The sequence below is a fragment of the Lacrimispora indolis DSM 755 genome, assembly GCF_000526995.1.
GTDB classification, from domain to species: Bacteria; Bacillota; Clostridia; order Lachnospirales; family Lachnospiraceae; genus Lacrimispora; species Lacrimispora indolis.
This window is the reverse complement of sequence record NZ_AZUI01000001.1, coordinates 3,656,714-4,118,086: the sequence shown is the minus strand read 5'-3', so window position 1 is coordinate 4,118,086 and position 461,373 is coordinate 3,656,714. Positions and strand designations below refer to the sequence as shown.

General features: G+C 45.2%; 404 protein-coding genes, 3 tRNA genes, 4 pseudogenes, 4 riboswitches and 1 other annotated feature (1 of these 416 running past the window's edge). Of the genes and pseudogenes, 112 read left to right on the top strand and 299 right to left on the bottom strand.

Going from position 1 to position 461,373, the window contains the following annotated elements:
* Nucleotides 1-83 precede the first annotated feature (83 nt).
* Together hcp and K401_RS0119720 are read right to left on the bottom strand one after the other, a co-directional pair.
* On the bottom strand, nucleotides 84-1,715 hold the full coding sequence (gene hcp / locus K401_RS0119725) for a hydroxylamine reductase (protein WP_024294573.1): 1,632 nt from the start codon (nucleotides 1,713-1,715) through the stop codon (nucleotides 84-86).
* Between the two features lie 345 nt (nucleotides 1,716-2,060).
* A complete protein-coding gene (locus K401_RS0119720) occupies nucleotides 2,061-2,282 on the bottom strand; it encodes a hypothetical protein (protein ID WP_024294572.1) in 222 nt (73 codons plus the stop codon).
* A 270-nt stretch (nucleotides 2,283-2,552) separates the two neighbouring features.
* Between K401_RS0119720 and K401_RS0119710 the strand changes: the two genes are divergently transcribed.
* Both K401_RS0119710 and K401_RS0119705 read left to right on the top strand, forming a co-directional pair.
* The gene (locus K401_RS0119710) at nucleotides 2,553-4,361 is read left to right on the top strand and encodes an aminotransferase class I/II-fold pyridoxal phosphate-dependent enzyme (RefSeq protein ID WP_024294571.1); all 1,809 of its coding nucleotides are present in this window, start codon (nucleotides 2,553-2,555) and stop codon (nucleotides 4,359-4,361) included.
* Nucleotides 4,362-4,413: 52 nt separating this feature from the next.
* Nucleotides 4,414-4,998, top strand: a complete 585-nt coding sequence (locus K401_RS0119705) for a class I SAM-dependent methyltransferase (RefSeq protein ID WP_024294570.1) — start codon at nucleotides 4,414-4,416, stop codon at nucleotides 4,996-4,998.
* A gap of 71 nt (nucleotides 4,999-5,069) precedes the next feature.
* On the opposite strand, the gene K401_RS0119700 is transcribed toward K401_RS0119705, so the two are convergent.
* The 16 genes from K401_RS0119700 to K401_RS0119620 all read right to left on the bottom strand — a co-directional run bounded on the left by K401_RS0119700 (nucleotide 5,070) and on the right by K401_RS0119620 (nucleotide 31,129).
* Nucleotides 5,070-5,825 carry a hypothetical protein gene (locus K401_RS0119700; protein WP_024294569.1) on the bottom strand — a complete coding sequence of 252 codons (756 nt, stop codon included), beginning with the start codon at nucleotides 5,823-5,825 and terminating at the stop codon, nucleotides 5,070-5,072.
* Between the two features lie 52 nt (nucleotides 5,826-5,877).
* Nucleotides 5,878-8,007 (bottom strand): hydantoinase/oxoprolinase family protein, encoded by a 2,130-nt coding sequence (locus tag K401_RS0119695; protein ID WP_024294568.1) that lies wholly within the window; start codon nucleotides 8,005-8,007, stop codon nucleotides 5,878-5,880.
* A 16-nt stretch (nucleotides 8,008-8,023) separates the two neighbouring features.
* A complete protein-coding gene (locus tag K401_RS0119690; protein ID WP_024294567.1) occupies nucleotides 8,024-9,370 on the bottom strand; it encodes a citrate transporter in 1,347 nt (448 codons plus the stop codon).
* A 52-nt stretch (nucleotides 9,371-9,422) separates the two neighbouring features.
* Nucleotides 9,423-10,430 (bottom strand): 3-dehydro-L-gulonate 2-dehydrogenase, encoded by a 1,008-nt coding sequence (gene yiaK, locus K401_RS0119685; RefSeq protein WP_024294566.1) that lies wholly within the window; start codon nucleotides 10,428-10,430, stop codon nucleotides 9,423-9,425.
* 328 nt (nucleotides 10,431-10,758) lie between these two features.
* Nucleotides 10,759-11,748, bottom strand: coding sequence for a LacI family DNA-binding transcriptional regulator (locus tag K401_RS0119675; RefSeq protein ID WP_024294564.1), 990 nt, complete (start codon nucleotides 11,746-11,748; stop codon nucleotides 10,759-10,761).
* Between the two features lie 149 nt (nucleotides 11,749-11,897).
* The gene (locus K401_RS0119670; RefSeq protein ID WP_024294563.1) at nucleotides 11,898-13,505 is read right to left on the bottom strand and encodes a response regulator transcription factor; all 1,608 of its coding nucleotides are present in this window, start codon (nucleotides 13,503-13,505) and stop codon (nucleotides 11,898-11,900) included.
* Between the two features lie 203 nt (nucleotides 13,506-13,708).
* Nucleotides 13,709-14,734, bottom strand: a complete 1,026-nt coding sequence (locus K401_RS0119665; RefSeq protein ID WP_024294562.1) for a hypothetical protein — start codon at nucleotides 14,732-14,734, stop codon at nucleotides 13,709-13,711.
* A gap of 16 nt (nucleotides 14,735-14,750) precedes the next feature.
* Nucleotides 14,751-20,822, bottom strand: coding sequence for a polysaccharide lyase family 8 super-sandwich domain-containing protein (locus K401_RS0119660; RefSeq protein ID WP_024294561.1), 6,072 nt, complete (start codon nucleotides 20,820-20,822; stop codon nucleotides 14,751-14,753).
* A gap of 59 nt (nucleotides 20,823-20,881) precedes the next feature.
* The gene (locus K401_RS0119655) at nucleotides 20,882-25,609 is read right to left on the bottom strand and encodes an Ig-like domain-containing protein (RefSeq protein WP_024294560.1); all 4,728 of its coding nucleotides are present in this window, start codon (nucleotides 25,607-25,609) and stop codon (nucleotides 20,882-20,884) included.
* 446 nt (nucleotides 25,610-26,055) lie between these two features.
* Complete coding sequence (locus K401_RS0119650; protein ID WP_024294559.1) at nucleotides 26,056-26,538, bottom strand: GNAT family N-acetyltransferase; 483 nt, start codon at nucleotides 26,536-26,538, stop codon at nucleotides 26,056-26,058.
* 7 nt (nucleotides 26,539-26,545) lie between these two features.
* A complete protein-coding gene (locus K401_RS0119645) occupies nucleotides 26,546-27,415 on the bottom strand; it encodes a shikimate dehydrogenase (RefSeq protein ID WP_024294558.1) in 870 nt (289 codons plus the stop codon).
* A gap of 177 nt (nucleotides 27,416-27,592) precedes the next feature.
* A complete protein-coding gene (locus K401_RS0119640) occupies nucleotides 27,593-28,306 on the bottom strand; it encodes a DUF554 domain-containing protein (RefSeq protein WP_330362287.1) in 714 nt (237 codons plus the stop codon).
* An 89-nt stretch (nucleotides 28,307-28,395) separates the two neighbouring features.
* Complete coding sequence (locus K401_RS0119635; RefSeq protein WP_024294556.1) at nucleotides 28,396-29,082, bottom strand: MgtC/SapB family protein; 687 nt, start codon at nucleotides 29,080-29,082, stop codon at nucleotides 28,396-28,398.
* 14 nt (nucleotides 29,083-29,096) lie between these two features.
* Nucleotides 29,097-29,420, bottom strand: a complete 324-nt coding sequence (locus K401_RS0119630; protein ID WP_024346180.1) for an RNHCP domain-containing protein — start codon at nucleotides 29,418-29,420, stop codon at nucleotides 29,097-29,099.
* Between the two features lie 161 nt (nucleotides 29,421-29,581).
* On the bottom strand, nucleotides 29,582-30,361 hold the full coding sequence (locus tag K401_RS0119625) for a hypothetical protein (RefSeq protein ID WP_024294555.1): 780 nt from the start codon (nucleotides 30,359-30,361) through the stop codon (nucleotides 29,582-29,584).
* Nucleotides 30,362-30,601: 240 nt separating this feature from the next.
* Nucleotides 30,602-31,129 carry a YehS family protein gene (locus K401_RS0119620; RefSeq protein ID WP_024294554.1) on the bottom strand — a complete coding sequence of 176 codons (528 nt, stop codon included), beginning with the start codon at nucleotides 31,127-31,129 and terminating at the stop codon, nucleotides 30,602-30,604.
* 150 nt (nucleotides 31,130-31,279) lie between these two features.
* Here K401_RS0119620 and K401_RS0119615 point away from each other — a divergent pair, with 150 nt between their 5' ends.
* Entirely contained in the window at nucleotides 31,280-32,242 is a 963-nt protein-coding gene (locus tag K401_RS0119615; protein WP_024294553.1) for an aromatic acid exporter family protein, read from the top strand.
* A gap of 118 nt (nucleotides 32,243-32,360) precedes the next feature.
* On the opposite strand, the gene K401_RS0119610 is transcribed toward K401_RS0119615, so the two are convergent.
* From K401_RS0119610 to K401_RS0119545, 14 genes are all read right to left on the bottom strand, one after another.
* Nucleotides 32,361-32,930 carry an N-acetylmuramoyl-L-alanine amidase family protein gene (locus K401_RS0119610; protein WP_024294552.1) on the bottom strand — a complete coding sequence of 190 codons (570 nt, stop codon included), beginning with the start codon at nucleotides 32,928-32,930 and terminating at the stop codon, nucleotides 32,361-32,363.
* Between the two features lie 110 nt (nucleotides 32,931-33,040).
* Complete coding sequence (gene hypE / locus K401_RS0119605) at nucleotides 33,041-34,018, bottom strand: hydrogenase expression/formation protein HypE (protein WP_024294551.1); 978 nt, start codon at nucleotides 34,016-34,018, stop codon at nucleotides 33,041-33,043.
* 44 nt (nucleotides 34,019-34,062) lie between these two features.
* A complete protein-coding gene (gene hypD / locus K401_RS0119600) occupies nucleotides 34,063-35,100 on the bottom strand; it encodes a hydrogenase formation protein HypD (protein ID WP_024294550.1) in 1,038 nt (345 codons plus the stop codon).
* 3 nt (nucleotides 35,101-35,103) lie between these two features.
* Complete coding sequence (locus K401_RS0119595) at nucleotides 35,104-35,319, bottom strand: HypC/HybG/HupF family hydrogenase formation chaperone (protein WP_024294549.1); 216 nt, start codon at nucleotides 35,317-35,319, stop codon at nucleotides 35,104-35,106.
* Complete coding sequence (locus K401_RS0119590; protein WP_024294548.1) at nucleotides 35,282-37,723, bottom strand: carbamoyltransferase HypF; 2,442 nt, start codon at nucleotides 37,721-37,723, stop codon at nucleotides 35,282-35,284. The genes K401_RS0119595 and K401_RS0119590 overlap by 38 nt, the downstream gene beginning before the upstream one ends.
* The gene (hypB, locus tag K401_RS0119585) at nucleotides 37,684-38,349 is read right to left on the bottom strand and encodes a hydrogenase nickel incorporation protein HypB (protein ID WP_024294547.1); all 666 of its coding nucleotides are present in this window, start codon (nucleotides 38,347-38,349) and stop codon (nucleotides 37,684-37,686) included. Before hypB ends, K401_RS0119590 begins: the two co-directional genes overlap by 40 nt.
* Nucleotides 38,350-38,363: 14 nt before the next feature.
* Nucleotides 38,364-38,702 carry a hydrogenase maturation nickel metallochaperone HypA/HybF gene (locus tag K401_RS0119580; RefSeq protein ID WP_024294546.1) on the bottom strand — a complete coding sequence of 113 codons (339 nt, stop codon included), beginning with the start codon at nucleotides 38,700-38,702 and terminating at the stop codon, nucleotides 38,364-38,366.
* Nucleotides 38,669-39,034: a 4Fe-4S dicluster domain-containing protein gene (locus K401_RS0119575; protein WP_024294545.1), complete on the bottom strand. Its 366-nt coding sequence runs from the start codon at nucleotides 39,032-39,034 to the stop codon at nucleotides 38,669-38,671. Before K401_RS0119575 ends, K401_RS0119580 begins: the two co-directional genes overlap by 34 nt.
* A 57-nt stretch (nucleotides 39,035-39,091) precedes the next feature.
* Nucleotides 39,092-40,171 carry a hydrogenase large subunit gene (locus tag K401_RS0119570; protein WP_024294544.1) on the bottom strand — a complete coding sequence of 360 codons (1,080 nt, stop codon included), beginning with the start codon at nucleotides 40,169-40,171 and terminating at the stop codon, nucleotides 39,092-39,094.
* A gap of 38 nt (nucleotides 40,172-40,209) precedes the next feature.
* Entirely contained in the window at nucleotides 40,210-40,551 is a 342-nt protein-coding gene (locus K401_RS0119565; RefSeq protein WP_024294543.1) for an NADH-quinone oxidoreductase subunit C, read from the bottom strand.
* Nucleotides 40,544-41,017, bottom strand: a complete 474-nt coding sequence (locus K401_RS0119560; RefSeq protein ID WP_024294542.1) for an NADH-quinone oxidoreductase subunit B family protein — start codon at nucleotides 41,015-41,017, stop codon at nucleotides 40,544-40,546. The genes K401_RS0119565 and K401_RS0119560 overlap by 8 nt, the downstream gene beginning before the upstream one ends.
* A 48-nt stretch (nucleotides 41,018-41,065) precedes the next feature.
* Nucleotides 41,066-41,926, bottom strand: coding sequence for a respiratory chain complex I subunit 1 family protein (locus K401_RS0119555; protein ID WP_024294541.1), 861 nt, complete (start codon nucleotides 41,924-41,926; stop codon nucleotides 41,066-41,068).
* A 1-nt stretch (nucleotide 41,927) separates the two neighbouring features.
* Nucleotides 41,928-43,835 carry an NADH-quinone oxidoreductase subunit 5 family protein gene (locus K401_RS0119550; RefSeq protein WP_024294540.1) on the bottom strand — a complete coding sequence of 636 codons (1,908 nt, stop codon included), beginning with the start codon at nucleotides 43,833-43,835 and terminating at the stop codon, nucleotides 41,928-41,930.
* Between the two features lie 445 nt (nucleotides 43,836-44,280).
* Nucleotides 44,281-45,102, bottom strand: coding sequence for an MBL fold metallo-hydrolase (locus tag K401_RS0119545; protein ID WP_024294539.1), 822 nt, complete (start codon nucleotides 45,100-45,102; stop codon nucleotides 44,281-44,283).
* A 243-nt stretch (nucleotides 45,103-45,345) separates the two neighbouring features.
* Here K401_RS0119545 and K401_RS33945 point away from each other — a divergent pair, with 243 nt between their 5' ends.
* From K401_RS33945 to K401_RS0119505, 8 genes are all read left to right on the top strand, one after another.
* Nucleotides 45,346-45,984 carry a DUF1801 domain-containing protein gene (locus K401_RS33945; protein ID WP_024294538.1) on the top strand — a complete coding sequence of 213 codons (639 nt, stop codon included), beginning with the start codon at nucleotides 45,346-45,348 and terminating at the stop codon, nucleotides 45,982-45,984.
* A gap of 206 nt (nucleotides 45,985-46,190) precedes the next feature.
* Entirely contained in the window at nucleotides 46,191-46,904 is a 714-nt protein-coding gene (locus tag K401_RS0119535) for a response regulator transcription factor (RefSeq protein WP_024294537.1), read from the top strand.
* Nucleotides 46,894-48,222 carry a HAMP domain-containing sensor histidine kinase gene (locus K401_RS0119530; protein WP_024294536.1) on the top strand — a complete coding sequence of 443 codons (1,329 nt, stop codon included), beginning with the start codon at nucleotides 46,894-46,896 and terminating at the stop codon, nucleotides 48,220-48,222. The genes K401_RS0119535 and K401_RS0119530 overlap by 11 nt, the downstream gene beginning before the upstream one ends.
* 6 nt (nucleotides 48,223-48,228) lie before the next feature.
* Nucleotides 48,229-49,746: an amino acid adenylation domain-containing protein gene (locus tag K401_RS0119525; RefSeq protein WP_024294535.1), complete on the top strand. Its 1,518-nt coding sequence runs from the start codon at nucleotides 48,229-48,231 to the stop codon at nucleotides 49,744-49,746.
* A complete protein-coding gene (locus tag K401_RS0119520) occupies nucleotides 49,743-50,915 on the top strand; it encodes a diaminopimelate decarboxylase family protein (protein ID WP_024294534.1) in 1,173 nt (390 codons plus the stop codon). The genes K401_RS0119525 and K401_RS0119520 overlap by 4 nt, the downstream gene beginning before the upstream one ends.
* A gap of 14 nt (nucleotides 50,916-50,929) precedes the next feature.
* A complete protein-coding gene (locus K401_RS0119515) occupies nucleotides 50,930-51,157 on the top strand; it encodes an acyl carrier protein (RefSeq protein ID WP_024294533.1) in 228 nt (75 codons plus the stop codon).
* Between the two features lie 3 nt (nucleotides 51,158-51,160).
* Nucleotides 51,161-52,744 carry an MBOAT family O-acyltransferase gene (locus K401_RS0119510; protein WP_024294532.1) on the top strand — a complete coding sequence of 528 codons (1,584 nt, stop codon included), beginning with the start codon at nucleotides 51,161-51,163 and terminating at the stop codon, nucleotides 52,742-52,744.
* 11 nt (nucleotides 52,745-52,755) lie between these two features.
* The gene (locus K401_RS0119505) at nucleotides 52,756-53,721 is read left to right on the top strand and encodes a hypothetical protein (protein ID WP_024294531.1); all 966 of its coding nucleotides are present in this window, start codon (nucleotides 52,756-52,758) and stop codon (nucleotides 53,719-53,721) included.
* An 80-nt stretch (nucleotides 53,722-53,801) separates the two neighbouring features.
* Here the strand turns inward: K401_RS0119505 and K401_RS0119500 are convergent, their stop codons facing one another.
* From K401_RS0119500 to K401_RS0119480, 5 genes are all read right to left on the bottom strand, one after another.
* Nucleotides 53,802-55,019, bottom strand: coding sequence for an aminotransferase class I/II-fold pyridoxal phosphate-dependent enzyme (locus K401_RS0119500; protein ID WP_024294530.1), 1,218 nt, complete (start codon nucleotides 55,017-55,019; stop codon nucleotides 53,802-53,804).
* A gap of 69 nt (nucleotides 55,020-55,088) precedes the next feature.
* Nucleotides 55,089-55,346, bottom strand: a binding site (T-box leader).
* A 78-nt stretch (nucleotides 55,347-55,424) separates the two neighbouring features.
* Complete coding sequence (locus tag K401_RS0119495) at nucleotides 55,425-56,414, bottom strand: Gfo/Idh/MocA family protein (protein WP_024294529.1); 990 nt, start codon at nucleotides 56,412-56,414, stop codon at nucleotides 55,425-55,427.
* A 66-nt stretch (nucleotides 56,415-56,480) separates the two neighbouring features.
* Complete coding sequence (locus K401_RS0119490; protein ID WP_024294528.1) at nucleotides 56,481-57,023, bottom strand: beta-class carbonic anhydrase; 543 nt, start codon at nucleotides 57,021-57,023, stop codon at nucleotides 56,481-56,483.
* Nucleotides 57,024-57,060: 37 nt separating this feature from the next.
* On the bottom strand, nucleotides 57,061-58,011 hold the full coding sequence (gene msrB, locus K401_RS0119485; protein WP_024294527.1) for a peptide-methionine (R)-S-oxide reductase MsrB: 951 nt from the start codon (nucleotides 58,009-58,011) through the stop codon (nucleotides 57,061-57,063).
* A gap of 31 nt (nucleotides 58,012-58,042) precedes the next feature.
* Entirely contained in the window at nucleotides 58,043-58,648 is a 606-nt protein-coding gene (locus K401_RS0119480; protein ID WP_029695114.1) for an NUDIX hydrolase, read from the bottom strand.
* Nucleotides 58,649-58,950: 302 nt separating this feature from the next.
* Here K401_RS0119480 and K401_RS0119475 point away from each other — a divergent pair, with 302 nt between their 5' ends.
* Nucleotides 58,951-59,682, top strand: a complete 732-nt coding sequence (locus tag K401_RS0119475) for a class I SAM-dependent methyltransferase (protein ID WP_024294525.1) — start codon at nucleotides 58,951-58,953, stop codon at nucleotides 59,680-59,682.
* Between the two features lie 77 nt (nucleotides 59,683-59,759).
* Here K401_RS0119475 and K401_RS0119470 read toward each other — a convergent pair whose 3' ends face one another.
* The 8 genes from K401_RS0119470 to K401_RS0119430 form a co-directional block, all read right to left on the bottom strand.
* A complete protein-coding gene (locus K401_RS0119470; protein ID WP_027352383.1) occupies nucleotides 59,760-60,356 on the bottom strand; it encodes a DNA-3-methyladenine glycosylase in 597 nt (198 codons plus the stop codon).
* A 245-nt stretch (nucleotides 60,357-60,601) separates the two neighbouring features.
* Entirely contained in the window at nucleotides 60,602-61,006 is a 405-nt protein-coding gene (locus K401_RS0119460; protein WP_024294523.1) for a VOC family protein, read from the bottom strand.
* A 113-nt stretch (nucleotides 61,007-61,119) separates the two neighbouring features.
* Nucleotides 61,120-61,848 carry an MBL fold metallo-hydrolase gene (locus K401_RS0119455; protein WP_024294522.1) on the bottom strand — a complete coding sequence of 243 codons (729 nt, stop codon included), beginning with the start codon at nucleotides 61,846-61,848 and terminating at the stop codon, nucleotides 61,120-61,122.
* Between the two features lie 234 nt (nucleotides 61,849-62,082).
* Nucleotides 62,083-62,793 (bottom strand): FlxA-like family protein, encoded by a 711-nt coding sequence (locus tag K401_RS0119450; protein WP_024294521.1) that lies wholly within the window; start codon nucleotides 62,791-62,793, stop codon nucleotides 62,083-62,085.
* 166 nt (nucleotides 62,794-62,959) lie between these two features.
* Complete coding sequence (dcd, locus tag K401_RS0119445; RefSeq protein ID WP_024294520.1) at nucleotides 62,960-63,496, bottom strand: dCTP deaminase; 537 nt, start codon at nucleotides 63,494-63,496, stop codon at nucleotides 62,960-62,962.
* Between the two features lie 38 nt (nucleotides 63,497-63,534).
* Complete coding sequence (locus tag K401_RS0119440; protein ID WP_207641464.1) at nucleotides 63,535-63,957, bottom strand: GNAT family N-acetyltransferase; 423 nt, start codon at nucleotides 63,955-63,957, stop codon at nucleotides 63,535-63,537.
* Between the two features lie 111 nt (nucleotides 63,958-64,068).
* A complete protein-coding gene (locus tag K401_RS0119435) occupies nucleotides 64,069-64,428 on the bottom strand; it encodes a hypothetical protein (protein WP_024294518.1) in 360 nt (119 codons plus the stop codon).
* A gap of 5 nt (nucleotides 64,429-64,433) precedes the next feature.
* Nucleotides 64,434-65,126, bottom strand: a complete 693-nt coding sequence (locus K401_RS0119430; protein WP_024294517.1) for an aspartate/glutamate racemase family protein — start codon at nucleotides 65,124-65,126, stop codon at nucleotides 64,434-64,436.
* 167 nt (nucleotides 65,127-65,293) lie between these two features.
* On the opposite strand from K401_RS0119430, the gene K401_RS0119425 reads away from it, so the two are divergent.
* Nucleotides 65,294-66,169, top strand: coding sequence for a MerR family transcriptional regulator (locus tag K401_RS0119425; RefSeq protein ID WP_024294516.1), 876 nt, complete (start codon nucleotides 65,294-65,296; stop codon nucleotides 66,167-66,169).
* Nucleotides 66,170-66,313: 144 nt separating this feature from the next.
* On the opposite strand, the gene K401_RS0119420 is transcribed toward K401_RS0119425, so the two are convergent.
* On the bottom strand, nucleotides 66,314-66,727 hold the full coding sequence (locus K401_RS0119420) for a DUF6157 family protein (RefSeq protein ID WP_024294515.1): 414 nt from the start codon (nucleotides 66,725-66,727) through the stop codon (nucleotides 66,314-66,316).
* A gap of 353 nt (nucleotides 66,728-67,080) precedes the next feature.
* On the opposite strand from K401_RS0119420, the gene K401_RS0119415 reads away from it, so the two are divergent.
* Nucleotides 67,081-68,763 carry a flavin monoamine oxidase family protein gene (locus K401_RS0119415; protein ID WP_024294514.1) on the top strand — a complete coding sequence of 561 codons (1,683 nt, stop codon included), beginning with the start codon at nucleotides 67,081-67,083 and terminating at the stop codon, nucleotides 68,761-68,763.
* A gap of 82 nt (nucleotides 68,764-68,845) precedes the next feature.
* Here the strand turns inward: K401_RS0119415 and K401_RS0119410 are convergent, their stop codons facing one another.
* The 15 genes from K401_RS0119410 to nirJ2 form a co-directional block, all read right to left on the bottom strand.
* Entirely contained in the window at nucleotides 68,846-69,316 is a 471-nt protein-coding gene (locus tag K401_RS0119410; protein WP_024294513.1) for a cytidine deaminase, read from the bottom strand.
* Between the two features lie 56 nt (nucleotides 69,317-69,372).
* Nucleotides 69,373-70,080, bottom strand: coding sequence for a purine-nucleoside phosphorylase (deoD, locus tag K401_RS0119405; protein WP_027352384.1), 708 nt, complete (start codon nucleotides 70,078-70,080; stop codon nucleotides 69,373-69,375).
* A gap of 16 nt (nucleotides 70,081-70,096) precedes the next feature.
* Entirely contained in the window at nucleotides 70,097-70,873 is a 777-nt protein-coding gene (gene udp, locus K401_RS0119400; protein WP_024294511.1) for a uridine phosphorylase, read from the bottom strand.
* Between the two features lie 17 nt (nucleotides 70,874-70,890).
* Complete coding sequence (locus K401_RS0119395) at nucleotides 70,891-71,610, bottom strand: Crp/Fnr family transcriptional regulator (protein WP_024294510.1); 720 nt, start codon at nucleotides 71,608-71,610, stop codon at nucleotides 70,891-70,893.
* A gap of 63 nt (nucleotides 71,611-71,673) precedes the next feature.
* Entirely contained in the window at nucleotides 71,674-72,591 is a 918-nt protein-coding gene (locus tag K401_RS0119390; protein ID WP_024294509.1) for an ABC transporter permease, read from the bottom strand.
* Entirely contained in the window at nucleotides 72,584-73,708 is a 1,125-nt protein-coding gene (locus K401_RS0119385) for an ABC transporter permease (protein WP_024294508.1), read from the bottom strand. The genes K401_RS0119390 and K401_RS0119385 overlap by 8 nt, the downstream gene beginning before the upstream one ends.
* Nucleotides 73,701-75,236 (bottom strand): ABC transporter ATP-binding protein, encoded by a 1,536-nt coding sequence (locus K401_RS0119380; protein WP_024294507.1) that lies wholly within the window; start codon nucleotides 75,234-75,236, stop codon nucleotides 73,701-73,703. The genes K401_RS0119385 and K401_RS0119380 overlap by 8 nt, the downstream gene beginning before the upstream one ends.
* 117 nt (nucleotides 75,237-75,353) lie before the next feature.
* Entirely contained in the window at nucleotides 75,354-76,412 is a 1,059-nt protein-coding gene (locus tag K401_RS0119375) for a BMP family ABC transporter substrate-binding protein (RefSeq protein WP_024294506.1), read from the bottom strand.
* 25 nt (nucleotides 76,413-76,437) lie between these two features.
* A complete protein-coding gene (locus tag K401_RS0119370) occupies nucleotides 76,438-77,307 on the bottom strand; it encodes a YjjW family glycine radical enzyme activase (RefSeq protein ID WP_024294505.1) in 870 nt (289 codons plus the stop codon).
* Nucleotides 77,304-78,800: a YjjI family glycine radical enzyme gene (locus K401_RS0119365; RefSeq protein WP_024294504.1), complete on the bottom strand. Its 1,497-nt coding sequence runs from the start codon at nucleotides 78,798-78,800 to the stop codon at nucleotides 77,304-77,306. The genes K401_RS0119370 and K401_RS0119365 overlap by 4 nt, the downstream gene beginning before the upstream one ends.
* A 410-nt stretch (nucleotides 78,801-79,210) precedes the next feature.
* On the bottom strand, nucleotides 79,211-79,720 hold the full coding sequence (locus K401_RS0119360) for a GNAT family N-acetyltransferase (protein ID WP_024294503.1): 510 nt from the start codon (nucleotides 79,718-79,720) through the stop codon (nucleotides 79,211-79,213).
* 231 nt (nucleotides 79,721-79,951) lie between these two features.
* A complete protein-coding gene (locus K401_RS0119355; RefSeq protein WP_051152998.1) occupies nucleotides 79,952-80,725 on the bottom strand; it encodes an ABC transporter ATP-binding protein in 774 nt (257 codons plus the stop codon).
* Nucleotides 80,725-81,717 (bottom strand): FecCD family ABC transporter permease, encoded by a 993-nt coding sequence (locus tag K401_RS0119350; RefSeq protein ID WP_024294501.1) that lies wholly within the window; start codon nucleotides 81,715-81,717, stop codon nucleotides 80,725-80,727. Before K401_RS0119350 ends, K401_RS0119355 begins: the two co-directional genes overlap by 1 nt.
* A complete protein-coding gene (locus K401_RS0119345) occupies nucleotides 81,704-82,648 on the bottom strand; it encodes an ABC transporter substrate-binding protein (RefSeq protein ID WP_024294500.1) in 945 nt (314 codons plus the stop codon). Before K401_RS0119345 ends, K401_RS0119350 begins: the two co-directional genes overlap by 14 nt.
* The gene (gene nirJ2, locus K401_RS0119340; protein WP_024294499.1) at nucleotides 82,645-83,658 is read right to left on the bottom strand and encodes a putative heme d1 biosynthesis radical SAM protein NirJ2; all 1,014 of its coding nucleotides are present in this window, start codon (nucleotides 83,656-83,658) and stop codon (nucleotides 82,645-82,647) included. The genes K401_RS0119345 and nirJ2 overlap by 4 nt, the downstream gene beginning before the upstream one ends.
* A 386-nt stretch (nucleotides 83,659-84,044) precedes the next feature.
* Here nirJ2 and K401_RS0119335 point away from each other — a divergent pair, with 386 nt between their 5' ends.
* Genes K401_RS0119335 through K401_RS0119325 form a run of 3 tightly spaced genes read left to right on the top strand, consistent with a single transcriptional unit; the run spans nucleotide 84,045 to nucleotide 87,012 of the window.
* Nucleotides 84,045-85,298, top strand: a complete 1,254-nt coding sequence (locus K401_RS0119335) for an ABC transporter substrate-binding protein (protein ID WP_024294498.1) — start codon at nucleotides 84,045-84,047, stop codon at nucleotides 85,296-85,298.
* The gene (locus K401_RS0119330; protein WP_024294497.1) at nucleotides 85,295-85,996 is read left to right on the top strand and encodes a GTP-binding protein; all 702 of its coding nucleotides are present in this window, start codon (nucleotides 85,295-85,297) and stop codon (nucleotides 85,994-85,996) included. Before K401_RS0119335 ends, K401_RS0119330 begins: the two co-directional genes overlap by 4 nt.
* Nucleotides 85,993-87,012 carry an ATP-binding cassette domain-containing protein gene (locus K401_RS0119325; RefSeq protein ID WP_024294496.1) on the top strand — a complete coding sequence of 340 codons (1,020 nt, stop codon included), beginning with the start codon at nucleotides 85,993-85,995 and terminating at the stop codon, nucleotides 87,010-87,012. The genes K401_RS0119330 and K401_RS0119325 overlap by 4 nt, the downstream gene beginning before the upstream one ends.
* 279 nt (nucleotides 87,013-87,291) lie before the next feature.
* On the opposite strand, the gene K401_RS0119320 is transcribed toward K401_RS0119325, so the two are convergent.
* The 15 genes from K401_RS0119320 to K401_RS31365 form a co-directional block, all read right to left on the bottom strand.
* Nucleotides 87,292-89,043 carry an FAD-dependent oxidoreductase gene (locus K401_RS0119320; protein ID WP_024294495.1) on the bottom strand — a complete coding sequence of 584 codons (1,752 nt, stop codon included), beginning with the start codon at nucleotides 89,041-89,043 and terminating at the stop codon, nucleotides 87,292-87,294.
* On the bottom strand, nucleotides 89,040-90,323 hold the full coding sequence (locus tag K401_RS0119315) for an FAD-dependent oxidoreductase (protein WP_024294494.1): 1,284 nt from the start codon (nucleotides 90,321-90,323) through the stop codon (nucleotides 89,040-89,042). Before K401_RS0119315 ends, K401_RS0119320 begins: the two co-directional genes overlap by 4 nt.
* Before the next feature lie 10 nt (nucleotides 90,324-90,333).
* On the bottom strand, nucleotides 90,334-91,185 hold the full coding sequence (locus tag K401_RS0119310; RefSeq protein WP_024294493.1) for a carbohydrate ABC transporter permease: 852 nt from the start codon (nucleotides 91,183-91,185) through the stop codon (nucleotides 90,334-90,336).
* 71 nt (nucleotides 91,186-91,256) lie between these two features.
* Nucleotides 91,257-92,153, bottom strand: coding sequence for a carbohydrate ABC transporter permease (locus K401_RS0119305; RefSeq protein WP_024294492.1), 897 nt, complete (start codon nucleotides 92,151-92,153; stop codon nucleotides 91,257-91,259).
* Nucleotides 92,154-92,283: 130 nt separating this feature from the next.
* Entirely contained in the window at nucleotides 92,284-93,681 is a 1,398-nt protein-coding gene (locus K401_RS0119300) for an ABC transporter substrate-binding protein (protein WP_024294491.1), read from the bottom strand.
* A 103-nt stretch (nucleotides 93,682-93,784) separates the two neighbouring features.
* Nucleotides 93,785-93,937, bottom strand: coding sequence for a hypothetical protein (locus tag K401_RS32965; protein WP_156945294.1), 153 nt, complete (start codon nucleotides 93,935-93,937; stop codon nucleotides 93,785-93,787).
* Nucleotides 93,934-95,571 (bottom strand): response regulator transcription factor, encoded by a 1,638-nt coding sequence (locus K401_RS0119290; RefSeq protein ID WP_024294490.1) that lies wholly within the window; start codon nucleotides 95,569-95,571, stop codon nucleotides 93,934-93,936. The genes K401_RS32965 and K401_RS0119290 overlap by 4 nt, the downstream gene beginning before the upstream one ends.
* Nucleotides 95,546-97,393 (bottom strand): cache domain-containing sensor histidine kinase, encoded by a 1,848-nt coding sequence (locus tag K401_RS0119285; RefSeq protein WP_024294489.1) that lies wholly within the window; start codon nucleotides 97,391-97,393, stop codon nucleotides 95,546-95,548. The genes K401_RS0119290 and K401_RS0119285 overlap by 26 nt, the downstream gene beginning before the upstream one ends.
* Nucleotides 97,390-97,638, bottom strand: coding sequence for a hypothetical protein (locus tag K401_RS0119280; RefSeq protein ID WP_024294488.1), 249 nt, complete (start codon nucleotides 97,636-97,638; stop codon nucleotides 97,390-97,392). Before K401_RS0119280 ends, K401_RS0119285 begins: the two co-directional genes overlap by 4 nt.
* Before the next feature lie 253 nt (nucleotides 97,639-97,891).
* Nucleotides 97,892-98,449: a GNAT family N-acetyltransferase gene (locus K401_RS0119275; protein ID WP_024294487.1), complete on the bottom strand. Its 558-nt coding sequence runs from the start codon at nucleotides 98,447-98,449 to the stop codon at nucleotides 97,892-97,894.
* A 101-nt stretch (nucleotides 98,450-98,550) separates the two neighbouring features.
* Nucleotides 98,551-99,147: a hypothetical protein gene (locus tag K401_RS0119270; RefSeq protein ID WP_024294486.1), complete on the bottom strand. Its 597-nt coding sequence runs from the start codon at nucleotides 99,145-99,147 to the stop codon at nucleotides 98,551-98,553.
* 598 nt (nucleotides 99,148-99,745) lie between these two features.
* Nucleotides 99,746-100,051 (bottom strand): DUF6506 family protein, encoded by a 306-nt coding sequence (locus K401_RS0119260; protein ID WP_024294485.1) that lies wholly within the window; start codon nucleotides 100,049-100,051, stop codon nucleotides 99,746-99,748.
* Between the two features lie 80 nt (nucleotides 100,052-100,131).
* On the bottom strand, nucleotides 100,132-100,482 hold the full coding sequence (locus tag K401_RS0119255) for a DUF2200 domain-containing protein (protein ID WP_024294484.1): 351 nt from the start codon (nucleotides 100,480-100,482) through the stop codon (nucleotides 100,132-100,134).
* 375 nt (nucleotides 100,483-100,857) lie between these two features.
* Nucleotides 100,858-101,955 carry an FkbM family methyltransferase gene (locus K401_RS0119250; protein WP_242842325.1) on the bottom strand — a complete coding sequence of 366 codons (1,098 nt, stop codon included), beginning with the start codon at nucleotides 101,953-101,955 and terminating at the stop codon, nucleotides 100,858-100,860.
* 155 nt (nucleotides 101,956-102,110) lie between these two features.
* The gene (locus K401_RS31365; RefSeq protein ID WP_024294482.1) at nucleotides 102,111-103,229 is read right to left on the bottom strand and encodes a DMT family transporter; all 1,119 of its coding nucleotides are present in this window, start codon (nucleotides 103,227-103,229) and stop codon (nucleotides 102,111-102,113) included.
* 106 nt (nucleotides 103,230-103,335) lie between these two features.
* Here K401_RS31365 and K401_RS0119235 point away from each other — a divergent pair, with 106 nt between their 5' ends.
* Both K401_RS0119235 and K401_RS0119230 read left to right on the top strand, forming a co-directional pair.
* Complete coding sequence (locus K401_RS0119235) at nucleotides 103,336-103,995, top strand: cyclic nucleotide-binding domain-containing protein (protein WP_024294481.1); 660 nt, start codon at nucleotides 103,336-103,338, stop codon at nucleotides 103,993-103,995.
* A gap of 410 nt (nucleotides 103,996-104,405) precedes the next feature.
* Complete coding sequence (locus K401_RS0119230) at nucleotides 104,406-105,248, top strand: alpha/beta fold hydrolase (RefSeq protein ID WP_024294480.1); 843 nt, start codon at nucleotides 104,406-104,408, stop codon at nucleotides 105,246-105,248.
* Between the two features lie 127 nt (nucleotides 105,249-105,375).
* Here K401_RS0119230 and K401_RS0119225 read toward each other — a convergent pair whose 3' ends face one another.
* Nucleotides 105,376-106,827 (bottom strand): DEAD/DEAH box helicase, encoded by a 1,452-nt coding sequence (locus K401_RS0119225; RefSeq protein WP_024294479.1) that lies wholly within the window; start codon nucleotides 106,825-106,827, stop codon nucleotides 105,376-105,378.
* Between the two features lie 291 nt (nucleotides 106,828-107,118).
* On the opposite strand from K401_RS0119225, the gene rsmH reads away from it, so the two are divergent.
* A complete protein-coding gene (gene rsmH, locus K401_RS0119220; RefSeq protein WP_024294478.1) occupies nucleotides 107,119-108,168 on the top strand; it encodes a 16S rRNA (cytosine(1402)-N(4))-methyltransferase RsmH in 1,050 nt (349 codons plus the stop codon).
* A 181-nt stretch (nucleotides 108,169-108,349) separates the two neighbouring features.
* Here the strand turns inward: rsmH and K401_RS0119215 are convergent, their stop codons facing one another.
* The 5 genes from K401_RS0119215 to K401_RS0119190 form a co-directional block, all read right to left on the bottom strand.
* A complete protein-coding gene (locus K401_RS0119215) occupies nucleotides 108,350-108,889 on the bottom strand; it encodes a nitroreductase family protein (protein ID WP_024294477.1) in 540 nt (179 codons plus the stop codon).
* Between the two features lie 107 nt (nucleotides 108,890-108,996).
* Complete coding sequence (locus tag K401_RS0119210; RefSeq protein ID WP_024294476.1) at nucleotides 108,997-110,412, bottom strand: DEAD/DEAH box helicase; 1,416 nt, start codon at nucleotides 110,410-110,412, stop codon at nucleotides 108,997-108,999.
* Between the two features lie 632 nt (nucleotides 110,413-111,044).
* Entirely contained in the window at nucleotides 111,045-111,401 is a 357-nt protein-coding gene (locus K401_RS0119205) for a toll/interleukin-1 receptor domain-containing protein (protein ID WP_024294475.1), read from the bottom strand.
* Between the two features lie 60 nt (nucleotides 111,402-111,461).
* Nucleotides 111,462-113,315 carry an N-6 DNA methylase gene (locus K401_RS0119200; protein ID WP_024294474.1) on the bottom strand — a complete coding sequence of 618 codons (1,854 nt, stop codon included), beginning with the start codon at nucleotides 113,313-113,315 and terminating at the stop codon, nucleotides 111,462-111,464.
* A gap of 236 nt (nucleotides 113,316-113,551) precedes the next feature.
* Nucleotides 113,552-114,220 (bottom strand): flavodoxin family protein, encoded by a 669-nt coding sequence (locus K401_RS0119190; protein ID WP_024294473.1) that lies wholly within the window; start codon nucleotides 114,218-114,220, stop codon nucleotides 113,552-113,554.
* Between the two features lie 195 nt (nucleotides 114,221-114,415).
* On the opposite strand from K401_RS0119190, the gene K401_RS0119185 reads away from it, so the two are divergent.
* The 3 genes from K401_RS0119185 to K401_RS0119175 all read left to right on the top strand — a co-directional run bounded on the left by K401_RS0119185 (nucleotide 114,416) and on the right by K401_RS0119175 (nucleotide 115,364).
* A complete protein-coding gene (locus tag K401_RS0119185) occupies nucleotides 114,416-114,574 on the top strand; it encodes a hypothetical protein (RefSeq protein WP_156945293.1) in 159 nt (52 codons plus the stop codon).
* Nucleotides 114,575-114,715: 141 nt separating this feature from the next.
* A complete protein-coding gene (locus K401_RS0119180) occupies nucleotides 114,716-114,967 on the top strand; it encodes a hypothetical protein (protein ID WP_024294471.1) in 252 nt (83 codons plus the stop codon).
* On the top strand, nucleotides 114,960-115,364 hold the full coding sequence (locus K401_RS0119175) for an alpha/beta hydrolase (RefSeq protein WP_024294470.1): 405 nt from the start codon (nucleotides 114,960-114,962) through the stop codon (nucleotides 115,362-115,364). The genes K401_RS0119180 and K401_RS0119175 overlap by 8 nt, the downstream gene beginning before the upstream one ends.
* Nucleotides 115,365-115,430: 66 nt before the next feature.
* Here K401_RS0119175 and K401_RS0119170 read toward each other — a convergent pair whose 3' ends face one another.
* The 7 genes from K401_RS0119170 to rlmD form a co-directional block, all read right to left on the bottom strand.
* Nucleotides 115,431-115,856, bottom strand: a complete 426-nt coding sequence (locus K401_RS0119170; RefSeq protein WP_024294469.1) for a DUF3788 domain-containing protein — start codon at nucleotides 115,854-115,856, stop codon at nucleotides 115,431-115,433.
* A gap of 4 nt (nucleotides 115,857-115,860) precedes the next feature.
* Complete coding sequence (locus K401_RS0119165) at nucleotides 115,861-116,790, bottom strand: AraC family transcriptional regulator (RefSeq protein WP_024294468.1); 930 nt, start codon at nucleotides 116,788-116,790, stop codon at nucleotides 115,861-115,863.
* 266 nt (nucleotides 116,791-117,056) lie between these two features.
* Complete coding sequence (locus K401_RS33650; RefSeq protein ID WP_242842324.1) at nucleotides 117,057-117,305, bottom strand: VOC family protein; 249 nt, start codon at nucleotides 117,303-117,305, stop codon at nucleotides 117,057-117,059.
* 253 nt (nucleotides 117,306-117,558) lie between these two features.
* The gene (locus K401_RS0119155) at nucleotides 117,559-118,005 is read right to left on the bottom strand and encodes a DUF4624 family lipoprotein (protein ID WP_024294467.1); all 447 of its coding nucleotides are present in this window, start codon (nucleotides 118,003-118,005) and stop codon (nucleotides 117,559-117,561) included.
* Between the two features lie 46 nt (nucleotides 118,006-118,051).
* On the bottom strand, nucleotides 118,052-118,591 hold the full coding sequence (locus tag K401_RS0119150; protein WP_024294466.1) for a YcxB family protein: 540 nt from the start codon (nucleotides 118,589-118,591) through the stop codon (nucleotides 118,052-118,054).
* Between the two features lie 785 nt (nucleotides 118,592-119,376).
* Nucleotides 119,377-120,546: a GGDEF domain-containing protein gene (locus K401_RS0119145; protein ID WP_024294465.1), complete on the bottom strand. Its 1,170-nt coding sequence runs from the start codon at nucleotides 120,544-120,546 to the stop codon at nucleotides 119,377-119,379.
* A gap of 35 nt (nucleotides 120,547-120,581) precedes the next feature.
* Nucleotides 120,582-122,318 (bottom strand): 23S rRNA (uracil(1939)-C(5))-methyltransferase RlmD, encoded by a 1,737-nt coding sequence (rlmD, locus tag K401_RS0119140; RefSeq protein WP_242842323.1) that lies wholly within the window; start codon nucleotides 122,316-122,318, stop codon nucleotides 120,582-120,584.
* A 304-nt stretch (nucleotides 122,319-122,622) separates the two neighbouring features.
* Here rlmD and K401_RS0119135 point away from each other — a divergent pair, with 304 nt between their 5' ends.
* On the top strand, nucleotides 122,623-123,204 hold the full coding sequence (locus tag K401_RS0119135) for a prolyl-tRNA synthetase associated domain-containing protein (protein WP_034620194.1): 582 nt from the start codon (nucleotides 122,623-122,625) through the stop codon (nucleotides 123,202-123,204).
* An 88-nt stretch (nucleotides 123,205-123,292) separates the two neighbouring features.
* Nucleotides 123,293-123,382, bottom strand: a riboswitch (cyclic di-GMP riboswitch).
* A 384-nt stretch (nucleotides 123,383-123,766) separates the two neighbouring features.
* Here the strand turns inward: K401_RS0119135 and K401_RS0119125 are convergent.
* From K401_RS0119125 to K401_RS0119095, 7 genes are all read right to left on the bottom strand, one after another.
* On the bottom strand, nucleotides 123,767-125,518 hold the full coding sequence (locus tag K401_RS0119125) for an ABC transporter ATP-binding protein (RefSeq protein WP_024294462.1): 1,752 nt from the start codon (nucleotides 125,516-125,518) through the stop codon (nucleotides 123,767-123,769).
* Complete coding sequence (locus K401_RS0119120; protein ID WP_242842360.1) at nucleotides 125,511-127,205, bottom strand: ABC transporter ATP-binding protein; 1,695 nt, start codon at nucleotides 127,203-127,205, stop codon at nucleotides 125,511-125,513. The genes K401_RS0119125 and K401_RS0119120 overlap by 8 nt, the downstream gene beginning before the upstream one ends.
* A gap of 95 nt (nucleotides 127,206-127,300) precedes the next feature.
* Nucleotides 127,301-127,642 carry an FMN-binding protein gene (locus K401_RS0119115; RefSeq protein ID WP_029695098.1) on the bottom strand — a complete coding sequence of 114 codons (342 nt, stop codon included), beginning with the start codon at nucleotides 127,640-127,642 and terminating at the stop codon, nucleotides 127,301-127,303.
* Between the two features lie 32 nt (nucleotides 127,643-127,674).
* Complete coding sequence (locus K401_RS0119110; RefSeq protein WP_024294460.1) at nucleotides 127,675-128,487, bottom strand: ABC transporter ATP-binding protein; 813 nt, start codon at nucleotides 128,485-128,487, stop codon at nucleotides 127,675-127,677.
* 15 nt (nucleotides 128,488-128,502) lie between these two features.
* Nucleotides 128,503-129,501 carry a FecCD family ABC transporter permease gene (locus tag K401_RS0119105; RefSeq protein ID WP_024294459.1) on the bottom strand — a complete coding sequence of 333 codons (999 nt, stop codon included), beginning with the start codon at nucleotides 129,499-129,501 and terminating at the stop codon, nucleotides 128,503-128,505.
* Complete coding sequence (locus tag K401_RS0119100) at nucleotides 129,498-130,457, bottom strand: FecCD family ABC transporter permease (protein WP_242837878.1); 960 nt, start codon at nucleotides 130,455-130,457, stop codon at nucleotides 129,498-129,500. The genes K401_RS0119105 and K401_RS0119100 overlap by 4 nt, the downstream gene beginning before the upstream one ends.
* A gap of 82 nt (nucleotides 130,458-130,539) precedes the next feature.
* Complete coding sequence (locus tag K401_RS0119095) at nucleotides 130,540-131,556, bottom strand: ABC transporter substrate-binding protein (protein ID WP_029700888.1); 1,017 nt, start codon at nucleotides 131,554-131,556, stop codon at nucleotides 130,540-130,542.
* A gap of 296 nt (nucleotides 131,557-131,852) precedes the next feature.
* Here K401_RS0119095 and K401_RS0119090 point away from each other — a divergent pair, with 296 nt between their 5' ends.
* Complete coding sequence (locus K401_RS0119090; protein WP_027352388.1) at nucleotides 131,853-132,749, top strand: helix-turn-helix domain-containing protein; 897 nt, start codon at nucleotides 131,853-131,855, stop codon at nucleotides 132,747-132,749.
* A gap of 156 nt (nucleotides 132,750-132,905) precedes the next feature.
* On the opposite strand, the gene K401_RS0119085 is transcribed toward K401_RS0119090, so the two are convergent.
* Nucleotides 132,906-133,781, bottom strand: a complete 876-nt coding sequence (locus tag K401_RS0119085; protein ID WP_024294455.1) for a GGDEF domain-containing protein — start codon at nucleotides 133,779-133,781, stop codon at nucleotides 132,906-132,908.
* Between the two features lie 171 nt (nucleotides 133,782-133,952).
* On the opposite strand from K401_RS0119085, the gene K401_RS0119080 reads away from it, so the two are divergent.
* A complete protein-coding gene (locus tag K401_RS0119080; RefSeq protein ID WP_330362285.1) occupies nucleotides 133,953-134,294 on the top strand; it encodes a helix-turn-helix transcriptional regulator in 342 nt (113 codons plus the stop codon).
* Between the two features lie 26 nt (nucleotides 134,295-134,320).
* Here the strand turns inward: K401_RS0119080 and K401_RS0119075 are convergent, their stop codons facing one another.
* The 3 genes from K401_RS0119075 to K401_RS0119065 are packed head-to-tail and all read right to left on the bottom strand — an operon-like array spanning nucleotide 134,321 to nucleotide 138,330.
* Nucleotides 134,321-136,108 carry an aminopeptidase P family protein gene (locus tag K401_RS0119075; RefSeq protein WP_024294453.1) on the bottom strand — a complete coding sequence of 596 codons (1,788 nt, stop codon included), beginning with the start codon at nucleotides 136,106-136,108 and terminating at the stop codon, nucleotides 134,321-134,323.
* Nucleotides 136,105-137,538: a dihydrolipoyl dehydrogenase gene (lpdA, locus tag K401_RS0119070; protein ID WP_024294452.1), complete on the bottom strand. Its 1,434-nt coding sequence runs from the start codon at nucleotides 137,536-137,538 to the stop codon at nucleotides 136,105-136,107. The genes K401_RS0119075 and lpdA (K401_RS0119070) overlap by 4 nt, the downstream gene beginning before the upstream one ends.
* A 9-nt stretch (nucleotides 137,539-137,547) precedes the next feature.
* Complete coding sequence (locus K401_RS0119065; protein WP_029695096.1) at nucleotides 137,548-138,330, bottom strand: HAD-IIB family hydrolase; 783 nt, start codon at nucleotides 138,328-138,330, stop codon at nucleotides 137,548-137,550.
* Between the two features lie 129 nt (nucleotides 138,331-138,459).
* Here K401_RS0119065 and K401_RS0119060 point away from each other — a divergent pair.
* Nucleotides 138,460-138,533: transfer RNA gene (locus K401_RS0119060), tRNA-Pro, on the top strand.
* A 246-nt stretch (nucleotides 138,534-138,779) separates the two neighbouring features.
* On the opposite strand, the gene K401_RS0119055 is transcribed toward K401_RS0119060, so the two are convergent.
* Nucleotides 138,780-140,075: a LysM peptidoglycan-binding domain-containing protein gene (locus K401_RS0119055; protein ID WP_024294451.1), complete on the bottom strand. Its 1,296-nt coding sequence runs from the start codon at nucleotides 140,073-140,075 to the stop codon at nucleotides 138,780-138,782.
* 541 nt (nucleotides 140,076-140,616) lie between these two features.
* Here K401_RS0119055 and K401_RS0119050 point away from each other — a divergent pair.
* Together K401_RS0119050 and K401_RS0119045 are read left to right on the top strand one after the other, a co-directional pair.
* Entirely contained in the window at nucleotides 140,617-141,255 is a 639-nt protein-coding gene (locus tag K401_RS0119050) for a CatA-like O-acetyltransferase (protein WP_024294450.1), read from the top strand.
* Between the two features lie 65 nt (nucleotides 141,256-141,320).
* A tRNA-Val gene (locus K401_RS0119045) sits at nucleotides 141,321-141,393 on the top strand.
* A gap of 212 nt (nucleotides 141,394-141,605) precedes the next feature.
* Here K401_RS0119045 and K401_RS0119040 read toward each other — a convergent pair.
* The gene (locus K401_RS0119040; RefSeq protein WP_024294449.1) at nucleotides 141,606-141,893 is read right to left on the bottom strand and encodes a hypothetical protein; all 288 of its coding nucleotides are present in this window, start codon (nucleotides 141,891-141,893) and stop codon (nucleotides 141,606-141,608) included.
* A gap of 349 nt (nucleotides 141,894-142,242) precedes the next feature.
* Here K401_RS0119040 and K401_RS0119035 point away from each other — a divergent pair, with 349 nt between their 5' ends.
* Nucleotides 142,243-142,935 (top strand): hypothetical protein, encoded by a 693-nt coding sequence (locus tag K401_RS0119035; protein ID WP_024294448.1) that lies wholly within the window; start codon nucleotides 142,243-142,245, stop codon nucleotides 142,933-142,935.
* A 700-nt stretch (nucleotides 142,936-143,635) separates the two neighbouring features.
* Here the strand turns inward: K401_RS0119035 and K401_RS0119025 are convergent.
* Entirely contained in the window at nucleotides 143,636-144,088 is a 453-nt protein-coding gene (locus K401_RS0119025) for a helix-turn-helix transcriptional regulator (RefSeq protein WP_024294446.1), read from the bottom strand.
* Between the two features lie 784 nt (nucleotides 144,089-144,872).
* Between K401_RS0119025 and K401_RS0119015 the strand changes: the two genes are divergently transcribed.
* The 3 genes from K401_RS0119015 (at nucleotide 144,873) to K401_RS0119005 (ending at nucleotide 147,794) form a co-directional block, all read left to right on the top strand.
* The gene (locus K401_RS0119015; RefSeq protein WP_024294445.1) at nucleotides 144,873-145,259 is read left to right on the top strand and encodes a helix-turn-helix domain-containing protein; all 387 of its coding nucleotides are present in this window, start codon (nucleotides 144,873-144,875) and stop codon (nucleotides 145,257-145,259) included.
* A 299-nt stretch (nucleotides 145,260-145,558) separates the two neighbouring features.
* Nucleotides 145,559-146,194, top strand: a complete 636-nt coding sequence (locus tag K401_RS33645; protein WP_024294444.1) for an Ltp family lipoprotein — start codon at nucleotides 145,559-145,561, stop codon at nucleotides 146,192-146,194.
* A gap of 1,012 nt (nucleotides 146,195-147,206) precedes the next feature.
* Nucleotides 147,207-147,794 (top strand): hypothetical protein, encoded by a 588-nt coding sequence (locus K401_RS0119005; RefSeq protein ID WP_024294443.1) that lies wholly within the window; start codon nucleotides 147,207-147,209, stop codon nucleotides 147,792-147,794.
* 279 nt (nucleotides 147,795-148,073) lie between these two features.
* Here K401_RS0119005 and K401_RS0119000 read toward each other — a convergent pair whose 3' ends face one another.
* From K401_RS0119000 to K401_RS0118985, 4 genes are read right to left on the bottom strand one after another with little or no spacing between them, the layout of a single operon-like run.
* Nucleotides 148,074-149,087, bottom strand: coding sequence for a siderophore ABC transporter substrate-binding protein (locus K401_RS0119000; protein ID WP_024294442.1), 1,014 nt, complete (start codon nucleotides 149,085-149,087; stop codon nucleotides 148,074-148,076).
* Nucleotides 149,088-149,146: 59 nt separating this feature from the next.
* A complete protein-coding gene (locus K401_RS0118995; RefSeq protein WP_024294441.1) occupies nucleotides 149,147-149,902 on the bottom strand; it encodes an iron ABC transporter ATP-binding protein in 756 nt (251 codons plus the stop codon).
* Complete coding sequence (locus tag K401_RS0118990; RefSeq protein WP_024294440.1) at nucleotides 149,899-150,849, bottom strand: iron chelate uptake ABC transporter family permease subunit; 951 nt, start codon at nucleotides 150,847-150,849, stop codon at nucleotides 149,899-149,901. The genes K401_RS0118995 and K401_RS0118990 overlap by 4 nt, the downstream gene beginning before the upstream one ends.
* Nucleotides 150,836-151,789, bottom strand: a complete 954-nt coding sequence (locus K401_RS0118985; protein WP_024294439.1) for an ABC transporter permease — start codon at nucleotides 151,787-151,789, stop codon at nucleotides 150,836-150,838. Before K401_RS0118985 ends, K401_RS0118990 begins: the two co-directional genes overlap by 14 nt.
* 160 nt (nucleotides 151,790-151,949) lie before the next feature.
* Between K401_RS0118985 and K401_RS31965 the strand changes: the two genes are divergently transcribed.
* A complete protein-coding gene (locus K401_RS31965; RefSeq protein WP_024294438.1) occupies nucleotides 151,950-152,753 on the top strand; it encodes a helix-turn-helix domain-containing protein in 804 nt (267 codons plus the stop codon).
* Between the two features lie 447 nt (nucleotides 152,754-153,200).
* Here the strand turns inward: K401_RS31965 and K401_RS33255 are convergent, their stop codons facing one another.
* Nucleotides 153,201-153,353, bottom strand: coding sequence for a hypothetical protein (locus K401_RS33255; protein ID WP_166435285.1), 153 nt, complete (start codon nucleotides 153,351-153,353; stop codon nucleotides 153,201-153,203).
* Nucleotides 153,354-153,464: 111 nt separating this feature from the next.
* On the opposite strand from K401_RS33255, the gene K401_RS33250 reads away from it, so the two are divergent.
* Nucleotides 153,465-153,614: a hypothetical protein gene (locus K401_RS33250; protein WP_024294437.1), complete on the top strand. Its 150-nt coding sequence runs from the start codon at nucleotides 153,465-153,467 to the stop codon at nucleotides 153,612-153,614.
* Between the two features lie 129 nt (nucleotides 153,615-153,743).
* On the opposite strand, the gene K401_RS0118965 is transcribed toward K401_RS33250, so the two are convergent.
* The 9 genes and pseudogenes from K401_RS0118965 to K401_RS31350 form a co-directional block, all read right to left on the bottom strand.
* Nucleotides 153,744-154,142, bottom strand: a complete 399-nt coding sequence (locus K401_RS0118965; protein ID WP_024294436.1) for a hypothetical protein — start codon at nucleotides 154,140-154,142, stop codon at nucleotides 153,744-153,746.
* A gap of 106 nt (nucleotides 154,143-154,248) precedes the next feature.
* Nucleotides 154,249-155,127, bottom strand: coding sequence for an ROK family protein (locus K401_RS0118960; RefSeq protein ID WP_024294435.1), 879 nt, complete (start codon nucleotides 155,125-155,127; stop codon nucleotides 154,249-154,251).
* Between the two features lie 17 nt (nucleotides 155,128-155,144).
* A complete protein-coding gene (locus K401_RS0118955; protein WP_024294434.1) occupies nucleotides 155,145-156,080 on the bottom strand; it encodes a type I phosphomannose isomerase catalytic subunit in 936 nt (311 codons plus the stop codon).
* Between the two features lie 158 nt (nucleotides 156,081-156,238).
* Nucleotides 156,239-157,033 (bottom strand): carbohydrate-binding protein, encoded by a 795-nt coding sequence (locus K401_RS0118945; RefSeq protein WP_024294433.1) that lies wholly within the window; start codon nucleotides 157,031-157,033, stop codon nucleotides 156,239-156,241.
* A 2-nt stretch (nucleotides 157,034-157,035) separates the two neighbouring features.
* Nucleotides 157,036-157,737: a GntR family transcriptional regulator gene (locus K401_RS0118940; RefSeq protein ID WP_024294432.1), complete on the bottom strand. Its 702-nt coding sequence runs from the start codon at nucleotides 157,735-157,737 to the stop codon at nucleotides 157,036-157,038.
* Between the two features lie 136 nt (nucleotides 157,738-157,873).
* Nucleotides 157,874-158,686: a gluconate 5-dehydrogenase gene (locus K401_RS0118935; RefSeq protein ID WP_024294431.1), complete on the bottom strand. Its 813-nt coding sequence runs from the start codon at nucleotides 158,684-158,686 to the stop codon at nucleotides 157,874-157,876.
* A gap of 380 nt (nucleotides 158,687-159,066) precedes the next feature.
* Complete coding sequence (locus K401_RS0118930; protein WP_024294430.1) at nucleotides 159,067-161,139, bottom strand: ribonucleoside triphosphate reductase; 2,073 nt, start codon at nucleotides 161,137-161,139, stop codon at nucleotides 159,067-159,069.
* Nucleotides 161,140-161,161: 22 nt separating this feature from the next.
* The gene (locus K401_RS0118925; protein ID WP_024294429.1) at nucleotides 161,162-163,099 is read right to left on the bottom strand and encodes a cell division protein FtsA; all 1,938 of its coding nucleotides are present in this window, start codon (nucleotides 163,097-163,099) and stop codon (nucleotides 161,162-161,164) included.
* Nucleotides 163,100-163,254: 155 nt separating this feature from the next.
* Nucleotides 163,255-163,776: pseudogene (locus K401_RS31350) on the bottom strand (manganese catalase family protein); the annotation flags it as partial.
* A 101-nt stretch (nucleotides 163,777-163,877) separates the two neighbouring features.
* On the opposite strand from K401_RS31350, the gene K401_RS0118915 reads away from it, so the two are divergent.
* A complete protein-coding gene (locus K401_RS0118915; RefSeq protein WP_024294428.1) occupies nucleotides 163,878-164,537 on the top strand; it encodes a DUF3298 and DUF4163 domain-containing protein in 660 nt (219 codons plus the stop codon).
* A 278-nt stretch (nucleotides 164,538-164,815) separates the two neighbouring features.
* Here K401_RS0118915 and K401_RS33245 read toward each other — a convergent pair whose 3' ends face one another.
* Entirely contained in the window at nucleotides 164,816-164,974 is a 159-nt protein-coding gene (locus K401_RS33245; RefSeq protein WP_166435284.1) for a hypothetical protein, read from the bottom strand.
* Nucleotides 164,975-165,066: 92 nt separating this feature from the next.
* On the opposite strand from K401_RS33245, the gene K401_RS0118905 reads away from it, so the two are divergent.
* A complete protein-coding gene (locus K401_RS0118905) occupies nucleotides 165,067-166,524 on the top strand; it encodes a recombinase family protein (protein ID WP_024294427.1) in 1,458 nt (485 codons plus the stop codon).
* Nucleotides 166,525-166,576: 52 nt separating this feature from the next.
* Here K401_RS0118905 and K401_RS34080 read toward each other — a convergent pair.
* The 4 genes and pseudogenes from K401_RS34080 to K401_RS0118880 form a co-directional block, all read right to left on the bottom strand.
* Nucleotides 166,577-166,672 (bottom strand): annotated as a pseudogene (locus tag K401_RS34080) (manganese catalase family protein); the annotation flags it as partial.
* Nucleotides 166,672-166,938: a spore coat protein CotJB gene (locus K401_RS0118895; RefSeq protein WP_024294426.1), complete on the bottom strand. Its 267-nt coding sequence runs from the start codon at nucleotides 166,936-166,938 to the stop codon at nucleotides 166,672-166,674. The gene K401_RS0118895 and the pseudogene K401_RS34080, both read right to left, overlap by 1 nt.
* Nucleotides 166,938-167,909, bottom strand: coding sequence for a spore coat associated protein CotJA (locus tag K401_RS33640; protein ID WP_242842322.1), 972 nt, complete (start codon nucleotides 167,907-167,909; stop codon nucleotides 166,938-166,940). The genes K401_RS0118895 and K401_RS33640 overlap by 1 nt, the downstream gene beginning before the upstream one ends.
* 39 nt (nucleotides 167,910-167,948) lie before the next feature.
* Nucleotides 167,949-169,283 (bottom strand): FAD-dependent oxidoreductase, encoded by a 1,335-nt coding sequence (locus tag K401_RS0118880; protein ID WP_024294423.1) that lies wholly within the window; start codon nucleotides 169,281-169,283, stop codon nucleotides 167,949-167,951.
* A gap of 173 nt (nucleotides 169,284-169,456) precedes the next feature.
* Between K401_RS0118880 and K401_RS0118875 the strand changes: the two genes are divergently transcribed.
* Together K401_RS0118875 and K401_RS0118870 are read left to right on the top strand one after the other, a co-directional pair.
* The gene (locus tag K401_RS0118875; protein WP_024294422.1) at nucleotides 169,457-170,827 is read left to right on the top strand and encodes a GGDEF domain-containing phosphodiesterase; all 1,371 of its coding nucleotides are present in this window, start codon (nucleotides 169,457-169,459) and stop codon (nucleotides 170,825-170,827) included.
* Nucleotides 170,828-170,875: 48 nt separating this feature from the next.
* Nucleotides 170,876-171,790, top strand: a complete 915-nt coding sequence (locus tag K401_RS0118870; protein WP_024294421.1) for an AraC family transcriptional regulator — start codon at nucleotides 170,876-170,878, stop codon at nucleotides 171,788-171,790.
* Here K401_RS0118870 and K401_RS0118865 read toward each other — a convergent pair.
* The 8 genes from K401_RS0118865 to ileS form a co-directional block, all read right to left on the bottom strand.
* Nucleotides 171,780-172,622: a carbohydrate ABC transporter permease gene (locus tag K401_RS0118865; RefSeq protein WP_024294420.1), complete on the bottom strand. Its 843-nt coding sequence runs from the start codon at nucleotides 172,620-172,622 to the stop codon at nucleotides 171,780-171,782. The two genes, K401_RS0118870 and K401_RS0118865, sit on opposite strands and share 11 nt — an antisense overlap.
* Complete coding sequence (locus tag K401_RS0118860) at nucleotides 172,615-173,598, bottom strand: carbohydrate ABC transporter permease (protein WP_024294419.1); 984 nt, start codon at nucleotides 173,596-173,598, stop codon at nucleotides 172,615-172,617. Before K401_RS0118860 ends, K401_RS0118865 begins: the two co-directional genes overlap by 8 nt.
* Nucleotides 173,599-173,669: 71 nt before the next feature.
* Complete coding sequence (locus K401_RS0118855) at nucleotides 173,670-175,100, bottom strand: ABC transporter substrate-binding protein (RefSeq protein ID WP_024294418.1); 1,431 nt, start codon at nucleotides 175,098-175,100, stop codon at nucleotides 173,670-173,672.
* Nucleotides 175,101-175,484: 384 nt separating this feature from the next.
* Nucleotides 175,485-175,931 (bottom strand): CBS domain-containing protein, encoded by a 447-nt coding sequence (locus K401_RS0118850; protein ID WP_024294417.1) that lies wholly within the window; start codon nucleotides 175,929-175,931, stop codon nucleotides 175,485-175,487.
* A 203-nt stretch (nucleotides 175,932-176,134) separates the two neighbouring features.
* Entirely contained in the window at nucleotides 176,135-176,896 is a 762-nt protein-coding gene (locus K401_RS0118845) for a M23 family metallopeptidase (RefSeq protein ID WP_024294416.1), read from the bottom strand.
* Nucleotides 176,897-176,936: 40 nt separating this feature from the next.
* Entirely contained in the window at nucleotides 176,937-177,857 is a 921-nt protein-coding gene (locus tag K401_RS0118840) for a SpoIID/LytB domain-containing protein (RefSeq protein WP_024294415.1), read from the bottom strand.
* An 89-nt stretch (nucleotides 177,858-177,946) separates the two neighbouring features.
* Nucleotides 177,947-180,409 (bottom strand): glycogen/starch/alpha-glucan phosphorylase, encoded by a 2,463-nt coding sequence (locus K401_RS0118835; RefSeq protein WP_024294414.1) that lies wholly within the window; start codon nucleotides 180,407-180,409, stop codon nucleotides 177,947-177,949.
* Between the two features lie 21 nt (nucleotides 180,410-180,430).
* Nucleotides 180,431-183,544, bottom strand: coding sequence for an isoleucine--tRNA ligase (gene ileS, locus K401_RS0118830; RefSeq protein ID WP_024294413.1), 3,114 nt, complete (start codon nucleotides 183,542-183,544; stop codon nucleotides 180,431-180,433).
* A 1,131-nt stretch (nucleotides 183,545-184,675) separates the two neighbouring features.
* Between ileS and K401_RS0118820 the strand changes: the two genes are divergently transcribed.
* Nucleotides 184,676-186,136: a nicotinate phosphoribosyltransferase gene (locus tag K401_RS0118820; RefSeq protein ID WP_024294411.1), complete on the top strand. Its 1,461-nt coding sequence runs from the start codon at nucleotides 184,676-184,678 to the stop codon at nucleotides 186,134-186,136.
* 208 nt (nucleotides 186,137-186,344) lie between these two features.
* Here K401_RS0118820 and K401_RS0118815 read toward each other — a convergent pair whose 3' ends face one another.
* Nucleotides 186,345-186,527, bottom strand: coding sequence for a DUF6472 family protein (locus tag K401_RS0118815; protein ID WP_024294410.1), 183 nt, complete (start codon nucleotides 186,525-186,527; stop codon nucleotides 186,345-186,347).
* A complete protein-coding gene (locus K401_RS0118810) occupies nucleotides 186,528-187,598 on the bottom strand; it encodes an acyltransferase (RefSeq protein ID WP_024294409.1) in 1,071 nt (356 codons plus the stop codon). It lies immediately after the preceding gene.
* Nucleotides 187,599-187,745: 147 nt separating this feature from the next.
* On the opposite strand from K401_RS0118810, the gene K401_RS0118805 reads away from it, so the two are divergent.
* Nucleotides 187,746-187,817 (top strand) — tRNA-Glu (locus K401_RS0118805).
* Between the two features lie 375 nt (nucleotides 187,818-188,192).
* On the opposite strand, the gene K401_RS0118800 is transcribed toward K401_RS0118805, so the two are convergent.
* Entirely contained in the window at nucleotides 188,193-188,585 is a 393-nt protein-coding gene (locus tag K401_RS0118800; RefSeq protein WP_024294408.1) for a pyridoxamine 5'-phosphate oxidase family protein, read from the bottom strand.
* Nucleotides 188,586-188,729: 144 nt separating this feature from the next.
* Between K401_RS0118800 and K401_RS0118795 the strand changes: the two genes are divergently transcribed.
* Complete coding sequence (locus K401_RS0118795) at nucleotides 188,730-189,155, top strand: winged helix-turn-helix transcriptional regulator (RefSeq protein ID WP_024294407.1); 426 nt, start codon at nucleotides 188,730-188,732, stop codon at nucleotides 189,153-189,155.
* Nucleotides 189,156-189,306: 151 nt separating this feature from the next.
* Here K401_RS0118795 and K401_RS0118790 read toward each other — a convergent pair whose 3' ends face one another.
* The 4 genes from K401_RS0118790 to K401_RS0118775 are packed head-to-tail and all read right to left on the bottom strand — an operon-like array spanning nucleotide 189,307 to nucleotide 192,732.
* A complete protein-coding gene (locus tag K401_RS0118790) occupies nucleotides 189,307-190,062 on the bottom strand; it encodes a sulfite exporter TauE/SafE family protein (protein WP_024294406.1) in 756 nt (251 codons plus the stop codon).
* Between the two features lie 34 nt (nucleotides 190,063-190,096).
* Nucleotides 190,097-191,407, bottom strand: coding sequence for an amidohydrolase family protein (locus K401_RS0118785; RefSeq protein WP_024294405.1), 1,311 nt, complete (start codon nucleotides 191,405-191,407; stop codon nucleotides 190,097-190,099).
* A gap of 21 nt (nucleotides 191,408-191,428) precedes the next feature.
* Nucleotides 191,429-191,875 carry a hypothetical protein gene (locus K401_RS0118780; protein WP_024294404.1) on the bottom strand — a complete coding sequence of 149 codons (447 nt, stop codon included), beginning with the start codon at nucleotides 191,873-191,875 and terminating at the stop codon, nucleotides 191,429-191,431.
* Nucleotides 191,872-192,732 (bottom strand): DUF3100 domain-containing protein, encoded by an 861-nt coding sequence (locus K401_RS0118775; protein WP_024294403.1) that lies wholly within the window; start codon nucleotides 192,730-192,732, stop codon nucleotides 191,872-191,874. Before K401_RS0118775 ends, K401_RS0118780 begins: the two co-directional genes overlap by 4 nt.
* Nucleotides 192,733-192,923: 191 nt before the next feature.
* On the opposite strand from K401_RS0118775, the gene K401_RS0118770 reads away from it, so the two are divergent.
* On the top strand, nucleotides 192,924-193,631 hold the full coding sequence (locus K401_RS0118770; RefSeq protein ID WP_024294402.1) for a Crp/Fnr family transcriptional regulator: 708 nt from the start codon (nucleotides 192,924-192,926) through the stop codon (nucleotides 193,629-193,631).
* 82 nt (nucleotides 193,632-193,713) lie between these two features.
* On the opposite strand, the gene K401_RS0118765 is transcribed toward K401_RS0118770, so the two are convergent.
* From K401_RS0118765 to K401_RS0118750, 3 genes are all read right to left on the bottom strand, one after another.
* Nucleotides 193,714-194,277: a DUF3793 family protein gene (locus K401_RS0118765; protein ID WP_029700879.1), complete on the bottom strand. Its 564-nt coding sequence runs from the start codon at nucleotides 194,275-194,277 to the stop codon at nucleotides 193,714-193,716.
* Nucleotides 194,278-194,725: 448 nt separating this feature from the next.
* Nucleotides 194,726-195,178, bottom strand: a complete 453-nt coding sequence (locus K401_RS0118755; RefSeq protein WP_024294400.1) for a hypothetical protein — start codon at nucleotides 195,176-195,178, stop codon at nucleotides 194,726-194,728.
* Nucleotides 195,175-197,157, bottom strand: coding sequence for a methyl-accepting chemotaxis protein (locus tag K401_RS0118750; RefSeq protein WP_024294399.1), 1,983 nt, complete (start codon nucleotides 197,155-197,157; stop codon nucleotides 195,175-195,177). Before K401_RS0118750 ends, K401_RS0118755 begins: the two co-directional genes overlap by 4 nt.
* Before the next feature lie 281 nt (nucleotides 197,158-197,438).
* Here K401_RS0118750 and K401_RS0118745 point away from each other — a divergent pair, with 281 nt between their 5' ends.
* The 14 genes from K401_RS0118745 (at nucleotide 197,439) to K401_RS0118680 (ending at nucleotide 207,853) form a co-directional block, all read left to right on the top strand.
* A complete protein-coding gene (locus K401_RS0118745; RefSeq protein ID WP_024294398.1) occupies nucleotides 197,439-197,723 on the top strand; it encodes a hypothetical protein in 285 nt (94 codons plus the stop codon).
* Between the two features lie 167 nt (nucleotides 197,724-197,890).
* On the top strand, nucleotides 197,891-198,181 hold the full coding sequence (locus K401_RS0118740; protein ID WP_024294397.1) for a carboxypeptidase-like regulatory domain-containing protein: 291 nt from the start codon (nucleotides 197,891-197,893) through the stop codon (nucleotides 198,179-198,181).
* Nucleotides 198,182-198,219: 38 nt separating this feature from the next.
* A complete protein-coding gene (locus K401_RS0118735; RefSeq protein WP_024294396.1) occupies nucleotides 198,220-199,935 on the top strand; it encodes a motility associated factor glycosyltransferase family protein in 1,716 nt (571 codons plus the stop codon).
* Between the two features lie 43 nt (nucleotides 199,936-199,978).
* Nucleotides 199,979-200,227: a hypothetical protein gene (locus K401_RS0118730; protein WP_024294395.1), complete on the top strand. Its 249-nt coding sequence runs from the start codon at nucleotides 199,979-199,981 to the stop codon at nucleotides 200,225-200,227.
* The gene (locus K401_RS0118725) at nucleotides 200,184-200,510 is read left to right on the top strand and encodes a peptidase associated/transthyretin-like domain-containing protein (protein WP_024294394.1); all 327 of its coding nucleotides are present in this window, start codon (nucleotides 200,184-200,186) and stop codon (nucleotides 200,508-200,510) included. Before K401_RS0118730 ends, K401_RS0118725 begins: the two co-directional genes overlap by 44 nt.
* Nucleotides 200,507-200,806: a hypothetical protein gene (locus tag K401_RS0118720; RefSeq protein WP_024294393.1), complete on the top strand. Its 300-nt coding sequence runs from the start codon at nucleotides 200,507-200,509 to the stop codon at nucleotides 200,804-200,806. The genes K401_RS0118725 and K401_RS0118720 overlap by 4 nt, the downstream gene beginning before the upstream one ends.
* Before the next feature lie 15 nt (nucleotides 200,807-200,821).
* Complete coding sequence (locus K401_RS0118715; RefSeq protein WP_024294392.1) at nucleotides 200,822-201,085, top strand: hypothetical protein; 264 nt, start codon at nucleotides 200,822-200,824, stop codon at nucleotides 201,083-201,085.
* 10 nt (nucleotides 201,086-201,095) lie between these two features.
* Nucleotides 201,096-202,076 (top strand): NAD-dependent 4,6-dehydratase LegB, encoded by a 981-nt coding sequence (locus K401_RS0118710; RefSeq protein ID WP_024294391.1) that lies wholly within the window; start codon nucleotides 201,096-201,098, stop codon nucleotides 202,074-202,076.
* A gap of 25 nt (nucleotides 202,077-202,101) precedes the next feature.
* Nucleotides 202,102-203,250, top strand: a complete 1,149-nt coding sequence (locus K401_RS0118705) for a LegC family aminotransferase (protein WP_024294390.1) — start codon at nucleotides 202,102-202,104, stop codon at nucleotides 203,248-203,250.
* Nucleotides 203,251-203,271: 21 nt separating this feature from the next.
* Nucleotides 203,272-204,318, top strand: a complete 1,047-nt coding sequence (locus K401_RS0118700) for a nucleotidyltransferase family protein (RefSeq protein WP_024294389.1) — start codon at nucleotides 203,272-203,274, stop codon at nucleotides 204,316-204,318.
* Complete coding sequence (locus tag K401_RS0118695; protein WP_024294388.1) at nucleotides 204,315-204,962, top strand: acetyltransferase; 648 nt, start codon at nucleotides 204,315-204,317, stop codon at nucleotides 204,960-204,962. Before K401_RS0118700 ends, K401_RS0118695 begins: the two co-directional genes overlap by 4 nt.
* Complete coding sequence (gene neuB, locus K401_RS0118690) at nucleotides 204,955-205,950, top strand: N-acetylneuraminate synthase (protein ID WP_024294387.1); 996 nt, start codon at nucleotides 204,955-204,957, stop codon at nucleotides 205,948-205,950. The genes K401_RS0118695 and neuB overlap by 8 nt, the downstream gene beginning before the upstream one ends.
* Nucleotides 205,947-207,110: a UDP-N-acetylglucosamine 2-epimerase gene (gene neuC / locus K401_RS0118685; protein WP_024294386.1), complete on the top strand. Its 1,164-nt coding sequence runs from the start codon at nucleotides 205,947-205,949 to the stop codon at nucleotides 207,108-207,110. The genes neuB and neuC overlap by 4 nt, the downstream gene beginning before the upstream one ends.
* Complete coding sequence (locus tag K401_RS0118680; protein ID WP_024294385.1) at nucleotides 207,110-207,853, top strand: acylneuraminate cytidylyltransferase family protein; 744 nt, start codon at nucleotides 207,110-207,112, stop codon at nucleotides 207,851-207,853. The genes neuC and K401_RS0118680 overlap by 1 nt, the downstream gene beginning before the upstream one ends.
* Here the strand turns inward: K401_RS0118680 and K401_RS0118675 are convergent.
* The 14 genes from K401_RS0118675 to cysK all read right to left on the bottom strand — a co-directional run bounded on the left by K401_RS0118675 (nucleotide 207,834) and on the right by cysK (nucleotide 220,785).
* The gene (locus tag K401_RS0118675; RefSeq protein WP_024294384.1) at nucleotides 207,834-208,976 is read right to left on the bottom strand and encodes a M20/M25/M40 family metallo-hydrolase; all 1,143 of its coding nucleotides are present in this window, start codon (nucleotides 208,974-208,976) and stop codon (nucleotides 207,834-207,836) included. The two genes, K401_RS0118680 and K401_RS0118675, sit on opposite strands and share 20 nt — an antisense overlap.
* A gap of 26 nt (nucleotides 208,977-209,002) precedes the next feature.
* Nucleotides 209,003-210,028 carry a glutathione S-transferase C-terminal domain-containing protein gene (locus K401_RS0118670; protein WP_024294383.1) on the bottom strand — a complete coding sequence of 342 codons (1,026 nt, stop codon included), beginning with the start codon at nucleotides 210,026-210,028 and terminating at the stop codon, nucleotides 209,003-209,005.
* A 12-nt stretch (nucleotides 210,029-210,040) separates the two neighbouring features.
* Nucleotides 210,041-210,481, bottom strand: a complete 441-nt coding sequence (locus K401_RS0118665) for a GNAT family N-acetyltransferase (RefSeq protein ID WP_024294382.1) — start codon at nucleotides 210,479-210,481, stop codon at nucleotides 210,041-210,043.
* 12 nt (nucleotides 210,482-210,493) lie between these two features.
* Entirely contained in the window at nucleotides 210,494-211,450 is a 957-nt protein-coding gene (locus K401_RS0118660; protein WP_024294381.1) for a glutathione S-transferase family protein, read from the bottom strand.
* Nucleotides 211,451-211,482: 32 nt separating this feature from the next.
* Nucleotides 211,483-211,971, bottom strand: a complete 489-nt coding sequence (locus K401_RS0118655) for a GNAT family N-acetyltransferase (RefSeq protein ID WP_024294380.1) — start codon at nucleotides 211,969-211,971, stop codon at nucleotides 211,483-211,485.
* Nucleotides 211,972-212,109: 138 nt separating this feature from the next.
* On the bottom strand, nucleotides 212,110-212,874 hold the full coding sequence (locus K401_RS0118645) for an amino acid ABC transporter ATP-binding protein (protein WP_024294379.1): 765 nt from the start codon (nucleotides 212,872-212,874) through the stop codon (nucleotides 212,110-212,112).
* Entirely contained in the window at nucleotides 212,861-213,676 is an 816-nt protein-coding gene (locus K401_RS0118640; protein WP_024294378.1) for an amino acid ABC transporter permease, read from the bottom strand. Before K401_RS0118640 ends, K401_RS0118645 begins: the two co-directional genes overlap by 14 nt.
* Before the next feature lie 18 nt (nucleotides 213,677-213,694).
* Complete coding sequence (locus K401_RS0118635) at nucleotides 213,695-214,633, bottom strand: transporter substrate-binding domain-containing protein (RefSeq protein WP_024294377.1); 939 nt, start codon at nucleotides 214,631-214,633, stop codon at nucleotides 213,695-213,697.
* Between the two features lie 87 nt (nucleotides 214,634-214,720).
* On the bottom strand, nucleotides 214,721-215,545 hold the full coding sequence (locus K401_RS0118630; protein WP_024294376.1) for a MetQ/NlpA family ABC transporter substrate-binding protein: 825 nt from the start codon (nucleotides 215,543-215,545) through the stop codon (nucleotides 214,721-214,723).
* 15 nt (nucleotides 215,546-215,560) lie between these two features.
* Nucleotides 215,561-216,229, bottom strand: a complete 669-nt coding sequence (locus K401_RS0118625; RefSeq protein WP_024294375.1) for a methionine ABC transporter permease — start codon at nucleotides 216,227-216,229, stop codon at nucleotides 215,561-215,563.
* On the bottom strand, nucleotides 216,222-217,271 hold the full coding sequence (locus K401_RS0118620; protein WP_024294374.1) for a methionine ABC transporter ATP-binding protein: 1,050 nt from the start codon (nucleotides 217,269-217,271) through the stop codon (nucleotides 216,222-216,224). Before K401_RS0118620 ends, K401_RS0118625 begins: the two co-directional genes overlap by 8 nt.
* A complete protein-coding gene (locus K401_RS0118615) occupies nucleotides 217,264-218,445 on the bottom strand; it encodes an amidohydrolase (protein WP_024294373.1) in 1,182 nt (393 codons plus the stop codon). Before K401_RS0118615 ends, K401_RS0118620 begins: the two co-directional genes overlap by 8 nt.
* A gap of 42 nt (nucleotides 218,446-218,487) precedes the next feature.
* Nucleotides 218,488-219,477, bottom strand: a complete 990-nt coding sequence (locus K401_RS0118610; RefSeq protein ID WP_027352390.1) for a glutathione S-transferase family protein — start codon at nucleotides 219,475-219,477, stop codon at nucleotides 218,488-218,490.
* Between the two features lie 375 nt (nucleotides 219,478-219,852).
* A complete protein-coding gene (cysK, locus tag K401_RS0118605) occupies nucleotides 219,853-220,785 on the bottom strand; it encodes a cysteine synthase A (RefSeq protein WP_024294371.1) in 933 nt (310 codons plus the stop codon).
* A gap of 475 nt (nucleotides 220,786-221,260) precedes the next feature.
* On the opposite strand from cysK, the gene K401_RS0118600 reads away from it, so the two are divergent.
* Nucleotides 221,261-221,854 (top strand): rubrerythrin family protein, encoded by a 594-nt coding sequence (locus tag K401_RS0118600; protein ID WP_024294370.1) that lies wholly within the window; start codon nucleotides 221,261-221,263, stop codon nucleotides 221,852-221,854.
* Between the two features lie 129 nt (nucleotides 221,855-221,983).
* Here K401_RS0118600 and K401_RS0118595 read toward each other — a convergent pair whose 3' ends face one another.
* Complete coding sequence (locus K401_RS0118595) at nucleotides 221,984-223,168, bottom strand: MalY/PatB family protein (RefSeq protein WP_024294369.1); 1,185 nt, start codon at nucleotides 223,166-223,168, stop codon at nucleotides 221,984-221,986.
* Complete coding sequence (locus K401_RS0118590; protein WP_330362240.1) at nucleotides 223,161-224,348, bottom strand: trans-sulfuration enzyme family protein; 1,188 nt, start codon at nucleotides 224,346-224,348, stop codon at nucleotides 223,161-223,163. The genes K401_RS0118595 and K401_RS0118590 overlap by 8 nt, the downstream gene beginning before the upstream one ends.
* 180 nt (nucleotides 224,349-224,528) lie before the next feature.
* On the opposite strand from K401_RS0118590, the gene K401_RS0118585 reads away from it, so the two are divergent.
* Complete coding sequence (locus K401_RS0118585; RefSeq protein ID WP_024294367.1) at nucleotides 224,529-224,960, top strand: RrF2 family transcriptional regulator; 432 nt, start codon at nucleotides 224,529-224,531, stop codon at nucleotides 224,958-224,960.
* Nucleotides 224,961-224,964: 4 nt separating this feature from the next.
* Here K401_RS0118585 and K401_RS0118580 read toward each other — a convergent pair whose 3' ends face one another.
* Both K401_RS0118580 and K401_RS0118575 read right to left on the bottom strand, forming a co-directional pair.
* Complete coding sequence (locus K401_RS0118580) at nucleotides 224,965-225,873, bottom strand: LysR family transcriptional regulator (RefSeq protein WP_024294366.1); 909 nt, start codon at nucleotides 225,871-225,873, stop codon at nucleotides 224,965-224,967.
* An 85-nt stretch (nucleotides 225,874-225,958) separates the two neighbouring features.
* Nucleotides 225,959-227,266, bottom strand: coding sequence for an O-acetylhomoserine aminocarboxypropyltransferase/cysteine synthase family protein (locus K401_RS0118575; protein WP_024294365.1), 1,308 nt, complete (start codon nucleotides 227,264-227,266; stop codon nucleotides 225,959-225,961).
* 224 nt (nucleotides 227,267-227,490) lie between these two features.
* Here K401_RS0118575 and K401_RS0118570 point away from each other — a divergent pair, with 224 nt between their 5' ends.
* A complete protein-coding gene (locus K401_RS0118570) occupies nucleotides 227,491-228,126 on the top strand; it encodes a superoxide dismutase (protein WP_024294364.1) in 636 nt (211 codons plus the stop codon).
* 111 nt (nucleotides 228,127-228,237) lie between these two features.
* Here K401_RS0118570 and K401_RS0118565 read toward each other — a convergent pair whose 3' ends face one another.
* The 3 genes from K401_RS0118565 to K401_RS31960 form a co-directional block, all read right to left on the bottom strand.
* Nucleotides 228,238-229,017 (bottom strand): GNAT family N-acetyltransferase, encoded by a 780-nt coding sequence (locus K401_RS0118565; protein ID WP_024294363.1) that lies wholly within the window; start codon nucleotides 229,015-229,017, stop codon nucleotides 228,238-228,240.
* A gap of 61 nt (nucleotides 229,018-229,078) precedes the next feature.
* Nucleotides 229,079-230,122: a branched-chain amino acid aminotransferase gene (locus tag K401_RS0118560; RefSeq protein WP_024294362.1), complete on the bottom strand. Its 1,044-nt coding sequence runs from the start codon at nucleotides 230,120-230,122 to the stop codon at nucleotides 229,079-229,081.
* Nucleotides 230,123-230,199: 77 nt separating this feature from the next.
* The gene (locus tag K401_RS31960) at nucleotides 230,200-230,646 is read right to left on the bottom strand and encodes an aminotransferase class I/II-fold pyridoxal phosphate-dependent enzyme (RefSeq protein WP_156945292.1); all 447 of its coding nucleotides are present in this window, start codon (nucleotides 230,644-230,646) and stop codon (nucleotides 230,200-230,202) included.
* A 120-nt stretch (nucleotides 230,647-230,766) separates the two neighbouring features.
* On the opposite strand from K401_RS31960, the gene K401_RS0118550 reads away from it, so the two are divergent.
* The 4 genes from K401_RS0118550 (at nucleotide 230,767) to K401_RS0118535 (ending at nucleotide 234,438) form a co-directional block, all read left to right on the top strand.
* Nucleotides 230,767-231,207: an OsmC family protein gene (locus K401_RS0118550; protein WP_024294360.1), complete on the top strand. Its 441-nt coding sequence runs from the start codon at nucleotides 230,767-230,769 to the stop codon at nucleotides 231,205-231,207.
* Between the two features lie 81 nt (nucleotides 231,208-231,288).
* Nucleotides 231,289-232,971 (top strand): dihydrolipoyl dehydrogenase, encoded by a 1,683-nt coding sequence (lpdA, locus tag K401_RS0118545; protein ID WP_024294359.1) that lies wholly within the window; start codon nucleotides 231,289-231,291, stop codon nucleotides 232,969-232,971.
* A gap of 9 nt (nucleotides 232,972-232,980) precedes the next feature.
* On the top strand, nucleotides 232,981-233,892 hold the full coding sequence (gene lplA, locus K401_RS0118540) for a lipoate--protein ligase (RefSeq protein WP_027352391.1): 912 nt from the start codon (nucleotides 232,981-232,983) through the stop codon (nucleotides 233,890-233,892).
* A 93-nt stretch (nucleotides 233,893-233,985) separates the two neighbouring features.
* Nucleotides 233,986-234,438, top strand: a complete 453-nt coding sequence (locus K401_RS0118535; RefSeq protein WP_024294357.1) for a MarR family winged helix-turn-helix transcriptional regulator — start codon at nucleotides 233,986-233,988, stop codon at nucleotides 234,436-234,438.
* A gap of 375 nt (nucleotides 234,439-234,813) precedes the next feature.
* Here K401_RS0118535 and K401_RS33240 read toward each other — a convergent pair whose 3' ends face one another.
* Nucleotides 234,814-234,969, bottom strand: a complete 156-nt coding sequence (locus tag K401_RS33240) for a hypothetical protein (RefSeq protein ID WP_166435282.1) — start codon at nucleotides 234,967-234,969, stop codon at nucleotides 234,814-234,816.
* Between the two features lie 890 nt (nucleotides 234,970-235,859).
* On the opposite strand from K401_RS33240, the gene K401_RS0118525 reads away from it, so the two are divergent.
* The gene (locus tag K401_RS0118525) at nucleotides 235,860-236,153 is read left to right on the top strand and encodes a hypothetical protein (protein WP_024294356.1); all 294 of its coding nucleotides are present in this window, start codon (nucleotides 235,860-235,862) and stop codon (nucleotides 236,151-236,153) included.
* 280 nt (nucleotides 236,154-236,433) lie between these two features.
* Here the strand turns inward: K401_RS0118525 and K401_RS0118515 are convergent, their stop codons facing one another.
* The 19 genes from K401_RS0118515 to K401_RS0118415 form a co-directional block, all read right to left on the bottom strand.
* Entirely contained in the window at nucleotides 236,434-237,444 is a 1,011-nt protein-coding gene (locus tag K401_RS0118515; protein ID WP_024294355.1) for a GGGtGRT protein, read from the bottom strand.
* Between the two features lie 75 nt (nucleotides 237,445-237,519).
* Nucleotides 237,520-238,212 (bottom strand): iron-sulfur cluster assembly scaffold protein, encoded by a 693-nt coding sequence (locus K401_RS0118510; RefSeq protein WP_024294354.1) that lies wholly within the window; start codon nucleotides 238,210-238,212, stop codon nucleotides 237,520-237,522.
* 156 nt (nucleotides 238,213-238,368) lie between these two features.
* Nucleotides 238,369-239,619: a C40 family peptidase gene (locus K401_RS0118505; RefSeq protein WP_024294353.1), complete on the bottom strand. Its 1,251-nt coding sequence runs from the start codon at nucleotides 239,617-239,619 to the stop codon at nucleotides 238,369-238,371.
* 90 nt (nucleotides 239,620-239,709) lie between these two features.
* Nucleotides 239,710-241,098, bottom strand: a complete 1,389-nt coding sequence (locus K401_RS0118500; protein ID WP_024294352.1) for an MATE family efflux transporter — start codon at nucleotides 241,096-241,098, stop codon at nucleotides 239,710-239,712.
* Nucleotides 241,099-241,120: 22 nt separating this feature from the next.
* Nucleotides 241,121-242,500 (bottom strand): MATE family efflux transporter, encoded by a 1,380-nt coding sequence (locus tag K401_RS0118495; RefSeq protein ID WP_024294351.1) that lies wholly within the window; start codon nucleotides 242,498-242,500, stop codon nucleotides 241,121-241,123.
* A 64-nt stretch (nucleotides 242,501-242,564) separates the two neighbouring features.
* Nucleotides 242,565-243,953, bottom strand: coding sequence for an NADPH-dependent glutamate synthase (gene gltA / locus K401_RS0118490; RefSeq protein ID WP_024294350.1), 1,389 nt, complete (start codon nucleotides 243,951-243,953; stop codon nucleotides 242,565-242,567).
* A complete protein-coding gene (locus tag K401_RS0118485) occupies nucleotides 243,953-244,843 on the bottom strand; it encodes a sulfide/dihydroorotate dehydrogenase-like FAD/NAD-binding protein (RefSeq protein ID WP_024294349.1) in 891 nt (296 codons plus the stop codon). Before K401_RS0118485 ends, gltA begins: the two co-directional genes overlap by 1 nt.
* Nucleotides 244,844-245,100: 257 nt before the next feature.
* On the bottom strand, nucleotides 245,101-245,592 hold the full coding sequence (locus K401_RS0118480; protein ID WP_024294348.1) for a dihydrofolate reductase: 492 nt from the start codon (nucleotides 245,590-245,592) through the stop codon (nucleotides 245,101-245,103).
* A 21-nt stretch (nucleotides 245,593-245,613) separates the two neighbouring features.
* A complete protein-coding gene (locus K401_RS0118475) occupies nucleotides 245,614-246,237 on the bottom strand; it encodes a hypothetical protein (protein ID WP_024294347.1) in 624 nt (207 codons plus the stop codon).
* A gap of 81 nt (nucleotides 246,238-246,318) precedes the next feature.
* Nucleotides 246,319-247,545, bottom strand: a complete 1,227-nt coding sequence (locus tag K401_RS0118470; protein ID WP_024294346.1) for a chloride channel protein — start codon at nucleotides 247,543-247,545, stop codon at nucleotides 246,319-246,321.
* Nucleotides 247,546-247,686: 141 nt separating this feature from the next.
* Nucleotides 247,687-247,760: riboswitch (Fluoride riboswitch) on the bottom strand.
* Between the two features lie 26 nt (nucleotides 247,761-247,786).
* Complete coding sequence (locus K401_RS0118465) at nucleotides 247,787-250,969, bottom strand: AAA family ATPase (protein ID WP_024294345.1); 3,183 nt, start codon at nucleotides 250,967-250,969, stop codon at nucleotides 247,787-247,789.
* Nucleotides 250,966-252,135 (bottom strand): exonuclease SbcCD subunit D, encoded by a 1,170-nt coding sequence (locus K401_RS0118460; protein ID WP_024294344.1) that lies wholly within the window; start codon nucleotides 252,133-252,135, stop codon nucleotides 250,966-250,968. Before K401_RS0118460 ends, K401_RS0118465 begins: the two co-directional genes overlap by 4 nt.
* 72 nt (nucleotides 252,136-252,207) lie before the next feature.
* A complete protein-coding gene (locus tag K401_RS0118455; protein ID WP_024294343.1) occupies nucleotides 252,208-255,243 on the bottom strand; it encodes an AAA domain-containing protein in 3,036 nt (1,011 codons plus the stop codon).
* 425 nt (nucleotides 255,244-255,668) lie between these two features.
* Complete coding sequence (locus tag K401_RS0118450) at nucleotides 255,669-256,571, bottom strand: GGDEF domain-containing response regulator (protein WP_024294342.1); 903 nt, start codon at nucleotides 256,569-256,571, stop codon at nucleotides 255,669-255,671.
* A 200-nt stretch (nucleotides 256,572-256,771) separates the two neighbouring features.
* On the bottom strand, nucleotides 256,772-258,634 hold the full coding sequence (gene recQ / locus K401_RS0118445) for a DNA helicase RecQ (RefSeq protein WP_024294341.1): 1,863 nt from the start codon (nucleotides 258,632-258,634) through the stop codon (nucleotides 256,772-256,774).
* 384 nt (nucleotides 258,635-259,018) lie between these two features.
* Nucleotides 259,019-260,620, bottom strand: coding sequence for a glycoside hydrolase family 43 protein (locus K401_RS0118430; RefSeq protein WP_024294339.1), 1,602 nt, complete (start codon nucleotides 260,618-260,620; stop codon nucleotides 259,019-259,021).
* Between the two features lie 6 nt (nucleotides 260,621-260,626).
* Entirely contained in the window at nucleotides 260,627-261,466 is an 840-nt protein-coding gene (locus tag K401_RS0118425; RefSeq protein ID WP_024294338.1) for a carbohydrate ABC transporter permease, read from the bottom strand.
* A gap of 13 nt (nucleotides 261,467-261,479) precedes the next feature.
* Nucleotides 261,480-262,364, bottom strand: a complete 885-nt coding sequence (locus tag K401_RS0118420) for a carbohydrate ABC transporter permease (RefSeq protein WP_024294337.1) — start codon at nucleotides 262,362-262,364, stop codon at nucleotides 261,480-261,482.
* A 60-nt stretch (nucleotides 262,365-262,424) separates the two neighbouring features.
* Nucleotides 262,425-263,735: an ABC transporter substrate-binding protein gene (locus K401_RS0118415; protein WP_024294336.1), complete on the bottom strand. Its 1,311-nt coding sequence runs from the start codon at nucleotides 263,733-263,735 to the stop codon at nucleotides 262,425-262,427.
* A gap of 263 nt (nucleotides 263,736-263,998) precedes the next feature.
* Here K401_RS0118415 and K401_RS0118410 point away from each other — a divergent pair, with 263 nt between their 5' ends.
* The 3 genes from K401_RS0118410 (at nucleotide 263,999) to K401_RS0118400 (ending at nucleotide 268,400) form a co-directional block, all read left to right on the top strand.
* Nucleotides 263,999-265,771: a sensor histidine kinase gene (locus K401_RS0118410; RefSeq protein WP_024294335.1), complete on the top strand. Its 1,773-nt coding sequence runs from the start codon at nucleotides 263,999-264,001 to the stop codon at nucleotides 265,769-265,771.
* Complete coding sequence (locus K401_RS0118405; RefSeq protein ID WP_024294334.1) at nucleotides 265,768-267,417, top strand: response regulator; 1,650 nt, start codon at nucleotides 265,768-265,770, stop codon at nucleotides 267,415-267,417. Before K401_RS0118410 ends, K401_RS0118405 begins: the two co-directional genes overlap by 4 nt.
* A gap of 95 nt (nucleotides 267,418-267,512) precedes the next feature.
* Complete coding sequence (locus tag K401_RS0118400) at nucleotides 267,513-268,400, top strand: DMT family transporter (RefSeq protein WP_024294333.1); 888 nt, start codon at nucleotides 267,513-267,515, stop codon at nucleotides 268,398-268,400.
* An 81-nt stretch (nucleotides 268,401-268,481) separates the two neighbouring features.
* Here the strand turns inward: K401_RS0118400 and K401_RS0118395 are convergent, their stop codons facing one another.
* Entirely contained in the window at nucleotides 268,482-268,997 is a 516-nt protein-coding gene (locus tag K401_RS0118395; protein ID WP_024294332.1) for a ClbS/DfsB family four-helix bundle protein, read from the bottom strand.
* A gap of 374 nt (nucleotides 268,998-269,371) precedes the next feature.
* Nucleotides 269,372-269,448: riboswitch (Fluoride riboswitch) on the top strand.
* 52 nt (nucleotides 269,449-269,500) lie between these two features.
* On the opposite strand from K401_RS0118395, the gene K401_RS0118385 reads away from it, so the two are divergent.
* Nucleotides 269,501-270,751 (top strand): cation:proton antiporter, encoded by a 1,251-nt coding sequence (locus tag K401_RS0118385; protein ID WP_024294331.1) that lies wholly within the window; start codon nucleotides 269,501-269,503, stop codon nucleotides 270,749-270,751.
* Nucleotides 270,752-270,905: 154 nt separating this feature from the next.
* Here K401_RS0118385 and K401_RS0118380 read toward each other — a convergent pair whose 3' ends face one another.
* Nucleotides 270,906-271,409, bottom strand: a complete 504-nt coding sequence (locus K401_RS0118380) for a metal-dependent transcriptional regulator (RefSeq protein WP_024294330.1) — start codon at nucleotides 271,407-271,409, stop codon at nucleotides 270,906-270,908.
* Between the two features lie 418 nt (nucleotides 271,410-271,827).
* Between K401_RS0118380 and K401_RS0118370 the strand changes: the two genes are divergently transcribed.
* Genes K401_RS0118370 through K401_RS0118350 form a run of 5 tightly spaced genes read left to right on the top strand, consistent with a single transcriptional unit; the run spans nucleotide 271,828 to nucleotide 276,246 of the window.
* Nucleotides 271,828-272,484, top strand: a complete 657-nt coding sequence (locus tag K401_RS0118370; protein WP_024294329.1) for a metal-dependent transcriptional regulator — start codon at nucleotides 271,828-271,830, stop codon at nucleotides 272,482-272,484.
* A gap of 28 nt (nucleotides 272,485-272,512) precedes the next feature.
* Nucleotides 272,513-273,451 carry a metal ABC transporter solute-binding protein, Zn/Mn family gene (locus K401_RS0118365; protein ID WP_024294328.1) on the top strand — a complete coding sequence of 313 codons (939 nt, stop codon included), beginning with the start codon at nucleotides 272,513-272,515 and terminating at the stop codon, nucleotides 273,449-273,451.
* A gap of 14 nt (nucleotides 273,452-273,465) precedes the next feature.
* Entirely contained in the window at nucleotides 273,466-274,218 is a 753-nt protein-coding gene (locus tag K401_RS0118360; protein ID WP_024294327.1) for a metal ABC transporter ATP-binding protein, read from the top strand.
* Nucleotides 274,218-275,144 (top strand): metal ABC transporter permease, encoded by a 927-nt coding sequence (locus K401_RS0118355; protein ID WP_024294326.1) that lies wholly within the window; start codon nucleotides 274,218-274,220, stop codon nucleotides 275,142-275,144. The genes K401_RS0118360 and K401_RS0118355 overlap by 1 nt, the downstream gene beginning before the upstream one ends.
* Nucleotides 275,128-276,246: a metal ABC transporter permease gene (locus tag K401_RS0118350; RefSeq protein WP_024294325.1), complete on the top strand. Its 1,119-nt coding sequence runs from the start codon at nucleotides 275,128-275,130 to the stop codon at nucleotides 276,244-276,246. Before K401_RS0118355 ends, K401_RS0118350 begins: the two co-directional genes overlap by 17 nt.
* Nucleotides 276,247-276,369: 123 nt before the next feature.
* Here the strand turns inward: K401_RS0118350 and K401_RS0118345 are convergent, their stop codons facing one another.
* The 10 genes from K401_RS0118345 to K401_RS0118295 form a co-directional block, all read right to left on the bottom strand.
* Nucleotides 276,370-277,365, bottom strand: coding sequence for a helix-turn-helix domain-containing protein (locus K401_RS0118345; protein WP_024294324.1), 996 nt, complete (start codon nucleotides 277,363-277,365; stop codon nucleotides 276,370-276,372).
* Between the two features lie 272 nt (nucleotides 277,366-277,637).
* On the bottom strand, nucleotides 277,638-278,828 hold the full coding sequence (locus tag K401_RS0118340; RefSeq protein ID WP_024294323.1) for a glycoside hydrolase family 88/105 protein: 1,191 nt from the start codon (nucleotides 278,826-278,828) through the stop codon (nucleotides 277,638-277,640).
* Nucleotides 278,829-278,882: 54 nt separating this feature from the next.
* Nucleotides 278,883-280,886: a LamG domain-containing protein gene (locus tag K401_RS0118335; protein WP_024294322.1), complete on the bottom strand. Its 2,004-nt coding sequence runs from the start codon at nucleotides 280,884-280,886 to the stop codon at nucleotides 278,883-278,885.
* A gap of 56 nt (nucleotides 280,887-280,942) precedes the next feature.
* Complete coding sequence (locus tag K401_RS0118330) at nucleotides 280,943-282,334, bottom strand: ABC transporter substrate-binding protein (RefSeq protein ID WP_024294321.1); 1,392 nt, start codon at nucleotides 282,332-282,334, stop codon at nucleotides 280,943-280,945.
* Between the two features lie 39 nt (nucleotides 282,335-282,373).
* Nucleotides 282,374-283,216 carry a carbohydrate ABC transporter permease gene (locus K401_RS0118325; protein ID WP_024294320.1) on the bottom strand — a complete coding sequence of 281 codons (843 nt, stop codon included), beginning with the start codon at nucleotides 283,214-283,216 and terminating at the stop codon, nucleotides 282,374-282,376.
* Nucleotides 283,216-284,133: a carbohydrate ABC transporter permease gene (locus K401_RS0118320; protein ID WP_024294319.1), complete on the bottom strand. Its 918-nt coding sequence runs from the start codon at nucleotides 284,131-284,133 to the stop codon at nucleotides 283,216-283,218. Before K401_RS0118320 ends, K401_RS0118325 begins: the two co-directional genes overlap by 1 nt.
* Nucleotides 284,134-284,147: 14 nt before the next feature.
* Nucleotides 284,148-285,290: an enolase C-terminal domain-like protein gene (locus tag K401_RS0118315; RefSeq protein ID WP_024294318.1), complete on the bottom strand. Its 1,143-nt coding sequence runs from the start codon at nucleotides 285,288-285,290 to the stop codon at nucleotides 284,148-284,150.
* Between the two features lie 231 nt (nucleotides 285,291-285,521).
* Nucleotides 285,522-287,435 carry a sigma 54-interacting transcriptional regulator gene (locus tag K401_RS0118310; RefSeq protein WP_024294317.1) on the bottom strand — a complete coding sequence of 638 codons (1,914 nt, stop codon included), beginning with the start codon at nucleotides 287,433-287,435 and terminating at the stop codon, nucleotides 285,522-285,524.
* A 907-nt stretch (nucleotides 287,436-288,342) separates the two neighbouring features.
* On the bottom strand, nucleotides 288,343-288,612 hold the full coding sequence (locus tag K401_RS0118300; RefSeq protein ID WP_024294316.1) for a helix-turn-helix domain-containing protein: 270 nt from the start codon (nucleotides 288,610-288,612) through the stop codon (nucleotides 288,343-288,345).
* Between the two features lie 10 nt (nucleotides 288,613-288,622).
* Entirely contained in the window at nucleotides 288,623-289,495 is an 873-nt protein-coding gene (locus K401_RS0118295; protein ID WP_024294315.1) for a hypothetical protein, read from the bottom strand.
* A 241-nt stretch (nucleotides 289,496-289,736) separates the two neighbouring features.
* On the opposite strand from K401_RS0118295, the gene K401_RS32510 reads away from it, so the two are divergent.
* Both K401_RS32510 and K401_RS32955 read left to right on the top strand, forming a co-directional pair.
* Entirely contained in the window at nucleotides 289,737-290,081 is a 345-nt protein-coding gene (locus K401_RS32510; RefSeq protein ID WP_024294314.1) for a tyrosine-type recombinase/integrase, read from the top strand.
* Nucleotides 290,078-290,515 carry a hypothetical protein gene (locus tag K401_RS32955; RefSeq protein WP_156945291.1) on the top strand — a complete coding sequence of 146 codons (438 nt, stop codon included), beginning with the start codon at nucleotides 290,078-290,080 and terminating at the stop codon, nucleotides 290,513-290,515. The genes K401_RS32510 and K401_RS32955 overlap by 4 nt, the downstream gene beginning before the upstream one ends.
* A gap of 48 nt (nucleotides 290,516-290,563) precedes the next feature.
* Here the strand turns inward: K401_RS32955 and guaA are convergent, their stop codons facing one another.
* Both guaA and uvrA read right to left on the bottom strand, forming a co-directional pair.
* On the bottom strand, nucleotides 290,564-292,105 hold the full coding sequence (gene guaA, locus K401_RS0118280) for a glutamine-hydrolyzing GMP synthase (protein WP_024294312.1): 1,542 nt from the start codon (nucleotides 292,103-292,105) through the stop codon (nucleotides 290,564-290,566).
* Nucleotides 292,106-292,296: 191 nt separating this feature from the next.
* Nucleotides 292,297-295,134, bottom strand: a complete 2,838-nt coding sequence (gene uvrA, locus K401_RS0118275) for an excinuclease ABC subunit UvrA (RefSeq protein WP_024294311.1) — start codon at nucleotides 295,132-295,134, stop codon at nucleotides 292,297-292,299.
* Nucleotides 295,135-295,411: 277 nt separating this feature from the next.
* Here uvrA and K401_RS0118265 point away from each other — a divergent pair, with 277 nt between their 5' ends.
* Nucleotides 295,412-297,382: a YARHG domain-containing protein gene (locus tag K401_RS0118265; protein WP_084492920.1), complete on the top strand. Its 1,971-nt coding sequence runs from the start codon at nucleotides 295,412-295,414 to the stop codon at nucleotides 297,380-297,382.
* Nucleotides 297,383-297,498: 116 nt separating this feature from the next.
* On the opposite strand, the gene K401_RS0118260 is transcribed toward K401_RS0118265, so the two are convergent.
* From K401_RS0118260 to K401_RS0118225, 8 genes are all read right to left on the bottom strand, one after another.
* On the bottom strand, nucleotides 297,499-299,898 hold the full coding sequence (locus tag K401_RS0118260; RefSeq protein ID WP_024294309.1) for a glycoside hydrolase family 9 protein: 2,400 nt from the start codon (nucleotides 299,896-299,898) through the stop codon (nucleotides 297,499-297,501).
* Between the two features lie 151 nt (nucleotides 299,899-300,049).
* Nucleotides 300,050-300,511 carry a RidA family protein gene (locus tag K401_RS0118255; RefSeq protein ID WP_024294308.1) on the bottom strand — a complete coding sequence of 154 codons (462 nt, stop codon included), beginning with the start codon at nucleotides 300,509-300,511 and terminating at the stop codon, nucleotides 300,050-300,052.
* A 75-nt stretch (nucleotides 300,512-300,586) separates the two neighbouring features.
* Nucleotides 300,587-302,197 carry an N-acyl-D-amino-acid deacylase family protein gene (locus K401_RS0118250; RefSeq protein ID WP_024294307.1) on the bottom strand — a complete coding sequence of 537 codons (1,611 nt, stop codon included), beginning with the start codon at nucleotides 302,195-302,197 and terminating at the stop codon, nucleotides 300,587-300,589.
* Nucleotides 302,194-303,315, bottom strand: a complete 1,122-nt coding sequence (locus K401_RS0118245) for an alanine racemase (RefSeq protein ID WP_024294306.1) — start codon at nucleotides 303,313-303,315, stop codon at nucleotides 302,194-302,196. The genes K401_RS0118250 and K401_RS0118245 overlap by 4 nt, the downstream gene beginning before the upstream one ends.
* 13 nt (nucleotides 303,316-303,328) lie before the next feature.
* Complete coding sequence (locus K401_RS0118240) at nucleotides 303,329-305,845, bottom strand: beta-mannosidase (protein WP_024294305.1); 2,517 nt, start codon at nucleotides 305,843-305,845, stop codon at nucleotides 303,329-303,331.
* Nucleotides 305,846-305,872: 27 nt separating this feature from the next.
* Nucleotides 305,873-306,697 (bottom strand): carbohydrate ABC transporter permease, encoded by an 825-nt coding sequence (locus tag K401_RS0118235; RefSeq protein WP_024294304.1) that lies wholly within the window; start codon nucleotides 306,695-306,697, stop codon nucleotides 305,873-305,875.
* Between the two features lie 2 nt (nucleotides 306,698-306,699).
* Entirely contained in the window at nucleotides 306,700-307,623 is a 924-nt protein-coding gene (locus tag K401_RS0118230; RefSeq protein ID WP_024294303.1) for a carbohydrate ABC transporter permease, read from the bottom strand.
* Nucleotides 307,624-307,704: 81 nt separating this feature from the next.
* The gene (locus K401_RS0118225; protein WP_024294302.1) at nucleotides 307,705-309,048 is read right to left on the bottom strand and encodes an ABC transporter substrate-binding protein; all 1,344 of its coding nucleotides are present in this window, start codon (nucleotides 309,046-309,048) and stop codon (nucleotides 307,705-307,707) included.
* 251 nt (nucleotides 309,049-309,299) lie between these two features.
* Between K401_RS0118225 and K401_RS0118220 the strand changes: the two genes are divergently transcribed.
* On the top strand, nucleotides 309,300-309,941 hold the full coding sequence (locus K401_RS0118220) for a helix-turn-helix transcriptional regulator (RefSeq protein WP_024294301.1): 642 nt from the start codon (nucleotides 309,300-309,302) through the stop codon (nucleotides 309,939-309,941).
* 130 nt (nucleotides 309,942-310,071) lie between these two features.
* Here K401_RS0118220 and K401_RS0118215 read toward each other — a convergent pair whose 3' ends face one another.
* The 4 genes from K401_RS0118215 to K401_RS0118200 are packed head-to-tail and all read right to left on the bottom strand — an operon-like array spanning nucleotide 310,072 to nucleotide 316,629.
* On the bottom strand, nucleotides 310,072-311,292 hold the full coding sequence (locus K401_RS0118215; RefSeq protein ID WP_084492918.1) for a Wadjet anti-phage system protein JetD domain-containing protein: 1,221 nt from the start codon (nucleotides 311,290-311,292) through the stop codon (nucleotides 310,072-310,074).
* Nucleotides 311,258-314,641 (bottom strand): ATP-binding protein, encoded by a 3,384-nt coding sequence (locus K401_RS0118210; RefSeq protein ID WP_024294299.1) that lies wholly within the window; start codon nucleotides 314,639-314,641, stop codon nucleotides 311,258-311,260. Before K401_RS0118210 ends, K401_RS0118215 begins: the two co-directional genes overlap by 35 nt.
* Complete coding sequence (locus K401_RS0118205; RefSeq protein WP_027352396.1) at nucleotides 314,622-315,272, bottom strand: DUF4194 domain-containing protein; 651 nt, start codon at nucleotides 315,270-315,272, stop codon at nucleotides 314,622-314,624. The genes K401_RS0118210 and K401_RS0118205 overlap by 20 nt, the downstream gene beginning before the upstream one ends.
* The gene (locus K401_RS0118200; protein WP_024294297.1) at nucleotides 315,262-316,629 is read right to left on the bottom strand and encodes a Wadjet anti-phage system protein JetA family protein; all 1,368 of its coding nucleotides are present in this window, start codon (nucleotides 316,627-316,629) and stop codon (nucleotides 315,262-315,264) included. The genes K401_RS0118205 and K401_RS0118200 overlap by 11 nt, the downstream gene beginning before the upstream one ends.
* 418 nt (nucleotides 316,630-317,047) lie before the next feature.
* Here K401_RS0118200 and K401_RS0118195 point away from each other — a divergent pair, with 418 nt between their 5' ends.
* Nucleotides 317,048-319,249: a helix-turn-helix domain-containing protein gene (locus K401_RS0118195; protein WP_024294296.1), complete on the top strand. Its 2,202-nt coding sequence runs from the start codon at nucleotides 317,048-317,050 to the stop codon at nucleotides 319,247-319,249.
* A gap of 12 nt (nucleotides 319,250-319,261) precedes the next feature.
* On the opposite strand, the gene K401_RS0118190 is transcribed toward K401_RS0118195, so the two are convergent.
* The 9 genes from K401_RS0118190 to K401_RS0118150 all read right to left on the bottom strand — a co-directional run bounded on the left by K401_RS0118190 (nucleotide 319,262) and on the right by K401_RS0118150 (nucleotide 331,964).
* Entirely contained in the window at nucleotides 319,262-320,962 is a 1,701-nt protein-coding gene (locus tag K401_RS0118190) for a DUF4091 domain-containing protein (protein ID WP_024294295.1), read from the bottom strand.
* A 23-nt stretch (nucleotides 320,963-320,985) separates the two neighbouring features.
* Nucleotides 320,986-321,810 carry a carbohydrate ABC transporter permease gene (locus K401_RS0118185; protein WP_024294294.1) on the bottom strand — a complete coding sequence of 275 codons (825 nt, stop codon included), beginning with the start codon at nucleotides 321,808-321,810 and terminating at the stop codon, nucleotides 320,986-320,988.
* The gene (locus tag K401_RS0118180) at nucleotides 321,807-322,688 is read right to left on the bottom strand and encodes a carbohydrate ABC transporter permease (RefSeq protein WP_024294293.1); all 882 of its coding nucleotides are present in this window, start codon (nucleotides 322,686-322,688) and stop codon (nucleotides 321,807-321,809) included. Before K401_RS0118180 ends, K401_RS0118185 begins: the two co-directional genes overlap by 4 nt.
* A 72-nt stretch (nucleotides 322,689-322,760) precedes the next feature.
* Nucleotides 322,761-324,080, bottom strand: coding sequence for an ABC transporter substrate-binding protein (locus K401_RS0118175; RefSeq protein WP_024294292.1), 1,320 nt, complete (start codon nucleotides 324,078-324,080; stop codon nucleotides 322,761-322,763).
* Nucleotides 324,081-324,812: 732 nt separating this feature from the next.
* On the bottom strand, nucleotides 324,813-326,804 hold the full coding sequence (gene ftsH / locus K401_RS0118170) for an ATP-dependent zinc metalloprotease FtsH (protein WP_024294291.1): 1,992 nt from the start codon (nucleotides 326,802-326,804) through the stop codon (nucleotides 324,813-324,815).
* Nucleotides 326,805-326,947: 143 nt separating this feature from the next.
* Nucleotides 326,948-327,928 carry an ABC transporter permease gene (locus tag K401_RS0118165; RefSeq protein WP_024294290.1) on the bottom strand — a complete coding sequence of 327 codons (981 nt, stop codon included), beginning with the start codon at nucleotides 327,926-327,928 and terminating at the stop codon, nucleotides 326,948-326,950.
* Between the two features lie 15 nt (nucleotides 327,929-327,943).
* Nucleotides 327,944-329,044 (bottom strand): ABC transporter permease, encoded by a 1,101-nt coding sequence (locus K401_RS0118160; RefSeq protein WP_024294289.1) that lies wholly within the window; start codon nucleotides 329,042-329,044, stop codon nucleotides 327,944-327,946.
* Nucleotides 329,037-330,569: an ABC transporter ATP-binding protein gene (locus tag K401_RS0118155; RefSeq protein ID WP_024294288.1), complete on the bottom strand. Its 1,533-nt coding sequence runs from the start codon at nucleotides 330,567-330,569 to the stop codon at nucleotides 329,037-329,039. Before K401_RS0118155 ends, K401_RS0118160 begins: the two co-directional genes overlap by 8 nt.
* Nucleotides 330,570-330,683: 114 nt before the next feature.
* Nucleotides 330,684-331,964: a BMP family ABC transporter substrate-binding protein gene (locus tag K401_RS0118150; RefSeq protein ID WP_024294287.1), complete on the bottom strand. Its 1,281-nt coding sequence runs from the start codon at nucleotides 331,962-331,964 to the stop codon at nucleotides 330,684-330,686.
* 311 nt (nucleotides 331,965-332,275) lie between these two features.
* Here K401_RS0118150 and pyrG point away from each other — a divergent pair, with 311 nt between their 5' ends.
* From pyrG to K401_RS0118115, 6 genes are all read left to right on the top strand, one after another.
* Entirely contained in the window at nucleotides 332,276-333,880 is a 1,605-nt protein-coding gene (gene pyrG / locus K401_RS0118140) for a CTP synthase (RefSeq protein ID WP_024294286.1), read from the top strand.
* Nucleotides 333,881-334,096: 216 nt separating this feature from the next.
* Nucleotides 334,097-335,275, top strand: coding sequence for an ABC transporter substrate-binding protein (locus K401_RS0118135; RefSeq protein ID WP_024294285.1), 1,179 nt, complete (start codon nucleotides 334,097-334,099; stop codon nucleotides 335,273-335,275).
* 138 nt (nucleotides 335,276-335,413) lie between these two features.
* Nucleotides 335,414-336,295, top strand: a complete 882-nt coding sequence (locus tag K401_RS0118130) for a branched-chain amino acid ABC transporter permease (RefSeq protein ID WP_024294284.1) — start codon at nucleotides 335,414-335,416, stop codon at nucleotides 336,293-336,295.
* A 10-nt stretch (nucleotides 336,296-336,305) separates the two neighbouring features.
* Nucleotides 336,306-337,409 (top strand): branched-chain amino acid ABC transporter permease, encoded by a 1,104-nt coding sequence (locus K401_RS0118125; RefSeq protein ID WP_024294283.1) that lies wholly within the window; start codon nucleotides 336,306-336,308, stop codon nucleotides 337,407-337,409.
* Nucleotides 337,409-338,275: an ABC transporter ATP-binding protein gene (locus tag K401_RS0118120; RefSeq protein WP_024294282.1), complete on the top strand. Its 867-nt coding sequence runs from the start codon at nucleotides 337,409-337,411 to the stop codon at nucleotides 338,273-338,275. The genes K401_RS0118125 and K401_RS0118120 overlap by 1 nt, the downstream gene beginning before the upstream one ends.
* On the top strand, nucleotides 338,262-338,972 hold the full coding sequence (locus K401_RS0118115; protein ID WP_024294281.1) for an ABC transporter ATP-binding protein: 711 nt from the start codon (nucleotides 338,262-338,264) through the stop codon (nucleotides 338,970-338,972). The genes K401_RS0118120 and K401_RS0118115 overlap by 14 nt, the downstream gene beginning before the upstream one ends.
* An 80-nt stretch (nucleotides 338,973-339,052) precedes the next feature.
* Here K401_RS0118115 and K401_RS0118110 read toward each other — a convergent pair whose 3' ends face one another.
* The 10 genes and pseudogenes from K401_RS0118110 to rimP form a co-directional block, all read right to left on the bottom strand.
* The gene (locus K401_RS0118110; protein WP_024294280.1) at nucleotides 339,053-340,096 is read right to left on the bottom strand and encodes a C40 family peptidase; all 1,044 of its coding nucleotides are present in this window, start codon (nucleotides 340,094-340,096) and stop codon (nucleotides 339,053-339,055) included.
* Between the two features lie 57 nt (nucleotides 340,097-340,153).
* The gene (gene ribF, locus K401_RS0118105) at nucleotides 340,154-341,107 is read right to left on the bottom strand and encodes a riboflavin biosynthesis protein RibF (protein WP_024294279.1); all 954 of its coding nucleotides are present in this window, start codon (nucleotides 341,105-341,107) and stop codon (nucleotides 340,154-340,156) included.
* A gap of 123 nt (nucleotides 341,108-341,230) precedes the next feature.
* On the bottom strand, nucleotides 341,231-342,136 hold the full coding sequence (truB, locus tag K401_RS0118100; RefSeq protein WP_024294278.1) for a tRNA pseudouridine(55) synthase TruB: 906 nt from the start codon (nucleotides 342,134-342,136) through the stop codon (nucleotides 341,231-341,233).
* Nucleotides 342,137-342,148: 12 nt separating this feature from the next.
* Nucleotides 342,149-343,099, bottom strand: a complete 951-nt coding sequence (locus tag K401_RS0118095; RefSeq protein WP_024294277.1) for a DHH family phosphoesterase — start codon at nucleotides 343,097-343,099, stop codon at nucleotides 342,149-342,151.
* Nucleotides 343,100-343,111: 12 nt separating this feature from the next.
* The gene (gene rbfA / locus K401_RS0118090; protein WP_024294276.1) at nucleotides 343,112-343,474 is read right to left on the bottom strand and encodes a 30S ribosome-binding factor RbfA; all 363 of its coding nucleotides are present in this window, start codon (nucleotides 343,472-343,474) and stop codon (nucleotides 343,112-343,114) included.
* An 87-nt stretch (nucleotides 343,475-343,561) separates the two neighbouring features.
* Complete coding sequence (gene infB, locus K401_RS32505; RefSeq protein WP_024294275.1) at nucleotides 343,562-346,687, bottom strand: translation initiation factor IF-2; 3,126 nt, start codon at nucleotides 346,685-346,687, stop codon at nucleotides 343,562-343,564.
* Between the two features lie 52 nt (nucleotides 346,688-346,739).
* Nucleotides 346,740-347,072 (bottom strand): annotated as a pseudogene (locus K401_RS0118080) (L7Ae/L30e/S12e/Gadd45 family ribosomal protein); the annotation flags it as partial.
* Nucleotides 347,065-347,334: an RNase P modulator RnpM gene (rnpM, locus tag K401_RS0118075; RefSeq protein ID WP_024294273.1), complete on the bottom strand. Its 270-nt coding sequence runs from the start codon at nucleotides 347,332-347,334 to the stop codon at nucleotides 347,065-347,067. The pseudogene K401_RS0118080 and the gene rnpM, both read right to left, overlap by 8 nt.
* A gap of 21 nt (nucleotides 347,335-347,355) precedes the next feature.
* A complete protein-coding gene (nusA, locus tag K401_RS0118070; protein WP_024294272.1) occupies nucleotides 347,356-348,513 on the bottom strand; it encodes a transcription termination factor NusA in 1,158 nt (385 codons plus the stop codon).
* Nucleotides 348,514-348,542: 29 nt separating this feature from the next.
* Nucleotides 348,543-349,010, bottom strand: a complete 468-nt coding sequence (gene rimP / locus K401_RS0118065) for a ribosome maturation factor RimP (RefSeq protein WP_024294271.1) — start codon at nucleotides 349,008-349,010, stop codon at nucleotides 348,543-348,545.
* 239 nt (nucleotides 349,011-349,249) lie between these two features.
* On the opposite strand from rimP, the gene K401_RS0118060 reads away from it, so the two are divergent.
* The 3 genes from K401_RS0118060 to K401_RS0118050 all read left to right on the top strand — a co-directional run bounded on the left by K401_RS0118060 (nucleotide 349,250) and on the right by K401_RS0118050 (nucleotide 351,435).
* Complete coding sequence (locus K401_RS0118060) at nucleotides 349,250-349,774, top strand: CAP domain-containing protein (RefSeq protein ID WP_024294270.1); 525 nt, start codon at nucleotides 349,250-349,252, stop codon at nucleotides 349,772-349,774.
* Nucleotides 349,775-349,877: 103 nt separating this feature from the next.
* Complete coding sequence (locus K401_RS0118055) at nucleotides 349,878-350,645, top strand: ABC transporter ATP-binding protein (RefSeq protein ID WP_024294269.1); 768 nt, start codon at nucleotides 349,878-349,880, stop codon at nucleotides 350,643-350,645.
* Nucleotides 350,638-351,435 (top strand): ABC transporter permease, encoded by a 798-nt coding sequence (locus K401_RS0118050; RefSeq protein WP_024294268.1) that lies wholly within the window; start codon nucleotides 350,638-350,640, stop codon nucleotides 351,433-351,435. The genes K401_RS0118055 and K401_RS0118050 overlap by 8 nt, the downstream gene beginning before the upstream one ends.
* Before the next feature lie 179 nt (nucleotides 351,436-351,614).
* Here K401_RS0118050 and K401_RS0118045 read toward each other — a convergent pair whose 3' ends face one another.
* Nucleotides 351,615-353,084 carry a glycoside hydrolase family 1 protein gene (locus tag K401_RS0118045; protein WP_024294267.1) on the bottom strand — a complete coding sequence of 490 codons (1,470 nt, stop codon included), beginning with the start codon at nucleotides 353,082-353,084 and terminating at the stop codon, nucleotides 351,615-351,617.
* A 27-nt stretch (nucleotides 353,085-353,111) separates the two neighbouring features.
* Nucleotides 353,112-354,506, bottom strand: a complete 1,395-nt coding sequence (locus K401_RS0118040) for a PTS transporter subunit EIIC (protein ID WP_024294266.1) — start codon at nucleotides 354,504-354,506, stop codon at nucleotides 353,112-353,114.
* A 385-nt stretch (nucleotides 354,507-354,891) separates the two neighbouring features.
* On the opposite strand from K401_RS0118040, the gene K401_RS0118035 reads away from it, so the two are divergent.
* On the top strand, nucleotides 354,892-355,578 hold the full coding sequence (locus K401_RS0118035; protein WP_166435281.1) for a MurR/RpiR family transcriptional regulator: 687 nt from the start codon (nucleotides 354,892-354,894) through the stop codon (nucleotides 355,576-355,578).
* Nucleotides 355,579-356,002: 424 nt separating this feature from the next.
* Here K401_RS0118035 and K401_RS0118030 read toward each other — a convergent pair whose 3' ends face one another.
* Genes K401_RS0118030 through K401_RS0117945 form a run of 18 tightly spaced genes read right to left on the bottom strand, consistent with a single transcriptional unit; the run spans nucleotide 356,003 to nucleotide 375,239 of the window.
* On the bottom strand, nucleotides 356,003-357,406 hold the full coding sequence (locus tag K401_RS0118030) for an FAD-binding oxidoreductase (RefSeq protein ID WP_024294264.1): 1,404 nt from the start codon (nucleotides 357,404-357,406) through the stop codon (nucleotides 356,003-356,005).
* Between the two features lie 2 nt (nucleotides 357,407-357,408).
* Nucleotides 357,409-358,602, bottom strand: coding sequence for an electron transfer flavoprotein subunit alpha (locus K401_RS0118025; protein WP_024294263.1), 1,194 nt, complete (start codon nucleotides 358,600-358,602; stop codon nucleotides 357,409-357,411).
* Nucleotides 358,603-358,613: 11 nt separating this feature from the next.
* Nucleotides 358,614-359,402, bottom strand: a complete 789-nt coding sequence (locus K401_RS0118020) for an electron transfer flavoprotein subunit beta/FixA family protein (protein WP_024294262.1) — start codon at nucleotides 359,400-359,402, stop codon at nucleotides 358,614-358,616.
* A 16-nt stretch (nucleotides 359,403-359,418) separates the two neighbouring features.
* Nucleotides 359,419-360,960: an L-lactate permease gene (locus K401_RS0118015; protein ID WP_024294261.1), complete on the bottom strand. Its 1,542-nt coding sequence runs from the start codon at nucleotides 360,958-360,960 to the stop codon at nucleotides 359,419-359,421.
* Between the two features lie 33 nt (nucleotides 360,961-360,993).
* Nucleotides 360,994-361,977, bottom strand: coding sequence for an electron transfer flavoprotein subunit alpha/FixB family protein (locus tag K401_RS0118010; RefSeq protein ID WP_024294260.1), 984 nt, complete (start codon nucleotides 361,975-361,977; stop codon nucleotides 360,994-360,996).
* A gap of 12 nt (nucleotides 361,978-361,989) precedes the next feature.
* Nucleotides 361,990-362,766, bottom strand: coding sequence for an electron transfer flavoprotein subunit beta/FixA family protein (locus K401_RS0118005; protein ID WP_024294259.1), 777 nt, complete (start codon nucleotides 362,764-362,766; stop codon nucleotides 361,990-361,992).
* 18 nt (nucleotides 362,767-362,784) lie between these two features.
* On the bottom strand, nucleotides 362,785-363,921 hold the full coding sequence (locus K401_RS0118000) for an acyl-CoA dehydrogenase family protein (protein WP_024294258.1): 1,137 nt from the start codon (nucleotides 363,919-363,921) through the stop codon (nucleotides 362,785-362,787).
* 33 nt (nucleotides 363,922-363,954) lie between these two features.
* Nucleotides 363,955-365,382, bottom strand: coding sequence for a D-lactate dehydrogenase (locus K401_RS0117995; RefSeq protein WP_024294257.1), 1,428 nt, complete (start codon nucleotides 365,380-365,382; stop codon nucleotides 363,955-363,957).
* Between the two features lie 13 nt (nucleotides 365,383-365,395).
* Nucleotides 365,396-366,700: a nickel-dependent lactate racemase gene (gene larA, locus K401_RS0117990; protein ID WP_024294256.1), complete on the bottom strand. Its 1,305-nt coding sequence runs from the start codon at nucleotides 366,698-366,700 to the stop codon at nucleotides 365,396-365,398.
* A 22-nt stretch (nucleotides 366,701-366,722) separates the two neighbouring features.
* Nucleotides 366,723-367,562: a 3-hydroxyacyl-CoA dehydrogenase NAD-binding domain-containing protein gene (locus K401_RS0117985; protein WP_024294255.1), complete on the bottom strand. Its 840-nt coding sequence runs from the start codon at nucleotides 367,560-367,562 to the stop codon at nucleotides 366,723-366,725.
* A gap of 52 nt (nucleotides 367,563-367,614) precedes the next feature.
* The gene (locus K401_RS0117980) at nucleotides 367,615-368,391 is read right to left on the bottom strand and encodes an enoyl-CoA hydratase-related protein (protein ID WP_024294254.1); all 777 of its coding nucleotides are present in this window, start codon (nucleotides 368,389-368,391) and stop codon (nucleotides 367,615-367,617) included.
* Nucleotides 368,392-368,431: 40 nt separating this feature from the next.
* The gene (locus tag K401_RS0117975) at nucleotides 368,432-369,613 is read right to left on the bottom strand and encodes an acetyl-CoA C-acetyltransferase (RefSeq protein WP_024294253.1); all 1,182 of its coding nucleotides are present in this window, start codon (nucleotides 369,611-369,613) and stop codon (nucleotides 368,432-368,434) included.
* Between the two features lie 50 nt (nucleotides 369,614-369,663).
* Nucleotides 369,664-371,076, bottom strand: coding sequence for an AMP-binding protein (locus K401_RS0117970; RefSeq protein WP_024294252.1), 1,413 nt, complete (start codon nucleotides 371,074-371,076; stop codon nucleotides 369,664-369,666).
* A 1-nt stretch (nucleotide 371,077) separates the two neighbouring features.
* On the bottom strand, nucleotides 371,078-372,277 hold the full coding sequence (locus K401_RS0117965; protein ID WP_024294251.1) for an acyl-CoA reductase: 1,200 nt from the start codon (nucleotides 372,275-372,277) through the stop codon (nucleotides 371,078-371,080).
* Nucleotides 372,267-373,343, bottom strand: coding sequence for a LuxE/PaaK family acyltransferase (locus K401_RS0117960; protein ID WP_024294250.1), 1,077 nt, complete (start codon nucleotides 373,341-373,343; stop codon nucleotides 372,267-372,269). Before K401_RS0117960 ends, K401_RS0117965 begins: the two co-directional genes overlap by 11 nt.
* A gap of 16 nt (nucleotides 373,344-373,359) precedes the next feature.
* Nucleotides 373,360-373,596 carry an acyl carrier protein gene (locus tag K401_RS0117955; protein WP_024294249.1) on the bottom strand — a complete coding sequence of 79 codons (237 nt, stop codon included), beginning with the start codon at nucleotides 373,594-373,596 and terminating at the stop codon, nucleotides 373,360-373,362.
* 6 nt (nucleotides 373,597-373,602) lie between these two features.
* Entirely contained in the window at nucleotides 373,603-374,328 is a 726-nt protein-coding gene (locus K401_RS0117950; RefSeq protein WP_024294248.1) for a MaoC family dehydratase, read from the bottom strand.
* A 20-nt stretch (nucleotides 374,329-374,348) separates the two neighbouring features.
* Nucleotides 374,349-375,239 (bottom strand): LysR family transcriptional regulator, encoded by an 891-nt coding sequence (locus K401_RS0117945; protein ID WP_024294247.1) that lies wholly within the window; start codon nucleotides 375,237-375,239, stop codon nucleotides 374,349-374,351.
* Nucleotides 375,240-375,329: 90 nt separating this feature from the next.
* On the opposite strand from K401_RS0117945, the gene K401_RS0117940 reads away from it, so the two are divergent.
* Nucleotides 375,330-375,617: a NifU family protein gene (locus K401_RS0117940; RefSeq protein WP_024294246.1), complete on the top strand. Its 288-nt coding sequence runs from the start codon at nucleotides 375,330-375,332 to the stop codon at nucleotides 375,615-375,617.
* A 69-nt stretch (nucleotides 375,618-375,686) separates the two neighbouring features.
* Here the strand turns inward: K401_RS0117940 and K401_RS0117935 are convergent, their stop codons facing one another.
* The 13 genes from K401_RS0117935 to K401_RS0117870 all read right to left on the bottom strand — a co-directional run bounded on the left by K401_RS0117935 (nucleotide 375,687) and on the right by K401_RS0117870 (nucleotide 394,508).
* Nucleotides 375,687-376,010 carry a hypothetical protein gene (locus K401_RS0117935; RefSeq protein ID WP_242837798.1) on the bottom strand — a complete coding sequence of 108 codons (324 nt, stop codon included), beginning with the start codon at nucleotides 376,008-376,010 and terminating at the stop codon, nucleotides 375,687-375,689.
* 21 nt (nucleotides 376,011-376,031) lie between these two features.
* The gene (locus K401_RS0117930) at nucleotides 376,032-377,345 is read right to left on the bottom strand and encodes an acetyl-CoA hydrolase/transferase family protein (protein WP_024294244.1); all 1,314 of its coding nucleotides are present in this window, start codon (nucleotides 377,343-377,345) and stop codon (nucleotides 376,032-376,034) included.
* Between the two features lie 4 nt (nucleotides 377,346-377,349).
* Nucleotides 377,350-378,666, bottom strand: coding sequence for an acetyl-CoA hydrolase/transferase family protein (locus K401_RS0117925; RefSeq protein WP_024294243.1), 1,317 nt, complete (start codon nucleotides 378,664-378,666; stop codon nucleotides 377,350-377,352).
* Between the two features lie 117 nt (nucleotides 378,667-378,783).
* A complete protein-coding gene (locus K401_RS0117920; protein WP_024294242.1) occupies nucleotides 378,784-380,232 on the bottom strand; it encodes a 4-hydroxyphenylacetate 3-hydroxylase family protein in 1,449 nt (482 codons plus the stop codon).
* 70 nt (nucleotides 380,233-380,302) lie between these two features.
* Nucleotides 380,303-381,418: a 4-hydroxybutyrate dehydrogenase gene (locus K401_RS0117915; RefSeq protein WP_024294241.1), complete on the bottom strand. Its 1,116-nt coding sequence runs from the start codon at nucleotides 381,416-381,418 to the stop codon at nucleotides 380,303-380,305.
* Between the two features lie 12 nt (nucleotides 381,419-381,430).
* Complete coding sequence (locus K401_RS0117910) at nucleotides 381,431-382,789, bottom strand: aldehyde dehydrogenase family protein (protein WP_024294240.1); 1,359 nt, start codon at nucleotides 382,787-382,789, stop codon at nucleotides 381,431-381,433.
* Nucleotides 382,790-383,502: 713 nt separating this feature from the next.
* Nucleotides 383,503-386,613, bottom strand: a complete 3,111-nt coding sequence (locus K401_RS0117905; protein WP_024294239.1) for an alpha-mannosidase — start codon at nucleotides 386,611-386,613, stop codon at nucleotides 383,503-383,505.
* 18 nt (nucleotides 386,614-386,631) lie between these two features.
* On the bottom strand, nucleotides 386,632-387,882 hold the full coding sequence (locus K401_RS0117900) for a serine hydrolase domain-containing protein (protein ID WP_024294238.1): 1,251 nt from the start codon (nucleotides 387,880-387,882) through the stop codon (nucleotides 386,632-386,634).
* Between the two features lie 10 nt (nucleotides 387,883-387,892).
* On the bottom strand, nucleotides 387,893-389,392 hold the full coding sequence (locus K401_RS0117895; RefSeq protein WP_024294237.1) for a response regulator transcription factor: 1,500 nt from the start codon (nucleotides 389,390-389,392) through the stop codon (nucleotides 387,893-387,895).
* A gap of 1 nt (nucleotide 389,393) precedes the next feature.
* Complete coding sequence (locus tag K401_RS0117890) at nucleotides 389,394-391,178, bottom strand: cache domain-containing sensor histidine kinase (protein ID WP_024294236.1); 1,785 nt, start codon at nucleotides 391,176-391,178, stop codon at nucleotides 389,394-389,396.
* Between the two features lie 161 nt (nucleotides 391,179-391,339).
* Entirely contained in the window at nucleotides 391,340-392,170 is an 831-nt protein-coding gene (locus tag K401_RS0117880) for a carbohydrate ABC transporter permease (protein WP_024294235.1), read from the bottom strand.
* A 1-nt stretch (nucleotide 392,171) separates the two neighbouring features.
* Complete coding sequence (locus tag K401_RS0117875) at nucleotides 392,172-393,029, bottom strand: carbohydrate ABC transporter permease (RefSeq protein WP_024294234.1); 858 nt, start codon at nucleotides 393,027-393,029, stop codon at nucleotides 392,172-392,174.
* A gap of 105 nt (nucleotides 393,030-393,134) precedes the next feature.
* Complete coding sequence (locus K401_RS0117870) at nucleotides 393,135-394,508, bottom strand: ABC transporter substrate-binding protein (RefSeq protein ID WP_024294233.1); 1,374 nt, start codon at nucleotides 394,506-394,508, stop codon at nucleotides 393,135-393,137.
* A gap of 302 nt (nucleotides 394,509-394,810) precedes the next feature.
* On the opposite strand from K401_RS0117870, the gene K401_RS0117865 reads away from it, so the two are divergent.
* The gene (locus tag K401_RS0117865) at nucleotides 394,811-397,027 is read left to right on the top strand and encodes a family 78 glycoside hydrolase catalytic domain (RefSeq protein WP_024294232.1); all 2,217 of its coding nucleotides are present in this window, start codon (nucleotides 394,811-394,813) and stop codon (nucleotides 397,025-397,027) included.
* A 225-nt stretch (nucleotides 397,028-397,252) separates the two neighbouring features.
* On the opposite strand, the gene K401_RS0117855 is transcribed toward K401_RS0117865, so the two are convergent.
* From K401_RS0117855 to K401_RS0117835, 5 genes are read right to left on the bottom strand one after another with little or no spacing between them, the layout of a single operon-like run.
* A complete protein-coding gene (locus K401_RS0117855; RefSeq protein ID WP_024294231.1) occupies nucleotides 397,253-398,764 on the bottom strand; it encodes a sulfatase in 1,512 nt (503 codons plus the stop codon).
* A gap of 11 nt (nucleotides 398,765-398,775) precedes the next feature.
* The gene (locus K401_RS0117850; RefSeq protein WP_024294230.1) at nucleotides 398,776-399,186 is read right to left on the bottom strand and encodes a PTS sugar transporter subunit IIA; all 411 of its coding nucleotides are present in this window, start codon (nucleotides 399,184-399,186) and stop codon (nucleotides 398,776-398,778) included.
* A 15-nt stretch (nucleotides 399,187-399,201) separates the two neighbouring features.
* A complete protein-coding gene (locus K401_RS0117845) occupies nucleotides 399,202-400,005 on the bottom strand; it encodes a PTS system mannose/fructose/sorbose family transporter subunit IID (protein ID WP_024294229.1) in 804 nt (267 codons plus the stop codon).
* The gene (locus K401_RS0117840; RefSeq protein ID WP_029700863.1) at nucleotides 399,998-400,777 is read right to left on the bottom strand and encodes a PTS mannose/fructose/sorbose/N-acetylgalactosamine transporter subunit IIC; all 780 of its coding nucleotides are present in this window, start codon (nucleotides 400,775-400,777) and stop codon (nucleotides 399,998-400,000) included. The genes K401_RS0117845 and K401_RS0117840 overlap by 8 nt, the downstream gene beginning before the upstream one ends.
* Nucleotides 400,778-400,808: 31 nt before the next feature.
* Entirely contained in the window at nucleotides 400,809-401,288 is a 480-nt protein-coding gene (locus K401_RS0117835) for a PTS sugar transporter subunit IIB (protein WP_024294227.1), read from the bottom strand.
* 218 nt (nucleotides 401,289-401,506) lie between these two features.
* Here K401_RS0117835 and K401_RS0117830 point away from each other — a divergent pair, with 218 nt between their 5' ends.
* On the top strand, nucleotides 401,507-402,241 hold the full coding sequence (locus tag K401_RS0117830; RefSeq protein WP_024294226.1) for a DeoR/GlpR family DNA-binding transcription regulator: 735 nt from the start codon (nucleotides 401,507-401,509) through the stop codon (nucleotides 402,239-402,241).
* Between the two features lie 450 nt (nucleotides 402,242-402,691).
* Here the strand turns inward: K401_RS0117830 and K401_RS0117820 are convergent, their stop codons facing one another.
* From K401_RS0117820 to K401_RS0117800, 5 genes are all read right to left on the bottom strand, one after another.
* On the bottom strand, nucleotides 402,692-403,498 hold the full coding sequence (locus tag K401_RS0117820; RefSeq protein ID WP_242842321.1) for an HAD-IIA family hydrolase: 807 nt from the start codon (nucleotides 403,496-403,498) through the stop codon (nucleotides 402,692-402,694).
* A 45-nt stretch (nucleotides 403,499-403,543) separates the two neighbouring features.
* Nucleotides 403,544-405,313 carry a glycoside hydrolase family 2 protein gene (locus K401_RS0117815; RefSeq protein ID WP_024294224.1) on the bottom strand — a complete coding sequence of 590 codons (1,770 nt, stop codon included), beginning with the start codon at nucleotides 405,311-405,313 and terminating at the stop codon, nucleotides 403,544-403,546.
* An 11-nt stretch (nucleotides 405,314-405,324) separates the two neighbouring features.
* The gene (locus K401_RS0117810) at nucleotides 405,325-406,155 is read right to left on the bottom strand and encodes a carbohydrate ABC transporter permease (RefSeq protein WP_024294223.1); all 831 of its coding nucleotides are present in this window, start codon (nucleotides 406,153-406,155) and stop codon (nucleotides 405,325-405,327) included.
* 8 nt (nucleotides 406,156-406,163) lie between these two features.
* Nucleotides 406,164-406,961, bottom strand: coding sequence for a carbohydrate ABC transporter permease (locus K401_RS0117805; protein ID WP_242842320.1), 798 nt, complete (start codon nucleotides 406,959-406,961; stop codon nucleotides 406,164-406,166).
* A gap of 143 nt (nucleotides 406,962-407,104) precedes the next feature.
* Nucleotides 407,105-408,424 carry a type 2 periplasmic-binding domain-containing protein gene (locus tag K401_RS0117800; RefSeq protein ID WP_024294221.1) on the bottom strand — a complete coding sequence of 440 codons (1,320 nt, stop codon included), beginning with the start codon at nucleotides 408,422-408,424 and terminating at the stop codon, nucleotides 407,105-407,107.
* A gap of 306 nt (nucleotides 408,425-408,730) precedes the next feature.
* On the opposite strand from K401_RS0117800, the gene K401_RS0117795 reads away from it, so the two are divergent.
* On the top strand, nucleotides 408,731-409,699 hold the full coding sequence (locus K401_RS0117795; protein ID WP_024294220.1) for an ArsR/SmtB family transcription factor: 969 nt from the start codon (nucleotides 408,731-408,733) through the stop codon (nucleotides 409,697-409,699).
* A gap of 22 nt (nucleotides 409,700-409,721) precedes the next feature.
* Nucleotides 409,722-410,528, top strand: coding sequence for a sugar phosphate isomerase/epimerase family protein (locus tag K401_RS0117790; RefSeq protein WP_024294219.1), 807 nt, complete (start codon nucleotides 409,722-409,724; stop codon nucleotides 410,526-410,528).
* A 154-nt stretch (nucleotides 410,529-410,682) separates the two neighbouring features.
* Here the strand turns inward: K401_RS0117790 and K401_RS0117785 are convergent, their stop codons facing one another.
* Nucleotides 410,683-411,411, bottom strand: a complete 729-nt coding sequence (locus K401_RS0117785; RefSeq protein WP_024294218.1) for a hypothetical protein — start codon at nucleotides 411,409-411,411, stop codon at nucleotides 410,683-410,685.
* Between the two features lie 749 nt (nucleotides 411,412-412,160).
* Between K401_RS0117785 and K401_RS0117775 the strand changes: the two genes are divergently transcribed.
* From K401_RS0117775 to K401_RS33235, 7 genes are all read left to right on the top strand, one after another.
* Entirely contained in the window at nucleotides 412,161-413,081 is a 921-nt protein-coding gene (locus tag K401_RS0117775) for a hypothetical protein (protein ID WP_024294217.1), read from the top strand.
* Entirely contained in the window at nucleotides 413,078-413,749 is a 672-nt protein-coding gene (locus K401_RS0117770; RefSeq protein WP_024294216.1) for a response regulator transcription factor, read from the top strand. Before K401_RS0117775 ends, K401_RS0117770 begins: the two co-directional genes overlap by 4 nt.
* A complete protein-coding gene (locus K401_RS0117765) occupies nucleotides 413,746-414,834 on the top strand; it encodes a HAMP domain-containing sensor histidine kinase (RefSeq protein ID WP_024294215.1) in 1,089 nt (362 codons plus the stop codon). Before K401_RS0117770 ends, K401_RS0117765 begins: the two co-directional genes overlap by 4 nt.
* Before the next feature lie 99 nt (nucleotides 414,835-414,933).
* Nucleotides 414,934-415,473, top strand: coding sequence for a hypothetical protein (locus K401_RS0117760; protein ID WP_024294214.1), 540 nt, complete (start codon nucleotides 414,934-414,936; stop codon nucleotides 415,471-415,473).
* Between the two features lie 164 nt (nucleotides 415,474-415,637).
* Entirely contained in the window at nucleotides 415,638-415,988 is a 351-nt protein-coding gene (locus K401_RS0117755; RefSeq protein WP_024294213.1) for a hypothetical protein, read from the top strand.
* A gap of 452 nt (nucleotides 415,989-416,440) precedes the next feature.
* A complete protein-coding gene (locus K401_RS0117745) occupies nucleotides 416,441-416,974 on the top strand; it encodes a hypothetical protein (protein WP_024294212.1) in 534 nt (177 codons plus the stop codon).
* Nucleotides 416,975-417,415: 441 nt separating this feature from the next.
* Nucleotides 417,416-417,583, top strand: a complete 168-nt coding sequence (locus K401_RS33235) for a hypothetical protein (protein WP_166435280.1) — start codon at nucleotides 417,416-417,418, stop codon at nucleotides 417,581-417,583.
* A 126-nt stretch (nucleotides 417,584-417,709) separates the two neighbouring features.
* Here K401_RS33235 and K401_RS0117730 read toward each other — a convergent pair whose 3' ends face one another.
* A complete protein-coding gene (locus K401_RS0117730; RefSeq protein WP_024294211.1) occupies nucleotides 417,710-421,561 on the bottom strand; it encodes a hemoblobin-interacting domain-containing protein in 3,852 nt (1,283 codons plus the stop codon).
* Between the two features lie 318 nt (nucleotides 421,562-421,879).
* Between K401_RS0117730 and K401_RS0117725 the strand changes: the two genes are divergently transcribed.
* Nucleotides 421,880-423,244 (top strand): MATE family efflux transporter, encoded by a 1,365-nt coding sequence (locus K401_RS0117725; protein ID WP_024294210.1) that lies wholly within the window; start codon nucleotides 421,880-421,882, stop codon nucleotides 423,242-423,244.
* Between the two features lie 131 nt (nucleotides 423,245-423,375).
* Here K401_RS0117725 and K401_RS0117720 read toward each other — a convergent pair whose 3' ends face one another.
* The 22 genes from K401_RS0117720 to K401_RS0117605 form a co-directional block, all read right to left on the bottom strand.
* The gene (locus K401_RS0117720; protein WP_024294209.1) at nucleotides 423,376-424,620 is read right to left on the bottom strand and encodes a CaiB/BaiF CoA transferase family protein; all 1,245 of its coding nucleotides are present in this window, start codon (nucleotides 424,618-424,620) and stop codon (nucleotides 423,376-423,378) included.
* Between the two features lie 14 nt (nucleotides 424,621-424,634).
* Nucleotides 424,635-425,816: an electron transfer flavoprotein subunit alpha/FixB family protein gene (locus tag K401_RS0117715; protein WP_024294208.1), complete on the bottom strand. Its 1,182-nt coding sequence runs from the start codon at nucleotides 425,814-425,816 to the stop codon at nucleotides 424,635-424,637.
* Nucleotides 425,817-425,842: 26 nt separating this feature from the next.
* On the bottom strand, nucleotides 425,843-426,628 hold the full coding sequence (gene etfB, locus K401_RS0117710) for an electron transfer flavoprotein subunit beta (RefSeq protein ID WP_024294207.1): 786 nt from the start codon (nucleotides 426,626-426,628) through the stop codon (nucleotides 425,843-425,845).
* A gap of 28 nt (nucleotides 426,629-426,656) precedes the next feature.
* A complete protein-coding gene (locus K401_RS0117705) occupies nucleotides 426,657-427,799 on the bottom strand; it encodes an acyl-CoA dehydrogenase family protein (protein ID WP_024294206.1) in 1,143 nt (380 codons plus the stop codon).
* A 12-nt stretch (nucleotides 427,800-427,811) separates the two neighbouring features.
* Nucleotides 427,812-429,395, bottom strand: a complete 1,584-nt coding sequence (locus K401_RS0117700) for a class I adenylate-forming enzyme family protein (RefSeq protein ID WP_024294205.1) — start codon at nucleotides 429,393-429,395, stop codon at nucleotides 427,812-427,814.
* Nucleotides 429,396-429,435: 40 nt separating this feature from the next.
* The gene (locus K401_RS0117695; RefSeq protein WP_024294204.1) at nucleotides 429,436-430,569 is read right to left on the bottom strand and encodes a YkvI family membrane protein; all 1,134 of its coding nucleotides are present in this window, start codon (nucleotides 430,567-430,569) and stop codon (nucleotides 429,436-429,438) included.
* A 15-nt stretch (nucleotides 430,570-430,584) separates the two neighbouring features.
* Nucleotides 430,585-431,703, bottom strand: a complete 1,119-nt coding sequence (locus K401_RS0117690) for a 2-hydroxyacyl-CoA dehydratase subunit D (protein ID WP_024294203.1) — start codon at nucleotides 431,701-431,703, stop codon at nucleotides 430,585-430,587.
* Nucleotides 431,703-432,941 (bottom strand): 2-hydroxyacyl-CoA dehydratase subunit D, encoded by a 1,239-nt coding sequence (locus K401_RS0117685; RefSeq protein WP_024294202.1) that lies wholly within the window; start codon nucleotides 432,939-432,941, stop codon nucleotides 431,703-431,705. The genes K401_RS0117690 and K401_RS0117685 overlap by 1 nt, the downstream gene beginning before the upstream one ends.
* A gap of 15 nt (nucleotides 432,942-432,956) precedes the next feature.
* Nucleotides 432,957-433,727, bottom strand: coding sequence for an acyl-CoA dehydratase activase (locus tag K401_RS0117680; RefSeq protein WP_029700861.1), 771 nt, complete (start codon nucleotides 433,725-433,727; stop codon nucleotides 432,957-432,959).
* 382 nt (nucleotides 433,728-434,109) lie between these two features.
* A complete protein-coding gene (locus K401_RS0117670) occupies nucleotides 434,110-434,808 on the bottom strand; it encodes a GntR family transcriptional regulator (RefSeq protein ID WP_084492912.1) in 699 nt (232 codons plus the stop codon).
* 365 nt (nucleotides 434,809-435,173) lie between these two features.
* Nucleotides 435,174-436,013: a Cof-type HAD-IIB family hydrolase gene (locus tag K401_RS0117660; RefSeq protein ID WP_024294197.1), complete on the bottom strand. Its 840-nt coding sequence runs from the start codon at nucleotides 436,011-436,013 to the stop codon at nucleotides 435,174-435,176.
* Nucleotides 436,003-437,739, bottom strand: a complete 1,737-nt coding sequence (locus K401_RS0117655; RefSeq protein ID WP_024294196.1) for a DUF8485 domain-containing protein — start codon at nucleotides 437,737-437,739, stop codon at nucleotides 436,003-436,005. The genes K401_RS0117660 and K401_RS0117655 overlap by 11 nt, the downstream gene beginning before the upstream one ends.
* Nucleotides 437,730-438,278 carry a glucose-6-phosphate isomerase family protein gene (locus tag K401_RS0117650; RefSeq protein WP_024294195.1) on the bottom strand — a complete coding sequence of 183 codons (549 nt, stop codon included), beginning with the start codon at nucleotides 438,276-438,278 and terminating at the stop codon, nucleotides 437,730-437,732. The genes K401_RS0117655 and K401_RS0117650 overlap by 10 nt, the downstream gene beginning before the upstream one ends.
* Complete coding sequence (locus tag K401_RS0117645) at nucleotides 438,275-439,051, bottom strand: glucose-6-phosphate isomerase family protein (protein WP_024294194.1); 777 nt, start codon at nucleotides 439,049-439,051, stop codon at nucleotides 438,275-438,277. Before K401_RS0117645 ends, K401_RS0117650 begins: the two co-directional genes overlap by 4 nt.
* A gap of 148 nt (nucleotides 439,052-439,199) precedes the next feature.
* Nucleotides 439,200-439,931 carry a GntR family transcriptional regulator gene (locus K401_RS0117640; protein WP_024294193.1) on the bottom strand — a complete coding sequence of 244 codons (732 nt, stop codon included), beginning with the start codon at nucleotides 439,929-439,931 and terminating at the stop codon, nucleotides 439,200-439,202.
* A gap of 141 nt (nucleotides 439,932-440,072) precedes the next feature.
* Entirely contained in the window at nucleotides 440,073-440,885 is an 813-nt protein-coding gene (locus K401_RS0117635; RefSeq protein ID WP_024294192.1) for a PTS system mannose/fructose/sorbose family transporter subunit IID, read from the bottom strand.
* 1 nt (nucleotide 440,886) lies between these two features.
* Nucleotides 440,887-441,708: a PTS mannose/fructose/sorbose/N-acetylgalactosamine transporter subunit IIC gene (locus tag K401_RS0117630; RefSeq protein ID WP_024294191.1), complete on the bottom strand. Its 822-nt coding sequence runs from the start codon at nucleotides 441,706-441,708 to the stop codon at nucleotides 440,887-440,889.
* Between the two features lie 27 nt (nucleotides 441,709-441,735).
* Nucleotides 441,736-442,224: a PTS sugar transporter subunit IIB gene (locus K401_RS0117625; RefSeq protein ID WP_024294190.1), complete on the bottom strand. Its 489-nt coding sequence runs from the start codon at nucleotides 442,222-442,224 to the stop codon at nucleotides 441,736-441,738.
* 53 nt (nucleotides 442,225-442,277) lie between these two features.
* Nucleotides 442,278-442,682: a PTS sugar transporter subunit IIA gene (locus tag K401_RS0117620; protein WP_024294189.1), complete on the bottom strand. Its 405-nt coding sequence runs from the start codon at nucleotides 442,680-442,682 to the stop codon at nucleotides 442,278-442,280.
* Nucleotides 442,683-443,018: 336 nt separating this feature from the next.
* On the bottom strand, nucleotides 443,019-444,746 hold the full coding sequence (locus tag K401_RS31955) for a carbohydrate-binding domain-containing protein (protein WP_051464060.1): 1,728 nt from the start codon (nucleotides 444,744-444,746) through the stop codon (nucleotides 443,019-443,021).
* A 20-nt stretch (nucleotides 444,747-444,766) separates the two neighbouring features.
* Complete coding sequence (locus tag K401_RS0117610; RefSeq protein ID WP_024294187.1) at nucleotides 444,767-445,444, bottom strand: DUF4956 domain-containing protein; 678 nt, start codon at nucleotides 445,442-445,444, stop codon at nucleotides 444,767-444,769.
* A complete protein-coding gene (locus K401_RS0117605) occupies nucleotides 445,437-446,207 on the bottom strand; it encodes a polyphosphate polymerase domain-containing protein (protein ID WP_024294186.1) in 771 nt (256 codons plus the stop codon). Before K401_RS0117605 ends, K401_RS0117610 begins: the two co-directional genes overlap by 8 nt.
* A 220-nt stretch (nucleotides 446,208-446,427) precedes the next feature.
* Here K401_RS0117605 and K401_RS0117600 point away from each other — a divergent pair, with 220 nt between their 5' ends.
* Together K401_RS0117600 and K401_RS31325 are read left to right on the top strand one after the other, a co-directional pair.
* Nucleotides 446,428-447,225 (top strand): helix-turn-helix transcriptional regulator, encoded by a 798-nt coding sequence (locus K401_RS0117600; RefSeq protein WP_024294185.1) that lies wholly within the window; start codon nucleotides 446,428-446,430, stop codon nucleotides 447,223-447,225.
* 176 nt (nucleotides 447,226-447,401) lie between these two features.
* Nucleotides 447,402-447,833 carry an ABC transporter substrate-binding protein gene (locus K401_RS31325; RefSeq protein ID WP_051464058.1) on the top strand — a complete coding sequence of 144 codons (432 nt, stop codon included), beginning with the start codon at nucleotides 447,402-447,404 and terminating at the stop codon, nucleotides 447,831-447,833.
* Here K401_RS31325 and K401_RS33635 read toward each other — a convergent pair.
* Nucleotides 447,821-448,042 (bottom strand): hypothetical protein, encoded by a 222-nt coding sequence (locus K401_RS33635; RefSeq protein WP_242842319.1) that lies wholly within the window; start codon nucleotides 448,040-448,042, stop codon nucleotides 447,821-447,823. The genes K401_RS31325 and K401_RS33635 overlap by 13 nt on opposite strands.
* Nucleotides 448,043-448,077: 35 nt before the next feature.
* Between K401_RS33635 and K401_RS0117590 the strand changes: the two genes are divergently transcribed.
* The 3 genes from K401_RS0117590 to K401_RS0117580 are packed head-to-tail and all read left to right on the top strand — an operon-like array spanning nucleotide 448,078 to nucleotide 451,320.
* A complete protein-coding gene (locus tag K401_RS0117590; RefSeq protein WP_024294184.1) occupies nucleotides 448,078-448,830 on the top strand; it encodes a nucleotide-binding protein in 753 nt (250 codons plus the stop codon).
* A complete protein-coding gene (locus K401_RS0117585) occupies nucleotides 448,827-450,110 on the top strand; it encodes a nitrogenase component 1 (RefSeq protein ID WP_024294183.1) in 1,284 nt (427 codons plus the stop codon). The genes K401_RS0117590 and K401_RS0117585 overlap by 4 nt, the downstream gene beginning before the upstream one ends.
* The gene (locus tag K401_RS0117580) at nucleotides 450,097-451,320 is read left to right on the top strand and encodes a nitrogenase component 1 (RefSeq protein ID WP_024294182.1); all 1,224 of its coding nucleotides are present in this window, start codon (nucleotides 450,097-450,099) and stop codon (nucleotides 451,318-451,320) included. The genes K401_RS0117585 and K401_RS0117580 overlap by 14 nt, the downstream gene beginning before the upstream one ends.
* A 79-nt stretch (nucleotides 451,321-451,399) precedes the next feature.
* On the opposite strand, the gene K401_RS0117575 is transcribed toward K401_RS0117580, so the two are convergent.
* The 3 genes from K401_RS0117575 to K401_RS0117555 all read right to left on the bottom strand — a co-directional run bounded on the left by K401_RS0117575 (nucleotide 451,400) and on the right by K401_RS0117555 (nucleotide 454,724).
* Nucleotides 451,400-452,392 carry a cell wall-binding repeat-containing protein gene (locus K401_RS0117575; protein WP_024294181.1) on the bottom strand — a complete coding sequence of 331 codons (993 nt, stop codon included), beginning with the start codon at nucleotides 452,390-452,392 and terminating at the stop codon, nucleotides 451,400-451,402.
* 154 nt (nucleotides 452,393-452,546) lie between these two features.
* Entirely contained in the window at nucleotides 452,547-453,638 is a 1,092-nt protein-coding gene (locus tag K401_RS0117570) for a PTS transporter subunit EIIC (RefSeq protein WP_024294180.1), read from the bottom strand.
* Nucleotides 453,639-454,046: 408 nt separating this feature from the next.
* Nucleotides 454,047-454,724, bottom strand: coding sequence for a fructose-6-phosphate aldolase (locus K401_RS0117555; protein ID WP_024294179.1), 678 nt, complete (start codon nucleotides 454,722-454,724; stop codon nucleotides 454,047-454,049).
* A 359-nt stretch (nucleotides 454,725-455,083) separates the two neighbouring features.
* On the opposite strand from K401_RS0117555, the pseudogene K401_RS33865 reads away from it, so the two are divergent.
* Nucleotides 455,084-455,205, top strand: a pseudogene (locus K401_RS33865) (glycyl-radical enzyme activating protein); the annotation flags it as partial.
* Between the two features lie 81 nt (nucleotides 455,206-455,286).
* Here K401_RS33865 and K401_RS0117545 read toward each other — a convergent pair.
* Nucleotides 455,287-456,039, bottom strand: coding sequence for a DeoR/GlpR family DNA-binding transcription regulator (locus K401_RS0117545; RefSeq protein WP_024294177.1), 753 nt, complete (start codon nucleotides 456,037-456,039; stop codon nucleotides 455,287-455,289).
* Between the two features lie 212 nt (nucleotides 456,040-456,251).
* A riboswitch (FMN riboswitch) is annotated at nucleotides 456,252-456,366 on the top strand.
* Between the two features lie 165 nt (nucleotides 456,367-456,531).
* On the opposite strand from K401_RS0117545, the gene ribD reads away from it, so the two are divergent.
* Genes ribD through ribH form a run of 4 tightly spaced genes read left to right on the top strand, consistent with a single transcriptional unit; the run spans nucleotide 456,532 to nucleotide 459,940 of the window.
* Nucleotides 456,532-457,662, top strand: a complete 1,131-nt coding sequence (ribD, locus tag K401_RS0117540) for a bifunctional diaminohydroxyphosphoribosylaminopyrimidine deaminase/5-amino-6-(5-phosphoribosylamino)uracil reductase RibD (protein ID WP_024294176.1) — start codon at nucleotides 456,532-456,534, stop codon at nucleotides 457,660-457,662.
* Complete coding sequence (gene ribE, locus K401_RS0117535; RefSeq protein ID WP_024294175.1) at nucleotides 457,617-458,255, top strand: riboflavin synthase; 639 nt, start codon at nucleotides 457,617-457,619, stop codon at nucleotides 458,253-458,255. Before ribD ends, ribE begins: the two co-directional genes overlap by 46 nt.
* 8 nt (nucleotides 458,256-458,263) lie before the next feature.
* On the top strand, nucleotides 458,264-459,463 hold the full coding sequence (locus K401_RS0117530; RefSeq protein ID WP_024294174.1) for a bifunctional 3,4-dihydroxy-2-butanone-4-phosphate synthase/GTP cyclohydrolase II: 1,200 nt from the start codon (nucleotides 458,264-458,266) through the stop codon (nucleotides 459,461-459,463).
* Between the two features lie 15 nt (nucleotides 459,464-459,478).
* Entirely contained in the window at nucleotides 459,479-459,940 is a 462-nt protein-coding gene (gene ribH / locus K401_RS0117525) for a 6,7-dimethyl-8-ribityllumazine synthase (protein WP_024294173.1), read from the top strand.
* 210 nt (nucleotides 459,941-460,150) lie between these two features.
* On the opposite strand, the gene K401_RS0117520 is transcribed toward ribH, so the two are convergent.
* A protein-coding gene (locus K401_RS0117520; RefSeq protein ID WP_024294172.1) for a hypothetical protein crosses the window boundary here: on the bottom strand, nucleotides 460,151-461,373 show its 3' portion. 208 nt of this gene lie beyond the right edge of the window; only the last 1,223 of its 1,431 coding nucleotides appear in the window; its start codon lies off the right edge, out of view; the stop codon is at nucleotides 460,151-460,153.

The following is a 461,373-nucleotide window of genomic DNA, read 5'->3' as shown; positions in this document are numbered from 1 at the left end:
GGAAGCCGATAAAGCAGGAAGGCTGCGAACCAACTCCCGTCAGTTATGCAGCCTTCCCTTTTTATTGCGCCGGTATCCGGCTATTATGCATTCATGAATAATTCGATATCATCTTCTACCGTGCCGATTCCTGCAATTCCAAATGTTTCAACAAGAACTTTGGCAACATTTGGAGATAAGAATCCTGGTAATGTGGGTCCTAAATGAATGTTCTTCACTCCTAAGTAAAGCAGCGCAAGAAGCACGATAACTGCTTTCTGCTCATACCATGCGATGTTATAAGCGATAGGAAGCTTATTAACATCATCAAGGCCGAATACTTCTTTTAATTTCAGCGCGATCACTGCCAGGGAGTAGGAGTCATTACACTGTCCTGCATCCAGAACTCTTGGGATTCCGCCGATGTCGCCCAGCTCCAGCTTGTTGTATCTGTATTTTGCACAGCCTGCCGTAAGAATGATGGTATCCTTTGGAAGCTGCTTTGCAAATTCCGTATAGTACTCTCTGGATTTCATTCTGCCGTCGCAGCCTGCCATAACAAAGAACTTTTTAATAGCTCCTGATTTTACGGCATCAACTACTTTATCAGCAAGTGCCAGCACCTGATTGTGGGCAAAACCGCCTACAATGCTGCCTGTTTCGATCTCATCAGGAGAAGGAAGCTTCTTTGCCATTTCGATGATGGCAGAAAAATCTTTCTTTCCGTTTTCGTCTGCAGGAATATTAGGACAGCCCGGGAAGCCTGCCGCACCTGTTGTAAAAATTCTTTCTGCAACTTCCGGTGTTTTTGGAGGAACGATACAGTTTGTGGTAAACAGAATCGGTCCGTGAAAGGACTCAAATTCGCCAACCTGCATCCACCAGGAGTTTCCGTAGTTTCCTACAAAGTTGTCATATTTCTTAAATGCAGGATAATAATGGGCAGGAAGCATTTCTCCATGGGTGTAAACATCCACACCTGTCCCCTTTGTCTGCTCTAAAAGCTGCTCCATATCTGTTAAATCATGGCCGGAAATGAGAATGGCCGGATTCTTTCTGACGCCGATATTAACGGAAGTGATTTCCGGATTTCCGTAGCGGGAGGTATTGGCCTCATCAAGAAGAGCCATTCCCTTTACTCCGTATTCACCGGTCTTTAAAGTCAAAGCAACCAGATCATCAGCTGTAAGGCTGTCGTCAAGAGTTGCAGCAAGTCCTTCGTACATAAAGGAATAAATGGAAACATCCTCTTTCCCAATATTGAATGCATGCTCTGTGTAAGCGGCCAGACCCTTGATTCCGTAGATGATCAGTTCTCTTAAAGAACGGACATCTTCATTTTCCGTAGCAAGAACCCCAACTTTGGAAGCCTTGGAAAGCATGGATTCTCTGGAATCCACAGTAAATACTGCGGCATCCTGGTTTCCGTTGTAACCCGTATCTTTTGCAAGCTGGTCTCTTAAACCAAGAACCTTTACGATCTGCTTTTCAATTGCATCCGCATCAAAGTTAGCGTTTGTGATCGTAATAAAGAGGCTTGTCAGCACCTCATGATTGATTGTGTTGATCCCTGAAACATCGGTTTTTGTCTTTACAACAATTTCAGAAATACCCTTTACCGCATAAATGAGCAGATCCTGAAGCTTGGCGACCTCCTCATTCTTACCACAGACACCCTTAATGGTACAGCCTGTGTTTTTAGCTGTCTCCTGACACTGATAGCAAAACATGCTCATATTCCATTACCTCCTAATTGTATGTTTTCTATGCATAGCACCAATTTTTTAGTGCTCTTGCTTTCTTTATAGAGGATACCATTGCCAGGAGAACATGTCTGTTGTTATTACAACGAACTCAAACTTTTTTAATTATTTTTATCAAAATCAGGATTAACAGCAGAGCATTTTTATTCATAGGACGTAATTCTTTAGACAAGGGAATAATCCCGGTCCCCTTTACTGCCTGATTGGGTTAAACGAGACGAAAAAGGCTGTACCAGCAATTTGTTTTACCAAAATGCTGATACAGCCCATCATGCCATGGAATCAGAAACTTTTTCGCACCAATTCCCCGGAGCGGTCTTATCGTTGGTCCATGCAAACCTTTATGAATTTTCCCATGATCAGAATATAACTAAATACAAAAACAACGCCTGCAGCCATCAAAGGCCATTTTTTCTTTTTCTCCGGGATCATCAATCCAACCATGATTCCTACTGCACACAGGCATATTTTTAATAATGCAAAATCTTTTACACTGCATTTCTGGACAAATACATCGGCACACTCACACATCCCTTTCATCCACACTGTCTCCTTTCAAATTTTTCCCTGGTTCTTTTCAGTCACGTTCTGTTTACTTGATTCAAAGTTAGTATACGCTTTTGGAAAAATATTATTATATTCAAAAAGAAAATCCATGTTCATATTTTGATGCCACGAAACTTATCCGGAACTGACCACCGGAAAATTCTCATAAGCTTTTTACCTCCAATCTATTGACAGATCATTATCAACCTGCTATCATGTTCATTAATTGATAAATTATTCCATTTTTGAACAAAGGAGTGTGCTATGCAGGCAATTATTCTGGCCGCCGGAATGGGACGGCGTTTAAAAAAGCTAACTGAAAACCAGCCAAAATGCATGATTTCCGTAAATGGCATTCCTATGATCGAACGCATGCTAAAGCAGCTGGATCATTGCCGTTTGAACAGGATCATCATAGTCACCGGCCACAAGGGGGAAGAGCTTCAATCCTTTGTATCCTCTCTCCCTCTCTCCACTCCGGTCATGTACATTGACAATCCTGTGTACAAAACAACAAACAATATTTACTCCCTTTATCTTGCAAAGGACCAGCTTCTTTTGGATGATACCATTTTGCTGGAATCAGATTTGATTTTTGAGCAGGAGGTGCTGAACCAGATCATCAGTGACCCCTATCCCAATCTGGCTCTTGTGGCCCATTTTGAAAGCTGGATGGATGGGACGGTGGTCCTCCTTGATGAGCAGGACAATATTATGAAATTCCTCACACGGAAAGATTTCCGTTTCGAAGACATTCATTCCTATTATAAAACCGTCAACATTTATAAATTCAGCCGCAATTTTTCCACTACCCACTATGTGCCCTTTCTGGAAGCCTACAGTAAGGCCCTGGGTAACAATGAATATTATGAACAGGTATTAAAGGTCATTTCTCTTTTGGATGACCACGATTTAAAAGCCACCAGGCTGGAAAACGGCTTCTGGTATGAAATAGACGATGAGCAGGATTTAGATATTGCGGAATCTATTTTTACGGATTCCCAAAGCAGATTGTCCCGGTTATCAAAGCGTTTCGGCGGCTACTGGCGGTATCCCGGACTTCTGGATTTTTGTTACCTGGTCAATCCCTATTTTCCAAACAGCCGGTTCATGGGAGAGATCAAGGCCAGCTTTGAAATTCTTACCACCAGCTATCCCTCCGGCCTTGATGTCAATAACCTGCTTGCCGCAAAATCCCTTGGCCTGGACAGAAACCAGGTCCTCACCGGAAACGGAGCAGCCGAATTAATCAAGCCCTTGATCCGCAGCTTTAAACATGCCGTGGGCGTTGTGCGCCCTTCCTTTGAAGAATATGGAATCTGTTCTCAGAATGCGTTTTATTTTTCCGTTTCAACTCCTGATTATACATATACCGCCCAGGATATTATGGACTTTTACAAAGATAAGGAACTGGAGGCCCTGGTTCTCGTAAACCCGGATAATCCCACGGGAAATTACCTTCCAAAGCAGGACGTTTTATCTCTTGTCCAATACTGTAAGGCAAGAAATATCACATTCATTCTGGATGAATCCTTTATTGACTTTTCCTCTGCAGAGGAATCGCCCTCCCTTATGAGTCAGGAAATATTGGATGAGTACAAGAACCTGGTGCTTATTAAGAGCATTTCAAAATCCTACGGAGTCCCCGGACTGAGGCTGGGGCTTCTTACCAGCAGCGACCCGGAAATTATAAATCAGGTGCGGGAAGAACTGCCCATTTGGAACATCAACTCTCTGGCTGAGTATTTTCTTCAGATATTTGAAAAATACCAATCAGACTACCATGATGCTTTGGAGCATTTTAAAAGGACAAGAGAAAAATTATACCAGTCCCTTTCCTCCATCAGGCAGCTGAAGCTTTACCCTTCTCAGGCCAATTTCATCATGTGTGAAATCACCGATGGCTGTTCTGCCGGCCAGATCGCAGAACTCCTGTTAAACCGTTACAACATTCTGGTAAAGGATCTGTCCCATAAGCCGGGAATGGAAGGCAGGGAGTTTATCCGCATTGCAGTCAGGACAGAAGCAGACAACGAACGTCTGGCTGATGCGCTGAAACATATATTACGTTAGTCAAATACCCTGCAGTAAGCTGCGGGCACGAAAATTGAAGGAGGCAGCAACTATGAATACACAGGAAATATCAAAGGAAACCTGGAAACAGATCTGGACTCGGAAAGGCCGGGCAGACAGCTCCGTTACGGATCTTCTGGCATACGACGGCTATGAGGCCACCAAGGTGGATATGGAAGAGGTGGCCCGCCAGATCACCAAACGGCTGGATATACAGAAAAACGACAAAGTCCTTGAAGTAGGCTGCGGCGCAGGTGCCCTGGCCCAATATCTGGACTGTGATTACGTAGGCATTGACTATTCTCCTACCCTGGTTCAAAAGCATATCCAGTTTTTACAGAATTCGGTCCTGACAGGCGAAGCCGCGGATCTGCCGTTTAAGGATAATTCCTTTGACAAGGTGATCTGCTACGGCGTTTACCTCTATTTTGAAAATAAAGAGTATGCGGAAAAAGCAACAAAAGAGCTGCTTCGTGTTGCAAAAAAAGGTGTGCTGATCGGAGAAATCCCCATGCGCTCTCACCGGGAAGAGCACTTATTATTTTCTAAGAAAGAATTCCGTGACTGGGATATCAGCGATGGTTTTTATGACCCTTATAGAAATGACCGGTTTAATGCGGTTTATATTTTCTCTTAAAGAATATGCTGCGACAGCTTTGTTCCGGAAACATGCAGAGAGACTAACCCAGATAAGGTTAGTCTCTCTTTCTATTCTGCCGTCATTTGAGCCATCTCCATGATCTCCTCATAAAGGGCTGTAGCCGCATCCTCCTGGTAACCGTACATCAGGAGCACGTCAAGGACATAGGGGGAAAAGGAAATTCCCAGCAGTTCTCCGGCAAAAGCCATGCCTGCAATCTCACCCAGGCACACCAGCCTGGATCTATTGGAAAACGGGGGCTTCCAAAGTTCCACCTTTTCTGTCTTAGTATAAATGAAATCCTCCTTGCGGTATTCTACCCAGTGAAAGATCTCATGGGCAAGGAGGAGACTCCGGACATCAGCATGTTCCAGAAGTGCACCAAGGCAATGGTCCTCAATGAGCCTTTCGGCCCGTTCCACCCCATCCATGAAGATGGTCACCTCATCCGGCTCCACATACTGGGCAAAGATCACATGGCCGCCTCCTGAGGGTGTATCCGGGGTGAATACCTTAAGTCCCAGTTTACTGGCTATGACGTCCGGATCTTTTGTGTTATGCTCCTCTTTTAAAAGAGCAGCCTCCTCTCTTCCGCAACGCCCTGCCTCCAGGATATATTGGAGTTTTTGTTCCCGGTCAAACTTTCCTTCCAAAGGTTCTCTGGACCATGCATACATGCCAAACTCTGTTTCAGACAGCTTTGCCATATCCTCCATCATGGGATGGAGAGGGAGGATCCTGCCCGGTTCCTCCAGCCCAAAGTCAGGTACCTGCTGCTTTCCAAGCAATCCCTGAACCAGCCTTTTTGCGCCTTCCCTGTTCATGGGCATCACTCTCCTTTCCCATTCCTGCCTTATGATCTGCTTCCGTTATTCTTTATAACTGATTCTTTGCTCCAACAACGATGATGTCATCTCCTGTATCGATCATCTGCATCTCTACATCCATCAGCATCAGGATCTGTTCCAGTTCCCCGGTTCCGTTAAAGTCCATGACACGGGCACCTACACAGAGATAGTAATCGGGCCGCAGTATGGCATCGGCTTTAAATAATGCCAGTTCTTCCCACATCCTGGATACCACGCTCCGGTAAGAGGAGGCTTTGGCAAGCACTACCTTTCCGTCGGTTCTCTGAACTTTGATAAAGCCCTTTTTGTCCAGAATCCGGAGAGGCTGCTTTCCTTTTGCCTCCATATTATATACATAGAAATTTGACGTCTGGCCCACAAGGGTGATATCGGCAGGTTTGGCACGCATATCTTCTGCTGCCAGGGTCCTTGCCTCTGCTTCTGTACATTCTTTTAATAAGTCCGTTGTCTTTACCTCTGTGGAGCCTAATGCAATGGCTGTCAGTTTGGAGGTCTGCGGGTCGATTTCAATGTGGACTTCTACCGTATCAGGAGACGCGCCGCTTTCCACCGCTTTATCAATGGCCTCTCTCTTAATGCTTTTAATGTCCTCTGGTGTTGGATTTGGAACCACCCGCTCCACCACGTCCCGCACCATGGCAAGGGCTACGCCGATGGAGGAGATTACCTCCGCATTCTCAGGCACACTGTATTTGATGTTCATCTTCTCCGCGCAGAACCCGATCAGGGAGGTGGCTCCTCCGCCTACTCCCACCAGGGATATCTGGTCATGCTCCAGACGGTATTTATCAGCCAGTTCCATGATGATGGGCTGGATCTTCTCATAAGCCCTTGTCAGGATCTGTTTTGCCACCTCTTCCACCGTCACTCCCAGATAGTCCGCAACCGGCTGCATGGCTTTTCTGGCCGCATTGACATTTCCGTAGGAGAAATCCTTTGGAGTTACCAGACCAAGGACATTAGCTGCACAGCTGTTTGTGAGGGTGATCCTCTTTCCGCTTCCAAGGCGGATGGCCACATAATCATCAGGATCACCTTCCCTTGGAGAGAAAAATTCCAGCTTGGGATCAACGATTTCCGATTCATCGGTAAATACCGCATAATCCATGCCTGCGATATGGGCGGAACGAGGTCCCACATCATGAACGCCGCTTTTATTCACCCGGATCATGCTTCCTCCTGCCACACCCAGGACCCGCACATCCAGGGAACTGATGTAAGTCCTGTGACCTCCCACGATGGAATAATCAATGGCCGGACGCCCGTTTTTAATGACACCTATGTTGGTGGTGGTTCCGCCCACCTCAAAGTAAACGCCGTTGGAAGCCCTTAAATACATGAGAGAACCCATAACACTGGCCGCCGGGCCGGACAGCATGGTCAGGACCGGCCGTTTTTTCATCTCATTGATTTCCATGACGCCGCCGTCCCCGCGCATGATCATAAGCGGCACTTCTACGCCCGCTTTCCGTACGCTTTCCTCCGTGGAGTTTGCCGTATTTAACATCTTAGGCAAAATACTTGCGTTGATTGCTGCTGTCCTGGTCCTTCTGGTAAGCCCATACAGCTTGGTGATATCGGAAGCCAGCGTTGTTTCCATTCCCATCTCATCATGGGCGATTTCAAAGACAAACTGCTCTCCGCCGATGTCATCCACTCCGTATGTATCCGAAGCGACCAGCACCTGGGCACCTTCTGTCTTTAACTCCTCCACGGCTTTTTTCACCGTGACTTCATCCACATCCATATCCTTGATATAGGAGTTTTTGATCGTAATTTTCCTTCCTGAACCCAGATCAATGTCCTTTAACCTGGTCTGGCATCTGGATAAAAAGCCTTCCAGACCTGTTGGTCCCATTCCGATCACTCCTACTGTTGCAACATCCCCTTCGATCAGGGCATTGGTTGCCTGGGTGGTGCTGTGGGCCACAAAAATCACATCCTCAGGAGCAATGTCATTTTCCCTCAAACAGTTCTGAAACGCAGCCACAACACCTGCCGCCACGCCGCTGCGGTCATCATGAGTTGTCTTAACGGAGGATTTACCGATTATTTCATGTGTTGCATTATCTATGGCAACTGCCTTTGTATGGGTCCCTCCTACATCGATCCCCATTCTTACCAATCTTTTTCCCATGTGTTTTCTCCCTCCATTAACCGAACATGATAAATGTAATGATCTGCAGGATAATACAGATGATCCAGCCGCAGACAATGCTTATTTTTAAGAAATCCTTTGTGGAAACCTTGGCATAACTGATTCCCCACACGATCCAGGACTGGGTGATGCAGCAGGAAACGTTCATAACTGTTGTGGAAGCGATCATAAGGGGAGCAAGGAATGTTGTGGAAAAGCCGATTCCCTTTAATATCCCCAGGGTCGCAGCGCCGCAGCCATACAGGGTAAAGGGTCCGCGGAACAGTCCAAGAGGCGCAAGCACACAGAATATGATGGTAATAAACAAGGTGCTGTTTGGAATGATGTTTCCCAGCAACGCATTAAAATATGGAATACACAGCTCTGCAGCCTTGTTAAACATGGGCACCATCAGCAAAAAGCCGACCAAAGGAGCCGTATCCACCACGCCGTCAAAGAAATCCTTATTAAAGGTACGGCATGCGGTCCTGAAATCCTTAAGCTTCCCGCATACAAACAGAGCATAAAAACCGCCGATCAAAAAGCCCATAATAATTGGAACCTTAAATGCGATCAGCAAAAAAACAGGGATAAACGGCGTCAGCAGAGATCTGCCCGGCGCAAAATCAATTTTCTGTCTCATAGGCCTTCTGGCTGCCCATGGATGGACGGTTTTCTTTTTTCTCATAAAGAACAGCACCAGACAGATGGTGAAAACAAGCTGGACAGTCAGGGCAATCCCGCCCCACCGCACATACTGGTCATAAGGGTAAACCGTCTTTCCCTCTGCATCCAGGAAAAATGCCGTATACTGTCCGAACAATACCGGATTTAAGAACATCCCCGCCCCGATGCTCAGCATGAAGGAAACCACGGAAAGCACCTTGGGAATTCCAAGGGACATGAGGATGGGAAGAACGATAACTCCGATGGCAACCACCGCACCGGCTCCAAACAGGGAGGAGAAAATGGCAGTGGTAACGATGCATAACAGGATGCAGGTCACAGCCGGCTTATCGCCTCCAAGCTCTGTTGTTTTACGGATCAGGGTGGAGGCAATGCCTGTTTCCAAAAGGACACGCCCGAACCATGCACCAAATACTACGTTGACAAGAACATTGCCCCAGCCTTCGGGGCCGCTTTGAAATACCTTGGCAAATGCCTGGATCCAGGTGATCTGGATCCTGTCTGCATTGGCTGCCACAAACTCCGGATTTGTTGCAAATGTATTGCCAAGCATTGGAAGCACGGTCCAGAGAATTGCCATGACCAGCATCCCCATCATTAAGTTCCCGCCCCTTGCGGCATAAAATGCCAGGCCAAAGAATGAAACCAAAATCAGAATCCCTATGATATATTCCATTGATTTACCTCTCCCTTTTTTACACTCTTTTTCTCATATTATGAACAGTTCCTTATCTCTCCAGGGAATTTAAAGTTTCCCATACTTCCTCAATCACAGGAATGCCGTTTGTTAAGTTATCTTCTCTTGTCTTTAATTCCAGCTCGCCTGGATAGAATACTTCCCCGCCTTCTGCAGCCGGTTCCGAGGACTTGATGTCCCTTAATATCTCCTCCACAATGGCATCGGTTTCCTCCACGGAATTGAATTTTCCCGGATCAATGGCAATCATCACCTGGGACAGACCCACTTCATCTCCAAAGGTGCCGATCTTTCTCACAGAATTTCCATTAGTCAGTACCGTTGCGATCAAGTCCAGGGCAATGGAGATCCCGCTTCCCTTCCAATAGCCCATGGGAAGGACTCTCCATGTTTTTTCAATTTCAGCGGGATCCGTAGTGATGTTTCCGCTGGTATCATAGCCGCCGGGAACCGGAAGCTTCTGTCCTTTTAATCTTGCCTCTTCGATCTTACCATAGGAGAACTGGGATACCGCACAGTCAATGACTGCATGCTTTCCATTGCTTCTGGGTATTGCCATGATGAAGGGATTGTTTCCGATTTTTCTGTCCTTACCGCCCCATGCAGGCATGTTGGGCATGGTGTTGGACCAGCAGATTCCAATGCAGCCAGCATCAGCCGCCTGCCATCCATAGCTTCCGCCGCGCATCCAGTGGTTATTATTGCCCAGGGCAACAACTCCTACGCCATATTCCTTTGCCAGTTCACAAGCCCGGTCCATAGCAAGCTTTGCATTCAGAGGGCCAAATCCCCGGTGCCCATCCCACCGCTCTATGGTACCCATGGAAGACTCACAGGTGGCTACCGCTGTTGGATTGATTTCTCCCTTGTCCAAGTAACTGACCACTCTTGGGAAACGGTTTATGCCGTGGGAGTAAACCCCATCCAGACTGTTTTTGGCAAATACCGTGGCAGCTCCCTCTGCATGTTCTGGGGAAAAGCCCCTGCTCTCTAATATGTTCTGAAACTTCTTTAATAAATCCTCGTATTGTACTCTCATGCCTTTCATTCTCCTTTTGATTCCTGTACGCCGGGTTTCTTATTTTTATCTTTCTCTTAACGAGAAAGCGCTTTCTTGATTTTTATTATAACATTATTAACTTATATGTCAATATAAACCTGAGCATTCTTCCTAAATTAGTATATTTTATACATTTTATTGGTTTTATTTTTGTAAAATATTTATATAAAATTTGATTTCAAAAAAGCGTTTTCCTGTTTTGTAAAAAAAAGCGGTGCTTATCTTCCAATATTCTTGAAAAATAAGCCTCCGCATACAAGAAAGCGTTTTTACTTCTCTTGCTTTTCCTGTCTGATTTTTCTTCCTGTCATGCGGTTCCCCGCACAATCAGCTCCGGCTGGATCGCCAGGCTGGAAGCCGACGTCTTTCCCTCTAAAACCTCCTGCAAAAGCTGGGAGCATAGACCGCCCAGTAATTCCGGTTTATTGTCAATGGTCGTAAGCTCCGGCTCACAGATCAGGGAATCCGGCGAATTGTTGTACCCTGTGATCACCACCTGATCCGGAATCAAATAGCCACGCTTTTTTAAACCTTTCATCATGCCAATAGCAGTAATGTCTTCCCCGCATATCACGCCGGTGAAACCGATGCCAGAAGCACATAGAGTTTCCGCCGCTTTCAGACCGCCTTCCAGGCCGAATTTGCCGGGTATCACCCGCTTTTCCGCCTCCGGAATATCATGGAGCTTCATGGCTTCTAAAAATCCCTGACGTTTTGCCCAGCCGCTGTCGGTCTCCATGTCATAGACGTAAACCAATTCATTGTGTCCTTTTTTAAACAGGTAGTCCACTGCAGTCCTGATTCCTTTTGTGTCATCCACCAGCACCGAATAAAAATTAGGCAGGTTCACCTTACCGTTAGCCACTACTACAGGAATGTCTTTTATCTTGGAAGTAATGTCAGGATAATGAATCAGCTCATTGAACACAGAACCAATGAGCACAATTCCGTCAATCTGCTTTTCCGACAGGATTTCCATATATTTTTCACATTCTTCTATGGAGCCTCCGGTATTGCATACCGTCACATTATACCCTCTGTCGCTGAACTCCTGCTCGATCACATAGATCATGCGGGCATAATGAGTCACTCTTACATCCACAGTCAGGATGGCAATGCTTTTCATCGTCTTTGAAACCAGCCCTCTTGCAATTGCGCTGGGTTTATAATCGTATTTCTTAAGTACCTCTTCCACCCGCTTTTTTATCTCCGGATTCACATTTCCCTTGTTATTCAGAACACGGGAAACCGTTGATATGGAAGTTTTTGCTTCTGCAGCAATATCATATATATTCATCAGTGATCACCCTTGAAAGCCCTTTCCTAAGCTTATTCTATCTGATTCTTTCAGGTTTGTCACGGATTTTTGTAATTTTTACAGAAGAATTCTCCTGAATCCGGCCATAAGATCCTGTGACCGGCTTTGAAGTAACATGATAAATTCCATCAGGAACAATTCTTTTTTATTGTCATATTCTCATATTCCTTTGGAGTATAACCTGTGATCTTTTTAAATACGGCGCTGAAATAGTATTGGGTATCAAAGCCAAGCATATCAGAAACTTCATACATCATATATTGATATGTTCCAATCAGCTCCTTCGCCTTTTCAATCTTAACCTCCGTTACATAATCTGAAAAATTTTTTCCGGTCTGTTTTTTAAAAATACTGCTTAAATGCCCCTGGCTGATGTTCAGCAGAGAAGACATCCGGCTTAAGGTTATCTTTTCCTTATAATGCTCCCGGATATATTCCAGAACCAGTTCAATATACTTGTCCTTCCTGCTTTCCTTGTAAGTCTCCAGCGCCTCTGCCACCTGGTCCCGGAACCGTTCCAGCCAGGCGATCACGGCATTTAAGTCAGTCAGCCGGTTTAACTGCCCTGCCACATCCAAAATATAGGGAAAACTCTGGTCCTCCCTTTCTTCCAAAAGAAATGTTATAAAGTAATAAAGATTGCTGCATGCATTTACGGCCTGTGAACGGGATGGCTTACACTGGACAAACAGCTGAATGATCTGGTTCATGATATGGGAGAAGCCGTTCCGGTCATTTTGACGGACCATGCCTGTCAGTTCCTTCTTTAAAAAATTAATATTAAAGCTGCGGCGGCTGAAACTTTCTTTGCAATTTTCCGGATAAAAAACAATCCTCCCATGACTGTCACAATACGTATCATTTATAATACTCATAGCCTGGTAAAGAAGGTCCTGAATCTCCTCCGCCTCCCTTACCGGCCGGCTGACCGCAATGGACACAGGAACCTCAAAATAGTTCTTCATCACCTTGCAGAACTTCATGCTCATGGTTTCAGCCTGTTCCTTATAAGCATTCATTCCCTCCAGTGAAAGAACAAGGATAAAACCATTCTGCTCTTTTCTTAAGAGGCAGCTTCTGTCAAAAAAACCCTTTACCATTTCCTGAATGATATTTTCCGCAAAATTCATAACTTTTTTCTGATCAGCTCTGGTGTATTTCTCGGAAAATCCTTCAGACCCGTAATTAAAATGAATCAGCATTAAAAAAAATACCGGATATTGTTCCCGGATCAGCCCACATACCCCTTCATCCGTCTGAGTATCCGCATCGCAAATCAACATATGTCTGAAATAATTCCCAATTTGCTCGTCCTCAGTTGCTTCTCCGCCCTCCATTGCAAACGTCTTGCGACGGCTTAGATTGCATTTATCTTTGGCCCTTTTCAAGGCCCCGATCAGTGCAGTCTCATCAAGCTCCAGTTTTATGAGGTAATCAACCGCGCCCAGACGCAAAGCTTCTTTCACCAAGGAAATTTCCTCCAGGTTTGTCAGGAGAATAAAGGCGGCAGGATATCCATTTTCCACACATGCCTTCATAAAACTGATCCCATCCATGACGGGCATCCTGATATCTGTTATCACAATATCCGGCTTAAGGCTCTCCATTTGTGCGAGAGCCTGCCGGCCATTGGAAACCTTTTTTACTATTTTACACTGATGCTCTTCCCAGTTAAGAAGGGAAGTGATCCCTGCCAGAATCAGCGGTTCGTCGTCTACGATCATGATTCGATACATATTTCATACTCCAAAGGAATTTTTACGGTTACCTGTATACATACCTCTGCCTTGGCTCCCCTTAGCTTTTCCAAAGAATTTAAAGGCTTAAGTATTTCCTCTTCCTGTATTCGGTTCCATTCTTCCTCTTCGGCGGCAAGACAGCCTTACAGTCCCAGCCGCCTTTTTGGTAATGCGCTTGTTATATATTTCACATTGATTTTTTATTGTTTAACAAAATAGCCATACTCTTTCATACACTGCTCTATGTATTCCTGATAAGCCTTTTCCAGCCACAAATTCCTTAAAAGAGTCACAGATTCCTCATACTCCGCCTTTCCGTAGTCCTGCTTATCCAACACTTTTAAGATTCCCTGGGAAGCTCCATAATCCAATACACCGGTGCTTTGCCCCGGCTCCATAAACCGGGTCTGTTCTGCCAGCCATGCCATTTCCTGATTGTCCCTGGGAAAATCAGCCGTATCATATTCTGCTTCCTCGTATTCGATGCTGATCTCTGACCCTGCATTTACCTCATTAACGATATCTGACGGATCCTTGCCTCCGGCAATTCCTTTCTCCACAAGACTCCAGACCTTTTTCAGCTCTTCCGGAAATTCTCCGGCCTTCATTCCGTAATACATATAGATTCCAACCCTGGCTTTGCAGCCCTCATCAAACAGGACCGGATCTGCACTGGCGTAAAGCTCCTGCAGCTGCTCTTTGGAAGGCTTCAGCCTTTCCTCCAAAAGTTTCCCCTTCAGTTCGTCTCTTATTTCCATCTGGGTTCTGGAGATATACTCCATCAGCCCATACTGGCCGGGACCGTAAGAAATACTTAGAGAATACTGCCGCTTTTTGTTCTCTCCCTCCAGAGATCTTTTTATGTCCTTTAAAGTTATATCCGCAGGGATCCCATATTGGGAAGCATTCAGCCGTTCCGCCGTATCCCAGGCAAGACGGTCCATGGCCTTTTGTTTTAATACTTCCCTTGGGATCTCTCCCTGGACTAAAGTGTCCCAGAACCCATCTTCATTTGGATCCAGCTGATATTTATTGTAAAAATAAGATGCAACTTGAGCCCGGCAGTCAGTTTCATAAAGCGCCAGATGGTCCTGGGTAATGGCATAGCCACCCATTTTCACCACTTCATAGGAAGGCTTTTGCAGCCACCGGGTTCCTGCCACAAAAAATGCAATGATTAAAACTGCTGCCATTATCACGTTCCATCTGCGCGCTTTCTGTTTCATAGTTTCCTCCTGCTCCTTACAGTATCCTTCTATATTTTACCAGTTCCTGAGTCAGACGTCTCTCCATTTCATGAATTTCTTCCATTTCTGCATCAAGATCCTGGAGGACGCGTTTCGCTTCTTCAATCAGTTGTTTTAAACCTGCTTCATCCACATTACTGTAATCTTCCGGATTGATATTGGAAGCCAGATCAATAATAAAGCTTAAATTCTTTTTAATTACCTTTTCTGGTACATAATCGGCTTCCCAGATCAGCGACGGTTTTAAGGCGCCTTCCTTAACAGTTCTGGAGGAATAGATGCCTACATAGTTGTTTTTGGCTGCCGTTGGTATGCTGATCTCAAAGGAGATTTCCGTGTCCCCATTGTTTTTCGCTGCATGAACAGCTTCCGTCACATCCAGCTTCTGTATCAGACTCTCCGATGTCATGGCTTTTGTAAAGGAGGCCGCGGGATTTGTGCCTAAACGGGCCGGGAAGCTGTTGAAGGTTACTGTATTTCCCTCCCAGCCATTTTCCACCTGATAAATATCTGCACTGGTAAAATCCGCACTTGGCGTATCTGTCAGCTCAAAGGCCAGATAAACTGCCTGAGTGGTTTCCGGTAACTGGTCCAGGCTGAACTTCATAAGGGACTTTCTGGTATAATTCTGGGCACCGGCATCGTATTTTACAATCAGGCTGGAGGAACCGCTGAAATTTTTATCCCCGTCTGATCCCCCCTGTACATAAACATCATCCATGGCCTGTGCGGATTCCTCGCCAATCTGGACTTTAACCGATGCAGTAAACCCTGCCGTATTGTATAATCCCTCAGGCAATACCAGCTGTCCGGTTAAATCATAGGTTCCCAACACGTCCTTCTGGTAATCCCCTCTCTCCCACAGAATATCCAGGGAATGGGTGCCTCCGGCATTATCATAGGCTTCCACTGTTTTGGGAAGCTGCAGATCTGTGAACTTTGTTCCGGGAGCTGCCTTGATCCGGTCGAATTCTCCGGTAATGCCGATGATTTCACATGTTTCAGGGGCCAGCACCTTTAGCGTGATCCTGCTGGTTTTCCCCGCCAGACCTGCTGTCCTCACAGCCAGCTTGATAAACGGAGTTTTTTGAAGCACTTCGATGTTGCCATCGGATTCCTTGACGTCTCCGCCTGTGTAGGGAAGAGAAATCTCAATGGTTCCATTGTTCTCCTGAGTGGGATCCGACACCCCCAGGATTGCCTCGTCCCCGTTGACCTGCATCGTTATTGAGGCGGCCTTATTTGATGTAATTCCAGCCGCGGTTGTTGTTTTGTTGTTCCAGAAATTCACTGCTGTTATTCCCAATGCCGTTTCTCTTACGGCATGAGCATCCTCGCTGCACTCCAAAATTTCAATGTCAGGTGCTTCACAGTACTGTGCCGTTTCCTCCGCATCCTTTCCGGGCAGAATCACATAGGAATAATCTGCATTGACCGGCTTTTTCCCATGGTCGAACCAGAAAGCGGCAAACTGGTTTGTCTCCTGTCCCTCTGTGGTTCCCTGGGCATTCCAATTGCCGGTCCGCTTTTCTTTTAAGGCCATAACATCCGCTTTTCCCGGAAAATAATAGCCCATATCAGAGCCTTCCGTATTTCCTTCCAGGTGGATCCAGGAAGCGCCGGTTATTTTTGATCCTTTTAAAGCACTTTCCCCACCGTCGTTCCTGATGTCCATTGCTTCCCCGTCGATCAGCACTTCATTGCTTCCATCCTCATTAAGCCTCCGGTTGTCAATAATGGTTTCCACGTAATTTCCGGTGTCAGAGGTGATCCCGCTCCCCACTGCTGCGATTTCATCGTCAAACATAAACCAGGACTTTTTTGCATCTGTGCCTGATCTGGTGCTTCCGCTGCTGCCCAGGGTCTTAAAATGCATTCCTGCCCCGCCGTAATTGTCCAGGCTGGAACCGCCCACCCAGCTGTAAATATTCTTGGTACGGTCACCGGCGCCATTGGGGCGGGTCACATATTCCGTGGTGGTTCCTGCCAGGCGCTTTGGATCTACAGTAGCCCAATAGCCTTCCCCATACTGATCTCTGTCATTGTTGTAGAGGTATGTCATGCCATCGGAAATGTTCCAGGTCCGCTTTCCTTCATCGTTGATCAGCTCATGCCCATAGGTACGGCTGGAATGCATGGATAAGGCAAAACCGAATTCCGGCATAATATGTACCAGTTTATCCATGCCCGCAAACAGCTTGTGAAGCACATACTCACTTCTCGGCTCAATGGAAGCATCGTTCATGATCTGGTTTGCTCTCATTAAGGAGGCAATATGAGTGCTGCGGCTGTAATAATAGTCTTCATCGATTCCTATGAAATACTTCATCATGCGGTTAAAGCGGTCCTGCTGCTCTGGAGGCATGGCATCCCCTATGAGCATCATGGCATCCATGATTCCCGCCCCCCTTGCCTTGTCGCTGGAGGTTTTTCTTGTAATGTCTCTTCCGGATATCATATCCATGCAAAGGCCGTTATAAATAAATGGCTCGATCCCTTCAAATACCATATCAAAGATCAGCTGCTCCCCGTGATCCTCATAGGTCAATTCAAAATCAGTGCCTGAAAATACGGAGAATAAAATGCTCAGCTTCTCATACAGCTGAGAACCGTATCCGCCCATATAGGCCAGCGCCTGGTGCTGGATAAAGGACCCGTCTTCATAGAATCCATCTCCGGTGGTCACATATTCAAACACGGTTTTATATGCTTTTTTCACATGATCCAGTTTCTCCCTGTTGTCGGTCAAAAGACCGGTTTGAACCACTACCATGCCCTTATCGATCAGATTTGCCCCTGTCATGGCCGGAGAACCCGGGTAGCCGGAAGGGCGGTCGCAACGGCTGGTAAACCGGTTGACTGCTGCTGCATAACGGTCAATTTGTTTCGGAGTCAGGTCCTCATAAAGAATCAGGGCAGTGTTTAAAAATGCGATGGGGCCTCCGATTTCCCAGTGCCACCAGTTTCCAAACACCGGTGTTTTCTCATCGCTGCTGCTGTAGTGATGTTCATTCATGAAATCCAGGGCCAGGATCAGTTCCTTTTTTACTTCCTCGTTCTGGTACAGCTGGCAGCCCTTTGTTGCCCATGCGACCGCCATATCCTTTAACCGGTAAAAGGTCTCAGCCACATTGCCGGAATGGACCTTGGCCTCTGCGCCGGTCCCTTTGATATAGCTCATATCCAGATCGCTCCAAAGATTGGTTCTGGACTCATCACTTCCCTTGATCATGGTCTTCCAGCATTCCCCGGCTTTTTCATCCATTCCCTTTATGTAGGTGCGGACCGCCTCATTGCCTGTATCCAGTTCTCCTCCCAGCAGGGTGCCAAGCCACTTTTCCCTTAATTCCTGAAACTGGGGATCAACCGGCTTTTCCGTCTCGGTTGCGCGGGTGATGAGCCTTGGCCCTTCCTTTCCTTCTGCCCTTGTGGAATAAAAATCAATCATGTTGTCATTGGCCGCCACAGGACAGCTGATTTCAAAGGAAATTGCCGTTTTCCCTTCATTCAGGGCATTTTTCACGCTTTCACCCACATCTGCGGTTACGATCCCATCGGATATATTGTCCTTTGCAATCACTGCATCCGCTTTGTCTCTGATTCGTTCCGGCTTTGTATTCCAGGTCACCGTACCAGAATTCCAGCCGCTTTTCACCTCATAAATTTCCGCAGAAACAAAATCTTTTGCGGGATTGGTATTGCTGATTCCTCCTGTCAGCTCAAGTACAAGATCAGCCTCCTTCGATTCTTTTTCCACCCCCGATAGATTAAAGGTCATAATTGTTCTCCTGGTATAATTCTGCTGGCCGTCGGAGAATTTGACTCTTAGTTTGGAAGCATCGTAATTGCTGTACTGGCTGCTGGTTTTACCGGCATCACTTCCTCCCTGGAGATAAGCATCCTCTGTGGGAACCGTGACTTTTTCCTGGGATTCAAGCGATTCCATGGCTGCAGACAGCCCCGCCGTAAGCTCATTGATCCGTTCTCTCACCGTTCCGGTAAATAAGCCGGCCTCAGGAGGGCCCACCTTTTCGTAAGTCAACTGGCTCTGATCGTATACCTTCTGAAAAATGCCTTTCCCCTCTTCCATAAGCTCCAGGACTTTCCCATAGGACTCAGCCGAATAATCACCGGGATTCAGACTCTTTGCTTTTTTATACACAGCGGGGAGGCCGGGAAGAGCCACTGTTATATCATACTCCGGCAGCCAGGAAGAGGTTTTAAAGTTCCTCGCCTTAAATACCACACTGTCTTCATAAATCTTTACATGGTAGCCGACTCCGGCATCCTTTACTCCGTTTTCCGTCTCATTATAGGAGGGAACATCAATCAGGGTACCGTATTCCCGGTCAATGGCTTCCGCAACCCCAAATCCGTTGTGAATGTGGCCGGACATGTAGATCACCTGAGGATATTTGGAGAATATCTCTTTTACTTTGGAGTCCTGGTTTCCGAAATCCAGCAGAATATTACTTCTCCAGTGAGTATCCTTTAATGCATTGTGTCCCATGACGAAAATCGGTTTATCCGGGCTGGCATTTTCAGCCAGAGTCTCATCCAGCCAGTTTAACTGCTCCTGAGAAAGGTACATGGCATCCTTTAAACCGTTTTCCGTATTGATTACAATAAAATGATACCCTCCCAGCCAACGGTCAAAATAGACGGTTTCCCCGTTGTTTGGCATATACCTTTTATTCTTATTCAGATAAAGGGCTTTTGCAGTTGGCCAGTATGCACTGATAACAGTTTCATCTTTATTCCAGTCAGCAGAATTGTATCCTCTCACATCGTGATTCCCTAAAGTCATGATAACCTTATCGTCAGTGACAGGAGAATACTGGTCCATGATGTTATAGATCCCATTATACTGGGCCTCTGTTCCGCTTTGTGTAAGATCACCCAGATTCAGCACCCCCAGGGAGCCGGGGGCAATGATTTTCATATCCTTTAACCCTGCTATAAAATTTGCAGCATTGGCATCCGACAGGTTATCGGATTTAATATGGACATCGGAAACCACCTGGAAGCTGCAAAGAGGCTCACTGCCTTCCAGAAATTCATTGTATTTTTCTTTCAGGCTGCTGACGGCTGCCATGGCTGCGGATGCTGTCATTCCCTCCAGACCGTTCTTTACCTTTTCTATTTCTGCTTTCATCTCGTTGATCTGGTCCACAGGGTACTGGGAACCCGGCTTAATAGAAGCCAGCTGGTCTTCCATCTGTTCTATGGCTGCCATGGCTCCTTCCGCTTCGTAAATGGTCTTTACGGCAGATGCTTCGATGGCCTTCCTATATACCCGGAGTTCATCAATGATGCAGCCGCTCATGCCATAACAGCCTCTGCCGTCACCGCCTAAAATGAAATCCAGCCCCGTATCAGCTGATTTTCCTTTGTGCCCTGTCATAGAAACAGACGAATATTTTTCTCCATCTAAATAAACTGTCATATCACCATCCCTGTCAAAAATGCCTGCTACATGATGCCATTTGTCATCATTGGATGGTATTCCTTTTAATTCCACCCGGCTGTTTCCTGTTCCTGAAAAATTCATTCTCATATCCACCTTACTGGTATTATTAAAATTACCAAAGGCCCAGCCTGTATTGCTGCCGCTTATGTAATCTTTATTGGAAAGGATGGTTCCGTTATTTTGCCCGTGACTTTCTGTCTTCATCCAGAAGGACAGGGAAAAATCTTCCGTTCCAAATGTTAAATCTGTGGTTTGGCCGTAATTAATATACTGGTCGGCTTTGGTATTGGCCTCTCCTGCTTTGCTTCCGTTATCCGGGGAAACGCCGTTTCCCCGGATTCCCTTGACAAAGGCCGGCTGGCCGTAAATGGTTCCATCATTTCCTCTTCCGGTCTGGTCCTCAGCCTTGTTCCCGGATATGCTGCCCTCATCAAAGGAAGAGTGCATGACCAGCCCGTCATTTAAAATTGTTTCCAGAGCATTTTGATCCATATCAGCTGCAAAGCTCCCGGGCAAAGGAGCTGCGTAAGCAAGATTTCCCGTCAGCACGGAACAAATCAGTACCAAACTGCATATCTTTTTCCATTTTACCTTCATAAGACCGCTTCCCCCAAATGGTCCTGAAAGAGGGAAATCCCTCTTTCAGGTTAAATTGATTACCGGACCCAGGCTCCGTTTTCATCTACCTGATACCCGTCCGCTGTTGTGGTATTGGTACAAAGGGCTCCCATCGGTCTGCTTCCGCTTTCCCCTGTCTGATATCCCCATTTGCCGTCTTCTGTTTTCTGCCAGCCGGTTTCCCCCTGGGTAACAGGATTGAAGTAATACCAGATTCCATGAATCTGGACCCAGCCTGTTCTCATAGCGCCGGATTCATCAAGATAATACCAATATCCATCGGATTCTTCCTTTACCCAGCCCGATTCCATGGAACCATCCGGGCTAAGCCTATACCATGTGCCCTGATCCACGATCCATCCGGTCTGCATTATGCCGGATTCATCAAACCGGTACCATTTCCCGCTGATTTTTGCCCATTGGTTGGATGCGTAGGTCTTGTCAGCCTTTAAGAATTTCCATGCCGTTCCATTGGCCTTCTGCCATTGTCCGCTTATGTCTGCCCCCGTCTTTTGAGAGACCGTTTGAGAGGATGTGCTTCCTCCTGAACTGCCGGACCCGCCTCCCTGAGAGGTTTCCTTTATCACTGTTATCTGGAATACGTCCGTGAACACCTTAATGGCATTATTGACCGCTGCGCGGTATGTGATGATCACATCCTTTACGCCCGGCACAGAAGTGCTCACATCCGATATCTCATAGCCGTTTATGGTCTTTAATGAGCCATCGCTGTATACCGCAGCCACTTTTAAGCCCAAATGACTGATCCGTTCTCCTGTTTTGTATTCTGTTTGACCGGGCAGTGCCATAATCTTTATCCCTGTGACGATCCTGGTTTCTGTTCCCGAATTTCCGCTGAATTCCAGACCGTCAACAGCCTCTTTCAAATAGTCGTATGCCTGGTCTACCCTGTCCTGATCGCCCTTTGTAAGAGTTTTATCCTTTAACACAGATTTGGCCTCTGAAAGAGCATCCTTTAACACCTCATAGGACTCCTCCGTATAATCCTTTTTGTTCTTGGATTCTGCTATGAGCACCAGATCCCTAAGGGCAGAAGTATCAGGTTTTAAATTTTCTTCTGCATCCAGATTCCAGATAGCCTCCATCAAGAGGACATAAGCATTATGTACTTCTGATTCGGTTGCCTTTGTATTGATCAGTACAGAGGCAGCCTGGTTGAACGCCTTCATAAAACGGCTTTTTGCCCCATCGGTCAGCCGGTCCAATACGCCCTGATTGATCAGATCCGCCGCTTCCGTATAGAGAACAAGAAGGGCATTCTTATCTTCCGGTTCAATAATGCTTACAGTTACCGCCGCAAACTTCTGATCCGGGTTTTCTATTGTCTCATGGCTGTTTAAATCCAGATATCCGATGCAGGTATAGGAAAATACCTTTTCCGGTGCATAGGCATTGTCCGGGAACCAGTATTCAATGGGAATTTCTGCTTCTTTCCCATTATCCAGCAGCACAGCGGCCGTCTTTGGAAGTCCCAGTTCCTCCCACGGTGTTCCAACCAGCTGGATAATAGGAGGAATATCTCTGACAGAGACGACTTTGTGCAGCCCTTCCATAACATACACGGTACACTGAATGGGCAGCTTTACCCCGTTTGCCTTCCCATACACCACAAAGCTTCCCTCGCTCTGGTAATTTGCAGAATCAACGCTGTTCCATTCCACGGTCACGTTTTTTTGTTCTCCATTTGAGTAATTGACTGATACGGTTTCCGGCAGAACCGGCATCTTCCCAGACGGCGTTGATATGGAAACAGCTTCTATCCCCGTTTCATAAACATTGCTTAATACCATGGTGGGAGCCATTTTTCCACCGGCCTCTTTGGACGCAAAATCAATGCCGCCGTTGTCACCGTTTGCATACTCACCGAAATAATCGGTTGTCATAAGGAAGGAAAACTTTGTCTGTCCTTTTTTGACATAAGCATTCTTTACCCAATCGGTCACATCCAGCTCCACCATATTGTCATGGACATCCCGGATATTGGCGTATACGATCTTTTCATCACGGATCACCAGATTATCTGAGGAAGTATTGGGAGCAGAATTCCATGTCACCGTTCCTTCTTCCCAGCTATCATCCACCTCATAGACCTTGAGATAAAAATGATTGTTAATGGTTTTATAATCTGACTCTGAAACCGGCCTTGTCATTTGCAGCCTGATGGTAATGCTGGAAGCGGATTTAAGCATCTGCTCATCATCCTTTAAGTCAAAGCCAATCAGTCCTTTTCTCGTATAGGAAGGAGAATTATTGGCGGTTTTGACTTTAATGACACTGGGATCGGAGCTTCCATACGCTTTGTTTCCATCGCTTTGCTGGATATAGGCATCCTTTGCAGACACCGTTTCCTTTACGCTTGTTCCATCCCCCAGCTCTCCTATAACAGTCACCTTTGCCGTGCATGTTTCCTTCAAGCCTGAGACGATTCCTTCTACCGTAATCTCACCCTCATGGGAATACTGCTCCAGGGTGAGGGCTTCCCATGTCACACCAAGCTCCAGGGTCAAACCACCTGCAAATTCCGCTGTAACCGTTACCGGCAGCGCCGGGTAAATTCCTGCAAAAGTAGAAACTTCAACCGGCTCAAAATGTTCCGGTGCATCAGCTACAATTATGGTGGCAACAACCTGATTGGATAATCCTGGAAGAACTCCCGCAAGTTCCATGACTCCCGCCTCCATGCAGTCTTCCTTTGTCAGCTCATCCCATTGAACCGGATAATCATAGGATTTGCCATCCAGAATGATTTTTAAGGTTGCCGGCAGTTTCGGCACAACTCCGGGAGTGGTTACGATATGAACTTCCTCCACATCCTCTGCCAGTTCATCCTCACTGGAATATTCCAATGCACCTATATCCACACGCCCTGCAATGGTATTGCCCATAATATCTTCAGTGGGCATTCCTTCGATCCTCTGTCCGGCGCGGATACATGGTGACATTTCCGTCAGCTTATAAGGCTCCGCCAGACTCTGGATCCTTTCTTTAGTGAAATCAGAATCCATGAGATCTTCCAAGTCCTCCAAAGGATACTGATAGTTTGAATAATCCTTTCCCGCCTTATAATCAATCAGCATGGGATCCATAAATATATTTCCTTTGGCCTGCAGGCTCTCCTTATCCAAAGCTGAGCCGGCAATGGTATTTGCAATGACATCCGGATAGAAACAGTTGTTTTCTATGACGCTGTCCTCATGAATGGTGGAACCCTGCTCTAAAACCGCAAAGTCAATGGTTGCTCCGTCCTTTGCCAGAACAATGTTATTTTTGAAATCCACATAACAGGTTCGTTTACTCTTCCCGCCAAACAGAGAGGTCTTAATATCTTCACCAAAAACAACAATGGTATTGTTATAAATTTTACCCACGCCGGGCCCTGCAGAGGTGGTATTGTCGTAATGGAAGGTCTGCTGCTGCAGCCTGCTTCCTCCCGGATAGGTGCCTGCACCGTCATTGATGCTTATGTTATAACGGAAAATGGTATTTTTCTGGCTGGCCATAAACAGCATGACCCCGCCGCCGCAGTCGTGGCTTAAATTGTACTGGAAAATATTGTCCACATTCATCATATCAGAGTCAAAGGCCTCACCGTCATCGTATCCGTACCGGTTTCCGTAAACCTCATTGTACTGTACGGTGACATCATCGGCAAACATGGTCCAGCACTGGGCATAGTTTACCGCTCCCCTGTCATAGCCGCAGGAAGAATTCACCATATTCCCCTCGATCAGTCCGCCCTTTGTTTCCGTCAAAACGATGCCGTCACCAACCACATCTTCCAGATAATTATTGCGTATGGTCACATTGGAGTAGTTTTTAAGGAATTCATTCTTTCCCCAGCCGGAATCAGATATATCCGTATTGCATTTATTCCGGATTCCTTCAATCGCCACGTTTTTTACATAATTTCCTTCAATGAGCACGTCTTCAAAGGCTGCCCGCCCCATGGCTTTGGCTGTCAGATTACCGCTGTCATCAACGGTGACCCTGTTTCCGTCTTTGTCCAGGTAATGACCCATGACGATGATTCCTCCGGAGGTTTTCCCTCCTTTAAAGTTGGAGTTGACATCGTGTACATAGCAGTTTTTCACGGTGATGTGCTTGTATATCTTTTTCTGGTTGGAGGAATAGATCAGGATCCCGGCTCGCTCGCTGGTGCCGCTGTCCATGGCTTCCCCCATCTTATCCGTATTTTCTAAGTTGGTCACTTCCAGATTGTAAATTTCCCAGTATTCTTCGTTGTAAATCGTCACCGCACCGGTGATGGAAGGGCCGGATGTACCATTGCCGTTAATTACGGGACGGCTGCCCTCTCCATACTGATCAATGGTAATCGGCGCGCCCTCTCTGCCGCTGCCTTTGGGATTCAGCGCCTGGTTCCAGATACAATCCGCTTTCAGCAGTATCTTGTCTCCAGGCAGAAAGGTTTTGGAATTGACCCTGTCAAAGGTCTTCCATGCAGTTTCTTCTGTCTTTCCGTCCCCGCCGTCATTGCCGTTTTTGGCATCCACGTAATACACAGTTCCCTCCTCCGGCACTTCCTGTGCTTTTTGTGCATTGGATGCAGTGGCATAACTGGCGTTGGACCTTGTGGCCATGTTTTCATCCATGTTTTCATAGCTGCCTTGCGGCATTTCCCGGACATCAGCAAATCCGATCATATTCACGGGCAAAATGCCGATCATCATCACTGCTGCCATCATGCCGGCCGCTTTTCTTTTGAAAAGCTTTCTGCTTTTTAGCATAAGAAAAGATCCCCCTTACTTTTTTTACACCCTTATCCGTTCTTCCTGAAAACAGCGTCATTTTCCATAAAAATAACGGAATAACGGCGTTTGGTTTATAAAAAAAGTATAGCATTTATGGAGCAGCGTAAAAATAAAGCATCTTAAGGTTTCTAGCAATATCTTCATTTTTTCCCAATTCATTTATTACAGAATTTTACGATATTTACATTTTCATCATCTTCCCTGTTAATAAGACGAAGGCACCAAAAAAGAGTGTGCTTTGCAGACTCTGGCGCAGGAGTTTTTATATTATAAGAAATACGTTCCTTTGATATAAAAAAACGGCATTTATTTTCAAATATCCTTAGAAAATAAGATGCCGTATCATTTTAAAAGCATTTTTATCATTCGTATCTGTCTCTATTGTAAACTCACTGCTGCACTGGGAGGGGCTCCCCGTACAATCAGTTCCCGGCGTTCCCATTTCTGCAGACAGTCCACCGGGGTCCTTCTTCTCCGTACCCGTCACGGACAAAGCCGTTGTTTAGCAGGACCTTTTGGGATATATCATTGCCCGGCTCCGTTTGTGCTGAGACACATTGGACACCCTTTTGTTCCAGTGCCCATTTCACCATACCGTTTACAGCTTCTGTCGCGTAACCCTTCCGCCGGTATGCCTCATCTATCCCATATCCGATTTCTACGGTTCCTTCTGCATCAGGTGTGCCTTTGAAACCAATTCCGCCTATTATGGATCCGGATGCCAGGCTGATTTTCCACTCCGAGCCCCATTCTTCCTGCCCTGGCAACTGTCCCATGGTTTCTAACATGTCTTTGTATGCCTTTTTCATCTCCCTGTCCACCTCTTTTTCATAAAGTATGGTGAGTTCTTCCATGCTTTGGGGAGTCATACAAAGTCTTTTTGTTGAAACAACGTTTTTTTTCATGCGGTCATCAGCTGAAAAACAGCTCCTTCACTTCCTTTACAGGCATCTCCTGGCCCGTATAAAGCTTAAATGCCTCAGCCCCCTGCCATACAAGCATTCCCTGACCGTCAATGCATGTGCAGCCGGCAGCCTTTGCCTCTCTTAACATCTTCGTTTCCTTTGGATTATAAACCGCATCCACCACAACCAGGCCCGGACGGAACATGGCAGCATCCTTTACAACGCTTTCATTATCCATGGGTTTCATGCCGACAATGGTGGCATTTGCCAGAATATCGCTGGTGGCTATCTCTTCCCTCATCTTTTCAATATCAGCAATATCAAACACATTGACAATGCATTCCGGCTTTTCCTGCCTGATTTTTTCTGCGGTATTTAAGGTTCTTTCAAAGAACGCATCCTTTATATTAAAGATGGAGATTTCTCTGGCACCCTCCAGAGCACACTGTACCTGGATCGCAGCTGCTGCTCCGCCTCCGCCGCAGACAAGGATCTTCTTACCTGCAATTTCCACTCCATGATCCCGGAGATTATCCACAAAGCCCTGGCCATCGGTAATATGGCCGATCAGCCTTCCTTCTTCATTTACTATGGTATTGACCGCACCGATGATGCGGGCGGCAGGGGACAGCTCATCCATGTATTTCACGGCTTCGTTCTTACATGGCATGGTCACGTTGCAGCCTCTCATACGGAGTGTCTTTACGGCCTCAATGGCCTTTTCCACCTCATCCACCTTGATATCAAATGCAAGATATGCGTAATCCAGACCCAGCTTTTCAAAACAATAATTATACATGGCCGGTGAACCGGAGTGTCCTACCGGCGAGCCAATCAAACCTAATAAACCTGTTTTTCCTGAAATTCTTTTTTCCATTGTTTTTTCTCCCTTCCACTCTTTCGCCCATCTTCTCAGGACAGGGCCCACTCCGTTTTACCGGTTGTAAAGGCATGCCCGTATTACCGATAAGATACACTTCTTTTACCGGCTTGTCAATATTTTCTCCTGACAGTTCAAAAGACGGAACCCTTTTTCTCTTGTTCACGGTCTTGATCAGATGACGGCCTTTATTAAAAACCATACAACAGGCACCAATAAAGACGGAAGCATATTTAAGGCCTTGCAGTCCTTGATTTTTAATATAGAAAGGCCGGAACTAAAGATCAGAAAACCGCCCACAAGAGAAATCTCAGTTAACAGCTGGGGAGTTAAAAAAGCGGAAAGGCTGCCGGAAAAAAGATAGATGCTTCCCTGCCACAAAAATAATACCACTGCAGATAAGGCGATCCCAATCCCATAGGTGGAAGCCAGGACCATGGACGTCACAAAGTCCAGAGTTGCATTTGTAAACAGATAGGTATTGTTTCCGTAAAGTGCGCTTTCCATTGGACCCAGAATCGAAAGCGTCCCGATACAAAACAGCAGGATCGCCGTAGACAGCCCCTGGCCTAAATCTCCTTTTGAAAAACGGGCCACAACCCTGTCAAACTTGTCCATCAGATTTAACCTGGTGCCAAGGAGACTTCCTGCCGCAAGGCTGATGATAAACAGCACGGGATAGCTGCTCTTTGGCATATTCTGCACGACTGCATTGATGCCCAGACCGCAGGCGGAAAGACCCATGGCGTTATATAATGCATTCTGGTATTTGTCCTCGATCCCTTTTTTCACACAAGTTCCTATGACACTGCCGGTCAGAATCGCAGCTGTATTTACAATGGTTCCTATCACGGTTGTCCTTCCTCCCTGAAACGAAATGTATTCCATAAATTTCAAGCTTTTCCTATGAAAACCAGTATACCAGATTCCACCCATTTTGCAAGACATTGTGAAAAACCTGACCCTGTCCTCTTGGTTTAAGCCACCTCTCTTACATAAAGAATACCGGGCAGCTGCCCCATTTCTTCGATGATTTTCGTATGATTTACCTTATGCCGGAAATTGACTTCAAAGGTCAGCGTGCCGAATTCCCCATTTAAGGTCTTTATCTTACCAAACTCCAGGTCTAAAATCTGATAATGGGAATCATCTGCATACAGGGATAAATTCTGCATGGAAAACTCTTCGTTATACTCCAGATATATTTCCATTGTCTTTGCGTGGGTCTTTATGTAAAGGTCGATTTTTTTTAAATACATGAGAGAAAAAATAATAAAAACGCTTCCTAAAATGGCTCCCCCGTAAAACCCGATCCCTACCGCCAGCCCTACCGCTGCTGTTGCCCAGATACCTGCTGCAGTTGTCAGGCCCCTGATCTCGTTTTTAGAAGTGGTGATGATCGTTCCTGCTCCCAAAAATCCGATCCCGCTTACCACCTGGGCTGCCATTCGTGTAGGATCCACATTGGTATAAATGGTTGCAATATACTGATTGGTAATCATAATAAGAGCTGAGCCGCACCCCACCAGGAGATAGGTCATAAAGCCTGCCGGGCGGTTCCTTAAGCCTCGTTCCATTCCTATGGCCCCGCATAAAATAATGGACAAAAACAGCCGGAATGCTATAGAGGCAGTGTTTACCTGTGATAACATATAAAGAATCAATCACCTCTCCCGTTTTATGTGATAAGATACATAAGTTCCTGAATCAATTCTCTATTATCTGGCTGGCAATTCCCTTCACAAATTACATTGTGTCTGTAGGTCCCGCACCTGGTACAACGGTGGATGAGCTGAAATCCCTTTTTCGTGTGGTATCGGATCCCTGTCGGCTTCATAAGTCCTTTGCAGCTGTTTTTTCTGTCCCCCGGGATTTCCTCATCCACATGGAGGGAAAACAGGCAAAAAGGACAATGGTTTCTGTAACTGCCGTTTAATATGGGCAGTACCTCTCTTTTGCAATTCTGACATACAAATGCTGCATTCAGCCTTCTTTTTTGCATGAAAAATTACCTCCGTTTACTGAAAAACGGAGGCATTTTCTCATGATCGTAACACAATGAGCCGCATATTAAATCCTATGCAGCCTCCGTTTTTTTATATTCTCATTTCTGCTGTTCCTCTCATATTCCATACGCATCACTCCTTTTCCTTCTCCATATCTCTATTGAATCTCAGGCTTTAATTTGTTCATCAGGCAGAAATACTGATAAAATTCCTCAGCTTCCTTCCGGCGCTCCTCATCAAGGATCGACCGCTGCATATCAAAAAGGATCTTCTGCATGGTTATATTGGAAAAATACTTCAGTTCTACATTTCCCCATTTTGAAATCTCCGCTCCGTCAGAAAAATAATCCCAGTACAACAGCATTTCCTTATCCTCCAGGCGGATTCTATATTTTTCATGACTTTGGATCATGCCATCCCTGCAGGCCGAACTTTCAAAATTATCCTGCAGCATAAAGGCCCCTATGATGCGCCGCCTCTTTTCTGCGATGCCTTTGGGACATTCCGTAAGGAGACAGGCGGAATTCAGTTTAATTCTGACCGGAATCTTGGGTTTACCCTTGGAACCGCCGCTCTGATAAGAGCCTGCATAGACTGACCATGAAGAAAAAACGCTTTCCCTGTCATTCTCTACAAACCCAAAGGCAGCCTGGGAATCAGGACGGATCTTCATATTTTGTATTTCCTCCAGGCGTTCCTGCTCGCTGATCTCCTCAGCCCGCCTGCTTTCTTCCTCCTGCATGATATGCTTCAGCATGTTATCCATTTCTGTCTGCACAGTTTTATCCTTGAGGGTCAGAAACTTCTTAAAAGAATTAGGATACAAAAATTTCTTCTCTCCCTGGGGGAACAATACGGTGATATATCTTTCCCTCAGCTCCATGACCTTGCCCTCACCGAACTTCATGTGACTGACTTCCATTCCTTCCAAATGCATGCTTATTCTCCTTTCAAAAAAAAGAAAGGCTTTTCATATCTATGCCACCGGCACAATACTAAAAGCCCTTCTTACAAAAGACGGTTCTTTACTGGTCATTGGTTTTCCACGGAACGCCAAATCCAATGCCTGAATCTAACGTTCACCTCTATTATAACACACAAAACAGGAATAAGCAATACCCATCCCCCATCTTCAGGCAGAGATCTGGGGAACACCTGAATAAATACCGGCTTTTTATCACCGGTCTGATCTGTATTTGATTGCCAGTCCCTTTAGGAAATTTCTGGCATACCGGTCCTGGCATTCCTTATAGTTGCGCTGCCCTTCCCTTCGCAAAACCGCACTTAATTCACCGTTGGATAAATTGATTCCAACAGACTTAAAAATATCAAGCATATCATCGCCGGTAAGGGACAGGGCGATTTTAATCTTTTTAAGCAGGACATTATTGACTGATCTGTGATTCTTTATCATAAACAGCGGTTTCTCCTGCTCTCCTGGCTTTGGCTCCTGCCTGCCTCTCTTGAAAACAATATAACCATTCAAAAAGGATTCCAGCATAAAATCATCGCATATATCCCTGTCCTGATCCTCAACGGCCTTTTGTTCTCCGGAAACGCTTAAACCGGCCTGCGGCTTAACCAGAAGTCTTCGGATCTTTTCCTTTGTAATTGTGATTCCGCCCAATCTGAATATTTCGATCATATCAGAATCCTTGATATCCATGGCATACCGCAATCTTATTAATATATCGTTGTTATCCACACAGTTCCTCCTTAAGGAATAAATTTTTACATGAAAACTGCAATAAAGAGATTATACTCATTCGTGAAGAAAATAGCAATCTTTCTCATAGGATGTTCTAAAAAATATGGTATACTGTAAACACAAACTGCTTTTTAAGAGGGGACATTTATGGATAAGGAAAAAGTGATTAAAAGCATTAAAATTGCCGCTGCAGCAGTGCTGGCCATTGCCATTGCCGCTGAGCTTGGCTTAAAATATTCCGCTACTGCAGGCATCATCACAGTACTCAGCATACAAAATACCAAGAGGGAAACCATTAAAAGCGCCAGAAACCGGACTTTGGCTTTTTTGTGCGCCTTAATGCTGGCCGCAGTCTCCTTCCGGCTTCTGGGCTTTACCCTGATTGCATTTGCAGCATATCTTCTCTTATTCGCCCTGCTTTGCCTGTATGCGGACTGGGGAGAAGCAATTGCCATGGACTCGGTATTGATCACCCATTTCCTGGCTGAGCAGTCCATGTCCGCGCCTCTCATAGGAAATGAGATCGCTTTGTTCCTGATTGGAACAACCGTAGGGGTACTTGTGAATATGCATCTTCGAAGAAGGGAAAAAGTATTTCAGAAACTGGCTGATGATGTGGATATGCAGATTAAGGGAATCTTAAACCGCATGTCCCTTTGGCTGATGGAGGAAGATAAAAGCGGATATGGCCCGGATTGCCTCATCCAGCTTAAGGAAAGCCTGGATCAGGCCAGAAGATGTGCCCTTAATAATTACAACAACGCACTTTGGAAAAAGGATTCCTATGAAGTGGATTATGTTCAGATGCGTCAGCAGCAAAGCATGGTGCTTCAGGAAATTTACGAAAACATCAAAAGCATCACCTGCCTGCCCAGACAGGCACAGCAGGTGGCACAGCTGTTAAAAGGAATTGAACAGGGATATCACAGAGAAAATACGGCAGAAGGGCTTTTAAAGGACTTGGACCTTTTGTTTCAGGAGCTGAAAAGCCATGAGCTTCCCTCTGACCGGGAGGAATTTGAAGCCAGGGCCATTCTGTTTTATATCTTAAAGCAGATAAAAGAGCTGTTGATGATAAAGAGGGAATTTGTTCTGGCTCATCGAAGGTAATCTTAAGACAAAGGCAGAGACTAAGCCACAAAAAAATGCCCTCCTTGCAGCAAATAGTTACAATTCTCTTCCTATTCACCACAAAGGGAGCATATCATTTTATCCAGTTTAAAGATTATCATGCAAAACCAAAATATCTCATGATACCTAAAAAAATACCATACGCAAATCCATACTGGTCATCACGCAGTTTTTCTGAATCCAACGGACTGCTTAAGTAGCCCAATTCCACAAGGTTGGCCGGCATATTTGCATTTCTTAAAACATACAGGGATGGGTTTTCCCTGATCCCGTTGTTTGCTGTTCCAGTCACCTGGTTTACGCCTTCCATGATCTGCTCTGCCAGCCACTGTGCCTGGGTATAATATTGGTAAATATATACCTCCGTTCCATTAATGGCAGGGTTTGGATTCACATTGCAATGTATGCTGATAAAATAGTCGGCCGGCCATGAATTGGCCATGGCAACTCTCTGGGCAAGACTGGTGGTATTATTAGTTCCTAATACGGTGGTGGGCTCCGGCCTGGACACCCGTGCTTCAAATCTTGGATCACTGTTTAATAAATTCAGCAGATAAATCCCCACCTGATAGTTGATTTCCGACTCACGCAAACCATTAGCTTCCGCACCACTGTTAAAATATCCGCTGGGATTATGACCTTGATCAATAAATATTTTAATAGCCATATTAGCATTTCCTTTCATACTTAGCTATAATAAATATATGACCTAATCCCGCAAATGCCACATGTTATCAGGCTTTTTGTCTATTTTCACATACAAAAACAGAAGATTTCCTAACAGATCCTGGGCAGACTTTCGCCGTATAAAACATCAATGGTCCTGCTTCCCTGCAGCCTGGTTTTCATTGTCACGCCCCTGCCCTCCAGAACTGTTCCGATGATCCTGGCATTTTTTCCGTATTTGCTTTTCTGAATTGCCTGCAAAGCCTTTTGAGCCTGGTTTTCAGGAACAACGGCTATCATTTTTCCTTCGTTTGCCATATAAAGAGGATCCAGACCCAGGATGTCACAAAAGCCTTTGACCTGGAAACTGACCGGAATGGTTTCCTCCCATATTTCCACCTTACAGAAGGACTGGTCCGCCGCCTCATTAAGAACCGTGGCAAGCCCTCCTCTGGTAACATCCCTCATGCAATGAACCTGGATTTTTTCGTCCAGAAGATGTTTTACCATGGAGTGAAGAGGTGCGCAGTCACTTGCGATCTGGTTTTCGATCCCCATCCGGCTGGAAAGAATGGCTGCATGGTGTTCTCCAAGATTTCCGGAAAGAATAATGGAATCCCTTGGCCTGCACTTTGAAATGCTGATCCCTCCTTTCCGGATCTCACCTATTCCGGAAGTATTGATATAGATTCCGCCGTTTCCCTCCACTACCTTTGTATCACCGGCTACGATCTTTACGCCCGCCTCTCTGGCTGCCAGTGCCATGGAAGCGGCTATCTGCTCCATCGTCTCAAGCTCTGCCCCCTCTTCTATAATGAAGCCGGCAGTTAAATATCTTGGGACAGCTCCCATCATGGAAAGGTCGTTCACCGTCCCGCATACGGCCAGCTTCCCGATATCTCCTCCTTTGAAAAACAAAGGAGTGACCACAAAGGAATCCGTTGTATAGGCAATTTTCCCTTTGATATTTATTACAGCGGAATCTTCCAGCCTGTTTAAGGTTTTATTATTAAAATGCTTTAGAAACACCTCACTGATGAGATTGCCTGTCTGTTTTCCTCCGCTGCCGTAGGACATATTAATTTTCATGGCCTGACCTCTCCTTTCATTCTCTTTCTCTAATCCCTTCAGGATCATGAATTCTGATACCAGATGCCGCATGCCCCTTCCTGGGATACCATACAGGGACCAATGGCATGAAGCGGGGAGCAGGCAGTTTTAAACAGGGGACATTCCGGCGGATTGATCCGCCCAAGGATGACTGACTTACACTTACAGCCAACCGGCATGTGCTCTTTTGCCGCCTCTCCATGACTTCCTGCATCATAAGTTCTGTATTTCTCCTTAAGCCTTAAAGCGGATTTTTCTATGGTCCCAATCCCCCTCCAAAACCCATCGAAAGCTTCAAAGTATCGTTCAATCAGTGCAGCAGCTTTCCGGTTTCCTTCCTCTGTCACAGCGCTGGCATACATATTTTTCACTTCAAAGCGCTGCTTCCTGATCTGGGTCATGATCTCATATACGGCGGCCAGGATATGCTCTCCTTCAAAGCCTGCTATGACAAAGGGCTTTTGGTATCTTGCCGCCAGCTCCCGGTACACTTCGCTTCCTGTGATCACGCTGACATGTCCGGGACTTAGAAACCCGTCAATGTTTTTTTCCGTTTCACAGAGAAAGGAAAGGGCCGGCACAATGGTTTTTAAAGAGGTCAAAAGCTTTAGATTCTCAATTTTCTTCTCACGGATCTCCTCAAGGAGCAGAGCATATATGGGGGCCGTGGTTTCAAATCCAACTGCCGCAAAAACATATTGGGTCTCCCTGTTTTTCTCCGCTTCTCCTACTGCCAAAAGGGGAGAATACAGGATTTTCACCCGTCCTCCGGCTGCCCTTGCCTCTGTCAGGCTCATCCTGCTTCCTTTGACTTTCATCATATCTCCAAAGGTGAGTACGCAATGGTTCGCCTTTAGGGAATATTCCGTCAGCTCATCAATATAGGCGGAAGAAGTGACGCAGACCGGACAGCCTGGCCCGGAAATCAACTGGATCTTAGGTGAAATCATGGTCCGGATGCCATTTTTAAAGATGCTGGCCGTATGGGTCCCGCATACCTCCATGATCTTTACCGGCCTTCCGTCATAATTTTTCAGTTCATGGATCACCTGCTCAATCATATTTTATATCTCCTCCATAAGCTGGGAAAATATGGAGAGAATTTCCTGGGCTGCATCTTCCCTTAAAACCTCAATGACACAGCCGGCATGTATGAGAACATAATCTCCGACCTTTGTATCCACCAGCCTTATATTTGCATCGGTAATATTGTCCATAATGTTGACCTTTGCATAATCACCCTTAATTTGAATCACTTTTCCCGGCACTGCAACACACATGGCATTCTGTCCTTTCCAAATCCATAATCCCGGATTTTAAGTATTCGTTTCCCAGATAAGCCTGGCCAAGGCTCACTCCCCCGTCGTTTGGAGGAACCGCCTCATTCCAATAGACTTGAAATCCTTTTTCCCTTAAAAGCCTGATGGTATGCCCGGTGAGAAGGGAATTTTGAAAAACACCTCCGCTTAAGGCTACCGCATTGCTTAAGTATCTGCCCCGCAGCTTCCCGCATACAGATGCGATTCCCTGCGCCAGTGCAAGATGAAAGCCAAGAGCAAGGGAACCTGTCTCTGACCTGCTTCTCCTGCTGCAGAGGGCTTCAAAAACCGGCCGGGGATCCAATTCCAGGAAAGCCTCGTGTTCCTTGATCCCAAAAGAAAGCTCTGCCGGCTTTACCCGGTTTCTCTCTGCAAGCACCGCCTCTTTTTCCAGCAATATGGCACATTCTCCCTCATACCGGTTCTCATGCCCGATATTTAAAACAGATGCCGCCCCATCAAACAGACGTCCCACGCTGGAAGTCAAAACCCTGTTGACATGATGTTCCAGGGCGGCTTTTATCACATCCAGCCTCTCATCCTGAACGTAAGCTTCAAGGCCTGCGTGAAGCAGACAGCAGGTGGCCGTTTTCCTGGCATCCCCCATGGACCTGTCTCCTCCCAGAATGGGAAACAGGCTCAAATGGGCTGCCCGTATGAAGTCACTTCCTTCACAGACAAGAAATTCTCCGCCCCATATATTCCCGTCCGTCCCATAGCCGGTCCCGTCAAAGGCAACTCCGATCACCGGTCCCTTTAAATCATGCTCGGCGAGAACCGATGCAACATGGGCATGGTGATGCTGTACTCTTAAAACAGGGATGTCCAGAGCCTTTGCAAAACGCGCGGAATGGTAGTTGGGATGAAGATCACAGACCGCCAGCCCAGGCTCAACTCTAAGGAGCTTAGTCAGATCATGATAGGCATTTTGAAATTCCTTCATAACCGAATCTTCTTCCAAGTCTCCAAAATACTGGGATAACACTGCATTTCCTTTATGACAAAGGCAGAAGGATGCCTTTAAATCTCCTCCAGACGCAAATATTCCGGCCTTTGTCCGCCCTTCTCTTTCATTCCCCTTTTCCTCTTCTTTAGGAAGAAAAACCGGATATGGGACATAACCTCTGCTTCTTCGGATCAACTGGGGCCTGCCTTCAATTATTTTAGCAACAGAATCATCCACGGAACGGACAATCCTTCTTTTATTATATAATACACCGCTTAAATAAGGAGATGAGAGAGCCAGCATGAGTTCATCCTCACGGATGATAGGCTGTCCGGAAATATTGGCGCTTGTCATGACCAGTGGCCCAAGCCTTTGCATCAGCATATGCTGGAGAGGTGTATACGGAAGGAAAGCTCCGCAATCAATACTTCCATTTCCTACAGAGGGAGCCATAGAATCCTGTTTTATGGTACGCCCTGGGGGTATGCCTGTACACCCGGTGACGCGTGGTTGGCTCTGCCCGGAAATCGTGGGAAATAATATGGAAAGCAGAACAATGGGCCTTGCCTTGGATTCCAGCAGTGTTTTTTCTACCTCAGAAACAAGACAGTATTTGTTTATTTCCGGAATTCCAGGAAACATGACTGCAAAAGGCTTTTCCTCCCGCCCCTTTAATTTGCGGAGCCGTTTTACCGTATCTTCCCTAAAAGGGGAACAAGCCAGGTGATAGCCTCCGATTCCCTTAATTGCAACGATCCCTCCCCGGGCCAGCTCAGACAGCGCTTTTTCAAACGCTTCCCTTTCCCGCAGTTCTCCGGTGTCATGTTTCTTGTCCCTATAGATCAGGTAGGGGCCGCAGTCATTGCAGGAAATAGTCTGGGCATGAAACCGTCTGCCATCAGGCGAGGTGTATTCTTCCAGACAGGTGCTGCACAGGGAGAAATCCCTCATTGTTGTACGATTTCTGTCATAAGGAAGCTCCTCAATTATGGTATATCTGGGGCCGCAGGATATGCAGCTGATAAATGGATTCTGATATCTTCTGTCAGCCGCATCAGAAAGCTCTTTCATGCATTCCGGGCAGACCGGTAAATCCGGTGGAATCACTGATATTTCCCCGCCGGATTCGCTCCCTATAATGATAAAATCATCAAGGTCCATGAAAGGAATCTCTTCTGCTTCCATCTTTATAATTTCCTGGCCGCCCTTCCTGTTTTCCTTTAAGCCGTCCAGAAACCGGCCGATCATATCCCTTTCTGCCTGGGCCACAATCTCAACATAGCCGCCTACATTACGGACCTGTCCTTTTATCCTGTATTGTTTGGCTGTACGGTAAACAAGGGGTCGGAATCCAACCCCCTGTACAATGCCGTAAACTCTTATTTTTTCTGTGATAACCTGTTTTTTTCCATGATCCATTCTACTACCTTTTCATAGCCTTCTGAGCTTTTTCCGGATACCTTTATAACCGGAGCTGTTTGATTCAAAGCCCGGACTCCTTTCATAAAAAAGTCCTCGTCAAAATCAATATATGGTAAAAGATCACATTTATTCAATAAAATCAGATCAGCTTTCTCAAAAGCCAAAGGATATTTATACGGCTTATCGCTGCCCTCTGTTACCGTTGAAACCAGCATTTTGGCATGTTCCCCGATCATGAATTCAGCAGGGCATACCAGGTTTCCGATATTTTCAATAAACAGAATCCCGTCCCTGATGTTCAGCTCCTCCACCGCCTTACCGATCAGGGGGGAATCCAAATGGCAGGCGCCGCCCGTATTGATCTGAATGGCCTTCACACCAAGGGACTGGAGCATTTTTGTATCAAAATCCGCCTCAATGTCCCCTTCGATCACGTAAGATGATACCTCTGTAAGACGTTTGATGATCTGTATCAGGGAAGTGGTTTTTCCTGCTCCCGGTGCTCCCATTACATTGATAGCATAAATGCCGCTATCTGTTAATGATTCATTGATCTGCGCCGCGACCTGGTCATTTTTGTCGTAGACAGACTGCATGATTTCTATTTCTTTTTTTTCGTCCATGTTTTCCTCCACACCTAAATTTCAATAGATTTGACATAAAACTCCTGGCCAATATCTGTGGGGCGCCCCTCTCCATTACAGTCCGGACACTCAAAGGTGAACGGCTTTCGGACAAACAAGGCTCCGCAGGCACTGCACTTAAGCCTGGGCACCACCCGTTCAATATGAAGCCTGGCTTTTTCACAGGGGGTTCCTTCCGCTATCAAATCAAAATAAAGTTCAATGGAACTGGCTACGTAACCGCAGGTATCACCCACCACCAGATTGATGATCTTTACTTCCTTTGCATGATGTTTTTCAGCGTATTCTCCGGCAATCTCTATGATTCGCCGTGTGATTGGGTATTCATGCATTTCACATATTCATCCCTTACATTTTCATATGATGGCGCAGTGTACCGGCTTTCCATCTTCAGACATTTCTTAGGACACACTTCACTGCAATAACTGCATTGTATACATTTAAGCCTGTCAATACTCCACATGGCTTTTGATTTATCCGTTTGAATGGCACCTGTGGGACATCTTCTTTCACACATTCCGCAGAAGATACATTCATCCACCCGTATCCCGATCCTGCCTCTGGTGTGTTCATATGTTTCCTTTTGCTTTACCGGATAAGGAACCGTATAAGGGCCATGAATCAGGTTTTTTAAAAGCGTCTTTGACATCCTTAATATAGACATACTTTCCTCAATTCCGCTGTTTTTTGCAGCAATGACATTTCTATATATTACGGCATATCACCGTTCGGTACAGCTGATGCATGGGTCAATGGTAAGGATCAGGATGGGCACATCGGCAAGAGAACAGTTCTTTAAGGTTTCCAGCAAAGCAGGAACATTGGCAAAGGTAGGGGTACGGACCCTTACTCTGTCCAGAAACTTTGTGCCGTTTGCCTTTGTATAATAAAGGACCTCTCCTCTGGGCTGCTCTAAGCGGGTGAAATTCTCTCCCTTTGGATTTCCCGTTACCTTCCTTTTTATTTCTCCATCAGGTATGATGGCAATGCACTGCCTGATGAGATCCATGGAATGGAACATTTCCCTGATCCTGACCTTTGTTCTGGCATAGCAGTCTCCGCCCTGGTCCGTGACCGGCTTAAAGTCCAGCTTATCATAGGCTGCATATCCCTGTGACCGTAAATCCATTTCAATCCCGCTGGCCCTTGCCATAGGCCCCACTGCTCCCAGCTCAAAAGCCGCCTGTTTTGACAGCACGCCGACTCCCTTGGTGCGGAGCCTTACCGTGGAATCATTGAGGAATACAGAGGCAGCTTCCTTTAATTCCATTTCCATGCGGTTCATAACCTCCCGTATCCTGCTTAAAGTCTCAGGAGCGATATCCTTTTTCACCCCGCCGATATCACAAACAGAGAATATGACTCTGCCTCCTGTGGACTCCTCAAAAATATCAAGAACCTGTTCCCTCAATTTCCAGGACTGCATGAACAGGCTTTCGAAGCCAAACGCATCTGCCAAAAGCCCCAGCCATAAAAGATGGCTGTGCAGGCGGGAAAGCTCTGCCCAAATGGTCCGCAGAAATTTTGCCCTATCCGGGATCTCTGCCCCCATAACGCTTTCTATTGACATACAATAGCCCATGCCGTGCATAAAGGAACAAATGCCGCAAATCCGCTCCGCAACATAGACATACTGCTGATAATCCTTTTTTTCTACCAGTTTTTCCAGGCCTCTGTGAACGTATCCGATCCTGGGGATGGCCTCAACCACCCGCTCATCCTCTAAAACCAGATCCAGATGGATCGGCTCCGGAAGTACCGGATGCTGAGGTCCAAACGGAACAATCGTCCTGTTTCCCATAAGTAGCCTCCATTCTGATGCAAAACCGCACCATTTGCCTAATCGTTCCTCTGAAACGGTGTTTTGACCGGAATCTTATACAGGGTATCGTGAAAGTCCGGCGCAATACCAGTGATCTTGACTCCAAATAGTTCCTTGATCTCATTTTCATAAAGAAAGGAATAAGGGTAAATAATACTGATGCTTGGCAGTTCTGTTTCCGTATCGGTCATGATCCGTAAGTTTAAAAGCTCATAATCCTTGTCAAAGGAGTAGGTCAGTTCCATACCATCCCGGTTTGTACAGGTAACAGCAACAAGCCGGTAACCATCATTTTTTATTTTCAATGCCTCCGCCAGCAGATCATTTGCGGAGATCTCTTTTAATATCTGTTCAGCCATGATTTTCTCCATTGCCGCCCAGCAGCCGGTGTGATTTCTTTTTGACGGAGTCCTTTCTCTTTTCTTCCAAAACATCAAGTGCTTTCACCACTCCGTCTATGATGGACTCCGGACGGGCTGCACAGCCGGGCACATAGACATCCACCGGAATCACCTTCCCCACTCCTCCGGCCACGTTATAGCACTCCGCAAAAATTCCTCCTGAGGTGGCGCAGATTCCCACTGCCACAACTGCCTTTGGATCAGGCATCTGCTCATAAAGCTGCTTTACCACCGGTATGTTCTGCTCATTAACGCTTCCGGTAATGAGCAGAATATCCGCATGTTTTGGGTTGCCGGTATTGATTATTCCAAAACGCTCCACATCGTAAAGGGGGGTAAGACATGCCAGCACTTCGATATCACAGCCGTTGCAGCTTGTGCCGTCATAATGCAGAATCCATGGCGATTTTTTTACAACATTCATAATATCCTCCATTCCGCCTTTGGGCGGCTTTTATGACCTTCCAGGAATTCATCTGAAAAATGACAGGATGATCAAGTTCACCGTACCCATAATACCGGTCACGATCCATGCTGACCGAAGCGCCTGCTGCCACTTCAGCCTTGCGGTTGCATTATCTATGATAATTTCAAGGAAATACACAAACAGGCATACAATGACCGCAAAAATACGGCTCACCGGCGCAGCTGTTGCAAAAAATACATAAACCAGAGCAAGAGATATGATCACCTCATACCAGTGGGTCACTTCGATTACTGCCAAGTCCTTACCGGAATATTCCGTTGTAATGCCTTTTACGATTTCCTGATGCCCGTGATGGGACATGCTTAAATCAAAGGGGGATTTCCTCAGCTTAAAGGTCAGGATAAATAAAAGTCCCACAAACACTCCGGGAAGATAAAGGATGGATGGTTCTTGCGCCATTACAATATCCTTTACAAAAAAACTGTGCTCCGCATAATATAAGCCAATGCAGGTCAGCAGCACCATTGGCTCATAAGCCATGATCTGCAGCAATTCCCTTTCTGAACCAATGGTATTATAAGGAGAATTGGAGGCATAGCCTCCTAAAACGAAAAATACTGAACCAAGAGTCAGTGCAAATATGGCTAACAGGATATCTCCCCCTGAAAGGAGGATCACAGTAGTAAATACCACAAACACAAGGGAGATATACACGAAGAAGCGGTGCATGGAATTGACCTCAATGGATTCCTTCTGAACCAGCTTCAGTACATCGTAAAACGGCTGAAATAAAGGCGGTCCCTGTCTTCCCTGCAGTCTGGCTGATAAAATGCGGTCAAATCCTGTCAGCAAGCCTCCTGCAGCAGGAGCGAACAGCACGATCCCTATTATGATCAAAATATTCATATTACGCCATTCCTCCAATCATCAGCACCACTCCTGCAACTAAGGTTGCAATTGCTATGACATCACTCCAGAGAGATAATTTCCTGACCCCGAAGTATTCATCCATGTACCAGTTGCGCAGTTCCATCTTCCGCTTCTCTCCCATGGCTCCGTAGAAGGTTTCGTTGTCTCCCGTGTTTTCACCTGCCATATAAACCGGCACTCTTCTTCTTTTATCATTTTTATAGATGGGGATAAAGCTGATTGGCAGTATGATGAGCATACTGAGCATGCACAGCATCAGCTTGATATCATTTGTTCCAATGGGGATTGAAGCCGGTTTTCCAAAAGCCTCTGTCAGGTAAGGAATCAGGGCATATTTTGATACCAGCGGAAAGGTAAAGCAGGATACTACCACCATGGCCGCAAGTATTGTAATAGGAATTTCTTCATCCAGGTGGAATTTGTCTCCCCCCTGCTGCCTCATATTAGCCCTTGAAACCAGCTTCCCCATCCACTTTGTCCAATAAAACAATGTGGCAGCGCTGCCATAAGCCAGCACAATAACGATCACAACGTTGTTGGAGTCAATGAAGGCCTTCATTGCAACCCATTTTGATATGAGCATTCCAAAGGGAGCCAGGAACATTCCCGCAATGCCGATCATCATATAAAGGGCCAGTTTTTTCGATATTCCAAGAAGAACATCCATATTTTCCACATCCCTGTTTCCAATCTGGTGCTCTGCAGAACCAACGGATATAAAGAGCAGGGATTTGGATACTGCATGGAATATAATCAAAAGAATGGCTGCCCATAAAGACTCCTGGGTCCCCACGCTGGCGCATATGACGATAAGTCCAAGATTAGCCAGGGTGGAATAGGCCAGGATCTTCTTGGCATCACTTTGGGAAATCGCCATAAGGGAACAGGCCAGGAAGGTAATTCCCCCCACAAAGGTCACGGTTCTTCCCACAGGAGTTGCGCCCAAAAGCGGCGCAAGCCGGAGAAGAAGATATACTCCTGCCTTTACCATGGTAGCAGAATGGAGAAGGGCAGAACTGGGAGTGGGTGCCACCATGGCACCAAGAAGCCAGGAAGAAAAGGGCAGCTGAGCTGATTTGGTCAGTGCTGCCATGGATAAGAAAAATACAGGTATCATCATTTCTGCTTCCGGTTTTAAGGAAGTGACCACTGATAATTCCAGAGTATTATAACAGGTGCCGATGAAAATGATTCCTGCCGCAAAAGCAACTCCGCCCCCCAGATTGATCACCAGGGCGCGGAAGGAATTGTTTCTGGCTTCCTTAGTCCGGGTATAGCCGATCAGCAGGAAGGAACAAAGAGTGGTAAGCTCCCAGCAAAAATACATCCAGGTCAGATCATTGCTTAATACAATGCCAAACATGGCGGAGAGAAATAAAAATAGAACTGCGAAAAAGAAACCCTTCCTCTCTTGATATTCCTTGTGATGGATATGATATGTTTTCATATATCCCACCGCATAAATACAAATCAGGCTCCCCACCAGTCCGACAACCAATACCATAATTGCCGTCAGCTTATCAAAAACCATGGCATGGTTTACTTCAATCTTGTTTTTTACCGTGAATTCAAAACATAGCATTGCTGCTGCCTGTACAAAGGATAAAACAGAAATAACATATTTTTTATACCGGATACCAATGGATATCACATAGACCGCCACCGCTGCCTCTGCAACTGCCATGATAAAATCAATCGCCTTTTCCCAATGGAAGGAGAAAACAATCCCGTTTTTAAAATACAATCCTGCGGCTGCCAAAGTCAAAACAGCCGTGCCTGCGGCTCCTGCCCTGACCATCATATTTCTTGTCTCATCATTTTTGACAAAAAGGATTCCTAACGCTGCAGCCAATGGAAATAAAATCAATACCGTTATCGCACCCATACACTTATCACCCTGTTTTTGTTTTATAGTATCTGTCACAATGGAAAATAAAAAAATCAACAACACCGTCAAAATTCTCTAATTCCATGAACTTTTCCGTACCATTGATGAATTCGTGCTCATTATAACACACTAAAAGTGGTTGTCAATGTTTTGTTTTATGTACAATTTACACAATTTTTACACTCAAAAGTAAAATATAGAAAATCAAAGCAAAGGAAAGAGAGAACTTCTCAATAAGCAGGATAAAACTGAAAAATGCGGGGGCAGACCATGCTTTTATGCAAAAATATATACGACTTCTTAACAAGATTTACACAAAAATAAACAGCATCTTAACACAATGACGATTTCTCAACAAAAAATCCAGGTGTAAAGAAATTGTTAAATTAATAAAAAAGCATCCGGATGTCCGTCCGAATGCCTCTTTTCTGCCTCTTATTCCTTAATGCCTGATCATAATCCTTTCCCCATGCCCGCCGATCCAGTAGTTGACACCGGGATATTTGGCTGTAAGATAATCCGCAAACAGCCATGGATCCTCACTGTTTTTTTCAAACATCTCGTAATGGGCCGGGATCACCAGACCGGGCCTGAAAGTCCCCGCCATATCCGCTGCTTCCTGGTATGTCATGTTGCCGATGACGTTTTCCTTATATCTCCTGCCATCCCGTCCATTGATGGGAAGGAACATCACATCAAGCTTTTCAAATTTCCTGAGCCTGCCATACATCCCTTCGTAAATACAGGTGTCTCCGGAATGGTACAGGGTGCAGCCTCCTCCTTCCACAACACAGCCCTGATAGGGGAAAGAACCTGTATCCGGATCCTGGTCAAGAAATTCATGGGCAGCGGCTATCCCTGTTATGCTCATATCATCCAACAGCTTTAAAGTAACCCCATCATCAAGCCCCAGAAACCGGTCTTCTTTTATATTAAGATCGTTGGAAAGGGAAGAGATGAGCAGTTTTGGCACGATAAATTTGGCATTTGGAGAGCTGACTGACAGCTGATGCCAGACCTTCCTGTCAATATGGTCCGCATGGTCATGGCTTCCAAAGATGTAATCTGCATTTGTCACCTCCTCAGGCTCTAACAGGGAAGGGACCCTTCTGTTTGGATGCGGGGATAAAAAGGCATCCATGTAAAAGGTCCTGCCTCCAAGCTTTACGGCAAAGCCTAACTGGCCAAGCCACCAAATCGCCGCCTCTCCAGCAGCCGGCATGGTTTCATAAATCTCATTGATCAATTCCTTACCTGTTTTCATATATGTATTCCACCTTTCCTACGGGCTTCTTTTCTGATGCATTCATCATATCACAATTTATTTCCCATATGTAAATATTTTATGAAAAACGGCAGACAAACAAGCATCCTGTCTTTTGATCCTGAGCAATGTATAAAACTAAAAATTTTTCCGGTTCACCGCTTTATTTTTATTTTAAAACAGGTTTTTGTGGTAAAATAAACAGAGCAAACAAAATACAAAAACAGAAAGAAGAGGTACCACATGGAACAGGAACTCCCAACCACCATTGATGAATACATCACAGGCCGCGCCCCGGAAATACAGCCCCTGCTGCGAACGCTGTACCAGACCATTAAGGAAGCCGCACCAAAAGCAGAGGAAAAAATCAGCTGGGGAATGGCCACATTTGTCTATTACGGCAATCTGGTGCATTTTTCAGCAGAGAAAAAACATATCGGATTTCACCCGGCCCCCACCGCAATTGAAGCCTTTGAAGAAGAGCTGAAGGAATACCGCTTCTCTAAGGGCACGGTCCAGTTTCCCTATGACAAGCCCCTTCCCTTGGAACTCATTGGCAGAATGGTCCGCTTCCGGGTCACCGAGCAGGAAGCGCTGGCAGAGGAGAAAAGGGCAGGAAAAGCAAAGGAAAAAACATTGCGTCCCCGCTATCCCATGCCTGATGATGTGATGACAGAACTTCAAACGGAAGGTCTCACCCAAGCCTATGATGCCCGTCCCCCCTATCAGAGAAACGATTATATCGGATGGATCACAAGAGCCAGGCGACCGGAAACGCGCAGAAAGCGGATCAATCAGATGCTTGATGAACTGCGCTCAGGGGATGCCTACATGGGCATGGCTTATTCCTCCAAAAAAACCACTCAGGCCGGTCCTTTTTAACCGGCCTTTTTTCTTCCATACCATTTCTTAATAATTCTTAATTCCCCTGATTTTCATTGTCATTCTATCCACAAATGATATAATTTTTCATAGCCAAAGGGATATTCGCAATGACCAAGTGTCACAGAGCTCCCCGCACCATCGGGCGGACTCTCCGCTTCGCTAATTGATTCGGTCAAAATAATAGAAAAGGAGGACGCCGGTCCATGAACACAGCGCAGCAGATCCTGGTAGTGGATGACGATGCGGACATCCGGGAAGTTCTCCGCATTCAGTTGGAAAACAACGGCTATTCCGTATCCGAAGCAATGAATGGAAAGGACGCGGTGGCAGCCGTTACTGGAAATCCTGATATTGACCTTATTATTCTGGACATTATGATGCCCGGCTTATCGGGGATCGATGCCTGTACCCGGATCCGGAAAATATCTTCTGCACCGGTATTGTTTTTAACAGCAAAATCAAAAGAAAGCGACAAAACAGCTGCCTATGAAAACGGCGGTGATGATTATCTTGTAAAGCCATTTTCACAGGCCGAGCTTCTCATGAAAGTCCGCTCCCTTTTAAGAAGATATGTCGTTTACAAAGGGAAGGCAGAACCTGCTTCAGATCTTTCAGAAATCCGTCTTCAGGATATCCGGATCGACACCGCAGGCCGTTTTGTTTTCCGGGAAAATCAAAAAATCGAGCTTACGGATACGGAGTTCCAGGTTCTAATGTATCTGGTGAAGAACAGGGGCAAAGTAAAAGATGCCCAGGCAATCTATGAGGGCGTATGGAATGATAAATTCCTGCCTTCTTCCACCAATACGGTCATGGTCCATATTTTAAAACTCAGGAAAAAACTGGAGCTGGATTTCAACAATCCTGCCATCATACGAACCATCTGGGGAAAGGGCTATCAGATCGATGAAGCATAAATGGATCTCATCTTTACGGTATAAACAGATATTTGTCTTGATCTTTGGGGCAGTCATCAGCTTTGGAATGTACTTTGCCGCCCAGGCTTTCGGAGATTATCTGGTATCCAGAAACCACATGAATGAAGATGCCGCATGGAAACGGCTGACCAACTATCAAAACTCTTTTGAAAATTACATCAATAAATACCAGATATCCGTAAAAAACGTAAGATCCATTTCCAAATGGGTGAAAAACCATAAATACGTTTACGTGACCATATTTAACGGCAATGAGATCATTTACGAATCCGGCTTCTGGAACGATGCCTACGCCTCCTATGAAACCGCCGCCTCTATTGGGGAAACCGGCAAGCAGGCCATACGGGATATTACATTCAGCGACGGCACCTATTCCGTGTCCATCATCGATTCATCGGAAATAAAATGGTATAACCTGGTGTCCTATGTTTCATGGGGAGTTTTTTTCCTGTTTCTGTTTGTGATCCTGATCGCCTATAACCACCGGATCATTGCCAGGATCATGCTTCTTTCAAAAGAGGTGTCCCTCATTGAAAAAGGGGATTTGGAACAGCCGATTTATTATAAAGGAAATGATGAAATTGCCCTGCTGGCAAAAAATGCGGATAACATGAGAAATTCCATCATTACCAGATATAAAAGCGAAAAGGAAGCCTGGGAAGCTAACAGTGAACTGATCACTTCCATGTCCCATGACATACGGACGCCCCTTACTTCCCTTATCGGCTACCTGGAAATACTGGACTCAAAAAGCTGCCATTCAGAGGAACAGCTTGATAAGTACATCAAAAGCTGCAAGGAAAAGTCCCTTCAGCTAAAAGATTTATCTGACCGGCTGTTCCAATATTTTCTTGTATTCGGCAAGGAGCAGATTTTGATGCAGATGGAGACCTTCGATGCAAAGATCCTGCTCCAGCAGCTTTTTATGGAACACGTATTTGACCTTGGCAACCTGGGGTTTGACGTAAAGACAGAATTTGTGGAGCAGTCATGCAGCATAACTGCTGACCTCCAATATTTAAGGAGACTGTTTGATAATCTGTTTTCCAATGTAAAAAAATACGCCGGCAAGGATGAGCCGGTCATTGTCAAAAGCCAGGCAGACAGCAGCAACCTGGTAATCATCATTTCCAATGAGATCCGCAAGGACAGCGAGTTTTTGGAAAGCACCAACATTGGACTCAAAACCTGTCAGAAAATCGTAGAACAAATGAGCGGTACCTTTGAAATGCGAAAAACCCGGACAAATTTCAACGTCCGTGTAACGTTTCCAATGGAATCTGCCAGAGAGGAATAAGAACCTATGAGAAACGTATTAGAGTATCTGGAACATTCCGCAAGCCTGTACCCTGAGAAAATTGCTGCGGAAGATCAGATAACATGCTGCTCTTACCAGGAACTGTTGTCAAATGCCAAACGGATCGGCAGCTTTCTTGCCGATTTTGAATTACCGGGAAGCCCTGTCGCCGTCTTCATGGATAAGAGCGTGGAGGCCTTAACAGCATTCATGGGAATCGTATATGCCGGCTGCTTTTATGTCCTCATCAACCCGGAACAGCCGGCCGCACGCATACGGCAGATTCTAAAAGTCCTTAAGGCAGGCTCCGTCATCACCCTGGGTGATTCCAGTGCGCTGCCGGAAGACGTTGGATTTAACGGGAATCTGTTTGATTACCAGACAGCTGTAAAAAGCGGAATAAAGGAAGAAACCTTGCAGCTCATCCGTCAGCGGTCCTTAGATATCGACCCTTTGTACTGCAACTTTACTTCCGGTTCAACGGGAGCTCCAAAAGGAGTATTGGTCAGCCACCGGTCGGTCATTGACTTTATGGAATATTTTCCTTCCATGTTCGGCATCGTGGCGGAAGACATGATAGGAAACCAGGCGCCCTTTGACTTTGATGTGTCTGTAAAGGATATTTACTCCGCCCTTAAGGTGGGGGCAACTATGGTCATCATCCCAAAGAGGCTGTTCTCCATTCCCGCAGAGCTGCTGGATTTTCTGTGTGAACGCAGGGTAACCACCTTAATCTGGGCTGTTTCTGCCCTGTGCCTGATCACCCAGTTAAAGGGATTTACCTATAAAGTTCCTTCCAGGGTCAATAAGGTTTTATTCAGCGGCGAGGCAATGCCTGTGAAGTTTTTAACGATCTGGCAGAAATACCTTCCAAACGCAAGCTATGTAAACCTGTACGGCCCAACGGAAATCACATGCAACTGCACCTACTACCCTGTAAACCGGGAATTTAAAGCTCATGAGACGCTGCCCATTGGAAAACCGTTTCCCAATGAAAAGGTCTTTCTGCTGGATCCGGATGATAAGCCGGTCACGGAAAAATGCCGGAGCGGGGAACTTTGCGTATCAGGAACGGCTTTGGCCCTTGGGTATTATAACAATCCGGAACAGACAAAACGGGCCTTTGTGCAAAATCCCCTTAACACCCGTTACTTAGAGACCATTTACCGGACCGGTGATCTGGCTTTCTATGATGAGAACGGGGAGCTTTGCTTTGCCGGGCGTAAGGATTTTCAGATCAAACACATGGGCCACCGAATAGAGCTGGAAGAGATCGAAGCCGCCTTAAACAGCTGCCCCCTCATTGAACGGGCATGCTGCGTCTTTGATGAGGAAAAAAACCGGATCCTTGCTTTTTACGTAGGTGATATGAAAGAAAAGGAAATTTCAGTTGAAATGAGGAAATCCCTTCCGGTTTACATGATTCCCTCCGTTTTCTGCCCTCTCCGTTCATTGCCGGTCACTGCAAACGGAAAAATGGACAGAAAAAAATTATTGGAGATGGAGAAAGGAAAACAGCCATGAATGAGACGAAATTTGAATATGCCCTTCATGAGTACACTACTCCCTTCTACATTTTTGATACGGATATCCTGGCAATGCAGGTCAGGAAAATCCGGGATGTCCTGGGACCTGAAACTGAATTATGCTATGCCATGAAAGCCAATCCATTTGTCATTAAGGAGCTGGAAGAGCTGGTGGATTCCTTTGAGGTCTGCTCTCCCGGGGAATTATCCATCTGTGAAAGAGCCGGTATTAACATGGGGAAGGCCGTCATGTCCGGCGTACATAAAAAGCCTGATGATTTGAAATATGCCCTGGAACGGTATGGAGATAAGATCATTTATACAGCGGAATCCCTCTCCCACTGGCAGATGCTTGCCGCCTTAACAGAGCGCCTTCATATACCGGCCCGGGTTCTTCTCCGCCTGACTTCCGGCAACCAGTTCGGCATGGATGGAAGCCTGATCCGGCAGATCATCGCAGGGGGCCCCCATCAATTCATGACCATTGAAGGAATTCAGTACTTTTCCGGCACCCAAAAAAAATCCTTAACAAAGCTGGAAAATGAGCTGAAGATGCTGGATCAGTTTTGCAGGGAATTAAGCCAGCAGTATGGCTTTGCAGTAAAAAAGCTGGAATATGGTCCAGGACTTCCCATCTGCTATTTCGAAGAAGAGAAAAATATGGAGGCTGAAATGTTAAACGGCCTTGCAGAATTTCTCAAAAACCTTACCTTTGGGGGAAGGGTCGCATTGGAGATGGGAAGATTTATTGCCGCCCACTGCGGTTCTTATGTGACCAGGGTGGCGGATATAAAAACAAACAAGGGCGAGCCTTACTGCATTGTTGACGGCGGAATCCACCAGCTTAATTATTACGGGCAGATGCTGGCCATGAAAAAGCCGCCCATCCTTCCTTTTCATCAACGGAATGGGGAGAAAAAGAAATGGACGGTCTGCGGCTCCCTTTGTACGGCCGGTGATGTGCTGGTTAAGCAGCACCCCTTTCAAGACCTTTCAGTTGGTGATCCGCTTATTTTCCAAAAGACCGGTGCTTATTCAGTAACAGAGGGAATGTCCTTATTTTTAAGCAGAGATTTACCCCTGGTCCTTCTCTATTCTGAAAAAGAGCGGTTCCGCATTGCAAGACCCCGTTTTCAAACGGATGCTTTCAATTATTTCCAATCATAAAGGAGACTAAAATCATGGAACAATTATTAGAAATTTTAAATGGAATCAATCCGGGCATTGACTATGAAACAGAGACAGGACTTATTGACGGCGCCCTTTTTGATTCCTTCTCCATTCTCTCTCTCATTCCTGAATTAGAGGATGCCTTTGGCATCAATATCACTCCCATGGATATGGTACCCGCTAATTTTAATTCTGCCAAAGCACTATGGAGGATGATCAACCGGTTAAAAGAGGAATAGGCCATGGCTTATAACTCACTCCTGTACCTTTTTATCTTTTTGCCCGTTGTATTGCTGGCTTATCACCTTACGCCCCGGCACTGCCGCTATAGAATCCTGCTGTGTGCCAGTTATGTTTTCTTCCTCTCCTTCAGCGGAAGACTTCTGGCGTACCTGATTTTTTCCACTCTTTCCATTCATCACATGGGCTTATGGCTTGCTTCCTGTAAAAGAGGCTATTTATCTGTGGAGTATGCCCCTGAGGATAAAAAGGCCCGAAAGACTGCTTATGAAGGCAAGCGCCGCAGAATCTTGTGGTTTGGGATTGGATTGCAGCTTAGCATTTTACTGGTTTTAAAATACTCCGGCTTCTTTTTTGAAAACTTTAATGTTTTACTAAAGGCAATTTCATTTCCAAGGCTTCTGCCTTCCATGAAATTCGCCCTGCCCATTGGTATTTCCTTTTATACCCTGCAGGCGATTTCGTATCTGATCGATGTTTATTATGAAAAAATAGAGGCTGATGACAATCTAAGCAGACTGGCTCTGTACCTTTCTTTTTTTCCTTCCCTCCTGGAAGGCCCTGTCTGCCGCTACTCTCAGACTGCCCAGGCTCTGTATCAGGGGAGGCCCCTGGAATATAAGAACGTCACTTACGGCCTTCAGCGGATGATGTGGGGATTATTTAAAAAGCTTGTTATTGCCGACCGCCTGAACCTGCTTGTGGAAACCATCTTTGACACTCCCAACCATTACGGCGGAATCATCGTTATCGCAGGAGCCGTATTATATACCTTTCAGCTGTATGCGGATTTTTCAGGTTGTATTGATATGACCATCGGAACCGGAGAAATGTTTGGAATAACCATTCCCGAGAACTTTTGCCAGCCCTTTTTCTCCAAAACTGCGTCGGAATTCTGGAGACGGTGGCATATCACTCTTGGTGCCTGGTTAAAGGATTATATCTTTTATCCCATATCCTTAACCAGATTCGTTAAGAATCTGGGAAAGAGCTCCCGGGCTAAATTGGGAAAGCATATGGGGCAGGTCATTTCCTCTTCTGCCGCACTGTTTGGCGTTTGGATCTTAAACGGACTATGGCACGGAACAGGCTGGAACTATATTTTCTTTGGAATGTATTATTTTGTTCTCATTCTATTGGGGAATCTGATGGAACCGGAGATACAAAGGATCACCGGGGCTTTAAGGGTCCACCGGTCCGGCACTTTGTACCGGGGCTTTCAGACAATAAAGCTGCTTTTGATCGTGTTTACTGGAGAGCTTTTCTTCCGGGCAAACAGCCTGACTTCAGGCATGGATATGTTCCGGTCCATTTTTACCGGCTTTCACTGGTCCGCGGTAACAGACGGTTCCCTGCTTAAGCTTGGGCTGACCCTGCCGGATTTTCTTGCCGTATTCTTTGGCTTTATTGCGGTATATGCGGTGGGCGTGATCCATGAAAAGGGAATCTCCATCCGTGACAGGATTTCCGGCTGGAACAGGGCTGCCCGCTGGAGCTTTCTTTACGCCGCCATCCTCCTTATCATCGTGCTGGGAGCATACGGCGACGGATATGTACCTGCAAAGCTTATTTATGCCGGATTTTAAGAGGTGATGTGATGAAAAGCAAAAACAGGATAAAATCAATTTCATTTTTAACCGGACTTCTTATTTTACTGTACATTGCCTCCTACTTGCTTATTCCCTATAATAACATGGGAGACAGTTTATATAAAAAAGCAAACGGCATTCTAAAGGAGCCAAAAGATACCATAGACTATGTGTCCATAGGGGACAGCGAATGCAGTGCCAGCATTTCACCCATGGAGATCTGGAATGCTTACGGCTACTCCGGATATAACTGCGGCGTCCCAAGCCAGCAGCTGCAGGATACATACTATTTACTGGAACACCTTCTTAAAAACCAGCACCCAAAAGTTGTTTTCCTGGAAACCAATGCATTTTACCGGGATTTCAAATACATCAACACCCTTGAAACCTCCATTGAGGAAGCGGTTAAAAAAATATTTCCCATTTACAAATATCACGACAACTGGAAATATTTTCATTTTTACATGCTGAAGGCCATAGGACATAAGGCAAAACAGGCGCCGGCTACGGTTTATAAGGGATATCAATACAGCGCAATCGTAAAGCCTTACAAAAGCGGGCCTTATGTCACGGAAACAGACGATGTTTATGTGATCGATGACCAGCCCTTATTGTACTTAAATAAAATCGCAGGCTTGTGTAGGGATAAAGATATCCTGCTGATCCTGTACAGCGCTCCATCGCCAAAGTGCTGGTCCTACTCCAAGCACAATGCGGCAGCGGCCTTTGCCAATGAAAACCATTTAACTTATATTGACCTGAATTTAGATATTGATACCCTGGGCATTGACTGGGCAAATGACTCCCGGGATGACGGGGATCACTTAAATTACTTTGGAGCCAAAAAGGTGTCAGACTATATGGGAAAATATTTGCTGGAACACATGAGCCTGACCGACCACCGGAAGGATGAGAGGTTTGATGGCTGGAACAGGGAACTGAAAAATTATCTTAAGCTCACGGAACAAAATTAACACTCAGAGCATTGGCCGGCCGGGTAATATGCCGGCCCAATGCTCTTTTGATATTCTCAGGCCATCACAACTCAGCCCTCCTATTTTTGTATGTAATAGGACATGAAATCCGCCAGCTGATCACATGCCATCTTAAGCTGGCTCAGTTCCGGAAGGTAAACCACCCGGAAATGATCCGGTTTTTCCCAGTGGAACCCGCCTCCATGGGTCAATAAGATCTTCTTATCCTTTAAAAAGTCAAGGACAAACTTTTCATCATCATAAATGTTGAATTTACCGGTATTGATTTTAGGGAACATATAAAAGGCTGCTTTTGGCTTTATCACAGAAATCCCTGGGATGGCATTTAAGGCCTCATAGGTGTATTCTCTCTGCTCGTAGATTCTCCCGCCTGGCACCAGCAGCTCTTTTGTTTCCTCTTCCATTTCCAGGGCAGCTTCGATCACGGACTGGGCAGGAACATTGGAGCAGAGCCTCATGGAAGATAATAAATTAATCCCTTCCACATAGCCTTTTGCAAAGGACTTATCCCCGCAAAGGCTCATCCAGCCGCAGCGGTATCCTGCAATCAAATGGGATTTGGATAGACCGTTAAAGGTAATGGTCAAAAGGTCCGGGGCCAGGGAGGCGATGGACACATGCTCCAGGCCGTCTAAAACCAGCCTGTCATAAATTTCATCTGCAAAGATGATCAGGCCATGCTTCCGGCAGACCTCCACAATTTCTTCAAGGACTTCCTTCGGATACAATGTGCCCGTAGGATTGTTGGGATTGATGATGACAAGTCCCTTGGTTCTGCTTGTGATTTTACTTTTTATATCCTCAATATCCGGATACCATTCCGCTGCTTCATCACAGGTGTAGTGGACAGCGGTTCCCCCTGAAAGGGTCACCGAAGCGGTCCATAAAGGATAATCCGGCGAAGGGACCAGGATCTCGTCCCCGCAGTTTAACAGTCCCTGCATGCATAAGGTGATCAGCTCACTTACGCCGTTTCCGGTGTATACATCATCCAATGTTACCTGTTCGATCCCTTTTTTCTTACAGTATTTTACGATGGCCCTTCTGGCCGAAAGCAGCCCTTTGGAATCAGAATAGCCTTCCGTATGGCACAGGTTTTCATTCATCTGCTTAAGCAGCTCCTCCGGCGCCCGGAAGCCAAAGGGGGCCGGGTTCCCGATATTTAACTTTAATATATCAATTCCCTGTTCCATCATCCGGTTGGCTTCATCCATGACCGGACCTCTGATATCATAGCACACATGATCCAGCTTACTGGATTTTTCAAAACTCCTCATCAATGCTCTCCTTCTTTCTAAGTAATTTAATAGGGGAAGGTAATAAAAAAACGCCCTAAACGTCGAAACGTTTAGGGCGAATGTACAATCCGTGTTACCACCTAAATTCAGAGAAATCTCTGCACTCTCTACGATACCAGCATATCGTGTCCCTGTAACGTGGGAATACGTTGAAGCCTACTAAACCATCTTCCCTGGATCAGGGAAAAAAATGTTATTCGGTTCAAAGCTCCGAGACTGCTTCGATATACTAAAATAAAGATTCTCACCAACCATCTTCTCTCTGAAATTTATTGTATATGTACTACTTCTCTTCATTGCCTTTTCACTATTTCCGCAATAATAACACAGGAAGGGGGAATTGTCAATTGTGAAAAATGCTTTTTATCTGTGAATCAGTTTCCCTCAAATTCCCGCATCCGCCGGAAATACAATTCCTCCCTTACGCCTTGCAATCGTCTGGATCTCGCTTACCAACAGCGTGTGGTCTAAAAGCTCATAGCATTTTTCTAAATCATTGCCGCAGATCATGTCCTGATATTCCAGGAATTCATTCATCATGCGGTGATCGCAGTTGTTCTCGTTTATAAAAAATTTTGTATCATCGTTCATAATTACTTCAAAGTTATCGCAGATGCTGGCAGGTGTATCCTGATGGATAACTCCTTTATCTCCCTGGATGTTGTTTGCTATGGGAGCCTTGCAGTCCTTTGCTCCGATACAGGTGCATTTAAAGGTTCCGTAATCCAATATCAATATTCCGGAAGTGTCGATTCCCCTTTCCACATTTGGAAAGTATTCCACCTTTAAGGGCCTGCCGAACAATCCTGCAACGTAGTGGATGTTATAAATATTAATGTCCATGAGGGCACCGCCGGAACACTTAGGATCAAAAGCAGGCAAAATGCGGCCTTCTTTAAAGCTGTCGTATCTTCTGGAATACTGGGAGTAATTGCATTGTACGATCTTTATGTTTCCCAGGGACGGCAGCAGTTCTTTTATTTTTTTGTAATTGGGCAGATGCAGGGTTGTGACCGCCTCAATCAAAAACAGCTTCCTTTCCCTGGCGAGCCCGCTCAGCACCAAAGCCTCCTCATAGGTTGTGGTAAAGGGCTTTTCAACGATCACATGCTTGCCCGCCTCCAATGCCTCTTTTGCAAACTGGAAATGCAGATGATTGGGCAGGGCCACATAAACCGTGTCCAAATCTCCGTTTAAAAATTCCTGGAAATCCGTAAAAATATGTTTTATGTGGTACTTATCTGCAAGCTCCTTACCCACATCTTCACTTCTTTTTGTACAGCAGATGGCAGTTACCTCTGTTTTAACCAAATGCTGAACCATGGGCAGAAACTCCCCCACGATCAATCCTGATCCGACAATACCTAATTTCATACTTATCACCTCTTGAGTACAATTCATGTTCCATTTCCATAGGGAATGAGCATAAAACTCCTCCCTTTAAACGACCTTCCTCAATTCTCCTGTTACAGAATCTATCACCAATCCGTATACCATGATCTCCTCCGGGACAAAGGGATGGCTGCGTATCAGCTCTACGGATTTTTTAATGGATAAATCCAGATCCATAAAGCCTCCCAGCCATGAATCAAAGTCAATGCCATAGTATTTTACCAGGTCAATGCTCTTTTGATCAATTCCCCGCTGTTTCATCTTTTCAATGATCTTCTTGCTGTCAGTGTATCTGGCCCCGCAATCGGTGTGACCGATCACAAAGATCTCCTTCACATCCAGCTCGTAGATCCCGATCAACAGGCTTCTCATTGCGCTTCCAAAAGGATGGGAAATGATTCCACCTGCGTTTTTGATGATTTTTGCATCACCGTTTTTAAGCCCCAGAGCTGACGGCAGCAGTTCCGTTAATCTTGTATCCATACAGGTTACAATGGCAACCTTTTTATCCGGATACTTATCGGTAATATATTTTACATACCCGTCGTTTTCAACAAACTCTTTATTATACTTCAGTATTTCATCAATCATCCTTTATTCTTCTTCCGTTGTTTATTAACCCTGCCGTTTAAAACAGCTTTAAATAATTCCCATATCCTTCCTTCTCCATCTGTTCCTTTGGAATGAACCTTAAAGAAGCGCTGTTGATGCAATAACGTAGTCCTCCCCTGTCTATGGGACCATCCTCAAACACATGGCCCAAATGAGCGTCTCCCAGCCTGCTTCTTACTTCCGTACGGATCCTTCCAAAGCTGCGGTCTTCTAAATTCTCGATAGACTCCAAATCAATGGGCTTGGAAAAGCTTGGCCAGCCGCAGCCAGACTCGAATTTATCGGTTGACATAAAAAGCGGTTCCCCTGTTGTAATATCCACATAAATACCCTCTTCAAATTGATCAAAATACTCATTTTGAAAAGGAGGCTCGGTTGCGCTGTTCTGGGTTACTTCAAACTGGATATCAGTCAGGTCTTCTTTCAATTCACCTCTAGTTTTTTTTACAAATTTCCTGCTTTTATCCTCTGCCGTCTTAGCCTTTTCAAATTTATCAGCACCGATATGGCAATAGCCGCCCGGATTTTTGTCTAAATATTTCTGATGGTATTCTTCTGCTCTGTAATAGCAGGAAAGAGACTTTACTTCAATTGCTATCTTTTCTTCATATTTTTTCTGAAGTTCGTTTATAGAATCCCGGATCACCGGCTCATCCTTGTTTTCGGTGAAATAGATCCCGGTCCTGTACTGGGAACCGATATCGCCGCCCTGGCGGTTTACGCTTACAGGATTGATCACGTCATAATAAAGCTGCAGAATATACGGCAGCCCTATCACGGTGTCATCATACTCCACCTTCACCGTTTCCGCGTGCCCTGTATCATAGCTGCACACTTCCTTGTAAGTAGGATTTTCGGTATTGCCATTGGCATATCCCACCTCTGTAAACAGAACGCCCGGAATATTTTCCAAGTACTTTTCTGTTCCCCAAAAGCAGCCGCCTGCCAAATAAATTTCTTTCTTCATAGGAATCACCTCTCTTGAAAATAAAATAAAATCACCTGATATCGTATTCTTTCATCAGATTCACCGCTGACTTTACGATCTGTGCCGTCATGCCCCATATGATCCAGTTCTCATATTTGTAAAACAAGACGTCATAAGTTCCTTTTGCCCAAGGGTATTTTACCCCTCCCGGAATCCATTCATACGGAAAGTCTTCCGGAGGTTCTGAAATCAGCTTGCTCACAAATCTCTCAGGCTCCTGGCTGGAAAGGAAATCCAGCGGCACCTTTATGATCTCTTCCACCTCATCCCTGCTGAATGTATCCTGATAGTCATTTATAACGCCGATAAAAGAATGGATCATTAAGTTAAACGGCGATAAGTAAATATCCCCCGGTCCCATCACTTCTATCCGCTCAGGCAGTACATTCAGCTCCTCAGACGTTTCACGCACCGCACATTCTTCCAGGGATTCCCCTTCCTCAAGCTTTCCGCCGGGAAAGCAGACTTCCCCCGGCTGGCGTTTCAGTTGATTGGATCGTTTTTCAAACAGCAGATATGTGATTCCTGAAATGCGGATCAGGGGAATGAGCACCGCATATTGTCTGAATTTTTCTTCTCCGATAATTCCAGGACGCCGGATCGAAAATTGTTCCATCTCCAGAATAATGCCTCCTTCCGCTTTGGGATCCAGCCGGCATAGACCGGTCCCCAAACCATGCAATCAATGCTATATAAATTTTACATCAATTCTCATATAATAACAATCGTTATTCCTACTTATATGGTATATAATCATCCTTTACTTTGTTTAAGCTTAAGCCATAATCTCCTGTATTTACCCGATCTTTAAGGATTTTTACTCATAATTGTGATATAATCTCTTTGAAGCTTTGAATAAAGGAAGAAAACCGGCCACACAAAAGCGGTATAAAATAATATAAACAGGAGAATTCAGCCATGAAACAAAATCAATACGATAACAAAACTTTTTTTGAAAAATACAGTAACATGGACCGTTCCACAAAAGGGCTTGCCGGTGCAGGCGAATGGAAGACCCTTGAAGCAATGCTGCCTGATTTTAAAGATAGAAGGGTGCTGGATTTAGGCTGCGGATTTGGCTGGCACTGCCAATATGCCATAGAACATGGCGCCAAGTCTGTCACAGGCGTTGATATTTCCCAAAATATGCTCTCAGCGGCCAGAGAAAAGACAAGCAATAAAATCTCCTATCACCAAATGCCCATAGAGGATATTTCTTTCGGAGAAAATTCCTTTGATGCCGTCATCAGTTCTCTTGCATTCCATTATATTGAATCCTTTGAAGGAATTGTTGAGAAAGTATCCTCCTGTCTTGTACAGGGAGGAGATTTTATTTTCTCTGCAGAGCATCCGGTTTTTACGGCTTATGGAAGCCAGGAATGGTATTGCGATGAAACCGGAAAGATCCTTCACTTCCCGGTTGACAATTACTTTTTTGAGGGACCAAGACAGGCCAATTTCCTTGGAGAAAAGGTCACCAAATATCATAAGACACTGACAACCTACTTAAATGGTTTGATGCAGGGAGGATTTGAATTGACCGGAGTTGTGGAGCCTCAGCCATCAAAACATCTGCTCGAAACCGTCAAAGGCATGGAAGATGAGCTTCGCAGGCCCATGATGCTGATTATTTCAGCCAGGAAAAAATAAACGGAATGAAGAAGCTGCAAAGGCACCGGGAGAAATCCTGATGCCTTTTTTCCGGCTGAGAACGTCTATAAGGTGCCTTACTGAGTCCCTTCTATATAGAACCGCCAAAGATAGTCCCTGGCTTCTTCCGCATAATCGATCCCTATCCGTTTTGTTGCTATGATTTGAAAGTCCTCACCTGGCCCCTCCTCAATATATACCTGGTCGCCGCATAAGTCTGCGCCGTTAAAGCTTCTGTCCAGGGATAATGCCTTGCACAGCTTTCCAGGCCCGTTTGAGATGCCCTTTCGCTGACTTTTTGACAGTTCCTCATAAGGCTTTCCATATCTTTTTTCCGCCATCTCCCGGATTCCCTCCAAGGGTTCCACACCTCTTATTAAAACCGCCTGGGGAACGCCCTTTTCCCTTGTCACCACATTAAAGCAGAAGTACATCCCATAGATTGGAAATATATAGGCAAAACCAGGATCTCCATACATGACTTCCACCCTTGGAGTCCTCCTCCCGCCGTAGGAATGGGCCGCCTTATCTTCAAGGCCCATATAAGCTTCCGCCTCCACGATCCTGGCTGAGACCCTCTGCCCTTCCCATTGGTGAACAAGTACTTTTCCTAATAACTCCCTGGCAACCAGGATCGAATCCCTGTTGTAAAACTCTCTGTCCAGTTTTTTCATCCCGTCATCCTTTCTCTCGTATTTTGTTAATAGTAAGTGTTTGAAAACAGGGTTTGATCCAGACAATTTGGAATATCCTTGCCAAAAGCAGGATGGACTGCCGTCCAGAGTCACTCTCCTTAAATAAAAATCGTCCCTTTTGAGGACGAATCTGATTTTTGGGCTGAATCATTCCGCCAGATCTTTTAACAAGCTTACCGGCCCACATGACGGGGTGAACCGGTAAGTCCATTTACAGCTTGTATCTATTTTAATGCCGTAAACATCCAGTTGATGCCGTATTTATCCTGTAAGGATCCATGAAGAGCTGCAAAAAATGACGGGGCCAGTTCCATATATATTTCTCCGTCCTGTTTTAAAATACCCCATGCTTTTTTCACCAGCCCAGCATCCTTAGTTGTGATGGATACATACATATTATCACCTTTTATGCTTCGTTCGGAGCTGTCAGCGCACATGATCTCCATACCGTCAAGCTGCACCTTGGCATGTAAAACCAGGTTCTTGTCTTCATCGGGAATAGGGAAAGCAGGATTAGGCGGCATGTCGCTGTATTTTTGCATTTCAATGATTTTCCCGTTAAACGCCTTTTCATAAACCTTAACTGCTTCTTCACAGTTTCTGTTAAACATCAAATAATGACCTAACATGGTAAAACCTCCTGTTCTTATCTGCACGATGTAATGATCAATGATTACCGTTATTTTTAGCTTTCTCCCTCTAAATATACCATGTAAACAGATGATCGCATAGCAAAGATTTCTCAGCGGTTTTCCTTCCGGCTCAGGAGGGAATGCATGATGTTTAAGATATTTTGCTTACTCATGGGTTCGGCATGCCCCATGACGCAAATATCAAAATCAAATCCTTCCACTGCCGTAATCAATGAACGCAGTTTGCTCTTATCTAAAAAGCAGTTATTATAATAATCCACTCCAACCCCATCTCCAATGAACAACACTCTTTCCTCAGGTATGAATACGCAGACACAGTCTTCACTGTGAGGAGATGGCACATGATGCAATTCTGCAAAAACGCCTCCCAGATCAATCTTCATAACATCATTGAAAGAAAGATCAGAAGTCACCACCCGTATTTCCGAAAGCAGCGGATATTCTTTACGGATACACGTATCCGCAAATTCGATCTCAATCTTTTCTTCCAGCCTCTTTTTCATCTCAGAATCCGTCCATTTCCATTCCGCCATTTCTTCTAATTTAGCGTTGGTTTTTTCATGGGCAATGGTGATCCCTGCTGCTGCGTGCAAACCAAAGGTGTGATTCCAATGCCAATGGGTGACCGCAATCATGTCCGGCCTTTTTAAGCCTTCCTTATCCAGAGCTTCATAAAATGATTCCACATGACTTTTGGAATTGCCTGCGTCCACCATAAAAGAATATTTCTGCCCTTTTACATATCCAAGGACCGGCCTGTCGGCCTCTTTATCAAACATGCTGTAATAAATACCATCTGTCAGCTGTCTAAATTCCATATATTAAATCCTCCTGTTCAATCGGATATTCCCAATGACCAAGGGTCACAGCCCACCCAGCAGAGCCTCACCCGCACTATCGGGTGGCCCCCGCTTCACCGGGCATAACCTCTGTGCTATCCTGGTTTTTCCGCTATAAAAGCCGCCACTATGTGACGGCTTAAAAGCATATCATTTACCAGAGGCGCTGTCAATCCTTAATCAGGAAATCCCATTTTTGAAATCTCCTGAAAATTACAATCTCATATCCACATACTGGCCCTTTATCTCTTCTTCAGATAGGTGTATGTACATAGAATCTCCCGCTGTATCTTCCAGGCGGTCTCTCGTATCTCCTTCTTCTGTCCTCTCTTTATTTTCTCCGGATACCTCCAATGTTGTTTCAGCATCAGCAGCCCGTTTCATCATATCAGAAGAAGCATCATTGATGCGTCCGTTGAGCTTTGCAAGTTCAGCCTCCTTTTTTTCTGTGGATCCTCTTCCTCTGTCTGTTTTTATTTCCCTCTCCAATACACCGGCTCTGCCCTCCATCCCTGTTTTCACGGTTTGGACCGTTTTCACCTGCTTCATGGAAGTATCTGCATGGATCAAACCTTTCATGGAAACGGTTTCCATCATACCGGATTCCTGATTCTCCGCATTTTGAGAAACCTCATCCATGCTATTTACTTTAGCAGCTGCCTTTTCCCGTCTTTCCTGCTGGATTTCTATTTTTCTCTGGGCCAGCTGTTTGTTTAAGTCCTGGAGCTGCTGCTGTAAATCCCTTTGCTTGCTCATTTTTTCTTCTGCAGATATCTTTTCATTACCGGAAAGAACCTGTAACTGCTTCTGCACATTTTCAATCTGATCCTGAATTGCTTTCAGACTGGTATCCTGATTTCCGCTGTTCATAATCTGCATCTGACTATAATTAGCTGAATAACCTGACGTACCTGTCACCATCATAACAAAATCCCCCCTATAATCAATTTAGAAATGCTGTTCTTCCATTTTTACAAATGCCTGCCTGAAATCAGACAAACCATTATGATAAACCTAAATTTATAAGTGCTCTTTACAGGATAGCTTTTTTACCTCCAGCTTAAATACACAAACTGCATTGATCATTGCATCACTTTGTCTCTTTATCCAGAAACACCCTGGAACCGGTAGCACCCTTTTGTCCCTGATATTTTCCCTTATAGGGATTTAAAGCAATATCATCCAACTGGGCGAAAACAAGCTGTCCAACTCTGCGGCCTGCCTGCAATTCGATTGCACAGCGATTGGCATTAAATAATTCAAGAGTGATTTCTCCCTCAAACCCAGGATCAACCCAGCCGGCATTCTGGATAAATAAGCCCATTCTTCCAAGTGAGCTTCTGCCCTCAACAAATGCCGTAAGATCATTGGGCATCACAAAATACTCCAATGTGGTGGCAAGGACAAACTGTCCCGGAAGAAGAATGTACTTATCCGTCTGGATTGTTTTATAGCTGATTTCATTTTGCATTGTAATGATTCCATTAGGTGAATCCTCAACAATGCTGAATGTATTTCCAAGGCGGATATCCACGCTTGCAGGCTGTATTTGTTCCTCTTCAATCGGTTCAATAAATAATGTTTTTTCCTTTAACATTTTAAAGATCGTTTTATCTGATAAAATCATAGTAAAATCCTTTCATCCTATCCTATAATAATCCACGGTTAAATCTGCAGCATAGAGTTCTGATCCCGCAGCATTCCGCATTTATCTTCCGGCAGGTATTCAAATTGGTGCCTGTGATACAGTAAGTCAGCAGGGCGGTTGGCTATCAGGCAAATGTAGCTGTCTTCATGGGCGTTTTCTTCAAAGTAACGGTCAATGGCCCTCATAATCTGCTCCGCATAGCCTCTCCGCTGATACTCCTTATCTACCATAATATCACTTACAATATAAGTGATCCCCCCATCTCCCACTACCCTGCCAAACCCGAACAGTTTTTCATTATCATACAGGGATACCGTGAACAGGGAATTCTTCAAGGCAGTCTGACTCCTGTTTAAATCTTTGCTTCCCATTCCGGAACGCAGCCGAAGGCTGACGTAATCCCGGGCCGGCGGAGCTTCATAAACTATGTGTATATCCATATTTTTCCTCCGCAAATTTCGGACTTTATTAAAATAATGCTCATTTTCTTTATTATAATTGTCACGCATATGTTGGCAATCCGATTCGCTGCTCACTTGATTTCGTTAAATTTATCCTTCGCCTGATTCCCGGTCCATATCCAGTTCTGTTTCGAGTTTTATTTCATTTATGGTGTTTAACCAGTTATCCAGAAATTCCAGCGTAATCAATTCCCCGCTATGATAGATTTCGACATCAGCACCTGAATCTATAAGAGAACTTATTAAATTACGAAATATAACTTTTTTATCAATACTCTCCAACTCTTCTAACACATCAAAATAATGCAGATCAAACGATACTGCAAAATTATTATGTATGATATTGTGCTTTATTATATTGATGGGCATCGAAGGGTCAAATTTTCTTATTTGAGAAATATATTGATTGATATTCCCATGATTTTTTATTTTAAGCTGTACGAGATCCATAGAGGTTATCCTTCCAGAGAAAGCCTCGCAGCCTTTTCGGCGTGGATTTGTGCGGTATCAAAAACAGGTAATTCTGTATCCTTTTGCTGTATCAGCAGACCGATTTCCGTACAGCCGAGAATCACTCCCTGTGCGCCTTGTTCTGCAAGACCATGAATAATCCTGCAATATTCTTCCTTAGACGTTTGGGAAATAACGCCCAAACACAATTCATGATAGATCACATCGTTAACAATTTCAATCTCCTGTTCATCCGGAATTAAGACCGTAATTCCTGCATCCACTAACTTTTCCTTATAAAAATCCTGAGTCATGGTATATTTTGTTCCCAGCAATGCGACCTTTGTAATGTTATGACGCTTTAATTCCTCTGCCGTTGCCTCAGCGATATGGACAAGGGGAATGCCGATGCTCTTCCGGATTTGCGGAACTACCTTGTGCATGGTATTTGTACAGATCACAATAAAGTCTGCCCCCGCTTTTTCGAGATTTTTAGCTGCCCTTGATAAAATATCAGCGCTTTTATCCCAGTCTCCATCTGCCTGGCACTTCTCGATTTCAGCAAAATCCACGCTGTACAACAAAACCTTTGCAGAATGCAAGCCGCCCATTTCCTTTTTCACTGTTTCATTTGCGATTTTATAATATGTAACTGTACTTTCCCAACTCATTCCGCCTATCAATCCTATGGTTTTCATTTTCATTTCCCCTCCTGATTCTTATTTGCTGATATTATAACACAATTATTTTCCCTCGTCTTTAGCGGAATCCGATTGCAGACAAAACCAATCCATGAATTTATTTTTTTAAGATACTATTGACTATCCCCTTGGGTGTTGGATTATAATGTTCCTAGGTGATGAATATGTTAATCAATGAAACAAGCAAAACAACCAATTTGACAAAAAAAGCAATTGAATACTACACAGATCAGAAATTGATCGTTCCTTCTGTTTTAGAAAACGGGTATCGTGATTTCAGTGAAAGCGATGTGGAGTGCTTAAAGAAAATATCAGTCCTACGCAAACTTGGAATCAGCACGGAAGAAATCAAAGCAATACTTGTCGATGAAACAGGTGAACTGCTGCAAAACCTTTCGGTTCAGAAAGAACTGGCAGCCCAAAAAGAGCAGAAAAAGAAAGGAATCCTTGACCGCCTTTCCCGGGATAAAAGCTATACTGACGCAGCCAGGGAACTGGAAGCCCTTGAACAGACTGCAACAATCGCGGAACGGCTGCTGAATGCATTTCCCGGGTATTACGGCAGGTTTATCTGCCTGCATTTTGCCCGATTTTTAAATGAACCGGTTAAAACAAGTGACCAGCGCCTGGCATACCGGAAAATCATGGAATTCCTGGACAATATGCCGGCCCTGAGTGTTACGCAGGATCTGCAGGACTATTTAACAGAATGTACACAGCATATCAGTACTCAGAATATTGCTGAAATGATGGAAAACACAAAGAAGTCCATTGAAAATCCGGATCAATTCCTGTCAGAGAATAAGGAATATCTGGAAAGATATCTGGAATTTAAACAGTCAGAAGAATATAAGAATTCCCCGGCATTTAAAATTCAAAACCAACTTAAAGAATTTAACACTACAAGCGGCTACTATGATGTTTTTATTCCTTCCATGAAACGTCTGAGCGCTTCATATGAGGAATATTGCCGGCAAATGGAAAACGCCAATAAAAAACTAATTGAACGGTATCCTGAAATTGCTGGACTATATGACTGAACCAAGGAGTCCCTATCCCCGTTTTTTATATTGTCCATGGCAAAAGGCATACGTTGTGGGTGAGGACTTACTTGTGTCAGAAGGGGCAAGCCCTTTCTGACAAGCTGCTCCAGTCATAATCCAGGCTTCTTTTAAGAAAACCTATTATTTCTTTGAACTTCTCATCGCTTTTTTATGGGCAATGCCCGGGTCAGCCTTTAACCTGGAATATTCTTCTGAATCCACGCCATAAATGGCCATTCTCGAATTTTGGTCAAAATGGATTCCCCAGCCATATTTCTTCGGCAGATTGGAAGAACGCATACATGCCTGTCCCTTGGAAAACAATCGCTCCCTTTCCATCTCTCTTTGATCGTCAGGAATCTCATTCCTCATAACCTGCAGCTCTAAGATCAGTTCGTCTGAGGTGAATCTATAGGGATATTCCTTTAACAATTCATATTGCATTCTCGGTATGGACTTCTTTTCTTCTTTAAGAGGAGGTTCTATCCCACTCTCTGCCCTGGAATCATCTGAAACCTCAATAAATGTGTTTGTATAATCAGTCGTGTGTGCCATAAATTAATCTCCATATCTGCTTGAGAAACAGTTTTCAGCGATTTACCACCCGGTTCCTTGACCCTTGTCCAATTTGTTACCGCATTTTCAAATACCTGATCAACATCCGCCCTCAGCATATCGGGGGAAGATAAAAGAATCGTGCTTGGTCTGGTGTCCCCGGCTTGTATCCTCTGTAATTAATTTACACAATAAATGTTAAAATTACAAATAAGAAATCAATAATTACAATATATTCCCATATCCTCCAACATACTGTCATACCGATTTATCCCCCATGCCTCCCCATTTTGTTATATTCAGAGAAAAGCTTCAATATATTACTACTGTAATAAAATTACGAGGTATAATCAATGGCTGTCCCATTAAATCAGGTAACCAACCCCACGGATGAACAACGGCGAGAAATGACCAGGAATGCATTGGAAACAGAAGGCCGTCCGGAAGATTACGAATATATTGCCAACTTACTGAGTCCTCCCCCGGATATTACAAATTACGCAGCTCCCGGAGAACTGAAGGGAATGAGGATCGGCGTCATCGGCGGCGGTCTGGCCGGTTTATCCGCAGCGTTTGAGCTTCGCAAGCTGGGAGCCGATATTAAAATTCTGGAGGCCAATGAAAATAGAATCGGAGGAAGAGTTTATACCTATTACTTTGATCCGGAAGGTAAATACTACAATGAATTCGGCGCTCACAGAATTCCGGTGACCCATGAAACCACCTGGCATTATATCAATCTGTTTGGCCTTAACACCCGTCCTTTATCAGTCATAAGACGCAACAACTTTTTATACGTACATAATATTCGTTTGAGAACATCAGATTCCATTGAGAAGATCCTTTATCCCTTCTACGATCTGACGCCCCAGGAACAAAGTACTCCTTGGGCGGAACTTGATGATTATGCCTTTCTCTATCTCATGAACCAGCTTCCCCCTGATGTCCGGTCAGAGCTGATACAAATTTTACCGGAGTACTCCCCGGAATACATTCCTCTTATGACCCATTCTGTCCGTCAGACTCTGGAAAACCTGGGATTAAGCCAGGGGGCCATCAGCCTGATCTCAGGAGTGGATCCTGGAACCGGTTCTTTGCTCAATGCCAGTTATGACGAGATCACCCATGAGGAATATACTCTCGATTACCGAAATACCTATACCATCCAGGGCGGGATCGTAAATCTGCCATACGCCTTTATCCAATCCCTTCTCGCAGACGATCCGCCCCAGTACCAGAACATCCTGTCTTCCCAGCTTGGCACGGTCACTTATGAGCCCGGTCAGACGGTTACCGGCATTTACCAGTCGCCAAACCCCGATCAAATAATCCTGACCTACCGCAATGTGAGTGATTTCAAAAGAGCTGCCGAAGTTTTCGACTACGTTGTATGTGCCATCCCTTACTCCACTCTGAGGGAGGTTGAAATCAAGCCATATTTCAGCAATCCAAAGATGCAGGCAATCCTGGAGTTTAACTATGTCAATTCCCAGAAAACACTTTTCATGTGCAACCAGCGTTTTTGGGAGCAAGATGCCGATTATGGGCGGATGGTGGGAGGATTTTCCCAGACAGACTTACCGATCCAGTCCATCTTCTATCCGGGAGATCATAATCTTTGCCCCAATGCTTCCGACTGCTCCCCCTATGAACCCGGAGTTCTGGTAGCTTCCTATAATTATCATTTGAATTCAACGAGAGTGGGGAATATGGAGGAAACGCTCCGGTATGATCTGGTAAAGGAGAGTGTGGAAGATGTCCACGGATTGCCAAGAGGATTTTTAGATACCATTGTGGAAGACCATAAGACCGTGGTATGGGATAACCAGCCCAATAACCGGGGCGCTTTTGCTATGGCTCTGCCAGGTCAGAAAAAGTTATTTGCCTATGAAATGCTGCAGCCGGAATTTAATCAGCGGATCTACTTTGCCGGTGAACACGTATCCACAAAACATGGCTGGATGCAGGGGGCATTGTATACGGGAATGGCTGCTGCCAACCAGCTGGCCCTTCATTTTCATAATCGTTTTTATTAAACCATGACATGATTGAATCTGCAAATTCTTTTATAACAAAGCCGCTGCGCTTAAACCTGAAAGCGCAGCGGCTCTTACTCTGTCATAAGCCCATATTATCCGGTCCAAATCCCATTGGCAGCAGTTCCTTCAAAGAAAAGATCTGATACTCTTCTCTTCCTGCCGCCAATATGATCCGGAACGTGTCCGGGTCGCAGAATTCCATCATCACCTGGCGGCAGACTCCGCAGGGAGCCGTGATCCCTGTGGGAACTCCCCCTTTTCCTCCAACAATGCAAATGGCTTTAAATTCTCTCACACCCTGGCTGACCGCCTTAAAAAATGCCGTGCGCTCCGCACAGTTGCTGGGAGTGTAAGCAGCATTTTCAATATTGCATCCCTGATACAATGTACCGTCGGCAGACAACAGCGCTGCTCCCACTTTAAATCCTGAATATGGAGTATAGGCTTTTGCCATAGCCTCAAATGCCTGATCAATCATTTCCTTTACAGGAAGCTCTTCTACCAACGCTTCCCCGTAAGTTCCGGCATTTTCCTCTGTTTTTTCTTTCATCTCCAGCTTCCTTTCCGTGCCCGCTCCCGTAAGTCAAAATCCAAGGTTTCCGGGATCTACAGTTCCAGGGCAATTTCCATCATTTTTCCAAATCCCAGCTGCCGCTCCTCTGCGCTGAGTTTTTCTTCACCATAAATCAAATCAGAAATTGTCAGCAAACAAAGGGCTTTCTTTCCGGCCGCAGCTGCATTCATGTATAAAGCTGCTGTTTCCATTTCCACGGCTAAAACCCCCATGCCGCGCCACTTGTCATTGACATTGGTATCGTGATTATAGAAAACATCAGAAGAAAGGACATTGCCCACGACCACTTTTGTTCCCAGTTTTCCGGCTGCTTCCGCCGCTTTTACCAAAAGTCCGTAATCGGCAACAGGAGCAAATGTGCCCGGAAGGCCAAACTGATAAGCGTAATTGGAATCCGTGCATGCACCCATTGCAATCACCACATCCATAAGCTTCACCTGGTCCTGTAAAGCACCGGCTGAACCGATGCGGATAATCTGGTCCACATCATAAAAATGGTACAGCTCATAGGAATAAATGCCCATGGACGGCATTCCCATCCCGCCTCCCATAACGGAAATTTCCTTTCCCTTATAGGTCCCTGTAAATCCGAGCATGTTCCTGACCGACGTCACCTGAACCGGATTTTCCAGATACGTTTCCGCAATGTACTTTGCCCGCAGAGGATCTCCAGGCATTAAAACTGTTTTTGCTATTTCTCCTTTTTTTGCCCCATTATGGGCGGTTGGTGTCATCTCCATTAGATCGCCTCCTCTTTTATAATTCATCCTGACGGATCATGAAACGTATGGCCTCTACCGCCGTCCGGATGGCCCCATCCGTATCATGGACGATGGGATTTTCCAGGCCGTGTCTGGCCCGTTCCTGATTAGCTATCACCAGGAATACGGAACCGGCCCTCACCTTAAGGGAGCTGGCAACGATAAAGAGTGCCGCCGACTCCATCTCCGAAGCCTTACAGCCTAAGTCCACCCATGCCTTCCATTTGTCCAGGAGTTCATGGGATACAGGCTTTGTCTCCGGAGAATGCTGCCCATAAAAAGAATCCTTACACTGGACAACTCCTACATGATACGGTTTCTCCAGCGCTTTTGCCGCCTCTGCCAGGGCGTTTGTCACTTGAAAATCCGGAACTGCCGGAAACTCGATGGGAGCGTATTCCCTGCTGGTTCCCTCCGCGCGGATGGCTCCGTTAGCTATGACCAAGTCCCCGCTTTTTACCTCCATATCCATTCCCCCGCAGGTGCCCACGCGGATAAAAGTATCGGCACCGGACATCACCAGTTCTTCCATGGCAATTGCAGCCGACGGTCCTCCGATTCCCGTGGAGGTCACACTGACCGCCTGGCCGTCTAAGGTACCGGTATAAGTCACATACTCCCTGTTGTCCGCAATCAGCCTGGGATTGTCAAAATATTTTGCAATCAGGGCACAGCGCTTGGGATCTCCGGGCAGGATGACATACCTGCCCACATCTCCTTTCCCCACCTGGAGGTGATACTGTTTTCCTTCTGTTTCAGAATAATTAGTCATATCAAATCCGCCCTTCGCTAAATCTCATTCTCATCAATTTTTTCTGCTACCACCGCTTTGATCCGCTGGTATTGTTCTTCATTTATAATGATGGTCCTTCCTTCCCGGGAGATATATCCATTGTCCTCCATCTGGCTGATGCACCGGTTCACTGTCTTCACACAGAGTCCTGTGCTGTTGGACAAATCCTTTCTTGTCAGCTGTATGCGGCAGATGCCACGGCGGGAGGATTTCCGGTAAATCTGCAAAAAGAGCAGAAACAGTCTGTCGCTTCCCTGTAAAAATAAAAACAGACGCTCTTTCCTGACCTGCTCCAGAAGATAGATTCCCATGGCCTTCACCTGTTCTAAAACCGCATGGATATCCGACAGCATCCAGCGGCTGAACTGATCCTTTGACACGCAAAGAAACCGGCAGTCTGTCTCTGTCATCAAGGTGGTCCGGTATAAGTCAAAACCCATGAGGAATTCCATGGCACCGAACACCTCTACCGGATAGAATCTTGTATAATCGTAGGTAATCTCCTGAACCCGGTAATCCGTCGCCTTTACGATGCCCTCCACCAGAATATAAATGGTATCAACGGGTTCATTTTCATGAATAAAGGTGGTGCCTTTTTTCAGCTTTACGATCTTAAATGCCTCCAGAAGCCATTTAGGCGCGTTGGCCAGATAATTATTTAAATATTCCCGCGACTCACTGCGGAGTTCATTGATTAAGGACATAGCATCGTTCACGGTCTTCCTCCTTTCGTTTCTTCACCTTCTTCATTTTACCTCATGATCCATTAAAAATCACTCTTATCTTGCATCTTTTTCGTATGGCTGTCCGCTGGCTTTGGGCGCAGAGGACTTTCCTACAAACAGAATCAGGATCACGATGGTAATGATATAAGGCAGCATGGCCAGAATCGAGGAAGGAACTGCAAATCTTCCCCCTCCCAGGGTAACGGTAAGGGCCTGGGCCGCTCCGAATAATAAACAGGCGCCATATGCCCCATGAGGAGTCCATTTTCCGAAAATTACGGCCGCCAATGCAATAAATCCCTGTCCGCTGATGGCGGTAGGCGTAAACTGGGGAATAATGGCAAGAGTCATGGACGCCCCGCCAAGGCCGGCCAAAACACCGGAAGCCAAAACGCATACATACCTGATTTTATATACATTAAGACCCATGGTATCCGCTGCTGCCGGATGCTCTCCCACTGCCCGGATATGAAGTCCCCATTTTGTCTTATAAAGCAAAAACCATAAAAAAACCGCTAATACAAGGGCAATGACGACCGTTACATCTACATTTAAATTCTGAAACGCCCCTTTGTTTACGCTTCCAAACAGCTTGGGAATCTTATTTGGCACCGGCAGTGACATGGTGGCACCGTCAAAAAGAAGACGGCAGGCAAACAGAGCCACACCGGGACCGATTAAATTGATGGCAATGCCGGAAATGGTCTGATCAGCCTTGCATGTAATGGAGGCAACGGCATGAAGAAGGGCAATCATACCTCCTGCCAGGCCGGCAGCAAAAAATCCTGCCCAGGCATTTCCTGAATAATAACCAACGGTAGCCCCAGTAACCGCTCCGATGGTCATCATACCTTCAATTCCGATATTGGTAACGCCGGACCGCTCCGACACCACTCCTCCCAATGCAGCAAATACCAAAGGAGTGGAATACATAAGTGTAATGCCCACAAACAGCATCAGACTGTTAAGCATGTTTTTTTCCTCCCTTCGAAAAACGGTCCACCAGCGGCGGAATGATACGGGTCAGCGCAACAAAAAATACGATAACACCGATGACGATATTGATGATTTCTGACGGAGCCCCTACTTCATACTGCAAGGACTGGCCTCCATAGATCAAACCGCCGAACAGCAGCCCTGCAAAAATACAGCCCACAGGAGAACTGGCTGCAATCAGACAAACCGACAATCCGTTAAAGCCCGTGTTTTCAAAGGCCGCCAAAGTGGCGATTCCGTGAGGAGAATTTCCTGTAATATAAAGAGCCGCCGCCAATCCGCAGATGGCTCCGGAAATGAGCATGGAGTGGAGGATGTTTTTATTTACATAAATGCCCGAAAATTCTGCCGCACTCTTATTAAAGCCCACCGCTCTCAGCTCAAATCCCTTTGCTGTTTTATAGAGAAGGAACCAGATAAACACCGCCAGAATCACTGCAATGAGGATTCCCACGTTCACATCTGTTTTCAGAACGGTATTGCGCAAAAATTCATTCTGTGCAAGGGCCGCCTTTCCCGCTTCCGTTGTCTTGTAATTTCCCAAAATCATGGTATAGCCGGAACGGTTGATGGGATAGGTTCCAATGGTATCCGGCTTGTGAAACCGGTTTAAGGTACAGATATAGTTAGAGAAATAAAGAGCAATCCAGTTTAACATAATGCTGGTAAGAACCTCGTGAATGCCGAATTTCGCCTTTAAAAAACCGGCAATCCCGCCATAGACTGCTCCGGCCGCCACTCCTGCAAAGATGACCAGAGGAACCTGGATCACCGGCGGAAAATCGAAAAGAATACCAACCACGGTAGATGCCACGCAGCCCATGATAAACTGGCCTTCTGCTCCGATGTTGAAAAGTCCGGTCTTAAACGCAAATGCCACTCCGATCCCCGTAAGAATCAGGGGCGTACTTTTAATGATTACATTGGAAATGTGTTTCGGACTGGAAAAGACTCCGTCAAATAAGACGGTCAGGGAATGAACCGGCGGATATCCCGCTGCCGCCAGTATGATTCCCGCTACAATGAATCCAAAGAAAACAGCGATCAAAGTCATTGTCAATGGCTTTTTTAAAATCTTTACCGTTCTATCCATGATTCTTTCCTCCTGCCATTAACAGACCGATTGTATTTTCATCTACGGTTCCCTGGGCAAACGTGTCCTGAATCTTTCCGTCATAAATCACTGCGATGGTATCGGAAACATTCATGACCTCATCCAGCTCAAAAGAGATTAAAAGCACTGCTTTTCCCTTATCCCGCTCGTTTATCAAAGTCTTATGAACCGTTTCAATGGCTCCCACATCAAGTCCTCTCGTGGGCTGTACTGCAATCAGGATTTCCGGATTCATGGAAACTTCCCGGCCGATGATGACCTTTTGCTGATTTCCTCCTGAAAGCTCCCCGACCCGTCTGGAACCGCAGCCCTCCGGGCGGACATCATATTCCTGAATAATGGTTTTCGTAAACTCCTCCATTTTCTTTCTGTTTAAGATTCCGTTTCTGGAAAACGGCTCTTTGCGGCACCGTTCCAATATGGCATTCTCATTTACCGTGAAATCCAGTACAAGGCCTCTCTTCTGCCTGTCCTCGGGAATAATGCTGACGCCACTGTCTATGACTGTTCTGGGATCTGTATTGGTGATCGCTTTTCCGCAGACAGTAATGCTTCCCTTTTCTGCCGGCACCAGGCTGTTGATGGCCTCAACCAGTTCCTTTTGCCCGTTGCCGTCAATTCCGGCGATACCTACGATTTCACCCCTGCGCACCGTTAAATTCAGACCCTTTACCGCTTCCAGCTTCTTCTCATTTTTCACAACAAGATCCTTGATTTCCAATACCGTTTCTCCCGGCTTTGCCGGCGTCTTATCCACCACAAGCTTTACTTCATGGCCTACCATGAGAGTGGCCAGCTCCTGGCCTGAAACCTTTTCTACTGACACCGTATCAATGTATTCTCCCCGTCGGATGACGGTACAGGTATGGGAGGAGGCCTTGATTTCCTTTAACTTATGGGTGATAATAATGATGGCTTTTCCATCCTTTATAAGATTGCGCATGATGGACAAAAGATCTTCTATTTCCTGAGGAGTCAAAACAGCGGTAGGCTCATCAAGAATCAAAATTTCTGCCCCCCGGTACAATGCCTTTAATATCTCCACTCTTTGCTGCATTCCCACAGAAATATCGCAGATCCTGGCATCCGGATCCACTTCAAGGCCATACTTTTCCACGATTTCCAGAATCTGTTTCCTGGCCTTTTTCATATCCACAACACCTGCCCGGGAAGTGGTTTCATTTCCCAGAATAATGTTCTGTGTAACCGTAAAATCCTCCACCAGCATAAAATGCTGATGAACCATACCAATGCCGTTTGCTATGGCTGTATTCGGGTTTTTTATCTCCACTTTTTTTCCGTTGATATAGATCTCGCCCTCATCGGCCTGATACAATCCATACAGTACATTCATCAGCGTCGATTTCCCCGCACCGTTTTCACCTAAAAGAGAATGAATGCTGCCCTTCTTCACATCCAGGCTCATATCCTTCAAAGCGTAAAATGCCCCGAACCGTTTTGTGATTCCGTGCATCTGGACCGCATAATCGCTGCTTATCGTGGCCATCTCAATACTTTCTCCTTTCATTATTGTCCATGCTTTCTGGACATAAAGGTATACCCGCTGGGTGTTTCGCTTATACACCGCAGGCCTTTATGACTCCTGCGGTGCAATTTTTCATTCCTATTCAGCGATAAATGCCTCGTATTCCTCTTTTGTGGTGGGCGGTGTCAGCTCGCCGTTTCTTATTTTGTCTTCCACCTTTAACGTATCTTCATAAACGCCTTCCGGCATGTTGCCATGCTCCTCAGGAATTCCTACGCATTCTTCCTTTAAGCCGAAGGTAAGGGTCTGACCGCCGATCTTCTGGCCGTTTATTGCCTGCTCAGATACTTCCTGTACTGCTTTTCCAACTAACTTAAGAGCTGATGTGAGCACGTTTTCCGGTGCTAAATATGCCTGATCCCGGTCTACGCCGATCACCCATTTGTCTGCTTCCTTGGCAGCCTCAATTACACCGGTTCCTGTGCCGCCTGCAGCGTGGTAGATCACGTCACAGCCATCGGAATACATCCTTGTGGCAATGGCTTTTCCTTTGGCCGCATCGCTGAAGCTCTCCGCATACTGCACGGAAATATCAATATCCTTTCCAAGCTCTTTGGCCGCATACTTTACGCCGGCCTCATAGCCGTACTGGAACTGGTCGATCAGACCTGAGGAAATTCCGCCTACAAAGCCCACTTTTCCGGTCTGTGTTGTCCGCCCGGCCACATAGCCTACCAAAAAGGACGGCTCCTGGGCACGGAACATAACACCTGTTACATTGGAGGGCGTATCCTCATAGGCATTGTCGATAATCGCATACTGGATATCCGGATTGCTCCCTGCCGCCTCCAGCACTGCATCAGCACAGGCATAGCCCACTCCCCATAACAAATTGGCACCGCTGTCTCCCAGTCTCTCCAGATTCGTCACAAAGTCTGATGCCTGCTTTGACTCGATGTAATTGACCTCTGCACCGGTCTTTTCCTTTAACTCGGTGAGTCCTTCCCATGCAGACTGGTTAAAGGACTGGTCATTGATACCGCCTGTGTCCGTAATCATTGCTACAGAAAAGCTGCTCTTTCCTCCGGTAGTCTCTTCCTGAGTCTTTGCGCTTTCTGTTTTGCCGCCTCCGCATGCTGAAAGGGACAATACCATCGCTGCTGTTAAACCGAACACAATACCTTTTTTTGCTTTCATAAATCTAATTCCTCCACTTTTTATTTTATACAATTTGTATATTATTAAATCCGCATTTCACTGCCAGTTCCTTCAGTTTCTCCATTTGTTCCGGAGGCGGACTTTTTCTTGTTTCCATTTTTCCTTTTACTCCAAAATTGCGGAATGCAATGAGCTTCAGCTTAAATTCTTCCAGATAAGGTCTGACTTCATCTGCCACACCCGCGATGACATCCTCCATATCCACTTCCCTGTCATCTGCCTGGCCAGAGCCGGAAGAAGCTTCCGCCTCAAGACATACAAGCCTTACCTCATGCAATTTTCCTGTCTCGGCCAGATATTTTAAATTTTTCTTGACAAGCCGGTTATCTCCGCCTGTCAGCCGGTGAAATACATGATAGTCCCAGGCTTTTACATCTAACATGACTTTGTCCGTTACCGCCATGAGCTTTGGATACCTGGAAAAATCCACGCAGCCGTTGCTGTCTAAATAACAGGACAGCCCGGCTTTTCCTGCAAGCGTAAACAATTCTGTGAGAAATTCCGGATACAGGCTGCATTCACCGCCAGACACAGTGATCCCCTGGATAAATGGCATGTTTCTTTCAATCTGCTCCCATACTTCCATAGCCTTCATCCACCGCACCTTAGGCGATGCGTAATTGGGACAGACCCGGATGCAATTGTCGCACTGGGTACAAGCTGCCTCATCCCATATCACATTTGTGCCTGAAAGGAATAATGCGCCTGCAGGGCACTGGCTGACACAAATACCGCAGCCGATGCATAGCCTCTGTGTCTCCGGGTTATGGCAGTAAGCGCAGGCAATGTTACAGCCCTGGACGAACACCGCAGTCCGGCAGCCAGGCCCATCCACAACGCTTAAGGGAATCATTTTGTTAACCGGGGCTATCACGTCAGCGCCCTGACTTTCCGGTTCTCCAGATGTGCATTACGGTAGTTATCTCCACCCAGGTGCACGGTATTCTGAAGCACTGCTTCACCCTCATAATATTTTTCCATTTCACTTCGTTTTACCAAATATCCTGTGATCCGGACCAGATCGCTGTCTGATGCGTAAAAGCTTATATACTTGTCTCCCAGAGAAAACGCTCCCTTTACAATATCCAGCATTGCTGCCGGATTATTTCTTCCCGTAGGATCAAAGGAGAAGATGTCCGCACAGCCTGTAGGGAAAAACTTGTGGAACCTGGCACTGTGGCGAAGGTGGTCATACATGCGCTCCGGCTCCATTCCTACGGGAATCCGCACTCCTGAGGTAATTCCGTGATCCGAATCAATTCCCACCTGGGCATGAAGGGCGAAATGATCGTCAAAAATTTCAGAATACAGCGCTTTTGCTCCTTTTGCATAATCTGCAATTACCTGCATGATCTGCTCTGCCAAGTCATCTGCTTCTTCATTGTGGCCATATGTCTTTTCCGGATCATTCATCAGCATATTTGCACATTCCGCCAGCCCTACGACCCCGAACATGGCAAGGAATTTATCTCTGAAAATAAAGCCTTCCAGGGAAAGGAACGATGTCTCAAAGAAATTGGATTCTTCCACAAGGAAACGAATTCTTTCATTCATATAATTTCCCATGCGGTCAAGGCAGTCAGGCAAAAGCTCTTTTAAAAACTGTTCTCTGTTCTCTGCATTTGCGGCCAGTTTTGGAAGCACGATCCTCACCAGCGTGTAGGAGCCGCCGCCCACTGGAAGAATATTATAGCAGCTGGATATGCCGTAATCACCATAGGTATCCTTGTGCATCTTATGGTTGCAGACAGCCGGGTTGGCACAGTAGAGGGAGGTGTAAAGCGCAAACTCTGCATAGGAATCCGGTGTAATATCCCTGTCATATTTCAGTGTTAAGTTGGGAACGGCATTCTGAAGCTCCTTTTCAAGCTTTAAAATCAGCCTTCCCGCCCTGGTCTCTTCCGGCCCTAAATTGGCATGACAGAACCCATCGGTTATGGTCCGGTCCAGATAAATGAGAAACAGCTTCAGCTTCTTTTCCGCTTCCTCATCCGTCACCCCGTCAAGAAACGGTTCAATCAGCTTATCAATGTTGCCAAGATAAACGGGATAACTGGTGATGGATGGGACGTGGCGGTACAGAATCATTAAAAACTGCAGCACTTCATCCAGGTCTTTCGGCGCTTCCAGCTGTAAAAACTCACATCCGTTTTTTACTGCTTTTTCATAATCCGGCATCACATATCTGGGGCGATAAGGTGCATGCCCCTCATCCAGATCGCAAATTGCTCCAATGTCCATATAACGGCGCGTCTCTTCCGGTATGGAAAGCACCTCCAGACTATTTTCTGCTGCATGTGCAAGCGCCACGACCTTCTGCTCATAAGTCAGTCCCTTTGATGTTACAATGTCTAAGATCTTGTTCATACATTCCACCTCTTTCATTTCGAGCTATGTCCGCCATAAAAGGACTTATATCTCATATGCTCTGGAAATAAAGACATTGTAACAATTATTTTTTATTATCAAAAGGACTCATGTCCTTTTTGGCGAAAATATTATTCGATTTGTGCATTAGTGATATTTTTACTGGCAGAATTTTAGTAAAATAGTAACAATCGGGTCGGTCACCATTACTGACCATCAAAATAAAATTCACAAGAACCCGATTCTATGGTTTTTACGGCCTTTTGTTTTTCCCCAGGACGCAGCCTTGTGATCAAAAAAGCTGATAAGCTCTCTGTCGAAAGCTTATCAGCTTTTTGCCGTGGCAATTCTCAGGCCCTGCCTGCTCATTTGGTCATATGATCTCAGCGGCCCATTGGCGCTCTCCCGCTTTACTTGTCAAGAGATAAATTCATAATGATTACCGTTTGATCTTTATTTCCATAGTTTTTTTTCACTCTGTCCAGTTCTGCATAACCCATTTTCTCCCAGAACTTATATGCGCCCTTATTCTCTTCCACTACCCCAATTCTTAATGCCGCGCCATGTTCTTGTGAAACCCAGGTTTTTATAAGATCATGCAATGTTCTTCCCAAACGTTTTGCTCTTTCTTTTTGGTCAATCATCAACAAACCTATGATCCATTCTCCAGGCACTTTATAATCTTTTACAATATCAATTACCCCAATTAAAGCACCTTTCTCTTTATATATCCCAAAAACATATTTGTCCTTTGGTTCTTTTCCCGGCGGCAAGTCAAATAAAATACTGTTTGCCGCATCTTTTTCAGGCGGCCTGCCTTCAATTAACTCAAAATAATCGGAACATCGTTGGCATAAGTCTTGTAAATCAGTCTCATCATCTCCTGACAGCAACCGGATATTGTATTCCTGCTGCCCCATTATGTTCTTTCCTATCAATATAGATCATCCTTTCTGTATTCAGGAAAACTATCTTAAGGTTGCTGCTGCAATATATTTTGTCATATAATTTACCCCTTTCTAACCATATCACAGGCCAGCCATTACCCCAGAATCAGCGGAAGCACTGTAATTGCAAGAGTAATAGCCCCACCCCCTGCAATCACAAGGCAGCTGACGCTGTAATTACGCCACAATACCTGATATTATGTTTCATATTTTAAAGGAATAATAATAAGACTTTCCCTTTTCCGTCATCTGCCGGATATCCACCTTAAAAATATCGCTGATACAGCTATGGACTTTGTTGTCTGAAACTTCTTCATAAGCAACCACCCTCCCATTCTCCATCACGGCCAGACGGTCAGAATAATTGAGAGCCAGGTTGAGATCATGCAAAACCAGAACAATGGTCTTTCCAAGCTTCCTGTTTAAACTGCTTATGAGCTCCATGATTTCATAGGAAACATTAATATCAAGATAAGTCGTCGGCTCATCCAGAAAAATCACCGGGGTATCCTGAGCCAGTACCATGGCAAGAAAGGCACGCTGGCGCTCCCCTCCTGAAAGCCTGCGCATATTTTTATTTCGAAGAGAGTCGCAGCAGGTCATTTTCATGGCATATTCCGTCAGCCTTTTATCCTCGGCAGAAGAAAAACTGACTGGGGACTGGTAGGGGTATCTTCCCGACATCACCGCATCCTCCACCGCCATGTCCGGTATGTGGCTGCTTTGGAGCAGTACGGATACATTTCTGGCAAACTCCTTCCTCCTCATGCCGCCTATCTCTTTATTCTCTAAAAACACCTTCCCCTCCCTGGGATGCAAAAGTCGGGAAGCAAGCTTTAACACAGTGCTCTTTCCGCATCCGTTAGGGCCGACGATGGTGGTTATCTTTCCCTTTTCAAAGCTTAAATCCATTTCCCGGATCAGCGGCTGTCTGTTATAAGAATAAGTCACGCCCTCAAGCCTGATCATAAGCTCCATCACCCCTTCCGCTTGTTTTTAAGAATCAGATAAAGAAAAAACGGACCTCCCATAAAAGACATTAAGATCCCTACCGGCAGTTCATAAGGCAGGAATAAGGTTCTTGCCAGCAGATCACACAGAATAACAAATATGCCTCCCGTTAAGGCACTGGCCGGAAGGACAAACCGATTATCCTGACCAATGATCAATTTTATCCCATGGGGAACCAGAAGACCCACAAAGCCGATCATTCCGGCAAAGCTGACTGCCGCGCCTGCAAGGACAGCCGCTATGGTTAAGTAAATACACCGGCAGACGTTTACATTCATGCCCAGGGCCTGTGCACTGTCTGCGCCAAGATTTAAAATGTTAAGTCCTTTGGAAGAAAACAGTGCCAAAAGAAAACCTGCAGCAATAAACACTGACGGATAAACAAGAGCATTGGAAGTCACCGAGGAAAGGCCTCCCACCAGAAAATTTCCCGCGCCTACATAGGCATCCGGATATAAAATCATAACCGTATTCATTCCTGCGCTGAAAATGCTGTTAATCACAAAGCCTGTTAAAACCAGCAGGACCCTTGACATCCTGCCGAACATGGTAATTGCCAGAACCAGCATACAGGCAAGGAGCGCGCCGGAAAATGCCGATAAAGGCAGGAAAAACGGATCTGCCGGAAGAAAAGCAGATGCCAGAAGTACCATCAGTCCTGCCCCTGCATTGACTCCTATGATATTGGGACTTGCCAGGGGATTGTTAAGCACGGACTGAATGATGGCGCCGGATACCGCAAGCGCGCTACCTGAAAGCAGGGCACCCAGAACTCTGGGAAGGCGCACGGTCAAAAGTATCCGGTATAAGGAATCATCGGTCTTGCCTGAAGCAAATGTTGCAATAAGCACAGACGGCATGATGTTGCTGGCTCCCAGGCATAATCCCAGCATAACCGAAACCGCCAGGCCTGCGGCTGACAATAGGATAAGCAGCCGCGCCTTATTATTTCTTTCCATAAAGAATCTCCGAAAGGTATGTATAGCTTTCTCCCCATTTCTCGTTTGGTTTATAAAGGAATTTTTCCTTTGGCAAAAGTATGTAACGGTCATTTTTAACGGCAGTAAGGCCATTCCATGCAGGATTATTTTCAATGCTTTCCTTTAAATTTTTCATGGCAAGAGCATCGTCATTTCCCATGGGAATCACAAAAATATAGTCTGGATCTTCCTTTACGATGCTTTCCATGCTGAACTCCTTTAAAAGGCTCTGATTCTCATCAGCTATATTCTGGCACCCCAGATCCTTCAGCATCTTTCCTGTCATGGTTTTGGAATTCTGCGCCACCGCTCCGCCGGAATAGGTGATGAGAAGCAAAACAGAAGGCGGCTCCTGAGCCTTTGCGGCAGAAAGGGTCTTCTCAATCTCTTTCTTTACTGCCAGCCCGTTTTTCTCATACAGCTCATTTTTTCCGGTTATTTCCGTGCAGGTTTTCAGCATGGATAAATAGTCCTCAAAGTATGTCACTTTAAAATAGGCCGCCGGGATGCCCGCCTGCTTTAAAACCTCTCTGAGCGCTCCATGTTCCTTGGTTTCTGATGACAATATGACCAGATCCGGGTTTAAGGCTATGATTTTTTCTACATTGGGACTGTTGTATTTCCCCACGGAAACGGTTTCCTCCGAAAGCTCCAGGCCCCTTTCATCAAACGCATCATCCGTAACTCCTGTCAGACTGCCTCCGGCTGACAGCCAGATCTCTGCAAAACTTCCCATCAAAGCGACCACGCGCTTTGGATGGTCAACCGTTACTTCCTGACCAAGGGCATCAGTAAAGCGGTACCCTTCCGGCGTCCCGGAAGCCGGTTCTGCTGCTCTGCTGCCGCATCCGGCAAGCATATTTAAAATCATAAGAAGCATCACTGCATACACCATAGTTTTTATCTTCAATTGACCAACGCACCTTCTTCGCATAATTGTTTTCCATAAGCACAATAACTGTCTTCCGCCATATAATCCCCGTCATTATAATATCCTGCACGTGCACGGCATCCCCCGCACTCTTTTCCGAAAACGCAGTCACTGCATGTCCCCTTGTAAGCCTGGGTGCGCAGAGTTTTAAACAGACTGCTGTTTTTCCAGATCTCGCCAAAAGGCTCTTTTCGGACATCTCCTGCTTCCTCAACCATATAGGCACAGGGACGGACCTTTCCCACAGGACTTACCACACAATAAGAAAGTCCGGCAAGACAGCCCCTGGTAAAACGGGTATCCACCTCCATCTGCTTTGCCACCCGTATAAACTGAGGGGCGCAGGTGGGCTTGATATCAATGGGTACCTCCTTTTGCTTGGCCATAATGGTCTGGAGAAGCTTTTCGTATTCCATGACTTTCAAAGAAGTTTCCTCCAGATATATCCCTCTGCCAACCGGAATCAGGAAAAACAGATAATTGGCGGAAGCACCGGATCTCACACCGAAATCAATAATATCCCCCACTTCATCCTGATTCCAGTCCATGATCGTCGTATGTATCTGAAAGGGCAGACCGGCCTTTCTGCAGTTCTCAATTCCCTCCAGGGTCAGCCGGTATGCATTTTCATCTCCCCTGAATTTGTTGTGTTTTTGTTCATCCAGGCTGTCAAGGCTGATTCCCATGGCCGCTGCTTTGCACTCCTTCAGCTTTTTAGCTGTCTCTTCCGTGATCAGCATACCATTGGTGCCAAAGACAGGACGAAGGCCAGCACTGGCTGCATAGGATACCAAAGTATAAATATCCGGACGCATCAGCGGTTCCCCTCCGCTGAATATCATGATGCGAAAACCGGCTCCGGCAATTTCATCGATCAGCTTTTTCGCTTCTTCCGTTGTTAATTCATTTGCCTTTTTATTGCCGGCATCCTGGTAGCAATGTTTACACTTAAGATTACACTGGTTTGTTGTCATCCACGAAACTATCATATGCATTCTCCTTGTATTATACTTTAAACCATTTAATTCATCATAATTACAACAACCCTTTTTCATTCCACATATTTTTAACCTTTAACGGCTTTATAGAAATAAAAGCTGTTTTTATCACCTTTTATGAGAAGCTAAAAAAGAGCTTCTTATAAGCTATACTATCATAAATTTCCTGGTTTTTCCATATTAATTCCAGCCTCACAAGCCTGGAAAACCAAGATATAATATACTTGAAAAACAGGCGTAATTTTACAGTATTTAATAAATACTATCAATAACACATCCGCATTCGTTGTAATTACAACAACCAAACCAGAAATCACATGCTATAATAAGCGTATCACACCGACTTGACCGTTATCACATATAGAAAGGAAAACAAAATGACACATTATATAAAAACAACCGATACCATCTTTGATATAACCGAAAAATACCCCGAAACAATCGGATTATTTGTTGCAAACGGCTTTGAGCATTTAAATAATCCTGTCATGCGCAATACCCTTGGAAAAACTGTCACCCTGGAAATGGCTTTATCCATGCGAAAGCTCAATAAGGAGCTTTTCATAGAAAAGCTGGAGGAGGTCATTAATCAAAATCTTCCAAATCTCACTTCCGGGCTCACGCCTACGAGAAAGGAAGACGGCGGCGATATCCGCATTGAGGGCGTACTGCCCTGCCCCATCCGCCTTCCCCTTCTGGAAAAGTTTGAGGTCTGGATGGAATCCCAAAAAGATTTCATGGACTATAAGGTAGACTACAATTTAAAATCCGCCAACCTTGGACTGGATGATGTAAAGGAACGGGTCATAGCCGCAGACGGCAATGCAGACGCCTTATCCGACCTCTATCTGTCGGCTGGCTTTGACTTATTCTTTGATAAAAGCATGATGGGACGTTACCGGGATTTGGGTGTATTTGAGGATATTTCAGATATTAAGCAAATAAATCCTGATTTTGACAATGAGTCCATTTCCTTAAAGGACCCCAAAAACCAGTATGCCATCATCGGCATTGTTCCGGCGGTCTTTATGGTTAATACGGCTGTTTTAGGGGACCGTCCTTTTCCCGAAAGCTGGGCGGATCTAATGAAGCCTGAATTTGAAAACAGCATCAGCATGCCTATGAAGGACTTGGATATGTTTAACGCATTTTTGCTGCACATCCACCGGTATTACGGGGATGAGGGCATTACAAAGATGGGTAAGGCCCTTTTGCGCAGCATGCATCCGGCCCAGATGGTAAAATCCCATATTGCAAAGGAAGGAAATAAGGTCCCGGCCATTACGGTTTCTCCCTACTTTTTTGCCAGCATGGCAGATGAGAAAAGTCCTCTGCGACCGATTTGGCCAAAGGATGGCGCGATCATCAGTCCGATTTTCCTTTTGGCAAGATCAAAGAACAGGGAAAAGGTCAAGCCATTTGTGGACTTCCTCTATTCCAGGGAAATAGGAGATATACTCTCCTCTAACGGAAAATTCCCTTCTACCAATCCGCTGGTGGATAACCACTTAAAGCCGGAGCAGAATTTCATGTGGCTTGGCTGGGATTATATTCACAGCCATGATATCGGAGAACTGATCAAAACTACGGAACAGCTGTTTTATCAGGCAGCAGAAAAGGAGATTGTATGAATCTGATTATTTTTTCAGGCCCCCCTTCCTCCGGGAAAACGTCTGTGATCTTAAAAACCATTGCTTCTTTTCAGAACAGAAATATAAAGGTTGGAGTTGTTAAATTTGACTGCCTTTATACTGATGATGATATTGCCTACGAAAAGGCCGGTATACCGGTTAAAAAAGGACTTTCCGGCGCCCTCTGCCCTGATCATTTCTTTGCTTCCAATATTGAGGAGGTAGTGAATTGGGGCAATGAGGAAAAGCTGGACTTGCTCATCACCGAATCCGCCGGTCTTTGCAACCGCTGTTCTCCTTACTTAAAGGAAATTAAGGGTGTCTGCGTCATTGACAACCTATCCGGCATCAATACCCCGAAAAAAATCGGACCAATGTTAAAATCCGCGGATTATGTGGTCATTACAAAGGGAGATATTGTCTCCCAGGCAGAGCGTGAGGTTTTCGCTTCCTGTGTAAGCTCCGTAAATCCCCGTGCAGTCACAATGCATGTAAACGGTCTGACCGGACAGGGCGCCTATGAGCTGGGAAGCCTCCTTTATGACGAGAACCAGAACATTGAATCCGTCCAAGGCATGCAGCTGCGCTTCCCCATGCCTTCCGCCCTCTGCTCCTATTGTCTTGGAGAAACGAGGATTGGAGAAGCATTTCAGATGGGTAACATTAAAAAAATCAATTTGGGGGCAGATAAGACATGATGGAATTAAGTTTAGACCAGCTGCTTAAGGAATATCCCTTTGCAAGCGCGTATTTTGAACAGAATAAGCTGGATATTACCGGGTATGGGGATAAGACCTTCCAGGAGTATTTAGAGCATTTTACAATAGAAGAACTGGAAGATCAGGCCATTGACAAGGAAAAGCTCCTGTCCAATCTCCCTGTCTACGTGGATCAGATGAGTGCGTTTCTGGGGCTGGAAAAGAGCAACCGGGTTCTTTCCATGACAATTCTGGCAGGATTTGATAAATCAGGCAATCCGGAGGGCTTTTCAGAGCTTACGGTGGAAACCTCACAAATCATTTCCATCGTAGGCCCTACGGGGTCCGGCAAAAGCCGCCTTCTGGCGGATATTGAATGGGCGGCGCAAAAGGATACACCAACAGGCCGCAGCATTTTGATCAACGGAGAAAAGCCGGATAATAAATGGCGTTTTTCCTCCAACAACCGACTGGTGGCACAGCTGTCCCAGAACATGAATTTTGTCATGGACCTTACGGTAGAGAACTTTTTAAGGATGCACGCCGTAAGCCGTCTGGTGGAAAATCCCCAGATCGTTATTGAACAGATTATTTTAGCCGCCAATAATCTGGCAGGAGAAAAGTTTGACTTAACCACTCCTGTCACCAGCTTAAGCGGAGGGCAGTCCAGAGCCTTAATGATCGCTGATACAGCAATTTTAAGCTCTTCTCCCATTGTTCTCATCGATGAAATCGAAAATGCCGGAATTGACCGAAAAAAAGCGCTTGAGCTTTTAGTCTCCTCTGATAAGATCGTTTTAATGGCAACCCATGACCCCCTTCTGGCGCTTATGGCTGACAAGAGGATCATTATTAAAAACGGCGGAATCAGCAAGGTTCTGGATACCAGCGAGGAAGAAAAGCTCTTATTAGAAGGGCTTGAAAAAATGGATTCCCTGATACAGGCTGCACGTCAGGAGCTGCGTAAGGGAAGTACCTTGTCTGCAGACATTCTGGACATGGAACCAGCATTATAATTTTATGGTAACATTTCAGGCGGCGGATGGGTCAGACATCCGCCGCCAAATCAGACATATTCCGGACGAATCGTCATGCAGAGTCAACCGCTAACCATCCAATATTACGATCTTCATTTTTCCTTTTCTCCTGTCCTGCTGCCGGAAATTTCCGTTATTTTTTAACAAGTTCCATATGGGGTTATGAAATTAAATGGCAACAGTATTTCTTTAAAGACAAAAAATGCCTTCTCCGGGATTATTCGGCCCGGAGAAGGCATCAGATATGTTACCTCTGTATCAATAAATTCTCACTTCAAAAATCGTTGCTTCCCTGCTGCCATATGTGGAAATGGCCCTGATCCGGACGGCGTCTCCTTCTGTTCCGTCAAGATATAGCTGCTGAAGCCTCTGGCCCTGGGACTGAGCTGTCATGTGATTCACAACCTTTCCCTCCAAGAGAATCTCCACTTCATACTCCTTTAATAATTCCGGCGGCGGCCCTGACTTCTGTCTGGACAACACGCCCTGGTTTATAGACGGGGTGATCTCTCTGCTTAAATTGGAGTCCAGAACCAGACGTATTTCCTGGATTGTCTTTTTCTCCGGCAGGGAAAGAAGCAGGGACGGACAGCCCTCTATAGGAGCACGCCAGCAGTTTGACTCTCCCTCCACTGTTCTTGCCACTCCGTTTATCACCTTTTCCGGCTCGCCTCCCGGGATATGGCAGGCAGCTGTCACCGCCGCCTGTCTGGCGTAATCAGCAGGATCACGGTTGGCAACAAAGGGAATATAACAGCCATCCTTTAAAAGCTCCTGCTGAAGCTCTCCCACACAATCCAGGACCTCTCTTGGCCCCAGATTCCTTGTTACTGCCATGGAAGCGGCCGTACCAGCCGCCTGGCCCACGACCGCGCAGGTTCCCATGACCCTTGTGGATGAAAATGCCACATGGGAACAGCTGATGGCCCTGCCTCCTAAAAACAGGTTCCGGATGTTTTTTGAATACAGGCAGCGATATGGAATGGAATATATGCCGTTTACCTGGTTCCAGACCGTAGGATCATCGCTCTCATTTAAAAAGCCCTCTACCGTATGGATATCCATGGGCCAGCCTCCATAGGCTACGGCATCCTCAAACCGGGTGCTTTCCAGGCAATCCTTTTCTGTCAGAACATAATCGCCCATGAGCCGGCGGCTTTCCCTTTTTCCAGGCAGAAAGCCCACCCATTCCAGCTCCATTTGCTCCGCTCCATGATCTCCGCCGTTTTTAATATGATCCCATACGCCGAATACAGCTTTTAACAGCTCATCCCGAAGTTCTTCCCCGTGGGAAATCACATCCCGTTCTCCGCCCCCCAGCTCGATCCACCAGTACCCGGAGGTGACATCGCTGTGGTCCCGCAGTCTAAGCTGCTCCTCGGTATAGGTATTGGCCCAGAAGGGCTTTATAAAGGGAACCTCGTGCCCCATATCCCTGGCCTTGAACATGAGGGAATTTCCCATGGTATAGGGGTCCTCTTTTTCCGGAGCCAGGGATTCTCCATATTGGGAACTGCTCTCTCTTCCGATCCGGTACTCAGCTCCCGCTTTAGCCCCCAGCACACCGTCTCCCGTTGCATCTAAAAACATGGTGCCGAAAATGCAGAAGGATTTCTCCGTTGTCATCTGCAGGGCGCACACCGCTTCAATCTTGTCACCATCACACAGGACCTGGGTCATATGAGTATTTAAATAAAGAGTCAGATTCTCCTGGTAATGGACCTTTTCCCACAGGACGGAATCAAAAATCGGATATACCATCTCCGGGTTTCTCCGCTTGTTTTCCAAAAGTATTTCTTCTAAAATCCCGGATTCCCGTGCATTTGGAACCGACATGTGATGATCCGCCCCGCAGATGTGCATCCGGATTTCAGAGCTTGCATTGCCCCCTAACACCGGCCTGTCATGAATCAGGGCAGTTTTCACTCCTCTTCTGGCGGCGGCAATGGCTGCGCAGACGCCGGACATACCGCCTCCCACTACGACAAAGTCATAATGATGGGTTTTCACGGATTCACCCCCAATTCCATCAGACGGCTCTGAACCTTTTTCACTTCAAGGGCTCTGGGCACCATTCCGGAATCAGCGCACATGGCTGCGGCAATACCCACTGCCTGCCCCATATTGGCGCAGATGGGCATGACGCGGTAATTGGAATGGGCCATGTGGGTTCCTGAAATGTTTCTTCCTGCCAGATACAGATTGTCAATTTCCAGAGGCACAAAACAGCCGTATGGGATGGTGTACCCTTTTGTCTGTGGGAAATGCTTTTGACATCCGGTTTCATCAAGGCCGTTGCCGGTCAGGTTGTGCACGTCAAAATTAAAGCTGGCCTTTGCCACTACCCAGTTGTCAAATATCCTCGCCTCCAGTATATCCTGCTCTGTAATGGTCTCTTCTCCCTTAAAATGCCTGGTTTCCCGGATTCCCACCAGGGAGGCGGAGCTGATAATATAACAATTTTCAAAGCCAGGAACGTATCTTCTAAGAAAGTCTACTATTTTCTCCATCTGCTCTCTGCAGACCAGGGTTGCCTTTGTAAGATCCTCTACACTTGTGCCGTCCACTCCGGTGCAGTTGGTCATATTACAGGTAACCACTCCCGGAAGCGTTGTCTTGTATAAGAGCACATGACCCGCTGGACTGGGCAGATATCTTTTCCCAAGCTCCTGTAAATCCCCGTCAGGAAGGGCAAAGCTTTCTTCAAAACCGCCAGGAAAAACACCTCTTTCCTCCTCTACACCTGCCACCTTAAACATGATCGTAGCCGGCTGCATGAGGCCGTCGCCTTCTCTTCCCTTAGAATAAGGAGCGCCGGCCTTTGCCGCTATATCCCCGTCTCCTGTGGCGTCAATGACGATCTTTGCAAGGACAGCCTCTCTGCCTGATTTGCTTTCCAGGATCACTCCCTTAATCACATTTCCTTCCATAATGGCGTCGCTGGCAAAGGTATACAGCCGCAGGCAAACTCCTGCTTCCGTAAGCATGCGGAGAAAAACTGTTTTTAAGCGCTCCGGATTGATGATCTGCCGTCCCTCTCCGGTAAGCTCTGCCGAACGGCTTAAGATTTCCTCGTAAAATCCACCTTCGGTTTTTCCGGTCCAGTGGCTCATAAGCCCGGCCGTGGCAATTCCTCCCACATCTCCCGTCTGTTCCGCAAGCATGGTTACTGCGCCTTCTCTTGCAGCCGCAACCGCCGCCCCGATTCCTGCCGGGCCTCCGCCCAGCACCAGCACATCCACTTCGCGTATTACAGGGATTTCCCTCTTATTTTCTGTTATATATTTCATATTCTCAATCCTATCCTTTCACCGCACCGGCCACCAGGCCCTTGACAAGAAACTTCTGCCCCAGCAAAAATACGAGGAAAGCCGGAATCAGGGCAGAGGCTGCCGCCGCCATAACCAGGTTGTATTCCGTCACACTTTCTTCAATAAAATTCGTAAGGGCAATGGGAATTGTATACATTCTCCAGTCGCTTAAAAATACCAGAGGCTCCAGATAACTGTTCCAGTTCCAAAGGAACACCACCATTGCAAGAGACGCCATATTGGGTTTTGCAATGGGCACCATGATCTTTAACCAAATGAGAAACTCGTGGGCGCCGTCCACCCTTGCCGACTCCCTCAGTTCATCGGGGATCTGCATAAAATACTGGCGCATGAGAAATGTGCCTGTGATGGTAATCAGTCCCGGCAGGATGAGGGTTAAGTGAGTTCCGGTCAGCCCCATTTTGTTGAACATAACAAACTTGGGAATCAGCGTTACCTGGCTGGGGATCATCATGGTAGCCAGATAGATCAGGAACAGAACATTTCGCCCCCTGAACTTTATTTTGGCAAAGGCATATCCCGCCAGTGTGCTGGTAAGCACCGATCCCGTCAGATTGATGACGGCGATCTTTATGGAGTTCCAGTATGCCAGGCCAAAATGGTAATCCCTTGCTGCCAGGCCCCCCACATTCCACACTTTCTTGTAGTTATCCGGATAAAAATATTTTGGTATCCATTCAATCGGCAGCTTCATGACATCCAGCGGAAGCTTCATTGATGCTGAGAGCATCCATAAAAACGGGGTAACCATGGAGACAGCCAGAGCCCCTATGACTACGGTAAACAGGACCCTTAAGATGATCCGTTGATATTTTTTCATTCCATCCGCCTCCTTTCCTCTCTATAGCCCATGCCTTTTGGGCATACAGGTATACCCGCAGGGTGTTTCCTCTAATAGCTGACCCATTTTTTCTGCCCTGCCCATTGGAACATGGTTATACCAAATAAAATCAAGAATAATATCCACGACATGGCGGAGGCATATCCCATCTTGTAGAAGGTAAAGGCTGAAGTGTAAATATAGTAAACCAGCACATTGGTGGCCGTTCCTGGGCCGCCCCTTGTCATGATCTGTATGGGCGCAAACACCTGAAAGGAGGTGATAAACGTTGTAATGATCAGGAAAAAGGTGGTTGGTGACAAAAACGGGATCGTAAGCCTAAAAAACTTCTGAACTTCATTTGCTCCGTCAATGTCCGCAGCCTCATACACATCCTGGGGAAGCCCCTGAAGTGCTGACGTATAGATCATATTGGCATATCCTACTCCCGACCATACGGTCATGAGCATCAACGCCGGCAGAGCCCAGGTTGTGTCTCCAAGCCACTGGGGAGGGTTTTCCACCCCAAAGAACTTTACCAACTGGGTGAATGGTCCCCAGGGGGAGTACATCATCACCCATACAATGGCAACCGCCACAATATTGGATATATAGGGCATAAAAAGCGCCAGCCTCATGGGAAGTCTGGCAACGCAGTATTTATCGATGATGACCGCCAGCACCAGTGCCAGGAAAACTGTCACCGGCACCACTCCCACCGCAAAAATTATGGTGTTAATCAGGGAACTGGTAAACCATTCATCCTGCCACATTTCGACAAAATTTATAAGTCCGATAAAGTTCCAGTTGCCGATCCCTTTGGTATAATCCCAGTCCGTAAAGCTGATGATCAGGGAAAAGATCATGGGAAACAGGGTGAAAAGACATACACCGATGATATTAGGCAGTATGAAAGCATAGCCTGTCAAATCTATTTTTAACTGTTTGCTAAGCCTGATTTTCTTCATGATCAGCGGTTCCCTCCTTTCTTCTTTTTTTCTCAAATATTTGAGCATCCAGGTACACCCGAAGGGTGTTTCTTTTTTTTCCCCGGGGCTGCCGTTTTCTTTGCGGCATCCCCGGGAATTTTGCCTCTGATTATTTTTGCAAAAGCTCATCTGCCCTTGCTTTGGCCTTTTTCATTCCATCTTCCACTGACTGCTTTCCGATAAAGATACCTTCCAGCTCCTCGACTGCGATTTTCTTTACCTCCGCAATATGATTGGTAATGGATGGAACCGCATAATTCTCGGCTGGTGTTATGAGTATCTTCTGGGTGGTTTCTGCATCCAGATAATCCTCTGCTCCCATGACAAACGCCTCGGTCACTTCCAGGGCGTTATAGGTATTGGAAGCAGGCACACGTCCGCCTTCTACCACAGGAAGCATTCCCTCGGTTGCATACCACTTTGCAAATTCCCATGCAGCGTCAATGTTCTGGGATTTTGGATTAATGCACAGATGATCTCCATAGCCGCCCTGGGTGTATTTTCTCTGTCCCTCTTCCACCACCGGATAAGGAGCAAATGCCGTCTTAAAGTCATGAGGATAGCTGGCCTGATCTTTAACGCTTCTTACAATCCACGGTCCCACCGTCATGGCGGATTTTCCTGTCAGGAACATGCTTTCCTGGGACAGCTTCTGGGTTACGGAATCCGTATGTGTAGGAGATGTTTTATCCACATTCATCATATTATTGATCAGCTCAACGGATTTAAGCACCACCGGATCGTCAAAGCTGGTTTCCTTGTCACTTTTATACATTGGATCTCCGCCGTTGGTCTGGGTTGCTAAATAGCTGAAAAGGTAGGTCAGATCCTGCTGGGAATTCCAGAACATGCCGTAAACCTTATCCTGACCTTCTCCATGAGTAAGCTTTTTGGCTATCTCCCGGAATTCCTCAAAGGTCCATTCCGTGGGAACTTCGATCCCAGCCGCTTCAAACATGTCTTGATTTAATACGATTCCGTACTGATCCAGCTTTGTGGGAATGGAATAAGGCTTCCCGTTAATGTAATATGCTTCGGCCAGAGTTCCAAAATATTTTGTCAGCTGGAAATCATCCCGGGCAATCAACTCCGAAAGATCCAGCGCCATGTTTCCATCCGCCCGCTTTGTCAGGACATCGGTGGTGTAGGTCATATAAAGATCCACTCCGTCTCCTGAGAGAAGATTGGTTTCCAATTTTAAATTTCCTGTATCATCATTTACAAACCGCTCGTACTCAACCTGAATTCCTTTATCCTTGTACAGCTGGTTGAAGTTGTCGCAAACCGCCTGAGGCCCGGCTTCAGCCGGAACGCCTCCCCACATCCGCAAAACCACAGGTTCTCCGTTACCTGCTTTTGGCTCCTCTGTTTTTGCTCCTTCCGTTTTTGCTGTCTCTGCCGACGTAGTCACCTGTTCCGTCTTCTGGCCGCTCTGACAGCCGGCCAGCACTGACATTGCCATGAGAGATGCCATGCCAAGTGCCCCTAATTTTTTCCACTTTCTCATTGTATCTTCCTCCAATAATTTTGATTTAGTTCCCACATATGCCTTTCGGAGATATATTCTATCCGCCAGATAATGAATGGCATGCTTAAACTATAACAACTGACTATACTATAGCAAAAACAGCAGGCAAGTGATATCTCTCTGCCTGCTGTCTTTCTTCCAATTTTTTCGATTTACGGCTCTCTTGATTCCTCTTTTTTGTCAATGCTCTAAAATCCTGCTGTTTTTCTTTCAAATCCTGCTGTTTTTCTTTCAAATCCTGCTATTTTCCTCTGTCTTTTTCAATCGTGCCTGGCGGTATTCCAAAGGAGACTGCCCCACACTCTTTTTAAACTGTGTGCTGAAATAATTGGGATTAACAATCCCAACCTCATCCGCGATCTCATTTACCTTTAAATCGCTGCTTTCCAGTAAGTATCTGGCATGCTCCATTCTCACCCGGTATACATATTCCAAAAAGCTGATCCCTTCCTCCTTTTTAAATACGTGAGAAAAATAGCTTCCGCTCATGTTCACCATGGCAGCAATGTCCGCAACCTGCAGTTCTTCCTTCATATGGCTTCTGACAAAGCTCTTTGCCTCGGCAACCTCTTTTCGCAATATCCTGCCGCTGTTTGATTCATACTCCTTTTTATACTGCTCCACCAGCTCTAATATTGATTGCCTGATTTTTTCCAGATACGTATAATCATTGATGGAAGTCTCCATATTTATTCCGTTTTTATCTAAAAACATGTCGATGTCAGCTTTGCTGCGGGCAAAGGAAGCGGCCAGAGCTCCATAAGTCTTTCTCAGTAAATAGCGGATTTCCTCCGGCTCCCACCGGTTCTTTTCTTTTAAAAAACAAAAATATTCTTCCATGAATTTTCTGATCCCGTAAAAATCGTGTTCCGCTGCCAGCCCCTCTACAACAGAGCTGTGAAATTCAGGAGGAAGGACAGCCCTTTCCCTGATGGTTTTCTCATATGGATGAAGTTTTCCAGGCTCCGAAAAAAAGCGCATTTTCAGGGTATCCCGGTTCTGGGCAACGGCATCTTTTAACCCCTGGATTCCCGTACGTTCCCTGCTCAATGCTCCGCTCACCTCCAGACCGTAATACTGCCTGGCACAGCTGGCAAAGATTCCAAACTCCTTTTCCATTGACATAAAAAAGGCCTGATGGTCCTGACCTTCTTCCCGGTTTACGGCCACGGCAAAATCATATTCCCCATACTGGAACACCTCCGCCCGGTGATGGCGTCCAAACAGCTCCCCAAGGATATTATCCATGGTAAAGATCAGAAGCTCCAAATCCATGAAATCCCCTTTTTTTCTCACCACCTTAAAATCATCGATGGTAACGGAGAGAATGCAGAAGGGCCGGTCAAAGCTTATGGCAAGAGGCAGCTTTGTCAGCTCCTCCAAATATTTATTTAAAAAGGTTTCTGAGTTTAAGATCCTTTTAAACAATCCCTTTTTTATGACTTCTAAATTCCTTTCAGCCAGGGAAGTGGTTTCCTGGGCCGTCTCTGTCCCTTTCCCAAGGGAAGCGGCCTCATCCATGACCTTCAGCAGCTCCTCCGGCTTTACCGTCAATTTAAAAACATAATCAAAAGCCCCCATTTTCATGGCACTTCTTACGTTGTCAAAATCATTATAGCTGCTTAAGACAATAAACTGGATGTGAGGATACTTTTCCCTGCACTCTGAAATCAGCTCAAAGCCATCCATTGGGCTCATCTTTAAGTCCGTGAGAACGATATCCGGCTGGTACTGCCTGATCTTTTGAAGCGCCTCTGCCCCGTCCGATGCGTCACAGACGATCCGGTATCCATGGTTCTCCCATTTGATCAATGACTGGATTCCCAGGCGCACCAAAACCTCATCATCCACAATCATTACCCTCTTCATCCCCTGTTTTCTCCTCTCTGATTACCGGAAGGGTGAACAATACCACCGTCCCCCGGGTTTTAAGGCTTTCTATGGTCAGCCCATATTCATTGCCAAATGTAATCCGGATATACTCGTCCACATTTTTGATTCCGATACCTGTCAGCTTGCTCTCCTTTACCCTGCCCTTTCGGGAGGCCTCAAACTGCCTGATGACATTAGGGGAAATGCCCACTCCGTCATCCTCTACATAGATATTAAGGCTGCCCTCCTCCGTAAACCCGTAAATCCGGATCAGGATTTCTTCCCTATCCTTGTCATATCCATGGATAATGGCATTTTCCACAATGGGCTGAAGGATAAATTTAGCTGTTTTTAAATTCATGATATCTTCTTCCAGATCGATTTCCAGCCTGCAGTGGTTTCCATAACGGCAGTTCTGGATATAAAGATAGTTTCTGATATTCTCCACCTCTTCCGCCACCGTTACCAGACAGTTTTCCCTGCTCATGCTGTATTTTAATATATGGGCAAGGGCGTCAATGCCGTCTACGATATTATCCGCCCCTCTGATAATCGCCATCCAGCGGATGGTTGACAGGGTATTAAACAGAAAGTGGGGATTCAGCTGTGCCCGAAGGGACTCATACCGGTATTTTTCCTTTACCTCATGCTCATTTTTAAGCTGTTCAAACAAACCGCTGATGTTCACGGACATTTGCCGGAAGGAACGGTTCAGCCTGCCGATCTCGTCAGACCGCTCCATATCAATATCCTTTAAATCCATGTCCAGCGTATAATTTTCCATCTGGCCGCTGAGTTTTACAATGGGCTTTACCAGCATCCTGATGGATAAATACAGGATCAAAATCAGCGCGCATATGACGATCAGTAGGGTCACGTTCATCCGGAACCCGATCAATTCCATCTGGTTGGTCACTTCCTGATAATTGGTAAAGTGAAAGACCTTCATCTGCTGTTCGTTAAACACCCAGGGCTTTGGTATGGTGTAATAGCTGATGAGAAAATTCCCTCCTCCGGTCTGGTACCGTAAGTTCCCGCTTTTTTTCTCCGCCGTCTCCCGGTACAGGTGCCTTAAATCCTCCTCATGAATAAGTCCCCTGGTGTCATTTTGCAAAAGTACGGTTCCTTCTCCCACACAGACATATGCTATATCGCCTGCATAGGCGTATTCCATCAAAAGGTCGCTGAATTTTTTCTGGTCAATGCTGATAATAAGAGTTCCTATGACGTTTCCTGTGGTATAGTCCTTAAGAAGAGATTTTGCCAGGGAAATATAGGTCTGGTCTTTCTGTTCACCAATGATATAGGCCGGATTAAACATGGCCCAAACAATATGCCCGTTATTCTCCCTGCTCTTTTTCACCCAATCCTGATCCAGTAGAAACTGGTAATCCTGATAATTCATGCTCCAGTTGGAGTAAATCCTGTCGTAATCGTCAAACAGGAGAATCTTCATATCCTGAACAAAATCAAACCCGCTGGCAATGCTCAGTTTATGTACCATCTGGTCAAAGTACTTGGTATTGTCATATTCCGAGGTATTGGGATCTGTTATGCGCCTTTGCAGCTCCTCGTCATACACAAAGACATTGGTCAGAGCGGCTATGTTCTGTAGATTATCGCAGATATTCCGTTCTCCCCTTGAGATGTTCTGAATGACTTTTTCACTCAGTTTTTCCTGGATAAAATGTTCCATACTGACCCGTACGTAAATACAGACCCCTGCCAGAGGCATGACCACGCACAGCAGAAGGAGAAGAAACATCCGAACTGATAATTTAGAAGACTTTTTCATCCCTGTTCCTCTTTCTGTTTTCATTTAACCTCATCAAGTAAAGGTGCAAGCCCCTTCTGACATGCTGCGACAGCATCTATGCGGTTATGCCCGATGAAGCGGGGTGTGCAGTGACCCTTGGTCATTGCGAATATCCCATTGACTAAACTTCTCCATGTATACGGCGTTATGGCATCCGGAAACATGGCAATTTTTATTATAACAAATATTTTATTCCCTGCAAAGATGGGCATTTTTTTAAATATGCAGATTTTTAGCAATTTTTCCATGGCATTTTCTCTCCATATGGGATCATATCAATCAGTTTTATATGGGATTTATATAAAAACAGCTGATTCCATCAGCCTTAAACCTGTGTTTCAAAAAATAAATATACCCTGATGGCAGAACACAAAAAAATGATTTTGTTTGTCTATCAGGGTATTTTAATATGGGTGGAAATGATTGGAAAATATCTCCGGGAACAAATAGCAGATTTAACATTAAGAAACCAGAACTTTTAGAAATCAGGTAATGTCTCTTCTAAACTTTATCATTCAATAAAACCATATGGACATGATCTTCCCATATCCCGTTGATCTTTAAGTATTTGTGAGCGATTCCTTCATTGTAAAACCCCAGCTTTTCAGTCACTCTCAAAGAACGTTTATTTTTGGGCATTACATTGGCTTCTATCCTATGCAATCCGTATTGGTTGAATACAATATCAATTCCTTTTTTAATTGCCTCCGTCATATAGCCCCGATTGATCTCATCCTGATCCAATTTGTAGCCAAGGTAACAGGATAAAAAAGCTCCCCGCACAATATTACTGAAACCAATCGACCCGATAATCCTGTTCTCATCAGTCTTTTTAAAAATCCACAATCTTAATAAGTTCTTATTTTGTATTTGAAACAGATCGTTTTTAAGCTGTACTTCATGGTATGCCTTCGTATAAAACCTCTCACTTCTGACAGGTTCCCACTCTCTTAAAAAATCCCTGTTCCTCAGATAATAATCTAAAACCATGTGCGCCGAAGATGTCCCCAGTATTTTGAGAACTAATCTTTCCGTTTCATAAATCCTTTTTTCTATCATGATCTTCTTTTGTTATTCTCCTCACAAAGCTACCCGCAGCAATCCGCTGGCTTAGGCGGGTCATCCAACTTCCGACGGAAAACGCTGCTCCGGCTTTTTTATTAGTCAATCAATATCATTCCGCCTTTGCGGCTAAAGCCGGTCTCCCACAATTCATGAAAAGACAGCCAGTGAAACTCTCCATAAGTTGCAATCTTTACGTAAAATTCATTCTCAAATTCTTCATATCCCACAAGCATGAACCAGTGCCAGACCAGATCTTTAAAATTAACATTTTTATGCTGCAGCAGCAAAAAAGGAATGGGGATTCCGTTATCAATCTGACTGATTATTTTTCTGGCCGCTTCCTTTACCGGAGTTTCTCCCGGACAGCCTGTCAGCCGGATATCCTCGTCTCCCACATCTTTTAAATATTCATAGAACCCATCTATAAATATATCCAGCGTATCAATTCCATGCATACGGGGACTGAGATACGGTTTCATTACTTTAGAAAACTTTATATAATCTTTCTTGTCAAGCCGTTGGATATCATAGGGATACAGGTGGGCTTTATTGTCATGAAGTGCCATATTAATACAGGAATCACATGCAGCGGCAGCTCCGCAGCCGCCTAAATGCATCATAGGATCCCGGAACCAGCTTTGATTTCCGCCAAATGAATTTTCAATAGTGAAATAAGGTAGTTCATTTTTCATTTTTTTCCTCCTTGCTAAATTTCTATTATAGGAGCATTATAGTACCAGTCTTGGATTTCGTAAAGAAAAATAGTTTTCCCCAGGTTATGGACCGTTCAAATTGCTGCTAAAGTACAACGCTAATAATGGGATATATTAATTTATGTGAGATGAAGAATCCATATGTTTCTATAGAAAGGACATGAAGGTTTTCACCCTCATGCCCTCAAATTCAACACATTTCCATTATATTTTTCTTATAGTTTGACCGTTATTCATGTCATCAGTGTTATGGATTCCACATGACATAAGAATAAAAAAGTTCTTATGAAACTGGTGATTCCCCGGCAAAAATTATGTTATTAAAAAACAGGCCTTTAAAACCGCCTGATTCCTCAATGGGAAGTCCTTACCCTATACTTATTATATCCCATAACGTTTACAAATGCCTGCTTTGCAGCTCTGAATTAAGCTTTAAAGCAGGACGCACGCCGTCACGGGCCAGACTGACATTGGCATAGGTCCGGATACTGCAGAACAGCCTGTTTCTTTTCCTTCCCTGGCGATATAATTAACCTTGTTGGCTTTGTCATACACATACAAGCTGCATCCGCCTGCTTCAACCAAATCTGGAGAAAAAATCAGAAAACAAATGATCCTGTTCCGGCTTGTGGGTGACATAACCTATGGCTATTTTATTGTTTGTAAGTTCAATCAATTTTTGTGCGCCTTCTTCTCCAAACGCTCCGCATAATTCCACCGCCCCAACGCCTTCTCTTTCTAAAAAGACAAGCTTATCACAAGCCTCTTTAAAATTTCTGACAGTAAAAACATAACTGACCTGCTTTTCTGTTTCAAAACAAGCCTGATGCACCTCCGGATCATAGTGACTTCCCATCAGTAAAAATGCAAACTTTTTCTTCATGTTATCCTCTCCTTATATAGATGATTTTTTAATCAAAACCCCTGCTTTCCATTATGCTGAAACAGAATATTTTTCAAATTTTAATGGCGCAAAATTTTATCCATTTTCTTGCCTTTTGACAACTCATCTACTAATTTATCCAAATAACGAATTTCCCGCATTAGGGTATCTTCCATATCCTCCACCCGTATGCCGCAGATAACGCCTTTAATTAAAAGTCTTGATGGATTTAAAGCCGGAGCTTCTGAAAAAAAGGTTTCAAAATCCGCGTCTTTTTCTAATTGAACCTCTAATTCATCCTGGCTATATCCGGTCAGCCAGCATATGATTTCATCCACCTCGTCTTTTGTGTGGCCTTTTCTTTCAGCTTTAGCCACATAATGAGGATACACACTTGAAACACTGGTTGTAAATATGCGATGTTTTTCCATATAAAACCTCCGTATTGAGGACTGTGTTAAATGCCAGCCTTTATTATATCTGATTTCGAATTAAAAGTATAGGGCTGTATCCCTATTCTCTTAATCTACAATTCTAACAAATAATAATCTGCTTTGCCTGCGATCTTCCGCACCAAGTTCCCGTCAAAAAATACATTTTATCAAAAGCGAGAGCAAAAAATCTCCCATAAGACTGTGAAATCAGTTTCCAATAAAATCCTCCTGAACAACATAAAAATAAGGAGCTTCACAAAATGTGACGCTCCTCCGAAAGAATATGATAGTGATGACCCCACCAGCAAGTCCTGTCGCCGGCCTCAGCACAAATTAATTTCCACACTGATTTATGTTGGCTTAAGAGATATTCTAAACTGCATACAGAACATATTCGGTCGGGAATATTGTAGATCCATAATAGCGTATATAAAAGTTGTAGGAAGGATCCACATCATAAATGATGCGGGCCAATTTCCAAATATCTTTGTGATTATGGTATATGCTTAGAGCGAACTTTGGATGGCCTTCCCTTATTTTTGCCAGACAGCCTAAAAGGGCCTCCTCTTCTCCGCCTTCAATATCCATTTTAATAAAGGTCACGTTTTCTTCTATATCATCATCTACTTTTGTAATTGGAACAGCTATGGCTCCCTTATCAGACAACTGGCTTATGGAAGATAAAACGTTGGAAGAAAGATACATCGTACCGTTTCTATTGCTTGCGCCCTTTTTTCTAATAATTACATCGTCAAGCTTAAAGAGCTCCACATTCTTTTCTATATATTCTATATTGGCAGGTACTATTTCATAGCAGTACATCCTTTTATAGCAGTTTTTTCCGAAAACCTTTGAGTAATTAACAACGGTATCTCCTATATATGCCCCGATATCCACAAACACCTCATTTTCATCACATTTTACAATATCAAGGTCAAAATATTGGCTGAATGTTTTTTCATATATCTGCCCAATTCTTTTAGTATCCGACATAAGCCAGTAACAAAGTATATTAACAAGTATTCGTTTTGAGCGGTAGTCTTTAAGAATATTATAAAGCCATTCAAAATCTTCCCTGTGTTCAACAAGTGCATGGGCCCTGTTTTCTGCAAGTTCAAAATCTCCCTTTTCCGGGTAATAAGTCCCCCAAAGCTTATGCAGATTAATAAAATTTATGGAACTGGTATATAGCCGGTTATCTGTCGCACTGAAGTGTCTTAAATTCTGTTTAACAGCTTCCGTCATTTCAAAAACGTCTTTTTCTTTAATGTAATCCATGAGACGTTCAAATTCTATATCGATTTGGTTCGGACTATGTGATAAAGATAAGCCGCTTATATTACCTGGGCTTTTAATTGTTAAAGGTTCTGATTGACAGGACATTTCCCCATCATCCTCCTTAAAATTTTCTGTTCCTTTTATCATATGTGGGTTCTGGAAAAATTGTGTAATTGCAGGATCTGTTGACACAATGGAATACCCAAAAAGATGCCCGCTGAATCTGCCCTGTGGTGCCGGAATATGTTTCTATCAAACATACTTGTGGATGCAACTTATACTCTTCCTTAAAACAACCTTCAGGACCTTAACTTAAAAGTCTTATGCCCGCTTCCTTTGTTTCTATTTTATGATTCATCCGGCTCATCCTCAAAGACAAATCTGGCATTGCACTTATAACCATGACAAAAATTTCGATTGGAGGATTGTGCCGTCCAGCAATAAGGACAGCAGATTCCGCCTTTCAGGCGTGTTTCAAATACAGCAGCAGGAGGGGAGGGCATCGGTTTATTTGCAAGTTCCAAGAGATGATTCTGGTAATTCCTTTTAAGGTCATTCATTTCTTCCCAGTACTTTTTACTCTTACTCTCCTTGCTGCACAAAATCTGTTCATATATCATGTTTATAACGATTCCGACGGCAACCAGCACTCCTCCGATCAATGTTGTTTCTGGGTATTCAATCTTTGTGAATATATCAATTGCAATTCCCATGAACACCTGGCCCACAAACGTTAAAAGCGTCAACCGGAATGCAGTTACTTTAGGAACCGTTACATTACACAAATATACGGCGGACACACCAAGTACCCCTCCCAAATAAATCCACAGATCCGGCAAAGGTGCCTGAAGGATTAATGATATATTGCTTTTTCCAAAAATGGCTGCGATTGCAACTGCAATCGGAAGCCCTATAACATGGTTTATGAATGAACTCTGCAGCTCCCCACTGTGCCGTGACAGTCTCGCATTTACTGTCCGTGAAAGGACGATTGTAATTCCTGCACAGAAAGAAAGGAGTACCGCATACAGTGCTGTATCCACGGAATTGTCCAGCATTACAAAAATACCGGCCAGCGAAAAAATGAGACCAAAAGCAGATGACTTTCTGAATAAATGCTTTTTCATGCCAAAGAGATCCAGACAGTCAATTAACAGTGAAGTTACCGTCTGGCCAAACAGCCCCAGGGCTACGATACTGGTCAAGCTGATTTTCCCGTAGGCAAAATTATTAAAAACTGTGGTCAAAACACCAATAGCCCCGCCCAGATACAACCAGACCGGCAGATTTTTCTTTACGGCAATCTTTTTCTTTGTCAGCCTGCAAAGTATGTATGCAAATACAGCGCCTATGACATGAATGATTGCTGCCGCACCAAAAACCCCCCATAGAAGAGTAAGCCTGCCGTTGACCGCAACCATCACTGCAATAACTAATCCCGTTAATAACGATAGTATATTATACATATAATCACCTCCGTAAGGCCATTGTATAATACAAATTGACATTCCCATAGGACATATGTCATACTGATAATATGATAAATTCTGTATAACCCGGGGGAGGACATAAATGCAAAGCAGCCGTTTGAAAAATGAGCATCTTAAGAGATTAGAAGGATATGGTATAAAAAATATGATTCTGGATGCAGGCTTATGCCTGAGGTTTAAAGCCGGTGAAACCATTTTTAATGAAGGAATGCCAATTTCATATTTTTTAATTGTTGTAAAAGGAAGGGCCAAGGTTTGTACCATTGCAAAAAACGGAAAAGATTTAGTTTTGTGCTATTACATTTCCGATGGAATTATAGGTGACATTGAATTAATGACCAATGCCTCGATTGCGGCAACCAGTGTTATCGCTATAACCGATTTTGAATGCATTGCATTACCTTATAAAGAATACGCCGTTGATTTAAAAAACAATCTTGCCTTTTTAAACAGGCTTGGAAGTGAACTTTCTATTAAACTATTGTACAGTTCAAAAAATTATGTGTTCACTGCCCTGTATTCCGGAGAGGAACGTTTATGCTCCTACATTTTAGAGTCTTCGCATAATAACGTATTCAATGACGTGCTGACAGATGTGTCCTCTTCAATAGGTATGAGTTACAGGCATATGTTCCGCCTGCTGAACCAGCTATGTACTGACAGGATATTGGACAAAAAAGACAATGGGTATCTGATCCTTGACCGTGATGAATTGATTCGCAGATCTGCTGATTCTTTTTGAATGGCACCATAGGCAAACTGAATACAGTATTCAAAGGTTTTAAATATGTGTGCCCGGAAAAGAAGCCCGGTCAGACGGTCTTGTATCCCTTCGTCGGAAGGAAATTATTTATTTATCCGTTGATATTTAGCATCTTTCATGTTATTCTTTGACTATCTTATTTGAATGGAGGAATTGCGTGTGTTGATTTTATCCCGATAAAAAAAGTACCAATTAACAGAATAATCGGGATTGGTCTGTCCATACGTGATGCCTTTTATAATACGTATCAGTACAATTGCTTCCCTGCTATTAAAGGGGGGGTGTTATTTGATTTGTATTTTATGAATTGATAAAACAGACTTTTCCGATTATCAGTACAGGCAGCTATATGTCTGTACTTTTACGTTTCTTCTTAAAGGAGTGTTTTTATGATTAAAACAGTAACGTCTGACCAAGTTTCACTTTACACGGAAAGCTTCGGTAATCCGGATGATCCGCCAATTCTTTTAATTATGGGCGCAGTAAGCTCTATGATATGGTGGGAAACACCTTTTTGTGAACGATTGGCTGAAGAGGGATTTTTTGTAATCCGCTATGACAATCGGGATACAGGTAAATCAACGTCTTATCCTCCCGGAAAACCGGAATATACTTTCGAGGAGCTGGCTGATGATACAATCGTGGTACTGGATGGCTACAATATCAAAAAAGCAGTTATTACGGGAATGTCTATGGGCGGTATGCTGACACAAATGACAGCACTGCGCCATCCTGATCGTGTTTGCGGCATTGTACTGCTGTCCTCCATGTATTTTGCGGAAGGTGCTGAGAATCTGCCTTATTCTTCAGATGAAGTGAATGAATTCTTTGCCATATTTGGGCAAAAAATTCCGGTCAATAATGAGGAACTCATAGAGTACACAATCAGCCAATGGCAGGTTACCAACAAAAGCAGCCGGCCAAAGGATTTGGAGCACATCAGGGATATGATCAAGACGGATATTGAAAGAGCTGCCAACTATGCCAGCCGCATCAATCATTCCTGTGCCCAGGTAACCGGTAACGAGCTTGGCCGGATTTCTGAAATTCAAATTCCTGCACTGGTCATTCATGGTACGGAAGATGTGGTCATTCCCTATATACACGGAGTAATGCTGGCAAAAACCATCCCGGACTCAGTCCTCTATACAATGGAAGGGGCCGGACACGAACTTCATCCACAGGATTATCTACCGGTGGCAAGACAGATTAAGAACCGGTTTTTGCAGTAAAATTAATTAGATAAGCTTTTAAGGCATCGCTCCTTGTACGATTCATTCATTTACAAGCGAGTATCTTATCCCCCTGTCCTTCCGATCCTGAAAGGCAGGGGGATCTTTTATCTACTTGCAGAACCTTTTAAATCTTATCCATTGCCTTTGTAACCTTCAATAGCTTACCGCAAATCGTTGTATTTTTCATAGCTTCCAGTACCAATGGGCCTTTACCGTTTAGTATTTCTATATAGGTAAGGGTATCTTGAATACTTATGATTCCAATATCCTCTGCCTCAACACCTTCCAGATTGGATATGACTCCAACAAAATTTGTTGCTCTGAGCTTCTTTTTCTTTCCGCCATTGAAACGTAGTTTCATTATTTCTTTATTCAATTGATCACTTTTCATCTTTTTAATCTGAGGAGCCGTATTCACTTTTTCATCAAAAGAAGGCTTCTGATTGCTTACTTCCTCCTTGGCAGGTTTCGTTCTTTCCTGAATTTTAAATCCGATCAGTTCTTCTATGTCATGCAAATATCTGGTTTGTGCTGTTACCACGAAGGATATGGCCTTCCCTTTTTGCCCTGCACGTCCTGTCCTCCCTGTACGATGGACATAGTTTTCCTCATCCAGAGGAATGTCATAGTTTATAACCAGAGAAATATTCTCTATATCGATCCCTCTTGCTGCCAAATCTGTGGCTGCTAAATAGCGGTACTCTCCCCTTTTAAAACGTTTCATTGCAGATAACCGATCATCCTGTTCCATTCCGCCATGGATTTTATTACAGGGATATCCTAAATCCTGCAAACGGCTGCATACCATATCCACCCGGTCCTTTGTGCTGCAAAAGATGATGCAGCTATCCGGATTTTCCATAATCGTAACATCAGTAAGTAGTTTAAATTTATCTTCTTCATCGGTTATATAAAGAAAATGATCAATATCGGCTGTCGTGATACCAGACTCGCTGACATCTATATTGACAGGGTTTCTCATATAATTTGATGATATGCGTTTTACTTCATCGGACATGGTAGCGGAAAACAACATTGTCATCCGTTCCCCGGGCAGTTCATTCATAATTGCTTCTACCTGTTCAATAAACCCCATATCCAGCATTCGGTCAGCTTCATCAATTACTAAGCATTTGATCATACTTAAAGGTAATGTTCCTTTTTTTATGTGATCCATGACACGCCCCGGTGTACCAATGGCTACATGTGTTTTCTGTTTCAGCTCTGCTTTCTCCATAGAAAATGGGTGTCTTCCATAGATTGCCGCTGCTTTTATTCGTTTAAATCTGCCTATATTGGTAAAATCCTCTTTTACCTGAACAGCCAGTTCCCTTGTTGGCGTCAAAATAAGCGCCTGCGGCTTATTTTCAAGCCATTCAATTAATTCACATATTGGAATTGCGTATGCGGCAGTCTTTCCGCTTCCCGTCTGTGCTTTGACAATCAGATCATTTTTTTCTAAAGCAGTCGGAATAACTCTGGCCTGAACTTCTGTAGGTATATCATACTCCAGGCCACGAAGTGCCTTTACAATATCCTCACTGATTATATCATTACGAAAACTTCTAATATCCATATCTAAGCCTCTCCTTTAATTCAAAAACTGGATCATATCAAAAAGGATCGCTCAATTTTTGATAAGTTACATGCTAACCCATTTTACATGAGGATGCCGTTCAATGCAATAAAAACCATTCTCTTCCTTTCTCTGCAGGCTTGATTTTTCATACAGATTCTTTTATTATGGGTTTGCTATTATGACTTGCATTTGATATCATATAATCTATAGGAATATTCAAAGCCGTCAGTTTCTCAGGCGCTTTGAATCATACATTAAAAACAGATATTTAAAGAGGTGAAAGCAAGAATGGATAATCAAGAACAAAAACATCAGCGCCGCCCCAGGTATAAGGGTACTCACCCAAAAGCCTTTAAAGATAAATACAAGGAACTGCAGCCGGAGTTATATGCTGATGCTGTGGCAAAGGTCATTCAAAAAGGAAATACTCCTGCCGGTATGCATCGTTCTATTTGCGTGAAAGAAATATTAGAGTTCTTACAAATCACTCCCGGACAAACTGGATTGGATGCAACCTTAGGCTATGGCGGACATACGTTAGAGATGCTTAAATGTCTTAATTCAAAGGGGCACTTGTATGCTACTGATGTGGATTCTATCGAATTACCGAGAACAAGGGAGCGTTTGGAGCGCTTAGGTTATGGTCCGGAAATTTTAACAATCAAGCAAACAAACTTTTCCAATATTGATCAAATAACGTCCCAATCGGGACCATTGAATTTTATACTAGCAGATTTGGGTGTCTCTTCCATGCAAATAGACAATCCTGAAAGAGGATTTTCTTTTAAGACAGAGGGGCCATTAGACTTACGGCTCAATCCATCAAAAGGCATCTCTGCAGCGGATCGTCTTAAAACTATTTCCCACGAGGAATTATACGGTATGCTCCTGGAAAATGCGGACGAGCCTCATTCCGAAGAAATCGCCCTTGCCATTATTTCTGCAATAAAAAAAGGAACAGACATTACAACAACAAATCAGCTCCAGCAAATTATTAAAGATGCTTTGAAATTCATTCCGGAAAAAGACAGAAATAATGAAATCAAAAAATCCTGTCAAAGATGCTTTCAGGCGTTGCGGATTGATGTGAATAATGAATTTGAAGTGTTATATGAATTTTTAGAAAAACTTCCTGCTGCCCTGGCTGAAGGAGGGCGGGTTGCTATCCTTACGTTTCATTCCGGCGAGGACCGTCTCGTTAAAAAGTCCTTTCAACGCTTCTATCGAGAAGGGATCTATAGAGAAATAGCTCCAGAAGCGATCCGGCCATCAGCAGCTGAATGCAATTCCAATGGCCGTGCCCGGTGTGCAAAATTACGTTGGGCTATAAAATCTTAATAGAAAAGGGTAAGCCAGTACAGAAAATGATTACTGTTTTCGGTTGGGCTTACCCCTTTCTTCAATTACAGGAACAATATGAGAATAAATTAATCAATAACACTGTTTATATCAGAATAAAAATCTATAAAAGTAAAGAACGATCTACTGTTTAAGGTGGTTTAGATTTTCAACAGTCTCATCACCATTTCTCATATCTTACAATTTCATCCATCGCTTTTCTCGGTCGCTGTTTTGGTGTCTCATCTCCATATCCCAGCGTAATGATTCCGCACACATACTTATCATCCGGAATATTCAGAATAGGCCTGACAGCATCTTGCTCAAACCAGGCTGTCCAACAGGTCGCCAGACCCAGATGTTCCGCTTCAAGCAATATATGTTCCATTGCAATTGCTGTGTCTCGAATAATTTGCTTAAGCTCTTGTTCAGGGCTTCTCTCATCCAGTCTGACTTTGGTCTCCATGGAAATACGGCAGCGAATATCCGCTACGCACACAATAAATATGGGGGCTGTCATCATCCATTTTTGATGATGATCGGCAATTGAAAGCTTTTCTTTCGTTTCCTCCGATTCAATGATAAGGAACGTCCAGGGCTGCGTATTGCTTCCAGAAGGCGCTAATCTGGCACTTTCCAATAGTTTAACAAGCTTTTCTTTTTCAACTTTCTTATCCAGATATTTACGGACGCTTCTTCTGTTTTCGATTTGTTTTAGCATGGCAATCTCCTTTGCTAATAACTCACATTTTTAATGTTCAATGGACTGTAATACATCATGGCTGTCTTAACAAAAAAAGCAAATATCAGAGTGTCTTGAGTCAAGATTTACCGCTTTTTGTCCTTTACTGAAAATTTATTATAACTTCTTTTTTCTTTCAATGTTCCATCTGCTGTCATCCGATATTTCTTCTTTGATGATGAAGCGCTGTCCATGGAAGCTGTGTACAATGACTCTCTCTTTGACGATGCACCCGATTTCAGTGAAGCAGTCTTAGGTGATCTTTTTGATCTTATGATTGCATCCTTCGGGGGTTTGACTTGAGATTTCGGTGCTTTTGCTGTATCCCTTCTTGGCTGCACAATCTTTTTCGTTGGAACGTTGTTCATTAACGGGTAGGGATGATCTTTTATTTCTGTTAATTTCTTCCCAATCAACTTTTCAATATCGTTAAGCTGTCCCTTTTCGTCAAAATCACAGAAGGATATTGCTGTTCCGCCCAGTCCTGCCCTGCCTGTCCGGCCAATACGATGTACATACGTCTCCGGTGTATCCGGCAGATCAAAATTAATAACATGGGTCAGTTCATCTATGTCTATTCCTCTTGCCGCAATATCTGTTGCAAGCAAAATCCGCAATGTTTTGTCTTTAAAATTGCTTAATGCTCTCTGGCGTGCTCCTTGTGACTTATCACCATGGATTGCCTGGGCGACTACGTTATTCCTTGATAATTGCTTCATAAGCCGGTCAGCCCCGTGCTTGGTTCGAGTGAATACCAGTGCTGAAGCTATGTTTTTATCTTTCAGAATGTGCAGAAGCAGATCCTTCTTATTACTTTTATCAACAAAGTACAGATACTGCTCAATGGTATCCACTGTTGATGATACCGGAGTGATTGCTATTTTCGCAGGAGTCTTTAAAATCGTACCCGCCAGTTTGGCTATATCTGGCGGCATCGTAGCCGAGAAAAGTAATGTTTGCTTTTTCGAAGGTGTTTTAGCAATAATCCTTCTGACATCGTGAATAAATCCCATATCCAGCATACGGTCAGCTTCATCCAATATAAATATTTTAATATGTTCAATATTTACAATCTTTTGATCAATTAAGTCCAGCAGTCTTCCTGGTGTTGCCACAAGTATATCTACCTTTTGCTTTAAATTTTCTTCCTGCGGCTTTTGAGATACTCCCCCAAAGACTACACAGCAATTTAAATTGGTGAATTTTCCATAAGTATTAAAACTTTCATAAATTTGCAAAGCCAGCTCTCTGGTGGGTGTTACGATCAGGGCCCTTATATTTTGTCTTTCCTGATGAGACACTTTTTCTTCGCTGAGCAGCTGAATGGTTGGTATGGCAAATGCAGCTGTTTTTCCGGTACCAGTCTGGGCACAACCAAGTAAATCCCTGCCGCTTAATATAACAGGTATAGCCTCTTCCTGTATTGGTGTAGGAATATCGTAACTTTCTTTTTCTAATGCCATTATAATTTCAGGCATAATATCTAAATCTTTAAATTGCATAAACTCTCCTTTTGATCTGTATTGTTTTTATTTATTTCTTATCTGATGCTTGACCAAGCCAGTCTGTTTCCAGCCACATTACATCACATTCAGTATACCCTAAGCACATAAAAATGATGCCGTTTAAAACCGGTTCGGCATTTACTGCAATGGAATTTATTCAATGCTCAGTATGATTTACTTTCATATATATGAAATGCTGAAGAAGTAGTTTAACTTCTAAAATGGCTCTTACAAGATGAATTACCGCAAATACCCGCTATAGTTCCAGATAAGGCTGTATATAGATTGTCCATATTTCTTTTACAGCCCCTTCTGTAAACATGGCTTTCTGTACCATGGACATAGAAAGCCATGAGTATAATGATTATTATCTTTTCCACCAAAACAAGTTCCTTAGAACAATTTTAACATTCTGATATGGCTGCCGTTTTTATAGAATTCATAAGTTACTGTTCTTGTATCTATGTCTTCTATTTCGGCCTGGAAACTACTATTCTCTTTTACTAATTGCATACAAAGTTCAATAAGAAATTTACTAATGTTCCCTAAGCTTATTCTCTATTGAAACGTTAATATCTGATATAACCGGATTATTCATATCGGCTATTTTACATAAAAATTCATCTATATTAAGAATGATGTTTTGTGTTTTTTTCTTCCCAATAAGTAATATATTGTATTCTTCCAATAGCACTATAAATCTTCGTTTCTACAACTGCTGGAAAAATCCTGTCTTGATAGTCCTTTTCCTTCATTATTTCCAATACCTCATACATGCAATGAAAGGACTTTAAGTAATTATCAGTTATAATCAGTATAGCATAATCCATATCTCTGATGCTTTGCATGTATTCACGAATGCTTTTCCATTGACTAATATCTCTAATATCTTGATGTATACAAATATCTTCATCCTTAAAATATAAATTAATATTATCGGCAAAGATTTTATCCTTTTGACAATAGGAAACAAATATATTTATCATTATTCTCCCCCACTTTTATGATCATTTGTTTCATATACTGTAAATCAAATGATAAATGAATCAGCTTTGGCGAAAAAGCGACCACATTTTTTCTACATATGATTTTTTATTTTCCTCAAATTTTGTTTTTGCTTCATTTATGCTCTTTATATACTCCATTCTATTGTTTTTAATCTTTTCTCCCAGTCTGTTCATTTCGTCAATACCAAATGTGGGGATTTCAAAATTTTGGAGTTGGGAGTTATTAAGTATTTTTACTGTGGTGCCCGTATGGATCCCATTAATCATCTTCATACCAATTTCACTTTGAAAAAATTCAAAAAGAACATAGGGATTGTATCTTTTTTGATCTACACGTATAATCGTAAGATTGGAGCTAATTAAAGAAGGCTTAAATTCATTCTCCACAATTGCAAATTTCAGACTCCAGCCTTTTGATGTTACCAGGATGTCATTTGGCTTAATATCATATCTTCCCACCCATTCCCTTTTGACATGCTGAAATGTTACGGCTGAATCATAATTTACTCTCCCATTTTCTATTTCTTTTATATTAAGGCATAAATATCCCTCAGAATTGTCCTTGCAAACATCCTCATTTTTGACGTTAAGCCCTCTTTTAACCTCTGCTATATCTTTCAATAAGACTGTATCTAAAAACGATTTTTTAACGGCATCAAAATCAAGATATTCAATCGGATTTATTCTATATCCAAAGTCCTTAATCTTACCAATGTCAACAAACATACTGAAATGTTTTTTTTCAATGCCTTCTTTATAAGCTTTCGCTATTTCATCAATGCTCTCCATTGGAATGGCATACTGCATTCTATTGATTTTAATTGAATTTTGGCTGGCATTTATGAAAAGTATTTTGTCTCTTCTTTCATGCGACTTATTTTTGTTTAAGATAATAATTTCTGAACCCAGATTGGATTTTTCATACAAGCTATTTGGCAGAGTAATTATGCATTCAATTAAATCATCATTAATTATATTCTTTCTAATCTCTGATTCGCTTCCTCTAACCAATGCCCCTTTGGTCCCGATTAATATTCCAATTCCATTAGAGTTCATATTATATATGACATTTTGCCCAAAGGCCCATTCCGCACTATTTTTGACTGGTTTTCCATATTTCAGCCGAAAATCATGATTAAAAGAATTTTCTTCTGAATATGAACTTTGAGGCATATCTGATATAACTAAATCATATTCCGAACCATTTTTCAGATTTTCTTCCGGCAATAATACATCTCTATTCACAATATTAGAGTTCCTAAGTTCAAAAATTATCATTAACAGCTTTGAAACCAGAGTTGAAGAAAGAACGATCTCTTCTCCATGGTAATAAGGTAATTGCTTACTTGAAGTCTTCCTTATATTTTCAGAAAAGGTAATAGCAATTTTAGAACATCCACAGCAGTAAACGGCCATATCCCTTACTTTGTCTATATCAACGAGTCTATATATAAGCTCAATAACAGAATCGGGAGTATCATTGCTTCTATTAAACTCAGCTTCTGAAGACAAAATCAGCTGAAATACGGATTTCACCATATGCTTATCTAAATGCATTTCAGATATCAGTTCATATATATTTCTGAGTATTTTATTTATATTAATATCAGGATAGTTAATGGCATTATTTATTAGTTCTGTAAGTGCATTTTGAAATTCCCCATGCTCTTTCTCAAATTTTATAAGTGCCTTTGTTAAATTATCTACAAATCCTTTTTCATCGCATCTCTCAATCAGGAATGTACTATCACAATAATTTTTATTATCTTTAATCCATGCTATAGTGAGCATTACAGCAATGATTTCAAATGATTGGTCATATGAGAAATAGGGATCAAGTTCTTTATAGCATAAATTAATTCGTGAATAAAAATCACTGAGATTACGAATCACATTACACCTCCCAAAAGTATGTACATACTTTATACCATCATGTTTGTCATCAGTCAATAGTTTTTTGTAAAAAATTGAAAATTTCCATTTCCCGTATGGTTTCCCGCCAGTTTCCGGTTAGGATAGAAAACACCACCTTTTCAGTATTGAGCAGCGCAAATTTTATCGCCCTGTTGCAAACCATTGCTGTCAGTTCCTGATTTTGTACAGATCGGTATGCTCTATAGATTGTCAGTTTATAGTAATCCTATTTGGGACCACCTTTTTTTTACACCAGCATAGCTGTCTCCCTTATGCAGAACAAAAGGCTTCAGGCCGATTCCAAAAATCAATTTCCGTTTTATTCGTTGAAATCTATAGTCCTTCTGTTGTTCAATATCGTTATATAGCCTTTGGACACATCGTTTCACCTTGGAATTGAGTTTTGAATTTGAAGAGCAATCACTATTAAAAGGGATTTTTTCCACAATTGAACCGCACATTACTGCGCCAGAAAGCCTTAAAAGTTTGTTTAATACCCCTGAGGCTTCTTTTCCGCCATAATTCTCATAAGTTGTTACGCTTAATGCGTATTTCCTGTGCAGAAGCTGTTCTATGACAAAATGCCCTCTATCTATAAATACCTTTAGCACACCAGGAACATTGCTTGCGATTGTCGAAGATCCAATGATTACTCCATCGGCATTACAGAGTTCCTGTGATATTTTTTCAGCATCATCGTTTATAATACAGTGTCCAGTCTTATAACAGCTGCAACATCCTTTGCACAAAGTAATCGACTGCTCGCTTAAGTCAAAGAAAATAACACTTGCACCTTTCTGCAGCAGATTCTTTTCAATTACATGTAGAATATAAGCAGTTGAACCGCACTTTCTTGGACTTCCATTTATAATAACAATTTTCATCACCAAAGCATCTCCTATTTCAAATATTAATAATCGGCAATACTTTTTCGCCTGATTATCCAATATAATTATAGCTGTCTATGAAATCGCGCGGAGTTTCCTTGTTGTGAATGAGGTGATCTTTGCTACGAATTTATGTTATCAAGCGGAATTTTGCCGGAAGGAAACTGTCAGGATTGGCTGGAGGCTGTAGGTATGGAGATGCCGGCCACTATAGAGGAACTTCACGACGTTCTCTATGCATTCACCTACAATGATCCTGATCAGAACGGCAAAAACGACACCTACGGCTTTTCCTTAAAATACAGTGCCCTTCCCCGCTTTTCCACCCAGTTAAGCATCTATATGGGCTGACCGAATACATGGGGGATTAATGAAGCAGGAAATGTTGCACCTGAATTCTATTATGATACCTACACGAAATCCCTTACATGGTTTAGGCAGGCTTATTCCGAAGGTTTATTCAATCAGGATTTCCCCATCTGCAAGGATGAAATGCAGAACGTTACATCAGGTGCCGCCGGCATGTTGTTTCTGGGGAACTTAGAGGATGCTGCAACCCGCGTTACCGACCTGACTGCCGTTTACCCAAATGCTACGACCGATATCTTCCAGCTGTTAAAAGCAGAGCCTGACGCACCCTATCATATTACCGGCTACCAGGGATATACCGGCGGCGATCTGGAAAATCAGATCAATGATGCCAAAATCAAATATGTAATTGGAGAGCTGGATTTAGATGGTTGAAAGGCCGCCATTGAGGACTGGAAAGCTGCAGGCGGTGAGCAGATTATCAAAGAATATTCAGAGCAGTATAAAGCAGGTAAATAATATGGCATTTCTCCATTGTGAACTGAAAGCCGAATCAATTCGCATGGTCACTTCCGTCTGTGTGGTCCTACCGCAGGATTTCTACCGGACAGACTGTCCGGTTAAGACGCTGTATCTGCTTCATGGGCGTTCACATAACTATTCTGTCTGGACCCGCTATACCAGCCTGGAGCAATATGCACAGGCCCATAATGACGCCATTATCATGCCGGATATAAACCGGAGCTTATACAGCAACATGAAATACGGACTGGACTACCAGACCTATGTATCGGAAGAATTACCGGATCTATGCGAATCCATGATTCATTAGTCTATCGTCTATATTGGTCCAGCAAAAGCCGTATCCGGGAAAATACGGGCAAAAGCTATATTTCTCTTACTTATTATTTGCCCGTAATGCTATCATTCTTTTTACGTCATTAAGTATATCTATACTTTTCACATCAAGCATCAACCATTTTCCGCTATACCCGGAAATAGTTTGTTTAAATAAGATTTGGGTGTATTCAGTGCATAATGGCATTAACAGTTCTGCTTCATTCATTTCACGCATTCCTATCACCACCAACGCAATAAAATAACCTTTCATTGGATAAAGTATGCATAGCGGCTTCCCGCCTTTTTGATATTTGATATTCCAACCGCTTTGCATGGAACAACCGCTATAAGCTTTTTTAGGTGGTGTCCTATACGTATCTTCAAGGTAAGTGGTTATGTTATACCATAAATCGTTGTTTATAAATTCTTGGATATTTTCATCTGTTGGTGGGTGGGAGTTATCATATAATTCGTTCCATTGCATGTCATCACCTGATTTCTGATTCGGCTATGGGAACAGGTATTACCCATATCTCCATTTTGCGGACTTCCGGGTTTGTCGCATAATACTTTTCCACTGAAAAAGGCTGCGCCGTTAAACCGTGCTTTGGGAGCCAAATGTCAAATAAGTAATTCATGCTTTTATAGAGCGCGGATGATGTCAGTTCCGCGAAATTCTCCGCTTCAAATGAACAGATCACATATTCTGCGGCAGGCAGTTCCCACACTTCAAAATCGCCGGACGCTTTTGCTTCAGGCATTGCGGACGCTCCGACAAAATAGGTGAAGTATTTTTCAATCTTACCGCTTAACGATACCGCCAGTTCTATACCGTTCGGCACGAGACCTTGTATATCAGCCTTTTGATCGTGGAATTTATCCCACAGCAGACCGGGAACATCAACGCCCGTTGTCTCGCTGAGAGGAGTTTGTTGAGATAACGGCACCTGTCCGGAAAAACCAATGTAAAGCTCTGGAACATTTAGCACTTTACGTGATATATCCAAAACGATACTGTCAGTAATAAGCGGTACATTTTCGTCAATCATAGTGTAACCAAGTAACAAATCGGGCTTTACAATCTGATTTAACCGGACAGGATGATTGCGGTACTCCTCCGGGGTTATCCCGAAAGCGCTTTTAAAGGTTTTTGTGAAGCTTTCGTGGCTATTGAATCCGTACTCAAGGGCAATATCCAGTATACGCCTGTCCTTATCGCTAAGCGTTTCACATGCCCTTGCCAGTCTGCGCATTTTTACATATTCGTATACCGGACGCTTAACAAGTCGGGAAAAAAGGCGCTGAAAATAAAAAGGCGATAGTGCAGCGACTTTTGATAATTCTTCAGGCGTATTGTTTTGCGCTAAGTTGTCCTCGATAAAGTCCAATACATTTTGAATTGATTCCCATGCGTGCATAATAAACCCTCCATATTTTTTATGCCACAATTATATCAAAGCAAAAATTATTCCCGCTTGTCTGTCAATGCTCTTTTTTCTAGAACTGATACCGTAATTGTTTCGACATATTGCTTTGTTATGAATCGGGAAACAAAAGCGAACCACTGAAGTATGCCCTTTAAAATATAGATATTAGGCATTTCTATTCAATTTGCCGGGTTTTGAATTGTGCTCATAATGCGAAATTTGTTATCAACAAGAATTGAAACTCTGTATTTGATAATTCAGTTTTTTACTTTTCGCCAGCCTTGAAGTTCAAGAATATTGCCTTCTGGATCCCTCGCATAAACAAATACTGCTTCTACATTATTCGGATATCCAGCTTCAAAAGCTAAATGTGCAATACCTGGACGGTTAATTTCTGCGGGAAGGCATTCTTTTAGCTCATCGTAAGAAAAAATCCCAAGAGTAGGATGCTCTTGTCCATAACCAGGCAAAAGCAAATGCTCACCAATAATATGCGCTCCGCTCAAACAGGTCAGTATATCTAGCCACGCCCGCTTAGATTACGTGTCTCGTTAATGCTCTTGCAATGAAGCACTGTCTTATAAAAATCTATCAGTTTACCCGCATTCTTAGCAATGATATTAGAATGAACGTATCTAAACATATTCAACAGTTCCTTTTCACTTCTGCGTATTATATAAATGATAAGCAATAAAGGCGGCACTATCAATTCCTGTTTCTATCTGTCGCTTTCGAATTATCGGCAAAAAACGCAATAACCTAATCTCTATTGGGCCTTAAAGGTTTTTCCCGCTCTTTTACTAATTTATTTTCAGAGGTGACTACTACCTTTGCATAGTTTATTTTAATTCCAGTAAATCTAATGACATATTCCTTATCCTTTTCAAGGGTATCAAGAGAAATAGCGAAATTAGTTTTATCGACATTTCCGTTCCATTCTTTGCTCCAAAAAACTTGTCCAGTTTCATTGTCCGCAATCTCTAAACTACTGCGTTTACCTTTTATCTGAATAGAAATATCTAAATCTAATATATTGATATCATCGGATACATATATTAACTTTTCATATATAAAAGGGTCAGATGTATCATAATTTTCTGTTAATTCTATTTCAATAATTGTTTTCGCAGTTGATCTATTACATGAAGCAGACACAGCACTGATTAAAAATAATATAAGACAAGTTGTAATTTTATTGTTTTTCATTGTAAAACACCTTTCACAATTGTACCCTTGATTCTGTATAAACTCATTAAATGGAATGGGCTAGCTCACCTTTTTCCTTAATAAATTCCAGAAATTTTAGTTTTTCCATTTCTTCTGAAAAAGCGGTTACCGGAAGAATATATGCCTGTACAGAGCTAAAATAAATATAAATAGCTTTTTCTGTTATAGCAACTTTTTCAATCAACGAATACTTTATTACATTTTCTGTATTTGGTGTGATTTCATGTATTTTCTCATTATCGAACTTTAAGATTGCCTCGTTGCTGTAAGGGAGCCTACCTTCCTTTTTCATTTGTATCACTCTGTTATTCATGGATTTTAGAATTATCTTTTTGCTATACCCAATCCACAAAATAGAAAAAACCGTCATCATAATAGCTTCAATCAAAATCAGTTCAAAATCAGAGCCTGCAATACAAAATATAACAAGGACCATAAAACAAAGGAATGGAATAATTAATCTAAAGGACATCAAAGATTTTTTACCAGAAGGACTATTTAATAAATGATATTGATTAAATAGTAAATAATCATTATCATCTAAAAATATATTAAACTCAAACATAATTTTCGCCTCTTATTCTACAAATACTGTATTATTTCAGCATATACATTCAGGGCACTCTTAATCAGATGTGGCTTACGCTGTATAATGCTCTAAAGTCCAATTTACCACGCATTAATCATAATAATATTAAAGTATCACTATAAATCATTTAATCAATCCGTTGTGAGGCATTGTACTTAATTCATAAATTTTTGTTCTCAATTTATTTTCTTTTTAAGAGGTTCAAGAGTTATTGCTCGTATTATTAACAACGTTCCATTTTGTAACAAGTTACAGGAATAAGGCTGATATCTCTGGCCGTGACTTCATGGCCTGCTGATCAACTTACTTTGCTTCATTTCTTGCTTTTAGGTATTGTGCACTGAAAATATAAGTATAAATACGGGTTCTTTGAAATCTCCTTTCCTCTGATCTGTTCTTCATGTATTTGTCCATGTTTATCACCACATAGTTTTATAGTGTATCCAGCTAAAGTCATTTAATGCCGGACTTTCTTCACCGCACTTCATTAATAGCTATTTTGCAAACTAAATTACACACGAAATGAAAGAGTTTGGGGAAGTTACCTGGCTTATAATGATAGCAAGACAGGTGATAAAATGATTGATGAGAAATACACCTTTGAATGGGTGAACTCAGAAGAACAAAATAAACAACCAGCAAACCAAACGCTGCGAAAAGTAACATTTGACTTGCTGGTTGTTTGGTATCGCTTCAGTATTCTCAACTCCCTCTGGGTGCTATATTTTCATATTGTAAGCCAGCTGGCGGAGCCATTCATATCATACCTCTGCCGCACTTCTGCAGCAATTTTTTCCCTGGGATTTTGCCAGATAAAGGGCCTGGTCACAAAGCTTATAAAGCACATCAATATCTGTTCCTTCGTCAGGGAGAATGCTGAAAAAGCCTATGCTTATTGTATACTTTATCGTAGGATCAGCTTCTACGGACGAATTCTCTACCGTGAATCTCAGCCGTTCTGCAACTTCTTCCACATTTTTCTCATCTGTCCCGGGAAGTAATATTGCAAATTCCTCGCCTCCATACCTGCCGAATAAATCGCAGTTTCTCAATTGTTTTTTAAGAGTACTGGCAAAATCCTGTAATACAATATCACCCACAAAATGCCCGTACTTGTCATTGATCTTTTTAAAGTCATCAATATCAATCAATAAAAATGAGATTTTTTCTTGCTTCTTAAAACACAGGGAAATAAGCTCTTTTGAACGCAATATAAAGGTCTTTCGGTTCAAAATATCTGTCAATCCGTCAAAAGATGCAGCTCTTAAAAGCTCTAAATCCTGCTTTTCCTTATCTAAGAGGATGAACCCGGTGCTTCCTGCAAGCATCACAACGTAGAGCAGCAAAAACAACCAGGTATTAAAAATGTTTGTTGATGCCAGATTCATATCCAGATCTGTGGTCAATGCTGCAACAGCCCGGAATATCAAAAACAATATGGTAAGGCTGTATAAGATGGCAATTACTATTTGCAGCCTGGAAGCTTTCTTATCGGTAAAAAGCTTATACACGGGGAATACCATTAATATTGCTGTAATGGAGGATGCAAATGTAATCCTGACGTTCTCAGGAAATCCGTATCCTGTCGCAGCAAGAAATACGATGATGCAGCCAATAAGTAAGGCGGTATAAGAACGTTTTACCGTTTCAGTATAATTGCTTTTCAGCATCATAAGAGCAATCAGTTCCAAAGCCGCACCGGTAAACAAGGTCGAGTTGCCCACAGCGACTAAAATCATACTGGGTATTATGCCTCTCAGACCAAGCATAACCCATGCGGCAGGCTGCAGCAATTTTGAAAGCAAAAACATATTGACCGCCTTGCTTCTCTTCTGCTGCTGGGTATAAGCAATAATGAGCGCACCTGTTAAAAGATGGCCTAATACAAGAACAATTAAAATTGTTGCCATGTTAATATTGAAAAGAATCATCTGTATCCCCCACAGTTCCAAACTGACTTTTTTAATTAATATTTTGTTTTATTCTTCATCATGATTATTGCTTCAATACAATCCGTTGCAGGAAACATATCTACCCCCCATCCCATTTTCGCCTCATACCCCTTCTTTTGAAAATACTCCAAATCCCTTGCAAGCGTTTCAGGCCCGCAGGACACATAAATAACTGTTTCAGGCCTCATTTTCGCTACAGAATCAATAAACTCTTCCGTGCTTCCGCTCCTTGGCGGATCCATAAACACCACATCCACATGTTCTCCGCTCTCCGCCATGTTCACCATAAACTTGCCTGCATCATTGCAGAAGAATCTGGCATTCTTAATCTCATTGAGCTTGGCATTTTCCAACGCATCCCGCACTGCTTCCCGATTCAGTTCAACGCCAATAACTTCCTTTGCATGCTTACTGGCAACAATTCCTATGGTACCAATCCCGCAATAGGCGTCGATCACCCTTTCTTTACCTGTAAGCCCTGCAGCCTCAATGGCTTTGTTATAGAGAACCTCCGTTTGTACCGGATTTACCTGGTAAAAGGATTTGGAAGAAATACGGAAACGGCAGCCGCAGAGAATGTCCTCAATATATCCTTTCCCATACAGCACATGCTCCTTATTCCCCAGCACCATGCTTGTATCCCGGCCGTTTACATTCTGTATGATCGTAGTGATCTCCGGGTGTTTCTCCCGCAGGGCTTTTACAAAATTGTTTTTAGAAGGAAAAACCGGTGAGGCAGTTATCAGAACCACCATAATTTCCTCCGTAGTAAATCCCCTCCGTACGAGTACATGGCGCAGTAACCCATACCCGGTATCCTCATCGTAGGTACGTATTTTAAAGGACTTCAACATGCCCCTTATGGTTCCGATAATCTCATCCGCTTTTTGATCCTCGATCATACAGCGTTCCACCGGAACAACCCTGTGGGAGCTCGCTTCATATATGCCTGAAACAGGATTCCCTTTTTTGTCATGGTCAAACACTGCATGAACCTTATTGCGGTAATGATAGGGATTCTCCATTCCAATGATCGGTGCAACACGGCAATATGGTTTCAGCAATTTCTCCAGATATTTTTGCTTTTGCTCCAGCTGTTTTTCATAAGGCATGTCCAAAAGCTGACAGCCTCCACACTTACTGGATACAGGACATTGGGAAGAAAATCTTCTTACTCTTCTGTTTTCCTTTTGAAACATCATACCGTCCCCGCCGCTTTTACTGCTGTCACTGCCATTTTTGCCGCTTCCACTATGGTGGCTTCCAATCCTTTCATCGTAGCCGCCGCTCCTGCCAATGGGGCTGCCGCTCTTACTGCGGTTGCTTCCGACCCTGTCATCGTTTTTGCCGTTCCAGTCATTGCTGTTTCTGTTATTACCACTGTCTTTGCCTGTCTTGCCACCGTCGCTTCGGGTTTTACCTCTATTCTTGCTGTTCCTATCATTATAGCTGCCGGTCCTGCCATCGCTATTTCCGGTCTTGCCTCTGGTACTGCTGTTCCTGTCATTATAGCTGCCGGTCCTGCCATCGCTATTTCCGGTCTTGCCTCTGGTACTGCTGTTCCTGTCATTATAGCTGCCGGTCCTGCCATCGCTATTTCCGGTCTTGCCTCTGGTACTGCTGTTCCTGTCATTATAGCTGCCGGTCCTGCTGTCTTCCTTTCCCTTCTCTCCGCCGATCTTCCTCTTATCACTGCCCTTTACCATTCTGTCATTCCTGAATTTCTCTTTTTTCAGCCTGTTATCTATCATAAATACAATCCATCCTTCCTAAATCTGATCTCTTTCAGCTTTTGATCTTTTCCTATATTTATTCATTTCCTATCCTTATTACCTTCCAATTCAACCTTTCCACATAATAAAACCCGGCCTTTTATAAAACCATTTTAATTACTGTTTTTTCGCCGGGCTTTTTATCTGTTTTTTTCTCCACAGCTATTATAATACATCTCCTTCTCCAAAACCACTGAAATTCTTACGCACATACAAAAAATACTTGTAATTTTTTCTACCTCGGATATAATAAATCATAAAAAGACAAAAGGAAGTGCAACACATGGTTGATACATACGATAACTTTTTCCTGGATAAAACCCTTTATAACGGACGGCCAGGCAATTTAACAGGACGTCTTCCCAAAGAAATCCGCACCTATGACCTTCTGGACAAACTGAACATATCCTATCAGCGTGTAGATCACTCTCCCCTTCCCACCATAGAGGCCTGCCGGGAGGTTGATGCGCTGTTACAAATAGACATCTGTAAGAATCTGTTTCTGCGAAATGCCCAGAAAACTGATTTCTATCTTCTCCTGCTGCCTGGGGGAAAGAAATTCCGCACCGCCGCTCTTTCCAGGCAGATCGGCTCCGCAAGGCTCTCCTTTGCAGAGCCGGAATTTATGTCCCAATTTCTGGACATCACCCCTGGCTCGGTTTCGGTCCTGGGCCTTATGAATGATAAAGGCCGCCGCGTCAGACTGCTGATCGATAAGGATGTGCTTTCCAGCGAATTCTTTGGCTGCCATCCCTGTATCAATACCTCCAGCCTGAAGTTTAAAACCGTGGATCTTTTGGACAAGATCCTTCCGGCTATTCCTTGTGAATACACATTAGTAGACTTACCTTCCGGACAGGATTGATCCCTGTTTGTGCAGCCGGGTCTATTATATTATAATAATAAAAGTATAAAAGGGGCTGTTGCACTAAGCAACAGCCCCTTTCATGGTTTTTGACAGTCAGGCTATCCAAACGTCCGAAAACGCCTTAGACCCTTTGACTTTGGTTCCCCACCTTTTGGTGGGTTTGCCCTTGGCTCTATTCTGTTGTTTTGGTTATCCTCTTGTTTTTAGTACGGCGATACTTGTGTTGGATCATAAGAAATCCAACACATTTTTTTGCATTTTTCACCATATTTTTGCTTTCCGTTAAATCGGTAAATGGAGCAAAGCGTATCCGCGCTTATGACGCGCTCAATAGCATCGGCATTTAATACCGCTATTTATTTTGAAACAGACAGGGTCTCCACAAGAAAATCTTCAATGTTTGCAATCTTCTCCACCATAGAAACAGAGTAACAGCAATATCACATAAACGCACAGTGTCACCGATACTGAAGGAAACTGAATAAACAGCTTTCAAATAATTCCTAATAGAATCTGTCAATTGCTTCATAGGAGTCCCCCCTTATGCTGGTTTGGCGGTCTACTGCATAGCCTGATTTGTCTGCCACAGGCTGACCTCCTGGCTGATATCCCACAAGTTTTTATAAAGACCATCTTCCAGCCGGAGTACATCGTGCTTTCCTGACTCTGCAAGCTGTCCATGATTAAGAACCAGAATTTGATCCGCAGTTCTAACAGCAGACAAGTTATGAGCGATAATGACAAGTGTCTTATTTTTAATTAAATGGTTGATCGCCCGTTGTATCAGCGCTTCGTTTTCAGGGTCTATGCTGGAGGTCGCTTCATCCAACAGGATAATCGGAGCGTCCTTCAGAATGGCTCTCGCAATAGATATTCTCTGCTTCTGTCCGCCAGAAAGAGTATTTCCACCTTCTCCGATCATCGTGTCAAAGCCATGCTCCATCTCCATAATAAAATCATAGCAACAAGCCTTCTTAGCCGCTTCAATGAGTTCCTCCATAGACGCGTCCTGCTTGCCAAAACGGATATTGTTAGCTATCGTATCCTGAAACAGATACACCTTCTGAAATACCATACTGACATAGGAGAGGACTTGATCCAGGGACATATCCCGTATGTCGATACCGCCAATTTGAACCTTTCCCTGGGAGACATCATAAAAACGTGGGATTAGCTTTGTAATGGTGCTTTTTCCGCTGCCGGACGAACCAACCAGCGCCGCAGACGTATACTCCGGCACATGAAACGACAGATCCTTAAGAACCGGTTCCTTTCCATATCCGAAGGTTACATGATCAAATGTGATATCAAAGCGCTCCGGAATGGTGCCAGCTGTCTTTTCAACGTTCCCTTTTAATCCGGCGTTGGTGATTTCTTCAATTCGATCCAAAGAGGCCTCCATAATACGCAGCATGGGCGTTTGGGAAGCACACTGCTCAAGTCCTGCAAACATCGTTAAGGATGCAACCAAGAGCATTAGATAAGCAGATAATTCAAGACTGCCAGACAGCGCGGCCAAAGATGAAACAAGGACTGTAACACAGCCTGCCAGCTTTACAACCATCTGAAAAATTGACACCCACTGTACAAACCCGCGTTCTACCTGAAAGGAACGGATATTGCTGTTATGAAACGCATCAGAAATACGCTTTGCCTGTCGGCCTTTCATTCCATATGCTTTCGCCGTAATAATTCCCTGAGCAAATTCAATGGCCGCTGAGCCAAGCTCCGCCTGGGTGTTCTGCCGAAGAGGGCCCAGTTCTTTCCCTTTTTTCTGAAGCAAAGCAAAGATGAGCACGGACGGCAATAACGCTATGATGGCGGCAAGACCGATTCTCCAATCAAAGGCAAGCAGGAACACAGCGGTTACAGCCGTCATCAAAAATCCGTTTACCACCTTATCCAGAATAAACATCACATACATCTCAATAAAACTGAGATCGGTGGTCATGCAGGCGGTTAAATCGCCTTGCTTATGCGCATCAAAAAACGACATGGGTGCCTGCCTTAATAGGCTTCCGATTTTCAAGCGGCTTTCCGCCACCATTTCAAATCCTGCAGAGGATTGAAACCTGGATAATAAATAACGGAACAGTATCCGCCCTATGAGTCCCATCAAAAGCAAGCCTATCGCGATGGCAGCCTCCCAGCCGGTAATGACACCGTTTTGATAAGTATTGATGATATAAAAAATTGCTATTAATGGAAATACATTAAAAATACCCTCGATAAATCCAAAGACGAACCCATAGATAATTCTGGGTCTCAGGCTGCCGGACATTCTCAGTATGCGGCGCAGCAGCTTAATCATGTTCACACCTCCCAATGCTCCATTTCTCCGCACTGACGCAGGCGTTCCATAGCCTTGCGTAATACGGGCAGCGCCCAAGCAGCGCGTCATGGTTTCCTGTATCAATCAGCTTTCCATGATCCATCACCAGAATTTGTTTGGCTCCCGCAACTGTTTTTAGCCGATGGGCAACCATAATGACCGTTTTCTCCTGTACCAGCTTCTGCAGGGCCATCTGCACCTTTCGTTCGTTCTCCATGTCCATGCTGGCGGTAGGCTCATCAAGCAGTAGAATCGGGGCATTTTTCAGTATGGCACGGGCGATGCAGACACGTTGGCGCTCGCCTCCGGAGAGCAAATCACCGCCACTGCCCACAACGGTATCCAACCCCTCTTTCAGCCGATGAATGATTTCCTCACACCCGGAAGCTCTCACCGCTTCCGAAATCTCCTCCTTCGTGGCGCCGGGCTTTCCAAGCAGAATATTGTCGCAAATACTCATGTCAAACAAAAAATTATCCTGATCGACAATGCTGATGATATTCATTAGCTGTTCCTGTGGGATTTCCCGAACGTCCCTGCCGCCGATACATATTCTGCCGCTGTCAATTTCCCAAAACCTTGCAATCAGCCGCAAAAGCGTGCTTTTTCCAGCTCCGGATTCTCCGACAATTGCCGTAACGCCGGAGGAGGGGAACTCTGCGCTCACACTGTCCAACGCAAGCGACTGGTTGTAGGAAAACCGGACATTTTCTAAGGTAATCCGGAAATTGTTGATGGTTACTGGAACGGAAGCGTACTGAGGCTCTTCCTGTTCAAGAAAATCATGTACTTCGCGTTCTGTTTTGACAATGACAGCAAAGTTATCAATAAATTCAGTCAGCTTAATCAGCGGCGGAATTAAGGCAAAGGAGAGCAAAAAGAATAAGAGCAAGGTAGCCAGAGAAATCTCGCCCTGCCCGAGCAAGACCATGCCTACCGGCAAAACGCCTGCAATGGCAGAAGGAAGAATCACATAGTATGCCGAGTTATAGGGCCAGTTGTGCCGATACCATGCCAATGTAAACTCCTTATAATAATTCACAGCCTGATGGAGCTTTTCAAAACTTCTGTCTGCCTGATTAAAAATCTTTATTACATCAATTCCATCAATATATTCCACTACGGTCTGGTTAAGGGCCTCTCCTGCCTTCATAAATTGCGCATACCGTTGCCCATATCCCCGAAACATGGCTTTCATAATTATTAGTCCTATAGGTACAGTAATCAGTGCGCTGAAAGCCAAGCGGACATTCATAAACAACATGAGAGAGAACGTTATCAGAAAGGCCGACAGATTTCCTGTTACCTCTGGGATTGCATGAGCAAGAGGATATTCCAGCTTCTCAACCTCATCCAGCACAAGATTTTTGTATTCGCCCGATGAGTACTTCCGAATTGTCCCCATGGAGAGCCGACTCATTTTGTCAGTTACACTTTGACGAATATTTTCAAGAATCTCAAAAGTGTACCGATGGGATAGCAGCGTACTCCCGCCATGCAGTATACCTTGGAGGATATATGCCAATGCAGACAAGACCACCCAAAGCAGCAAGCCTTGATAGGTCAGATTACCGGCAAGATAGTTACCGGCAATCTGGCCTATTATAAGATAGGGGACGAGACCACTTACAACTCCAAGAATAGACAACAGAGCAGAAAGCAGCATAGGTCCCTTTTTTCCCCGCGCAAAAGTCATGATTCCCCGCACAGTGGAATGTTTTGCAGCAGTTTTAATATTCAACTTCTCTCACCTCTCTTTCATTATTTACTCTTAGCCTGATTGATACAATCCTTTACCGCTGCCTTGATTGCGTCACAGGATACTGTTGCTGAGGTAATCCCATCTACTTCCCAAGTTTGTGTCTCCACCATTTTGGATGGCAATTCTTCAATTGCTCTGTCACCAATGCCAACCGTTTCATTTTGATCAGTTACTGTTACAGATACAATGGAATCCTTATCAAACTCCACTTCCACCGAAACATCGCCCCCATATCCTTCGGCAGACGCAGTATAAGTCCCGGCTTCATATATTCCCGAAGAACCGCTGCATCCGGCCAAAGAAACCATCATGCATAAGACTATCATTAATGCATAAATCATCTTTTTCACTGTTCATTTCCTCCATTTGCTTATCACTGATCCTGTTTTTGAAAGACTTGCCCACGCACACCATAAGGCAGGCATACGGGCACATCCAGAACGGGATGGCGAACAACTGCCGCCTCCACGTTGAAAACCTCCCGAAGCGATTGAGGTGTGATTACATTCCCCGGTGAACCAGAGCAGTGCTTTTTTCCATCCTTGACTGCCACCAGATAATCGGAAAACATGATGGCGTGATTTAAGTCATGTAAGACCATAACCACAGTAACATTCTGTTCCGAATTCAGCCTTTGCAAAAGCTGTAAAATTTCCAGCTGATGCGAAATATCCAGATATGTTGTTGGTTCATCTAAAAACAGAATATCTGTTTTCTGTGCCAGTGCCATGGCTATCCAGCCTCGCTGCCGCTGCCCGCCCGAAAGCTGATCCATTTCCCGGTCAGCAAGCGCTGACATACCTGTACTGGATAAGGCCCATTTGATAATTTCCCTATCCTTTTGCGTAAGTCCCGATAATTGACTTTTGTAGGGGAATCGCCCGTATTCCACCAAATCGCTTACTGTAATACCCGTGGGTGTCTGCGCACCTTGGGGAAGGAGCGCCAGTCTTTGCGCCACCAATTTGGTGGGCATGCTGTGAATGGACTGCCCATCCAGATAAACCGCACCGGCCGACGGTGCGATCAGACGGGACATGGTTTTTAAAATGGTTGATTTTCCGGAGCCGTTGGAACCGATTAGTGTCGTTATTTTCCCTGCGGGGATTTCTATATCCATATCACGGAACACTGTGACACCGTTATAACCGGCGGACAGTTTGTCAGCTGTAATACAGGATTTCATGATTTGTTCACCTCCTTATACCTGCCTGCGAAGCAGAATTAGAAAATAGGGCGCGGCCAGAACAGAAATCACGATTCCGACCGGTATTTCAATGGTTCCAAAAAGTGAGCGCCCTATGGTATCCGCAAGAAGCAGGAGCAATCCTCCAAACAGCATGGATACAGGCAGAAGTACATGGTGCCGCCCGCCTACAAATCTTCTTGCTATATGGGGTGCAACCAGTCCGATAAAGCCAATACCGCCGCTGACAGAAATGCAACTGGCCGCCAGCGACACTGCCACAGCCAGCAAGACTTTTCGTTCTCTTTCCACCCGGACGCCCAGCGCAAGGGATACTTCTTCTCCCAAAAGCAGTAAGTCCAAAACACCTGCTTTTGTGAAAAGCAAGGGAAGCAGAATCAGTAGATAAGGAAGCAGCGCTTTCACCTGATACCAGCTGGTTCCCCAGATATTACCTGCCAGCCACCTGGCCACCAACTGATAACTGCTGTTTTCCATGTCGGCAGCCATAATCAGCATTACGGACGAAAAACCAGCTGAAAGACCAATACCGCCAAGCAAGAGATAAGCCGGCCTGACTTTTCCGTTTCTTTTTGAAAAAACGTATAGCAATCCCGCCACCAGCAGCCCTCCCGCCATGGCGAAAAGCGGCTGATAGATCATGGTGCTGGTGTGCAAAGCAGGGAAAAGCGTCAAAAACAGCATGACCGTAAAGCCCGCTCCTGCGTTGATTCCCAATACACCCGGATCAGCCAGCGGGTTTTCTGTCACCGCCTGCAGTATGCAGCCGGATAGGGCCAGCCCCATTCCGCACAGAACGGCAAGGACTATGCGTGGGAGGCGAATCTGCAAAAGAATAACGGATGCATTTGGAGCGCTTGGATGTAATAGGCTTTCTGCCACATCAGAATAAGGAATGCTCGAATAGCCACTGTTGATGGACAGCAGAACAGCCGCAATTACCGCCACCAGGAGGACCCATGGTACAAACTTCTGCCTGCATTTCTTTTTCATAGAATCGCTCCTTTCTTCTGGTATGTCAGTGCCAGAAAAACTGGGACACCAATGGCTGATACCAGAGCACCTACCGGCGTATCAAAAGGAGCGTTAATGGTACGGGCTGCAATATCGGCAAGCACAAGCAGAATCGCCCCCAGAAGCGCAGAGATTGGTAAAAGCCTTCCATAATCCTCACCGGCGAGGAATCGTGCAATGTGAGGCACAATCAGCCCCAGAAATGATATTCCGCCCACTAAGGATACGCTCGCCCCGGCCAGAATAAGCACCACCACAATGCCGGTGAGCCGAACTGCCCATATGTTTACACCAAGCCCCGCCGCGCTTTCCTCTCCCAGAGCCAATACTGATAATCTCCCTGAAAGGAGCAGACTGACAAAACCTGCGCCCAAAATCCATGGAATGGTCAGGAGAAGGTTCTGCCATGTAATGCCGGACAAGCTTCCAGCTGTCCAAAAAGACAGCGATTTGGAAAGCCCGAAGGTAAGAGAAACCCCCTGGCTCAATGCAGTCAGTAAGGCAGAAACGGCAGAACCTGCCAATATAAGCCGGATAGATCCGGTTTTGTGCCTGCCGATTCCCAACCCATAGACCATCAGCACGGCCAGGGCCGCTCCCATAAAGGCCGAAAGCATCGTACCGAGGCTTGATAAGGACGGCAAAAGAACTGCGGTCAGAGCAACGAGGAATCCTGCCCCCGCATTGATTCCCAAAAGCCCGGCATCCGCTAAAGGATTTCTTGTCACACCCTGCATCACGCCGCCGGCAAGGGCAAAGGCCGCCCCGGTAAAGCAGGCGGCCAATGCTCTGGGCATACGCATTTCAAGCATAATCCTTCCCATGTCGGTTGATCTTACCGGATGCAAAAGCGCATCTATCAAAACATTCAGATTTCCGCCTGCCACACCTACACTGGCTGAGAGCAGGAGGGAAAACAGTAAGATACACACCATCAGAATAAGGGAAAGCGCAAACCCCGCTTTTGTCCGAATCCATTGTAAGGGGATAGGGGGAGGGCTTGCCGGGGCCTGAGGCTTACTCGACATTGTTGTGGTTGATAATGGCGTTTGCCAGTTTCTCCATGTACAGTAGCTTGCCGTTCGCCGTGTACGCCATATTATACTGCGCCTCATTCTTACCGTAATATACGTTTCCGTTTTTTACTGCCTTCAAGTTCTGCCAAACAGGGCTGTTTCCGGTATCTCCAACCCGTCCGTCATCGCTAAAAAAGAAGATGTGATCTGCATCGATTTTCGAAAAATACTCCGCGTCAACGACCTCTCCCCACACGCCTTCCGGAACTCCGGACGAGGGAGCCAGCTTCAGTTCATCGTATATCAACTCACCCGGGCCTCCGGTCCGGTAAACGTAATAGGAACCGAAATGTACCGAATTAGCTTCCAGAACGGCAAAGGTGCCATCGCCAACCACTTCCTTGACCTTTGCTGAGAGCTCGGCTGCCTTTGCGTCATAGTCAGAAAGCCACTGCGTTACAATATCCTCTTTGCCGAACCACTGGCCAAGCTGCTGAAAACGTCCCCTCCAGTTGACATAGCTGATGTCGTCGTTGATCATGACCGTAGGGGAGATAGCTTTGAGCTGCTCATATACCTTATCATGCCGGATATTCATGATAATAAGATCTGGCTTTAGCTCGGCAATTTTTTCAAGGTTCAAATCGCCCGATGCGGAAGCTCCGGAGTAGTTGCCCACTGTCTCAATATTGTTTTTAGTGAAATATTCCTGAAGATAATCCGGCACTGTTATACCGTCAAACATACTGGTGTTGGCCGAGGCGATAAATGGCATGTCCAAAATAATCAGTTCATCAGCCAAGCCCGAAACATCTACAATACGCTGCGGATTGGCAGGAATCTCAACCGTGCCCTTCATATCTTCAACCGTAATGGTACCGCCATTTTGACCTTCCGGTTTTGTATCCAGAACGGAAGATGTTGGCTGCCCTGATGTTTGCGGGTTATTTGCTGCGGGCGAGCATGCGGCCAGTGCCAAAGACAGCATGAGGAAAATTGGAATTATAAGTCGCTTCATCACTTTAAACCTCCTAATATTAATTGTACTTTGATTAGTTAGAGAAAGCTAACCTTGGTCAGTATACGAAAAAGCAGGCTTTCTTTCTGCCCTGAAACGGAGGTTCCCTGCCCCTTAACGGAATTACATGATTCAGCGGCTTTTTGTATTGCTGATCAGCATTAGATGTTTATTGTAGATAGTCCCTATTGACTGGTTAGGTAAAACTAACTATAATAGTAATGGATTCATAGGTCGTTTTCTGCCTTCCGGCGGATTTTCTTTGTCCCAAGATGGACATTATAAAGGTTGATAAAATGTCATATTTACCGTTAAAATTTGAAGCATCAAATATATTTCCAAAAGAAACAATTGCGATACGGCCGGATGTACATATCGTGGTGTCCTCTGGTACATTTTCCAACATAGTAAAGAGAAAATCCGGCACCACATCTCCTGTGTTTGAGCTAAGCTATACGCGAAAAACTCCCATTTGCGGCGAAGTGAGCCGCAAACCTGTGGAGCTTCGACCCGGATATGCATCGCTGGGTTTTCTGGGAGAAACCAACGCATATTCAGAATACAATAGCGGCCAAGAGGTGCATCTATATTCTATTTGGGTCAGCCCACGCACGTTTGATGGCTTTTGTGAAGCTGTCTGCGGTAAAAGTAATATTGGGTTCCGCTCTTTCCAAAAGGATTCGTATTCCTTCTACGGCTTTAAAAGCGATGCGCGGGAAGAAAGCATCGTAAACAAGCTGGATCTCTGCTTCATAAAAGAAACAAATCAAATAAATAAGCTTTTGCTGGAAAGCTATATTTTAGAGCTGTTATCCATCAACATTGACAGACTGCTTTGTAAGGACAATGGAAGGAATTCCATAAGCCAGCTTTCCAGAACCGATATTGATAGTTTGACATATGCACGCGAGATTCTGCTAAACCGGCTGGAATCCCCCCCTTCTCTGCTGGAACTATCCCGTATGATTTGCATGAACGATTGCAAACTTAAGCGTTCTTTTAAGCAGTACTTCGGAAACACTGTTTATGAATTTGTCCGGGAGCAGCGGCTTGAAAAAGCATTTGCGTTGTTAGAGCAAGGAAAACATAACGTGAGTGAATCGGCCTTTGCTGTGGGGTATACAAACGTAAGCCATTTCTCGGAGGCATTTCAAAAAAAATTCGGTATTCTGCCGCGGGAGATGATAAGGTGATCTTCACAAAACAGATTTCCACCTATTATCCGTCAGAAGCCGTGCGAAACGGTCAATGAAAAGGAGGGGCCCGCTAAATACGTAGCGGGCTCCTCCTTTTTTGCTTTTCCATTCTTCTATATTTCTGATTCTGCTTCATTCAAATGCCGTCAATCGTCATAAAAAAGCAATCCGGTTTTTACCAGCCTGTTTTGCCTGATACATGGCCCGGTCCGCTCTGGAAAATAACTTTTGATAATCCTCTCCGCCCTTTTCGGTAATGGAAACGATTCCAATGCTGACAGAAAGATGGCCCCTTTCTTCCGGTATTATCCTTTCTACCTTGTCCAACAGATTCTCCGCCCTTTCCCGGACATTTTCCTTTGTCGTAAAAACAACAAATTCATCACCGCCTACCCTTCCTACCAGATCCGGCTCCGTGTAAATATCGCAGAGCATTCCACTTACCTGCATCAGGATCCTGTCTCCGGCCAGATGGCCGAAACAGTCATTGATTTCCTTGAAATTATCAATATCGATCATGCAAAGCCAGCCCCAGCCTCCGTCCTTTAATTTTTCTTCCACCCGGTATTCAAAGGCTGTTTTGTTGTATAAGCCCGTGAGTCCATCCTTTAAAGACTGAAGCAAAAGCTGCTCTTCCCTCGCCTTCAGTCCGGTAATATCCTGAAGCTTTCCAATAAGCTTAACAGGACCTGATGTCCGATCCTCCCACTGAGCGGTAAGCTTGCAGCCGCACCAGTGATATGGTTCACCCATTTTTCCAAGGCAAAATTCAAAGGAACGGATTTCTCCGTCTTTGGGAGCATTGTCCCGATGCTTTGCAAGAATCCTCCCAAAAGTCCTCAAATCGATCTGTCCCCTGGCATTTGGTGACAGATATAGCCTCTCATCCATATAAGAATACTCAAATAAAACCGTATCTTTAAAAAAACCAATGTTTCTGTACATTTGCTCCGTCTCACTAAAACGGAAGAACTCATGCTCGTTTATCGTACTCCGCTCCTCGAACCGACTTCCTGAATTTCCTGTCATGATCCTTCCCCCTGTACCTGCTGGAATCCTTCATTCAGCATCTTTTCCATTCGTATATGGTATATGATAACGCTTTTCATCCGTATATGCAACCAGTTTTTCAACCATTATTACGCATATAATACGTAGCATCTGCATAGAATATCCTTTATGATTAACCTAGAGGTGATAATGTTGGATGTACAGTTTGTCAGGAATAGAATCACGGAACTTCGCCTGAAAAAAGATATCTCCGAATATCAAATGAGCCTGGATCTAGGGAAAAACAAGAGCTATATCCAGGGAATTTCTTCAGGACGTTCCATGCCATCTATGAAACAATTTTTTGAAATCTGCGATTATCTTGAAATTACTCCCATAGAATTTTTTAATACGGAAATAAAAGAACAGCCTCTTCTAAGGGAGGCCGCTGCGCTGATGAAAGACTTGACCAAAGAAGATTTGGAAGCGGTTTTCCCCATATTGCTGCGGCTCAGAGCAAATGCGGACAATCAAAAACAGGCAGAACCGTAACTTACGGTCCTGCCTTGTTTTATCCGCTAAACAGCTCTAGTATTCTCTTTCAGCCATAAGGCTTCCTCCCCAGTGAAATACGGGGAAAGGGCCTCATAAACAGCCTTATGATAATCATTTAACAGCTTTACATCACGTTCTGTCATAATGGATGTATCAATGGCTTCCAGATCAATGGGAACCATGGTCAGGAATTCAAACTCCATAAACTGTCCATACTCGTTCTTTTCAGCCTTTTTGCACACAACCAGGTTTTCTGTACGGACGCCGTGGCTGCCCTCTATATATACTCCAGGCTCATCGGAAGTAACCATACCTTCCTCCAAAACACTGTTATCCTGACGTTCCGGAACCATTCGCCATCTGATTCCATTGGGGCGCTCATGGACATTCAGCAAATATCCCACTCCATGACCGGTTCCATGGTCATAATTAATGCCGCGGCTCCAGAAGGGTTCCCTTGCCACATAATCCAGGGTCAGCCCGCGGCAGCCATAAAGGAATTTCACTGCTCCCAGGCGAAGCATGCTGATGACCGTAAGTGTAAAATGTTCTCTCTCTTCCTCTGTCAGCGGTCCTACTGCAATGGTCCTGGTCACATCGGTGGTTCCTTCATAATATTGTCCGCCTGAATCTACCAGATAAAGGCCTTTTGTCTCTATTTTCACATCGCTCTCCCCAGTGGCTTTATAATGGCACATAGCCGCATTTGCCCCATAAGCGGAAATCGTATCAAAACTCTGTCCCAGATTTCCTTCCTGCCGGGAACGCAGGTCATCTAAATACTCCTGTGCGCTGACCTCTGTGATGGTTTCCTTTCCCACATTCTGCTTCAGCCAGTAGATGAATTTTACCATGGCCACGCCATCCTTGATATGGGCTTTTTTCATGTTTTCCACTTCCACCGGATTTTTCATAGCCTTTAACAAAGCGGTTGGGTTCATCTTATCAATGATTTTGTTAGAACCGTCAAGATTTTTTACTATAGCGTAATTGGTCCTGGCTGTCTCTAAAAGGACTTTTTGATTCCTTAACTGCTGGACGGCTGTATAAATATCGTTATAAGGGCATACAGTTACGGAAAGGCCCTTAAAATAGGCTTTCACCTCTTCCTTTAACACCGTTTCATTGATGAAGAGATAAAAGCGGTCCAGAGTGATCATTGCATAGGAAAGCACTACCGGATTGCACACCACATCATTTCCCCGGATGTTTAAAAGCCATGCAATGTCATCCAATGTGGTAAGAATATGAATCGTCGCCTTTTCCTTCTTCATCTGGCTTCTCAATTCTTCTATTTTCTGAGCAGAAGACTTTCCACCATACTTCTCCTCAAGAATCCAGGCCGGCTCTGCAGACAGCTGCGGACGTTCCTTCCATATAACATCCACAAGATCAGTCTGATAAGCCAGGGTCACATTTTTTTCCGACAGCAGATTTTCCAGTTCCTGCCCCAGCTGGCAGTTTATCACACGGCCGTCAAATCCCAGGCAACCGCCTTCTGGAAGGACCTGCTCCAAATATTCCCCAATCTCAGGAACTTCCGGCTGTCCCATTTTCTGCAGGGTAACTCCTGTCCCTTCAAGCTGTTTTCCGGCTTGTACAAAATAACGTCCATCGGTCCACAAGCCGGCCCCATCCTTTGTGATCACAGCCGTACCTGCTGATCCGCTGAATCCAGTCATAAATTCTCTGCATTTAAAATATTCTCCCACATACTCAGATTCATGAAAATCCGAGGTTGGGATCATATAAGCATCCATTTGGTGCTCTGCCATCAGGCTTCTTAATTGTTCCAGTCTTTCCTGAATCATTGCTTTATCTCTCCTTTGGTTTCAAAATAATTCTCTATAGCCGCCCCAATTCCTTCGCTGTAGGTGGGATGGGCACGCATGGCAAGCATAAGCTGTTCAGCTGTCAGCCCGTTTGCAATAGCCGTCGCCATCTCACTGATCATATCCGTTGCCCTGGAGCATACGATCTGGGCCCCCACCAGAGTGCCGGAATATTCCTCAAACACCAGATGGATAAACCCGTTCTGCTCCCTGCTTATAATAGACTTTCCATTTCCGCTCATGGAATAGCGGCCACAGCTCACCTTCATGCTGCAGGCTCTTGCCGCCTCCCTGGTAAGCCCTACGGAAGCGATCTCCGGTTCTGTGTAAATGCAGCTGGGCACCACAGGCAGTTTGACAAACATGCCGTTTGGTACCACAGAAAGCCGGATGGTATGCTCAACTCCTGCAATCTTTTCTACCACATAAGTTCCTTGTGCAGCTGCCACATGGGCCAGCTTGATATGAGCCGCCACATCACCGATGGCATAAATCCCAGGTTCACTGGTCATAAATTCTGAGTCCACCTTCAGATGCCCATTCTCTGTTTCAAGATTTACATCCTGCCCCATCAGCCCATCCAGGCAGGGGGCCCGTCCTGCCGCCATGAGAACCTGCCCGGAACGGACGGTCTGTTCCTCACCGTCCACTTCAAACATACATATGAGTCCCTGATTAGGCTCTTCCCGTATCTCCTTAACCTTTGCCTTGCAGTGTATGGCGATTCCTTTTCTTCTAAGTTCCTCTTCCAAAGCCTGGGAAACTTCAGAATCCATTGGTCCCAATAAGTGGGCCTCGCTCTCCAGTATGGTCACATGGGAACAGAGGGCACTGAAAATGGTGGCAAATTCCACCCCGATCACCCCTCCTCCGATGATGGTGAGACGATCGTAATTCCACGTATCAGAGGCCAGCAGCCGGTCACTGGTCAGCACTCCGGGAAGGTCTGCTCCCGGGATCTTTAACGTCACCGGCCTGGCTCCGGCGGCAATGATGATATGATCCGCCTCATAATAATCCTTGCCCTCCGGGCCGTTCACCTCAATGGTCCGCCCCCGGCGTATGGTGGCTGTCCCGCAAATGACGGATATTCCGGCTGCCTCAATAAGTTCCTCCACTTCCTTGCGGTACGCCTTGACAGAACGCTTTTTATAATTCTGCATCTTTTTAAAATCAAATGAAATAAAATCCGTGGATACTCCGAATTCATCACTGTTTTGAAGCGCCTCAAAAATACTGGAGGCATGGAGCAGCGCCTTGGTGGGAATGCAGCCCTTATTGATGCAGGTTCCTCCCAGCCTTTCCTTCTCCACAATGGCGGTCTTAAGCCCCAGACCGGCTGCTTTTAAAGCCGCCGTATATCCGCCCGGCCCTCCGCCGATCACCACAATATCATAATGTTCTGCCACTTACTCCTCCTATCGGATCATTCCAAAATACAGGCAGGCTTTTTTGATTCCCTCCTGATCAATCGGATCCGTGATATAATCAGCCGCTCTTTTCAGCTCAGCCATGGCATTGCCCATGGCAATTCCCCTTCCTGCCAGCTTTATAATATCGTAATCATTCATGCTGTCTCCAAAGGCTACTGTTTCCGTAAGAGGGATTTTGTAATAATCGCATAGCCTCACAAGGCCCATGGCCTTTGAGGCCTTTCGTTCCACTACATCTGCTCCCTTTTTATCGGCAAACATATGTACATGGATCTCCGGAAACTCCTCTTCCATGGCCTTTGCACCGGCTTCATCCCCGATATAGGCCATGGTGCGGACTTCCAGTTCCACAAGCTTTCCTGGATCTTCGAATCTTCTTCCGCATTCTCCCCAAAGATTTGTGTCATGTCTTTTTACTACCTCCGGATGGACATAATAATCCAGATCCCCCACGGTGGTACCCACGCTGTGAGGAGTTTTCTCCGCATAAGACAGAATCTTTCCCAACAGCTCCTTATCAAAGGTATGTTCATAAATGACTTTATCTCCAACAGTCACCTTTGTCCCATTGAGATGGATGATCGCGTCCGGCCTTACCATATCCCGGATCCCGGTACTGAAAACAGAATCCATATCTCTGCCCGTCGCCAGGACTATGGTGTAATTCTCTCTCAGCTTTTCTATGGTTTCCAAAGCGCTGGCAGGAATTGTCCAGTCCTTATGGTCCAGTAATGTCATGTCTACATCAAAGCTCACGATCGGTTTCATCTATTTTCACCTTTTTTTCTTCCTAAAATAATCTTTCTTTACCATAATATCTTAAATTTGAAATTTTTTCAAGAAATATACTTTACCAATCCGAAACTTTCTGCTATAATACCATATGTGTCAAGGAAACGGAGTATGGCGTAGCTTGGTAGCGCGCTCGGCTGGGGGCCGAGAGGTCGCAGGTTCAAATCCTGTTACTCCGATCAAAATAGGAAATACTGGATACCTTATTTTACAAGGTTTCCAGTTTTTTTTCGTCTTAAAATTCCCCTCATTTTTCGAATACAGTTGAAATAACTCTTTGTTTGTGTGTAATATCGACATAATGCAACGTGACGAACAAAAAGAAAAAGACGATGGTAACCAATCGTCTTTACATATTTGAGCCATAAGACAGTTCTTTAATCTCAATCACATCAACCTAGGTGGCAGCAAAAACATATGACTGCTTAGTCAATACCCAAGAGTCTCTCTATGTAATACTGAGTATTTATAACAAACCACATTTGGGCATCAAATCTCATAATCGTCCATAGAGATATGCCGTGGAAATTATATTCTGCCACCAGACCGGCCCTTGCGTCAAAGCTTCTTGCATCTTTAGTCCATACTACATGCAGATTCTGATCGCTATCCGTATAGTAGAAGTAAGCTGACTGTGCTGGTTCATTAAATTGTATTGGTACGCCGTTTTCCGCTGCTATTTGTACCGCATTATTATAGGTTATTGCGGCAGCATCTGTGGCACCGGGAACATATGGAAGTGTCCAATCATAACCTAAAGAAGTAACTCCTAAATAATTTTTTTCAGGAGGAATAGTATTAACCATATAATCTAATAAATCTCTTAAGATATTAACTGGATAAATTGCGCTTGGAAAACTGTAAGTCCTTGCCCAGTCATATGAAGCAAATATGACCGCATCTACAAATTTAGATAACCTTGAATAATCTATTTTTTCAAAGCCAACGCTGGAATCACCAATATTCGTAGCTGGTGATATGGTAATCATTATCTTGTATCCTTCTGAATGAAACATCACAGAGGCTCTCTGCAAATATTCTGCAATGCTATTTATGTTGTTATAAGTAATGTTTTCGGTATATATGTTAATACCATAAAAACCTTTCGTTTTCATTATATGAAGAGCATTCTCAATAAGGCTGACCTGCACAGAGGGATTATTTAAAATATTATAGGTCACTTCAGGACTGACTATTCCTTCTTCCGACATAGTGGAAACGAGCATCATGGGTGCAACACCATAAGATTTGGCCAACTGGATAAGTTCAGTGTCGTCGGATCTGAAGATGATTTCACCCTCACTTGTAGCTCTATAGTTGAATATGGTCAAATAAGTTAAAAAGGGAAGAGTTTTTATTAAAACAGATTTATCTATGTATGAAAAGGTATAGCCAATAGTGGTAATTGTTCTTGTTTTGTTTGTTTGATACTTGATCACTATGGTTTCACCTACGTACAGCATTCCCCTATCGGAAAGATAGGGATTATTTCTTAATAATTCCATTGTTGATACATCATACCGCTCTGCAATACTCTCCAAAGTATCACCAGCTTGGATGGTATAGAGTATTTCCGGTTGAACAATCACAATAGTTTGACCAATTGCTAAATTATCAGGGTTTATAATTCCGTTTTCTAATATTAATCTGTTAACAGAGACATTGTATTGCTCTGCGATTGAATAGATCGTTTCGTCGGGTTCAACTACATGTGTGGTCATGGCTTCCCTCAATAATCTTATTAATTCTATTATATGCCAATACTACCTGCCCATGACAATATATTACAAACAATTACATAATTTCTTGATAGCATACGAAATAAGGAAACATATATTCTATTGAAAAAATTATTCAAACATAATACTTAATCACGAAAACACCAAAACGCCGTTGTACTGAACAAAGAAGTCACAGATGTAACCGTATCTGCTGATACTAAACTGGAAGTTTCTGATGAGGCTAAGGTGTCAGCCATACCAGATGGTGCTGAATTTTTGAAAAAATTTTCTGTTGAAGAATAACTGAACAAGTGGTAAAATTATTATCCTTGGCAATTGCCAAAGGATTAAAAAAGTGGACCATTCGGTGGACCAAACCTATGATAGGGAGAAAGCATTGAAATAACTTGAAATAAATATGGTCTTCTTATAATTGTGAAATTACCTTGGCTCTGCCAAGGGCTTTGCGGCGTAATTCACTAACGTAATTCACTAACGTAATTCACTTAAATCGACTTATGAAATCCAGGAGGTGTGTTTTATGAGTTATTATGAACTTGACATGGAACATTATCCGCGAAAGGAACAGTTTGACCTTTTCCGCAATCTCGCTTATCCATATGTAGGTATGACTGTGAATCTGGATATTACAGATTTTATGAGCTGTATCAAAGAAGAAGGGCTGCCTTTTTACCTGACTTTCCTATACGCGGCGGCACGGACTGCTAACTCTATCCCGGAATTCCGCCGCCGTCTCCGTGGAAACGGGATCATTGAATATGATCACTGCATTTCTTCCTACACCCTGGCACTGGAAAACGAAAGCTATTGCTATTGCACCGCAGATGACCGGCTGCCCTTTGATGAATTTCTAAAGGATTCCAAGCAGCGTCAGGAACTGGCAAGGCAGAGCCAGACTCTTGCAGAGGGTGAGGATGAAGACCAACGCTTTTTCCTTTCCAGCATTCCCTGGGTAAGCTATACTTCCATCGTTCAGCCGGTTCCGGTTCCTGCGGACAGCAACCCTCGTATCACCTGGGGAAAGTATTTCACCTCAGAAGGAGACATAAAAATACCGGTATCGGTCCTGGTGAATCATGCACTCATGGATGGACTCCATATTTCAAAGTTTTATTCAGGACTTCAAAGCAGTTGCCACCGCATGGACTGGCTGGTGTAAAATGTTTGAATTATTGGAATAATTTCGCTTGCCTTTTCTTAAGTTTTCAGTTAAAATGCTTTTATGGAGACATAGCTCAGCTGGGAGAGCATCTGCTTGACGTGTAGAGGGCCGCAGGTTCGAGTCCTGTTGTCTCCATTATTTTTGAACCCTAGTAAATACGAGAACTCCTTGTAAATACTGGGGTTCTTTAATATTATGCTTTACAGTTATTTGCTGAATAAGGCATGTAAATACCCATAAATATAATACGACATCACACGGAAATGATATAATTCACTCATTTAAAAGGCGGGCCCGGAATACCGGATACCCGCCTTTCTAATTACTGATTTGACACAACAATTTCATTAATTATTATATTCATTTACTTCAAAGTATGAAATCTGATCGTATGCAATATAATCTTTGCGGCTTGTGAACGATGCTTTATTGTGATTCTTCTCAATCATATAGGTCGGGCTTGATGCAGCTTTGCCATTATACCATATCATAAAGTCATTGATTTTATCTGAGGTCATCTCATATTCTTTTCGTTCGCCAGTTACCATGGTGATTACAAGAAGAGCCTTGTCGCCAGTCGGCTGGTTTGGGTCAACTAAAGTTGTCGGAGTGGCCGAAGCTTCATTAGAATCCACCCCCTCACTTCCGTTTATGATTGCAGTTACAACATAATAATATGTAGTTCCATTGGTAACGTCGTTATCGGTATAGGCAGTGCCTGTTATATCAGTTGCAATTGTTGTGTATGGGGCACCTGCAACTCAAAAATGATACAGCAAAAAATAAAACAATACCACAAATAGTATGAATCAATTATAATTGCCAAACTATAATAGCAATATTTCACTGATCTCAGAGATTAAAAAGCGCCGTCCTGATCTGGCGTGAGTGTCACAGGCTCCGTTGCCATCTTAACTCCATTTTATTGCAATCTCCTCATCTCTAATGTATAATAATTACAAAAACTTACAATAGGGGGTTTGTATGAAAAAAGTAAAAATTCTTTTAATAACAGCCTGTATTTCATATCTCTTCTCCATTCAGTCCTTTGCCGGTTGGGTACAGCAGGCTAATGGTCAGTGGAAATACGACCAGAATGGAATACCGGTAACAAGCCAGTGGATTGAGGATCAGGGAAACTGGTACTATTTAGATGCAAATGGCATAATGCTCATAAACACTACGCAGAACATTGATGGTATAGTTTATACTTTTGATGCTTCTGGGAAATGGGTAGATCCAAACACTTCCAATGTAATAACCTACCGTACTTTCACCAATACAGAAATTAGATATTCTCTTCAAATTCCCTCCGATGTAGCCACAACTGCTTTTGACGGAAATACAGAAACTTTTGATATATCCTCGCAAAACATATTAATCTCATTTAATAATTATATAATACCTGCACATCTTGACCCTCAAGTATGGGCAGCCGCTTTTGAAGCAGGATTTATTGATGGCATAAAAGGAAAATTATCTTTTATTGACAAAACCAACACCCAACTAGGTGAATTTGCAGCTACTAAGACTCGATATCTTTACGAGGATAATATCAGCCTTGATTTTTACAATTGCACCCGGGGCTATAAAACGTTTGTTGTTTGTGCCATGTACATCCCTGAAACTCAGGCAAAGGTTCAAGAAATTTTAAATACATTAAAAGAACTACAATAATTTATAGTTATTAAAGTTGCCCGCCTACTGTGGCGGGCTTTTTTTTTGCTTAAATATCATTATCCAGATCAATCGTCCATATTAACAGTGAACAAATCCCTCAGCTATGCTAACAGACTCTCACCAGCACTCCGCCTGCCGTATTGTCTAAAAAGTACCAATCTTACCAGTATCCAATATCGTTACTGAGAAGGTCATGGCAGGCAGTCCTTACAGGATGTAATTCTGTTTTGTAGCCCTGGCATGTTCCGCAGAAAGCATGGCTGCATGCTCTTTTTTACTGCTCAATTTGTCACCTTCCTCTGGATATTCTTTAAATTATTTTCTACACTGTAATTATAAATTGAAAGGCGGTTTATGTATAAATGATTAACTTCTTTCGTTGGTCTCGGTTGACCTCTGTATATGATTCAGTTGATAAAAATCGGATTCAAGAAAATCTTTCTAAAAATAATATAGCATTTAAAGTTAAAGTGAGCGACTTATCTGCCAGAAATCCATTCGATTTTCCCCATGCGGGAATAGGAACAAATAAACTGAAATTATCCTATACATTTTATGTTAAAAAACAAGATGTTGAATTTGCACTGCACTTATTGAAATGAGCCGTCATATTTCAGTTTTACTGCATTAAAAAACTACTAACTTAATATTTCACAGTTAGTAGTTAATTGACCTCTTATTTGTATTAAATTGATATTTAATTTCCTTTGTTATTCCAGACACTAGCTAAAATATCTTTGAATACCAAAAAAGCATCTGTATCATTATATCCATATTCCTTTTTCAAGTGATATAGCATTTCTCTTATTTTAGGAATATAATCATTAACATTAACCTCTTGCTGATAAGTTGTTAAAATCGGATACTTTTCACCCCACACCTTTGTCCAATCAATTTCCTGTTGCTTTTCTTCACTGGTCTTTTCAATAACCTGCTGTATTTCCTTTAAATCAATATCAAACTCTATCAGTTCATCTAAAGATAAACCATATATAGTTGCCAACTTTTTTGATTGGCGTATGTCAGGAAGCGTTTCGTCGAGTTCCCATTTTGAAATGGTTTGTCTGCTCACTCCTAATTCTTCTGCAACTTCTTCCTGTGACAGCCCTCTTTTCTTTCGTGCATTGAACAAATTACTTCCTAAGTTCATCAATTCCACCTCCAAATTTAATATAAGATAAGTATATCAGTATATAGAAAGAAATCTACCAGTAATAGTCTGCACTTATGCACTTTTTCTTAACATTCTTTAGAGTTGAATTTTGATTTTCTAACCTAAGGATACTGCAGTCTCTACTAACTATCAATATTAAGTTATCAATGTACAACAAATTAACTAAATCTTAAGTTACTGGTTTAACCACTTCCCTTAGCCTACTTTTCCATTTTTTAATTTACTGTTTATTACCATTATATTTTTATAGATTATGCTCATAATAATATTGTGTTCATCAAAAAACACATCATTATAGACGGAGGTGTCAAGCTATGGATGGCAATGCGGAAATAACAATAGGTTGTTAATGAAGTATTGTTGACAGCTTAAACCTAGGTCAGAAAAATGTCCTCATACTAATCTTGAGGGCATTTTTCTTTATAGCCCGTTCAAAATAGGGATGTCAATTAATTTTCAGTTACATGAATTCCTTGTGAGTTGCAGCTCCTGGGATTTCTTTTCCATTCTTCCGGCATATATCAATTATCCTGATCAATTCATCATGAAATTTCATCTATTATCGTATACCATTATTTGATTCTCTTCTTGTTTTGTAAAATCACCTCCATTTTTAGTTCTGAAAAAACCGCCAAGATATATTGACTTGCTTCTGAAAATATTCTATGATTAGGTTGTCGATCAAAATTACCAAAATTTTCCACACATTATTCATTGCTATGATTATGCAATTTTTTCAGGATGTTTAAAGGAGTGCAAAATGGACTTAAAAGAGCGTATCAAAGAATTATGCAAGAAAAATAATATTTCAATGAACCAGCTTGAACAAGAACTTGACTTTAGCAAGGGATATATCAGCAAACTTGGAAAAAGCACGCCTAATGCTACGAAAATACAACAATTAGCCAATCGTTTAGGGGTCACAGTAGATTATCTTATGAATGGAACCGTGAAGAGAGATGATAGAGAGTATTACTATACTAACGAGGAAACCTGTAAAATAGCTCAGGAGATTTTTGAAAATCCGGATCTGCGGTCATTATTCTATGCTGCAAAGGACTTGTCATCTGAAAGGCTAAAAGCACATATAGACTTTATGCAGTCTCTGAAACGTCAGGAAGAAAAATATAATGATGAAGGGTGTTGACGTAAATGAATACACCCATTACTCACAGAAGCAATCGGAGTTTACTTTTTAGATTTGGATAGCGTAATTGAGGAACAAGTGATCTCTAATAGTGATGGGAGTTTTACTATTATAATAAATTCAAGACTGAACCAGGAACGTCAAATGCTAGCGTACCAGCACGCTCTTTTACATATTGCCAATGATGATTTTAGTAATAAGAATGTCGATTCTATAGAACTGGCCATGTAACAAATGACAGCTGATTAAATAGCCTATGGCTTTTTAATAATATGAACAAAAGAAAGAAGGAAATGAGTATGGGAAAAGAAAAACCAACAACAAAAATTTGTAAGCATTGTAAAACAGAAATTCCTTATGGGGCTAAAGTTTGTCCGCAGTGCCGAAAAAAACAAGGATTGGGAGGATGCCTTACAGCCATTATAATATTTATTGCGCTTGGCTTACTTGGCTCCTGTTTAGCTGGTAAAGGCAATGAAACAGTTAATACTAGTTCAAAAAATCAAATAGTGTCCGAAAAAGAAGAATCAACAGAAATGCAGGCAGAAACTGAAACCTCAGCTGTGCCAAATGCTTCTGAGTCAGGAACTGATTCCTCACCTACAGCAGATACCTCTGCTCCGGATCAAAAAGAAACTGCAGAATTGACTATGGGGCAAAAAAATGCCCTGTCAAAAGCTGCATCTTATCTAAGTTTCACAGCATTCTCTTATAGCGGTTTAATTAAACAATTAGAATATGAACAATTCTCTACAGAAGATGCGACATACGCAGCAGATAATTGCGGAGCAGATTGGAATGAACAAGCTGCAATAAAGGCACAGGCCTACTTAGATATGAGTTCTTTTTCACGAGGTTCACTAATAGACCAGTTGAAATATGAGGGATTTACCCAAGATCAGGCGGAATACGGTGCTACTGCCGTAGGTTATTAACAAATAGAAAAACCGCCCGGTGCTACCAACACCGAACGGCTTTACATAGATTTTCTCTTACCAGGTAAGCCCAGAAAGATATATCACCTTAGACGAGTGAATTATATCATTTTCGGAGCGTCCTGGCAAGGGGCGTTATTTATATACTCAAAAACAGATTGGTTTCTCCTGCCGTGCTGCATTTTTTAATATGCGGCACAAAATGCAGCACATTTAATAAAATTGGCGGGCCCGGAATACCGGATACCCGCTATTTTATATTAATAACACTTTCACATACAATTTGTTTCTCAAACTAACGTCAATTACTCTCTTACTCTTACATATACCTGAACAATCATGTTTCCCTCTTCATCCGTTGCGGTATTTAAGCTAACCCTTCGCTTACTGCCGTAACCCTTCCTTTACTGGAAACTTTCTCTATTGATGAATCCATCAACTTCTAACATTCCTATACCAAAAATCCATGTAGTCAGACTGTAAATGCGAGAATACGCTATACAATCCCTGCCGACTATCACAACAGCCCCAAAACGGTGTCTGTAAACAATCTGGTACTACTCTCAGTTCGATATGGCTCCAGAGTATTAATTATAATTGTCTGCTCACAAACACACTTTCCTTCCGCTCTGTGTATAACTAACGGTTGTAAGCCTGTAATAATTTGTATTATTGTGTCGTATTTTCAGACATTAACAATCAATCCACAATTATTTCCACATTATTGTGGATAAGTGTCGTTTTGAGAACACAAACCTTAACGCCCCCAGCCTCGAATTATGGCGCAAACTCGTACATGTATATTCCGGCATCAACGCCGATAAGGTTAAATGAACCAAGCCTTTTTGACCATTGCGGCCTCTGCTAAGGCCGTCCTGTGAGTTTCTTTCTTCCGATTTTCATTTGATTATTATCTCAATCTATTACCATTTCTTTGTTTGACAAAAAATAACATGTATCTTGAATCAACACATATACTATAACGATTAATAAAAATCCCAAGAGGCCGCCAATGCCCATAAGTGATTTAGGTACAATCTCACAATTGGGACGAATACTGCAAGTTAATAATGCAATGGTTGCAGAAGTTTTCCTCCGCAGTAAAACTACCGGATATATAAACATTATCTTTGCCAGGACTGAACAAAATCAGACTGTATCTGAATTCTTAAGGCTTAATGTAAGCTTTGAGACTGCCATTTTAAATTCATCCGGCCAACATATGTGCTTATGCGACATCCAAAAAGGCATGCTGGTAGACTCCTTATTTTCGCCAATCATGGAAAGACGCATTCCGCCCCAATCCAACGCCTTTTTAATTGTCGCAAGAAGTTACAATCAGCCGCCGCTGGACTCCATTACAGGCCATATCACAAACGTAGATATTGAAGGTTATTATTTCTATCTTGCTGATCCTTACAATACAGAAAATCAAATAAATTTTTTAGTCAGCAATACCACTTCGATTCGCGATAGAAATGGGAACTCTGTCCCCTTTCGTTCACTTCGCCCCGGTTTATTAGTAAACGTGACTCATTCCAATATTGAAACCGGGGATATTCCGCTTCAAGCTGACGCTTTCCATATTCAAACAATATAAATTGTATCCAATACTGCCAGCAGACCTCAGTCAGCCTGCTGGCTATCGCTTTATCCTGATTATAATTGCAGCCGGCAGGATTCACCCAATCTTGCCGGCTCCTCCCCTTTTATGGGGCAGCCTTTCTGTTATATGATTTACATATCAGATTGTAATCCTGTTATCTCCGTTTCTATTCATCTCAAAAGCACCGGAAGTCCATGTAAATACCATGACTTCCGGTGCTTTTATTTTTTGTTGAATCACTCAGTTTTTCTTTAGAACTGAGTTGGCACAACCTTATTCTAAAGAAGCAGCCACTTCATCAACCATTGCATTGGTAGCCGTAATGCCTCCGGATACAACATACCAGTTTGTGGAATCCAGATAAACGATGTGATCATTTGCCGCCGCTTTCGTTCCATTCATCAGTTCATTATCCAGCAGCTTTTGGGCGCCGGTGGCTTCCGCAGCGCCGGTGGCAGCACCGCGATCTATAACAAACAGGTAATCAGGATCCTTTTCAGCCAGATATTCAAATGTAGCTGTTTGGCCATGGGTAGAGTCATCAACCTGATCGTCAGCTACCTGAAAACCAAAGTCATCATATACAATTGAAAAACGGGATCCCTGTCCGAAAACGCTCAGTTCACTGTCATTTGCCATGATTACCATTGCATTCCATTTACCAGCTGTTACCTTTTCGTTAACCGCTTTGATTTTTGTATTAATTTCCTCTGCCGCTTTGGAGAATACATCAGCTTTGGACGGGAAAATCTGAGAAAGAATATTCAGATTTGCCTGAAAGCTCTCAAAATAATTGGCGGAAGGCATTGTCATATGTACGGTTGGTGCAATTTTAGACAGCTCCTCATAGGACTTTGCTGCCCTGGCGCTGATCAGGATCAAATCAGGCTTCAGTTCGTTCACCACTTCAAAGTCAGGCTCATGTAAGGAACCTGCAACCTTATATGCTTCACCGGAAAATTTGCTTAAGTGTTCCGCCAGATTGCCGCCCATGCCAAGACCGATCACATCAATCCCCGCATAATCCAGAGCATCCAGTGTGCCGTAATCAAATACAACTATACGCTTAGGTTCGGTTGTCAGGGTTGTTTCCCCCAGATCATGTTTTACCGTGATCTCCTTTGGTTCCGTGCTTTCCGCCTCAGTACTGCTTTCCGCTGCAGCACTGCTTTCCGCCTGGGAAGTTGGCGCAGCGGAAGTATTCTTGGCGGAGTCAGTCCCTCCGCAGCCAGTCATGGATATGGTCATGGCAAGACCTAGTAACATTGCAGCTGCCTTTTTTTTCATAATTGAATCTCCTTTCAATACTATACATTTTATTTGATCAGCCCTAACGGCCAATGCAACTATTTGAAATATGCGCATAAGCGCATACCGTCTACCTCATGGATGGTAAAATCCATGTCGTAAACTTTGTTTAATTCCTCCGGGGTAATCACCTCCTTTGCTGTTCCGTTTTTCAAAAGCCTGCCATCCTTTAATGAGATAATGTAATCCGAATAAGCCGCCGCAAAATTGATATCGTGTAGCACCAGCACCACTGTTTTTCCATGCTCATCCACAAGGGTGCGCAAAAGCCGCATGATCTGAACAGAATGCTTCATATCCAGATTGTTAAGGGGTTCATCCAGAAGAATATACTCTGTATCCTGGGCAATGACCATGGCGATAAACGCACGCTGGCGCTCGCCGCCGGAAAGCTGATCAATAAACGTATCCCCATAGCGCTCCATTTCCATGTAACCGATTGCTTGTTCCACAAGCTGCCGGTCCATATTGGTGAGCTTTGCCTGAGAATGAGGATATCTGCCGAAGGATACCAGTTCCCTCACGGTGAGCCTTACACCCACATGGTTTGTCTGACGCAAGGTGGACAGCTTTTTTGCAAGTTCACTGCTTTTAAAGGAGGATATGGACTTTCCGTCAATGCTGATTTCCCCTTCTCCCGGCATCAGACGGGAAATTACGGAAAGCAGCGTACTCTTCCCTGCTCCATTTGCGCCGATTAAGGTTGTAACGGCATTCTTTTGAATGACTGTGTCAATACCGGTCAGAACCTGTTTTTCACCATAACGTTTTCCTATATTTTTTGCAACAATCACATGCGTCCCTCCCGAATCAAAAGAATAATAAAATAGATGCCGCCGATAAAATTGATGATGACGCTGATGGGCGTGCTCAGTGCAAAGACCCGTTCTGCCATAAACTGTCCTCCCACCAGGGCCGCTCCTGCAACCAGAACTGCGGCAGGAATTAAAATGCTGTGTTTATAGGTGGCAAGCATTTGTCTGGCAAGATTGGCGGCAAGCAGGCCCAAAAAAGTAATAGGTCCTACTAATGCAGTGGAAACAGCAATCATGACGGACACAATCAGCAAGTACTTTTTGACAGAACTCTGATAGTCCACACCAAGCCCCACCGCAATGTCCTGGCCCAATGACATCACATCCAGCCGGTGGATCTTATGGAAGCCCAAGGCCGCTGTACAAGCCATAAGAACGGTAGCAATCCCCAGAAGGGACGTATTCACATTGTTAAAGCTTGCAAACATCCTTGCCTGGACAATCATAAATTCATTGGGATCAATGATGACCTGCATAAAAGTGGCAAGACTGGAAAATAAGCTGCCTAACATCATACCGATGAAAATGATAACAAACAGACGGGTGTTCTCCCTTTTAAATACGAATCTGTAAAGCAGCAGGCTAAAGCCCGCCATGATACAGACTGAGATGAAAAAGTCTGTTATTTTGGACATTACGGCAAGCTGTTTGGCTCCCATGATAAATACGACCAGTGTCTGTACAAAAAGATACAAACTGTCCAGTCCCATGATGGCAGGAGTCAGGATACGGTTTCCCACCACGGTCTGGAATACAATGGTAGAATAACCGATGGCAGCTCCTGTTACAAAAATGGCCGCCAGCTTAACCAGCCGTCTTGGAACATTATAGCCGGCATTATCCGGATTCAAGCCCCAGACAACGTATAAGAGCGAAACCACAAACGTCAATAGAAAAAGCAAAAACAAAATCTTACGCAGCTTCATAAACCCTCCTTCCTGCAAGCAGGGCCAGAAACAGCCCGCAGCCGATAATACCTACCGTTACGCTGATGGGTATTTCAAAAGGAAAGATGATCAGGCGGGAAATGATATCGCAGGCCAGCAAAAACAGACCGCCTAACAAAGCAATATCAACAATACTTTTGCGCAGGTTGTCACCATAATAAAGCCTTACAATGTTTGGTATAACAATGCCGATAAAGGGGATTGCCCCAACCGTCACCACAACAACCGAGGTCATGACCGCTACGATGGACAGCCCTACCTGCACGGTTGTAAAATAGGAAATCCCCAGATTGCCGGAAATGTCTTTTCCCATGGCTACCACGGTAAAACGGCTGGCGTAAAACATTGCCAATACCAGAAAAGGAAGTCCCAGATATAAAAGCTCATACCGTCCCCGCAGCACCATTGTAAAACTCCCTTGCATCCATGAGGTTATGTTTTGAATTAAGTCATGGCGGTAAGCGATAAAGGTTGTGACCGCCCCTACCACATTTCCAAAGAGTATTCCCACAAGGGGAATCAATGCAGCATCCCGCAGCTTAATCGCCTGAAGAAGCTTTAAAAAAAGCATGGTTCCCAGAAAAGCGGAGCCAAAAGCAATCAGCATTTTAACACCAGGGGCCGCACCAGGAAATAGTAAAACGGCTATCAGCACGCCTAATTTTGCCCACTCTGTCGTGGAGCCTGTTGAAGGGGAAATGTAGCGGTTGGATGCCAGCATCTGCATGATCACCCCTGATACGGCCATGCCCATCCCGGCTACCAAAATGCTGATCAGCCTGGGAATACGGCTCACAAGCATGATTTTCATTTGGTCTGCCTCGGTAAACAGGCTTTGTATTGTAATATCTTTTACACCGATAAAAAGAGAGATAAGGCCTAAAATAATAATCGCAAGTATGTAAACAAATTTTTTCATTGAATCCCCAGTCTTGACACTTTCGCGTTCATAACTATAATAGTAAGTATAAGTTAGTTTTAGCTAACTATTGTAGTATACTGATTCAGAGCATTTTTGCTTGTACAATATTGACCTATCTTTCACAATATTGACCTTGAAATGTAAATACGGAGGAAACATGGATACCATTAAGAGAATTTTAGAAGAATTTAATGCCTGCACCAATCTGGCAGTACGGGCATTTGACCGGTTTGAAAACTGTCTTATGATATGTGCCGGCCCCACCAACCGCCTGTGCTGTTACCCCTTGTGGCGCAAAACGGTATATAGGGCCTGCGAATTGCTTCATTCCGGCATGGACCAGGATCATATTACCCTGCAATGCGATATGTGCCCATGCCCCATCATGGGCACATCAAAGGCTGAGCTGTCCTTTACGGCCTGCTATATAGACCCTGCAATGCCGGAGCTTGGCACATTTGTTTTCGGACCCTATATACAGAATAGCGGCGACCCCTTATTTCCCTTAAAACCTGCTGAAGTGGTGCCGCATTTAATATCTCTGCTCCGGATGATCTCCCAAAAACATCTAAAGCAGGATCTGGAGTTTCAAACAAAGCAAGGGAATTCCTATCAGATTTACCGCTGCATTGAGTTTATAAAAAATCAGCTCTGGGGCAGCGTGACCTTACAGGAAGCCGCTGATTATTTAAACTTAAACCCATCCTATTTATGCCGTTTATTTAAAAGGGAAATGGGTTGCTCTTTTTCACAATACATCAACCGGCTTCGCGTGGAACGCAGCCAGGTCCTGTTATGTGATCAGACCTACTCCATGCTGGAAATAGCTCTGGCCGTAGGATTCTCCAGCCAGAGCTATTTTAACCGTGTCTTTAAAAATGTCTGCGGTAAAACACCCCAGGAATACCGGGAGTGCTTTTGCCAGATTTATGATAATTCCCAAACTTCCCTGGCAATCTAGACCGGTGGCATCAGCAGTGTTCCGAAAACAGCGATGGGAAGCTTGTTTTCCGGCCATAATGAGCCAAAAGCATAATTTTTTTAAAAAAAAATTAATAAAAGTTCTTTCATCTGCGTCACAAAAGTGATTTTTTTCCGTTATTATATATGTGACATCATTCGGGCGGAAGTTCTCCTTTGCTCTGCTTCCGCCTATCCCTTCAGCTTGTTCACAGAATTCGCCTAATTACATATATTATTATTACAGAACGACTTATCAAAGAAGCAGCGGAAAGAAGCGTTGACAACTCTCAGCCGCCGCCTTACCAAAGATAGATAACTCATTTTGATTTATGTCTCTTCTTTTCCTGTACTTTCGATGAGAAGTCCTGTAAAACTGCCCGATCATAAATATGAAACCTCAAAGGGGGGGAATCCATGGCATCTTGGTTTCCACCCCTTTAAAGAATTAATCCGATTTTCTTTTTGTATTCGGTCCCATACCTTCCCGGCGGGAATTATGGGTCTGATTCTGATTTTCCGGTTTGCCTTTTTCTGACGTGCCGTGAAACATTTCATTTGAGTTTTTCTGGGAAAGCTTTTCCCGGCTATTCTTTTCCATTTCCATCACCTCACCCATAGTATTGCCTGACAACATAAGATTTATGTGAAAACGCCTTTTTCACGCATAATCCATTCCATAGCTGCGCATTATAAAATTGAGGTGATGAACATGTCATATATAGCTCCCGCAGTCCAGGCAAAATTCGAGACTCTTTCCATCGACTTAAAAAATGAGATCCTGGAGCGAAACGTACAAATTAACACCATTTACGATTTGATCCATGTTTTGGAGGAAATTGTAAGCGAAGGAAGTAAATGATTCTCCTAAAAAACAGTCACAAGCCGAAACCGGCCTTATGACTGTTTTTTTGATGCCATATCTTAAACCACTTACATAGAAAGAGGGCCGGACACAAGCGATCCGACCCATTAATAAACGTAAAAATAATTATCTCCAGTAGTTATAGGAGGACTTACACTGACGGCCGCTGTTTGTGGCTGCAGCTTTGGTCTTGGAACAGGAGCTGCTGTTTTTGCCGGTGGAGCAGCTGTTCTTGCCGGTGGAGCAGTTACTGCCGGAACAGGAAGCACCCTTTGTGCAGGTAGACCCGGTGGTGCAGTTAGAGCCATTGGTACAGGTTGTACCGTTGCTGCAGCTATTACCGTTGGTGTTACAGCCGAGCTTGCTTAAAATGCTGTTAATATCTCCAGACTGTCCAAAGCAATTTGAAAGGTTCGTGTAATTACTTGTTGACGTCGGGCAGGTTGCTGCCTGCGCGGTCATAGGTACACCTGCTACGGTCAATACGGTTGCTGCTGCTAAAACGAATACTGGTAATTTCCTCATGGTAATATCCTCCTTATTTGTTACATAATTATTACATTTCTGTTACAAAATGTATAATAACATACAGGAAATGGAATTTCACTAGGAGAAAAATGGCAAACTTCCTCTATTTTTCCAGTTGGCACTCGTTAACCGCCAGTTTTAAAGCTCCCATAATGCCCTGATTATCATTTAAACTGGGAAGAACGATATAATGTTCCATATCCTCAAGTTCTTTTGTCCTGATATATCCGGCCAACTGACGCTTCACTTCTTCTCTCACCAAGGGCATCATATGTTCCTGATGCATTACACCTCCCCCCAGAATAATGCGCTGAGGAGAAAGAACCATAATGTAATCCACCAGAGCCTGAGCGATGTAATATGCCTCTAATTCCCATACTTCCTTCTGACCGGCCAGCTCTATGCCCTTTTTCCCCCACCGCGCTTCAATGGCAGGACCGGAAGCAAGGCCTTCCAGGCATGTCCTGTGATAAGGACATTTCCCTTCATAGCTGTCGTCCGGATGCTTGGACAGCAGCAAATGTCCTCCCTCCGGGTGCAGCATGCCGTGAAGCAGTTTTCCGTTGGAAATGATCCCTGCTCCCACACCGGTTCCAATGGTAATATACATGCTGTTTTCAAGGCCTTTCGTAATACCCCAGGTGGCCTCTCCCAGAGCAGACCCATTCACATCCGTGTCAAATCCGACCGGAATCTTAAGGGCTTCTTTCAAAACTCCCACAATGTTATAATTGGCCCACGCAAGCTTGGGGGTGGTGGTGATGTATCCATAAGTCTCTGAGTTCCTGTTTAAGTCTATAGGGCCAAAGCAGCCGATTCCCAGCCCTTCTATTTCTTTATCCTTAAAGTACCCGATCAGCTTTGGCATGGTGATTTCGGGCGTTTCAGTGGGAATGGAAACGCGTTCAAAAATTTCCCCGTTTTCATTTCCTATGGCACAAACCATCTTTGTTCCGCCTGCCTCTAATGCTCCAAGTCTCATATCCTTTTGCCTCCTCTTTATTCTGGGTTGGAACAGATGATAGACATCTTTCCCTCAAATCTGCACTCTCCGCTTTTTGACGGCACGATGAAATGCTGCCCTGCCTCCAAAGGAATCCCGTTTACGGAACCTTTTCCGCTTATCACGCTCACATTGGCAAAATATTTCCCAAACTCCTTTGTAAACACACCCTCAATATCATATTTATCCACTGAATAAAACTGGCAGGTCACCAAATGGGTGTGCACTGCACCTGGTATTTTCTCTGTTTCCGGATCAATCTGTTCTTCCTCAAAAGGCGCCTTTATGTTGGCAATGCTCTCTTCCACATGAAGCTGCCTTGGTTTTCCGTCGGACAAACGGTCATAATCATAGACCCGGTACGTAATATCACTGCTTTGTTGTGTCTCAAGTACCAGGGTTCCGGCCTTGATGGCATGAACACAGCCAGGATTGATTTGAAAAAAGTCTCCTTTTTTGATTGGAACAGTCCGGATAAATTCCTTCCACCGGTGATCCCTTATCATGGATTCCATTTCTTCCCGATCCCTGGCATGATGGCCCACCGCAATTTCAGTTCCCGGCTCACAGTCCAGAATATACCAGCACTCTGTTTTTCCAAGAGAGCCGTTTTCATGAAGCTTCGCATAGCTGTCATCGGGATGAACCTGAATGCTTAAATCAGCTCTTGCATCAATGATTTTAACCAGAAGGGGGAACTGATCTCCCGGATAATTCCCAAACAGCTCCGGTTCCTCTTTCCACAGGCTGCTAAGCCTCCTGCCGTCATATATTCCTCCCGCAATCTTACATTCCCCGTTCTTGTGGGCGCTGATTGCCCAGCATTCTCCGGTGGTATCGCTTGGTATCTCATAGCCGAATACATCCCGAAGTCTGGTTCCGCCCCAGATGGCCTCCATAAACACAGGCTCCAGAAACAAAAGTTCCATCAGTTTTCCTCCTTATGTAGTGATTTATGACCACTGCCTATATTTTACCTGAATATAGGAAAAAGGAAAAGAGGTATTTCTACTTTTTCTCAAAAATGGGGGAAACAGAAAAAAGTGCCGGAATGTCCGTTATCCGGATTCATTCTGACACTTTTTCCTTCTTACTGTGAATCTTTTCCGTATACCTCAATCTGGGTAAGAGCCGGAAATGGAGATGGATCATCTGCCTTTATCAGATCACTTAATTTCAGCCATGTGATATTCTTTTTTTCCATTGTGAACAGATGAGGCTTTACGCTCTTTTCCATTTCCACCACCTCCTGGGTTCCGTCAGAAAATGTAAATCTGGCTTTTACCCACCAGTTGTCATGAGGGAAATCTGCACGTGTGTATAAGGCAATTTTATCAAAATCCACGGGACGTCCAAAATCCAGGGTCATTTCCGCATCATCCTGACGGTTTATTCCCCAGGATTCATAAGGCCAGGCACCGTGGGATTCGTTGGCGAGAACGCCGTCAATGGCATTGCGGGCCGCAAATACCGCTTCGCCCCTGGTTTCCACATTGGCAAAGGCGTGAGGGAAACAGCCCGTATCCCCGTGCTGGTCCATGACATTCTTTGCTAAGTTCCGGTAAATGCCTGTTTCATAGTCAAAAGCCACCCGAATGGCCAGATAATGACGCCCGCCTGTAAAGGCTTGGGGGTTATATGAGATCTTTTTCTCCCCAAAGGGTATGGTATAAACGATTTCTTCCTTTGTCAGATAAACAAATGACTCATCCATACAGTCATCGATGCGCACCGAATAATGAGCTCCTGGCTTGTCTGTTGTAAAAACAATGACATCGCCTTCTTCGTATTCTCCTTCAAACACCAGAATTGCCTGATCCTCACTCAACGCGGAAGCCTTCACCCCGCCATTCTGGTTTCTTACAGCTATTGATACATTCGCCATGATCAGTCCTCCTGCTCTTCCTGTTCAAAATAATCTTTATATTCTACTTCTATCTGATACTTCATGCGCTTCATGCTGTAATACAGATGTTCTCTGAGAGACCGCTCCAGACCCTGGATGTCCTTCTTCTCCAGCAGATCAAAAAGCTCGGTATGCTCTCTGATGATCCTTGTAAAATCCGTTTCAGTTACAAAATCCAGCATACGGAACCTTGTATAATGTAACTGCTGAGCCTGTATCATATCCCAAAGCTTTTTCTTTCCGGTAGCCTGATACCAAATGGCGTGCATCTGGGCATCCATGCGGTAAAACTGCTCCGGTTCAAACCCTTTTTCCTGAATCAGAGCCTGCTGCTTGCGGATCATGTACCGGACTTCCTCCATCCAGAGAGGAGTTACCATATCCATAAAATCCCGCATGACCATGGTTTCCACAGCAACACGCATGTATATCATCTGTTTAATATTATCCAGATTCAAAAGCGTTACCTGTGTACCGGAATAGGGCACCGAATTGACAAAGCCCTGCTCCTGAAGCCGTCTTACCGCTTCCCTCACAGGCGTCCGGGACACGCCGAACCGTTCACAGATTTCATTTTCGCTGATGATCTGTCCGGGCTTTAATTCCAGGTCCAGAATCTCCTGCTTTAAGGTTTCAAACACCAGTTCACCGCGGTTTTTATAGGTTTTGGTCTTTCCTTCCATTGAACCCTCGACCTCCTCTATATTAGATCCGTTAAAATATGCCATGACCTCCGCCCTGAGAGCGGACATCATGGTCATATTTTAACATCAGGACCTGCCCATGCAAAGGGCCTGCCTGATTATTGAAATCTGATTATTACTGGGGCTGCTTGCCGATGTAAGCTAAAATACCGCCATCCACGTACAGAATATGTCCGTTGACAAAGTTGGAAGCGTCTGAGGAAAGGAACACGGCCGGGCCTGCCAGGTCCTCTGCTTCTCCCCATCGTCCTGCAGGAGTCTTGGAAATAATGAACTGGTCAAAGGGATGTCTGGAACCGTCTGCCTGAGTCTCACGCAGAGGTGCGGTCTGAGGAGTGGCGATGTAACCAGGTCCAATGCCGTTGCACTGAATGTTGAATTCGCCGTACTCAGATGCAATGTTCTTGGTCAGCATCTTAAGTCCGCCCTTTGCTGCAGCATATGCGGATACGGTCTCGCGGCCAAGCTCAGACATCATGGAGCAGATATTGATGATCTTTCCGTGACCCTTTTTGATCATGGACGGGATCACTGCCTTGGCTACGATAAACGGAGCGTTCAAGTCAACGTCAATTACCTGTCTGAACTGCTCAGCTGTCATATCGCACATGGGAATACGCTTGATAATGCCGGCATTGTTTACCAGGATGTCGATCACTCCGACCTCCTTCTCGATCTGAGCTGCCATGGCGTTTACGCCCTCTTCACTGGTAACGTCACATACGTAACCATGAGCTTCAATTCCTTCTTCCTTGTAAGCGGCAATTCCCTTATCCACTAATTCCTGTTTGATATCATTGAAAACAATGGTTGCGCCTGCTGCTGCAAGACCTTTTGCAATGGCAAAGCCAATGCCATAGGAAGCGCCTGTGATTAATGCAATTTTTCCGTCAAGGGAAAACTGATTTGCTAAGTAATCCTTATTCATGTTCAATCTCTCCTTTGCTTATTTTTTGGGGGTCAGTTATCTCATGATACTTGTGTTTTGAACTGTATTCAAACTATAAAATTTGTATACAAATCTAGCACCTTGTATATATGCTAACATATCCAATTTCTTTTTTCAATGTACATAATTAACAAACAATGCTCATTTTATTTATCTATAATTTTCCAAGGAACAGCCGCCTGTAAAAAAGAACAGTCTGGGTTCCTTTTCTGCAAACTGAACAGAACACGTTTCGTTAATTTTTCTTAGGGCATGTCTGAAAACTCATTGCCCGCACAAATGAAAAATCCCGGCTTCCGCAAGGAATACCGGGATTTTTATCATGCAATTTTGTTTATGATTGATACCGGCTTTTGACCTCAGTCTTCCAGAGTCATCATTTTCCGGTTTTTGAATTCCTGGATCTTTCCTTCATTCCAGTCATGTACGGGGCGGTAATATCCGGCAATCCTGCTGTAAACGTCTGTCTGCTTACCGCAGACCGGGCATATTTCCTGTTCTCCGGAAAGATAGCCGCAGGTCTGACAGATGGAATAGACCGGTGTAAAGGTGAAATATGGTATGCAATAATTTTCCGCCATCTTTCTTAAAGAGTCCCGGATCTTTCTCCAGTCCTCCTCTTCCTTACCCATGTAAACGGAAAATACAGTGCCTGCCGTATAAATCGGCTGAACCGCATTCTGGTTTTCAAGAGCTTCTGAAAGCGTTCCTCCAAAATCAGAGGAAAGCTTGGTACTGTTGGTGTAATAAGGGACATCCCCTTCTTTTCCCCCTGTTCTGATCTCCGGAAACTCATTTTTGTCGATCATTGCCAGACGATAGGCTGCCGATTCCGCCGGGGTTGCCTCCAGACAGTACAGACTTCCGTATTCCTGCTGATAACCCAGCAGCTTCTCCCTTAAGTGGTTCAGCACACCAGCCGCAAAGTCTCTAGTCTTTTGCGACTCCATTCCAGCCTTCAGCCAGGCGGCGTTAAGTCCTGCCTCATTCATTCCGATAAGGCCAATGGAAGAAAAATGGTTTTCCAGGCTTTCCAGATAACAGGCCGTATAGGGATAAAGCCCATTCTTTAAAAGCCGGCAGATCACATCCCGTTTGATCTTTAAGGATCTGGCCGCAATATCCGCCGCCTGATCCAGACGCTGGTAAAAATTCCGCTCATCAGATGACAAATAGCCGATCCGTGAAAGATTTATGGTGACCACGCCAATGGACCCGGTATTCTCCCCATATCCAAAGAAGCCTCCGGCCTTTCTGCGCAGCTTCGTAAGATCCGGGGTCACACCCTGATAGGAGATCCGCACATCCCCCGGCACCTGGCCGCCCCTGATATAGTTGGAAAAGTAAGGCGTTCCGTAATGAGAGGCCAGAGTGAACAAAAGGCGGTTGTTTTCTGTATCTGACCAGTCAAAATCCTCAGACAGTCCATAAACAGGAATGGGGTATTGAAATCCCATTCCTCCTGCATCTCCTGCCATCATGGTCTCTAAAAATGCCCGGTTGATCATATCCATTTCAGCCTGACAGTCCCCATAAGTAAAGTCCATCCGCCGGCCGCCCACAATGGCCCTTTCATCCTTCATATCCTTTGGAATTGTTAAATCCAGGGAAATGTGGGAAAAGGGCGCCTGGGTCCCCCACCGGCTGGGCGTGTTCACACCGAATACAAAAGCTTCCATGCACTTTTTCACCTTGTCATAGGAAAGACCGTCGGCCCTTACAAAAGGTGCCAGGTATGTATCAAAGGATGAGAAGGACTGGGAAGCAGCCCATTCATTCTGCATGATCCCCAGAAAATTAACCATTTGGTTGCACAGGGTGGCCAGATGCTTTGCAGGAGAGGCCGTAATCTTTCCCGTAATTCCTCCAAGCCCGTCTAACAAAAGCCTTTTTAAAGACCAGCCGCAGCTGTATCCCGTCAGCATGGATAGATCATGGATGTGGATATCCCCCCGGTTATAAGCATCTGCGATCTCTTTGTCGTAAATTTCAGAAAGCCAGTAATTTGCCGTCACCGCTCCGGAATTGTTAAGGATCAGGCCTCCCACGGAATAGGTCACCGTGGAATTTTCCTTTACGTGCCAGTCCTCTACCTTCACATAGTTGTCCACCACATCCTTATAATCCAGAGTGGTGGCTCCCAGTCTTCTGATCTTTTCTCTTTGCTTCCGGTAAAGGATATACGCTTTTGCCACATCCGTATATCCGGTCTCTTCCAGAATCTTCTCCACGCTGTCCTGAATATCCTCCACAGCCACCTGGTCTTCCTTTACCTTATCTTTAAAATCAGAGGCAACCCTTAAGGCCAGGAGTTCCACAATACTTTCCGTATAATACTTTCCGGTTGCCGTAAACGCCTTTTTCATGGCTTCCTTCACCTTAGATAAATCAAAGCCGGCCTCTGCCCCATCCCTTTTTATAACCTTTAGCATGTCAGTCCTTCTCCTTTAAATCCTATTTGACCTGGTAGATCATGATGCGGTCCCTACTATGCAATTCCTGCTGGAAATATCCGCTCTCCCCATTTACCTCCAATACCACCTGTCCAGTTACGTTTTTAAAATCCAGTCCGGAATATTCCAGCATGTCCATGAGATAATAAGGCTGGTGATCCGGTTTTAAAGGAAGAGTCAATGGGTTGTCATTCAGAAAGAACGTAATTTTCCCTTTTCCCCCACGGCTGCCTGCTCCCTTTCCATTGCCTGTCTGAGAGACCTGGTTTGTGGCTGATATAGACGGCTTAAGGCGGCTTGGATCGGTTTCTTCCGGCTCTTCCTTTTTTTCAGCAGCTTCCTCTTCTATTACAATGGTGTCACCGGATTTCAGCAATAAATCCTCCCTTGCCTCCTCACCGTTCACCAGCACCTTTTTCCCTTTTCCAATCTCAGCCACATCAGAAAGCATGGCTGATGCGCTCTTTCCATGGCTGGCAGGTATGAACACGATCCAGTCTTCCGAATTTACAGGATCAGAAAGCTGTGCTTCTTCTCCATTGAGCTTTAAGACAGACGGTTCCGCTTTTTCCCCGTAAAAAACCGTTCTTTTTCCATTGACGCTCACCACCAGATTCTGCCCGGAGCGCCCGATCATGTCCTGATAATTATAGCCGTTCATCATCAGAACATCCATTACGGTAAAGCTGCCGCTTCTGAAAAGCTTTGCCGGCTTGTCATTTAAAATGACCCGGAAGCTGTCATTGACAATGTTAAAGCCTGCAGATATGACAATGCCAAGAGGAGTGGCATATTCCGGGTTTTCAAGGTCATACTCATCGGAATAGGCATTGATCTTAAAATTATTTCCCGCAATGGCAACACGCTTGGAGTCGATTTTCAAATGCTCCACGATCCCCTCTTTTAAGCCGGAGAGTCTGCTTCCTCCCCCTGCCAGAAATACCGCCGACGGCACACTTCCGTTTACCTCCAGGATCTTTGCGGATATTTCCTCGCAAAGTCTGGAAGACGCCTCCTTAATGCACTCAAAAATGGATTCCCTGGTGATGGTCTGCTCAAATCCCAGAATGTCGGAAAAATGTATCTCCTCTGCCTCATCAATTTCTGACTTGATTTTCTCTGCGGTATCGAAATCTACCAGATATTCCTTCATAATGGTCTCGGTGATCTCATCTCCTGCCAGAATGGCCATGGTATAACCGGTGACACTTCCATCCCTGCAGACCGCAATATCGGAGGTTCCTGCACCTATGTCCACCATAGCCAGATTTAACAGACGGATATTCTGAGGAATTGCCGCATTAATGGCTGCAATGGGCTCCAAGGTCAGGCTTGCCACCTCCAAACCGGTTTTGTGCATGGCCGCATAAAGGCTTTCCACCACCTCCGTAGGCAGGAAGGTGGCAATGATATCTGCTTTTAAGACCCTTCCGTGATGGTCGATGAGATTGGAAATCATATAGTTGTCCAGGTAATAACGGCTTACCGTATAACCCACCAGGTAGAACTGCCGGTCTGATTCCCTGCCTTCTCTATTCATAAATAACTTTTCTGCTTCGCTGATTGCCCCCGCTTCCAGACGGCTTACTGATTCCGCATCGATTTTCTGAGGTCTGGAAAGCTCCATCTCATAAGTCACGCTCTCGGTGCGCAGCGCTCTTCCCGCCGCAGCCACGCAGACCTTGTTAAGCCTGCATCCCAGCTTCTTTTCCAGCCTGTCCTTGACCTGGCCTGCGATCTTTGCCACCTGGTCGATATCCTCGATCTGGCCGTCAATCATCGCCCGTTTCGTGTGCTCGGCTCTCTCTATGGCAACGATATGAATTCTGTCCCCGTCAGGCATGCCCACCATGCCGATGATGCTCCGGGTACCAATATCCAGAGCAAAAACAGCCTGATCCGGAAGTGTATCTGTCAAAATACTATGTCTGTTATCCATAAATAATGCCCCATTCCCTTATGTATTTGTCTATTATTCTACTAGTATAAACAGCCTCCGTCAATCGAATAAAGGAAACTTTTGCGGAAAATACTCGTAAAATGACATGAAAAAACAGGCCGCAGCTTAAGGATTCGCGCTGCGGCCTGTTTTTATCAGCACTGATTTCTAATATCAAAGCTTGGATTGAATGCGTAGAAATTCCTGCTGTCCAGATTATCCTGGGTGATTCTTAAAGCTTCACCAAACCTCTGGAAATGAACGATTTCCCGCTCCCTTAAGTAACGGATGGGATCGCAGATCTCAGGATCAGTTATTACACGAAGAATGTTGTCATAAGTGCTCCGGGCTTTCTGCTCCGCAGCCATATCCTCCACCAAATCGGTAATCGGGTCACCTTTTGACTGAAATTGATTGGCATTAAAGGGAACTCCTCCGGCTGACTGAGGCCAGATACCCGTGGTATGATCAATGTAATACGGGCCAAAGCCTGATTCCACCACCTGCTCCGGCGTTAAGTTTCTGGTTAGCTGGTGAACGATGGCTGCTACGATTTCTAAGTGAGCAAGCTCCTCCGTTCCAATATCCGTTAAAAGTCCCTTACATTCCTTATAAGGCATGGCATAGCGCTGGGAAAGATAGCGCATGGAGGCTCCCATTTCTCCATCCGGCCCGCCTTAAGTCAAAAACAGATGAACAGACTCTGCACTCTTTCCCCGCTCATATTGCCCTCCGTTTCCCCATATATTTATAAAAACCTTCCTTTTAGGAGGCTCGTATGCAGACAATCTCTCAAAAAACCCTGACGGATATCATGCGCTACAATGGGATCACTGTTTTCATCTATACAATTCATTATCCCCAGTTTACCACCACATGCAATCCGGCCGCCGCACAGAAGATCAATACATTCTATGAATTTCAGGCCAGACAGAAAGAGGCTTACTGCCGCACAGAGCTGTACTCTCAGGCCGTAGAACAGGTAGAATACTCCCAGGATAACCAGTTTCCATTTCATAACTATGAATTTTTATCGGTCTATCAGGTTACATACAATGAGGACTGCGTCACCAGTCTTTACACCAACCAGTATACCTACCTGGGAGGGGCTCATGGAAATACAATCAGGGATTCCCAGACATGGGACTTTTGTACCGGCAACCAGCTGAGCCTCCTTGATTTCTTCCCGAACAATCCAAAATTTACGGATTATATTTTTAATGGCATCCAGCAGCAGATAGAAGAACAGCTAAAAACGTCCTCTTCCCAGTACTTTGATGACTATCCTTCTCTCATTCGCGGGAATTTTAATATCAACGGATTTTTTGTTAAACCCACGGGAATTGTCATCTACTATCAGCAGTACGATATCGCCCCCTATGTAAGCGGAATCCCGGAATTTTTCTTTCCTTTCCAAGACTGTTCTCCCAATGCCTGACCTTGCCTGTTTCCTGGCCGGATCCGCAGTTCCGGCCAGGCTTGTCCGCCATCAATTCCGCGCCTTTCCTCTATTTTCCGTAAATCCAGTCGATCATATGTACCGCATTCACCATTCACAAACTGTTCACAGTTATATCAAAATTTCATCACATTTCCCCGGTATATTAGTAAGTGCAAAAGGCAGTAACCTTTTAAATAAAACTTTTTTTCATACTTGGCCGGCAGGATCCCCCATCTTGCCGGCTCCCTCCATATCTGGCCTGATTTCTTTCATCCTCAGTCTGAGGCGGCCATTCTTTGAAATCCAATGGATCCCATCATTTTATCCTGAATCATCAACGCAATTTCCTTGCGCTTTTCTTCTGGCAGAGAATTCATAAGAACATCTTTTCCGTTAATTTCTATGTAATTTTCTATAATCAGCTTTTTGTTCATATTTCAATCCCCTCCCTGGTAAAATGTATGTGACACGGATTGTACTTGTTTCCGGATATTTCCCAGACGCAAAAGGAAAGAGGGGATGGATTTTGAGAAAAAATGAAACAAAGGAAATCGGAGCTGCTTACATCCGCGTAAGCACAAACGACCAGACAGAGCTTTCTCCTGATGCCCAGTTGAGAGAAATTAAAAAAGCAGCAGAAGCAGATGGGGTCCTGATCCCGGAGAAATTTATCTTTATCGAAGAAAAAGGTGTCAGCGGACGCCGGGCCGACAACCGGAAGCAGTTCCAGAAAATGATCTCCATTGCCAAATCCCAGCCCTCCCCTTTCCAGTATCTCTACCTGTGGAAATTCTCCCGGTTTGCAAGAAATCAGGAGGAGAGCATGTTTTATAAAGGCGTTCTCCGGAAAAAGTGCGGCGTGACCATTATAAGTGTATCCGAGCCTATTATGGAGGGTATGTTCGGCCGCCTCATCGAAAGCATTATCGAATGGTTCGATGAATACTATTCCATCAACCTATCTGGAGAAGTTACCAGGGGTATGACAGAAAAAGCCTTGCGGGAGGGCTACCAGGCTTCCCCATGCCTTGGATACCGGGCGGTTGGTGAAGGAAAACCCTTTCTTATCGATGATGCAGAATATAAGATCGTGGAATACATCCATCAATCCTATCACAGCGGCATGGATCTGTCCGCCATCGCAAGAAACGCCAATGCTCAGGGCTTTCTGACCAAAAGGGGGAACCGCTTTGACCGGCGGGCCATTGAGCGCATTTTAAAAAACAGGTTCTATGACGGAATTGTCACCTGGAAGGATATCTCCTTTCATGGGCAGCATGAAACCAAAGAGACCGTAACATCGGTTTTTAAAGACAATCAGGCACGCCTTCAAAGAGAATACAGGCCCCAAAGCCGCCGGGAGGTGTCCAGCTGCAGGCATTGGGCCTCAGGCCTATTAAAATGCGGGTACTGCGGCGCAAGCCTTGTATTTAATAAAGCCCCGGATACAGGCCGCCATCCCAGTTATTTTCAGTGCTGGCGTTACGCCAAAGGGCTTCATGAGGAATCCTGCAGCATAACTGCCCATAAGATGGAGGACCTTATTATAGAGTCACTTCGCAATGCCCTTGCCTCCGAAGAAATGAAATACACCTATGTACGAAAACCTGTTGCCAAAGCGTACCGTGAAGAAGAAAACATACAGGCAGCCCTGTCCAGGATCAGCCACAAAAAGCAGCGGATAAAGGACGCCTATGAAAATGGAATCGATACACTGGAAGAATACAAAGCAGGAAAAAAGCGCATAAAAAAAGAGCAGGAAGAGCTGGAAAACCGCTTGAATGAGTTAAAGATCCGTCCCCCGCGTGATAAGTCCGCTGATAATATCCGGCTGGCTGCCAGAATACAGAAAGCCTGCGACATCATTTCCGATCCGGATATGGGCTATGAGATGAAAGGAAACGCCTTAAGAAGTGTTGTAAAGAAAATTGTATACGATAAGCAGGAAGGAACGGTAAAATTCTTTTATTACGTTTCCCTGTGACCGGACAAAAGACCACGCCGTTTCTTACACCTGATCATATGGTGCTGCAATATGGCCCACCATACTGGCTCATAATGAACATAGCAATCTTGGGATTAGGAGTGGTAATATTTACCGGATACTGTAATCTCTTCTCATACCTCCACATTAACCGCACACTCCTTCCCAAGGCCATGGATCTTCAATCCAGGTCCAGTAATTTTCATCCATCACTCCATCAGCCATCAGAGGACCACACTGCTCCTCATATGCCTGCATTGCCTGCATCCGCATATTTACTACATAATAGTAATAGTTCAATGCATCCTGATCGTCTGGATGGGTGTCAAGATACAAAACCACATCATCCATTGCAAAACTGGCTTCATACACCTGCTTTAACAGCATATCGCAATTAACATTAGAATCCATCATCACTGGCACCCCCCCATAATAAATGGTTTATTCAGATCCGGGAAGATCGTTCCAACGCTCATGGCCACATCTAGCGAATATACCTGCTGCCACTGCTGCCATGGCACATAAGCCATTCCAACCGGGAACTGGTCGATGTTTTCGGCAGGAGATGTCTGAGACGGAGCGGACCAGCCGGGGCATGTAACCGGGGCAGTGCATTTGGGCATTTCCGGACATTTGACTGTCACGGCTTCTTTGACCTTTTCCGGACATTTTACCGGCATTGGGCATGGCGGCATTTCCCGGCATTTTGCCGGCATTGGGCATGGCGATATGTCACGGCATTTTGCCGGCATTGGGCATGCAGGCCTTTCCGGACACTTGGTTGATACGGCTTCCTTTACCTTTTCCGGGCATTTAGGAGGCATGGGGCATGGCGATATGTCACGGCATTTTGCCGGCATCGGGCATACCGGCATTTCCGGGCATTTCATCGTCACCGCCTCTTTCACCTTTTCCGGGCATTTTGGCGGCATGGGGCATGGCGATATGTCACGGCATTTTGCCGGCATCGGGCATACCGGCATTTCCGGGCATTTCATCGTCACTGCCTCTTTCACCTTTTCCGGGCATTTTGGCGGCATGGGGCATGGCGATATGTCACGGCATTTTGCTGGCATTGGGCATACCGGCATTTCCGGACATCTCATGCAAACGGGAGTGGTTTCAGCTTCACTTTTTGTGTCCGAGCACTTGGTTTTTTTAGGCGGCATCCACGGGCAGGGACCTGCGGACATCCCCTGTTGTGTCATGAGTATGGGAGATGCCGCAGTTTCTGCGGATTTTGCAGGACCTGATCCAAGGGGCATGTCGGGACGGATCACTGTACCAGGGCTTACAGACATATCAAGCCCCATGGCAGACTCCCAGCCGGTTGGACCGGTGCCAGTCATGCAGCCGGGACACCATTGCTTCGTATAACAATCCATAGGATGTGTGACTCCTTTCGCTATTGAAAGATTCTAATATCAATCTATGAAAGGAATACTCTGTTGTGCAGGGCCTGCAGAAATTTTTCCGTTAATTTCAAAGGAAGATCCGTGGCATGGGCATTCCCAGCGCTTATCGTACCGGTTCCATACCAGACGGCAGCCCAAGTGGGGACAATTTATGGCTCCCGGCATGGCTCCGGCTGAAAGTCCCTTCACCGACTCCAGGCCATGAGAAACCAGGGTACCGGCTGCTGCCTTCATATGATGTCTTCTGGGAGAGAACACTCCGTCATAAGGTGTTCTTTTTCCTGTGATCTGGGCGCTCAGTATTTTGGCTGCAACCATGGACGAACTCATACCCCATTTTCCAAAACCTGTGGCAACATACCAGTCCGGCTTTAAGGAAGAAAACGGTCCGATGTAGGGGATTCCATCTAATGTCATACAATCCTGGGCCGTCCATCTTCTGATCTCTCTGGCCTCCGGAAACAGATGCTCTCCCGCCCGTCTCATAATGGAAAATGGACTTTCCTTAGGCGCTTTTCCGGTTCTGTGGCTTCCGTATCCCAAAAGAAGTTTATCCCCCACATTCCGAAAGGAATATCCTCTCTCATCGATTCCAAGGTACATGCCGCGGACTGCTTCAACCGGTTCAAGCTCCATGACATAGCTTTTTTCCTGATACATTTTTGCAAAATAAAATCCCGGCACATTGACAAAGGGATAATGGGATGCAAATACCACCTTTTCAGCCTTTACAACCCCTTTGTCCGTCACCACCTCATGCCCCTGAACCTTGATAACCCTTGTCCGCTCAAAAACCGTTATACCTGCGGAAATATCTCTTAAAAACTCCAGGGGATTAAACTGGGCCTGTCCTTTAAAGCGCACAGCTCCGTGGACAGAAAAAGGAAGTCCGGTCTCTCTGACAAAGGAGGCCGGCAGCCCGAGCCTGGCAGCACACTCCGCCTCTCTTGCAAGCACCTCTGATTCCTGAACCGAATATAGATATGCCTCCATCGGTTCATAATGGCATTGTATGGAATAGCGTTTAATCAGCTTTCCATACTCCTCCACCGCCAGCTGGTTTGCCTTTCCGTACAGCCTTGTTGTTTCCTCTCCAACCGTCCGCACCAGCTTGTCATAGATCAGATTGTGCTGGGAGGTAATTTTTGCCGTTGTAAATCCCGTCTGCCCGCTTCCTATGCGGTTTGCTTCCAACACCACCACATGAAGTCCATGTCTTTGTAAATAGAAGGCAGTTAGTATTCCTGCCATTCCAGCTCCTATTACCACAACCTCTGTCCGTTTGTTCCCTGTCAAAGGGTTCCTCCCGGGTATTCTGGCTGATTCTGTCCAGATTGATTTCATTTTTTCCACCTCTTGCCTTTATGCTTAAAATACCAAAAAATGTTTACCTTACCCTTATTATTCACTCTATTTCAGGATTAATGCCTATTCTTTCCCTTCCAATTATTTCTTGATTTCCCCCTGCTTTTATAATACAATAAAATCAAACAGCCGATAAACGGGAGGAAATCCATATGAATTGGTTTCGTAAAAAAACAGCTCCGCCTCTGCAGACCGGGACAAAAGTCCAGGTTACAGGAGATATGGTTTCAGAGCGCAAGCCGGAACGGGATGCCTGTTTAAAACATTTAAGCCAGGTAATGGACTCAGGAGAACGGGGCGCTGTGCTAAAGCTTCACATAGAAAATTTCAAACGGCTGAACCAGGTATTTGGTTATGAGTACTGTGAAAACCTCCTGGAACAGATCCTTACATATTTAAAAGAAGTGACAGGAAAAAACGTCTATCATTATATTGGCGTGGAGTATATGATCATACTGGACCGCTACACCCAGGGACAGGCATTGGAGCTTGCGGAAGAAATCACCGGTAAGTTTGATCATGTCTGGAAGGTCAGCGGAACAGACTGTTTATGTTCCGCACAAATAGGGATCTGTTCCTATCCGGGACATGCCTCTTCACCGGACCAAATGTTAAAATGTCTGGATTTAGCCGTTAATAAAGCAGAGGAAGGCGGTCCCAACCAGGCAGTTGTCTTTGACAGCGCCTTGCAGAAGCAGCTGCAGCGGCACCAGACCATTGCCCTTTATTTAAAGACAGCCCTGGAAAAGGAAGAGGTGGAGGTCCGTTACCGCCCTACCCTTCATATGGATACGGGAATGTTTGTCCGGGCCGAGCTATACATGCGCATTTTTATTAAGGGTCTTGGCTTAATCGGAGCCAGTGAGTTTCTACCTGTTGCAGAGGATTCCGGCCAGATCCGTGCCATTGAATACTATGCCCTGGAAAAGGCTGCCCAATGTATCTCCGGACTGCTTGAAGCTGACTGTAAATTTGAATCCATTGCCCTTCCCATTTCTCCAGTCCTTTTTTTACAGGAAGATTTCCTTGATGAGGTAAAGCGGATCATGGATACCCATCACATACCAAAGGGAAAACTTGCCCTGGAAATTCAGGAAAGCGCCTTAACCATGGCTTATTTAAACATCAATGTGATGCTTCAGCAATTACAGGAAATGGGCGTGGAGATCATCCTCAATGAATTTGGCTCCGGCTACTCCGGAATCTCCTCCATCCTGGAGCTGCCGGTGGATACCTTAAAGCTTGAGCGCCTGTTCGTCTGGCAGCTTGAGACCAACCCAAAGTCCCGGTACATCATTGAAGGACTTGTCCGGATGGCAAGAGATCTTGATATAACCATTATTGCCGAAGGCGTGGAAACAGAAAACCAGGTGAGGATCCTGACGGAAGCCGGCTGCAATTACCAGCAGGGATTTTATTATTCTCCCACCCTGGAAAAGGATACTGTGTTAAAGATTCTCGGAACTTCCTTAACAGATTCTCATCAGCTCCTGGCAGAAGAAAAGGAAAAAATGAGCCGTTAATTTTCTCTTAAACAAAAAAGAAAGCCCAATGGAAAGGAGGACTCCCATATGGCCAAATCCGTATATTACCAGCGTCCCGAAGACCGGTCCTTCCAGGGCAGAAAAGTGGAGGGACTGTTAGAAAACGTCGAATATTCCCTTAATTCCAATATCCGCATCTGGCACAACATTCAAACAGAAGGCTATGCCCCCCACCAGCACAGTGCATTGGAAATTCTCATACCTGTGGAACATGAATATACCGTTATCATCAACAAAAAGTCCTTCACCTTACAGCCGGGCGACATTCTCTTTATCCCCCGTTTTTCCATCCATGAGATACTTCCGGCGTCCAGCGGTTCCCGCTTCATTTATATGTTCAACATGGAGCCGCTGTCCAGCTTCTATGATTCCGCCTTTTTGGATGTGGTCCTGTTAGAACCTTGTCTTATGAATAAACAAAACCACAGCCGGATTTATGAACGCATTTATTCCGGTCTCATGGAGATCAATGACATCTATTTTCCAAGCGCGATCTTCTGGGAATATTCTATATATGCGATCCTGATCAACATCTTGACAACAATCGGCGGAGAGTACTATCATGCACTCTCCGCCAATTCACAAACCTCTCAGGAAAAACACTATGAATATTACCAAAAGTTCACAGGCCTTTTGTCCTACATTGACACCCATTACGGTGAGAATTTGACATTAGAGAAAATGGCCGCACACATAGGCTTTTCCAAATACCATTTTTCCCGCCTGTTTAAAGAACACACCAACTCTACTTTTTATGACTATTTAAGCCGTAAACGGATTCAGGCCGCTCAGGAAATGCTGCTTTCTGGTGAATCGATTACTGTAATCGCCTTTCAAACCGGTTTTAACAATCCGGCTTCCTTTAGCCGGTGCTTTAAGAAGTATACAAAATACAATCCTACCGAGTTTCGCAGCCAATTCGCCCTCTCGCCTATCCCTTAACGCCGCCCAAAGCAACACCGGCAATAATATAGCGGGAAAGAAGCAGATAAACCACAATCAGGGGAAGCACTGTTAAAGCCAGCCCCATATAAACGGAACCATATTCTGTCTTATAAATATCTCCCCGAAGCAGGCTTACCATAATAGGCATGGTATACTTCTTCTGATCCGTCAAAAGCACCAAAGGGGTAAATAAGTTGTTCCAGCTGGACACAAAGCAGAAAATAGCCTGTGTTGCAATGGCCGGTTTCATAATCGGCAAAGCGATACGGTTAAATATAAAAAACTCTCCGCCCCCGTCAATGCGGGCGGCCTGAATGATTTCCATGGACAAAGCGGGCAGCATATATTGCCTCATAAAGAACACCATAGAAGGAGAGGCAATGGCCGGTAATATGAGCATGAGGAAATTGTTAGTCATATGTATCCGGTAAACCATCTGGTAAAAACCGATCATGGTTATCTGTGCCGGAATCATCATAATTGCCATAATAAAACTGAAAAATGGTCTGCGGAATCTCCAGTTGTACACCACCAGCCCGTATGCGGTCATGTTGGAAAAATACACCGCACAAAGGGTTGCCCCCACGGAAATGATAAGGGAATTTAAAAAGCCATTGGCAGGATTAAAGCTTTTGCCCAGTAAAATGGCCAAATTCTTCATCATATATGTAGAGGGCAAAAGCGAAATTGCATGCTGCTGAATCTGTGTCGTAGATCGGGTTGCATTGATCACCATAATGTAAAACGGGGCAATGCTTAAAACCGCAAGAAAGACAGATACCACGTAAATAATGATTTTCAATACCAATGAACTGTGCTTTTTATTCATGTGTTTTCCTCCGTTCCTTCTGCATTTTTCTATATTCCCGTTCCCTTTGTCTGGTCAGCTTCTCCAGTTCGGCTTCATCCTTATCCCTCATTGCAAAAAACAGAACTGCGGATGCGGCGCAAATAATTACGAACATGATCATACTTGCGGCGGAAGCCCGATTGTATAAGTAACTGCCGCTAAATGCCTGATTGTAAATAAATACGCTGGTGGTCAAGGTGGAATTGTCCGGTCCGCCCAGTAAAAACAGCTTCGGTATATCGAACATCTGTAAGCCGCCGATCAAACTGGTTACCAATGTAAACAGCAAAATGGTCTTTAAATTGGGAAGCGTAATATAGAAAAAGGTCTGAACCCGGTTTGCCCCGTCCACTTCCGCGGATTCAAAGATTTCAGGGCTGATCCCCAGTACGCCGGAAATCAAAATGATCATGGTGTAACCATACCACATCCAGAACTGGATAAAGGATACACTTCCCCTTGCCACGGTTTTGTTGACCTGAAAATTGATTGGCTGGTCTGTAAATCCTAAAGTCATCAAAAGGTCATTGACCGGTCCCATAGGGTAGCCGATCAGGGCGTTGAACAGAATGGCGATGGTGGCTGCGGTAATAATGTTTGGCATATAAAACAGTACCTTAAACAGCCCTTTTCCTTTGATGTGGTTCCTGTTATCCGTAAACCACGCCGTTAAAACCAGGGCCAGACCAATCTGAGGAATAAAGTTGCATATCCATATGCCCAAAGTGTTCCGAAATGACTTCTGGAACGAGGGATTTGCCAAAATGTTTTTAAAGTTCAAAAAGGGGTCATCTGCCAGAAAATGAAACTTTACCATACCCAGTCCCTTGCAGTCCGTAAACCCAATGACAGCTGTAAAAATAATCGGATACAAGGAAAAAATCAGAAAAGCAAGGGTAAAGGGCAGACAAAAGATGTATCCCCATTTCGCATATCCAGAGCGCTTTCGTTTCATATCAGTTCCTCCATTCAACGCAATCGGGCGGACAAGAAGAAAAATCCCCCCTCCTGCCCGCTCAACATTATTTATTCAACGGTGATATCCAGATTATCTGCTACCTGCTGTCTGAAATCCTTAATCGCCTGTTCTCTGCTCTTGTTCCCTGCGGTGTATTCCCGCACCTGATCTCTCCAATACATGTTAATGGTTTCATCGTACTGTGTCAGGTTCGTTCCCTTTGCGAACTGGTTTGCCGGAACAAATACGTCAAACATATTCTGTCCGTTTAAGAAGTCGATAGAACCGTCGGATTTGGCCATAACCGTACCGGAAGCCACAGCGTCCTTAGTCCCCGCATCATTCATGGTTCCGTTTGCCCACATGTACTGCAAGCCGTTTTCAGAAGAATCCAGGGTGATCCACTGGATAATGTCACCAACAGCCTCTTTTACCTCAGAATCCTTATTTGCCAATACCCATGTACCGCCCCAGAAGAAGCCAATGGGAGATTCACAAACCGCCCAGTCTCCAAAGGTTCCTTCTCCGATCTTTTCGCCGCCGGAATTAGGAGCCATAACATAATTGATCAGCCACGCAGGTCCAAAGAAGCCTAAAACCGGCTTTGTTCCCTGGCCCTTCATATCCGCAAACCAGGCATCCTGCCAATCCCTGGTATCGTTATGAAATCCTTCATCCATCAACCGCTTGGACAGATCCAAAAATTCTTCCCGTTTCGGGTCAATGGTCAGCTTACCGTCCACGATCCAGCCGGTATCAGAGCTGTTCTCCACTGCGTGCCATAAATCTCCGTCTCCTGATATAATGCCGTAGCCTTTGGCTTTTAAATCCTTGGCAGCATTGAAGAATGAATCCCAGCTATTAGAGCCTCCTCCCAATTTAGCGCCGATTTCCTTCGGGTCATCGGTTCCCCAGGTATCCTTTGCAATGGAACGACGGTAGATAAAGGCACCGCCTGTGGCCTGGTATCCTAAAGCAACCAGCTTGTTATCAGGATTCGTTCCAATGTCAATGGTATACTTGGCAATGTCCGCTTCTTTTACTTCTGCAGCCACGTCAATTCCCAGGTCCTCGTAGGGCGCCGAATATTGCCTGGCATCTCCCTGCGTATATTTAAGAACAAATGCAGCTTCCGCGCAAAACAAGTCGGGCGCATCTTTCCCACCTGCCGCCAGTGCCTGATCCAGTGCCGGCTGGTAAGCACCATCCGTTGTGGCAATGATGGTAGGATTGATTTCATAATCAAAGTCCGGATGCAATTCCTTGTATTTTTCGATCATTTTAGGAACTTCATCTGTAAAGGACCAGACATTGATTACCTTTTTTCCGGCAGGTCCCTCAGCTTCTGCTTTTTCTGCAGATTCGCTCTTTGCTCCCGTTTCCGCAGATTCATTCTTAACTCCCGTTTCTGCGGATCCGCCTTTTGCTCCGCTGTTACACCCCGATAACATTCCCGCCAGCACACATGCGCCTGCCAGCAATAAAAACCGCTTTTTCATGTTCATTCCTCCTCCTTTTCATAATCAGCAAAAAACTTTATGTATTGATTTGTAAATTCAGTGTATCATACAAGATGTCTTTTCGCCCTACAAATCTTGCTTTTTAATGTACAGAAATTGCTTTATGATATAAAATTATTGCTTTAGTTTATGGAGGTTTTTTTTTACATAACATAATTTTTTTGTGTATTTATATTTATTAAACTCTATTTCTATAAATTTCTATATTTATTTTGTCTTTAAAAATCTGGTTTTCCATATTCTTATATAGCAAGAAATGCGCTGAGTTTCCATGAAACCTAAAAATTTGATATAAGAAAGCTGTTTTTAAAACAAAAAAGCACTTTCTGCCAATTATATGGCGGAAAATGCTTTTTTAAAGTTTTATTGAATGATTGCTGCCTGACAATTTACTGCCGGCTGCTGTACCTCCAGGGATTTGTTGTAAAAATAACGGATGACATCCTTACGGGTAATGATTCCGATAAAATTCTTTTGGTCATCCACAACCGGTACAAAATTTTGGTTTAATGCCTTATCAATCAGATCTTCCATATTGGAATCCGCGTACACCGGACGGTTATCTGACCTTCTGTCAAGAGCAGCTACCGTTACCTGTTCCGCTTCCTTTAAGCTAAGATTGAATTTGTTCTTGATTCCCCAAAGCATGTCCCCTTCGGTTATTGTCCCTACATATTTACCCCGTCTGTTTATAACGGGTACTGCGGAGTATTTGTGATACTCCATTTTCTCAAGCGCCTGGCGCAGAGATTCATCCTCAAAAATATAAGCCACCTCATTCTTAGGTGTTAAAAAAAACAGTATGTTCATAGCCACACTCCCCGTTGATTCTAGTGAAGGCAACAAGCCAAGGCCAAGCGAACCTGACTTTGGCGACTGCCCACTGGTTCAGATACTCCGCAGATTGCTGCGGGTATTTGACAGATCGGTTATAGTATAGCAGATGAGTCTTAATCACGTATGAACATTTTATTATTTTTTTATAACATTTTCCTGAGATTTCCTATGAGAGCTTACTGCATATAATCCAGAGGATCAATGGCCTTATCATTAAGGGTTAATTCAAAGAATACGTTAGATCCTTCTATGGAATAATACTTGGTAGGCTCAGCCACATAGCCTAAGACCTGCCCTTCTGTCACGTATTCATTTTCCACTACCTGCAGCTCTTTTAACTGTCCGCAGATCGCTGTATAGTTGTTGCCCATATTTAAGACAACGTAGCTTCCAATTTCTTCATTGGAGCCTACTTCCTGCACCTTTGCATTGGCAGGTGCCACAACCGGAGTACTTACATCACCCTGGATCACAAGCCCTGGATTGCATTTATACTGATCCAGAGTTGGGAAATAAATGGTGGACTCCATGCTGTAGTCCAAAATGACATTTCCGCGTATAGGCCAGGTCATTCTGGTGGCATCACTAAAATTAAGCACCAGAGACGTTGCCGCGCTCTTGTCTGTCCCGGCCTTTACTGCCGGAGCTTTTGTTTCCTGCTCTGCAGTGGCTTTATTGGAATCAGCCGCCTGCAATTCCTCTTCCATATTCTGCGTTGCACTTGACTCTCCTGCAACTGCCACTTGTGTTTCCTGGGGGATAGATTCTTCAACAATCATATTGCTCTGATCCGGCACTTGCAGATAAGGGCTCTCTCCTCCACCATTTCCTCTTTGAACGGTAATGACTCCTGCTGCAGCTACTATAGTCAGCAGGCCTAGAACCAACAGGACAAGGAATACTTTATCCTTGAACAATTGACTTATTTTCTCCTTCACGTTTATCACCTCGATAATATTCTTACCAAGAGTGAAAGAGTTATTCAGAAATTAAAACAATATTTTTATAAAAATAAGGGAGAATTTGTTCCGCAGTCCATCCTTCCTCTGCTTTGCATTTGGCTCCGTACTGACTCATGCCGTATCCATGCCCGATCCCCTGGCAGATCACCCGGACTCCCCCTTCGTATTCCTCAAATCCATAGGATGAGGATGGCAGCCCCAGGACTCGCTGGATCTCTTCTCCCGTATAAACCCTGGTGCCGATCTGGATCTGTCCCACATATCCTCCCTCTTCCCGGAGAATGATCTGGATGCTTCCTGGAATCTGATCCGCATTTACAGGCACATCACCGGAGATCTGATTGATCTTTTCCGCGAAATCCTCTTTTTTGTAAGCAGTCACATTGAGAAAGCCTTCCGCTTCCACATCCCTGGGGCAGGAAACCGGCTGCAGATAGGGATGGTTTTCATCTCCTGTCCTGGTTTTTCCTGTGCTGGCCCGGTGAAATAAGGGATCAATGAGCTTACCGTCATACATCATAACCATTTTAGCCGTAGACCGGACCGCATTCTCCACTGCCTGATAGCTGGCGACAAAGGCTTCGCTCCCCCACAGCTTTTCCATCTGCTGCTGCTCTAAATACTCCATATGAAGCTCTGATTCCTTCACTTCATTCTGTCCGTTCATTTTTCCGTAAATGTATGTCCTGGCAATGACCGCCTGGGCCCTGAGAGCTTCCCTTCCATAATCCGCCGGCATCTGCTTTGCCACCACGCCGGGCAGATATTCTTCCACATCCATATAAGATTCGCCGTTTTTCCGGTCCAGAAGGATCTTCTTTCCGCTGGTGACAATAGGAACGTTTTTTCTCTCCTCAATCTTACCGGTCCAAGCCAGAGTTATTATATATGGAAACAACAGCGCAAGGATACACGCCATAACCGCTTTTTTTATCATTCTGAATCACCGCCCTTTCCTTACTGAAACCCTTGTTCAATATATGCAAAAAAACGCCCCGGAATCACTTCCGGAGCGTTTTTACAATCTTACTCTTCTTCCAGCTCTACTTTTACCTTTTCTAAGTGCCAGATATCTGCTACATATTCTTCAATTGTGCGGTCTGATGTAAACTTGCCGCTGCAGGCAACATTTAAGATGGCTGCCTTTGCCCACCAGGCTTCATCCCGGTACGCCTGGTCTACCCGGCGCTGTGCCTCCGCATAGGAAGGAAAGTCCTTTAAAATAAAGTACGTATCCGCACGGTCACTGCTCTGGGTATTTAATAAGGAATTATAAATATCGCGGAACAGTTCCGGGTTCTGAGGAGAGTAATAGCCGTTGATCAGCTGCATCAGCACTCTGCGTATCTCATAGTTATTATTGAAGATTTCCATGGGATTATATCCGCCTTCATTCTCGTAACGGATCACCTCGTCGGAAGACATACCAAAGATAAAGGCATTCTCCGCTCCCACTTCCTCTACGATTTCCACATTGGCTCCATCCATGGTTCCAAGAGTCAGGGCACCGTTTAGCATGAATTTCATATTTCCGGTGCCGGAAGCTTCTTTGCTGGCCGTGGATATCTGCTCGCTGACATCTGCAGCCGCAAAGATGATCTCAGCGTTGGATACCTTATAATCCTCAATGAAAACCACCTTAATTTTGCCGCCGATGCTTCTGTCATTGTTGATGACATCGGCCACCGCATTGATCAGCTTAATGGTCAGCTTTGCCCGCTTATAACCGGCCGCCGCCTTTGCACCGAACAAAAAGGTTCTGGGAACCATGTCAAGGTTTGGGTTATCCTTCAGCTGATTGTACAAATACATTACATGGAGGATGTTCATCAGCTGCCGCTTATATTCATGGAGCCGTTTTACCTGCACATCAAACATGGATCTTGGATCCACATCAATGCCGTTGTGCTCTTTGATGTATTTTGCAAGGCGCACCTTGTTCTGGTATTTGATGTCCATGAATTCCTGCCTGCACCTGGGGTCATCCGCATAAACTGCCAGACGGTGGATGTGAGGCAGGCTGGTGATCCAGTCGCTGCCGATCTTTTTTGTGACCCAGCCCGCCAAAAGCGGATTACCGTGAAGAAGGAACCGCCTCTGGGTGATGCCGTTGGTCTTGTTGTTGAATTTATCCGGCATCATCTGGTAAAAATCCCTTAATTCCTGATTCTTTAAAATCTCTGTGTGAAGCCTGGCAACGCCGTTTACCGAGAAGCCTCCCACAATGGCCAGATTAGCCATGCGGACCTGGCCGTCATAAACAATGGACATTTTGCGCAGCTTTTCCTGGTTGCCCGGATACATCTCCATGATCTTTTGCTGGAATCTGCGGTTGATCTCTTCCACGATCTGGTAGATTCTTGGAAGCAGTCTGGAGAACAGCTCAATGGGCCATTTTTCCAGGGCTTCCGACATGATGGTGTGGTTCGTATAGGCACAGGTCTTTGTGGTGATCTCCCATGCTTCATCCCAGCTTAAGCCGTAGTCATCAAGAAGGATCCTCATAAGCTCAGGGACCGCTACGGTTGGATGGGTGTCATTCAGCTGGAAAACCGTCTTTTCGTAGAATGTATGTATGTCGTCATGCTTTTCCATGTACTTCATGACCGCTCTCTGGACACTGGCGGAAATGAAGAAGTACTGCTGTTTCAGACGAAGCTCTTTTCCTGCATAGTGGTTATCGTTGGGGTAAAGGACCTCTACAATGGTTTTAGCCAGATTTTCCTGTTCCACGGCCTTTTGATAATCGCCCCTGTCAAAGGAATCCAGGCTGAAGGTATTGATGGCCTGGGCATCCCAGATCCTTAAAGTGTTCACCACATTGTTTCCGTATCCAACGATGGGCATGTCATAGGGAACAGCCAGGACAGACTGGTATCCCTCCTGGACAAAGCGTTCCTTTCCGTCTTCCCAGACAGTATTCACATAGCCCCCGAATTTTACCTCAGTGGCATATTCTCCTCTGCGAAGCTCAAAAGGATAGCCGTTCTTCAGCCAGTCATCAGGAATTTCCACCTGATATCCGCCTTCTATTTTCTGCTTGAACATGCCATAACGGTAACGGATGCCGCAGCCATAGGCCGGATATCCAAGGGTTGCCAGGGAATCCAGGAAGCAGGCCGCAAGACGGCCCAGCCCCCCGTTTCCAAGAGCAGGATCCGGCTCCTGGTCCTCAATGACATTTAAATCAAAACCCAGCTCTTCCAGAACTTCCTTTACCTCCTGCTGGGCCATAAAGCTTATGATGTTGTTGCCAAGAGCACGGCCCATGAGGAATTCCATTGACAGATAATACAAGGTCTTTACATCCTGCTTTTCGTACTCCTTATGGGTTGCGATCCATTCGTCTATGACCACATCCTTTACCGCATAGGCCACCGCCTGGTACATCTGCTCCGGAGTAGCCTCGTCAACCGTCTTGCGGAACACATTTTTCATATTAAACAGAACACTTTTTTTAAAGGTTTCCTTATCAAATCCCATACTCATTCTACAAAACCTCCTAACCGTTTACTGGAACTTTTCCACACCCAGGGTTACATTTTCGCCGTTAATGTTCCATTCTTTCACATAACCGGCCAGCGTTTCAAGGATGATGTTTTCCGCAAGTACCTCGCTCTTTACTTCTTCCTCGTGAAGCTTTAATATACCGGCAATTTTTTCATTGCCCTTGCTGTATACCACAATGTGATCCGTCACCTCAAACCCAGCTTCCTTACGCATGGTCTGGATCTTGCTGATCAGCTCACGCACAAAGCCCTCTGCCAAAAGCTGGGGTGTCAGATTGGTATCTAAAACAACGGTGATGGTATTGTCTCCCTCAGTTACATAACCTTCTGTCTGAGCCGTGTCAATGAGAAGGTCTTCCTTGGTGAGCACAACTTCGGTTCCGCCAAATGAGAAGGTAAGGGCACCTGTTTCATTTAAGGTGTCCATGGCCTCATTGCCGCTCACCTCTGAAAGAGCCTTTTTAATGTCTCCCAGCTGCTTGCCGTATTTCGGTCCAACGGTCTTTAACTGAGGTTTAAAGCTGTAGGATGTGAAATCTCTTACATCATCAGTAAATACCACCTTTTTTACGTTCAGCTCTTCCTCAATGATCTCCTGATAAAATACAGGAAGGACGTGAGGTGCTTTTACGAACATCTGGCCGATAGGCTGGCGGTTTTTTAAATTAGCCGTATTTCTGGCAGCCCGGCCCATGACTACGATTTTTAATACTTCATCCATGTCGATTTCCAGCTGCCTGTCAATATAGGCTTTGTTTGACTCCGGATAATCGCATAAGTGGATGCTCTCCGGCGCAGACTGATCCACGCTGCAGACCATGTTCTGATAGATCTCTTCCGTCATGAACGGAATGAGGGGAGCCGCGGTCTTGCTTACTGTGACAAGGGCTGTATAAAGGGTCATATAAGCGTTGATCTTATCCTGCTCCATTCCCTTTGCCCAGAAGCGTTCCCTGCTTCTGCGGACATACCAGTTGCTCATATCGTCAACAAAATCCTGAAGCGCTCTTGCCGCTTCCGGAATCTGATAGCCGGAAAGGCAGGTATCCACAGTCCCAACCAGGGTGTTCAGCTTGGAAAGAAGCCATTTGTCCATGACGGGAAGCTTATCATATTCCAGACTGTATTTTGTGGGGTCAAATTCATCAATATTCGCATAAAGCACAAAGAATGCATAGGTATTCCACAGGGTGCCCATAAATTTGCGCTGTCCTTCCATAACCGCTTTCCCGTGGAAACGGTTTGGCAGCCATGGCGCGCTGTTCACATAGAAGTACCAGCGGATGGCATCGGCACCGTAGGTTTCAAGCGCGTCAAAAGGATCTACCGCATTTCCCTTGGATTTACTCATCTTTTGCCCGTTCTCATCCTGGACATGCCCCAGAACAATTACATTTTTATATGGCGCCTTGTTGAAAATCAGAGTGGAGATGGCAAGGAGGGAGTAGAACCAGCCTCTTGTCTGGTCCACAGCCTCGGAAATAAAGTCAGCCGGGAATTGCTGCTCAAACAGCTCTTTGTTTTCAAAAGGATAATGATGCTGTGCAAATGGCATGGAACCGGAATCAAACCAGCAGTCAATCACCTCCGGCACTCTCTTCATCTGCTTTCCGCATTTTTCACAGGTAATGGTCACCTCGTCAATATATGGGCGGTGAAGCTCAATGTCTGCCGGGCAGTTGGGTGACATGGCCTTTAATTCCTCAATGCTTCCGATGGAGTGCTGATGACCGCACTGGCATTCCCACACATTTAGAGGCGTGCCCCAGTAACGGTTTCTGCTGATTCCCCAGTCCTGGACATTTTCCAGCCAGTCACCGAAACGTCCTTTTCCAATGCTTTCCGGGATCCAGTTGATGGTATTGTTGTTGCGGATCAGATCTTCCTTTACGGACGTCATCTTGATAAACCAGGATTCTCTTGCATAGTAGATGAGCGGGGTGTCGCATCTCCAGCAGTGGGGATAGCTGTGCTCAAATATAGGTGCTGAGAATAACAGCCCTCTCTCCTTTAAATCCGTTAAAATCATTGGATCTGCTTTTTTGCAGAAAATGCCTGCCCACTTGGTTTCCTCCGTCATCTCACCGGCCGCATTGACCAGCTGTACAAAGGGAAGATCATATTTTCTGCCCACCTTGGAATCATCCTCACCAAAGGCAGGAGCAATGTGTACCACGCCGGTACCGTCAGTCAGGGTGACATAATGGTCACATGTCACGTAATGTGCTTTTTTATTTGGTTTTACAAAGTCAAATAAAGGCTCGTATTCTTTATACTCCAGATCCTTTCCCTGATACCTTTCTAAAACCGTGTACTCCCCTTCCAGAACCTTTTCACAGAGAGCTTCTGCCAGATAATAGGTATAGTCTCCGTTCTGTACTTTCACATAGGTCTCATCCGGATTCACACAAAGGCCCACGTTGGAAGGAAGAGTCCAGGGAGTTGTGGTCCATGCCAGAATATAGGCTTCCTCTCCCTTTACCTTAAACCGGACAATGGCGGAATGTTCTTTTACATCCTTATACCCCTGGGCCACCTCATGGCTGGATAAGGGAGTTCCGCACCGGGGGCAGTAAGGAACGATCTTAAAGCCTTTGTACAAAAGGCCTCTTTCCCAGATCTGCTTTAATGCCCACCACTCGGATTCAATAAAATCATTTTCGTAGGTAACATATGGGTCATCCATATCAGCCCAAAAGCCAACGGTTTTTGAGAAATCTTCCCACATGCCTTTGTATTTCCAAACACTTTCCTTGCAATACTTGATAAATGGCTCCAGGCCATACTCTTCGATCTGTTCCTTGCCGTCAAGGCCCAGCATCTTTTCCACTTCCAGCTCCACCGGCAGTCCGTGGGTATCCCAGCCTGCTTTACGCGGAACGTCATAGCCCTTCATGGTACGGTATCTTGGGATCATATCCTTGATGACCCTGGTCAATACGTGCCCGATATGGGGTTTCCCATTGGCAGTGGGCGGACCGTCATAAAACGTGTAGGTTTCTGCTTCCTTGCGGTTTTCCATGCTCTTTTTGAAAATCTCATGGTCTTCCCAGAACTTTTCAACTTCTTTTTCTCGTGCGACAAAATTCAAGTCTGTAGGGACTTTTTTGTACATCTTTTGCGACCTCCATTTCTGCATATATAAAAAAAGCCCTCATCCCGTAATCAGGACGAAAGCCTCACTATATCTCCGTTACACCACCTATTACCGCATACCAGCATATGCTTTCCTTTAACGCAGAAACTACGTCCTGACCTACTGCCAAGGCTTTCGGCCGGAAACTCCGGAGTGATATTCAAACCCACGCTACTTTCGCCAGGCTTCCACCCTCCCCGGCTCTCTTTGGATTTCCCATGGTCCTACTGTCTCCATCAAAGTCTTTCTTCTTATTATGATATGGTACGGTATATTTCCGTATTTTATAATTATATGGATTTGGAAAAGAAATGTCAAGGCTAATTTGTTTTTCCTTCCGTAAGGCACAAAGGAGAACGGGTACCGAATCATATTCATGAAATTCGATACCCGTTCTACACGCTTTCATCCATTAGTTCTTAATTACCTCTCTCGTTTCGTTTTTTACTTCACGTTTTCTGGATGCTCTATATGAATTTTTTCCCGTTACCTTTCGCCTAAAACCATCTACTAATCTGAAATCTCTGCATCGTTGTTTTCATTCTACTATATTGTTATCCAGCTACCGAACAAAAATTCAATCCGGACGAATCAAAATTACCCATCAGATGAATATTTCTCTGCAGTTATAACGAACTATAGGCATATAAGAGATTGGTAGATCTTTATTCCGGCTTCATCCATGCTTTCGCATTTATCCATCGCCCTTTTCGGTTTTCTGCCAAGGTCTAACGGTTTTGCCTCTTGCCTGAATTTGCCTATAACCTGATTCAGGCGAAACTTATGTTTTCGGTGGAATCAACCTCCTTTTCTCTGCCATCCTATAAATGAAATAGGAAGATCGGATTAGATATTTTTTTCTTTTGTTATGGCTTTATTATATACTATCCCGCCCTGATTTGCAAGTCTTTTTTTATAAAAATAATTAATTAATTATTAATTTTCAAATTGTATTGTATTATTTAGATTATTTAATTATTTTCGAATATTTATGCGATATTTATGCCCCAATTAAGATTGTTACTTTTTTGTCAATTCCATTGTTTTTTTGTAAACTTATGGTATAATGTGCGAAAAGGTTTAGTAAAAGGAAAAAAAAGGAGAACAGCTATGAGCCAGCGCAATTTAACCTTATTAACAGATCTTTATGAATTGACCATGATGCAGGGATATTTTAAAGAGAAAAACGCCAACGAGACCGTAATATTCGATGTTTTCTACCGCAGCAATCCGGGCGGCAACGGGTACGCGATCTGCGCAGGCTTGGAACAGGTCATTGAATACGTAAATGAGCTTCATTTCAGCCAGGAGGATGTGGATTATTTACGGTCTACCGGTCTGTTTGAAGAAGACTTTCTGGAATATCTCAACCATTTTAAATTTTCCGGCGACATCTACGCCATCCCGGAGGGCACGGTCATATTCCCTCGCGAACCCTTAGTAAAAGTCATTGCTCCCATTATGGAAGCCCAGCTGATCGAAACCGCTCTGCTCACCATCATCAACCACCAGAGCCTGATCGCCACGAAAACAGCCAGAGTCGTATACGCTGCCGCAGGAGACGGAGTTATGGAATTCGGCTTACGCCGCGCTCAGGGACCTGATGCCGGAATTTACGGTGCCAGGGCTGCCATGATCGCAGGCTGTATCGGTACCTCCAATGTGCTGGCAGGGAAAATGTTCCATGTTCCGGTGAGAGGAACCCATGCCCACAGCTGGATCATGAGCTTTCCCGACGAGCTGAGTGCGTTCCGCAGCTATGCAAAGCTATATCCCACCGCATGCATCCTTCTGGTGGACACCTATGATACGTTAAAATCCGGCGTTCCCAATGCCATCAAGGTATTTAAGGAAATGCGGCAGGCAGGAATTCCTCTTACCAACTATGGGATCCGTCTGGACAGCGGAGACCTGGCATACCTTTCCAAAAAGGCCAAGAAAATGCTTGATGAAGCCGGATTTTCAGATGCAGTGATCTCTGCCTCCAATGACCTTGACGAGACTTTGATCAACAGCTTAAAGATCCAGGGAGCCACCATTAATTCCTGGGGCGTGGGAACCAATCTGATCACTTCCAAGGACTGCCCTTCCTTTGGCGGCGTCTATAAGCTGGCGGCTGTCATGGATAAAAAAACCGGCCAGTTTGTACCAAAGATCAAGCTTTCTGAAAACGCGGAGAAGATCACCAATCCGGGCAACAAGATTATTAAGCGAATTTACAGCCGGGAAACGGGCAAGATCATTGCAGATTTAATCTGCTTGGAAGGAGAGGTCTTTAAGGAAAACCATTCCCTCCTCCTCTTCGATCCCATTGAAACATGGAAAAAGACCCATCTGGCACCTAACAGCTATACCATGAGGGATCTTCTTGTTCAAATATTTAAAGGCGGAAAATGCATTTATGAGACACCTGCCGTTATGGATATCCAGTCCTACTGCAAAAAGGAGCTTGATACCCTTTGGGAGGAGTCCCGCCGTCTGGTGAATCCCCATGAAGTCCACGTTGACTTATCAAATGAGCTTTGGCATATGAAGAACCAGCTGCTGGACAGCTACCATTTCAGAGACTGATCCATGGAGCAAGTCCATTGTTCACACTCTGGTCATAATCTTTTTACAGCATGGTCAAATTTTCTTCATATTTAACCGATATACTAAAAACATCAGAAAAAGATGTTGCCAACATACTTTGAGATAAAAATTTTTTTCATAATTGCCGGTATTCCTTCGAGGGATACCGGCTCCTCCCTTTTTCAGGGCTTCTTTTCAGCATTTCCTTTTACATCTGCTTTCTCACCACCGAGTAATCATCCCCGAATTTAAAATGTGGACAGCTTTGAAACGAATTGCTTAAGAAGCGTATCATCTCATCCTCATCCAGATTGATCTCACATTCATAACATTCGTATTCTTCATTATAATCATAGTGTATACAATATTCACAGCTTGCTTTCCGTTCCATTTAAAGCGCTCCTTTGCTTTTATTCCTTCTATAACTGATCAGGCCCATTGCCTTTTTAAGCAGCTTTCCTATGGTTCCGTCAATGATCCAGGCGGCTGCCAGGGAAATGAGAAACGTCAAAGCTGTCTCACAGAGGATCTTGGGCACATAATAATGTCTTATGAAAGTCTTTTCCACCAGCCCTCTGGCCACCTGCCCCAAAACCAGGTAATGGATGAGGTAGATGGAATAACTGTAACGGCTTATATGACCTGCAAGCTTTGCAAGGAATGGCATTTTAATATCCCCGAAATGCTCAAAGAACAGGAACACAGCCGCAGCAATTGCCACCATTGTGGGAGCCAAGTCGTGGATCCCGGGTGTAAAGGATGGGGTGAGGCATTTTTGAACCATTGTGATGCCAAAACCGGCAATGCCGAGAATCCCAAAGGGGAGATACCTGCTGCTGCCGTACAGGCGCTTTAATGCATAACCCAGGACAAAATACAGAAACCAGCCCTTAAATATCATATATTGAAGGCTCCCTCCTAAATCCAGGCCAAAGGCCGGAAGATAGGTACAGATTCCCTGGACGATCACCATAAGTGCAAGAAGGAGCTTTAAATCCTTATCGCTCATTGCCTTCATCATCCGGGCCAGAAAGGGTGCACAAAGGTAAAGCGCCATGATCACATACATGAACCACAGATGGGGCGTCATGGGAATGGTTCCCATAAAAAGCCCTTTTCCAAAAGCCCCTAAGTGTTCCTGCCACCTAAGGGGTTCCTGCCTTAAATAAATTTCATAATACCAGTAATAGATCCCGCTGTAATATGCAAAAGGGACAAAAATTGTCTGAAACCGGCTGCGGTAAAATCCCGGAATATCCTCTGTCCCTGATTCTAAAAGGAAGAGTCCGCTCAGCATAAAATAAATCCCTACAAATGATAAAAGCACCGGCAATAGGGCCGCCGAAAACAGCCATTGCCTGTAATTTAAGGTTTCCGCCGGAACCGCATGAATCATGATAATGGCAAAGACCGCAAGAGTCCTTAAATAATCGTATTTCACTTCCCGCTTTTTAAGCCCCATGTCTCTCCTCCCGCTTCCTCTGAACTTAGAAAAGTATAGCATATTTAATCCGATTTTGACAAATTTTTTATTTCATCAAAAAAAGTGTAGACAAATGGAAAATCCTATGGTATTATAATGAAGCTGTCAGAGATGACACACAAGAACGGCCTATTGGTCAAGCGGTCAAGACGCCGCCCTCTCACGGCGGAAACCCGAGTTCGATTCTCGGATAGGTCATAAAACGACACTATAAAATCTTGTATTTACAGGAGTTTATGGTGTTTTTTGTTTCATAAGAAGGTGCTTCCTATGATATAAAATCCCTCTGGAGAATACCCTGGGATTTGTCTCTCACCTTGGGGATCATCCTGAGGCAGGCTTTTGTTCTTAATCAGGCTTTACACAATTGAATGTTATTATTTAAGCCACAGAAACGCCGGACAGATGATCTATCCGGCGTTTCTTTTGCAGATAAAGGTCCGGTCTGCATGTCCGCCCTACCTTTTATGAAAGTAAATATGCAGGACAGGTCTTTTTACAGTTTGATTTAAAAAACAGTTTATAAAAGCTAGTCAAACGGATATCCGCAATCCGCTTCGCTGCTTAATTCGGTTAAAACTGAATGATCACAGGCTTATCCATTAACGATGAGATCGTTGCTGTGGCATCCTCGAGATAAAAAACCTCGGTATTGCCGTCATCGGCCGCGTACATTTTTAGCAGTGAGGGGTAGGTATCCAGCATATGCTGCCTTGCTTCAATCCGGTCATCCTCAATAGCCAAAGCTTCAATGCGGATCCATTTACCATCGGCCATACCGCAGATTTCAATTTTCGGATTGGCATGAATCTGTTTTGATACATTTTTGATCTTACCGGTTTGAATGTAGAGCTTGTCTTCAAAAATATCCACCGTACCAAATGGCCGGACTCTTGGCTGGTCGCCATCCATTGTTGCAATATAATATGTCTCACACTTTTTTAAAAAATCATATACTTCTTTCATTGGCTTATCCTCCATGTCTTAAGGGATTGACTGCTGTTTTTCTTTGCTATATAATAGTACGACAATTAGATGTGCTTTACAAGTAGGCATATGATTGTGACATAGTCATAAAAATATGATTATTGGAGAAGGAGCGGATTTCTGATGTCTGATAAATTTGATGCAAACAAATTATGTCCGGTAACTGTAACCCAGAATTTATTGATGGGTAAATGGAAATTAACTATTTTATGGATCGTCAGCCGCAGAACCAGGCGGTTTGGTGAACTGCAAAAGCTCATACCTGATGTGTCCCGCGGGGTCTTGGCACAGCAGTTAAAGGAACTGGAAAGAGATAACCTCATTCATAGAGAAGTTTATAAGGAAGTGCCTCCAAGGGTAGAGTACTCTATAACGAAAATCGGTGAGAGCTTTATTCCTATAATGACTCAAATTATGGAGTGGGGCGTATCATATATTAATAAGACAACCACCTGTAATGTGGATGTCTGCATCGCCAACAATTTCCCGTGTTCCAAGTGCAGCGAAATGTTAAATCTTGAAAAGCCGGCCATTGAGGGACTTGAATAAAAAACCATGTTAATTATATAACACAGAGATGGCACGGAGTTAATCCGTGCCATTGATTTAGATAACCGCTTTCATCCTGTATAAAGAAGAGACAGGAAATCACCTTTTTAAGTTTTTCTAATGATTTTTATGGAGACAACACAAACATCCCTTATGAGAAGAACAGCTTCCATACGGCAATTAATATAGAAAAGACAGCGATCCCCTTCTTTAAGAGATTCTGGTTTATCCTGACCGCATTTCTGCTTCCAAAGGTAACTCCCATACCGTGAAATACCAGCGCTGCTGCCATCACCGGCAAGAGGGATTTCATATTGCACTGCATCATGTATCCAATACAGGCAGGAATCCCTATAAACACTGAGTTAAACAGGGCGACACCCACTGCCGTTCTGATGCCGATACCCAGGACCACCAGGAGAGGCATGACCAGAACCGGACCTCCTGCACCGGAAAGGGCGCAGATCATGCCTGTCACAAACCCCAGGACCAGGGTTGCTGCCAGGTGGTCTGATATAACATAGCCTTTGTTCCCTTCCTCTTCCGTCCGGTCTTTCCTGAGAAGAATAGAAATTCCTGATAAAAGAACCACCACATACAAAAGAATTTTCACCATGGATTCCGGTATGATTAAGTTCAGTTTTACACCAATAACTGCTCCAAGAAGACTCCCCAGGCTTAAACGGATCCCAAAGGGAATATCCAGGTTGCCCGCTCTTTTGTAGTTTACTGAGCCAAGAGCTCCTGATACGATAAAAGCTGCAAAGCTGAGAGCCAGCCCCTCCGTTACACCCATCGACAAAGGCCCGGTATATACAATGGGAAGAAGAAATCCCGCCACTCCCGTAAGTCCTACAAATGCTCCTACCACCAGGTTGGCAGCCGCAGCAATCAGCCAAAATACCATGATCCAATATATCCTCCTTGTTTCTTCGTAATCATTACTTATTCACCGATTCCATATATTTCCCTGACTCATACAAAATCTTTTCCTCATCCATGGACAGCACTTCCCTGTCCTTCATTATTAGCCTGCCGCCTACTATCATATCCGCTACATCTCCGGCGTTGACGCATTCCAGCAATGTATGAAGCTTATTGCCTGTAGGACAAAGGTGGGGCTGATCCATGTTTATGCTTATGATATCTGCTTTGTATCCGGACTCCAGCCGTCCCAGGCTGTCTTCCTCGTAAAGAGCTGCTGCGCCGCCTTCCAGAACCATCCGGAAAATAGTTTCTGCCGGCATTATCTTTGGATTGCTGCCGGGCACACCATGATAAATGTTCATAAGAGAACGGAATATCTTCATCTCATTCCAAAGGCTTAAGCCGCCATGGGCCGCACCATCCGTACCCATGCCTATTGAAATTCCCATATCCAGAAGCTGGGGCGTATCCGGTACTGCTTTTCCGCAGTTGCTGAAAGGACAGTGGCACACCTTTACTCCTCTCTCCTTTATGAGAGCCTTTTCTTCATCAGAAAGAATCAGGCTGTGGGCGCCCAGGAAGTTGCTGTCAAGCACCTGCATTTTCTCAAGGTATTCGTAAGGCCGCATTCCTTCGCGGGCCATGATTCCATTTATTTCGCCCATATACTCATTCATGTGAGCCTGAAGCATAGTTCCCCGCTCCTTGGCATGTTCTGACTCCAGTTCCACCAAACGGCTGGTGCAGGAATTTAAAGCCCGCAGAGAGTAATATACCTTTAAGCTCCCTTTTCCATGAAATCTGTCATACAGGGAGTCCGTACGCTTTACCGCTTCCTTTGCGCTCATTGAAATGGATTCCGGAAGGCCCTCCTCATCCATTGTTGAGTAGGAAAGAGCGCCTCTTAACCCGCTTTCAGCATACACAGCTGCTGCATCTTCCATAAAGTAACTTCCTGCATCTATAAATCCTGTGGTACCGCTTTTTATCATTTCCAGAGCCGCAGCCTGGGCGCTGAGCCGCATCTTTTCCGAAGTCAGGGTGCTCTCAAAAGGAAGCATGATCCTGGTCCAGATAATTGGTTTTGCATCCAGCACAAACCCCTTCAGCAGCTGCTGTCCCGTATGTACATGGCTGTCAATAAGACCGGGCATGAAAAGCTTTCCCTTTCCATTAATGGTCTCAGAGGCCCGGTATTTTTTCCACAGACCTGCCCCTGCCTCTTCGATCCGTCCGGCATTTATGACGATATCCGTATGCTCCCGCAATGTTTCTGCACTGATTAACACACTGCTGTCCTTTATTAATAAATCGCATGTCCGCATATTTTTATCTCCTTAATGTTGCTAAATTACGCCTGCCAGTGACAGCAGCATCTGATCCCAGAGGCAGGAACCTAAGAAGGTTCCGGTCATAACAAAAATTCCTACAATCAGTATCTTCCAGCCCTGGCTGACAAAAGTCTTTAACTGATCGCTGATCGCCAGGCCTGCGAAAGCACCCACCATAGTAAAGGGAGCTGTAAAATTAATATTGGAGGCTGCCTGGATCACAAAATCCCTGACAGGAGAAACTGGGGAGGCTGACAGCAGTCCGATTATGGAACAGTAAGCCACTATGGGAAGCTTAAGGGGAAGAACCTTTGTTAAAAATACTGCAATCATGGAAATCACAATAAGTACTGTTAAGCCCGGAAGGGATGTGCTAAATCCTGTTCCATACCCGATAAAATTGGCCAGCCCTGTGCCGCAGGCAGCAATTACAAATAAGATAAGCCATTCTATGTATCTCATACTGTCTCCTCTTTCTCCTTATTCTTAAGGGTGATTTTCTCCAGCTTCGGCTCTAAGTACCTATAAAGCCTGTCCGTCATGGGAATAGCAATAAACATGGTGATATACATTCCGGTAATTCCAGCTATGGTCTCTCCCACACTGGCCATAGCAGAAATGGTATCAGCCCATTCAGGATAAATAGCGCACAAGCTGGCACTGGAGCTTGCCATCATGATGCCTGCGCCCACGCCGGAGGCCAATCCCAATGCCTGGGGATGGAACAGGCCCGTCATACCTACCACAGAAGCCATAAGCCCGAAATATATTGTCCCCACCATACCTCCTACGATATAGATGGAAAGGCTCCCCCTGGCCTCAGCTGAATCAGGGCCGTAAATATTATTGATCAGTGCCATGTGGTATTCCCTGTTAATAGAATGACAGGCTCCTATGGCCTCTCTCTTCATTCCCAGAAGAATTGCAACCGGCAGCGCCAGCAAAGGCCCTAACAAGTTGCCGAATCCATGGAGCAGAAGCACCGGACCGGACTGTAAGATGGTGTCGATGTTGGCTCCTGCCGTGATCCCCAGCTTGGCAATAAACGGACAGATGCCCACCACAACCAGCCTGGAGGCCGCCTTAACATGCTTGCTGTCCGCGATCTTAAGCACTTGAGGCCCGCTTAACACGCCTAAAATAATTGCATAAAAAATCGGAAACAGAATAAACATTCCTTTTCCAACAGGGATCTTAATCTGCCCTATATTATCCGCAATAAGGATAAAGACGAATGCCAGGGCAAATATCTTCCACTCCACCGCAAACCGTTCCTTCAGGGAACCATACACAAAAGTTTCTTTTTTGCTGCCGCTCATAAGAGCCCCTCCTTCCCAGCCGGCATCTTTATTCCCTGCCGGCTGTTACAATCTCCTTGTGTTGAGTATTTTATACAAAACATCGTCTTAAAAAAAGGACAAATGAGCACTTCCCACAAAAAATCCCGATTGATTTTATCTTTTAGATAATGGTATACTGGATGCAAAACAAAAGAATTGAGAGGATATGAATGACACTGACTGAGCTGGAAAACCGGGTTCCCGCTTTAAGGGAATATACAAAAAATATGCCCCATGATATACGAAACCGCTGCACCGTGCGGACCCATGCCGCAGGTTCCATCATACACCAGAAGGATATGGAGCTGAACTATTTTGGAATTGTAGCGGCAGGTGAAAATCGGGTCATCAACGAATTTGAAAATGGAAATGTCTATATGATCGAGGGTAATAAGGCCATAGATTTTATCGGAGAAGTTACCATACTCGCCTGTATGGAACGTACCTCCGTGACCATTGAAGCTGTGACGGATAACGTGGTTGCCTATATCAGCCGGAAGGATGCGGAGCGCTGGCTTTCGGAGGATATCAATATCCTGCGCCTGGCCTCCAAACACACCGCATTCAAGTTGTACCGCTCCTCTTACACCAACGGTGCAAAGCTGTTTTACCCTCCAGCCTATCTTCTGTTAGACTATATAGTGCGTTTCGGAAGGCAGAATGGCATGGATAATAAAAAACCTTCGGAAAACCTGACCATCAACCGGACGCGCCAGCTTCTCCAGGAAGAGATCGGAGTCAATGTAAAAACGCTCAACCGCACTATCTATCAGCTGAAACAGGAAGGATTCTTTCATGTCTGTAAAGGCAAAATTTCATTTTCCAGGGAACAGTATGAGGCTGCTGTCATATGGCTGAATGCAGCCAAGGATAAATAATGGGGGCCATGTTATTTCACGTAAGGAATATCTGCCCTGGGTTTTTCTAATGGAAAACCAGGTTTTTTCGTATTTTTTCTCTTTATTTGTCAGAGGATGCCACCGTAAGCTGCCAGACAGTCCTTCCATTCTGCCAAAGTTGGGCATACACTGTCCGGCATTTCCGGTATCTGGCAAACACCAGGGCTGCCTCCCGCTCATCGGCGTATACCTTCCAATAGCCGGTGCATTTGCTGTTCTTTCCCCCATTTTGGATAAACCCCACCACATCTTCCAGGGGATAACCGAGAAAAACGCCGATCTCATGGGGAAAATCTCCTTCCTGGTTCAGCCGTTCCTTTAGCCTGTTAAGTGCAGCCTCCACCTCCGTTTGCTCATAGCCGTAGGCTTTTAGGAACCTGCCCACTTCCGGCCTGCTTAAATCCGCCTGGAGGCGGGATTTCCGGCAGACATAGATAAGCGCCTTATTCCTGCGCCTGCACAACACCAGCAGGGATATTCCTTTCCCTTCCAGCTGGCTGTTTAAGCCTGCCAGCTGGTCTTCCAGTTCCTCTTCCGAGGAAAAGGGATGATTAAACAAGCTTGCCGTTTTGAGAGAGGCCAGTGTGGGAGAACAATATTCAATTAAATTTTTTTCAAGCAGCATATCCGCACCTCCGCCTGCGTTCCTGTTTCATGGAAATTGCTTTCGCAGGAATTATCCTGTTATGAATATTATAAGCAGCATCAGCTTGGATACTTTTCCAATTTTTGTCAGAATTTCTTTATTTCTTTCATACTTTCTTTATAACCTGGTCAAAATTCCTTCACATTTATCCTGTATGATAATATTATAAACATAAGAGATCAAGAGAAAGCGGTCAGAGCGCTTACATACATGTTTTTACTAAGTCGGCAGAGTTGCCCTGAAAGGCTTCTTTGCCGGCTCAACCTAAAAAGTAAAAGCCGGAATTACTGACACTTTTTCCAAAGCTTGAATGAACGATAGAATAAAGGACCGCTGCACCATAGGTAATTACCTATGGTGCAGCGGTCCTTTTTCTTTAGAATGGGAGTTGAAAGGAAAAACCTGTATCAACCCCCTTTTCTTAAATCTATTTCTCAGATTCAACAATCCCGAGAGAAGCATCTCCCTTTCTCGCCTTTTCCATGAGAAGGGAAGCCATTTTCTGAAAATTTCCTCCGGAAGAAGAGGCTCCGCTTACAGTATCGATTCCTTTGTCGCTTTGGGCCGCAAGGAAGCTGGCGGCATAAGTGCGGGTATAGCGGTTGGGGTAGGTCCCCTTTTGGTCGTTCATATTGCGCATATAGGGAATATCCCAGGATTTGATGAATCCGCTTGCATTTCTGGCATTGTATTCAACCGTAACAATCTTGCCGTTGCTGACGCGGATGGTGACAAATTCCTTCCAGCCTTTGCTGTAATCCGACATTTCCACCGTATAAAAGCCATCTTCCATCCTGCTTTCCTTTTTTTTGCAGCCGCTTACAGATAATACGACAAGAAGGAACAGGAAAATCATTAAAAAGCGTTTTCTTTTATTCATTGTGCATCTCTCCCTTCGGAATTGGTACGAAGACGGAAACGTCCGGACATTTCTTCAAGGCTTTGGGCCTGCTGTGCTAAATCCCCGCTTAAGGAAGCCACATCCCTGCTTGATTCAAGGTTCTGTCGGGCCAGCTGGGAGATCCGGGAGATGTCTGAGGACGCATTTTCCAGGCTGGACTTTTCATTTCCTACAAGCCTTGCCAAGTCCTCCGTGATCTCATAGGTCTGCCTGGATATATCCGTCAGCTCATTTAAGAAGCTGGCGGTAAGATTGGCATACTGGGATCCCTCTTCAACCGCTCTTTGGGAATTTCCGATCATTTCAGCGGTACGCTTGGAAGATTCCGCACTTTTTTCAGCAAGGTCACGGATTTCATTTGCCACTACGGCAAAACCTTTCCCGGCCTCGCCTGCATGGGCGGCTTCCACACTTGCGTTAAGGGCTAGAATGTTTGTCTGGAAGGCTATTTCCTCAAGGAATTTTGTGATCTTTGTTATTTCAGACGCATTGTGGCTGATATTCTTCATGGCCTGAAGGGTGTTTTCCATGTGTTCATCACCCATGGACAGCCTTTTCATGGACTGCTCCATAAGCTCACGGGCATTTCTTGCATGGTCGTCCACAATGACGATGTCTTTGGATATGGAGTCCGTCTCTTCCAAAAGCCTGTCAATGGCTGCTGACTGATGGCCGGAGGACTCATTCATAAAGCGGGCGCTTTGGGATACACCCTGGGCTGCACGGTTCAAGGTCTCAGCCGATTGCTGCAAGTCGTTGATCAGCTGGTTTAAGAAATCGGTTATGTTTTGAATGGAGTCCTTCATAATCACAAAGTCTCCAGCAAACTGGTTGCTGACGCTGACGTCTAAATTTCCGGCGGAAAGCTGTTCCAGGGCATTTTGAAGCTGGGAAATATATCCGCTCACCTTTTCAATGGTATCCTTTAAAGAATTGGAGAGGGTCTGGGCCTCGTCATTTGTCATCATCACTTCCACCGGACTTGTCAAATCTCCCTGGGCCAGCTTCTGTATCCTTTCTGTTACGCTTCCCAAAGACTTTGAGATTTTTCCTGCAAAGCGGGCGATGAACAGAACTGCAAGAAGGGTAAGGGTTATGATGATGCCTATATTGACCATAACAGCTGACTTTACGATGCCCGTAAAATCTGATTTGGGAGTTATGATGGCCAAATACCAGTTAGCACCTCGTACAGGCGCATAAACCACCAGGGTGTCTTTTCCATCCATGGACACAGAAGCCGATCCGATCCTCCCTGTTTTCATTGCATCAAAAACTTCCAGAAGCTTTGCATTATTTTTATAAAGAGAATATACATTCTCTCCGCTCTTGATGATGCCGGTATCAGGATAAGCCACTACCTGGCCGCTTCCATTCATAACAAATGCATGGCCGCTGTAGCCGATATGTATACTGCTGATCACGTCGTCAAGCATGTCATACTTGTAGCTTCCCACCAGATAATAGGTGTTCTGCTTTTCTGTGGTAATGGGCATTCCCACGGATACTTCAAGTCCATTTTCTCCCACAAAGGTATCCCCTATGACAAGGTTCTGGGTCTCCTGCATCATGGAAAATAAATCTCCCCCGGAAATATCGGCAGGACTGTTTCCGTTGCCGGTGTAGAGCTTGCCATCCTGAGTATAGAGAGCCAGCCAGACAAACTCTATGCCTGATGCGGCCTTATTAAGGACCTGGCGCTTTTCTTCCATGGTCGCTTCCTCTGATGACAGTTCCTGATTTTCCCCGATCATAAATATGCGGTCTGCCATGATATGCAGACTGCTTTCAACACTTTTTGAAGCAGTTTTAGCAAATGGAATAAGAGTTTCCATCAATGTGGCATTGGTCAAAGACATTGCAGAAACCGACAATACAATAGTTGTAACCGCAGAAATAATTATGATGACAATTAATGTGTTTAAGATGATTTTCTGCCGAATTCCTTTTAAATTCATATATCCTCCTTTGTATTGTTACATAAATAATTTAATACTTATAAAATAATATAACCGATTTCGAATAAAAAACAATAGCTTTATGGAAATAAAAGAGATTATTGGTAAAAAATGTCATATTGGTTTTAGAATTTTTTAAATGAGACACAAAAAAGTCTGCTTAATAACCATGGACCAGTCATTGATGAGCCCCTTCCCCCTGTCAGTCACTTTCTGTTTCTGGGGACATACTATAAATAAGAAATACGTATTTCTACAACATGTTAAAAGGGGGCATCCTTATGGCTAATTATAAACCAATAGCAAAAACGATTTCATCTGCTTCTGCAATTTCAGGAGTATTGGTTCCTGCTGATCTTTCCACGACAAGCTGGGGGTTACTTTTAGTAAGAGGTTCCGCATTATTCAGCAATACGATCCTGCGCAGCGGCGCAGTGGCCGTATGGGAAAGTACAAATCCTACCACCGCTGCTCCAAACCGTCAAACATTTACAGATGCAAATGCCGTATATGGCATTACCTGCAGAGCCGGAGTAAACTTGATATTAAAGTTCTATGCTAACTAACTTTTAAACAGGGCGCCTCAAAGGTCAGAATCCTACATCACGCTCACCAAACACCAACGGGCGAAAGCTAATATAACGATATCTGGCATGTATGGGATTTGAAAAGGAACCTTTGAGGCGCCTTTTCTTCAATAAACATTATTTATCACAAAGGAGGGGGAGGACTATTGCCAAAAGTAACTTTCACAGGCTGTCAGATCATTTGTTCCAGAATCGTGACAGCAGATATTACCCTGTCAAATAACTCGTATCTATTGATCACGGGAACCGTATACAGCCCCACCGGAAAGCCTTTGCCAAACGCTGCCGTTGAAATACGCTTTGTGGATGATTCCCGGATTCCAGCAGAAGAAAAATGCTTAGGCGTGACCTTTACGCTTCATGATGGTTCTTACGGAATATCACTTCCCAGAATTGGTGAAAAGAAATATAAATTGATTGCTTATTCGCCCGTATAAACGGGAACAAAGTATAACCAATGAACAGGGAGGTTGTAATGAAGAAGTATAAAACATTGGATGGCTACCACGTCTATGGGATAAAAAAGGATAAAAAACGAATCTTTTTGGCTGACCGGATCAATTACGGAAAGGAGATAAAAAAACTGCTGGATACCTTAGATGACTTAAAATTTGACTCCCTGATTTTCCTATTTGGAATTGATACGGGAGCATACATTCCTCTTATGAAAAAATTGCTGTGTGAAAGAAACAGAGTGATTATTTTTGAACCAAACCCTGGAATCCGAAAAAAATTCGGTTCTAAATTAGGGGACAATATCATTCTTGTTCCCTTTGATGAAAACCAGGTGAAACAAATTTTTGACAGTATGATCCACTTTAAAAATATCAATAACATTTACTTTCACGCATTCGGCAACTACCGCAGCGTTTATGAGGAAGAATACGGCCGATTGATCGAACTGCTTGATTGGACCATCATCAATGCAGCTTCCCAGGTGGATCTTGCAAAGCGCTTTAAAAAAGTTTTCATCCAGAACATGATTGCCAATATGAAAGCATTGGACCGGTCCACTCCTATCCACCGCTGCAGGCTGTCTAACTTAAACGTGCCGGCCCTGGTAGTATCCGGAGGCCCCTCTCTGGATTCCAACATCAAGGAAATGCTGGCTCATAAGGATCAGCTTGACCGGTATTTTATCATTACCGGAAGCAGGACCGTCGAAGCCTTGACGAAAAACGGGATTGTTCCTGATATGATCGTGTCCGTGGATCCGGTTGATGCTAACTTTGATATGATGAAGAACTGCTTAAATCTGGAGGCGCCTCTTGCGTTTTATGAATACAGCAACAGGTATTTAGTGAGAGATTATAAAGGAGATAAAGTCTTCATCTCTCTCCTGTTTTCCCAGACAGTAGAGGGCTTTGAAAATTATCAGGCAGTGTTTTGCGGAGGTTCCGTTGCCCATGCCTGCATTGACATTGCAAACATGACGGGCTGCTCTCCCATCATATTCCTGGGTCAGGATTTTGCCCATACTTACCACAAGCACCACGCGGACAGTGCGGTCTTTGATTATGATAAAAGCCTGACATACGGTGCCACAACCCTTGTAAAGGATGTTTACGGAAATCCCGTGGGGACCACCGTTACCCTGGATCATTACCGGAGAAGGCTGGAACACTACATTACCATTTTTAAGGACCAGAAACGGATCCGGTTTATTAACTGTTCCTATGGAGCGGAAATAAAAGGTGCGCCACATAAGGAGCTTTCGGAAGTGTTTAAGGAAGAAGCAACAGGCAGACAAAAAAAGAAGTTCATTCCAAGCCGTGAAGTCCATATGGACAGCAAAGAAACCATAGATTCTCTCCTTCACTTTCTGGAGGAATACAGGATAAAGGCAAGCCAATGCCTGGAATTATGCGAAATCATACGTTCCGAAAACCATACAAAATCTCTTTTAAAGATTGATGAAAGAGATATTGATTTACAGAGAATCCTGTATATCTTAAAGGTTGTGACTGACTTTGAAAATGATGTAAATACCAAATATCTGGGAGGATATTTCAGCGAATTTGTTTTTGAAATGAAGGAAAAAACATTTCATATGTCTGCAAAGGATTATAAAAAGCTGACCTCTGATCTGCAGCATCAGGCCAGGTCTTTTCAAATATATTTTAATAGAATGAAAGAAATGCTGGAGGAAGTAAACGAAACCATTTTAGAGACCGTAACAGAATTCTATTAACCGCATATAGTTTAGTAAAAAAATGGAAAAAGAGGATCGAGCTATGGAAGATGAGAGCAAAAATAAAGAAATCAATGATACCAAATATAAAGAAGTAAAAATCAATAAGATGATCATCAACGGGAAGGAACAGGCGGGAAACATTATCAATGCTGAGGATACCAATGGGAAACAGGAATTAAACGTGACCGTATATACCCGCAGCATGACCGAGGCCGCAAAAGGCGGAGGGGGGCATAATAAATTTTATGAACTGCTTCAAAAAGTCTTCTTTAAGAATAAACGGAGCTAGGCTCCAGTCCCGCCCGGAATATCACTTTCACATCCAGCTGGAAAAGCAGAACTTTCAGATCATCAAGGGAACCATATACGGTCAGGACCAGAAGCCCTGCAGGGGGGCTGTGATCCGTATCGCCCAAATCGACTGCCAGGACGGCACCAGGCAGCTGCTGGGTTATACCGTGGCAGATGAAAACGGGTATTATTTATTTTCCATTAAGGCAAAGTCTGATAAGAAGTATGAATTGGCTGTTTATGCTCCTCTTCTTTTCTTGGGAAAGGAGGGACTCCATTGAGCGGTTATACGGAAATTATTTTGTCACCAAAGCATTTTAAGAACAGTGACATGATAAAGACCACTATTATCATGGAAAAATCTGACCAGGTCTTGTTGAGAGGCACGATTTTTAATTCACGCCAGGAGGTCATAGAAGGAGCTGTTGTCCGGGTCATCAAAATAACCCAGGAAAACCAGCGGGTAAATAAGGGTTATGTGATCACCAACGGGTCCGGAGAATTTGCCATTGCCGTGGAAAAAGACAGGTACGCCAATTATCAGCTGGATATTTACGAACCACTTATAACCACTTAGGCGGGGTTGCACATTATGGAACAGATCAATCATGAATACCATATGGAAGGTATATTAATTAAGGGAAGGGTCCGTTATAAGGATTCTTGTCCGGTCATAGGCGCTGTTGTAATTTTAGAAAAGCTCAGCCCTGTTTATGATGAAGAATTACAGGAAAACGGACAGATAGGAACCTACCTTGAGCATACGCTCACCAATGAATGGGGAGAATTCTGCTTTTCTATCTCAGATAAGACGAGCAGCTACAAAATAAAGGTTTTTGATAACCATCACAAGTAAGGGAGGAAACATGAAAAAGGTTCTGGTTACAGGAGCAGATGGATTTATAGGCAGCCACTTAACGGAAAGACTTGTTGAACAGGGATATGAAGTAAGAGCGTTTACCTTTTATAATTCCTTTAATACCTGGGGCTGGCTGGACTCTCTTCCTCAAGGAATAAAGAAAGAAATTGAAATACAGGCCGGGGACATCCGGGATCCCAACGGCGTAAGAACCGCCATGACTGGAATGGAATCCGTCTTTCATCTGGCTGCACTGATCGCCATCCCCTTCAGCTATCACTCTCCTGATTCCTATGTGGATACCAACATCAAGGGGACGCTAAATGTTCTCCAGGCCGCAAGAAGCCTTGGCACGGATAAAGTGCTCATCACCTCCACTTCCGAGGTTTACGGCAGCGCCAGATACGTCCCTATTGACGAAGCCCATCCCTTTCAGGGACAATCGCCCTATTCTGCCACAAAGATCGGAGCAGACAGGCTGGCGGAATCTTTTTACAGAAGCTTTTCCCTTCCGGTGGCCATTGTCCGGCCTTTTAATACTTACGGACCGAGACAGTCTGCAAGAGCTGTGATACCGGCCATCATCAGCCAGCTGTTAGCGGGAGCCGGGGAAATACGCCTTGGCAGCCTGACCCCCACCAGGGATTTTAATTATGTAAAAGATACGGTAAACGGATTTATTGAAATAGAAAAGTCAGAAAAGACCATTGGGGAAGAGATCAACATTGCCAGCCAGAAAGAAATCTCCATAGGTGAACTTGCATTGGAGCTGATCAATCAGATCGACCCAAAAGCCAGTATCATCTGTGAATCTCAAAGGCTGCGCCCTGAAAAAAGTGAAGTAAACAGGCTTTTGGGATCCAATCAGAAGTTAAAAGACCTTACCGGCTGGAACCAGGAATACACTCTTTCCCTTGGCCTGAAAGAAACCATCAGCTGGATGGAGAAAAACCTGGATAAGTACAAGGCCGGAATCTATAACCTATAGAACGAAATGAGGGGGAGGAAAGAATATGATCCCTTTATCCGTTCCCAATCTAAAAGGGAACGAAAAAAAATATATCTTGGATGCTCTTGAAAGCGGCTGGATTTCCTCCGCAGGCACCTATGTAGCAAAGTTTGAACGGAACATGGCCTCTTATTTAAATGTATCCGGCGCAGCTGCCGTTCAAAGCGGAACTGCCGCCATCCATTTGGCCCTGCTCTTATCCGGCGTAAAGCCGGGGCAGGAAGTGATCGTTCCCACCCTTACCTTTATTGCTTCCGTCAACCCTGCGGTTTACGCAGGAGCTGTCCCGGTCTTTATGGATTGTGACGATTCTCTGAATATAGACTGTGACAAGCTGGAAGATTTTTTGAAAAAGGAATGCCTCATGACCTCTTCCGGGCCGGTAAACAAGCGTACCAGCCGTCACATTCAGGCGGTTGTGGCCGTCCACATCTTTGGCAACATGGCGGATATGGAACGGCTGAAAGCATTGTCTGAACAATATGGATTCCAATTGATCGAAGATGCCGCGGAAGCACTGGGAACCTGTTATAAGCAGGGGAAATACATGGGTCAATTTGCAGGGACCATTGGGGACTTCGGGACCTATTCCTTTAACGGCAATAAGATCATCACCACAGGGGGAGGAGGGATGGTAACGGCAAAGGATGAAAATGCCCTGGAAAAAGCCAGGTATCTTGCCGCCCAGGCAAAAGACGACCCCTTTTTCTATACTCACAAGGAAGTGGGTTATAACTACCGCATGACAAACTTACAGGCAGCCCTGGGAGTCGCCCAGCTGGAATGCCTGGAGGATTTTATCCGGATCAAGGAAGCCAATTATGAGTACTACAGAAACGCCATACAAGCAATGGAAAACTTTGAGCTGCTTCCCTTTAACCAAAAGGCCAGGAATAACCGGTGGTTTTATTCCCTCCTCTTAAAAAGCGGCGGGCCGGACCGGGATAGGGTTATGAAGCGGTTAAGGGAAAAGGATATTGAAACAAGGCCTATCTGGCAGCTGATTCATACCCAGAAAATGTATGAGGATTGCCAGGCCTATTTTATAGAAAAAGCACCCCTTTACTGGAACCGGATCATCAATATTCCCTGCAGCACCAACCTTCTAAAAAAGGACATGGATTATATTATTGAAGCATTAAACTGCATTTAGCAGTCTGAAAGAGGGATAGGCATGGAAGTTCATAAATTTATCATTGCTCCGGACCGTTCCATTCGGGATGCAATTAAACAATTGGACCAGACGGCAAGAAAACTCCTTGTTGTTGAAGAGGATCATAAGCTGGCCGGTGTTCTCACCGATGGGGATATCAGGCGGTGGATATTAAAGAATAAAGACATTTCCATGCCAGTGCGCCTGATCATGAACACCGCTCCTGTTGTTATAAAAAAGGATAAAAGCCATCTGGCCCTGGAAATCATGAGAGAAAAACAAATTGAGGGGCTGCCCCTGGTAAATGACAATAACCAGGTCACTGATATCCTGTTCTGGAATGAGCTGAGCGGTCATGATCCGGGCCGTTCCCAACAGACCCAGACGCCGGTAGTCATCATGGCCGGAGGCAAGGGTTCCCGGTTATATCCATATACAAAGGTCATTCCAAAACCCCTGATTCCCATAGGCGATATCCCCATCGTAGAAAGAATCATGGATCAGATGATGGAGTACGGGTTTCATGAATTCTATCTCACCATAAATTATAAGAAAGAGATGATAAAAGCTTATTTTAACGATGACCGCCGTTATCATCTGCACCTGATCGAAGAAGAGAAACCCCTGGGAACAGCCGGTTCCTTAAACCTGGCAAAAAAGGATATAAAGGGGAGCTTTCTGGTAAGCAACTGCGACATTTTAGTGGATGTCAATTACACCAAGCTTCTCATGTACCACAAGACCCATAAAAATAAGATCACCGTTGTCACGGCCATGAAAAGCTATGAGATTCCTTACGGAGTGATCACCCTGGGAGAAAACGGAAGCATTGATGCCTTAAAGGAAAAACCCAGATATGAGCTGCTGGTGAGCACCGGACTTTACGTATTGGAGGAAGAAATACTAAAATACATTCCTGATAACCAGTATTTTGATATGACGGACTTAATCCGCAGGTGCTTAAAAAACGGCGAGCAGGTAGGCGCCTATCCTGTTATGGACAGCGCCTGGCTGGATATGGGGGAATTCAGTGAAATGAAAAAAATGGCTGAAAGAATGAAATTATGAAAAAAGAATTGATTCTGATCGGCGGAGGCGGCCATGGGGAAAGCATCATAGACACCATCCGGGGATTGGAAACTTACAGCATCGCCGGCATCCTGGATCCAGGAAAAAAAGCGGGAACAGATGTACTGGGCATAAAGGTAATCGGAAGCGACCAGGATTTAACCTATTTTTTTAATATGGGGATCAGGAATGCGGTGATTGCCGTAGGAAGCATGGGAAACCCCGGCCCAAGACAGAAGTTATACCAATTATGCCGGAATATCGGCTATGAACTTCCCAATATCATCGACAAAAGCGCCATCCTCTCCGAAACTATTAAAATGGGAGAAGGAAATTTCATTGGAAAGGGAGTCCTCATCAATACCGGCGTTACCATCGGAAACGGAACCATTATCAATACAGGCGCCATCCTGGAACATGGCTGCAGGATCGAGGACTTTGTCCACATTGCTCCTGGATGTGTCTTATGCGGAAATGTCCAGGTTAAGGCCAATACCCATATTGGAGCCCATTCCACCCTCCTCCAGGGTGTGAGCATTGGTAACGGCACCATGATCGGAGCAGGCAGTCTGGTCCTGAAAAATATATCATCTAAAAAGCTGGCCTATGGGAGTCCGGCAAAGGAGGTAGCTTCCCATGAGTAAAGTCATGATAATTGCCGAAGCAGGGGTAAACCACAACGGCGATATAACGATTGCCAAACAATTGATCGACGCCGCAAGCATCACTGGAGCCGACGCCATCAAATTCCAGACCTTTAAGACAAATCTCCTTGTGGTCCCTGATGCCAGGAAAGCGGACTACCAGATAGAAAATACCGGCCATGCCATGTCCCAATATGAAATGTTAAAGAGCCTGGAATTATCCTGGCAGGCCTTTGAAGAACTGGTCCAGTACTGTGCCTTCCGGCAAATAACATTCCTTTCCTCTCCTTTTGATGAGGAAAGCCTCCTTTTCCTTGACCGGCTTGGGGTTGAGCCCATAAAGATCCCCTCAGGGGAGATCACAAACTATGGGTATTTAAAAAAAATTGCTTCCTTAAAAAGGAAGGTTATTCTGTCAACGGGAATGTCCACTGAGGACGAGGTGGGGGAAGCACTGGAGATCTTAGAAAGCAGCGGAAAGGAAATTATCCTGCTCCATTGTTCCAGCGCTTATCCAACCATGATGTTGGATGTGAACTTAAACGCCATGGACACCTTAAAGCGCAGATTTCATAAGCAGGTGGGATATTCCGACCATACGCCAGGAATCGAAGTGGCTATCGCCGCTGCTGCCCTTGGCGCCTGTGTCATTGAAAAGCATATGACCCTGGATAAAACCATGCCCGGTCCGGATCACAAGGCCAGTCTGGAGCCGGATGAATTCAAGCACATGGTGGACAGCGTCAGAAACATTGAGCTGGCCCTTGGGGATGGAGTGAAAAGGCCCACAGAGGCGGAACTAAGAAACAGAGATCATGTGAGAAAATATCTGGTGGCTTCCAGGGAGATCAGACAGGGGGAAGCCTTTACCTTAAATAACTTATGCGCCAAACGCTGCGGCTATGGAATCTCTCCCATGAAAATCCACAGCCTGTTAGGGAAAACAGCACAAAGAAACTATGAAAAGGACGAAAGGATCGACCAATGATCAGATTATGCGTTGTGACCGGAAACCGGGCAGAGTACGGCCTGTTAAAGCCGGTGATGGACCGGGCCCTTCAGGACCCGGAATTTATGCTGCAGGTGATTGCCACCGGAAGCCATCTGGATACCAGATATGGGAATGGCTGTGAGGATATAGAAAACAGCGGCATAAAAGTCGATGAGAAAATAGAGATGAACCTGGCCTCAGACACCTCCTCTGGAATCTGCAAATCCATGGGCCTGGAAATGATCAGCTTATCCGAAGCCTATCAGCGGTTAAAACCGGATATGGTGGTTCTGCTTGGCGACCGGTATGAAACCTTTATGGCAGCAAGCGCCGCTGTCATCTGCAAAATCCCTATCGCCCACATACACGGCGGGGAAATAACAAAGGGCGCATTCGACGATTGTATGAGGCACGCCATTACTAAGATGAGCAACCTTCATTTTACCAGCACAAAGGAATACAGGAGACGGGTCATTCAGATGGGAGAAGCCCCGGATAGAGTCTATTGGGTGGGAGCCCTTGGGATCGAAAACATGAAAACCATAAATCTGCTGACCAGGCGGGAATTAGAGGAAGCATTAAATATCCCACTGACCCCGCCAATGGCTCTTGTGACCTTTCATCCCGCCACTTTAAGCCAGAAAAACGCTTCTGCACAGTTTCAGCCATTGACAGAGGCCCTTCTTCACTTTCCGGATTTATTTACAGTCTTTACAAGGAGCAATTCCGACACAGGCGGAAACCGGATCAACGAAATGATCGACGTTTATGTAAGGGAACATCCCAAAAAATCGGCGGTATTCCCTTCCCTTGGGGTACGGCGCTACTTAAGCCTGATGAACTGTGCTCAGGCCGTGATTGGAAATTCCTCCAGCGGGATCATGGAGGCGCCTTTTCTCAAGGTGCCCTCCGTTAACATTGGAAGCAGACAGGATGGAAGGATAAAGCCAGCCTCTGTCATAAGCTGCGGTTCTTCTGCAAGGGAGATCACGGCAGCCATCCAAAAAGCCCTGGACTTTAACCTGCGCCAGGAGGAGGTTCCAAACCCTTACGAGAGCCGGGATACCAGCAGGCAGATAATTGGTGTGATAAAACAGGAGTTTCATAAGGGAATTCATCTGGAAAAGAATTTTTATGATGTGGAGTGGAGGATGTAATGTATAAAGACAAGACTTTTTTAGCAATCATACCTGCCCGCAGCGGCTCAAAGGGAATCATAGACAAAAATATCAGAGAAATAAACCACAAGCCTCTTATGGCATATACGGTGGAAGCCTGTAAGCGCTCCAAGATCTTCGACGATATTCTGGTGTCCACAGACTCAGTTAAATACGCAAAGATCGCAGAGCGCTTCGGAGCCAGTGTGCCGTTTCTTCGCCCTGAAAAGCTGGCATCTGACCAGGCTTCCTCCATTGACGTCATACTTCATGTACTGGAGGAGATGGAACGTCATGGAAAAACCTTTGACTGCTTCATGCTCTTACAGCCGACCTCTCCTCTCAGAAACGAAACCCATATGATAGAAAGCGCTCATATCCTGGCAGAGAATCATGCCGATTCCGTCATCAGCATCTGTAAGTCAGAACCCACCTCCTACTTAACCATACGGCTTACGGATGAAGGAATGGTAAAAGTCCCGTTCTCAGATAAAAAACAGGTGAGAAGACAGGATATTCGGCCCGAATACCGATTAAACGGGGCCATCTACCTGTCTCTGACCAGTTATTTTATGAAGCATAAAAGCTTTTATGAGGGCAGGACTCTGCCCTATTTCATGAATGCCTTTGATTCCGTTGACATTGACGATGATTTTCAGTTTAAAATAGCGGAATTGCTTCTGCTTGATAAAGAGTTATCAAATCCTGCCAAAAAACCTTCCCTTAATTTTCATCCCTTATGAGACCAAGGGCCAGAAGAGCACTTTTCTCAAGTTCTTCTGCTGTTGTAAATTCTTTTGGCGTATGGACTTCGTTCATTCCGCAGGCAACCACGATCCCCCGGATCCCATTGCGGACAAAATGGTTGTTATCGCTGCCGCCCAGGGTATACTGGGTGGTGCCTTTTAAGCCAAGGGACCGGCACACCCGTTTAAACCGTTCCACCACCTCTTCGCCGTCCCCTATTTCATAGGCTTCGATCTGCTTTTCAAAGACGATTTCTAAGCTTCCTCCATATGAGACAGCCGTACGTTCAAAGGTTTCCTTCAGTGTATTCCATTCTTCCATAGCCTTATGATCCTTTAAGCTTCGGATCTCGCCCAAAACAACACATTCGTCGGAAACAATGTTGGTCTGCTTTCCACCGCTTATTTTTCCAATGTTTACGGTGGTATCTTCATCCACCCATCCCTGTTTTAACTGGGAAATTGCATGGGCTGCGATCTCAATGGCATTGATCCCCAGCTGGGGGCAGAAGCCTGCGTGTGCAGTTTTGCCCTTTACCTCAAGTTTAAAGGAAAGAAGGGTAGGCGCTGCTGTTGCTGCCAGGCCGATCTCCCCGCTTAGATCAAATACATAGGCCTGCTTTGACTTTATTTTTGAATAATCAATGAGCTGGCTCCCTTTTCCGTAGTTCTCTTCCGCCACAGGGAACAGGACTTCAATATCCGGGTGGGAAAGGTTATTTTCCCGGATCACCCGGACAGCCTCAAGTATGGCTGCGATCCCGGAAAGGTCATCGGCACCGAGAACCGTATCCCCTTCCGATGTGATCATTCCCTGTTCATCTTCCACCGCTCTCTTGCCGATTCCAGGCTTTACCGTATCCATATGGGCTGACAGCAATATGGGGGATGAATTTGAGGTTCCCTTTAAAAAGCCGTAAAGATTTCCCGTGGGAGCTGCTGTTCCATATTCCGGCAGCTTTTCTTTCAGCCGGTAACCGGCATCATCCTCCCACACTTCAAATCCAAGCTGTTTTAATTCACCTGTCAAATAATCTGCGATTTCCCGCTCCTGATAAGTTTCGGAATCAAATTCCACCATTTTTTTAAATTGGCTTACAAGCCTGCTTCTATGAATCATACGGTCACCTGCTCTTTTCATATCAGTTATTTTTTTACATCATCATATCTTTTAAACTTTTCTTCCGGCGTTTTGCTTAATTCCTTCCGGTTCTGTGGAGCCGACCAGATGCCCTCATAATCGATCTGGTTCACAAAACGGGAATTAAAATCCTGGAAAAAGGACTTGTTTTCCGACTGGGGCGCCGCAATATCCCGGAAGTAAGTATTGTTTCTGAATGCAGGAATTTCATACAAATCCCTGCAATATCCCCAGATGTTTTCGTAATCAACCACTCTGTGCTTAATGGGGCCTAAGTTCCGGTAATAATGGGTGTCAAACCTTGCCAGGGTCACAAAAAGCCTTACATCGCTGTCCGTCACGTAATCCCCAAATAAAAAACGGTTTTTAGACAGGCGTTCTTCGATAGAATCCAGAGCGTTATAAAAGTCTTCAAACGCTTCTTCATAGGCTTCTATGGACTGGGCAAACATCATCCGGTAGGTCCCGTTGTTCACATTAGGAAAAAGCCAGTCGTTGTAATCGTCGATCTCTTTTCTAAGCTCCTCAGGATATAAGTCCGGGGCATCGGGATTCTGGAAGGGACGGAAGGCTGTTTCAAAGTAATTGGTCAGCCTGTGGTAATCATTGTTGACCACCTGCTTCGCAGTAACATCCACAAGGGCCGGAACCGTGCAGCGTCCTTCATAATCCGGATCCGCATTATAATAAAACTCGCTTAAGTACTGAGCGCCAAGGACCGGGTCCTTTCTGTCCTCATTATACACGAATTCCCAGCCATATGCACTATTTTCTTTGCTGTGGCCCACTAAATTAATGCCGATGGCATCTGAAAGGCCCAGCAGCTCCCGCACAATGGAGGCCCGGTTGGACCAATGGCAGCCTTTTGCCCAAAACAACCGGTACCTGCCCTTTTCTGCCTTTAGATCCTGTTCTCCATCTCCAAAAGGAGTTGTAAACCGGTTAGGCTGGCGGATAAATGCACCTCTTTCGTCGATTTCCTTTTCTATTTCCTTTGGGCGTACCTTTTGCCCGCTGCTTAAATCTGCCATGTGAATTTCCTCCTATTCCTTTAATATTTTTTCCGTGTAGATGATCTTAAAAATCCCGGTATCCGTCTGCCTGTTATAATCTGCTTTGTAGCCCAGGGCTTCGTAAAAGCCTACTGCCTCATCCCGGCTGGTGATACAGATTTTTTTAACACCGGATTCCCTGATCCAGTTTTCTGCCTCTTCAATCAGCAGCCGCCCCACGCCCTTTTTCCGGTATTCTGAAAGGACGCTGACCCGCTCAATTTTAGCCGTTTCTTCATTGTCAGAAACATGGATCCGGCAGGCTGCTACAGGATAAATGTCATCAAGCACCAGCACATAGAGAGATTCTTCCGAATCCCCTTCATCAAATTCCTTATGCAGCGGAATCCGGAATCCTTTTACCATTGTTTCTGTTCTTACATAATGAACGCCTGCAAGCTGCCAGTGTTCTTTTACCCTTACTGCCTTCATCCTGCCGCCCCCTTATTCATAATTGATCCTGCCTCTTCCATGAGGTATTTTCCAAATGGAAAGGTCTGGACCCTTGGGTACCAGATAATAGGGGTTTCCGGAAACCGCACACAAATGATAATGGGTCTTAATAGCCTCAAAATCTGTGGTATCCCCAAATCCCGGCTGTGAATATAAATCTCTGGCATATCCCCAAAGATTGGGGAAATCGGAAATAAGACTTCTGTTCAGCAGAAAGCCGTTGTAATAGGCCGCATCAAACCGGGCCAGGGTCACATATAGCCTGATATCAGATTCCGTGATCTTGTCTCCAAACAGATAACGGCTGCGGCCCAACCGCTCCTCCAGCCAGTCCAGACGGTGAAAGACCAGGTTATATGCCTCTTCATAGGCCTCCTGGCTTCTGGCAAATCCTGCCTTGTAAACCCCGTTGTTGATCTCATGAAACAGGATCTCATTTAATTCATCGATTTCTTCTCTCAGCTCTTTTGGATACAGATCCGGCGCTCCCTGCCTGTGGTATTTCTTCCATTCCACTTCCCAGTACCTAGTCAGGTTAAAATAATCGTTGTTCACCACTTTTCCTGTTGCCAGGTCAACGACGGCGGGCACGGTAAACCTGCCCTGATAATCCGGATCTGCCTTTTGGTATGCCTCGCTTAAATATTTGATCTTTAATACCGGATCTTCTCCCTGTTCATCCAGGGTAAACGCCCAGTCTGTCCGCCCCACATCAGGCCTTATGGGATCCAGAGTTCCCAGGCTGACCGCATCCTGGAGTCCTAGCAGACTCCTGACAATAACAGAACGGTGGGCCCATGGGCAGGCAGGGGACCAGAGCAAACGGTATCTGCCTGCTTCTACAGGCAGCTGCCCTTCTTCTGTTCCAAAGGCGGTTGTAAACCGGTTTTTCTGCCGTTTAAATTTCCCATCTGCTTCGATCTCATCAGTAATATATTTTTTTGACATTGCAATTTCCTCATTTCTTTCTAAAAGCCAGCTTAACGCTTCATATCCTCTCTGCCGTATTCATCAACAAAGCGATACGTTTCCGGAAGCAGGAATCCTTCCTTATCGATCCAGTTAAGGGATTCTTCAGACCCATGAAACAAACACATGGCCGTCTTACTCCTTCGGAATCCCATTTTTTCGTACAAGGCCACAGTTCTGGGATGGGTATAAAGGATCACGTTCTGGCCTCTGACCTGATCCAGGAGCAACTGGATGAGCTTTCTGCCGATTCCATGCCCCTGATATTCCTCGTCAAGAGCGATGTTATAAATGGCCGCCTGGCATATCCCATCGGATAAGGCTCTCCCAACACCCACGATCCTTTCCCTGTCGTAAACGAACACCACAGCATAACTGTTTGTGAAGATGATTTCCTGCTCCATTGGGGAACGGTCTGACAATCCGGAACGCCGCAGCACGTCAGAAACTTCCTTCCAGTTAATTTCTTCCTTTGTCAGCTTGTATGTAACATCATTCATGGGAACCCTCCTGAACCTTGATTTCTCCGTCCGCCTGAATCTGATGACGGAATGTGCTTTCAAATACTTCGATTCCTTCTGCCATGTCATTTCCCCCTGTCAATCGGATGTTCCATTCCGCTTCACTGCCTGATGAGTTTAAATCGTATAATCAGCGCTTTCCAGCATGTGAATCTTTACTAAAAACTCCTTTAGCCGTTGGTTATTTGGTTTATCAAAAATCTCTTTGGGAGTCCCGTCGGCCACGATTTTTCCATTTTCCAGGAAGATGATCCGATTGGCCACGTTCTTCACAAAATTCATTTCATGGGTGACAAGGAGAATGGTATTGCCTTCCTGGGCCGCCTTTTTTATGGTCACCAGCACTTCGCTTACCAGCTCCGGGTCCAGGGCCGAGGTGGGTTCATCCATGAGAAGCAGCTTGGGATCCATAGCAAGTGCCCTTGCAATGGCCACCCTTTGCTGCTGACCTCCGGATAAATGCCTGGGATAATGGGATAAACGGTCTCCCATTCCCACTTTCTGCAAATGCTTTTCCGCAATGGATTTGGCCTCGCTTTTCTTCAGCTTTTTTACGATCATCAGCCCTTCCATGACATTTTCCAGGGCGGTCCGGTTCTTAAAAAGATTAAACTGCTGGAATACCATTTCCGTACTCTTTCTCAATTCCAGCTTTTCTCTGGCTGATTTTGTGGTAAGATCAATTTCCTGACCGTTTATTTTTATGGTCCCCTTCTCTGGCTTTTCAAGGAAGTTAATGGAACGGAGGAGGGTTGATTTCCCGGTTCCTGAGGGCCCGATGATGGCAACTACATCCCCTTCGCGGATGACCAGATCAACGTTATCCAGTACCACGTTATCACCGAATTTCTTACTCAATCCTTTTATTTCAATAACGTTCATACTTACTCCTCCTTTCCCTGAGCCTGCTCATGCTTTTTTTGCCGGAACGCCCTGTTTTACCCGGTGAAATGGGATTCCCGCCGGACGCTTCTGCTGCAACCGTTTCCGGTACACTCATCTTTTTCTCGATATATACAAACAGCCGTTCAATTATGATCGTCAGTCCCCAGTAAATGATGGCCAAAGAGCAGTAAACTTCAAAATACCGGTAGCTGTTTCCGGCAAGGATCTTGCCCTGAGCCGTTATTTCAACCACTGAGCAGGTAAATGCAAGAGAAGTTCCTTTTACCAGACTGATGAGGGAGTTCCCCAGGGAGGGAAGAGCCACTGTCACTGCCTGGGGGAACAATACTCTGCGGAATATTTGAACCCCTGTCATTCCAAGAGCTTTGGCCGCCTCAACCTGCCCTTTTTCCACGGATTGTATGGCAGCCCGTATGGTTTCTGAATCAAAGGCAGATTGATTAAGTCCCAAAGCCACAATTGCAAAAATAATTGGCGGTATTGCATTTACGTTATAGGAAGTTCCATTGTAAAAGTTATAATATTTTAAAGCGATAGGAATTCCAAAGTACGTAAGATACAGCTGGACAATAATCGGGGTTCCCCGTACGACCGAAACAAATACGGTACATAATTGCCGCAGGACCGGGATATTGTGGATTTTTACTATGGCGATCAAAAGCCCTGCCACCCAACCGATGAGAAGGGCAATTGCCGTCAGCTGCAGCGTTACAGGCAAGTATTTCAGCAATGCAGGAATTTCCGTAAACACCAGCTTCCAGTCAAATATTTTGCTCATCTTGTTCCTCCGGTTTTATTAATAAGATGGGGAATAATCGGATCCAAACCACTTTAAGTTGATTTCCTTTGAGGTTCCATCCTGAATCACTTCTTTTAAAGCCTTGTTAATATCTTCTGTCAGCGTATCATTTCCCTTGCTGACGATCAGATAACTGAAGGGTTCTTCCATCAAGTCCTTTGAAAGTGTGTTGCTGATGGAAACTCCGTCCACATTAAAATTAAATTCTTTCTGATAATACTCGAACATTGGTTTATCCATTAACACGAAATCATATTTTCCGCCTTCCACATCCTGGATCTGCAATACAAGGTCCTCATCGCTGTATTCGATTGTTATGGGGCTTGAAGGATTGGCGGAGTTATAGTTTTCCAGGGCTGTGGTAATATTGATCCCTGCCTGGGAGATGGTCTTTAAGCCTGCAAGGTCAGCCCATGTCTCAATACCAGCTGCTTTGTCACTGCCCTTTGCAAAGATGGCAACATATTCATTGGCAAAAATGGGGTCAGTGAATAAATACTTTTCTTTCCGCTTCTCATTTTTGGCAAAATTGTTCACACCGATCTGGTACCGGTCGGAATCCAGACCTGCAAAAATAGATGGGAAATCGGTAACTTCAATCTCTAGTTTATATTGGGGAAGCCGGTCGAAAACAGCTTTGATCAGTTCAATGTTGTGACCGGTCAGCTGGTTGCTGCTGTCCACAAAGGTAAAGGGCTTTGGAGAACCGCCTGTTGCCGCATGAACCACCACCGGTTCAGCCGAGTCAGCCGTTCCCGCAGCCTCACTGCTCTCCTCCTGCTTTGCCGTTTCAGCCGTACTTTCCGTTTTTGCTGTTTCACCGGCTGTTTCTGCAGCCGCCCCATTGGCGGTGCCCTTGCATCCGGTCAGCGCTCCTAATACGGCCACTGCCATAAGCACTCCTGCAATTGATTTGCCTGCAATATTTTTCTTCATAATCATTTCTCCTCTTTTTTCCTTATTATTGGAATTTCCCAAAACATCATCTGACGGTAAGTTATTTCCTGGAAAGCGGTCTCCTCATTACTGCAATTCCTGGGGAACAAACCACAAGCCTGTGTTGTTCTCTTTCATATACTCTTTAAATTCGTCGGAATGATAAGCTGCCACAATATCCTTTGCCCATTTTGTATCTTTGTTTTCTTCCTTTACAACCACCTGTAAAATCAGATGATCCAGAATATCTTCCTGTAAAATGGCGGTGGAAGGGTCAATGCCTGCATTATAAACAATGCTTCCTGTAATAACTGCAAAGTCAAAATCATCCAAAGCAGGAGGAATGTTTAACGAATCCATTTCCACAAATTTGATGTTGTACTTGTTTTCCACAACATCCGATTGCTTTACCTTTTCAAGAGGAACATCCGGATTGAGCTTAATCCAGCCGGCTTTTTGCAAAAGCGCATAAGCACGTGCCGTATTGGATGCATCATTTGGTACTGCAATCGTGGCACCATCGGCTATTGTCTCCAAAGATGTGTGATTTGCGGAGAACAATCCGGCTGGAACGGTGGGTATGGGGGAAATGGGAACAAGGTTTCCGTTTTGGTTTTTGTTGAAATTATCCGCATAGGCGGTGTGCTGCTCCACGTTAAAATCAATTTCACCTTCATTTAAAGCTGTGTCGTTTTGTAAAAGGTCGGAAAAATCCACCACTTCCAGTTTATATCCCTGCTTCTCCAAAATAGGCTTTACCGCCTCTTCAAACAGTACGGTATACGGTCCTGCCGCCTTACCGTATTTCAATGTTGTTTTGTCCTGACCGACCTTGCTTCCGGTGTTGGCGGAGCAGCCTGCAACGGCGACGGCAAGCAAGGCAGCGATAACAGATAATCCAAATTTTTTCATAATTAGGTTCCTCCTCTATTTACGTGTTCTCACACGTTTTGATAAATAATTTCCAAACCCCTGAATCAGCTGAACGAACACGATCAGCACGATTACGGTTGCAATCATCAAGGGGGTATTAAACTGCTGATAACCATAGGTTAATGCCAGATTTCCCACACCTCCGCCGCCAATGGCGCCTGCCATGGCAGTGGCTCCAAGAAGGCCAATGGTACCGGTGGTCAGGGACAAAATTAAGGATCCCATTGCTTCCGGCAATAAGAAGTGCCAGATCACCTGCACGGGGGCGGCCCCCATCGCTTCTGCTGCTTCGATGATCCCTTTGTCAACCTCAAGCAGGGAGCTTTCTATTAAACGGGATAGAAAGGGTGTAATATAAAACACCAGGGAAACCAGGGCGGCCTGAGTGCCGATACGGGTACCGACTATGATTTTTGTTAAAGGCATAATTGCCACCAGCAGAATGATATAAGGAACTGAGCGAACAATGTTGATGGTATAATTGATCAGGTTATAGACTGCTTTATTCTGCAGAATACCGCCTTTACGTGTAATGGTAAGCAAAATGCCAAGAGGAATTCCAAGAAGCGACCCAAGCAGCAGCCCCCAGAACAGCATATAAACGGTCTGGCCTGCGGCAATTGCCATCTGCTCTCCGGTAATGCCTAAATATTGCTCAATCATTGTTCTCCTCCTGTTCCCCGGTTAAGGTCAAGACTTCCCCATAGACTCCGGAATCTTCAATAAACTTCTGCACCTCATCAACCTTTTCCCTTGAGCCGAACACCTGCACAATCATGACGCTGAACACGATTCCCTGAAGTTCACAAACCGTGGCAAATAAAATACTGTTTTCCATGTGATATTCCGCACTTATGCGGTAAAGCAGCGGTTTTCCGGCAGTCTTTCCCTGAAAGCGAAGGCGGAAAATCCGGTTTTCTCTCTGATCGTTCCGTATTTCCCTGACCAGGCTTTCCGGTATGCTGTCGTTAATCACGGTTTTTACAAAACTCCTGGTAATTTTATGCTGGGGATTGCCGAATACCTGAAGCACGGTCCCCTGCTCCAGAACCCTTCCGTTATCCATGACCGCAACCTTGTTGCAAACATCACATATGACGTTCATTTCGTGGGTAATCAGGAGAATGGTCACGTTCAGCTCTCTGTTTATCTTTTTTAAAAGTTCTAAAATCGAGTCAGTGGTCTTTGGATCCAAAGCACTTGTTGCCTCGTCACAAAGCAGGATGCTGGGATTGGTGGCAAGGGCCCGGGCTATGCCCACCCTTTGCTTTTGGCCGCCGGAAAGCCTTGACACATTGGTATAGATTTTATCTTCAAGCTCAACAAACTGCAAAAGCTCATTTACCCGTTTCTCGATTTCTTTTTTTGGCACTTTGTTTAATACCAGAGGCGCCGCTATATTCTGGAAAACAGATTTGGACTGCAGCAGATTAAACTGCTGAAAAATCATTCCAATGTTTTTTCTCAGCTTGCGCAAATCCTGTTTGGATAAGGTGGTGATGTCTATGCCATCTACCAGCACCCTCCCCTCTGACGGACGCTCCAGTAAGTTTACCAGCCGTACCAGGGTTGATTTGCCTGCCCCGCTGAATCCCACCACTCCGAAAATATCACCCTTTTCAACCGTAAGGCTGACCTGACGCAAGGCATCAACTTCACCGGATGCAGAATCAAACCGCTTGCTTACGTTTTGAATTTCAATCATCGGAGTTCTCCTCCTTTGCAGGAATCAATTCACCGTTTTTTATGGCTAAAAGAGTCTTTTGTGCCAGCGCCGCAAAATAATCAACTGCCGGTTCCAATGCGTTAGTGTCAACCTGAAACTTCGGGTGGTGATTGGGGCAGGACTCTCCCGTACCTATACGGATGAAAAAGCCTGGGACTTTTTCCTGGTAAAAGGCAAAGTCTTCTCCGCCGAGAGACGGCGAAGGTGTTTTGACCTTTAAGCCCTGTTCTTTTGCAACAGCAGCGGCCACAGGTTCAAGGCTTTGGACGTTATTTGTAGCAGGCGGCCCTGCAAGCCAGTCAATTTCTGCTGCAGCACCCTGGGACAGGGCAACATGCTGAACCAGGGTGCGAAAGCGCTCTTCAATCAGCCGGCGGTTATGTCTGCCCATGGTGCGTATGGTCCCTTCAAGCTCCGCTGTCTGGGGAATCACATTCCACGTATTTCCTGCAGTGACCCGGGTTATGCTGATCAGCCCCTGGGAAAATGGATCAATATTCCGGCTGACAATGCTTTGGGCAAGGGTCACAATTTGTGAGGCGGTAAGTACCGGATCAATTCCGTCCTGAGGATGAGCCGCATGAGTGCCTTTTCCAGTAAGCTTAACCGTAAATCTGTCAACAGCGGCGGTGATGCTTCCGGATACAATTCCTACTGTTCCTACAGGGAGAGTGATATCGGTATGCAGGCCGTAAATCACGTCAACATCATCAAGCACTCCTGTTTTGATCACTTCCAGGGCGCCGACAGAGGATTCCTCTGCAGGCTGAAACAGGATTTTTACCCTTCCGTGCAAATGCTCCCGCCCCTCCTGCAATTCTTTTGCCACATACAGCATCACTGCGGTATGAAAGTCGTGGCCGCAGGCGTGCATTTTTCCCGCTATGGAAGAGGCATAAGGCAATCCGGTTTCTTCCTGCACGGGAAGAGCGTCAATATCGCAGCGCAGGGCTATGACCGGCCCGCTGTTTGCGCCTTGGATTTCTGCTGCCAAACCTGTTTTTAAATCCAGGTCCAGGATATGTACCTTGTGATATTCCAAAAACTCACGGATCCGGCGAGTTGTCTCGTATTCTTCAAAAGAGAGCTCAGGGTTTTGGTGAAACCAATAAAACGTCTCTGTAATCTGGTGATAAAACGTAGAATGGGACATGAACGGTCCAACCTTTCATAATTTAATCCTTTAAAACAACAATCAATACTCCGCTTTTTTCTTTCCGAATTTTTCGTCCCTGTTATTCGGTTCATCCCAAATGGAAACATCCGGTCCCAGGGGAAGAATGTTGTATGGGTTATGTCCATGGTTTCCCAGGAGATATCCCCTTTTGATTGCGTCAAAATCCGTGGCTTCTTTAAATGCCGGAATCGTATACAAATCCTTTGCATAATTCCACAGATTGTCAAAATCCGCAATGCGGTTCCTGTTTGTCTTATGGCTGAAATAGTAGGCCACATCAAACCTGGCAAGGGTCACGTATAACCGGATATCAGAATCGGTGAGCCGGTCTCCAAATAAATATCTTCCCTTTGAAAGACGCTCTTCCAGCCAGTCAAGCCTTTGAAACAGCACATCATAGGCAGCTTCATATTCTTTCTGGGACTGGGCAAAACCTGCCTTGTAGACTCCGTTATTTACCTCGTGGAATAAAATCACATTCAGCTCGTCGATTTCCTTCCTTAAGTCCTCGGGATACAAATCCGGCGCTCCCGGCTTGTGGAATGGCTTCCAAACGGTTTCCCAGTAATTTGTCAAACGGTGGTAATCGTTGTTGACCACCTTCCCTGTTTTTAAATCCACCACAGTGGGAACGGTTGCCCTTCCTTCATATTCCGGGTCAGTAGCTGCATAGATCTCCGGAAGATAACGGATTTTAAGAACAGGATCAACACCGCCCTCATCAAGGGAGAATTCCCAGCCGTTGTCAGTTCTTACGGGGCTTACCTTGCCGGCGCTGATCGTATCTTCCAGCCCTAAAAGCTTAAGGGCTATGATCTGCCTTGTGGCCCATGGGCAAAGAGGCGTCCATATGAGCCGGTATCTCCCTGCTTCCACAGGAAGCTCTCCTGCTCCCGGTCCAAAGGGCGTGATAAAATGATTATCCTGCCTTACAAAAGCGCCTGTTTCCGATACTTCATGGGTATCTTCTGTGGTGGCTACCTTTCCGAATTTCTCTTCTATTGCCATATTTTCTTCCTTCTTTCCCAAATTTGAGTACAAAAAAAGCAGATGTCCTCTGACACCCGCTTCTCTACGCATTAACGCCATGCATAGGAGTTCCAGGTTTTAAGACACAAGTAAAAAGACCATTCCTTAAGCACTTACAGCAACAACACATTAGCTCCATCTTTCCATCCATCTGAAACATCTTTGACTCCTTTCCCTTCATTCCTGTTTCTTTATGCTGATATCTTACCACTCCTATAGGTTTTTGCATAATATATAAAAAATACAGCTGGCAATAAGATTATCTTATAACCAGCTGTTTTCCAAACCACCAGTCATTTTATTTACGGAAATACTATAGCGAAGTCAGGCTTGATTGACTTAGGCCCATTGTCCTCATGAGAATAAGGGAGTAGACAGATACCGGTCACCGGAGTCAGGAAGCAGGACCACAATGGTTTTTCCCTTGTTTTCCGGTTTTTCTGCCAGCTGTTTTGCTGCCTTTAATGCAGCGCCGGAAGATATCCCTACCAGAATTCCTTCTGATACTGCAAATGCCTTTCCTTCCTTAAATGCTTCCTCGTTTTCAATGGTAATGATTTCATCGTAAATTCCGGTATCCAGCACTTCAGGAACAAAGCCTGCGCCGATTCCCTGGATTTTGTGAGGACCTGGCTTTCCTCCGGAAAGCACCGGGCTGCTTGCCGGCTCTACGGCTACGATTCTGACATCCGGTTTCTTTCCCTTTAAATATTCACCCACACCTGTGATGGTTCCGCCTGTACCTACGCCTGCAACAAAGATATCCACATCTCCGTCTGTCTGTTCCCAGATCTCAGGACCGGTGGTTTCCTTGTGCACTTTTGGATTGGCCGGGTTTACAAACTGTCCAAGAATGAAGGAACCAGGTATGCTGGCTTTCAGCTCCTCGGCTTTTTCAATGGCGCCCTTCATGCCCTTTGCTCCCTCAGTCAGTTCCAGCTCTGCTCCATAGGCTTTTAATAAGTTTCTCCGCTCCACGCTCATGGTATCCGGAAGTGTAAGAATGGTCCTGTAGCCCTTGGCTGCCGCAACAGCTGCCAAACCGATCCCGGTATTTCCTGATGTGGGTTCAATGATGGTTGCTCCAGGCTTTAATATGCCTTTTTCCTCTGCATCCTCGATCATGGCAAGAGCAATCCTGTCTTTTACGGAACCGGCCGGATTTAAGTATTCCAGCTTCGCCAAAAGGGTGACACCCTCAATTCCTTCCTTTGCACTGTATCTGTTTAATTTAAGTATAGGTGTTCCGCCAATGAGCTCCACTGCACTTTCTTTAATTGTTCCCATATTCTTTACCTCCGTTTTTATATGATATTTATTAGTTTGATTAATATAAAAAAGAACAGCCGCCAATTACGGCACCTGCTCCTTTATTCCGCTTGTAATATGAAAACTTCTCATATCCTAAGCTGTCAGGTATCATAATAAGCATTACAACAAAACCGTATTATTATCCATACATACAGCCTGACAACAACATCTATTATTAAAAAATTCATGATCCATTACTATCTTTTTCCTTTTCATAGGGGCCATCTCTTTTCATTACCTATATGTTTAATAGGTTTATATGTTATAATTATATTAATACACTCAAAGAAATGTGTCAATACTTTTTTACAATTTTTTTATCGATCCTCTCTTTACGCCTGTACCCGTATTACTGCTTTTCCTGGGGGATTTTCCATTTATTCCTTTTTTTCTGATAAATCAGGATAAATCTGGCAACACTAATGATAAACAAAATTAGGAGGAATAAAAAATGGTCACACTAAAAGACAGCATGACAAAAGAGAACCTTTTAAAAGCTTTTGCAGGAGAATGCCAGGCCTGGCGGCGTTATGAATTTGCCGCATCCCAGTCAAAGAACCAGAATCTTCAGGTTTTATACTGGCTTTTCCATTATACAGGAAGCCAGGAAAAGGAACATGCTGAAATATTCTATAACCACTTAAGAGAGTTCCATGGACAGGAAATCTTCATAAGCGCCGATTATCCAATTGACAATTCCAATAACATTCTGGAGCTTTTGCAGCTTTCCGCCAAGCATGAGGCTGCTGAGCATGATACGATTTACAAATCCTTTGGTGACAAAGCCAAGGAGGAGGGATTTTCCCATATTGCAAATTCTTTTTATATGATCGCTGAGATTGAGCAGGTGCACAGCCAGCGTTTTGCCCAGTATGCCCAGCTGGTTGAAAACAACAAGCTGTTTGAAAACGATACGCCCACGGAATATATCTGCTTAAACTGCGGCCACGTCCACAAAGGTGCCAAGGCTCCTCAGGTCTGTCCGGTCTGCAGCCATAACCAGGGATTTTTTGTCCGCCGGGAAGACTCACCCTTTGGAAAATAAAAAGGATTGAAAGCTGCTAAAAAACGCCGGAAACCTGCAAAAACATCATATTTTTGCAGGTTTCCGGCGTTTTTCATAACAGAGACAAAGTCAGGACAGTGATTGGCAAAACAACTGTTCTGCTATTCTTTACAACCCCTTTACGGCCCGTTCCAGGCTCTCCATAGCCTGTTTCACAATGGACCGGGGACATGCGATGTTGATCCTTTCAAATCCCTCTCCTGCCGGACCGAACATGGCGCCGCTGTCCAGCCAGAGGCCTGCCTTCTTTACGATCAGGTCTTCCCTTTCTCCTTCCGTTAATCCCAGCTCCCGGAAATCCAGCCACACCAGGTAAGTGCCTTCCGGTTCTATGAATTGAATGGCTGGTATTCTTTCCTTTAAAAACTCCCGCACATAAGAAATGTTCGCCCTTAAGTACTCCATGAGCTGATCATGCCAGTCCTCTCCATAGCGGTATGCTGCCTCGCATGCGGTCAGGCCCAGGGTGTTAAGCTGGCTGTATCCGGCTGCTCCCACCTGTCTGCGAAATCTCCGTCTCAACTGCTGATTGGCAATAAAGATGTTGGAAATCTGTAAGCCAGCCAGATTAAAGGTCTTACTGGGGGAGGTACAGGTAATGGTCCTGTTTTTCAGCTCTTCGCTTAAGTCTGCAAATACCAGGTGTTCTCCCTTAAACACAAAATCCTGGTGGATCTCATCGCTGACCACGATGATGTCTCTGCGGATGCAGATCTCCCCCAGCCGATCCAGTTCTTCTCTGGTCCAGACTCTTCCTACCGGATTATGGGGATTGCACAATAAAAATAATTTTATATGATATTGCTCCGCTTTTCGTTCAAAATCTTCAAAATCTATATGATACCTGCCGTCTTCTCCAAGATACAGGGTATTGTCCACAATAATCCTGTCATTATCTTCAATGACTTCGCTGAAAGGATAGTACACAGGCTTCTGGATCATGACTCCGTCTCCTGGATCTGTAAAAGCCTGGACCGCCATGGCTAAGGCGAATACGACCCCAGGCGTTTTGACCAGCCATCTGCTTTCCACCTTCCAATGATGCCTTTTTTCCAGCCAGCCCTGGACTGCCTCAAAGTATTCATCCTGGACCTCACTGTAGCCGAAGATCCCATGCTCCACTCTCTCGTGAAGGGCTTCCAGAATTTTTTCGCTTACCTTAAAATCCATATCCGCCACCCAAAGGGGAAGCAGGTTTTCCGGCTTTCCTCTCCGCAGGGCAAAATCATACTTAATACTGTTTGTATTTTTACGGTCAATGATTTCATTAAAATCGATCGTTTTCTTACACATAAAATATCCGCTCCAATTCCTCTATCAAATCTTCTGCATCTTCAATTCCCACCGATAGCCTTAAAATTCTGTCGGTAACGCCATTGGCAGCAAGAACCTCTTTTGGCACATCGGCATGAGTCTGGGTGATGGGGTAAGTGATCAGCGTTTCCACCCCGCCCAGGCTTTCCGCAAAGTGAATGAGCTTTACCTCCTTTAAAATCCGGTGAGCCAGCTCCTTTGTTTCCACCTCAAAGGTGACCATACAGCCAAACCCTCTTGCCTGCTTTTTACAGACTTCATATCCGGGATGGTCCGGGAGTCCGGGGTAATACACCTTTGTGATCTTCTTTTCCTGATACAGCCATTCCACAAGCCTCTTGGCGTTCTTTTCGCCCCGTTCCATGCGGATGGCAAGGGTTTTGATTCCTCTTAATATAAGCCAGCTGTCAAAGGGAGCCAGGCCGGAGCCTACTGTTTTAATAATAAACCGCAGCCGTTCTGCAATCTTTGCTGAAGAAGTGACCAGAAAGCCTGCAATGGTATCATTATGTCCGCCTAAGTATTTAGTCCCGCTGTGTACCACAATATCCGCCCCCAGCTTTAAAGGATTTTGAAAATAAGGGGACAAAAAGGTATTGTCAACGATCAAAAGCAAGTGATTCTTTTTCGCCACCTCTGCCAGTCTTTCAATGTCTATGACATTCATCATGGGATTGGTTGGAGTCTCGATAAATATGGCCTTTGTGTTTTCCCCTACAAGTCTTTCAAACTCTGATAAATCTCCGGCGGAACAGTCCACTGAGCTGATCAGAATCCCGTTCTTTTTGCTGATATTATCAAACAGCCGGATGCTGCCGCCATATAAATCACAGTCAGTAATAATATGATCCCCCGGCTGAAACAGCTCCATCAAAGCCGTGATCGCCGCCATTCCGCTGGAAAAAGCCAGGGCATCCACTCCATTTTCAAGGGAAGCCACCACCTTTTCTAACTGCTCCCTTGTCGGGTTCTGTAAACGGCTGTAATCATAGCCGGTACTCTCTCCGATTCCCTTGTGGGCAAAGGTGGCTGTCTGGTAAATGGGAAAGCTGATTGCTCCTGACTTGTCCGTGGAAACACCTTCCCCATTGCCATATAAACACTTTGTAGAAATCCCGTATTCCATATTCATTCCCCGCTTTCTCTTTTTTGAAATCATGGTTTTATTCTTTCCACAAGTATACCAATGGTATGCTTCCAACCGTTATTACTTAAAAACAATAGCCTGTTATAATTTATTCCTATTGAAAAAGAATTTTTATTTCACAGGTTGAATACCTATTCAACCTATGGTAAAATAGGTATTGATACACAAAATTGCTTAGTAAGGTGGTATACTATGAAAATATCGACTCGCGGCCGTTATTCCCTTCGGATGATGATTGATCTAGCCGAGCATTATAATGATGATTTCATTGCCTTAAAGGATATTTCCGAAAGGCAGAGTATTTCAAAAAAATATCTGGAACAGATCGTTCCCTTTTTAAACCGCAGCAATCTGCTCACTACTTACCGGGGGCACATGGGAGGTTATAAGCTGGCAAGGCATCCTTCCAAAATAACCATTGGGGATATTCTGCTCAGCTCAGAGGGAAGCTTAAATCCTGTCAGCTGCATGGACAATGATCCCAACGTATGTACCAGACAGGAGGACTGTATGACTCTTCCCATCTGGCAGGGACTGTCCGAGGTCATTGCTGACTACTTAAACGGCATTACCCTGCAGGACATTCTTGACAGACGTCCGGATTCCCCTGAATATTATATTTAGATCGTCAAAGCACCTGTTTTTCATACTTTTTCAGCTCTGTTATATATTTTTCCCCAAGGATACTTAAGGGCATTTTCCTCTTTTTTATATATCCGATCCTCATTTTATCATCGGTATTAAGAGGAATTGCCCTGTATTCATTTCCGTTTAAATCTTCACAAATGATTCCGGAGCACAAGGTATAGCCGTTTAATCCCACCATGAGGTTTAAAAGGGTGGCCCTGTCATCTGCTTTTATGATCTGCTTATATTCATAAGTGCTGAACACTTCCTCTGCCAGATAAAAGGAATTGTTGTTTCCCTGTTCAAAGGAAAGGCAGGGGTAATTCTTTAAATCCTCAAATTCGATCACCTCTTTTTCTGCCAGTGGATTGCCCTTCCATAAAAATACATAGATCCCGCACTGAAACAGTTCCACAAATTCCAGTTGGTTATCATTAAAGATTTTCTCAATGGCTTTCTGGTTAAAATCATTTAAGTACAGGATCCCCAATTCGCTTTTCTGGTTCCTCACATTTTCAATGACTTCATAGGTTTTGGTTTCATGGACGGCAAACTCGTAATCATCTATTCCAAATTCCTTCGCCATGTGAATAAAGGCCTGGACAGCAAAAGTATAATGCTGCATGGATACGCTGAATTTCTTTTTAAATTTCTCCTTTTTTACAAACCGCTCTTCCATCTGACGGTACTGCTCCAGCATCTGTCTCGCATATCCAAGGAATTCCTCTCCTTCCGGGGTGATCACGATCCCCCGGTTTGAGCGCAGGAACAGCTGAAGGCCGATTTCCTCCTCCAGATCCCGGATGGTGCTTGATAAACTGGGCTGTGTGATAAACAGCTCGGCAGCCGCCTTGTTCATGGATTTCTGATTTGCAATGCATATGGCATAACGCAGCTGCTGTAATGTCATGGTTTCTCTCCCTTCTCTGCATTTTGCACTCAAAGGCTGCCATAGGGCCTATGGCAGCCTGTTTCTGATCTCTTAAGCTTGCGGGTTACTTAACTGCTTCAAACGCCTCGTCTAAATCCTCTATTATATCAGCCCCATGTTCGGTTCCGATGGATAACCGGATGGTATTGGGCTTGATTCCTGATTCCTCCAATTCTGCTTCCGTCATCTGGGAATGGGTCGTGGACGCCGGATGAATGACTAAGGATTTTACATCCGCTACGTTGGCCAACAGGGAGAATAATTCCAGCTGATCAATAAAATCCTTTGCCTTTCTGGCATCCCCCTTAATTTCAAAGGTAAATATTGAGCCTCCGCCGTTAGGGAAATATTTGGCGTATAATTCCTGCTGCTCAGGATCTTCAGAAACAGAAGGATGGTGCACCGTCTCCACCTGGGGATGGTTCTTTAAATACTGTGCCACTTTCAGCGCATTTTCCACGTGCCGCTCAACCCGGAGGGATAAGGTTTCCAGTCCCTGAAGGAATAAAAATGCGTGGAAGGGAGATAAAGCAGCTCCCGTATCCCGGAGTAAAATAGCACGGATTTTGGTCACGTAAGCTGCCGGACCTACTGCTTTGGTAAAGCTGATCCCGTGGTAGCTTGGATTTGGCTCCGTAAGGGGAGAAAATTTTCCTGAGGCCTCCCAATCGAATTTCCCGCTGTCAACGATGACACCGCCGATGGCGGTTCCATGACCTCCGATATACTTGGTGGCGGAATGGACCACAATGTCCGCTCCGTATTCAATGGGCCTGACCAGATAAGGAGTTGCAAATGTATTGTCCACAATTAACGGAATTTTATGTGCATGGGCTATGTCTGCCAGCTTTTCAACATCAACCACATCGGAATTGGGATTGCCCAGGGTTTCAATGAATACCAGCTTTGTATTTTCCTGTATGGCCTTGTCAAAGGCTTCGTAATCAAAGGGATCCACAAAGGTGGTTTCAATGCCGTATTCCGGCAGGGTATGCTCCAGCAGGTTATAGGTGCCGCCGTAAATATTCTTGGCTGCTACGATATGATCCCCGTTTTTTGCTATGTTTTCAATGGAATAGGTAACGGCGGCTGCACCGGAGGCCACTGCCAGGGCTGCCACTCCGCCCTCTAAGGCTGCGATCCTGCGTTCAAAAACATCCTGGGTAGGATTTGTCAGCCTTCCATAGATATTGCCTGCGTCTGATAAATTGAATCTCGCCGCAGCGTGATCACTGTTATGGAACACATAGGAGGAGGTCTGGTAAATGGGAACTGCTCTCGCATCGGTAACCGGATCCGCCTGCTCCTGTCCAACATGTAATTGCAATGTTTCAAATCTTAAATTTCTTTCAGATCTTCTCTTCTTGGCCATATGGATTTCCTCCTGAATGTTATACGGATTATTGACTTCGTCTCTTCTTAGTTGGTATTATACCTTGTTTCCCGTATAAGTGTTAATAGATATTATTATGACCTGGTTATAGGCAAAACCTATAACAAAGCCAGTATAGATTTTTCTCCCAAGCTCATGCTTATCCATCATATATCTTTAAGTTTTGAATATACATATACAAATTAATAGCGAGGACATGAATCATGAATGAACATTATCCTTTTGTAAACCTGCCTCTGCCGTATCCATACGATGCACTGGAACCCTACATAGACACACAAACCATGTATTTACATCACGACAGACTTCAGCAGCGGTATGTAGCAAACCTTAACGCGATCCTAAGAGATTATCCTCAGCTGCAAAACATGACTTTGGAAGAGCTGCTCTCAAACCCGGAAAGCCTTCCCGAAGAGGCCCGTCAGGGCATCATAAATAATGGAGGCGGGGTTTATAACCACATCATTTATTTCGCCGGAATGACCAATTCCATGACACGGTCCCAGGCCGAAACATTGTTTCCTGCCATCGTGGAAAGCTTTGGAACGGTGGAACAGTTTTTTGATGAATTCAAAAGATACGCCATGTCTGTATTCGGATCCGGATATGCATGGCTGGTTGTGGATCCCAACGGCACGTTAAGTTTCGTAACAACACCAAATCAGAATTCCCCTATCTCAAACGGTCTTTGCGTAATTGCCGGCATCGATGTCTGGGAGCATGCCTATTTTTTAAAGCGTTTTAATGACCGGGCCGCATACATAGAAGACTGGTTCCACGTGGTAAGCTGGGAAGCAGCGGACGAACGTTACAAGCTGTGCATCAACGCTGAATCTTAATATGGATGGCCCGGCTTATATCATTCAAATTGTTTCCATTTTATACCCTGTCCTAAAAAACCTTCAAACTGATGTACGGATCTGTTTGAAGGTTTTTATTCTTTGGGTATTTCATGCAAAAGTCTTTTGGTTCAGTCCGGTAACAAAATCCGCACTTTTGGCGGTTACCTCCACCCAGGCCGGCCTGAAACCGCTTTTTATAGCATTCCGGACCGATTTGATATTGGACCAGGCAGCGCAGTAAAAGGGAACCTTCCCCCTGCCTAAAGCCTCAAATGCCATACGGCTGGTCAGTGCGGTGGCAATCCCCTTTCTCCGGTATTCCGGCAAGATATCAATGCCGACCTGCCACATGGTTTCGCAGTCAGCGGAACAGCCTGCAAGCCCTACCAGCCTGCCGTCATCGTAAGCACCTGCCGCCAAAACATCCAGGTGCTTACGCTTTTCACACAAGGCGTTGCTCCACTGAGAGGTATACAGCTCCTTAAACTCCTCCGGTTCCAGAATTTTAATCTCATAACCGCAGTCCATGACTTTCAATGCACTTAAATCCGGCAGAAAGTATTCGGCCATAAAACAGATCCTCATCCCTCTTTTCTGAAGCTCATCGTTGAGTATGTGAAGGTTAGGGGTTTCAAAACAATTTATAACAGGGTATTTGTTGATATATTCTTTGACAAATTCGGCAATGTCCTCATTTACCGATGCAACAATATTGTTCCCATAAGAGACCAGATCACAGTAAAAAGGCAATTCCAGATATTTTCTGGCATTTGCATGATTAGCTGAAATAACGATTTTATTTTCACTTGTACAGAAATCCCCAGGCTGACAGTTGGCATCAATTGCTGACTGGCCCATTGCGATTTCCAGAATTCTTTCATTCGTCATACACATTCCTCCTGGCCGGATAATTTAAATAATGAAAAAGAGGAGTCTCGGTGTCCCGGCATCAGAATATCTGATCTTTATCAATGATCTTTCGGATCCATCCCTCCGGTGCCTCTGTCGTTCCCAGCTGAATTCCGGTTAGAAGATCATATAATTGCTGAATAACTGGTCCCATTTTCTCCAGCCCGCTGGCAAAACATATTTCTTTTCCATGGTCTACTACCTTTCCTACCGGAGAAATGACTGCTGCAGTACCGCACAAACCGCATTCTGCAAAATCCGGAAGCTCTGATAAGCGTACCGGGCGCTCAGTTACTTTCAGCCCTAAGTAATGTTCAGCAACATACAACATGGATCTTCTTGTAATTGAGGGTAATATGGTGTTTGATTCAGGAGTTACAATCTCATTATCTTTGGTAACAAATAAGAAATTAGCACCACCTGTTTCTTCTACATACGTATGTGTAACAGGATCTAAAAACATGTTCTCATCAAAGCCGGCATCATGGGCCGTTACATAGGCATGTAAACTCATGGCGTAGTTTAAACCGGCTTTTAAATGCCCGGTTCCGCGAGGCGCCGCTCTGTCATAATCGCTGACACATAAGGTTAATGGCCTGGCGCCGCCTTTAAAATACGGACCGACCGGGGTGCAGATTAAGCGAAACTGATATTCATCAGAAGGCTTCACTCCAATAACCGGTCCGGTAGCAAACATATACGGTCTTAAATAAAGAGATGCGCCTGTACCGTATGGAGGTACCCAGGATATATTGGCTGTTACAACCTGGTCTACCGCTTCCAAAAATTTTTCTTTCGGAAATGGCGGCATTTCCATTCCCCTTGCAGAATCCATCATACGCTCTGCATTTAAGTCCGGGCGAAATGTAACAATGCTTCCATCTTTGGCCGTATATGCTTTCAGTCCCTCAAAGATTTCCTGGCAATACTGTAAAATACCAGCGCATTCATTCAATACAACATTGGCATCTGAAGTCAGCAAGCCCTTGTCCCATCTTCCGCCTTTGTACTCTGACACATAGCGTTTATCCGTTTTCCTGTATCCAAAACCAATATTTTCCCAGTCCATATTTTTCTTTTCCATAAAAAACTCCCTTAAATATAAAATTAATGAAAGCATGGCAGCAGCACTGCTGCCATGCTTTCATCTACTATATCATCCTAATTGCAATTACTCAACTGATTTACAATATTATCCACTGCCTGCCGTACATATGCAGGGTCCGTTGCAAGGTTCAGACGGACAAAACCTTTAAAATTCTCACCAAACCACTCGCCATAATCAACAGCGAGCCGGCATTTATCCTGTATAAATTCCTTAACACAATTCTGATCCACGCATTTTCGCAGATCAAGCAGAACCAGATAAGTGCCCTCAAGATCACATACCGTGATAGCAGGTGCCTTCTCATTTAACATATCTCTTAAATAACTGTAGTTATCCTCAATAATTTCCAATACATGATCCAGCCATTCCTGGCCATGTGCATAAGCCGCCATCGTTGCAGCCACGCCTAATACGTTGATTTCCGTACGATTTAATGCACTTGCAAACTTATCGTAGACTGCCCTCAAAGATTCATTGGTTATGATGATATGAGAATGCAAAAAATGAAAAACAAGAAAATATTTACTTAGCTAACTATTGATTTTAGAAATCAAATGTGTTACATTATTAACAAATTTAATCACGGTATTGACAAATACCTGTGGAAAGGAGATAGTGTTATGCTGACTACATTCAAAGCTACTGCAACAAAATTATCCGATGGTTTACAAGTTGAAACAAATTCAAGAGGTTTTAAAATACTCCTTGATGAGCCTGAGGAAATGGGAGGCACTGATGCTTTCATGAATCCTGTGGAGGCTCTTTTATGTGCCCTGGGAGCTTGCCAGACAATCGTAGCAACCGCATTTGCAGCTGCCCACGACATCGTATTTGAGGAATTTCATGTTGAACTTGAAGGGGATTTGGATCCGGATGGTTTCATGGGCTTAGCCAATGTAAGAAACGGCTTTCAGGAAATTCGCTTTGTAATGCATTTTAAGACCAATGAACCCAAAGAGAAAATTGAAAACTATGCAAAGTTTATTGAGCAAACCTGCCCTGTAGGCGATTGCCTGGCTAATGGTGTGAAATTAGTATTATCAGGTGTGGCAATTGACTAATTAATACCTACATACAGCAAAAGAGCCTTTTTATAATTGGCTCTTTTGCTTATACGTACAAAAAATAAAGGAGAATATCACATGATCATTAAAATGCCAGCAATCCCTGGCGGAAAAACAAGTAAAGTAGGAAAAATAAATGTAAAAGTTGGCGATAAAGTAGCTGTCGGCGACATCCTTGTGCAAGTAGAGACAGCAAAAGGAAATCGCCCGATAAAGGCAACATCGGATGGCGCAGTTTTTAGAATATTATGTGAAGAAGGTTCCGAAATTGCCCCCAATACTGAATTGTTTGATATCACGGAATGTTTGGTTGCTGGAAAATCAACAGAATCAGATTTAAAAGACATGGCGCAAACAGCTTCTGTGGAACTCTCCACGGATTTACTTATAATCGGCGGAGGACCAGGGGGATACGTGGCAGCTATTTACGCGGCCAAAAACGGTTTAACGGTAACTCTGGTGGAAAAATCAGAGTTAGGGGGAACATGCTTAAATGTCGGCTGTATTCCTACTAAGGCGCTTGTAAAATCTTCTGAAATCTGCCATAATGCAAACACAGCTTCCATTTTCGGCGTAGAAATCGAAGGTAGAATCTCGGTCAATATGAAGCAGGTCATTGCCCGCAAGGACCAGATAAAAGATAAGCTTGTTTCCGGAATTGATTATCTCATGAGTAAAAATGAAATCAATGTAATCTCCGGTCAGGCGTCTTTTATTGACATGTATACCGTCGCAGTGAATGGAAGTCAAAGCTACATGATTAAAGCAAAGGATATTATCATAGCAACGGGGTCTAAAATTTCAAAACCGGCAATCCCCGGTCTGGACCTGCCTTTTGTATTAAACAGCACCACCGCGCTGTCTGACACGGATCTTCCTAAATCCATTGCAATTATTGGAGGCGGGGTCATTGGTATGGAATTTGCGTTTATCTATAAAAATTTTGGCGTTGATGTACACGTTATTGAATTTATGGATCGTATATTAACCATGGTTGACAATGACATATCCAATGAAATGCACGCTATTGCAGAAGAAGCAAAAATTAAGATCCACACTGGCTCAAAGGTGTTGAAAATTCAAAGTTCTATTAATGATGCGGCAGTCATTACCTATGAGGATAAAAATGGTGAGCATTTGATTGTAAGCGACAAAGTTTTAGTAGCTATCGGCAGGGAGCCTGATTTAGATGGGCTATCACTTAATCATAGCGATGTCTCATTAAACAGCAGGGGAAGAGGCATTCAGGTAGATTCTTCCATGCGCACAAATATTGATCATATTTATGCAATTGGGGACGTAACAGACATTATTCAACTGGCCCACGTGGCTTCTCATCAGGCTATTGTTGCTGTAGACAATATATTAGGGAAAAGTAAAGAGATGGATTACTCGGCCGTTCCAAATGTCATATTTACCACTCCGGAAATTGCAAGCGTTGGTATAAACGAAGATAAAGCAATGGCAGAGGGAATGGATATCACGATCGGCAGATTTTCATTTAAAGGAAATGGAAAAGCATTGACAATGAATGAACCACGGGGTTTTATAAAACTGGTGAAAAACAACGATTCTCAAAAGATTATCGGAGGATCTATTATAGGCCCTGATGCTTCCTCCTTAATAAGCACACTGACTCTGGCGATTGCCAATGGATTTACCGAAAAACAAATAACAGAGACAATATTTTCACACCCAACTACCAGTGAGGTGATTCATGAAGCTGCACTGGATCTTGGAATCGGAGCTTTGCACCAATAATGAAAAAAAATAATAGTTTCAAAAGAATTTGATCCATATTTTAACATCGCTGCAGAACATCAGTTGTTTCTGGCCTCTGACGAAGATATCCATCTATTTCTATGGCAAAATGATGCTTCTGTGATCATAGGAAGAAACCAGAACTTATACGCCGAATGTAATCTTTCATACCTTAAGGAGCAGAATATCAAGGCGGTTCGCAGGTTTTCCGGAGGCGGGGCCGTATACCATGATAAGGGAAATGTTAATTTTACCTTTATTACAAAAGAAGCCTTGGCAAGTCATGTCCAGTTCATAGAAATCATCCAATCAGTAATGTTGAGACTCGGTATTGATTGTGAATTTAGCGGCAGAAATGATTTGCTGTATAAAAACCAGAAGTTTTCCGGACATGCTTATTATACTGATAACGATAATTATATGTATCACGGCACAATTTTAGTTCATGTGGACTTTGGGCGGTTAGAAAAAGCCCTCACACCCTCCACATTAAAATTACAATCCAAAGGAGTTAAGTCCGTTAAAAACAGAGTCATAAACTTATCAGAAATCAGTAAGAAAATAACCACAGAAAGAGTAATAGAAGCATTCATCGAGACCTTTGATAGTAAAAAAATAGAGTATATTAATAAAACTAACTTTAATGCCCCTTTGGAATCACTTCTCTCATCTTATGATTGGCTGTATGCACAATCACCCAATTTCGACATCGTATTGGAACGTAAATATTCTTTAGGAAACGTATCCGTGCACATCTCAATATCTGATGGGATAATAAAAAATGCCAAAATCAGTACAGACAGTCTGCAGCTTTATGATTTCAGAATATGTGAGAATAATCTAAGTGAGAAACAATTTGACGAAGCAACAATATGGGAGTGTATGGACCTGTATATTCTAAACCATTTAAAACTATCTTAATTCTGTCCTGCCAGCAAAAAAAGTATAGTATACTTAAATCTTTTATGTTAATATAATCTATATAAACAAAAAGGAATTAGATGGTGATGAATTATGTTTGATTTAGATGACTGTATTGCTTTTATAACCTGCAGAGGTGCAAAGAAATTAGCCGATTGTTTAGAAAAAAGATTAAATCATTATAATATTACAAGATCCCAGTGGATTGCATTATATTATATAAAAAATAACAACTTGATTACCCAAAAGCAATTATCGGACAAGATGTCACTCAAAGAACCAAGCGTTGTACGGTTAATTGATAAGATGGAAGCGCTTGGGTGGGTGCATAGAGTGAACAATGAAAGTGATAAAAGAACGAAATTATTAACGCTTACAAATGACGGGATAAAAATTGAAGATGAGATGCTGGCAATCACTGAAAAATTTAAGTCAGACGTACTTAATGGTCTTACCCAGCTGGAGCTTGACAGCTTCAAATCAGCCTTAAACAAAATGCTTAATAATATAGAGACTACACCTTCTTTTCCACCTGGCTCCAATTGATTTTACACGTGCATTCTTCAGTCTTTGTTTTTATAAAAAGATATTCCTGATCTGCTGATTTCTAATACCATGTATAAAGAGGAAGCAACACCTCATTTATGCATGGTATTTTTTATTCTCTCCTCTCCTGCTCACAGACCCCTCATCATTTCCCGATTTCCGAAAAAATGAAAGCGCTTCTGCTTATTGCCTAAGTTAACTTTTCCACTGGGCTTTCAGCAGCTACAGAGGCTTTCCTCGCTTCAAATGAAGCGGCATCATCCCATTTTTTCACTGCCTAATTGGCCATAATCGACACCAGGATTAAAGTTACAATAACAGCACAGGCACACTGCGCGGTTGCACTGTACAGTCTCCCGGCAAAGAAAAAGACAGCTACTCGCTGTCCTCTTCCTCATAAGCTTCTCTGTTTTCTTCATGCCTCAGCGTATTAGGTCCCAGAAAATGTCCTGTTCCCCAGTGGTTGTTGAAAGTATTGACTTCCTCAGCCACATCTTTTTTAGGCTTCCGATTTTCCTTGTTTTTCTCCATATTATCACCTCAGCCATAGTATGGACGATTATTAGAAGAATTATGTTGGAAAAGAAAACACCCATCGATCAAATTACGACAGGCGTTTTCAAAAAAAAGGAGGGAAATCTATGAATAATTGACTATGAATTTTATGTCGTATACGGATAATCTTACAATGTTAAGATATAAAGCTTCGACCTGTCCCGTGACTATCTTGAAATTTTTTTATTAAAATTATTTAGTCAAGAAAAATCATCGTTTTCAATCGGCCACTAAGCCATTACACATGGCAGCCGCAGGGGGCCAAATTTACCTGATTTTAGATATCATCATTATAAATCAGCCGTGTGGACATTACAAAGACACGATTTGTCAATAGCCCTGATCCAGTACATTATTCCCTTACAGCCTCCAAGGCTGCTGTCCTTACCAGCTGCTCTGCTAACTCTTTTTTCAAACACTCGCGTCCCTGATGCCAATTTTTCCATCAAATCACTGTTATTTTATGAATAATTTTTGATTTATTGGGAATTATAATTGTGTCCCATCTCGTGTATAAGCCTGAGTAACCTTCCTTTTCGTTACTTGGGCTTTTGTCCCTCTCAAGTGCTCCAGTCTTCGTCCTGGTGCTTTACCCAGTCTCCGATCTGGACATAAACTCCTATATGTATAAGCCGGCCTCGTTGCAAAGAAGGTCGTTGCAGGCAAAACCTTAATTGCTAAGGCTGCCTCAGTGTGATCCTCTGCCATGCTCATATTGCAACCGGCGCTCTTTTGGTGAATTTCTTAATGTATCCCTCCTGCCTTTTTCCTTTTACTCCCTATTGCCATCAAGAACATATGTTTGCTATAATTCCTATTATGCACCAGAACGTACGTTTATTATAATTGCCACCGAGGTGATAGTAATGCCATTTTATATTGATCGTCCATGCCCAAAAGAAACCATTGATTTATCCTATAATCGCACTTTACCGGTGATCGCCAGCTTTAATGCCCGCGGCGATTGCGTACCAATTTATTTTAGATATATTTTTACTGACGGTACTTACACTGATATTGCCATTGATCGCGTTGTAAATATTGATAAACGCTTCCGTCAGACTACTTATATTTGTGATGTTACTGCAAACGATACGCGCCAAAAGGTGACACTTACCTATTTTCGGGAGGACGGTCTATGGGCTCTCAAGACCAATTAAATAACAGTTTTCTTGAATAATTTGATGTTTAAAAAACTTTATGCCGTAATTATAAATAGCCAGTAATTTTCTTTATATATTCATTCCATTGGACTTCAGCTTCCACCTCGCGATGGACACCCTTGGTCTTGGCTATGTCCTTCCCACCACCAGGGCGGACCAGGGACTTTCCATTAGAACGTGCGCCCGCTGGGCGCACCACAAAAAGAGGAGCCGCCTAAAGCGAACTCCTCTTTTCTCTATCAAATGGTATTTTACCTTTAAAAATAAAGGTTTATCCTTAGAATTTACCTTCTTTTGCACTTTCCTCGATCCCAACAGCCACAGCAACGGTAGCGCCGACCATAGGGTTATTGCCCATACCGATCAGACCCATCATTTCCACGTGAGCCGGAACAGAAGAAGAACCTGCGAACTGGGCATCAGAGTGCATACGTCCCATGGTATCAGTCATACCGTAGGAAGCCGGGCCTGCTCCCATGTTGTCCGGATGAAGGGTACGTCCTGTACCGCCGCCGGAAGCTACGGAGAAATATTTCTTGCCCTTCTCTGTACATTCCTTCTTATAGGTTCCTGCTACCGGATGCTGGAATCTGGTTGGGTTGGTGGAGTTGCCTGTGATGGAAACGTCAACGCCTTCCTTCCACATAACTGCAACGCCTTCTGTTACATCGTTTGCGCCGTAGCAGTTAACTTTTGCTCTTAAACCTTCTGAGTAGGACTTTCTCCAAAGCTCTTTTACTTCGCCTGTGTAATAATCCATCTCTGTTTCTACGTATGTAAATCCATTGATTCTGGAAATGATCTGAGCTGCATCCTTTCCTAAACCATTTAAGATAACTCTTAAAGGATTCTGACGAACCTTGTTTGCCTTCTCAGCAATACCAATTGCACCTTCTGCTGCCGCAAAGGACTCATGGCCTGCTAAAAAACAGAAGCAGTCTGTCTCTTCTTCCAGAAGCATCTTTCCTAAGTTGCCATGTCCCAGACCTACTTTACGCTGGTCTGCAACGGAGCCTGGAATACAGAAAGCCTGAAGTCCCTCTCCAATGGCTGCTGCTGCGTCAGATGCTTTTCTGCAGCCTTTCTTGATTGCGATAGCTGCTCCCACTATGTAAGCCCAACAGGCATTCTCAAAGCAGATCGGCTGGATCTTTTTTACCTGCTCGTACACATCTAAGCCTGCATCTTTTGTAATCTTCTCAGCTTCTTCAATTGAAGCAATACCATAGCTGTTTAATACAGAATTGATTTTGTCAATTCTTCTCTCATATGATTCAAATAATGCCATTATCTTGTCCTCCTTATTATTGGCCAAATATCTTCGCTTTGATAACCGGTAACCGACAATCCTCCGACAATCCGATTATTCATGTCTTGGGTCAATGATCTTAGCAGCATCTGCAACGCGGCCGTACTGTCCCTTAGCCTTTTCCCAAGCGGTGTTCGGATCATCGCCCTTCTTGATGAAGTCTGTCATCTTTCCAAGGCTTACGAACTGATAGCCAATAATCTGGTCTTCTTCATCCAAAGCAATGCCGGTTACATAACCTTCCGCCATCTCTAAATAACGAGGACCTTTCTTTAATGTTCCGTACATGGTTCCAACCTGTGAACGGAGACCCTTTCCTAAGTCTTCCAGACCTGCACCTACAGGAAGTCCGTCTTCAGAGAAAGCGCTCTGGGTTCTTCCGTATGCGATCTGTAAGAATAATTCTCTCATTGCTGTATTGATAGCATCACAGACAAGGTCTGTATTTAATGCTTCTAAAACGGTCAGTCCCGGTAAAATCTCAGCCGCCATAGCAGCGGAATGTGTCATACCGGAACATCCGATTGTCTCTACTAATGCTTCCTGAATAATGCCCTCTTTTACGTTAAGAGTCAGCTTGCATGCGCCCTGCTGGGGAGCACACCAGCCAACGCCATGTGTCAGACCGGAGATATCTTTAACTTCTCTAGATTTTACCCATTTTGCTTCTTCCGGGATTGGAGCTGCGCCGTGATGAACGCCCTGTGCCACTATGCACATCTCTTCTACTTCCTGTGAATAAATCATGTTAATACTCCTTTCGAATAAGTAATCATTGTGAACAGTACTTTGTTAATTATATCACATCATACTTGATCATATTTTCTCATATAATGTCGGTTTCCGCAAGTATTTTTTCCAAAAAAGCAGGGAGGAACGAATCCTCCCTGCTTTTTTTGTTCTTTATAAAATTCTCCTGACGGAAAGAATGGTCCGGTATGTAGCTGTTCCCACTTTAATTCCGGTTGCCGGGGAACTTGCATGAACAATTTGTCCATTGCCGATATAAATCCCTATATGGCCTGCATAGCAGATCAAATCTCCGGGCTGGGCCTCAGAATAAGATACCTCACGTCCTGCGGAGCGCTGCTCTGAAGAGCTTCTTGGAAGAGAATATCCGAAATGCCTGTATACGGACAATACAAATCCGGAACAGTCCGCACCACTGGTCAGGCTGGTTCCTCCAAATACATAAGGATTCCCCACAAACTGAAGCCCATAATCTGCAACCGCACGTCCTTCGGCGGTTCCGCCATTGCTCTTGTTGGCTGTGGGACCGGTGTACTTGTTGTTGGCATTGGAGGACTTGGGTTTTGAGCTGGTGTTAGCAGCAGCCTTCTTTCTGGCCTCTTCCTCCGCCTTTTTCCTGGCTTCTTCGGCTGCCTTCTTCCTGGCCTCCTCTTCCTTCGCCTTGCGGATCTCCTCATTCTTCTTTGCTACCGTCTGAGCATAAACTGCCGCATCCTGCTTGGCCTGTGCAAGCTGGCTGTCAAAATTGGAAACTTCCTTTTTCTTCGTGGAGATCAGCGTCTCAAGCTGGGACTGCTGATCCTTATACTCCAGCTCCATGACCTCCATCTCAGCCTTGTCCTCTTCTAAGTCAGACTTATAATCGGCCACCTTCTGCTTTGTCTCCTGAAAGGTGATCAGCATGTTCCGGTCGTATGTATAAATTCCTTCTACGTATTCTGCCTTATTAAGAAGGTCAGACATGTTTTTCACCTGAAGGAAAATATCCAGATATTCTGTATCTCCCTTTTCATACATGTACTGGATTCTCTTTTTCATGGAAGCATACTGCTTTTCTTCATCTTTCTTAGCCGCAGCATAGTCCAGCTCCGCCTGCTTGATCTCTGCTTCCTTGTTGGCCATATCACTTTCCAGAACCTTGATATCAGACAAAAGAGCAGTCAGGTCAGTGGTCAGCTTTGATACCTGATTCTGGGCGGCACTCTTTTTGCTTTCTGCGTCCTGAGCCTTTTTATTTGCCTCTTCCAACTTTTTCTGGGCTTCCTGTTTCTCTTTTTCCGCTTTTGACGTAGCCCAGGCGGGAACAGTCTGGCCGCAGACCATTGCACTTACTAACAGGCCGCAGAGAAGCTTTTGCAGCATTTTTCTGTTTCTTTCATACATAATCTGTATTTTTCGTTTCATCGTCAGTTCCTTTTCCCCTTTTTTCTACCTTATATGTTACCGTATAACCAGGGTAAAATTCAAGTCCTATTTTGGAAAATTTTGATATTTTTAAGATACGGCCAAAGTTCCTGCCTCTTCATCCCTCATAAATTTCAATTCATTCAATATTTTCACCACTATGACCGTGGCAAGGACAAAGGTAAATACATCCGCAACCGGCTGGGATATCTGAAGTCCCAGGACGCCTAAAAATCCTGGTAACACCAGAAGCGCCGGGATCAGGAAAAGCCCCTGTCTTCCCATTGCCACCAGGGATGCCCGGAATCCGTAGCCAATGGACTGGGTCAGCATATTCACCATGATCACCCATGCCTGGATGGGAAGGGTCAGCATATTAAGCCGCAAAGCAAGAGTCCCTATCTCTATGACCTCCATATCCTCCCGCCGGAAGGCCGTAATAATGGGCCGGCTGAAAGCAAAGGCCCCGATCCCCAGCACGGTCAGCATGACCACCGCCACCTTTACGCAGAACCAGTAAGCCTCCAGGACCCGGTCATACCGTTTCGCTCCAAAATTAAAGCCGCAGACAGGCTGAAATCCCTGGCCGAACCCGATCAGCGCGGAATTGATGAACATCATAAACCGGGTGACAATGGACATGGCGGCAATGGCAGAATCTCCAAAGGGACCTGCCGCAAAATTTAAGGTCACCATGGCTGCGCTCGCAAGTCCCTGACGGCAGAAAGAGGGAAGCCCTGCGTGGAGAATCTCCCCGTACATGTTCCATGTGGGCATAAAGTTTTTAATCTTAAGCTTAATACAGCCCTCCCTGAAATTACACTGATAAAACAATACCATAAAGCTTATGATCTGGCTTATCATGGTCGCAATGGCTGCTCCTGAAATTCCCATTCCCAATCCGAAAATAAAAAGAGGATCCAGGATCATGTTTAAAACCCCTCCCAGTGTGATTCCCGCCATGGCAAAAAAGGCATTTCCCTGGGATCTTAAAATATTGTTCATTACAAAAGAGGACATCATAAAGGGCGCTGCAAACAGGACGTATCTGGCATAATCCATTGCATAAGGCGCTATGGTCTTTGTTGCCCCCAGAAAATAAACAAGCTGCTCTAAAAAGATCAGGCCGAATACCGTGACCACCAGGCCGATCAGTATTGCCGTAAAAAACGCGGTGGCTGCCGCCTGGTCTGCATGAGTCTCATCCCGGTTTCCTAAGGACCGGGAAATATAGTTTCCGCTTCCCATCCCAAGGGTAAAGCCTACGGCCTGGATCATTGCCATAGCGGAAAACGTGACTCCCACGGCGCCGGAAGCGCTGGTACCTATCTGGCTTACAAAAAAAGTATCCGCCATATTGTAAACAGAGGTTACCAGCATGCTGATGATCGTGGGCACCGCCAGGCGGGGAATTAAGGAGGAAACCGGAGTACCGATCATCTGATCATACCGTTCCTCCTTTGTCAATGGTTTTTTCATTTACAGCTCCCCTTTCAAGGTATTATTCAAGCCCCGCTTCCATCCGGGTCCGATGTTCATCCTGGGGCAGTCTTCTCACCACAATGAGAAAAGAAAAAAAGAATAAGATTCCTTTGATAATGCTTGAAATAGTAAATGCCCACCAGACTCCGTCAAGCCCAAGGGCAGTACCGCTTAAAATCATGGCAAGAGGGATCCTGGCAGAAGTAAATACAACGCTGAGGACTGAGCAGAGAAGAGTCTTTCCAAGGCCGGAGAGAGCTCCTACGGTCGTCAGTTCTATGCACATGAACATCTGACAAAGTCCAAGGATCACCAGATAGCGAATCCCCATTGGAATGACCTCTGCTTCATGGATGAATAATCCGAAGATCTGCTCCGGAAGACCGATCAAAAGGGCCGTGCAGAACAATCCCCAGACAAACATGACTCCTGTCGCCGTAAAATAGCCCTTTTTTACTCTTCCATATTGTCCTGCTCCATAATTTTGCCCGACAAAAGAATTAATGGCGGCTGCAAATCCATCTGCCGTCATCCAGGATATGGATTCGATCTGCCCGCCTACGCGCAAAACCGCCACAGCCGTATCACCAAACCCGGTCACAAACCTGGTCAGGACCATGGAAATGCTGGTATAGATTAAGTTTTGCACGGAAGCAGGAAATCCTATCTGTATCATTGCCTTCATATGATCCCAGGAAACTTTATGGAACACCTTCACTTTATCAAACAGCAGCCGGTCCTTTTTTATGACCATAAAAAACACCAGGGTCACAACTGCCTGAGCCATAACTGTTGCAATGGCAGCTCCTGCCACCCCGGAACCTTTTATCGGACCTATTCCAAAGATCAGGACAGGATCCAGAACCATATTCAAAACCAGGCCGATAAAGTTAGCGAACAGCGGCGTCCGGCTGTCCCCCATGGCTGTCATGATCCCGGTAATAATCACGTTCAGAAAGGAAAATATAATCAAGCCGCAGGTGATCTTCAAATAAACCTGGGCATTATGTACCACAGAAATATCATTCAGACCAAAAAAACCGATCAATGGCTTTGCTCCGAAAAACGACACAGCGCCATAAAGAAACGCAAACAAAAAGCCCATTTGGAGTGCACCGGAAGCGAAAACTGCCGCGTCTTCCTTATCACCCCTTCCAAGGGAGTGGGCTACCTTTACCTGGCCGCCCATTTTTGCAAGGGCCACAACGCCCTGGGAAAGCCAGACATACATGCCTCCTGCTCCCACCGCCGCAACAGCCGGGGAACCTACCAGCCCGATCCACGCCATATCAGTCAGGCTGTAAGCCATCTGAACCAGGGCTGTAACCATGATAGGAAGAGCCAGTCCGGTAAGGGAGGTAAATATATGTCCCCTTAATAAATCAATTTTTTTATTCATAAAATAATTTTCACAACCTTTCAAAAGGACCGCCAGTAAAATGGCGGCCCTTTGACTATCTGGATTATTCCTTTGAAGAAAGATATTCGTGAATCCCTCTTGCTCCAGCACGTCCGGCTTCCATAGCCAGAATCACGGTTGCAGCTCCTGTAACCGCATCTCCTCCGGCATAAACACCTTCCTTGCTGGTCTTTCCTGTAGATTCCTCAGCAATGATGCATTTGCGCTTGTTGATATCCAGTCCCTTTGTTGTATTGGATATAAGCGGATTTGGTGAGGTTCCCAAAGACATGATAACCGTATCCACATCAATGATGAATTCAGACCCTTCTATCTCCACAGGTCTTCTTCTGCCGGAAGCATCCGGCTCACCAAGCTCCATTCTGATGCATTTCATTCCATTTACCCAGCCCTTTTCATCCGTAAGGATCTCTAACGGGTTGGTTAAAAGGTCAAAAATGATGCCTTCTTCTTTTGCGTGATGAACCTCTTCCACTCTTGCAGGAAGCTCTGCCTCACTTCTTCTATAGACAACATGTACCTCCGCACCGAGACGAAGGGCTGTCCTGGCCGCATCCATGGCAACGTTTCCGCCGCCTACGACTGCTACCTTTTTGCCTGCAACGATGGGGGTATCATAATCACTTCGGAACGCCTTCATCAGATTGCTTCTTGTTAAATATTCGTTGGCAGAGAATACGCCGTTGGCATTCTCTCCCGGAATTCCCATAAACATGGGAAGACCTGCTCCTGAGCCGATGAATATCGCCTGGAAGCCTTCTTCATCTAAAAGCTCATCAATGGTCACGGACTTGCCCACGATCACATTGGTCTCGATCTTAACGCCAAGCTTTCTTACGTTGTCAATTTCCGGCTGAACCACACCTTCCTTTGGAAGACGGAACTCAGGTATGCCGTAGGTCAGTACGCCGCCCGGCTCATGAAGGGCTTCAAAAATGGTAACCTCATAGCCAAGCTTCGCTAAGTCTCCGGCGCAGGTCAGTCCGGAAGGACCGGAACCGATGACAGCTACCTTCTTGCCATTGGTCGTTTCCGGGGCAGCGGGTACAAAACCGTGCTCTCTGGACCAGTCTGCCACAAAACGCTCCAGTTTTCCGATGGAAATAGGCTCTCCCTTGATTCCGCGGATGCACCGGCCTTCGCACTGGCTCTCCTGTGGACACACACGGCCACAGACTGCCGGAAGTGCGGAGGACTGGGCAATGATCTTAGCTGCCTCTTCGTGATTTCCGTCTTCCACTTCCTTAATAAAGCCTGGAATATTGATGGATACCGGACAGCCTGCTACACACTTCGGGTTCTTACACTGAATGCAGCGGCTGGCTTCTTCCTTTGCCTCTTCCTCATTATATCCAAGACAAACCTCTTCAAAGTTCGTCGCTCTTACCTTTGGGTCCTGTTCTCTTACTGGTACTTTCTTTAATACATCCATTACTCGTTACCTCCACACAATCCGCAGCCGCCGTGATGGGTATCGCCTTCACGCTCTTTTAAAACTGCGCGCCCTTCTTCAGATTTATACATCATCTGGCGCTTCATGGCCTCGTCAAAATTAACCAGGTGGCCGTCAAACTCCGGTCCATCCACGCAGGCGAATTTCACCTCTCCTCCAACTGTGACACGACAGGCGCCGCACATGCCGGTTCCGTCTACCATAACAGGGTTTAAGCTGACAACGGTCGGAATACCCAGCTCCTTGGTCACAAGGCAGGTGAATTTCATCATGATCATCGGTCCGATGGCTACGCACACATCGTATTTTTTTCCCTGGTTCTGAACCAGGTCCTTGATTACCTCAGTAACCAGGCCCTTTCTTTCATAAGAGCCGTCATCTGTGGTCACATATAAATTTCCGGCCTGCTCTCTCATAGCATCTTCCAAAATTAATAAGTCCTTGGTCTTTGCCCCCATGATAACATCCACGTCAATGCCGTGTTCTCTCATCCATTTTACCTGGGGATAAACCGGAGCCGTTCCAACACCTCCGGCCACAAATAAATATTTCTTTTTCTTCAGTTCTTCTATATCATCGTGCACGAATTCAGACGCATTGCCCAAAGGTCCCACCACGTCTGCAAAGCTGTCTCCTGTCTTTAATTCAGCCATCTTTTCTGTGCTGGCACCCACTGTCTGAAATACGATAGTAATGCTACCCTTCTCACGATCATAATCACAGATGGTAAGAGGAATTCTCTCTCCTCTGTCATCCATCTTGACAATAACAAATTCTCCAGGCTGGCAGGCTTTGGCAATCCGATGTGCTTCCACATCCATCAGATAGATCTTGTCAGCTAACATCTCTGCTTTTAAAATCTTATACATCTTCATCCTCCTAATATCTTCGTGAATATACCTATACACCGTCCCTGATAGCTTCCCCAACAATCAGGTCAACAGTACTCGTATCATATTACCATTTTTAAAGGTTACTGACAACATTTATTCAAAAATATCGATGAAATTTTATGGATACAGGGGATTTTCTGCTTTTTTTGACAAATTCTGCATATTAATAAACCCAGCGGATATGCCTGAATATCCCATTAATCTGCAAGCAGGGAATTGAGAACGCCTTTTTTTCAAACTTTCCTCTGATACATTCGGAATGTATAGCATAAATCAAAATAAGTCTGTTCATCGCTCTCCGCCGCCATTTCCCATGAAGGATCCTGATCTAAATTGGGGAAATAGGTGTCAGCGCTGTACCTATAGTCAATATAAGTCACATGGGCTGTATTACAATATGGAAGGAACTGCTCATAAATGCTTTGTCCGCCTATGATAAAACAATCCTCCTCAGGATATTTGCCAAGCTCTTCCATTGCCTCTGAAAGGCTGTGGCAGACGACCGCTCCCTTTACTTTGTAATCCGGATTCTTAGTCAACACGATGTTGGTCCTTCCATAGAGCGGCTGTTTTCCGGGAAGGCTCTCCAGGGTCTTTCGACCCATGACGATCACCTTTCCCATGGTTTCGTCCCGGAACAGCTTTTTATCCTCCGGGATGGAAACAAGAAGCTGGCCCTGATTGCCGATAGCCCAGTTTTTATCCACTGCAACGATAATGTTCATAAGTCACCCCCTCCTTTCCTTTTATTCCTCTTCCCCCATGATCAGCTCTTTTGCATAAGGAAGGGTTTCGATCCACCGGCAGAGAGCATGCCATTCCACCAGCTTGTGGCTCCGCCTCGCAAAGTAGATGTTGATCAGTGTCTCGTAATTTAAGGTGCATGTCCTCATCTGGTTGTAACTGGATGGAAGAAGCTGGATTAAATCATACCAGTCCTCTTTTTTCTTGGTCTCTATGTAACGGAGACGGATCTTTTCCAGTTCCGCTACCACGGTTTCCATAAAGTTAAGTGTCCCCTCCGTCATATGGTCATGGCTGAAATCAGTCAGCTCAAAGGGCTTGCTGTGGATCTTATGCATAGTGCTGGTAGAATTGGCCACGGTAGCCACTTTGTAAGTGTCGTATTCTTTCCACCAGTACATGGGCGCCGTAATGTCCACAGACACCAGGATCTGCCGGATGTATTTGCGGTGATCGCTGCCGGCCTTTCTCAGCCGCTTTGCAAGGCCAAGATCGTTGGGGCCAAGGATGTATTCTCCTTCATCATTATAGCCGCTGTCCATACGGTCCCAGCTGTTCATGGGATTTCTTGCACCTCTGATGGCATTTTCTATGTTCATAACACTGGTTCTCTCGCAGTTTAACATGGTATCTTCCTTTCTGTTTGTAAATTTCTTATTTATGGCTCCATTCAATTATAGAGCAAAATACTTGTTTCATCCATTGATTTATTTGTCAAGAAGTCTTATGTTGTACAATTTCTTTTGAGCCGTATAAATGGATCTGTCTCCATTGCATAGATAGGCAACGCTACAGACCATAAAAAAATACGGCATATAAGAGTAGCCGAAAATCTCAGCCCCGATAAAAACAGGCGCTAAAAGAGTGTTTGTAGCGCTTCCGAAAACTGCCGCATACCCCATGGCAGCAACAAATTCAACAGGCAATCCAAGGACTCCTGCAATGGCCGCCCCCAGGCTTGTTCCTATGGCAAACAGAGGAGTGACCTCTCCTCCCTGAAACCCTGCCGCAATGGTGATGATGGTCAGAATGAGCTTTAAAATCCAGTCCCAGCTACTGATATGCCCTCCATGAAAGCCGTCTGAAATTAAATTCGTACCCAGACCGGAATATCTTCCCATTCCAAGAAGAATAAACAGCATTGCCAAAAGGCTGCCGATTATGACTGCCTTTATAACCGGGTCCGGGAAGATTTTCCCAAGCTTACTTTTCATAACTGCCAGACCGTGTGCAAACATTGATCCCACCAGACCAAACAAGATGCCTATGATAATCAGTTTCACCACAAAGGGAGCATCCAACGGAAGCTTTGCACTAAGGTCATAATGGAACTTTTCCAATTCCAGCGCCTTTGAAACCGTACTGGCCGTAAAGGAAGCGGCTATGGCCGGAAACAGGGCGGAATATTCCAAGGTACCAGCTGTTAAAACCTCCAATGCAAAAAAACAAGCGGCTATAGGCGTTTCAAATAAACCTGCAAAACCTGCTGCCATACCTGTGACTAAAAAGATCCTGGAGCTGTTTTTCACCTTTATTTTACGGCCGACCCAGTGGGAAAATGTAGCTCCGATCTGTACGGCTACCCCTTCTCTCCCTGCGCTTCCGCCGAATAAATGAGTGATCCAGGTGCCTAAAACTGTTAACGGGATCAGCCGCAAAGGGATTCTGTCTTCGTCCCCATGACCGACCTGAAAAATCAATCCCATCCCCTTTATGCATTTCCCCTCATCCCAGCGATACAATCTGACTGCCAGGACCCCTGCTGCAGGAAGAAAAATGATCAGAGGAATAAAATATCTTTCCCGCAATTCTGTCACAAAAAGCAGAACCTTGCCAAAACCTGTATCCAATGCTCCCACAACAATGCCGATCACAACTCCGCAAATTCCTAAAACCAGCAATTCCTTATACTTTGTCAGTTTTTCTTCCAGCATATACCAAAACCTCCTTGAGATCATGACCACCTGTAAAAGATCCGGTCACTTTATATTTTACATTTTTATAGGAATTCAAACACTGACAATTGGGTGAATCCTGCAAACTAAAAAAGCTGACAGTTTCTGCATATTTAATCAAAATATGCAGAAGCCATCAGCAAATTGCGGTTTTGATATTCCTATCATGGGAGCGCTTCATTCCCATTCCAGAACTATTATACAGGTTTCTCTTCTCCTGTCAAGTTTTTAATTGTTCCATTGGAAGGGTATCCATATCCCATAAAATCCTGCTTCCTTTTTCCGTCTTTTTCACCACCAGCTTCTTTCCGATCTGTTCCTTTAGCTCTGTCACATGGGAAATGATTCCGATCAGCCTTCGTTCTCCTGCCAGTTCCTGAAGGATGCGGACCGCCTTAAGCCTGGATTCCTCATCCAGGGAACCAAAGCCTTCATCAATGAAAAGGGCATCCATGCTAACATTTCCTGCAGTGCTCTGAATGATATCTGCCATGCCAAGGGCCATGGCAAGAGCCGCCATAAAGGATTCTCCGCCTGAAAGAGTTTTTACATCCCGCACCTTATCCGTTGCCATGGTGTATACATCCAGATCCAGGCCCACCTCTCCCTGTTTTCCAAGGGTCTCCAAATCCCTGCACTGAAGCAAAAACTGGCCGTCTGTCATGACATCCAGCCGTTTGTTTGCCGCATGGATCATCTGGTTAAAATACTGTCTTTGGACGTAAGTCTGAAAATCCAGGCTGGCGGTGCCCGCCATTTTCCCATTGGCGGTCTGGAATAAGGTATGGTACAGCCGGTACGTTTCTTCCAGCTGTTCTCTTTCTCTCCACAGCCGCCTTAAATTTTCAGCTGCCTGAAACGCCCTGCTGCCAATAGCTGTAACCCTGGCTTCCCTGGCCTGCAACTGCCTTTGTTCCTCTTTAAGAGCTTCAGCCTGTTCCTTCCACTGCTCTGTTTCTATCCGTTCACGCCCCTTGGTCTGCTCCTCATACTGGCCGTAAACAGTGCGGGCCTTTAACAGCTCCTTTTCGTAATTCCCGGTTTCCTGCTCCCACTGCCTCACAGTTTCCGGGGACTGTCTTGCCCTGCGGTAATCCTCTTCCCCGGAAAAGCCCAGGGTATCCAAAGCAGACTGAAAGGCATGATACGCCTGTTCCATGGCAAGCCTGCGCATCTCCCGGTTTTCCTTTTCCGAGGCCAGACGGCCCTTTCCTTCCTTTTCCTTTTCCGAAATGATCCGAAACCGTTTTTCCGCATGCTCCTCTGCCAATAAAAGCTCTTCCTTTCTTTTCTGGAAGCGCTCCAGTTCTTTTACGGCTCTCTCCTCCTCAGGGTATGGAAGAAGTTTCTTCACATGATCAGCTTCCGCCAGAACAGCTGCTTTATTCACCTGTTTCTGCTGCCAGTCCTTCATTGCTTTTTCCTTATAAACTTCCAGCTCCTCAAGTCTGCCCCGGTCCGCCTTTCTCTCTTCCAGGATATTCTTTAAAAGGCGGTCTGCATCCAATGCCTCCTGTTCTTCCTTCTCTGCTCCCCTAAAAAGCGTGCCGGCCCGGTTCCTTTCTTCAGACAGGAGAGCTTTCAGCTGATCCTGAGGAAAGGACGCTCCAAACCATTTTTCTTCCTCTCCCTCCACAAGCTCTTTCTGGTGGCGAAAGGCTTCCAGCGCCCTGACGGCAGCCTGGGCGGTTTGGGAACGCCGTTCCTCCGCCTGATTTCTGTTCGCCTTTGCCTGTTCCACCTCTTCCTGGGTGACAGCGCCCGCAGTTAACTCCGCTTTCATGGGGTGATGAACGGAACCGCAGACAGGACAGGGCTTCCCCTCTGTCAGCTCCCTGGCCATGATTCCGGCCTGCAATGCCAGAAATTCCTGAAACCTGGCATTGTAATCTCTTTCAGCCTGTTCATATTCCCTTTGGGCCAAAAGAGCTGCTTCCTGGGATTTTTCTTTTTTTATTCCTGCTGCCTCTTCTTCCCTGACCGCATTCTCAAGGGTTTCCATTGCCTGCTGCCTCTCGAAAAGTTCTGCCTTCTTCTGCCTGATTTCCGGCAGATTCCCTGCCTTCTTCTCCGCCTGCTCCTGCCTTGTCTCGCTTGCTGAAAGCCGTTCCTTTAACCGGGACAGCTCAGCTTCCACGTTGTGAAGGCATTTCTCCGCTTCCTCTTCCTCTCTTTTCCTTTCATAAGAAGTCTTTTCTATTACCCTCCACTGTTGATAAAGAGGTTTGGCCTCCTGCAGCCGGGCAATGAGAACCGACAATTCCGGAACTTCGCCAGCGGATGCCTCCCTGGTTTCCTTTGCCTCTTTTTCAGCAAAAGAGAGAGCAAGGGTTATATCTTCCAATTCCTTTACAAGCTGCCCTGCTCTCCTTACAGCCATTTCATATTCCTGTTTTTTATCCAGATACTGGTTTTCCAGACCACTCGCCCTTTCCGCCCGGACAGCTTCCTTTAACCGTTCCGTCAGCTCCAGCCATTGGTCCTTCCTGCCTTCCAAAAGATCCAGATGTTCCTTTGCCTGCATCAGGCCGTCAAAAAGGCGGTTTACCTCCTGGGCCCTGCTTAATCGCCCTTCTACCTGGGAAAGAAGCTTGACTTTATGATCCCGCTCCTTAAAAAGCTTTTGCTCCATCTCCCTTATTTCTTCCAGGATAGAGCCTAATAAGTTCTGGATTTCTTCTGTCCTTGTTTCCTTAAAAGCCAAAAGCTCCTGCCATGGTTCCCTGTAAAAGCTTTCATCTAATAGCTCCACATTCTCAAGCTCATGGAAGCACATCTTACGATTGTCTTCCAGGCTGTCATAAAGCAGGTTGTTCTGCTCTTTTAATTTCATCTGGATACGGCTGTAGATTCCAGTGTTGAAAATCCTGGAAAAAATCTCCTTCCGCTCCCTGGAGGAGGCATGAAGAAGCCTTAAATAATCTCCCTGGGCGATCATGGCGATTTGAGAAAACTGGTTCTGGTCCACGCCCACGATCTCCTGGATCTTTAAGTTGATATCCCGAAGGCTGCCTGCATATTCCGACCCATCAGGCAAAAGAAGAGAAGCCTTAGCAGGAACCGGAACGGCTGTATATTCCCCGTTTTTATTCTTCCGTTTACTGATCCTTGTATAGGAAGGGCTTCTGGTGATTTCATAAGCTTCTCCCCCCTGAGAGAATTTCAGGGAAACATAGGTTTCCTGATCTTCTGCCCCATACTGGCTGCGCATCATGGAAGGCTCCCGCTTCTGTCCGCTGGTTTCTCCGAACAGGGCAAAAGTTACAGCATCAAAAACAGTGGTCTTTCCTGCACCCGTATCTCCGGTAATGAGGAAAATGCCATGGCCGATCTTCTCAAAATCCACGGTTTCCTTTTCCCCATAGGAACCAAAAGCGGACATGGTCAACTGCAATGGTTTCATAATCCCTCTTCCTCCTTTGCTTCCTGTACGATCCGCTCCATGGCTTTTTCTTCCTCTTTTGTCATGTCTGTGCCTCTTACCGCCTTGAAAAACTGCTTAAATGCCTCCAGGGGCTTAAGGACAGGCACCGTATCTCCCTCTTCCAGACGCTTTTGCCTGGTCCGCTCGTTGTCCACCCGAAGCTCCAGCAAATGGTCAAAAACCTCTTCTAAACGCTCTCTGACCCGGTAAGGGTCTTCCTCATCGGTGAGTGTAACGCTGACAAAATCATGGCGGTTTTCTTCCGTTGCCCTTTTCAGGATTTCAGATAAGTTTCCCCTTTCCCGCCTTACATCCTGAATTCCACAAAGAGGGAGAAACTCCAGTTCCGGCTCCTCTCCCTTTTTCCCCAGATTTACCACTGTAATGGATTTTTTATGGTTTTCCTCGCTGACGGAATATTTATAGGGAGTCCCGCAATACCGGACCATGGCTCTTCCTACTTTCTGGGAACCGTGAAGATGGCCAAGGGCAACGTAATCAAAGGCTGAAAGAATGTCAGAATCTATCCGGTCCAAGCCTCCTGCCATGATAACTGCCTGCTCTGATTCACAGGTTTCCGGATCCTTATTTCCTGCTGCATAAAATTGATGGGATAAAAGGATATTTCTCTCACCCGTATCAATGGTTTCCCTTTCCAAAACAGCCTTTACGGCGCTTTCGTATCCCTCCGGCTGGTTCTCCGGAAAAAGCTGCCTTACATACCCTGGTTTTAAAAAGGGAAGAAAGTAGAAATTTACCGGGCCGTTTTCATCCAGCAATACCACCTTTTTTATGTGCTCTTCCGGGCTTTTGGGAGGGAACGCAGATAAATGGATGTGATGCCGTTCCAGAAAGGCTCCGGCATAAGACAGACGTTCCGGCGAATCGTGGTTTCCGGCAATGATCAGGACAGAAACTTTAGGCTTTATCCCGGAAAGAGCTTCCAGGAAATTTCCGAACATCGTATAGGCCTCCCCGGAAGGCGCCGTTTTATCATAAATATCACCGCAGATCAAGACTGCATCCGGATGATGGACTGCCGCATAATCCACGATCTGCTTTAAGACTGCTTCCTGATTCTCTTTTAGGCTGTAACCGATTAACTGTTTTCCGATATGCAGATCAGACAAATGAAAAATCTTCATGTTTCCTCTTTTCCGCCCATGTTTTCTGGGCATAAAGGTATGCCCGCAGGGCGCTTCCTCCCAAAATTCCTTTTATCTTAAATGTTTAAAATACTCTTCCAGCACATGCTTGATATAATAATATCTTCTTGCATAGGAATTTTCCACCCGGATCAGCTGGAATCCATGCTCCCGGCATATGGCCTCTTTCCTCTTATCCCGTTTTTTTACGGACTCATCAGCCAGATGTTCCTTTCCATCCAGTTCAATGGCAAGCACCGGGATCTCTCTGTCACCAAATTCCTTTTCGTAGAGGACAAAATCAAACCGCCCGTTATAAAACAGTCCGTCTCCCGTGGTATTTTCTTCAAACACCTGGGATATGGCAACTTCTTTTTTTACGGAGCACTTCCTGTTATCGCCCAGTATGTTCTCAAGGGCATGATTTAAGCTGATCAAAAATGCTCTTTCTGTCTCCGTACTGTAAGGCTTTACACCCAAGGCTCTGGAATGGACCTCATCGGGGGTAACCTCACACGCTCCCTTTGTCTTTACATATTCCACCAGTTCATACACATCATCCTTTTCCTCTCCCTGGTGGAGCCTGTCTAAGTTTTTCCTGTCAGATACGATCACAAGCTGTTCCCTTGCCCTTGAAGTAGCCACATTGATCAGCTCCCGGTTATTTTTCAGCCACTCATAGGTCTTTTTCGGAGTCTGGTCTGTAAGGGCCAGGGAAAACAGGATGATATCCTTTTCATCCCCCTGAAAGGCATGGACCGTACCGCAGCTTACGTCATGAATTCCATTTTCAGCCAGCATTTCGCTGATGCATTCCTTCTGATTGGTAAAAGGCGTAATGATACCGATTTTCCGATCAGGAAAGGCTTTCACATACTCCACGATGGTTTCCGCTTCCTTAGGAGCCGTATTCTTGTAATCCGTCCGGTTGTCCTTGACATCCATAAAGATCAGAGGATTTTCCGACTGGACCCTGCTGTCTATATTCAGCCGGTTGTTATAATACTTCATGTTATTAAACTGGATGATCTGTTTGCTGCAGCGGTAATGATGACGGAGCAGGATTTCATCGCTGACGGAATCATTGGCAAGAAAGGCTTTGTATATGGAATTTTTGCAGTAATCGTATTCATCAGGGACCATATACCGTTTCTTTAAAATCTCATTGTCCTTCCTGTCCAGGAGGATCACCGGATTTAGCTGCTGGGGGTCTCCTACCAGGAGCAAATTCTCACCCCGGATTATGGGAACCAGGGAAAGGGCTGTATTACACTGACTGGCTTCATCCATTACCACCAGATCAAAATATGGCTCCGGATGACCGATTTTATGGGAGGAAATGCAGGTGGAGGCCACCACAGGGAAAATGCGGAGAAACTTTTTCACATTTTCAGGATTTCCCAGATATTCATTAAAGGCCTTTACCTGGTCTGCCTTGTCCTTCATCTCCACAATATTCCACAAATCTGCATTCTTAGGCTCTCCAAGCCTTTTTAAATACTTTACGGAAGTAAAATTAAGATACTTTTTAAACTCCTCTTCATCATCCTCCAGAAGAGCCAATGCCTGTTGGTCGGTCACTTCTCCGATTTTTTCCAGCCTTTCCTTTACTCTCTCCAGCTGACGCCCCTGAAGGTCTGTCTGGAAGGTCAGATGCTTATTGACTGCCATCAGACATTCGATGGCTTCCTTTTGCTCTCTTAAAGCAAGGATTTCCTCGTGCCTTTTAAGAAGAGAGGTCAGCTGCTTCATGCGGTTTGCCTTATCATCCCTGTTCTTTTCCAGAGTATTTTCAAACACCTTCCACTTTTTCACCTGTTCATAAAGCTCCTTCATATGGGAAAGGGCCTCAGAAACCTTTTCATCACTTCCCAGGCGGATGACCGGAAAAGGAATCAGGCCGCTTCCTTTGTAGGTAATGGACTGAAGATCCTTAACCACCGTATCAATGGGATGATTATTATAGGAAGTAAGAAGCACAGTCTTTTCATTAAAAAAGGCCGTTACAATGGTGTTGACGATGGAATAAGATTTTCCGGTCCCTGGAGGCCCCTGGACATAGGTCACAGGATATTTCACTGCATTATGGATCGCAAGAAGCTGGTCTAAGTTCGCCTGGCGCTGAAGCAGGGTGATGGGATAATCCTTTCTTCTGTCTGCCTTTGCGGTGAGGTTACCAAAAAAAGCTCTGACCGGATAAGTCGCCCTGCCTTCCTCAAACATGGTGAGTATGCCGCCGTACTCGTAATTTAGATCCACTTTTACCTCTGATTCCAGGGCAATGAGATAGGGCCTGTCATCCACTCCCCCTGCGGCAGAGCTGCCGCTTATGATCCGGTCCTTAATGAGCTCCTGATTCTTTTCAAAATCATCCAAAAGATCATATTCGGATGGGTCAAGAAACTTACGGATGCTCTGACACTCTCCGCTGATGGTGAATTCTCTGCATATGGTGATTTCCTTTGCCGGCTTCAGCACCCGCCGTTTTACATCAAGGAAAAGCCGTTTGTATGCCAGAACATAAAGAGACTCCCGCTGCCGCCCCTTTCCTTTGACCACAATGCTGAGCACATTCATGGAAAGCTGACGCAGTTTCCAGCTCTTCCTGTTTCCCGCTCCGGCCGCTTCTTCCTGAAAGCGGTTTACGATCTCTTTAAACTGGGCATCGCTTAAAGGATATTCTCCTTCAGTCAGACATTCCCCATCCAAATGGTGAATGAGGGAATAATCGCTTTGGTAGGGTCTTGTGTCCAGACGGCTGCAGTCCGTCAGATAATCCAGTATTTTTAAATTCACGGAGGAAGCAAAGAGGTTCCGGTATTTCTCAGGGTTTTCACTGATGTCCTGGACAAGGAGAGGATCCACTTCATAATAGGAGCCCTCCACCACAGAAGAAGATAGGATGGAATCCACATAAATACACGGAAATTTATCCGCAGTAAACAAAGTCAGGTGAAAGCCCTCCACCTTCAGGGTTTTGTTTTTTGGGTCAATGCCGTGAATGGCAATCCAGTACTTGGTTATCTCATCCTTTTTATTCCTGTATTCAATGCTCAGCCACTTTCCCTCATGAACTGCTCTAAAAATATTTCTGGCCGTTTGTTCCATAAAAACTCATCCTTTGCTCTTTGTACCTGTAAGCCGCTTTTTTTCAATCATACCATAATTTTCAGGCTATGAACAGGGAGATGTAAGACGATTCAGGACAGACCAGGAGTAACTTTTGGGGAAATACAATACAGGGCAGCAAGTCACCCTTTCTATAGAAAAGGCGGCTGCTTACAAAAACAAGCCGCCGCCTCTCTCATTTGCCTGCATAACTTCAACCTTCGCTTACTAATCGGTTTTCTAGTCATAATTTCAATTTCCGCGCCTTTGCCCGTTAACCGTTTCAGCACAATTCCTTCGCACAGGTAAAAACAGCTCTCCATAGCCTTTCATTTCCAGATTCTCTGAGCACAAGAATATTAATGACACCTTTCCGAACCTCTTTTGCAACATAGCCGTACTACATTACAATCTTGGCTAAACGGTTAAAACTGCACCCGGTTCCTGCCTTCCTTTTTAGCCTGATAAAGAAGACAGTCAGCGCTTTCAAGAAAGCTTTCCAGTTGTTGGCATTGATATGGAATCGCGCAGATTGCACTAATGCTGGAAGTTATCCTTGTAATCTCATCAGAATTACTCCTGGGCACTTCCAAAGCCTCGATTCTGGAACGTATTTTCTCTGCAATTAATAATACTTCTTCCTGACTGATTTCCGGTATGAGAACAGCAAATTCTTCGCCGCCCCAGCGGCATGGTATATCAGTAGCACGTTTTAAAGTATTTTTCAAAACATCTGCCACAGCTTTTAGCATGATATCTCCCTGCCTGTGGCCATATGTATCATTGTAATTTTTAAAGTTGTCCAAATCCAACAGCAGCAATCCGATGGTAGTTTTTTTCCGTAATGCCCGCTGCCATTCATATTCCATATGATAATCAAACTTACGGCGGTTTGCAAGGTCGGTCAGGGCATCGTAGAAACTAAGTTTTTCAATAGTAAGCAATTGTTCTACGATTTTAATATGGGTTTTTACACGTGCATTCACCAAAACTTTGTTAAAAGGTTTCCGTACATAGTCGACCGCACCCAAACGCAGTGCTTTTTCCTCATCCGCATCAGTATCCAGTCCTGTGATAACAATAACGGGAATGTTCTGAGTGGATTGATTTTCTTTCAATTCCTTCAGGATATCGAACCCATTTGCATCCGGCAGTATGATATCAAGCAAAATCAGATGAGGACGAAACCGCCTGACCATTCGCATCGCTTCTTTGCCAGTCGACACAACGTTGACGTAGTATGTATCCTGTAAGGTATCCACCAACATTTTCTGGCCTATTATTCCATCCTCGACAATGAGTATTTTATATACAATTTCATTTTCCATGATAATCCCCCTATGTTATCGCCGAACAAAATAGCCAGAAACAGCCAATGTGGGAATACTCATAAAAACACTGGGGCAGACATTTGAATGACACCCATTTCGTCATGTACATTGGCAGAACTTATGTTTTACATATTTTACCCTGTGGCATTTATATTGTCAAGACAGGCTTACCCTTATTGTACCTCTTTTCCCTGGAATCACGTAAAATGTCCGCCCGATTCCTTCACACAGACTAAAAACCGCTCCCCATACTTCTCATACTTAAATTCTCCCACTCCGGATACCGACAGCATTTCCTCTTTTGTCTTTGGCTTCACCATACACATATGTACCAATGTCTTATCCGAAAAAACAATATAAGGCGGTACTTTTTCCTCCTTGGCTATCTCCATACGAAGTGCCCGTAAGGTTTCAAACAGCTCTTCATCTTTTTCTGAAAGGCCAGCACCGGATGCCGCTGACATCTTGTTTTTCTTTGATTTCTTCTCTTCCTTTATTTTCGCCGTATGCTCCTGTTCTTTCGCCATTTTCATGACAACAGATCCGCCATCCGCTAAAACTGCCTTTGACCTTTCGGTCAGTTTTACAATGGAATACTCGTCATTTGTGACTGTCAGGAATTCATTCAGCATCAAATAATTCATAACCTGTCTAAGCTTATAAGCCGGCACCTTTGCCAACGCTCCATAATAGGCATTCTGATCCATCCGGTAATTCCGGATTTTCGCAGTATTAGCTCCATGAACTGTATCAATAATCACATTCACACCATACCGCTGACGGCAGGATTCCACACAGCCTGTCAGTCCCTTTGCAATATCCGTCACATCCACTGTCTCGAACTGACTTAAGCAGTTGGAACAATTCCCGCAGTAATTCTCTCCATACTCCCCAAAATACCGCAGAATGTAATCCCTGAGACATTCGTTTGTAAAGGAGTAAAAGGTCATCTTTTTAAGCCGTTCACGGTCCCGTTCCATGACCATCCGGTGTGTAAGGGGATCCAGCTCCTGATTGTCCTGGTTGTTGTCGATGAACATCTGGTTGGTCACCACATCCCGGCCGCTGTACAGCAGGATGCATTCTCCCGGTTCTCCGTCTCTGGAGCACCGGCCCACCTCCTGATAGTAAGATTCCAGGTTCTTCGGCATGTTGTAATGGATGACAAACCGTACATTGGATTTATCGATCCCCATGCCAAAGGCGTTGGTTGCCACCATGATCTGACTTCTGTCGTAGATAAAGTCATCCTGGTTCTTCCGCCGCTCCTCATCGCTTAATCCTGCATGATACTTGGTCGCAGAAAATCCCTCCTGATTCAGCCGGTCACATACCTCTTCCACCAGCTTCCTGGTCAGGCAGTAAATGATTCCGCACTGATCGGGATGACACTCCACATAGTTCTTTAAAGTGGCATACTTATCCTTTGGGGACTGGACTCCCAGATAGAGATTAGGTCTGTCATAACCGGTAGATACCACAGCCGGTTCCCGGAGCATGAGAATATCGATGACATCCTCACGGACCTCTTTTGTAGCAGTGGCCGTAAAAGCGCTGATGACCGGACGCTTTGGAAGCCTGTCAATGAAATCCACGATTTTCAAATAGCTGGGCCTGAAATCCTGTCCCCACTGGGAAACACAGTGAGCCTCATCCACCGCTACCATGGAAATATTTGTGTTCAATGCAAAATCCAGAAATTCATCCGTTACCAGACGCTCCGGTGCTACATAAATAATGGGATACCGCCCTTCCCGCGCATAGGCCAGGGCCTTATAATACTGACTTGCAGTTAAAGAACTGTTAAGATATGCGGCGTGAATGCCTGCCTGATTGAGAGTTGTTACCTGATCTTTCATGAGAGAGATCAGCGGGGAAATAACCAGTGTGATTCCTTCCATCATGAGAGCAGGAATCTGAAAACACAGAGACTTTCCGGAACCGGTTGGCATGATCCCAAGGGCATCCCGTCCGGCTAAAATGCTGTCAATAAGAATCTCCTGCCCTTCACGGAAACTGTCGTAACCGAAATAGTGCTTTAATGCTTGATGTTTATCCATATAACCTTTGTTTCTGCTCCTTATCTTTTGTTTTTTCTTTACTGTATCCATTATACCATTTGTATTTGAAATATGCCACAGGGTTTCTTGAATTTAGAGATTTAAATACCATATCCATGCCTTTCCTTCCAATACAGAGTTTTGAGAAATACTGGCACTGCACGATAGAAATATATCACCAGTTAAACAAAATGCCAATCTCCCCTTTTCATACCAGACAAAAAAAGACCGCCTCTGTTCTATCTATCAAACAGTATGACGGCCTCTTGTTTCTAATTCAAGCCCGTTACTTACAACAAAACCAATGGTATTACATTATTAATCTGCTCTTCGATGAAGTTCAGAAACTTCGGCTGCTCCATATGATGTATTCTTATTGAATATTCAGTCCTTTTCCTCATAATCAAAATAATCAAAGTCCGCATATGCATGGCTTCCTGTAAAGTCCTGGCAGCAGATTCCCACAAATGCCCCGGTAAACCGCTCAATCTTTCGCTCTTTAAAATACTCGTCTGAGAGCTTGCTATATTCCACATATCCTCCCACCGTATTCCATGAAATTCCGTCAATAGAATAATAGAATCTGGCCATATCATAATAAATCTCTGCACGCAAATACACTTTTCCCATATCTGGAATCACAATTTCTTCCTGCAGCGGATAAGAGAATTGGTTTAAATCATTAATCATAAGGTTAATAATCCTTCCCTTTTCTTCATCTCTGCTTACATACAGATAAATATAGTTTGTTGTATCATAAAAACAGGTAAGTCCCGCCATTTGCTGAAAATTCCCAGGTTCAAACTCCAGCGAAGTCTCCGCTCTGAATACAAAACTCTGCTGGCGTCTGGCAACAAAGCTTTGGCGGAATCTGGAGCTCAGTGATTCATGCCCATACAGTCTTAAATAACCGCTTCTCTCTGTCAGGGACATCATGCTTTTATCCAAGGGAATGCGGAGCGTCTGGAAATTAATGTCCAATTCAGGGCGATCAAAATCATCCCGTACCGGAGCCTTTTCCACAATGTATTCTTCCCGTACCGGGGCCTCCACCCATACCTCTGCCGTATGCCCTTCTCTGTTTAACCGCAGCCAGCCGTCATCTGTCCACCTTACCTTCTGTATGGCAGTCTCCCTTCCCATTATGGAACGGCCCTTTGAGGGCAATGGACGACCGCATAAATGTACCATATACCATTCTCTATCCTGAGTTTCCACCAGGTCAGCATGTCCTGTCCGCTGCAAAGGCAGGGTACAGTCATACCTTGAGGTCATGACCGGATTCTCCGGGTCCGTCTCGTAGGGTCCGTCAATCCGTTCGGCCCTTGCCATGGTAACTGCATGATTATAGAATGTACCTCCTTCTGCGGTTAACAGATAATAGATTCCGTTTCGTTTGTATAGATGAGGTCCTTCTACGGTTCCAAGCCCGCTTCCCTTGTAAATCACCTTTCTTTCCCCTATCAGTGCTTTTTTTTCAGAAGAATATTCCTGTAAAATTATTCCCTCCCACTGTGGAAATCCTACCTTTGGACCCTCTCTATGACTTAGCAATGCGTTCACCAGCCATTTACGGCCATCCTCATCATGAAATAAAGATGGGTCTATTCCGCTTCCGTGCAGATATACAGGAGCCGACCAAGGACCTTCTATCCGGCTGGCTGTGGTCAGGTAATTCCTGCAATCCCAAAAACTTCCTGACACATTCTTTACATCCGTATAAACCAGATAAAAAATACCCTGGTCATAAGTGAGACATGGCGCGTAAATACCGCCTGAATCAGGATTTCCCTCCATATCTAAAAGTTTTAGCGTATTTAAGGGATGGGCTATCAATTTCCAGTTTACCAGATCTGTTGACTTATGTATTTGAACCCCCGGAAACCATTCAAATGTGGATGTGGCGATAAAATATTCGTCTTTCACCCGCACAATGGACGGATCCGGATTAAATCCCCGAAGAATCGGATTTTCTATCTTTCTCATATGTACTTATCCTTTCACCGCACCGGCAGACATTGCCTCCGGAAGCTTTGCACTCACAAACATATATCCGATAATGCTGGGAATTGTCGCAACCACCAAACCGGCACCGATGGGGCCCCAGCTGGTCGCATATTCTCCTACCATGGATATGATTCCCACCGTAAGGGTCTTTAAACCAGCCTTGTTAATAAAGGTATTTGCAAACATCAATTCATTCCATGCCGTAAGATAGGTAAAAATGGAAACCGTAGCCAAAGCCGGCTTCACCATGGGAAGCATGATTTGGACAAATGTCTGATAAACATTGCATCCGTCAATCACTGCTGCCTCCTCCATTTCTAATGGTATTGTCTTAAAAAATATGGTCAGTACATTGATTGCCAGAGGAATGGCAAATCCTACGTACGGTAAGATCAGTGACAACCTTGTATTCAGGATTCCCACCTTGCTGAAATTCAAAAATAAAGGCAGCAGGGAAGCATGGACCGGAATCATCATTCCCATCGTAATAAATAGAAGAAATGCATTGCTTAGCCCCCACTTGAGCCGTGCAATGGCATAGGAGGCCATTGTGGATACAATAATCGTAATGATAATCGTGGAGCCGGTGATAATTACACTGTTTATCAAATAAAGTCCCACCTTTGCTCCGCCAATTGCCACCAAATAATTATTAAATACCCATGGGGACGGCAGGCCAAGTACATTTCCTCCGAATATCTGTGTATTATCCTTTAAAGAAAACATAATCAGCCACAAGAGGGGAAATATTTGGATAACTGCATATATGCACAGAATCAGAAATACCATTTTCTTTGCGATTCCTGATTGTTTCACTTGCTTCATGGTGTACTCCTCTCTAATAGGTATACTGCTTTGGCTTCCAGAGATTAATTAACACGGTGAAAACCAGACATTCAATTACAATAAAAATAGCCATGGAACTCCCATATCCATAAAGATTTTTCTTGAAAATATTTGTATACATTAACGTACTTGCAACTTCCGTAGCATGGTTTGGACCACCTCCGGTCAGCACATAGATAAGGTCAAATATTTTCAGAGACCCGATCACTGCAAGCACCATGGAAGTCTTAATCGTTGGAAGAATCAGCGGTATGATAATTCTGACTGCTGTCTGGAATCTGGTAGCTCCATCAATCTCAGCCGCCTCAAAGATATCCTGGGGAATCCGTTTTACCCCTGAATAAATCAAAAGCATATGATAGCCAATATACTGCCAGATCACTACTACAAAGGCACACAGCAGAGCAGTGTCCGGATTTCCAAGCCATGCAACTGCCTTATTCAGAAAACCCAGCTTCATTCCAATGGAATTAAGCATGCCATAGGTGGGATTATAAATCATTCCCCAGAGCTGCCCTAAAACCACCGAGGACAGAAGTACCGGTACAAAAAAGACTGTCCTGAAAAATCCTTCTCCTTTCACTCCCCTTGCCAGTATAATTGCCAGTGCCGTCGCAGGTACCAATTCCCCAATGACTGAAAGACCTGCCAGTAAAAGGGAATTCTTAAGGGCAGCTACAAATCCATCCGTATTATGTATAAACAGGGATTTATAGTTATCCAGCCCCACAAACATCTTTTTCGTAATCCCATCCCATTCTGTCAAGCTGTAATAAAAAGACATTCCAATGGATGTAACTACCACAAACAAGAATATCAACAGTGATGGGAATATAAATATGAGGATTGCTTTTTTATTACTCAACATCTTATTCATGGTTATCTCCTTTTTGAAAGAGCAGTCCATGAAAAGGACTGCTCTCATCATTTCTTAAACTTACTGCAAAAAGGTTTTATGCTTTTCTATAAACTCGTCTGGAGTTATTGTCTTCATAAAGGTTTCTGTCACCGTTTCCAGATGGTTGGTCGCTTTTTCACTTGTCAAAGCAGTATCCCACCACAAGGAAAGGCCGGTACAGTTTTGATACAGGTTATAGGCATCTACCAGCAGCTGATTTTCAATCGTGCTTGTATCCACCTGGCTCTTCCATGTGGGCAGGCCTGCCCCGCTGGTAAATACGTTCTTTGAAAAGCTCTCACACATAAACTTATATACTTCCACTACTTTTTCCGGATTTTTCGTCTCGCTGTTTATCATAAAAGTCTGGTCAGCACCCCCCAGGAATTCATTGGGATCACCTTTCCCCCCTTCCACCACAGGGAAGTTCAGTGCAACAATATCGTCTTTTATAGGAGAGTCAAAGATATTGGCGCATAACCAGCTTCCGTTATAGTACATGGGCATCCCGCCTGACAAAAACACTGCCTGGGATTCATCCTTGCTGATTGCAATGGCACCTTCTGTAAACGCCCCTGCATCTATCATTCCCTGATACAGCTCTACAGATTTTTTGATCTCCGGAGTGTCAATGGTTGCTTCACCATTTACCACTTGATTGACATAATCAGTTCCTGCTTCCCGCATGGTCAGGGCGTTTAAATACATGGCTGCAGTCCAGGTATCCTTAGCACCTACGCACATGGGAGTGATTCCCTTGTCTTTAAATACGTTGATTGCATTCATCAATTCATCATAGGTTGCCGGCAATTCCAGTCCTGCCTCATCAAACATGGATTTATTACAATACAACAGTCCAATGTTCACGCGGGTTGGCAGTCCATACAGCTTGCCATCGTATATAAAATTATTGGTAGTGCCTTCTATTATCTTTGCTTTTGTCTCATCATCCATGTAATCATCCAGACACATCACCTTTCCTGCATCCACAAATGCTTTAGAAAAGCCGCCTCCCCAGCTGTAGAAAATGTCCGGCGCTTCACCGCCTGCTATAGCTGTTTTAATTTTCGTCTTATATGCGTCTCCGGAATCCGCCACAGCATCAATGACAAAGTCCACCTCCGGAAACTTTTCCTCCATTTCTGCCAAGGTCTTCTTAAAGCTTTCCGCAGTTCCTCCGTTTCCTTCGGGCCATACATGCCACAAGGAAATCTTTATCTTATCGCCAGACTGGGTTTCTTTTCCTGCAACACTTTCCGGCGTCTTCCCGGAAGAAGATCCTCCACACCCTGCAAGCCCCATTGCCATAGAAGCCGCCAAAATCATTGCCAGTACTCTTTTCAACTTCATTTTCCTTACCTCCCGTAAATTTCATTTGTGCTTTGTCTGCTATGAAAACAGTATAGCTGCCATTTCCTTTATTTTAAACTGAATAAAATGACCTGTTATCCCGAATATTTTTACTTTTTCTGTATGGATTCCTTGTCTTTCTCATTTTCTTTCCAGAATTTTTTACATTTACCTGCTTTTTTTACCATTTTCCAAGCATCTTGCTTTTAAAGAATCTCTTTTGCTATAATATCATTATATCATTGCGAAAAAGGAGTACCGGCATGGCAGCTTTGGTTTCAATCATTAAGCACCACTATCATAAAAATAAGCTACACACGAATATGCTCATTATATTTATGATGCTGTTCATCCTTATTACCATACCTTCTATGTTTCTGGTCAGGCATTTTAACCAGAAAAATACACAGGAACAAATGGACCAGATATCACTTAATAACTTATCCCTAAGCGATGCCAACCTCACACAGACCCTGAATGGAGCCGGAAAGATTTCCACCTCTCTGCTCTCAAACAATGTACTCCAAAGCTTTCTCAGAAGGCCGGCTAAAATGCACGATCCCAGTGAGATTACTCTGTTAGAAAACACACTTTACAACGCATGTGCCACTTCAGCAAATCATTTATCTGCGTACCTTTATACAGCTGATGGTTTTTGTTATTTTTCAGATTCCAACGGTAAAAAAAAACTTGGGAAGACCTCTGTCAATCAAGCAGATATCTATCTTCAAATAGAGGAGGCTGACGGAAAAACCGTATACTTGGACTCCTCAGGGATTTATCCGGATGTACAGGGAATCTCCGCAGCAAGGATTATCAAAAATCTGGACACATTAAAGCCTATGGGAATCCTGGTTATCAACATTCCCAGTAAAGATCTTGCTTCGGCTTTTCCGGACAGCACCGTAAGCAGAGGTTTTATTCTCAGCAAAGAGAATATCCCCGTTCTCAGCAGTTTATCTTTTTCTTTTGATTATACAACACTTATACCGCCAGAGAATCATTTGTCTTATATCCTGCCGGTCAAAGAAAAGAATGCAGATGGTTTCCTTTATTACAAAGCTTTGGACAATTATCCGTTTTTCATAGGTATCTTTCAGGACTTCCGTTCCATGTCAGAGGTGGGGTTCAGCACCTTTCTCATGATCCTGTTACTTCTGATGATTAATTTTGTTTTAATCCTTATAGGAATTTACATGGTATCTGTTTCCCTTACCAGGCCAATTACTGCTTTGGCTGAAAAAATACGGCAGCTTCACAGAAAGGAATTCAGAAAAATCCACACAGATTTCGAGTCCAGCAATGAAATCGGATACCTTGCCTGCTCCTATAACGAAATGACGGTTGAAATCCAGGAACTTTTAAAGAAGGAGCTTGCTGCTGAAAAGCACCGCAGGCATTTGGAATTAAGCCTGCTGCAGGCCCAGTTTAAGCCCCATTTTCTTTATAATACAATTGACAGCGCAAGGATATTATGCCTCTCCGGAGACACAAAGGATGCACAATCTCTGCTGAAAGCCATGGGAATTTATTATCAGACAATACTCAGCAAAGGCATGGACCTTATTTCCATAGACCATGAGCTGAACAGCATCAAACAATACGAGACGATCTTATCCTTTCAGGATAATCATGATTTTCTCATTCAATACGATGTGTCCGAGGAAGTACGGCCCCTTCCTATATTGAAGTTCATCCTGCAGCCCTTGGTGGAAAACTGTATCAAGCATGGTCTCTATGGATTGGATGAGGGAATCATCACTATTACTTGCCGGTTTTCCGGGGAAGATATTTTATATCTCTCTGTGGAAGACAATGGAAGGGGGATGGAACCGGAACTCGTCCGGCAAATTACCGGGAAAACTTATCTCAGTCCTTCCCGAAGTTTTGGACTTGCTGCCACTCTGGAACGGATGCAGCTTTTTTACGGACAGGACTGCTCGTATGCCATTGACAGTACACGGAACCAGGGAACCCGTATCTCGTTTACAATCATCCATTTTTCCAGCCACGCATACAAGGAGAATCCGCTATGAGAAACCGATTAAAACTTCTGATTGTTGATGACGAAAAGCATGTCCGCAGCCTGTTAAAATACTGCATTGACTGGCAGTCTCTCGGAATTGAGATATGCGGGGAATGTACCTGTGCGGAAGAGGGGCTGCAATTAGTAGAGGAACTGCAGCCCAATATAATATTTTCTGATATCTGTATGAATTTTATGGATGGGATAGAATTCAGCCAGAAAGTCAGGGAGGCCTATCCCTACATTAAGATTGTCCTCCTCTCCGGCCACAGCGACTTTAACTATGCTTCCCGCGGAATTGACGCAGGTGTATCCGCTTATCTGCTGAAGCCTATTGATGAGGAAAAGATTTTAACTGTCATACAAAAACTAAAGGAAGATATTTTCCATGAACAGGATAGAGATAATGAATTAGAAAAACTGAAGGAATACTTTACTGACAGCCGGGACTTTTTAATAGAAAATAATTTGAATGCACTTATGCTTCCGTCTGCTGATATCGGGAGCATTATCCGGCGGCTCCAGTTTTTATCTGTTGATTTCGCAAATCCGTATTTTCAGGTGGCCATTGTCTCACTTTCTTCCGAGGATATTCCAGGCAATAAGAACAGTGAAAATCCTTACCTGCTTTCCATGGAATGCGCCCGGATCCTAAGTAAGGAACTGAAAAAACACGAAAATGTGTACCTTTTTTTTGATTATAATCACACCAACGTTATTCTCTCCAACGCCCCGGCTATGCCCCTTTCCAGCACACTGGAGCATGTGAAAGTCATTTTACTGGAACAGCTTCCCTGCAGCGTTACAATAGGAATCGGTAATGCTGTTTCCACTTTATCGCAAATACGCAATTCCTATCAAAATGCGGTGGAAGCTGTTAAATACCGCACGGTCTCAGGTAAAAACCAGGTAATTTTATATGACTATATTAAAACTGAAAAGCAAAATTCCTCCTTTCATTTAGAAGATGCCATTGCATCCATACTGGAAGCCGTTAAATCAGAAGATCTGCCTGCTTCCATTGCGCTGATAAACCACTGTATCACCAACCAGATTACGGATGATTATACGGATATCATTCCAATCCGTGTAACAGTTTCAACCATCATAAATCATTTATCTGATATGCTGATTCAATCCGGACTCCGTGGTACTGATGCCTTCCGCTATTCCCTGGCTGCATATGAACGCCTATTCCGCCTGGAAACTGCAGCGGAATTGGAAAATATGGTACATAATTTAATCCGTGCAATTATTGAGACCTTTTCCTCCATACGAACTGAGAAAAATACCAACACCATCCATGCCATTCTTCGATATATGGAAAATAATTTTGAAAATCCGGACTTAAGCCTTAGCTCTGTGGCGGGCAGATTCTATCTGAATGCCAGCTATTTAAGCCGTCTGTTCAAGGTTGAAACAGATACCACCTTTACAAAATATCTGACAGAATTAAGGCTGAAAAAAGCTGCTGAGCTGCTATTGACCACGCAGCTTCGCTCATATGAAATCAGCGAAAAGGTTGGGTTCCGCGATCCAAAATATTTCAGCAGCTGTTTCAGGAAACATTATAATATGGCCAGCAACAGTTACCGAATCAACGCAAGTCAGGAACTCTTGTCAAAGAAAGAAGAAACTTTTTTTGAGTCTGAATAATATAAAACTCTGGCTTTTAGAAAAAGATCATACTATAATGACTTATGCATGATACGGTATCATGTATAAGTCATTTACTACATAGGAGAAAAACTTTGAAAACTAACATCGGATTGTACCTGGCTCTGCTTTTTGGCGTCTTTTCCCTTTCCACCTCCGCAATTTTTGTGCGTCTGGCCAATGCCCCCTCTGCCATAACAGCATTTTTCCGGTTGTTTTTTGCCGCTCTGATCCTCTTGCCATTTTTACTGAGCAGCAAACAAAACAAACGTCAGCTGCTTTCTCTATCAAAAAAACAATGGACGTTTGGGATTTTGTCAGGACTTCTTTTATCCGCCCATTATATGCTGTGGTTTGAATCCCTGCGGCATACGTCAGTGGCCAGTTCAACGGTCATTGTAACCTTGCAGCCCCTTTTCTCCATTGCCATCGGATATGTGTTTCTAAAAGAACGATTCCACAAGCTGGCAATCGGGGGATGTGTGATCGCCATTATGGGCTGCTTTATGATCGGATGGGGAGATTTTCAAATTAGCTCCCAGGCTCTGTTTGGGGATTTATTGGCGTTATTGGCGGCGAGTATTATCAGCTTGTATTTTTTCATAGGGCAGGCAGTAAGAAAGGAATTATCTGCTGTCCCCTATTCTGTCATAAGCTATTTAAGCAGTTCCGCGTTTTTAGGATGCTATGCCATAATCGAAGGCAATCCTTTTACCGGCTATTCCGGAGCTACCTGGATGGCGTTTGGGGGTCTGGCGCTGATTTCAACGGTATTCGGACAATTTATTTTTAACTGGCTTTTAAAGTGGATTCCTGCAACAGTGATATCCATGAGCATTTTAGGAGAAACCATTGGCACATGTATTCTGGCCTATTTTATTTTAAATGAAGCAATTTCCCTTCAGCAGGGTATCGGAATAGCCACCATTATGTCTGGGCTTGTGCTCTTTTTCCTCAGCCCCCCAATACATAGGAACCAGTGACATATTGCAGCAATTATAAACAATGAAATGTAATGGAAGAAGGAAATATTAATTGCAGCCGAATATATGGACAACAGACATTCAGCCGCAATTCAGCTTCTTCCATTTTCTGACCTTACTTCTAAAGGATTTGAAAGGTGCAACCGTGTTGATGTGGATCCATTTCCAGACTGCCCAGCTGGAAGGTGTTGAAGAAGCCCATTTTCTGACTCCGGGCTGAAAAAGCTGGGCATCCGTATATTGTTCTGTCAGCTCTATGATCTTTTGTACCGCTTCCTGAAACATGGTGCATAATTCCTGCAAACTGTATTTCTCATATTGCCTGTAAAAGCTCTCATATAATCCGCCAAGATTGTTCCATTTATAATCAGGATGCGGGGTTATCACTGTATTTCCCTGCTGCTCCTCATCCTCCCAATAAAGAAGGAGGTTAAGCCAGCCCAATTGATAAGCAACCATCTGCGCCGGAGTTCTGTCCACACCGTCGATCAGTTTGTCCTTATCGTCCTCCTTAATATGAGAGAATTCATCAATGAATAATTTTGCCCGGTTTGAAATTTCATCCATCAATTCCTTCTTATCTTTATATTCCGTCATATGGCGCTGCCCTCCTAATTTGAGTTTTATTTGCTGTTACCGGCGATCCATGTCTGCACAAGCGCCAGGCACCATTGCCTCAAGTCCTTTGATATCCCTGATTGAATCAATGATTTTCCTGTTAATATCTTTCACTCCCATTCTCCCTGTGAAAATACGAGCATTAATCATGAAGCTATATTATGTTCCGTTTCCTTTCTTGGGAATACCCAATTTTTATAAAGGGATGCCTGCTGGTTGAATTTTGAATGAAAATAACAACTATGTTATGCTGATTTTGTTTATAGAAATATTGTACCGTTATTCCTTAAAAAAGGCAAAGAAAACCAGTGATATAAATATATTTCTTGAAATTTACCCCCGTCTTTGCTATAATAACCCGAGGGAATGAAGTTCTCCCCGTGCTGATTATAGCCGAACCGCTTATTAAGCTGATGACTTCTGCGATTATTTTATTGCAGAAGTGTCGGCTTTTTTACATTTCTGCACAAAGGAGGAAATATATGCTTTTCAGTCTTGCAATGATGGTTCTCTGCGGTATGATATTGAGCGGAACCATGCAGAAACTAAAACTCCCCGGCCTTGTTGGCATGCTTCTCACCGGTATTGTGCTAGGGCCGTATGCGCTGAATCTAATCGCGCCGGAGCTGTTGAATGTTTCCGCTGATTTAAGGCAAATTGCCCTGATCGTAATTCTCACAAGGGCAGGGCTGGCGCTGGATATTAAGGATTTGAAAAAGGTCGGCCGTCCTGCAATTCTTATGTGCTTTATTCCGGCAAGTTTTGAAATAGCCGCCACTACTGTTTTTGCACCTATGTTCTTTCCTATTTCCCATTTGGAAGCGGCTATCATGGGAACGGTGCTGGGCGCGGTCTCCCCGGCGGTTATCGTTCCTAAAATGTTAAAGCTGATGGAAAACGGCTACGGCAGGGCAAAAAGTATTCCGCAGCTTATTATGGCCGGAGCGTCCGTTGATGACATTTATGTCATTGTCCTTTTTACATCATTTATGGGTATGTATGAGGGAAGCAGCTTTGATGCCATAAGCCTTCTTAAAATACCCGCTGCCATTGTGACAGGCTTGTTGGTGGGCATTTTACTGGGTCTTGCTCTGGTGAAGGTGTTTCAAAAAATCCACATGCGAGATACCGCCAAGATTTTGATTTTATTAAGCACTGCGTTCCTTCTGGTTTCTCTTGAAACAGCCATAAAAGCCTATGTGCCTATGTCCGGTTTGCTGGCTGTCATGGCTTTAGGCGGCACCCTCCTGAAGCAGTACGATATTTTAGCAAAGCGCCTGTCAGGCAAGTTTTCTAAAATCTGGGTTGCCGCGGAATTGATGCTGTTCATATTGGTGGGTGCAACAGTGGACATAAGCTATGCGGCAAAGGCTGGATTTATAGCCGTCGCTCTCATCTTTATCGCTTTGCTGATACGGATATGCGGCGTATTTATCTGCCTTGCCAAAACTCCCATAAGCGCAAAGGAACGTCTGTTTTGTGCCATTGCCTATTTGCCCAAGGCAACTGTGCAGGCGGCAATCGGCGGGCTTCCTTTGGCGGCAGGCGTTGGGGCCGGTAATACGATTCTGACGGTTGCTGTTTTGGCAATCCTGATCACAGCTCCCCTTGGGGCGATCGGCGTGGATGCAACCTATAAAAGGCTGCTTATAAGAAGCGGCGGCAATGCCAGGACCTTTCTCCCGCCAAACAGCCATGAGGCCGTACCCACATATGAGGATATTCCACTATAATCAAACAGGATCTCACAGCTTAACCACATGCCCGGAACTGGGATAGGGCATGTGGTTTTTCTGTTTTCAGGGAAGGCAGAAGCCTAACATGATTTCCAGCAAGAGCATAGCTGTAAAACACAAACAAACGTTTTCCTTGATCATTGAACACCAGTTATTCTTCCGGAATGTCTTCCGGAAAGATAACCATATCCCTAAAACTCTTAAACTGTTTTTCAATATCTGGATTTTGGATAAAAAACTCCATCAGAACCTTTATTTCCAATACAGTCAAATCACCCAGCATGTGTTCAACCATCTCTGCTTCTTCCAAAGGCCGCTGACTTTTAAGCATGATAAAAAAATGCTCCAAAGTATTATGACGTTCCAGAAGATAACAGCCCGTTACTCTTCCCTCATCAGTCAGCAGGATGTTCTCAAATCGATCGTACCTTAAATAACCCAGCTGAACAAGCTTGGACACCATCTTTGATGCAGACGGAGGGCGGACGTGCAGACGTTCTGAAAGCTTGTTTATGCGGATACAGCTTTCTTCCAGACATAACCGGTATGCCATTTCTAAATAATCCTCAAGAGCAGGCGTAAGTCTGCTCTCATTTTGTTTTTTCAGTTCATATCCCCGAATAGTACGGAATTCCTGAGGCGGAAATTGGTTCATTGCCATTCATCCTCTGTTTTTCAGATTTTATATAGTGTATTCGTAACACTTTCCACTTAGGTCTCATAAATTAGCCAAAGGAAACATTATTTCCCACCCCTAACGGATCCGGATGATGAAATGATTAATTTCATATGCAAAACACTTGCATTTTTACGTGTTTAGGCATATAATATAATTAAATTTAGGTATGCCTAAATATATAAAACAAACAACACAACAGGAGAAAAAATATGGATGCTTATACAAAACAGCTTTTTCGCCGCAAGATACCTCCTTTAATAGTAATCGCCCTCATCCTGCTGATTGGATGGCTTAGGAAAATTTTTGCGGTATAAAAGAATCTCATACACTTTCAAACAATATTCTTACCCAAGCTGATGGCTGGGCTTATATATCTAAAACGGAGGAAGATAAAATGACACCAAACAAAGAAGATTATTTAAAGGCCATTTATAAACTGGGCGGAATGGAAGAACTGGTAAACAATAAGCAGATTGCGGAAGCTTTGCAGATCGCCCCGGCTTCTGTGACGGAAATGCTGGGAAAGCTGAAGAAGGAGGGGCTGATCCATTATGAGCCTTACAAAGGTTCATGCCTGACGCCTGAGGGAATTAAAGTTGCCATTTCCCTGGTACGGGGACACCGTCTCTGGGAGGTTTTCCTGATGCGTCATCTCGGCTATTCCTGGAGCGAGGCACATGAAGACGCGGAGCTGCTGGAACACATTACCCCTTCACGCCTGACGGCCCGGCTGGATCAGTTTTTAAATTACCCGGCCTATTGTCCCCACGGAAGCGCAATTCCCCATGCTGACGGCCAAATAGACCGTGCTCCCCTGGTGACCTTAAACTTACTTTCCTCCGGTGCAGCTTCCCATATCCGGCGTGTAAAGGAAGAAAAAGAACTGCTGGACTATCTGCAGGAAAGCGGAATTACCATTGGAAGCTCCGTACGCATTATAGAAGCCGCACCATACGAAGGACCGCTGACCCTTGACCTGGAAGGCAAGTGCGTTCAAATCAGTTATAAGGCCGCCTGTCAGATCTATGTAGACGAGACAGAGAGGCTGTGACATCAAATATAATTTTAGGAGGTTTCTTATGAATCAAAAAACCAAAGGCCTTTTGGGCACGATCCTGAGTCTTACATTATTTCTTACGGCTTGTTCTGCTCCGGCAGTAAACCAAGACTCATCAAAAGATAAATTAAACATTGTTGCTACCACTACCATGCTGGCTGATCTGTCTACAGTCATCGGCGGAGACCGGGTTTCAGTAAACGGTCTGATGGGACCAGGTATTGATCCGCACTTATATCAGGCCAGCGCAGGAGATGTTTCCCTGATGCAGAAAGCGGATGTGGTGGTATATAACGGCCTGCATCTGGAAGGAAAAATGGGAGAAATATTTGAGAACCTGTCCAGTCAGGGGCCGGCAGTCATCTGCATTGAAAAAGGCTTAGACGAATCCATGCTTCTTGCGTGGGAAGATGACAGCTCTATCCATGATCCTCATATCTGGTTTGACGTTTCTCTGTGGGAGGATGCAGCTAAAACCGTTGCAAAGGGATTAGCCGAAGCCGATCCCAATGGAAAAGCTGATTATGAGGCAAATCTGGACGCCTACTTAAAAGAGCTTAATGAGACGGATCAATACATCCGCGGCAGGGCTGCCGAACTGCCGGAAGCACAGCGCGTGCTGGTGACTGCTCACGATGCGTTCCAATACTTTGGCAAAGCCTATGGATTTGAAGTACGGGGACTGCAGGGTATCAGCACTGATGCAGAAGCAGGTACAGCCGATGTAAGCGATCTGGCAGGTTTCATTGTAGAACGGCAGATCAAGGCTATTTTCGTAGAATCTTCCGTGCCCCCGAAAACCATTGAAGCGCTGCAGGCTGCGGTAAAAGCAAAGGGCTTTGATGTTTCCATCGGCGGGGAGCTTTATTCCGACTCCCTGGGTGATGCCCAGTCTGGAGCTGATACTTACATCCTGACCGTCAAAGCTAATATTGACACAATTGTGGATGCCTTAAAGTGACAGGAGGGAATCATATGGAAAGACAACAAAACTATGCGGTGGAGGTAGAGGATTTGACCGTAGCCTATGATGCAAAGCCTGTTCTTTGGGATATTGATTTAAAAATCCCAAAGGGAAAGCTGATGGCGGTGGTCGGTCCCAACGGAGCCGGCAAAACGACCTTGATCAAAGCCATGCTGGGGCTCTTAAAACCTGTGACCGGGGCTGTCCGGTTTCTGGATGGGAACGACGATCTGCGCACCTTGAAAAACCGCATCGGCTATGTTCCCCAAAGCGGAAGCGTGGACTGGGATTTCCCGGCCACAGTGCAGGATGTAGTGCTCATGGGCTGCTACGGCAAGCTGGGCTGGATCCGCCGTCCCCGTAAATCGGATGTGGAGCTGGCAAAACAGATGCTGGCAAAGGTAGGTATGGAGGAGTACGGTGGCCGCCAGATCAGCCAGCTTTCCGGCGGCCAGCAGCAGCGGGTTTTCCTGGCCCGTGCCCTGGCACAGGAAGCAGAGGTTTACTTTATGGATGAACCTTTTAAGGGGGTAGACGCTCAGACGGAACGGGCTATTGTGGCACTGCTGAAGGAACTGAAGGAGCAGAATAAGACCGTGGTTGTGGTCCATCACGATCTGCAAACGGTACCCGATTACTTTGACTGGGTTACCCTGATCAATCTGCGCGTGGTTGCCTGTGGGCCTGTGGATGAAGTATTCCACGAAGACAATTTAAAAAAGACCTACCACAGCTCCGGTGCGCTTTTAAGGGGTGTGATGTGATGTTTCGCAGTATTATTTCTTTATTTTCCGACTATACGTTCCAGACAGTAGCTCTGGGTTCCGCCCTGCTAGGACTGATCAGCGGAGTGCTCGGCAGCTTTGCAGTACTTCGCAAGCAAAGCCTGCTGGGAGACGGGGTATCCCACTCCGCCCTTCCCGGGGTTGTGATGGCCTTTGTACTCCTGGGCAGCAAAAATACGGAGGTTCTGCTGCTGGGCGCCCTTGTTTCCGGTTTACTGGCAACACTGTTTATTGTCAGCATTGTGCGGCATACCCGCGTGAAGTTTGACAGTGCGCTGGCTCTTGTAATGTCGGTATTCTTTGGACTTGGCCTGGTGCTGCTCACCTACGTGCAGAAGATTCCCAACTCTAATCAGGCAGGCTTAAAGCGCTTCATCTTCGGGCAGGCGTCCACGCTTTTACAGCGGGATATCATTCTGATGATGATCTGCGGCCTTATATTGCTCGCACTGGTACTGCTGTTCTGGAAGGAATTTAAGCTTTTCACTTTTGACAGCGACTTTGCCCAGAGCCTTGGGTTTTCCCCAAAGAAGCTGAATCTCCTGCTGTCATTTATGATCGTACTGGCAATCATTATCGGATTGCAGACAGTTGGCGTTATTCTCATGAGCGCCATGCTGATTACCCCTGCGGTTGCCGCACGCCAGTGGACCAATAAGCTGTGGGTCATGGTGGTTTTATCGGCGCTTTTCGGTGCTGTATCCGGCGTTGCAGGAACGGCGGCCAGTTCTCTTGTTCCAAAGCTGCCCACAGGCCCGGCTATCGTGGTTTGTGTCAGTTCCATCGTAATCATCAGCGTTTTGTTTGCTCCTGGGCGGGGTGTCCTGCACAGAGTATATCAGCGCAGAAAAAATAAGGTTCTATATAAGCTGGAAGGAGGTGTGCCGGATGGCACCGCAAATTGAAATTCAAATCATAGCCGTTATTGTTGCTGTGGCCTGTGCTCTGCCCGGAACGTTTCTGGTGCTTCGGAAAATGTCAATGATGTCCGATTCCATTACCCATACGATTCTGTTGGGAATTGTACTCGCATTTTTCGGCACCCATGATCTCTCCTCCCCTTTGCTGATTGTGGGAGCCGCACTGATGGGAGTGGTGACCGTGTGGCTGACGGAATTGCTGAGCCGGACGCGGCTGCTGGCGGAAGACGCCGCCATCGGAGTGGTGTTTCCTCTGCTCTTTTCCATAGCCATTATTCTGATTACCCGTTATGCCGGATCGGTTCATCTGGATACTGATTCCGTACTTTTGGGAGAGCTGGCTTTTGCTCCTTTTGACCGTATGGTCATAGGCGGCACGGATATAGGCGCAAAAGCGATTTATACAACAGGGATCCTGCTGCTGATCAATCTGGCGGCAATTATTATTTTCTTTAAAGAACTGAAGGTCGCAACCTTTGATCCCATGCTGTCCGCTGTGCTGGGCTTTTCACCGGCCTTGGTACATTACGGGCTGATGACCCTGGTATCTCTCACCACAGTGGGAGCATTTCAGGCAGTTGGATCCGTATTGGTGGTGGCATTTATGATCGGCCCTCCGGTGACGGCTTACTTACTGACGGACGATCTCAAACAAATGCTGATTTTAAGCGGGATCATCGGAGCCGTCAACGGAATCCTGGGGTATCAGGCAGCTGCTCTGTTGGATGTGTCCATTGCAGGCAGCATGGCCGTGGTAACCGGATTGGTCTTCTTCCTTGTGTTTGTTTTTGCCCCACGCAGAGGACTGATCCGTTCACTGCTTAAACGCAGAAATCAGAAACTGGAATTTGCTAAGGCGACACTGCTCTTTCACCTTTCTAATCATGAAAACAGTGCGGAAGAAAATTCGGAGGCAGGCGTTGACACCATAAAGTCCCACCTGCACTGGACCGGTGAGTTTACATCAAAAATCATCAAATCCTTAGAACGGGAGGACTGCGTCCAGCTATCCGGCGGTCTGGTGAAACTGACGGCTGAAGGACGTTACGCCATTATGCGTAACTATATCACGCTTTTCTCACGATGAAACTCTTTATAAAGATACAGACCCTATCCTTAGAATGGAAGGGTCTGTATCTTTATTATTTAATTTGGGTCTTTAATCTCTAAAGCCTTTAAATACAGGTTTATCTGAAGCGTATATAACTGCTTAATCATGCATTTTCTTATCTTTTAATGCAGCAGCTATTGCCTGCACTGCCGCATACATAACTCCCGCACAAGGCCAGATGATCCACGTCCTGCTCCAATTTCCCGTATAAAAACTGATGCCCAGATATACCGCAGTAATGGTACACCAATATATGGCAGGAAGGTGTTCTGACTGCTTTTTTTCCAGCTTCTTCTCTGCCGTATAATCCCCCTCCTGCAGAAGCATCTGAAAACAGCCCTTTTTCTCTCCTGCCGCCATGAATAAAAATACGGCACAAGCCACTATGATCAAAATAAAATCTACACACAAAACATAAACAAAGTCCGAACTGCTTAATGCAACAGCTGCCATCAATGGCAAGGCGCAGATAATACATAGGAAAACACCTGCCATGGTACATATTCTATAGGTTCCTTCATACTCTGCCATCCGTTTCCGTACGACCCCTTCCACACCATATTCCAGACGAAAAACTTCTTTCTCTAAAAATTGATAAGGTTCCGTTTTCATTCCATGCATTACAAAAAACACTGTGGCAATTCCAACAATCAGAAGCAATATGACCAGTCCAAGTCCTCCTGCCACGTTTCCACTGATACTTTTATCTTTTAATTCGGATAATCCTCCAAGAAAAATCAGTGCAGCAGGAGACAGAATGTAAGCTGCTGCAGCCAAAGCCACCTTTTTCGCCCAGCGGATTTTGATCTCCATGAATTCATTGGCCATTTCAAGGGTGACCCTTTTTTGCACCTCATCAGAATCGGATTCCATGATAATAGATGCAGGAGCTGTCTCTATCTCTTCTTTTAATAAATAATCTGTGCTGACACCAAATACCTGGCTCAGCTTTAAAATTCGTTCTAAATCAGGAATTGAAGATCCGGATTCCCACTTGGATACTGACTGCCGTGATACGCCCATCTGGTAAGCAAGCTCCTCCTGGGACCAGCCGGCCTTTTTGCGCAATGCAATAATTTTTTCTGCTAATATCACAATGTACCATCCTCTCAAAATTTATTTATGCCATTCATTCTTCAAGTGCAGGAAAGAAGTAGCTATGTACACCTGGTGATGTATGACTCTTGCATTATAGAATATTTTTAGGTTGACAACCACCAATTGCGTTGTATAATTTGTCAACCAGCGGTTGCAAATGATACTTTGTTATATTATTAACAGTTTTTATCACATAAACGTGAGGAAACAGCAGAAAATTTCCAGAGAGGAATTCAAGGAATATTGGATACTGCAGCAAAATCCAGCTGTCAGATCCGTAATCTGCTGCTTTTCTGCTCAAAGAAATGGGTATAGTTTCCGTTCCAAATCTCCACCCTGGGAAATGTCTCCGGCCTTACAGGGCCCTTTTTCTTCAGAAGGAGCCACTCGCTGTATGCCATCATCAGAGCGCCCGCTCCCTTCTGTTCATCTGCCACCACCGGCTCTTTAAGATAGTATGCCCTGCTTCCGTCCCTGGCCCGGTTGTTCTCCGGCCCCAGGCCTGCACCCTTGCACATTCCGGTCAGCTGCAGGCGCCCTCCGGAAAGGGCAAACTTTTCTGTCTCAACAGCCAGGAATATCTCCTCTCCCTTAATAAGATAGGGGGATTCCGGTAAAACTCCAAGACGGACTCCTTTAAAAAGGGCATAGGCAAACATGAGAGAGGCGGAAGTCTCCAGATAATTTCCCTCCAGACCGGGCAGCGCCGTAAGCTGGTAAAACAGTCCGGATTCCCTGTCCTGATAGGGAAGCAGCCCTTCCACTGCCTCTGAAAAAAGCGCTGAAAGCCGTTTCTTGAATTTTTCTTCTCCGGCAAACAGTTCCAGACAGTCTGCTAATGCCATCAAGTACCAGCCCATGGCTCTGGACCAGAAGTTTTCTGACAGTCCGGTCTGCTTATCTGCCCAGAACATCTGCTTTTTTTCATCAAAGGCGTGATAATACAACTTCTTTTCCTCATCAAAGAGCGTCCTTCTGGCATTGTCAAACTGCAGAAGAATGTCCTCATACCCCTCTCCGTTTCCAAACCGCCTCTCATAGGTAAGATAATAGGGCATTGCCATATACAGGCCGTCCAGCCACACCTGATAAGGGTAGATCTTTTTGTGCCAGAAGCTTCCGCTTTCTGTTCTGGGCTGATGGGTCAGCTGATTACGCAGTCTTGCCATGGCGGACCTGTATTTTGGCAGGGAGGTTTTCTCATACAGAAGAAACAGGACAAGTCCGGCGGGTATTCTGTCCAGATTGTACTCTTCTTCCTCGTAGCCCTTTATCTCCCCGTTTTCACTGACGTAGCGGTCCACATAATTTTTGATACAGTCATAATAAAATTCTTCGCCTGAAGCATGGTACAATTTCTCGGCTCCGATGAGAACACAGCCATCCTCATAATTCCAGAAGTTTCTGTCCAGCCGGTTAAATTCTCCCATATAATTCATAATGTAACGTTCCAGCAGCATGTTTGTCTCCTTCTATACTTATAAAGCCGGCGGTTTCCACCGCCGGCAGCGTATTTAATTCTTTAATGTCCAATTGGCAAAGGAATATTCGCCCCTGTAATTGGAACAGTTATAATGGGGATATTTTTCAGGCGTGTACTCTCTGTCAGTAACAGGTGAAAGACTGTCCTGAGTGTAGATGTACATCCGGCTGGCATCCCACAGCACAATTTCATCCCGCGCATCCCCTGTTAAATTGATCACCTCTGCACACAGCTCCGGATGTCCGTCGTCAGGGAACGAAACCACTACATCCCCCTCTCCGTCCAGCATTCCTCCAAAGCGGGTGCTGCCATTTAGGAGAATCAGCTCTGTGCCGTCTCCCTGCCAGTTGACCGGCGCTATTACATTGCCGTTGGAGCCGGGCTCCATATGCCACAGCTCCCTTCCCTTGCAGTCATACAGATAGATAATTCCCTGATATTCCCAATAAGTGGTGGTACAGATCTCCAGCCCTTTTTGTTTCGGGCAGTAATTGGCCGCACTGATCCTCTGTCCGTGTCCGTTTAGATCACGAAGCCTGATATTTCCCTGCTTGTCCACCAGCATAAAGCCTTCCCAGCCGGATACCATGGCAATCATTTCATCCTCATCCGGGTCAAACTTTCCTACAATGATCTCGTCCGTATGATCGACTTCTACGGGAAGGGTCCAAATGAGCTTTCCATCGCTTCCGATCATATTATAGCAGCTGAATATTTCGTCTTTTCCATCTTTGTTAAAATCATAACTAAATGGAAAGTGGCCGGTATTTTTGTAATTGAATTTCCAGAGCAGGTTTAAATCTTTGTCATATACCCAGAGGCGGGAATACCGGTCCTTAATCAGAATGTCCGAAGGTCTGTCGTTTCCAGATACGTTAACGATGCGGACTGCATCCACATTCAGACGGTCAAAGGCGTGCTTTTGAAATTCAATTCCATACAGCTCGCTTTCCGGAATGTCGTTTTTCGGAGTATGAATCCACTTCTTCACTTCCCCGGTCCTGCCGTCAAGGATCATCAGTTTAAAATCTCTGGCCATGATCACCTCATCACTGCCGTCATGATCAATATCATAGAGCTGGAAGGGAAGATCTGCTGTTACATTCTGGTTTTCCTTCCAGTCTGAGGGCTCACCCACCTGCCAGAGAATCTGTCCGGTTTCTACGCTGACAGCTGTAAGGCAGCTGATATTGGAATACCGGTCCTTATGCACCCGTTTCTGATGCTGTGCCATAACAAAATACCATTCATTTCCTCCGCACAGATGACCGAACCGCAGCTGTCTTGCTGCACCGAAATTTTTCAAATCAATCACCTTATGTAGCCTGGGCTGGGCATAACGGCTTTTCTTCTCTGCCACCCTCTTTTCATCCTGCCTCTTCTCCTTTGTCCATTCACGGAAGGATTTGTCATCTGTTTTTACAACCACATCGGTAAACTGTGCCGGCATGTAGCTGGACAAGGCGATCTTACCCCAGGAATAGCTGTCATCCTGGGCAGTCAGCACCGTCTCCCCGTTGATTCTGCAGGTAAAACGGCTGCCCCTGCACTCTACCTCAAGATGATAATACTCATCTCCATTAAATTCAAAGGTCCTGCTGACCAGCAGCATACGCTCCTTTTTATGGATTTTCCATAGCTGGGCCTCACCTGCGTGAAGAAAGAACCCATAGTTCATCAGAGAGGTCTGATAACGGAAAACAAGCCCTGCCTCCTCTTTGGTGCTGAGAGGACGCATACGCACACTGGCGGTATAATCTCTCCATCTCACATCCCCTGCTGTCAGAAGGGGACTTACATTTTTTGTAAGAGGATTTCTTACGCGCATCTGCTCTATGTATCTGGTTCCGTCCATTTCCGTGATCAGCCAGCTGGGACCTCTGTAATTGGCATTTACAATGGGATCATACCATTGACCGGTATAACCCTCCACCGGATAGTAGTGATACTCTCCCATGGCGGTATGGGCATGGTCATAAGGAAACGAGCCCAGGGGAAATGAGGTGAAATCATCCTGAAATAATATATTGTCCATTTTTATATACTCCTTATTCTGTGCAGATTGTCCCATCCGCAAGCCGCTGCATCTCTCTACTGCTGTGCTTTATATGCCGCCTGCTCCTTTGTCAGGAAGTCCGCCCATTTATTTAAGCAGTCCTGAGATGTCATTTCTCCCAGCATAACTGCCTGGAAATCTGTAGTCATCTCTCCGTTTATAAAAGAAAAATAGGAAGTCAGCCAGTAGGGATTCTGGATCTGTACAAAATTCTTATCCTGAATAATGTCCATACACAACTGCATGGTACTGTTATCCTTAAACCAGTCTGTTTTATAGCAGTCTGTATTGGTGGGGACCTTGGACATAAGCTGGTCCATTTCATTCATATTATCGGCGGAGCACAAATACTGGATCAGCTCCATGGCACCGCTGTAATCTGCGTCATCACCTTTGTTGCATACGGAGAAAATATTAGGCTGCATGGCAGAGGTAAAGTACCTTCCTTTGTCATTGGTCAGGGCTTTGGCTATTCCGTAATTCCCCTCGCCAAGATTCTCCCTGTGGCTCTTCTCGGAGGAGGAATTATGCATTACATAAAGGGCCGTTCCTGCACCGAACTCTGCTACCATCTCATTGAAACCGTTGTTAACGCTGTCTCCTGATACCAGACCGTTTTTGTAAATATCTACATAGGCATCCATGGCTTCAGCAAATGCAGGATCCCCCAGGATGCACTGACCGCTCTCATCAAAGTAAGAGCCCTCATAGCCCAGACCGTCCGTATAGGTAAAGAGCCAGCCCAGCAGGTTATCATAAGGCTTGTTTCCCCTTAAACTGAAGAAATAATTTCCGTTGTCCTTGTCTGCATACTTTTCACAGTCTTCCAGAAAATCCTTCTGGGTCAGAGGCACTTCAATCCCCTTCTCCTTAAAAGCGGCAGCATTGTACCAGGAAAGATCCTGATTATATCCATAGGGAACACCGTACAAATTCTCTCCTCCTGCCAGGTCTTTTAAGGTGGTGATCAGAGAAGGTACGATTTTACCCGAATCCTCCCATGCGGCAAACTCTGTCTGAATGGGATGCAGGGCCTCCATAGCCGCATAGGTCATTACATTGGAGAATCCAAGGCTCACCACATCCGGCATGGTGCCTGTGGCAACAGCCGTTGCAAATGCATCAGGGAAATCCTTGTTTGCAAAACCGGTGTAAACAAATTCATAGGTATCCTGGGCAGCATTCAAATCCTTGAAGATTCCTTCAAACATAATGGAAGACTGCTCATCAGCGGCATGATACCAGAATTCAATTTTCTGCTTTTCACCGCTTTTTTTTGCCTCTGTAGCCTGGGCCTCTGCCGTGGTGCCGTCGCTGCTCTCTGCCGGTGACGGCTGACTCTGCGCCTCTTTTTCAGTTCCCCGGCAACCTCCCAAACTCCCGGCAAGGAGCGCCGCCGCCATGATCCATGCAATTCGTTTTTTCATATTTCTTTCCTCCTAAAATATTTTAATAAAAACATAGAACTATCCTTTTACAGCCCCGCTGGTGGACCCTCCTGCCAGATTCTTCTGAATAAACGCAAACAAGAGCAGTGCGGGAACCAGGGCAAATACACAGGCGGCAGCAATTCCGCCGTAGTTGGTATTGGCCTCCCCCTGGAAAATACTCAGCGCCAGTGGGATGGTATATTTCTCCTTTCTGGTGATAAAAGCCGTGGCATATACATAAACGTTCCAGGAATTGATAAATGCATAGGCCCCGGTAGCCACGATACTTGGCTTCATGGCAGGGAGAAGTATTTTAAATACAGCCTGAAGGAGATTGCAGCCGTCTACCTGGGCTGCCTCCTCCAGGGTTCTAGGAATGGCATTATAGTATCCCATCATCATAAACATGCAGTAAGGAAGATTGGTGCAGGAGCACACAATAATCAGAGACCGCAGATCATTGATCAGCTTCAGCTGATTCATGGTCTGAAACAGGGGAATCATCAGCACTACCGCAGGAAACATCTGCGTGCACAAAAGCAGAATATACACAAAGGTTTTTCCCTTAAACTTATAACGTGACATGGCATAGCCTCCGATTAAAGCCATGACGCTGACCAGAGCGGTCACGGACACAGACACGATAAAGCTGTTTAAGAAATAACGCTCAAAATGCAGTTTCTGAAACAGGTTAATAAAATTATCGTAGGTGATGTTCCGCGGCCAGTAAGTCAGGGGCTTGGCAAATACCTCTGTGCTGGTTTTTAATGCGGTTATCAAAATCCAGTAAAAGGGAGCCAGGGTGATTATCATAAAAAAGCTTAAGGGCAGCACCAGAAACAGGATCTTTTTAAAGAGCTTTTTCGTTTTAATATCCATCAGTACATCTCCTCCTTCCCCAGTTTCCCTATATGAATATATGAAAATGCTATAATCATCATAATCAGGCTTGCAACTGCAGCCAAAGCCGATGCATATCCGTAATTATAGTCCAGCTTGAATTTCTGCATGATGTAAAGAGGCATGGTCATGGTGGCATTGTTAGGCCCTCCTCCTGTCATCGTATTGATTAAGTCAACGGCATTAAAAGTCCATATGGATCTTAGAAGTGTGGTGATCACAATCGTATCCCGGATCATGGGTATGGTAATCCGGAACAGAGTCACAACAGAATTGGCCCCGTCAATTCTGGCTGATTCATAAATGTCATCTGATATGCCTGACAGCGCAGACAAATAGCTGATGGTAAAAAATGGTATGCCTCTCCATACATTTGCAATGATAACCGCAGTCATGGCCCGGCCCGAGTCGGAAAACCAGGAAATATTCTTATGTATGATCCCCAGTTTCAAAAGCAGGTCATTCAGCACTCCGAAAGTCTCCCCATATATGAGGGACCAGATAATGGCTACCATAACTCCCGCCACCGCCCATGGCGACAGCACCAGCGCCCGGTACAGTCCCCTGCCTTTGAATTTTTGGTTTAATAAGTAAGCCAGCCAGAAACCCAGCACAGTCTGAGCCAGCACACTGACAAACACCCATGTGACTGAATTTCTGATTGCTTTTAAAAATACTTTGTCTTCAGTAAATACGGAAATAAAATTATCCAAACCGATAAATTTCCTGTTCCTGGGCTTTAAAAGCTCATATTCCTGCACGCTCATAAGAAAAACGTTAATCATAGGCCAAAGCAGAAACAGGGATACAAAGATCAGTATCGGTGCCAGCAGAATATAAGGAACTGCCTGCCTTTTGTAATAGAGATATTTCTCTCTTCCCGCCTTTTTTTTCATATTATCCTCTCCTGTCACATGTTCTCCTGCAAATAGATTTCCCTGGTTAAAAGCAGTCCGTCCTTTTCCAGCTTTTCCGTATTCATCCGGAGGGGAATTCCAACAATGCCATCCTGCCAGTAAAAACGGTTCTCTTCTCTTACAGGAGGAAACATGGTATACTCCATCACCGGCGCGTTGATCGGTTCATGGAATTCGATCCGCTCCTGATCATTGTAAAGGCAGCCAAAAAGCAGATTCGTGTAAAGTCTGCCGCCGGAAGAAAAGGTTTTATGATTTTCCCTGCACATATCCCTTATCCTCAGTAAATCGTCCATCCTGGTCATTCTCCCCAGAGACGGCTGCAAATGATCAACTCCCTTTTCTATATAGGTTTCATATGCATAGGAAATCCGCATGGACTCACCAAAGGCAATGGGCTGGGTGACGCCCAACTCCTTAAGCTGTCTGATTCCATTCATATCATGGGCATGAATCGGCTCTTCCAGCCATTCCAGACTGTATGGCTCTGCCTCCCTGGCAAAAAAAGCAGCAGTCTTTATATCAAAGGCCTGATTGGCATCCACCGCTATCCCGATCTCTTCTCCCAGAGCCTCCCGCACTTTGGCTATCCGTTCCAGATCCCGTTTGATATTTTTGCCATTGTCACTGCCTACCTTGAATTTCACTGTTTTATAACCCTCAGACGCATAGCGGCACATATCGTCTACCAGCTCCTCATCTGTCAAAAGCAGGGAACCGCCTCCCTTGTAGCACACCGCATAGTCCTTTTGAGCGCCCAGAAAGCGGTGGAAAGGCTTCTCATATCTCTGTGCCAGGATGTCCAGCATCATTAAGTCGACACTGCCCACATCCACTGCCTGACCGCTTTGAAATCCGCTGTTTCGAATCTGCCAGTACAGGCTGTGCCTCCACTCATTGTAGGATTTATTTTCTCCGGTCAGCAGTCTGGGCAGCATAGTCCTTACAAACTCTCTGTCTATGGAAAGATGGTGGGCGCAGCAGCCCTCCTGATCATATAGTTCCAGAAAGCCGGTCTCCGGCGCAAACCTTCCAAGCCCACCGGTTCCATCCTTAAATGGCCTGTACAGAGGAATCTTTCTCATGCTGTAATAAACCGCTTTCGTGAATTGAATCTTGTCCGTGAAATCAAACATTACCCGCTCCTCTTTTCGTGTGTTTTAGCTAAAAAACATTATTACATATCAGTATTTTTGTTACAATTGACATATTATACGAGATTCTTGAAATAAATTGATAAAAATATCCATAGTTTCAGTTTTTTGTTTCAATCGGTCTCACACAGGGTTCAGAACATTTCATTACTGCAATTTTCCCGCAGCAAAAGCCGGCTCTCCCAAAAACGGAAAGCCGGCTTTTTTCATAAATTACATTAAATTATACTTTTTCATATACCTCCACAAGGTGGATTTACTGATTCCCAGGGATTGGGCTGTGGTCATCCGGTTGCCATTATATTTGAGAAGGCTGGCCTGTATATTTCTCACTCTCTCCTCTTCCAGCAGACTTCTTTTGGGCTTTTCCCAGATTTCCTCTTCCTTATCCTTTTCCGACAGATCATAGAGACTGCTCAGCAGGCTTAAAACGTACTCGCTTGTAATTTTCCTTTTATTTGCCGTTAAAATCATGCGCTCACAGAAAGATTCCAGCTGAATATCATTGTTATCCCAGGGAAAATCCAAAATCTTCGCTCTGGCCTCCGGTGTCAGAATATGATATCTGGAGTACCGTTCCAGATACTTCTGATAATACCCATCCAGCAATATCTCCAAATCTTCCCTGCGGTCGCAGGATTTGGGAAGAGTGATGGTGAATGCCTTCAGCAGATAATAAAGATTCTTGTTGAACTTACCCTGATTGACCAGCTTTCTTAAATCTGCGCTTGTACAGGCAATGACCCGGGAATCCACCACCTGCACACTCTCGTTCTCAATATTTAAAAGACTGAATCTGTTTTTCCGTATCACGCCCAGCAAATATTTTTGTACGGAAAGGCTCATCTTATCAATTTCCCTAATAACCAGAGTGCCGTCTCCTGCTTTCATAAAGGAACCCTTCTGTTTTTTGTCAAATCCCTCCTCCGAAATGCCAAACAGAGAGTGCAGCTGCTGGGAAGCCGGAATATTTTCTATATTCACCATAACAAACGGCCCGTTTTTTCTTAAGCTGTAATTATGGATTCCCTGGCAGAACTGCTCCTGCTCATCTGAGGAACTGCCTTCTACTAGGATAGGACTGTTGGATTGGGCATAGATTTTCGCCAGATTCACCGCCTCCTTTAGCCCCGGTCTTCTGGACAGAAGATGATCCAGGTGCTCATAAGCTACAAAACCGGTCAAAAACTTTTCCTTCATTTTATCCTCTGACCAGTTGAGTCTCATGGTTCTGTTGCAGGATATAATTGCCCCCAAAATAACATGATCCACCACAATAGGCTCAGCAATGATAACAATGGCCTGGTTGTCATTGCTGATAAAGGTAGAATAAGTCTCCTCCTGTCCGGTCAGGAGCTTTTGTATCATCACCGGATCCATGGACGGCAGCAGCTCCGTGATATGCATACCTACCGCCGCCTTTACAGATGTTTTCAGCATGTTTTCCATCACCCGGTTCATGGTCTGAACCAAACCGTCCACGCCAATTTTGATGATGCCATTAAAGGAGCTGTCCAGAACTGTGGTAAACTGGGCATAGGTGTTTTTCTCAAACTCCGCCATATCGTAGATAGTTTCCGCCTGGTTAATGGCAATCTCAATGGATTCTCCCGTAGTGGACAAATACACAGCGGGAAAATTCTTCTGGGCCGCATACCGTACGCATTTTTCCCCGCCTATCAGCACATCCACTCCATCTGAGATGGCGTGCTCCACCCTCTCATACCAGTCGTCCTCATCGTTTAAGTGGTAGGTGACGATTCTTACCTCATGCAGCTGGTCAAAATAAGTGGTGTCACTGAGCATGCCAGCCCAGCAGAATATACCTATCCTGGGAAATGGCTTGTTCACCAGCTTTTTGGCCTTAACGATCAGAAGTCCCAGCTCCTGCGCCGTCATCACTACCTCTACCGTAGGCATGCTGGTGTATTTTTTAACATTACTCGCCTGATGCCCCCTTGCTACGACTATGTTCGCCCCCTGCTCAATAGCCATCCTGACTTCCTCTACAATATTATTGATTGTAGTTGTCCGGATCATAATAACATGATTCTTTCTTTTACTTAAAATTGCATCTGCCTGACGGCACATGGCCTCATTAGGCAAAAAAACCGCTATCCCCGACATACACCCACCTCATCATAAGAAATATACAGAAATCAATAGAATAGTGCCGGATAAATAATAACAAATTACCGGGAATATTTCAATGTTTCTGGCATTATTAAAAAATCAAAGGTGAATTCTCCTATAAAAATCATATGCCGTCATGGGTATTTTTCATAGGGATCGGGTCATCCAATTAATCTGTTTTAACGGAATTTCTTTGGGCAGAAAAATGATTCAATTTACCTGTTTAGTATCATACTAACATCACGAAATAGTTAAAAAGCCCTGAACTCCCTTTAAAATAAGGGTTCCAAGGCTAAATATCTATTATTCAAGAGGAGTTTGAGACTAAATGTCTTTCGGCCACCGCCTATCCTGTTGGCTGACAGGGTAGGCATTTTTACTTTCGCTTATTGTTCCTATCTATATAGGTCAGTAATGCGATCAGGAATGACCCGCCTAAAAAAATATACTTAAGTACTGGTATGCATCCATATGCACAACCTCCCCTCTACTGCTTCCCGTATCATTAATTCATCTATCCAACATCTCCTCCTGATCCATTCGGTTCCTGCCTGATTATCTATTACTACTCCGCAGAACTTCACCTTTACCCTGCGTGATTTTTTTTGGTATAGAAAATAATTCATGGTTTTTCACCTTTATCTTCTTTCACAAATTCTTCACAGATTCATCAATCTCCCGTCACAATTTACGGGTATATTAATAATTGTAAAGAGGTCAGCACCCCTTTAAAATAAAACTTTTTTTCATACAGCCGGCAGGATTCCCCCAATCTTGCCGGCTCCTCCCTTTTATCAGGCAAATCACATATGCTCCTGATTCTTTCAGACTTAATTACTTTATATTCCTCTGTTCCTCTCCAGCCACAGTATCCTTTGGTGATCGTCTATCTATTTTACTCTCAGCCTTTCCCAGTTTCCTGAAGCACTTCCTTTATCTGCGGTATGGTTTTGCCGTTCTGACGCATTTCCTTTATTTCCTCAATGCGAGCGATTGCTTCTACACGTTTGAATCTCCTGGTCAGATTCGTTTCTGCCTGTTCAAAAGGCAGCATTCCCTCTTCTGTATAGAACTTTAGGGTGCTGTATCTGGCATTGGTTAGTCGCACCAATTCTCCAATTGATACATATTCTGACTCCATTATTTTTTCAATTGTTCGTTGCCTTGACATATCCAGCTCCTTACAGATTGTAACGACGTAATCTTACTCCATGGATAGGCATTTTACCGACAACAGCTCCAGGGATTAATTCATATTTAATATTATCTATTTTTACAACCGGAACTGCACCCTCCCGAAGCACCTCGTATACATGCCCCTGTGAAGATATTCGATCCAATACATTCTTCAATCTCAGCTGTGCGTTTGGAAAATATTCTTCTGTATCGATAAAGATTGATTGTTTTCTTTCAAAGAATGGGAATATGAAATTAAAGCCTTTTCCAGTCTCAGTAGCAGCTGCCTGGCTTTTCAGCCGTAAAAAACCAACCGCTACAGTCCCCCATAAAGAACGTATTTCAATGGGATAAAGCGCTTTTGCCAAGGTGCTTTCATTGCGGAGGCTTGCCATCCGCGCTGTGATTTCATTCTGCTCATAGACAGAAAAGACCTGATAAAAGCATAGGGACTCTAATAGCAGCCATACCAAAATTATACTTTCCTCTGAGATGGGTCCTTCTTCTAAAAACTCAGCCCTTAACAAATCTAACTGGCATTCAAACTCCCTTGTATCGCTTACATAGGTTTTCAGCTTAATATTTTTATCGTAATATAAATCACAGCCTAACAAACTAGGAACCTTAGAAAGAAGCTGTTTGCTTTGTAAGCGTTCCGCGTAAGTTCGCTCTAATTCCTTTTTATTTGCTTTTTTCATGGCATCTTTTATTCCTTGTTCATTAAAGTGCCATTTACCCGTCGCAAGGTCGTAGTTTTCCTCCAAAAATACAGCAGCAGCTAATACCTTTAATACATTCTGCTTTGCAGTTTCTCTATGCTCGCTCTCATAGCCGTTAAAGCCAATTAGTGCAAAACGTTCTGATAATGTTAAATCCATGATAATCCTCCTTTAACTGTATTTACTTACTACTTACTACTTATTATTTATATTATCACTTTGTGAATGAAATTACAATATCTTGAGATGTTAATTCTAGACAATTATTTGGATTATCGGATTAGATGCATTTACTCGTCAGAATGTGAGCGCCTAGTAAAAAGGCGGTTCAAAAAAAATACCCCAACAATTGGGGTTGAAATGTTCCTGGTTCCAAAAACACCCAGGAGTAAACGGTGTATTGCTATTCCAGATTTTCTTTATGATGAACTTCAGGAATATATGGGCCCGACTATATGAGGGCGAGCCGGATAAAAGAATTTTCTACTTTACAAAACACGCTCTGGAAAAAGAAATCAAACGCAAGGCAGAAGCTGCCGGCCTGCCAGTCATAAGGGCTCATGATCTTCGTCATAGCCATGCCAGCCTTCTTATAGAAATGGCATTTGACATTCTGGAAGTTTCTGAACGCCTTGGACATGAATCGGTACAAACTACTTGGTACACCTATTCTCACCTTTATCCTGATAAGGATCAAAAGCTTGCTGGTCAACTCAATAGATTGAGGCGGTCAGAAGATACTTGAAATTAGTAATGTATTGTGATATAGTAAATATAAAGAAAGCACCCACTCCAAAGGTGGATGCTCCGAGCAAAAGGGTAAATGTCCTTACGGACACCGCCTCTCCTGTGGATCAGACAGGAGAGGCATTTTTATTTGTGCTTGTTCTCTTATCGAGAAAGGTAAGCAACGCAATGATTAATCCACCAAAAGAAATCAGCAATGCCAATATCCCTAAGAAAATCATAATGACTTCATATGCAGTCATGTGCGCCACCTCCCTTCCTATGTATTCCGGCATTCCGGTTGTCATTGGCTCGGGAGGTTACCACCCTGTCATGGGTACTTTCATAGGCGATTGTATCATACATTCTTATACGTTTCAACAGAATTTCTTCGAGCCAATGAACAGTACATTTAACATTCTTAACATCATAATAACATCACAGGGCATTTAAAAAGCCCTGAAATCCCTTTAAAATAGGGGGTTCAGGGCTAAATGTCTGTTATTCGAATTCAATCGTAGCCGGCGGCTTCCCAGTACAATCATAAAGCACCCGGTTCACGCCCTTCACTTCATTGACAATACGTCTGGTCACTGTCCCTAAGACCTCCCAGGGCAGCTCTGCAGATTCAGCTGTCATAAAGTCAGAGGTAAGCACCGCCCTCAGCGCAATGGCATAATCATAGGTTCTCTCATCTCCCATACATCCAACAGAACGCATATTGGTCAATGCGGCAAAATACTGTCCAAGTCCCTTATCAACGCCAGCCTTTGCGATTTCTTCCCTATAAATGGCATCCGCCTCCTGAACGATCCTAACCTTCTCAGGAGTTACGGCACCTACGATCCTGACACCAAGTCCCGGACCAGGGAACGGCTGACGGTAAACCAGATACTCCGGAATACCAAGCTCCAGGCCTGCCTTCCTCACTTCATCTTTAAATAACAGCCTCAAAGGCTCAATAATTTCCTTAAAATCCACATGCTCAGGAAGCCCTCCCACATTGTGATGAGACTTGATCACAGCAGACTTTCCAAGACCGGACTCGATTACATCAGGATAAATGGTTCCCTGTACAAAGAAATCCACGGTTCCGATTTTCTTAGCCTCATCCTCGAATACACGGATAAATTCCTCACCAATGATCTTACGCTTTGTTTCAGGATCTTCCACACCTTCCAGCTTGTCATAAAAACGGTCCTGTGCATTCACGCGGATAAAGTTTAAATCGTAATGTCCTTCCGGTCCAAATACTGCCTCAACCTCATCCCCCTCATGCTTACGAAGAAGGCCATGATCAACAAACACACAGGTAAGCTGCTTTCCCACCGCCTTTGCCAGCATAACTGCAGCCACGGAGGAATCTACGCCGCCGGATAAGGCACAAAGCACCTTGCCGTCGCCAACCTTTTCTCTGATAGACTCAATGGAAGCTTCCACAAAAGAGTCCATCTTCCAGTCACCGGAGCACTTGCAGACATTATAAACAAAATTGGAAAGCATCTTGGTGCCCTCCTGGGTATGCATAACCTCAGGATGGAACTGTACGGCATAAAGGCCCTGCTCCTCACATTCCATACCAGCAACCGGGCATGACGGTGTATGAGCCGTAACATGGAACCCTTCCGGCGCCTTCTCTATATAATCTGTATGGCTCATCCAGCAGACAGTTTTGGAGCTTACATTTTCTAAAATCCTGCTGTCAGCCTCCACGTCAACCTCTGTCTTGCCGTATTCGCTGGCAGGCGCTGTGGCAACCTTGCCGCCCAGCATATATGCCATTAACTGGGAGCCATAGCAGATTCCCAAAATCGGGATCCCCATTTCAAAGATTTCCTTCTCACAGTGAGGGGACGCCTCCTTATATACGCTGTTTGGACCACCTGTAAAAATGATTCCTTTCGGATTCATTTCCCTAATCTTGTCCAGTGACAGTGTATAAGGGTGAACCTCACAGTAAACATTGCATTCTCTGACCCTTCTGGCAATCAGCTGGTTGTACTGTCCGCCGAAATCCAGAACGATAATCATTTCTCTCTTCACGGGTATTCCTCCTAAAATAATCTTCAGCAAATAAAGCTTTGGGTTACATTATATTCTACTTCCAATGGCTTGACAAGCATTTTCTTGAAATCTTCCCAGCTCTGTATCCACGGAACCTTTTCATTATTATACGAATGAATCAACTGGATATGCAGGCATATCCAGTTGATTCACAATCCCTAGGCCGAAAATCAGCCAATGGGCTTATCCAAATATCTTTTTACGTAATAACCGGTGTATGAGGATGGACATTCTGCTACTTCTTCCGGTGTGCCCTGGGCGATTATTGTACCGCCCTTTTCTCCTCCCTCAGGTCCGATATCAATGAGGTAATCCGCGGTCTTAATCACATCCAGGTTATGTTCAATGACGATCACCGTATTGCCGCCTTCCGACAGCTTGCGCAAAATCTCAATCAGCTTATGGACATCCGCAAAGTGAAGGCCGGTGGTAGGCTCGTCCAAAATGTAAATGGTTTTTCCTGTTCCCCTCTTGCTCAGCTCCGTCGCCAGCTTGATTCTCTGAGCCTCTCCTCCGGAAAGCTCCGTAGAGGGCTGTCCAAGCCTGATATAGGAAAGCCCCACATCATTTAAGGTGGCAATCTTCCTTGCAATGGAAGGAACATTTTCAAAGAATTTGAGAGCTTCCTCTACTGTCATATTCAGAACATCATAAATGCTTTTTCCCTTGTACTTAACATCCAGCGTCTCACGGTTATACCGTTTTCCGCCGCAGACTTCGCAGGGAACGTAAACATCCGGAAGGAAATGCATCTCGATCTTAATGATTCCGTCGCCGCTGCAGGCTTCGCATCGTCCGCCCTTTACATTAAAGCTGAAACGTCCCTTGGAATATCCCTTTGCCTTTGAGTCAGGAGTGGAAGCAAATAAATCACGGATCAAATCAAATACCCCTGTATAGGTTGCCGGATTGGATCTTGGGGTCCGTCCAATGGGAGACTGGTCAATGGCAATGATCTTATCCAGCTGCTCAGTTCCCTCAATTGTCTTATGCTTTCCTGGAATGATTCTGGCACGGTTCAACTTTTTTGCCAGGGATTTATATAGGATTTCGTTGACCAGAGAACTCTTTCCGGAACCGGATACACCGGTGACACAGGTCATGACTCCCAGAGGGAAGGTCACGTCAATGTTCTTCAAGTTGTTCTCTGCCGCTCCTCTCACGGTCAGATAACCGGCAGGCTGCCGTCTTTCCTTTGGAACCGGGATTTTGATCCGTCCGCTTAAGTAAGCCCCTGTAACGGAATCCTTATTCTTCATGATCTGCTTCGCATTTCCGGCAGCCACTACATTTCCGCCGTGCTCTCCTGCACCGGGACCGATATCCACAATGTAGTCCGCTGCCATCATGGTATCCTCGTCATGTTCCACCACAATTACGCTGTTTCCCAAATCCCGAAGATGCAAAAGGGTTTTTAACAATTTATCATTATCTCTCTGATGAAGACCGATGCTGGGCTCGTCCAGAATGTAAGCCACACCCACCAGACCGGAACCGATCTGAGTCGCCAGACGGATTCTCTGGGCTTCGCCGCCGGACAGAGTCCCTGTGGCACGGGTCAGGGTCAGATAATCAAGGCCAACGTCAATGAGGAAAGAAATCCTGGCCCTTATTTCCTTTAAGATCTGGTCTCCGATGGCATGCTGCATAGGCGTCAGCTCCAGCTCGTCCATAAAATTCCGGAACTTGACAATGGACATGTTGGTCGCTTCATAAATGTTCTTATCTCCTACCGTAACAGCCAGAGACTCCTTTTTCAGCCTCATCCCGCCGCAGGCAGGACAGGGGGTAATCCGCATAAAGGACTCATACTCTGCCTTGGAGGACTCAGAATAAGTTTCCCGGTATCTCCGGGCAACGTTCTGGACCAGGCCCTCAAAGGACACGTCATAAATACCTTCTCCTCGCTGCCCCTTATAATGGACCTTGATTTCCTTTCCATTGGTTCCATGAATGAGAATATCATGAACTTCCTTTGGATAATCCTCAAAGGGAGTGTCCAGACGGAACTTGTACTCTTTGGCAAGAGCTTCCAAAACAGCTCTGGTATAGCTGCCCTTATCTGTACAGGACTGCCAGCCAAGCACTACAATGGCCCCCTGGTCAATACTTAAGCTCTTATCCGGGATCATCAGATCCTCGTCAAATTCCATCTTATATCCAAGTCCGAAACAATCCGGGCAGGCGCCGAAAGGATTGTTGAATGAAAAGCTCCTTGGCTCCACTTCATCGATGCTGATTCCGCAGTCCGGACAGGAAAAGCTCTGGCTGAAATTAATGGGCTGCCCGTCCATAACATCAACAGTCATCAGGCCGCTTGCCAGCTCCATGACAGTCTCAATGGAGTCGGTCAGACGCTTTTCAATGCCTTTCCTGATGGCAAGACGGTCCACCACCACCTCGATGTTATGCTTGATATTCTTATCCAGCTTGATTTCCTCGGAAAGCTCATAAAGATTTCCATCTATGCGCACCCTTACGTACCCACTCTTGCGGGCGTGCTCCAGAACCTTTGCATGCTCTCCCTTCCGTCCCCTTACAACAGGGGCCAGCAGCTGGATCCTGGTCCGCTCCGGCAGCTCCATGATCTGATCCACCATCTGGTCAATGGTCTGCCTGCGGATCTCCCGCCCGCACTTGGGACAGTGAGGGATGCCGATCCTGGCATATAAAAGTCTCATATAATCATAAATCTCAGTGACCGTTCCCACCGTAGAACGGGGGTTGCGGTTGGTAGACTTCTGGTCAATGGAAATGGCCGGTGACAACCCTTCAATGCTTTCCACATCCGGCTTCTCCATCTGCCCTAAAAACTGCCGCGCATAGGAGGAAAGAGACTCCATATAACGCCTCTGCCCCTCGGCATAGATCGTATCAAAAGCCAGGGAAGATTTTCCTGAACCGCTGAGACCGGTTAGGACAACCAGCTCATTTCTTGGGATATCCACGGAAATGTTCTTTAAGTTGTGCTCATTAGCACCTCTTATCTTAATATACTGTTTTGCCATACTGTACTCCTGTTATATACTGAAATCCTGAATCTCACAACATTCGAATGCGGACTCTTTAAGCCCGCACCTCTGTTACTCAGCAACCGATTTTTCATATTATAGCATACTTTCAACCGCTTTGCAAACATTTGTTCGATAATTATTTAGAATCATGCAGCTGTTTCCTCAAGGGATTGACAGATCTCAGATCCTGCCGGATTCTTTCAAAAAACTGTTTCCCCTGAAAAAAAGCATGGTATAATGATTATATACCAAAAAAGAGGAATGAGGAAATATGAAACCACATCCAATACTGTCAATTGTGCTGCTGGCACTCTCCCTGTCAGCCGCAGGGTGCAGCATGTCTTCCCGGATACAGGAGACCCCTGCAGGGGAAACACTTCCCAAAACAGACAAGAACGAAGAAACCTCCTCCAATGCCGCAGAACCTGGAGCAGAAGAAAAAAATCAGGAAAACGTGACCATAACCACCTGGTCCCTGCACAAATATGTAAAATACTCCGACAAAGGGGCTCTGATATACCAATGGAACAGCCGGGAACCGGAGGTTGTAATCCCTGATCAGCCGGAGTCCCAGTATCTGATCAACCGGAGTTTAAGGGAGAATGACCAGTCGTTCAGACGATATGACTTTATCTATGATTCAGAGGAATACTTTTTGTCATTGGCAGACAGCAAAGAAGCATCGGAAAGGAAATCTGTTTTTACCTTTGATTATGAGGTGCTGCAAAACGACGGCAAAATTTTAAGCCTCCGGCAAAATTACGCTGACACAAAGGGGAAAACACCCTCAGTTACCCGCACTTACATCAATTCCTATGACGTGGAGACAGGGAGAAAAATCACTCTTTCAGCTATTTCCCATAACCAGGAAAGCTTAAAGCTGGCCCTTGCCCATGAATTAGCCGGACAGATAGGGGCAGCTGATACCAATGCTTCCCTTATTACGCAACTCATGTCGTCGGACCTGAATAATTTTGCACTTTTAAGAGATGGAATCCTCATATGTCCTGATTCAGTGATAGACCAATCCGGTTCTTCTCCTGACAAAGAATATCTGATCCCCTATGGCCGTATTAAAAAAGAGCTGAATGATTATGGGAACAAGCTCATGGATATTGCTGAAAAATCCGGGGAGGAACCAGCTGCCGAAAAGAAAGAGCCGGATTATGTATTTCCGGAAAGCAGTACGGAATATTTAACAGGAGCTGACTTACTTGAACCGGATGCTTCTGTTCTCAGAATAGCAAGAAATGAAATTTATGCCCGCCGCGGAAGAAAATTTGACGCCGTGGACATACAGGAATATTTTAACCGGAAACCATGGTACCATGGTAATATTGACCCTTCTGCCTTTAGCGAAGAGGCACTGACTGAGACAGAAAAAAGGAACTTAAACCTGATCCGGACTGCAGAGGATCAGCTGCAATCAAAAGAAATTACCGACAGCGGTGTTAACCTGGAACCGGACCGGGATTATCTCCTGGATTTAGACGGTGACGGTACTTGTGAAACTGTCCGCTGGACTCCCGTAAACGACTCTGCAGATTGGGCTTATACCGGCATGGAGCTTACTGTTAACGGGCAAAAGCAAGCCTGTATTCCCAAAGATATATGGGGCAATATCAGGCTGACGGTTTTGGATCTTCAAAAGGAGGACCGGGAGGTGGAACTTCATCTGGAGGTCTCCCAGGATTCCGATACGATTTCCTCCTTCAGCTTCTACCGATACCAAAACGGCAGACTGGAAATGATCGGCGATCTGGCCGGGACCGTCTGCAGCGGAAGGGGATCCTTATTCCGCCAAAGCGGCTTAAGAGCGGAAGGCGACGGCATTCTTGCCGTAACAGCAGATACTCCCTTTATGGGGTCCTCTCTCCAGTTTGGCTGTTACTATGTGGACCTTCTGTTTTCCTATAAGGATGGAAGATTAGAAGAAATCCCTCAGAGCATTTACCCGAAAAAGGATTATGAACCGGTTACATCAGCGTTTCTTCATGAAAATCCATATAATTACTATGTGGTGTCCCATCCCTTTGATGCCTTCAAAACCATGACAGAAAACACGCCTGCGTTCTCTGCTGTTCCGGGAGAAACCGTATGCCCCATAGCCTGGGCCGTACAGGATGGAAGCTTTTATGTGCTTGTTATGAACGAGGCAGGAACCTGCGGCTGGGTAAAGGAAACCCCTTGGGACACGGATCCGGATACCGCCTACTATCTCGCGGTCCCTGCCTGGGGATAACCATGTAATACAGATTAAAACCCATAACAAAGATATCCCCTGCGGTAAACGCTGCAGGGGATAATCATTTATTTATCTTCCGGATTTTCATACCTGGCAGTCAGGCATGTCCGGCTTTAAATCAAATCAGCAGCGACCCACATAAAACGCCCCGGCGGCGTTGTCCAAACCTCTCTGTAGGTGGCAATATTGGCAGGAGGCCAGTAAGGAAGATCTTCATTTCCTCTGGTCTGGACACCTACGGGCATTTCGCCCACGGTTTCTCCCAGCAAAGCAGTATACTCCTGTCCATAATGGTTGCCTTCCCCGTAAATCAGGGACTGGCCAAAGGGGTTCTTCCCAAGGGTCCAGTAAAGCTGCTCTCTTGCGATTTCAATTAATTCCCAGTCCCCGAAATACGTGCCTATGATGGATGCAGCCTTTCCCATGGACAGCTGGATGGCAGAATTTCCTCGGTAGGAAAACCACACCGGGAACGTTCTTATATAGTATCCGTCCCCTAAGTCAACGCCCTGTTTAAGCTGCGCGATGTAATTGACCCGTTCTCTTTCATAATCCACCTTCGGGTGTACCACATGGAAGGCTTCCTGATCCTCTGCTTCGCTGATGTGATGAATTCCGGCCGGCAGCATGCCGTAGGGAGCCGTATATTTCTGAAGGCCTTTCAAATATTCTCCATGGAGTTTGAGGCTCTCTTCCCACACATTTCTGTTCTCATGATCCGTAAGGGCACGACACACCTCTGCCAGGGCCATGGCAAACACCTGATCTCTTGCCTGATGGGAAAAATGGACGATATGAGTCCTGTCTTCATCCCTGTAGAAAAATCCCTTCATGGGCAGGTTATCTCTGTTCTCCTGGCAGGAAACAACCTTTTTTGCGTACTGGGCAGCCTGGTCATAAAAATAACGGTCTCCGGTGATTTTGTAAATCCTGGCAGCCGCCCATGCCGCAACGGCATAATACTGAGAACGGCTGGAACCTGCCGTATGCTCCAGCAAATGATATGGTCCTTCCACTCCCACTTCCTGGAACCGTTCATGGGCAAACTGAAAGTCTTCTTTCGCAGCATCCACACATTTCCATGCCACTTCCCTGTCCAGCTCCTGAAAGGCTTCCCCTGCGCCGGCTTCCACCGCAGAAAAAACAAAGTTTTCAAAGGACCGGTTATGAACATCTGCATCACAGTCATCCATGTTGCCGATGAAGTTGTCGGTCCACCTGCGGATGGCCGCATGAGATGCCCGGTATCCGTCTCCAAGGCGCATACGGAGTACAAAATCCAGTCCCCAGTTGGCTTCTTCCATCATTCTGCGGTAAAGCATGGGATCAGAATCCTTTACTTTTCCTGCGGAAGCAATCATGGCATCTAAGATCTCTGCCGTCTGCATGGTCTGCTGGGAAACATCCGCCGCATCGTGCCAGCCTCCCGCATACACCATCTTCACCCCATTGTGCTCTGCAACCACATCCTGGTGGCAGGTTCCATGACAGTTAGGAACCGGATATCCGCACCGCTCACAATAAAGAAAGTTAGTCAGCTTCCATAAAGCGCTTTTCAATACGTCATTACCTATGATAAAGCGCTCGCTCACCGTATTTCCAAACCGGATCCTGTACGCGCCTTCAGTTTTTAAATCTGAAAAATCCAGTACCCCGAAAGCTCCTAAGTGGTTTTCCACCAGCTCAATCGGTCCCCGGTATGCCACTTCAACCCCTGAGTCAAGGCTGGAAAAACCTTCCTCAAAGCCGCCTTCTTTCACAATTTCAAACTCTTTGGCTGAAGTATTGGCGATGGCAGTCTTTCTTCCGTCCGTAAAATAGCCGGTCGTGGAAAACACAACTTCCTCTTCCTCACACTGCCAGCCATGGACCACTCCCGGCTTTACCTCCTGAAGCTGGATATCGCAGAGTTCAAACCGCAAATCATCTCCAGTGCTCACTTCCTTGCCGTAACGGTGAATGTTAAAGGATATTTCCTCAATTGCGTCATGGGCAATGGAATCAATCTCCCAGGTAGCAGTATTCCATTCATTATTTTTTAAGTTAATGGCATGGAAGCCTTCTCTCGAATAAACATCGGGTATCTTGATTTCCCCGTTATTGACAAAGCCCACACGAACGATGGGACTGTGAAGGCCGGGACAAATGGGGCGGATCTTAAACCATATCCTGTTCCCTTTTCCCAGTTCCAGCCCCTTTACATTCAGCCTTGCAATATAGCTTCCAAAGGTGGCATACAAGCCTGCTGCCGCATCGTTTGCCCGGACCTCATTATCCGGCCAATGGTCTGCGCGGGCCTTTGTCTCCAGGCTTAAAACGTTCCCATCCTTAACCTGAAATTCCCCCTCGCCGTCAAAGGTCCATGGCTCCAGGCTGGCTCCATCCCATAGACTTACGGAAGATAAAACCGGCTTTTTTAAATTGTAAGTCTCCATGCTCTTGTCATATTCCGGTTTTAAGGGGTAATGTACATATAATGATTCTATTAATTTATTTTTTAATTGCTGATCCATTTTTGCCTCCTGATGAACTAGAGGATATGCCTGCATATCCGGTGATGCCCAATAAAGCTGGGCGCACTGTTCACAAATTTAAGCGGGCAACGAGCCAGATGAACATGCAAGCAGGTTCACTCGGCTTTCAGCCCAATTTCTCATCCAAAAATTATTCTTTGATTTCAAATATAGCTTCCGTCTCAACGGGAATATTGCCAGGCAATACATTAACGCCAATGGCGGAACGGGCCGGTACATTCTCCGGTCCAAAAAGCTCTGCCAATAATTCGCTTCCCCCGTTAGCCACTGCCGGCTGATCGTAAAAGGTATCCGCACTCGCCACAAAGGTAAGAATTTTAACTGGACACTTTACCCGGTTCAAATCTCCGATCTTATCCTGCAGCACTGAAAGAACATTTAACATGGCATCTCTGGAAAAGACTTTTCCTTCTTCTGTTGTAAATTCACTGCCCAGCTTTCCGGAAACCCGTTCCGTTCCGATCACCGGCCCGCACCCTGATATGTACACCAGGCTCTTTCCAAATTCCTGGCAAGGGGAATACACTCCGCCTTTTGGCGGAGCCGCCGGGAGTTCCAAATTAAGTTCCTTCAGTTTTTCATAAATATTCATGTCTGCTTCCTTCTTTCCTTGTTTTTGCCCATCTTCCCAGGGCATACAGGTATCCCTGAAAGGGGCTCCTTTTATTTAATTAAAGCCTTTTCTTAACAGCCGCCCTGCGGTGCGGTCCGCGACGCTGCCGTCTGCCAGCACCTGTTTTCCTCCCATGAGCACCAGATCCATGCCCGTGCACAGGTCATGTTTTCCGGTGTAATCCGCATGATCCAGGAATTTCTCCGGTTGAGATACCAATATATCCGCATGATATCCCGGCCTTATAAGTCCTCTGTCCTCCAAACCCATCCGTTTTGCCGGCAGATAGGTCATCTTTTTGATGGCCTGTTCCATGGACAGCACTCTGCGCTTTATGACAAAATCATTTATAAATCTGGCCGTTGTCCCAAGTAGACGGGGATGGGCATTCTTTCCGTCACCGCCGTACAGGGAGTCGGAAATCAGAAAGGTAAAGGGGAGTCTGGCCACTGCGTCCACATCCTCCTGGGACATGCTTAAAACAATGATCCCCACCTTCCCGTTTTCCTCCACAAGCAAATCAGCTACCAGATCAGAAGGAACTTCATATCCCATTTTCTCCGCCAGCACACCGATGGTCTGCCCCTGCATAAAGGCGTTCTTATCCCTGGTCACAGAACTGATAAGGATTCTGTCCCAGCCAATGCTTTCCGACATATTGTCCCACCCTGGGTGAATCTTTTCAAGCTCTGACTTAAGCCTCTGCTTTCCCTCCGGCCCTGATAAGCGTTTCACCAGCGCCTCTAAGGATTCTTCCATGATGGTTGGTGGGAGCAGGGACTGAAGAGTGGTGGAGCCGCCGTCATAAGGATAAAAATCCGCGGTGACATCCTGCCCTGCGTTCCTTGCCTCTTCGATCTTTCCAATAGCCTCAAATATCTTGCGGTTCCAGTTTTTGATTCCCGTAGATTTTAAATGGCTGATATTTAAGGGAACCCCTGCCTTTGCCGCCACATCGATCACTTCCTCCACCGATTCCACTAAGCTGTCTCCTTCTCCGCGGATATGGGTGCAGAGAATGCCGCCGCTGACCGCCGCCGCCTTTACCACCGCCGTAAGCTCGTCCCGGTTGGAATAGCATTCCGGCTGATACATGATACCCAGCGTAACTCCAAAGGCACCCTGGGCCATTGCGCTTTTCACATACTCCTGTGCTTTTACCAGTTCTTCCTCTGTATACGCCTTGCTTCCAAAGCCCTTTAGGGCCACCTTGATGCTGTCCGAGGCCGCAAAAAAGCCCATATTGATGGGAAGATCCGCTGCTTCCAGTGCATTCCCGTAATCCTCATAAGTTTCAAAGACCAGATCTCCAGGCGCTGTCCCTATCACCGGCTCCAGGTAATCATACAATTCCTTCCGGGAACCCCTGGTGGACGGCACAGGCGCAAGACCGCAGTTTCCCACAAAGGTGGTGGTGATCCCCTGGGTCAGCTCTATTTCCCCGAAATGGGGATTCATAAAAGGCGCAATATCGCAGTGCCGGTGAATATCAATGAAACCGGGAGTTACCGCCTTCCCTGCGGCATCGATGATCCGGGCGCCTTCCTTTTTTATATCCGGGGCAATTTCTACAATTGTTTCCCCTTCTATAAGAATATCTCCCTGAAACGGCGAACTTCCGCTTCCGTCATAAATCAACCCTTTTTTGATCAGGATATCACTCATATCAGCATTCCTCTTGCATCCACTTTTTGTTTTCTGAGAGAACCGTTTTCCAGAAGATAAATGGAGTTCTGCATGTTGACAGCCGTACATACATGAATGGGGATCAGGGAAATCACCTGCCCTACCTGCAGCCCGGTTTGGCCGTTTATGGCCGTGATGATCCCATGCTCTTCATTCATCCGTGACAGCCTTAAGTTGTCGTCCCCTTCCACCACCGCATATCCAGGATAGTAAAAGGGCGGCTGGCCCGGAGCCACATCCGTAGGAAAGCACTTGGTTCCTCCGTCCACCACAGCGTATTCTGAGTGCTGGCAGCTGACTACGGTGGCATAGAAACGGACGGCAATCTGGCTGAGTTCGGCCACTTTTTCCTTTGTCAGCATAAAATCATCGAAAATATAGGTGCCCGGACGGATCTCGTTTACCATGCCCGTCTGAGCCACTAATGTACCGGTGGGGGAAGAACCGGCGCTGATATCCTGTATCTCAACTCCCGCATTTTTCAGCATCAAGGCGGTTTCAGCCATCATCTTCCCCTCTTCTTCAGCAGCCAGAAGGTTATCCTCCGTGGGTTTGCCGGAAAGAATGAGGCTCTTAAATGTAAAAATACCTGTCAGGTTTAGATGCTTCATCTCCTTAACAGCAAGGGCCAGTTCCACCGCCCGGTCCATGGGTACCCCCGTGCGGCCTGCTCCCGTATCGATCTCCATACGGACTTCCAGAACCATATCCTGGCCGGAGGCCTCCTGTTCCAGGGCCTTTGCGCCTTCCAGGCTGTCAATGGTTAAAATGAGCCTTTTGATCTTCTTTGCCAGAGTGATCGCCCGCTGGATCCGGAAATGTCCCACCATGGGGTATGCAATGAAGATGTCCTCCATGCCTCCGTCAGCCATGACCTCTGCCTCGCTCACCTTTGCGCAGGTGATCCCGCTTGCTCCGGCCTTTTCCTGCATTTGGGCAAATAAGGGCATTTTATGTGTCTTGATATGAGGGCGCAGACGGCAGCCGGCCTTGTCAGCCGCTTCCTGCATCCGTCTTATATTCTTTTCTGCCAGATCTACATCAATGACCAGACAGGGAGTCTCCAGTTGTTCAATCTGTTCCTGTGTAAGTTCCATGCTTCCTCCCTTCTCAGCTTTTATAGCTGTCAGCCACGCTCCGCACCACCAGATTTTCTTTGATTAATTCCGGGGTCATATGGCACTCAAAGTCTTTCTTATTTACATGAACCGTTATTCCTTCCGGCGATGTGATATCAAAAAAGTTATCAGAGAAAATCACATCAAAATCCTTAAAGTAAAGCTCCACATACTGGCAAAAGCAGGCGGCCTTCACCGTGATATGAAAGCTATGGTCTGACTCTGAAACCGAAACATCATAAGCCGGAGCCTTATAGTCAAAATGCTTTGGCTTTACAAACAGCACCGTCCGTTCTGCCACCAGTTCTTCTCCTCTGTATAATCGGAACACGGAAAAAACAGAAGAACGGGCAGCCTCATCATCAGTCCAGGAAGAAAAATCTGCTTCCATGCACTTTTTCACGGACAGAGCGGGCAGACCGCCTTCCCAGGCCTTTTCCCATAATACCCGGAACTCATGATCCTTTAACTGGATTTCCGTCCTGCACCGTTCTTCCTCCCTGGTATCATTGTGAACGTAATAGGAAATATGGGGAGAAAGCTCTTTTTCTTCACCAATGGAAATTGTAAAGGGCGCATAAAACCTGCGTGCTCCGTAATGGAGCGCTTTCCAGCGTCCATAATAGTCAATGCTGGCCCAGGAAGCCACCGGCCAGCAGTCATTTAACTGCCAGTAAAGGGAACCCATGCATTGTCCCCGTTTTCTTCTCCAGTGCTCCACGCCATATTCAATGGCCTTTAACTGCAGAATCTGGGAAATATATGCCAAAGAGTCCGTATCCTTTGGATAGAGGAAATAATCCGCTATATAGTTTAATATTTTCCCGTTAGCAGCCGGATTTTTCTGGTGAGATTCCATGACCTTGCTGAAAATGTTCCGGTCCTTAAGCAAGGTAAAGGAAGCTATGGTTTTGCTGTGGGGAAAGGACTGAAATCCGTATTCCGAGCAAAAGCTGAAATCCCCGTATTCCGTAAATGGCTTTCCTGAATGCCACACCTCCCAATAATGCTGATCCCCCCGGTTAATTCCATTGGGATTGTCAAAAGCACCTCCTGATGACGGAGAAGACGGCCAGTAAAAGGTGATGTCGTCACAAGCCCTTATTGCACGGGGAAGGATATATTCAAATATCTTCGTATAGTCTGCCTTATACCTGGGGTGATGGCCCTTTAACCTGGCCCACTCATCTGCCCAGCCCCATTCCATTTCATTGTTTCCGCACCATAAGGCCAGACATGCATGATGCCTTAATCGGCGGACATTGTCCTTTGTTTCTTCCACAATGTCCTCTTCAAAATTGTCATTTAATGCATAAACATTGCAGCCGAACATTAAGTCCTGCCAGACTAAAATTCCTTCTTCATCGCATTTGTCATAGAAATAGTCATCAGGATAATAACCTCCGCCCCAGACCCTTAAGCAATTGAAATTTGCGGCAGCACAATCCTCGATCAGCCGTTCTGTCCGTTCCTTTGTCACCCTTGTTAAAATATTATCTTCCGGGATATAATTTGCGCCCATGGTAAATATCCTGATCCCATTGACCGTAATGGCAAATTCATTACCGTATTCATTCTTATCCGTGCTCACGGTCACCGTCCGAAGGCCCATCCGGCACTCATAGGTGTCAAGAGAAGTTCCCGCCTCATCAAGCAGGCGGATGCTCACTTTGTATAAGGGCTGCTCTCCCAGGCCGTTGGGCCACCACAGCTCCGGCTCCTTGATAATTTCTTCAAACTGCAATTCTCCGCTGCTACGAACCGTTTTGCAGACAGGCTTGCCTTCCGGGTCTGTGATCTCAACCTCAGCAAACCATGACTGCCCGCCTACCCGGCTCTCTCCACAGGAGAATGGCTGCTTTACCTTTATTTCAATTTTCAGCCTTACATTATCCCTGTCCTCATGTTCCTGCCTGATATGGACATCTTCGATTTTTGCAGTATTTATATATTCGATGGCTATGTCCCGGAAAATCCCCATATCGGGAAGTTGCGGACCCCAGTCCCAGCCGAACATATAATGGGCTTTGCGAAGGGCCGCATTCCCACGGATACAGCCGGTGGAGGCATATAAAATATCGTTTTCCTCATCTTCTTTCCTTACAAAATTCAAAGGGGACCGGAATAAAATTTCAATCCGGTTTTTCCCTTCCTGTAAGTATTCCTTTATTGGAAAACGGTAGGTTCTGTGCATATCTCTTGTCTCCGCCACCAGGCAGCCGTTGATGCATATGGAAGCAATGGTATCCAGCCCTGCGCAGACAAGCTCCGCACCGGAACACTCCAAATCCTCTCGTGATACCGGAAAGCTTCTTCCATAGAGGTAATCCATTCCCATCAGCTCCCGGACCTCATATTCATTGCATCTCCAATAAGGGTCCTCGATCAGCTTATTGCGAAGCATATCGCTGATCAGCGTTCCAGGCACTTCTCCCGTATATATGGCATCATGAGCGGCCCCTTCCTGCTGCCATTCCCAGACTCCATTTAATGATTGTGTTTTTCCCATAGTTCGTCTCCTAATGAATCCAGCTCCTTACGCCTTTAAGCCGCTGGTCGCAATTCCTTCCACAAAGTTTCTCTGGAAAATTCCAAAGCAGACAATGACCGGAAGAACAAATACAACTGCCGCCGCCATCAGCCTTGCCCAGTCCACGGAATATTCGCTCATGTACTGCTGAAGTCCCAGGGAAAGTGTATACATGCCGGGCTTTGTGATGAAAATCAAAGGATACAGGTAATCGCTCCAGGCATCCAGAAACGCATATATTCCGATGGTGGTCAAAACCGGCTTGCAAAGGGGCAGCGCGATTTTATAATAACGCTGGAATTCCGTGGCTCCATCGATTTTCCCTGCCTCGATTAAGCTGTTGGGAATGCCTGTAAAAAACTGCCGCACAATAACAATATAATAAGCCTTTCCAAAAAATGCAGGCAGGATCAGGGGAACATAAGTATTGGTAAGTCCCAGTTTGGAATAGATCTTATACAATGGCACCATGGTAACCGTTATGGGGATCATCATGGTTGCCATAACCAGCCCTGAGATAATGTCCGCACCTTTCCATTTGATTTTTGCCAGAGAATAGGCAACCATGGGTGTGACCAAAAGCTGCCCTATAAGGGAAATAGCCGTAATAAACACCGTATTTCCCATGTACTTAAAATATGGGATGGCTGCAAAAGCTGCCGGATAGTTTTCCTTCACCCACTGGCGCGGAAACAGCTGTACAGGAATGGTGAACGCGTCGTTATTGGTTTTAAAAGAAGTCAGCACCATTACCATAAAGGGGGATATGAAAATCAAAGCCAGAGCAACCACCAGAGCAAAAAATAAAACTTTGCCTATTATTTTTTTCATTCTTATTCACCTCCGGCATTTTCTGTTGCTTTTCTTGTTACCTTTGTCATAACAACTGTCAGGATTGCAACAATGATAAACAGCACCCAAGCCATTGCAGAAGCTTTTCCCATTTTTAAATAGGTAAATGCATTGTGGAACACGTACAGCGGATACATAAGAATGGAGTTCTCAGGACCGCCGGCGGCGCTTCCGCCTTTTACTCCGGCATTGGCAGTGACAATAATGTACACCTGCTGGAAATACTGGAATGCATTGATGGTGCTTAAAATGGCCTGGTACACCAGCACATGGGCAATGCAGGGTACGGTAATATGCAAAAATCTCGATACCCTTCCGGCTCCGTCGATTTCAGCCGACTCATAGTAGCTTCTGGGCACGGACTGTAAGGCTGACATACATACCAGCATCATGGTACCCGTATTCCAGGTTCCCATGAGCACCAGCGCCCACTTGGTATAATGGGCATCCATAAGCCAGGCCGGTCCGCTGATCCCAAACCAGCTTAACACGTTATTGATATAACCGTAGGTAGGATCAAACATCCAGATCCACACCATGGTCGCCGCAACCATGGGGATCACGGAAGGCAGGAAAAATGCCGTTCTCACAAATCCCCGGCCCTTAAAATTGGAACATACGATGCTGGCCAGAAGCAGCGCCACAAACAGGTTGATGGGCGTAGATACAAAAGCCATAAATAAAGTATTTCCCAAACTCTTCCAAACAAGGGGATCACTGAAGATGTCTTTGAAATTATCAAGCCCCACCCACTGGGGAGTTGTAACGGCATTGAACTTTGTCAGGCTGTAATATAAAGAGCTTATGAGCGGATATACGCTAAAAGCCAGAAAGCCCAGAATCCACGGAGATGAAAACAGCAGCCCGTTTATAAAATCCCGCTGTGTTGCGTTTCGTCCCTTCATTCCTTTTCCCCTTTCAAACATGAAGATCAGGGCACTGCAATATGCAGATTTCTGCTTACAGCGCCCTTAATATGTGAATTGTTATTTTAAGTTTGCACTCTGATCAGTCAGTGCTTTCAGTGCCTCTTCAGGAGTTTTGGCACCTGAGTAGACGGTATCCAATGCGGCATTAATCATAGATATGTATTCATCATAATCTGCCATTGCCGGATACTGAATACCCTTTTCCAGTTTCAGCGCATCAATAAATTCTGCAAATCCGGGAACTGCCTTGATATCAGCATCATCGTATAAAGCTTTTACAGCCGGAAGATTTCCTGTTCCAAGGTCAATGATCTTGGCGCCTTCCTGACTGCAGAGCCATTTTGTGAAATCCCAGGCTCCTTCTTTGTTTTTAGCCATTGCAGGCACTGCCACGGAATCAGTTTCGTAACGGCTGGTTCCTCTTAAATCTGGGTTTGCCTCTGTTCCGGGGATCAGGGTAATTCCGTAATCAACGGTTGAATTAAAGTTTTTCATCATGGTCGGCAGCCAGGAACCGTCGAGACGGAACAGCTGCTTGCCCTGGAAAAACATATCCTGCTCTGTATAACGGTTTGTATTTGCCGTTCCGATAAAGCCATCCAGTGCTTTTCCGCCAAACTGGTTTCTGTATTTTACGTTCATATTAAGGCTGTCTAAAATGCCTGCATTATTCGGGGTAACATTAGAATCCTCATCCCACCATCTTCCGCCAAAGCCATAAATCAGTTCCTGTCTGGCAGATGCATATGGGAATAAGGGATATCCAAGCACCTCAATATTTCCGCTGCCGTCTACCTTTGTAGCCTTAACCGCCATCTCATACATCTCTTCCATGGTTTTGGGCGGCTCGGTGTAACCGGCTTCCTTCAGCAGTTCCTTGTTGTAATACATCTGGATGGTGTAAGCATCAAGAGGAAGGGCATAAAGTTCTCTGTCAATGGTATTTGCATTCACAGACTGCTCTGAATAAATGGAAGTATCGAAGGATTCCTTGTCTGCATATGGCTGCAGGCTTTCCAGCAAGCCATTCTTCTGATACTGAACCACGGTCTGGTTGCTTATTTTGATGACATCAGGTGATTCGTTGCTGCTCATGGCTACAATAACCTTCTGGGCATCCGTGACGCTTAAGCCTTCCACTTTATAATTGCTCTGGGAAGCGTTGTACTCACTGATGGCTTTCTCATAGACAGCCGCCTCATCCCCTGTGTTGTTGTACCAGAAGGTGATCACCTGGGCTTCCTTGTTTTCTGCCGGGGCTGATGTTTCCCCAACCGTCGTCTCTGCGCCGGCTGCTGTAGTCTGCGGAGAAGTGGTCTGTGTTGTTGAACCGCCGCCGCAGCCTGTAACCGCCAATGCAGCCATACCTGCAGCCATGATAATACGTATTGCTCTTTTCATAAATTACCTCCTTATAAAAGTACGCTTTGAACTTTTTGTTGATTATCTTTCAACATTTTGTTTAACTCATAATCAATATATACTATATTTCTTATCTTTTGTCAACAATAATAATCCAGTATATTTTTATTTTTTGTTTGTTTTTTATAATCTTTCTTTTTCACTTCAACAAATAATGTATTATTACTGGACTTTATCTCACATTTCATTTATAATTCATTTAGACATTTTGTTGAAAGGATAAAATTACTATGGGATATGTTTCTGATAACTTAAACCTGTTGTCTGATATCGCCAAATGCATTGCAATGCAATTTGGAGAAAACTGTGAAGTGGTTCTCCATGATCTCACCCTGCCCTATGACCAGACCATCGTCGCCATCTGGAATGGGCATGTGACCGGAAGAAAGGTGGGAGACGGCGGCACCAATGCGGGATTGGAGATCTTAAAAGGCTCTGCATCACCGGATGATCAGTACAGCTATATCAACGCCACCCCCACCGGCCGTATTTTACGTTCTTCCAGCAAGTACTTTCGAGACGAATATGGAAAAGTCAACGGAAGTCTGTGCATCAACTTAGATATTACTGATATGGTTAAATTTGAAAACACCTTACGGTCCTTAACCTGCTCCGGCTCCACCACCATCCCTCAGACTCCGGAACTGTTTGTGGGCAATGTTGATGAGCTTCTGGAAATCATGATGAAAGAAGCCGTAAGCATGACCGGAAAATCTGTTGGGAATTTAACAAAGGAAGAGAAGGTGGCTGTTGTCCATAACTTGGATGACAAGGGATTTTTCCTGATTAAAAAGGCTGCTGAAAAACTGGCCGACTTTCTGGGGCTGTCCAGATACAGCATTTATAACTACTTGAATGAAAGTACTCATTGATTTAGTGCAATTTTGCAGATGAAAAAGAGGTTCTTCCAAAAGCCTTGATATGGCTTTAAGAAGAACCTCTTTTATGTAAAGATGAAGGCAGCCTGAGAATGCCGGTGAGATATCTTTTCATCCTTAACTCTTATTCTGTGAACAGGAAGCTCTCCTGTTCAATTCCTATTCCTGTATGATAAATCACCTGAGCCAGCTTTTTCAGATCCTGTTCCTGTATTTTCCCTTCATCAAGCATTGCTTTCAGCTTTTCCTGCTTTGATGGTTCCAGCCGGTAACCATATCTTGAATATTTTTCCCATGTTTCCACATTCATGTTCAGAGGCTTTAGCCTGGGGAATATCTGGTTTCTGATAAACTCAAAAATCCGTATTCCACCGTAATCCAGATCTCCAGTGTGATAAAACCTCACTTCATCTTCCGGAAGAACCGAGACCAGCTCTGCAAGAACCCTCCTCTCGCCAGGAGAAAAATATCCATGAGAAAATAAAACAAGGGTCTCTTTCTCATAAGGAAGCGTCATGTAATTGGCCTTATTTTCTACGGTTATGACTTTCCTTATGTTCTGTTTTGCCACTATGGAAACCCTTTTAAGAGTTTCGCTGTTTAAAACTGTTCCATAGGGAAAAAGAGATAAATCAATCACATGATCATTGATTTTGACCAGCAAATCCCCTTTTAGGGATAATTCATCCCCATAATGATCCAGGTAAATCTGAGCCAGGATCTCTGACTCAGTCATATTATCATCAATGATATCATAATACTTCCCGGCAGCTGATGCCACATACTTCTGCATCTTTTCTTCGAAAACCTTGGAACCTCCTAAATACTGCTTGCTGAACACCCTTTTATACACAGATCCTTCCAGTCTGTCAATCCCAAGAAAGCATTTAAAATTCAATTCCCTGTTTTCAGAGTTAAATTCCTTCGGTTCTTTTCCTTTTCCTGCCTCCAGACTTTTAAGAACATCATCGTAATAAGCCTGAATCCATGGCTTATGAATCTTTTTCACCTGCTCTTCTACGGCTTTCTTAATCTCTTTGATACGGTCTGACTTTGGAATTTTGCCTGATATCTTATAAAGTTCTCTTACACTGCAAAGAGAATAATTTACCGTATAAATATCCGACCTTCCATTTATGGACTTAGGCTCACATTGTATAAGCCCCATACTTTCTAATTCCTCAGCCTGCTTTAACAAATTCTGTTTCCCAACAGCATCCAGATGCTCCTGCTGAATGTTAATATTTCTATTCCCTTTTGCGTTCTCCCGCCAGTTCACAGTACTGTCTTCAATTTCATCAATAATTACATCAATCAGTGTCTGCATTAATCTCCTCATCATCATCAAGCTCCCTCATCAGTTCCGGAAAGCTTTCCCTCTCAAATTCCTGAATGGATATGGATTTTTTATTTGGATTGGCGAACACAAAGGTTTTGTCCACATTCTCCACATAATTCTGGATCTTGTCATTGGTTGCACTGATAATGGCCTGGAAGCCCAGTCCCCGGATCAGCTCAATGCAGCTTGCCACCTTCTCCGCATCCATCTTGGAAAACGCCTCATCAAGCACCACCAGGCGGAGGGTCGGATTCCTCTGAATCTTGGGAGATAAGCTGATCCGGTAAGCCTGGGCAAAGCTGGCCAGCAAGGCCACGTAAAGGGGGTTCTGCCCCTCACCTCCGGAATTCTTCTTAATCATTTTACTTAACCGGATCTTAATAACTTCGTCCTCGTTCTGGATGATCTGCTGCATATCAAAGGATAAATAGGTCCGGTAATCCGCATACTTATCCATGTTCCGCTTGGCCTCATCCATCTGCTCTGCCGTGGCGTTTTCCGGCGGAATGAAAATGTTTATCAAGTCATTGATCATTTCCCCGTACTGGCTCTCATGTTCCATGGTGAACAAGTTCATCTGGTTATCCAGGGAATCCGTAAGATGGGCAGGATTTACTTCCAGGGAATCATCCATGAACATGTCATAATATCTTCCGTCCGCTCCCTTATTCCTTCCGATGACAAACTGGTACTTATCCTTGCCGAAATCCAGCTTGCTGATGATCCGATTCAGCTCATCCTTTCGCAAAAGCGCATCCCGTATGGCGCTCCGGATCTTGAACATGAAGTCATCCTTAAAATGAAGAACAGCGGACTTTGCCTGCTCAGCAGCCATCTTTTTATATTCTTCCAGACTGCCGCACTCCATGATCTCAAGAAGGCGGTCATATTCCTCATTATCCTTTGCTGTGAGAGAAAAGTTCCGGTTGGGATATTTTCTTGCGTAATCGCCCCTGGCACCTACAAGGGTCTGGAATGCCTGGTCGCGGGCATCTTCAGCCTCCCTGCATTTTCCCCAGAATTTATTCTTCAATTGATCGTATCGGTGAGTTTCCCTGCTTTCTAAAAATTCCCTTACTTTATCTTCCAGTTCTTCATCCGGTTCCAATTCCCGTTCTTTTAAGACCAGCTCCTCCTGCAGCTGCAGGGATTCCCTGCGAAACCGTTCTATTTCACTGTTGATGCCAAAGATCAGTTTATCAACCGTTCTCTGTTCTTCCCGTTTCCTATCGCAAAGCTGCAAGACGGCTTCTCTTTCCTTCACCCATTCCTCTACATCCTGGGCCTTCAGCTTTTCCAGCTTCTGTTCCAGCCGCCTGATCTCTTTTTCCTTTTCCTTAAAGGCCGCCATATCCTGCCGCCACTCTAAGTAAACACTAACATCCTCGCTTAAGCCCTCCATGGATAAAATCCGGCGGCATTCCTTTAGGACCTGTTCCTGAGGCTTTTTCTCCTCTTCCATGGAAACCAGGTTCTTTTCCAGAAGACGGATCCTTCTCCTGACGCTGTCCTTGCCGATGTAGGCAAATTTCGTGTAATTATCAGGATTCATATGCTGCAGCCGGAAGGTATGGTACAGCATACAGTCAGGGGTCACCCCGATCCGGCAGCGGCGCAGTTCTGTGAGGCTCCGGCACTTGACGACCTTTCCCAAAAGCAAGTCAATATACGGCTGTAAATAAGCCTCCCTCACAATGATCTCTTCTGAAAGGCCTCCTTTTTCCACTTCATAGGAATTCCGGCTCACCCGTTCCGTGTCCAGGACGGCCACATTGAAATATTCCGCCTTGTCCAGCTCTCCGTAAACAGCCATGGCCGTTTCCGAATAAGCCGGGGCAACTACCAGGGACAGCTTGTTATTTCCCAGATAGCCTTCCACCGCATTTCTCCAGGACTCATCCCTGATATCCAGAAGATCCGCAAGCACATGGACCTCCACCGCCTTGCCGGTTTCCTCTAAAAGCCGCTGCTGGATCAGAGATCTGGCACGTTCCAGATACTTTGGATACGCCTTGTTTCCGGCCTTTAGCTGGGCCAGCTCTTCACTTGTCTGGCGCTCCTTTTTCCGGATGTCCCGAAGGATCCCTTCCGCCTCTTTCTGGGTTTCTTCCGTTTCCTTACGCATTTCGGCAATGGACCGTTTTAAGCGGTCCAGCTTTTCCTCATCAATGGTATTCTTTTCAAATTCTTCTATGTCCCATATGGTCTGGTTGGAGGTGGCCTCTTCGTCGATCCATTCCTTTAGCCGCTCTCCTGTCTGTGCCCACTTAGCAGAGCTTTTGCTTAAATGGCTTAACAGCTCCCTTGCAGACTCCAGCTGGTTTTTCAAATCCTCATAACCGGTGGAAGAAATCCGGCGGAGCAGCTCATTTCCCTGAAGGGTTAAATCTTCCATCTGCCTTTCCAGGGCCGCCTTTTGTTCTTCCTGGCGGCTGAGGTCTTCCCTTGCAAGACCGGACTTGTCCGTCAATGCCTGAATCCTTGCCTGATAATCCAGAATCTCCATCTTGCGGAAGAAATACGTATTTTCACCTATCTCCTCTTCTTTTTCCCGGACGGCTGAGAACTTTTCCTTCATTTCCTTTAAATAAGCGATCTCCACGCCAGTATCTTCGATCTTCTTTCGCATCCGCCCGTACTGCATGACGCTTTCCTGCATGTCCTCAATGTGGATGTCCTGTTCCATGCAGATGTATTCCTTCACAAAGTCTTCCAGCTTGATGTTCATGCGGAAGGGAATGGCCCGTTTAAACAAAAGAGGAAATTTTTCCGAATCCAGGCCGCCTAAGTACACGTCGTACAGCTGCCTGCGGAACCGCTCATTATGGGAGGTTGCAAAATAATCCTCTTTGGCATAAAGAGTCTGTAAATAAGCCGACACCTCCTGGGTAGTCATGGTCCTGGAACCGGTCCGGTAGCCGTTTTCCCAAAGAGGGCCTTTATGCCAGAAAAACTTTCTGGATATTTCATTGGTGGCCGTTTCCACGTCAAAGACGATTCCAATGCACTGGCATTCTTCCGTATCCGTCCGTTTCAGCTCCAGCACAATGGTGGAGGAAAAATTCTGGTTCCTTAAATAGGCGAATTCGTTGTTTTCACCGATGTTCACCATGCCCCGCAGATATTCGATCAGACTCCTGTCAGAATCATCGGCCGCAGCCTTGTTAAAGAATCCCCTGCCATCAGTATTGGCATAAAGGAGAATCTGCATGGCATCAATGACCGTGGACTTTCCGCTTCCGGAATGACCGGTGAAAAAATTGATCTCCCGGTTAAAGGATAAGGTCTTCCTGGTGATATAATGCCAGTTGTTAAGGAGTATCCTGGACAGGGCTTCAAATTTCTGGTTCGTCATCGTCATCTTCTCCTTCCCCAAATGATTCCAGCAGGGCCCGCACATCATCTCCCAGGAGCACCACATTGATGCAGGGATAGATGATCATACGGCTGTCCCCATCTAAATCCTCCAGAATATCCAAAGGCTCTAAAATTTGATATTTCTTTAACAAAGTAATTGCCCGGCGAATTTCTGTGGGGGAAGGCTGTTTCTTAAATAAGCGGTAATTTCCCAGCTTTTCATGGATCTCACTTAACGTGGTGTAAATGTTCACACTAATGGAAACTGCCGCCATCTGCTCATCATAGATCAGTTTTAAGATCAGTAAATAAAGGGTTGCCAGCTTGGGAAGCTTGTCCCCCACCGTGTTCTCTCCCTGGATATAAATAAGGCCCAGCTGGCTGTTTTCTAAAACTTCCACCCCGCTGACGGCAAAGTAGGCCCTGATAAATTCCAGATGCTTGTTGCAGATTTTAAATTCCGGGTTATAGGCAAACCGGCTGGTACGCTTGTCATACTTATGCTCCAGCACAAAGGTCTGCTGCAAGAGAAGCCTTAAGCCTAACCTTACCTCTTCCTTTTCTCCCTGCCCCAATGCGTCATAATATGGGATCTGGCTGATGATGCCAGCATTTTCTTCATAGGTCATGATTCGTCCTCCTTACAAATACCAGCCTTGGATAGCGGTATCTGCCGTTGTCAATGAGCTCTGCCTCCTGATTCTCCACCTGATACAGACTTTTCCTTCTGGTAGAGTAATCATAGGCCAGGATCAGCTTTTCAAATTCCTCAGGGGAACTGACCGTATCTTCCTTTACCTCCATACGGCCGTTTTCCAGATGAGCCTCTATATAGGTTTCAATCTCTTTCCGGCTGTAGCGGCTTTTTAAGCGGTTTAAATCCAGGATCTCTTCCATGGTAAGCTCCGCAGGCTCTTCCTCAGGCATTAAGTTCTCCTTAAAGCCTGACCTTGCCCTTCTCTTTTTGTAGAGAGATTTTTCAGAAAGGAGGGATAACTGGGATAAATTCATGCGGTATCCCACTTCCTTTACGGCTTCATCCTGGTCCTCTGTTTCGGAAAGATGATTTAAAAGCCTGATTACAAGCCCCTTCATATTGTCTTCCTGGTTTAACAGATAGTTAAGCCTTGTAACCGTTGCCCGGATATACCGGGAATGCTCCTTATCCATGTTGGCAATGCGGTGTTCAATGTCGTCAAATCCTCTTTCGATCTGATCCAGCTTTTCTGCAATATCCGCTGCCGTCACCTTTTGCCCGCTGCGGCGGCTCATCTGTTCCATCCATTCCACATCTTCCCGCATGGAACTGATCCAACGCTTGATATCATTTTTGTACAGATAGAAATTATCCGAAGTTTTCAGCATGTGGTATTTCTTTTTTACTATTTCCTCCACATATCCTTCTAAGTGTTCTTTTAACAATTCCCCATATGCCCTTTGCTCCAAAAGACTTGCAAAGAATTTATCCATGTTGTGAAGCATGTCCTGTAAAGTCTTGTTAAGGCGCTTTGTATTGACATAAGCTGTGTTTAAAAGGCTTACGCCGGCCCTGGGATCATTTTTCAGTGAAAAGAGGATAGCGTAGACGTTCTGGATATAAATCTGGGTCTCATCCTCTTCGTCATTTGCCAGCTTTAAAAAAGCCTCGATCATGACGGCTGCATAATCAGGAATCACGATATTCACCGCCATGGAGGCATAATCATCCACTTTCCGAAGCCAGCCGGCCCTTAGCAGCCAGTTTAAGACCCTGACCGCGGTAGGCTCTAAGGCATCCGCCTCATCTTCCAGCTCATCCTGCCAGATGACCAGACGCTTTGCGGTAAAATATTCCTCCAGGACCTGAATGCACACCTCACGGCTTAAAAAGTAATTGCTGTATTCATATTCCTCATTGATTTTTAACAATGCTTCTATGTAAGTGGACCGGTTGATGGAACGGAACAATCCCCAGAACCGGTCGGGTATTTCATTCATCAGTATCATTTGTTTCGCTTCATCTCCTGTTTTTCTGCTTTTCTGATTCCAGTCATGAAATAACGGCTTTATTCTGTAAAAGCGGACAAAAAGAAACGGCTATCATCAGTTACGACAGCCGATTGATCTTCGTTTTCACGGGTTCTTCTTTTAATCCAAGGCCTCTTTCATCCTATTATAACAAAAATCCCCATTTCTTACAATAAAATTATACTTAAACGTCCGGCAGACTGCTGTCCTCAGGGTGGTTACCTGTCACATGTATCGGGTTTCATCTTTCAAAAGATTGCCTCGCTGATACAGTGCCTCAGCTTTCTTTAGTCCTGTAGCATCAACGATTTTCCATATCTTTCATTGCCCGCCCAAACTCCATATGGTATCATAGAGATTAAATACAAATGATATTTGGTAAGGAGAATCCCCGAATATGAAATTTAACAATCCAACCTTTTTTAAATGGTTCAAATCAATCCTGCTGGTTGTTGCAGTGATTTTATTGTTGTGTTCTATTCTGTGCGGCTACATGCTCGTTCTGCTCCGTAACAATGCCATCCAAATGAGCAGCAATTTAACCCAATATATTCAGACAAATATTGATTCCCGCCTGTTTGAGCTGTATAAATACTCCTCCACTTTGGAACTCCATCCTGCCAACATCTATCTTAAGAAATTAAAAACAGCTCCGAAAACCATGGATCCGAAAGTCTATCAGTTCAGTGATCAGATGTTAAACTACAATTATTCCAATAAATTAATTAACAGTATATTCATCTATTACCCAAACCTCCAGAAAATTGTGGGCAATTTAGGCTGTTATGATGCAGACTCCTATTATGCCCTGGATAATCTCCTGTTGTTAAACGGCTATGAACAATGGCTGGAAACCCTCACCATGGAATCAGACAGCGACTTTGCCTATCTGCAGTCAGACAGCCGAAGCCAGTTCTGTTATATCCGGAAGATAAGAAACTCAGAGGAGCTTGCAGGCTATCTGGTTTTTGAGCTGAATACGGATGAACTGTTAAATTCCACCCTCATGACAGAAAACTCCGGGGATCCTCATTCATCTCTTGGTATTTTACTGAATGGCCAGCTGATTGCCTACACAGGAAACAGCGAGGAACTGACCCGGCTTGCCACATTGCTGCCCAATACCTTAAAGGCTCCCGTTATTTTGGAGGAATCCTCTGCCCTGCTGTATGCCAGACCCTCCTCTTTGCAGAATCTGTGCTATTTAAACGTATATTTCCATAAGAAAAACTTACAGCCGGTATATATTACTCTGGGAATCTGCATCCTGGGCATCATCGCCTGCGGAATATCAGGTATCCTCGCTTCTGTACACATCAGCCGTAAGAATATCAGACCCCTCATCAATCTGCTGGATAAAATCGGAGTCATCCCGGATAAAGAAAATGATGAATATGAGACCATTCATAAACGCTTCGACCAGTTAATCAAAGACCACTGGGAAAACACCGAAAAAGTACAGGAACAGCAGTCCCTGATTAACAATTTCTTCTTAAAAACAGTACTTTACGGCGATATGCACAGCGAATATGCTATCTTCAGTGTGGCCAAAAGATGCAATATTTTATTTGAAAATCCACGCTATTTAATTGCCATAGCTGAACCCATTTCCGACATGCCCCAGCCGGATGAAGAACAGCTTTTTACGATCAACCAATATTGCGAAACACACCATTTTGATGTGATATCCTCCTTTCATGAAGGAAATATCGTGATTCTTTTTAATATTGAGGAAACGGTTACACAGAATATGATTTCAAAGTTTATAAAAGAGATGAAGGCAGATGTGTTCGGAGAAGATAAATGGGTCATTGCCCTTGGTTTAGACTATGACGGACTCGTCAATATACAATACAGCTATGCTCAGGCTGTTACGGCCCTGCATTACCAAATCAAACAGGAATCCTCTGTCATCTGCTATAACAACTACATGGAAACGATTACATCACCAGGTTTATCCTATATTGAAACCTTTGAGAACTTCTCCAAAAATATGATCCAAAACGATTATAGCGCCGCACTGGTACTGGTGCCCGCTGTTTTTGACAATTATTTTTCCCAGGAGGATTCCTCTGAAATTACTAAAGTGAAATTCAGAGCCATACAGAATCTTTTGCTAAATGCCAGGCAGAAGGCCAAACGGGAGATTCAGACATCCGGCTGCAGCATTCATACGGCGCAGATTCTGTCCTGCACTTCCCCTGCACAGCTGCGCGAGTATACGCAGTGTATTTTAAAAGAATTGTCAACCCCCTCACAAAGTACAAAAAACAGCACGTCCAGCATAGCCGAACGTGCCAAAAACATCATTCACAGGGATTTTTCCGATCCCATGCTGGGTCTTTACCGGATTTCAGCAGAACTGAGCACCAGTGACTCTTACCTTTCCACTACCTTTAAAACCGCCTTTGGAATCGGTGTGGTACAGTATATCAATTCCCTGCGGATTGAACAGGCCAAAAAACTGATCTGCAATACAAATTTAAGTATCAGGGAAATTGCATTAGCCGTAGGATTTTCCAGTGATGCCTCCTTTATCCGGGTTTTCAAGCGCTACGAGCTGCAGACACCCAACACTCTGAGAAAGAATCAGAGATAAGGACTGGTTCTGTTATGATATCCTCTTAATGATTTCCCGGTTTATCTTCCTGCGCAGTTTAAACAGATAATTACTGCTGGAAGGGTATGACTTAAATGTCATTTTTTCCTTCTCCCCTTCCAGAATCAAAGACTCCACTGTTTCCCGGTTTGATAAGCTTTCCAGCAGTTCCATGGCCCGCAGGTCATACAAAGCTTCCATCTGCACCTGATTCCTGATGGAGGAAACCACACTGCCTTCCTCTCCCGGATACACCAGATAAGGATCTCCTGAAGGAAATGCATAGCCCGCATGGGTTTCCACATAAGGATCAATATGCCGTAGGGAAAAAGCAGAATTATAAAAATTGTAACCCCAGTGCAGGAAGCCTTTGATGCGGTACAGATACATGAGCACTCCCATGATCCGGTTTCTTGCACTTGGCATCCCATAGAACCGGTTTGGCACATCCACACATTGTACGCAGCAATAATACACCCAAAGATCCTCCACACCATGGTCAATAAATGGCTGGATATGGTCATCAGCCGGAATCGGGTGCTCTACGATACCCTGCTTGTAAAATTCGTAGCTGCTGAGCGCATCCACAATGGTATACCCCTCTAACAGATCAGTAACCTGTTTTTTGGCTGTCAGATAGCTTTCCAGATGTTCCTCCCCAGGCTCATCCGAAATATGGAAAAACAGCTGGTTCTTCTCATATCCCAGATCTGCCAGCTTCCCCAGAAGCGCCGGCACAAAGCTTTCCAGAAAACGCCGGTACTCCGGGGAAACAGCTTCTACCTCCCAACCAAAGATCTGCTCCATGCCGTTCTCTGTTTCAGCAATGATCTTTGGTGTGGCATATGCTCCCCACTGGGTAAAGAAGTGGACGATTTCCAGATTCTGAATCCCATATTTCCTGCATAGCTTACACCACCGCTCCAGCTGACTGAATCCGAATCGGTACTGCCCTTCTTTCCGTATCACCTCCACCAGCTGGACGGTTGTCCTGTCCCCTCCAACTGCCGTATCAAGCGGCTGTGTAAAAACAGGCGTCAGCAGCAAGTTGACCCCGCACTCTTCTCCTGCAAAACGGATGTAGTTCTCAACGATCTGCCAATGCGCCTCACTAAAAGCCTTAACCTTGTAATAGTCCGCCAGACAATCCGCGTGGAACCACTCCGTATGCAGAAGCTTCTGCTCCGGCAGGACAGCCGGAAGTACCTGCAGCTGCAAGGTCTGCTTCCAGTTCTGTTCCACTGCATGGGGATTATGGATAATCACGCCGTTTGCACAGGTTGTCATCTCTTCCGCTTCTGCCAAAATCGTTATCTCATGACACCCCGTCTCCAGATTCCCCAGATCAATATCAATCCAGACACTTCTCATCTGACCGGGAACAGGAATCACCATGCCATCAAAAGGCAGCAGCACATCTGGAAACATGCCCGCTTTGGTGGTAATATAATTCGTATCATATTCCGCATAGCAGGGATAATCCGAAGGAACCAGTCCCACCTTCCTCATTCTCGCTTCTGCACCGGATACCTGGATGCGAAATCTCTGCAGCGGCATCCCTCTCTCTCCATCCAGGGCAGTGTATACCAGCTGAAAAGAAACCGTTTCATTCCGGAATCCCTCCAGATTCCAGCCCGGCTTCCAAGTTTCCGGTCTGAAATCCGGAAATACCTTTTCCAGGGAATGTGTCAAAAAGAACTCATAATGTACCATAGCATAAAATCCTCCTTTTATTCTTATCCTTTGATTCCGCTTACCGCAATTCCTTCCACAAACTGTTTCTGAAGGAAAATGTACAGAAGAAATGGGGGCATAAAGGTCAATGTGGAGCCTGCCATCACCAGGCCATAATTCGTTGAATAGCTTCCCTTCAGCGCAGAAATCGCAAGAGTCAGCGTCTGCATCTCTGGCTTTGTGACTATTACCAACGGCCAGAGGAAATCATTCCAACAGGTGATAAAGGTAAAAATCGTCAAAGATACTATAACCGACTTAATCAGGGGTATCACGATAGAAATAAATATCCGGTTCTCACCGCATCCGTCAATTCTGGCTGCTTCCAAAAGCTCATCCGGTATGGTCACCATAAACTGTCTGATCAGAAAAACACCAAAGGCATTGATAACCGGCAAAAAGAGCGCAGGGTACGTATTCATGAGGTCCAGCTTTTTCATAATGGTAAATACCGGGATCAAGGTTACCTGTCCTGGAATCATCAATGTGGCAAGATAGATGCTAAAAAGCTGGTCCCGAAACGGAAACTTTTTTTTTGCAAAAGCATAGGCCGCCATAGAAGAGATGATGCAATTGAGCACACAGGCGGAAACCGTCACAATGATGCTGTTAGTCAGATTAGCAGCCAGATTGAAATTTCGGAACACGCGGTTATAGTTAATAAGGCCGAAATCTGCATCTTTAAAGTTTAAATCCAGAACTGTTTTCTGTGTTAATGAAACCAGCATCATATAGATAAAAGGAGCCGTCGCCAGAAGCGCAGCAAATAAAATAACTGCCCCCATAATGATTTTGAATATCCAGCCGTTCTTGTCCGCCTTCCTCATGCTGTCTCCTCCCCTCTGCCCTTTAATAACAGTTTCTGCATAAACGATATAAGCAGTACAAATACAAACATCAGCAGGGCAATGGCACTTGCATAACCCATGTTATATTCCTTAAATGCTGTATTATAAATTGTCAGCACCAACGTAACCGTGCTCATGCCAGGTCCGCCTCCTGTCATGGTATACACCAGATCGAACACCTGGAAGGACCAGATCGTACCCAGGGTCACAACCAGGAACGTCACACTGGACAGGCCGGGAAGCGTAATATAAATAAATTTCTGTACGGGCGAGGCGCCATCAACTTCAGCTGCTTCATACAAACTCCGGGGAATGTTCATGATTCCCGCATAATAAATTACCAGAAAGTACCCTACATTCTTCCAGATACTGGTAATGCAGATACTGATCAGTGAGGTAGCCTTTCCGCCCAGCCAGTTGATACGAGGAATGCCGAAAAATCCCAGCACAAGATTCACAACACCAGTAGGACTTAACAGAATTGACCATAAGGTGCCAACCAGGATCGCGGAAGCGATAACGGGAATGAATAGCGAACTTTTAACAAAATTCCCGAATCTGCTGCGGAACTGTTCTGCAATAACTGCTGCGAGTATCAACGAAAGCATCGTCTGAACGGGTACTGTGATCAGCGTAAATATGGCTGTATTCTTCAATGACGCCCATATATAAGAATCCTTAAGCATCCTGGCATAATTTTTAAGGCCAACGAACTGTGCCGGCTGCATGACATTATATTTTGTAAAACTGAAATAAACGTTCATGATAATTGGGATTAAAGAAAAGACCATAATCAGTATAAAGCTGGGCAGCACATATGCGATACCGGTTAAAGCCTCTTTTTGTTTGCTCTTCATAGACTTCCCTTCCTTTTGCCTTGATAAAGTTCTGCCTGACGAATCAGATTCCGTCAGGCAGAGCATGGACCATTAATTAATACTTTCAGAATATTCTACTGTTTTTTGTATTGCCTCTTCCGGTGTTAAATCTCCCAGCATCATCAGCTGCAAATTCTTGTATAATGTATCCATAACTTTAAAGGAACCATTTGCAACAGGCAGAGTATGTAAGTATTCATTCTGAGTCTCATACATATCCTTAAACGCCGGATTATCATTATATTCCTCATCCTTAGTAATCGGAGGGAATCCGGCAATCTCTGTATGGAAGCTGGACATCACGGCCGCAGACGTGATGTACTTAATAAGGTCCACTGCTAATTCTTTATTTTTACATGCATTGCTTACAATCAGTGCATCGGATGCTACCCATGTAGCCTTTGTCTTTTTCTCAAAACTGGGGATAAATGACCAGTTGATGCCGGCATCAGTTAATACATCTGCTGATTTTGCATCCATAGAAGCTACTGCTATACGGTCTTCACAGAACTGGGTTCTCACATCATCCCCTGACAACGCCAGACTTTCCTCTGTAAGCACACCGTATTTAAATTTCAAATCATAAAGGAACTGGGCTGCCTCCACTGCTGCTCCATTGTCCATCAAAGCAACCTTGCTGCCGTCTTTATTATAGATATCTCCGCCGGCCTGCCATAAATATGGATAGTAGATGTTATTTAACGCACCGATTGCCGGATCAGCCCATTCCTGCGCAAAAGGTATAACATTTCCCAAATTGGCTTCTTTCACCTGCACCAGCACCTGGGTCAGTTCATCCCACGTCTCCGGCAGCTCTGTAACACCTGCTGCTTTCAGAATGTCCATGTTGAAATATGGAATTCTCGCATTCCCTACAATAAATGGAATGGCATACTGTCCGCCCTTCATGTTCCCCTGATCAAAGTAGAGATAATTATCCTTCTCTTCCTGAGTGAAATAACTGTCTACATCTGCCAGTGTTCCCATTTCAATAAAATCATTGAACATCTCCAGATACATATAGCCTACATCCGGACCTTCGCCGGAGGAGAAGCCTGTGAGATATTTTTCTTCATAATTACCCCACGGTGTAATTTCAATTGACAGTTTTACATTGTTCTCTTCTGCCCAAGGCTCTAATGTTTTAGTCCAGAATTCCTTATCCAGGGAATCTCCGGTCCCAAATGGGGGCATCCATAACAGAAGATTTGTCTTCTCTCCTTTATCCGCTCCTTTTGTGCTGTCTGCATCACTGCTTATACTGCTTGCTGCTGCACTTGTTTCTCCGCCTGCTCCTTTTCCGCACCCTAATAGAGAAACAACCGTTATTGCCGTAACCAACAAAACACCCAATACTTTTTTTGCTTTCATATGCTCGCTCTCCTATCCTGTATTCTCCTTTTATTACTGCTTCGTAAGCACCCTTATCTTAGCAGATTATTTTAAAATCTTAAATGCTCCATTTTTTATCAGGTTAAGCATTTGTCATATAATTCAACAAATAAAACTCGTATTTTATGTGCTCAATTTGCATTTTTTTAGTTTTTGATTTTCATTTTTTGTTATTATGCCGCTTTAATTATTGATTTTTATTGGCCATTATATAAAAATTGTATATTGGGGCAGTATGCAGGCAGCTCTCTCAACTCCCTGCCCCCCAATTCTGAGCGGCAGGCTTTCTTACTCTTTATTGTAAAATGTTCTTCTGCATTATAAATACTTTCTCAAGACTATTTTTCACGTCTTTTTCCTAATGGACCGTAAACGCCTTAACTGAATCTTTCATCAAATTCCAAACAGAACCGCCTCCCCTTTGAAGGTGAGGCGGAATACGCTCAAACACATGCAATGATACATCTAAACCTGCTTGACAAATTCCGGCAGATGGCGTTCCATAAATATATGAAACGCAAGTCATTAAGATGGAGAATATCATGGTACGTAAAAATAAAAAAGCTACAATATAGAAATGTGATTTTTGTTTACCAAACCAAGGGGCTGACATTAGGGGTGAACTAAAAAAGCACCTGATGGTTGTTCCATCAGATGCCTTTATATCCTCTTTCCTATTAAATAAACTTGCTGCCTGATAATCCTTAAGCCTTAATTCTTCACATCTCCCACATCAAAATGGGATTCCTTTGGCTCCTCTTTTTCCTCTATCCAATCGGAAAGGCCGTCTTCCTCTTCCTTTGACTTATTCCCGTTTTCAGAATCCTTATCCTCTTCCTTTGGCTCCGGAATTCCCTTTGCCTCCCGGAATATTTTCATAAATTCCTTACCGGTAATCGTCTCTCTTTCGATCAGGAATTCCGCAATTTTATCCATCACATCACGGTTTTCAGATAAAAGGCCCTTAGCCTCTTCATAAGCCTCCTTTAACATCTTCATGACTTCCTCATCAACCTGGGAAGCAGTGGCTTCCGCACAGTTCATGACAGTCCGTCCGCTTAAGTACTGGTCTTCCTTGGTTGCCAATCCCATAAGGCCGAATTTCTCCGACATTCCGTACTGGGTGATCATGGCCCGGGCCACCTTTGTGGCCTGCTCAATATCATTTGCAGCGCCGGTGGTAACCGTGTCAAAGACGATCTCTTCCGCCGCACGGCCGGCCAGATAGCCTACCAGCATAGCATGAAGCTCTTTTCTGGAATTTAAGAACTTTTCTTCCTCCGGTACATGCATGACGTACCCCAGCGCTCCCATAGTTCTTGGTACTATGGTGATCTTCTGTACAGGCTCTGCATCCTTTTGAAGGGCGCTGACCAGGGCGTGTCCCACTTCATGGTAAGAAACGATGCGCCGCTCTTCCTTATTAAGAACGCGGTCTTTCTTCTCTTTACCTACAAGAACCACTTCCACCGCCTCAAATAAATCCTTCTGGCACACGGAATGGCGGCCGTTTTTTACAGCCAGGATAGCGGCTTCATTGATCATGTTGGCAAGGTCAGAACCAACGGCTCCTGAGGTTGCCAGAGCAATGGAATCCAAATCAACGGTATCGTCAAGAAGTACATCCCGTGCATGAACCTTTAAAATATCCACACGTCCCTTTAAATCCGGCTTATCTACAATGATCCGGCGGTCAAAACGGCCGGGACGGAGAAGGGCGGGATCCAGGATCTCAGGACGGTTGGTGGCCGCCAGAACCAAAAGTCCCTTGGAGGAATCAAAACCATCCATCTCTGAAAGCAGCTGATTTAAGGTCTGCTCTCTTTCATCATTTCCTCCGCCAAATTTGGAATCACGGCTCTTTCCAATGGCATCCACTTCGTCAATGAAAATAATACAGGGAGCGGATTCCTGGGCCTGCTTAAACAAATCGCGGACACGGGAAGCTCCCACGCCTACAAACATCTCTACAAAATCAGAACCGGACAGAGAATAAAAGGGAACATGGGCCTCACCTGCAACCGCCTTGGCAAGCAGGGTTTTTCCTGTTCCGGGAGGTCCCACAAGAAGGGCTCCCTTGGGAAGCTTTGCCCCGATTTTTGTATATTTTCCGGGATTATGGAGAAAATCTACAATCTCAGTCAGTGATTCTTTTGCCTCATCCTCTCCCGCAACATCCTTAAAGGTAATTCCTGTTTCCTTCTGCACATAGACCTTGGCGTTGCTCTTTCCAACACCCATAAGTCCCCCTCCGCCTACTCTGCGCATCATGAAGTTTAAAAGGAATCCCATGGCTGCAAATAAGAGCAGATAACTGACAATGGTCTGAACGAAAAAGTTGCCGTCCCGGCGGGTTCTTAAGGTTTCCACTCCAGCGGTCCGAAGTCGTTCCGCAAGATTTAAATCGTTGTCCATCCTTACCGTATAATAAGTAACTCCAGGCTTATATCCCTCCCAGGTCTTCTTGGGATTTATGGTGATCTTTGAATCCTCTACATTAACCGATTCCACCTGCTTTTCATCTACCATATTCATAAAGGTGTCATAACTCAGTTCCTTATTGGTCCTCGTTGTAATCGCGTTGTGCAGGTAAGAGATCCCTGCTACCGCAATAAGAAATGCGATGACCCATATGGCAATTGCCTGGGTATTCTTCGGCATCTTGTTATTGTTATTATTATTATTTTGATTCTTGTTATCCATCTGTGTGAATTCTCCAATCCGGATAGATTCTACCCATTCTATACCTCTATCATTATAGTGTCAGTCTCCCCATAAATCAAGAAAAGAATTATAAAATCCTTATAAACACCCAGGCTGGTTTTATTTAACAGCAATGATTTTTTTTAACGTTCTTCCCGGAAATAAGCCTGCCCCAGACTTGCCGGCGGCTGATGTTCCCTTTTCTTTCTTAAACTGGTAATAATAAGTACCACAATGGTAACCACGTAAGGCAGGGCCTTGAATATTTCCTGGGCGTCCCGGTCAAGTCCCGGTATGTAAAGGTAAAGAATGTATAATCCCCCAAACAGAACCGAACCCCAGATGGCATTCACAGGCTTCCAGAGGGCAAAGATAACAAGCGCTATGGCAAGCCAGCCCCTGTCTCCGAATCCATTATTGGTCCAGGTACCGCCGGAATATTCCATGACAAAATACAGGCCTCCCAGTCCGCTTAATCCCCCGCCGATGCAGGTTGCCGCATACTTGTAGGCTGTTACGTGGATGCCCGCCGCATCCGCAGTTGCCGGGCTTTCTCCCACAGCTCTTAAATTCAGCCCTTTTCTGGTTTTGTTTAAGAAAAAGGAAAGTAAGACTGCCAGAGCGATCCCCAGATAAGTCAGAAAGCCGTAGGAAAACAGCGCCTGCCCAATAAATCCCAGCTTTGACATCCCCGGGACCGGTGTCTTAAAGGCGGCTCCGGTCACTGAAACGGAAATCTGTCCCACACCTCCGGCAAGCTTTGATAAGGAGCCTCCGAAGAAATTTCCGAAACCTACCCCAAAGGTGGTGAGGGCAAGGCCGGTCACGTTCTGGTTGGCTCTTAAGGTAATGGTCAGAATGCTGTAGATCAGCCCGCCAAAAGCCGCACATAAGAAGGCACATAAAAAGGAGATCACCACGCCTGCCAGTCCCTTTGGATCTGATGTGGAATTTTCATATAAAAATGCGCCGATCAGGCCTGCAATGCCTCCCATATACATCATACCCGGAATTCCAAGATTTAAGTTGCCGGATTTTTCCGTGAGGATTTCTCCCAAAGCACCATACAGGATGCCGATTCCCTGTCCGATGGCCTTTTGTATAAATATAACCAAAAATCCCATGTGTTCCTCTCCTCTCTACGCTGCTGCGGACTGTTTTCTGCTCCGGATCTTCACCTTGTAGTCAATAAAAAATTCACAGCCCAGAATAAAGAACAGAATAATTCCTGTTATTACATCGGAAGCATTTTCATTTAAATTGAACTGAGAAGCGATCTGGCCTGCGCCTTTTTGCATGAAAACAAGGAAAAAAGATACCATGATCATGGAAAAGGTGTTGAACTTGCTCAGCCAGGAAACAATGATTGCCGTAAAGCCTCTGCCTCCTGCTGTGCTGGTGGATATGGTGTGGCTGGCTCCGCTGACTATGATAAAGCCTGCAATTCCGCATACTGCCCCTGACAGGGCCATGGTCCTTAATATTACTTTCTTTACGTTGATTCCTGCATACCGGGCCGTGTTGGTGCTCTCTCCCACAACAGAAATTTCGTATCCGTGTTTGCTGTATTTTAAATAAAGAAACATAGCTGCCGCAAGGGCCAGAACGATCACCAGGTTCCAGCCGTATTCCAAACCAAACAGCTTGGGAAGCCAGCCTCCCTTTGTGGCGGAATTAATGGTTCCAACGGAATTGGATCCTTTGGGGTTTTCCCAGAAAATGATCCCATAGGTGACCACCTGCATGGCCACATAATTCATCATCAGGGTAAACAGTGTTTCATTGGTATTCCAGAAAGCCTTAAAAAAGGCCGGAATGGCGGCCCAGGCCATGGCGGCCAGAGCGCTTCCAAAAAACATCAGGGGAAACAGGGCAAAGGCCGGAAGGGAATTTCCAAAATGGATCATCATGGCTGCAGAAGTAACTCCGCCTATGAGCACCTGTCCTTCCGCTCCGATATTCCAGAACCTCATTTTAAATGCAGGGGTGATGCCTATTGCAATGCACAAAAGGACCAGGGTATCCCGGATGGTCATCCAGGCCCGCCTCTTTGTGCCGACAGCCCCTTCAAAAATCCCTTTGTAAACCTCCAGGGGATTTAGTCCTGTAAGGGTGATGATTACTGCCCCGCAGACGATCAAAGACAGCAGAACCGCAGTCAGTCTGATGAGCCATGCCTTCCAGGATTCCATGGTCTCTCTTTTTGCCATTTGAAAAACCGGTTCTTTTCCCTTACTCATTTTTGCCACCTCCTGCATTCATCATCAGTTTCCCGATTTCTTCCTTGGCAGCTGTCCTGCCATCCACAATGCCGCTTATCCTTCCGCCGCACATGACAAGAATCCGGTCACACAGCTCCATGAGCACATCTAAGTCCTCACCCACGCACAGGACTGCTGTTCCTTGTTTTTTCTGTTCGTTAAGCAGGCTGTAAATGGTATAGGAGGAATGAATATCTAAGCCCCGCACCGGATAAGCCACCAGAAGCACTGCAGGAGAAGAAGAAATCTCCCTCCCCACCAGCACCTTCTGAACATTTCCGCCTGACAGCCTCCTCACAGGAACAGCGGTTCCAGGAGTCGCGATCTCCAGCTCCTGAATGAGGCGCTCTGCCAAAGCCTTTGGAGCTTTCCTGTCTGTAAAGAAGGAGCGCCCTCCTTGATAGCTTCTTAACATCATATTATCCGTTAAGTCCATGGAACCTATGAGTCCCATGCCCAGCCGGTCTTCCGGCACAAAAGAAAAACGGACTCCGGCCCTTGCTATTTCAGCTGCCGTCATGGAAGTCAGTTCCTTTACTCCCCCGGCCGCCGGATAATATGAAATGGAGCCTTCTTTTGCCGGTATCAGCCCGGCAATGGCCTCTAAAAGCTCTCTCTGGCCGCTGCCTGCCACACCTGCGATACCCAGGATCTCCCCGCCGGCAGCCGTAAAGGAAGCATTCTCCAGAGTCTTTACTCCTTCCCTGCTGATGCAGGTAAGTCCCTTGACATCCAGCCGTTTTTCCGGTGATATTGGATCAGGACGCTCAATGTTTAAGGTTATCTTCTTTCCCACCATCATCTCTGTTAAAGACTCTTCCGTGGCTTCCTCCGTGGGGATGGTTCCTATGTACCGGCCCTTGCGCAGCACGGACACCCGGTCAGACAAGGCCAGCACTTCATGAAGCTTATGAGTGATGATGATAATGGAATGTCCTGCCTTTCTCATGTTGCGCAGAACCGCAAACAGCCGGTCTGTTTCCTGGGGCGTTAAAACGGCAGTGGGTTCGTCGAGGATCAGAAGGTCCACTCCACGGTATAAAAGCTTTACGATCTCAACGGTCTGCTTCTGGGAAACAGACATGGTATAGATCTTCTGATCCGGATCCAGCTCAAAGCCATATTTTCCGGTAAGGCTGTTTATTTTTTCCCCAACAGCCTTACGGTCCAGAAGCTCCTTTCCCGGAAGTCCCAAAATGATGTTCTCCGCAGCAGTAAGTACTTCCACCAGCTTAAAATGCTGATGGATCATGCCGATCCCTAAGTCAAAGGAATCCTTGGGAGACCGGATGGTGACCTCTTTCCCATCAATGGCAATCTGTCCCTCATCAGGATAATAAATGCCGGAGATCATATTCATAAGGGTGGTCTTCCCGCTTCCGTTCTCACCAAGAATGGACAGAATCTCTCCCCGCTTTACAGACAGGCAGACGTTGTCGTTGGCAGTTACTTTCCCAAAACGTTTGGTGATGTTTTTCAGTTCAATGGCATAATTCTCTTTCACCACACTAACCTCCCTTTCCCACTTCCTGTATTTTCCATTCTCTTATTTAACCGCAAAAAGCGGGGCCGGAATCTCCGGCGCCGCTTTTAAGCCTGACTCATTCCTCCGTGACATTTAATTTTCAATGGTGGTAATGCCATCAATCAAAACATCAAATGCCGGCGCGGAACCATGCTCAGACTCATGGAAATAACCATCCTCGATATATTCCACATCGCTTCCGTCCTTTTTATAGGTTTCCAGCGTTTCGCCTCCAACAGTAAAAGCAGAGGTATCAAACACATGAAGAGTGCCTGCCTTCAGGGCATCTTCCACTTCCTTCACCTTTTCCTCTGTTCCGGGAGCGATTGCGTCCTTATTAAGCTCTGTTATGGAATTTGCTCCTTCCTTGTAGCCCTGACACCAGTCTGTGTCAAAGGATTTGCCGTCAATGACGCTCTGTACTGCATAGGTCACATATGGGCCCCAGTCAATGGAAGCGGAAGTAAGTGCCGTTTTCGGTGCGGTGGCTATCATGGAGATATTGTAGCCCACACATGGAACGCCGGCAGCTTCACAGGCAGTAGGAGCTCCGGTGGTATCCGCATGCTGGCTGATCAAAACACAGCCGTCGGAAATCAGGGCATCAGCAGCCTCTTTTTCCAAATCAAAGCTTGCCCAGCTGTTTGTATATTTTACTTCCATCGTTGCTTCCGGACAGATGGAACGAACTCCTAAAAAGAAGGAGGTATAGCCGCTGATGACTTCAGCATAGGGGTAAGCGCCTACGTAGCCGATCTTAACCGCATCCTTATTCACCTTACCCTCTTCGATCATCTGGTTTATTTTAAGACCTGCAACAACACCGGATACGTAGCGGGATTCGTAAACATTGGTAAAATAGTTATGCATGTTGCTTAAACCGCTTAAAGCAGCCTGATATCCGGTTGCATGGCAGAACTGCACATCTGGATACTCCTTTGCAGCTTCCAGCATATAGGACTCATGGCCAAAGCTGTTGGCAAAAATTATGCTGCAGCCCTGGTCAGCCAGATCCATGGCTGCATCCTTACAGGTTTCATCCTCCGGAACATTCCATTTTACGATGATCTGGTCATCAGACAGGCCCAGCGCTTCCTTCATTTCCATTGCACCCTTATAATGAGCAGCCGTATATCCTTCGTTTTCATCACCGATATAAATAAAGCCAACCTTTATATCTTCCTTGGCGATCCCTCCCGTGGAAACAGCTTCCTTTGTCTCTGCCCCAGTGTCAGCTTCTTTCTCAGTTTCTGTTGCCTGTGCTTCCGTCTTTTCTCCGGCGGCAGTGGACGGGGCTGCAGAATTTCCGCAGGCTGATAAAGACAGAGCCATAAGACTTGCCAAAGCCAGACAAACCAATTTCCTTAATTTCATAATCTTCTCCTCCTTAAACATAAGTTCCGGCCAAATACAAAAAGCGCCAGGTTCCGCTTTGGGCTCACCTGACGCAATTGTCACGACCTTATAAAAATAAAATACACCCCCCTAGTATAGACATCCTTTTTTCTCCTGTCAATCACAATCCCGATTTCCTTGGAATCGAAACTTATGAAGGAACTTATTCCTAAGCCGACACTTAATAATCAAAAGTTTTTTTCAATGCTACTAGATTTTTTTATCAAATGGGTGTATAATCTCTTTTTTAAAAATATCCCCATACCATTACAAAAGGAGGTTACACTGTTATGTCAGTGAAATACGTATTTGTCACCGGGGGCGTTGTATCCGGGCTCGGCAAAGGTATTACCGCAGCATCCCTTGGACGGCTGCTGAAGGCCAGAGGCTATAAGGTCACGATGCAGAAATTTGATCCTTACATCAACATTGATCCCGGCACCATGAACCCGGTGCAGCACGGAGAGGTCTTTGTTACTGAGGACGGCGCAGAAACCGATCTTGACCTTGGCCACTATGAACGATTTATCGATGAAAACCTGACCCAGAATTCCAATGTCACCACCGGTAAGGTCTACTGGACCGTACTGACCCGTGAACGGCGCGGGGATTTCGGAGGAGGCACCGTACAGGTCATTCCTCACATTACCGACGAAATCAAAAGCCGCTTTCACTGCAGCAACAGCAATTCCTCTGAAACAGAAATCGCCATCATAGAAGTAGGCGGAACGGTAGGCGACATCGAAAGCCAGCCATTCTTAGAAGCGATCAGACAATTCCAACACGAAGCAGGCCACGAGAATGTCATTCTCATCCACGTGACCCTGGTTCCATATCTAAAGGTCTCCGGAGAACTGAAAACCAAACCCACCCAGTCCAGCGTAAAAGACTTACAAGGAATGGGAATCCAGCCCGACATCATCGTATGCCGTTCCGAACTGCCCCTTGATGACGGGATCCGAAGCAAAATCGCACAATTCTGTAACGTACCCAAAACCCACGTACTTCAAAACCTGGATGTGGAAGTATTGTATGAACTTCCCCTTGCCATGGAGGAGGAACATTTAGCGGAAGTGGCATGTGAAAACTTAAATCTCCCATGTCCAAAGCCAGATCTGAAAGAGTGGACTTCCATGATCGAAAACTGGAAGCATCCGGAAAAAGAAGTGACAGTCGCTCTGGTGGGCAAATACATCCAGCTTCACGATGCATATATTTCCGTGGTGGAAGCATTGAAGCACGGCGGCGTCTTCCACAGAGCCAAAGTTCATATTAAGTGGGTAGATTCAGAGCTTGTAACCGATGAAAACGCCGCCAGCTTCTTCCAGGATGTAAGCGGGATTCTGGTTCCCGGCGGTTTTGGCAGCCGCGGTATTGAAGGAAAGATTTCATCCATCCGGTATGCAAGGGAAAACAACCTCCCATTCCTTGGCCTCTGTCTTGGCATGCAGATGGCTATCGTGGAGTTTGCCCGCCACGTGGCAGGCTTTGCCGATGCCCATACCTCAGAGCTTGATGCAGACACCACTCATCCGGTCATCCATTTAATGCCGGATCAAAACGGCATCGAGGACATCGGAGGAACCTTACGCTTAGGCTCCTATCCCTGTGTTCTGGACAAATCCTCCAAGGCTTACCAGGTATATGGGGAAGAACTGATCCACGAGCGCCACAGACACCGCTATGAGGTGAACAACGACTTCCGTGAAGCCCTGGCAAATGCAGGAATGAAGCTTTCCGGCATTTCTCCTGACGGACGGATCGTGGAAATGATAGAAATTCCCGCCCATCCCTGGTTCCTGGCCACCCAGGCTCATCCGGAATTCAAGTCAAGACCAAACAGGCCTCATCCCCTGTTCCGTGAATTCATCCGTGCGGCCATTGAAAACCAATAATCCGCCAGCCACGGATATAAAATAGCAAGTCCGGTCTCTCTATAAGAGACCGGACTTATTTTTTTGCGGTGAAAACATTATTTTATTTAAAATTATTAATTTCTTTCATTTTTTTCTTGCACTTTTTCAATCTTCTGTATATAATATAATGCAACGTGTATCCACACGAGAGACAGTTGTATTTGTATGAGATACACATAAAGGAGGATAATCATTATGAAATTGAAGAAAGTTTTTGCAGTCACTCTTGCAGCATGTATGAGCGCCAGCCTGGTTGCCGGCTGCAGCTCGGGTTCCTCTTCTTCCGGTTCCGGCGGCGCAAAAGTCGTTAAGATCGGCGTATTCGAACCTACCACCGGAGAAAACGGAGGCGGAGGTTTTCAGGAAGTCCTGGGAATGCGCTACGCAAACAAGACTCATCCAACGGTTAAGATCGGCGGAGAAGAGTATAAGGTGGAATTAGTGGAAGTGGATAACAAATCCGACAAGACAGAGGCCGTCAATGCAGCACAGAAGCTGATGAGTGAAAAGGTTTCCGTTGTGCTTGGAAGCTACGGATCCGGCGTTTCCATTGCCGCAGGACAGATATTTGCAGATGCCAAAATCCCTGCCATCGGTGCTTCCTGTACCAACCCTCAGGTAACACAGGGAAATGATTTCTATTTCCGTGTATGCTTCTTAGATCCCTTCCAGGGTACGGTCATGGCAAACTACGCCAACGACAACGGAGCAAAGACAGCTGCCGTCATCACCCAGTTAGGAGATGATTATTCCTCCGGCCTTGGTTCCTTCTTCAAAACAGCGTTTACAGGCTTAGGCGGTTCCGTTGTAAGCGAAGAACAGTTCCAGACCAACCAGACCGATTTTAAGGCCATCCTTACAAATATCAAGGCTCAGAACCCTGACATCATTTTTGCACCATCCTCCATTACCACGGCTCCTCTTATTATTAAGCAGGCCCGTGAGCTTGGAATTACAGCCACCATCGCTGCCGGCGATACCTGGGAGAACTCCACCGTCATCGAAAACGCAGGCAGTTCTGCGGAGGGCGTAGTACTTTCCACCTTCTTTGACGAAGCAGAACCGGCTAACGAGGAAGCAGCTTCCTTTATCTCCGGCTTTAAGGCTTATTTAAAGGAAAACAAGCAGGATGAGATCATCCCGGCTGTATCCGCACTTGGTTACGATGCTTACCTCTGTGCATTAAAAGCCATTGAAACAGCAGGCTCCACAGACGGCACAGCTATCCGCGATGCATTAAAGGGCGTATCCCTTGACGGCGTTACAGGAAGCATATCCTTTGATGAAAACGGAGATGCCAAGAAAGACATGGCGTTCATCAAGACCATTGAAAACGGCAAGTTCAAATTCTTAACAACTACAACGGTAAAATAATCAAATCTACCGTGACAATGCAGTCATTACCAGATGAGTGGGGACGTATTTCCTTCCCCACTCGTTCCATTTCCACATGCAGTAAGCCCTGGATTTGCTGCACAATACATACTCAACAGATAGGAGGCATTTCGCCACATGAGTCTTTCAACCTTTTTACAGCAGTGCCTGACCGGTATCTCCCTGGGCGGCGCTTATGCGTTAATTGCCATTGGCTATACCCTGGTTTACGGGATCCTGCGGCTCATCAACTTCGCCCACGGCGATATCTTTATGATGGCCGGTTACTTTATGATATTTGCCATGGCAAGTTTTCCCTGGTACATCTCTATTCCAGTGGTATTACTGGTCACCGTATTATTAGGTGTAACCATTGAACGGGTGGCTTACCGCCCCTTACGCTCCGCTCCCAGAATGTCGGTCATGATTTCTGCGATCGGTGTCTCCTACCTTTTACAGAACCTGGCTACTTATTTATTTACAGCTTTGCCAAAGGGGTATCCGGAAATTCCGTTTCTGAAGAAAATCTACCAGATCGGCGGCCTTTCTGCATCCTTTGTCACCTTTCTAACGCCGGTCTTAACTCTGGTCATTGTTTACGGACTCATCATCCTGATCAATAAGACTAAGATCGGTATGGCCATGCGGGCGGTGGCAAAAGATTATGATACAGCCTCTCTCATGGGAATCAAGATCAACCGTATTATCACCTTTACGTTTGCCATCGGTTCCCTTTTAGCCGCCATCGGCTCCGTACTCTATTTTACAGACCGTATGACCGTATTCCCGTTCTCCGGCTCCCTGCCTGGCTTAAAATGCTTTGTTGCGGCAGTTTTCGGCGGCATCGGCAGCATTCCAGGCGCCGTGATCGGAGGATTTATTCTGGGCCTGGGGGAAACCGCCCTGGTTGCCTTGGGATATTCCACCTTCAGCGACGCATTTACCTTTGTTCTGTTAATCATCATTCTCCTGATCAAGCCTACGGGACTGTTCGGTGAGAAGACGACCGATAAAGTGTGAGGTGCCCACTATGAAGAAAAATGCAGTTTCCAAAAACAAACTTTATACTCTGATCGCTCTCCTGGTCATCATCGGCCTGCTGGCATTCTTACAGGCTAACAGCGCCCAGTACAGCTATCAGATCTCCATCCTGGAGCGAAGCGCCATCTATGCGGTAGTGGCCGTTTCCATGAACCTGCTTACCGGTTTCACAGGATTGTTCTCTTTAGGCCAGGCCGGTTTTATGGCAATCGGAGCCTATACTGTGGCCATCCTTACCATTCCGGTTGACAGCCGGGCCAGCGTTTACTACGTGGGCGGTATTGCACCTGCCATTGCAAACCTCCAATGTCCCTATTGGCTGGCCCTTATTCTTGCAGGTGTTCTTGCCGCAGCCATGGCTGCCCTCATCGGCATCCCGGTCCTCCGGTTAAAAAGCGATTACCTGGCTATTGCTACCCTGGGCTTTTCTGAGATCATCCGGGCCGTCATTGCGGCTCCCCAGTTAAATACCATTACAAACGGTTCCTATGGATTAAAAAATATCCCCGGGTTTCCTAACCTTTTTGCCGCCTTTGGACTTTGCGCCCTTTGTATCTTTTTAATGGTCCTTCTCATCAATTCCTCTTACGGGCGGGCATTTAAGGCTCTCCGTGAAGATGAAGTGGCCGCTCAGGCCATGGGCTTAAACTTATTCCGCTACAAGGAGCTGTCCTTTGTCATCTCCTCCTTTTTCACCGGCGTAGGCGGAGGACTTCTGGCCATATTTATGCGTTCCATTGATTCAAAGACCTTTTCCATTAACTTAACCTATGATATTCTGCTGATCGTAGTCCTGGGTGGAATCGGAAGCATTACGGGAAGCGTCATCGGCGCATTTCTGGTCACTGCAGGAAGGGAATGGCTCCGTTTCTTTGATAACCCTCTGGTCATCGGCGGATTTGAAGTTCCCTTATTCCGCACAGGTTTCCGTATGGTCATCTTTTCTATCCTGCTGATGGCAGTGGTGCTCTTCTACCGCCGCGGGATCATGGGCAGCAATGAATTTTCCTGGGAAGGCCTTGGAAGGCTGATCCGGGGTATTCCGGCTAAATGGAAGAAAAAAAGCAAAGCACAGAAGGGAGAAAACTCATAATGTCAAAAGCAGAAAAAACGGCCGTCAATGTGCTTCACATGCAGGACATCACCATGCAGTTCGGCGGCGTTGTGGCTGTAAACGGTCTGACCCTTGACGTAAACCAGGGAGAGATCGTGGCCTTAATCGGTCCCAACGGTGCAGGAAAGACAACCGCATTTAACTGTGTTACCGGTATTTATGAACCTACCTTCGGGCAGGTGGACTTTATGGGAGAAACCATTCTTTCCAATACCCCAAAGGGAAAGATGAAAAAAATGTACCTGGGAGAAGTGACGCCAAGGCCCATTACAGTGATCAGCAGTACGCCGGATGTGATTACGAAAAAGGGCATTGCCCGTACCTTCCAGAACATCCGCCTTTTCGGACAGCTGTCCGTATTTGACAACGTCCTTATCGCCAAACACATGCGGGCAAAACAGAATGTATTCTCCGCTACCCTCCGCTTAAACCGTAAGGAGGAGGAACGGATGCGTGCCGAAGCCACTGCCCTTTTAGAGGAACAGAACTTACTCCACTTAAAGGATGAGATCGCCTCTTCCCTTCCCTACGGCCTGCAAAGGCGTTTGGAGATCGCCAGAGCCCTTGCAACGGAGCCGAAGTTTCTGCTCCTTGACGAACCGGCTGCGGGCATGAATCCCCAGGAAACCCAGGATTTAACGGATTTTATCAAACAGATCCGTGATTCCTACCATCTTACCGTATTCATGATCGAGCACCACATGGATCTGGTCATGCAGATTTCCGACCGCATCTATGTCCTGGATTTCGGCAAGCTGATCGCCCATGGAACACCGGATGAGATCCAGAACAATGAACGGGTAATTGAAGCATATCTGGGGGTGAGCGACGATGCTGAAGATTGATAATTTGCGAGTGAATTACGGCGGAATTGAGGCCGTTAAGGGAATTTCCTTTGAAGTGCCGGATAAGAGCATTGTGACCCTGATTGGGGCCAATGGCGCCGGAAAAAGCACCACCCTAAAGTCCATCGTTGGGCTGGTAAGGCCATCGGCAGGAAGCAGCATCACCCTGGATGGGGAAGAATTGATCGGCAAGGATACGCCTGATATCATATCAAAAGGAATTGCCCTGGTGCCGGAAGGCCGCCGTGTATTTCCGGATATGACTGTTATTGAAAATATCAAGATCGGGGCTTATTTAAGAAATGACGATCTTAAGGAGAATATAGACTGGGTCTATGATCTGTTCCCCCGGCTGAAGGAAAGAAGCTGGCAGCTTGCCGGTACCCTTTCAGGAGGCGAGCAGCAGATGCTGGCAGTTGCCAGAGCTCTTATGAGCCAGCCAAAGATCCTTATGATGGATGAACCTTCCCTGGGGCTTGCTCCTCTGATCGTAAAGGATATTTTCTCTATTATCCGGGAGATCAACAAAAAAGGGGTAACCGTTCTACTCATTGAGCAGAACGCCAACATGGCCCTTCATACGGCTGATATCGGCTATGTGCTGGAAACCGGCAGGATCACCATGTCAGGCTCAGGAGATAAGCTGCTGGCAGACGAGTCAGTAAAAGCTGCTTATCTTGGAAAAAAGAAAAAATAAACAGAAAGGCTGCAGACAGGCGGCCCCTTCCTTATGGGGCGTCAGTCTGCAGCCTTTCTGTTTGTTTTTGCCTGTCATTATCACGGGATCACCCGTCGTATGGTGACTGGCTTCCTGTAATTCCAGGAGGAGATTTTGATCCCGCTCCGTCGGTTTGCCGCATGGACGATCTGTCCTTTGCCAATATACATGGCCACATGGTCGATTTGCCTTCCGCTTGCATAGAACAGCAAGTCGCCCGGCTCCATGCTGGCAGCTGGTATGACCTCGCCCTCTTCGGCCTGCTGCCTGGAGGTGCGGTCTAAATGAACTCCAGCGGCATGTTCCATCACATACTGGATGAAACCGGAGCAGTCCGCCCCTGTATTGGGATTGGTGCCGCCCCACCGGTATGGGTTCCCCACAAATCCGACCGCATAGTTCACAACCCTGCTGCGGAGGTCACTGCTTTTCTCCGCTTCAGGTATGGTGTATGCGACCGTGGCATTTTCCGGAGCATAGGCATAGGCTGTCTGACCCTTGTATTGGATCTTTGCCCATCCTTTGCTGTGGGAAATGAAAGGGTATGTTTCACCCTCGTGAACCCTGCCCAGTATTTCAGAATCCGTATTCGGTTTGCTGCGGATCCGAAGGGTCTCAGTATCTACCCGGAGCATCAGCTTCATGTCATAATAGGCAATTGCTCTGGCCTCTTGTCCGGTGGCCAGATATTTTCCGTACACATACCCGGTTACCTGCCCTGACTTTATTTTATACCAGCCATTTTCTTCTGACAGCACGCTGCTGCCGGCGTGGTTTTTTAATTTCCCTACGATTTCCGCATCGTTCTTTGGTTCTTTCCTGATGTTTAAGGAATCCTCCACAACACTCACCCCAAGATTCTGAAAGATTGAGTTGAAGGTTCCATACCTCACTTTTTCCTGCGTAAGATCTGCCGACCCTTCTGCTCCCTCCCGATCCATGGATTCCTGATATTGATCCATGTAAACCGAAATTCCCGCTACTGGCGAACCGGTTTTAGGAGAAGAATCTGATTTAGCGGCCTGTACATCTGCTGTTCCTATCCATACGGCACTTCCGCATGCAATAGCAAAGCCCAGTACCTTCCATGCTTTGTCAGTCATATGCACTTTCCTTCGCAAGTTTTTGATTGTAAACCAGGGAGCCTTTGGCCTTTCCCTTTACAAATGAGTGATCTGCTGATCTGAAAGGGCCTTCAAATACCGCATCCCGTATTCCCGGTCCATTCCGATCTGTTTCTTTAATTGCTCCAGCCCTTCAAACTTCCGTTCGGGACGGATGAAATGCAAAAGCTGTACTTCTATAGTCTTTCCATAAATATCCTCATTTATACCATAAATAAAGGTTTCTGCTCCAATTGGAGAAATTCCCTCTACCGTAGGCTTTCTTCCGATATTGGTAATACCTCCATAATAAGTACCATCCACATATACCCTGGACACATACACGCCGAATACGGGAAGGTGCTTCTCCGGCGGAGGTATGATGTTGGCAGTTGGGAATCCAAGGACAGCCCCTCCAATGTGGTTGCCATGGACAACGGTCCCATGTATGGCATAGGGCTCTCCCAAAAGCTGGTTTGCCTTTTCCATATTTCCGGCATCCAGCTGTTCTCTGATATAGGTACTGCTGATATCCCGGTGATCGGCCCGCTCTTTAGGAATGACGATCAGTTCATATCCATACCGGTCTTTCCACTGTAAAAGGCTGTCCGCATTTCCTGCTCCACGGTACCCAAAGGAGCAGTCCGTGCCAACGACAATGATCCTGGCATTCATCTGGCCTGCCAGGACCTGCTTTACGAATTCCTCCGGCTCCATATGGGCGGTTTCCTCTGTAAAAGGATATTCTACAAGATAATCGATTCCGATCTTTTCCAGATTATTCTTTCTCTCCAGATTGGTGGTGATGACCTTTTGGGAGCCTCCCGTTACAAAGGTGCTGGGGGACATGTCAAAGGTCAGGACAGCAGTCTTAAGACCCTTTTCTTTCTTTATCTCTCCCATCAGCTTTAACAGCTTCTGGTGGCCTCTGTGGCGTCCGTCAAATTTCCCCAGGGTCACGACCGCAGGCTCCTGGATCTGAAATTCCCTGGTTCCAGTTATATATTCCATACTTGGTTTCCTCTTTCTTGCCCGTCTTCCCAGGGCATACAGGGATCCCTGGAAGGGGTTTCCTCTTTCTTGCCCGTCTTCCCAGGGCATACAGGTATCCCTGGAAGGGGTTTCCTGTATGCCTTAAGGCGTTCCTCCCAGAAATACCTTCTGAGGCTTAAGAAGATTTTTCTCCCTGTCCGGCCCGTAAACCCCGATAAAACGGTCCTTGCTGTCATATACCCTTACAGGTCCGTCAGGAAGATGGGAATCTCCCTCTGCCTGGTTTCTGCAAAAGGAATTTCCATTGTGCACCAGCTTGTCAAAATCCGGCTTCATCCAAATGGCCGGGTATTCTGAGAATACCTTGTCCACGGCAAGAATGTGATCTTCCAGAGTCCCCTCATCCCGAAGCTCCTGGATCCGGGAAAGGGTCAGGCTGTCCTCTAAACAAAACCCGGAGACTTTCGTGCGGAGCAGGGATTCCATGCACCCTCCGCAGCCAAGCTTTCGTCCGATGTCATAGCAAAGTGTGCGGATATAAGTTCCCTTGGAGCAGGTCACTGTCATGGTAACCCGGGGAAGTTCGATCCTGTCCACGTGGATCTCCAGGATTTCCACAGGCCTGGCCTTCCGCTCTACTTCTTTTCCTGCCCTTGCCAGCTCATAAAGCTTTTTTCCATCCACCTTTAAGGCAGAGTACATGGGGGGGATCTGATCGTAATGGCCCAGAAAGCTGAGTACGGCTTCCCTTACCTGATCTTCCTTTACTTGGACCGGATATTCCGCCAAAACCTTTCCCGTAGTATCCTGGGTATCGGTTTCCCTGCCCAAAAGCAGGACCGCTTCATAGGTTTTGGTCTTATCCGTCAACATATCGCAAAGCCTGGTGGCCTTTCCCAGGCATACGGGAAGTACTCCCTCTGCCATAGGGTCCAGCGTCCCTGTATGGCCAATCTTTTTCTGCTTTAAAATACCTCTCATTTTCGCCACAACGTCATGAGAGGTATATCCTTTTTCTTTGTATACATTGATGATACCGTCTGCCATAGCGCGTATCTCCTAATCAAGCTGTTTTACAATCTGATTGGACAGATTGTTAATCACGTCATGAACGCTTCCTGTCATGGTACAGCCGGCCGCCTTTTTATGACCGCCGCCGCCGAAATAAACGGCAATTTTACTCACATCAAGATCCGTAGTGGAGCGAAGGCTGACCTTATACTCCCTGCAGGAGACTTCATACATGAATATGGCGCATACCACACCCTCTGTGATCCGGAGATGATCGATGACTCCATCCATATCCGCACCGGTGACGCCGTAAAAATCCATATCCTTTTTGCTGATAGCGCTGAAAATGCACTGGCCGCCATGAAAGGTTATGCTTTCCAATAAAGCCCTGCCCAGAATCTGGTTCTGAATATAGGTTTTCCGGTAGAAGCTGTCATCGATGATCTTTGGAAAATCGATTCCTTTTTCCATCAGCTTCCCTGCAATCTCCATGGTTTTCCTTGAAGTGCAGTCATATTTAAACACTCCAGTATCATGGATTATACCGGTATAAATGCACTCCGCCACTTCCCTGCTGATCCTGTTTTCATCCAAAAGGCCGTAAAGCACCTCGCAGGTAGAACTGGCGTCATCCTGTACGATATTTTCTTTTGCATATTTTAAATTGGTAACGTGATGATCCACGCAGAGGCTCTTTTTTGCGGTAGTTAAGAACTTTAATGTCTCTCCGAACCGGAGTGTATCGCTGCTGTCAAGGCAAAGGCAGAGGTCGTATTCCTTATCCTCTGAAAAGTCGCTGACAATGCGGTCAAAATTCCTTAGATAATTAAACTTTGAAGGAGGAATCTCAAGATAAACCACAGCATCCACTTCCGGGTGATGTTCTTCTAAGTAGTTGTATGCCGCCAGACAGGAACCAACACAGTCCCCATCCGGGCGGACATGGCCAATGATTGCTACTGTTTTTACATCTTCAAGCATTGCGTCAAAAAAACTCACAAGGGCACCTCCCTATTCTCTGATATCTTTTGTTACCTCATCGATTAATCTGGACATATTTACTCCATATTCAATGGACTGGTCCAGAATAAATTTGATTTCCGGTGTGTTGCGAAGGTTCACTCTCCTGGCCAGTTCACGGCGGATATAGCCTTCTGCACTCTTTAATCCTTCGATGGTAGCCTTTCCGGCTTCCTCATCTCCCAAAATACTGATAAATGCTTTGCAGTATTTTAAGTCCGGGGTTACCTGGGCGGAAACCACGGTGGTCATTGGATGAATTCTAGGGTCTTTGATTTCCAGACGGATGATCTCACTTAACTCCCTCTGGACCTCCATATTAATTCTGGTATTCTTTATACTGTTTTTACGCATGTTATTCCTTTCGCTTTTTGTCCGCTGTTTCAAAAAGACCAGCCCGGTGTAACGGGCTCATCTCTTTAAAATCCGGCCGGAAGATTCCTAGCGGGGAACCTCCACCATGGCATAAGCCTCGATCATATCATCTTCCTTGATATCATTAAACTTCTCAAATACAAGACCGCACTCATAGCCTGTGGCAACTTCCTTTACATCATCCTTAAATCTCTTCAAAGAAGCCAGAGGACCTTCGTAGATCTTTTCACCTGCACGTGTGATGCGGACACTGCAGCCTCTCTGGAACTTGCCATCCATTACATAGGAACCTGCGATGGTACCTACGCCGGAGGCCGTAAAGGTCTGGCGCACGATCGCATGGCCGATGATCTTTTCTTCAAACACAGGATCAAGCATACCCTTCATGGCCGCTTCCACATCCTCAATGGCCTGATAGATCACCTTGTAAAGCCTCATATCTACCTTCTCCCGGTCAGCTATGGATTTTGCCGTCACATCCGGCCTTACGTTAAAGCCGATGATAATGGCATTTGACGCAGAAGCCAGGGAAACGTCGGACTCATTGATGGCACCTACGCCTCCATGGATCACCTTTACCATAACCTCTTCATTGGACAGCTTCACAAGACTCTGTTTTACCGCTTCCACGGAGCCCTGTACATCTGCCTTCACGATGATCGGAAGTTCCTTGATGTTGCCGGCCTTGATCTGACTGAATAAATCATCCAGTGATAACTTAGCCTTTGTATCTTCCAGTAATTTATTCTTTCCTTCGGAAATAAATGTTTCAGCAAAGCTTCTTGCTTCTTTCTCATGATCGGTTCCAACCAGGACTTCCCCAGCATTTGGAACATCGTTAAGCCCTAAAATCTCAACCGGCGTGGATGGACCTGCCTCTTTTACCCTGCGGCCCTTGTCATCCATCATGGCGCGGACTTTTCCGTAGCAGGAACCAGCAGCAACCGTATCTCCCACATGAAGGGTTCCCTTCTGTACCAGCACGGTAGCAACCGGGCCTTTGCCCTTATCAAGCTCAGCCTCGATGATCAGACCTCTTGCCCGCCGGTCCGGATTTGCTTTTAATTCCTTTACTTCTGCGGTGAGAAGGATCATTTCCAGAAGCTCTTTAATTCCTTCTTTTGTATGAGCGGAAACCGGAACAAAAACGGTGCTTCCGCCCCAGTCCTCAGGAATCAGCTCGTATTCGGATAATTCCTGCTTCACTTTGTCAATATTGGCACTTGGCTTATCGATCTTATTAATTGCAACGATGATCTCCACCTCGGCTGCCTTTGCATGGTTGATAGCTTCCACAGTCTGAGGCATTACACCGTCATCAGCTGCTACCACAAGAATAGCGATATCAGTAGACTGAGCGCCTCTCATACGCATAGCTGTAAAGGCTTCGTGTCCCGGAGTATCCAAAAATGTGATCTTCTCTCCATTTACCTCAACCGTATAAGCACCGATATGCTGTGTGATCCCGCCTGCCTCTCTGGATGTTACATTGGTCTGGCGGATAGCGTCAAGCAATGAGGTTTTACCGTGGTCAACATGGCCCATGACGCAGACTACCGGCGGTCTGGAAACCATATCTGCCTCATTTTCTTCTGCCTCTTTCAGCAGTTCTTCAATGACATCTACTTTTATTTCCTTTTCGCAGAGAACATCATATCCCATGGCGATCTCTTCTGCCTGATCATAATCGATTTCCGTATTAAGGGTAACGATTTTGCCCTGTAAGAACAGTTTCTTTACGATAACGGACGGCTGAAGCTTCATCTTCTCAGCCAGCTCCTTGATCGTCAGAACCTCCGGAATGGTTATGGTTTTTATCTCTTCTACCTTAGGTTCTACATGCATCGGAGGCTGAACCGGAACCTTTAACGGCTTTCCGCCTTTGGCCTGTGCTCTTTTCTTTGCCTCGTCATCTTTATCTCTCTTATCGAATCTGTCGTTTTTATAAGCATTCTTAGTAGCTCTGTTGCTGGTAGGCTTTGCCTGAATAGGAGTATCAAAGGAACCTGTCTTCCCCGCAGCATCTCTGCCTGTACGTGGTCCCTGTGGTCTTGCTCCGCGGTTATCTCCGTCACGGCTGTCACGGTTGCCCTGATAGCCGCCCTGGCCCTGGGGCCTGTTACCCTGGTAGCCTCCCTGGCCTTGTGGCCGGTTGCCCTGATAGCCTCCCTGGCCTTGTGGCCGGTTGCCCTGATAGCCTCCCTGACCCTGGGGCCTGTTGCCCTGATAGCCTCCCTGACCTTGAGGTCTTCCGTCACGGTTGCCCTGATAGCCTCCCTGACCCTGGGGCCTGTTGCCCTGGTAGCCTCCCTGACCTTGAGGTCTTCCGTCACGGTTGCCCTGATAGCCTCCCTGACCCTGGGGCCTGTTGCCCTGGTAACCGCCCTGACCCTGGGGTCTTCCGTCACGGTTGCCCTGATAGCCTCCCTGACCCTGGGGCCTGTTGCCCTGGTAACCGCCCTGACCCTGGGGTCTTCCGTCACGGTTGCCCTGGTAGCCTCCCTGACCCTGGGGTCTTCCGTCACGGTTACCCTGATAGCCGCCCTGGCCCTGGGGTCTTCCGTCACGGTTGCCCTGGTAGCCTCCCTGGCCCTGAGGTCTTCCGTCACGGTTGCCCTGGTAGCCTCCCTGGCCCTGGGGCCTTCCGTCACGGTTGCCCTGATAGCCTCCCTGGCCCTGAGGTCTTCCGTCACGGTTGCCCTGGTAGCCTCCCTGAGGTCTGTTTCCCTGGTTATCACGGTTGCCCTGATAACCTTCCTGGCCCTGGGGTCTGGCATCCTCTCTGTTTCCTGCATTCATTTCTCTTGACTGTTCAGGATTTCCTGACAAAGACTGCTCCGTCACCTGACGATTTCTTGGTGCCCCGTTTTGTCCGGAGCCCTGAAAAGAACTTCCGTCTCTTCCCCTCTGCTGCTGGGGACGCTGTCCCTGAGGTTTCATCTGCGCATTCTGCGGCCTGAATACCGCTGCAATCTTTTTCTTAGGCGCATCAGACTCATCTCCTGCCGGAGCCTCGGAATGTGCCGGCGCACTTCCCCGGCCGTGACCACCCACTTCTTTTTTCACAATTGATGCCTGTTCATCCGTAATGTTAGAAGAACTTTTTAAATTTATATTATGCTTTTCCAAGATATCCAATATTTCCTTACTACTGTCCTTTCCCAGTTCTTTTGCCAGATCATATACTCTCATGCTTTCCTCCATTCTGTGCGCGCTCTGCAGCACATACCGGTAGATGTGAAAGGTCCTCTTCACACTCACTACCGACCTTTGTATTCATCAGTTTCACGACTGCCTTTGCAAACCCATGATCCACGATCGCAAGGGATGCCCTCATCTCCTTACCCATAGCGTGGCCCAGTTCATCCTTTTCCCCGAAAAAGTAGATTGGAACTTCATAGTAAGTACACATATTGGTAAACATCTTCTTGGTATTATCCGAGGCTTCCTTAGAAACGATCACTAATGATGCTTTCCCTGCTTTTACGGACTTTTCTGTCATGAATTCTCCGCTTGCGATCTTTCCTGCTTTTGTGGCCAGACCAATCAGATTAAGAATCTTTTGTCTGTTATCCAAACTGCTCCATCTCCTTTTCCAATGCTTCGTATACTTCTTTCGGAATCGTCATCTTGAAGGAACGTTCAAGCCCCTTGCTTTTCACTGCCTTCTTAAAACATTCCAGGGAAGGACAGATATAAGCTCCGCGACCGTTTTTTCGTCCGGTTGCATCAAGAAGGATCTCATCCTCTGAGGTCTTCAGAATACGAATCATCTCTTTTTTATTTTTCATCTCACCACAGCCGATGCACTGTCTGAGCGGTATTTTCTTTGTACTCACGCTTCCATCACTTCCTGTTTTTTATTCCTGATAATCACCGGCCGGTTCTTCTTCCCGGTAGTCATTCTGGTATTCATTGCCATAACTTTCATACCCGGTCCCTGCCTCCTGATAATCAAGCCCAAGTTCTTCAAACAGACCAAGTTCTCTTGCCTGCGTCTCACTCTTAATATCAATCTTATAACCTGTAAGCCGTGCTGCAAGTCTTGCATTCTGCCCTTCTTTTCCGATGGCCAGTGACAGCTGGTAATCAGGAACAATGACCTGGGCTTCCTTTGATTCTTCGTCTGCAACAACGCAGATGACTTTTGCCGGACTTAATGCATTTTCGATCAGATAAGCCGGATTTTCATCCCAGTTGATAATATCGATCTTTTCTCCTCTTAATTCATTCACGATGGAATTGACCCTTGCGCCGTTTAAACCTACGCATGCGCCCACCGGATCCACGTTGGAGTCATTGGATTTTACTGCAATCTTTGTTCTGGATCCTGCTTCTCTTGCGATTGCCTTGATCTCTACGGTTCCGTCCTTTACCTCTGCGACCTCTGATTCAAACAGACGCTTTACAAGATCCGGATGAGTTCTGGATACGGAAATTCTCGGGCCTTTTGGAGTATCCTTTACTTCCAGAACAAAAACCTTAATTCTCTCCGTGGCCTTAAATACCTCTCCTTTTACCATCTCTGTTTCGTTTAGGATCGCATCTACCTTGCCTAAATTAATGCTTACATTTCTTCCTAAATACCTCTGTACAATTCCTGTGACAACTTCCCTTTCCTGGCAATACCAGTCATTAAAAAGAGATTTTCTGCCTTCCTCGCGAATCTTCTGCAAAATTACATTCTTTGCATTCTGTGTCGCAATTCTTCCAAACTTTTTGGAGTCAATCGGGCAGTGGATCACATCACCGATGTCGTACTTCGGATCTGCCATCTTTGCCTCTGCCAGACTGATCTGCAGCAGGGGATCTTCAACTGTTTCCACCACTTCTTTTTCCGCAAATACATTGAAATCACAGGTTTCACGATTGATGGTGACCTTGACATTATCCGCTTTCCCGAAGTGGTTCTTGCACGCCGTAAGGAGAGAATTTTCGATTGCCTCTAACAGGGTGTCCTTACTGATATTATTCTCCTTTTCCAGAATATTCAGTGCTTCTAACAGTTCCTTATTCATTTTTTTATCCTCCTAATATCTCTTACTGTTTAGAAATCAAATGCCAGCCGGATCAAAGCGATTTCCGGGCGGTTCAACACAAGCTCTATTCCGTCTTCCTGGGTAATGGTCACAGTTTCCCTGTCATAGGATGTAAGCGTTCCTGTAAAATCCTTCTGTTTGTTTAAAGGCTTATATAACTTAATATCCACTTCTTTTCCGATGCTTCTTATAAAATCCTTATCCTTTTTAAGCGGTCTTCCAAGCCCCGGAGAACTGACTTCCAGAATATAACTGTCCGCAATAAAGTCCTTTTCATCCAGCCAGTCTCCCAGCCTGCGGCTTATGATCTCGCAATCATCTACCGTAATGCCGCCTTCTTTATCTATATAAGCACGCAGATACCAGCTTCCTGCCTCTTTTACGTACTCTACGTCAACCAGTTCAAAATTATTTTCTTCCATAAGGGGCAGCAAAAAGCTTTCCGTCTTTGCCTCATACTCTTCTCTCTTTGCCATCGTTCTCCCACCTTTCCAAACAAATTGAAAGAGTGGACTTACGCCCACTCTTTATCGCCAAACTGTCATGTTATCTTAGACAGTATAACACCGTTTATTCACCATTGCAAGGGGTTTTTCTTATTTTTCCAGCCTTTCCGCCTTATGTTCCGCCATTTTTATTGACTTTTCCTGTGGCTGGGATTAAAATCAGGCTATTGGAAGAGGAAACGAATGCCATTACTAAGGAGGAACATCTCATGATGAAAAAAACAGCCGGTATCCTGTCCGGGATGCTAATTCTATCATTATTAAATGCACCGGACGGGTGGGCATCTTCCTTACAGGCAGCGCCTGAGATTGTAAATGTTTCAGAATCTTCGGATCCCTTACTTTCCCGGAAGGCTTCCTATGAAAAGGAGATCGCAGACCTGATCAATGCAGAGCGGGAGAAACAGTCGCTCCCAGCTTTCACAGTTACACCCTCCCTGTCCGGCCTGGCCGGCATAAGGGCAGAAGAGGCCAGCCTGTATTTTTCTCACACAAGGCCAAACGGGACCTCCTGCTTCACGGTTCTTTCTGAAAACGGCGTGGATTATCAAAGAGCCGGCGAAAACCTGGCATTGGGACAGGGTACTCCAGAAGAGGCGGTAAAGGACTGGATGAATTCTGATCCCCATCGAAAAAATATTCTGTCACAGGATTTTGAAGAAATCGGGATCAGCTGTTACCATATAAATGAGTCCAATTACTGGGTCCTCATCTTTGTAAAACAGCGGCTATAGGGCATTTTATATTAAGGAGTGGAAGGCATGGTTCTTCACACTCCTTTTTTTTGTACATATCATAACACTATATCAGATCAAATCTGTCAAATAAGGAGGACCCATGAAGCCAAAACTGGAAGTTCGCGGGATCAGTTACTCCTATCATTCCCTTGAGGGTGAGACACTGGCCCTTTCCAATATATCATTTACTGCGGATAACGGAGAATTTCTTGCAATTGTCGGCCCATCCGGCTGCGGGAAATCAACCCTTCTATCTCTTCTTAGCGGATTACTGACACCTGACGAAGGAGAAATCTGCATTGACGGCGTTTCCCAGGCGGAATCAGGCGTCAATATCGGTTACATGCTGCAGCGGGACCATCTTTTTGAATGGCGTACCATTATTGGAAACGCCGAACTGGGGCTGGAAATCCAGAAAAAGCGAAACAAAAGCTCCAGAGAAAAGCTGCATCAGATGCTCCATACTTACGGCCTTGGAAGCTTTGAGCAGGCAAAGCCGTCTGAACTGTCCGGAGGCATGCGGCAGCGTGCCGCATTGGTCCGCACCCTGGCCCTGGAACCGGACCTTCTTTTATTAGATGAACCATTTTCCGCATTGGATTATCAGACCAGGCTTTCCGTCTGCGATGACATTAGTTCTATCATAAAAAGCACTCACAAAACTGCGATTCTGATCACCCATGACCTTTCCGAGGCCATCAGCGTTGCCGACAGGGTCATCGTACTGACAAGCAGGCCGGGCAAAATAAAAGCCATCATACCCATTTCCTTTGGAAAGGATGATATACGGCCTCTGACACGCCGGAACATGCCGGAATTTTCTGTTTACTTTAATCAGGTATGGAAGGAGCTGCAGAACCATGATTGAAACCCATCCCACTCTAGCTCAGCAGGAGTTTATTGAAAAAGAAAAACTTCACCGCCGCAATGTCCGGATATGGCGCAGCATGCTGCTGGTACTGCTTCTTTCCCTTTGGGAGCTGTGTGCAAGACTGGGCATGATCAATGATTTCATATTCAGCTCTCCCTCCCGTATGACAGTCTGCTTCCTTAATATGGTGGCGGACAAAAGCATTTTTATGCACATCGGGGTGACGGTGATGGAAACCCTCATAAGCTTTTCCCTTGTCACCATCTCAGGCCTGCTGATTGCCGTTTTGTTATGGTCCAGCCGCAGTATATCGGAAGTATTGGAGCCTTACCTTGTCATGTTAAACAGTCTTCCAAAATCCGCCCTTGCCCCCATTTTAATTGTATGGCTGGGCAACAATATAAAGACCATTATCGTCGCTTCCATTTCCGTGGCCGTTTTTGGATGCATCATGACAATCCATACCGGCTTTTCCCAGATAGACCCTGATATGATCAAGCTCATCTATTCCCTGGGCGGAAAGAAAAAGGATGTGCTTTTTAAGGTGCTGCTTCCCGGTTCCGTTCCCCTTATCATCAGCAATACCAAGGTCAATATCGGACTTTGTCTGGTGGGTGTTATTATTGGGGAGTTTTTAGCGGCAAATAAAGGACTTGGATATCTGATTATTTATGGAAGTCAGGTATTTCAGATGGATCTTGTTGTAATGTCTATTGTGATTCTTTGTATTGTATCGGCGATTTTATATCAGGGGATTTCATTGCTGGAGAAGAAGATTAAATTTTAGATTTATCAGAAGGAGCTTTTTACCTGTTGATTCTATGCGTATATTGCCGCGCTCAACAGAATAAAGGGTTTCCAGACATTGATACCGGCGGCCGATCGGCCGCCGGTATCAATGTCTGGAAACCCTTTGGCGATAGATATTTAACAAAAATGCATCACTGCCGCCCATCTGCTGAATGCCTATTTCATGTCCTTGCCCCACTCCTTGCCATTGGACTTAATAAGCTTTGAGTACCAATAGAAGGAATCCTTTTTAATGCGTTTCATACTAAGCATCGAAACATCCTTGCAGTTAACAAGCTCTTCATCAGTTGTATCAATATAAACCAAACCGTAACGCTTCCTGATTCCATTTCCGGTCGATAATAAATCTGTAAATGACCATGGATTGTAAGCAATCACCTCACAGCCATCTTCGATGGCAAGGCCGACATTGTATATCTGATCTCTAAGGAATTCAATCCTTGCCGTATCATGAACCTGCCCATCTGCATCCTTAGTCTCATTTGTTCCAAATCCATTTTCAGTGATCATCATAGGAAGTCTGTAATGGTCCCAAAGATATCGAAGCGAATATCTCATAGCCTGCGGATCTATTTCCCAATCCCAGTCCGTATATTCAACATACGGATTCGTACATAATGCATACTCACCTGGAATATTGGGCCACTGCATCTGTCCTTTGATGCCAAACTTGTTAAGGCCATACTCCTGTCTCTCGCTGTCTATCTTTGACTCATATGCTGTATTGCTTCTATAACAGTTAACTGATATGAAATCAATTTTTGCTTTCTTCATAAGTTCCATGTCTTCTGGACGAATATCGGGATGAATATCGTGAGTTTCCCAGTATTTTTTAACAAAATTACTGTATTCGCCGTATACATACGTATCATTCCAGATCTTCTCAGTTAATTCCTCTGCATTCATTGCTGCTATCTGGTCACCTGGACTGCAGGTCTTTGGATAGATCGGAACATAGCCTGGGACAGGTCCGATTTTTCCTCCTTCAACCATTTCATGACAGTTAATTACTGCCTTTGCATGGCAAAGATTCATGATATGATTGATATCCCACTTTTCTCTGTCCCAATCTGTACAGCCCTCGCTTGTGCCAAGCCAGTGGCCATAGCAGATCTGCATATTCTGCTCATTTAATGACAGCCAGTACTTAACTCTGTCACCGAAATTTTCGAAACAAACTTTACAGAAATGTTCAAATGCATTGATTGTCTTTCTGCTTCTCCAGCCTCCTAATTCCTCATACACCCACACAGGTAAGTCATAATGATAAATGGTTACAATCGGAGTGATATTATTTTTAATTAACTCATTGATCAGGCTGTTGTAGAATTCAACACCTTCCGGGTTGACCTTTCCGTCTGAATGAGGAATAATTCTTGACCAGGAAAGAGAGAAGCGGTATGAACTGAAACCACATTCAGCCATAAGAGCCACATCCTCTTTATATCTGTGGTAATGATCTGCTGCTATTGAGTTATCTGCATATGGCTGTTTCTTCCTGCTGTTTAAATCTATCATGGCCGGTGTTCTTCCGCCATCAGCAGTTCCTCCTTCTACCTGCCATGCAGCGCTTGATGCGCCCCACATGAAACTTTCCGGAAATTTAGGGTCTTCTTTATAAAACATGTTGTACCTCCTGTTTTTCAAAACAATTTAATTTACTGCAGACTTCTTTTCAGCTCTTTTGCCTAAGAATAAGGTTATTGCAAAAGAGACTGCAACTGCTGTTACCATTACGATTAAAGATACGATAAGGTTTCTGCTGGTCCCGTCTGGGTTAATGTAAGCAGGGATCGAAATGAATCCTGGCGTAGATACAACGTACTGTGTCATACCTAACAGACCTGCGAGGAGACCTCCTGCACCGCCACCGATCATTGCTCCGATAAGCGGATATTTCTTTACAAATAATACGCCGTATACCCCCGGCTCTGTAATACCACAAAGCGCAGTAACACCGGCACCGGTTGCAACACTGCGGACTTCCGCATTCTTTGCAATCATTGCTGCTGCAAGACATGCACCGCCAACCGCCACATTTGCCGGAGCCATACCAGTACAGATAAGCGGATCTGAACCGATCTCAGCTATTAATAAGAATAAAACCGGATAAGTTGCATTGTTCATTCCAAAGAATACCATCAAGGGAGTTGTTATACCAATGATCATAACCGCAATTGCCGGAGCTACCCTATAAACGGTCAATACGCCGTCTGCTAACCACGTACCTGCAAGGTTTCCTATGGGCCCTAGTACAATGAGTGTTACAGGAACCGTAATCAGCATTGTAATAAGCGGTACAAATATGGTTCGTAAATATACAGGCATGATTTTCTGTAAATTCTTATAAATCACTGACATGAATAAAACGCCCAGGATTACAGGAAATACGGTTGAGTTGTATGCTATCTGCTGAACCTTGATGCCAAAGAATTCGAGTCCTTCTGCATTATTTATGGTGGAATATAACAGTATTGCGCCAAGAAACGCTCCAAGGTATCCGTTTGATTTTAATTTGTTTGATGCTGAAAAACCTATAAAAATGGGCAGTGAATAAAAAGCCGCCTGGTTAACAGCATAGAAAATCTTGTAAGCCCCATCCTCTGCAGACACTCCGAAGAATGTTGTAAGAAGAGTTAAAACTGCTCCGGTAAGACCACCTGCAATCAGTACCGGAATAACCGGAGAGAATGTACCGCCGATAAATGCCATAATATTTGCAAAAAAATTCTCTCTTCCTGCTTTTATATCCTGTTTAACAGCATCTGTATCCTGAATTTCACCACCGGTTTTGATGCCATCGTGCTTCTTAAATTCTGCAAAAAGCGCCGGAACATCTTGTCCGATAACAAACTGGTACTCTCCGCCCCGGACAATAAGATCAATGACCCCTGATATTTTCTTTGCCTCATCTTTATTGATCCTGGTTTCATCATGTAACTGTATACGTAAACGGGTCATACAATGTGTAACATTAGCAATGTTTGATTCGCCTCCGCAAGTACTGATTATATCTTCACATATCTGTACATAATCTTTTTTTGCCATAATCTTTCCCCTCTTCTTATAATTTGTTTCCCGATGTTTTTGCCACAAATTAGGAATTTTACGATACCCTCATTTATAAATTGGAAATTACATTTGCGCGCTGCATGAATTCCATGGATAAAGTATATCAGATTTCTGCAAAACCGCGGGTTTCATAATATGAAACCAAATATAAATTCCAGTAATTTTGCTTTTATTCTATATTGTATCGGTATGATTTTTGATATATAATCGGGGTATGAATGAAAATAATAAAAAACAACAAAATACATTTAGCCTGAAAGGATTTAATATCACCTCTTCTTTGCTTGCTATCATTAATTATTCCAGTGAAGATGATATAAACTACGTTTTGGCGAATTATCTGCTGGAGCGCATAGATGTTTTGGATAAAATCAGTATTTATGATGTAATCGATTACTGTTATGTATCAAGGAGTACAATTCACAGATTTGTGAAAAGCATTGGATTTGAAAGCTTTACACACATGAAAGATAACATCAGACATATGCGGGTTCATTCAAAGGCATTTATTGACTTTGTTAACCAGTCTTCTTTTAATGACTACATTATGAATTCCATGGTCGATATGCTTAAGGATATTAATGATACCATTGACCAGCAGAATATCGGGCTGCTTGTCGACCTGATTAGAGCAAGCCATAACGTTGTCATTCTGAATTCAGATACATCAAGTTCCTCTGCCAAGGAATTTCAACTGGAAATGACTTCCTTAGGAAGACTGATCAAGCTTGTTACAAATATATCAAGCAACGCGGGAATTCTTTCCACACTCACGAAAGATGACCTGCTTATAACATGTTCTGCATCCGGAAATTACGCCATAACAACCAAGGATGACGTTAAAGATGTCAAGGCGCACAAGTTTCTGATTACTTTAAACCATGCAAAGCAATTTGAGGAATATTACGACACCATAATTTTCTTAAGCGACAAGTTCCAGTCCTGTGAATACATTTCCAATGGAATGCAGAACGTTTATACCCGATATGGCATAAACTATTTTTTCGATTTGCTATTTAACAACTATGTGCAGAAATATTTGATATAACTGATTGTCTCTTCTGAATTTTCCCCATTCCCAACCATATCATTTTGTATCCGCTGTTCATTAAGATGGATATGGCAGTGATGAGTATTGTGATTCTTTGTATTGTATCGGCGATTTTATATCAGGGGATTTCTTTGCTGGAAAGGAGAATTAAATTTTAGTTTTTAGAAGGAGCTTTACCTTATGGATTGGTATTTATCCATAAGGTAAAGCTCCTTTATTTATATTATAAATATGAAATTTATAAATCATACCAATATTGATACCATACAATTACAAAGACTTATGTTCATACTGGATATGAAAGTATCAGGAAACTTTTACCCTCTTATGTAACATATCTGTATAAAAAATATTAACGTGAAACGATTTCTTTTAACTTCATGGAACATCTGTTCAAAACAGCCTGCAATGCTACAATCCGTTACATTTGGGCAATCTTGTGAGGATTTAAAATATTATTAGGGTCGAACACCTTTTTTATTCCGTTCATCAGGGTTAGATTCACTTCCGGCAGAGATTCCCTAAGGTAAGGCTTCTTGGCAAAACCAATGCCATGTTCTCCGGAAACCTGACCTCCCAGCTTCCTGGCCTTTTCATAAACTTTCTCCATGGCTTTGCTCATACGTCTTTCCCATTCCTCATCGCTTAAATCATCTTTCAGCATATAGGCATGAAGGTTCCCGTCTCCCGCATGTCCGAAGCTCTTAATTCTTAACTCACACTCTTTTTGCAGGCCGTGCAGATAGGTGACCATTTTGTTGACCGAACTTCTTGGAACAACCATATCGACCTCATCCATGTAGGTGGTAGAGCCTTTGATGGCTTCCAGGAATGCTCCCCTGGCCTTCCAGATGGAATCTTCTCTCTCCTCAGTATCAGAAATCAAAACATCTAAGGCACCCTGTTCCAGGCAGAGCGTTGCAATACCGTCATATGCCTTTTCAATTTCTTCTGCCGAATTTCCGTCAAATTTTAAGAGCAGATAAGCGTCTGACTGTTTATCCAGAAATGCCTTTCCTAAATACTGCTCTGCGTCAATAATTACTTCCCGCTGCATGAATTCAATGGCCGTGGGAATGGTCTTTGATTTGACAATTAAAGGAACCGTATTGATTGCATGCTCCAGGGTAGGGAAGGGAATCAGCAGGCTGATCACCATCTTGGGGCGGGGAATCAACTTTAACGTGGCCTTTGTAATAAAACCGAGAGTTCCCTCGGCTCCCACCATTAAATCCTTAAGGGCATATCCGGAGCTGTTCTTTACGACCTTACCTCCGAATTCCGTAATCTCACCACTTGGAAGGACCACTTCCAGGCCCCTTACATAGTCACGTGTCACTCCATATTTCACTGCGCGCATGCCTCCTGCATTGGTGCTGATGTTCCCCCCAATGGTAGCAGATTTTTCGCCTGGATCCGGCGGGTAGAACAGATCATGATCTTCCACATAAGCAGATAGCTCCATCAGCAGAACACCTGGCTCCACCGTAATTGTCAGATTATCCTCATCCAGTTCAAGTACCTGATTCATTAATGTGGTATCAATCATGATTCCATGTTCTATTGCAACGGATGACCCTACCAGGCCGGTACCGGCCCCCCTTGGAGTTACGGGGATGACATTTTCATAAGCATACTTCATTATTTCAGATATTTCTTCTGCTGATTTTGCCTTCACTACAATGTCAGGATAACTGCTGGTACCGCTTAATTCATCATGGCTGTACTCTTCATTAATAAAACCACCGGTCAGAATACGCTCCTCGTCCGGAATGATGCCTTTTATGTAAGCAATATCATCTTGATCTAGTTTTTTATATTCCATGATCATACTCCTTCCTTCTCTTTTATCCTTGCAATCAGTTTGGGGAGAATATCATAGAGATCACCTACCAGACAGTAATGAGCTGATTTGAAGATGGGCGCCTTAGGATCGTTGTTGATTGCAAATATGGTATCTGAATGGTTCATGCCGGCCACAAACTGAATGGCACCGGAAACCCCACAGGTGATAATTAACTTGGGCCTTACAGTACGTCCGCTTAAACCGATCTGATATTTTGCATCCAGCCAGCCGGATTCTGCCATTGGTCTGGTACATGCCACCTGGCCTCCCATAAGATCTGCCAGCTCCCGGAGCATGCTTAAATCCTCTTCTTTTTTCACTCCTCTTCCGGCAACCACCAGAACTTCAGAATTCTCAATAAAGGTCTCCTTCTCCTTTGGCAGAATATCAATGACATCCACATGAGAGACAAGCTTTCCCTTATGGATATCACAATTTACGATTTCTCCTGATTTCACTTCCGAGCGGGCAGGGGCATTCATGATTTTATACCGGACTGTAGCGATCTGAGGACGATGGCTGGGAGTCTTGATATGAGCCATAATGTTGCCGCCAAAGGCCGGCCGGATCTGGGATAAATCACTATTTTCATTCATTTCCAGAATGGTACAGTCCGCAGTCAGACCGGTTTTCATTCTGGCAGCCACTCTTGGCGCAAGCTGGCGTCCTACGGTGGTTGCTCCTACCAGGATGGAGGAGGGTTTCACTTTTTTGATAAAATCTTCAAAGACTGCTGTATAAGGCTCTATTTTAAAACGATCCAGCTCCTCCTTATCATACAGGAAGACTTTATCAGCTCCGTAATGGAGGATTTCTTCACTTTTTTCACTGATATCCTTTCCCATGAACAGAACATATACCTCCTGCCCGGTAACTGCTGCCATCTCCTTTGCCTTTCCGATCAGTTCAAAGGTGACCGGATGAACGGCGCCATCCACATGGTCTGCATAAACAGCAATTCCCTTCCATTCGTCTTTGTTGATCCCAGGTTTTTTTATGTCCTCCACATACTCTACTGCGCCTTCAGGACCCTTCTTTATACAAAGGCGGCACATCTTGCAGGCAGCATTTACAACTACTTTTCCATCCTGCTCCTCCAGCGCTCCGAAGGGACAGACTTTTATCAATTCCTGATGATCAGGAATTCTCTCCTGATGTATGATTAATCTTGCCATTTCTTCACCTCCTAAACAAATTTCAGCTCTTCCATCTTGTCAAACAGCTTTTTGGCAAGCACGTCTCCTGATTCATCCCACACTTCCTTTTTATCGTTTGTTTCCGGAGGGAATATCTTCTGTACCTGAGTGGGCGATCCGTTAAGGCCGTAATTCATTTCATCCTTATCCTTCATATCATCAAGAGTAAGGATCTGAATCTTTCTGTCCTTTGTCTCTGATTTTTTTACGTAGGATGGGAGTCTTGGCTGAAAGATATCTTTATCCACTGCTAAAAGGCATGGGAATTTTACTTTAGCCACCTCTACTTCATCAGGAAGATCCATATCTACCGTAATTCCGTCTCCTTCTAACTTCCGGATTCTCACCACATTGGATACGCTTGGAAAATTTAACCATTCCGATATTTCCGGACCTACCTGCGCGGTGTCCCCGTCTGTGGTCTGCTTGCCGCAAAGAATTAAGTCATACTCTCCCATTGCTTTAATTCCCTGTGCCAGGGTATAGCTGGTCGCAAGGACATCTGCTCCTCCAAAACGCCTGTCTGACAAAAGCGTTCCATGGTCTGCTCCCATGGAAAACGCTTCTTTAATGACCTGCATGGCCTGCGGAGGTCCCATGGAAATAACGTCAACAATACCTCCCGTTTTCTCTTTGATCCGAAGGGCAGTTTCAATGGCATACAAGTCATAGGGATTCATCTTTGAAGCCGCTCCGTCTCTTTTTAACACGCCTGTAACAGGATCCACCTCAACTTTATTGCTGTCAGGTACCTGTTTGATGCAAACAAGGATCTTCATTCTTTTTCTTCCTTTCCTAATAAACCCTACTTCCAAAATACGCGATATAGCCGGCAATTATAATGAAAGCAGCGCTGAATTTCACTGCCTGGTTTAATAATTTGCTCTCACTTCCCAGCAAATTGGCTGCCGCAGCGCCAATGGCTATGCTCTGCGGGGATATGATTTTACCGATGGTGGCGCCTACGGTACTTGACGCAACCAGCCAGACCTGGCTGATGCCCAGGTTTGCAGCCGTCTGAGCCTGCAGGCTGCCGAACAGAACACTGGAAGAAGTCCCGCTTCCTGTTACAAACGCACCCAGCGCACCCACAAGCGGAGCTGTAAAAGGATAAAAGCTTCCTGTCAGTGCCAGCATCGTGCCTGCAATGGCGGCAATCATTCCGCTGTATCCCATGATCTTTGACATGGCCATTATGGTCACTATGGTCATGATTGTTTTCCACATCTGTTTCATGGTACTGATAAATACCTTCCCCATAAGCTTAAAATCCGCTCCCTGTATCTTACCGCCGATCACTGCCGCTGCTGCTATCAAAACCCCCGGTGTGGCCAGCCAGACAAACGTATATGGTTTTGCTCCCTCCCCTGTGTAAATGGAAACTGACGTTTTAACAGCAGAAAGCATCTGATTTACAGGGGGAACCATTTTGGATGTAAGAAGTAAAAATACAAAGATTAAAAGGAAAGGCATCCAGGCTTTCACTGCTTCCTTACCGGTTATTTTATTTTTTCCGTCTGATTTATTGTCCTCTATCCCATATTCCGGATCTGGATTTTTAAACCATTTTTTCACAACACCTATGGTAATTGCCATGGAGCAGATGGAACCGATGATCACCGGAAGCTCTGCCCCAAGAAAAGCTGCTGCAAAAAGCTCTGGTACCGCAAAAGATATTCCGGAAATAAGAGCAACCGGCCAGACTCCTTTTAAGGCCTTTATTGATTTTCCTATGATGCAAACCATAAGAAAAGGTGTGATCAAAATAAACGGAGTCAATTGAAGAGCTGCTGCAAAAGCCACTTCCCCGCCTGGAAGTTCTGCGATCTGAGCTGCGGTGACCGTAGGAATTCCTACCGATCCAAATGCAGTAGGAGATGCATTGGCGACCAGACATGCTGCGGTTACCGCAATGGGAGGAAAGCCCATACCGCACAGCATGCTTGCCGGAATTGCAATTGCAGTTCCAAAGCCTGCCATACCTTCCATAAAGCCTCCAAAGCACCAGCCGATGATCAGGAGCAGAATCCGCTTATCCCTGGATACTCCGGCCAGAATTTGTTTGATGCAGTCCATGCTACCTGTTGCAATGCAAAGATTATATGTAAAAATGGCTGCAAGAATCACCAGGCTAATGGGCCATAGCGCAAGAGCGATTCCCTCTAAGCCTCCGGTCAGGCAATTTACTACCGGCATTTGAAAGAATGTCATAGATAAAACAACGGCAATTGCCAGTGCAATGGGACAGGCTTTAAATGCCGGAAGCTTTAACAGGCTCAATGCAATCATGAGCCATAAAATAGGTGCCAATGCCAAAAGAAAGATCATAATATTCATAAATGCCCCCCAATACAAGTTTCATGGTTCTCCCTACAGTGACTGAATCTTCTTAATCTCCTCTATGAGGAGAGGGATCACCTTGACTGCATCGCCCACAATCCCCACATCCGCAATATCAAAAATAGGAGCATCCTCATCTTTATTGACTGCCACAATATATCCTGAGCCCATCATACCGGATACGTGCTGGGTCGCCCCTGAGATGCCGCAGGCAATATAGAGTTTTGGCGCCACAATTTTCCCTGACTGCCCCACCTGATGGGAACGGGGCACCCATTCTGCCTCAATAGCCGGTCTTGTTGCCCCCACAACACCATGACAGGCTGACGCAAGCTTTTCCACCAGTTTAAAATTCTCCTTGCTTCCCATCCCACGGCCGCCGGATACGATAACCTCCGCTTCCTCAAGGTTTACAGCTTCTGCCATTTCTTTTACCACATCAACGATCCTCGTGTGAACAGCTTCTTCTGATCCCACCTTCTCTTCCACAATCTTACCGGTCCTCTCCGCCAAAAATTCCTTTGCAAAGGCCCCTGATCTGACAACTGCAACTGCCGGTGTTCCCTTTATGACAAGATCATTGAGAATCGACCCACCGTAAACCGGGCAGGTAAAGATAAGACGCCGGTCTTTGTCTGAAACATCCATTACATCCACAGCACAGCCCGTGTGAAGTGTTCCTGCAACCATGGCAAGAAGATCTTTTCCTGCAAGAGTTCCTGCTGAAAGAATCAGGAAAGGCTTAAATTTCTCTGCCAGTTTTGTAAGGACTGTTCCGTATACCTCCATCTGATAACTCTCTTTTTTTACGATTACCGCTTTGTCTGCTCCTGCCATAATGGCAGTACGGGCCGCATCCACCAGATCTCTGCCGATTAAAACAGCAATTACCTCTTCTCCCCTGGCTTCTGCCAGCTTATGGGCTTTTGTAAGCACCTCCAGCGCACCGCCCACAGGAGTATCAGAAACGGTCTCAACATAAACCATAATATTTTTTCCATCTGAATAACTCATTTCTTTCTCCTCCTAAAAGATCCTGGCCTCCGCCATGACTGCCATCGCCTGTGAAACTGCCTCCTGCGGGCTGTCCGCCTTTATTTTAATGCCTGCTGCCCGCTTTGCCGGTTCAAACACCTGGAGAACCTTTAGCATGCTGTCCGTTTCCTCAGAAGGTGTTAATTCCTTAATCTCCTTTTTTCTGGCAGCCATCTTACTTTTAATGGTGGGGTATCTGGGATCGTAATTAGGCTTTTGAACCGTAACAACACAGGGAGCAGGGGCTTCTATGATCCGATAGCCCTCCTCTGTTTCCTGCTTTATTTTCATCATGCCCTCCCCAGGCTCCACCTGGATTACATTGGTTACTGCAGGCAGGGAAAGCTCATTCGCCAAAAGAAGTCCAACCTGGCTGGAGGCATAGTCCGTGGATTCCTTTCCGCAGAAAATAAGATCAAACTTTTTACTTAGATTTTCTTCTATTTCATGGGCTGCCTTCCTTAAGATCCTTGCAATACTTAAGGGGTCCAGAGACTCTGCCATTTCATGCTTTACCAGATATGCACCGTCTGCACCCACGGCGAGACAGTTTTTCAGAGAGTTTTTTACGCTTTCATTCCCAATAGAAACCACTGTAATTTCACCGCCCAAAGCTTCCTTTAATCTGGCAGCCATTTCAAGGGCATAGGTATCAAAGGCGTTCACCACCGGCGTCACCCTCTCCAAAGCCGGCTTTTTTGTTGCCGGATCCAGAGAAATTTCCACGGAGTCATCGGGCACCTGCTTAATGCAAACTAACATTTCCATGATTGTCACGCTCCTTCTTTATTTCCCAATGATATTGCCTGCAATAACAATTCTCTGGATTTCATTGGTTCCCTCAAAGATCTGGAATATCTTCGCGTCTCTTAACAGCTTTTCTACCGGATATTCCCTGCTGTATCCATAACCTCCGAATATCTGGATGGCTTCCGTAGCCACCTCCATGGCAATGTCTGAAGCATAGCACTTGGCAATGGCAGATTCCATGGTATGGGAAAGTCCCATATCCATCCTGGTCAGTGCATGGGCTACCATCTGACGGGCAGTCTCCGTCCTGATCTGCATATCGGCAACTTTAAACTGCATGGCCTGGTTTTTAATGACTGGTTTCCCGAACTGGATCCGTTCTTTCCCATACCCAACAGCCTCATCAATGCCTCTTTGTGCAATGCCCGCAGCAATACAGCCCATCCAGGTACGGGCCTGATCCAGTGTCTTCATTGCAATGGAAAATCCCTTTCCTTCCTCGCCGATTAAGTTGGAAGCCGGTATCCTTAAATCCTCCAGCACAACATCACAGGTATTAGAGGTCCTGATTCCCATTTTGTCTTCTTCTCTCCCTGTGCTAAGACCCGGTGTACCGGCTTCCACAAGGAACATGGACATCCCTTTTACCCCTTTTGTCTTATCTGTCATTGCAGTGACACAATAAAAGGAGGCAACTCCTCCATTGGTGATAAAGCACTTTCTTCCATTTAGTATGTATTGGTCTCCATCCTTTACAGCAGTTGTCTTGCCTGCTCCTGCATCGGAGCCTGCCCCTGGTTCCGTCAGGCAGAATGCGCCAAGACCTCCTTCCAAGACCATTTCACACACACGCGCTTTCTGTTCCTCCCTGCCTGCAATCAATACGGGTTTTAAGGCAAGGCCGCTGGCCGAAATTGTGGTAGCAAAGCCTGCGTCCGCAATTGCCATCTGCTCGATCAAGGCAGCCACATCCACACGGCTTAATCCAGGTCCCCCGTATTCCTCCGGGACCTCCAGAGCCTGATAGCCCTGTTCCATTGCCTTATCATAAATCATCTTTGGCCATTCTCCGGATACGTCGTATTCCTTACACGCCTCCTTTACTTCCTTCTCACAGAAATTTTTCACATCCTGTAATAGATCCTGCGCTTCTTCTGATATCAAATATGCCATTTTGCTCTCCTCCTGGACAAATAAATTTTTATTTTAAAGCTTATAGCAGATTTTTCCGGGATTCAAAATCATCTTTGGATCAAATACTTCCTTGATGCCCTTCATCAGGCACATGCTTGTTTCACCTGCAAAAGCTTCCAGATAGCCCATCTTACCATAACCAATGCCATGCTCACCGGAAATAAGTCCTCCGCATTCCGACGCTTTTTTGTATATAATATCCATAAATTCTCCTACCTGCCGTTTGAATGTCTCTTCCTCCATTTCATTGGCACAGGTATAGATGTGTAAGTTTCCATCTCCCGCATGACCAAAGCTCTTTATGGAAAAATCATACCGGTTTTCCAGTGATTTGACAAAAGAGAGATAGGAAGGTATCTGATTTACCGGCACTACAACATCACACTCATCCAATAGCTTTGTTTCCGCCTCAATGGCTTCAAGGAAGGTGCTTCTGGCTTCCCAGGCTTCCTTCTTTTTCACCGGCGTATCTGCCACCAGGACGTCTACGGCTCCTTCCTCTAAAACCACCTCTGCCGCCTGCTCTGAAAGTTCTTCTAAAAGCTCCAGCTTATCACCGTCAAAGGTGATGAGTAAGTAAGCTCCGATATCAACACCGTCAACTTCCTTTGGAAATACATTCTTTCCCAGATACCGCTCCGAGGAAAGAACAATTTCTTTCTCCATGAACTCCAGTGCCTGGGGCTTCAAACCGGACATGAATATTTTAGGCACAGTCCCGATGCAGTCCGTAAGGTTTTCAAAGGGAACAATAAGGCTTATGGTTTCTTTGGGCGCCGGTATTACCTTAAGAGTCAGTTCTGTGATAATTCCAAGGGTTCCTTCCGAGCCGATCATTAAATGAATCAGGCTGTAGCCGGTAGAACTCTTAGAAACAGGTGCACCCAGACTGATAATTTCGCCCGTAGGAAGCACCACGGTCATGGCCCTCACATAATCTCTGGTACAGCCGTATTTTACGGCCCTCATGCCCCCTGCATTTGTTGAAACATTACCTCCCAGGGTGGCAAATTTCTCCCCGGGATCCGGCGGATATAAAAGTCCCTGATGCTTAGCATCCTCTGCAAGATCATTTAACAGAACGCCGGGCTGTACACGGACAACAAAGTTTTCCATGTCATAATCAAGGATCTGGTTCATCTTACTCATATCAAGTAAAACTCCGCCGTAAATGGCCACTGCCGCTCCCGTAAGACCGGTTCCCGCTCCCCTTGGAATCACTGGAACATTGTTTGAAAAACACAATTTCACAATGGCAGCAATGTCCTCCGTACTGGTGGCATCAATTACCACATCCGGAATGCCTTTTCCATAGATCGGCATCTCATCGTGGAAATAATCCTCATTCATCTCTTCTTTCTCATGAACCCTGCCCGGAACGATTTTCTTAAATTCCTGTATGAGTTCCGGGGTAACTTTGCTGTAAGTTACTTCTTCCATCTTAATTCCTCCTTTACGGTAATGACAAAGGCTGTCTGCTCCTGACGATTACGGAAACCCCGTCAGGAATGACCGTAATTTTCCCATCAGACTTACCCAGCCAGTGATCTGCCATGGAAATTGCTTCTTCCACGCTGCCTGCATAATCCATCTGCATGCTACGGACCATTTCCCCGGTAGCCCGGGTGACCATGATCACCTTATATTTTAAGAGAATTCTGCACAGAATCTGTGCCTCCCACTGATCCGGCACGGTTTTATCCCGGGGCGTATCAAGAAACCGGTTCATGATTGCATTCTTATCTTCTCCCCCCGCAAAGGTATTGTAAAAGGACTGGCCTCCATGGCCGTCACTGCAGCTTGATACCATGATGATGACACCCCCAGGATTGCAGGTGGCCTCAGCGGCCGTCATGCCTTTTACAGACTGGTATATATTCTGGTCCAGGGGATATCCGCCGTTGGTAGTGATTACAATATCCGCCGGAATGGCATCCACTCCTGAGAGCTGGTCCACAAACTTACAGCCTTCCTTATGAGCTTCGTTGAAATGGCCTGCATAGGCCTTTATCACTTTCTTATTTTCATCCAGCACTACATTGACAATAAAAGCAAGTTTTGCCTGCTCTGCAGCGTAAGCCATATCCCTTTGTATGGGATTTCCCTCCAGAATACCGGTTCTAGCATATTGACTGTCAATAAACTCAGAGCAATGATTTGCCATGACCGTCACCCCGCTTGAGACTCCCGGCAGCACGCTTTTTCTTCCGCCGGAAAAGCCTGCAAAGAAATGAGGTTCTATAAAGCCTTCCGATATAAGAAGATCTGCCTCTGCCGCTATCCGGTTAATCAAAAGCTTTCCCCCTGAGGGAAGGGTGTCTATGAAAACCATATCCTCATCTTTCCAGCTTTCATGAACAACAAAACGGATATCCGTTCTGTCAACAATCTCCTGACCGAACTTATCAATGAGTTCCTCCCTGGTGGTGGATCTGTGAAATCCGGTGGCAATGAGGATTGTAAGCTGTGCCTGGGGATTTCCTTCTTTGATTTCCTCTATAACCGCAGGTGCTATCACTTGGCTTGGAACCGGCCGGGTATGGTCGCTTGCTATCATGACAATGTTTTTCTTCCCCTTAACCAGTTCTTTCAGCCTTGGGGAGTGAATGGGGTGTTCCATCGCTTTTCGGACCAGCTCCTCTTCCCCATCATCTGCCTGATAGCTGTGAGCCCTTGACATAAGTAACCCGTTTAATCTGCTGTCAGGAATATTCAAACTGATTTTTTCCCTTCCAAAGGGCAGCTGCACAACCGCCATATATCTTTCTCCTCCCTATCCGTTATCCTTTATACTGATAAAAACCGCTTCCGGTTTTCTGTCCAAGCTTTCCGCCCCGTACCATCTTCTTAAGCAGAGGATGAGGACGGTATTTGGGATCTCCTGTTTCCGAATAAAGCACCTCCATAATGGCAAGAACCACATCAAGCCCGATTAAGTCTCCCAGCTCCAGAGGCCCCATAGGATGGTTGGCTCCCAGCTTCATGGCGCTGTCAATTCCCTCCGGATCTGCAACTCCTTCTGCATATATTCCGATTCCCTCATTGATCATGGGTATGAGAACCCTGTTTACCACAAAGCCTGCGGCCTCCTCTACCTGTACAGGAACCTTTCCGATGTCAGCGGCTATTTTCTTGATTTCTGCAATTATTTCAGGAGGAGTGTTAAGTCCTGCAATGACCTCCACCAGCTTCATAACCGGCGCAGGATTAAAAAAATGCATTCCCGCAACAGGCCGGTCAAGCCCTGCCCCAAGCTCTGTGATGGAGAGTGAGGACGTATTGCTTGCAAACATTGCTTCCTTTTTGCATATATTTCGAAGTTCCTGAAAGGTCTGTTTTTTCACTGCCATATCTTCAATTGCTGCTTCTACCACCAGATCACAGTCCTGGCAGATACTAATTACCCCTGTCTGAATTTTAGACAAAACTGCATCAGCACTTTCCTGTGTCATTTTTCCTTTTGCGACTCTCCGTTCCAGACCCTTTGCAATTTTCTTTTTACCATTTGCTGCAAACTCCTCATTGATATCGCATAAAAATACTTCATACCCTTCTGTCTGGGCAAATGCCTGGGCAATTCCTGACCCCATGGTCCCTGCGCCTATAATTCCGACTTTCATCCCATATCCCTCCTTCTATGTTTGTATGTGTTGGGATAAATCTCCCCTCGCCTTACTTCATAAGAAACGTTTTCTCTTTTCTCTTCTCAAGAAAGGCTTTCATCCCTTCCTTTTGGTCCAGTGTCTCAAAGCAGTCTCCGAAAAGCCGTTCTTCCATGGCGACCGCCTGATCCATATCCACCTGAAGCCCCTCATTGATGGCTTTTTTACAATTTCTCACCGCAATGGGAGCATTATCTGCAATTCCTTTTGCCATCTTTTTTGCCTCCAAAAGCAGCTCCTTTTGAGGGTACACGCCATTGACAAGGCCAATCCGGTAAGCTTCCTCTGCCTTTATATTTCTTGCAGTAAATATCATCTGCTTCGCCATTCCGGGGCCAATGATTCTTGCCAGCCTCTGAGTGCCTCCAAAACCGGGGGTAATGCCAAGACCTGCTTCCGGCTGTCCAAATACGGCATTTTCAGAACAGATCCGTATGTCGCAGCTTAAGCAGAGTTCGCAGCCTCCGCCAAGAGCAAATCCATTTACCGCAGCTATAACAGGAGGGGGAAAGGTTTCCAGACGGCGGAAGATATGGTTTCCCCTCTTTCCAAAGGCCTCTCCTTCCTTTTTTGTGAAGGTGCTCATTTCTGCAATGTCCGCTCCCGCCACAAAGGATTTATTTCCAGCTCCCGTAAGAATCAATGCTCTGACCGAAGCTGTGTCAATCTGGTCAAGAATCTGGTCAAGTTCCTCTAAAACCTGGCTGTTTAAGGCGTTTAAAGCATTGGGACGGTTAATGGTAATGATACTAATCAATCCTTCCGCTTCGTATGTAACAAATTCCATGTACCGGCACCTCATTTCTTCCATTATTATGTCAACCGTCTCATTCTCTTTTAACGATGGTTGCGCAGCCCATACCGCCTCCGATACAAAGGGTAGCAAGCCCCTTTTTCGCATTCCGTTTTTCCATCTCATGAAGCAAAGTCACAAGAATACGGCATCCGGATGCTCCTACCGGATGGCCAAGGGCAATGGCCCCGCCATTTACATTTACCTTTGACAGATCAAACTTTAAATCTTTTGCCACGGCCAATGACTGGGCCGCAAATGCTTCATTGGCCTCAATGAGGTCAAACTCATCCACAGTCATATTCGTCTTTTTAAGCAGCTTTCTGGTTGCAGCCACCGGACCGACTCCCATAATCTCAGGTGCAACGCCTGCAAGAGTACCTGCTTCCCAGTATGCCATAGGCTTAACGCCCAGCTCCTTTGCCTTTTCTTCACTCATGACTACAATTGCTGCCGCACCATCGTTTATGCTGGAGGAATTGGCGGCCGTAACGACTCCCTCCTTTTGAAAGGCCGGTCGCAGTTTTGAAATTCCTTCTGCCGTTGTTCCAGGCCTTGGACCTTCATCCCGGTCAAAGACAAGGGTTTCCTTTTTCTTCTTGATTTCCATCGGCACAATCTCTTCCCGAAATCGGCCGGATTCAATGGCTGCACAAGCCTTTATCTGACTGGATGCCGCAAAACGGTCAAGCTCCTCTCTTGTAATCTCCCACTGTTTCGCCACATTTTCTGCCGTTACACCCATATGGTAATCATGAGATGCATCCCACAGTGCGTCATTTACCATGGCATCAATGAGCTGTCCGTGATTCATACGGTATCCGAAACGGGCATCTTTTAAAAGATAAGGGGCCATGGACATATTTTCCGTTCCTCCGGCCACTACAATATCCGCTTCTTTGCACTGAATCATCTGGGCTGCCAGATTCACACAGTTTAACCCGGAACCGCATACCACATTGATGGTAACCGCAGGAGTCTCCACCGGAATACCCGCCTTTAAGGAAGCCTGGCGGGCCACATTCTGTCCCAGGCCAGCCTGAATCACACATCCCATATAGACTAAATCAACCTGATCCGGCATGACACCTGCCCGTTTTAATGATTCACGGATAACGGCTGCTCCCATATCCTGGGGAGGAACCGTACTCAAAGCTCCTCCCATGGTTCCGATAGCCGTGCGGCAGGCTCCTGCTAATACAACTCTTTCCCCCATAATAAAACCTCCTTTTTCATCAGATATAACAATGTCATAAGCTGCGTCCCTTATAAAAGCTCCTTGTAAAGGGTTTTTCCGGACAGGTTTTTAGGAATCTTATCCACCTGGTGAATCCCTGCTGCCCTGGAATTTATCCTTGTCATCTGGTAAAGATGTTCCAGGATCAGCTCCTCTCCAGATTTCTCCCTGAGATCCGTAAAAATGATCAGACTGTCATCTGTTCCCACACAGGCAAAATCACTTCCTTCAAAATGTTCCTTTAACAGCCTCTCTGTCTCATCAAGATTTACCCTGTTTCCAAACATTTTGATGAAACGTTTTTTTCTTCCGGTAATGTAGTAATAACCGTCCTGATCCCGTTTTGCCATATCACCGGTATGCAGGATGCCCTTCCACTCATCTTCTTTTTTTAAATCCTCAGGGCAGCAGGCATATCCAAGTGCTACATTCTCCCCTTCATACACCAGTTCTCCCTGGGTATCCGGTTCTTTGAGTTCTTCTCCCTTATCATCCTCCAGCCAGAACCTGCCTCCTGGTATGGCAATTCCCATGCTCCCGCATCGCTCCACTGCTTTTCCAGCGGGCAGATATCCCATTCTTGCCGTGGCCTCTGTCTGCCCATACATAACAACAAATTGCTTTCCTGTCTTTTCCGCATAGGAAGCAAACTCCTTATGAAGGTTTATGGGAAGCTTTCCTCCAGCCTGTGTCATTGTCCGTAAATCAGGCAGGTCCATCTGGAGAAACCCGATCCGTTTCAGAACCTGGTAGGTATAGGGAACTCCGCCAAAGGATGTGCCCTTTTTTTCCTTTATAAAATCCCAAAACGGCTGCTCTACCATACTGCGGACCGTAAGCAAAAGGGCTGCCCCCGCTTTCACGTGGCTGTTGATGATGGATAATCCATAGGTGTAATTCATGGGCAGCGTGGTAACAGGCCGTTCCTTCTCATGGATGTTAAGATACTTACATATGGACTCTGTATTGGCATCGATGTTCCTTCCGCTCTGCCTCACAAGCTTTGGACTTCCTGTACTCCCTGATGTTGTAAGAAGCAAGGAAAGCTCTCCGTAAAGGGAAGGAGACAGCTTTTCCATTCTGCGGCACAGGCAATATCCTTGTGTTTTCCATACGATTTCACATTCCTCTGCCTTTAAAAGACAATCCTCCGGTATATATAGAAAAGCCGGGCGGTACTCACGGATCAGCCCCATCAGAAGCTCCTGGTTCATGTGTTTTTCCAGCATCAAAGGAACCACCCCTGTTTTTAAGCAGCCCAGATACCCAAGAAGAGATCCAATGGTATTCTGGCATAATATAATAATCAGTTTTTTCCCTCCGATATACCGGTACAGCTCCTCTGCAAAAGAATCCAGATCCCGGTATGTCACCGTCTGTCCGGCATCATCTGCTGCCAGCATCCGGTCTCCGTATGATTTTTCTTCCTGAAACAGACGCATATTACTCCTCCCAGACAATTTCCCTGGACAGCATCTTAATCAGATCCTGCCCATCCCATACAAGATCCATGTTTAAGGCTTCCCCTATGGGCACCACCCTGTGAATTCCATATAAATGGTTATTTATAATATAATCGGTCAGTTCCTCCCTGCGGATTCCGTAATACGTTACCGTTTGAAGTTTTCTGACTGCCAATTGCCTGACCGCAGTCCGGTAATCTCCCTGATACTCAAAAAACAATCCGCAGGTGCCCCGGTAATTTTCCGGATAAGGAGGAACTTCAGAAAGCAGAACCGTATAAAGCAGGTTATCGTATTGCTCTGTCCTTAAAATTTCCTCCGTTATCATGGCATATCTGCATAAGGTCTCGTATTTTTTCGTGGCCTTATGAGGGCTTAACTCATAAGCGGCTGCCTCTTTCTTAACGGTGTTCCACCATCTTCTGCGGATCTGTTCTGTCCTTTCCGTCTTCTCCTTCTGGTTCCATATGACAAACTGAGGGCTGGAGCAGGCATTCTGATCCATGGCATAAGCATCCTTTACAAATCCGTATGCCAGCGTTTGATGGACTTCATCAGGAATCGTTCCGATCCGTTTTGTATCCAGAATGCAGATGGAATACCGGTCCGGAAACATGACCTGCACGGCATCCGGTCTTAATTTCATTCCTCTGACCGATTGTATGGCCTGATCTCCTCCCCATGCCATAAGACCATCGCATTCCTCCAGCCAGCTTTTAATGATTTTATTTTCTCTTTTACAGGAGAAAACAGAAATCCGGTTTCTGACAGAAGAAAATTCCGGCCGGCTCAAAAGATTGTCAATTATTTCACACAGTTTTTGATCCTCCTTCCGGCTCCTGGAAGAGATCCGTACCGCGCAGCTATTTCCAGCCAATAGACCGATGACCATGCTGTAAGCAAACAGAACCGGGACATTGGAAGAGACAATATGAAAGATCACACCTCTGCCCATGCGAAGTTTTCTATCCTCGTACCGCATCCGAAATTCCTCCATATGGGTCCTTCTTAACCAGAACCCAAAAGCCGGGATTTCACGGTACGTTTCAAACTCCCTTCTCCTTTTGCGTATTTCAATAGAAAGCTCTTCCAGAAAGTCCATAACAAGTTCTGAAAAAGGTTTTAACGGCTCAGCCTTCGGCCGGCTTACTCCTGCCAGATATGTGACATCATCCATCATAGGTATCACTGCACCCCCTTATCTCAGCCTGGTGTATTCTCCCCAATACTTTAAAATATTTTCCCAGACGGCCGCAGGGGCAGTCATCCTCTCCCAGAATGATTCCCTCATCCTCCGTAAGTATGGAGTGCCCGGGGTAAGAAAGGGCAAGAGGGGAAAGTACCTGTATGATCCCTTTTTCCCCATGGGAGCAAACGCTGAAATCCTTTGCCCGTCTGGTTATGATATCGGAATATAAGCTTGCATGGAGGTGACCCTGGGAACATTCCATATAGATACTGCCTGTCTGTTCTGCCATTCCATAATAATTATGGATTTCCTTAATCCCGGATGCTTCCCCGATCCTCTCCTTAAATTCATGAGAGGAAACAGATTGATCCTCAAGCTTTTTAAATCCTCCCCCATGGATAAGGATTCCTTCCGAAAGATCCAGCTTCTGTCCGGACTTTGCAAGGACCTGATAGAAATACTTCCAGATCATATAGGTAAAACCAAATATCAGGATCCCTTTTCCCCCATAGCGTTCCAGAAATTGCCGGATTCCATCCATATCAAGGTTCATATCCCGGTCCAGTCCATAACAGATTCTGGAGGAAAAAATGGAAAATCCAAGGATTCCCGCTCCTCTGGCTGAAAACAGGTTTCTGTCTTTTAATACCTCCGGACTGTCCAGTACCAGAAAGGGAAGTCTTTCCTCTCCCCAAAAGTCTCCTCCAATATTTGCCAGTGCCCTCTGCTGGTAATCTGCCGTATCCCTATCCAGATAAATCCTTGATACCGTCTGCCCTTTTGTTCCGGAAGAAGTCATGGTCTTAAATACCTCCCTGCCTGGAATGCTGATCAAGTCCATATCCTTAAAAAGTCCAACCGGTAGCATGGGGATCTCTTCCTCTCCCATCAGTCCGCGTTCAGGAATCATAAGGTGTTTCAAAAATTGTCCGTATGCATGGCAGTGTTTTCTGTGATAATACGTCAATTCTGTCAGCCATTCCCCGTACATCAGTTTTTTCTCATCCTTTGCTGCGGAAAACGGCTTCCTGTTCAGAATGCCTTCATAATCCATCATGAATGGCTTCTCCCTTTTAAATCACAACACCGTATTTTGCCAAAACTTCCTTTCCTTTTTCATAGGAGGAAAAAGCCATTACATCCGAAGTACTGATGTGGATATCAAACGTCTCCTCCAGATCTGAAATCAGATCCATATGTCCCAGAGAATCCCATGAATGGGCTCCTCTGTATTTCAGACCGGGAAGCTCCTCTTCCTTTACCCTTAAAGCCCGGATAAATAACCGGTTGTAAATCTCCAGATTTGTCATAAAACCTCACTCCCTTTCTCCTGCCACGGCAAACAATGTTTTCATCATCATCTGCCTGCTTCTGACTGTAAGAACTCTTTCCCCGCGCTGATTTTTACAGGTACCGAAAAAAAGTCCGGTGTAGCAGCTCTCCTGTTCCTCAAAGGAAACAAACCGGACGGTAATTTCTAAAGTGTCCCCGCAAAAAGCCGGCCGTATGAACCTGGTATTGTGCTCCATGTATACCGTTCCGCTTCCGGGAAGACTTGTTCCCATAAGTGCGGAAACCAGGGAATCAATGAATATTCCATGGGCCGGCGGTCTGTCAAAGCCAGCCTTTAAAGCAGCTTGTGTATCCTGGTGAATACTGCTTTTATCTCCGGTCAGCCTGGCAAACATTTCTATATCCTCTTTCGTTATGGTTCTCGTTGCCGCTGCCGTTTCATGAAGATGCAGCGTTCTCTTTTCCTGGGACAGAAAAGGTTTTTCCCCATTTGTTTTGAAAAGCTCCTGCTCCAGCTGTCTGAAGCTTTCTTCATCCCATACCACAGCCACCTTGTAACGTGCTTTTAATTTTTTCATTTCCGCACATCTTCTGCTGCAGCCGCAGACCACCACCCAATAATCGCAGACCTGGTCTCCTTTTGGGATCACGTATTCATGCTCAGGATTTGTTTCTCTTAATTTTTCCACCCGTTTTGCCCTGTCGTACACAGGATTGCAGCCTCCGCAGTACTTAATCCCAATTACCATCTCCGCCTCCGAAAACCAGACTACTTCTGACATTCCAGCATGCTTTGCAATTCCCTGGCCACGGTCCCTAAGGGCCTGTTGATATCACTGACAATGCAGATTTTACGCTCAGGAATCTGTTCATGAAGCTTTATTTCCAGAATATCCTTTGCCTCAAGGAACGGTCCGGCAAACTCCTCCGGCACAAAACCGATTCCAAGACTCTTTCGGATAACCGGAATAATTAGATCCATGGTGGCCACCTCAATGGCCGGCTGCATGGTAAGGCCGCAGGAACGGTAAAACTCCTGAAGAAAGCCAAAGGTGGTGGTGGTACTGGACAAAGTGATAAGAGGAAGCTTCACAACCTCTGAGAGGAACATTTTCCTCTCTCTATATTCCTCATACATTCTTCCGCCCACCAGAATGCTCTTAAAGGATTTGACTTCAACTACCTTTAACCTCTGTTCATAGTCAATAGGGGTTGTAATAATCGCCAGATCTATCTTTCCGGCTTTCAGCTCACTGAGAGTCTGCTCCGTATTATAATTGAAGATATTAAGCTTCACCTGAGGATACTGTTCCTGGAAAATTTTCAGTTTCTCCACCAGATAAGACCGCATGGCTACCTGAGTTACCCCTACATTAATATGGTCATGCTGCTCTCCCATCAATTCTCTCAGCTTTTCTTCCCCCTGCATCAGTTGTTTGCATGCAGGAGCCACATAGCTGTAGAGAAGCTCTCCTTCGGATGTCAGCGTGACGCCTTTTCTGGACCGTATAAACAGCTTGCACCCCAGCATGCTCTCAAGATTCTGCATGCAATATGTAACTGATGGCTGGCTCGTTACCAGGGCATTTGCCGCTCTGGTGAAATTCTTGTATTTGGCTACATAGTAGAAAACTTTATAATGCTCAAAATTAGCAGTCATACCATCACTTCTTTCATAAAATATTCATATAGTAAACTCCATTGACAAACCGTCCCCCTATTGGTAGACTTCTATGCAAAGGAGGTTACTATGGATACCGCAATTACACAAATCGAATCTGTTCTTGACGCAAAGGTAAGGCCCTCTCTGGCGGCTCACGGCGGCAATGTAATCATTCAAAGCCTGGAACATAATGTTTTAAAGGTCAGGTTAACCGGCAAATGCTCCGGGTGTCCCGCCGCTCACAGTACAAATGAGGAATTGATTTCCCTTGAGGTACACGCAGCATTTCCTTCCATCCGCGACATTATCTTAGTAGAAGAAACGAATCCCCAACTGCTTGACATGGCACATAAAATACTGCACCACCAGCTTTAATACATGGAAAATCAGAACAGCTTTGTTTCCTGGCCCGGGATTTGATTCCGGGCCTTTCACTTGGTACTCCTACTTCCCCTGCTCTCTTTCTTTGTCTAATTTTACGTTTCTGGTATAAAGCCACATATCGAATGTGATTTCAATAAAATTCATAAAATAAAAGAACCAGGATAAGAAAAACAGCCAGTCATTTCCAGCAGGTGATGATCCGTACAGCAAAAACTTTCTAACAATTCCAAATATGTATCCCAGCCAGATAAAGGCTTCAAAAGAAAGGCTTTTTCCTTTTGCCGTTCTGGACACATAAGACTTATGAATGGAAAACGGCCAGGATAAGCCAAAGCATACGATCATAAGCGTTTCCAGCAAATTAGAAATCATAATGATATTCATATATCCCCTCCTCCATTTACATTACACCAAAAGCACTTCCCCAAATCGCCGTTCAAATTCTCCGGATAATTCTTCCCGGAAGGCCGGTGCAGCAATCTTTATCAGTTCCCTTGCCCGTTCCCTTAAGGATTTTCCTTTTAAATGGGCAATTCCATATTCCGTCACAATATAATCCACATCGTTTCTGCTGGTGGTAACCGCTGCCCCCTCTGTCAGAAACGGCACAATCTTAGAGATGGTTCCACCCTTTGTGGTAGCACCAAAGGCAATGATTGACCGGCCGCCCTTTGAGGCAGAAGCCCCTCTCACAAAGTCCATCTGTCCGCCTACTGCCGAATATTGCTTTAGACCAATGGCTTCCGCACATACCTGTCCCATGAGATCAATCTGCAATGCGGAATTTATGGACACCACATTATCGTTCTGGCTTATGACAAAGGGATCGTTCACATAGCTGACCGGCATCATGCAAATGGCAGGATTGTCGTGTACAAAATCATACAGCCTTCTGGTACCCATCATAAAGGTTATGACCATTTTTTCTCTGTCAATGTTTTTCTTTTTCCCGGTGATTGCACCTTTTTCATAAAGATCAATGATGCCGTCGGAAATCATTTCCGAATGAATCCCCAGATCTTTCTTATCTCCCAGGAATTTTAAGACTGCATCCGGAATTGCTCCGATTCCTAACTGGAGACAGTCTCCATCCCGCACAAGTCCGGCGATGTTTTCTCCTATCTTTTCCTCAACCGCTCCGATGACCGGACGGCCGTGCTCATGAATCGGCTCATTGCTTTCCACAATGGCTTCCAAATTGCTGACATGAATAAAATTATCTCCCATGACCCTTGGCATATTGGGATTGACCGCTGCGATCACCTTGGTGCCCGGCTGTTCTCCCACTTCTTTCGCAAAGTCACAGGAAAGGCCGTAGCTGCAGTAACCGTGTTCATCGGGCGTTGATAAGGTTACTAAAAATACATCCGCAGAAGCAGTCTGGGTTACGTAATTTGGTATCCGGTTGAAGAAGCAAGGAGTGAAATCGCCCTTACCCTCTGCTATATAGCTTCTGCTGCGCGCTCCTACAAACAGGGAAGTATATTTAAAATGTTTCTCCATACCAGGTTCAAAAAACCTGCAGGCCCCCATATCATGCTGCTGAACAATATGGATGCCCTTTAAATCCTTCTCAGCCGCATAATCAACCATTGCACTTACAAGCCCATCCGGTTCTGCTGCTGCATGAGCAATTAACACCGTATCCCCTGAATGAATGATTTTTACAGCCTCCTGAGGGGATTTCACCTTTGAAGCATAGATCTTTTTCCAGTCCACGTAGCTACACCTCCTGATATTTTTCGGCAAAACGTCTTTCAAATTCCTCCGCCAATCCGTCCTTAAACTGAGGCGCTGCAATATGGATCAGCTGACGCGCTCTTTCTCTTAAGGTATTGCCTTTCATTTTAGCAATTCCATATTCTGTTACAATATAATCCACATCATTTCTGGAAGTTGTTACCGTAGCTCCCTGGGTGAGGAAAGGCACGATCTTTGAAATGGTTCCTTTTTTCGCAGTGGCAGGAAATGCCAATATAGCTCTTCCTCCTTTCGAAAAAGAGGCTCCTCGGATAAAATCGACCTGCCCGCCGATTCCGGAAAACTGCTTTAAGCCCATGGCCTCAGAGCAGGCCTCTCCCATAAGATTTACTTCCACCGACGAGTTAATGGAAACCAGATTATCATTTCTTCCAATGATCGCAGGATGATTGACATAATCCACCGGCGCCATGTACAGGCCGGGATTATCGTCTGCAAAATCATAGAGCTTCCGGGTTCCCATAAGAAACGATACCACCATTTTATCCCTATTAAAATTCTTTGCGCTGCAATTAATTACTCCATGCTCATAAAGGTCAATCACACCATCTGAAATCATCTCAGAATGAATGCCAAGATTTTTCTTATTTCCAAGGAATTTTAAAACCGCATCCGGAATGGCTCCGATTCCAAGCTGCAGACAGTCACCGTCATGCACCAAAGATGCAATATGCTCTCCGATTGCCATCTCAACATCGCCGATGTGAGGAAGCCCAAGCTCCGGAATCGGAGTATCATCCTCTGCAATCACATCAATATCACTCACATGAATAAAGCTGTTTCCCAGGGTCTTTGGCATATTGGGGTTGACGACCGCGATCACCTTTGCCCCTTCTGCCTCTGCTGCAGGCTTTGTATAATCGCAGGATACTCCAAAGCTGCAATAGCCATGTTCATCAGGCAGGGATAAGGTAACCAGAACCACATCAGGCTTCTTCACATTCTGATAAAAGTAAGGAGTCTGGTAAAAATAGCATGGCGTAAAATCCCCGCGGCCGCTGTTTACGCAGTCTCTCGTTTTTGCTCCCAAAAACAGGCTGTTTTCTCTGAAATGCTTTTCCATGCCAGGCTGTGCATAAAGGGAATGCCCCATATCCACCTGCTGAAAAATTTCAATGCCTTTTAAATCAGCCTTTACCGCATAATCCACCATTGTGTCGACCAGCTTCATCGGTTCCCCTACTGCATGACCAATTACCACACGGTCACCGGATTTTATGATCTGCACTGCTTCTTCCATGGTTTTAAGTCTCGATAGATATATCTCTTTCCAGTTCATACTTACGTAACCTCCCCGGCACAATATTTTATTATAAAAATATCCGCCATAAATCCAGTCCCATATGTTTATGGCGGATATTCTACCTCAATAAGCCGCATACATTCAGGCTTTTATTTAATCCTCAATTTTGGCTATGGCTTTAGCAAGCTCTTTCTTTCTTCCAATGTTGCCCTGGCGGGAAATCATGATTCTCTGTGCCTGGGGAGAACCGGCACCATGGAGAGACTCGGTTCTGTATCCCACGGCCGCTGTGCCAAGGGTCATATTTTCAATCAGGCGCAGAATCCTTAAACGGTTTTCTGTAGAGACTCCCTCAACTCCCTTTAAGTACTTCTCCACATAGCCTCCGATGACAGGATCATTCAAATCCTTTTCAGACGGCGCCGTTACCATAAGGCCTCCGGCAATGTCTTCTGCCAGACGTGCAATTTCATACGGGAATCTGGTAACGTTCTGCTTACATACATTGGCCAGAAGAAGGTCAATGATGTAATTTCCGGATTCTGTTGGAGTCCCTTCTGCGGAACAGGCAATGCCGCAGCAATACAGGGTTTCATTTAAATGAGTCATTTCAATCAGCTTATCCTTGATATGGGAAGCCTTAGGCACCCCATTGTAATCTGCCGCCAAAGCGGTGGCACCGATTAAAACATCCCCTACGCCTACCTTACACCCGCCGTAGGACTGTCTGTGGTATCCTGCAAAACGCTCCACCAGAACACCTGCAAATTCATATTCTCCATCCAGGAAGATGCGGTCATTGGGAACAAATACATCGTCAAATACAACCAGCGCTTCCACTCCTCCGAATTCGCTGTTGCCCACATCGATCTGGCTTCCCTCCAGCTTTCTGGTATCGCAGGACTGTCTTCCGATTATCATTGTGATTCCGGCCGCATCCGTTGGGACCGCAAAGGATACCGCATAATCCTTATCATCAGGGCCCATGGCAACGGTAGGCATTACAATTACTTCCTGGGAATTGATAATACCGGTCTGATGTGCTTTGGCGCCTCTTACAACGATCCCGTCGTTTTTTCGCTCCACCACTCTCAAATACATATCCTGATCCGGCTGATCATGAGGAGCCAGTCCCCTGTCACCCTTTGGATCCGTCATGGCTCCGTCCACGGTTAAATCTTCATCCTGAACCATTCTTAAATATTTTTTGAAATTCTCGTGATAATGGGTTCCATGCTTTTTATCAATCTCATAGGTGGTGGACCATTCCGCATTAAATGCATCCATACCTACACAACGCTGAAAGCAGGAAGCCGTCTTCTGGCCGCAAAGTCTCTGCATCTTTACTTTTTTCATCAGATCATCCGTACTTCTGTGGATATTTGCAAACCGGTTGATCTTGCGCCCATCCTCTAAAGTCACTGTCATTAAATCTTCATATTCCGGCATCTGGGCCAGATCATAAGTGGCCTTTACAGAATTAAGTGACGGTCTTAAAATCGGATTGTCAATGGGATTATCAATTTTTTTCCCAAACATGTAAACATTCAGATTCATCCTGCGCATACTTTCCACATACTCTTCCCCTGTCATCAAAGCCATAACCATCTTCTCCTTTTTTAACTTTGCAGGCTGTCTTCCAGCCTTTCAAAGCGTGACTGCACCATTAAGATCAAAATAGCTCCTTGTAAATCTTAAGGACTCTTTGCCCATCTAAAGGCACAAAATTATTTGCCATAAGCCTTCCCTGCTGCTCCATGACACACTTTGTAAACACCTCAAGATCTTCCGGTTTTACGCCGTATTCATGAAGAGGCTTTTTAGGAAGAATCGTCCCAAGAAGCTCATCCAGCTTGTCATAAACGTTTTTGGTACCGCACCCCAAGAGCTTTGCCAGGCGCTGGTTCATCACGGCAATTTCTCCATCCCGGCGTATTTCCATATAATTTTTCAGAACGCCTGTAAACATGGCATAATTGCTTTCTCCATGAGCCACATGATAAGTCCCTCCAAGCGGATAGCTGGTGGCATGAACAGCCGCACATCCAGCAGTTCCAAAAGCAATTCCAGCATAGTTGCTTGCAATCAGGAAATCCTTCATAATCGGTATCCTTGCTTCTCTTCCCTCTGCCGCAATCTTCTGATATCCCCTGATAATCATCTCAATTGCTTTGTAACCAAACAGCTTTGTATAAGGGGTGGCCTTTGGAGAAAGGCTGGATTCCACTGCATGAACCAGTGCATCAATGGAGCTGGCGGCAAACACCCCAAAGGGAAGTCCAATAAGAAGCTCCGGTACAAGCACCGCGTCATCCGCATACATATGAGGAGATACCAAGCCTACCTTAGTCCCCAGTCTGGTCCGGTTAATGATGGAAATATTGGTCACTTCACTTCCAGTCCCGCAGGTCGTAGGAAGAATCACCAGGTCTCGTTTCTTTTCAATCTTCTCCGGCGCCTTATAAAGAGAATCCATGGATTCTCCTGCTGACACGGCCAGAATCTTTGCAATATCAATTACCGTGCCTCCGCCTATGGCGACGATCCGTTTGCAGTCAGTCTTTGCTGCTGCTTCTAAAATCGCGTCCACCATGACATCCGTAGGCTCACCTGTACCATAGGTTTCCTGAAAGATTGTATGTACCTTTAAGCCCATTGCACCAAAATACGGGTTATATATGTATTCATTGGTCAGTACCAGATCATCGCTTCCCAGATTAAAATCCTCAGCGAATTCAGAACAGGTTTCGTAATATGAAATCTGGGATTTTAAAATAACTTCCTTCATAAACGGACTCTCCTATGCAAAAATTTCTTCATCAGACGGCTGTTTCCAATTTTTCCTGACAAATGCGATACGGCTCTTATTCATCAAGTGGGTATAGAAGAGATTCTCGCTGATGGCATTATTCCCCCAGCTTCCGCAGCCAAGCGTTGTGGTAGGATTCAATGCATTTGCAAAAGCTCCCCCTGCCATGCTGGAACAGGTCTGGTTCACAACCACACGGCTTACAGGCAGCTTCACACCTGCATATTCGATATGTGCTTTATCATCAGACTGAATATCTGCCGAGTGGCCTTCTCCTTCTACCAAAAGGTTATCATAAGCAATCTGCACTGCCTCTTCCCAGGTCTTATAGCTGTAGGCCGCCATCATTGGGCACATCTTTTCCTTACTCCACACCACGCCGGCACCATGTCTTTCCGGTTTAACGATAATGACCTTTGTTCCCTCAGGAATGGAAATGCCCGCCAATCCTGCGATAGTCTTAACCGACTGGCCAACCACGTTTTTATTAATAACGCCGCCAGGGAATACAACCTCTGACAGACTGGCAACTACTGCCGGATCATCAATGTAATAAGCTCCCTGATCCACAAACTCTCTGATAATGGAGTCATAATCCTTTTCAGGAGCAATGATACTCTGGGTGCCGGAACATATGATTCCATTATCAAAGATACGGCTGGCTATCATACGGCCTGCTGCTGCCTTGTAATCGATTCCTTCATCAATCAGTCCCTGGACATTTCCAGGCCCAACCCCATAGCTTGGTTTTCCGCTGGAATAAGCAGATTTCACAACCCCCATACCTCCGGTTGCTATGACAGCATCGCAGGCTGACATCAGTTCCGTGGTCATATCAATGGTAGGCTCTTCTATTACCAGAAAGATATCTCTGGGAACACCCATACGGTCTAACTCCTTATAATAAAGATCTGCCAGCTCCATAGCACATTTTTTACCGCGGGGGTGAGGGGCTATGATAATGGTATTCTGGCATTTGACTGCGAACATGGCATTGCACATGGGTGTTACAACCGGGTTAGTGCACGGAGTCGCAGCTGCGATGACTCCCATGGGCTTTGCTACTTCGATGAGGCCTGCCTCCTCATCTCGTCTAATGATGCCTATGGATTTCTTTCCTTTGAGCGAGTTCCAGATAATTCTTGATTTTCCCTTATTTTTAGTGATCTTGTCCTCGTATACGCCCATTCTGCTTTCTTCTGCAGCCAGCTTTGCCAGCGGCTGGGCATGATCGAAAACAACCTTTGCGAACATTTTTACAATTTCGTCCGTCTTTTCCTGGTCATAAGTGCATAGGATCTGTTGTGCTTTTCTGGAACGTTCTACCAATGACTGAATAAATTGACTCATTTGGGCTTCCTCCCTACCTGCTATTAGTGATTTTTTTAACATTGTTTCTGATACTAGTTTAACTCTTTTTCTCAATAATTGAAAATACTAGTTTTTTATCATAAACGATAGGATTTTTATATGTAACTTTTTATGCATTTTATACAACATTTTATAATTCTATCATGGTATCTCTATATTAATACGTGTTTTTTATTTTGTTTTTATTACCTTTATTGACAAAAATTCTAAGTAAAAATAGGTTTAAAAGGGCTGATCCACAGGGTTTTCTGCGAAAGGATGACTTAAGTTCTTCCTTAAATCCAGTACTTTTAACCATATTGCGAATATTATTGTTATAAAATAAACAATGTCTAAAAAATGATCCTGAAAACAGAAACGCCTGCGGACCAACGGCTCTGTTAATTATAAAACTGAAAAAGGCAGATTCCGAAGAACCCACCTTTCATGGCATAGTTGCAATAAATTATTCTCATTACTGTATTACACAAAAAATCAGCCTGAATTAATCATAATAATTCAGCCGGCGGCGCTCGGCCCCACATAGTTACTGTATTTTTTTCTTTTTTACTCTCACTCATAAAGTGAAGCCCAAACAATGGAAAAAGAGTTCCAACTCCGTGAGAATGAAGTCACTTAATCCCCCAGTCTCCTTTTTCAATCTTCTCAACAATCCGCGTTTTACTTCTTATATTCTATCGTTAAACCTTTTTTCACACTTCCAGCCACACCTTAAAGCTCCTGCTTTCAAACGGCTGTAAAACTGCGGATATACTCTCAACTTCCCTGGTTCCGGCATCCTGCTCCAGCATATTGCAGACCGTCCATTCTTTTATCTGGTAATCTGATTTTATGTCAACTTTCTGCCTGCTGCCTGCCGTCTCATGAATCCTTATCACCAGGCATTCCTCTTTCTCCGCCTTTTTCACCGCATCCACAAACACGGCCGGGTTATCGGTCCATAACAATCGTTTGCCTGCAAATGTTTTCTTCTCCATTCCCTTTACAGAGCCAATCGGCAGATTCAAATTCACACTTTCCGGAATCGTTCCGCCTTCCGTCACCGTCCCGGCGTGAGGGTACAGAGAATAAGTAAATGTATGTACTCTCATATCCGCTTTTGTATCAGGATATTTTGCGCTCTTTAACAGGGAAATTTTAAGGGTACTGTCCTTTGCGCTGTATCCATATTTGCAGTCGTTCATAAGGCTGACTCCGAAGCCGCTGTCAGAGATATCCGCCCACTTGTGTCCCACCACCTCGAACTTCGCCTGATCCCAGCTGGTGTTGTAATGGGTTGGGCGCTCCACATGACCAAACTGAATATCATAGGATGCCTTGGTGCTCCTTACATCGAAATCAAAAGCCGCCTTCATAAGCCGGTGATCCTCATGCCAGTCCACCATAGTTTCGAAATCAATCCGACGGCTTTTCGCATACAGAACCATGTCCTGTTCAATGGAAGAGTTCCGGTAACCATAGGAGAAACGGATCACCGCCCTCACCCCGTTATTTTCCACGAGTCTCGGCGCCTCCCTTACCACTGCAGTCTCCATCTTCTGCATATAGAACATATCAATATCCCATGCATCATACCGCATGGGCCTGTCTTCAAAGATTTCCAGGCGGTTTCCTTCTCCCTTCAGCACTTCCCTTTCATTTTCCCTGTCATAAACAGAAACAAGCTGCCCTTTCTGATTCCAGCGGATATGGTAATAGGGTGTCTTTACCTCCTCGTTCAAATACTCCGCCGTCACCTTCTGAGCGGCGGCTTCCTTTTCCGGCCAAAAGCGGATGGTCCTCATTTCCAGCCCACGCATTTTTACATGCAGGAAAAAGCCTTCTCCGGTTCTGCCTGATATGATGGGGGTTCCGTCCAACTCTTCAAAGCTTCCCTCCCTTGTTTCCTGGATAAACACAAGGTCATTCCGGTCAAAGCTGCTGAAATTCCAAAGCATCCAGTGATCGTCTGCAGCCTTTACAAGCCGGCTTAGAAGTGTGGCTCTCGTATCATTTAACAGGCGGTCTGCCTCCTGGTATTCCTTTTCCGAATCCTGGTAAACTTCATGTATGGAGGAGCCGGGAATGATATCATGGAACTGGTTTCGCAGGACGATTTCCCACGCGTGGTGAATCTGGTTTTGGGGATATTCCCCTTCCACTGTTAATACCTGGCTGGCCAGCCATTCCGTTTCCGCCAGTTTCCATTCCAGCTTTCTGTTCCACTTCTTGTTTCCCGCCTGGGAGGTATAGGTGCCCCGGTGGTATTCTAAATACAGTTCGCCGTCCCATACCGGCTGCCAGCTCTTATTTTCTTCCATATCCTGATGGATCTTATTGAAATAATTTCCAGCCGTGTCATTGACCACGTTTGGAACACCTGGAAGTAAATTCATGGATCGCCTGCTTTTTAACATGCCCGGCGTCACCCCGCCGCCGCCGTCTCCATGGCCGAAGGATATCAGCACGTCCTTTGTCAGATCTTTGTCCCGGAACTTCTCCCAGCTTCCAAATACCTCATACGGGGTCAGCTTTCCGTTATAAGTGGCACCATGTTTATGTTCAGAATCTTCCTGCTCATAAGGCGTGGTTATAAAATAGGTTAAAATCTCGCTGCCATCGATCCCTCTCCACCAGAATAAATCATGAGGCATCCGGTTGACGTCATTCCAACTGATTTTTGTAGTCGCAAACGTCTTAATATTGCACTGCCTTAAAATCTGCGGCATCGCCCAGCTGTAGCCGAACACATCCGGCAGCCAGAGATGGGTGCATTCACTGCCGAATTCATCCTTAATAAAATTGCAGCCATGCAGAAACTGACGTACAAGTGCCTCTCCGGAAGTGATGTTGCAGTCCGCTTCCAGCCACATGCCGCCGTCTACCTCCCACCTTCCCTCGGTAATCCTGTTTTTGATCTGTTCATAAATCTCCGGGCAGTCCTGTTTGATAAACTGGTAAAGCTGCGGCTGACTCTGCAAAAACAAGAAGTCGTCGTTCTGTTCCATCAGCCTGAGCGCGGTAGAAAAGGAGCGCACTGCTTTTTCACGGGTATGCTTCAGCCTCCAAAGCCATGCCACATCAATGTGGGTATGTCCTACGCAGTGTACGGTGACCTGGCTGTTTTTCGGCATTTGAACCAGTCGTTCCTCCAGATTCTCCAACGCTGTTTTCACCGTGGGATAAAATTGGTCCTGATCCCAGTCAATAAAAGAAAATGCACCGTCAAGCGCTTCCAAAAGCGCGCCACGCTCTGTGCCCGTATCCGGCATCAGGGCTGCGCTCTTAACAATCCCTTCGGTATGGTAATAGAAACGGTCCGCCGCCAAATTTAAGTATCCGATGCCTGCCTTCTTAAAACGGTGAATCTGGTCGGTACGGGCGCCGCCGCCCTCCAGCCCGGTCCAAAGCAGGAAGGTGAGTTCAATATTCTTGCCTGCAAATGCCTCCAGCACTACCTCATTATGGAATGTATCCACTCCCTGATGGGGCTTTCCGTCGATAAAAAGCAGCGATTCGAAACCGCTGTTAAAGCCCTCCCCTGTCTTTCCAAAATCGAAAATACCGGTAATCTGGCTGCCTTCTTTTTTCTCCGGAACCTTCACGGTTGTCTGAAACCACAGATAGCGGTCCCTTCCGATAAAAAAATCACCCTTTCGGACCTGTTCATCTTCGTTCAGACGCCCTGGGTATTGAACAATGACCTCATCCGCCTCACAGCCGGCATCCCCGGCAGCAAATGGAAATAAATCAATGGTTTCTTCATACCTCCGATCCCACAGTTCTTTTGTATAAGCAGTCAATTTCTCATGAATTAAAAACATTCTGGCTTCCTTTCTGCATTATAGATCATGCGAAAACAGTACATTTTTTAGTCTTGTAACCAGCTTTCCGGCATCCTTTTTCTGCTGCATCACAAGAAACGTCACCTTTTCCTGAGGGCAGTTCACAAAACAGCAGCCAAGCCATCCATCCCAACAGTATTCCATCTGCCGTCCAAGGACGGCTGACTGCCATGGATTCCACAGAACCCTCATATAATTCCCATAGCTGAAGCCGGATTGGCCAAACCAGTTTTCAAAGCCCTCCTGTTGGTTTCCTGACAGCCGGCCTCTGGTCAGATATTCCACGGCAGCCGGCCGAAGAATCCTTTTACCTCCAAGGCTTCCATTGTTAAGAAGCATTCCGGCGAACTTCTCATAGTCTCCAATGGTGGAGACAAGCCCTGCACCACCGGATTCGAATCTGGCATTCTCATCCATGGCATTCCTGATCCCCAGGAAATTTCCTGTGTATTCCGCCAATCCGCCGTCTTTTCCCGTCTCATATGCCTTTGCCAGACGGCCCTGCTTCTCTTCCGGCACATAGAATGCCGTATCCGTCATACCTAACGGCTCAAAAATTTCTTTTCTTAAGAAGCCGCCAAATGACTCTCCGGTAACTTTCTCGATGACCGCTCCCATGATGTCGGCGGAAATACCATATTTCCACGACGTTCCGGGCTGAAACAGAAGAGGTATTTTCCCTGCCTTCCCGGCAAACTCCTGTGTTGTCATCGGCTCTTTTTCAGACAGACCTCTTTCCGCCTCATCTAAAAGCTCTTTTGTCCGGGTCTCCGTCAAGGTGCATGTATCCCCATAAGTGAGGCCGGAAGTCATATGAAGGAGATCATACAGAGTCATGGGGCGGGCCACATCTTCCAGCTGCAGGTCCAGGTCCATTTCCTTGGACACAGGGGCAGCAGACGTTCTGCTTAGTCCATTGGTTGAAAGAGTGGATGCCGCTGTGCCCCGGCATACCTTTCCTCCTGCAAAGGACGGCAGATACTCTTCCACCGGAGTCTGCAGGCAAATTTCCCCCCGCTCCAGTAAAATCATGGCAGCCACGGCAGTTATCGGCTTAGTCATGGAGTACAAACGGAAAATAGTATCCCTTCCGATCTTCTTCCCCGCCTCCAGATCCGCGTAACCGGCCTCCAGATAGCACAGCTCTTTGCCGTCTTTGGTCACCATCACATTGGCCCCGCCAAGCTCCCGGCTTTCCACTGCCTTCTGGAGGACCGCTTTCATTTTCTGTTCTAATTCCCTGCTCATTATGCGTACCTTATCCGTTTTCTTTTTTATGATTCTGAATCTGTTCCATATAATCCGATGGGCTGATTCCTACAACCGAGGTAAAGATCCGGCTGAAATAAAACTGGTCGTTATAACCTGCCCTGGACGCCACGTCCTTTACATAGACGGAGGTTTCCTGGTTCATGATCTCCTTTGCGCATTGGATGCGTGCCAGAGTCAGGAACTTATTAAAGGAGTTTCCCGAATACTTTCGGAACAGCTTGTTCAAATATGTGGGAGACAGCCCAAATTCCCTGCACAGCCGTCCCATGGAAAGGTCCTCTGAGAGATGGCGGTCTATAAAAGCGGTGATCCTTCCGAAGAACTCTTCTGTATCCATCTTCTGCTGCTGCGGTTCTTTCTTGATCTTCTGCGCCAGCATGTTCTGGATTGCGTCCGAAACCTCGTCCAAGTCTTCTGCATAATAAAAGATATCATCCAGTATTCTTTCTCCGTTCTGCTCCGTCTCCGACAACAGGCCGAATTTGTCCAGCAGGATCAGAAGATACCGCACCTGGGCTTCCACGTACATCTGTGTTTTTTTCACACGTTTCCAGTAGTTAAACAGCCCGCCCACCGCCGGAACGATCCGGTCCCGCTGCCCCTTTTCGACGGCGCTTTCCAGTGCACGGAATTCACCGGAATCCTTTACGCTCTTCTGCTTTTCTTCCTGCAATTCTTCCGCAATCAGGATCTGATTTACACCAATAATGATGCTGCGGTCCAGGATCTGATACAGCTCCTCGAACACATTATCCGCATGTTCGATTAAAAACGGAGCCTCCCGGATCACGCCTGTCACATAATTGGAATTGCCATGCTCCCTGCGGATAGTCTCCGAAATAATCTGATAAAAGCTCTTATAAATAAGAATATCTTCAGGATAAAGATACATGGCTTCCATCTCATCCCTTCCATACAGGAAAATCTTCTCATCCTTTCCTGAGAATATCTCGAATCCTGAATTTCCTGAGTACCGTCTGGGAAGCCCGTTTCTCCTCACAATCGCCGCATAGTATCTTCCCGCCGGGAAATAGCGTTCCAGGACTTCCTTTCTAACGGTATTTTTCTCACATAGGCTCTTCATCAGCTGATTTCTTTTTCTGGCATAGATTTCATCGAGGCGCTCCCCCATGCTGTTTAAGACACTTTGAAGCGTCGATGGCTTGATGGGTTTTAACAGATAATCGTATACACCTGACCGGATTGCGGCCTTTGCATACTCGAACTCCTGATACCCGCTCACCACCAGAGACAGAACGTCCGGATATCGTTCCCTGGCCTTCTCCGCCAGTGCGATCCCATCCATTACCGGCATTTTCACATCCGTGATCAGGATGTCCGGCAGGTCTTCTTCCATCCGTTTTAACGCCTCCTGCCCATGCTCCGCCGTTGCGGTCACTTCAAACTGCGGGCACTTGATGGCAATAATATTGCAGATATGCTTGATGGCAGCCGGTTCATCATCCACTGCGAGTATACGGTACATATTATAACTCCCCCTCTTTGGACTTACGGATTCCAAGAAACACTTCCGCACCCTGTTCGTGGTTCCCTACGCGGTAGATCAGCTGCTCCGAATAGAGCAGATACAGACGGGCATAGGTATTGGCATTCCCCATTCCCCCGATCTCCAGCTCCACATTTCGCTGAATTGAGCTGATCTGCAACCGCAGCTTCATAATTTCATCCCGGACGTATTTCAGCGATTCTTCTGAAAATCCGTCTCCATTGTCCCTGATCCTGATATACCAGCCTTCCTGATCCTGCCAGCCGGAAATCTCCAGACGCATAATCTCGTAGCCATTTTCATAGCCGTGGGATATGCTGTTTTCCACCAGCTGCTGTAAGACCAGCTTCGGCAGAATATAATTTCTGATTTCAGGCTGAATGTCCATATGGTACTCCAGCTTATGTTCATAACGGCACTTTAAAAGCTTAATATACGCTTCCACGTAGTCAGCTTCCTTTTCCACAGTGGCATACCGCTCCTTGGTATTGGTCGAATACCGCAGCATGGCGGCCAGCCCGTCGCAGATATCACAAATTACCTCATCATTATTTAATACGCCCCTACTGGAAATGACATTTAAAATATTATAGATAAAATGAGGATTTACCTGGGCCTGCAGTGCGTCAAACTGGGCCTGAAGCTGGATCATGGAGGTTCTCTTCTCCTTCAAGATTGCGCTGTCCAAGCGCTTTAACATATTTTCATAGGACTGTCTCAGCTGTTCAATTTCATTATTGGATGTTTTCAGCTCCACATTTTCCGTGATGTTATTCAGCTTTGTACGCTCCATCAGTGCCGCAAGTTCCTGAACCGGCTTTGCCAAATGACTGGAGGCCGCAACGGTATAGAGGATCGCAATGGCGATGAAGCTGGCCGCAAGGAGCAGTGTAATTGTAAAAATATAGTGTAAGTCGCTCTTTACCGCGTCGTACCGCTCCGCCACAATGATTGTTACACCCGTTTCCGCCGATAGGCTCCCGGCAAGAAACTCCTCATCTCCTGTAACCGTATTCCGGTATCTTCCTGCGCTGGCATCCCCCTGTGCCAGGAATTCTTCATAACCCAAATCGCCGTCATACCTGCCGTTGCTGAACAGCAGCTTTCCCTGTTTATCGAACAAAAGAACTTTAATCTCAGGATTGGATACCTCCAGCAGAGCCTTCAAAGAGTCCTCAGTACGCTGTACCTCAATATATCCCAGATTATCTCCCTGAATCTCCTTTATAACGGAATAGACATTCTGTTTCTTCTCCCCCCAGTCGTCCACATGCAGACCGATGACCGCAAACTCTCCATAGCCGACAGAATCCATCTCCCCAAACCAGGGAAGCCCATCGATGCCGGCACTTGGGTCCATCTTCCGCTTTTCATGAATTGTGGATACCACAACGCCGTTCCTGTTAAAGAAGATGACCCGATAAAAATTACTTATGATATAGTCAGTATTTAGTAAATTCCGCACCGCCCTGGCTGCTTCGCTGAAATACAGGGAAACATAATCGGCATCCTTTGGAAATACGGACAGCTTTCGTATGGCATCCAGGGCATCCACATCGCTTAAAACGTAATGGCATACATTTTTCATCGCCTTGGCCGATTCCTCATACTGCTGGTTTAATTGTCTTGATATGTCCTCCAGATTCTGCAGCTCCTGATTCACGGAACGCCTGACGCTGGAATAGTAGAAAACTCCTCCCAGCAAAATGGCCGCGGACAGAATAAACACAGAATATACCATGATCATCCGGGTGCGAAATTTCATAATGTTTTACCCCTTTTTGTCATTTCCTTATACTGGACAGACAACACGTAAAACTTTCCCGTACCGTCCGGCTTTTCTATCATTAGTCTACAATTCCCCTTCCGATTAATCAAGTACAATTATTTTTCCCGAAACAGCAGAAGCTTAACCCGGATAACGTCTTATCCCTTCACGGAACCGGCCACCATGCCGTCCACGATCCTCTTGTTAAAGAACAGGAACAGCACCAGCATGGGAATCGTAATCATGATCACGTTGGCAAACAGAAGATTATAGGAACTGGAATACCGCCCGATAAAATTAAACAATGTCAGCTGAATTGTGGCATTCTTTGTTCCCGGCAGGAAATATAAGGGATTCGTAAAGTCATTGAACACGGCCACTGCGTTCAGAATGATGACAGTAGACGTCACCGGCTTGAGCAGCGGAAGAATGATCTTTGTGAACATCTGGCTCCTGGAACAGCCGTCAATGTATCCCGCCTCTTCCAGTTCTACCGGAATGGAGCCTACAAAGCCGCGGTAAAGCATAATGGTGAACGGGATCTGAAGCGCACATTCGATCAGCATCATTCCGGGAATCGTCTTATATAAATACAGCCCCTTCATGACCCAGATCGTGGGCAGAATGGCTGGAGGCACCATGAGCCCCGACAGGATGATGCTGTTTGCAATGCCGGTTAAGCGGTCTCTCCTTCTTTGAAGCACATAGCCTGCCATGGAGCAGACCACGATCAGCAGAGTAACCGCCCCGACAGTGAGGACCGCGCTGTTTTTAAAGGACCGGATGAGCAGATAATTGTTGGCCTTTATCACCTCCAGATAATTGTCCCACTGGAACACCTCCGGCAGAGACAGCTGCAGTAAATTGGCTTCCCGTCTCCCCTTTAAAGAATTGACAAACATGAAAACAAAGGGTACCACAAATATCCCGCCTGCCACAATCAGTCCGATGACATCTCCCAAAAGCCGGATTCTTTTTTTATTCGTCATGTCAGTCTACCTCCCTGCTCAGTAAGAATTTCTGAAGCGGATATGCAAGAACTGCGATCATCAGGAACATGATCACATTTCCTGCCGTCGACAGGCCGTAATATCCCGCCGCATATTGTTTATACACGGCTGATGCAACCACCTCGGTGGCATATCCCGGTCCGCCTCCGGTCATTGCCCAGATTAAATCAAAGCTTCGCATGCCTCCGATGAATGCCAGCATGATAACGGAATTCATGGCCGGCCTCGCCAGAGGAATCGTGATATAAAGCAGCTGTTTTAATTTTCCTGCGCCATCGATTACCGCCGCCTCGTAATAAGTCTTGTCGATCGCCTGAATTCCCGCGATAAAGATCACTGCTGCGACACCAACACCCTTCCATACATCTGTTCCGACCACAGAATACAGCGCCAGCTTCATGTTTCCCAGCCAGTCAATACCATGTACTCCGATCAGTTCCAGCACCTTGTTGATGAGTCCTTTCGACGGATGCATCAGCGCGGTAAACGTAATCCCGACCGCAATGGTGGAAACAAGATTGGGAAAGAACACGACGGAGCGCAGCAGATTCTTTGTCTTAATGCTGCTGGTTAAGAAAACGCCGATTAAAAAACCCACCACCACCTTGAACCCACACGTAAGTACCGCATAGATCATCGTATTTTTAACACCTGTATTTAAGGCCCTCTCTGAAAAGAACATCTTGAAATTGTCCAGGCCGCAAAATTTCACTTCATTGAAATTCCAGATCGTCAGACTGAAATACAGGGAAAGAAGCAGCGGTATCAGAAAAAACACGGTGAACACGGTCATAGCCGGAACCAGAAACCATGTGGAATATATTTTTTTCTTATCCATTTCATTCTCCTCCAGTTAAATGTCCGGCACGCCGGACTCACTTTCCTGTTTAAGAAAGAACGAAGCGTATCACCAGAAGTGAACGCTTCGTCTTTCATCCTCAGTTTACTTCCAATCCAGACCTAACTGCACCGCCTGTTTCTTACAATCTTCATCGTAAGCGGCAGCCGCTTCTAATGGAGTTGTCTGGCCTGTTCCCAGTTCCTGACAGATTGCCGGGCAGTCAGCACCCTTGACCGGTGTGATAAATTCCAGTGCAAGGCCGGTTTTACCGGAATCAAAGTATTTCTGAAGATCATATTTAACCGCATCGTAGGCATTATCCGGTAATTCGTATCCCTTCACGCAGTAGGGTCCTTCCGGCAGAAGTGCGGCCGTGTAGACATCCAGCGCTTCATCTGAAATCATGAATTCCATTAATCGCTTGATATCATCCACCTTGCCGGAATTTTTGTTTCCGTACCAGGAGGATGGCTCCCATACGGTTAAGCCCTGCTTGTCCGGATCATCACCTGGAATCGCAAATGCTCTTACGTTATTTACATCATCCCCATACAGTTCATAGATATTTGAAAGAGCCTGGGAGCTGGAGAAGTAATGAGCTCCCTCTCCGTTTACGATCATGTCGCAGGCATCATTATAGGTGGTCGCCATGTAATCTTCATTATAATAAGGTGTGGTGTCCGCCAGCTTTTCCCAGCTGCGCAGCCCGGCTTCGTTGGTGGCAAACTTGATCTCGCCCTGTTCAAACTTCTTTGCGAAATCCGGTTCCTGTACCATCACATTATAGTAGTCTCCCAGGAATGGGAACTGGGTCGTCCACTGATCCCCATAGGAACCGATCAGTGCAACCTCTCCGGCTTCCTTTAATACATCACAGTTATGCAGAAATTCCTCCCAGGTCTTAGGCACTTCTAAGTTGTATTTCTCATAGACGTTCTTGTTGTATAAGATCACGCCGCCCTTGGCTGAGGATGTGGGAATTCCATATACCACGCCGTCTATGGTGACCGCCTGCTTATATGTATCATCCAGTCTGGCCGCCCAGTCCTCATTGGTGATATCAATGAAATACTCCGCCGGATTGAGCGCGGAAAGGAGTGCTCCGGAATTGGTTCCGCACAGATCCGCCATATCGCCGGAAGCCAGACGAGTCTTAATGATGCTGTCTCCATTGTCCCCGCCGCCGCGTACTTCTACTTCTACGTGAATTCCAAGTTTTTCTTCTGCCAAGGCAAATACGGCCTCGTAACCGGCCGGCGCTAAGTCCGTTCCTATGGAAGCGGTCAGCGTTGCTTCCTTATACTCCCACCCATCATCTTCTGTTTTTGCTTTCTCAGTGGTCTCACCGGCGGCTTCCGTGGTCACGGCAGCCGTCTGATCCGCCTTAGGAGCCTTCTGGTCTGTCCTGCTGCATCCTGCCATGCTGCCTGCAGCTACCACTGCCGCCATCATGAATGCGATCGTTCTTCGTTTCATCGAGTCAACCTCCCTGTTTTTTATGACCTAATTTTAGCACATCAGTTCCCGTTTTAAGAATGGAAAATGGCATCATGATATGGTGAAAATTTCGCACAAACAAAACGAATAACGCCCTTTGAAACGCTTTTCTCCATCTGTAGTGGCGGATTATCCATACCTTTTGCCAAAGGACCGGAAGCGGACATATCCGATTGCAGGGCTGTGTTAAATTCTCCGTCCAACTGTGGCGGATATTCCATGGACAAAGTACTTTCATTATACTATTCTTAACAAAAAAATTCATTCATTTGGAGGAAACCATGAAACTGGAAAATAAGAATTGGGTACAGTCTTCACGCTCCTGCGGAGCATCCTATTTCAGAAAATCTTTTCAGATACAAAAACCGGCCGAAGCAGCAATTGCCATCTGCGGTCTCGGCTTCTATGAGCTGTATATCAACGGCAGAAAGGTAAACAGCGACTGTCTGATCCCAGTCACATCAGATTACCACCCCAGGGATATTTCCGGCTTTCTATATCCCATGAAAGGCACATTCACTCACCGTACCTATTATGATGTCTATTCAGCCGGAGAATATTTACGGGAAGGAAAAAATGTCATTGCCGTCGAACTCGGTAACGGCTGGTACAATCAAAAGGAGCGGATCGTGGAGGGCCATCAGTCCTTTGGAGAGCCAAGGCTCACCTTCCGGCTGGAGATCGCCGGAGAGCAGGAGGTGACCATCGTGTCAGATGGGACCATGCGCCGGCATAATAGTGAAGTCACGTTCAACAACCTTTTTTTCGGCGAGAAACACGACCTGCGCCTTAAGCTTCCCGGCTGGCAGTCCCCCGATTTTAACGACTCCCTTTGGGAACCGGCAGTTTCCGTCTCTCCGATGGAAACCGTAATGTGCCGTTCCGACTGCCCCGGCGATAAAATGATCCGGACCCTGATACCAAAGAAGCTCTTTGACGATGGAAAACGTGCCATCTATGATGCAGGCGAAAACTTAAGCGGCTGGGTGATGGTAACCGGAACCTTAGAAGATGGAGAAACCATAACCATCCGCCACGCCGACGAGCTTACGCCGGATGGCGAACTGGACTTCATCTCCAGCGGAGGTGAAGAACAGATTCAGACCACAGAATATATCGGTAACGGCCGCATGGAAACGATGTGCCCCAAATTCAGCTGGCAGGCCTTCCGTTATTTTGAAGTGACTGGCAGACTGTCTGAATCCGGAGATACGCCGTTTCTGTGTGCCGTCGTACACACGGATGTGGCACAGACTTCCGCCTTCCGCTGCAGCAATGAGACGTTAAACTGGCTTTATGAAGCGTATGTACGGACACAGCTTTCCAACATTCACTGCGGAGTTCCACTGGATACTCCCAACAGAGAGAGGCTTGGCTATACCGGAGACGGCCAGTTAGGTGCCCGCACAATCATGCTTACCCTGGGCGTAAAACGGCTGTACCGGAAATGGATCCGCGACGTGCTGGACTGTCAGGACAAGGAAAGCGGCCGGATCCAGCACACGGCGCCCTTCCAGGGCGGAGGCGGCGGACCGGCTGCCTGGGGTGCCGCAATTGTTGAAGTTCCATACCAATACTATGTCCACTACAGGGACATCCAGATCTTGAAAGAATGTTTTCCTGCCATGCTGCACTGGTTTGAGTACCTGGAAAACCACAGCGAAAACGGCCTCGTCGTTTCCGGTGAACCCGGAGGCTGGTGCCTGGGAGACTGGAATACCACAAAGGAGATTCTGCTTCCGGTTCCCTTTGTCAACACATATTTCTATATTAAATCACTGCAGACCGCCTCAGAAATCGCCGGAATTCTTGGCATGACGGATCATATGCAACTCCTGGCCGCGACGGCTGCGAAAAAGAAGGAGGTCCTGACCGCCCACTACTACAGTCCAAAAGACAACACCTACTGCGGTGGCGTACAGGCTGCGGATGCATATGCAGCGGATATCGGCCTCGCAAATGACGCTATGCTGCACGCACTTAATGAGAAATACGCCTCCATGAATGAATTTGATACGGGAATCTTCGGCACGGACATCCTCATCCGCGTATTATTCCGGTATGGTTATGCACAGACAGCCTATCATCTGCTGACGGCAGATGGTCCGTCTTCCTTTGAAAAGGTCCGGCGCACAGGCGCCACAACGCTGTGGGAATCATTCTTAGATCCAAAAGAATCGAAGAATCATCCCATGTTCGGTGCCGTGACCCGTTATCTGTTCCTGAATCTTCTGGGAATCAAATACTGGGGAGATCGTGAAATCAGCATCATTCCTGATATCGTAGATGGTCTGGATTATGCGGAAGGAAAGATTACCACAATATATGGTACAATTGAAGTAAGTTACGTGAAACGGGAAAAAGAAATTGAATTTCTGATCAACTGCAGCGAAGGGATTCATCCTACCTTGCATTATGGAGGACGGAAGATGAGGATTGTTCCTGGAGAGAAGGTTTTGATCGAATTAGTCAGTTCAAGCCCGGCATTCATTTTTTAGATAACACAGCTTTTAATAGAAGCAGAGTCAAATTCAATTCCGGATTTACCTTTAATAATTTAAGTATAACCGGAAAGAAAACAATGAAAATATAGGAATTAAGCAGCATGTCAGAAGGGGTGCAAACCCCTTCTGACATAAGTAAATCCACCTACTCCAATATACCTGGCCATAAAACAAGCGCGAAGAAGTGCCTATATGCTATACCACTCATAATCATAAAAATCAAACCGTGTAATCATACTCAGAAACACTATTATAACCGGAATCTGATCCTTTCTTTAATCCCAGACGAGCCCACTGCTCCTCAGGCGCATAATTATCCGCCAATGCATCAGACAACTTCTTCTCCATCATATTCCGGATCTCCGGATCAGCCACCTCCCTGGTTTGTCCGTAATCTTCCTCAATATCAAACAAATGATCCTCTTTATGATAGACCGCATCGCTCACCAGTGCGTTTTTGACTTCCGGTATTTTATAGACCGGAAATGGAACCTGAGGTAAAAAGTACCCGCATTCAATCTTTTCGGGTATATCTTTCCCAAGCCAGTCCCTGATCGTGGTCAATGAGGTGGTATATTCATAACACTGAGTGTTATCTCTTGGCCCTCGGAAGTAAGTATACTTGCCGTCAAACAAATTGACCGATAAACCGAAGGTACCGTATAATGCATACTCCCGGCCCTTTTCATGATTTTCCACAATTCCTTTTACAGATTTTCCTGTAACACGTTCAGGACACGGGATATTCTGATAATCCAGGATTGTAGGCATGATGTCAATATTCTGGGTTATGGCACAACGCCGTTCTCCTGCAAAGGATGCCTGGGGATAATGGATCAAAAGCGGAATGTTGCAGATCTCATTATAGCACGGCATATAGCTTTTTCCGATATATTCCCGTTCTCCCAGACAATATCCGTGGTCTGTTGTAAGGATTATCATAGTATCTTCATACATGTTTACTTCTTTCAGCTTGTCTATAAATTTTCCAAAATGAACATCCGTCATTGTCAAAAGCGCTTTATACCGGTTTCTTAAATGAGCCATTGCCTCATCTGTTTCCTCATCAATTTTGTGGTACTTGGGCAAATTAAAATGAGGGCCATCGTAAGTGTCGTTGTACATATCCAGATACTTTTCAGGAATGTCAAAAGGTTCATGTGGGTCAAAGGTTTCAACCATCAGCAGAAAATCCTCAGCATGCCGGTTTTTTTCTACCCAGTCAATAGCTGCATCAAAGCATTGAACACTTGGATAATCCTCTTCCTTCACAAATTTTGTCCGGTTGCATTGGTACTGTCTCTTTACATCCCCAAAATACGTTTCCGGCATGTATGGATCATCCATTAACGAAATCCAGGGATCACTTTCCTGGCCTCTGAAAAATTCATAAGTATTGAACTGTTGGCAATAGTTCTCCCCTCCGATCCTGAAATAATGTGCATGATCCGTTATCATATGAGATCTTACACCATTCTCATTTAGTATCTTTGGAAGTGTTTCATCAAAAATCTCAATGGGCCCCCAGGATCGTTCCAGAAAATTCAAACGCCCTGTAAACAAATCCCTCCTTGCAGGTATGCAAGGAAGGCTGCCGGTAAAGTGATTGTCAAACGTACAGCTTTCTTTACTAAAACCGGTAATATTATCTGCAATACAATCTGTCTGAGGATTGTAGCATTTCAAATGATCTCTTCGCAGTGTGTCCATCAATACGATTATTGTCTTCATACGATTCCTTTCTATTCATCCTCACAGCTGTTATTATCATTCTCATACTCATTGATGTAGATAATAGAATCCTGCGCTTCTTTTACCATGCGGCGGATTTCCTCTGGTGACATAGGTGCATTATCTGATGACAGCACCGCCGCAATCACCAAAGGAAGATTCATTCCGCATATTAAATGGACTTTATCACTTTTATATGAAAAAAACTTCTGAGTTACGCTGCCTCCGATTATATCCGTAAAGATAAACACTTCATCATCAGGCCCGATATGTGTCCATACTTCTTCTATTTGCTTTTGGATATCAATGTCATCCACGTAGGCACTGATCTCATATACCTGCGGTGCCTTCGTCAAAAACTGTACGGTCTGATACAGGCCATATGCCATCTGATGATGAGATGCTATTATAATTTTTCTCATAAACATGATTCCTCACTATCCTAAAATTCCAAAATACGCTGCTGCCATACATAGCACTATGACGGCAAGTATCATTCCGGTAATACCGATTTTCTTGCTTTTCAACGCTTTGTATACTCCAAACGTAATCAAAACAGGGACCAGAGACGGTAAAACTTTATCCAGCATAGGCTGAATCTCCATTCCCACCTCACCAATATTTAATACCAGCGGTACTTTTACGCTTACAACCGAAGAAACCAGGGATCCAACTACTGTCAGGCCCAGAATTGAAGCACATTCAGTTAACAGCGATACCTGCATTCCAAAAGAAGTGATCAGTTTCATCCCCTGCCTGTATCCGATGTGGAAGAAACTTACCCTCAAGGCCATAAATGCCACATTGATCATCATCCAGGCAATAACACCAACAGCATTATTCTGTAAAGCCATATAACCGGATATGGAACCTAAGATCGTGGGGATCAGTACCCAAAATATGGTATCTCCTACGCCTGAAAGAGGTCCCATCAGACTTGTCTTAAAATTTTGTACTATTTCCTTATCCTTAATTCCGCCATTATCTTCAATAGCCAGAGTTGCACCCAATATTAAATTGGCCAGCCATGGCATACAATTAAAATACTTATAATGGTTATTTACTGACTCCAGATATTCCTGATCATCTTTATAAATTTTCCTCAAAGCAGGATTTAAAGCAAATACCACACTTGATGCCTGCTGGGACTGAAAATTATAGGTATTCATTGCCATTAAAATCCAGCGCACTGCTACTTTTGTAATGTCCCTTTTTGTCAAAACCGGATTATTTTTATTCATCTTCCAATCCCCCTGAATAATCAGCTCCTGCACCTGCAACCCCAAACGAATTATGATCCGAGTAATATTTCATAGCCGCTATAATACCAACAATCGTAACTCCTAGAATAGGTACCTGAAGATAAGCCGCCAGGAAAAAACCGCCGATCAGATAATACATGTATTTTTTCACAGGCATATAGTTCAAAAGCAAAGCGATCCCCACCGCAGGCAATACCTTGCCGGCAATTGTCAATCCCTGACTGAACCATTTCGGCATAAAATTCAATATTCCAGTGATAACATCCGGCCCCAGCCGCACAGCAACGAATACTGGAATTGCAGCAGTCAGTCCCATAATAACCGGTCCTGTAAACAGGACATTGATCATAGATCTGAATTTTTTTTCATTTGCGTACTGCTGCGATTTCCTCCCAACAAACCCATTCAGGATCTTTGCAAATACATCCAGCTGTACACCCAGCATAGCTACCGGAAGCCCTATGGCAAGTCCGGCCTCCATGCCCTTTCCCGTTGTTACAGCTATAGTCGTAGCGATAACCGCTGCAGTGGCATACTCCGGCACACTGCTTCCGCCAATACTCGCTACCCCCAGTGACATCAGCTGCAATGTCCCTCCTATATATAAGGCAGTCTGCATGTCTCCCAGAATAAAACCAACAATAAATGCCGATATGATCGGCCACCTGAGTCCTATTGTCAATCCATATTTATCAATTGGTATTAAAAATGCCAAAAGTGTAATTAATATTATTTGCCCTGTTGACAGCATAGGTTTACCCTCCACATCATTTCGTATTTTTTCACTTTATAAATGACCCCAATGGTATTTTCTTATCAGCTAAGATATACTGAACAGTTACCTCTGTGCCGTTACTCATTAAGTAACGATACATTTCAAGCTCCTCATCTGTGGCATTGGCCCGATTGGAGAAAATGACTGCCGAATCTCTGCCCTGCTCTGTTCCGCCGATATTTAATTTTGGAATTGCAATTCCTGACTTTTGAAATTCAACAATTACATTCGGCGATTTTGCAATAAGAAATACAGTTTGACCGTCATACTTATGATTTTTGTAATTGGTCAGTGCAGTTTCCAAAGTAATGATTGATAATGCGCATCCTGCTGGTTTTGCTAGTTTCATACTTTCCTTTTTCATTACATCATTGGCGGTTTCATCGTCTACAACCATGACTCTCATAGCGGCTACGCTCGGTGCCCACTGAGAAGCAACAATGCCATGCAGCAGCCTATGGTCAATTCTTGCCAGTTTAATTTCCATAGAACCCTCCTTGTTTTAGTTAAAATTAATAAATTTGTATATCCATATGTTTATCAATATATATATTATCACCTATTATAAATCTTTGTCAACCATTTATGGTTATTTTCAATCATTTGGTTGGTTTAATAGTTTCAAATGATCATTTTTGGCATTGATACTATAAATTCTTTATGCTATACTACTTGTAGAATGATTAATTCAGGGGGCATAAATTAATGGGATTTGATAAAAGGAAGAATATTATATTAGCACAATTAGAGCAGCAGCCTTTCCTATTCTTTTCTGATTTGGAACATTTGTTGGATGTTTCTCCTACAACCATACGCAGAGATCTGACTGCTTTAGAAAAGGAGGGTTCCATCATACGATTTCACGGCGGCATAAAAAAAGACAAGGGTGTTGCCGAAATGTCTATGAACAAAAAGCAGACAATTCACGCTGACCGAAAAAAGTTAATTGCAAAAACAGCGGCGGAGAAAATAAAGCCTAACAGTTTAATATTTATCGGTTCCGGCTCAACGACGTTCGCCATGCTTAACTATATTCATGATACCTCAATCACTGTCATTACCAACGGAATTCCCCATGCCGAACTTTTAAACAAAAAAAATATACGGACTTTTTTATTGTGCGGATTTATTAAAGAACGTACTCGTTCCACCGCCGGTGAGCAGACCGTAAAAATGATACATTCCTATGTTTTTGATTCAGCATTTCTAGGTGCCAACGGTGTGGGCAGCCAGCTGGAACTGCTATCCGCAGATGAGTACGAACACAATATAAAAAATGCTGCTATACAAGCCAGTAATTCTTCCTACATTCTGGCAGACAGCTCTAAATTTCAGGCTACAGCAATGTTTAATATTCCATTACAGGAACGGCCTAATATCTTCATCATAACCGAAGATTACGGCGGCAGCTGCAGTCAAAACATCATCATCGCACACTAAGCTAATTACGTCATTACATTGTGCCGGGCTAAATACAAAAATTATACAGGTCATACAATCCATCTAAAGGAAGGGATTTATTATCTCCATTTTCATCGGAGAAATATCAGGATTGCCGGGTGTAAATGGTACGGGTAAAAGACCATAATTGAATGTATTGAAGAAACAGAAAAAATCAGATGGAGGAACCCATACCCTTTTGAAGAATGAATCCACAGATAGAGTTAAAAATTATTCGAGAGCGTTGGCGTTCTATTGAAAAAAGAACAACCGGGATAACATGATGAAGTTTAATTCTAAATTATAAAGGGACTGTGTCCATGAATGGCACACAGTCCCTTTTGTCTGGGATTTTGATCGTATTTATCTTCCGGTCTTCCGCCGGAAACTCCCAACAGGAAGCGTCCTGGATATTCCGGCGGCATATTTTTCCGCACCGCGCCCCATTGATCACCGGATATGTAAATGCTTCAAGGTATCTCCCATCTCCTTTATGCTTTTAAAAACAGCATCAGGGGATATCGCGGAAACCCTCAGATCTTCTTCTTTTGTTTCTCCGGTCAGAACCAGAATACCAGCCGCTCCATTTTTCACTCCGGCCGCCACATCTGTATAAATCCTGTCTCCAACAAACGCCATCTCCTTTCGGTCAAATCCTGTCTTTTCTTCTACCATATCAACGGTTTCTTTAAAAGGTTTTCCCAGGTATTTGGGGGTTACACCGGTGGAACGGCTGATTGCCGCGCAAACAGAACCACAGTCCGGAATAAATCCGTTTTCTGTCGGACAGTTAATATCCAGATGAGTGGCCAGAAACACAGCTCCATTCCGGATATAAGTACAGGCCTTTTCCAGTTTTTCATATGTAAGGGAAGTATCAAAGCCAATCACCACAAGTTCCGGCATATCCTGAGTCAAAGGAATGTCTGCATTTACAAAGCTTTCTTCCAGTGTTTTTGTTCCCATCAGATATACCTTTTTCCCTTTATAAAAGGTATTGATATACTGAATCGTCACATCTCCTGATGTCATGATCTGATCTTTGCTTACATAACAGTTCATTTTTTCCAGTTTCTTTCTATAGCTTTCCGGAGATTTCGAGGAGTTATTTGTAAAAAAAACGTACTGGCGCCCACTATCTTCCACTTCCCTTAAAAAGTCCAGGGCACCGGAAAGAATCTGATCCCCCAGATAAAACGTTCCGTCCATATCCAGTACAAATAATTTCGTTTGATTCAAAATTTCCCTGTTACCCATAATTCTCTCCAATTTCATGATTGCCAAGGCTGATCCAAGGCTTTCTCATCTTTTCCGGTCGTTTATTTTCCGAATATCTTCCGGCTTAAACTTGTACTGATGATCCCTCGTCAAAAGTCCGTTTGATTCCTGTTCCACATCAGTCAGCTGCGTATAACAAAAACCATTGATCAAATCCGAATCATAGATTGCATGAATCACCCTTTCATACTCTTTCAGAAAATCAGTGTCCGGCACAGAGGTATATCCCCAATCCTGGCCTCCCGCCCGCATTGCCTTTTCTCCGGTAATTTCTTCAGTCTTTTCTTTCTTTATCCGGATTCCGCCGCACTCCGTAAGAACAATGGGCTGTCCGCTATAGGAAAACCCTTTTGCATAAGGATGCTTTTCCATAATAAAAGGAAGACCATCCACCTTCCTGAGACATTCTGCAAACAGCTGATGCTGTTTCTTATCATCTATGTCACCATGTTTATAGCTATGAATTGCACAGATGTCACTTTCCGTCATTTCCCAGCCATCATTAGAAATCACCAGACGTGTCGAATCCAGTCCATGCGCCAGATAGTACAATGACTGTGCAAAACTCTGCTGTTGTTTATTGGCATAAATTTGAGGTACTCCCCAGCTTTCATTCAGCAATCCCCAAACCACAACAGAAGGATGATTATAATCCCTTTCTATGACCTCCAGCCATTCCCTGGTAAATGCCGCAGCCGCCTGAGGTGTATAGGACCAGAAACTAGCCATACCTTCCCATACAAGGAACCCCAGTTTATCTGCCCAGTATAAAAATCTGGGATCTTCCACTTTTTCATGTTTTCTGCAGCCATTAAATCCCATAGCCTTTGCTTTTAAGATGTCATTACAATATTCCTGATCATCAGGAGCCGTAATCAGACCTTCCTTCCAATATCCCTGGTCCAAAACAAGTTTTTGATAATAAGGCTGATTATTTAAATAAAGCTTTCCGTCTTCTACGTGTATTTTTCTCATTCCAAAATAAGATTCCACCACATCTGCCCTTATGCCGGAATCTCCTTCTTCTACCTGGATGAACACATGATACAGGACCGGATTTTCCGGACTCCAGTAGTTTCCCATAAAATGAAAGGAACCTTCCATTGCTTTTTTTCGAAAGATATCCACAGTCAGACTGTTTCTTGCCGTATTGCAAAGCATATTTCCGTGAAAGATCTCTTCCTCTCCCAGGGTGATGAGCAAATGCACTCTGCATGGCAAAATTGACGTTTCAGTCAGCTGATAATCGATGCGTACAGTTCCCTCATCAATATCCGATGTAAAATGCACCCATTTCAGACAGGTTTCGGAAACCGGTTCCAACCAGACCGTCTGCCAGATTCCCGTACTTGGGGTATACCAGATAAAACTGGACTCCTCTTCCCAGAACTGTTTTCCTCTGGGAATCATTTCATCTTTTAACGGATCTTCAATCTCAACCCTTATTGTCTCTTCCGCCCATGTCAGATATTCAGCAATTGGAAATGAAAAGGTCGTCTGTCCCCCAATATGACTGCCAATACAACTGTTATTAATATAAACCCTGCACTGATAATCCACAGCACCGAAATTTAAGAGAATCTCTTTCCCCTTCCATTTCTCCGGCACACAAAACCTGCGTTCATAAGTCACATGATCTTCCGTTATTCTCTTATTGACACCACTTTTTTCGCTTTGGCACACGAACGGAACTTCAATCTTTGTTTTATCATTACCATATATAAAATCCCAGGAACCGTTTAAATTCATCCATTCGTTTCTCACAAAGTCCGGACGGGGGTATTCTTCTCTCATTGCTATTCTCCTTACTTAATTCCCGATTGCGTAAAGCCTTTAACAATATATTTGTTGGCAAAAATGAAGATAACCATGACCGGAAGCACCGATATCACAGTCGATGCCATCATCATTCCCGGATTTGTGTAATTTTCTCCCAAAACCAGGGCTGCAATCCCTAATGTGATAGTTCTTGTTTCATTCCTGTTAATCACCAGCGACGGCCACAAGTAGCTGTTATATAAACCTAAGAATGTAATAAATGCCTGCGTAATAACGACCGGCTTGACTGACGGCAGCACTATATGCCATAATACCTGGAAAACATTGGCCCCTTCCACGAATCCGGCCTCCTCCAGCTCCTGCGGGAAAGCTAACAGAAAATTGTATATCAGATATATGCACATAACTCCGGATCCTGACGGCAGAATCAGAGGCCAGAATGTATTTAAACCTCCCATTAACTTGAACGTATAAAACAGAGGAAAGTACGTCACAATTTCCGGGACTGCCATGGCCCAGATCAGTGATACCAAAAGAAAACTCTTGCCTGGCAGCGGAAGTCTGGCCAGGGAATAAGCAGCCAGTACACTGACTGTAATTCTGAGTGCTGTACCTGCTACCGTAACAATCACCGTATTAAAAAGCCAGAGGAGTATGGGAGATGTAGCGGTATTCATAAACAACTCCCTGTAATTATCTAATGTCCACGTCTTGGGAAGAAGAGTTTTGGACGTAACGGATTCTGCAATTCCTTTAAAACTGGTAAAGAACATAAACAAAAGCGGAAGGAGAAAGATATATGCAACCAGGCAGGCAAGAACAACTAAAAATATTTTACTGAAATTTTTTTCTTTCATAATTCCACCTACCTTAATTCTTCTTTTTCTTTGGTAAGATAATACTGACCAATTGAACAAAGCACAATCACGGTCCCCATCAATACGGTCATGGCACTTCCGACTCCCAGATCATTTCTGTCCATAATGGTGGATGTAATCACCATAATGAAAGACTTCGTCGTTTCACCAGGCCCGCCCTTAGTCATCAGCCTGGTCTGTCCATATACATTAAAGGAGGCAATAATCGTAGTCATAAGCACAAAGAAAAATACATTTTTAATCCCTGGAAAAATAATGTATTTAAGCTGTGTCCAAAAACCGGCACCATCAATTGCTGACGCTTCATATAACTGCATGTCTATTTCATTCAGGGCATTTACAAACAACATCATATTATAGCCGATTGTCCACCATACAGTGGCTGCTGTCAGTGAAACCCACACAAACGGCTGTTGTTCCAGCCATGGGACCGCTTTTTTAATCATTCCCATGCTGAGCATCAGGTTATTGAGATACCCGCCGTTTCCTTTCATAAGCCATATAAAAACGGCGGTTACCGCTGTTACCGATACAGAATAAGATACAAAATATATCGTCCGGAACGCTCCTCTCACCTTCCCGGGAAGCCGGTCCAGCAAAAGTGCCAGAGCCAGGCTTCCCACTACAAGAAAAGGTGTCGTCGCCCCTACAAAAATCAGGGTATTTTTTAGACCAAGCATAAATGCCTTATGATACATGGAAGAAGAAAATAGTATCTTGATATAGTTATCCAATCCAACAAAACCCTGATTTCCCTTTACAAGGCTGTACTTAGTTACGCTCATGATAACGCCATATACAAACGGCATAAGCCAAAACATAATAAAAAAGATAATGAAAGGTACTATAAACAAGACAGCCATGCTCTTTTTCTTCATAATTTTCCTTTACTTTCTGTAAACCTTGTTATCTTAACTGAATCTATTGATTACTGTTCCGAAAGCTCAATAGCAATATCCGTTGCATTCTTCAGTTCTGCCATCAGCTGATCTCCGGTTAATTCAGGTTCCTGAAGCACCAGTGCCCAAACTGTTGAGTTAACATATTTGACCTGTTCGCGGATATTATAAATTGCCGGAAGGATCATCGCATCATCAAATATTCCGTAATTAACATTTGCAACCGGATATTTTTCCGGGTTGTCCTTCACTTTTTCCATGGTTGCCAGATGGATGGGCGCCTGACCGGAATCTGCCCAGTTAAGCATCACATCAGGCTGATATGCATATTTCATAAATGCTGCAATACCATCAAGTTTTTTCTGGTCCGTCACTTCAGCAGATACACCGAACGTATGTCCGCCGGCAGGTACGCATGGCGTATCTCCGTATAACTGAGGAAGAACCCCAATTCCAAGATTGTCCCCCAGAATTTCTTTCGCTGCCGTGTAATTCCAGGGACCTGTGAGACATACGGCGCTTTTAACGCTTGCATTATCCGCAGATTCATTCACAAAAGTATTGTAATGATCCTGGTCTCCCAGCCCTTCTGCACTGAGGTGGTCTTTATAAATCAGATTATGTACCTTCATAAACGCATCGCAGATTTCTTCGGTATCCATTTTGATATGCTCTCCTTCGACCCAGTTGCATCCAGACTGGCCAAGGGCAGTCATCCATGCCCACTGCTGATCTCCTGTCAGAGGAATTCCAATGGGATAAATACCGGTATTTACAGAATCAAGCTTATCGCGCAGCGCTATCATATCGTCATAATTCTTTGGCGGAGTATCAACCAGCTCCTTATTATAGTAAAACGTTTCTGCATAAAGATCCAAAGGGAAGGCAAAGACTCCGTCATCATATTTCGCATAGGACTGGGTAATCGGATGGAAGTCCTTATCAAAAGATATTCCAGCTTTGTCATACAAATCCGATACCTCCCTAAGAAGTCCCAAAGCATGATAAGTGGAAATCCAGTCAGCATGAATGATCAGCATATCAAAATGATCAGACTTAAATTTTGTATAATGATCGGCATCTTGCAGCTGTTCTATAAAATATTGATCCTGTGATTCGTTAAAACCGTCTACGATTTTTCTCATAAAAGGACCGTCGCCCCCGGTAAATCCATTAATAAAGGTAATCTTTGTCCGCTCATCTCCTTTTTCCGCATCGGATGCAGGTGCTGTCTCCTGCGCCGCTGCCTCAGTTTTTTCCGCCGTCGTTTTCGAAGAAGGGGCTCCCCCGCATGCTGCCAGGGAAAAAGCCATCAATGTGGATAATAATAATACCGCCTGTCTTTTCATGTTTTTCTCCTTTTCTTTTGAAATTTTACTTGAAAATCCTCCCACTATTTATTATAATAATACTGTAATAAATGAGTAACCACTTCTCATTTCCAGTAAGATTATTACTGTATTTTTGTTAACCAAATAGTATCATGTTTTGTTTTATTCGTCAATATCGAGAGGATAAATTGTTTTATTTTGTATATAATGCACAAATTACCTCATTCTCATTTGTTGTATTTTATTTTTTTATTCCATTTTTTATGTTTTTAATAATCGATTTTAACTCCAAAAATAATGTAATAATGTAAGAAAGGGATTCCTATGAAAAAACAAAAAGCTCCTGTTAAGATTATTGGTGAACGGGATATTGAATTAAACCTAAGTAACCTCGCCCATCACAGCCATATTATTTCGATTGGGAAAGCACTCTCCTCTCCGGTTCGGCTCAATATTTTAAATTTGTTAAAAACAACCCCTCTGTCAATACAGGAAATTGCTTCTATCTTATCTATTCCTGTATCATCAACCGCCGCCCATATCAAATGTCTGGAGGAAGCCCGTATGGTCGTGACGGAAACCCAGCCCGGAAACCATGGTTCCATGCGGGTATGCATATGCAGCATACAGACATTTACTCTGGAGACCTTTGATTCTGATTTGGATGTTGTGGATAACACCATCGTAGTTGACATGCCCATCGGCAATTATTTTCAGTGTCAGGTTGAACCCACATGTGGACTGGCAGATGAAAACGGAGCCATTGACACATACGACAGTCCTACTTCGTTTTATTCCCCTTATCGCATGAAGGCTCAGCTTTTATGGTTTCAGCAGGGGTTTATTGAATATCGTTTTCAAAATCTGATCAATCCTTTGCTGGATCTTCATGAGATTTCATTTTCTATGGAATTATGTTCAGAAGCCCCCGGTTATCTGGAAGATTGGCCCTCCGATATTACAATTTCAGTAAATGGGCATGAAATCACTACATTTTGCTCGCCCGGCGATTTCGGAGCCAGACGGGGACGTCTGACGCCTGCTGCATGGTCCAATGGAAGAACTCAGTATGGCCTGTTAAAAACGTTTTCTGTCAGGGAAGACGGTGGATACTTGGACAGAAGGCTGATAAATCCGGATCTGCATATCGGAGATCTGGAACTGGAGAAATACCCATATATTTCTCTGATCATAGCCATAAAAAAAGATGCCAGATATATTGGAGGTATTAATTTATTTGGTGAGAAATACGGTGATTATCCGCAGGGAATTATCATGAACTTAATATATTAATTTGAAAAACAGGAGGAAAATTATGAGAGACATCAATATCTCCACGATTATCGGAAGTGAAGTATCTGTGGAGGAACAATTTCAACTAATTAAAGAAACCGGTTTTAATGGTGTTTTTACCACATTCACCGGCATTGAGCCCATTGAATTCTGGGCAGAGGAAGCTTTAAAAAACCAGCTGAATTTTGAGACCATACATGCTCCGTTCCAATATGCAAACCGGCTCTGGGAAGCCGGTTCTGCAGGGAAAGAGTATTTGAATTATTTGAAAACCATCATTAATGCCTGCCGGAAAATCCAGGTAGACAAATGTGTCATGCATGTAACAGTAGGCAACACTGCTCCCAACGTTTCTGAGGAAGGGCTGAATCTGTTTGCTGAATTGTGTTATTACGCAAAATCAAAAAATGTACATATCTGTTTTGAAAACCTTGAGCCACTCCCACACATTGATGCCGTAATGGAATACATCACAGACCCTTTTCATGGTTTTTGCTGGGATTGCGGCCATAATGCATGCTATACCCCTCACATTGATATGATTAAAAAATTCGGTTCCCGTCTGAAATGCATTCACATCCATGATAATTTTGGAGTGACACAGCCCGGGAATATCGATTATCGGGATGACCGCCACCTGCTTCCTTTTGACGGAATTCTTGACTGGGACTGGTATGCCAGGAAATTAAATGAGATACATTATGAGGGACCGCTCACTTTAGAGCTTTCCATCTTGGGAAGGCCGGAATATAAGAACATTCCCCTTGCCTCCTATTTGAGCCAGGCATATGAAAGAGGCTGCCGTATAAGAGAAATGCTTGCAAATTGAAAAAACGCCAGCCCCAATCCTATTTTTTCATACCCACAGGTCTTACAGATGGATCTGGCGGTAATGAGCATCGTGATTCTGTGTATGGTTAAATTCAAAATTATAATAGGACTGCGGCACTGAATAACTGGTGCCACAGTCCTGAAAGCCAGCATTACTTATGTTCAATCACTTCCTGCAGACGAACGCTTGAATCCCTGATGCTGTTTATGGATGTACAGATCACCTCCACTCTCCCGTACTGTTCCCTGGTCGCAGCCAGCATCTCATTTGTTGTTGTGAGCTGTTTTTGAGAAATAGCTGATATATTTTCAGACTGTTCCCGTATTTGTGAAAAGATATGGCTTACCTGGTCCACCTTGTCCAGTTCATTTTCTATGTAATAGTTTATCTTATCAAATGCTCCCCGAATATCCCCGAAGCTGTTCAGCACTTGTTTTGTTATGTATCCGCTGTCAAACCGCTGGTAATTCTGATAATACATGACGGTAAAGGTAATGGTGTACACCCCGCCAAAGCTGAATAAAATCGATTTGTTCAAATAAAGCGAAACCACGCTAAGTACCGTTGCAATAATCATTCCGGTATATGGACCGCCGATACTGGAAACCGTACAAGTCAAAATAGTCATAAAAAGGATCGCCATGGATAACGTATGCTTCCTGGTCTTTACAATCAATATTGCCGCTGCGGTCAGCTCTGCAATCAGCGATTCCAGCACTCCTCCTGGCAGTTCCATAAGGCCAATCCACTGTAGAAGCAGCGCCGCTATAAAAATGATGGTCAGCAATCCTATTATAATTTTATTGACCTTTGCCGTATTCGCTATAATAAAGCTGCTTTGTGCATGCTTGCTTTTGGCTTTACTTTTCTTGTTCTCCATTTCCCACCCTCCGTTTATCTGTTTTCTTTTGTTATTTCCTGTATGGCATAATCAAAGCTTTAAACCACATTGTATAACGTGTGTACCAACCTGCCACAATACTCCACTTCACTGCAAAACTGATCAGGCAGATACAGGTGTGCTGGTTTTCTCAGCTGTACCGCACCCGATGCATGGAGCAGCTCTGCGACGAACTGAGAACAGAAATAGTGGTTTTTCCAGATAAACGGAACATGAAAAGTACAGCAAAACAAACCGAACCGGGTATACTTGAAATAACTCCGGCAGTCCCGAAACCGCTGAATTGTCTTCTGAAGCATGGTATATGCCTGCTCAGAAACCCCGGTAATTAAAACTATAAAAATATTGATCATCCCCTAATCCGATCGATGCGTGTGTATATCCACGGTCACTCAAAAAATAAAGGATATGGGAACCAGATCCACATGCTTGGTCAGCAATACATTAATAATTTTCACAGACTCTCACACTCCATAACTAAGCTTTTTGCTTGATTTTTAAAGTGATTCTAATTGATTCATGTTTCTGAATTGCTTAAGAATTATTTGAGTATTGTTAATTTGTTGTTTTAAGCAGAAATGGTTTCTTTTTCGTATTAACAGAACTTAAACATTTCTCAAACAAATATTAAATAAGAAAAAAATACAATTCAGGAAGTGATAGGAAGGCTGCTTCTATTTAAGCTGCTATTCAGCTGCATAATACTGTATAATAATGAGGTGATGCCAATGAAACAGAAAACGAAGCCATCACCGGCACTGCTTCAAACGGTTCGTCATACTAATTCCGACCTGACAGAACGCTTTGCGCCAAACGTCAACCGGTCGCTGAAAGTAACCGGTGCCCTTGGAGCCGCTAATATTTTTGTCGGATTGGGAAAGCTCTCCATGGGCATTGTGTCCATGTCGTTTTTTACATGTGTAAACGCACTATACACCTTTGGAATGGTGATTGCCAAATATTTTGCACTTGCAGGTATTGTAAAAGCCAAAGATCTGAAGGAACAATACCGTTATTATATGCTTTCCGGAATGATCTTAACGTTTTCCAGCCTTTTGTACATCGGGTATTCCATTCGGTTGTTTTTTTACCCTGCAACCAGTGTCTATCACATGTATGCAGCTATTGCTATTGCCACCTTTACCTTTGCGGAGCTTACCATCAATATTCGCGGAGTGATTATTGAACGCCATAACCATACGCTGCTGGTTCACGCGATTAAAATGATTAACCTGGCGTCATCCCTTATCTGCCTTGTACTCACGCAAACAGCGATCCTCTCTTTTGCGGATACCCAGGTGCATCTTCATCCGGCTGCTAATGGTCTGATTGGAATTTTGATGGGAAGCTGTGCTGCCATGCTTGGTATAATCATGATTATCCGCATACAAAGGATTCGAAGCGGCAAAAACTACGGAGCAGCTTACCGGGAAGTCAAAAAGCTTATGAAGAAAGAGACGCTGCATATTCCCATGAAACCAACGGGATATTCAGAAAGTATATCTGGCGAGCCGGTATTATATGTAAAGCTTAAAACGGACAGTTCAAAAGCAGAATTCATAAGTCTGCAGAACCTGGTAACGATACAGCTGAAAATGCATCTTATTGATGCAGGAAATAAAAAAATCAGCAGGAGGAGTGAAAAATGATCAACATATTAGTGGTGGAAGACGATGTTAAGCTCAATCAAATCGTATGCACTTATTTAAATGACAGCGGCTACAAAGCCAAGGGCTGCTTAAATCCCCGGGAAGCATATGATCTCATGTACAGCAACTTATACGACATGATTATTTCTGATATTATGATGCCTGAAATCGATGGATTTGAATTTGCGGAAACGGTGCGTCAGCTAAATAAAACCATTCCGATTCTGTTTATGACCGCCAAGGATGATATTGTTTCCAAACAGAAAGGTTTTAAGCTGGGCATTGACGATTACATGGTCAAGCCCATTAACATGGATGAACTCATCATGCGGGTTGGAGCTTTACTGCGGCGCGCCAACATTATGGAGGATCGGAAACTGGTGGTTGGCAACCTTTCAATGGATGCCGATGCTGTTACTGCAGCGGTTGACGGTGAAGACATCCCGCTTACACTGCGGGAATTCAATATTCTTTACAAGCTTCTTTCCTATCCCAAAAAGACGTTTACCCGTGCCCAACTCATGGATGAGTTCTGGGGAGTGGAAAGTGAAACCAGCCTCCGTGCCGTAGATGTTTATGTCACCAAGCTTCGCGACAAGCTTTCCGCATGCGATGGATTTCAAATTGTAACCGTCAGAGGGCTTGGCTATAAGGCGGTGCTTGTATGAGCAGAAAACAAAAATTTTCCGATCCAAGGGTAAAGTCAAAATTGTTTCCTGCTTCCGGTTTCGTGCTGACTTTTTTGGCTCTTGCAGGTCTGACTACGGGACAGATGCTGATTCTTCAAGATTATTTAGATTATGAAAGACTATCCATGGGATATGTGATTGCGGTCTTAATCTACTGGACATTTGTTGCTGCGGCTTTTGCCGTATTTACACAATATCAGTTTCAGGAACGCTATCAAAAACCTATGGCGGAGTTTGCCAAAGCCACCCGCAAGGTGGCTGAAGGCGATTTTTCTGTTTATATCCCGTCCAGGCACCTGCCGGATAAAAGGGACCACTTAGATGTTATCATTGCGGATTTTAATATAATGGTGGAGGAACTTGGCAGCATTGAAACGCTGAAAACAGATTTTTTCTCCAATGTATCCCACGAAATTAAAACGCCGCTGTCCATTATTCAGAACTATGCACAGGCGTTAAAAAATGAAAAGTTGACTGATGCGCAAAAAGAAGGCTACATTGATACCATTCTGGAGTCTTCCATCAGACTGAATAATTTAATTACCAATCTCCTGAAACTGAATAAGCTGGAAAAACAAAATTTGCAGCCGGTTCCGGAGCCATATGATCTGTGCGGGCAGCTTTGCGAATGTGCACTGCGGTTTGAGGATTTATGGACCCAAAAAGACATTGAGTTTGTGGCTGATATTGAGGACAGGGCAACCATTGAAGCAGACGCCAGCCTGCTGGAACTGGTGTGGAACAATCTGCTTTCCAATGCTATTAAATTCACTGAACCAGGCGGCACGGTGACATTACGGCAAAGCTCCACACATAATGAAGTTATTGTATCTGTGTCGGATACGGGCCGCGGAATGAGCGAAGAAACGCTCAAACATATTTTTGATAAATTCTATCAGGGTGATTCCTCTCATTCCACAGAAGGAAATGGACTGGGGCTTGCTCTTGTACTGCGCATCCTGCAGCTGATGGGCGGAACGATCAATGCTGCCAGCGTACCGGGTCAGGGAAGCACTTTTACCGTTAGAATTCCTGTTGAACACAAAGCAAAGTATACGGATTAATGTTTTGCAAACATGTTACAAGCAATTTATCAACACTGCTTCGGTAGGATTAAGACATACAAGCCCCCTAACCCACCTCAGGCACAAGGAGTCGATATTATGGGTGAAATTACAAAGAACGGCAATGACTTTGTCGGCTATGAATATAAAGAGATCACTGCCGACCGGGAACGTGCCTCCATGTATTTGGATGGTTATATGAATTTTGGCTGGATTGCCGATGAAAATATCCAGCCTTCCGTGATTTTGGGAAAAGTGACAATTAAGCTGAAACGTGACCGAAAGATACTGAACAAAACGGAACTGACCCGGTTGCAGCGTCATTTTGAATCCTGTATGAATGAGATTGATGCCATGGAAAAATCAAAGACCTCAGATGCAACCATATGGGCCCTGGTAATTGCCCTCATTGGAACAGCATTTATGGCCGGTTCAGTTTTTGCGGTTACAAGCCAGCCGCCCCACATTTTATTGTGCATTGTATTGGCCATTCCCGCATTTACCGGCTGGATCCTTCCCAATTTTGTTTACAAGGGAAAGGTAAGGAAAAAGATTGCCAGAGTTACTCCGCAGATTGAACAGAAATATGATGAGATTTATGAGATCTGTGAAAGGGGAAACAAACTGCTCAAAGGCTGACGAAACACCGCCACCTACCATAGGGTGACGGTGTTTTCTGTAACTACATAAATTTAAAAAATCAGATTAATAAAACTCAAACATTACTTAAGCAAAACAGAAACAGAAGCCTTATATGATAAAGCCATCAAATAAATCAATAAAGACAAAAAGGAGCTGTTCATATGAGCGAATACAATACTACCAATCAAGAGAAGTCCAAGGCCAATAGCATCCGTAACCAGTATCTCAGCAGGGAAGAAAACAAAATGGAGAAGCTTAAGGAGCTAGACAGCAAAGTCAAAAGGCCGGGAAAAATTACGGCAGGTATCCTGGGTATAGGCGGCGCCCTGCTGCTGGGTGCCGGAATGTCAAACATTTTGGTGTGGAACGCCATGCAGCCAGGTCTGGTAATGGGCATTCCCGGCTTAATTATTGCATTACTGTCATATCCCGCCTATACATTGATTACCAATGGCAGAAAGAAAAAATATGCGGATCAGATTATGAAGCTGAGTGATGAACTGATAAAATAACTTACTTTCTTCATAAAAGGGTAGCAAACAGTAACCAAGATGGGATAAGCAGGGAATTCCTGCTTAGCTCATCTTGATTTCTATACACCTTGAAAGTTTTCCAACTGATGAGTATTCATCAGAAGTTTATCCATGTCAAAACTCACTGAAATATAGTGCATTTAATAATTTATAAACCAAAATAAAGTAATTTAGAAATATAAAACAGTTATGATTCAGTCATCAAAGAAAACAAGGCATAAACAAAACATGGAGCTATTTATAAAAAGAGTTTTTTAATGTGAATAAAAAGAAAAAGGGTACAAACAAATGAAAACACTTCAGATAGCAGCCGGAATCAAAATAGGAAAAATCCATGTTCAGCATTCCCGGAAGCTCTTTGAAAATACCGTAAAATAATCTGAAAACATCACAGTAGAAACTCATGTCAATATTTGAAAGGAGAAAAAATCATGAATGAAACTTCAAAAAATGAAAATAACTTTATCGGCTATGAATACAAGGAATTGACTGTCAAGCGCAGTATGGAATCTGTCTATCTGGACAGCTACCGCAGCTTTGGTTGGGAACTGGAAAGTACCCATGTGCCGCCGCAGGGATCTACCTATTCCCTGTTAAAGTTCAAACGCAACCGCAGGCTCCGCAATAAAGCGGAAATATCAAGACTTCAGCGCCAGTTTGATGCCGGTGTCGCTGAAATCCAGTCACTGGAATTTTCTAAGGTTGCGAGAGCTGCAACTGTTGCATATGCTGTCGGACTGGTTGGTACCGCTTTTATGGCAGGCTCTGTATTTGCTGTAACGGCAGGAAATATCCCTTTGTGCATTATTCTGGCTATTCCCGCCTTCATAGGCTGGGTAGCCCCTTATCTGCTCTTTCGCAGGATCAGCAGCCTTAAGTCTGCAGAAGTTACTCCTCTCATTGATAAGAAATACGATGAGATTTATGAAGTCTGCGAAAAAGCTGGAAACCTGCTGAATGATTGAATTATTTTAACAGGTGCCATTTTAAAATGTATATAAAAAATGAAAGGAAGGAGTTGAAACTCATGGCAGGTCCCGTAGTAGTCGTTGGAGTGGTTGTTGCTGCAATTGTAGCTATTGCTGCAGTTTTGAAGAACAGAAAAAAATAAGCTCAGGCATGGTGATTTCTATATTGCACCAGATTAAATGCTCAAATCTCCGGCAAAATTTTATATCGGTTTGAATTGGGCGGAATATATTGACATCAAAAGCGAGTACGAAAACTTGATCAAGGTGATTCGTTTCATTGCATCGGATCAGGAGAATACAAAGAACATTTTTCTATTCAGCCCATGTTGCAATCTTCATTAAAAATACTATCTAATATAAGCTAAAAAGTATTGCATACAAAAAACATATAATCTTTGTGAAGGATTAAACAATATTTTCTTAGGAGGATTTCATATGAACAAATTTATGGAAACACAAAAAAACATCGAAAACAAGGTAGTGAATGGTTACAAGAAAATTGAAGACGGGGTAGTCTCCGGGTATAAAAAGATTGAAGATAAGTTTGTGGAAACTTTCTTATCAGACGAGGAGGACAACTCCGGGGATTCAAAGGAAAAGTGAATAAAATGTAAAGATATTATTTATAAAGAAAATCGGTGCCGGGACTTGCGTCCTGACACCGGTTTGTCTGCTTTCCGAGAGAAGTAAACTGTATCTCCCTTTTACAAAGGTTTTTCATTCATCTTTTTATTCTTCAACCGTCACATCAGCCGTTTTTCCAATTTTCACTTCATCCTCCGGCTCTTTTTCCTGGCTGTCAGAAGATTTCTCCTTGGTTTCTGCAGTTTCTTCCTGAATTTCTTCTTCCTTACTATCTGCAGCTTCCTTTCCGTTTTCCTCTTCCTTGGTTTCTACCGTTTCGTCCTTAGCTTCTTCTGTTTTGCCAGCCTCGGTTTCTACCGTTTCGTCCTTGCCCTCTTCTGTCTTGCCTTCCTCAACTTCCACCGTTTCGTCCTTGCCCTCTTCTGTCTTGTCTACCACAGTTTCTACGGTTTCTTCCTCAGCTTCTTCTGTCTTATCTTCCTCAGCTTCTTCTGTCTTATCTTCCTCAGTTTCTACGGTTTCTTCCTTAGCTTCTTCTGTTTTGCCTTCCTCAGTTTCTACAGCCTCTTCCTCAACCTTAACAGCTGCAGAAGCACTCTTTCCTTCCATACCTGCCTCAGGGTCAAATAACTCGACCATAAACGTTAATGTCCCGTAGCCGTCTACCTCAATAATCACTTCATTTTCTTCTTCCGTAAAGCCATCTTCTGTAAAGTCAAGATACTTCACCACTCCATAGGCTTCATCCTTAGATACTTTATATTCATTTGGTCTGGAAGTAGATAACATGGAAGTCTTCTTATAAGGAATTCCGTTGACCGTGACTGCTTTATCTGCGTTCAGATACTCTTTTGTTTCCTGCTCATCTGTTACATCAAAGGTCACACGATAATATGCCGGATCCCAGAAAGATGCTTTCACGTATTTTGTCGCTGCCACATCAGGTGCTGGCTTTTCATTTTCAACCGGATTCCCGGCAGCTTCCAGAATTTCAAAGGTCAGTGTCTTGGCTGTGTATCCTTCTGCAGTCACCAAAACGGTATACATGCCTGCCTTCTGAAACAGATTTTTCTGAAGAGCAAAGGAATAATCTCCCTTTTCATAATTGTCCTGGCTGAACATTCCGCCCTGTTCACTGGAAAGCACTTTCCTTATATTGTCATCCGGGTCGGTCAGGGTCACCCCTGTGAAGTTCTTCATAAAGTCCCCGCGAAGCTCTTTCTGGCTTTCATCATCTTCATCGGCTGCAGCATTGATGTAAACCATCTGCCCCACATGGTAGGCTGTCGCTTCTTCTGAATCTGTTTTATCAGGATTCTCAGCCAGTGAAAGATTAAACTGTTCTAATTCCTTAACCACATTCAGAATAACCGTCTGCTCCTTATATCCCTCTGCCACAATGCGGAGCTTGTGTTCTCCTTCCGTAAGTTGAAGGGTGCCGCCGCCTGTTCCTTCTATTTTTGACAGGATCGTAACACTTTCCTTTGTCTCGCTGGTCTTATAAGCTGTGATGTATTCATCACTTCTGAGAGCGATTGCAGAACCGTCCAGATAAAGCGCTGTTATTTTGGAAATATACTCCCCATCCTTATCAGAAGACAGTACCAGATCCTCGCCCAGCTTTCCTTCCATTCCCTTAAGGGCCGGCGCTGACTTTCCTACCACAGAAAGAAAGCTTTCAACCGTTCCTAACTTTCCGTCTTCCAGAACCCGCTTAATCTGATACGGACGGTTTCCGGTCTCTCCTCCGGTCTGGGTTTCCTTATATTTTTCAAAGGAAAGATATTCTCCTGCCTCCAGTTTTGCATCTTTCACCGCATTTAAATAATGGGTGAAATCATAAATTATTTCAGCATTTTCATCCATAACAGCTTGTGCTTTCTGATCATACCACCACTGCACAACCGCCTCGCTGTACTCACTCACATAGTTGATCTCATGTAAAATCAATGCGTTTGCCAGCATATCATGGTCAAATATCAGGAAACCGTTCATTTGTGAGCCGCCGGAAGAACCAGAACCGCCGGAACCGCCATCTCCCGGTATGACAACAGAAGCGCTGGACATGGCATCAATGCCGAAAGATTCTGCCATAGCATAGATTGTAAAGCCCTCTGCCACAATCTGGGAACTGCTGTTGACTTCCACTTTCTTTGTCATGGTCTGGTAGCCATTTGCATATGCCGTAACCGTATATATACCGCTTTCATCAGTGATCACATTGCCATCCGGATCCGTGCCGCAAATATGAAGCATGGGGCCGATCTCATACCATTGGTCTATCTTTGTGAGGGACTTCACTTTTCCTGACGGCATAGTCAGATCCACTCTGTAAATGGGGGACAGTATTTCTGTTCCAAAGGTTTCTCCATCCGGTCCTACTATATCAAACGCAAAGTCTTCTCCCTGCTTAGGACTGGGATTTAAAGCATTTAAATTCATTACAAAAAGCCTGTTATCCACAAGATGAAGCGGCACGTTCATGGTTGCCTTGCTGTATACGGAAGACAGGTTCAGCTGATAACGTCCCCGGGCAAACAGGTTGGTCTGGGGAAGCTGGATTGTAATTACTCCTGTCTTTCCATATTCTGTTTCCATTGAAGTGGTAAAAACAAGATTCTTGTTTAAAACAGTGTTTTCAGGATCCTGAGCCTTAATGGTTTTCAGCTGGTCAAACCAGCTTTCCTGGGCCAGAGTCTTTAACGACATCTTAAGCTGGATCTTGCCGTTCCCATTTTTATCAATCAAGGTATCCGGTATGTAATAATCGGCAGGCACCTCTGAAGAAGTTTCCTGGCTCTTTCCGTTTAACCGAAAGGTGGTCTTCTCAGGGCTTACACGCACATTGCCGTCTTTGTCGTAATTATCCAGCCAATAATCAAAGACAGATATGGATCCGTTGGTCAGGATCGCACTGGGAGCAGAACCAAGGCTGCCCATCTCCGGCGCTTCTGTTGCAACGCTGTTTCCAATCTTTACTTCCTGTGTTTTTCCGTCAGATGCCCTGATGACTGTAATGGTACCGGGTTTCCACAAAGTTGTCTGCCATTTAACCACAGTCCCGTCATCATCTACGTTTGTGCAAACCTCCGTAATATCCGTCCCATCTATCTCAATGGTATAATCGTCTATGCTTCCTTCCTGGAAAGCAATTACTGCATACTGTATCCAGCCTAAATCAACCAGCTTTGTCCTTTGTTCATTTATAAAAACATCCTGATCTTCCTGATTGTTGCCTTCTTCGCTATTATTACCTTCGCTATTATTACCTCCGTTGTTATTACCTTCATCCCCATTGGAATTGTTTCCGTTATTTCCATTGCCGGAGGAATTATTTTCATTTGGAGTATTGCTTTCACCTGAGGAACTTCCACTGCCAGAGGAACTGCTTCCTCCGCTGGAAGATGCCGTTTTCCTGGCGTTTTCTGCTGCAGGCGTTGAAGCTAAGCCTCTGCCGGCCTCGTAATGGACAGTTCCGTCAGCCTCCGCCCAGCGGCCTTCTCCATTGACAAAATAGCCATCCGGAGTTGTCTGGCCTGTGTACATTTTTCCCATGTCTGCTCCATCAGCAGCATTAAAATAATAGCAATATCCGTCTATCCACTGCCAGCCCGTCTTCATAGCTCCAAGGGCTCCGTCATTGGCTGTATGAAAGAAGTACCATATTCCGCTGCCATCCTGATACCAGCCGGAGCGCATCTGCCCCTCTGTGCCATCATTGGAGGTGTTCAGATAATATCTCATTCCCTTTTCATCCTGAAACCATCCTGTCATCATGGCTCCGTCTTCCGGGCTAAGATAATACCAGCCCGAAGCCTTTTGAATCCAGCCGGAGCTTAAAGTCCCTGAAGCCTCATAATGTTTCCAGCTTTCCTTTTCGTATTGCCAGTTGCCTTGTGTGTATACGCCCGCCCAGGCGATACCAATCTGCGAAAGTACACAAGCAGCTGTCAGTATTGGTGTTACTGTTTTTTGAATCAACTTTCTTTTAATCATTCCATCCTCCTGTTTTTAGTTAGTAATAACTAACCATTGCCATCTCAGTATATCGGGGAGGTAAAATATTGTCAATGAAGATGTGAAAGACGGAATGAGTCTTTTTCTCAACAAATTCGTTTTCACGAATTCCGCTTCCAGCTGCATGTAACAGGGGGGATTTTTTTGCCAGAGAATAGGATCTGTTTTTAAATGAAAAAAGAATCACTGCCTGAAAAAAAGTTCACTTGACATTCCATTTTCCCAAGCGTATAGTTAAAATCCGTACGGTACTGACCGAAATCTCTACCGCAAATCTACTAATCAGGTGAATCGACCATGCAATCAAACTTTTTAAAGCAAAGCACCCAGCAGAGACGGGATTTAATTCTTAACGGCTCCGTTTCCGCGACCATTTTATTTCTTTCCGTTCCCACCCTTATGATGGGTCTCATCCAATCCGCTATACCGGTCATCGACGGTTTGTTTCTCAACAATCTCGTAGGAACCCAGGCGGCAAGCGCCGTCACTTACTGCACTCCCATTGTAAATATGATCTCCGCCCTGGCTCAGGGAGTGAGTGTGGCCGGAATGGCCATTATCGGGCAGTCCAATGGAAACGGAGACTTTAAGCACAGCCGGAAAATTGCCACTCAAATCATTGTTTTTACTTTTTTGCTGGGCTTTCTCCTGGCGCCGCTGCTGATTGCCCTTGCATTTCCCATATCAGCCCATGTAAATGAGGAGATTTCCCACGATGTCTTTGTCTATCTGGCGTTGAGCGCCTGTGTGACACCCTTTTCTTTCATGGAATCCATCTATAATTCCATAAAGAATGCCAATGGCAAGCCGGAGGACACGTTTGTCCGAATGGTGATCATGCTGATTTTAAAAATCATTTTCAGCGCCCTCTTTATAGTGGTTTTCCGATGGGGCCTTGTGGGTTCTGTCATGGCTTCCCTGGCATCCAACTTTATAATTACCGGATGGATGTATTATGAATTATTCTTAAAAGAAACGGGCGAACGATTTGTTCTGTCCGGCTTCCGGTTTGACTGCAATATCATCAACACCCTTTTGCGCATAGGTTTTCCGGCCATGCTTTCCAGCCTGATGCTGAACCTGGGCTTCTTCCTCATCAACAATGAAGTGGAAAAATACGGAGCCGTTGTATTAAACGGGCAGGGAATTGCCAATAACATTACTTCCATCTGCTTTATACTGCCCTCTTCCTTTGGTTCCGCCGTGACCACCATGGTCAGTATGAATGTGGGAGCAAACCAGCCGGAAAAGGCCAAAAAAGCCTGTTTGGCGGGCTGCGTCATAAGTGCCGTTACTGCCGCTCTTTTGATCGCACTGGTGGTGCCTCTGTCTTCAAAGCTTACCGTGCTGTTTACCAGGGATGCCTCTGTTCTTGCTGTGGCAAATCAAGCGCTTCATATTTATACCTATTCCGTGATCGGCTTTGGTATCTGTATGGTCCAGCAAGGAGCCTTTATCGGACTGGGAAAGACCCGGATCACCCTCTTTATCAGCCTGCTGCGGGTATGGCTCCTGCGGTACATATTTATACTGGCAACAGAGCACTTTCTAAGCTTTTATTCCGTGTTCTGGGGCAACCTGTTTTCCAATTATATGGCAGCCATTATTACAACCCTCCTGATCCTAAGGGTGAAATGGGTTTCCGATATAAATTACCGTTAAAATAGAGGCCCGGACTTATCCCATTGCCAGCCCCGGCCACAAGTCCTGAATGACCTGGTCCATGAACCTTATAAAAGCAGAAAAAGAGTACCATGTACTCCCTTTCTGCTTTTATTTATCCAAAGACTGTTCTAGTTTTTCCTTTCATCCTTCCACACATAAAGGATTCCCTTCTCCTGAAACTCCTTAATCTCCTCTTTTCTGTACCCCAGATCTTCCAGGATTTCCGGTCCCTGCTCTCCAATGAGAGGACCGCCCTTGTAATCCGGAACGCCCATTTCCTGGAACTTGACCGGCGGCCTTACCAGTGTGCGCACATTTCCATTGTTGTACTGCATTTTATAGAAGCAGTCATTGGCCCATGCCTGCTCATCCTCTAAAATCTCCTCCCAGGACTGGGCAACGCTGAATGCAATGTCATGTTCCTTTAAAACCGGAATCCATTCCTTTGCCGTTTTCTTTTCCATTGCTTCCATACAGATGTCATAAACTTCCGTCCCCAGCCCCTTTGCCTGAAGGTTCTGGATTGGGAAATAATTTTCATCCTCAATCAGATCATCTCTTCCCAGAGCTTTCATGAACTGCTTATAGTAGGTGTTATAATCCGGCATACAGGTCTGAATGAATCTGTCATCCTTTGTTCTCCATGCTGCGTTAAAGGGGTTGGCGCTCTCCCTGATGTTAATGGGATATTCTCTGGCCGGGCCGTCATAATTGGCTGCCTGGATCATCATTCCCATGTTATAGACAGCTGTCTCAAACAGACTGGTCTCTACTTTCTCTCCCTGTCCGGTTTCTTTTGCATGGTACAATGCCGCAAGAATTCCTGCCGCAAGATTCATGGCCACGTTATGATCCCCCACTCCCGGAACCACATTCATGGGAACCGTTCCTCTCTGGCGCAGGGAATGGAGATAGCCTCCTCTTGCAAAAAATGCAGTGAAATCAAACCCCGGAAGGTCTTTATCCGGGCCATATTCTCCATATCCTGTTACCATGGCATAAACCAGCCTGGGATACTTTACCTTTAATGTTTCATAGTCCAGTCCAGCCCGTTCCAAGGCCTGGACTCTCCAGTTGGTGATCAGCACATCCGCACCTTCCAAAAGCTTAAAAAATGCCTCTTTGCCCTCCGGTGCCTTCATATTAAGAGAAATGCACCGCTTGTTTCCATTTTCTAAGTCCCAGGTCGTATTTTCATACATGTCCAAAGGCCTTCCTTCCGACGGAGCCGTATGCCTTAACGGATCTCCCTTGGCAGATTCGATTTTAATCACATCTGCTCCGCAGTCTGCAAGAAAACGTCCTGCGCCTGCCGCCGCGATAAAGGTTGCCAGTTCCACTACTTTGATTCCTTCCAACAGCTTCTTTCCCATATTAATTCCCTCCTCTATTTGTCCAGTTCTTCTATTAGTGCAGGGATCACCTGATAAAGATCTCCCACGATGCCGTAATCCGCCACCTCAAAAATCGGAGCTGCCGGGTTTTTGTTGATTGCAATGATCTGCTCCGAATTCTGCATACCTGCCACATGCTGAATGGCTCCGGAAATACCGCAGGCAAAATACAGCTTGGGACGCACCGTTGTCCCGGTCTGCCCTACCTGATGAGAATGGTCGATCCAGCCCGCATCAACTGCAGCACGGCTGGCTGCCACCACACCGCCCAGCTTATCAGCCAGCTTCTTTAACAGTTCAAAGCCTTCGGCTTTGCCAAGGCCCATACCGCCGGATACAATAATTTCCGCATCAGTTAAGGATACTGCCTCTCCTACCTGCTTTACCACCTCAAGGATCCGTGTCCTGATGTCCTCTTTTCCAAAGTTTACTGTAAGAGGAATAACCTGGCCCTTCCGGCCCTCCTGCCTTTCAGCTTTTTCCATGACTCCCGGACGTACCGTTGACATCTGGGGCCTGTGGTTTGGACATACGATGGTTGCCATTAAATTACCGCCAAAGGCCGGGCGGGTCTGCTTGATCTTCTTATCCTGCTCATCGATCTCCAGTTTCGTACAGTCGGCGGTCAGTCCGGTATTGCAGCGGACGGCCAGGCAGGGACCTAAGTCACGGCCAATGTGGGTCGCTCCCAAAAGGACGATTTCAGGCTTATAGGTTTTAATGGCATCATGGATCACAGCGGTATAAGCGTCGGTGCGGTAGGACTCCAGTTCTTTATGATCCGCCAGATAGACTTTATCCGCTCCGTATTCAAACAGTTCGTCCGCTAGTCCCTCCACCTGGTTTCCGCATAAAACAGTACATAAGCTGCAGCCGATCTCAGCTGCCAGTTTCCGCCCTTCTCCCAGAAGTTCTTTAACCACCGGCATGAGCGCTCCTTCTCTTTGTTCCGCAAATACCCATACATCCCGGTACTCTGATAAATCAACCGTTTCCTTTGTTTCTTCTGTCTTTTCTATTGCATTAAACGGACATTTTTCCACGCATACGCCGCAGCTGGTGCAGGCGGTGCCGATAACAGCCAGTTTATTTTCCATTGTAATTGCTTCAAACGGGCAGTTCTTTACACAGATGGAACAGCCCCTGCATTTTTCTTTTATTACATTTACAGCCATGTGAACTTTCCTCCTTTTCCTGGGTTTTAAAGATAATGCTTCTCTTTCAGTTTTTCTGTAAGCAGCTCAGCCATTTGGCATACTGTTCCGGCGAGCATCTCTCCTTTTCCCTTTGGAGCAGGAGTAAAGGAACGGAAAACCTGAGTTGGGGAAGCATTTAAACCACAGTCTTTTGGATCCAGTCCCACATCCTCATGATTCCATATGGTAACCTTTTTTGCATATGCGTCCATGATGCCGCCTATGCTCATGTAACGGGGCTCATTCAGTTCTTTTACGGCGGTAAGGAGACAGGGCATCTGAACCTCCAGAATTTCATATCCGTTTTCCAGCTGCCTTTGCACGATCACCTTTCCTTCACAAAGCTTCACATCCTGAACATAAGTCACCACCGGAATACCAAGTCTCCAGGCCACCTGGGGGCCGACCTGAGCCGTATCCCCGTCAATGGCCTGACGGCCTGCAAAAATAATGTCATAGTCTCCGATTTTCTCAATACCCGCAGCAATGGTGGTGGAGGTGGCGCAGGTATCGGCTCCTCCAAAGACCCTGTCGCTGAGCAGATAAGCCTCATCCGCCCCCATTGCCAGGCACTCCCTTAACATATCATCAGCCTGAGGCGGGCCCATGGTAATAACGGAAACCGTTGTTCCAGGTTTTTCATCTTTTATTTTCAAGGCCTCTTCTAAGGCATTCGCATCATCAGGGTTTAAAATGCTGGGAACTCCGTCACGGATCAATGTACCCTTTACCGGATCGATCTTTACTTCATTGGTATCCGGCACCTGTTTCACACAAACCAAAATTTTCATCGTTTTCATTACTCCTTCCGTGTAGTCATTATTTCTTAAGCAGTTTTCCGGAAATCACCAGCTGCTGGATTTGTGAGGTACCCTCGTAAATGGTGAACACACGGCAATCCCTGTACATACGCTCAATCTTATAATCTTTGATAAATCCGTATCCGCCATGGATCTGAAGGGATTTTGAAGCGATTTCATTGCAGACCTCAGAAGCATAGTATTTTGCCATAGATGCTTCCATGGTTGCAGGCTGATGGGTATCCATTAAGTAAGCGGTCTTATAAACCAGCTGCTTTGCAGCCTCCAGCTTTGTGGCCATATCTGCAATCATAAAGGCGATTGCCTGGAAATCCCCGATCCGTTTTCCGAACTGCTTGCGTTCCTTTGCGTATTTGATGGCCTCGTCCAAAGCCCCCTGGGCAACTCCGATGGACTGGGCGGCAACTCCCATTCGGCCCGTATCCAGTGTCTTCATGGCGTTGATAAATCCCATACCTTCTTCGCCCAAAAGGTTTTCGGCCGGAATCCTTGCGTTATCCATGATGATATCGCTGGTGGCGCAGCCGATGACGCCCATTTTATGCTCCGGTTTTCCACAGGAAATTCCAGGAGTGTTTTTCATATCAACAATAAAGGCGCTGATTCCTTTTGTTTTCTTTGTCATATCCGTCTTTGCGTAGATCACCGCATAATCTGATAAAGGCGCCATGGTGATAAAGGTCTTTCTTCCATTTAATATGTAATAATCCCCTTCCTTAACAGCGGTGGACTGCATACCCCCTGCATCAGAACCTGCCCCTGGTTCCGTCAGGGCAAAGCAGAGCTTTTTGCTCCCGCTTATCAGTGAAGGAAGGTATTTTCGTTTCTGCTCCTCTGTGCCGGATAATAACAAAGGACCTCCGGAAAGGGAATTAGGGGAAGATACATAAATGCTTGCAACTCCGCTGACTCTTGCTATTTCCTCCATCACCAGCACGTAGCAGCGGGCGTCACCGCCGGAACCGCCGTATTCCTTTGGCGTCTTAATGCCGAAAAATCCGGCCTTTCCCATTTTGTAAAGGATTTCCTCCGGAAATGTCCCGCTTTCCTCAATCTCATCCAGGACTTCATTGGTCAGTTCATTTTCCGCAAACTCTCTCGCCAGTTTCCGGACAAGCTCATGCTGTTTTGTAAAATACATGTTGTTTCCTCCTTAACCTCTTTTCGCTAACCGCTTCTCGACTTCCTGCCGTAACTCATGGATCATAACCTTGCCGCTGTTGCTGTAAGGAAATGAATCAAATCGATAAACATATTTGGGAACCTTATAATCCGCCAGGTTCTGACGAACCTGCTCCCTGATCCTTTCTTCGGAAAATTCCGCTCCAGGCTCCGTAATGATACAGGCTGCAATTTCCTCCTGAAGGACCTGGGCATCCACTCCTACCACCTTCACTGCCTTGATTTCCGGAAGCTCCAGGATACAGTTTTCAATTTCCATTGGCGCTATATTTTCACCGCCCCGGATGATCATCTCTTTTTTCCGTCCGGTCATATGAAGATTGCCGTCTTCATCCAGATAACCGCAGTCTCCGGTGTGAAGCCACCCCTCTTGATCCAGCACTGCTTCCGTTTCTTTTTCCCGGTTGTAATAGCCCTTCATGATGTGATAACCTTTGGACTGGATTTCTCCAACAGTACCGGGGCCGGCAATGCAATTCCTTCCTTCATCCCAGATCCTTAATTCCGTATAAGGGATCTTTTTGCCTGCTGAAAGAGCCTTCCGGCAGATTGGGTCCCAATATCCGGTCATGGTAATGGCAGGGGAAGACTCGGTCTGCCCATAGGAAGGCTGTAAATGCTCCATCTTCAGCTCTTCACAGATATTGATGTAATCCAAAGGGTGAATGGCGGAACCCGCAATAATTCCGCTCTTTAGAGAACTTAAATCGTATTCTTTTCTCCTGTTGTTTTTTACCATAGCCAGGAACATGCTGGGAACGCCGTTTAGAATGGTGCAGGAATTTTTTTGTATGTTTTCCATGACTCCAATGGACTTATAATACTGATTGATATAAATTGCCGCCCCGGCATGGACAGCGGACAATATGCCCGCTGTGATGCCGAAGCAGTGAAACAGGGGAACAGCTAAGCACATGCGGTCATTTTCGTTCCAGTGCATGGAACGCACCATTTCGGCAGAATTGTTGACCAGGTTTTCGTGGCTTAACATCACTCCCTTTGGAACACCTGAGGTACCGGAGGTGAAAAGTATGTTTGCAATATCTTTTGAAGATAAGTTCTGTTTCATTTCTTTTAAAAGCTGCTGATCTTCCTTCCTGTTGTCAAGCTTTTCACAATCAGGCAGATGCTCCAGGGAAACGATCCCTTTTAAGAAGCTGTCCGGACCATCCAGCCCTGCATTTGCAATAACCGGTCCGTAGTCCTTATCACCGCATCCCCTTCCATAGAACAGATAATCTGCATCCGCTTCTTTTAAAACCCTGTTCAATTCCTGTTCCTTATAGCATGTATTGACCGGGAGCACAACTGCCCCGGACTTCATAAAAGCCAGATACGCCATGACCCATTCCGGGCTGTTGGTTCCCCATAACGCCACATGTTTCCCTTTGGAAATTCCTTTTCTTATAAAGTCAGCTGCCCAAAAATCCGAAATTTCATCCGCCTCTTTCCAGGAATAATGTTTATCCTGATAGCAGATTCCTGCTGCATTCGGCGTAAGAACAGCTCTTTTATGAAGCAGTTCTCCGATTGTTTCTGATAAAAGGCCTGTCATATTCATTCTCCTGCTAACCTCTGTCCCACGGTTCTGTCAGTTATTTCTCAATTTTTCCCATGGCTTCCCCGATCATCCGGATCAGGAACGGAACCAGTACCACTGCAATGGTTATATAACCCAGATATCCGTATCCTACCTTTACCAGTGGAAGAAGTCCGAACTGGGCGATGGCAAAAGCGAGAATGGTACATAACAATGCACAGATCAGGGTTTTTGCCGTAGGTTTTCCTTCGTTTCTTCTTTCCTCAGGCTTTTCAAGTGCAACAACCACTCTCTGGACCGCTCCTGCAATCATGTTTACCGCCGTTGATACTGCTCCCAAAATAATGAGTATGGAAATCATGGGGTTCATGAAGCCGGCTCCAACGCCGCCTTTGATCAGAGTGATAACCGGAAGGGGATCCTTGGATAAATCCGGGTTGGTTGCAATTGCCATCAGTCCCAGCGTAGAAAGCATGATCAGTACGGAGTTTACGATAAATCCATAAATCATACTTGTTCCGGCTTCTTTTTCTGTTTTAAATGGCTGAGCATGCTGGTACAGCAATCCGATGGAAGCCAGCTGGAAGGAACCATAAATAAAACAGCTCCAGAAAGCAGGGCCTGCAGGTGCGGGATTCGCTGCTAAGGTACTGATGTTTTCTGTAATATTACCCCAGCTTGCGATAATATTCGGTATATAAACGATCAAAAGACCTGCAATGATAATAACGGACAAGGTGGACGCCGCTTTTCTTACAAAATCCGTTCCAAAAATGGTCACCGCAAAAATAAACAAACCGATGATCAGGGTACAGACCATATATGGGAGCCCGGTCAGGGACTGCATGGTGGAACCTCCGGTTGCAAAGGCAACAGACGGAGCCAGGCACAGCAGTAATATGTATACAATTTCATAAAGGTTGGAAAAAACAGGAGCGAATTTTCCGTAAAACTTGTTGTTAAAGGTTCTGTAATCATAAGCATCATGAATCTTTGCAAACCGGAGCCCATACCACTGGAATACCGCACCGATGGCCTGAGCCAGAATCGGGGTGATAAGCGCCCAAATACCAAAAGCAACGAAATACTGAACCAGCTGTGCTCCAGAGGCAAACCCTCCGCCAAACTGTGTTGTAAACCATACGAATGCAACGCCCACCGCTACCGGCATTTTACTTTTATCGATCATATCCTTCTCCTCCTGTTAAAGCATATCTTTGAATGCTTCTATCATCGTTCCTGCCTGCTCATAATTTACCATCTGCCTGTCGACTTCCATCTGGATGATTGGAATTCCTGCCCTGTCACAGGCCTTTTTTACGATTACATAATCAAATTCTTCCGGGTCACAGAATTTTGTCAGCAAAACCACCACACCTCTGGCATCGTATTTCTTTGCCATATCTACGATATAGCCTGCTCTCTTCTTTTCCGGATCATACAAAACGGAGCAATGATCCATCCGGGAGAACTTATCTGCAAGTCCTTCCAATGGTTCCAATTCCAGATTCACATCCGTACGGTACTGCCTGGATTCATGGGCAACATCATCGGCGGCAATCTGCAGCCCGTGTTCATCAAAGATCTTCAAAAGCCCATCGCTGTCAGCCAGGATTCCTGTTGTGATCACCTTAATTTTGCTTTCCTTCTCCTCAACTTGTGACAGCGCTTCTATCAGCTGGCTGACCAGTGCCGTATGATCTTCCTTCCGCATGAAATAGGCACTTTTAAAAATATCTCTTCTCTGGACTGCCGTAATGGAAGGATGCTGTTCCAAAACCTCTGCCAGCTTTCTCATTGCCCCATTATGTTCATTGTAAATTTCATTGGACCGGGCTAAGGAAGCTTCGCTGAATTTCACGCCGGCCGCTGCCTCTAAATCATTTATAACACGCTCATAGGAGGCTTTGGTAAACTTTATTCCTGATTCCGGCTTCCGGTTCTGGGGATAGGTCATGGGGATAAAAGGGATGTCCTTCACCGCGTATTTCCAGTTCTGTCCCAGACACTTTAAAGAGTCGCAGAGGGATGGGATGACAATGGCTGAAATGCCTTTGTATTCTCCCTTAATTCCCAGCTCCAGAATGCTCTGCATAATGGAACAGATAAACGCAGGGAAATACTTTTTGGATTCCTTCAGCTCAATATCCGCTCCCCATGCTCCCATAGGAACCAGCCCCATGGAGTGGATCAGCTCTTCAGGAGTATAAACAGGAACACAGGCCACAACCTTTTTTCCCTGCTCCAGATAAGCATTCAGCTGTTTTTTCGGTGAACACGCAATTTCATGAAAACTTTCTAATAATTCATTTAATGTTGCCATCAGTTTTTCCCCCCTTTGTTGGATTCCATGATCTCCGTCAGCCCCTGAACCCTTGTCTCATACTGGGCTTCCGAGAAATTCCGCGGGTCCGCCTGGTCTCCGTCAAATGAGGTGACCGGTATCCGGCAGTCCTCTCCGATCTGGCGGCTCATCTCATACATGAAGCCGCTCCAAAGCTTACAGGAACGGTTGGTATGTACCAGAAGTCCTTCTGCATGGGTCTTATTTACGATCGCTTCTCTCTTATCCCGTGCATGCTCTAAGTTCATGGCATTTGGCACATTGCAGTAGGCGCGGATGAGACCGTCAAAATCATCGTAAATGAATCCAAAGGCATCGGCATAAATGGTTGCCACCATGTTGATCCCCCGGGATTTTAAGCCGGTTGCCGTTGTCCTTAAATGAGGCCAGCAGGCAATCCCCTCAAACATGATCCGGTACTTTTCCTCTGCGCGGAAGGTACTGGTTCCCTCTTTCACCGCCTTTTTGTATTCCTCCAGCAGGGTTTCAAAGGCCTCGGCTGCCTCCACGGTCCCTCTTGCACAGACGGCCACTGCCATATGATTGAGTAAGTCAAAGCCGTTAAGGGGAGACGGGGTATACTTGGTATAGGCTGTAGCCTCCAGCCATGCCCTGGAAGTTCTGTTTGAGGTTTCCATGACCTCCTTGAATTTCTTTTCGCTCCATTTTTTCCCCGTGATCTCCTCCAGCTGTTCAATCGCCGCCAGAAACTGGCTCTTAACATATTCCACCTGGGCGTCCGAAACCTCGTAATCAGGATTAAAGGGAATGTCAATGAGAATCAGCGGAATATCAAGCTCTTTTGCAATGTTCTCATACCATTTGATCATGCAGTTGCAGATGTTGTTGCAGCAAAGCACGAAATCCGGCAGAGGCATGTTCTGCTCCGGAGTTTCCCCCACCTTCATATGAGCCAGGCTGATCCTCGCATATGCGCAGATGTCGTTGGAATAACCTTCCGCCTCTGAAACTTCACACAGCCGCTGCCCCGCGCCTCTTGCCGCAATGGCTGCCGCCTGATTCTCAGGATAACAGACTTTAATGCCCAGGGTCTGAAAAATTTCCTGAGGGAAATTGCTGGCACACCAGCCGATTTTCTCTCCCCTGTCCTTTGCCTCCTGGACCTCCTTGTAGTGTTTTGCCACGATCTCATTCAGCTTAAACTTGGCTGAATTGGGGTCAATGGTAAACTTTGGTTTTGTTTCTCCTTCACCCATGAAAAATTCCTCCTTTTATGATTTATCGTAAGCGTAAAGCGCTGCCCCTAAAGCACCCATAAGCTGGGCCATTGGCGAATATGTAATTTCAAGTCCCAGTTCCTGCTCCATGGCTTTTCGTACCCCGCCATTTTTTGCAACGCCGCCGCTCATACACACCGCTTCTTTTACTCCCATCCGTTTTGCCAGGGTGGCCACCCTGCCGGCTACTGACTGGCAGATACCGGCAACCAGATCCGGAATCTCAACTCCGTTTGCCAGCTGGGAAATGACCTCAGATTCGGCAAACACCGTACAGGTATTGGAAATTTTCACAATCTGCTTTGCCATGGCAGCCTGCTTTTCCAGATCTTCGATCCTCAGCTGTAAAATTCCTGCCATGACATCCAGAAACCGTCCGGTCCCCGCCGCACATTTGTCATTCATCAGAAATTCCGTCAGCCGCCCTTCATCATTCAGGGAAAGTACTTTTGCATCCTGTCCTCCGATGTCAATGATGGTCCGCACTTCCGGATGCAGGTGATGGACCCCCCTTGCATGACAGCTTAACTCACTCATTTCTCCATCGGCATTTTTTAACAGCTTTCTGCCATAGCCGGTGGCATAAACAGCAGTGATCTCTTCCTGTTTCAGATCTCCTTCGGCAAGCACTGCCTCAATCGCCCGGGCCGGCCCGTCAGTTCCTGTCCCGGCCCTGATCAGGGATGTAGCCAGAATTTCCTGTCCATCTTTCAGAATGACTGCTTTGGAGGTGGTAGAGCCTATGTCAACTCCTAATGTGAACATGGTCGTTTCCTTTCATATTGTTTATTTTATAACAATCTTTTTCAAAAAAAATATCAATGTATACATGTATACAAGTTTGCGCATGAAAAAATGTATCCTTGTATACAAGTTTATATAAAAAATAAAAAAGTCACAAGGTACATTTTTTCATGCATAGATTATCAAAATTTGTCTAATTTGTCAATAACTTTTTTAAAAAACAGGAAACTGCTCAGTTATTATATGGAACATGGTTCCGGTGACGTTTTCACCTTTTCTCCATATAATCGTCTAATTTGTGACAATCTACCCCCATAAAAACAAATAATCGGCTGCTTTTGATGCAGACAGTCAGAAATCCTTATGCTGCGGATTTCCGGCCACTTTTTCTCAGCCAGCCGGATTAAATGTTTATGAAATACTGAGGATACTTTTCCATTGCCGTATCTCTGATTTCGGATATGGTTTCCAGATGGTCTGCCATCGCCTGCTGGGCTTTGGCAAAATCACCGCCTTTGATTTCTTCAACGATCCTTCGGTGCTCGTCGATCAGGCATGGCATCCGTTTGCCAAGTGCCACATCGAAATTACGCCATCTTGAAATGTGGAGCATTAAATCCTCCAGCAGTTTTATCAGATTATACCGTTCCACGCTTTCTGCAATGGCCCGGTGGAATGCCGAATCCAGCTTCTGAAATTCTAAGTCATACCCTTCCACATTCCGGTAGGCTTCCTGCTTTTCTAAATTATCCTCCAGTTCTCTTACCAGTTTTCCAATCTTCTCTTCGTCCCTCTGGGACAAAAGCTCGTAAAGCTCTTCCTTTTCCACGGCAGTCCTTAAAATCAATAAATCCCCGATCAGCTTTAAATCGATCAGGCTTACATAAGTGCCTCTCTGGGGGTATACCGTAAGAAGCCCAAGCTGATTCAGCCTTGCAAAGGCATTGCGGATGATGGTTCTTGACACCCCGTATTCTTCTGCCATCTGATTTTCACTGATTCTGGTTCCAGGCTCTAATTCCAGTTTTAAAATTCGCTTCCTGATGTTGAGAAAAACATAGTCAGCTGAAAACGGCTGGCTGTTACTTTTCATATAATTCATATTTCGTACCTTCAATTCATATTACTTTTTTTTGTTATGAATCGATTATACCCTTGACCACAGATTTCTGTCAATTTGTTTCTTATGGCCGGTATGGCCGCCGTTCTTCCATACCTGATCATATCTTTTATGCACTCAGCCCTTCGGCTGAATCCGGAAGCAATATTCACCGCGATCCGGTGCATGGTGCCGGAAGTCTCGAATCAGGGGATTTCTGTACGGAAAAGAAGGTCAGATTTTCGTTTTTATCAAAAGAAGCTTTTATCCAGCGGATGAATTCTCCATCCGTCAGAAAAAAGCTCCTCAGCTTGTTTTATAAATCGATCTGGAACCGGTCAGGCAACACCTTTCCTATTGATCATCGCTCATAAACCTCCCAGAAAACGATCCAATGCCCAGGCCACGCCCTCCTCGTCATTGGTCTTTGTGATAAAGTCTGCTGTCTTTTTCACAGCCGCAGCGGCATTTCCCATGGCAATGCCTAATCCGGCCCAGGCAAGCATTTCCAAGTCATTTTCGCTGTCTCCAATGGCCATCACCTGCTCCGGTCCTATTGCAAGGCAATGGCATAAATATTTCAGCGCCTCTCCTTTGGACGTCCCCTTCCGGTTAAACTCCAGACACATGTGTCCCGTTTTCAGGATGCAAAAGCCCGGAAAACGTCTGCCCCAGGCCTTCACCCGCTTTTCCGTCTCCTCGTCAAAGGCCATAAATCCAATCTTCTGGATATCTTCTCCTTTATTTTCCAAGAATCCCGGCAAATCCTTAAGCTTCCCCTCCCTGGAAAAACCCACCGATGCCATATAAGGATGCTTTTTCTCCATCTCCTCCGAGCGGTTGCCGTCCTCATAAAACTGATCATTCTGCTGAAAATAACACTGGCCGTTTTCAGCCCGCAGACAGCGCAGCAGGTCCATGCCCTCCTGAAGTTTGATTCTGCTTTCATAAATGTATTTCCCGGTTCCCGTATCAATGACGGAGGCCCCGTTTCCGGATATTACATAGGGCACTCCCAGCCTTAAAATCTCCTCAGGAATCCAATTGTAAGTCCTTCCTGAAGCCGGAACCACCAGACCGCCCTTTTCCAGCCACTTCTTCAGTGCTTCTATGGTTTCCGGCGATACGTTTCCGTCAGACTTAAGAGCCGTCCCATCCATATCCACGGCCACCAGGCGAATCTTTCCGCCGCAAATCTTATCTGACATATGCCTTTATCAAACCAATCCTTTCATGCTCCTTTAACGGCCTCACCCGGTATGGGCCCACACTGGCCGGCACAATAAATGTTTCTGCATAATGTACCTCATACGGCTCAAAATCTCCAGACGGGCTTTCCACAACCGCAGCCGTTCCCTCCACCAGATTCAGCATGTGAACGGTACCCATGGTATGAAGCTCTGCCGGCCGGTCTAACCAGTAACGCCTTGTTTCGATAAATTCCAGTTCATGAAGCCCCGTATGTTCTTCAAGATATCCTTCCTCTTCTTTCACCTTATAGCAGGCATTCACCAGATTTTCCTCCACCCACTTGGTGGTTCTGTCCCACTGGATCACATTCATCCCATGGTCAATATGGATGGGTCTGGGCTTTCCATCCAGTCCCAGACGTCCCCAGTCCCATAGCTTAAAGGTGAATATGTAAGGCGTTGCGCTGATTTCCAATACCATGACATTATTTCCGGAGCAATGGCAGGTGCCCGCCGGAATCAGGAAATGGTCGTGCTTTTTTGCAGGAAAACTGTTGATATATTTTTCCGCGTCAAAGTCACATATCCCTTCCTGTGCCGCCTTTAAATCCTTGATCATCTCTTCCTTGTCAACGCCCTCCTTTAATCCCAGATAGACTGCCGCGTCTTCCTTTGCGTCCAGGATGTAATAGCTCTCATCCTGTGTATACTGCATACCGAATTGCTTTTTTATATACTCGGTCAGCGGATGTACCTGCAGGCTTAAATTCTGGCCGCCCATGGTATCCAGGAAATCAAAGCGAATGGGAAATTCCGCTCCGAACCGGGCGTAAACCTTCTCTCCTAAAAGCATTCTCGGCTGATACAGCACCAGATCCATGGCGGGAACCTCCACCAGCACCCCGTCAAAATTAAACAGCAGACTGTTTTCCTCCGGTACCCCATCAAAGCTCCAGGCATAATTTTCCTCAGAAGTCTCCAGTCCGAAAACTTCCTTCATCCACTGTCCTCCCCATACTCCCGGGTCAAAATAGGGCACTGTACGGAACGGCTGCCTTGCGGTTTGTTCCAGGGCCTTTAAAAAGGCCCGGCCGCTAATCATCTTAGGAGCTCCGGCCTTATTGGTATCCATCAGATAATCCATGCGCTCAAACATCTGCGCCTTGTGTTTATCAGCGATCCTCCACTCCACAAAAAAGCCTCTTTTATACTTCTTTAAGATATCCTCATCCCCGTTATCCGCCCGGTAATTTCCCATTCCCTTCCGGTAACGGAGCTGGATCTCCCATCTGGCCATATCCAAATAAACCAGTAAGTCTCCCTGGGCAACCAAAGATGCTCCGAAGCCATAGACGATCGTAAAGCCTTTCGCCTCTGCCACTTCTTTCCTGGCCTCTGACAATTTTTCCATGTCCATGAAATCCAGAATTTCCCCTGCATACATTTTTCCGAAAACACGGTCATCAGTCAGCTGGTATTTTAACTGTTCCCTGATCGTCCTTTCTTCCTTAAAGACCTCTGCTGTCTGCACCAGGCGGTCTGGCTTTAGCAGGGAAAGGGCCTCCAGCACTTCTTCATCATCAACTCCCGGATAACAGTCTACAACTAAAACAAAGGGTGTCTTTCTGATCTTTGATTTTAATTCCTCTATAATTTCCCCATATCCGTCAAACACCTCACGCTCAAAGCCCGTGATTTTTATCTCCGGGTATTTCTCATATTGGAATTTCCTGTCTATTTGCATATGATTTCTCCATTCTTTTTATAAACTCTCACCGGAAAGGGATGGGTTTCTACCCAATCATAGTTATGGCCGGCGCAGGATGGCCAGCAGGCTCCCACCTTTAACACCTGATCCCCGGTATTTACCAGGCGGTGGGCCAGATTCCCCCGGACATAATGCAGGGAATTGGGATAAACCTTTTCCGCCCAGGCATTTCCGTCTAAATCCATTAAAAGCAGAAGCCCTTCTCCTGCAAGGCCAAAATAATATTCTCCGCAGGAAGTATCCTGGTGAATATGCCCCCTGGTGAAATTACATTCCCCGCTGACACACTCCGGATACATAACCGTAAGCCCCCAGCTTAGGCTTCCCGGCTGAAGCTTATCGTCCTCCTCATAACAATAAACCTCATACATTACCCGCTCTGTATTTTCTTCTTTATCTTGATTCTCATAAGCCGTCAGAATATCCTTTAACAGCTTCCTGCTTGAAGTCACCGTTTTTCCTTCAATCACTCCATTGTACAAATCATGCACTGCCTTTGGTTCTATGATCTTCATGGCTGAAACTCCTCCCATATCTGTTTATAATCCTGAGGTTTCGTTACAAAAGAAAACTTATCTTTATTCTCCTGAAACTGGGTATAGATGGGAATTCCCTTTCTGATCCCAAACTCAATATATTCTCTTGGCGTTCTCTCCACCAGACGTCCCCCCTGGTATGCAGAGTTTTTTCTCCATAAAATGTCCTTTTCCTCCACATATGGGAAATAAGCGACACCTCCATGGCTCCTTACCGCCTCATATTCAAATCCGTAATCCCTGACGCACCACGCCCCAAAGCACATGTTTCTGGACACGTCGGCGTTTACCGTGGCATGAACCCAGTCAGGCGGCACGATCACCACATCCCCCGCTTTTGCACGGACCGCATAGCAATTTCCCGGGTCATCTCCCCCGAACTCCTGCATATAGATGATAGCCTCGCCGTCCCAGATCTCATAAACTTCTGGCGTGGAATATCCGCAGGAAGGGCTGACCGCGTGGATATGGCCCTGGGATCGCACCGGTTCCCTGCCGATGACTCCTGCCGCATAGACAACCGCTCCGTAAAGAAGGTTGCGTTTTTCCATATCTTTTCTGTCTTCTTCACAGCCCACGTCCATGGATATGGCGTAAAGCTCCTCCGGTCCGCCGCAGGACGGATCCGCTAAAGATGCCCGGATGTCATCCAGCCGCCGGATCTCCGGCACAGGGCCAAACACTCCCTCCCCATATGTAAATCCAATGGGCCGTGACTGTGGTATAATTTTAAAACCTGGATAAAAATCCATTTTGTTCTCCCCTTTCATGTTTCATTCCCTGATGCGCATTGGAATGAAATGCGTATTTGGGAATTTCCTTACCGTCTTTAATAAAAACAGGAGTGCAACAGTACCCACTGCCGCACTCCCTTTCCCTATGATTTGTTTATTTGCCGGCTTACCTCTTGATCTCAACGGAGTAAGAATAGCGGTCCCCCCTGTACAGGCTGACGGTATACTCCACCACCTCGTCATTCCTGTCATAAGAGGTCCGGATCCTCAGCAGGACCGGTATGGTCTTTTTCATCTCCAGCAGCTTCTGGGTATGACTGTCCGGCATGATGCAGCTGAACTTTTCCACGATCTTGACCGGCCTGATATCCTTCTCCTCCAGCATGGCGTACAAACTTCCGTAATACAGCTCATCGTCCATGGGAAGCTGCCTGTTCATGTGAAAATAAGACTGGAAAATGACGATCGGCTTTCCATCCCCTGTTCTCACCCTCTCCAGACGGTATAATGGGGCCTCCGGCTGGATGTGAAACACGCCGGCCAGCTTGGCATCTGCTTTGATCACCTCAATATGAGCGTAGCTGGTTCCAGGTTCAATGCCCTTTTCCTTCATCTCGTCCGTGAAGCTGTAAATTCTGGTGAGGAACTCTTCTATCGTCTTCTGATAGATGACAACCGTTCCCTTTCCCCTGGCACGCCTTACCAGTCCTTCCTTCTCCAGCTCCTGGATCGCCTGCCTGGCCGTGATACGGCTTACCTGATACATGCTCTGCAGCTCCGTTTCGCTTGGGATGATGCTGTCAAACTCATACTCTTTCTTCAAAATCTTACTGCGCAGGATGTCACTGATCTGTATATATAAGGGTGGTGCGCTTTTCGAAGTATTTAATTTCTCCATTCCTGTCATCTGCCTTTCCGCGCCTGCTTCTAAAGTGCTTTTTATGCGGATCTCACTTATTAATACGCTATAACATTATAATAAATAATACCCTCTCACTTGTCAACGTTCACTTGGCAGACTGTCATAAGTTTGCCGTGTTTAGAAAAATCCGACGGCCACTCCTACAAAGGAAACAACGACCAGCACACCCATAACCTTAAGTGCGGACATTTTCTTTTTCGACATCAGCCACCAGCATAAGAGAATCACCACCAAAGGCAGTAATTTAGGGAAAATACCGTTTAATACGTCATTTACCACTACCGTTGATTCCGAGTTTCCGGTCTGGATGTTCATAATTGAATTAATGCTTACATAGGATGCCCCTACACCTCCGACCACAATGGCGCCTAACAGGTTAAAAGCCTCACGGATTCTCTGGGAAGCTTCTCCCACAATTAAGTTCACCGATTTGGTTCCCATCTGGTAGCCCTTCATGAAGAGATAATAGCTTGCCGCTGTTACGGAAGTCATAAAGGTCACTATGTAGAAAACCGGGCCAAGAGCGTTTCCTCCCTGGGAAAGGCCGATAGCAATGGATAACAGCAGGGGTACGAACATGCCTGGTACCATGGCATCCCCAATGCCTGCCAAAGGTCCCATTAGCCCCAGCTTAATGCTGTTGATCACTTCATCATCAATATCCGCTCCGTTAGCCCTCTCCTCCTCCAGACCGCAGGCAATGCCGTTGACAACGCTGCCGATCTGAGGCTCCGTGTTATAAAATGCACAATGACGTTTTAAAGCTGCTTTCTCCTCTTCCTTGTCACCGCCGTACAGCTCCTTGATAACCGGCGCCATGGAATCGGCAAAGGCGAAAGACTCCAGCCATTGAAAGGACATGGAAGACAAATTGCCGCACAGCCACCGAAACCAACTTTTCCTTAATGTGCTCTTGCTGATTTTTTTCATATTACAGTTCCTCCTCCATATCGTCTGCTGCCGCAGAAACCTTGACTGCATTGTCTTTTTGGGTATACAGGAAATAGCTGTACGCGAAGAACGCGCCAAAGATGGCAATGGTAATCATATTGATGCCCAGAGCTGCAACCAAGGCAAATCCAAACAAGAATCTGACAATCTCGATATTTTTCTTGGTAACCTGTTTTAAAAGAATGGCGACTCCCACTGCCGGAAGCATGCCGCCGATAGCGGTCAGTGCTCTCATAACAAAGGAATCCACCGGGAACACGGCGATGATCTCCGATGCCAGCCCCTGGCCGAAATACAGGATAGCCACTGTGGGAATGACACGGTAGCAGAACTGCAGCACCTGGGGTCCTACCCAGTGATTAAAGGACAGTCCTTTGTAATCCCCTTTTTCCGCACATTTCATGGCTCTGGCATTCCAGAAGGAATTCGTCATCATCATAAAATTATGGAAGATGGTTCCGATTGCTCCCACTGCTGTTGCAATGGCCACTGCCGACTCCACGGTTGCATTGGATTTCACTGCCATGATTCCCAATCCTACGCCGATGTATGCCGCCGCATTTAAATCCTGAGGCATCTGCCCGCCTGGTGTAACCAGGGCTATATATACCACCTGAACGGCGATACCAACGATGATACCGGTCTGAACATCCCCCATGATCAGTCCAATCAAAAAACCGGAAATCAAAGGTCTGGAAAGGGTGTACCACCCGCCGGTGAGTCCCAGTGCCCAAGGGCAGGACAAGGAGCCCAGATACGATAAAATACCGATCATAACTGCCTGTATGATGTTTATCTGCATAATAATATCCCCCTAATATTCAAATAGTTAAAGTAGTTTTTGCCTGACATCGCTCCACCGCACCTTTGTAAAATCAGGAACCAGCTGGAACTCTATCTGATAGCCTGCCTGATGAATCCGCTCATAGCTGGCCATATCTTCCTTGGTGATATCCGCGTTCTTATTGACCCGGATGGTATCCTGCTTTGCACTTTGCGGCCCTACATTTAATATGCCAGTGTTTACCTTTAAGCCGTAATCCACCAGCAGTTCCGCCATGGTATCAGGCGTTTTGGTGATAACAAAATAATTTTTGCTGCTGGCCACCGCCTCATCCATCTTAGACCGGAACTTTTCACGGCTCCATATAAAAGTTTTCTTTGTGGATGCCGCCAGCAGGGCATTTTTAATCACTTCATTGGATGCCGCCTTATCATCCACCGTAATGATCCCGTCGCAGGGATATTCCGTGGACCAGCGGATAATAATCTGTCCATGAATGATTCTGTCGTCAATTCTTATAAAACTGATTGCCACCCTCAATACCTCCTTTTTATTTTCCCTCAAACCTATATGAGGAGAACTTTCTGCTATAGTTCCTCATCGTCATCTTCCTGCCCCATCTCAAACAGATGCAGACTTCCCTGTGCTTCTTCTGCACAGTGCTTCAACATTTCCCGGCTATTGTCCGCCGATGCAAGAACCAGCAAGAGAAGCGGTAAATTCATTCCTGAAATAACATTGGCCCTGTTCAGGCCCCCCATCCCTGCCAGGAGCTCCAGTGTGGTATTATAGGGGGAACCGCCGCTGATGTCACAAAGAACCGTCACCGGCGCCTCCCAATTCACCCTCTCAAACAGCCTCTCCAATTCTCCCCGAAATGTCTCAATATCTTTCTCCTCTGTCAGGCAAAGATAAGAAACGTCCGGCAGATTACCAAAAACCATTTTCGCGGCATGGTACATCCCCTCCGCCATGGTGCCATGGCTGAGCAAAACAATCTGTTTAATGGTTTTTTCCTCCCTTCCTGTTCATTATAGAACATTATATTGTTGTAACAATATAATATTATAAACTTATGCAAATGTCAAGATTTTTTTCATTTAAGGAGTTACTTCTGTGATTTAATTATGCCCTCATATCCTTCCCATAAATCCGTTGGTTTTATAAATGGTTATCCTGTGATGGCATCATCGCTTTTGTATCAGGATGTTTCCGGACCGGAAAAGAGGATTTAAGCTTACACGCAGAAAATAGAAAGAGCTTTTGCCTGACGGGCAAAGGTAACACCCACCTGGCAAAAGCTCTTTCTATCCTTTCTGAATTTTCACTTATTCTTCCTGATTCGTATTATTTTCAGAGGGGGCTTCCGCCGGTCTGTCCGGCCTTGCTCCCCTGCTTTCTCCTTCCGGCTTAAAATCGCCTTCCGGCAGCTCTCCGGGCCTCCCCTGTCTTCCACCGGCTCCATTTCCTCCTCTGATTCCGCCTCTGTCCTGTTCCAAAGCTTCTCCTGACTGATTCACAATTCCGGTCACCTGAATTTCCGTTGTATCTTCTCCTGTACGGATCTGATAGGTTTTCCCTGTTTTCAGATCAGGAGAGCTGAAAATCAACACGGAAAATTCCTTATCAGGAGTAACCGTGGCAAGCTGTGTTCCTGAATCGTCTAAAACCTCCACAGCTGTTCCTGCTGCCTGTTTTTCTTCGTAATATTTTACCATAACCGGCTGGCTGGACGTTTCGGAAAACACCTGGAACATCCCGGCATTGCCGACTCCCGTAAAGGTTCCGCCTGTAATCGTTCCTGTGCCGTTAAAATCCAGAATTCCATTTCCGCTGCTTTCCGGCCCTTCCACGTAAATGGAGCCGCCTTCTATAAAAAGATCTCCGTTTGAATCAATTCCGTCTCCCATGGCCTTTACGCTTAAGTTGCCGCCGGTGATCCGGATGTAAGCTCCCTCTGTGGATGCAAAAGGATCGTCTCCCATCTTTCCGGCATTCCCGGAAGAGTCATTGCCGCCTGCAGCATTCAGCCCATCATCATCAGATACCACCTTAATTTCCCCTCCGGTTATGTCAATACATAAACCTTCCAGGCCTTCATAGCTTTTGGTGATATCAATGGTTCCGCCTGATATCTCCACCTGGTTATCTCCATGAATGGCATCGTCTCCTGTTGATAAAGCCAGTGTTCCTGATGATATTTTCACATCTTTGTTGCTGTGGACCGCATCATCCACTGATTCCACGGCTATGTCCCCTCCTGCTATTTCCACCAGAGTCTCTGCCTTAATGCCTTTTTCTCCTGCATTGACGGTAAAATTGCCGCCGCTGATTTTCACATATCCTTTTCCCTCATCCGTATCATTGCTGGCCTGGATTCCATCGCCCCCTGAGGTTATGGCAAAGGTCCCGTCAGCTATTTCCACAGAATCCTTTCCCTTGATCCCGTCATTCACCGAATTGATCACATAATTGCCGGACTGAATGGTAAGATCGTCTTTTCCTCTGATGCCTTCCTGATAATTTCCGTTAACAGTCAAGGTTCCTCCGCCTTCCAAGACAAGGTCATCCTTACTGAATATGGCCGCATTAGGTTCATCTTCTCCTGCTGTGGAATAGGAGTAGGAGGAACCGTCTGATACGGTGTTTTCTGTTCCATCTTCCAGGACAACCGTTAAAAGGCCGCACTGCTTTCCATATATGGGGGAGAAATCCGAACTTGCAATGGAAAAACCGTCCAGAATCACTGTGACTTCATCCTCGGTTCCTGCATCGATCACCACCCTTCCGTCTTCCACAGTGCCGTTAAACCGGTAGGTTCCCGGGTCAGAAATGGTGACCACGTTTTCAGAAGCCTTTGCTCCGCTTCCTGCTACGGTAAATCCCTGTTTTGACCCGGTAATGACGGTTTCTGTCCCACTGCCATCACTTTCATTTTGGTTAACCGTATTCCCGCTGTCCTTCTGACAGCCTGTAAGGAATGCCAATCCAATCAATCCTGCTGCAAACAGCGCGCCCCGGTTCACCGGGTGTCCACATCTTATTATTTTATTCATTTATGTTCCTCCTGAATTTTCTATAATTCTTCTCTGCCCTCCGGAACCCTTCCGCATGTGATGGGCAGATTGCCGTTTCTGCATCGGATCTCGTCCAGCATTTTTTTCTCTTCCTGCTCCGCCTTTAAATCCACCTGAAAACAAAGCTCGTATAGGCTTCCCATATTTACGGTCTTGACTCTGTTCAGATGTACCCTTCCGGCGTACTTTGAAAATATGTCGTCAAAAATCCCCGTATAATCAAGATTTTCCGGTATTGTGATCTTAAGCTCCCGCTTTGTAAAGCCTTTCCTTCCAAGGGGAAGAGATACCAGGAGTATCATGGCACCTCCTATTACTGCTGACATTATGGCGGCCGCTCCCAAATATCCCATTCCTGCTGCAAGCCCCACTGCCATTGCTAAAAATATACTGCCTATCTCCCTGGAATTTCCCGGCACAGAGCGGAACCGGACCAGGCTGAAGGCCCCCATCACAGCTACTCCTGTTCCCAGATTTCCATTAACAATCATAATTACCACCTGCACAATGGCCGGAAGCAGTGCCAGTGTTACAATAAAATTTTTACTGTATGTATTCCTGAATGTGTGCAGAAGCGCCAGGAAAACGCCCAGTCCCAGAGATACCACCATGCAGATCATCAGATGTCCCATTGTCAGCCCCCCATTGGTTGTTTCTGTTAAAATACTTTCAAGCACAAGAAATCCCTCCTTCCGGAGTCAGCCCAAGGGTCCCGCTGTGACCAAGAAAGCCAGAACCTGAAGGCACATCCTGGTTTTTATATAAAATCAGCTTATAGTACATACCGTATTTGGAAAAGGATACCGGAAAAATACCAAGCCGGGAAAAAATGCTGCTCATCCATACAGGCATTGCCCCAGGGATTTTAACCTCCATAAGAACCTGGTTTTCATTTAAAATACATGTTCCATAATCCCCTTTTATCAGATCCAGTTCTCCGTTCCTGCACCGGATATTCCGGTCAAAGGTGACTCTCAGCTCGCTGTTTTCATTTCCAAAATACGCAGTCCTGTCATAGGCTACAAATGCCATGGGCTTTAAGTTATAAAGCCCCATAACGTAATCGATCTCCTTAAGAATCTGGCTGTCCTTTTCCGGATATATGCCATAATAAAGATATTTTCTGGCCTCTGTCATGGTCAGCGCCATCCTGCGCTTGTAGACGATCCCATCGTATTTCTTTTTTAATTCCGCATAAACCGTACTTTCTTCCTCTGCCCTTCCGTATGCCCTAAGACGGACCTTTTCCTTGTAATTTGGCTTTTCAGCCGACCGGCGGATGAGTTCAAAATCTCTGGTATCAAAATAAATATTGGATATTGTATGTATTCCATAGCTGTCAGCGGTCATATACTCAGCCAGTTCCCGCATCAATCCCTGGTATTGGGCAAGAGTCAAGAGGTATTTCTTTTCATATCTTTTAAAAACTTCCTGTGCCATATTGACTTCCTCCTTTTCTTTTCTATGTGCTATATCCTAACATCCCCAACTGAAAGGAACCTTAAAAAAAGTGCTTAAAACCGTGATATTTCTGTGAATTCTTCTTTATAAAAGAACATTATCGGGTTACTGCGGGAAAAGATTACCTTTCAGATGAACGTTTCTGTGTTATACTGTAAATACTTATACTAACTAATGAATGTGATGGGGAGCCATGGCAATGGAACTGAATACGATTGTGGAGCATTTTGCGGCCACGCTTTTTCAAATACGGGGTGTTTACCGTTATAAGATACCTTCCGGAAGTAAAGGAATACAAAAAGCCGCTCCTTATCCTGGGTTTATATTCCCTCTTTCCGGCTGCGCCGAATACCAGTTCAACAACACGCCTTATTTAATCAGACCGGGAGTCGTTTTGCATGGTTCGGCAAACGCCGTTATGCGTAAACGGGTCGTCGGAGAAGAGGACTGGGAATTCGTTTCCATTCTTTATGAAACCTTTAATGAACCACCTCCAATAAAGATGGCAAATACACATTTCAGCCTGACGGTGGGGCAAAGTCCGCAGCTATATGACATGCTTCATCAGCTGTACACTGCCTCAGACCGTCCCGGCGGGCTTCCGGCCTTTCAACGGGAGACCTTATTCCGCCGCATACTGGAAGAAACGTTTTTGTGTGTCAGAAACCAAACCAGGTACGGGGCCCAGGAGGTTTTTGAATCCGTGTCAGAGTATATCCACACACACTATATGGACGCCTTAACCGTAAATTCACTTGCAAGACAAAGCGGAGTCAATGAAAACCGGTTATTTTACGTTTTCCAGAAATACGCAGGTATGGGGCCGGCAGATTACTTGCGCACATACCGCTTAAACCGTGCAAGAGATCTGCTTGTTACAACTTCCATTCCCATAGGTACAATCGGGGAGCAGACAGGTTACCCGGATGCCCTGTATTTCAGCCGCATATTTAAGAAACATTTTGGAGTTCCTCCAAGTAAGTTCAGAGAAGAATAAGCCTCTTTCCCAAAGAAAGCGCCGGCGTTTGTGCACCGGCGCTTTTTCATGCTTCTATTTAAAATTCAGGATATGTCCATATAAATTATGGATAAAGCCATTCACACCAGCACCTGACTTTGATATAGTTAACCGGAAGTTAGTTCTGTCTAACCAATAATTCAGGAGGTGTTACATTGAAAAAACATAGTTCTCTTTTACTGGCACTCATTTTATCTGCCGGGCTTTTATCTGCTTGTTCAAACGGATCACAGCCGCAAAAATCTTCCGCACCGGGGCAGTCTGAAAGCACCGGCGCGCCGAATTCTTCCGTATCCCAGGCTCCCGGCATTTCACAGGAAACCTCTTGGCCCCGCACCATCACCGATGCCGGCGGTCATGAAATCACCCTGGCTTTAGAACCCCGGCGCATTGCCATTCTCCACTCCAACTACTTAGAATATTTCTTTGCTCTCGGCACCCCGGTCACCGCTTCGGCAGGCGCTTCCGTTGGAACAGCCCAGCAGGCGCTGGAAACATATGAAACACTGATCCCCTATGATGAAACTGCAGAAATCATGGACCTTGGAAGCGCACGGGAAAACTGGAAGCTTCATCAGTCTGGCTGAACATGGATGCCGTGAAAAACGGCAATGTGGTTTATTTTGATGATTCCCTTAACACCTTTGGCCCCCTGGCCATGGGCCTGACTGCCGAAAAGCTGGTGAATACAATCAAATGATAACCGGTCGTCACGAAGCTTTCTCATTGCGGTCCGGGACGGAAGCATTGTTGCAAAAACAGCCTCCGATCCCCGTACCGGCAGGCCTGCCTGCATCTCATACCATTTAATTTGACAAGGGAGTTAATATTATGAAACGAATTGCAATTTATGGCAAAGGCGGGATCGGAAAGTCCACTACGGTTTCCAACATCTCTGCCGCCATGGCAAAAATGGGACTTACCGTACTGCAGATCGGCTGTGATCCCAAGGCCGATTCCACCCGGAATTTAACGGGCGGGAAAAACATCCCCACCGTGCTGGACACCTTGCGGGACAAGGGGGATGCAGAGCTTGACGATATTGTGTTTAAAAGCGGTACCGGAGTTTTATGTGTGGAATCCGGCGGGCCGGTTCCCGGGGTGGGCTGCGCCGGCCGGGGTATTATCACAGCATTTGAAAAGCTGGAAGAGCTGGATGCCTATGGCGTGTTTTCCCCTGATGTGGTGCTGTACGACGTATTGGGTGATGTTGTGTGCGGAGGATTTGCCATGCCCATCCGGGGCGGCTATGCAGATGAGGTGTGCATTGTTACCTCAGGAGAAATGATGAGCCTTTACGCTGCCGCCAATATCGCGCATGCGGTCAAGAGCTTTGCCCCCAGAGGCTATGCCGGCCTGCGCGGCTTGATTTTCAACGCAAAAAACTTTGAGGGCGAGGAAGAGCTTGTGCAGAAGGCCGCTGATGAAATAGACGCCTCCATCCTTTTTCACATCCCCCGGGACCCTTATGTGCAGCTTGCAGAAGATCAGGGAAAAACAGTGGTTGAAGCCTTCCCGGAAAGCCTTATGGCGGAGAATTACAGGAAGCTGGCCCGTCTTCTGCTGGAAGGAGGACAGTCATGAACGACATCAAACATTTAAAATGCCTTTCAGCTGTCAGGAGCATGACGGCTGTCCGGCAGCTCACACCCGCCGCCTTTCCCGGCGTACACTGCCCCATGCACACGGCATTGTCCCTGGCCGTAAAAATAAGAGGCGTGTCCACGCTGATTATCGGCACCTCTGAATGCGGGTACTACAGCCGCAGCGTGCCCCTTTCCTCTCCTTACGGAGATGAGGCTTTCCATTGGAATTACGTCCTGGACAGCAAGGAAGTGGTGTTTGGATTCCGCAAAGGGCTGATGAAAGCCATCGCGGAGATGGATAAAGCAGGCGCAAGGCTCATTTTGCTCCTTGCCACCTGTGTGCCGGAACTGATCGGAGAGGACATAGAAAGCATCTGCCATGAGATGCAGCAGGAGGTAAATGCAAAACTCATCCATCTGCCTCTTGGAAACTTCAAATGCGGCGGCTATGAACCCGGATATTGGAAAACCCTTCTGGCAATGGGAAAAACCATGGAAAAGGCTGTCAACAAGGGAACCACCGTCAATGTACTTGGCCGCAGCAGACTGGAAGAACACGTTCCCATGCCCCATCTGATTGAATTTCTGGAACACAGGGGCGTTCTCTTGCGCTTTTTGGCGCCGGATTCCTCACTGGATGACTTTATTGCTGCCGGGGACGCAAGGCTGAATCTCGTCCTTTCCCCGTTTATGAACCCTCTGGCCCAGTGGATGGCAAAAGAACATGATACACCCTTTGTCAGCCTTCATGATGTTTACAGTGTCCGGGAAATTGATGAGACTTATTCACAGATCGGATGGCATTTGGGATTAGAGATCCAACAGCAATTTACAGGACAGATGACGGAAGCGAAAATAGCAGAGAAAACTGCAAAAGCCAGTTTAAAAAACCTGCAATATATCAGCGCAAACATAGGAACTGTACAGCCCCTGCCCTTATCCGCATACTTATGGGAGCTTGGAATGTCTCCCATCATGATACACATGGCGGAATTTTATCCCTCTGACACAGAGTGGAAAGCAAAACTCACCGGGCAGGAGGTAAACCCCATCATCTGCCTTATGCTCAACGAACAGGCTGACATGCAGATCATCCAGGCCTTGTGCCCTGACATGGTGATCGGTGACTGGGGCGGCAGGCAGCAGAAGCAGCCGCCCAGTGTTCCTATGCTGGATTTGTACGGTCATGTGGGATATGAAAGAACCACTGCCATGGTGGAACGCATCATAAGAGCCGCCGGGAAAGGAAAGGAGGGATCTGCAAATGGGACTGCATAAAACTGCACCGCCCCTTTCCGGGCGGATGGGCGCACTTTGGTGCTTATCCGGGATCGCCCAGTCAGCTGTGCTGGAATTTGGCTGCATGGGACATATGGCCTACGGGAGAACCTTTCTTCACCGGATGGGGTCATTTGGCGGAAAGCTCTATTCAACCCACATCGGAGAAACCGATATTGCTATGGGGGACACCGGCCGCTTATCAGGTGCGGTGGAATGGCTGTCAGAAACCCAGGACATAAAGACCATCTTCCTGCTGCCCTCCTCCGTGCCCGAGGTGATCGGAACAGATTTAAAAGCCATTGCCCAGGAGCTGTCCCCCCAATTTCCTGACACACGTCTGATTCCGCTGACTGCAGGGGGATTTGATATGAGCGGCCACAAGGGGGTGGAGCTGACTCTTTTGGAGCTATGCAGAACATTTCCAAAGGAAATGCCAAAGACAGAACAGCCTTCCTTTCACATCATCGGTTCCTGCGCAGACATGTTCCGTTTTCACGCCGATGCAGCAGAAGCAGCACGGCTGGTGTCAGGTGCCCTGGGAATGAAACATTTGAGTACCATGACCTCAGGCACAAGCATCTCCCAGCTGGAAACACTGGGAGCAGCTCATTTGAACATCGTTCTCCGGCGGGAAGGAGAAGCCGCAGCAAAATATCTTAAAGAACGTTTTGGTACGCCTTATCTGACGGCACGCCCTTACGGAATACAAGGAACTCTTGACTGGCTGGAACATGCAGCGGCCCTGTGCGGCAGGCAGGCTGATAAGGCGTTTATTATCCAGGAAAAAGAACATGCACTGGAACAAATCGCTCCAATGCAGTCTGTGCTGTCCCGTTTTCTCCGCGTCCACAAGGAGGAAAACAGGCTGATCCTTGCCGGACATGCCGATGCAGTTCCCGGAATTGCAGAATACGGAAAAGAGTGTTTTGGTTTTACACAGGCCGATTGTTACTGCGATTGTCCAGAAATGGCAGATGGGGATATGGCTTATCTGGATGACGATGCCAAGGAACGCATTAAAAACGATCCAAAGGGCTTTCTTATGGGCAGCGGGGAACTGCTTCGTATGGCAAACAGAGACCAGAGCCTGCAAATCGCAACGCCTGACCACGTCTGGCGCCATGCTTATGAACCTCCGCTTGTGGGATTTCGGGGAGCAGTAAACCTGGCGGCAGTGTGGACCAATGAAATGATGAGGCTCCACTGAGGCACTGTGGAAAAAACAGTCAGAAGGACAGGCATAGGAACCGCCTGTCCTTCTTGGTTTTTCCAATATTTTATTTATTCTATGATTGGACCCAGGCACCGTCGCTTCCTACATCATATCCATCCGGCGTTGTGGTGCCCGTAAGCATTGCTCCGCTTTCTCCGCAATAATACCATTTGGAATTCCATTTGACCCAGCCTGTGACCATATACCCGGTCTCGTTAAAATAATACCAGTAATCATCAATATACTGCCAGTTGCTGACAGTATAGCTTCTGTCCGCATTGCAATACCACCAGCCTGTGCTGACCTTCAGCCATGCGCCGGTTCCCTCGGTGCTTCCCGGCCCTGAAACGCTGCCTGAGCTTGAGGAACTGATCTCTTCAGCCTCTTCAGATGTAAGATACCAGGTGTCAGAATCTTCCCAGCTGCCTTTATTGGAGGAGTTATATACTCCCCGTACCTTAAAGAAATAATACCCGCTCTGTGTCATATAGCTTGAAAAATCGTAGCTGGTATAGGTGGTCGTGAGGGTGGAAGTTATTAAACTGCTTCCTCTGTAAAGACGCACCTCATATTTATTGGCATCCTCACATTCATCCCAGGAGGCCGTTCCATCCGACTCATCCCATTCTAAGTTGTTCACAGCCAGATTATAGTCGCCCTCCTCATCCTCCAGAGCATCCAGTGTTATATACACGGTCAAGGTACTGCTGCTCCTGCTGACAGAACTGACTGTCCCGTCTGAGCCGCTGAGGCTTACGCTGCTTTTGGAAAAGCCTGAGGCAAAATAATAATCATCCTCTGCGTCTAAAGTGACCTTTAATTTAGGCTTGTCTCCATCCTCCCATTCGTCATCCGGTTCATTTGTAATTACCACATCATTGACACTGAATTTGCTGGAACTGGAAGTGACCGTAACATCACCGCCGCTCTCTCCTGCCTCAATCTCTGATGATATGTAAAGGGAAACACTGCTAATCTGGGTACCTGTTGCCGCCAGCGCCGTCATGGGAACTGCTGACAAAACGGCTGCTGTTATAAATGCGGCAGACCTTCTTAACATATCCATATTAATTCCTCCTTATTTCATGTTAGCTCAAATTTGGTGTCCTCTTCCTAATCTACCACGTAAACCTGAAACAAACCTTAATTTTCCATCGTAAATTTGTGATTTTTTTATGAATTCGTATATGGATATGAAGCGTTAAAGCACTTTTCTTTCATTATGAGGCTTCTGAAACCATTGCCTCGCAAGCTGTCTCCGGCTGTAAGATCGTGAGAAAAAATGCTGTTAAAAACCCTACAAAACAGCTTACAACAAACAACCCAAATCCTTTTCCAAGAAAAACAGGCAGCGTAATCAGACTTGGAAATGCAAAGGTCATGGCCTGGGCACCTGAAAATCCCGCTACAGCCCCTCCTGCCCCGCCGCCGATACATACCGCGATCATAGGCTTTTTGCGCGGCAGGTTCACGCCGAACATGGCCGGTTCCGTAACTCCAAAAAAGGCAGACACAACAGCGGACAGACAAAGGGACCGGAACTTTTTATCCCTGCTTCTCAAACACACCGCAAGTGCCGCACCTGCCTGGGCAAAAACTGCAGGCCCTATTAAGGCCAGTATGGTATCAGAGCCTTTCACAGAAATATTGTTCATTGCAACCAGCACAAAGCTCCAGTGAAAACCAAAAATGACCATTGGCTGGATCACCGCTCCCAGTATGGCCCCGGCAATCATTGGGCTGACCTGGTATACCGATTCATAAGCCGCAGCCAGGCCGTCTCCTATTACATTTCCTATGGGTCCGAATACAAATAAGGTGACCAGACCGACTACCACAATGCAGATCAGGGGAGCAAAAAAGCTTTTTATCAGTTCCGGCAGTATTTTATATACCACCCGTTCCACATATACTAAAAGCCCTACCGCAAGGAGGGTGGGGATTACTCCGGAATGATAGATAACAGCCTTCATGGGAATTCCTGCAAAATATATGTTCGTGCCCGCTTCAAATGCGGTTGTTAAGGTAGGATATAAAAGCACTCCTCCAATGACCACTGCCGTAAATGGGTCAGTACCAAATTTTTTTGCTGCAGTAAATGCCAGTACCATAGGCAAAAAATAAAACAGGCTGTCCGCCATGGCATTTAACACCAGATAAGTCTCACTGGTTCCTGACACAATATTTGCCGCGGTAAGGATGGCCAGTATGCCTTTTAAAATTCCTGCCGCGCTTAACAAATTGATAATGGGCAGAAAAATACCGGAAATCCCATCGATCACAACATTAATCATTGACTTTTTTTCTTTCATGTGTACCCTCTCCTATGGTGAAACATTCTCAGCGAAAGCTTTCTTTTGCTGCTTCTGCCATTGTAACACATTTTACATCATTTTCCATACGAATTTTTACCGGATAAAACGCCCATTTTAATGAGGTATGATCCCAAGATCATAAAAAATCTTGCTGGATTCCGGCATTGCTTCCAGTCCATAGACATTCATCCATAAATCCTGCCTGGTTTCTGCAGAGGACCGGATAATTTGTGAAGAAAAGCAGCAGGGGTTCTTCCCTGCTGCTCAATTCCGGAGTCCCTTTTGGCCCTATGCCTGCTCACTTTCAAGCTTTTCTGCAGCCTTTGCTGCTTCCACCAGTCTTTCATCTTTAACCTGATCAATACCCAATTCCTTAAATGTGGTGGGAAGTCCGATTTCCCTTTACTAAAGTTTTGTAATATCCACGCCACCAAATACAGATTCCCAGTCTTTTCCAAAATCATCAATAGCCTTGCTTATAGAAGCCATGCCAAAGGCTTCATGGAGAAGCTCCGGCTGCAGGGTGGCTGTCTGGGCCCCCGCGGCAAAGGCGGCATTTACCTGGGCAATGTTCTTAAAGCTTGCCGCCAGGATCTTTGTCTTATAACCTCCAGCTGCGATCTGGTCCGCAAAGCAGGCGATGGTATCAGCTGCGTCGATATCCAGGTTTTCCATTCGGTTAAAGTATGGAGCAATAAAATCAGCTCCCGCCTCCATGGCCAGATACCCCTGTATCTTGGAATAAATCGCAGTTGCCGTGATGCCTGCCCCCTCAGTTTTTAAGACCCGCATTGCTTTTAAGCCTTCCTCTGTGGTTGGAATTTTAATAAATACGTTCTTATCCACCTTGTCCAAAATAGTTCTTCCTTCCCGGATCATGGTATCCCCATCCCTTCCGGTCACCTGGATATGTAAAGAGCGTTCCATTCCGATCACCTTGCGGATATCACAAAAATGTCTGAAAAATTCGATCTTGCCTTCTTTCTTAATGATAGAAGGATTGCTGGTAACACCTGTAATGGGAAAAATCTTGCTGTATTTTTTAATGTCTTCCAGATTCGCAGAGTCAAATAAAAATTCCATAATCGTTATCCTCTCTAACTTATGATTGTCTTTTATACTGAACCGGTAAGCCCCTGCATGCCTGTTCTAAAAAACTCCCCCCTTTTATCCTCTATTATTAGATCTTATATACCATTGTTTTGTAACTTCAGTATACCCCTCTGTTTTGCATATGTCAATACTTCCACTTCATTCGAAATAATTACATTTTTATTTAAAATTCATTTGCTTTTGTTCATTCACATGATATTGTATCGATACAAAGGGATATTCACAAGGCCTCATGCCCCTCATGCTTCAAACTTTCAGGATGAGGAGCAGTTTCAAATGAAAGCAACCATATTCAAAAATTCAGCATACACGACGGACCGGGAATCCGGATGGTGGTCTTTTTTAAGGGCTGCCCCTTGTGGTGCAAATGGTGTTCCAATCCGGAACTCAGGCGCCCCATACCCAGATCCTCTGGAACCGTGAGAAATGCCTTCACAGCGGGCTGTGTGAAACGGTAAAAAAAAACCTGCATCTGCCCTAAAGGCAGGTGCAGGGATCTCATAACCCTTCCTGTTTGCGTGCAGCAGCTCTGCTACACCTCTATCACTTCCACGGCAATCTGATACCGTTCCATAATCTCTTTTGCACTGTCCGGAATCCCATTGTCCGTATATACCATATTGATATTCTCAAACCGGGACTGCAAAACGACACCCTGCTGCTCAAATTTGCTGGAATCCGTGAGGATGATGGAATGCTTGGCCGACTCCGCCATGTTCTTCATGGACTCTGCCCGCATCATGTCCCCGCAGGTAAATCCCGCCTGTGGAATAAACCCGTCGGTTCCCATAAACAGCTTATCTACAAAAAACTCTCTGGCGCATTTTCTCACCATAGGGCCTACCATGACCTGAGATTCCGTCTGATAGTCTCCGCCCAACAGAATGATCTTTCCTATGGCAGACTCCCGGATATGGTTGGCAATAAATGCGGAGTTTGTAATGATGGTAACATCCTTTTTCTCATTTGCCAGCTGCTCTGCCAGCAAGGCACAGCTGGAACCGGATTCTATCATAACGGTTTCACCGTTGGCTACGATCTTTGCCGCAGCCTTGGCGATCTTAAGCTTGGTATCATACCGCACTGACAGACGGTTGGTGATGTCATCCGTATTCCGGACTGCCGCATACCCGTGTTCCCTGGTCAGAAGCCCTCTCTCCTCCAGCACATCCAGATCCTTACGGATGGTTACCTGGGACACATCCAGCAGCTCCGACAAACTGGTCACTTCCACTCTTTTTTGTTCATTCACAATCTGCAAAATCTTCGTCTGCCGATCTGTCATAAGATCTCCTCCGTTCTGTTCCAGCCAAGCGGATATTCCCAATGACCAAGGGTCAGCCCCTCCGCTTGGCCGCCTGATTCGGTTGAATTTTCGTTTGTAGTTCAATTATAACATTATCCATTTTCATATGCAATAGAATTATAGGGTGTACTGTTTTCTTTTCTATTGACAACACCCTAACTTTGCTGTATAATGGCAAAATGAAAATTAAATAGTATCTTCAGGGCAGGGTGCAAATCCCTACCGGTGGTAAAGCCCACGAGCCGTAAGGCATGATTCGGTGTGATTCCGAAGCCGACAGTACAGTCTGGATGAAAGAAGATAAAAGCGCACAAATGTGTGTATCGTATATTCGCTCTGAAATGATTTTATCGTTTCAGAGCTTTTTATTTTCAGATACATACCTTCAGATATATTTAAATATTTTGACGCTGGTAAATGCCTTGAACGATCTATGGTTCAAGGCATTTTACTTTTTCAGGAGGTGCGTGATTGAAAGATAAAGATTATATGCAAAAAGCATTGGAGCTTGCAGAAAAGGGTTGTGGATGGGTAAATCCCAATCCAATGGTCGGAGCGGTTATCGTAAAAGACCATATCATCATTGGTACGGGTTATCATCATCAGTACGGTAAGCTTCATGCAGAACGGGATGCCCTTCAAAACTGCACAGATTTACCCAATGGCGCAACGCTGTATGTAACATTGGAACCGTGCTGTCATTTTGGAAAAACACCGCCATGCACGGAAGCAATTATTTCAAGCGGAATCCGGCGCGTAGTAATCGGCTCATCTGACCCCAACCCTTTGGTGGCCGGAAAAGGAATTGAAATGTTGCATCAGCATGGAATTGAGGTTGTGGAAGGAGTGCTGACCGAGGAGTGCAATAAACTCAATGAAGTATTCTTCCATTTCATTCAGAACAAAACTCCTTATGTTGTAATGAAATACGCCATGACAATGGATGGAAAAATCGCCACCCGCTCTGGAAAATCCAAATGGATCACAGGGGAAACCGCCCGTGAGCGTGTCCACAAAGACAGACATCGGTATTCTGGGATCATGGCAGGGGTAGGCACGATTATCATTGATGACCCCTTGCTGACATGCCGGTTGCCTGACTTAAAAAGTCCTGTCCGCATTATTTGTGACACAGAACTAAAAACGCCGTTACAGGCAAAGGTAGTGAAAACCGCAAAACAGCATAAAACAGTCATTGCAACCTGCTGCACAGACAGCATCAGGATACAGACATACAAAGAGGCAGGATGTGAAGTTCTTCTCCTGCCGTCAAAGGATGGTCATGTGGATTTAAAGGAGCTGATGATTGCTTTAGGAAAAAAGGGAATGGACAGCATTTTATTAGAAGGAGGTCAAACGTTAAATTGGTCTGCACTGAACAGTGGTATTGTTAACAAAATGCAGGTTTATCTTGCGCCCAAATTATTTGGAGGTATCAATGCCAAATCTCCCATCGGCGGCACAGGCATTGAAGCACCAGATGAAGCTTATCAGCTGCTGCCTCCATCAGTCACTAAATTAGGCGGGGACATTCTTTTGGAAAGTGAGGTGATAGAGTGTTTACAGGGATCATTGAAGAAACCGGAACAGTCCGCAATATAAAAAAAGGGGCGAATTCTGCGGTCTTAACCATTGGGGCGGCCTCTGTGTTAAAGGACATGAAACTGGGTGACAGCATTGCTGTAAACGGAATTTGCTTAACGGTTACGTCTTATACAAGCACCGGATTTACAGCAGATGTCATGCATGAAACAATCCAGCGTTCTTCCCTTAACAGCCTTCATTCCGGCGCCATGGTCAATCTGGAACGGGCCATGCCGGCTGATGGGCGTTTTGGAGGCCATATTGTCACCGGACATATTGACGGAACAGGCGTTATTCGCTGGATAAAAAGGGATGACAATGCAGTTTGGTATAACATCCGGGCAACACCGGAGATTTTACGTTACATCGTAGAAAAAGGTTCCATTGCGGTTGACGGCATTAGTCTGACAGTTGCTAAAGTCTCTGACGTTGATTTCAGCATATCTGTTATCCCACATACCGCAAATCATACCACACTAGCTGGAAAGCGGGTTGGAGATACAGTCAATTTAGAAAATGACTGTGTTGGAAAATATATTGAAAAGTTTCTGGGTAAACCGGCGCAACCAACGAAACTGTCAAAAGGCTTTCTTACGGAAGCCGGATATTAGGAGGAATTATGTTTCAATTCAACACGATTGAAGAAGCACTTGACGACTTACGTCAGGGCAAAATCATTTTAGTCACAGATGACGAGGACAGGGAAAATGAAGGAGATTTGATCTGTGGGGCTGAGTTTGCTACCACAGAGAATGTGAATTTTATGGCAATACACGGGAAAGGGCTGATTTGTATGCCCATGAGCATTGAGCTTTGCCAAAAGCTCAATCTTCCCCAAATGGTAAATTCCAATACAGACAACCATGAAACTGCCTTTACGGTTTCTATCGACCATATTGATACCACAACGGGAATTTCAGCAGAAGAACGGAGCAGGACTGCCCGTGCCTGCGCCAGGGATGATGTAAAGCCGGAAGATTTCCGGCGTCCCGGCCATATGTTCCCGTTGACTGCAAAACGAAACGGTGTTCTTGAACGAAACGGTCACACAGAGGCAACGGTGGATTTACTAAGGCTTGCCAATTTAAAAGAGTGCGGTCTATGTTGTGAAATCATGGGAGATGACGGCACCATGATGCGCACCCCGGAATTGATCGAACTGGCACAAAAATGGAATTTAAAGTTTATTACAATTAAAGCGCTGCAAAGCTACCGCAAAAATCACGACAAGCTGGCAGAACGTGTTACTGTAACAAAAATGCCTACTAAATACGGCGATTTCAAAGCGTATGGCTATGTGAATAAGCTGAATGGAGAACATCATATCGCATTGGTCCACGGGGATATTGGAGATGGAAAGAATCTTTTATGCCGCGTTCATTCAGAGTGTTTGACAGGAGATGCGTTTGGTTCTCTCCGCTGTGATTGCGGTCAGCAGTTTGCGGCAGCAATGGCACAAATTGCACAAGAGGGACGCGGGGTCCTGCTCTACATGCGGCAGGAAGGGCGCGGCATTGGGCTTATTAACAAGCTGCGTGCCTATGAATTGCAGGATCTGGGTATGGATACTCTTGAAGCCAATATCGCATTGGGCTTTGACGGTGATATGAGAGAATATTATATTGGCGCTCAAATACTGAAAGATTTAGGCGCTAAAACCTTACGTCTGTTAACAAACAACCCTGACAAAGTATATCAGCTTTCCGGCTTTGGTATGGAGATCACGGAACGGGTTCCTATCCAAATGAACGCGACAGCTCATGACCTGTTCTATTTACAAACAAAGCAATCCAAAATGGGCCATATTTTAAACTATTAAAAAGGAGATTTTTACATGAACGTATTTGAAGGAAAACTTATATCTGAGGACATTAAGATCGGAATCGTTGCTGCCCGCTTTAATGAATTCATAACCTCCAAGCTGCTTTCCGGTGCATTGGATGGATTAAAACGCCATGATGTTCAAGAAGAAAATATTGATGTGGCATGGGTTCCCGGAGCTTTTGAAATTCCGCTGATAGCTTCCAAAATGGCAAAAAGTAAGAAATATGATGCGGTAATATGCCTTGGAGCAGTCATCCGCGGAAGTACCAGCCATTATGATTATGTATGCAGCGAGGTATCAAAAGGTATTGCACAGACAGCACTTGCTAATGATATTCCGGTTTTGTTTGGGGTCCTTACAACAGAAAATATTGAACAGGCAATTGAACGTGCCGGAACGAAAGCCGGAAACAAGGGATTTGACAGTGCCGTCAGCGCCATTGAAATGGTAAACTTAATGCGGGCCTTTTAAGCCGATATACGGTGTAAGTTTAAAAAGAACTGAAGTGCTGCTCCTGACAGGAAGTCATGATGGCTTCCTGTCATTGTGCAGCACTTCCTTCTCACACCTTATTATTATTGTATATCCTCCAAAATTTTACAGCTTCTTATCAGTTCTTTTTCTCAAATCAAAACATTCCTGGTTTTTCATTGTCCCCATGAAATAAGCATGAAACTTTAATCAGCTCAGCTGTTTCTGCAAAACCGGTCTGCTAAGGTTCCTGGACATTTCATCAAGGTAAGTCTCCCAAAGATCAGGGCTGAAGTCCAGCAGCTTCATGGTGTTATCTGATGTTTCCCTGCTTAAAATTTCATGGAACAGATCCGTCTCAAAGCAGTGGACTTTTTCCTCCTTATAATCATGATCAATCATATAAATCAGATTCAGCCCTTTTAAACAGAACACTGCTGCTTTCGGCTGTTCGCTGTTTACGATCCTGACTTTGTCAGAGCTTTTATCGTTGATAAAGGAGTTAAACCTCCGCAGGTATGGGATGCGTTCCTCAGGCAGAAAATCCACAGCGCCAAAAAGGGGCACAATGGCTTTTCCTGTAGAACAAAAGCCAAGCATGGCATCCACGGTGACGAGAAAAATGGTATCCTTGTCCAGGATCCTGTGAAAAAGTTCCAGAACAGCTCTTTTGGCCACCTCCCTGCCTCCTGCCGGCCCCAAATCCTTTTCTCCCACTAAATAGCCTATAGATATGAAATTATATACGGCCTCCATATGCCTGTCCATCACCCTTGAGGGGATGGAAGGGTCTGCTTCCAACGCCGCTGCTGCCTCTCTTCCGCTGTAGCTTATTTTCCTGGCATCATTTCTCATAAGCGAATTGAAGAATACACTCAAATAGCCTTTATGGGTGACAAAGGACATAAGAGGCATCCCATCCAGCTGCAGGCTGAAAAGAAGGAGAAATTGACCCTTTAAAAGTAAAAAGAGGCAGTTCATTTCTTTTGTGGTTTTCCATAGATTCAAATCCACATACTCCTGGGCCCTGACAATGGAGGACAGAAGACCGGTATTATAATCGCCGGAGGACGTTTCTAAGGAGGTCATATCAAAAAAGTGGTTAAAGACGGCCCTTTCCCCTTTTCGAGGATTTGCTATTTTTACTCTTTGGAAAATGTCAGAATAATACCGGTCAAAAAGGGGGAGGGTGCTGTAAAACTCCAGGGGAAGGTCATGACTGCCCATGATGTGATCGGAAATAAGCACACAGAACATGTTCAGGATGGTCTTTTTCCCCAGAAAGCTTGCTTCCCTGTCGGGATAACTCATATTTCCATTGTTCTCCTCGTCAAAATCTTTATCAAAGGCATACTCAATGGCATAAGACAGAAACATTTCCAGTTCGTATCTGGAACTGAAATCATATATGACCGGAAAAATATGCATAAATT

Coding starts and splice junctions, on each gene's coding strand:
- hcp (WP_024294573.1), bottom strand. CDS start 1,715: ATGAGCATGTTTTGCTATCAGTGTCAGGAGACAGCTAAAAACACAGGC.
- K401_RS0119720 (WP_024294572.1), bottom strand. CDS start 2,282: ATGAAAGGGATGTGTGAGTGTGCCGATGTATTTGTCCAGAAATGCAGT.
- K401_RS0119710 (WP_024294571.1), top strand. CDS start 2,553: ATGCAGGCAATTATTCTGGCCGCCGGAATGGGACGGCGTTTAAAAAAG.
- K401_RS0119705 (WP_024294570.1), top strand. CDS start 4,414: ATGAATACACAGGAAATATCAAAGGAAACCTGGAAACAGATCTGGACT.
- K401_RS0119700 (WP_024294569.1), bottom strand. CDS start 5,825: ATGAACAGGGAAGGCGCAAAAAGGCTGGTTCAGGGATTGCTTGGAAAG.
- K401_RS0119695 (WP_024294568.1), bottom strand. CDS start 8,007: ATGGGAAAAAGATTGGTAAGAATGGGGATCGATGTAGGAGGGACCCAT.
- K401_RS0119690 (WP_024294567.1), bottom strand. CDS start 9,370: ATGGAATATATCATAGGGATTCTGATTTTGGTTTCATTCTTTGGCCTG.
- yiaK (WP_024294566.1), bottom strand. CDS start 10,430: ATGAGAGTACAATACGAGGATTTATTAAAGAAGTTTCAGAACATATTA.
- K401_RS0119675 (WP_024294564.1), bottom strand. CDS start 11,748: ATGAATATATATGATATTGCTGCAGAAGCAAAAACTTCCATATCAACG.
- K401_RS0119670 (WP_024294563.1), bottom strand. CDS start 13,505: ATGTATCGAATCATGATCGTAGACGACGAACCGCTGATTCTGGCAGGG.
- K401_RS0119665 (WP_024294562.1), bottom strand. CDS start 14,734: ATGAAACAGAAAGCGCGCAGATGGAACGTGATAATGGCAGCAGTTTTA.
- K401_RS0119660 (WP_024294561.1), bottom strand. CDS start 20,822: ATGAAGGTAAAATGGAAAAAGATATGCAGTTTGGTACTGATTTGTTCC.
- K401_RS0119655 (WP_024294560.1), bottom strand. CDS start 25,609: ATGCTAAAAAGCAGAAAGCTTTTCAAAAGAAAAGCGGCCGGCATGATG.
- K401_RS0119650 (WP_024294559.1), bottom strand. CDS start 26,538: ATGAAAAAAAACGTTGTTTCAACAAAAAGACTTTGTATGACTCCCCAA.
- K401_RS0119645 (WP_024294558.1), bottom strand. CDS start 27,415: ATGGAAAAAAGAATTTCAGGAAAAACAGGTTTATTAGGTTTGATTGGC.
- K401_RS0119640 (WP_330362287.1), bottom strand. CDS start 28,306: ATGGAATACATTTCGTTTCAGGGAGGAAGGACAACCGTGATAGGAACC.
- K401_RS0119630 (WP_024346180.1), bottom strand. CDS start 29,420: ATGCAAAAAAGAAGGCTGAATGCAGCATTTGTATGTCAGAATTGCAAA.
- K401_RS0119625 (WP_024294555.1), bottom strand. CDS start 30,361: ATGCATTTGGAAGGAATGGAAGTCAGTCACATGAAGTTCGGTGAGGGC.
- K401_RS0119615 (WP_024294553.1), top strand. CDS start 31,280: ATGGATAAGGAAAAAGTGATTAAAAGCATTAAAATTGCCGCTGCAGCA.
- K401_RS0119610 (WP_024294552.1), bottom strand. CDS start 32,930: ATGGCTATTAAAATATTTATTGATCAAGGTCATAATCCCAGCGGATAT.
- hypE (WP_024294551.1), bottom strand. CDS start 34,018: ATGAAAATTAATATGTCCTACGGCAGCGGAGGAAAACAGACAGGCAAT.
- hypD (WP_024294550.1), bottom strand. CDS start 35,100: ATGATTGAGCAGGTGATCCATGAACTGAAAAATTATGACGGAAGGCCG.
- K401_RS0119595 (WP_024294549.1), bottom strand. CDS start 35,319: ATGTGTGTTGCAGTGCCGGGAAAAGTGATTCAAATTAAGGGTGATTAT.
- K401_RS0119590 (WP_024294548.1), bottom strand. CDS start 37,723: ATGGATCATGGAAAAAAACAGGTTATCACAGAAAAAATAAGAGTTTAC.
- hypB (WP_024294547.1), bottom strand. CDS start 38,349: ATGGACGAAAAAAAAGAAATAGAAATCATGCAGTCTGTCTACGACAAA.
- K401_RS0119580 (WP_024294546.1), bottom strand. CDS start 38,702: ATGCATGAATACCCAATCACACGGCGAATCATAGAGATTGCCGGAGAA.
- K401_RS0119575 (WP_024294545.1), bottom strand. CDS start 39,034: ATGTCTATATTAAGGATGTCAAAGACGCTTTTAAAAAACCTGATTCAT.
- K401_RS0119570 (WP_024294544.1), bottom strand. CDS start 40,171: ATGGGAAACAGGACGATTGTTCCGTTTGGACCTCAGCATCCGGTACTT.
- K401_RS0119565 (WP_024294543.1), bottom strand. CDS start 40,551: ATGGCTGAACAGATATTAAAAGAGATCTCCGCAAATGATCTGCTGGCG.
- K401_RS0119560 (WP_024294542.1), bottom strand. CDS start 41,017: ATGAATGTTGTAAAAAAATCGCCATGGATTCTGCATTATGACGGCACA.
- K401_RS0119555 (WP_024294541.1), bottom strand. CDS start 41,926: ATGAATATTTTGATCATAATAGGGATCGTGCTGTTCGCTCCTGCTGCA.
- K401_RS0119550 (WP_024294540.1), bottom strand. CDS start 43,835: ATGGGTGCGATAACGGTATTGATTTTATTTCCATTGGCTGCAGCGTTA.
- K401_RS0119545 (WP_024294539.1), bottom strand. CDS start 45,102: ATGAAAACAGGTAAGGAATTGATCAATGAGATTTATGAAACCATGCCG.
- K401_RS33945 (WP_024294538.1), top strand. CDS start 45,346: ATGGAACAGGAACTCCCAACCACCATTGATGAATACATCACAGGCCGC.
- K401_RS0119535 (WP_024294537.1), top strand. CDS start 46,191: ATGAACACAGCGCAGCAGATCCTGGTAGTGGATGACGATGCGGACATC.
- K401_RS0119530 (WP_024294536.1), top strand. CDS start 46,894: ATGAAGCATAAATGGATCTCATCTTTACGGTATAAACAGATATTTGTC.
- K401_RS0119525 (WP_024294535.1), top strand. CDS start 48,229: ATGAGAAACGTATTAGAGTATCTGGAACATTCCGCAAGCCTGTACCCT.
- K401_RS0119520 (WP_024294534.1), top strand. CDS start 49,743: ATGAATGAGACGAAATTTGAATATGCCCTTCATGAGTACACTACTCCC.
- K401_RS0119515 (WP_024294533.1), top strand. CDS start 50,930: ATGGAACAATTATTAGAAATTTTAAATGGAATCAATCCGGGCATTGAC.
- K401_RS0119510 (WP_024294532.1), top strand. CDS start 51,161: ATGGCTTATAACTCACTCCTGTACCTTTTTATCTTTTTGCCCGTTGTA.
- K401_RS0119505 (WP_024294531.1), top strand. CDS start 52,756: ATGAAAAGCAAAAACAGGATAAAATCAATTTCATTTTTAACCGGACTT.
- K401_RS0119500 (WP_024294530.1), bottom strand. CDS start 55,019: ATGAGGAGTTTTGAAAAATCCAGTAAGCTGGATCATGTGTGCTATGAT.
- K401_RS0119495 (WP_024294529.1), bottom strand. CDS start 56,414: ATGAAATTAGGTATTGTCGGATCAGGATTGATCGTGGGGGAGTTTCTG.
- K401_RS0119490 (WP_024294528.1), bottom strand. CDS start 57,023: ATGATTGATGAAATACTGAAGTATAATAAAGAGTTTGTTGAAAACGAC.
- msrB (WP_024294527.1), bottom strand. CDS start 58,011: ATGAAGAAAGAAATTTATTTGGCAGGCGGCTGCTTTTGGGGAACAGAA.
- K401_RS0119480 (WP_029695114.1), bottom strand. CDS start 58,648: ATGGAACAATTTTCGATCCGGCGTCCTGGAATTATCGGAGAAGAAAAA.
- K401_RS0119475 (WP_024294525.1), top strand. CDS start 58,951: ATGAAACAAAATCAATACGATAACAAAACTTTTTTTGAAAAATACAGT.
- K401_RS0119470 (WP_027352383.1), bottom strand. CDS start 60,356: ATGAAAAAACTGGACAGAGAGTTTTACAACAGGGATTCGATCCTGGTT.
- K401_RS0119460 (WP_024294523.1), bottom strand. CDS start 61,006: ATGTTAGGTCATTATTTGATGTTTAACAGAAACTGTGAAGAAGCAGTT.
- K401_RS0119455 (WP_024294522.1), bottom strand. CDS start 61,848: ATGGAATTTAGACAGCTGACAGATGGTATTTATTACAGCATGTTTGAT.
- K401_RS0119450 (WP_024294521.1), bottom strand. CDS start 62,793: ATGATGGTGACAGGTACGTCAGGTTATTCAGCTAATTATAGTCAGATG.
- dcd (WP_024294520.1), bottom strand. CDS start 63,496: ATGATTTTATCAGATAAAACGATCTTTAAAATGTTAAAGGAAAAAACA.
- K401_RS0119440 (WP_207641464.1), bottom strand. CDS start 63,957: ATGGATATACACATAGTTTATGAAGCTCCGCCGGCCCGGGATTACGTC.
- K401_RS0119435 (WP_024294518.1), bottom strand. CDS start 64,428: ATGGATCTCGTACAGCTTAAAATAAAAAATCATGGGAATATCAATCAA.
- K401_RS0119430 (WP_024294517.1), bottom strand. CDS start 65,126: ATGAAAACCATAGGATTGATAGGCGGAATGAGTTGGGAAAGTACAGTT.
- K401_RS0119425 (WP_024294516.1), top strand. CDS start 65,294: ATGTTAATCAATGAAACAAGCAAAACAACCAATTTGACAAAAAAAGCA.
- K401_RS0119420 (WP_024294515.1), bottom strand. CDS start 66,727: ATGGCACACACGACTGATTATACAAACACATTTATTGAGGTTTCAGAT.
- K401_RS0119415 (WP_024294514.1), top strand. CDS start 67,081: ATGGCTGTCCCATTAAATCAGGTAACCAACCCCACGGATGAACAACGG.
- K401_RS0119410 (WP_024294513.1), bottom strand. CDS start 69,316: ATGAAAGAAAAAACAGAGGAAAATGCCGGAACTTACGGGGAAGCGTTG.
- deoD (WP_027352384.1), bottom strand. CDS start 70,080: ATGGAGATGACACCAACCGCCCATAATGGGGCAAAAAAAGGAGAAATA.
- udp (WP_024294511.1), bottom strand. CDS start 70,873: ATGACTAATTATTCTGAAACAGAAGGAAAACAGTATCACCTCCAGGTG.
- K401_RS0119390 (WP_024294509.1), bottom strand. CDS start 72,591: ATGCTTAACAGTCTGATGCTGTTTGTGGGCATTACACTTATGTATTCC.
- K401_RS0119385 (WP_024294508.1), bottom strand. CDS start 73,708: ATGGATAGAACGGTAAAGATTTTAAAAAAGCCATTGACAATGACTTTG.
- K401_RS0119380 (WP_024294507.1), bottom strand. CDS start 75,236: ATGGCCACGATAAGCAGCGATTATGCGGTCCAGATGCACGGAATCACA.
- K401_RS0119375 (WP_024294506.1), bottom strand. CDS start 76,412: ATGAAAGCAAAAAAAGGTATTGTGTTCGGTTTAACAGCAGCGATGGTA.
- K401_RS0119365 (WP_024294504.1), bottom strand. CDS start 78,800: ATGAACAAGATCTTAGACATTGTAACATCAAAGGGACTGACTTATGAG.
- K401_RS0119360 (WP_024294503.1), bottom strand. CDS start 79,720: ATGGGGCAGCAGGAATACAATATCCGGTTGCTGTCAGGAGATGATGAG.
- K401_RS0119355 (WP_051152998.1), bottom strand. CDS start 80,725: ATGGAGCTTATGATCAGGCTTGAGGGCGTGACTTATTCTTATAACAGA.
- K401_RS0119350 (WP_024294501.1), bottom strand. CDS start 81,717: ATGGAAAGAAATAATAAGGCGCGGCTGCTTATCCTATTGTCAGCCGCA.
- nirJ2 (WP_024294499.1), bottom strand. CDS start 83,658: ATGATAGTTTCGTGGATGACAACAAACCAGTGTAATCTTAAGTGTAAA.
- K401_RS0119335 (WP_024294498.1), top strand. CDS start 84,045: ATGACACATTATATAAAAACAACCGATACCATCTTTGATATAACCGAA.
- K401_RS0119330 (WP_024294497.1), top strand. CDS start 85,295: ATGAATCTGATTATTTTTTCAGGCCCCCCTTCCTCCGGGAAAACGTCT.
- K401_RS0119325 (WP_024294496.1), top strand. CDS start 85,993: ATGATGGAATTAAGTTTAGACCAGCTGCTTAAGGAATATCCCTTTGCA.
- K401_RS0119315 (WP_024294494.1), bottom strand. CDS start 90,323: ATGAAATATATAACAGAAAATAAGAGGGAAATCCCTGTAATACGCGAA.
- K401_RS0119310 (WP_024294493.1), bottom strand. CDS start 91,185: ATGAAAAAATATCAACGGATCATCTTAAGGGTCCTGTTTACCGTAGTC.
- K401_RS0119305 (WP_024294492.1), bottom strand. CDS start 92,153: ATGAAGAAAATCAGGCTTAGCAAACAGTTAAAAATAGATTTGACAGGC.
- K401_RS0119300 (WP_024294491.1), bottom strand. CDS start 93,681: ATGAGAAAGTGGAAAAAATTAGGGGCACTTGGCATGGCATCTCTCATG.
- K401_RS0119290 (WP_024294490.1), bottom strand. CDS start 95,571: ATGAAGAGGGTAATGATTGTGGATGATGAGGTTTTGGTGCGCCTGGGA.
- K401_RS0119285 (WP_024294489.1), bottom strand. CDS start 97,393: ATGAAAACAGAAAGAGGAACAGGGATGAAAAAGTCTTCTAAATTATCA.
- K401_RS0119280 (WP_024294488.1), bottom strand. CDS start 97,638: ATGGAAAAATTGCTAAAAATCTGCATATTTAAAAAAATGCCCATCTTT.
- K401_RS0119275 (WP_024294487.1), bottom strand. CDS start 98,449: ATGATAGAAAAAAGGATTTATGAAACGGAAAGATTAGTTCTCAAAATA.
- K401_RS0119270 (WP_024294486.1), bottom strand. CDS start 99,147: ATGAAAAATGAACTACCTTATTTCACTATTGAAAATTCATTTGGCGGA.
- K401_RS0119260 (WP_024294485.1), bottom strand. CDS start 100,051: ATGAAGAAAAAGTTTGCATTTTTACTGATGGGAAGTCACTATGATCCG.
- K401_RS0119255 (WP_024294484.1), bottom strand. CDS start 100,482: ATGGAAAAACATCGCATATTTACAACCAGTGTTTCAAGTGTGTATCCT.
- K401_RS31365 (WP_024294482.1), bottom strand. CDS start 103,229: ATGTATAATATACTATCGTTATTAACGGGATTAGTTATTGCAGTGATG.
- K401_RS0119235 (WP_024294481.1), top strand. CDS start 103,336: ATGCAAAGCAGCCGTTTGAAAAATGAGCATCTTAAGAGATTAGAAGGA.
- K401_RS0119230 (WP_024294480.1), top strand. CDS start 104,406: ATGATTAAAACAGTAACGTCTGACCAAGTTTCACTTTACACGGAAAGC.
- K401_RS0119225 (WP_024294479.1), bottom strand. CDS start 106,827: ATGGATATTAGAAGTTTTCGTAATGATATAATCAGTGAGGATATTGTA.
- rsmH (WP_024294478.1), top strand. CDS start 107,119: ATGGATAATCAAGAACAAAAACATCAGCGCCGCCCCAGGTATAAGGGT.
- K401_RS0119215 (WP_024294477.1), bottom strand. CDS start 108,889: ATGCTAAAACAAATCGAAAACAGAAGAAGCGTCCGTAAATATCTGGAT.
- K401_RS0119210 (WP_024294476.1), bottom strand. CDS start 110,412: ATGCAATTTAAAGATTTAGATATTATGCCTGAAATTATAATGGCATTA.
- K401_RS0119205 (WP_024294475.1), bottom strand. CDS start 111,401: ATGATAAATATATTTGTTTCCTATTGTCAAAAGGATAAAATCTTTGCC.
- K401_RS0119190 (WP_024294473.1), bottom strand. CDS start 114,220: ATGAAAATTGTTATTATAAATGGAAGTCCAAGAAAGTGCGGTTCAACT.
- K401_RS0119185 (WP_156945293.1), top strand. CDS start 114,416: ATGGAGATGCCGGCCACTATAGAGGAACTTCACGACGTTCTCTATGCA.
- K401_RS0119180 (WP_024294471.1), top strand. CDS start 114,716: ATGCAGAACGTTACATCAGGTGCCGCCGGCATGTTGTTTCTGGGGAAC.
- K401_RS0119175 (WP_024294470.1), top strand. CDS start 114,960: ATGGTTGAAAGGCCGCCATTGAGGACTGGAAAGCTGCAGGCGGTGAGC.
- K401_RS0119170 (WP_024294469.1), bottom strand. CDS start 115,856: ATGCAATGGAACGAATTATATGATAACTCCCACCCACCAACAGATGAA.
- K401_RS0119165 (WP_024294468.1), bottom strand. CDS start 116,790: ATGCACGCATGGGAATCAATTCAAAATGTATTGGACTTTATCGAGGAC.
- K401_RS0119155 (WP_024294467.1), bottom strand. CDS start 118,005: ATGAAAAACAATAAAATTACAACTTGTCTTATATTATTTTTAATCAGT.
- K401_RS0119150 (WP_024294466.1), bottom strand. CDS start 118,591: ATGTTTGAGTTTAATATATTTTTAGATGATAATGATTATTTACTATTT.
- K401_RS0119145 (WP_024294465.1), bottom strand. CDS start 120,546: ATGATTCTTTTCAATATTAACATGGCAACAATTTTAATTGTTCTTGTA.
- rlmD (WP_242842323.1), bottom strand. CDS start 122,318: ATGATAGATAACAGGCTGAAAAAAGAGAAATTCAGGAATGACAGAATG.
- K401_RS0119135 (WP_034620194.1), top strand. CDS start 122,623: ATGGTTGATACATACGATAACTTTTTCCTGGATAAAACCCTTTATAAC.
- K401_RS0119125 (WP_024294462.1), bottom strand. CDS start 125,518: ATGATTAAGCTGCTGCGCCGCATACTGAGAATGTCCGGCAGCCTGAGA.
- K401_RS0119120 (WP_242842360.1), bottom strand. CDS start 127,205: ATGCTGCTTTCTGCTCTGTTGTCTATTCTTGGAGTTGTAAGTGGTCTC.
- K401_RS0119115 (WP_029695098.1), bottom strand. CDS start 127,642: ATGATTTATGCATTAATGATAGTCTTATGCATGATGGTTTCTTTGGCC.
- K401_RS0119110 (WP_024294460.1), bottom strand. CDS start 128,487: ATGAAATCCTGTATTACAGCTGACAAACTGTCCGCCGGTTATAACGGT.
- K401_RS0119105 (WP_024294459.1), bottom strand. CDS start 129,501: ATGAAAAAGAAATGCAGGCAGAAGTTTGTACCATGGGTCCTCCTGGTG.
- K401_RS0119100 (WP_242837878.1), bottom strand. CDS start 130,457: ATGGTGTGTATCTTACTGTTTTCCCTCCTGCTCTCAGCCAGTGTAGGT.
- K401_RS0119095 (WP_029700888.1), bottom strand. CDS start 131,556: ATGAAGCGACTTATAATTCCAATTTTCCTCATGCTGTCTTTGGCACTG.
- K401_RS0119090 (WP_027352388.1), top strand. CDS start 131,853: ATGTCATATTTACCGTTAAAATTTGAAGCATCAAATATATTTCCAAAA.
- K401_RS0119085 (WP_024294455.1), bottom strand. CDS start 133,781: ATGACAGGAAATTCAGGAAGTCGGTTCGAGGAGCGGAGTACGATAAAC.
- K401_RS0119080 (WP_330362285.1), top strand. CDS start 133,953: ATGTTGGATGTACAGTTTGTCAGGAATAGAATCACGGAACTTCGCCTG.
- K401_RS0119075 (WP_024294453.1), bottom strand. CDS start 136,108: ATGATTCAGGAAAGACTGGAACAATTAAGAAGCCTGATGGCAGAGCAC.
- K401_RS0119065 (WP_029695096.1), bottom strand. CDS start 138,330: ATGAAACCGATCGTGAGCTTTGATGTAGACATGACATTACTGGACCAT.
- K401_RS0119055 (WP_024294451.1), bottom strand. CDS start 140,075: ATGACCACACATGTAGTTGAACCCGACGAAACGATCTATTCAATCGCA.
- K401_RS0119050 (WP_024294450.1), top strand. CDS start 140,617: ATGAGTTATTATGAACTTGACATGGAACATTATCCGCGAAAGGAACAG.
- K401_RS0119035 (WP_024294448.1), top strand. CDS start 142,243: ATGAAAAAAGTAAAAATTCTTTTAATAACAGCCTGTATTTCATATCTC.
- K401_RS0119025 (WP_024294446.1), bottom strand. CDS start 144,088: ATGAACTTAGGAAGTAATTTGTTCAATGCACGAAAGAAAAGAGGGCTG.
- K401_RS0119015 (WP_024294445.1), top strand. CDS start 144,873: ATGGACTTAAAAGAGCGTATCAAAGAATTATGCAAGAAAAATAATATT.
- K401_RS33645 (WP_024294444.1), top strand. CDS start 145,559: ATGGGAAAAGAAAAACCAACAACAAAAATTTGTAAGCATTGTAAAACA.
- K401_RS0119005 (WP_024294443.1), top strand. CDS start 147,207: ATGCCCATAAGTGATTTAGGTACAATCTCACAATTGGGACGAATACTG.
- K401_RS0119000 (WP_024294442.1), bottom strand. CDS start 149,087: ATGAAAAAAAAGGCAGCTGCAATGTTACTAGGTCTTGCCATGACCATA.
- K401_RS0118990 (WP_024294440.1), bottom strand. CDS start 150,849: ATGAAGCTGCGTAAGATTTTGTTTTTGCTTTTTCTATTGACGTTTGTG.
- K401_RS0118985 (WP_024294439.1), bottom strand. CDS start 151,789: ATGAAAAAATTTGTTTACATACTTGCGATTATTATTTTAGGCCTTATC.
- K401_RS31965 (WP_024294438.1), top strand. CDS start 151,950: ATGGATACCATTAAGAGAATTTTAGAAGAATTTAATGCCTGCACCAAT.
- K401_RS33255 (WP_166435285.1), bottom strand. CDS start 153,353: ATGGAAAAGAATAGCCGGGAAAAGCTTTCCCAGAAAAACTCAAATGAA.
- K401_RS33250 (WP_024294437.1), top strand. CDS start 153,465: ATGTCATATATAGCTCCCGCAGTCCAGGCAAAATTCGAGACTCTTTCC.
- K401_RS0118965 (WP_024294436.1), bottom strand. CDS start 154,142: ATGAGGAAATTACCAGTATTCGTTTTAGCAGCAGCAACCGTATTGACC.
- K401_RS0118960 (WP_024294435.1), bottom strand. CDS start 155,127: ATGAGACTTGGAGCATTAGAGGCAGGCGGAACAAAGATGGTTTGTGCC.
- K401_RS0118945 (WP_024294433.1), bottom strand. CDS start 157,033: ATGGCGAATGTATCAATAGCTGTAAGAAACCAGAATGGCGGGGTGAAG.
- K401_RS0118940 (WP_024294432.1), bottom strand. CDS start 157,737: ATGGAAGGAAAGACCAAAACCTATAAAAACCGCGGTGAACTGGTGTTT.
- K401_RS0118935 (WP_024294431.1), bottom strand. CDS start 158,686: ATGAATAAGGATTACTTAGCAAATCAGTTTTCCCTTGACGGAAAAATT.
- K401_RS0118930 (WP_024294430.1), bottom strand. CDS start 161,139: ATGCTAAAGGTTATAAAAAGGGATGGGGCAGAGGCCGGCTTTGATTTA.
- K401_RS0118925 (WP_024294429.1), bottom strand. CDS start 163,099: ATGGATAACAGACATAGTATTTTGACAGATACACTTCCGGATCAGGCT.
- K401_RS0118915 (WP_024294428.1), top strand. CDS start 163,878: ATGCAGACAATCTCTCAAAAAACCCTGACGGATATCATGCGCTACAAT.
- K401_RS33245 (WP_166435284.1), bottom strand. CDS start 164,974: ATGAACAAAAAGCTGATTATAGAAAATTACATAGAAATTAACGGAAAA.
- K401_RS0118895 (WP_024294426.1), bottom strand. CDS start 166,938: ATGATGGATTCTAATGTTAATTGCGATATGCTGTTAAAGCAGGTGTAT.
- K401_RS33640 (WP_242842322.1), bottom strand. CDS start 167,909: ATGGATTGTTATACGAAGCAATGGTGTCCCGGCTGCATGACTGGCACC.
- K401_RS0118880 (WP_024294423.1), bottom strand. CDS start 169,283: ATGAAATCAATCTGGACAGAATCAGCCAGAATACCCGGGAGGAACCCT.
- K401_RS0118875 (WP_024294422.1), top strand. CDS start 169,457: ATGAATTGGTTTCGTAAAAAAACAGCTCCGCCTCTGCAGACCGGGACA.
- K401_RS0118870 (WP_024294421.1), top strand. CDS start 170,876: ATGGCCAAATCCGTATATTACCAGCGTCCCGAAGACCGGTCCTTCCAG.
- K401_RS0118865 (WP_024294420.1), bottom strand. CDS start 172,622: ATGAATAAAAAGCACAGTTCATTGGTATTGAAAATCATTATTTACGTG.
- K401_RS0118860 (WP_024294419.1), bottom strand. CDS start 173,598: ATGAAACGAAAGCGCTCTGGATATGCGAAATGGGGATACATCTTTTGT.
- K401_RS0118855 (WP_024294418.1), bottom strand. CDS start 175,100: ATGAAAAAGCGGTTTTTATTGCTGGCAGGCGCATGTGTGCTGGCGGGA.
- K401_RS0118850 (WP_024294417.1), bottom strand. CDS start 175,931: ATGAACATACTGTTTTTTTTAACACCTAAGAATGAGGTGGCTTATATT.
- K401_RS0118840 (WP_024294415.1), bottom strand. CDS start 177,857: ATGATAAAAAAAGCGGTTATGGCGTGTATCCTTGCGCTGTTGTTTCCA.
- K401_RS0118835 (WP_024294414.1), bottom strand. CDS start 180,409: ATGAGTATGGGATTTGATAAGGAAACCTTTAAAAAAAGTGTTCTGTTT.
- ileS (WP_024294413.1), bottom strand. CDS start 183,544: ATGTACAAAAAAGTCCCTACAGACTTGAATTTTGTCGCACGAGAAAAA.
- K401_RS0118820 (WP_024294411.1), top strand. CDS start 184,676: ATGAGCCAGCGCAATTTAACCTTATTAACAGATCTTTATGAATTGACC.
- K401_RS0118815 (WP_024294410.1), bottom strand. CDS start 186,527: ATGGAACGGAAAGCAAGCTGTGAATATTGTATACACTATGATTATAAT.
- K401_RS0118810 (WP_024294409.1), bottom strand. CDS start 187,598: ATGGGGCTTAAAAAGCGGGAAGTGAAATACGATTATTTAAGGACTCTT.
- K401_RS0118800 (WP_024294408.1), bottom strand. CDS start 188,585: ATGAAAGAAGTATATGATTTTTTAAAAAAGTGTGAGACATATTATATT.
- K401_RS0118795 (WP_024294407.1), top strand. CDS start 188,730: ATGTCTGATAAATTTGATGCAAACAAATTATGTCCGGTAACTGTAACC.
- K401_RS0118790 (WP_024294406.1), bottom strand. CDS start 190,062: ATGGTATTTTGGCTGATTGCTGCGGCTGCCAACCTGGTGGTAGGAGCA.
- K401_RS0118785 (WP_024294405.1), bottom strand. CDS start 191,407: ATGCGGACATGCGATTTATTAATAAAGGACAGCAGTGTGTTAATCAGT.
- K401_RS0118780 (WP_024294404.1), bottom strand. CDS start 191,875: ATGAGATACATAGAATGGCTTATCTTATTTGTAATTGCTGCCTGCGGC.
- K401_RS0118775 (WP_024294403.1), bottom strand. CDS start 192,732: ATGAGCGGCAGCAAAAAAGAAACTTTTGTGTATGGTTCCCTGAAGGAA.
- K401_RS0118770 (WP_024294402.1), top strand. CDS start 192,924: ATGACACTGACTGAGCTGGAAAACCGGGTTCCCGCTTTAAGGGAATAT.
- K401_RS0118765 (WP_029700879.1), bottom strand. CDS start 194,277: ATGCTGCTTGAAAAAAATTTAATTGAATATTGTTCTCCCACACTGGCC.
- K401_RS0118755 (WP_024294400.1), bottom strand. CDS start 195,178: ATGAATAAAAGAAAACGCTTTTTAATGATTTTCCTGTTCCTTCTTGTC.
- K401_RS0118750 (WP_024294399.1), bottom strand. CDS start 197,157: ATGAATTTAAAAGGAATTCGGCAGAAAATCATCTTAAACACATTAATT.
- K401_RS0118745 (WP_024294398.1), top strand. CDS start 197,439: ATGGCTAATTATAAACCAATAGCAAAAACGATTTCATCTGCTTCTGCA.
- K401_RS0118735 (WP_024294396.1), top strand. CDS start 198,220: ATGAAGAAGTATAAAACATTGGATGGCTACCACGTCTATGGGATAAAA.
- K401_RS0118730 (WP_024294395.1), top strand. CDS start 199,979: ATGGAAGATGAGAGCAAAAATAAAGAAATCAATGATACCAAATATAAA.
- K401_RS0118725 (WP_024294394.1), top strand. CDS start 200,184: ATGAACTGCTTCAAAAAGTCTTCTTTAAGAATAAACGGAGCTAGGCTC.
- K401_RS0118715 (WP_024294392.1), top strand. CDS start 200,822: ATGGAACAGATCAATCATGAATACCATATGGAAGGTATATTAATTAAG.
- K401_RS0118710 (WP_024294391.1), top strand. CDS start 201,096: ATGAAAAAGGTTCTGGTTACAGGAGCAGATGGATTTATAGGCAGCCAC.
- K401_RS0118705 (WP_024294390.1), top strand. CDS start 202,102: ATGATCCCTTTATCCGTTCCCAATCTAAAAGGGAACGAAAAAAAATAT.
- K401_RS0118700 (WP_024294389.1), top strand. CDS start 203,272: ATGGAAGTTCATAAATTTATCATTGCTCCGGACCGTTCCATTCGGGAT.
- K401_RS0118695 (WP_024294388.1), top strand. CDS start 204,315: ATGAAAAAAGAATTGATTCTGATCGGCGGAGGCGGCCATGGGGAAAGC.
- neuB (WP_024294387.1), top strand. CDS start 204,955: ATGAGTAAAGTCATGATAATTGCCGAAGCAGGGGTAAACCACAACGGC.
- neuC (WP_024294386.1), top strand. CDS start 205,947: ATGATCAGATTATGCGTTGTGACCGGAAACCGGGCAGAGTACGGCCTG.
- K401_RS0118680 (WP_024294385.1), top strand. CDS start 207,110: ATGTATAAAGACAAGACTTTTTTAGCAATCATACCTGCCCGCAGCGGC.
- K401_RS0118675 (WP_024294384.1), bottom strand. CDS start 208,976: ATGATTCATAGAAGCAGGCTTGTAAGCCAATTTAAAAAAATGGTGGAA.
- K401_RS0118670 (WP_024294383.1), bottom strand. CDS start 210,028: ATGGCAGATTTAAGCAGCGGGCAAAAGGTACGCCCAAAGGAAATAGAA.
- K401_RS0118665 (WP_024294382.1), bottom strand. CDS start 210,481: ATGAAGGCAGTAAGGGTAAAAGAACACTGGCAGCTTGCAGGCGTTCAT.
- K401_RS0118660 (WP_024294381.1), bottom strand. CDS start 211,450: ATGTCAAAAAAATATATTACTGATGAGATCGAAGCAGATGGGAAATTT.
- K401_RS0118655 (WP_024294380.1), bottom strand. CDS start 211,971: ATGAATGATGTTACATACAAGCTGACAAAGGAAGAAATTAACTGGAAG.
- K401_RS0118645 (WP_024294379.1), bottom strand. CDS start 212,874: ATGAACGTTATTGAAATAAAAGGATTGAGTAAGAAATTCGGTGATAAC.
- K401_RS0118640 (WP_024294378.1), bottom strand. CDS start 213,676: ATGAGCAAAATATTTGACTGGAAGCTGGTGTTTACGGAAATTCCTGCA.
- K401_RS0118635 (WP_024294377.1), bottom strand. CDS start 214,633: ATGAAGAAAAATATTGCAGGCAAATCAATTGCAGGAGTGCTTATGGCA.
- K401_RS0118630 (WP_024294376.1), bottom strand. CDS start 215,545: ATGAAAAAATTTGGATTATCTGTTATCGCTGCCTTGCTTGCCGTCGCC.
- K401_RS0118625 (WP_024294375.1), bottom strand. CDS start 216,229: ATGATTGAGCAATATTTAGGCATTACCGGAGAGCAGATGGCAATTGCC.
- K401_RS0118620 (WP_024294374.1), bottom strand. CDS start 217,271: ATGATTGAAATTCAAAACGTAAGCAAGCGGTTTGATTCTGCATCCGGT.
- K401_RS0118615 (WP_024294373.1), bottom strand. CDS start 218,445: ATGTCCCATTCTACGTTTTATCACCAGATTACAGAGACGTTTTATTGG.
- K401_RS0118610 (WP_027352390.1), bottom strand. CDS start 219,477: ATGGCAATAGAAGAGAAATTCGGAAAGGTAGCCACCACAGAAGATACC.
- cysK (WP_024294371.1), bottom strand. CDS start 220,785: ATGGGAACAATTAAAGAAAGTGCAGTGGAGCTCATTGGCGGAACACCT.
- K401_RS0118600 (WP_024294370.1), top strand. CDS start 221,261: ATGGTCACACTAAAAGACAGCATGACAAAAGAGAACCTTTTAAAAGCT.
- K401_RS0118595 (WP_024294369.1), bottom strand. CDS start 223,168: ATGTGTAAGAAAACGATCGATTTTAATGAAATCATTGACCGTAAAAAT.
- K401_RS0118590 (WP_330362240.1), bottom strand. CDS start 224,348: ATGATTTCAAAAAAGAGAAAGCGGGGAATGAATATGGAATACGGGATT.
- K401_RS0118585 (WP_024294367.1), top strand. CDS start 224,529: ATGAAAATATCGACTCGCGGCCGTTATTCCCTTCGGATGATGATTGAT.
- K401_RS0118580 (WP_024294366.1), bottom strand. CDS start 225,873: ATGACATTACAGCAGCTGCGTTATGCCATATGCATTGCAAATCAGAAA.
- K401_RS0118575 (WP_024294365.1), bottom strand. CDS start 227,266: ATGGCCAAGAAGAGAAGATCTGAAAGAAATTTAAGATTTGAAACATTG.
- K401_RS0118570 (WP_024294364.1), top strand. CDS start 227,491: ATGAATGAACATTATCCTTTTGTAAACCTGCCTCTGCCGTATCCATAC.
- K401_RS0118565 (WP_024294363.1), bottom strand. CDS start 229,017: ATGACGAATGAAAGAATTCTGGAAATCGCAATGGGCCAGTCAGCAATT.
- K401_RS0118560 (WP_024294362.1), bottom strand. CDS start 230,122: ATGGAAAAGAAAAATATGGACTGGGAAAATATTGGTTTTGGATACAGG.
- K401_RS0118550 (WP_024294360.1), top strand. CDS start 230,767: ATGCTGACTACATTCAAAGCTACTGCAACAAAATTATCCGATGGTTTA.
- lpdA (WP_024294359.1), top strand. CDS start 231,289: ATGATCATTAAAATGCCAGCAATCCCTGGCGGAAAAACAAGTAAAGTA.
- K401_RS0118535 (WP_024294357.1), top strand. CDS start 233,986: ATGTTTGATTTAGATGACTGTATTGCTTTTATAACCTGCAGAGGTGCA.
- K401_RS33240 (WP_166435282.1), bottom strand. CDS start 234,969: ATGGAGAAAAACAAGGAAAATCGGAAGCCTAAAAAAGATGTGGCTGAG.
- K401_RS0118525 (WP_024294356.1), top strand. CDS start 235,860: ATGCCATTTTATATTGATCGTCCATGCCCAAAAGAAACCATTGATTTA.
- K401_RS0118515 (WP_024294355.1), bottom strand. CDS start 237,444: ATGGCATTATTTGAATCATATGAGAGAAGAATTGACAAAATCAATTCT.
- K401_RS0118510 (WP_024294354.1), bottom strand. CDS start 238,212: ATGATTTATTCACAGGAAGTAGAAGAGATGTGCATAGTGGCACAGGGC.
- K401_RS0118505 (WP_024294353.1), bottom strand. CDS start 239,619: ATGAAACGAAAAATACAGATTATGTATGAAAGAAACAGAAAAATGCTG.
- K401_RS0118500 (WP_024294352.1), bottom strand. CDS start 241,098: ATGAAAAAACCATTGACAAAGGAGGAACGGTATGATCAGATGATCGGT.
- K401_RS0118495 (WP_024294351.1), bottom strand. CDS start 242,500: ATGAATAAAAAAATTGATTTATTAAGGGGACATATATTTACCTCCCTT.
- gltA (WP_024294350.1), bottom strand. CDS start 243,953: ATGGATGTATTAAAGAAAGTACCAGTAAGAGAACAGGACCCAAAGGTA.
- K401_RS0118485 (WP_024294349.1), bottom strand. CDS start 244,843: ATGTATAAGATTTTAAAAGCAGAGATGTTAGCTGACAAGATCTATCTG.
- K401_RS0118480 (WP_024294348.1), bottom strand. CDS start 245,592: ATGAACATTATCGTTGCAGTGGATAAAAACTGGGCTATCGGCAATCAG.
- K401_RS0118475 (WP_024294347.1), bottom strand. CDS start 246,237: ATGTTAAACTGCGAGAGAACCAGTGTTATGAACATAGAAAATGCCATC.
- K401_RS0118470 (WP_024294346.1), bottom strand. CDS start 247,545: ATGCTGGAAGAAAAACTGACAAAGTATAAGGAATTGCTGGTTTTAGGA.
- K401_RS0118465 (WP_024294345.1), bottom strand. CDS start 250,969: ATGAAACCATTGCAGTTGACCATGTCCGCTTTTGGTTCCTATGGGGAA.
- K401_RS0118460 (WP_024294344.1), bottom strand. CDS start 252,135: ATGAAGATTTTTCATTTGTCTGATCTGCATATCGGAAAACAGTTAATC.
- K401_RS0118455 (WP_024294343.1), bottom strand. CDS start 255,243: ATGGAACAAACGGCCAGAAATATTTTTAGAGCAGTTCATGAGGGAAAG.
- K401_RS0118450 (WP_024294342.1), bottom strand. CDS start 256,571: ATGGAAAATGAAATTGTATATAAAATACTCATTGTCGAGGATGGAATA.
- recQ (WP_024294341.1), bottom strand. CDS start 258,634: ATGGATAAACATCAAGCATTAAAGCACTATTTCGGTTACGACAGTTTC.
- K401_RS0118430 (WP_024294339.1), bottom strand. CDS start 260,620: ATGAGAAAGATAGAAAATCCGATTCTTCGGGGATTTAATCCGGATCCG.
- K401_RS0118425 (WP_024294338.1), bottom strand. CDS start 261,466: ATGAAGCAAGTGAAACAATCAGGAATCGCAAAGAAAATGGTATTTCTG.
- K401_RS0118420 (WP_024294337.1), bottom strand. CDS start 262,364: ATGAATAAGATGTTGAGTAATAAAAAAGCAATCCTCATATTTATATTC.
- K401_RS0118415 (WP_024294336.1), bottom strand. CDS start 263,735: ATGAAGTTGAAAAGAGTACTGGCAATGATTTTGGCGGCTTCTATGGCA.
- K401_RS0118410 (WP_024294335.1), top strand. CDS start 263,999: ATGGCAGCTTTGGTTTCAATCATTAAGCACCACTATCATAAAAATAAG.
- K401_RS0118405 (WP_024294334.1), top strand. CDS start 265,768: ATGAGAAACCGATTAAAACTTCTGATTGTTGATGACGAAAAGCATGTC.
- K401_RS0118395 (WP_024294332.1), bottom strand. CDS start 268,997: ATGACGGAATATAAAGATAAGAAGGAATTGATGGATGAAATTTCAAAC.
- K401_RS0118385 (WP_024294331.1), top strand. CDS start 269,501: ATGCTTTTCAGTCTTGCAATGATGGTTCTCTGCGGTATGATATTGAGC.
- K401_RS0118380 (WP_024294330.1), bottom strand. CDS start 271,409: ATGAACCAATTTCCGCCTCAGGAATTCCGTACTATTCGGGGATATGAA.
- K401_RS0118370 (WP_024294329.1), top strand. CDS start 271,828: ATGACACCAAACAAAGAAGATTATTTAAAGGCCATTTATAAACTGGGC.
- K401_RS0118365 (WP_024294328.1), top strand. CDS start 272,513: ATGAATCAAAAAACCAAAGGCCTTTTGGGCACGATCCTGAGTCTTACA.
- K401_RS0118360 (WP_024294327.1), top strand. CDS start 273,466: ATGGAAAGACAACAAAACTATGCGGTGGAGGTAGAGGATTTGACCGTA.
- K401_RS0118355 (WP_024294326.1), top strand. CDS start 274,218: ATGTTTCGCAGTATTATTTCTTTATTTTCCGACTATACGTTCCAGACA.
- K401_RS0118350 (WP_024294325.1), top strand. CDS start 275,128: ATGGCACCGCAAATTGAAATTCAAATCATAGCCGTTATTGTTGCTGTG.
- K401_RS0118340 (WP_024294323.1), bottom strand. CDS start 278,828: ATGCTGCTGGAACGTTACATTATGAATTATATGGGAGAATTTAACCGG.
- K401_RS0118335 (WP_024294322.1), bottom strand. CDS start 280,886: ATGGACAATATATTATTTCAGGATGATTTCACCTCATTTCCCCTGGGC.
- K401_RS0118330 (WP_024294321.1), bottom strand. CDS start 282,334: ATGAAAAAACGAATTGCATGGATCATGGCGGCGGCGCTCCTTGCCGGG.
- K401_RS0118325 (WP_024294320.1), bottom strand. CDS start 283,216: ATGGATATTAAAACGAAAAAGCTCTTTAAAAAGATCCTGTTTCTGGTG.
- K401_RS0118320 (WP_024294319.1), bottom strand. CDS start 284,133: ATGAAAAAAAAGGCGGGAAGAGAGAAATATCTCTATTACAAAAGGCAG.
- K401_RS0118315 (WP_024294318.1), bottom strand. CDS start 285,290: ATGTTTGATTTCACGGACAAGATTCAATTCACGAAAGCGGTTTATTAC.
- K401_RS0118310 (WP_024294317.1), bottom strand. CDS start 287,435: ATGTCGGGGATAGCGGTTTTTTTGCCTAATGAGGCCATGTGCCGTCAG.
- K401_RS0118300 (WP_024294316.1), bottom strand. CDS start 288,612: ATGTCAAGGCAACGAACAATTGAAAAAATAATGGAGTCAGAATATGTA.
- K401_RS0118295 (WP_024294315.1), bottom strand. CDS start 289,495: ATGGATTTAACATTATCAGAACGTTTTGCACTAATTGGCTTTAACGGC.
- uvrA (WP_024294311.1), bottom strand. CDS start 295,134: ATGGCAAAACAGTATATTAAGATAAGAGGTGCTAATGAGCACAACTTA.
- K401_RS0118265 (WP_084492920.1), top strand. CDS start 295,412: ATGAAACCACATCCAATACTGTCAATTGTGCTGCTGGCACTCTCCCTG.
- K401_RS0118260 (WP_024294309.1), bottom strand. CDS start 299,898: ATGGATCAGCAATTAAAAAATAAATTAATAGAATCATTATATGTACAT.
- K401_RS0118255 (WP_024294308.1), bottom strand. CDS start 300,511: ATGAATATTTATGAAAAACTGAAGGAACTTAATTTGGAACTCCCGGCG.
- K401_RS0118250 (WP_024294307.1), bottom strand. CDS start 302,197: ATGAGTGATATCCTGATCAAAAAAGGGTTGATTTATGACGGAAGCGGA.
- K401_RS0118245 (WP_024294306.1), bottom strand. CDS start 303,315: ATGGAACTTACACAGGAACAGATTGAACAACTGGAGACTCCCTGTCTG.
- K401_RS0118240 (WP_024294305.1), bottom strand. CDS start 305,845: ATGGGAAAAACACAATCATTAAATGGAGTCTGGGAATGGCAGCAGGAA.
- K401_RS0118235 (WP_024294304.1), bottom strand. CDS start 306,697: ATGAAAAAAATAATAGGCAAAGTTTTATTTTTTGCTCTGGTGGTTGCT.
- K401_RS0118230 (WP_024294303.1), bottom strand. CDS start 307,623: ATGAAGGGACGAAACGCAACACAGCGGGATTTTATAAACGGGCTGCTG.
- K401_RS0118225 (WP_024294302.1), bottom strand. CDS start 309,048: ATGAAAAGAGCAATACGTATTATCATGGCTGCAGGTATGGCTGCATTG.
- K401_RS0118220 (WP_024294301.1), top strand. CDS start 309,300: ATGGGATATGTTTCTGATAACTTAAACCTGTTGTCTGATATCGCCAAA.
- K401_RS0118215 (WP_084492918.1), bottom strand. CDS start 311,292: ATGATGATGAGGAGATTAATGCAGACACTGATTGATGTAATTATTGAT.
- K401_RS0118210 (WP_024294299.1), bottom strand. CDS start 314,641: ATGACGAACCAGAAATTTGAAGCCCTGTCCAGGATACTCCTTAACAAC.
- K401_RS0118205 (WP_027352396.1), bottom strand. CDS start 315,272: ATGACCTATGAAGAAAATGCTGGCATCATCAGCCAGATCCCATATTAT.
- K401_RS0118200 (WP_024294297.1), bottom strand. CDS start 316,629: ATGATACTGATGAATGAAATACCCGACCGGTTCTGGGGATTGTTCCGT.
- K401_RS0118195 (WP_024294296.1), top strand. CDS start 317,048: ATGAAATTTAACAATCCAACCTTTTTTAAATGGTTCAAATCAATCCTG.
- K401_RS0118190 (WP_024294295.1), bottom strand. CDS start 320,962: ATGGTACATTATGAGTTCTTTTTGACACATTCCCTGGAAAAGGTATTT.
- K401_RS0118185 (WP_024294294.1), bottom strand. CDS start 321,810: ATGAGGAAGGCGGACAAGAACGGCTGGATATTCAAAATCATTATGGGG.
- K401_RS0118180 (WP_024294293.1), bottom strand. CDS start 322,688: ATGAAGAGCAAACAAAAAGAGGCTTTAACCGGTATCGCATATGTGCTG.
- K401_RS0118175 (WP_024294292.1), bottom strand. CDS start 324,080: ATGAAAGCAAAAAAAGTATTGGGTGTTTTGTTGGTTACGGCAATAACG.
- ftsH (WP_024294291.1), bottom strand. CDS start 326,804: ATGGATAACAAGAATCAAAATAATAATAATAACAATAACAAGATGCCG.
- K401_RS0118165 (WP_024294290.1), bottom strand. CDS start 327,928: ATGGGATTTTTGGTTATATTTATACAAAAGGCCATCGGACAGGGAATC.
- K401_RS0118160 (WP_024294289.1), bottom strand. CDS start 329,044: ATGAGTAAGGGAAAAGAACCGGTTTTTCAAATGGCAAAAAGAGAGACC.
- K401_RS0118150 (WP_024294287.1), bottom strand. CDS start 331,964: ATGAAATTAAGGAAATTGGTTTGTCTGGCTTTGGCAAGTCTTATGGCT.
- pyrG (WP_024294286.1), top strand. CDS start 332,276: ATGTCAGTGAAATACGTATTTGTCACCGGGGGCGTTGTATCCGGGCTC.
- K401_RS0118135 (WP_024294285.1), top strand. CDS start 334,097: ATGAAATTGAAGAAAGTTTTTGCAGTCACTCTTGCAGCATGTATGAGC.
- K401_RS0118130 (WP_024294284.1), top strand. CDS start 335,414: ATGAGTCTTTCAACCTTTTTACAGCAGTGCCTGACCGGTATCTCCCTG.
- K401_RS0118125 (WP_024294283.1), top strand. CDS start 336,306: ATGAAGAAAAATGCAGTTTCCAAAAACAAACTTTATACTCTGATCGCT.
- K401_RS0118120 (WP_024294282.1), top strand. CDS start 337,409: ATGTCAAAAGCAGAAAAAACGGCCGTCAATGTGCTTCACATGCAGGAC.
- K401_RS0118115 (WP_024294281.1), top strand. CDS start 338,262: ATGCTGAAGATTGATAATTTGCGAGTGAATTACGGCGGAATTGAGGCC.
- K401_RS0118110 (WP_024294280.1), bottom strand. CDS start 340,096: ATGACTGACAAAGCATGGAAGGTACTGGGCTTTGCTATTGCATGCGGA.
- ribF (WP_024294279.1), bottom strand. CDS start 341,107: ATGGAATATATAACTGGAACCAGGGAATTTCAGATCCAGGAGCCTGCG.
- truB (WP_024294278.1), bottom strand. CDS start 342,136: ATGGCAGACGGTATCATCAATGTATACAAAGAAAAAGGATATACCTCT.
- rbfA (WP_024294276.1), bottom strand. CDS start 343,474: ATGCGTAAAAACAGTATAAAGAATACCAGAATTAATATGGAGGTCCAG.
- infB (WP_024294275.1), bottom strand. CDS start 346,687: ATGAGAGTATATGATCTGGCAAAAGAACTGGGAAAGGACAGTAGTAAG.
- nusA (WP_024294272.1), bottom strand. CDS start 348,513: ATGAATAAGGAACTGTTAGAAGCACTGAATATTCTGGAAAAGGAGAAT.
- rimP (WP_024294271.1), bottom strand. CDS start 349,010: ATGGCAAAGAGAGAAGAGTATGAGGCAAAGACGGAAAGCTTTTTGCTG.
- K401_RS0118060 (WP_024294270.1), top strand. CDS start 349,250: ATGATGAAAAAAACAGCCGGTATCCTGTCCGGGATGCTAATTCTATCA.
- K401_RS0118055 (WP_024294269.1), top strand. CDS start 349,878: ATGAAGCCAAAACTGGAAGTTCGCGGGATCAGTTACTCCTATCATTCC.
- K401_RS0118050 (WP_024294268.1), top strand. CDS start 350,638: ATGATTGAAACCCATCCCACTCTAGCTCAGCAGGAGTTTATTGAAAAA.
- K401_RS0118045 (WP_024294267.1), bottom strand. CDS start 353,084: ATGTTTTATAAAGAAGACCCTAAATTTCCGGAAAGTTTCATGTGGGGC.
- K401_RS0118040 (WP_024294266.1), bottom strand. CDS start 354,506: ATGGCAAAAAAAGATTATGTACAGATATGTGAAGATATAATCAGTACT.
- K401_RS0118030 (WP_024294264.1), bottom strand. CDS start 357,406: ATGGAATATAAAAAACTAGATCAAGATGATATTGCTTACATAAAAGGC.
- K401_RS0118025 (WP_024294263.1), bottom strand. CDS start 358,602: ATGGCAAGATTAATCATACATCAGGAGAGAATTCCTGATCATCAGGAA.
- K401_RS0118020 (WP_024294262.1), bottom strand. CDS start 359,402: ATGAAGATCCTTGTTTGCATCAAACAGGTACCTGACAGCAATAAAGTT.
- K401_RS0118015 (WP_024294261.1), bottom strand. CDS start 360,960: ATGAATATTATGATCTTTCTTTTGGCATTGGCACCTATTTTATGGCTC.
- K401_RS0118010 (WP_024294260.1), bottom strand. CDS start 361,977: ATGAGTTATTCAGATGGAAAAAATATTATGGTTTATGTTGAGACCGTT.
- K401_RS0118005 (WP_024294259.1), bottom strand. CDS start 362,766: ATGGAAATGTTAGTTTGCATTAAGCAGGTGCCCGATGACTCCGTGGAA.
- K401_RS0118000 (WP_024294258.1), bottom strand. CDS start 363,921: ATGGCATATTTGATATCAGAAGAAGCGCAGGATCTATTACAGGATGTG.
- K401_RS0117995 (WP_024294257.1), bottom strand. CDS start 365,382: ATGGAAGAAGTAACTTACAGCAAAGTTACCCCGGAACTCATACAGGAA.
- larA (WP_024294256.1), bottom strand. CDS start 366,700: ATGGCGGTTGTGCAGCTGCCCTTTGGAAGGGAAAAAATCAGTTTGAAT.
- K401_RS0117985 (WP_024294255.1), bottom strand. CDS start 367,562: ATGAAAGTCGGAATTATAGGCGCAGGGACCATGGGGTCAGGAATTGCC.
- K401_RS0117980 (WP_024294254.1), bottom strand. CDS start 368,391: ATGGAATTTGTTACATACGAAGCGGAAGGATTGATTAGTATCATTACC.
- K401_RS0117975 (WP_024294253.1), bottom strand. CDS start 369,613: ATGGGGGAAAGAGTTGTATTAGCAGGAGCCTGCCGCACGGCTATCGGA.
- K401_RS0117970 (WP_024294252.1), bottom strand. CDS start 371,076: ATGCGTCTGTTTCAGGAAGAAAAATCATACGGAGACCGGATGCTGGCA.
- K401_RS0117965 (WP_024294251.1), bottom strand. CDS start 372,277: ATGATGGATGATGTCACATATCTGGCAGGAGTAAGCCGGCCGAAGGCT.
- K401_RS0117960 (WP_024294250.1), bottom strand. CDS start 373,343: ATGATGGATTATGAAGGCATTCTGAACAGGAAGCCGTTTTCCGCAGCA.
- K401_RS0117955 (WP_024294249.1), bottom strand. CDS start 373,596: ATGACAAATCTGGAGATTTACAACCGGTTATTTATCCGGGCTTTAAGG.
- K401_RS0117950 (WP_024294248.1), bottom strand. CDS start 374,328: ATGGTAATTGGGATTAAGTACTGCGGAGGCTGCAATCCTGTGTACGAC.
- K401_RS0117945 (WP_024294247.1), bottom strand. CDS start 375,239: ATGACTGCTAATTTTGAGCATTATAAAGTTTTCTACTATGTAGCCAAA.
- K401_RS0117940 (WP_024294246.1), top strand. CDS start 375,330: ATGGATACCGCAATTACACAAATCGAATCTGTTCTTGACGCAAAGGTA.
- K401_RS0117935 (WP_242837798.1), bottom strand. CDS start 376,010: ATGAATATCATTATGATTTCTAATTTGCTGGAAACGCTTATGATCGTA.
- K401_RS0117925 (WP_024294243.1), bottom strand. CDS start 378,666: ATGAACTGGAAAGAGATATATCTATCGAGACTTAAAACCATGGAAGAA.
- K401_RS0117920 (WP_024294242.1), bottom strand. CDS start 380,232: ATGGCTTTGATGACAGGGGAAGAGTATGTGGAAAGTATGCGCAGGATG.
- K401_RS0117915 (WP_024294241.1), bottom strand. CDS start 381,418: ATGAAGGAAGTTATTTTAAAATCCCAGATTTCATATTACGAAACCTGT.
- K401_RS0117910 (WP_024294240.1), bottom strand. CDS start 382,789: ATGAGTCAATTTATTCAGTCATTGGTAGAACGTTCCAGAAAAGCACAA.
- K401_RS0117905 (WP_024294239.1), bottom strand. CDS start 386,613: ATGTTTTTAATTCATGAGAAATTGACTGCTTATACAAAAGAACTGTGG.
- K401_RS0117900 (WP_024294238.1), bottom strand. CDS start 387,882: ATGAGCAGGGAATTAGAACAGAAAATGAAAGCGGTCCTCCAGAAGGCA.
- K401_RS0117895 (WP_024294237.1), bottom strand. CDS start 389,392: ATGTACCGTATACTCGCAGTGGATGATGAACCGGCTGCCATCAAGCAT.
- K401_RS0117890 (WP_024294236.1), bottom strand. CDS start 391,178: ATGAAATTTCGCACCCGGATGATCATGGTATATTCTGTGTTTATTCTG.
- K401_RS0117880 (WP_024294235.1), bottom strand. CDS start 392,170: ATGACGAATAAAAAAAGAATCCGGCTTTTGGGAGATGTCATCGGACTG.
- K401_RS0117875 (WP_024294234.1), bottom strand. CDS start 393,029: ATGGATAAGAAAAAAATATATTCCACATGGTTTCTGGTTCCGGCTATG.
- K401_RS0117870 (WP_024294233.1), bottom strand. CDS start 394,508: ATGAAACGAAGAACGATCGCATTCATGATGGCGGCAGTGGTAGCTGCA.
- K401_RS0117865 (WP_024294232.1), top strand. CDS start 394,811: ATGAAACTGGAAAATAAGAATTGGGTACAGTCTTCACGCTCCTGCGGA.
- K401_RS0117855 (WP_024294231.1), bottom strand. CDS start 398,764: ATGAAGACAATAATCGTATTGATGGACACACTGCGAAGAGATCATTTG.
- K401_RS0117850 (WP_024294230.1), bottom strand. CDS start 399,186: ATGAGAAAAATTATAATAGCATCTCATCATCAGATGGCATATGGCCTG.
- K401_RS0117845 (WP_024294229.1), bottom strand. CDS start 400,005: ATGAATAAAAATAATCCGGTTTTGACAAAAAGGGACATTACAAAAGTA.
- K401_RS0117840 (WP_029700863.1), bottom strand. CDS start 400,777: ATGCTGTCAACAGGGCAAATAATATTAATTACACTTTTGGCATTTTTA.
- K401_RS0117835 (WP_024294227.1), bottom strand. CDS start 401,288: ATGGAAATTAAACTGGCAAGAATTGACCATAGGCTGCTGCATGGCATT.
- K401_RS0117830 (WP_024294226.1), top strand. CDS start 401,507: ATGGGATTTGATAAAAGGAAGAATATTATATTAGCACAATTAGAGCAG.
- K401_RS0117820 (WP_242842321.1), bottom strand. CDS start 403,498: ATGGGTAACAGGGAAATTTTGAATCAAACGAAATTATTTGTACTGGAT.
- K401_RS0117815 (WP_024294224.1), bottom strand. CDS start 405,313: ATGAGAGAAGAATACCCCCGTCCGGACTTTGTGAGAAACGAATGGATG.
- K401_RS0117810 (WP_024294223.1), bottom strand. CDS start 406,155: ATGAAAGAAAAAAATTTCAGTAAAATATTTTTAGTTGTTCTTGCCTGC.
- K401_RS0117805 (WP_242842320.1), bottom strand. CDS start 406,961: ATGAGCGTAACTAAGTACAGCCTTGTAAAGGGAAATCAGGGTTTTGTT.
- K401_RS0117800 (WP_024294221.1), bottom strand. CDS start 408,424: ATGAAAAGACAGGCGGTATTATTATTATCCACATTGATGGCTTTTTCC.
- K401_RS0117795 (WP_024294220.1), top strand. CDS start 408,731: ATGAAAAAACAAAAAGCTCCTGTTAAGATTATTGGTGAACGGGATATT.
- K401_RS0117790 (WP_024294219.1), top strand. CDS start 409,722: ATGAGAGACATCAATATCTCCACGATTATCGGAAGTGAAGTATCTGTG.
- K401_RS0117785 (WP_024294218.1), bottom strand. CDS start 411,411: ATGGAGAACAAGAAAAGTAAAGCCAAAAGCAAGCATGCACAAAGCAGC.
- K401_RS0117775 (WP_024294217.1), top strand. CDS start 412,161: ATGAAACAGAAAACGAAGCCATCACCGGCACTGCTTCAAACGGTTCGT.
- K401_RS0117770 (WP_024294216.1), top strand. CDS start 413,078: ATGATCAACATATTAGTGGTGGAAGACGATGTTAAGCTCAATCAAATC.
- K401_RS0117765 (WP_024294215.1), top strand. CDS start 413,746: ATGAGCAGAAAACAAAAATTTTCCGATCCAAGGGTAAAGTCAAAATTG.
- K401_RS0117760 (WP_024294214.1), top strand. CDS start 414,934: ATGGGTGAAATTACAAAGAACGGCAATGACTTTGTCGGCTATGAATAT.
- K401_RS0117755 (WP_024294213.1), top strand. CDS start 415,638: ATGAGCGAATACAATACTACCAATCAAGAGAAGTCCAAGGCCAATAGC.
- K401_RS0117745 (WP_024294212.1), top strand. CDS start 416,441: ATGAATGAAACTTCAAAAAATGAAAATAACTTTATCGGCTATGAATAC.
- K401_RS33235 (WP_166435280.1), top strand. CDS start 417,416: ATGAACAAATTTATGGAAACACAAAAAAACATCGAAAACAAGGTAGTG.
- K401_RS0117730 (WP_024294211.1), bottom strand. CDS start 421,561: ATGATTAAAAGAAAGTTGATTCAAAAAACAGTAACACCAATACTGACA.
- K401_RS0117725 (WP_024294210.1), top strand. CDS start 421,880: ATGCAATCAAACTTTTTAAAGCAAAGCACCCAGCAGAGACGGGATTTA.
- K401_RS0117720 (WP_024294209.1), bottom strand. CDS start 424,620: ATGGGAAAGAAGCTGTTGGAAGGAATCAAAGTAGTGGAACTGGCAACC.
- K401_RS0117715 (WP_024294208.1), bottom strand. CDS start 425,816: ATGGCTGTAAATGTAATAAAAGAAAAATGCAGGGGCTGTTCCATCTGT.
- etfB (WP_024294207.1), bottom strand. CDS start 426,628: ATGAAAATTTTGGTTTGTGTGAAACAGGTGCCGGATACCAATGAAGTA.
- K401_RS0117705 (WP_024294206.1), bottom strand. CDS start 427,799: ATGTATTTTACAAAACAGCATGAGCTTGTCCGGAAACTGGCGAGAGAG.
- K401_RS0117700 (WP_024294205.1), bottom strand. CDS start 429,395: ATGACAGGCCTTTTATCAGAAACAATCGGAGAACTGCTTCATAAAAGA.
- K401_RS0117695 (WP_024294204.1), bottom strand. CDS start 430,569: ATGATCGATAAAAGTAAAATGCCGGTAGCGGTGGGCGTTGCATTCGTA.
- K401_RS0117690 (WP_024294203.1), bottom strand. CDS start 431,703: ATGGCAACATTAAATGAATTATTAGAAAGTTTTCATGAAATTGCGTGT.
- K401_RS0117685 (WP_024294202.1), bottom strand. CDS start 432,941: ATGGGTGAAGGAGAAACAAAACCAAAGTTTACCATTGACCCCAATTCA.
- K401_RS0117680 (WP_029700861.1), bottom strand. CDS start 433,727: ATGTTCACATTAGGAGTTGACATAGGCTCTACCACCTCCAAAGCAGTC.
- K401_RS0117670 (WP_084492912.1), bottom strand. CDS start 434,808: ATGAATTATATGAAAAGTAACAGCCAGCCGTTTTCAGCTGACTATGTT.
- K401_RS0117660 (WP_024294197.1), bottom strand. CDS start 436,013: ATGTCAGATAAGATTTGCGGCGGAAAGATTCGCCTGGTGGCCGTGGAT.
- K401_RS0117655 (WP_024294196.1), bottom strand. CDS start 437,739: ATGCAAATAGACAGGAAATTCCAATATGAGAAATACCCGGAGATAAAA.
- K401_RS0117650 (WP_024294195.1), bottom strand. CDS start 438,278: ATGAAGATCATAGAACCAAAGGCAGTGCATGATTTGTACAATGGAGTG.
- K401_RS0117645 (WP_024294194.1), bottom strand. CDS start 439,051: ATGGATTTTTATCCAGGTTTTAAAATTATACCACAGTCACGGCCCATT.
- K401_RS0117640 (WP_024294193.1), bottom strand. CDS start 439,931: ATGGAGAAATTAAATACTTCGAAAAGCGCACCACCCTTATATATACAG.
- K401_RS0117635 (WP_024294192.1), bottom strand. CDS start 440,885: ATGAAAAAAATCAGCAAGAGCACATTAAGGAAAAGTTGGTTTCGGTGG.
- K401_RS0117630 (WP_024294191.1), bottom strand. CDS start 441,708: ATGCAGATAAACATCATACAGGCAGTTATGATCGGTATTTTATCGTAT.
- K401_RS31955 (WP_051464060.1), bottom strand. CDS start 444,746: ATGAATAAAATAATAAGATGTGGACACCCGGTGAACCGGGGCGCGCTG.
- K401_RS0117605 (WP_024294186.1), bottom strand. CDS start 446,207: ATGGCACAGGAAGTTTTTAAAAGATATGAAAAGAAATACCTCTTGACT.
- K401_RS0117600 (WP_024294185.1), top strand. CDS start 446,428: ATGGAACTGAATACGATTGTGGAGCATTTTGCGGCCACGCTTTTTCAA.
- K401_RS33635 (WP_242842319.1), bottom strand. CDS start 448,042: ATGCAGGCAGGCCTGCCGGTACGGGGATCGGAGGCTGTTTTTGCAACA.
- K401_RS0117590 (WP_024294184.1), top strand. CDS start 448,078: ATGAAACGAATTGCAATTTATGGCAAAGGCGGGATCGGAAAGTCCACT.
- K401_RS0117585 (WP_024294183.1), top strand. CDS start 448,827: ATGAACGACATCAAACATTTAAAATGCCTTTCAGCTGTCAGGAGCATG.
- K401_RS0117580 (WP_024294182.1), top strand. CDS start 450,097: ATGGGACTGCATAAAACTGCACCGCCCCTTTCCGGGCGGATGGGCGCA.
- K401_RS0117575 (WP_024294181.1), bottom strand. CDS start 452,392: ATGGATATGTTAAGAAGGTCTGCCGCATTTATAACAGCAGCCGTTTTG.
- K401_RS0117570 (WP_024294180.1), bottom strand. CDS start 453,638: ATGAAAGAAAAAAAGTCAATGATTAATGTTGTGATCGATGGGATTTCC.
- K401_RS0117555 (WP_024294179.1), bottom strand. CDS start 454,724: ATGGAATTTTTATTTGACTCTGCGAATCTGGAAGACATTAAAAAATAC.
- K401_RS0117545 (WP_024294177.1), bottom strand. CDS start 456,039: ATGACAGATCGGCAGACGAAGATTTTGCAGATTGTGAATGAACAAAAA.
- K401_RS0117530 (WP_024294174.1), top strand. CDS start 458,264: ATGTTTCAATTCAACACGATTGAAGAAGCACTTGACGACTTACGTCAG.
- ribH (WP_024294173.1), top strand. CDS start 459,479: ATGAACGTATTTGAAGGAAAACTTATATCTGAGGACATTAAGATCGGA.